The sequence below is a fragment of the Muricoccus vinaceus genome (assembly GCF_042433125.1).
In the GTDB taxonomy this organism is placed as follows: domain Bacteria; phylum Pseudomonadota; class Alphaproteobacteria; order Acetobacterales; family Acetobacteraceae; genus Roseomonas; species Roseomonas vinacea.
Genome location: NZ_JBHLVZ010000002.1, coordinates 162,303 through 607,261 on the forward strand (window position 1 = coordinate 162,303; position 444,959 = coordinate 607,261).

The following is a 444,959-nucleotide window of genomic DNA, read 5'->3' on the forward strand; positions in this document are numbered from 1 at the left end:
CCGGGCGCCGGCGGGCTTGAGCGTCGTCAGGTGCTCCAGCACCGTCAGCGAGGGAAACAGCCGCCGCCCCTGCGGCACGATGCCGATGCGCCTGCGCGCGATCTCGTGCGGTGCCAGCCCCAGCAGCTCCTGCCCCTTCCATCGCACGGAGCCCCGCCGCACCACCGGCGGCCGCAGCCCCATGATCGATCGGATCAGCGTGGTCTTGCCCATGCCGTTGCGGCCGAGCAGCGCCAGCACCTCCCCGTCCCGCACGGTCAAGGACGGCCCGTGCAGCACATGGGCCTCGCCGTAGAAGCTGTGGATCCCCTCCACCTCAAGCATCGTGGCGGGCCTTGCCCAGATAGACTTCCTGCACCTGCGGGTCCGTGCGGATGTCGTCCGGCGCCGCCTCCACCAGCAGGCGGCCGTTGTTCAGGCACGTCACCCAGTCCACCAGGCTCAGCACCAGGTCCATGTCATGCTCGATCAGCACCACCGTCATCGTGCGCGGCAGGGAGCGGATGATGTCGGAGACGATGACCCGCTCGGAAGGCGAGAGGCCGGCCGCCGGCTCGTCCAGCAGAAGCAGGCGCGGGCGCGTGGCCAGCGCCATCGCCATCTCCAACTGCCGCTGCTCCCCATAGGAGAGCGCGCGCACCTCCTGGTCCAGCCGTCCCGACAGGCGCGACAAGGCCAGCGCGGCCTCGATCCGCCCTGCTTCCTCCCGGTCCAGCCCGTCGCGTCCCAGGATGGAGAAGCGTCGCGGCGAAAGGCCGCGCAGCGCGAGCCTCATGTTCTCCATGACCGTCAGGCGCGGGAACAGGTTGGTGATCTGGAAGGTCCGCCCCATGCCGCGATGCGCCCGCGCGTGCACCGGCAGGCGCGTCACGTCCCGCCCTTCCAGCAGCACGCGCCCGGAGGAGGCGCGAACCACGCCGGTGATGGCGTTGAACAGCGTCGTCTTGCCCGCGCCGTTCGGCCCGATGATGGCACGGCGCTGCCCGGCCGGCACGCGGATCGACACCGCCTCCACAGCGCGGAGGCCGCCGAAGCGGACGCCGACCTCCTCCAGCACCAATCCATCGTCCATGGCGATGCTCAGCCGCGCCGCGTGCCCTGGAAGCCGCGGGAATAGGGCGGCTGGCGCAGGTAGGTGGCCGGATCGTACTTCCAGAACTGCGACACCTCCGGATAGGAGGCGATCGGCGCGTTCCAGAACTTGCCGTCGCCGTTGCGGACGACCTTGCGGATCTGGATATCGTAGACGGGATTGCCGAGGTCATCGAGCTTCACCGCGCGGCCCAGCGGCGATCCCACCAGCTCCGTCTTGAGCACCGTGTCCACCAGAAGGTTCGGGTCGTCCGCGCGGCCGTTGATCTTCTCCAAGGCCTCCGCCACCCACATGGCGCCGGAATACATGGAGAAGCCGTAAAGCGAGGGGATTGTGCCGAAGCGCGCCACGTGCCCCTTCACGTAGCTCTGCACCGTGGGATTGTCCGATCCTTCCGCGAAGTGGGCGGCGGTGACGATGCCCTCCACCTCCGGACCCATGGTGCGGATCACCGACTGGTCGGTGGCGTTCATCGACCCCATCAACGGGATCTGCCCCTTCAGGCCGAAGGATGCGTATTGCTGGATGAAGCGCGTGCCGTCGGCGCCCGTCTGCATGGTGAAGATCGCATCCACCCCGGAGGAGGCGAGCTGGCCGAGGTAAGGCGAGAAATCGGCCGTGTTGATCGGGTGCCAGAACTGCGCCGTGATCTGCCCGCCGCCTTCCGTGAAGGTCTGCGCCAGCCCGCCGCACTGCTCGTGCCCGAAGGCGTAGTCCTGGCTGACCGTCGCGATCTTGCGGTAGCCCTGCTTGAGCGCCCAGTCGGCCAGGGGCCGGGTGGTCTGGCTCGCGCTGTAGCCGGCCACGCGCACCACGTTCTTGATCCGCTGGCGCTGCGTCAGGTCGTCCGCCGCGATGATCGGAATGAAATAGGGCGTGCCCGTGCCCTTCACGTAATTGGCGACGGCCAGCCCGGTGTTCGCCAGCAGGTTTCCGAACAGGAAATGCGCACGCCCCTGCTCCACCAGCCGCCTCGCCTTCTGCAGCGCGGTGTCCGGGTTCGAGCCGTCATCCTCCACCATCACCTCGACCTTGCGGCCGGCGATCTCGTTGTTGCGCTGGGAAAGATACCAGTTGAAGTCGTCCACCATCTCGCGCCCGCCGGAAGCGACCACGCCGGTGAGCGGCGCCATGAGCCCGATGCGGATCGCGCCGTCCTGCGCGCGCAGCAGCGCGGGCCGGGCGAGAGTGCCGAGCGCTGCGGCACCGAGAAGCTGTCTGCGGTTCATCCTTCGGTTGAGCCTTCCTGCTGGGGTTGTGGGATCGCGGTCCGGCGCTGCCGGAGAAGGAGCAGGCCGCGCCCGATCACCCCCTCGGGCGCGAAAATCATCAGCAGAACGAACATCAGCCCCATCACCGTCTGCCAGCGCTCCGTGTAGAAGCTCACGGTGTTCTCCAGCACGATGATCGCGGCGGCGCCGATGAAGCCGCCGAGCAGCGTGCCGACGCCGCCCACGATCGCCATCAGCAGCCCTTGCACCGACTGTGCCAGGGAAACGGTGGTGGGGCTGACGAACTCGTTGAACAGGGCATAAACCGCCCCCGCGACCCCGGCCGCGGTGCCCGACAGCGTGAAGGCGAGGAAAAGGTGCAGCGGCACGTTGTAGCCCAGGGCCCGCATCCGGCTCTCGCTTTCCCGGATGCCGCGCAGCGTGAGCCCGAAGGGCGAGTGCACGAGCCGCCAGACCAGGAAGGTCGCGAGCAGCACGATCACCAGCACCGCGTAGTAGAACCCCACCTGCGAGGCGAGCGCCGCGGGCCGCACGCTGCCGCGCATGCCGTTCTCCCCGCCCGTGACGGTGCTCCAGCGCAGGCAGACGCCCCAGACGATCATGCCGAGCGCGAGCGTCAGCAGCAGGAAGTAGACCCCGGAGGTCCGCACCGCCAGCAGCGCGAAGACCGCCGCCACCGCGGTCGCCGCCCCCACGCCCAGCAGCATCCCCACCCAGGGCGAGCCACCCATCACCGTGACCCAGTGGATCGTCACGTAAGTGGAGACGCCGAAGATCGCCCCGTGCCCGAGCGGCGTCCGCCCGGCATAGCCCGCCAGCACGTCGATGGAGACGGCGAGAAGGCTGAAGATCAGGATTCGCGTGGCGACGCTGACCTGATAGGTCGGCAGCACCAGCGGCAGGGCGGCGAACACCAGCACGCCGAGGACCACCCCGATCAGCGGCAGGTTCGCGGTGGTGCGCGGCATCAGGCGGCCTTTCCGAAGAGGCCGAGCGGCCGGAAGGCCAGGATCAGCGCCATGGGGCCGAAGATCACGAAATAGGCCAGTTCCGGGAACATGACCTGCCCCACCGAGTTCAACAGCCCCACCAGCAGCGCGCCGATCGCGGCGCCCCCCAGGCTGCCCCGCCCGCCGATGATCACCACCGCGAGCGAAAAGACCAGGATTTCCGAATCCGCGCCCGGATAGAGCGTCAGGAAGGCCCCGCCCACCATGCCGCCGAGCCCCGCCAGCGCCGAGCCCAGCATGAAGGTGACCAGGAAGATGCGGCGGATGTTGATGCCCATCGCCTCCAGCGTTTCCGCGTCGTCCACCCCGGCCCGGATCAGCGCGCCCAGCCGCGTGCGGTTCAGCAGCAGCCAGAGCAGCACGAAGACCACCACGCCCAGCGCGAGCACGAAGAGCCGGTACTTCGGATAGAACACCCCGGCGAAGCGCACCGCGCCTCGGAGCGCCTCGGGCACCGGCACCGTGAAGGTGTCGCCGCCCCAGGCCAGCAGGCCGAGGTCGTTGATGATGAAGGCAACACCTAGCGTCAGCAGCACCTGGCGCAGCTCGAAGCCGCGCACGAAGCGCAGCAGCCCCTGGTCCAGCGCCAGCCCCACCACCGCCACGCTGGCCATGGCCGCGAGGATCCCCAGCCCGAAGGACCCCGTGCCCACCGCCACCGCGTAGCCGATATAGCCGCCGAGCAGGTAGAGCGCCCCATGCGCCAGGTTCACGATCCGCAGCAGCCCGAAGATCAGCGTGAAGCCGGAGGCGACGACAAAGAGCAGCGCGGCGAAGGTCAGGCCGTTGAGAAGCTGGAAAAGGTTGAGGCTGTTCATCCCGCGGCGGGCGGGGTGCCGCGGTGCCAGTCGAGGATCTGCTCCCCCGTCCAGACCAGCACGTCCTCCTTCGCGCGCACGGCCTCCAGCACGCGGCGGAAATACTTCAGCCGGTGCGGCGCGCCCATGATGTAGGGGTGCACCACCAGCGCCATGACCCGCGGCCCGTGCCGGGAGTCGTGGTAAAGCTGTTCGAACTGGTCCAGCGCCCGGTCCGCGTATTCCGAGGCCTTGTGATGCTGGATCAGCATCATCGCCACGTCGTTGCATTCCTGGGTGTAGGGAATGTTGGTGATGGAGCCGGTGCGCGTGCGCAGTTCCACCGGCTGGTCGTCCAGCACCCAGTCGCAGACATAGTCGTAGCCCTGCTCGCACAGGATGTCCGGCGTTTCCCAGGTCTCGGTCAGTCCAGGGCCCAGCCAGCCGCGCGGGGGCTTGCCGGTGAAGGCGGCGATGGCCTCCGTGGTCAGGCGGATGTCCTCGCGCTCGTCGGCCACCTTCTGCATGTTCTTCTGGCCGAAGCCGTGGCCGATGAACTCCCAGCCCCGGTCCAGCGCCGCGCGCGCGATGGGCTCGTAGCTGCCGATGGCCTTGCCGTTGATCGCCAGCACGGCGCGGATGCTGTTGTCGTCCAGCGCCTCCAGCATCCGCCAGAAGCCCACGCGGTTGCCGTATTCATGCCAGCACCAGTTGGGAATGTCCGGCATCGGCGCGCCGCCGGCGGGCGGGGTGAGGACGGTGCGCGGCATCACCTCGCGCGGGTCCCACTCCTCCACGTTCACGATCACCCAGACCACCATGCGCGCGCCGCCCGGAAGCTCCCGGCGCGGCCGCCCGGCGATGGGGGAGAAGGAGATGCGTTCTGTCGGGAGCATGGCTCAGTCCTCCTTCGGGCCGATGAACAGGGTCAGCGTGCCCAGCCCGTCGATGGCGCCCTGCACCACGTCACCCGGCACCAGAGGCCCGACGCCCGCGGGCGTGCCGGTGAAGATCAGGTCGCCCGGCTCAAGCGCGTAGCTTTCCGAAAGCTTGGCGATCACCTCCGGCACGCTCCAGATCATCTCCCCGATCAGCCCGCGCTGATGTTCGGTGCCGTTCACGGAGAGGCTGATCGCGCCCTCGATCGCGCGCGCCGGGCTGCCCGCCGGATGGATCGGGCCGCAGGGCGCGGAACGGTCGAAGGACTTTCCCATCTCCCAGGGCAGCTGCCGGTCCCGCGCGTCGCGCTGACGGTCTCGCCGGGTCAGGTCGATGCCCACGGCGTAGCCATAGACATGGCCGGGCGCATCCTCCTCCCGGATGTTGCGCCCTCCCCGCCCGATCGCCGCCACCAACTCGATCTCGTACTGGAAATCCGCCGTATCCGCAGGGTAGGGAATGGTCGCGTCGTCCGGCACGATGGCATCAGCGGGCTTCTGGAAGAAGAAGGGCGGGTCGCGCTCGTCGGCTTCCTTCATCTCGCGGATATGCGCGACGTAGTTGCGCCCGACACAGTAGATGCGCCGCACCGGGAAGCGCTCCGCCGTGCCGACGACCGGGATCGACACGGGAGGCGCGGGCGCCACGACAAAGCCGGCGTCCCGGCTCATGCCGGGACGCTCCCGTCGATCAACGAAACCGCATCGCGCTGGCCCTGGTGCATGCAACCGACTTCCTGACCTTGTGTTCGCACGGCTCGCCCGCCCCCATCACGCCGGAGGCAAGCCTGGCGCACGACGCGGGCCGCAGGATTGGATACAACCCACCCCCCGTCAACCGGCCGCGCGGGTTCCCCGATACCAGTCGAGGATCTCCTCGCCGTTCATGAAGACCACGCCATCCTTGCCGCCGGCATAGTCGTAGACCTCCTCCAGGTACCGGATGCGGTGCGGCTGGCCGGAGATGTAGGGATGGATCGCGATGGCCATGATCTTGGCCCGCTCGGCGCCCTCCATGTGCAGGCGGTCCAGCGTGTCGCGGCATCGCGTGGCCCAGTAGGGGCTCTCGTGGTGCTGCACGATCATGGTGGGGATGTCGTTCAGCTCCACCGTGTAGGGCAGCGTGACCAGCGGGCCCTTCTCCGTGCGGATCTCGCAGGGCTCGTCGTCCCACACCCAGTCGCCGATATACTGCACGCCCGCTTCGGCCAGCAGCTCCGGTGTTTCGAAGGTCTGTGTCAGCCCCGGGCCGAGCCACCCCACCGGCCGCTTGCCCGTGAAGGCTTCCAGGCGGTCCATGGAGCGGTGGATCATGGCGCGCTGGTCGGTCTCCCGGTGGATCGGGCCCTGCTGCCAGGAATGGCCCATGAACTCCCACCCCGAATCGCGGCATGCGGCGGCCACGCGCTCGTAGTCGTCGCAAACCCGCGCGTTGATCGACAGCGTGGGGCGGTGGCCCAGCCGCTCGTAAAGCTTGTGGAAGCGCCAGAAGCCCACGCGCATGCCGTATTCGTGCCAGGACCAGTTCGGCACGTCCGGCAGCAGCACCTGTCCGGTGGGCGCGGGCAGGATCTGTCGCGCCATCGGGTTGGCGATGTCCCAGACCTCCAGGTTCACGATGGTCCAGACCACCACGCGGGCGTTGTTCGGCAGCTTCAGCGGCGGGCGGTCCACGATGGCGGAAAAGGGCGCGCGGTCGCGGGGCTGGGTCATGGCGTCTCCTCGGTCTCGGCCGGCGTGGCCCTCGGCCGGGGCCGGGCGGGCACGGAACACAGGTTTCACGCGATGCGTGCCAGGCGCAAGGTGGTGCCGCGGCCGGGCGCCTGGCTATGCTCGATGCCCGGCCTGCCCCGCCCGCCAGGAGATCTTCCCGATGCAGCGACGCCCCTTCCTCGCCGGCGCCCTCGCCACGTCCTGCATCGTGCCCCGCGCCCTGGCGCAGGGCGGCGCGGCGCTGTCGGAGCTCACCGTCAACGTCTTTCCCGGCGGCTTCAACTGGCCGATCTTCGCGGGCACCGCCAAGGGGTTCTTCGCGCGCGAAGGGCTCTCGGTGCGCATGCTCAACACCCGCGGCTCGATCGAGCAGATGACCGACCTCGCCGCCGGGCGCTTCGACATCGCCATGACGGCCGTGGACAACATCGTCGCCTATGTGGAGGGCCAGGGCGCGGCGCCCATCGGCCCGCAACCGGAGTTCTTCGCCTTCATGGGCAGCGACAGCGGCTTCCTCAGCGTCTGCGCCGCACCGGGCATCGACTGCTTCGCCAAGCTGCGCGGGAAAACCCTGTCGGTGGATGCGCGCACCACCGGCTATGCCTTCGTGCTGCTGGAGATGCTGGCGCGCGAGGGGCTGGGAGAGGGCGACTACGCGCTGGCGACGGTCGGCGGCATGACGCAGCGGTGGGAGGCCATGCAGCGCGGGGAACAGGTGGCCACCATCCTCTCCTGCCCATACGACATCCTCGCCAAGGCGCGCGGCTTCCACCAGCTTGCATGGGCCACGCAGGTCATCGGCCCCTACCAGGGCAACGTGGCCGCCACGCGCCGAAGCTGGGCGGCGGCGAACGAGGGGCGCATGCTCGGCTATATCCGTGCCTATGCCGCCGCCATCGCCTGGCTCCACGAGCCCGCCAACCGCGGCGAGGCCATTTCGATCCTCCGGCGCAGCCTTCCGGACATGCCGCAGGAACTGGCGGAGCAAAGCCACGCGGAGCTGCTGGACCCGCGGGACGGCTTCTTCCGTGACGCGAAGGTCAACATGGAGGGCCTGCGCAACGTGCTGGCGCTGCGTAGCCGCCATGCGCCCGCGGGCAAGGACCTGTCCGACCCCGCCCGCTACTTCGATGGACGCTACTGGAACGCCGCCATGGCCAAGGCTCCGCCCCGCTAGGGCAGCTCCCCAGCCTCAACCCTGCGGCCCGGGTTACGCCCCGACGCGCCGCGCCTCGGCCGCTTCCTCGAAGCGGACCGGGCTCTGCTCCGTGCCGTTCTCCTGGACGGCCGCGTCGCGCATGATCGCGCGCAGCTCCCGCAGAAGCGCCGCTCCCTTCACGGTCCGCTGCACGAGCACCGAGCGGCGGTCGCGCGGGTCCACCTTGCGGCGCACCACGTCGAGCTCCCCAAGCCGGTCCAGCGCGCGGGTGATGGCGGGCTTGGACACGTTCAGCCCACCGGCCAGCCCCCTGACCGTGTGCGGCCCGTTCTGAAGGTAGACGGTCAGGAACACCCCGAGCTGCCGGGCCGTGAGGTCCGGCCCGTCGCGCCGGACAATGGCCACGATCGTGGCACGCACGATCCCGACCAGTTCGTCCGGCGTTCCTTTCATCTCCATGTGGTCCCTGTCTCCTGTCATGCGTCGACCGGCGTTGAACACCGCCGGCCAAAGGCACGCCGCAGCGCATGGATCGTGCCATCCGATTTTCGGGCGAAAAGACAGGGACTTATTACGCTGCCGCGGCAATCTCGATGCAGAGGTGTAAAGATTGTCGACGCGGTGTCGCCGTGGTTCCGCGCCCGCCGCGCCGCCTCAGCGACGCCCGCCCGCCAGTTGGGCGGCCGCCGGGCTGGCCCTCAGGCGCAGCATCGCGGCGCAGCCGGCGGCAGGCCCCGCGGCCAGCACCGCGAAGGCCGGGCCCCACCCGGCGTGCCCAACAAGCACGGGCATCAGCTGGATCGTCAGCAGGGTCAGGGCAAAGCCCAGGCAGGTCTGGAAGGTCAGCACCGTGCCCGTCAGCGCGGGCTCCGACAGCTCCGCGAGGCTGGCCGAGAACTGCGCCGAATCCGCCACCACCGCCACGCCCCAGACCACGCAGAGCCCCATGGTCAGCGCCGGGTGCAGGCCGAAGGCCGGGCCCGCCAGAAGGCAGCACGCGCCGGACACCGCCATGGCGCCCACCGTCACCCGCACGACCCGATCCGCCAGCCACCCCGCCGCGATGCAGCCCAGCGCGCCCGCCGCGATCACGCAGAAGGTGGCCAGCGCGGCCGGTCCGGCACCCTCCGCTTCCGCCCCGCTCCAGGCGCCGAAGCTCGCGGACAGGTAGAGGCCCACCCAGGCCCACATGGCGTAGAGCTCCCACATGTGGCCGAGATAGCCGAGGGTGACGAGCCGCATTCCCCTGTTCCGCCAGAGCTGCAGCGCGGCGCCCGGGCGGAAGCGCGCCGCCCGCGCGTGCCGAGGCCCGGGCCGGACCAGGGCGATGAGCGCCGCCGCCGCCATGGCCGAAAGCGACGCGACGGCAAGGGTCGGCCGCCAGGCCAGCCCACCCAGCGCATTGGCCAGGTGCGGCGAGGCCGAGCCCAGCGTCAGCCCGCCCACCACAAGCCCGATCACCCAGCCCGCGTCGCCGCGGTCCGCCCAGCCGGCGGCCAGCTTCATGCCCACGGGATAGACCCCGGCCAGCGCCATGCCCGTGGCGAAGCGGGCCCCGATGACCGCCACGGCGCCCGGCGGCATCAGCAGGATCGCGGCATTCGCCAGGGCCCCCGCCAGAGCCGCGATGGCGAAGACACGTCGCGGGTCGAAGCGGTCGGGCAGAGCCAGCACCGCGCTGGCCAACGTGCCCAGCACGAAGCCCGCCTGCACCGCACCGGTCAGCATGGCCTGGAAGCCTGCCCCGGCCTGCGCCGCCTCGCGCAGCATGCCCGGCCCCGCCGCGGTGCCGGAAAACCAGAGCGCCAGCGCCAGCACCTGCGCCGCGACAATCAAGGCGAGGTTCGCGGCCTTCCCGGCCATGCTGGTCCTGCCCTTCCCGCACCCTCCCGGAAGCCGCAGCCGGTTCCCGGCTCTTCCGGCGGAGACACGCCGCGGGAAGGTCGGGCCACGTTGCACGCGCCCCTTCCCCGCCGCAAGCTGCGCCGCAGATCGCGCCGCGCCCGACGCAGGGCGCCGCGACGGAACAGGGACCCGCATGCCGCGCGAAATCCGCCTCAACGCCTTCGACATGAACTGCGTCGGCCACATCCAGCAGGGCCTCTGGACCCACCCGCGCGACCAGTCCACCCGCTTCAACGAGCTGTCCTACTGGACCGACTACGCAAGGCGCCTGGAGGCGGGGCTGTTCGACGGCGTCTTCTTCGCCGACGTGGTCGGCGTCTACGACGTCCTCGGCGGCAGCGCGGATGCGGCGCTGCGCGGCGCGGTGCAGGTGCCGGTGAACGATCCCACCCTGCTCATCCCCGCCATGGCCGCCGTCACGCGCCACCTCGGCTTCGGCGTCACCTGCAACCTCGTCTACGAGCCGCCGTTTCTTTTCGCCCGCCGCATGTCCACGCTCGACCACCTGACCGGCGGGCGCATCGGCTGGAACATCGTCACGGGCTATCTCGACAGCGCCGCGCGCGCCGCCGGTATCGCCGGTCAGGTCGCGCATGACGACCGCTACGACCTCGCGGACGAATACATGGCCCTCGTCTACAAGCTGTGGGAGGGAAGCTGGGACGACGACGCCGTGCTCGCCGACCGCGCGCGGGGCCTCTACGCCGATCCCGGCAGGGTGCGCGCGGTGCACCACCACGGGCCGCAGTACCGGCTGGATGCCATGCATCTCAGCGCCCCCTCCCCCCAGCGCACGCCCGTTCTCTACCAGGCCGGCTCCTCCACACGCGGGCGCCGCTTCGCCGCCACCCATGCCGAGTGCGTCTTCGTGAACGGCCAGAAGAAGGAGGCGGTGCGGGAGATCGTGGGCGACATCCGCGCCCAGGCCACCGCCATCGGCCGCGCGGCCGAGGACGTGAAGGTCTTCCTGGGCGCCACCCTCATCCCCGGCCGCACCGACGCCGAGGCGGAGGAGAAGTTCGCCGAGTACCGGCGCCATGCCAGTTCCGAGGCCGCCCTGGTCCACGCCGCGGCCTCGCTCGGCATCGACTTCTCCCGCTTCGACCCCGACGAGCCCATCCAGGCCGGCGGCAGCCAGGCGATCGTCTCCAACATCGAGGCCATGGCGCGCAGCGCCGGCCCGCAATGGACCCGCCGCAAGCTGCTGGAGCAGATGGTGCTCGGCAGCCGCCAGGCGCCCTGGGTGGGCTCGGCGGAGCGGCTGGCCGAAATGCTGATCGGCTGGAGCGAGGAAACCGGCGTGGACGGCTTCAACCTGTCGCGCACCGTGGTGCCCGAATGCTTCGACGACGTGATCGCCCTCCTGGTGCCCGCCCTTCAGGAGCGCGGCGCCTACAAGACCGCCTATCGCGAGGGCACCTACCGCGAGAAGCTTTTCGGCCGCGCGCGCCTTCCGGCATCCCACGCCGCGGCCGCCCATCGCGCCGCCCCCGCGGAGGCTCCGGCATGAACCGGCCCCTCCCCGGATGGGCGGCACGGGTCTCCCGCACGGAGCACGCCGCATGACGCCCCGCATCGCCTTCATCGGCACGGGCGGCACCATCGCCTCCCAGGGCGCTGGCCCGCTGGACACCACGAACTACGGCTCCTCCGGCAAGCCGATCCTGGACGCGGCCGCGCTGCTGGCGCGCTTCCCGGACGTGGCGGGTGTCGCGGAGGTCCTGCCCGTTCCCTTCAGCGCCGTGCCGAGCCCGCAGATCCACTTCCCCACCTGGAAGGCCCTCGCGCTGCTCTGCGACGAGCTCGTGGCCGAAAACCCCGCCCTGGCGGGCATCGTCATCGGCCACGGCACCGCGACGCTCGAGGAAACGGCCTATGCCCTGCACCTGACGCTCAAGGTGCCCGTGCCCGTGGTGCTGGTCGGCGCCCAGCGCCCCTCCTCGGCGCTGTCCACCGATGCCGGGCTGAACCTGGTCAACGCCATACGCGTCGCGGCCAACCCGGCCTCGCGGGGCCTCGGCGTGCTGGTGGTGCTGAATGACGAGATCCAGGCCGCGCGGGAGGTGACGAAAACCTCCACCGGCCGCCTGCAAACCTTCCGCTCCCCCGATTTCGGCGTGCTGGGGCAGGCGGACGGCGACAGCGTGAACTTCTACCGCCGCCCGCTGCGCCGCGGCGCGCCGGACACGGAATTCGACCTGCGGGCCCTCGAGGCCCTGCCGCGGGTGGACATCTCCTACGCCTATGCGGGGTCGGACGGCACCGCCGTCCGCGCCTTCCTGGCCGCGGGGGCGGAGGGCATCGTCTCGGCCGGCTTCGCCCCCGGCTTCTGCCCCCCAGGCGAGGCGGAACCGCTGCGCGAGGCGGCCGCGCGCGGGGTGATCGTGGTTCAGTCCACGCGCGCGGGCTCGGGCCGCGTCTTTCCCACCGGCAAACTCGGGGAACACGGCTTCATCCCGGCCGACAACCTGTCCCCGCAGAAGGCGCGGATCCTCCTCGCCCTGGCGCTCACCGTGACACGCGACCCGGCGGAGGTCGCGCGCATCTTCGCCACCTACTGAAGGTTCACGCCTATCGCTGGCGTTCCAGGAAGTCGCGCAGGGCATTCCCAACGTCCTCCTGCGGCGTGCCCAGGCTCATGACGGTGGAAACATGGTTGTGGCCGGCGAACCAAGCGAAGTGCGGGCTGCGGCCGTCGCGCATCGTCACGGACTGCGCCAGCTCGAAGCTCGGCGCCGCGAGGGGCGCCGGGTCGAACTCCGCCAGGCAGAGCATGAGCGGCACCCGGCTCCGCCCCGCATGCGCGATCGGCGACCGCTCGGCGAAGGCGGCCTCATCGCCCCCGAAATAGGCCCGCACATGCGGCGGCGAGCCCGCGCCAACCCGGTAGATGCCGCTCATCAGCACGGCGGCATCGATGCCCGGCCCGCCCTCCGCGTGGAAGGCGTCGTTGAACAGGAACCCAGCGGCATGTGCCGCACCGGCCGACTGCCCCATCAGGAAGGTCCGCCCGGACCCGCCATGGTCCCCCGCATGGGCGCGCACCCAGGCCACCGCGCCGGCCACGTCCTCCGATCCCGCAGGCCAGGGGTGGGCGGGCGAAAGCCGGTAGTTGATCACGGCCGTCAGCATCCCGTGGCCGGCGAAATACCGGCCGAGATTGCCGTAGAACGTCCCGTCACCGTTCTTGTCGCCTCCGGTGAAGCCGCCGCCGGGCACGAAGACCAGCGCGGGGCCGGAGGGCCGGGCCGGCAGGTAAAGGTCAAGCTTCTGCCGGGGATCAGCGCCATAGGCGATGTCGGCGATCACCCGCTGGTCCGGGCGCGCGGCGCGCACATGCGGCGCGTAAAGCAGGCGGGTGCGCTCCAGCACCTCCGCATCGAAGCTCGCGCCCATCGCGGCGACCGCCGCACGCAGGCCTCCCGCGTCCGGTCCCCCAGCGAAGCCGTTCATCCCGCGTTCCCTTTGCTTTCCCTCGTGCCGGTATGCCACGCGCCGGCCAGGGCGTCGCGCCCCTCGCCCTCCCCGCGGCCCCGCGGTGGCGTATCCGCGGATCGCGTCCATATGCCCGGTGTTGCCCCCAGAGCCGAGGACCGGGATGACCGACCTGCCCGAACTGCCGGCGGAGGCCTTCCGCAAGGAAGACACCACGCGCGACGACCTGTTCTACCGTGAGCCCCGCTTCGTCACGCATATCGACGCCGCCGCGGTGGCGGCCGTGACGGCGCTCTACCGCGACATCCTGCCGGAGGGGGGCGCGATCCTCGACCTCATGAGCAGCTGGGTGAGCCACCTTCCCCCCGAGGCCGGCTACCGCGAGGTGATCGGCCACGGCATGAACGCCGAGGAACTCTCGGCCAATTCCCGCCTCACCCAGTGGTTCACGCAGGACCTGAACGCCACGGCCGAACTGCCGCTGGAGGCGCGCAGCGTCGACGCCGTGACCCTCTGCGTGTCCATCCAGTACCTTCAGCACCCCGTCGCCGTTCTGCGGGAGGCCGCGCGCGTGCTCCGCCCCGGCGGACCCGTGGTGATCACCTTCTCCAACCGGTGCTTCCCCACCAAGGCCGTCGCCATCTGGCGGTTGCTGAGCGGCGAGGAGCAGTGCGGGCTGGTCAGCCTCTACCTCCAGCGCGCGGGCTTCGGGCAGGTGGAGGCGCGGAGCCTCCGCCCCGGTGGGCCGGGCGACCCGCTCTGGGCGGTCACGGGGCGGGCAGCCCCGCCCTGAGCTCCGCCCGCGTCACATCTCCACCAGGCGTCCCGGGTTCTTCAGGTATCCTTCCTTGATGCCCTGCAGGGGCCAGCAGGTCAGCGCGCCCACCGTGTTGGCCGGGTTGTTCCCGGCGTTCTGCGGAAAGGCGCTGGCCCCGACCGATAAGACGTTCGGCACGTCCCAGCTCTGCAGCCGCCGGTTCACGGCCGAACCGCCGGGATCGGTGCCCATAATGGCCCCGCCGCAGATATGCGTGGTCTGGTAGGGCACGATGCTGGCGGACACGGGCGGCGTGCTGGTGTTCACCACGTCCGGGTTCATCGCATGCGCGATCTCCGCGGCGCGCGCGAGCATGAGTTCCCGCATGCGCAGGCCGTTGGGCGCGAAGTCGAAGGTCATGCGCGCCGGCGGCAGGCCGAGGTCGTCCGTGTAGGCCGGGTCCAGAGAGATGTGGTTATGCCGGCGCGACGTGCTGCCGGCATGCACGCCCACATTGACGTTGTGTTCGCACCACTTGTTGTTGGCCTGCTTCCACCCCTCGCCCCAGCGCGGCGATCCCTCGGGCAGCACGCGCTTCTCGATCGGGCGGAGGCCGGTGTTCTGACCGATGATGTAGCCGCCGCCGATGAAGCCGTGCGGACCGTGGTCGAAGTTGTCGCCGTTGAACTCGTCCACAATGGCGCCCAGCACGCCCGCGCCGGCAAACTGGTTGAACCGCTCCTTCTCGAAGAAGGCGCGGGCGGTGGCGACCGTCTGGTAGCTGAAGTCGCGGCCCACCTGCCCCTGCCCCGTCGCGGGGTCATAGGGCGTTCCAATTCCGCTCAGCAGCATCAGCCGCGCGTTGTGGATCTGGAAGGCGCAAAGCAGCACGAGGTCGGCGGGCTGGCGGATCTCGCGCCCGACGGCATCCACGTAGATCACGCCCGTCGCGTCCTTGCGGTCCGGCGTCAGCTCCACCTTGGTCACGCGCGACCCCATGCGCAGCTCGAAGTTCGGGTTGCGCAAGGCGACCGGCAGCACGGTGGTCACCGGGCTGGCCTTGGACCAGTTGTAGCAACCGAAGCGCTCGCAGTGCCCGCAATAGGTGCAGGCCTGCATCTGCGCCCCGTCCGGGTTGGTGTAGTCGCGCGACAGGTGGGAGGATGGCTGCGGGTAGGGCTTGTGCCCGAGCCTGCGCGCGCCCTCCATGAAGCGCTGCTGCACCAGGCCCATCTCCATGGGCGGCGTCGGGTATTCGCGGCCCGCCAGGTTTCCGGCCTTGCCGGAGGTGCCGCAGAGATACTCGAAGCGGTCTTAGCCCGGCTCCAGGTCGTCATAGGTGACGCCCCAGTCCTGGATCGTCATGTCATCGGTGATGGCGCCCTCGCCGTGGCGCTTGATGTTGTGGCTGCGCATCTCGAAGCCGGCAGGCAGGAAGCGGAAGTGCTGCCCGTTCCAGTGAACGCCCGCCCAGCACATCGCCGAGCAGGAAGGCGCCGAGGCTGCGCATGGGCAGCGCGGGCTCGTCCGGGTGGTTGCGGAAGGTCAGCGCATCGCGGGCCAGGTTCTGGAACAGCGCCCCGCGCAGGGAATAGTTCAGCTCGTCCAGCGCGTTCGGCGCGGGGAAGTCGCTGGCGGTGTCGCGAAAGCCACCCCGCTCCAGCCCCCCCACCCGCAGCCCCTCGGCCGCCCGCTCGCGCGCGCATATGGAGCCTGTCCAGCCCATCCCCACGATCACCACATCTGTCTTCGGCATCTCCTGCACGGCGAGCTTTCTTTATCCGATGGAGACGGGATCGCCGTCATAGGGGGTCTTGTCCGTGAGGAGGTCGCCACGGATCGGATTCGCGCCGGGATAACCGATCTGCTTCCAGGTCGCCGCGCCACGGTTGCCGCCCTAGAACGGGTGCGAGAAGTAGCCTTCGATGGTGTTGTTCAGCAGCAGTTCGAAGAAGGCCGAGGAAGGCAGCCCCGAAAGATCGAAGGGCTGCTTCTCCCTGCGCGTCAGCAGGGCGTCCCGTTTCGCCGCGCCTGGTTCGGCCACGCCCTTGCCCTGCTCCGCGCGGACGACGCGCCCCAGAGCCTCCAGCGCGTGGCGGTACATGCCGGCAGGCGTCGGTGCGTACTGCCATCCCTGGCCCGGCTTTCCCTCCGCGAAGGGGCCGCGCATGTACCAGGTGCTCGCGGCCCCGAAGGTGCCGGCCAGCTGGTGGTCGATGAAGGTGACCACGCCCGCCTCCACGCCGCCGGGTCCGCCTTCACCCGGCGGGATCAGCCGGTCGACCAGGGCCGTGAGCATGTCGGCCTCGGGGTTGTTGAGAAAGATGCGCGCCCTGCTCTGTCGCTGGCGCGGCGTGCTCCGGTCCCGCAGGGGGAGCCGCGGCCGCCGCTGGCTGCTGCGGCTGCGCCGGCTGAGCCTGGGCCTGGCCAACAAGCCCGGCCAGGGGCGTCGCCGCAGTCGAGACCAGGAAGCCGCGGCGGCTGAAGCAGGAAGCAGGTGGCTCTGCCATCGGCATCGGTCCCTGGCGAAGCTGGTTAAGGAAGGCGACGACATCCGCGCGGTCGCGATTGTTCTGGATGCCCGGGCAGGCCATGCGCGCGCCCGGCGCGTAGCCACGCGGATTCTTCAGGAAGGCATCCAGGGAAGTGTCATCCCACGTGCCGCCACGGTTCCGCAGGCCGGCCGAGTAGCTGAAACCCTGCACCGATGCGACCTGCCGCCCGTCGACGCCCCAGAGCGGCGGCTCCACCCGCACCGGCCCGCCCTGCGCCAGGCTGTGGCAGGCCGAGCAGACGCGGTTCGCAACGGCCTTGCCATGCGCCGCATCCGCCTGCTGTGCCGGCGCCGCCGCGGGTGGAGCGGCGGCGGGCGCCGCAACCCCCGTCTGCGCGGCAGGGCCCGTGGGGGCGCCGGCGGGCGGCGCTGCGGACGCCGCACTCGCAACCGAAGCAGGGGCTGGGTTGCCGGGGCTTGGGAGGACGCCGCAGCCTGCGCCGGTGCCGCCGCGTCCACGCCGTAGTAAACGGCGATGGCACGGGCCAGGGCCGGATCATCGTGCAACCGCCGCACATCGGCGGCGCGGAAGCGCGGAGCATCCCGCAGCTTCTCCGGCGACGCATCCAGCCGGACCGCATCGCCCTGCCCGCTGAGGTGCATCGCCAGCAGCGGGACGATCACGTCCCCGGGCTTGCCGAAAAGCGAAGCCACGACACCGAGCCGCCCGCCCGAGGGCCGGACCACCACGTAGTTCACGCGCCCCTTGGTGGCCCCCTCCATCACGAGGTCCTCGATCGTCCCGAGTTCGGTTCCATCATCGCTCAGCGCCACCACCCGCTTGCCCAGCAGTTCGCGGATCGTGATCAGCCAAGGCGCTGCGGCTGGCGGCGGGGCGGGGGGCATGGGCTGCGCTGCCACCCGCTGCGGCCCGGGCGCCGCTTGGGCCGGGCTGGGCTGGGGCGGAACAGGCTCAGATGAAGCCGGCTTGGGTGGAGCGGCCTGGGCAGCGGGGGACGCATTCCCGGGCACGCTGCCTGCCGACGATCCCGGCACCGGCGCGGCCGGAACAGCCGCCTCGCACCCCGCCTCTCGCCCGTCATGCTGGTGGAATGAAGGATCGGCGCAAGCGGCGTCAGCCCCGCCGCCCGGAGCGCATCGTCGGCGGCGCTGCGGCACCCCGTCCCGTCCTTGTCCCGCGCGGCACGCTCGGCGGCCGCGACCAGGTCCGAAATGCGCCCTCGCTGATCCTCCGGCGCGCGCTCCCGCGCGGCGGCGGCCCGTGTTGCATCGGAAAGGCATGCGGCACCGGCCGGCGGCTCGGCAGCCCCCGCCTCGGCGCTGGCGAACAGGCCGAACGCGACGAGGGCGATGCCCCTGCCGCCGATGCTGGCTGCGCGCGTCATGCCTCAACTCCGTTGTCGTTCGGCACCGGATACGACCCCTATGGCCGTCTTGATGCGCAGCACAGAACTTTTCGACTGTGCACCGGGCGTGGCCGTTCGTTGCGCCTTGCATCAGGCGCGGTGGAGCCGGGCGCGAAACAACGTTGGGGCGTGGTGGCGAGCACGGGCGAGGCCGGCTCCAGGGCAGCGCACAGATCCGCGCCGGTGTTCCGATTGCCAGGAATTAACGTTAGGAATCACCAACAACAGATCCACACTCCGGATCGCTCCATCCGGATTCATGCTCCGTCCGCGACAGCAGCGACGCCCCGATCCATGTTGCTCACCGCCACACGCCCGATCGATCAACCGGCAGGCAAGCCGATCCTCGTCCGTGCGTGACAGGCCGCGAGGCGAGCGCCCGGGCTGGATCGGGCACGCACCACGCCAGCCCGCCGGTCCGCTGCTCTGCGGCACTCAGCCTCTGACGCGGCGGCGTTCCCTCTTCTCGCTGCCCCTGCCGCCAGAATGCTCGCTCGGGCGCGCGAGTTCCCGGATCATGGCAGGCACCTCGCGTGCCGGGCGCGGTCCGCTGAACAGGAAGCCCTGCACCTCCGTGCAGCCGAGTTCGCGCAACCGCGCGAGCTGCGGCGCGGTCTCCACACCTTCGGCATTCATGGTCAGGCCGAGGGTGGAGGCCACCGTGCCGATCGCGCGGATGATCGCCACCGTGCTTTCGGAGGCCGGCAGGTCGCGGACGAAGGAGCGGTCCATCTTGATCTTGTCCAGCGGGAAGCGACCCAGCATCGCGATGGAGGAGGTGCCCGTCCCGAAGTCGTCCAGCACCACCCGCACGCCGAGCGCCCGGATCCGGCGCAGCGCCTCCGCCACGTCCTCGCCGTTGCGCAGCAGCAGCGCCTCCTTGATCTCGATGTCCAGCCGTGCCGCGTCCAGGCCCGAACACCGCAGTGCCGCGAGTATCGGCGCCTGCGCGTCCCGTCCGGCGAAGAGGGCGGTCGAAAGGTTCACGGAAACGCGCAGGGGATGAGGCCAGCCCGCCGCCTCGGTGCAGGCGGTGCGCAGCACCCACTCGCCGAGCGGCTGCACCAGGTTGCACGCCTCCGCCACCGGCATGAACTCGCCGGGAAGCATCAGCCCGCGCTCGGGATGCCGCCAGCGCAGCAGCGCCTCGAAGCCCGCCACGGGGCCGCCCAGGGTGATCTGGGGCTGGTAGAACAGTTCCAGCTCCTCCCGCATCAGGGCCCTTCGCAGATCGGCCTCCGCGTCGCGCCGCGCCTGAAGGCGGCTGGACATGCTCCAGTCGAAGAAGCGGTAGGTCCCACGCCCGGCGCCCTTCGCGGCGTAGAGGGCCATGTCGGCGTGGCGCAGCAGCAGGTCGGCCGTGTCGCCGTCGCGTGGAGCCATCGCGATGCCCACGCTCACCCCGATCGAGACCGCGGCGCCGCCGATCATGTACTCGGCCTCCACCTCCCGCCCCAGCCGCTCGGCCACCTGCGCGATCTCCGCCGCGCTCACCTGCCCGACGAGCAGGGCGGCGAACTCGTCGCCCCCCAGCCGTGCCGCGACGTCCTGCGGGCGCAGGCATTCGCGGATGCGCGAAGCGACCGCCACCAGCAGGCGGTCACCCACGGCATGGCCCAGCCCGTCGTTCACCTCCTTGAAGCGATCAAGGTCGAGGTAGAGCACGGCGAAGCTTCCACATCCGTGCAGGCCCGCCACCGCGCCCTGCAGCCGCTCGCCGAAGAGGGCGCGGTTCGGCAGGCCGGTCAGCACGTCGTGCATCGCAAGCTGCTGCACCCGCGCCTCGGCACGTCGCCGCTCGGTCACGTCCTCATACGTCGTCACCCAGCCGCCATCCGGCATGGCCTCGCGCGACAGGGCGATGGACCGGCCGTCCGGCAGCTCCACCAGCGCACGGCCCGCCGCGCCGCCCCTCGCGGCTTCGCCGGTATGCTCCAAGCCCCACCGCGACGCGAGTTCCGCGTCCACCTCGGCCTCCCGCATGCCGGGAAGCGAGCTTTCCGCCGGAAGGCCGAACAGGTCGCGGAAGCGCGCATTCGCGACCCGCAACACGCCAGAGCCGTCGTAGAGTGTCAGGCCCTGGCTCATGTTGCTCAGCGCCGCGTCGAAATGCGCGGCCAGGGCGGCCTGCTCCCGCCGCACGTCCATGATGCGCCTGAGGTCCCGATGGTGCCTCCGGACCACCGAGCACAGCGCGGCCAAGTAAAGGCATACCTGCGCCGCCTGAACCCAGTACAAGCCGCCCAGCAGCGCCGCCGCCGCCACCTGCGGCACAAGGATGGCGGAGACCTGCAGGAGGGCGAACCGCGGCACCGCCGCGTTGCGGGACGCGATGCCCCCGGCGGCGCCGCTGGCAAGCGTCGCCGCAAGGAGCTGGAACAAGGGCTGATCGAGCGCGACGAAGCACAGGAAGCACAAGGCACCCGTCAGCAGCGCCCATGCGGCGCCAACGGCGAAGTAGCCGCGGGCCGCGCGCCGCACCGCCTCCGCACCGGGATCGCGGAGTTGCCGGAAGGAGAGCACCAGGCGTGCCCGGGCGACGATCAGCACGATGTTGGCCGCCACGAACCACGCCGCCCAGCCGCCCCGCTCCTCCAGCGCGACCAGGGCGCAGAGGAACAGCGGCGCGGCGTGCGCCACGAGGAGCGACGAGACGCGGTCGAAGAGCGGTGCGATCAGAAAGGCCGCATCGTCCTCATGGAGCCCCGGCGGCGGGACATCGCCCGCACGAAGCCTCCTCCAGAACGATGAAAGCCTTCCCCAGGGATTCGTCATGGGGCCAAGATCCTCGCGGCCCCCGCAAGCTAGCCCGCGAAAATGAAGCAGTTCTGAACCGCGTCCGGCCGAAGCGCGGCGGTGCCTCACCCCCGCCCCGGGCCGGCGCCGCGCCTGGGCGCCTCCTCCGCGCGGGCCGCCACCTTCCGGCCGCCACCCCACAGCGCGGCCGGCCGCCCGACCGGCGGGCGCCATTCCCCCCGCTTGCGGACCGCCCAGCCGTAGCGGTGGTCGCCCTCCAGCAGGTGCAGGTGGTCGCGCAGCCGGTTGCGGCCCAGCCATTCCAGCGCCGCCTCCAGCTCCGCCAGCCCCATCTCAGAACGCGCCTTGCCGCCCAGGGCGCGCTTCATCGCGGCGTTGTAGGCATGGAACAACCCGGCTCCGCGGGGCGCGACGGGCAGTGCCGGCCCGCCGGCCTGCTGGTCCTCCACCGCCTGCGCGGCAACAAGCTCCGCCAGGCGCTGCCGCAACCGCCGCTCCGCGATGGAGGGCGCCTCCAGCAGCTCCCCCTGCGGGTCGGGCTCGCGTGCCGCGGCCAGCCCGGCCGCGAGGTCCGGCCCGGGCCGCAGCGTGCTCAGGCGCAGCGCCAGCGCGTTGCTTTCCAGCGGCACGATGCCGTGCCGCTCCCGCGCCTCGGCCATCTCCTCCTCCAGCCATTCGGGAAGGGCCAGCCTCGCCTGGCGCGGCGGAGGCGGCGGCTTCGCCCGCGTGCCCTGCTCGCGCTCCATCCGCCACCGGAAGCGCGCGAAAAGCGGGTCGTCCGGGTGGAACACCAGCGCGCGCTGCTTCTCGTAGGGGCCGGCATGGGCGTCCACGCGCGTGGCGCGCGCCACCATCTGCTCCAGCCAGGGGCGGGACCGCACATGCGTCAGCGCCGCCACCACCGCCACCTCCGGCGCGTCCAGCCCCTCATAGGCCATCGCCACCGTGACCAGCACGGAAGGCTCCGGCGTCAGCCGGAAGGCCGCCAGCGTCTCGTGCGCCCCGCGTTCGTCGGAAACCGCCAGGGCGAGGCTTCCCGCCTGCGCCGCCGGCACCCAGCCGCGGAGGATGTCCAGGTAGCGCCGCGCCTGCACCTGGTCGGGCGCGACAACCAGCAGCTTGCCCAGGCCGCGCACCGCACCGGGGCCCAGAAGCCCGCGCCGCTCCGCCCGCAGCCGCCGCGCCGCCTCGAAGGACCGCCGCAGCAGCGCGCCCGCGAAGCCGGTGCGAAGCGCGGTGAACAGCGCGGGCCGGGTGGACTCGTTGGGCGCCACGGCGCGCAGCCGGTGCGGGCCCAGCCGTGGCCGCTCCCCCCCGCCTTCCGGCGTCGCGCCCAACCAGGCGGCTTCGCCGTCCAGCGCGCCGAAGGCCACGGGCAGCACCGCGCGCTCGGCCAGCGCGCGGGCGCGGCTGTAGCCCACCACGGCCCAGCCCGGCGCCGCCAGATCCACCTCCTGCCGACCCCCGCCCCCGCCGCTCGACCGGTAGGGCAGCCACAGGATGCGCCGCCCATCCGCCCGCTCCAGCGTGCCCGAGAGCAGCAGCCGGGCACCCGCGCAGGCCAGAAGCGGCTCGATCGCCGCCGACCAGGCGGCGGAGAATTCGCTCCCCGTGTCGTGCCCGCCGGCCACATCGCCCTGCCCCAGCGCGGGCAGGTGATGCACCTCGTCCACCACGATCAGGTAGCGGTGCGCGCGGAACGCCGCGAGGTGCAGGTCCGGCGCGGCGGCGATCCCCTGATAGGTCGTCACATAGCCCTCGAGCCCCCGGCAGGGATCGCCCGGCAGGTTCTCCGCCGCCCGCACCGAAAGCCCGTGCCCGAGCGCCGCGCGCCAGGCCGGGTCGGCGAAGGCCTCCTCCGCCTGCAGGCGCAGGCTGTCGCGCGGCACCACCCAGCAGACCCGTTCGCAGAGCCCCGCGCCGATCAGGGCGCGCGCCGCGATCACCGGCAGCAGGGACTTACCGCCGCCGGGCGTCACCGCCGCCAGGATGTCGCGCACGTCGCCGGCCTCACCCGCCGCCATGGCCGCCACGATGGCGGCGACCTCCTTCTGGTGGCTCCGAAGCGGGCGAACGGACAAACGGCAGGGCTCCCGGCATCAAGGAATTGCCGCAGAATCCTGATTCCATTGAGAGTCGTTGTCGAGCAAGGAACGCTAACTAATTGATAGTCCAGTGCAGATAAATCGGCTGGCACCCCCGGTGGGAGCATGGAACCGTTTCGCTATGCCGCGAACAGGGCCGCATACGCCGCGCCGCATGCCAAGGGGCGCGGCCGCGGCACGGCCCCCGGCGCGCGGCGCGAACCCTCAATCCTCCGCCTTGAAGCCCGATTCCTGCACGATCGGACCCCAGCGGTTCCGATCGGCCCGGATCCGCTCGGCGAACTCGGCGGGCGAGCTGGTCAGCGTCCGGTATTCCATCCGCTCGAGCGCCTCGATCAGGTCGGGCCGGCGCGAGGCGCCGACGATCGCCTGCTGCAGGCCCTCCACCAGGGGTGCCGGGGCCTGGGCGGGCAGCAGCATGCCGAACCACTCCTCCGCCGTCAGCTCGGGGTAGCCCAGCTCGGCGAAGGTCGGCACCTCCGGCAGGCGCGGCCGCCGCTCGGGGGCGGAGATCCCGAGAACCCGGAGCTGCCCGGCCTTGAGCAGTTCCGTTGTCTCCCCCAGCACCACCATCACGGCCGGGATGGCGCCGCCCAGCAGGTCCTGCAGCGCGGGGGACGCGCCGCGGTAGGGCACGTGGGTGAGCTGCATCCCCGTCGCCTTGGCGAGCTGCACGCCGAGGAAGTGCGGCATGGACCCCGCGGCGGGGCTGGCGAAGGCGGTGGCACCCGGCTGGGTTTTCGCCCAGGCAACGAAGCCCGCCAGGTCGCGAGCCGGGTGGTTGTTCGCCACCGCGAATCCGAAGGGCAGCGCGCAGACGGGACTGACCGGCGTGAAGTCCGTCAGCGCGTCGTAGCGGATCGTGCGCGGGTAGATGTGCGGGTAGATGGTCAGCATGCTGGCCGGGGTCAGCACGAAGGTGCTGCCGTCCGGTGCCGCGGCCTTGGTTGCCTCCAGCGCCAGCCGCCCGCCCGCGCCCGAGCGGTTCTCCACCACCACCTGCGGCGCGAAGGCACCCCGCATGCGCTCGGCATAGAGGCGCGTCACGGTGTCGGTGGACCCGCCCGGCGGGAAGCCGACCAGCACGCGCGACGGCCGGTTCATGGTCGGCGCCCGTTCCTGGGCCGGCTGGACCGGGGTGGGCTGGGCCTGTGCCCCGTTCCGGTGCCCGGCCAGAAGGCCGGCCAGCGCGCCGCCGGCGCCCAGCAGCGCGCGACGCGAGGCGATGGATTGGTTCATGGATGTTTCTCCCGGTTGGCTGTCGCATCCGCGCCGGCTTCCTCGCCGGCACGCGGTCCTGTAAGTCGCGGGGGATGGCAGGCCACCCGATCCCCCTCCCCGCGGCGGGCAACACCGCGCGGCCCGGGCCGACCGAGGCGGCCGGCGTGGACCTCGCCCCGCTGTCCGGCCATATCGGCTTTCTCCTGCGCCTCGCGCAGCAGCGCATCTTCGACGAGTTCCACCGCCGCTTCGGCGCCCGTGGCCTCACGCCCGCGCGCTACGCCGTGCTGGCCGTGGTGTCCGCCAACCCGGATGTGCGGCAGGTGGCGCTGGCGAACGCCCTGCACATCAAGCCCCCCAACATGGCCGTGCTGATCGCGGCGATGGAGGCGGACGGGCTGGTGGCCCGCAGCCTGGACGCGCGCAACCGCCGCGCCAACATGCTGCGCCTGACCGAAACGGGCGCGGTTCTCTACGCCGAGGTGGCCGGGGACATCGCAGCGATGGAACAGGACTTCGCGGCCCGCTTCTTCCCGCAGGGACAGGACGCGGTCCGGGCCGCGCTGACGCGCCTCCTGCACCCCTGACGCCCCGCGGACCGGGGAGGCTGCCCCTCGCATTGCGCTTGCGTTCCCCCGTGTTGCCCGTATTGTTATGAGCAATAACATTCGGGGTCCACAAGAAATCATGGAAGCGTCCGCCCCCGCCAGGCCGAGCGCCCAGGACTCCGGCCCGCTGGTCACCTACGAGCTTCGCGGCGCCGTCGCCTGGATCGCGCTGAACCGCCCGAACAAGCGCAACGCCATCAACGACGCGCTGCTGGACGCACTCGGTGCCGCCATCACCCGCGCGGGCGCCGAGGCCCGCGCCGTGGTGCTGCACGGGGAAGGCCCCTGCTTCTCCGCCGGCCTCGACCTGGCGGAGCACCGCGCCCGCTCGGCCGAGGAGGTGTTCCATCACTCGCGCGGCTGGCACGCGGTCTTCGCGCTGATCCGCCGCGGCCGCATCCCCGTGGTGGCGGCGCTGCACGGCGCGACCGTCGGCGGCGGGCTGGAACTGGCCGCCGCCTGCCAGCTGCGCGTTGCCGACGACACCACCTTCTTCGCGCTCCCCGAGGGCCAGCGCGGCATCTATGTCGGCGGCGGCGCCTCCGTGCATGTCGCGCGCCTGCTCGGGGCCTCGCGCATGGCGGACATGATGCTCACCGGCCGCGTGCTGGACGCCGCCGCCGCCGAGCGCGCGGGCCTCGCCAACTACCTCGTCCCCGCCGGCACGGCGCCCGCGCGCGCCGGTGAACTCGCGGAGAAGATGGCGGGCATGGCGCCGCTCACCGTGCTGGGCGTGCTGCACGCCCTGCCCCGCATCCAGGACATGAGCGAGGAGGACGGCCTCTTCGTCGAAAGCCTTGTCGCCGCCCTCGCCCAGACCGGGCCGGAGGCCGCGGCGCGGCTGGCCGACTTCGTGGAGAAGCGCGGCGCGAAGGTCGCCGGCCCCGGCACTTAGCGGGCCAGGTTCGGGCAAGCACGACCCGCCGCAGCAGACGGCGGGCGCACAAGGGAGGGAGGCATCAGCATGGGCGAGACGTTCAAAGGGGACGAGCGCTGGGCCGGCGCCGCGCAGGCCGGCTGGATCCCCGACTTCCACGTCTTCGCGCAGCCGCGCGTCCTGGTGGAGGAGGACCCGGCCGGCGGCTGGGTGGTGCGCTCCGCCTCCCCCGTTCCCGCGCACGAGCCACTGGTCACCCGTCACCTCTTCCGCTGGGCCGGGCGCGAGCCGGACCGGCCCTTCCTCCGCCAGCGCGCGGGGAACACCTGGCGCGGCGTCACCTATGCCGAGGCCGCCGATGCGCTCCGCCGCATCGGCGGCGCGCTGCTTGCCATGGGGCTCGGCCCGGAGCGCCCCGTGGCCGTGCTGTCGGGCAACACGGTGGAGCACGCGCTGATCGGCCTCGCCGCCCAGGCGGTCGGCGTGCCCTACGCCGCCGTGTCCCCCGCCTACAGCCTGGCCGATCCGGAAATGGCCAAGCTGCGCCACGTCCTCGCCAAGCTCACCCCCGGCCTGATCCACGTGGACGAGGCCGCGCCCTTCGCCCGCGCCCTCGCGCTGGATGAGGCGGGCGCCGCCGCCGTCTTCGCCACGAACCCCGGCGGCGTCGAGCGCGCCCGCTCCTTCGCCGCGTTGCTGGACACCGGCGCCGAACCCGCGACCGATGCCGTCATGGCGGCGGTCGATCCCGACGCCCCCGCCAAGATCCTCTTCACCTCCGGCTCCACCGGCATGCCAAAAGGCGTGATCGCGAGCCACCGCATGATGGCGGCGTCGCAGGAGCAGATCGCCGAGGCCTGGACATTCCTGCGCCACGAACCGCCGGTGCTGCTGGACTGGCTGCCCTGGAACCATGTCTTCGGCTCGAGCAAGAACCTGAACATGGTGATCCGCCACGGCGGCACCCTGTGGATCGACGACGGCCGCCCCGTGCCCGGCGGCTTCGAGCGCACCCTGGAGAACCTGCGGGACGTCTCGCCCACCGCTTCCTTCAACGTCCCAAAGGGGTACGAGCTGCTGATCCCCCGGCTGGAGGAAGATGCGGGCCTCGCGCGCGCCTTCTTCACCCGCCTGCGCGTCATGTTCTACGCCGGCGCCGCCCTTGCCCCGCCGCTCTGGCGGCGGCTGGAAGCCCTGGCAGAGGCCCATGGCAGCCCCGACGGCGTCCACATGGTCTCCTCCTGGGGCCTGACGGAAACCGCGCCCTCCATCTCGCTCGTGCACGCGCCGCGCGCCGCGGTCGGATGCATCGGCACGCCCCTGCCCGGCGTCGAGATCCGCCTGATCCCGGACGGCGACAAGCTGGAGGCCCGCGTGCGGGGCCCCAACGTCACCCCCGGCTACTGGCGGGATCCCGAGGCCACGGCCGCGGCCTTCGACAGCCAGGGCTTCTTCATCACCGGCGACGCGCTGCGATGGGTGGACCCGGCCGAACCTGCCGCCGGCTTCGTCTTCGACGGACGCCTGACGGAGGACTTCAAGCTTTCCACGGGCACCCGGGTGAACTCCGGCTCGATCAGGATCAGGGCGCTCGCCGCCCTGGCCCCCTGGGCGCGCGATCTCCTGGTGGTGGGCGAGAACCGTGAGGAGATCGGTCTGCTCCTCGTCCCCCACCACGACCGCATCCCCGAAATCGGAACCCCGGCGCTGGCCGGGGCCGTCGCCGCGGCGCTGCGCCCGCTGAACGAGGGCGCCTCCTCCTCCCGCCTCGTCGCGCGCGTGCTGTTCCTGCGCGAGCCGCCCTCGCTGGGCGCGGGGGAGATCACCGACAAGGGCTCGCTCAACCTCCGCGCCATCCTGCGCCACCGCCCGGAAGCCCTCGCGCGGCTCTACGACGACGCCGACGCGGAGGTGATCCGCCCATGACGCGCACTGCCCGCTGATGCGCGACGCCGCCTCGACCCTCGCGCTGCTGCTCGCCCGCGTGATCGACGGGGCGGAGGCGCGCCCGGGCGCGGAGGAAACGGACGCCATCCTGTCCGCCGCCGCCCGCTTCGCGCGGGACCGCCTCGCCCCCCTCGCCGCCATCTCGGACCGCGAGGGCTGCACCCTGGCCGGCGGCCGCGTGCGCACCGCCCCCGGCCACGGCGAGGTCTGGCGTGCCTTCTCCGACGAGGGCTGGACGGGCCTCACCGCCCCGCCGGGCGCGGGCGGCAGCGGCCTTCCCCTGGCGCTGGCCGCCGCCGTGCAGGAGGTGACGGACGCCGCCGATCCAGCCTTCGGCATGCTCGCCATCAACGCCCGCTGCGCCACCCGCCTGCTGGAGCGCCACGGCCCCGCGCCGGTCCGCGCGGCCTGGCTCCCCCGCCTCGCCGATGGCAGCTGGGCCGCCACCATCTGCATCTCCGAACCCCAGGCGGGCTCCGATGTCGGGCGCATCCGGGCGCGGGCGGAGCAGGGGCCGGACGGCACCTGGCGCATCACCGGGGAGAAGTGCTGGATCTCCTTCGGCGACCACGACCTCGCCGCGCGCATCGGCCACTTCGTGCTTGCCCGCCCGCGCGGCGCCCCCGCCGGCACGCGCGGCCTTTCGCTGTTCCTGGTGCCGGACACGTCGGACAGCGGCGCGCGCAACGGCGTCGAAACCTTGCGCCTGGAGGAAAAGCTCGGCCTGCACGGCTCCCCCACCTGCACCCTCGCCTTCGAGGAGGCCGAGGCCACCCCCATCGGGGAAGCGGGCCGCGGCCTGCCCACGCTGTTCGCCATGATCACGGCCATGCGCCTCGGCGTGGCCGTTCAGGGCGCGGCCGTGGCCCAGGCCTCCGCCGCCCTCGCGGAGGGCTACGCGCGCGACCGCCTCCAGGGTGGCGATCCCGGCGCGCCGCCCGTGCCGATCACCGCCCATGCGGAGGTCCGCCGCCTTCTTCTCACGGCGCGGTCCCGCGCGGAGGCGGTGCGCCTCGTCGCGCTGCAGGCCGCCGCCTGGGTGGATGCCGGCGATGCCGGCGACACGGCCGCCGCCGCCCGCGCCGCCCTTCTCCTGCCGGTCGCGAAGGCACTGGGCGCCGAGGCGGGCTTCGACAACGCCCATCTCGCGATCCAGGTGCTCGGCGGCGCAGGCTATGTCCGCGAATGGCCGGCCGGGCGGATGCTGCGCGATGCTCGCGTCTTCTCCCTCTACGAGGGCACCACCGCCATGCAGGGCCTCGACCTCCTCCTGCGCCGCGTCCCCGCCGGGGGCGGTGCCGTGCTGCGCGACACGCTGTCCCATCTCGCCCCCGCACCGGACCTCGCAGCCGCCGTGCTGGACACCGCCGCCGCGATGGCCGCCGCCCCACCCCGCGCGCGGGAGGCCGCCGCCGTGCCCTTCCTGCGCCTGATGGGCCTCGCCGCCGCCGACGGCCTGCTGCGACGCGCCGCCCGCCTCGCCGGGCCCCTCGCCCCGCGCTACGCCGCCCTGGCCGGTTTCCACGGGGCCGAGGCACCGGCCCGTGCCGCCCTTCTCGCGGCGCGCTGCCACCGCGCCGACATCGACCCCGCCTTCGACGCCGCCTTCGCCGATCACTGAGGACACACAATGGACCTGCAAGGCATCGCCGCCCTCGTCACCGGCGGCGGCTCCGGCCTCGGTGCCGCCACCGCCGAAGCCCTCGCACGAGCGGGCGCCCGCGTCGCCGTGATGGACCGCAACGCGGAGGCCGCCCGCGCCGTCGCCGCACGCATCGGCGGCGTCGCCTCGGCCGGGGACGTGACGGAGGAGGCGGACGTCGCCGCCGCGCTCGATGCCGCCGAGGGCCTCGGCCCGCTCCGCCTCGCCGTCTCCTGCGCCGGCATCGGCACGGCGAAGCGCCTCGTCGGACGCGACGGCCCGCATCCGCTTGCCAACTTCACCCGCGTCATCGCCGTGAACCTCACCGGCACCTTCAACGTCATGCGCCTGGCGGCGGCCCGCATCGCCGCCGTGGAGCCCGGCGCGGAAGGCGAGCGCGGCATGATCCTGAACACCGCATCCGTCGCCGCCTATGAGGGCCAGGTCGGGCAGGTCGCCTATTCCGCCAGCAAGGGCGGCATCGTCGCCATGACGCTGCCCGCCGCGCGCGAGCTGGCACGCTTCGGCATCCGCGTGAACACCATCGCCCCCGGCCTGATCGAGACGCCGCTGATGGGCGAGCTGCCGCCCGAGGCGCGCGAGGCGCTCGGCAAGCTGCCCCTCTTCCCCCGCCGCCTCGGCCGCCCCGAGGAGTTCGCCGACCTCGTGCTCGCCATCGCACGGAACCGCCTGCTGAACGGGGAGACCATCCGGCTCGACGGCGCGCTCCGCCTCAGCCCGCAATAGCGGCGATGGCCCGCTTCGTCCCCGACGCCGCCGAGCAGGCCCGCCTTCCCGTCGCCATCCTCGGCGGCTTCCTGGGCAGCGGGAAGACCACCCTGCTGAACGCCCTGCTGCGCCACCCGGCCATGGCCGACACCGCCGTCGCCATCAACGAGTTCGGCGAGGTGCCCATCGACCAGCACCTTGTGGAGGCCGACAGCGGCACCGGCCCGGACCGCACCGTGACCATGGCCAATGGCTGCCTCTGCTGCGACCTGTCGGGCGACCTCGAGGGCGCGGTGATGCGCATCTTCTCCCGCCGCGAGGCCGGCACCCTGCCCCGCTTCGCGCGCCTGATCGTGGAGCCCTCAGGCCTGGCGGACCCTTCCCCCATCGCCCAGGCCCTGCTGCGCAACCCCATCCTGTCCCGCGTGCTGCGGCTCGACGCGATCCTCGTCACGGCGGACGCCGTGCTCGGGCGCGGGCAGCTTGCCCGCCACCCGGAGGCGCGCGCCCAGGCCAGCCTGGCCGACCGCCTCCTGCTCACCAAGACCGACCTGGCCGAACCCGCGGAGGAAGCGGCGCTGCGCGAGGCGCTCTCCGGCCTGAACCCGCTGGCCCCCCTCACCCGCTGCCGGCGGGGGGAAGCCGATCCCGCCGCGCTGTTCCCGGCCCGCTTCCTCGGCCTGCCCGGCGCACCCCCGCCAGTGGTCGAATGGCTGGCCGGCCTGCCCGCACCGGCGCCGCACCGCCACCACGCCCACAGCCAGGGCATCGCCTCCCTTTCCCTCGTTTCCGATGCTCCGCCGCCCTGGGAGGGCTTCGAGGCCTGGTTCCGCCGCGTGCGCATCGAGGGCGGCGAGCGCCTGCTGCGCGCCAAGGGCCTGATCGGCGTTCCCGGCCGCCCTGGCCCGGTGGTGGTGCAGGCCGTGCAGCACGTGCTTCACCCGCCCGTGGCCCTGCCCTCCTGGCCCGCGGATGACCGCCGCTCCCGCCTCGTGCTGATCACCGACGGCATTCCCCACGCCCCGCTCCGGGCCGGCTGGGATGCCCTGTTCCAACCCGCCTGACCGGAAGGAAGCGCCCGATGCGCGCCATCGACGTCCATGTCCACCCCATGGACGAGGCCTATGTGGAGGCCAGCGCCCCCTTCGTCGCCGCCACCCGCCGCATGTTCGGCGACCGCTTCGACGCCCGCCCGGACGACGTGATCGCCGAGGATTTCCGCCGCGACGACACCCTGGCCATCCCCATCGCCTGGGACGCCATGGCCGGCGCGGGCGGAGCGGTCTACGGCAACGACCGCTTGGCCGCCCTCTGCGCCGCCTATCCGGACGTGTTCCTGCCGGGCTGGTCCGTGGTGGACCCCTGGCGCGGCCGCTCGGGCCTGGCGGAGATCGAGCACGCCATCCGCGACCTCGGCCTGATGGGCGTGAAGTACCAGCCGCCCGTGCAGGGCTTCGCCCCGTCCGACCGCCATTTCTACCCGATCTGGGACCTGCTGCAGGACCTCGGCGCCCCCGCGCTCATTCATTGCGGCACGACGGCCATCGGCTCGGGCGAGCCCGGCGGCCTCGGCTTCAAGCTCTCGCACGGCCATCCCATGCACATCGACTCCATCGCCGCCGACTTCCCGCGCCTGAACATCGTCGCCGCCCATCCCGGCTATCCCTGGACCGAGGAGCTGATCGCGGTGGCCATCCACAAGGGCAACGTCTCGATCGACGTCTCCGGCTGGGGCCCGAAATACATCCCCGCGCCGCTCAAGCACGACATGCAGCGCCGCCTGCAGGACAAGGTGATGTTCGGCTCGGACTACCCGGGCTGGTCGCCCGGCCAGACGCTGGACGAATGGGAGATGCAGGGGCTGAAGCCCGGCATCACCGACAAGCTGTTCCACCGGAACGCCCGCCGCATCCTCGCGCTGGACGCCGCCATCGAAAGGGCGGAGGCGGCCGGTCACGCGCGCGAGGCCGGCGGTGGGGAGGCTTCGTGAATCCGCCTGCCGTCCCCTGGCCGCGAACCGCGTTCCATCTTGCGGCCAACCTGGCCTAGCCCGCCCAGCCCAACCCAGCCCCAAGGAGCGCCGGCATGCCCCGCATCCAGACCCAGGCACCGCGCCGCACCTTGCTGCTCGCGGGTGGTGCCCTCCTGCTCGCCGGCGGCCGGGGGAGCCTGGCCCAGCCGGCCACGAAGTCCCCGGTCGGCATCATCGGCTCCGGCCGCCTCGGCGGCACGGTCGGCACCCTCTGGGCCAAGGCCGGCCACCCCGTCCTCTTTTCCTCCCGCAACCCGGAAAGGCTGAAGGAACTGGTGGAGGCCGCCGGCCCCAACGCCCGGGCCGGCACCCCCGCCGAGGCCGTCGCCTTCGGCCGGGCCCTGCTCGTGGCCGTTCCCTACGGTGCCCTTCCCCAGCTCGGCCAGGACCTGGGCGCCTCGCTGGCCGGCAAGGTGGTGCTGGACGCCTGCAACGCCGTTCCCGCGCGCGACGGCGATGTGGCGCGGCTCGCGGCGGAACGCGGGATCGGCGCCACCTCCGCGGGCTTCCTGCCGGGCAGCCGGCTGGTGCGGGCCTTCAACACGCTCGGCGCCCGCGTGCTGGCCGAACAGGCCCACCGCGCGGGAGACCCCGTGGCCATCCCCCTGGCGGGCGACGACGCCGGCGCTCTGGAAGCCGCGGCCGCCCTCGTACGCGACGCAGGCTTCGAACCGGTGGTGGTCGGCTCCCTCGCGCGTGCGCCGGACTTCGCCATGGGCGCCCGCGGCTACGGCAAGGTGGTTCCGGCAGCGGAACTCCGGGGCATCCTCGGCCTGCCTTCCTGAACCGCGGGGCACCGCCCGACGCAGGTCGGTCCGCCCGCCATCCTCACCGGCCAGCCCGCGCGACGAGCGGACGACGAGGACCTTCCGGAAGCGCCGCCCCGGGGGCCGGCGCTTGCCCTTCTCAGCGGCCCTTCTCCTTGCGCCAGGCGGCGAAGGCCTCGAGGTTCTTGGGGTCGGTCGCCGGGTAGAGCCCCGGCAGCCCCTGCCCGGCCCGCACGCGCTCGGTCGCGAAATCCTCGTAGGCGGTCATCTCCACCGCCTCGGCGGCGACCTCGTCCGCGATGGCCGCCGGGATCACGATCACCCCGTCGCCATCGCCCAGGATCACGTCGCCGGGAAACACCGGCGCGTCGCCGCAGCCGATCGGCACGTTGGTGTCGATCGCGTGGTTCAGCGTCAGGTTGGTCGGCGCCGAGGGCCGCTGGTGGTAGGCGGGAATGTCCATCTGCGCGATCTCGTGCGCGTCCCGGAAGCCGCCATCCGTCACCACCCCGGCCACGCCCCGGACCATCAGGCGCGTGACCAGGATGGAACCCGCGGAGGCCGCCCGCGCGTCCTTGCGGCTGTCCATCACCATCACCGCGCCGGGCGGGCAGGTTTCCACCCCCTTGCGCTGCGGGTGGCTCGGGTCCTTGAAGACCTCGATCCCGTTCAGGTCCTCGCGCGCGGGGATGTAGCGCAGCGTGAAGGCCTCGCCGACCATGCTCTCGGCGCGCACGCGCAGCGGCTGCACGTTCTGGATGAACTGGCTGCGCAGGCCGCGCTTGAACAGGATGGTGGCGACGGTCGCGGTGCTGACGGCCTTCAGCCTCTCGCGCGTTTCGTCCGACAGGGCCATGGGGCGTTTCCTCAGTAGATGACGGGTTCGGGCACGGGCGCGCCGAATTCGGTGCGCAGGAAGTCGAAGTCGCAGCCCTCGTTGGCCTGCTGGATGTGCTTGGTGAACATGAAGCCGTAGCCCCGCTCGAAGCGCGGCTCGGGTGCCACCCATTCGGCCCGCCGCCGCGCCAGCTCCTCCTCGGAGACCTCCATGCTGATGGTCCGCGCATCCACGTCGAGCGTGACCGTGTCACCGTTCCTGAGCAGCGCCAGCGGCCCGCCGATGTAGGATTCGGGCGAGACGTGCAGCACGCAGGCGCCGTAGGAGGTGCCGGACATCCGCGCATCCGACATGCGCAGCATGTCGCGGTGCCCTTCCTTGAGCAGCTTCTTCGGCATGGGCAGCATCCCCCATTCCGGCATGCCCGGCCCGCCCTGCGGCCCGGCGTTGCGCAGCACCATCACCGTGTCGGGGGTGAAGGGATAGTTCTCGTCGTCCACCGCCTTCTTCATGGAGGGATAGTCGTCGAACACCACCGCGGGGCCCGAGTGCCTCAGGAAGCGCTGGTCCATCGCCGCCGGCTTGATCACGCAGCCATCGGGCGCGAGGTTGCCGTGCAGCACCGCGAGCGACCCCTCGCCGTAGATGGGGTTGTCGGTGGTGCGGATGACGTCGTCGTTGAAGACCTTGGCGCCCTCGATGTTCTCGCCCAGCGTCCTGCCCGACACCGTCATGCAGGACAGGTCGAGGTGCTCGCGGATGCGCCCCATCAGCCCCTTGATGCCACCCGCATAGAAGAAGTCCTCCATGAGGTAGGCGTTGCCGGACGGCCGCACGTTGCCGATCACCGGCACGCGGCGCGAATAATGCTCGAAGTCCTCCAGCCCGATGTCCTGCCCCGCGCGGCGTGCCATGGCGATCAGGTGGATGATGGCGTTGGTGGAGCAGCCCATGGCCATGGCCACCGCGATGGCGTTGCCGAAGGCCGCCCTGGACTGGATCTTCTGGGGCGTCAGGTCTTCCCACACCATCTCCACGATCCGCCGCCCGCTCTCGCTGGCCAGGCGGATATGCCCGGCATCCGCCGCCGGCACGGAGGACCCGCCCGGCAGCACCATGCCGACCGCCTCGGCGATCGCCGTCATCGTGCTGGCCGTGCCCATGGTCATGCAGGTGCCGTAGGAACGCGCGATGCCGCCCTCCACGCCCAGCCAGTCCTGGTCGGTGATCTTGCCCGCGCGCAGCTCGTCCCAGTACTTCCAGCTATCCGAGCCCGAGCCCAGCACCTTGCCCTGCCAGTTGCCGCGCAGCATCGGCCCCGCCGGCAGGAAGATCGCGGGGATGTTCATGGAGGTCGCGCCCAGCAGCAGCCCCGGCGTGGTCTTGTCGCAGCCGCCCATCAGCACCGCGCCGTCCACGGGATGGGAGCGCAGCAGCTCCTCCGCCTCCATGGCCAGGAAGTTGCGGTACATCATCGTGGTCGGCTTCACGTAGCTTTCCGACACCGAGATCGCCGGCAGCTCCACCGGGAAGCCGCCCGCCATGAGGATGCCGCGCTTCACGTCCTCCACCCGCTGCTTGAAGTGCACGTGGCAGGGGTTGAGGTCGGACCAGGTGTTCAGGATCGCGATGATCGGGCGGCCCTGCCACTCCTCGGGGCTGTAGCCCATCTGCATGGCGCGCGAGCGGTGCCCGAAGGAGCGGAGGTCGGCCGGCCCGAACCAGCGGGCGGAGCGGAGATCGGCCGCGGTCTTGCGCCGGGGCCCCGCATCGCCCGGCTCGGCCTCGAGCGCGCTCGGGGGCAGGTTGGGATCAGCCATGGCGTTTCCTCCGTCCGGTAGTCCCGATCACATAGCAGAATGGCGGCGGCCTGCCAGGGCGCCCCCTGCCCATCCGCTGGGCATCGCCTGACCACCCCGCGCGCAACCGGCGCGCCGCACCGCCCCTTTGCGCCGCAAACGCACCGCGCCCCCGGTTGCGGCCCGGGGCCAGGGCTGTTTCCCTGTGGCGGGGACCACGATCGGGGAAACAGGATGGACCGGCTCTTCGGGCTGAGGGAAAACGGCACCACGGTGCGCACGGAGATCGTGGCGGGCCTGACCACCTTCCTGACCATGGCCTACATCATCGTGGTCAACCCGCAGATCATGTCGGTCGCCGGCATCGATGCCGGCGCGGCCTTCGTGGCCACCTGCCTGGCGGCGGCCATCGGCTGCGCGCTCATGGCTCTTCTCGCCAACTACCCGATCGCGCTCGCCCCCGGCATGGGGCTGAACGCCTACTTCGCCTTCGGCGTGGTGGGCGGCATGGGCATCCCCTGGCCGGTCGCGCTGGGCGCCGTGTTCCTGTCGGGCATCCTGTTCTTCGTCATCTCCGTGGCCGGCTTCCGCGAATGGCTGATCAACGGCATCCCGCTCTCCCTCAAGCTCGGCATCGCCGCCGGGATCGGCTTCTTCCTGGGGCTGATCGGGCTCAAGAACCTCGGCCTCGTGGTTGCGAACCCCGCCACCTTCGTCGCCATGGGGCCGATCGCCTCCACCCCCGTGCTGATCGGCTGCGCGGGCTTCGTGCTGATCGCGGGGCTGGTCGCGCGGCGCGTGCCAGGCGCCATCGTCATCGGCATCCTGCTCACGGCGCTGGCGGGCATCCCCTTCGGCCTCACCAACTTCACGGGCATCGTCTCCACCCCGCCATCCCTCGCGCCCACCTTCCTCAAGATGGACCTGGCCGGGGCCGTCTCGCTCGGCCTCGCCGGGATCGTCTTTACCTTCTTCATGGTGGACCTGCTGGACAACGCGGGCACGCTGATCGCCACCACCCACCGCGCCGGGCTCATGCGCCCGGACGGCTCGGTGCCGCGCCTCGGCCGCGCGCTGATGGCCGACAGCGGCGGCGCCATGATCGGCGCCGCGCTCGGCACCTCCACCACCGTCTCCTACATCGAGAGCGCGGCGGGCATCCAGGCCGGCGGGCGCACGGGGCTGACGGCGCTGACCGTTGGCGTGCTCTTCCTGCTCGCGCTCTTCCTCGCGCCGCTCGCCACCGCCATCCCCGCCTTCGCCACCTCCCCCGCGCTGATCTTCGTCGCCTGCCTGATGGCGCACTCGCTGAAGGACCTCGCCTGGGAGGACCCGACCGAATACCTGCCGGCCATTCTGGGCGCGATGGCGATGCCCTTCACCTTCTCCATCGCGACCGGCATCGGCCTCGGCTTCATCGCCTATGCCGCCATCAAGGCGGTCGCGGGGCGAGCCGGCGACGTGCACGGCGCCGTCTGGCTGATCGCCGCGCTCTCGGCCGTCAAGTTCGCGCTCGGCTGATCCCGCCACAACCAGGGAGCACCGCCTTGCCCCACCCCACGCGGCGCCTGCTCCTCGCTGCCCCCGCGCTGCTCCCAGGCCGGGTCGCCCGGGCGCAGGCCTTCCCCGAGCGCCCGCTCCGGCTGATCGTCCCCTTCCCGCCCGGTGGCGCCGCGGACTTCCTGGGCCGCATCGCGGGGGAGCGCATGGCGCGCTCCCTCAGCCAGCCCGTCACGATCGAGAACCGCAGCGGCGCCGGCGGCAACATCGGCACGGCCGCCGCCGCACAGGCGGAGAAGGACGGCCACACCATCCTGCTCAACGGCCTGCCGATCGCCGCCAACCGCTTCCTCTACCCCTCCCTGCCCTATGACGCCGAGCGCGACCTCGCCCCCATCGCCATGCTCGCCGTGGTGCCGAACATCATGGTGGTGCCCAACGAGCTTCCGGTCGCGAGCGTGGCCGAGTTCACCGCCCTCGCGCGCCGCGGCGGCGCCCACTACGCCTCCATCGGCAACGGCACCTCGCTGCATCTCGCCGGCGCGCAGTTCGCGCTCGCCGCCGGGCTCGACATGACCCATGTCCCCTACCGCGAGACGGCCGCCGCCAACGCGGACCTCATGGCCGGGCGGGTGCAGGTCATGTTCCAGACGATCTCCGCCGCCGCCGGCCTGGTGAAGGGCGGCCGCATGAAGGCGCTCGCCGTCACCAGCGCCGAGCGCGTGCCCGCCTTCCCCGAAGTGCCGACGCTGCGCGAGGCCGGGCTGGACCTCGTCTCGGTCGGCTGGTTCGGCCTCTTCGCCCCGGCCGCCATCCCGCACGCCCGCCTCGCGCGGCTGGAGGGGGAAACGCTGGCGGCCGTGAACGACCCCGCCGTCGCCGCCCGCATCGCGGAAACGGGCAGCCTGCCCCGCCCCCTGCCCGGCGCCGCCTTCGCCCGCTTCATCGCGGAGGAGGTCGCCCGCATGGGCAGCACCATCCGCGCCGCCGGCATCCGCGCCGACTGATCACAAGGAGCCCCGACCCATGCCCATGACCCCCGTCATCCCCGCAGGCTCCGGCAAGCCGATCGCGCCCTATTCGCCCGGCGCCATGGCGGACGGCGTGCTCTACGTCTCCGGCACCCTGCCCTTCGACCGCGACAACAACGTGGTCCATCCCGGCGACGCCTCCGCCCAGACCCGCCACGTGCTGGAACTCATCAAGGCCGTGGTGGAGGCCGCCGGCGGCACCATGGCGGACGTGACCATGAACCACATCTTCGTCACGGACTGGGCCAACTACGCCGCCGTCAACGCCGTCTATGCCGAGTACTTCCCGGGCGACAAACCCGCCCGCTACTGCATCCAGTGCGGCCTGGTGAAGCCGGAGGCGCTGGTCGAGATCGCGACCGTCGCTCACATCGGAAAATGAATCACGAGATCACCGGGCGGCCGGGCGCGGAGGCCGTCGTGCTTTCCGCCGGGCTCGGCGGCGCCGCCGCCTTCTGGGCCCCGCAGCGCGCCGCGCTGGAGAAGCACTTCCAGGTCGTCGCCTTCGACCAGCGCGGCACCGGCCGCAACCCCGCGGACCTGCCGGAGGGCTACAGCATCGCCCACATGGCCGATGACGTCGTCGGAGTGCTGGACGCCGCCGGCATCGCGCGCGCCCATTTCATCGGCCACGCGCTGGGCGGGCTGGTCGGCCTCGAACTCGCCCGCCGGCATCCCGCCCGGCTCGCGCGCCTGATTCCCGTCAATGCCTGGGCCAGGGTGGAGCCCCATTCCGAGCGCTGCTTCGACATCCGCCTGGGCATCCTCGCCGCCCAGGGCCCGGCGGCCTATGTGGCGGCCCAGCCCATCTTCCTGCACACCGCGCCCTTCATGGCCGCCAACGCCGCGCGCATCGACGCCGAGATCGCGCACGGCACCGCCCATTTCCAGGGCGAGGCCAATCTACGCCGCCGGATCGCGGCGCTGAGGGCCTTCGACGCCCGCGCGGACCTGCCGCGCATCGCCGTTCCAACCCTGGTCACCGCCTCGCGCGACGACCTGCTGGTGCCCTGGACGGCCTCGCGCGACCTTGCGCAAGCCTTGCCCGACGCCACCCTCTGGATCGCGGAAACCGGCGGCCACGCCTTCACGGTGGAGCAGCCGGAAGCGTTCAACCAGGCCGCGATCGACTTCCTGAGGGCACCGGCATGAAGACCATCCTGATCATCGGCGCGTCCCGCGGCCTCGGCCGCGCCCTGGCGGAGGAGCACCTGGCGCGCGGCTGGCAGGTCATCGCCACCGCCCGCAACCCCGCCGCCCTTGACGGCGCGAAGCACGACCGCCTGGAGGTGATGCCGCTCGACACCACCGACTGGCCGGCGCTCGAAGGCTTCGCACAGGCCCTCGACGGCCGGCGCATCGACCTCCTCTTCGTCAACGCCGCCATCGCCGAGGACAAGCGCCCGGTGGGCGAGACGGATCCCGACGCCTTCGCGCGGATGATGCTCACCAACGCGCTCGCCCCGCTGCGCATCGCCGACCGCCTCGCGCCCCTGGTCCCGCGCGAGGGCACGATTGCCGTGATGTCCTCCAGCCTCGGAAGCATCGCCATGAACGGCAGCGGCGGCTGGGAGGTGTACCGCATGACAAAGGCCGCGCTGAACATGGGCCTGCGCAGCCTCGCCCTCCGGCGCAAGGCCGAGGGGCGCACCTATATCGCCGCCGATCCCGGCTGGGTGCGCACCGACATGGGCGGGAAGGAGGCGACGCTCTCGATCGGCCAGAGCATCCCCCGCCTCGCCGACATGCTGGAGCAGCGGCAGGGACGCGGCGGCGTCGCCTTCGCCAGCTACGAGAACCGCGACCTGCCCTGGTAGGACACGCCGGCCCGGCGCAACTCCGCCTCCAGGCGCCCCGTCAGGAACAGCCACGCCATCCGCAGGTCCGAGCCCAGCGACCACAAGGGATGCGTGAAGGTCGCCGGACGGTTGCGCTCCACCAGCATGTGGCTGCCCCAGGCGAAGAGGTAGCCGCTGACCACCCCCGCGAGCACCAGCCACCAGCGCCCCGAAAGCAGCCCGCCCAGGAACAGCGCCAGGCCCAGCACCGTGCCCGCCACATGCACCCGCCGCGTCACCGGGCTCGCGTGCTCGCGCAGGTAGTGCGGCCAGAACTCGGCATAGCTCGTGAAGCGCCCGGCCATGATGGCCTCCCTACATCGAGAGCGGCCGCTTGTACTTCCCCGCCACGGTTCCTGGCGTGATCAGCCCGCCGGCCAGCATGATGGACCAATAGCCGATATCGGCGGTGTGGACGATCGTGTTCTCCAGGCTGCGAACCAGCAGCTCGCCCTCTCCGGAATGGTAGCCCGCGATATGCGCCACCTCCTCCGGCAGCCCGACCGTCAGGCACAGATGGGCCCCATAGGCCGGGTGCCGCAGGGAGGGGAGCCCGGCGCCGCGCGGAGAGGCCTCCCAGCGCCTCCGGTTCTCGGGATCGAACTCCCAGGGCTTGCCCACGTCGTGGCACAGCCCGCCGGCCACCACGATGTCGCGGTCGATCGGCAGGTCCGGGTTGGAGGCCGCCATCTCGTCCGCGATGGAGACCGCCAGCCGCGTGACGCCGCGGATGTGGTCGGTCTGGTCGCCGCGGATCAGCAGCATGGAGCCCGGATTCCCCGCGGGGGGCATGTCCCGGATGGAGTTGTAGCTGCTGCGCGCGATCGCCAGCGCCCAGACGTCCAGCACCTTATCCCGCAGGCCCTCGTCGCGGATCTGGCCCACCTCCGGAAGCTCCTCGCGCATCCGCTCGCGCAGCGCGGGGGTCAGCCGGGCGGCAACCGCCCCATCCTCGGGTCGGACCATGCATGTTTCCTCCTGGCGGCATGGCGCCGCCATGCCGGCGATCTCACCGCCGGCGCCCGGCCCTGGCAAGCTCACCCGGCCTGCTGCGCTCCGTGCAGGCGGCTGTAGATGCCGCCCGCCGCCACCAGCTCCCCGTGCCGCCCCTGCTCGGCCACCCCGGCGGCGTCCACGACCACGATGCGGTCGGCATCCCGGATGGTCGCCAGCCGGTGGGCGATCACCAGCGTCGTCCGCCCCTCGGCAAGCTCGGTCAGCGAGGCCTGGATGGCCCGCTCCGTTTCCGTGTCCAGCGCCGAGGTCGCCTCGTCCAGGATCAGGATCGGCGGGTTCTTGAGGAAGATGCGCGCGATGGCCAACCGCTGCTTCTGCCCGCCCGAGAGCTTCACGCCGCGCTCCCCGATCACCGTGTCCATGCCGTCCGGCAGCGCCGCGATCACCCGGTCCAGCCGCGCCCGCCGCGCCGCCTCCCCGATCTCCGCCTCGGAGGCGCCCAGCCGCCCATAGGCGATGTTCTCCCTGATCGTGCCGCCGAACAGGAACACATCCTGCTGCACGATCCCGATCTGACCGCGCAGGGAGGCGAGCGTGATGTCGCGGATGTCGGTGCCGCCCACCGTGATCCGCCCGCCCGTCACCTCGTAGAAGCGCGGCAGCAGGGAGCAGAGCGTGGTCTTGCCCGCACCGGAGGGGCCGACGAAGGCCACGGTCTCGCCCGGGCGGATGTGCAGGTCCACCCCCTCCAGCACCGGGGCGCCCGCCCCATAGCCGAAGCGCACCCCCTCGTAGCGGATCTCGCCGCGCAGCCCCGGCACCGCCCGCGCCCCCGGCCGGTCCCCGATGTCGGGCGCCGTGTCCATCAGCTCCGTGTAGCGCCGGAAGCCCGCGATGCCCTTGGGATAGGTCTCGATCACGGAGTTGATCTTCTCCACCGGCCGGAAGAACACCCCCACCAGCAGCAGGAAGCCCACGAAGCCGCCCGAGGTGAGCTCGCCCCGCAGCACGAACCAGCTTCCCGCCACCATCACCACCATCTGCGTCAACCGCATCGAGAGGTAGGAGAGCGAGGTGGTCGCCGCCATCAGCCGGTAGGCCTCCAGCTTGGTCGTGCGGTAGCCCTCGTTGTCCCGCGCGAAGAGGCGCCGCTCGTGCTCCTCGTTGGCGAAGGCCTGCACCACGCGGATGCCGCCCACGTTTTCCTCGATCCGCGCGTTGAAGCCGCCGATCCGGCCGAAGATCGCCTGCCAGTTCCGCGTCATCCGCCCGCCGAAGCGCGCCGTCAGCCAGCCCGTCAGCGGCACCACCGCCGCGGTGATGAAGGCCAGCTGCGGGTTGACCGAGAACATCAGCGCGAAGGCGCCGAGAAAGGTCATCACCGCGATGAACAGGTCCTCCGGCCCGTGATGGGCCACCTCCCCGATCTCCTCCAGGTCCTTGGTCAGCCGCCCCACCAGGTGCCCGGTGCGCTGGTTGTCGAAAAAGGAGAAGGACAGCTTCTGCAGGTGCGCGAAGGCCCGGCGGCGCATCTCCGTCTCGATGTTGATGCCGAGCATGTGCCCCCAGTAGGTCACCACCGCCATCAGCCCCGCGTTTAGCAGGTAAACCACCAGCAGCCCCGCCGCCGCCAGCCCGATCAGCGCCCAGTCCTGCCCCGGCAGCAGGTGATCGACGAAGGCCTTCACGGCCAGCGGGAAGCCCAGCTCCAGCAGGCCGGAGAGCACGGCGCAGCCGAAATCCAGGAGAAAGAGCCGCCGGTGCGGCCGGTAATAGGAGAAGAAGCGCTTGAGCATGCCCGGTGCGCCGGTGGCGGAAACCTCGCGCGTCTGACCCATCGATCCGCAGCCCCTGTCAAACCGGCGACGTTTACCCGCGCCAGCCCGAACGGCCCAGACCGGCGGGCAGAGGATCCTGGCCCTCCAGGGAAAGAGCGGGAACGGGCACGCCTCGCCGCCCGTCCTCCTCGGATAGGATCGCGCGCGACCGGCACCGCCCGCGAACGTCCCGCCCGCGCGGCGGGATCCTTCGGCCGCCCGGCGCTATGCTGGCGGGTCGCTCACGCCACCTGAAGCACGATCTTGCCCTGAACGTGCCCCTGGGCGGCCCGCTCGTGCGCCTTGCGGGCGTCGGCAAGCGGAAAGCTGCTGTCGATCACGACACGGATCGTGCCATCGCCGAGCAGGCGCCCGAGCTCCGCGAGCTGCGACCCGTTCGAGCGCACCTGCGTCATCGACACCATGACGCCGCGCTCGGCGGCCTCCGCGGCGCCGGCGAAGCCCGGGAAGACGGGAAACAGGGCACCGCCACGCCTGAGCGTGCGCAGGAAGCGGCCGGTGGCCGGCCCGCCCAGCGTGTCGAGCACGAGGTCGGCGTCATCGACCACCTCCTCGGGCGCGGTGCCGGTCCGGTCGATGAACCGGTTTGCACCGAGTTCGCGCAGGAGCGCCTCGTGCGTGCCCGACGCCACGGCGATGACGTTCGCACCCTTCCACCGCGCCAGTTGCACGGCGATGTGGCCCACGCCGCCGGCGGCGCCATGGACCAGCACGGTTCTGCCCTCCAGCGGCACCGGACGATGCGGATCCGGTTGCAGCGGGTTTGGCGCGTCGTGCCCCCGTTCGATCAGGAACTGCCACGCCGTGAGCCCGGACATGGCGGCCGCGGCGGCATGCTCATGGTCGATGCCCGCCGGCTTGAGCGCCAGGTCCGAGGCGGGCGCGGCGACGAACTGGGCATAGGCGGCGCTCTCCCCGAAGCTCGGGAACCGGACCATGCCGAACACCGCGTCGCCGATGGAGAAGCCCCGCACGCCATCGCCGAGGGCCTCCACGACGCCCGACACGTCCGACCCCGGGATCACGGGCAAGGTGACGGGCGGCCTGAACGCGGGAAGCGCCTTGTAGTTATCCCGCAGATACCAGTCGGGCGGGTTGAGGCCGACCGCGCGCACGCGCACGAGCACCTCTCCCGCCTCGGGCCGGGGCTTCGGGGCATCCTCGTAGACCAGCACCTCGGGCCCACCGAACGCATGGAACCGGACCGCCTTCATTGTCTCGCCCGACATCGCTTCCACCTTTAACACGAACAGGGTATGTTTTTCCGGAGCAGTGATCCACATATTCGGAGCACTGCTCCGTTTTTCAAGTGGAGACGATGCGGGCCGACGCGAGGAAGAACCACGACCACCTGCTGGACGTCGCGCGTGAGGTGGTGGCGGAACAGGGCGCCGATGCATCGCTGCGGGACATCGCCCGCCGGGCCGGCGTCGGCCTCGGCACGCTGTACCGCCACTTCCCGCGGCGCGAGGTCCTGCTCGAGGCCCTGCTGCGCGTGCGCTTCGACGAACTCACGGCGAAGGCGGGCGAGCTGCAAGGCTCGGCCTCCGCCGGGGAGGCACTCACCGCCTGGCTGCGCGAAGCCGTCGCCGTCGCGCACGGCTACAGCGGCGCCATCGAGTCGATGGTGGCGGCGATCGCCGACCCGGATTCCGCACTCCACGCGTCGTGCCAGACCATGCGCGCGGCGGGCACTTCCCTCCTTGTGCGCGCGCAGGAGAGCGGGGCGGCGCGAAAGGACATGGACGGCACGGATCTTTTCGGCCTGCTCGGGGCGCTGGCATGGCTGCGCGACCAGCCATCCCTCGCGCCGAAGGCCGATCACCTCTTCGACGTGATCGCCGGCGCCATCCTGGCCAGGGAATAGCCCGCAGGCGGGAGCTTCCGGGACACCCGCACGAAGAGCCGGCGGTCAGGCCGCGCCCGGATTCGAACCATGCCGCGTGCGGCAGGCGGCGCGGCCATCTTGCGACAACATGGATTGCAGGTCAGGGAGAAAGCCTGTCCCATCCGGTTCCGCCCGCCCCGATGCCCGCCCTCGCCGCCTTCCTCCCCTTCCGCAACGCCGCCTTCCGCACCCTGTGGATCGCCACGCTGGTCAGCAACATCGGCGGCTGGGTGCAGAGCACCGGCGCCGGATGGCTGATGACCTCCCTTTCGCCATCCCCGGTCATGGTCAGCCTGGTGCAGGTGGCCTCCCTCCTGCCGGTCTTCCTTCTCGCGCTGCCCGCGGGGGCGCTGGCGGACATCATGGACCGCAGGCGTTTCCTCCTGCTCACCCAGCTCTGGATCTTCGCGACCGCCCTCGTGCTCTGCGGCCTCACCGCCGCCGGGCTGCTCGGGCCCTGGGGGCTGCTGGCGCTCACCTTCTGCATCGGCGTGGGGGCGGCGGCGAACTTCCCGGCCTTCGCGGCCACCACGCCGGAGCTGGTGCCGCGGCAGGACCTGGTGCAGGCCATCGTGCTCAACGCCATGGGCTTCAACCTGGCCCGCGCCATCGGCCCGGCGCTGGGCGGGGTGGTGCTGGGCTGGGCGGGGGCGGAGGTCGCCTTCGGCCTCAACGCCGCCTGCTTCCTGGTGCTGATCGGCGCCCTGTTCTTCTGGAAGCGCGTGCCCGAGGTGGAAACCACCCCCAAGGAACGGCTCCTCCCGGCGATCCGCAGCGGCGTGGGCTACGTGCTCGCGAGCCCGGTGATGCGCGGCATCATCATCCGCTCCACCCTCGCCTTCTTCGCGGGATCGGCGGTCTGGGGTCTGCTGCCGCTGATCGTGCGCTTCCGCCTCGGCCTCGGCCCCGCCGCCTTCGGCCTCATGCTCGGCGCCATGGGCGTGGGGGCGGTGGCCTGCTCCTTCTTCCTGCCCGCGCTCCGCAACCGCCTCACCCGCTCCAACACCGTGGTGCTGTGCAGCGCCATGGTGGGCGTCTCGGTTATCCTGCTCGGCCTGTCCCGCCATTGGGCACCGGCCGGCTTCGCCATGCTGCTCTACGGCGCCTCCTGGCTCGGCATGACCTCAACCCTGTCCGCCTCCTCCCAGCTCGCGGCGCGGCCCTGGGTGCGGGCGCGGGCGATCGGGCTGTTCCAGGTCTGCACCTTCGGGGCGCTCGCGGCCGGCTCCACCATCGCGGGCATCGGGGGCGAGGTGATCGGCATTCCCGCCACCCTGATTGCCTTCGGCCTGGCCAGCATCGGCCTGGCCTTCGCCGTCAGCCACCTTCCGCTGGAGTCCGCCCCGGCCGCCCCCATCGCCGCCAACCTGGCCGAGCCCCAGCCCGAGGCACCGGCGCCCGAACTGATGCCCGCGCTCAGGGGCGATGACGGGCGCGTGCTGGAATCCGTCCGCTACACCGTGCCCCGCGGCTCGCGGGACGCCTTCCTGGCCGCCATGGCCGAGGTGCGCGGCGTGCGGCTCCGCGCCGGCGCCATCGTCTGGCGCCTCTACGAGGACGTGGCCCATCCCGAGCGCTACGTCGAGCTCTGGGCCGTGCGGTCCTGGACCGACCACCTGCGCGAGCTGGCGCGGCTGAGCGAGGCCGACCATGCCATCCTCGCCGCCGCCGTCGCCTTCCAGCAGGAAGGAACCGCGCCGGAGGCGGAACGCTTCGTGCAGCTTCCGGTCTGAGGCCGGGGGGCATGCCCCCCGGCCTCGCCGCGCCGGTCAGGCCAGGGGCGGCGCGATCCGGATCGACAGGTCCGGCAGGTTCTGGATCTTGCAGAGGATCGTATCCCCCGCCACCACCGGCCCCACGTTCTCCGGCGTGCCGGAATAGATGATGTCGCCCGCCTTCAGCTCGAAGGCCTCGGACAGCTTGGCGATCTGCTCCGCGACGCTCCAGATCATGTTCTTCAGGTCGGAGTTCTGCTTGACCGTGCCGTTCACGGCCAGCGAGATCGCCCCCTGCGTGAAGTGCCCGACCTGCTCGGCCGGGTGGATCGGGCCGATCGGGGCGGAGCGGTCGAAGCTCTTGCCGATCTCCCAGGGCTTCTTCTCGTCGCCCAGTGCCCGCTGCAGGTCGCGCCGCGTCATGTCGAGGCCGAGGGCATAGCCGTAGACATGCTCCAGCGCGCGGTCGATCGGGATGTTCCGCCCGCCCGACTTCAGCGCCGCCACCAGTTCCACCTCGTAATGGTAGTTCTTGGTCAGGGACGGATAGGGGTGCTCGCCCACGGTTCCTGGCGCCACGAACTGGACGGCGTCGGTCGGCTTCTGGAAGAAGAAGGGCGGCTCGCGGTTCGGGTCGGACCCCATCTCGCGCGCATGCGCGGCGTAGTTCCGCCCGATGCAGTAGATGCGGCGCACCGGGAAGGCCATGTCGCTGCCCACCACCGGCACGGTGGTCACGGGCAGGCTGAACAGGGTGCGCGGCGCGCTCGCCACCTGCGCCTGGGCCGTGGCGGAGGCCGCCACCAGCCCGGCCGCGCCCAGGGGCAGGGCCGCGCCCAGGATGTCGCGACGGTTGGTTGTCATGTTCGTTCCTCCTCGGTCCTGGCCGGCTGCGCCGCCGGCCGGTCGGAACGAGCCTAGCACGCGGCCGCCCCCGGGCCACCGCCACGCCCGGGCGCCGCCCCCGAACGCCGTCTCCGCCATGCGGCTGGTTCAGTCCTGTCCCGCCACGGAAACCTTGGGAGCCCACGGGCATTCGGCTTGCCAGGAGCCGCGCGCCACCCACCCTTCGCGCAGCCCACCCAAACCCGAAGGAGGCCCCATGGCCAAGACCGACTCAGACAAGGTGCGCAACAAGACCCACAACGACACCCCCGGCAACGCCAAGGCCGTCAGCGTCGCCACCCTGAATGCCCTGCTGGCCGACACCATCGACGCGACCAACGCGACCCGCCAGGCCCACTGGAACGTCAAGGGCAGCCACTTCTACGGCCTGCACAAGATGTTCGAGGAGTTCTACGGCCTGCTGTCCGAGCAGTCGGACGAGCTGGCCGAGCGGGCCGTGCAGCTCGGCGGCATCCCCGACGGCACCACCCAGGGCGTCGGCTCCCGCACCCGCATCGCGCCCTACGACGCGAACCTGCTGGACGGGCTGGAGCACTGCCAGGCCCTGGCCGAGCGCTATGCCCAGCTGGCCAAGAGCCTGCGCGAGGGCATCGACACCACCGACGAGGCCGGCGATGCCGACACCTCCGACCTGCTCACCCAGGTGTCCCGCGTCGTGGACAAGTCGCTGTGGATGATCGAGGCCCACCTGCAGGGCAAGAACTGAGCACTTCGCGTCCCTGAGGTAACACCCCGACCGCCGCGACCCGCGAGGGTTGCGGCGGCGGTTGCATCTGTTCCCCCGCATGGCTATTTTGGGCCAGGGGACCAGAACAAGTCATGAACGATCTCTTCGGCGGACGCCCCAAGGGCCTCGCCCCGCAAACCTACTCCGCGGCCGACATCGAGGTGCTGGAAGGGCTGGAGCCCGTCCGCCGCCGCCCCGGCATGTATATCGGCGGCACGGACGAGAACGCCCTTCACCACCTGGCATCCGAGGTCATCGACAACGCCATGGACGAGGCGGTGGCCGGGCATGCCGACCGCATCGAGGTGACGCTCGAGCCCGACAACTGGCTGACCGTCCGCGACAACGGGCGGGGAATCCCCGTGGACCCCCATCCCAAGTTTCCCAAGCTTTCGGCCCTGGAGGTGATCCTCACCACCCTCCACTCGGGCGGCAAATTCTCGGGCAAGGCCTACGACACCTCGGGCGGCCTGCACGGCGTCGGGTCCTCGGTGGTCAACGCCCTGTCCGAGCGCATGGACGTGGAGGTCGCCCGCGATCGCACCCTCTTCACGCAGAGCTATTCGCGCGGCAAGCCGCTGGGCAAGCTGAAGAACGCCGGCCCCGTCCACAACCGCCGCGGCACCACCATCCGCTTCCGCCCTGACCCCGACATCTTCGGCAAGCAGCAGTTCCTGGCCCAGCGCCTGTACCGGTTCTGCCGGTCCAAGGCCTATCTCTACAAGGGCGTGGAGATCCGCTGGTCCTGCGATCCGCGCATCATCAAGGACGACACCCCCGCCCAGGCCACGCTGCACTTCCCGGGGGGCCTGACCGACTATCTGGCCGCCGCGATCGAGGGCAAGCCGGCCGTCATCCCCACCCCCTGGGCCGGCGAATCCACCTTCCCCGGCGGTGCCGGACGGGCCGAATGGGCCGCCACTTGGCTGGAACAGGGCGAAGGCTTCCTCTCCACCTACGCGAACACCATCCCCACCCCCCAGGGCGGCACGCACGAGGCCGGGTTCCGCAACGCCCTGGTGAAGGGCCTCCGTGCCTATGGCGAACTCCGCAAGGAGAAGCGCGCGGCAACGGTGACGGCGGAGGACCTGTTCGGCGGCCTCGCCGGCATGGTCTCGGTGTTCGTGCGGGAACCCCAGTTCCAGGGCCAGACCAAGGACAAGCTCACCTCCCCCGAGGCCGCCCGCCTCGTGGAAGCCGGGCTGCGCGATCACTTCGATCACTGGCTGACAGGCGACACCCGCAACGCCGACAACCTCCTCTCCTGGGCGATCGAGCGCGCCGAGGAGCGCATCCGCCGCAAGGAGCAGAAGGAAACCCCGCGCAAGACCGCCACGCGCAAGCTCCGCCTGCCCGGCAAGCTCGCCGACTGCTCCTCCGAGAACGCCGAAACCACCGAGCTTTTCCTGGTGGAGGGCGACAGCGCCGGCGGCTCCGCCAAGCAGGCGCGCGACCGCGTCACCCAGGCGGTGCTGCCGCTCCGCGGCAAGATCCTCAACGTCGCCTCCGCCAGCACCGAGAAGCTGCGCGGCAACCAGGAGCTGCGCGACCTCGTGGAGGCCCTCGGCTGCGGCATCGGCGACCGCTTCGACCTGGCCCGCCTCCGCTACGGCCGGATCATCGTCATGACCGACGCCGACGTGGACGGCGCGCACATCGCGGCCCTGCTGATGACCTTCTTCTACAAGGAGCTTCCGGCGCTTGTCCGCGAGGGCAAGGTCTTCCTCGCCCAGCCGCCGCTCTACCGCCTCCAGCACGGCGCCAAGTCGATCTACGCCCGCGACGACGCCGACCGCGAGCGCATCCTCAAGCGCGAGTTCAAGGCGAACCAGAAGGTCGAGGTCAGCCGCTTCAAGGGCCTGGGCGAGATGCCGCCGATGTCACTGAAGGAAACCACGATGGACCCGAGGAAGCGCACCCTTCTCCGCGTCGTGCTTCCCCAGGAGGCCCGCGCGGAAACGGCCGAGCTGATCGAGGCCCTGATGGGACGCAGGCCCGAGCTGCGCTTCCGCTTCATCCAGGACAACGCCTCCAAGCTGGACGAGGCCGAGGTGGACGTCTGAGCCGCCTCACCCCCGCAGCTTCAGGAAGTCCACGAAAGCCCTGAGCGCCGCCGGCATGTGCCGGCGCGAGGGATAGTAGAGGAACGGCCCCTCGAAGGGCGGCAGCCAGTCGTCCAGAACGGAGACGAGCCGCCCGTCGTCGAGGAACGGCCGCGCCCAGCCCTCGAAGGTCGCGTGGAAGCCCAATCCGTCCACCGCCGCCGCCAGCCCGACCTGCCCATCCCCCGCGATCACCGGTCCCTCCGGGCGGATGGTCACCACCTCCCCGTCCCGCTCGAACTCCCAGGGCAGCATGGTGCCGCTGGAAAACCGCGTGCGGATGCAGGGCAGCCCCAGCAGCGCCCGCGGCTCGGACGGCACGCCCACGCGCGCGACCAGCTTGGGCGAAGCCGCCAGCACGTAGCGCTGCGGCCCGCCGAGGCGAACCGCGATCATGTCCCGCGCCAGGCTCTCCCCATAGCGAACGCCCGCGTCGAAACCCTCCCGCACGATGTCCACGAAGCCGCTGTCGGAGGCGACCTCCACCACCACGCGCGGGTGGCGGGCCAGGAAGGGCGCCAGCAGCGGCGCCAGCACGAGCTGCGCGGCGGGCGGCGGCGCGTTGATCCGCAGCGTGCCCGCAACCGAGTCCGCAGCCCGACCCACCTCGTCCAGCGCCGCCCGGATCTCCCCCAGGGCCGGCTCCAGCCGTGCCAGCAGCACCTTTCCCGCCTCGGTCGGCGCCACGCTGCGCGTCGTGCGGTTCAGCAGCCTCGCCCCCACGCGGTCCTCCAGCGCCCGGATGCGCTCCGTCGCGCTGGAGGCCGAGATCCCGGCCTCCAGCGCCGCCTGCCGGAAGCTGCGGAGCCGCGTCACCGCCGCCAGCAGCTCGAGATCGCCGAGCGAGGCCCGCATTGTTCACCTGATCCGAATGCCCCATGCAGATCATACCGGATTAAGCGAAGGGCCGCCCAGGCGCATACCGGCGGCACCGCAACCCGCAAGGATCTCCGCATGGAACAGCGCCGCCTCGGCCAGACCGGCCCCCATGTTTCCGCCCTGGGCCTCGGCTGCATGGGCATGTCCGACTTCTACGGCCCCGCGGACCGCGCCGAGAGCCTCGCCACCCTGTCCATGGCGGTTGAGCGGGGCATCACCCTGCTCGACACCGGCGACTTCTACGGCATGGGCCACAACGAGATGCTGATCGGCGAGGCCCTGCGGAGCCTCCCGCGCGACAGGCTCCAGGTCAGCGTGAAGTTCGGCGCGCTGCGCGACCCCGATGCCGGATGGTCCGGCTACGATTCCCGCCCGGCAGCCGTGAGGAACTTCCTCGCCTATTCGCTCCAGCGCCTCGGCACCGACCACATCGACATCTACCGCCCCGCCCGCCTCGACCCGGACGTGCCCATCGAGGAAACCGTCGGCGCGATGGCCGAGCTGGTGCAGAAGGGTCACCTCCGCCACATCGGCCTGTCCGAGGTCGGCGCCGCCACCATCCGCCGTGCCCATGCCGTGCACCCGATCGCCGACCTCCAGATCGAGTACTCGCTGCTCTCGCGCGGCATCGAGGACGACATCCTGCCCACCTGCCGGGAACTGGGCATCGGCATCACCGCCTATGGCGTGCTGTCCCGCGGGCTGATCAGCGGCCACTGGTCGAAGGACCGCGGCGGCGCCCGCGACTTCCGCGCCATCAGCCCTCGCTTCCAGGGCGGGAACCTCGACCACAACCTGGCGCTGGCCGAGGCCCTGCGCGGCATCGCCGAACGGCATGGCGCCACGCCCGCCCAGCTCGCCGTCGCCTGGGTGGCCTCCCGTGGGGGCGATATCGTGCCCCTGGTCGGCGCCCGCCGGCGGGACCGGCTGGAGGAAGCGCTCGGGGCCGCCGCCATGCGCCTGGACGCCGGAATCCTCGCCGCCATCGAGGCCGCCATCCCCCCGGGCGCCGCGGCGGGGGCCCGATACCCGGACTCGCAGCTCGCCCACATGGACAGCGAGCGGCAGGGCTGAACCGCTGTCGGCCGGGCGCGAGCCCGGCCGCTCAGCCCCGCGCCTTGCCGCGCTTCCCCCTGGCCGCCGGCTTGCCCGCCTTCAGCCGCGCCAGCAGCGCCAGAACCGCGGCCTCCTCAGGCCGCAGGTCCTCGATCTCCTCCCGAAGCTCTTCCTCGGCCCGCTCCGCCATCTCCAGAACAAGCTGGCCTTCCATGTACCCGTCCAGCAGATCGGGATGGACGTAGCACTTGCGGCACACCGTGGGCGTGTTCCCCAGCCGCGACGACACGCGCTCGATCGCCGCGCGGATGTTGCGCTTGGCCGCGGCCTGGCTGTCGAAGGCCTCGAACTCGCGCAGCGCCAGCGCGGCCATCACCGTGCCCGCCCAGGTGCGGAAGTCCTTGGCCGTGATGTCGCGCCCGGAAATCTCGCGCAGGTACTCGTTCACGTCGCCCGAGCTCACGTCGTGCAGCGTGCCGTCCTCCGCCGGATAGGCGAACAGCTCCTGCCCCGGCAGGTCCTGGCATTCCCGCACTACCCTGGCGACGCGCCGGTCCTGGATGCCGAGCTTCCAGGTCTTGCCGCTCTTGCCCTTGAAGGCGAAGCGGAGCGTCTCCCCCTTCACCGCGACGTGCCGGTTGCGCAGCGTCGTCAGCCCGAAGGATCCGTTCTCCTTGGCGTAGTCGTCGTTGCCCACGCGGATCAGCGTGGTCTCCAGCAGCCGCACCACGGTGGCGAGCACCTTTTCCCGTGGCAGGCCGCGGCGGCGCAGGTCGGCCGAAACGCGGGCGCGGATCGCGGGCAGCGCCTGGGCGAACTCCGCCATGTGCTCGTATTTCGTGGCATCCCGCGTCTCGCGCCAGCGCGGATGGTAGCGGTACTGCTTGCGCCCGCGCGCATCGCGCCCGGTGGCCTGGATGTGCCCGTTGGCGTGCGGGCAGATCCACACGTCGGCATAGGCCGGCGGGATCGCGAGGGCCCGGATGCGCTCCAGCGTCGCCTCGTCGCGCACCGGCTTGCCCGACGCGTCGCGATAGCCGAAGCCGTCGCGCTCCGCATGGCGCGTGATCCCCGGGCGCGTGTCGTTGACGTAGCGCAGCCCCGCGGCCCGTGCCGCCTCCCGCGGCTCAACGATGGTTTCAACAAGGCTCTCGGGCGTGGTGGCAGTGGCGCTCGCGCTGGACATGGATGTGATCGTTCCCTCCGCCGGAATAAGCCCGGGAACCCGCCGCCGGTTTCCGCCGCGAAGCACGCCGCTTCCTTAACGGTATCGTATCGACCATGCTCCACCTCAGGGAGATGGAGACCGATCATGCAGCAGGACAAGGCAGACCCGGCGCAAGCGTCCGAAGCGCCCAGGTCCGGCGCAAAGCCACCCGGCGCAAAGCCACCCGGCGCTGAGCCACCCGCCGTGGAGGACCCCCGGCTGCGCCGGAGGCTCGTCGTGTTCCGCCTCACCACCCTCGGCGCGGCCACTGCCCTTCCCGGCTGCGTGACCGTGCCCCAGGGCCATGTGCCACGCAGCACCCTGGCCACCACCGACGCCGATCCGGCGGACGGCGTGGGCCATGGCCGCACCCGCTATGCCGCCCCGCCATCCCACCGCGTGACGGACAGCGATCCCTCGGACGGCGTGGGCCGCGGCCGCTACGCCGCCCCGCCGCATCCCGGCACCACGGACCACGATCCCTCCGACGGCCCGGGCCGCGGCCGTGGCACCCACGCGCGGCCGGCGCGCCGCGCCGCGACGGACAGCGACCCGTCGGACGATGTCGGCCGCGGCCGCCGGCGCCGCTGAGCATCCCCATGGCCGCGACAAGCCTGGTCGGCGATGCCTTCCGTCTCGCCTTCGCCCCGATGAAGCCGGAAGCCGTGCTGCGCCTGCGCGAAGGCACCGCCTGGCGCCACCTTCCGACAGGCGAGCCCGCCCGCTTCCAGACCCTCTGCGACATCGCGGCGCTGGACGCCTACCTCGCCGCCGGAGCGCGCACGCCCCCCGTCACCATGGCCGACAGCCGCCGCGCCGGCAGCGCGGCGGTGCCCATGGCCGAGTATGCGCGCGAGGACGGGCGCATCGACCCGCACCGCCTGTTCTGCCGCTTCGACGCCGGAGCGACGCTGGTGGTGTCGCAGTTCCACGAGGCTCACCCACCCCTCGCCCGCTTCTGCCGTGGCCTGGAACACTTCTTCCGCCATGCCGTGCAGGCCAACATCTACCTGACACCGCCGGACGCGCAGGGCTTCAACACGCATTTCGACACGCACGACGTGCTGGTGCTGCAGGTGCGGGGCGAAAAACGCTGGCGCCTCCATGCCGCGCAGCCCCTTGCCCTGCCCACCCGGAACACCCCGTGGGACCGAACCCTGCACGCCCCCGCGGACCAGGCGGAGGAGGTCGTGCTGCGCCCCGGCGCTGCCCTCTACGTGCCGCGCGGCACGCTGCACGACGCGGCGGCCCATGGCGCGGGCGAGGCCTCGCTGCACATCACCGTCGGCCTGCTGGAACCGAGCTGGGCCGACCTGCTGCACGACGCGATCGACCTGCTGGAGGCGGAATCGCCCACCCTCCGCGCGAGCCTGCCCACCTGGCGCCTGGCCGGGGAAGAGGGGATGGCGGGCGTGGCAGCCGGCATCGCCGGGCGCCTCGCGCCGCTGGCCGACCCGGCACTGCTGGAACGCGTGGTGCTCCGCTTCCTGGATCGCCTAGCGGCGGACCGGCCGGCGCTGCTGGGCCGCGGCCTGATCGCCCCCGCCCCAGCGCCCGGGGAGCGCCTGCGACTGGCCGAAACCGTGATCCATCACCTGGCCACCGGCCCCGATGGCAGCGCCGCCCTCCGCTGGGCCGGCGGCGCCGAGATCCTGTCGCCGGCGGAGCAAGCCTGGTTGCGGCGCCTGGAGGACGGCGCATCAGCCGAGGACCTCGGCCAGGCTGCCCTGGCCTTCTGCCGCCGCCTTCACGCCGCCGGACTGCTGGTGCGGGAGGGCGCCTAGTTCCCCACGCGCCCCCAGGCCCGCTGCCCGCCCCGCGCGGGGCAACTGCAGGCATCCCCCGCCGCAACCGGCCGGTTTAGCGGGCAGACATAGGCGCCGGCATAGCAGGACTGCCCCGCGGGGCGCACCGGCACATAAAGCGGAGGCGCCACCGGATAAGGCGCGGCATAGCCGGGATAGGCCGGGTAGACCGCCGGTGGGTAATAGGCGGGCGGAAAGTAGGGATAGGCCGGGTATACCGGCACTCCGACCCCGAAGCCCAGGAACACCCCGCCCCGCGCCTCGGCGGGCGGGGGGAGAAGAAGCGGCGACGCCGCCAGCGCCGCCAGGAGAATGCGCCTTGCCGTGCTCATCTCATCCAGATGGGAAGCACCCCTCGGGCCGTGAAGATGCGGATCAGGCGAGCCAGTCCCGCATCAGCGCGGTCACGGCCCCGGGCGCCTCCATGCTCGGCAGGTGCCCGCAGCCCGGCAGCAGGTGCAGCGCCGCGCCGGGAATGCCCGCCGCGATCTCCCGCGCCAGCTCAGGCGGCGTCAGCGCGTCGGCCTCGCCCACCGCCACCAGGGTCGGCGCCTCGATCCCGGCCAGGTCGCCGCGCGAATCCGGGCGGCCCAGGATGGCCTCCTGCTGCCGCAGGAAGGCGTCGCGCCCCACGCGCTCGGCCATGTCCATCACCTCCGCCGCCAGCGGGCCATCCAGGTTGGCGGGGTGCAGCAGGCGTGGCAGCAGCCTGGGCGTCACGCCGCGGAACGCGCCGCGCCGCGTCAGCGCCATCAGCCCGCGCCGCTGCTTCGCGGCCTCCGGCGTGTCGGGCCGCGCGGAGGTGTCGAACAACGCCAGCCGCGTCACCCGCTCGGGGGCCTGCCGCATCACCTCCAGCGCGACGTATCCGCCCATGGAGAGGCCCGCCAGCGCGAAGCGCCCTTCCACCCCGGCCAGCGCGCGCGCCGCCATCGCGGCCAGCGTCGCGTCCAGCGTGAGGTCGGCCAGCACCGGTTCGGCCAGATCGGCCAGCCCCGCCGCCTGGTCGCGCCAGAGCCTTGCATCGCAGAGCAGGCCCGGCAGGAAGAGAAGTGGCAGGCGTGGCATCGCCTGTGGTAACCACCCCTGGCCGACGGGCGCAACCGCTGTCCGTGTTCCACGCGGCGCGTGCGGCCGCCATCCCCGGCGCTGCGGCATCCTTGCATCCTGCCCGTTGCAGGCGCATATCGCGCGCGAGCGGCTGCGTGCCGCGCGGCCGGTTCAAGGCCCGCGTCACGCCGGACCACCGGCCGGGCGCCTCCGGCACGCCGCCCGCGCCCGGCCGATGACGCCCCGCCAGACTTTCGCCCTCCCCGCCGATCCGGCCGGATGGCGGCACAGGAAACCACGCTTGACCAACCCCGCGACCAGCAACGACCAGCCCATCCCCGCCCGAGACGAGGCACCGGACGAGGCGCAGCAGCCTCAGGGCGGCCTGCCCGAGGCCGGGGCCACCGGCTCGGTCACCGGCGCCGCGGACGGCGATCCCGTGGGAGAGGGCAGCGCCGCCGGCTTCGCCGAAGCGCCCGCCGCCTTCGAGACCGCCGCCCCCGTCGAAGCCGCGCCGGACGCGGAGGACGCGGAAGCGGTCCCCATGCCCGAGGGGGCGGCCGAGGACATCCGCGCCACCGAGGCGGGCGAGGCCGCCGAATCCGGCATGGACGAGGATGAGGCCGAGGAGGCCACCGCCTCCGCCGAGGATGGCGACGAGGACGACGCGGACGAGGACGAGGACTTCGAGGAGGAGGACGGCTCGGGCGCCCGCCCCGTCACCTTCGCCGATCTCGGCCTGTCGGACCCCATCCTCCGCGCCGTGACCGAGGCCGGCTACGTTCACCCCACCCCGATCCAGGAGCAGGCGATCCCCGTCGTGCTCATGGGCCGCGACGTGCTGGGCTGCGCGCAGACCGGCACCGGCAAGACCGCCGGCTTCACCCTGCCCATGCTGGACATCCTGGCCGGCTCCCGCGCCAAGGCCCGCATGCCGCGCAGCCTGATCCTGGAGCCGACGCGCGAGCTGGCGCTCCAAGTCGCCGAGAACTTCGTGAAGTACGGCAAGCACCTCACGCTCACCCACGCGCTGCTGATCGGCGGGGAGAGCATGGACGAGCAGAAGGCCGTGCTCGAGAAGGGCGTTGACGTCCTGATCGCGACGCCGGGCCGCCTGCTGGACCTGTTCGACCGCGGCCGCATCCTGCTGGCCGACTGCAAGGTGCTCGTGATCGACGAGGCCGACCGCATGCTGGACATGGGCTTCATCCCCGATGTCGAGCGCATCGTCTCGATGCTGCCCAAGCTGCGCCAGACCCTGTTCTTCTCCGCGACCATGGCGCCCGAGATCCGCCGCCTGGCCGATGCCTTCCTGCAGAACCCGCGCGAGATCACCGTCTCCGCCCCGGCCTCGGTGGCCACCACCATCACCGCCGGCCTGATCTGGGTGCAGGAGCGCGACAAGCGCGAGGCGCTGCGCCGCCTGATCAAGAGCCAGCAGGTGCAGAACGCGCTGATCTTCTGCAACCGCAAGGTCGAGGTGGACATCCTCTACAAGAGCCTGAAGCGCCACGGCTTCAGCGTCGGCGCGCTGCACGGCGACCTCGCCCAGTCCATGCGCTTCGCGACGCTCGAGAAGTTCAAGAACAACGAGCTTCAGCTTCTCGTCTGCTCCGACGTGGCGGCCCGCGGCATCGACATCGGCGGCCTGTCCCACGTCTTCAACTTCGACGTGCCCTACCACGCGGAGGACTATGTCCACCGCATCGGCCGCACGGGTCGTGCCGGGCGCGAGGGCCACGCCTATACCCTCGCCACAGCGGAGGAGGCCAAGGCCGTCGCCGCGGTGGAGACCCTGACCGGCCGGCCGATCCCGCCCATGACCATCGAGGGCCTGGACCCCGTCACCCCCGAGGAGATCCAGGAAGGCCTGAAGTCCTCCCGCGGTCGCGGACGCGGCGGTGCCCGTGGCGCCCCGGCGCGTGACTCCGGCCGTGGCGAGCGTGGACGCGGCGAGCCCCGCCGCGACCGCGGTGGCGAGGCCGGACGCGGCCGCCGGGACGAGGCGCCCCGCGCCCCGCGCGAGGCGGTGGCCGCCGAGGCCGCGCCCGCCCGCGAGCCGCGCCCGCCGCGCGAGGCCCGTGGCCCGCGCGAGGACCGCGCGTCCCGCGAAGACCGTGGCTTCCGTGCCGAGGCCCGCGCCCCGCGCGAGGAGCGCGATGTCCCCCGTGGCCAGGGCCGTTCCGGTGACCGCGTGCTGGACGAGGTGAACCGCGCCGCCGGCAGCGAGTGGTCGCAGGAGGAGCGCGCCCGCGAGGAACGCCCCCGCCGCGACGACACCCGCAAGCGCGAGTACCGCAGCCGCCCGGACGACCTCGGCCCGCCCGTGGTCGGCTTCGGCGATGCCACGCCAGCCTTCATGCTCATCCCCGTGCCGCGCCCGCGCCGCCACGCGGACGAGGCCGAGGCGGCCTGATCCGTGGGGAGAGGGCCGTTGCCCCCTCCCCGGCATGGTGCAGCCACCCCCGGCCGGGGCAGGATGCGCCCCATCCGAAGCGCTCCGCGCGAGCGGCACAAGAGGAACGCATCAATGAACGTCGTCACCCAGGTCATGCCGGAAGCCCCGCAGGTCCGCGTCCCGAGCAAGATGGGCAGCTTCGTGTGGGACGACGCCCTCCTGATGGAGGAGCAGCTCACAGAGGACGAGCGGATGATCCGCGACGCCGCGCGCGAGTTCTGCCAGTCCAAGCTCATGCCCCGCATCCTCATGGGCAACCGGAACGAGCACTTCGACCGGGAAATCATGAACGAGTTCGGCGAGATGGGCTTCCTGGGCGCGACGCTCGACAGCCACGGCTGCGCCGGCGTGGGCTACGTCTCCTACGGCCTGATCTCGCGCGAGGTCGAGCGCGTGGACAGCGGCTACCGCTCCGCCTTCTCCGTGCAGTCCTCGCTTGTCATGTTCCCGATCCACGCCTTCGGTTCCGAGGAGCAGAAGGACAAGTTCCTGCCCAAGCTCCGCACCGGCGAATGGGTGGGCTGCTTCGGCCTGACCGAGCCCGATGCCGGCTCCGACCCCAGCTCCATGCGCACCCGCGCGAAGAAGGTGGACGGCGGCTACCTCGTCTCCGGCTCCAAGACCTGGATCACCAACTCCCCCATCGCCGATGTCTTCGTGGTCTGGGCCAAGGACGACGAGGGCCTGCTGCGCGGCTTCATCCTCGAGAAGGGCATGAAGGGCCTCACCGCCCCCAAGATCGAGGGCAAGATGTCCCTCCGGGCCTCCACCACCGGCATGATCATGATGGACGAGGTCTTCGTGCCGGAGGAGAACCGCCTGCCGCACGTGAAGTCCCTGAACGGCCCCTTCTCCTGCCTCAACCGCGCCCGCTACGGCATCGCCTGGGGTGCGCTGGGTGCCGCCGAGTTCTGCTGGCATGCCGCCCGCGAGTACACGCTGGGGCGCAAGATGTTCGGCAAGCCGCTTGCCCAGACCCAGCTCATCCAGAAGAAGCTGGCGGACATGCAGACCGAGATCACGCTCGGCTTGCAGGGCGTGCTGCGCCTCGGCCGCCTCTTCGACGAGCACAAGGCGGCGCCGGAGATGATCTCCCTGATGAAGCGCAACAACTGCGGCAAGGCGCTCGACATCGCCCGCGTCTCCCGCGACATGCACGGCGGCAACGGCATCGTGGACGAGTACCACGTCATCCGCCACGTCATGAACCTCGAGACGGTGAACACCTATGAGGGCACGCACGACGTGCATGCCCTTATCCTCGGCCGCGCCCAGACCGGCCTCAACGCCTTCGGCTGATCCCCTCGGGGCGATGCCGAAAGGGGCGGTCCCTCCGGGGGCCGCCCTTTTGCATTTCGGGAATTCCATGCGCCTGACCATTGAAGCGATCGGCGCCGCCGGCGACGGCATCGCGCATGACGAGGCGGGCCGGCCCGTTTTCGTCCCCTTCACCCTTCCCGGAGAGGTGGTGGAGGCCGAGCCCGGCCCCACCCGGGGTGAGGGACGTGCCGCGGCGCTGGTCGCGGTCGAAACCCCATCTCCCGACCGGGTCCAGCCCCCCTGCCCCCATTTCGGCACCTGTGGCGCCTGCGTGGTGCAACACTGGGCCGCGCCCCCCGCAGCCGCCTGGAAATCCGCCCGCGTGGCCGAGGCCATCGCCCGCGCCGGCTTCCCCGATGTCGCCGTCGCCCCCGCAAGCGCCAGCCCGCCGAACAGCCGCCGCCGCGCCGACCTCGCGGTCCGCCGCGGCGCGCAGGGCATCACGATCGGCTTCCACGCCCGCGGTGCCGCCGATCCCTTCGACATGCAGGCCTGCTTCGTCATCCACCCGCGCATCCTGGCGCTCGTCGCCCCGCTGCGGGACCTGATGACGCGCGTCGCGGCCCTTCACCGCGCCGGCTCGGCCATGGTGAACCTGCTCGACACCGGCCCCGACCTCTGGCTCCGCACCGACGGGCCGCTCGCACCCAGGGACCGCACCATCCTGGCCGATTTCGCCGGCGCGCAGGGCATCTCCCGGATCGCCTGGTCGCGCGAGAACAGCCGCGATGCCCCGGAGATCGCGGCCCAGGACGGCCCTGCCAACGCCGTCCTGTCCGGCGTCGCGCTGCCCGTCGCACCGGGCGCCTTCCTCCAGGCGACGCCGGAGGGCGAGGCCGCCATCATCGCGGCCGTGCTGGACGGCTTGCCCCGCCGCATACCCGGCAAGCCCCGCATCATCGAGCTGCACGCCGGCTACGGCACCCTCAGCTTTCCCCTTTCCGCCCGCGGCCGCGTGGATGCCTTCGAGGGCGCGCAGGAGGCCACGAGCGCCCTGCAGCCCGCCGCCGGCCGGGCCGGCGCCCGCATCAAGGCCATCCGGCGGGACCTCGCCCGCCAGCCCCTGCTGCCGGCCGAGCTGAACGGCGCCGCCGCCCTGGTGCTCGATCCGCCCTTCGCCGGCGCCCCAGAGCAGGTCGCCATCCTGGCCCGCTCCACGATCCCGCGCGTGATCTACGTCTCCTGCAACCCCGCGGCCCTTTCGCGCGACCTGGCCGCCTTCGCGCGCGCACCGGGCTGGCGGGTGGAGAAGGCCGTGGCGGTGGACCAGTTCCTGTGGTCCTCGCAGGTGGAATCCGTGGTCACGCTCGCGCGCGGACCTTGACCCGGACCGGCGCATCCAAAACTGTTCCGAAGCTTCAAGGGAACGGACCAATGGAACGACGCACGCTTCTCGCCACGGGCTTTGGGGCCGGCCTCGCCGCGCCCGCCCTGCTCAGCCTTGCCCAGGCCCAAACCCCGGCGCCGGCCCAGGCGCCCGCGCCCAGCCAGGCTCCCGGCTACTACCGCTTCCGCGTCGGTCAATCCCTGCTGACCATGGTGCATGACGGCCAGGCCATCCGCCCCGACCCCACGCAGGGCTTTGTCCGCAACGCCTCGGCGGAGGACGTCGCGGCCTCCATGCGCGCGCAGGGGCTGGACCCCGCCCGGCTGGTGAACCCCTTCACCGTGCCGGTGCTGCGCACCCCCCGCGGCACCGTTATCTTCGACACCGGCAACGGCCCGCAAACCGCCGCCGACAGCCGCGTCGGCCAGCTCGGCGCCAACCTCTCCGCCGCCGGCATCGACCCTGCCTCGATCGACATGGTGGTCTTCACCCACTTCCACGGCGACCACGTGGGCGGCCTCCTGGACGGCACGGGCGGCGCCGCCTTCCCGCGCGCGCGCGTGATCGTGCCCGAACGCGAATGGGCCTTCTGGATGGACGAGGGGCAGGCCAGCCGCGCGCCGGAGGCCATGCGCCCCGCCTTCGCCAATGTCCGCCGCCGCTTCGCGCCCTATGAGTCGAAGGTCGAGCGCGTGGCCGATGGCGCCGAGATCCTGCCGGGGCTGCGCGCCATGGGCACGCCCGGTCACACCCCCGGCCACACCTCGTATCACCTGTCGGATGGCAACGAGCAGGCGATGATCCTGGGCGACCTCACCACCCGCGCCGAGTTCAACCTGACCAATCCCGGGTGGCACGTGATCTTCGACATGGATCCCAACCAGGCCGAGGCCACCCGCCGCCGGGTTTTCGACCAGGTCGCGGCCGACCGGATCCGCTGCGCGGCCTATCACTGGTCCTTCCCCGCCAACGGCACGGTTCTGAAGGAGGGCAATGGCTACCGCCTCGTCCCGGCGGAGTGGTCCAGCGTGATCTGACCGCCGCCCGCAGCCCCGCCACGCGGCGGGGCTGCGGGCCACAGGCCGAAGCTCAGGCCGCGGACGGCTGCCGAATGGCCATGATCTCGTCCGCGAGCTGTTCGACCGGCAGCTCCGCCTCCACCGCGCCGGCCTGCATCGCGGCCTTGGGCATGCCGTAGATGACGCAGCTTGCCTCGCTCTGCCCATAGGTGCGCGCGCCCGCACGCCGCATCTCGAGCAGTCCGGCCGCTCCGTCCCGCCCCATGCCCGTCAGGATCAGCCCGATGGCGTTGCCCCCGGCCACGGCCGCCACGGAGGCGAACAGCACGTCAACGGAGGGCCGGTGGCCCGAGACCGGCGGCCCGTCATGCAGGCGGCAGGCGTAATGGGCACCCGTGCGGGCGAGTTCCAGGTGCAGCGCCCCCGGCGCGACATAGACATGGCCCGGGAGCACCCGCCGCCCATCCGTCGCCTCGATCACGCTCACCGCGCACCGCCCGTCCAGGCGGCGTGCGAAGGACGAGGTGAAGCCCGCGGGCATGTGCTGCGTCACGAGGATTGCGGGCGCATTGGCCGGAAGGCGGGTCAGCAGCCGCTGCAGGGTCTCCACCCCGCCCGTCGAAGCACCGATGGCGACCACGCAGCCCGCGGTGGAAAGCCGCGGATCGGCCGCGAGCATAGCCGGCCGGCCTTGTTCGGGGCGCTGCGCCCGCGGCTTGGTTTGCGCCGCCAGCCGGACCTTGGCGACCAGCTCGGCGGCAAGCTCCTCCATGCCGTCGCGTATCCCGATCAGCGGCTTGGCGACGCAGTCCACAGCGCCGAGTTCCAAGGCCTGCAGCGCAACGTCCGCCCCCTTCTGCGTCAGGGTCGAGACCACCACCACCGGCATCGGCCGGAGCGCCATCAGGCGCCGCAGGAAGCTCAGCCCATCCATCCGCGGCATCTCGATGTCGAGCGTCAGCACGTCCGGCGAAAGCTCCTTGATCTTGTCGCGCGCGACGATGGGGTCGGGCGCCGTGCCCACGACCTGAATCGCCGGATCGCGCGAGAGGAGCTCCGTCAGGAGCTGCCGGATGAGCGCGGAGTCATCGATAACGAGAACCTTGACGGGCATCAGACCTCCCCTGCCTGGTGGAACAACTCGATGGTGCCGGCCCCGGTGCAAGCCGGCACCGTCCGGCCGAAGCGCCGTTCTGCCGCGGCGAGGCGCACGCCTTCCCCCGGAAGCTCCCGCATGAAGCTGCGGCCCGTCGCCGGCACATAGACCACCAGCCGCGCCCTGGTGCCGCGAAGCTGACGCACCAGCGGCACCATGCCCTCGTCCCGCAGATAGGCCTCGGCGTAATCGGCATTGCGCGTGCCGATGGCGGCATGGTCGCGCCCCAGCCGGGCACCGCCGAACAGCTTGATCTCAAGGCGGGAACGATGACCGCCGCGGGCCAGGATATCGTTGATCAGCCGCTCCATGGCGAAGTTGCCGTAGCGCAGGCTGGCCGAGGCCTTGCCCCAGACCCCGTCACGGCTCTGAGGAAGCATGAAATGGTTCAGCCCACCGACCTGTGCCACGGGGTCGCGGATACAGGCGGCCACGCAGGATCCGAGAATGGTCGAGATCGCGGTGTCCGCGGCATCGGTGACGTGGTGCTCGCCGGGCCCCACCTTCACCACCGCGCGGGCGAAGCAGGGCAGCTGGCTACGGATGACCCGGCCGCGCATCATCGCAGCTTGCGGTAGATGGTCCGGCCCAGGTGCCGGAACCGCCCGCTCACCCGGAACAGGCTTTCGGAATGGCCGATGAACAGATGTCCGCCCGGGCGGAGCATGTCGGCGAACCGGTCGAACAGCACGCTCTGGATGGCCTTGTCGAAGTAGATCACCACGTTGCGGCAGAAGATCGCGTCGAACGGTCCGCGCATCGGCCAGGGCCCAAGCAGGTTCAGCGGCCGGAAGGTGATCAGGGAGCGGAGCGCGGCGGACATTTCCACCGCGTCCTCCCCCTCCAGGCCTCGGACATGGGCCCGGCCAAACTCCGGCGGGATGCCAGCGGCACGGTCTGGCGCATAGCGCCCTGCTGTGCCCTGGGCAACCATCTCCGTGTCGATGTCGGTTGCCAGGATACGCGCATCCCAACCGGCGAGATCCGGCATGGCCGCGTGCAACACCATGGCGATGCTGTAGGGCTCCTCGCCCGAGGAACAGCCAGCCGACCAGATGCGCAGCCGCTTGTCCCGCCGCGACAACCCCGGCAGGAACTCCGAGGCGAGGTATTCGAAGTGATGCGCCTCGCGGAAGAAGCTGGTGAGGTTCGTCGTGATCGCGTTGATGAGCCGGACCTGCTCGGCCGGGCCATCCGGCCCGGCAAGCAAGTCCCGGTAAGCGGCGAAGCTGTCGAGGCGCAGCATGCGCAGGCGCCGCCGCAGCCGGCCATAGACAAGGTCACGCTTGTTGTCGCCCAACCTGATGCCGGATGCCTCGCGCACCAGGGCCACGATGCTGGTGAAGTCCTCCTCGGTGAAGGGAACATCGCCGAAAGGCGGATGGTGCAAGGCAGCCGACATGACCGCGGGCCCGCGTCAGAACTCCTTCCAGACATCGTCCGCCGCATCGGCCGGCTGCGTCGCGGCACGGCGGGCAACGGGCTCGGCCGGCCTGCGCGGCGCAGGGCGCGGTGCCCCGAGCGCCGGGCCGGCATAGCCGGCCGGGAGCACGAAGTTGGCCACCATGTCCCCCAATGCCGTGGTCTGCTCTTCCATCGACTTCGCTGCCGCCGCTGCCTCTTCCACCAGGGCGGCATTCTGTTGGGTGATCTTGTCCATCTGCGACACGGCCGTGTTCACCTGCTCGATGCCCGCGCTCTGCTCCTGCGAAGCCGCAGAGATCTCCGCCATGATGTCCGTGACGCGCTTCACCGAGGTGACGATCTCGTTCATCGTCCCGCCCGCGGCGCTCACCAGCTTCGACCCGCTGTCCACCTTCTCAACCGAGTCCGAGATCAGCGACTTGATTTCCTTGGCGGCGTTCGCGCTCCGCTGCGCCAGGTTCCGCACCTCGGCCGCGACCACCGCGAAGCCGCGGCCCTGATCCCCGGCGCGGGCTGCCTCCACAGCCGCGTTCAGCGCCAGGATGTTGGTCTGGAAGGCGATTTCGTCGATCACGCCGATGATGTCGCTGATCTTGCGGCTGGACTGGGTGATCGCGTCCATGGTCCGCACCACCTCGTTCACAACCACCCCGCCGCGCGTCGCGGTTTCAGAAGCGGAGGCGGCAAGCTTGTTGGCCTGCTGCGCGTTGTCGGCGTTCTGCCGCACCGTGCTGGTCAGCTCCTCAAGGCTCGCCGAGGTTTCCTCCAGGCTTGAGGCCTGCTCCTCCGTCCGCTGCGACAGGTCAGTGTTGCCCATGGCGATCTCGCGGGATGCCACCGTGATGGCGCCGCAGCTCTCGGTGATGGTCGCCACCACGCCGGCCATCGTGTCCAGCATGCCGTTGATGCCGGCGCAGAGATCACCGATCTCACCCGCCTTCCCAGACATGGGGATGCGTTGGCTCAGATCGTTGGCCTGCGCAGCCGCCACGATACCCTTTGTTTCCGCGACCGCCCGCTGGAGGCCCTGCCCAAGCTCGAACTGCGCCGCCATGGTATCAACCATCGCGTTCACGCCGTCGCAAAGGCGGCCGATCGCGCCCTCCATGCCCTCGGTCGGAATCCGCCGCCCGAACTCGCTCCGCTGGGCCGCGGCCACGACCTCCTCGGTCTGCTCCACCGCGCGCTTCAGGGCCGCCGCGGCCTGCACCTGCGCCGTGACGTCGGCCGCGTACTTCACCACCTTGAACGGCTTGCCGTTGAGGTCGAGGATCGGGTTGTAGGATGCCTCGATCCAGACCTCGCGGCCGCCCTTGCCGATGCGCCGGTACTGCCCGGCATCGTACTCGCCCCGCGCCAGCTTCTCCCAGAAAGCGCGGTACTCGGCGCTTTGCCGATAGGCTGGCTCGACAAACAGGCTGTGGTGCTGTCCCTGCACTTCCGCAAGCGTATAGCCAAGGCCGTTCAGAAAATTGGCGTTCGCGTGCATGATCCGGCCGGTCAGGTCAAATTCGATCACCGCCTGGGCTTTGTCGATGGCTGCAAGCTGCCCCTGGGCGTCCGCCGCTGCCAGCTTCTGCTGGGTGATATCGGTGGCATACTTGACCACGCGGAAGGGCCGGCCCTCCTCGTCCAGCACGGGGTTGTAGCTCGCCTGGATCCAGACTTCGCGGCCACCTTTGCCGATCCGCTTGTACTGCCCGGCATCGTACTCGCCACGCGCCAGCCTCTCCCAGAAAGCGCGGTAGTCAGCACTAGTGCGGTAAGCCTCATCAACGAACATGCCATGATGCCTGCCGCGCACCTCGTCCAGCGAGTAGCCGAGCGTGTTCAGGAAGTTCGCATTAGCGTGCAGCACCTGCCCGGCGAGGTCGAACTCGATCACCGCCTGGGAGCGATTCATCGCGGCCACCTGACCCTGCAGCAACCGCTGCTCCGTCGTGTCGGACCATTCGAGAATGAAGCCGTCATGGCCACCGGCCGCGTCATGGCTTGCACTGACGGTGACATGGAAATGCGCAAGGCCTGCTGCGATCACCGAGCGGCACGGCAGGCGCGAAGGATCAGCCCATGGCCGTGGCGAAGATCCTCCCGTACGCAGCAGGGCGTCCATCCCCGTGCCGAGAATGCGCGCCGGATCGAAGTCCGGCCAAATCTTGCGGAAGTTTTCGGCGTGCCGCGCCAGCAGCGCCGCGGCCGCGCGGTTGGCATGTGTGACGACGAACCGGCGGTCCGCGAGCATGATCGCGGCCGTGGTTTCCTCCATCGCCTGCCGGACCCGCTGCCCGAGCACCTCGGCGCTGGCGTCGCCGAGCAGCACAACGGCGCCTGGCGCGGCGCCATTCTCGCCGGGCACCGGGCATGCCGAGAGGTGCAGCACCCGTTCCTGCCCGTCGATCCCGCGGGAAGACAGCCGCGCGAACGCGGCTTCGCCCCTGCCGACCTGCCCGATGAAACCGCGGGCGGCCTGCTCCACGGTCTCCCCCAGCAAGGAAAGAAGGGAGGCACCGCGAAGCGCCTCCACCGGCCGTCCGAGCATCGCGGCGGCGGCGGGATTGGCGTCCAGCACCGCACCGTCCACCGCAATCTCCAGCATCGGATGGTGACGCTCCAGCGCAGACAGCCGCGCCTCCATGTCGCGCACCGCCGCGCGGCGGTCGCGCGCCCCGCGACGGTCGAAGAAGCTGGCAGGCACCGAGGCCTGGGTTGTCCGCGTGATGAACATCGGCAAGCTCCGGGATCGATCAGGATTGCAGTTCGGGCGGCGGGACAGCCACCTCGTTCGTGAAGTTGAGAAGGCTCTCCAGCGAAACCAGCGCGACCATGCCGCGCTCCAGGGGCACCAGCCCGGTCAGCAGGCTAGCCGGCGCGCCAGTCCCGACTTCGGGCACCGGGCGCACCTCCTCGGGACCGACGCTGATGATGTCGGAAACGGCATCGACCAGGAGGCCGGTCGTGCGCGCGCCACACTGGATGATGACGATCACGTGCATGGGAGTGGTCACGGTCAGCGGCATGCCGAAGCGGGCACGGAGGTCGAGGATCGGCACGATCACGCCCCGCAGGTTGATCACCCCGCGGATCCAGGCGGGCGCGTGCGGAATAACGGTGGTTTCGCTCCATCCCTTGATCTCGCGAACCGCCATAATGTCGATGCCGTATTCCGCCGCATCCAGCGCGCAGGTGATGAACTGGCCGGCGGCGCCGAGCGTCCCGGCACTCAGGGGGCCAGCCATCGCGCTCCCATGGGCGGGTCCGTTGGGCGGCGGCAGGGAAAGATGCATGCGGCGGGGATCTCCCTAGTGCAGCGCAGGCTGCGGCTGGCTTGCGGGGGTGGGTGCGGGCACGGAGGAACTCTGAGCGCCGTAGCCCAGCCCGGGGATGTCGAGGATCAGCGCAACCCGCCCGTCACCCAGGATCGTCGCGCCGCCAGTGCCGGGTATCGGCCCGTAATTCGCGTCCAGGCTCTTCACGACAACCTGCTGTTGGCCGACCAGATCATCCACCAGCAGGCCAATCTGCCGGTCACTGTCCGTCTCGACGATGACGACGATCCCGCGCGCTGGATCGCGCTCCGCATCGGGGATGCCGAAGCACCGATGCAGCGGCAGCAGCGGGATATACGCGCCGCGGATCGCGAGCATCTCGCCATGACCAACCAGCGCGTGGATATCCCCGCTCCGCGGCCGCAGGCTTTCCACAATGGCTGCGATCGGCACGATGTAGGCTTGGCGCCCGACGGAAACGACCAGTCCGTCCAGCACCGCCAGTGTCAGTGGCAGGGAAAGCAGGAAGCGGGAGCCCGCCCCGTGGCGCGATTCAACAGCAATCCGCCCCCCCAGCGCCTGGATATCCCGCCGCACCACATCCATCCCCACCCCGCGGCCCGAGACGGCGGACACCTCAGCGGCGGTGGAGAAGCTCGGCAGAAAGATCAGCTCGTCGGTTTCGGCATCGCCCAGCACCGCATCCGGGGCAACGAGGCCTCGTTCCCGCGCCCGGGCCAGCACGCGGGCGCGGTCGATGCCACGCCCATCATCCGAGACCTCGATCACAATACGGCCGCCGCGCTGCTCCGCGCCAAGGCAGACGGTACCCTGGCCAGGCTTGCCTGCGGTCTGCCGCTCCGCTGACGGTTCGATCCCATGGTCCAGCGCGTTGCGAAGCAGGTGCGTCAGCGGATCGGCCAGCCGCTCCACCACGGTCTTGTCGATCTCCGTCGCCTCTCCGGTGATCACCAGGCGCACGTCCTTGCCCAGCTGGCCCGACAGCTCCCGCACCAGCCGCGGCATGCGGGAAAACACCGAGCGAACCGGTTGCGTGCGGATGGCCATCACGCCTTCCTGCAGCTCCCGTAGGTGTTGGGAGAGCGTTTCCAGCCCGCCCACCAGGCCCGGGCAGAGGCTGGGTGGGAGGGTGCTTCCAAGCTGCACCAGCATGGCTTGGTTGATGACCAGTTCACCGACGAGGTTCACCAGCCGGTCGATCTTCGCCACGTCCACGCGCACCGAAGCCGCCGGTGCGGGCGTCTCGTGCCGCGCCGCCACCGCCTCGCTCGGCGACCCCGGAAATGCCGCCGGTGAAGACCCTCCCGCAGGCTCATCCAGTGCCACACCACCGCTGGCCGGCTCCATGGGCTCGATAACAAGATCACAGTCGTCCGCGACGAACTCGAACACCTCCTCAACAGCCGTGCGGTCCACGCCGGCCTGCAGGGTGAAGCTCCAGCCGAGATAGGCATCCTCAGGCTCGATGCATTCCAGCGCTGGCAGTGCGGCCGCATCCACCTTCACAGTCAGCGGGCCCAGGCGCGCCAGCTCCCGCACCAGCAGCAGGGGCTCGTTGGCGTTGCGCAGCAGCGCCGGGTGCGGACGGAAGCTGATCTGCCAGCCGCTCGCGCCGCCCCCCCCAGCGGGAGGCGCCGGAGCGGTGTCGATGCTCGCCGGCGACGTCCGGGCGGAACCGGCTGCCTGATGGAAGGCCGCGACCAGATTGTCCTCGAAGCCTTGCGGCGCCCCTTCCCCGCCGCGCTCTGCCGTCAGCAGGTCTGCCAGTGCATCCGCCCCGCGCAGCAACAGCGCGATAAGCGGCGGCTCCATGGCCAACTCGCCCTCCCGCAGCAGGTCGAGCAGGGTCTCCATCGCATGCGCGAGGCCGACGACGCGATCAAGGCCGAACGCGCCCCCACCGCCTTTGATGGAATGCACGGCGCGGAACAGGGCATGTACCGTATCCGCGTCGTGCGTGCCCTCGGCGAGAAGGGCGAGCTGCGCGTAGGCGCTCTCGAGCAGCTCGGCGCTCTCTTCGAAGTAGGTATCCCGCAGATGGTCGAACATCATGGCGCGATCAGCCGGCAACGCGCTTGACGACGTCGATCAGCTTGACCGGATCGAACGGCTTCACCAGCCAGCCCGTGGCTCCGGCGTTCTTCCCCGCGGCCTTCTTCGCCGAGTCCGATTCGGTGGTCAGCATCAGGATGGGCACAGCCCGCCACTTCGGGTCCTGGCGCAGCGCACTGATCAGGGCCACGCCATCCATATTCGGCATGTTCAGGTCGGTGATCACCACATCGACGGGCGCCGCCTTCAGCATCGACAGCGCCTGCCGGCCGTCTTCGGCCTCCGTGACCTCGAACCCGGCCTTGCGGAGGGTCAGGGAGACCATCTCGCGCATGGTGCGGCTGTCATCCACGGTCATCACGCGCTTGGGCATCTCAGTCCTCAATGGGAATAGCGGTGGCGAGCCCGAGATCCGTGATGGCCTCGGCCAGCACGACGGATGCGCGCTCCAGCCGGAAGGCGATCCCTCTCGCGCGGGCACTGGAGGCCGCTGCCGCCAGCACTTGCAGGCAGGGGGTGGAAATCCGCTCCACGTCCCTCGCGTCGAGGCGCATCGCACCCTCCTCAAGGAGGGTCCGCAGCGCCTCGCAGAGGGGCAAGGCTGCAGTCAGGTCCAGCGAAGCGGGCAGCGGCAGCGCCGCCGGCAGTCCCGAGGAAGTCGTTGCTGAAAAATTCTGCGTCATGCTCGCGATCAATCCGGCTGAACATCCGTCACTCACGGCGTGTGCCATCATCGCCACAAAACATTGCGCAATCATGAAGGTCGTCACGCATGCGGGCGCCGTTTCCGTCAGAACAGCTCGACATCGCCAGCCGCACCGCTTTCTTCCGGCTGCACCCCCTTGTTATCCATGAGGCGTGCCAGAAAGCGTTGCCGGACGCTGCTCAGCGACTGAACCTCCAGCATCCGGGCAAGCAGTCCTGCGTCGATCGGAACTTCCTTCGGAAGCGAGGGCAACGCCTCCCGCGTGTGTTGCTGGAGCGCGCCGGTCGCCTCCCCGATCACCTCAACCGCGTCCTTGAGGTGGCTCAGGTGCTGGTTGGCGCGATCCTGGAACTGCGCGCCGGTGATCAGCCGCGCGACGGTGGCCGCGATCTCCGTCGAGGAATCCAACGCCTCCTCGAGCACCCCCTCCAGCGCCTGGTGCTGTGCGACGATGCCCTGCAACACCGAGTCCAGCCTGGCGCGCATGCGCTGCTGCGCGAGGTGGTCCGCACCCGCCAGCGCTTCCAGTTCCGCCTGGGCACCGCGCACGCCGCGCGCAACCGCGACGATCCTTTCGCGAACGAGGCGCGAGGTGGCGTCCGTCTCCAGCGCAAGGTCCTTCAGCTCGCGCGCGATCACCTTGAAGGTCCCGCCCGCGCCTTCTGCGCGCTGCGCCTCGATGGCCGCGTTCAGGGCAACAAACCGGGCCTGCTTGTTGATCGCCTCGATCCGGCTGACGCATTCCTCGGCCCCGGCGACCTCGCCCGAAACCTGCCCGAGCGCCTGCGCCATGCGCGCCGCCTGGCTGGCCACCGCGCCCAGCGAGTCGACGGCCTGACCAAGCGCGGACTGCACGAAGCGCGTCGCTTCGGTAAGGGGCGTCGCCTTTCCCTGGACCTCGATCGTCCTGGCGATATGGGCGATGCGCTCCACCCGCCCTGTCTGCGCCTCCGCCCCTTCGGCCAGATCGCGAAAACGATGGCTGAGATCGGTCGTGCTGTTCTCGATGAGGGCAGCGGTGGCGGTGAGCTCCTCGGTCATCGCCGCGAAAGCGCGCCGCTCGATCTCACCCAGGGCAACCCAGCGGCCCAGCAGATCCAGGATGCTGTTTTCCACCGGATCCGGCCCGCCTGCGGGCATCCGGTCGAGGAGCATGTTCGTCAATGCGGCAGCCTCGCTTCCCTGCGTCGCCGCCGGGTCTAGCCTGCCGAGAAACAATATTCGCTTAACGCGCTCCGGCCCGCCTCACCCGCCGGGCATCAGCGCGGGCAAGGAAGGCACGGGATGGCAAACCTCGTCCTGCGCCGGCCCGCGGGAAGCCCGGGCCGGCGCCGGTCTCACACGTGGAAGCTTTCGCCGCAGCCGCAGCGGCCCTTCTCGTTCGGGTTGGTGAAGGTGAACCCGGCCGCCATGGCCTTTCTCTCGTAGTCCATTACCGTGCCGATCAGGAACAGCGTGGCCTTGCGGTCCACGAGCACCGTCACGCCCTTGTCCGTGACGACCTCGTCGCCCGGTCCCGCCGCATCCACCCAGTCGATCTGGTAGGACATGCCGGAGCATCCCTTGGTCGACACCGCGACGCGCAGCAGCTTGCCGCCCTCACCCTTGGCGTAGAGCGCGCGCAGCCGCTCCGCCGCCGCATCGGAGAGCGACATCAGCGGCGGCAGCGCCCGGCGCGGCTTCGGGGCTTCGGTGGTGGTCGTGCTCATCTCAGGCCCCTTCTCAGTACATGTTCAAGGCAAGCTTCGCGTCCTCGCTCATGCGGGACGGATCCCAGGGCGGATCCCAGACGATCTCGACCTTCACCGAGGACACGTTCGGCACCGTCCGCACCGCATCCTCCACCATCCCCGGCAATTCCTGCGCGGAGGGACAGGACGGCGTGGTGAGCGTCATGTCGATCTTCACCGCGCCGTCATCGGCGATCTCGACGGCATAGACGAGGCCGAGCTCGTAGATGTCGACGGGGATCTCGGGATCATAGACCGTCTTCACCGCATCCAGCACCGCCACCTCGCTCACGCGCGTGGAGGGAATCGGCCCGTCCGGCGACCAGGCCTCGTGCGTGCCGGCTGAAGACAAGGGCTCACTCACTCGAAGCCTCCTTACCGCCCGAAAGGGCGGTGTTGAGGGTGTGCCAGGCCAGCGTCGCGCACTTCACGCGGCTTGGGAACTCATGGACGCCCGACAGCGCCTGGAGGCGATCCATCTCCTCCTCCATCGCGCCGCCGCAATCGGGGCAGGTGCCGGTCATCGCCATCTCGCGGAAGCGCGCGGCCATGTCGCGCGCTTCCTCCGGCGTCTTGCCGCGCACCGTTTCCGTCATCAGCGAAGCGCTGGCCATGGAGATCGCGCAGCCCTTGCCCTGGAAGGCGGCATCCGCGATGCGCTCGCCGTCCATGCCCAGGAACAGCTCCATCCGGTCCCCGCACATCGGGTTGTCCCCGCGCGCCGTGAGATCGGGCGCCTCCAGCCGGCGGAAGTTCCGGGGCTTGCGCCCGTGGTCGAGGATAACCTCCTGGTAGAGGTCCCGCAGGTCGTCGAACATCAGGTGAAGAACCTCCGCGCGGAACTCAGCGCCTCCGCCAGGAAATCGATTTCCTCGTGCGTCGTGTAGAGGCCGAAGGAGGCGCGGCAGGTGCTGTCATGACCGATCCGCACGTGCAGCGGCTCCGCGCAGTGCCGGCCCGCCCGCACGGCAATGCCGACGCGATCGAGCAGCGTCGAAAGGTCGTGCGCGTGCGCGTTGCCCAGCGCGAAGGAGAACACTCCGCCCCGGTCCTGCGCGTGGCCGATCACCGTCAGGTCCTCCACGGCCGAGAGCTTCGCCATCGCGTGGTCCACCAGCGAGCGCTCATGCGCCTCGATGGCCTCCATGCCGATGCCCGACACATAGTCGATCGCCGCGTGCAGCCCCACCGCCTCCACGATCGCCGGCGTTCCCGCCTCAAACTTCGCGGGCACCGGGGCCGGCTTGAAGCCGTCCCGCGTCACCTCCGAGATCATGTCGCCGCCGCCCAGGAAGGGCGGCATCGCCTCCAGAAGCTCCATCCGCCCCCAGAGCACGCCGATACCGGTGGGCCCGTAAAGCTTGTGCCCGGTGAACACGTAGAAGTCCGCGTCCATCGCCCGCACGTCCACGCGGCGGTGCACCACCGCCTGCGAACCGTCGAACAACACCCTGGCGCCGTGCGCATGGGCCAGCGCCGCGATCCGCGCAACCGGCGTCACCGTGCCCAGCACGTTCGACATATGCGTGACGGCCACCAGACCCACCTTCCCGTCGGCAAGCTTCGCCTCGAGGTCCGCCATGTCCAGCTCGCCGGATTCGAGCACGTTCGCGATCCGCAGCTCGATCCCGTGTGCCTGCGACAGCATCTGCCAGGGCACGAAGTTCGCGTGGTGCTCCATTTCGGAAACCACCACCGCCTGCCCAGGCTTCATCACGCCGCGCCCGAAGGAATGGGCCACGAGGTTGATCGCCATGGTGCTGCTGGCTGTGAAGATCACCTCCCGCGCATCGCCCGCCCCGAGGAAGCGCGCCACCGCCTCCCGCGCCGCCTCATAGGCGGCCGTGGAGACCTCGCTCAGGTGATAGGCCCCGCGATGCACGTTCGCGTAGCTCGTCTCCATCATCCGCAGCATGGCATCCAGCACCACCCGCGGCTTCTGCGCGGAAGCGCCGGAGTCCAGGAACACCAGCGGCTTGCCGTGAACCTTGGTGGACAAGATCGGGAAGTCCTGCCGCACCCGCTGCACGTCCAGCGCCGGCCGCATGCTGCCGTCCATCACGCAGCCCCCCCGTGCTGGTCCCACCATCCCGCCACCGCCTCTTCCAAGGCCTCGCGGGATGGCTCGTCCTCCACCACCTCCACGGCCTCCTGAAGGAAGGCGCGCACGAGCATGGAGCGCGCGGTGTCCGCCGGAATCCCGCGGGCCCGCAGATAGAACAGGCTGTCCGCATCCAGCGCACCGGCCGTCGCCCCGTGGCTGCACTTCACGTCGTCGGCGTAGATCTCCAGCTGCGGCTTGCTGTCGATCTCCGCCTCCTCCGACAGCAGCAGCGCCTGGTTCATCTGATAGCCGTCGGTCTTCTGTGCCTCGCGCCGCACCAGGATCTTGCCCTGGAACACGCCGCGCGAGCGCCCGGCCAGCACCGTCTTGACCGTCTGGCGCGAGGCGCAGTTCGGCGCCGTGTGGTCGAGCGCCGTGGTCATGTCGGCGAGCTGCCCATCCGCCACCAGCTGGGCGCCATTCAGATGCGCCGCCGCCCGCGGCCCGAGCAGGGCGAGATGCGTCTCGCTGCGGCTGATCTTCCCGCCCGCGTTCAGCACGAAGCCATCATAGGTGCCGCCTTCCTCCACGCGCACGCCGAGATGCGCGAGGTGATAGGCACCCGCCGCTTCCCGCTGCACGCGGATGTGGGAAAGCTTGGCATCCTGAGCGACCTCGATCTCGAAGACCGGGTTGTGCAGGTGCCGCGCACCGTTGGCCGAAACCGCCGTTTCCAGCAGCACCAGCCGCGCCCCGCGCGCGAGGCGGATCAGGTGGCGCGGATGCACCGTGCTCGCCGTCTCGCCGGATGCCACCGAGAGCAGCTCCAGCCGTCCGGCATCCACACCCTCCGGCACCTCCAGCACCAGCCCGTCCTCGAACAGCAGCGTGTTCAGCGTGACCATGGGCTGGGAAGCGGAAGCCACGGTGTTCAGCCGCCCCGCCACCGTCTCGATCACCGCCGCCAGCGAGGCCGCGACCAGCCCGTCCAGCGAGGACAGGTCCGCCCGGAAGCGCCCGTCCACGAACACGGCACGCCGGTCCGCCCGCGCCACCGGCATGGAAACGGCCCCGTCCACCGCCGTCAGCGCCTCGCGGAATTCCGCGCGCAGCATCGGGGCGAGGTCGGTGTAGCGCCAGGCCTCCACCCGCCGGCTGGGCAGCCCGCCCGCGCGCAGCGTGTCGGCCGCGGCATCGCGCAGCGCCCGCACGACGGCGATGCCGGCACCCGGAAGGCGACCGGCCAGCCCGTCGTAGCGGTGCAGGAAGGCCGCCGCGTTGCCCTGGGATGCGTCGATGTTCATGCTGCCTCGTCGAGCACGCCGGCATAGCCCTCGGCCTCGAGCCGATGCGCCAGCTCCGGCCCGCCGGAGGTCACGATGCGGCCATCGGCCAGCACGTGCACGCGGTCGGGCACGATGTGGTTGAGCAGCCGCTGGTAATGCGTGATCACCAGGGCCGAGAAGCCGGGGCCGCGCAGCGCGTTCACGCCGTCCGCCACGATGCGCAGCGCGTCGATGTCGAGCCCGCTGTCGGTCTCGTCCATGATCGCGACCTTGGGCTGCAGCAGCGCCATCTGCAGAACCTCGTTCCGCTTCTTTTCGCCGCCGGAGAAGCCGACATTCACGCCGCGCTTGAGCATGTCCTCGGGCATGGAAAGCTCCTTCATGCGCGCGCGCGCCACCTTGAGAAACTGCATCGCGTCCAGCTCCCCCTCGCCGCGCGTGCGGCGGATGGCGTTCAGCGCGGTACGCAGGAAGTTGGCGTTGCCCACGCCCGGCAGCTCCACCGGATACTGGAAGGCGAGGAACAGCCCCGCGGCCGCCCGCTCCTCCGGCTCCATCTCCAGCAGGTCCTGTCCGTTGAGCGTGACGGACCCGCCGGTGATCTCGTAGCCCTCGCGCCCGGCCAGCGCGTAGGACAGCGTGGACTTGCCCGCGCCGTTCGGCCCCATGATGGCGTGCACCTCGCCATCCGGCACCTCCAGGGTGATCCCCTTGAGGATTTCCTTGCCGTCGATGACGGCGGTGAGGTTCTCGATGCGCAGCACTAGCCGACGCTCCCTTCCAGGCTGATCTGAAGCAGCTTCTGCGCCTCGACCGCGAATTCCATGGGCAGTTCCTTCAGCACCTCGCGGCAGAAGCCGTTCACGATCAGGCCCACCGCGTCCTCCTGGCTCAGCCCGCGCTGACGGCAGTAGAAGAGCTGGTCCTCCGCGATGCGCGAGGTCGTCGCCTCGTGCTCGGTCTTCGCGGTCATGCAGCGGTTCTCGATATAGGGAACCGTGTGCGCGCCGCAGAGGTCGCCGATCAGCAGGCTGTCGCACTGCGTGAAGTTCCGTGCACCCGTCGCCTTCGGGCTGATCCGCACCAGGCCGCGATAGGTGTTCTGGCCGTGGCCGGCCGAGATCCCCTTGGAGACGATCGTGCTGCGCGTGCCCTTGCCCAGGTGGATCATCTTGGTGCCGGTATCGGCCTGCTGGTGGTTGTTGGTGATCGCCACCGAGTAGAACTCGCCCACGGACTCATCGCCCTGCAGGATGCAGGAGGGATACTTCCAGGTGATGGCCGAACCCGTCTCGACCTGCGTCCAGGACACCTTGCTCCGCTTGCCACGGCAGGCCGCCCGCTTGGTGACGAAGTTGTAGATACCACCCACCCCGTTCTCGTCGCCCGGGTACCAGTTCTGCACCGTGCTGTACTTGATGGACGCGTCGTCCATCGCGACCAGCTCCACCACCGCCGCGTGAAGCTGGTTCTCGTCGCGCTGCGGCGCCGTGCAGCCCTCGAGGTAGGACACGGTCGAGCCCTCGTCCGCGATGATCAGCGTCCGCTCGAACTGCCCCGTGCTCTTGGCGTTGATCCGGAAATAGGTGGACAACTCCATCGGGCAGCGCACGCCCTTGGGGATGTAGACGAAGCTGCCATCGGTGAAGACCGCGCTGTTCAGCGCCGCGAAGAAGTTGTCGGTGTGCGGCACGACGGAGCCGAGATACTTCCGCACCAGCTCCGGGTGCTTATGCACGGCCTCCGAGATCGGGCAGAAGATGATCCCGTCCTTCTCCAGCCGTTCGCGGTAGGTCGTGGCCACCGAGACGCTGTCGAACACCGCGTCCACGGCCACGGGCATGCGCCCGCCCTCGGCCGGCACGTCGCCCGCGCCCTCCACGCCCGCCAGGATCGCCTGCTCGCGCAGCGGGATGCCCAGCTTGGCATAGGTCCGCAGCAGCTCCGGATCGACCTCGTCGAGCGACTTCGGCCCGGCCTTCTCCTTCGGCGCCGCGTAGTAGAAGGCGTCCTGGTAGTCGATCGGCGGGTAGGTCACGGACGGCCAGCGCGGCTCCTCCATGCCCTTCCAGGCCTCGAAGGCGCGCAGCCGCCAGTCGAGCAGCCATTCCGGCTCGCCCTTTTTGGCGGAGATGAAGCGGACGATGTTCTCGTTCAGCCCCTTGGGGGCGAACTCCATCTCGATGTCGGTCTCGAACCCCCACTTATAGGCGCCCTGCGTGGCGTCACGGACGGTATCGAGGGTCTCTTCGACGGCGGGCATTCTCGGTCCCTTACTCGGCGGCCACGGGCACGGCCTTCACGGCCGCCCCGGTGGCAGGGGGAAAAACAGGCGCGTGGCGGTGCAGCTCACTGCAGCTCGGCCGCGCGAGGTCGGAGATGGTCACGGCGGACAGCGCGGCGCGCACCGCCTCGTTCACGGGGTCCCAGCGGCCGCGGACAGGACAATGCCCCTCCGCCTCGCACCCTCCGGTGGCACCATCCACGCAGGCCGTCAGCGCGATCGGCCCGTCCATGGCGATGATGACATCCGACAGCGGAATGGCCGAGATCGGTTTGGCCAGCCTGTGCCCGCCCCGCGCGCCCCGCTGCGCTTCCACCAGGCAGGCCTGGGAAAGGATGCGGAGCACCTTGGCCACCGTGGGCTCGGCGATCCCGGTCGCGGTCGCCAGCGCCGGCGCGGTGTGCAGCCCATCCTCCTGCCCGAGCCGGGCGAGAAGGACGACCGCGTAGTCCGCCAGTTTGGAAAGACGCAACAAGGCGTGGCACCCCGCCCGATGGATTGGATACCCGACCCCAGCGGTCCGGTATGGACGGCAAATGCGTCCGCGCCCCTCCCCTGTCAAGGCGCGGAGGCCGAAGCAGGCCCCGAAAACAACCGCTTGCGAGCCGTTCGCGACTGCCTGCGCCCCACCCGCTTCCTCCCCTCCCGGCCCCGCCCTAGAACCGCCACGCACCAGCCGGAAAGGACGCCCCATGAACCCTCCCATGCGTCCCACCGACTTCACCGCGGCCGGCGAGACGCGCCCGGAGAGGACCGTCCGCCCGCGCGACGCCTCCACCCTCCTCCTGTGGCGCCACGGCCCGAAGGGGCTCGAGGTCCTGATGGGCGTGCGCAGCGTGAAGCACCGCTTCATGCCCAGCCGCCTCGTCTTCCCCGGTGGGCGTGTGGATACCGAGGACCGCACCGCCCCCGCCGCCTCCGAGCTGGAACCCCACACCCGCCGCGCGCTCGAACTCCGCGCCGCCCCGCGCCTGGCCCGCGCCATCGCCATCGCCGCGGTGCGGGAGCTGCACGAGGAAACCGGCCTGGTCCTCGGCAGCCTGGAAGCCGGCCGCCTCCACGCGGAACTCGCCCCCCTGCGCTATCTCTGCCGCGCCCTGACGCCCGCGATGAGCCCCGTCCGCTTCAACGCCCGCTTCCTGATGGCCCCTGCCGAAACCGCTTCCGGAACGATCGGCGGCACGGGCGAGCTGGAGCACCTGGCCTACTACCCCGTGGGGGAAACCCCGCCGCACGAGCTGGCGCCCATCACGGCCAAGGTCCTCGGCGAGTTCCGGGACCTGATGGCCCTGCCGGAGCACGAACGCGAAACCCGCCCCCTGATCTGGTACCAGGGCCGCGACACCCGCCGGCTGGAGCGCGCGCAGTAGCGGTCAGAGCGCGCGGAACCCCTCGCCCTCGCGCGAGGCCAGCCCTTCCCCCGCCAGCTTCACCAGATGGGCCAGCAGGCTCCGCGCCGCGGCCGGCGCCAGCCGCGGCTCCAGCACGGGCCCATAAACGGCAGGCACCAGGGCCGCGGCCTCCACCGCCCCGCCCGCGCCCCGCAGCGCCTCCAGCACCCGCGCCTCCCGCTCCCGCCGGTGGGCGATGAGCGCGGCAAGGAACGCCGCCGGTTCACCATGCGCCGGCCCGTGCCCGGGCAGCAGCAGCCGGTCCTCCCGCGCCGCCACCCGCTCCAGCGAGCGCATGTAGTCCGCCATGTTCCCATCCGGCGGCGAGACCACGCTGGTGGACCAGGCCATCACATGGTCCGCGCTGAACAGCACCCCCGGCGGCGAGAGCGCCCCGTCCGCCTCCAGGGCGAAGCACAGGTGGTTGGCGCAATGCCCGGGCGTGTGCAGCGCCACCAGGCGCCACCCATCCCCCTCCACCGCCTCGCCATCCGCCAGCCGGCGGTCGGGCGAGAAGGCGTGGTCCCCGCCCTCGCCCCCTTCCCCGGCAGGCGTCAGGTGCGGCCCGAAGCCCAGCGTCTCCGCCCCCGTCGCCGCCACCAGCGGCGCCACCCCCGGCGAATGGTCCCGGTGCGTGTGCGACACCAGCACCCGCGACACCCGCTCCCCCTCCACCGCCCGCAGGATGGCAGCCAGATGCGCCGCATCCACCGGCCCGGGGTCCAGCACCGCCACCTCGCCCCGTCCGATCAGGTAGGTGTTGGTGCCGCGGAAGGTGAACGGCCCGGGATTGCCGCACAGGATGCGGCGCACCCCCGGCGAGACCCATTCCACCTCCCCCGCCAACAACGGATCGTCGCGCCGGAACTCAGGATTCATCGTACCCTCCCGCGCGCAAGCGCGTTTTCCCGCGCGCAAGCGCGCTTTCCCGCGCCTCAGCGCGCCCGTCCCCGGTATTCGCCGCGCAGCACCAGGAAACCGGCGCCCACGATCAGCGCGCTGCCCGCCAGCATGGCCAGCCCCGGCGCCTCGCCCCAGACCAGCCAGCCCAGCAACCCCGCCCAGAGCAACCCCGTATAGGTGTAGGGCCCGAGGGAGGAGACCTGCGCGCTGGCGAAGGCCTCGGTGTTCAGCACCTGCCCCACGCCGCCGATCAGCCCCATCAGCACCAGCAGCCCCAGATCCGCCCAGCCCGGCGTGGTCCAGACCAGCGGCAGCGCCAGGGCCGTCATCCCCGTCATCAGCAGCGCCTGCCACAGCACGATGGTGGTGCTCGCCTCCGTGGCCGAGAGCTGGCGCACCAGCATGGTCGAGAGAGCGCCGAAGAACCCGCCGAGCGCCGCGACCCCGTAGCCCGCCAGCAGCCCCGCCCCGGTGCCGAGCCCCTGCCCGGCGGCGATCACCAGCACCCCCGCGAAGCCGATCAGCACCGCCGCCCAGCGCGCCGGTCCCGGCCGCTCCCCCAGCCAGGGGATCGCCAGCAGGATGATGAACAGCGGCTGCGTGTAGTTCAGCGCCGTCTGGTCCGCGAGCGGCAGCATCGACAGCGCGAGAAACGCGCAGCCCATCCCCATCAGCCCCGAAACCGCCCGCACCGCGTGCCCGCCCAGCCGCCGCGTCCGCAGCAGCGCCCCCGTCCGCAGCCCCGCCGCCAGCACGATCGGCAGCGAGAAGGCGTTGCGGAAGAACATCAGCTCCAGAAAGGCGTGCCGCGCGCTCAGCACCTTCACCACGGCGCCCATGACGGCGAAGCAGGCGGTGGCGCCGAGCATCAGCAGCGCCCCCCGCCGCATGTCGTGGCGCAACACCATCAGCCCCGCGCGGGCGCCGCGGCCCGCGCCTCCCGCGCCCGGATCTGCGCGCGCCGAAGGTTGTAGAGGCCCGCGCTCACCACGATCGCGGCCCCCGCCGCCGTGCTCCAGGCCGGCACGTCGCCCCAGACGATCACGCCCACGATGGTGCCCATCACCAGCGTGGAATACTCGAAGGGCGCCAGCACCCCGACCGGGGCGAGGGCAAAGGCGCGGGCGAAAAGAAAATGCGCCGAGCCGTTGCCGATCCCCACGAACAGGATCGCCACCCATCCGCTCCAGGACGGCCAGCCGATCGCGGGAAACACCGGCAGGATGGCGAAGCCGAAGGGGATGTGCGCCACCATCAGCCAGAAGGCGATCGTGGCCGGCCGGTCCGTCCGCGCCAGCACCCGCGTCCAGATCCGCGTCACCGCCATGAACACCACGCCGCCCAGCAGCAGCCCGGCCTCCCAGCGCCACAGGTCCCCGCCGGGCCGCACCATCACCAGCACGCCGACGAAGCCCACGAAGGTGGAAAGCCAGCGCCGCCACCCCACGCTCTCCCCCAGCAGCGGGATCGCCAGCACCGTCATCACCAGCGGCGCCACGGCCGCCACCGCGTAGCTGTCGCCCAGCGCCATCCCGCGCAGCCAGGCGAGGTAGAAGGTCACCGTCACCGCGCAGTGCAGCAGGCTCCGCGCCGCCACCAGCCGCCGGTTCACGGCACGGACCCGGAAGCCGCCCGCCAGCACCAGAACGGTGAGCGCGCCCAGCGCGCCGCGCACCATCATGGCCACGGCGACCCCGATCTCCGGCAGCACCCACTTCACCGCCGCATCCGAGACCGTGACGATGCCGAAGCCGGCCGCGATCAGGCCGATCCCCCGCAGCGCCTCCTCCGGCACCCCCGTCGCGAAGCTCCCGGCCGACGGATCGGCCGCGGTGGGAAGAGGGGCCGGCCGCGGCGCCGCCGGCCCCCCGCTTTGGTGATCCTGCCCGGTTTCCCCGGGCTCGCGTTCGTCAGGCAAGGAAGGCCTCGGCCTCCTGGCAGGTGGCGCCCGTCTCGTCCCGGCTCTCCAGCCTCACCACGCCCTCCGCGTCCCTGCGCCCGAGCAGCGCCAGGCGCCGCCCGTCGAAGCAGGGCCGCTTCCCGCGAAAGGAAAACCGCGCCAGCGCCGCCCCTGGCCCCGCCAGGTCCAGCGCGTGCCGCGCCAGCAGCGTCGCCATCAGCGGCCCGTGCACCACCAGCCCGGGATAGCCTTCCTCGCCCGTCACGTAGGGGTGGTCGTAGTGGATGCGGTGGCCGTTCCCCGTCAGCGCGGAATAGCGGAACAGCATCACCGGGTCCGGCACCAGCGAGGCCTCCAGCGCCCCCTCCCAGGCCTGCGCGGCCGGCGCGGCCTTCACCGCCGCCCCCTCGGCCCCGCGATAAACGATGTCCTGCTCCTCCTCGACCAGCACGCCCCCGGGCCCGTGCAGCACATGCCCCACGGTGACGAAGACCAGCCGCCCGGAGCCGCCCGCCTTCTCCTTCACGGAAAGAATGGTGCTCACCCGCCGCAGCGCGTCGCCCGTCCGCACGGGCGCCCGGAAGGAAACCCGCCCCCCGGCCCACATCCGCCGCGGCAGGTCGTGCACCGGCGGCAGGAAGCCTCCCCGGCGCGGATGGCCGTCGGGCCCGATCTCATCGGGCATCCGCCAGTCCTGGAACAGCATCCAGTGCCAGAGCGCCGGCCATTCGCCGCCGGCCAGCTCCCGCCCCAGGGTCGCCGCCATGCCATGCGCCAGCCGCGCGTCGGCGCGGTCCTCCCGCACCTCCTCCCGCCCCACATAGTCCTCGAACGCCATGCGCCTTCCCCCCGCCCCGGGCCCTCGGCCGGCCCGGCCCCTCAGTCCTCGCGGACGTAGAGCTTGTAGCCCTCGATCTCGCCCTGCTGGTGGTAGCTCCGGAAGGCCTCCGCGAAGAGGGGGTGGCGGCCGAAATACTCGATGAAGTCGAATTCCTTGCCGCACCAGGGGATGCCGACATGCCGCGTCACCAGCACCGCCGAGGGCGGGGCGGAGGCGAAGTCCTCGGCCACGGTGCGGTAGACGAAGAACTCCGCCCGCGACATCTCCCAGGGCTCGCGGTAGCGCTCCCCGTTCTCCGGGCAGCGCTGGTTCACCCCCTGCAGCAGCCACAGGTTCATGAACCGCAGCGTGGACTGGCTGTTGGAATAGTTCAGCGCCGGATAGATCGGCCAGATGTCCGGCGTCAGGATCAGCAGCCGCTCGTTCCAGGCATGCTCGCGCAGCCAGGCGGTCAGGCGCCCGCCCTTGTCGCTCTCGTAGCCGATCTCCCGGAACGGCGCCTCGCCCCCACGCACCATGCCCAGCATCAGCACCGCCGCCATCACGGCCGCGAGCGGCCCCGCCGACAGCCGCGCCCGCCGCGGCGGCAGCACCCCGTCCAGCCAGCGCGCCGCGATCAGCCCGGCGGTCAGCCCCGCCAGCATGAAGACGGGCGCGACATGATAGGTCCAGCCCTTGTGCTGCACCGCCGCCGAAACGAAGGCCCCCGCCGTCGCCGCCCAGAGCGCCAGCACCAGGGGCCCGAAGCGCCTGACGAAGCAGAGAACGGAGACCAGCCCCAGCAGGAGCCCGGCCCCGGCCATGTTCGGCGTCAGCAGCACGCCCCAGGCCGAGAGCCCGCCGAGATCCACGTAGTAGTCCCAGACCAGCGGCACGACATGCCCGAAGAAATCGGGGAACAGCAGGGGAATGGAGGCGAGGTAGAGCACCCAGACCGCCGCCATGGTCCAGGGTACGGGGTCGCCCAGCGTGACCCAGATGCCCCGCCAGCCCCGCCGCAGCATCACCGCCGCCTCCACCAGCAGCGGCACGGCCAGGAAATGCGGCTTCAGCGCGAATCCGAGCGCCGCCAGCACGGCCACCCCCAGCATCAGCCACCGCTCCGTGCCGGCGCCCTGCATCCGGCGCGAGGCGAGAAGCGCATAGGGAATCGCCACGGTGCCCATCAGCACCTCCCGCTGGCCGAAGTCGTAGCCCGGCAACACCAGCGCCAGCGGCACCAGCGCCACCAGCACCGCCGCCTCCACCGGGCCCTCCACCATCCCCGCCCGCAGCCGGGCCGAGAGCCACCACACCAGGCCGCAAAGCAGCAGCAGCAGCAGCAGCAGCGCCCGCGGCCCATCCAGCGGCGTCACGGTGGCCAGCCAGGCCGCCGGAAGGTTGAAGATGAAGATGAGTGGCGGGTTGACGTCGATCAGCTCGGAGTAGAGCCGCTGCCCCGCCAGCCAGCGCTGCGAGAAGTTCAGCACCGCCGCCACGTCGTGGTTGAGCGGAGGGGACAGCACGGTCAGCAGGAACAGCACCGCCGGCACCAGCGCCACCAGCCGCCAGAGCCGCGCCTGGGAGGCCTCGGCGCGCAGCACCGGGACCGGCGCCGCCATGCCCCGCGTGAGGGAGGCGGCCTGGGCCGGAAGGGAGGGGGGAACGGGTGCGTTCATGCGGCGGGTTCGGGCATGGTTCCTGGCTGCCATCACCGGGGAGGGAGGACCTTGCTACCCCGTATCAATCTTTTCTAGCCCAAGATTGCGGCACGCCCTGGGCGCGGCTGCCTTGTCCACGCCCAAAGCCGCTGCCACAAGCCCGTCATGCCCAGCCCGGGCACCCTGCCCCATCCCAGCGAGCCCCGCCCTGGAAGACGCCGAATACACCCTGATGGACGCCGCCGAGGACGGCATGTGGTGGTACCGCGCCGTCCACGCCCGGCTGATCGACACCCTGGCGTCGCGGCCGGGGATCGCCTCCCTGCCCCTGCTGGACGCGGGCTGCGGCACCGGCGGCTTCCTGCGCCGCCTGGGCACCGCCAGCCCCCGCGACTCCTTCGGCCTGGACTACAACGCGCGCGCCGCCGGCCGCGCCGCGGCCAAGTCCGGCCGCCCCGTCACCGCGGGCACGGTGAACGCGCTCCCCTTCCCCGACGGCGCCTTCGGCGCGGCCGTCTCCGTGGACGTGCTGTCCCATGCCGGCGCCGACCAGGCCCTCGCCCTGGCCGAGCTGCGCCGCGTGCTCGCCCCCGGCGCCACCCTGGTGCTGAACCTGCCGGCCTATGAGTGGATGTTCTCCGCCCATGACGTCCGCGTGCACAACGCGCGGCGCTACACCGCCCGCCGCGCCGCCGCGCTGCTGCGCGGCGCCGGCTTCACGCATGTGTCCGCCCGCTACTGGAACGGGCTGCTGCTGCCCCTCATGATCCTCCAGCGCAAGGTCCTGGCCCGCGGCAGCGGCCACGCCAGCGACGTCGGCAGCTTCCCGCCCTGGGTGGACCGCCTCCTGCACGGCGTCACCGAGATCGAGCGCCGCGCCGCCCCTTCCCTTCCCGCCGGCGGCTCCGTGCTGCTGGCCGCGACCCGACCCTGAAGGACCCGCACGCCATGCGCCCCGAGCTCCTCACGGCGCCCCCGGCCGCCCCCGCAGCCCGGCAAGCCCCGTTGCACGGCCTCCGCCTGCCCGAAACGGCGGGGCAGCACGGCCCCGCCGCTGAACCCGGCCCGGAGCCGGTCGGCCTCTCCATCGTGGTGCCGGTTTATCGGGGTGCGAGCACCGTCGGCACCCTCGTCGCCGCCCTCTCGGCGCTGCGCCCCGCCGGCGGGATTGAGATCGTGCTGGTCAACGACGGCTCCCCCGACAACTCGGCCGAGGTCTGCCGGCGCCTCGCCGCCGAGGCCACGGTGCCGCTCACCTATGTGGAGCACGCCCGGAACTTCGGCGAGCACAACGCGGTCATGTCGGGCCTCCGCGTTGCCCGCGGCAGCTACGTCATCACCATGGACGACGACCTGCAGAACCCGCCCGAGGAGGTGCTGAAGCTCTACGACCACGCCCGCCTCGGCGGCCCCGAGGGCCGCGGCTGGGACGTGGTCTACACCCGCTACGCCGTGAAGGAGCACGAGGGCTGGCGCAACCTGGGCAGCCGCTTCGCCAACGGCGTCGCCGACCTGCTGCTGGACAAGCCCCGTGGCCTCTACCTCTCCTCCTTCCGGTGCATGAGCGCGCTGGTGGTGCGCGAGGTCGCCCGCTACGCCGGCCCCTACCCCTATATCGACGGCCTGATCATGCAGGTCACCCAGCGCATCGACTCGATCGAGGTCCGCCACCTCAAGCGCATGGAGGGGCGCAGCAACTACACCATCACCCGCCTCGTGCGCCTCTGGCTGAACCTGGCCACCAACTTCTCCCTCCTGCCGGTGCGGCTGGCGACCTTCGCCGGCATCGCCATGGGCCTGCTCGGCATCGTCGCCGCCCTCTTCGTGATCGCGGAAGCCATGACCGGGGAAACCCCGTCGGGCTGGGCCTCCACCATGACCGTCACGCTGCTTCTCTCCGGCGTGCAGTTCCTGATCCTCGGCGTGCTCGGCGAATATGTCGGCCGCTCCTTCCTGTCGGCCAACGGCACGCCCCAGGGCGTGGTGCGGGAGGTCGTGCGCGCCCGGCCCGTGTCGCCCCCCACGCCGGGAGAGGCCCCATGAACGCCCACTGGGTCGCGCTGGCCTTCGCCATCGCCACATCCATCGCCGGGCAGATCCTGCTGAAATCCGGCGCGACGGGCGAGGGCGGCTTCGTAACCCAGCTCTTCCGCTCCCACACGGTGGTCGGCCTCGGCCTTTATGGCGGCGCGGCGCTTCTCTACATCGTGGCGCTGCGCCGCATCCCCATGTCGGTGGCCCTGCCCTGCACCGCCTTCTCCTACGTGATCGCGGTGATGGTCGGCCACTTCGCCTTCGGGGAAGCACTCGGCGCCCAGAAGATCGCGGCCGTGGCGCTGATCAGCCTGGGCGTGGTGATGCTGGCCAGCGCCTGAGCGCCGTCCCACCTGTCACGGCTTAGCCGACGAACGACGCAATCGCCGCCAGCGCCGGAAGGCCCCGGAGGCCGGCCGGCCGTGGTGAACGGCACCGGCCGGCCCTCAGAGCGGACGCAGCGCCGCCGGCCGCGCCGCCCGTCCCATGGCCCAGGCCAGCCCCATGGCGGCCAGCGCCAGCGCGAGCCGCCCCGGCCCGGGAATGGCCGGCACGAAGGCCGCCGCCACCCCCGCGGCCCCCAGCACGACCCGCGGCACGGGCCCGAGCGGCGAGAGCAGGAACCCCGCATAGGAGGCCGTGATCGCCACCAGCGCCACCACCTGGATCGCGGTCGCCAGCAGGATCTCCGCCAGCCCGCCCCGCATCATGATCCCGGGGTCGTAGATAAAGGCGAACCCCACGGTGAAGCCCGCGATGCCGAAGCGCGTCGCGTGCAGGCTGGTGATCGTCGGCCCGGCCTTCGCGATCGACGCCGCCGCGAAGGCCGCGGCCGCCACGGGCGGCGTCGCATCCGCCAGCACCGCGAAATAGAACAGGAACAGGTGCGCCGGCAGCAGCTCCACGCCCATGGCCACGAGTTGCGGCACCCCGATCGCGGCCGCGATGATGTAGGAGGGCGTGGTCGGCAGCCCCATTCCCAGCACCAGCACGGTCAGCGCCAGCAGGATCAGCAGCAGCGGCAGCGACCCGCCCGCGATGTCCTTGATGATCCCGCCGAAGGCCACGACCATGCCCGTCGCCGTCAGCGCGGACACCACGATCCCCGCCCCCGCGATGGCGACCGCCAGCGGCGCCATGGTCAGGCCCGCGTTCACCAGGCTCTCGAAGATCGCGCGCGGCGACATGCGCGTGCGGCGCCGGAACATCGCGATCGCGATCATGGAAAGCGTCGCGCAGAAGGCCGCGTAGTTGCCCGACCACCGCTCCATCATCAGGTAGACCAGCACGCCCATGGGGATCACGAGGTGCGCATCCGCCAGCACCTCACGCCAGGGCGGGATCTCCGAGGCGGGCATGGGCGCGATCCCCATCCGCTTCGCCTCGAAATGCACGGCGGCCAGGATGGCGAAGTAGTACAGCACCGCCCCGATGGCGGCGGCGACCACGATCTCGCCATAGGCGATGTTGGTGATCTCCGACATCACGAAGGCCGCCGCCCCCATCACCGGCGGCATGATCGCGCCGCCGACGCTCGCCGCCGCCTCGATCCCTCCGGCCACCGCCGGCCGGTAGCCGATCCGCTTCATCAGCGGGATGGTCATCGCCCCCGTGGTGATGACGTTCGAAACCGACGACCCGCTCATCGTCCCGAACAGGCCGGAGGTGATCACCGCGACCTTCGCCGGCCCGCCCGTGAAGCGCCCCGCCGCCGCCGCGCCGAGGTTGCTGAACAGCCGCCCCGTCCCGCTGCCCGCCATGAAGGAGCCGAAGATGATGAACACCGCGATGGTGGTCGCGACGATCCCCGTCAGCGGCCCATAGACTCCCCCCGCCGTCGGCACGAGCCAGGAGGCCTCCAGGATCTCCCCCGCCGAGAAGGGGCGCGTGTTGAGCACGCCGGGCATCCAGTGCCCCACCGCCATGTAGGCGATGCTGATGATCACCATCCAGGCCAGCCCCGGCTCCACCGCCCGCCGCGTCGCCTCCAGCAGCGTCACGATGGCCAGCACCGCCATGACGGACATCATTGGCGTGAAGTCGTCCACGTATTCCATGCGGTCCGACACCGCGCCGGCGTTCCACCACACCCAGAGATGCGGCGCGGCGGCGGCGGCGAACCAGGCCCAGTCGGCCCAGCTCGGCCGCTCGGCGGGACTGCCCGCGCGCGCCGGCCAGAGCAGGAAGATCGGCGGCACGAAGGCCAGCAGGTGAAAGGCCCGCATGGCGATCGGCTCGGGAAAGCCCACGCCCCCGAAATAAAGGTGGACCGCCGCGGCCAGCGCCAGCCAGCCCGACAGCACCGGCCCGAGCGGACCCTTCAGCGCGCGCACGGTGCCGCCGATCAGCCCGGCATCACGCCGGCCTCGCGATACGCCTTGGCGGCCCCCGCATGCAGCGGCGCCCCCGCGTACTTCCAGGCCTCCGCGGGGTCATAGGCCGCCATGGAGGCGTGGATCTGCGTCAGCCGCGCGCCCTTGGCCGCGATCAGCACCTTGGTCAGCTTGTAGGCGACGTCCTCCGGCACCGTCTCGTGCACCACGATCACGCTGTCCATGGTGGTCACGGGCAGGTCCGCGGTCTGCAGCGCCGGATAGGCCGAGGCCGGCAGCACGCCCTGGTTATAGGCGTAGGTGTCGATGAGGTGCTTGCGCACGTCGTCGGGGAAGGCCACCAGCCTCGCCGCGCGCCGCCCGGTGCCGAGCTCGGTCAGGATCGCCGCCGGCTTGGCCAGCGCGCAGTACAGGTAGTCCACCTGCCCGTCGCCGAAGGCCGCGGCGATGTCGTTGTAGGACCCGTTGAGATAGGTCCCGCCCTCCGCCCGGATCTTCTCCGGCGAGGTCCCGCAGAACTTCATGATCCGCTGCAGCGTCATCTCGTCGGTCGAGGAGCGCTGCGGGCAGCCGATGCGCAGCCCGCGCTGCGTCAGGATCGCCCGCATGTCCTCCAGCGGCTTCTCCGTCGCGCGGACGAAGTTGTGCTCGGTGGGCGAATAGCCGGTTCCCAGCGTGCGGATCTTGTCGTGCTTCGCGCGATAGGGCTCCTCGCCGCGCACGGCCGCGGCGGTGAAGGCATCGATGCCCCACCCCATCTGCGACTGCCCGTTGTTGATGCGCGTGGGGTTCGCCAGCCCCCCGCCCGGCACCACGCGGATCTGCAGGTCCGCCTCGTCCTTGGCCAGCGCCGCGATGCCGGCACCCATCGTGTACCAGCCGCCGCCCAGCGACCCCGCCACGAACTCGAAGGTCTGCTGCGCCAGGGCGGCCCGCCCGCCGATCGAGACGAAGGGCATGGCGAGCGCGCCCCCGAGGGCGAGGCGGCGGGGGATGAGCATGGCATATCTCCGTTTGGGGCCTTCGGCGCCCCCGATCATGGACGCGCGCGGCCGTCGCGGGCAATCACCCGCTGCGCGGCGCGTCCCGGGCAGTTTGCAAGCCGCGCGCCAGCGGGTGCCCCTCAGCAGGGCTCGGCGGTGAAGATCTGGCTCGGCCGCACGAACTCGTCCTGCGCGCCCACCGTCAGGATCTCCCGCGACCCCTCCTCCGACGTCCGCTTCAGCACGCCATAGATGGAGGACGCGACGGAGGAGAGCGCCACCCGCGCATCTCCCCAGCGCAGCCGGTGGAACAGGAACAGCGCCGCGATGGCGTCTCCCGCCCCGTTCACGGAGATCGGCAGCAGCGGCGTCCGCACGCGGAAGAAATCCTCCCCCTCCGCCGCCAGCAGGTCGATGCTGTCCGCCGGCGTGTCCTCCACCCGCAGCGACGTCACCAGCACCGAGCGCGGCCCCCGCGCCTGCAGGCCCCGCACCGCCGCCTTCGCCTGATCCAACGTGGAAACCGTGGTCCCGGCCAGCCATTCCAGCTCGAAGTGGTTCGGCGTCACGATGGTCGCGGCCGGCAGCGCCCGGTCGCGCATGAACTCCGGGATCCCCGGCCGCACGAAGACCCCCCGCCCCACATCCCCGATCACGGGGTCGCAGCAATAGACCGCCTCCGCATTGGCCGCCCGCACCCGCCCGAGCGCACCCAGGATCGCCTCCCCGATCGCGGCATCGCCCATGTAGCCGGACAGCACGGCGTCGCACCCGCCCAGCACCCCGCGCTCCTCGATCCCGAGCACGAGGTCGCCGATCAGCTCCGCCCCGAACACCTGCCCCCGCCAGGCGCCGTAGCCCGTGTGGTTGGAGAACTGAACGGTGTTCAGCGCCCAGACCTCCGCCCCCAGCCGCTGGAGCGGAAAAACCGCGCTGGCATTGCCGACATGGCCGTAGGCGACCCAGGACTGGATCGAGAGGATGTTCATCGCCGCACCCGGCCCGCGCGCCAAAGGGGTTCGCCGCCCGCGCGGGCTGCGGTGCGGCCCGAACTCCCTAGACCCGGCCCCGCGCGCCGCCAATCCTTCGCGCCGCCCCCCTCAGGCGCAGCGCCCGCCATCCACGGGCAGCAGCACGCCCGTGATGAAGGAGGACGAGTCCTCGGCCAGCCAGACGCAGGCATTGGCGATGTCGGCGGGGGTGGAAAGCCGCCCGATCGGGATGGTCGCCAGAAAGCGCCCGCGGTTCTCCGGCGTGTCCTCCACCCCCATGAAGGCGGAGGTCAGCCCCGTCACCCCCATCACCGGGCAGACGGCGTTCACCCGGATGTTCTCCTTCGCCCATTCCTGCGCGAGCGACTGGGTGAACACGTTCACCGCCCCCTTGGTGCCGTTGTACCAGGTCAGCCCCGGCCGCGGCCGGAGCCCGGCGGTGGAGGAAATGGTGATAAAGGACCCGCCGCCGCGCGCCATCAGCGCCGGATGCGCCGAGCGGGCCATCAGGAACACCGACTTGACGTTGATCGCGAAGACCCGGTCGAACTCCTCCTCCGCCACGTCGAGCGAGGGCTGGTTCCGGTAGGTCCAGCCGGCGTTGTTCACGACGATGTCCAGTCCGCCGAAGGCCGAGACCGTCCCATCCACCATGGCCTGCACGTCGCCGCCGCGGGCCACGTCGCCCCCCAGCGCCACCCCGCCGATCTCGCCCGCGACCCGCCTCGCGCCCTCCAGGTTGAGGTCGGCCACGGCCACCTTCGCCCCCTGCGCCGCGTATTCCCGCGCGATCCCCTCGCCGAAGCCCGACGCCGCCCCGGTGACGAGCGCGACCTTGCCCTGAAGGCGCATGCTGTTGTTTCCCCCGACCTTGCGGGGACCAGTCTGGCAGCGCGGCGGGCGCGGTCAACGGCACGCCGCCGTCCACCGCCCCCTCACGCCCGGCCCACGCGCTTCGTTCTCAGGCGCCGTGGGGGCGTGCCTCTCCCTCGGCGCCGCCCCCGCCCCCGGCGTCGCCCTCGCCTTCCCCCTCGCCGGGGGCCGCCTTCAGCCAGCGATCCTTCATCGCCACCCATTCCGTCCGGCTGTCGCTGCACAGGCGCAGCAGGTCCTCGGGTACGCTTTCCTCCAGCACGGGGTCGTAGGCCTGGTGGAAGCTCCGTTGGAGCCAGAGGTCGAAGGGATCGGCAGACCCGGAGCCCGGTCGTGGCGGTTTCGGGCGGAGCGTCATGGCGGCGCCTCATAGGTTAATCAGCAGCGCCAACGCGCTCCGCCCCGTAATCGCTTCCGCGCAAGTGGAAAGCTGTGCCGCTTTTCATGCGCCCGCGGCGCCGCGCCCAACTGGCCTCATGCCGGGAACGTGCGCCCGCCATCCGCCCGCGCCGCGCTAACCTCACGCATGATCCAAGCAGTGCCGCCCGCAGGGCTCCCCCAGGCCCTGGCGAAGGGCGTCCCCGGGGATGCCGCGACGCCGGCCCAGCCGGCGCGCTGGCGCCACGACCGCATCCTCTTCGAAGTGGTGGAAGCCGGCGAAACCATCGCCTGCTCGGTTTCCAAGGCCGCGATCCAGGACGCGGCGGGCCGCTTCTCCAACCTTCCCAGGGATGTGATGGCCGAGTTCCAGCGCCTCCGCCCGCGGATCGAGGTCGCGGCCCGCTCCAAGCTCCGCGGCCGGGCCGAGGGTGCGGAAGGCCTGGTGCATGTCTGGTCCGCGGACCTCGAGGATGCCGGGCCGCCCCCCAGCCCGCAGGCCGCGGCCATCCAGCCCTGAGCGCTGCCCCGCGTCGGAATGGTTGCGCCGCCGGTCCCCGCCCGCTAAACGCCGCGTCTCGCGCTTCCGGTCGGCATCGGCGGCGCCACAGTGCATGGAACAAGCCCGATGAAGTCCGACATCCACCCCGACTACCACGAAATCAATGTCATCATGACCGATGGCACGACCTATAAGACCCGCTCCTGCATGGGCAAGCCGGGCGATACGCTGCGCCTGGACATCGACCCCAAGTCCCACCCGGCCTGGACCGGCGTGCAGCGCGTGATGGACACGGGCGGCCAGATCGCCAAGTTCAACAAGAAGTTCGCGGGCATCGGCGCCCGCAAGGCCTGATTTGCGCCGGCCGCAAGGCTGGGTTGAAGACAGTGCATGACGGACAGGGCCCCGGCGCTTGAAGCGCCGGGGCCCTTTTCCCATTTCGGGCCTGTCGGCGATGCCCAACGGGGTCGCCGGCGCGAGGCGGAATGGCAGGCACGGCCCAATCGGGGGTGCAACACGCCGGGAAGCCTTGCATCAGTCCATCGATGACCTTGCTCCAGCAGGAGGTTTCTCGTGAACTCTCTCGACTTCTCCCCTCTCTTCCGCACCGCCATCGGCTTCGACCGTCTCGCCCGCCTGGCCGATACGGCGCGCGCCGCGGCGGAAGCCCCGTCCTACCCGCCCTACAACATCGAGCGTACGGCGGATGACGCCTACACGCTGACCATGGCGGTGGCCGGCTTCGGCCAGAACGACATCGAGATCACCGCCCAAGACAACGTGCTGCTCATCGCCGGCCGCGCTCCGCAGGCGCAGGACGAGGGCCGCTACCTCCACCGTGGCATCGCCGGCCGCGCCTTCGAGCGCCGCTTCGTTCTCGCGGACCACATCCGTGTGGAGGGTGCGGATCTCGAGAACGGCCTGCTCCACGTCGCGCTCCGGCGCGAGGTGCCCGAGGCCCTGAAGCCCCGCCGCATCGCGATCGGCCGCGGCCGCCCTGAGCAGCCCGCGCTCGAGGGCCGCTCCGAGGCCGCCAACAGCCAGGAGGGCCAGGCCCAGGCGGCCTGATCTCCGGGATCGCGGCAGCGAGTCCACGATTGAGGAGGGCCGGCGGAGCGATCCGCCGGCCCTTTTCTCATGCCCGTGCGATACTATTCCGGCCTGCGGAAGAACGCGTCCGCCGCCGCCCGCTGCGCCGACCGCGCCGCGATGGCCGCCTCCGCCCGCGCGATCTCGGCCCGCAGAGCCTCCACATAGGCCCGCAGCGTGTCCTCGGACCATTCCGCCAGCGCCGCGGGGGCGAAGCTCCCCGCCACCGGCCGCGGCCGCGCGTCCTCCTCCATCATCATCTTCATCTCCTTCCGGCTTTGACCGGCCCCATCCCCGTCTCTATATGCCGACCCGACACGCCTGGGGCCCACCGCCCCCGGCGGCCCCCCTCCGCGACGACCGCCCCCGCTGGGGCGCGACGAGGCCCCTCGACATGTCCACGCCCCTGATGCCCAAGGCCACCGCCGTGTGGCTGATCGACAAGACCTCCCTCACCTTCGACCAGGTGGCCGATTTCGTGGGCATGCACCCCCTCGAGGTCCAGGCCATCGCGGACGGAGAGGTGGCGCAGGGCATCGTCGGCTACGACCCCGTCGCCAACGCCCAGCTCGCCCGCGAGGAGATCGTCCGCTGCGAGGCCGATCCGAACGCCCGCCTCGTGATGATGCAGTCCAGCCTTCCCCAGCCCAAGATGCGGGGCAAGGGGGCCAAGTACACCCCGGTGGCCAAGCGCAACGACCGGCCGGACGGCATCGCCTGGCTGCTCCGCAACTACCCGCAGCTCACCGATGCGCAGGTGGGCAAGCTCCTCGGCACCACCAAGGAGACGATCGCCAAGGTGCGCGACCGCAGCCACTGGAACTCGGCCAACATCAAGCCGCGCGACCCCGTGATCCTCGGCCTCTGCACCCAGGGCGACCTGAACGCCCTGGTGATCTCCATCGGCGCCCAGCCCGTGCCCACCGCGGTGGAGGACGACGCGGCCTGATCCGGCCGCCCGCCACCCGGCTTCCGACGCAAAAGGGGCGGGCCCGCAAGGACCCGCCCCTTCGTCATGCCAAGGCCGGAACGCCCGGCGCGCCAGGCGCTACTGCGGCATCAGCCGCTGCGCCTCGAAACGCTCCATCTCCTCCTTCAGCCGCAGCTTCTCCCGCTTCAGGCGCGCCAGCTCGAGGCTGTTCGGCTGCGGCCTTGCATCCTCCTGCATGATCCGCGCATCGAGCGCGGTGTGACGGTCCTTGAGCGACTGGAGCCGGTGCGGGTTCAGCATGCGCTTAATCCTTATCCTGCCAAGTTCGGTCTTTGACACTGTCGTGCGGCGCGGGCACCGGGCACGGGGCTTCCCCCCCCGCATGCACGCCGCCGCGCGGCGTCTGTCACCGCCGCGCGGGAGATGATATGGGAAGCGCGAAGAGAGGCGTGAACAATCTCACGCCCTTATCAACGCGCCCGACCACCCGGCAGAACGTGCCGGAGGAAGGGGCCGCCCGTTTCGATCCGGGGGACCATGCTCGCCGAACGCGACAGCCTTTTCCGCCGCCTGCACGAGCTGCGCAGCGAACACCGGGACCTCGACACCGTCATCGCCCGGCTCGAGGACAGCCGCCACGACCAGCTCCAGCTCCAGCGCCTGAAAAAGCGCAAGCTGAAGCTGAAGGACGAGATCTCCTGGCTGGAAAGCCGCCTCGTCCCGGACATCATCGCGTGAGCGCGGAGGGCACGCCTTCCCCGGAGGGCGCGGTGGTGGGCGTGATCATGGGCTCCCGCTCGGACTGGGAGACCATGCGCCACGCCGCGGAAACCCTCTCGGCCCTGGCCATCCCCCACGAGTGCCGCGTCGTTTCCGCCCACCGCACCCCGCAGCGCATGGCCGACTACGCCGCCGGCGCCGCCGGGCGGGGCCTCCGGGTCATCATCGCCGGCGCCGGCGGCGCCGCGCACCTGCCGGGCATGACCGCCAGCATGACCCGCCTGCCCGTGCTCGGCGTTCCCGTGGAAAGCCACGCCCTGCGCGGCCAGGATTCGCTCCTTTCCATCGTGCAGATGCCCGCGGGCATCCCGGTCGGCACCCTGGCCATCGGCCGGGCCGGGGCGGTCAACGCCGCCCTCCTCGCCGCCGCCATCCTGGCCCTGTCCGATCCCGCCCTCGCGGAGCGGGTCGAGGCCTTCCGCGCCAACCAGACCTCCTCCGTCCCGGACCTTCCCGCTTGACGCCTCCCCTGCCCCCCGGGGCCACCATCGGCATCCTCGGCGGCGGCCAGCTCGGCCGCATGACGGCCCTCGCCGCGGCCCGGCTCGGATACCGCTCCCACGTTTTCTCGCCCACGCCCGGCGAGCCCGGCACCCAGGTCGCCGCCGCCACCACGATCGCTTCCTACGAGGACCTGGCCGCGCTGGACCGCTTCGCCGCCGCCGTGGACGCCGTCACCTTCGAGTTCGAGAACGTTCCCGCCGCCACGCTGGACCACCTGGCCGCCCGCATTCCCTGCCGCCCCGGCATCCGCGCCCTCTCCACCTGCCAGGACCGTCTGGTGGAGAAGGCCTTCCTGGAGCAGGCCGGCGTGCCCGTGGCCCCCTGGGCCGCCATCCATTCCGCCGCCGACCTCCCGGCCGCCCTCGCGAGGGTGGGCCTGCCCGCCGTGCTCAAGACCACCCGCCTGGGCTATGACGGCCGCGGACAGGCGATCGTCCGCAGCGCGGAGGAGGCCGAGGCGGCCCTGCACCGCCTTTCCCCCCACCCGCTGATCGCAGAGGCCTTCGTTCCCTTCGCCGCCGAGATCTCCGCCATCGCCGCCCGCGCGCTGGACGGCACCACCGCCACCTACGACGCGGTGGAGAACCGGCACGCCCACCACATCCTGGACCTTTCCTTCGCCCCCGCACGCGTGCCGGCGGGGTCCGCCGCCGCGGCCCGCCGCCACGCCGCGGCGGTGGCGGAGGCCCTGGACCTCGTGGGCGTGCTGGCGGTGGAGTTCTTCCTGCTCTCCGATGGCAGCCTGCTGGGGAACGAGATCGCGCCGCGCCCGCACAACTCCGGCCACTGGACCATCGACGCCTGCCAGGCGAGCCAGTTCGACCAGCACGCCCGTGCCGTCGCGGGCCTGCCGCTGGGCCCCACCGCGCGCCACGCGGACGCCGTCATGCGCAACCTGGTCGGCCCCGAGGGAATCGCGCGCTGGCCCGCCATCGCCGGGGTGCCGGACGTTTCGCTGCACCTCTACGGCAAGGCGGAAGCCCGGGCGGGCCGGAAAATGGGCCACGTGACTCGGGTCTTTCCGCGCGAAACCGTTGCGTCCAGCCCGGAATCGGCGCTGCTCTCCCATCTGTGACCGAAATGCCAGGGTGGGCTGTGTCGCATCCGCCACAGTGACCTGAAACCCTGGCGCAACGCCCCGCTGGCGCGATGCGCGGCCATAACCCCGATGATACACAGTGGCGACGCCGCGCCGGAATCGGGAACCACCTGACCCCCGCGCAGCGCCGCCCTGGTGGATCGGGAGTTCACATCTCATGAGCCTGAAGAAGGCCCTTCTGGCCGCGACGATCATGTCGCTGCCGCTTGCCGCGCAGGCCCAGCCTGTCACCGGCATCTACATCGCCGGCGGCGCCGGCTTTAACTGGCTGCAGAAGACCGACATCGACGTGGTCGGTCCCAACAACACCAACCTCGGCCGCGCCGGCAGCCTCGACTTCGACACCGGCTGGGTCGGCGTCGGCAGCATCGGCTTTGGCTTCGGCAACGGCCTGCGCCTCGAGGCCGAGGGCAACTACCGCGAGAACAACCACGGCGACCTGCGCATCAACGGCGCGCCGACCCCCGCCTTCCAGGGTGGCCGCGCTCGCTCCTACGGCGCGATGGGCAACGTGCTGTACGACTTCACCATCCCCGGCATCCCCGTGACCCCGTACCTCGGCGCCGGCGCCGGCTACGTGTGGCACGAGTATGACGGCGTCCGTGGGTCGACCAACGGCACCCAGCTGGTGATCGACGACCGCGAGGGCCAGTTCGCCTACCAGGGCATCGCCGGCGTGGCGCTGAACCTCGGCGTCCCGGGCCTGGCGCTCACCGCCGAATACCGCTTCCTCGGCACGCTCTCGCCCGAGCTGGACGCGACCTTCCGCCGTTCGAGCGGCAGCGCCCGCCAGACCGGCGCCGTGCTCGGCAGCGGCCGCGTCGAGGTGGACAACTTCAACCACTCCGCCCTGATCGGTCTGCGCTACGCCTTCAACGCGCCGCGCCCCGTCGCCGCCGTGGCCGTTGCCCCGGCGCCCGCCGCCGCCGCCCCGGCGCCCGCCCGCACCTACCTGGTGTTCTTCGACTTCGACCGCGCCGACCTGACGGACCGCGCCCGCCAGATCATCGCCGAGGCCGCGCAGGCGTCCAGCACCACGGGCACCACCCGCATCGAGGTGGCCGGCCATGCCGACCGCTCAGGCACCCCGCAGTACAACCAGCGCCTGTCGCAGCGCCGCGCCGAGGCCGTCGCCGCCGAGCTCACGCGCCGTGGCGTGGCCCGTGGCGCCATCTCGGTGCAGGCCTTCGGCGAGAGCCGTCCGCTGGTTCCGACCGCCGACGGCGTGCGCGAGCCGCAGAACCGCCGCGTGGAGATCGTCCTGCGCTGAGCAGGCCGACCTCTCCTCACGGAGAACGAAGGGGGGCGGGGCCGCGAGGTCCCGCCCCTTTTCTTTTGCGCCCCGCACAGCCCGGATCATGCAGCGGAAACGAAGAAGGGCGCCTTGCGGCGCCCTTCGGAAGAAAACCGGTGGAAGCGTGGGATCAGCGCGACGGGCGGGTCGACACCTGCCGCACCGCCGCCTGCCGGCGCTCCGGCGCGGCCGGAGCGGACGCCGCGGTCGTGCACTCGCTGCGGCCATGCGGGTTGGCCAAGTTGTTCTTCACGGCCAGGCTGGCCAGCGCCTCGGAACTGTTCGGCGCGGCAAGGGCTACGGTGAACAGCGGGGCGACGTTGCGGCAGAAGTTCGAGCCCTGGCGGATACCGTCCTGCGACTGCGCATTCGCCAGCGAGGTGATGTACCCGTCCAGCGAGGACTGCCCCCGCGCGCCCGCCGTGCGGCGGTAATGGGCGTTGATCCCGCGATAGGCGCCGCCGAGCTCGCTCTTATAGCGGTTCACGAAGGCGTTGTACTGGTCCTCCTGCTGGCAGGAGAGCGCGGCGACCATGAGCTGGCTCTGCAGCGCGCGCACGTCGAACGCGGCCTTCTCGGCCGGCTGCACGCAGGTCTGGGCAAGGGCGGGGGTCGCGAAAAGCGCGGCCGCGAGGCCGGCAGCGAGGAAGCGAGACGACATCTGAACCGGGTTCTCCCGAGGTAAACCGAGGCGGCCACCCCGCCCCCGGCAGCACATCTACCCAGTCGCAGGTCACGATGCACGCGGCAACTTCAAGCCAGGGTCCAACGACGCCAAAGGTTTAGCGCCCGTGGCGCAAATGCCATGGCAAGCCGCTCAGGCCGCGAGGAGCATCTCAGCCACGCTGGCCCCGCGCCATCCGCGCCAAGCCCGCGAGGCGCCGGTCAAGAAACTCCAGAGCCGCCTCCACGCCGACCGGCTCCCTCAGCCAATAGGCCAGGGTCGCCGCATAGACGCCGGCCAGGGTCGCCCGCCGCGTGTACCAGGAGAAGTCGGCGGAGCGGTCCCCCGCCGCGGCCCAGACCGAGTCGGCCGTCCGCGCCAGGCTCCGTGCGGCGGCGGCGGCATTCCAAGGGAGGGCCATCAGCGCCAGTCCGCGCCGCAGCGCCTCCCGGTGCGGGGCCGCCTGCTCCAGCCGGATGGCGATCAGCCGCCGGATCCGCGCGGGCGTCCGCAGCCCGTCCAGCGCCTCTGCGGAGGCGGCCTGCTCCATCTGCCGGTCCGCCAGGTCCACCCAGGCCTCCACCGCGCCAACCGGCCCGCGGGGAAACAGCCAGCGATGCGCGGCCGGCTCCTCGCCGATGTCCCGAAGCCCGGCCTCCAGCGCCGCCTCCGTCCAACCCAGGTGAGGCACATGCGGCAGGGCGGCCAGGATGGCCGCGTCCCGCTCCGGGCTGCGCTCGATCAAGGGTTCACGTCCTTCCTGTTGCCCGGCTTCCCCGCCGCCACCTTCCCCTCGCCGGCGGCGTAGCGGGAAAGCTCCTCGTTGAAGCCCAGCCGCGAGAGGTCGGCCATCCGCATCGGGTAGAGCAATCCCTCCAGATGGTCGAACTCGTGCTGCATCACGCGCGCGGCCATGCCGTCCGCCTCGCCCGACACCGCCTTGCCCTTGGCGTCGAGGCCGCGCCAAGCCACCCGCACGGGCCTTGTCACCTCGCCCCGCAGCCCCGGAATGGAAAGGCACCCCTCCCAAGCCGCCTCCCGCTCCTCGGTCAGCGCGGTGATCTCCGGGTTGAACAGCGCGAAGACGCGGTTGCCGTCCCGCATCACGAAGACCCGCAGCGGCTCGTGCACCTGCGGCGCGGCCAGCCCCAGCCCGTTGGCATCGACCATGGTCTCGGCCATGTCGGTCACCAGCCGCCGCATGGCGGGCGTGGTCGGGTCCTCCACCGGCTCCGCCCGGCGCAGCAGCACCGGATGGCCCAGCCGGGCGATCTTCAGGATGGCCATCGTCTTCCCATGCATGCCGGGGGCAACCCTGCCCCCGCCCGCATGTTGGGGCTCGACCCGGATTCGTCACCAGGGGGAGCCCGTTCCCGGGCTTTCCCAGCTTTCGGGCTTCCACCCGGCGCAAGCCGCGTGCTAGACCGCCGGACCTTCGCCGGACGGATTCGAAATCCATCCGGCCGTTCGGCCATTCACAACCATCTCCAGGCAAGGAGGACGTTGCCGCGTGCAAGTCGTCGTTCGGGACAACAACATCGACCAGGCGCTCAAGGCGCTCAAGAAGAAGCTGCAGCGTGAGGGCGTCTTCCGCGAGATGAAGCTCCGCCGCCACTTCGAGAAGCCCTCCGAGCGCCGCGCCCGCGAGGCTGCCGAGGCCGTCCGCCGCGCCCGCAAGGTCGAGCGCAAGCGCCTGGAGCGCGAGGGCTTCTGAGCCCTCTCCCCTTCCATCGGGAAGGGGAACACCGATGACGCCGGATGCCGCGGCGCGGGGATAAACCCCCGCGAACCGCGGCGTTGGTGCGTTCTCAGCCCGACTTCTTCAGGTTCCAGAAGGTGGCGAAGCCGGGAAGCACGTCGCTCAGGGTGTTCCGATAGGCCGTTGCCTGGAAATACTGCCCGAGCGGCACGAAGGGCACCGTCTCGAAGGCGCGCCGCTGGATGCGCCCCGCCACCGCCCGCTGCGCCGTCGCGTCGGGCGCGTCGAACCATTCGGCCCGCAGCGACTCCAGGTCGGGATCGTCCGGCCAGCCGAACCATCCCGTCCCACCATTCGCCCGCAGCAGCGTGTGCGCGGCCGGCGTCGCATTGTCGGCCCCCGCGCTGAAGGTGACGAAGGCGCTCCAGCCTCCCTGTCCCGCCGGCGCCCGACTGCCGCGCCGCGTCAGCACCGAGCCCCAGTCCGTCGCCTGATAGTCCACGGCCATGCCGATCTTCTTCAGCGTGTCCGCCATCACCTCACTCATGGCGTTCACGTGCGGCAGGTCCGTCGGCACCAGGAAGGCCACCGGCTCGCCCTTGTAGCCCGCCGCCGCCAGTTCGCGCCGCGACCGGTCCAGGTCGCGCGGGCGGCTCAGCACGTCCAGCGCCACGTCGTTGGCCAGCGGCGTGCCCGGGGTGAAGACGCCGCAGGGCACGCGCCACATCGCCGGGTCGCTCCCGGCGCAGGCGATCATCAGGTCGGACTGGTCCACCGCGCCCAGCACCGCCCTCCGCACGGCCGGGTTGTTGAAGGGCGCGTGCAGGTGGTTCATCCGGAAGCTAGCGCCGTAGCCCGCGCGGTCCAGCACGCCCACCGTCACGTTCCGGTTCCGCCGCAGCAGCGGCAGCAGGTCGGGCGTGGCGAAGTCCCACCAGTCCACCTCCCCGGCCTGCAACGCCGCCGCCGCCGTCGCCGGATCGGGCGTGGTCAGCCACTCCACCCGGTCCAGGTTGACCACCTTGCCCCCGGCCGTGCCGCTCGGGGCACCCGGTGCCGGCACGTAGCGCTCGTTCCGCGCATAAACCACCCGCGCGCCCGGCACGCGCTCCCCCGCCACGAAGCGAAAGGGTCCGGAACCCACGATCTCCGGCACCTGGGTGGTGGCGGGGGTGCTCGCCAGGCGCTCCGGCATCATCGCCGGCATGAAGACGCCGAACTTCCCCAGCGCGTTCGGCAGCATCGGGAAGGGTTTCTTCAACCGGAACACGATCTGCCGGTCGCCGGAGGCGGAAAGCTCGTCGGTCGCCGCCAGCAAGGTCGTCCCGAAGCCGTCGCGGCTGCCCCAGCGGCGGATCGAGGCCACGCAGTCCCGCGCCAGCACCGGCGTCCCGTCGTGCCAGAGCAACCCCTCGCGCAACGTCAGCGTCCAGCGCCGACCGTCATCCTCCACCACATGGCCTTCGACCATCTGCGGACGGGGCGCAAAGTCGGCGTCGGTCCCGTAAAGCGTGTCGAACACCATGAAGCCGTGGTTGCGCGTGACATAGGCGGTGTTCCAGTGCGGATCGAGCGTGGAAAGGTCCGCCTGCGGGATGAACCGCAGCACCCGCGCCCCCTGCGCCTGCCCGGGACGCGGCGCGGCCAGCGCGGCCAGCGCGCCACCCGCGCCCGAAAGAACCTGTCGCCGCCGCATCGGGGTTGATCCTCGAAAGGGAAGGCCGCATGGCAGCACGCCTTTTCTCCGGGGTCGAGCGGCAGCGCGCCGCGGCCGGCCGAACCCTGCGCCCTCCCGGGCGTTCCCCCGCCGGAACCACGGACCACCCCATGCCCCAGCTCTCCCAGGACCTGATCGCGCGCGCCGTGCCGCAGCCCCTCCCCGGCCCCGCGGCGCCCCCACCCGACGAGCTGCGCCTGAAGGCGGAGATGCAGGTCTTCCTGCACGGGCGCGACCCTGCCCTGGGCCTCTGGGTCTTCGCCTATGGCGCCCTGATGTGGCGGTTCGCCGAGGCCGCGCCCGACATCGTCTCGCCCGCCCGCCTGCCCGGCTTGGCACGCCGCTACACCCTTCGCGACACCCATGACCGCGGCACCCCCGCCTCCCCCGGCCTGACCCTGGCTCTGGAGGAGGCACCGGCCCTCGCCTGCGCCGGCCTGCTGCTCCACCTCCCCGGCCCGGCCGTCGAACGCCATCTCTGGCCGGTCTGGAGACAGGAAATGGCCCCGGGCTTCCACCGTCCCGAGTGGCGCGATTCCCTGCTCACCCGCTCGCGCGACGGCGGCGGCGCGCCCATCCGCGCGCTCTGCTTCCTCCCCCGCCGCGATCACCCGCTCTATGCCGGGGAACTCCCGGTCGGCGTCGTGGCCGATACCCTGGCCACCGCCGGCGGCCCGGGCGGCACCGCGGCCGGCCACCTGCTCGAAGCGGCCGAAACCCTGCGCCGCAACGGCATGCGCGACGCCCTGCTGGAAAGCCTGGAGGCGGAGGTCGCCCGCCGCCTCTCGCCCGCGGCACCCGCGCCGCTCGCGCCGATTGAAGCCGGCCGCGCGCGCGGCCAGCGCCAGAGGGCGGGCTAGAAACAGGAAAGGCCGGGGATTCCTCCCCGGCCTTCCCGCGCGACGGACTGGACCGAAGCTACTTCTGCAGCGCCTGCACGATCTGCTGCGTCACCTTCTTCGCGTCGCCGAACAGCATCATGGTGTTGTCCCGGAAGAACAGCTCGTTCTCCACGCCCGCATAGCCGCTGGCCATGCCGCGCTTGACGAAGAACACCGTCTTCGCCCGCTCGACCTCCAGGATCGGCATCCCATAGATCGCGGAGGACTTGTCGGTCTTGGCCGCCGGGTTGGTCACGTCGTTCGCCCCGATCACGTAGGCCACGTCGGCTTCGGCGAATTCGGGGTTGATCTCCTCCAGCTCGTGCACGTCGTCATACGGTACGTTGGCCTCGGCCAGCAGCACGTTCATGTGGCCGGGCATGCGGCCGGCCACGGGATGGATCGCGTATTCCACCGTCGCGCCTTCCTTCTTCAACAGGTCCGCCATCTCGCGCACCACCTGCTGCGCCTGCGCCACCGCCATGCCGTAGCCGGGCACGATGATGACCTTGCCGGCGTTCTTCATGATGTAGGCCGCGTCCTCCGGGCTGCCCGACTTCACGGGCCGCGCCGGCCCCGCTGGCCCGGTCGCGGCCGCGCCCCCCGCCTCGGCACCGAAGCCGCCCAGCAGCACGTTCAGGATGGAGCGGTTCATCCCCTTGCACATGATGTAGGACAGGATGGCGCCGGAGGCGCCGACCAGCGCGCCCGTGACGATCAGCAGCAGGTTGCCGATGGTGAAGCCGATCCCCGCCGCCGCCCAGCCCGAATAGCTGTTCAGCATGGACACCACCACGGGCATGTCCGCGCCGCCGATCGGGATGATCAGCAGGAAGCCGAGCCCGAAGGACAGCAGCGCGATCAGCCAGAACAGCGCGAGGTTGCCGCCCGTCATGACGAAGGCGGCGATCAGCACCAGCAGCAGCACGCCAAGCCCCGCGTTGAGGTAGTGCTGCCCGTTGAACAGGATGGGCGCCCCCGACATCCGCCCGTCGAGCTTGGCGAAGGCGATCACCGAGCCCGAGAAGGTGATGGCGCCGATCGCCAGCCCCAGCGACATCTCCACCAGCGACTGCCCGTGGATGGCCCCGGGAACCCCGATGCCGAAGCTCTGCGGCGCGTAAAGGGCCGCCGCCGCCACGAACACCGCGGCAAGGCCCACCAGCGAGTGGAAGGCCGCCACGAGCTGCGGCAGCGAGGTCATCTGGATCCGGTTGGCCACCACCGCGCCGATCCCGCCGCCGATCGCCAGCCCCGCGACGATCAGCCCGATCCCGCCCATGCGCATCCCGGGCTGGGCGAGCGTCGCGACGATCGCGATCCCCATCCCCACCATGCCCATGATGTTGCCGCGCCGGCTGGTGGAGGGATGCGAAAGCCCCTTCAGCGCCAGGATGAACAGAACGGACGCGACGAGATACGCCAGCGTCGAGAGCGTGTGCCCCATCGCCTCAGCCCTTCCGCTGGAACATGGCGAGCATCCGCCGGGTCACGAGGAAGCCCCCGAAGATGTTCACCGCCGCCAGCGTGACGGCAATGAAGCCGAAGGCCTGCGCCAGCCAGGATTCGCCCAGCCCCGTGGCCAGCATCGCGCCCACCACGATCACGGAGGAGATGGCGTTGGTCACGCCCATCAGCGGCGAGTGCAGCGCGGGCGTCACGCTCCACACCACGTGGTAGCCCACGAAGCAGGCCAGCATGAAAATGGTCAGGAGCAGCAGGAAGGGCTCCGCCGCCGCCGCCCCCTGCTCGATCAGGGGCATGGCCTCCCCGGCCGCCGCCCGGGCCTCCATGGCCAGCGAAAGGGCGCGCTCGGCCATGGCCTGTGCGCGGATCGCGAGTTCCTCGGCGTGCATCTCTCAGTTTCCCTCAGCCGGCCGCGAAATTGGCGTGAACGACCTGTCCGCCCCGGGTCAGCATCACGCCGCGCACCAGGTCGTCCTCCGCCGGCAGCTTCGGCGCGGAAGCGTCCTTGTCCCAGAAGGTCGTCAGAAAGGTCAGCAGGTTGCGCGCGTAAAGGCTGCTCGCCGCCGCCGGGATGCGCGCGGGCCAGTTGGAGAAGCCCAGCACCTTCACCCCGTTGGGCGTCACCACCATCTCGCCCGGCTTCGTCGCCGCGCAGTTGCCCCCGGCGTCGGAGGCGATGTCCACGATCACCGAGCCCGGCTTCATGGAGGCCACCATCGCCTCCGTCACCAGGATCGGCGCCCGCCGGCCCTGCACCAGGGCCGTGCACACCACGATGTCCATCTTCCCGATCGCGGCCGCCACCACCTCGCCCTGCTTGGCCAGGAACTCCGCGCTCATGGGCTTGGCATAGCCACCCGCCGTCTGGGCCGCCCGGCTCTCGTCGTCCTCGTACCCGACGAAGCTCGCGCCGAGCGACTTGATCTCCTCCTTGGCCGCGGGGCGCACGTCGGTGGCCGAAACCCGCCCGCCGAGCCGCCGCGCGGTCGCGATGGCCTGCAACCCCGCCACCCCCGCGCCCATCACCAGCACGTTCGCCGCCGGGATCGTGCCCGCCGCCGTCATCAGCATCGGGAAGCCACGGTCGAACGCCCCCGCCGCCTCCACCACGGCGCGATACCCCGCAAGGTTCGCCTGGGAGGACAGCACGTCCATGCTCTGCGCCCGCGTGATGCGCGGCAGCATCTCCATCGCCGCCGCGTCGATCCCGGCGGCGGCGTAGCGGCCCGCGGCCTCCTTGTCGGCGCCCAGCGTCGCGATCAGCAGTGCCCCGCGCGGGATCAGCGCCAGCTCGTCCACCTCGCCCTCCCCGGCGGACAGCGGCGCCCGCACCTTCAGCACGATCCCGGCTCCCGCCAGGGCGGCGGCGGCATCGGGCGCAACCTCCGCCCCGGCCTCGGCATAGGCGGCATCCGGGAAGCCGGCCGTGAGCCCCGCCCCCGCCTCCACCGCCACCGTCAGACCCAGCGCGATGAGCTTCTTCACGGTCTCCGGAACCGCGGCCACCCGGGCCTCGTCCGCCCGGCGCTCCTTCAACACAGCAAGCCGCATGATCAAAATCCTGTCGTCCCTCGCGGGCGCAGGATTGCGGGGCCTCGCGAAAGGCGCAAGCCCGCACGGCCGGAGCCCTCAGACGGCGATCGCCGCCATGTCTGGTACCGCCGCCGCGGGAGTGCTTCGATCCCGCCCCTCCCACGAGAGGCCGCCATGATCTTCCGAGACGCTCCCGGCGAAACCCGGCTCTTCATTCCCCAGCCGGCCCATGCCCTGCTGTCCGGCCAGATGATGCGGCACTGGGGCGCCCCCGGCTTCGCCCAGCCCGACCCGGCCGAGGAGGTGATCCTGGCCGCGGGCCAGCACGACCTCGCCTGGATGGGCTGGGAAGCCGCGCCCAGCCTCGACCCCTCCACCGGCCGCCCGCAGCAGTTCACCGCCATCGGCCCCGCCGCCCACGCGCCCCGCTGGGCCGCGGCGGTGGAGATGGCCCATGCCGCCTGGGGCCTCTGGCCGGCCCTGCTGATCTCGCGCCACGGCACGCTGATCTACACGCGCTACGCCAATCCCGCGCGCGACACACCGGCCGACAAGCAGGCCGCCGCCCGCTACCTCGCCGAGCAAGGCGCGCTGCAAGCCGCCTGGGCCGAGGCGCTCGGCGCCAGCCCGGCGCAGGTGGACCTCAACGCCGCGCTCGTGGCCGCCGCCGATGCCCTGTCGCTCGCCCTGTGCTTCGCCCGCCCCGGCCCCGCCGGCGAGGCACCGACCGAGAACGGCACCCCGGCGCCCCTCACCCTGTCCGGCAGCAGCGAGGCCGGCTGGACCCTGTCCCCCTGGCCCTTCCGCACGCCCGGCCTGACCCTGCGCACGGAGGTCCTGCGCCTCCCCGCCGCCGCGCGCTGGACGGAGGAGGCAGCGATGCACGCCGCCCTCCGCACTGCTCCGCGGATGACCCTGGAGGAACGGCTCCGTCCGGCCTAGGCCACCGAGGTGGAAGCGGTGGCCGGCACCCCCGCATCTGCCAGCGCCGCCGCCTGCCGCGCCGCCAGGTCGGCCTCGCGGTAGTCGTCGATCAGCTTGTGGAACATGTCGTGCCAGTTCAGCTCGGCCCTGAGGCGCAGGAACACGCTGCCCAGCCCCACCGCCGCCCGGTCCATCAGCACGAACTCCCTGGGCGGCCGCACGCCGCCCACGCGCTTCAACCCCGCATGAACCTCCTCGGCCACCTTGCGCCCGTATTGCGGGTCGTTGGTTTCCTGCACGGCCCGCACGCGGTCCTCGAGCAAGGGCTCGTAAAGGAAGCGCGCCCAGCGCAGCAGCACCTCCATCGTCTCGCGCTTGAGGTCCTTGAAGCCCCAGAGCTCGAAGGCATGCGCCGCCTTGTCCCGGTCCTCGTCGCGCACCGCCTCGTACAGGGTCAGCGTCCCCGTGATGAAGCGCGGCGGGAACACGCGGATCGCGCCGAAGTCCAGCAGGTTGATCCCGGCCTCGTCCGGCCGCACCTGGTAGTTGCCCAGGTGCGGGTCGCCATGGATCACGCCGTAGCGGTAGAGCGGCACGTACCAGGCGTGGAACAGCGCGGAAGCATAGGCGTTCCGCTCCTCCAGCGAGGGGTTCTCCTCCAGCCGCGTGAGGATGGAGCGCCCGTCGAGCCAGCTCATGGTCAGCAGGCGCTTGCTCGTCAGCTCGCGAACCGGCGTCGGCACGCGCACGCTCGGCGTGTCACGCAGCATGATGCCGTACATGGCCATCTGCGCGGCCTCGCGCTCGTAGTCCAGCTCCTCGCGCAGCCGGTCGCGCAGCTCGTCGTAAACCTCGTCGTGCTGGATGGTGTTGTCCATGCGGGCATAGAGCCCCATCGCCATGCGCAACTGGCGCAGGTCGGCTTCCACCACGCTCGGCATGTCCGGATACTGCAGCTTGCAGGCGACGCGGCGCCCGTCATGCAGCGTCGCACGGTGCACCTGCCCGAGCGAGGCCGCCGCCGCCGCCTCGCGCTCGAACTCGCGGAACTTCGTTTCCCAGGCCGGCCCAAGCTCCGTGCCCATGCGGCGGCGCACAAAGGCCCAGCCCATCGGCGGCGCGTTCGCCTGAAGGGAAGCAAGCTGCTGCGCGTATTCCTCCGGCAGGGCGTTCGGCACGGTGGACAGGAACTGCGCCACCTTCATCAGCGGGCCCTTCAGCCCGCCGAGGATAGCCTTCAGGTCCTCCGCATGCGCCGTCTTGTCGGTCTTGAGGCCGAGGAAGCGCTCCCCCGCCACCCGCGCCGCGATGCCGCCCACGGCACCGGACGTGCGGGCCATCCGGCGGATCTCGCCGAACAGCGTGTTCTCGCGATTCTCAGCCATCGGCGCGCTCGAGCTCGTCGATGAAGCCCGCGATCACGTCGAGGCCCCTCTTCCAGAACGCCGGGTCCGAGGCATCCAGCCCGAAGGGCGCCAGCAACTCCTGGTGCCGCAACGTGCCCCCCGCCCGCAGCAGGTCGAGGTACTTCCGCTGGAAGTCCGGCACCTGCCCGTCCTGGTAGACACCGTAGAGCGCGTTCACCAGGCAATCCCCGAAGGCATAGGCATACACATAGAAGGGCGTGTGCACGAAGTGCGGGATATAGGACCAGTACACGCCGTAATCCGGCGTGAAGTCGAAGGCCGGGCCAAGGCTCTCGTGCTGCACGGACATCCAGATCTCCGCAATCCGCTCCGAGGATACCTCGCCCTTGCGCCGCTCGTCGTGCACCAGCGTCTCGAAGCGGTAGAAGGCGATCTGCCGCACCACCGTGTTCAGCATGTCCTCCACCTTGGAGGCCAGCATCAGACGCCGCCGGGCGGGGTCGGTCTCCGCGTCCAGCATCGCGCGGAAGGTCAGCATCTCCCCGAACACGCTCGCGGTCTCCGCCAGCGTCAGCGGCGTGCCCGACATCAGGTAGCCCTGCTTCGCTGCCAGCCGCTGGTGCACGCCATGCCCGAGCTCATGGGCCAGCGTCATCACGTCGCGCGACTTCCCGTGGTAGTTCACCAGCAGGTAGGGATGCGCCGAGGGCACGGTCGGGTGCGCGAAGGCGCCCGAAGCCTTGCCCGGCCGCAGCGCCGCGTCGATCCAGGGCTTCTCGAAGAAGTCCCGCCCCATCTCCGCCAGGTCCGGGCTGAAGGCGGCATAGGCGCCCAGCACCTGGTCGCGCGCCGCGGACCAGGGAATGCTGCGGTCCATGTCGCCCGGAAGCGGCGCGTTGCGGTCCCAGTGCTTCATCCGCTCCAGCCCCAGCCACTTCGCCTTCATGGCGTAGTAGCGGTGCGACAGCCGCGGGAAGCTCTCCACCACCGCGCCGACGAGGGCATCCACCACCTCGTCCTCGACCATGTTCGCGCGGTTGCGCGAGGTGCCGGGCCGCGGATAGTTCCGCCACCCGTCCACGATCTCCTTGTCCTTGGCCAGCGTGTTGGTGATCAGCGAGAACAGGCGGATGTTCTCCCCGAACGCCTTCGAGACTCCCGCCGCCGCCGCCTCGCGCACCGCGCGGTCAGGGTCGGAAAGCAGGTTCAGCGCGGCCGAGACCGTCAGCTCGTCGCGGCGCCCGGCCTGGTTCACCGGCACCCGCATATGCGCGATCGTCTCGTCGAACAGGCGGTTCCAGGCCGAGCGCCCGGTCACCTCCTTCTCGTGCAGCAGCTTCTCCGCCTCGTCCGAAAGCTGGTGCGGGCGGAACACGCGCAGGTCGCGCAGCCAGGGCCGCCAGCGCGCCAGCGCGCGCGAACCCGCCATGCGCCCCTCCAGGAAGGAGTCGTCCAGCCGGTTCAGCTCCAGGGTGAAGAACAGCAGGTGGCTGCCGATCACCGTCACCCGCTCCTGCATGGTCTGGTAGAAGCGGCCGTTCTCCGCGTTCTGCGCGTCGCCGCTGAACAGCAGCTGCGCGTAGGACATCACGCGCCCGAGCACCTCCTCGACCCGCTCGTACTCGCGAAGCGCCGCCTCCAGCGCATCGCCGGACATCGAGCCCAGCCGCCCCGCATGGGCGGCCTCGAAGGCGCGCGCCGCCCGTTCCGCCGCCTCCAGGTCGGCCTGGAGCCGCGGGTCCCCGGGCCGTGCGTAAAGGTCGCGCAGGTCCCATTCCGGCAGCGCCTCCCCGGCCGCGGCGGCCCCGAGCCGGGCCTCCGTGTCGCGCATGGGGGAATCACGGAGGCAATCAGGCGCGTGCGGCTTCATTCGGGACGGGTGCCTTGTGGATTCGCTGTGTTCCCTTCCGATATATGCCCCGCGTCCGGTGAGCCAAGGCCAACACCTCGCCGGACGGCCGCGAAGACAAGGGGAGAGGGACGATTCCGGACCAGGACGCCTGGACCAGCCTGCCCGGCATGATGCTGGGCCTGGCCGTCCGCAACCCCGAAAAACCCATGATCCGGCACTGGTCGGGCGGCGCCTGGCGCACCACCACCTGGCGCGACTTCGCGGAGACCGTGGCGCGGGTCGCCGCCGGCATGCGCGCCCGTGGCATCTCGCCCGGGGACCGCGTGGCGCTCGTCAGCGACAGCCGCCCGGAATTCCTGATCGCCGACACCGCCCTGATGGCGATCGGCGCCGTCACCGTGCCGACCTACACCACCAACACGGTCGCGGACCACGCCCATATCCTGCGCGACAGCGGCGCCCGCGCCGCCATCGCCTCCACCCCCCGCCTCGCCGAGCGCCTGCGCGAGGCCGCGGGCCACGGTGGCCTCGATCTCCTGATCTGCCTGGAGGAAGCCCCGGGCACCACCTCCTGGGCCGAGCTCGTCGCCACCCCCGGCGACCTCGCCATGCTGGTGGCGGAGGTGCAGCACATCCCCGAGGGCCGCCTCGCCTGCCTGATCTACACCTCCGGCACCGGCGGCACGCCCAAGGGGGTCATGCTGCCCCACCGCGCCATGCTGGCGAACCGCGCGGGCGTGCTGCCGCTGATCCAGCAGCTCGGCCTCGAATGGAAGGGCGCCTGCTACCTGTCATTTCTTCCCCTCTCCCATGCCTACGAGCACACCGTGGGAGGCTCCCTCCTCCTCTCCTACGGCATCGAGATCGTCTTCTCCCGCGGCGCGGACCGCATCGCCGCCGAGTTCCAGGAGATCGAGCCCGCGCTCGTCACCGCCGTCCCCCGCCTGTTCGAGGTGCTGCGCGGCCGCATCCTGGCCGGGCTGGAAAAGGAGAAGCCCCTCAAGCGCGCCCTGTTCGAGCGCACGGTCGCCCTCGGCCTGCGCAAGATGGACGGTCCGCCGCTGAACCTGCTGGAACGCGTGCAGGACGCCGTGCTGGACCGCCTGGTGCGCGCCAAGGTCCGCGCCCGCTTCGGCAAGCGGCTGGTCGCCATCGTTTCCGGCGGCGCGCGGCTGGACCCGGACCTTTCGGGCTTCTTCCTTGCCCTCGGCATCAATGTCCTGCAGGGCTACGGCCAGACGGAAGCCGGCCCCGTGATCGCCGTCAACCTCCCCTGGGACAACCGCCGCCGCACCGTCGGCCTGCCCGTGCGCGGCGTGGAGGCGCGCATCGCCGAGGATGGCGAGCTGCTGGTCCGCGGCGGCCTGGTCATGGACGGCTACTGGGGCGACCCCGAGGCCACCGCCCGCGCCCTCTCCGTCCCGCCCGGCGAGGCGGAGCCGTGGCTGCACACCGGCGATGTCGGCACGATCGACGAGACCGGCCGCCTGGTCATCACCGACCGCAAGAAGGACTTCATCAAGACGCTGGGCGGCGACATGGTCAGCCCCGCCCGCATCGAAGGCCTGCTGATGGGCGAGCCCGAGATCGCCCAGGCCGTGGTCGCCGGCGAGGGCCGCCCGAGCCTCGTCGCCCTCATCGTGCCGGCGGAAGGCGCGAGCGCCGACAAGGCCCTCCAGCGCATCAACGGCAAGCTCTCGGGCATCGAGCGCATCCGCAAATGGGCGGAGGTCGAGCCCTTCACGGTGGAGAACGGCATGCTCACCCCCACCATGAAGGTGAAGCGCCGCGTGGTGCTCGAGCGCCACGCGAACCGCATCGGCGCCCTTTACTCGTAGAAAGGGCCGGGGCGCCAGGCCCCGGCCCTCCGGTCACATCCCCAGCGCGCGGCGGTACAGGTCGAGCAGCGTCTCCTGCTCCTCGACCTCGGCCGGCTCCTGCTTCCTGATCCGGATGATCTGGCGGATCACCTTCACGTCGAACCCGGCGCTCTTGCCCTCCATGAAGATGTCCTTGATGTCGTCGGCCAGCGCCTTGCGCTCTTCCTCCAGCCGCTCCACCCGCTCGATGATGGAGCGCAGCCGGTCGGCCGCGATGCCCCCCACGTCGGGGTCGGGATCGGCCTTCTGCCTCTCGCGGCTCGCGGCAGCCTCATCGTCGATGTCGAAGGGTACGTCAGACATGGATCTCTCGCTGCATCTGGTCGGGAGGCGGTGAGGGGGGCGCGGTGGCGATCGCGCGCGGCAGCACCGCCGGTGTCCCCCGGCCATCCGCCAATCCCCGACCCCCCTCGGGTGGAGCCGGGGGTCTTACCCCTTCCGCCCCGCCCGCCTCAATGCCCCCCCGCGCCGGCAGGGAACCCTTCGGGAACGCCGTGACCCTCAGGCCACGGGCCCGTCAGCCCCGCGGTGCAGCAGATGCGTCATCGCCGCCGTCCCCAGCACGGGCACCAGCAGGTTGGCGAAGGGCACCAGCGCCATCCCGGCCATCACGGCGCCGACCGCGAGCACCGAGAACTCCCGCCGCTTCCGCAGGATGCGCGCCTGCGCCACCGTCATCCGCCGCTGCGCCACGCCCTCGAACAGCCCGTGCCCCAGCGAGACCGCGGCCACGAGCCACAGCAGCGCCCCGCCGATCAGCGGCAGCAGCAGCGCAACGGGCAGCAGCACAAGGTTCAGCGCCAGCACCTTCAGCGCCAGCGTCACGTTGAACACGCCCTGCGCGGCCAGCGAGGCGCCGCGCGGCGCCGGAAGCCCCGGGTAATGCCGCCGCTCCACCGCCGCCGCCGTCTCGTCCAGGAACAGCCCGGCGAGGGCGAGCGCGAAGGGCACGAAGAGCCAGAAGGCCGCGAACACCGCGGCCACCCCGCCCAGCAGCCCCGCCGCCGTCGCGATCCAGCCCGTGCCCCCCGCCAGCGCCATCACCGCCCAGTCCGCCAGCGCGATCAGCGCGGCCAGGGCCAGCACGGCCCCGAGCGCACCCTTGATCAGAGGCCCGCGGAACCCCCGCTCGAACACCTGGTCGAAAGGCAGTGTCAGGCTCGCGATCACCGCTCCCACGCGCGCTCAGTGCCCCGGATTGCCGGCGGCGAAGGCCGCCTTCTGCTCGGCCGAGGCCTCCCGCTGGTGCTTCGCCTGCCACTCCTTGTAGGGCATGCCATAGACGATCTCGCGCGCCTCCGGATCGGGGATCGCGATCCCCTGCCCCTCCGCCGCCTCTCGGTACCAGCGGGACAGGCAGTTCCGGCAGAAGCCCGCCAGGTTCATCAGGTCGATGTTCTGCACGTCCGTCCGCTCGCGCAGGTGCTGCACCAGCCGCCGGAAGGCCGCGGCCTCGAGCTCCGTGCGGGTCTTGTCGTCGATCTCGGTCATGCCGGCCCCTCTCGTTCCCCGGCGAGATGGGGACGCCCCGCGGAAGCTTCTATCCCTCGCCCGATCCCTCGCCGCGCGTCCCCGGAAAGCGCGGCAACCCGTCGCCGGGGACGACCCAGGGCAGATGGGCGGCGAACTGCACGTGGTCCCAGGGCGGCACCAGCGCGGGATCGTCCAGGCTCGCGGTGGTCACGTCGATCTCGCCCGGCAGGTCGTGCGCGGCAAAGGTCAGCGTCGTTCCGCAATCCCCGCAGAATCCCCGCTCCGCCCGCGCGCTGGAGGCGTAGAGCCGCATCGTGCCGGACACCACGCGGAACCCCGTCCGCGGCACGCTGAACCAGGCGACCATCGGCGCCCCCGCCGCCCGCCGGCAATCCCCGCAATGGCAGATCGTCGCGTGAAAAGGGTCGCCGCCCGCCTCGAAGCGCACGGCGCCGCAATGGCAGCCGCCCGTCCGCACCGGGCCCGTCGCGTCACGCTCCATGGACCATTCCTCCTCGGCACCGCCCTCCACGCTCGCATCCCCGCCGCCAGCAGGAAACCCCGCGCCGCGCCGCGCGTCCCCTCGGGGCAGTTGGAGAACGACCCATGGCCGGAACGTCGCGGTGGCGCTGGCTGATCGGCCAGCTCTGGGGGCGCCTGTGGTTCCGCAGCACCCTCTTCTCCCTCGGGGGCATCGCTGCGGCGCTCGGCGCGGTCGCCATCGGCCCCTTCGTGCCCAGCGGCGCCTCCCGGCAGATCGGCGCCGACGCGGTCGGCGACATCCTCGGCATCCTCGCCGCCTCCATGCTCACCGTCGCCACCTTCTCCCTGTCCACCCTCGTCGCCGCCTATGCGGCCGCCACCAACACGGCCACGCCGCGCGCCACCACCCTCCTGATGGAGGACAGCACCGCCCAGAACGCCCTCGGCACCTTCATCGGCGCCTTTCTCTTCAGCATGGTCGGCATCATCGCCCTCAGCACCGGCCTTTACGGCGAGGAGGGGCGGCTGGTGCTCTTCCTCGCCACGCTCGTCGTCGTGGCCCTGGTGGTGATCACCCTGCTGCGCTGGTTCGACCGCCTGCCACGGATGGGGCGCATGTCGGAAACCATGTCCCGGGTGGAGGAAGCCGCCGCCGAGGCGCTGCGCGAGCGCGCCTGGTCCCCCCATCTCGGCGGCACCCCGGCGCGCCCCGAACCGCCACCCGGCGGGCACGCGATCCGCGCCGAAGGCACCGGCTACGTCGTCCACCTCGACCTCGAGGCGCTGGAAAAGGCCGCCTCCGGCCTGGGCGGCCTGCAGCTCCAAGCCGTGCCCGGCAAGCACGTGCACCGCAACGCCGTTCTCGGCTGGACCCGCGCCGCGCCCGACGCCGGGGCGGAGGACGCGATCCGCGCCGCGATCCTGCTCGGCGCCGACCGCAGCTTCCGCCAGGACCCGCGCTTCGGCCTCCTGGTTCTCTCGGAGATCGCCTCCCGCGCGCTGTCGGATGCCGTCAACGACGCCGGCACCGCGATCCGCGTCCTCGCCGGCGGGCTGCAGGTCTTCGACGCCTGGTGCCACCCGGGAAAGCCGCCCGGCGACCTCCCCCGGTATCCCAGCCTCGCCATCCCCGCCCTCGATCCCAGGGAGCTGGTGGAGGACCTCTACCGCCCCATCGCCCGTGCCGGCGCCGCCAATCCCGCGGTCATGGAGCGCCTGCTCAAGTCCCTCGCCGCCCTGCCCGAGATCGGCGGCGATCCTCTCCGCGCCCCCGCCGAGGCGGAGGCCCGGCGCGCCCTGGCCCTCGCCGAGGCCGCCATCGGCCCCGGGGAGGACCACACCGCCCTGCGCGCCCTCGCCCCGCCCTGGCGCTGAAGGCCGCCCGGCCCGGCGCGCGTGACGCAGGCCAAGCAGCTCGGGCCGCGCAACTCAGTCCGCGTAGACGTTCGCCGCCTGGATGATCGGCCTCCAGCGCGCGACCTCGGCGGCCAGGTGCCGCCGGTGATAGGCCGGCGTCGCCTGCTCCTGGCTCGCCACCTCCGTCACGAGCTCCGCGAAACGCTGCTTCAGCCGCTCCTCGCGCAGCGCCGCGCGGATGGCCTGGGAAAGCCGCTCCTGCACCGCCTCCGGCGTGCCGGCCGGCGCGTACATCCCGTGCCAGGTGCTCATCGCGATCGCCGGCTGCCCGGCCTCGGCCGTGGTCGGCAGGTCCAGCCCCTCGGCCCGGCGGTCGAGCGTCACGGCATAGGACTTGATCCGGTTGTCCCTGATGAAGGGCGCCGTGTTGGTCGCCTGGTCGCAGAACACGTCGATCCGCCCGGCCATCATCTCCGTCAGAACGGGCGCGGAGCCGCGGAACACCACCGTCGTCACGGGCGTGCCGGCCGCGTGCTGGATCAGCATCCCGCAGAGCTGGTTGGCGCCCCCGAGCCCCGAATGCGCGAGGTTCAGCTTGTCCCCCTGCCGCTTCACCTCCGCCATGAAGCCCGCGAGGTCGCTGGCCGGGAAATCCGGCCGCGCCACGATCGTCATCGCCGCGTCCGACACCACGCCCAGCGGCGCGAAGGAGGTTTCGACGTTGTAGGGCAGCGAGCGGTAGAGCGTCGCGCTCGTCGCGTGCCCGATGTGGTGGGACAGCAGGGTGTAGCCGTCCGGCCGCGCATTGGCCACGCGGGCGGCGGCGATGGTGCCCCCCGCCCCCGTCACGTTCTCGACCACCACGGACTGGCCGAGGTCCTTCGCCATCCCCTCCGCCACGAGGCGCGAGATGACATCCGTCGGACCTCCCGCCGTGAAGGGCACCGTGACCGTGATCGGCCGGTTCGGGAAGGCGGGCGCCTGGGCCCTGACGGCTGGCGCGGCCAGCAGGGCGGGGGCCGCGAGAAGCGCGCGGCGGGGCAGCTTGGACAAGGTTCTCTCTCCCGGGTTCTTGCCCGGGAGTGTGAACCGGCGCGCGACCCGCGTCAGCCCTCCCCGCCTTTCGCTCACCCGGCCTTGTTCGCCCCCTCGATCGCCGCGATCACGGCCCGCGTCACCGTCTCGGTGTCCGCCGTGCCCCCGAGGTCGGCCGTGAACACCCCGTCCGCGCAGACCCGCTCCACCGCCGCCATCAGGGCCGCCGCCGCGGCCGGTTCGCCCAGCTTCTCCAGCATCATCGCCCCGGTCCAGAAGGTGGCCACGGGATTGGCGACGCCCTTGCCCATGATATCGAAGGCCGAGCCATGGATCGGCTCGAACATGGAGGGCGCCCGCCCCGACGGGTCGAGGTTGGCCGTCGGCGCCACGCCCAGCGACCCCGCCACGGCCCCGGCCAGGTCGGAAAGAATGTCGGCGTGCAGGTTGGTGGCCACCACCGTGTCGATGCTGGCGGGCTTCTGCACCATCCGCGCCGCCATGGCGTCCACCAGCTCCTTCTCCACGGTCACGTCCGGGTAGCCCTTCGCGATCTCGGCCGCGATGTCGTCCCACATCACCATGCCGTGCCGCTGGGCATTGGACTTCGTCACCACCGTCAGCAGCTTGCGCGGCCGCCCGCGCGCGATGTCGAAGGCCACCCGCATGATCCGCTCCACGCCCGCGCGGGTGAAGATCGAGGTCTCGGTCGCCACCTCCTCGGGGTGCCCGCGATGGGCGCGGCCGCCATGCCCGGCATACTCGCCCTCGGAGTTCTCCCGCACGATCACCCAGTCGATGTCGCCCGGCTCCACGCTGCGCAGCGGGCTCGTCAGCCCCGGCAGCACGCGCGTCGGGCGGATGTTGGCGTACTGGTCGAAGCCCTGGCAGATTTTCAGGCGCAGACCCCAAAGCGTGACGCTGTCCGGCAGGTCTGGGTCGCCCACCGCGCCGAAATAGATCGCGTCGAAGCCCCGGAGCGTCTCCAGCCCGTCCTCGGGCATCATCGCGCCGGTTTCGCGGTAGAAGTCGCTCCCCCAGGGAAGCGTCTCCACCTCCAGCGCGAAGCCGCCGTCGCGCCGGGCGAGCGCTTCCAGCACGCGCAACCCCGCGGGGATGACCTCCTTGCCGATGCCGTCGGCGGGGATGGCGGCGATCCGGTGGCGTCGCATGGTTCCTGGCCCTTCCTCTCTTGCTTTCAAGCTGCTCCAGCGCATTCCACACCGCTGCCCCGGCGGCAAGTCCAGGCCCCGCCCCCGCCCCCGCCCTGGGCTTGCCCGCGCCACCCACCCGGTGAAGATGCCCCCGACGCCAGGAGAGCCACGATGGAAGCGACCACCCCCGCCAGCGACGCCCCCCCGGGCGCGTCCTGGGACGACGCCCGCGCCCGCGCCGCCCTCCGCCGCCTGCTCGATGCCGCCATCGCCAGCGCCGATCCCCGCAAGGTCCTGGCCGCCCATCTGCCCGAGCCCCCCGCCCTCGGCTCCGGCGGCCGCGTGGTCGTGGTGGGCGCGGGCAAGTCCGCCGCCGTCATGGCCGCCTCGGTCGAGGCCGCCTGGCCCGACATTCCCCTGAAAGGCCTGGTGATCACCCGCTACGGCCACGGCGTCCGCACCGGCTACGGCAAGACCGACCGCATCGAGGTGGTCGAGGCCTCACACCCCGTGCCCGACGCCGCCGGCGAACAGGCCGCGGCCCGCATCCTGGCCCTGGTGCAGGGCCTCACCGAGCACGACCTCGTGCTCGCCCTCATCTCCGGCGGCGGCTCCGCCCTGATGCCGCTCGCCGCCCCCGGCCTGACGCTGGCCGACAAGCAGGAGGTCAACCGCGCCCTGCTTTCCTGCGGCGCCACCATCAACGAGATGAACGCTGTCCGCCGCCACCTCTCGGCCGTCAAGGGAGGCCGCCTCGCCGCCGCCGCCCACCCGGCCCGCGTGGTCACGCTGGCCATCTCCGACGTGCCCGGGGACGACCCGGCCGCCATCGCCTCCGGCCCCACCGTGCCCGACCCCACCAGCTTCGCCGACGCCCGCGCCATCGTCGCCCGCTACGCCATCGCGCTCCCCGACCACGTCCGCGCCCACCTGGAGGCCGGCGCCGAGGAAACGCCCAAGCCAGGCGACCCCCGCCTCGCCCGCGCCGAGTACCGCCTCATCGCCACCCCCCTCATGGCCCTCCAGGCCGCCGCGAAGGAAGCAGAGGCCCTCGGCCTCACCCCCCTCATCCTCGGCGACGCGCTGGAGGGCGAGGCGCGCGAGGCCGGCACCCTGCTCGCCGGCATTGCCCGCTCCGCAGCCGCCCACGGCCACCCCGTTCCCCGCCCCGCCGTGCTCCTCTCGGGCGGGGAGACCACCGTCACCCTCGGCGAGGCCCGCGGCGCCGGCGGCCGCAACGGCGAGTGCCTCCTCGGCCTCGCCGTCGCCCTTGCCGGCCATCCCGGCATCTGGTCCCTGATGGCCGACACGGACGGCATCGACGGTTCCGAATCCAACGCCGGCGCCATCGCCGCGCCCAACACCCTGGCGCGCGCGGCCGCCTCGAACATCGATCCCCGCGCCGCGCTATCGGCCCACCGCAGCCACGATGTCTTCGCCGGGCTGGACGACCTCGTGACCACCGGCCCGACCCTGACCAACGTGAACGACTTTCGTGCGGTCATCATAACTTAGCAAAACTAAGGCACATCCGCCCTCGCGCTGTTAACTTAAGCTTCCTAAGTTATCCGCATGCGCGACCAAGCCCTTGAAGCCCTCCTCGCCCGGCGCGGCGCCGTCACCCGCATCGCCAACGGCCTCGGCATCTCCACCGCCGCGGTTTCCCAGTGGCGCCGCATCCCCCCCGAACGGGTGGAGGAGGTGGCCCGCATCATGGAGGTCGCCCCCGAAGCCCTCCTTCCGACCGTCCTCGCCGCCACAGGAGCGCCCCGCTTGGCCCCCAAGATCGCCATCCGCCGCCGCCGCCGCACCAAGATGATCGCGACCCTCGGCCCCGCCAGCAGCAGCCCGGAGGTGATCGAGCGCCTGTTCCGCGCGGGCGCCGACATCTTCCGGCTCAACTTCTCCCACGGCTCCCACGAGGACCACGCCGCCCGCATCGCCACCATCCGCGAGATCGAGCGCCGCACCGGCCGCCCCATCGGCATCCTGGCGGACGTGCAGGGCCCCAAGCTCCGCGTCGGCAAGTTCGCGGGCGGGCGCATCCAGCTCCAGGCGGGCCAGCCCTTCCGCCTCGACCTTTCCCCCGTTCCCGGCGACGTCCGCCGCGTCCAGCTTCCCCACCCCGAGATCATCCACGCCGCCCGCATCGGCACCTCCCTGCTGCTCGACGACGGCAAGCTCCGCCTGGGCGTCACGCGCCAGCGCGAGGACCACCTGGAAACCGAGGTGCTCGTCGGCGGCCCTCTGTCGGACCGCAAGGGCGTCAACGTCCCCGACGTCGCCCTCCCCATTCCCGCGCTGACGGAGAAGGACCGCGCCGACCTCGCCTTCGTGCTGGAGCAGGGCGTCGAGTTCATCGGCCTCTCCTTTGTCCAGCGCCCCGAGGACGTGGCCGAGGCCAAGGAGATCGCCGCCGGCCGCGCCTGGATCATGGTGAAGATGGAGAAGCCCCAGGCCGTCGAGCACATGGACGCCATCCTCGACCTCGCCGACGCCGTCATGGTGGCCCGCGGCGACCTCGGCGTGGAATGCCCGCCCGAGGAGGTGCCGCTGATCCAGAAGCGCATCATCCGCGCCGCCCGCTCCCGCGGCCTGCCCGTGGTGGTGGCGACCCAGATGCTGGAAAGCATGATCAGCGCCCCCACCCCCACCCGCGCGGAGGCCTCCGACGTCGCCACGGCGGTCTTCGACGGCGCCGACGCGGTCATGCTCTCCGCCGAGACGGCCGCCGGCAGCTACCCCTACGAGGCCGTGAACATCATGGACCGCATCATCGCCCGCACCGAGCAGGACCCGGGCTGGCGCTCCATGACCGACGCCGCGCGGCCGGAGCCCCGCCACACCTCCTCCGACGCCATCGCCGCCGCCGCCCGCCAGATCGCCAGCACGATCGAGGCCGAGGCCATCGCCTGCTTCACCTCCACCGGCTCCACCGTGCTGCGCGTCGCCCGGGAGCGCCCCGCCGCGCCCATCCTCGGCCTGACCGCCAGCGAATCCACCGCCCGCCGCCTGGCCCTGGTCTGGGGCGTCCACCCCGTGCCGAGCAAGGAGCCGGCCAGCATGACCGACATGGTCGCCAAGGGCGTTCGCGCCGCGGCCGGGGAAGGCTTCGCCACCCGGGGCGACGAGGTGGTGGTGGTCGCCGGCGTGCCCTTCGGAACCCCCGGCACCACCAACGCGCTGCGCGTGGCGGTGGTGGATTGAGGCCCAGGACAGGGCTAAGCAGCCCGCCAAACCTGCGATCGGAACCGAGATGAAGCGTTTCGCCACAACCGTCCGCGGCCTCGCCCCGCGCATCCTGGCGGCCGCGCTGATGGCCGGCGGGCTTTCCGCCGTGCTCGCCGCGCCCGCCCAGGCCCAGCGCAACGGCACCTACGAGGTCGCCGGCACCAATCCGGACGGCTCCAGCTATTCCGGGAACATCCTCATCCAGCAGGTCGGCCTTGCCTCCTGGCGCGTCCGCTGGACCATCGGCCAGGCGCAGATCGAGGGCTACGGCATGTCCGTGGGCCGGGTCTTCTCCATCGGCTTCGTGCTGGGGGAACGCCCGGGCATGAGCATCTTCGAGGTGGCCGAGGATGGCAGCATGTCCGGCCAGTGGACCCTGATCGGCAGCAGCGCCATCGGCACCGAGAACCTCACCCCGCGCTGAGCGCGCCCGGCCGGGCGGGCCCGTGGGCGGCCCGGCGACTCCTCACCCCGCCCCGAACACCCGCCAGAGCCCGACCGCCAGGCCGACCGCCCCGCCCGGCACGGTCAGCCCGAGCACCGCGCGCACGGCGCGCAGCCCGGCGGCGCCGCGCCGCTCCCGCTCGGTCCATTCCTCCCTGGGCCGGGCGGGGTCCCAGGGCTCATCCTCCGCGCCGATGAAGCGCCCCACGGCGGCCTCCCGACCGGGCAGCGCCGCCCGCCTGCGGAACGGATCATCAAAGGTCGGGTGCCGCTGCACGTCCTCACCCCTCGGTAGCCCGCGCACCCCTCCGGCGCGCCGCGCACGCGCCGCAGCGTGCCACGAAACAACCGGGTCCGAAACGGCCTTCACGCTTCAATCGGCGCCGCCTGCCGCCCCTTCCCGCGCGAGCAGCGCCCGCTTGCGCTCCATCCCCCAGCGATAGCCGCGCAACGACCCGTCCCGCCCCACCACCCGGTGGCAGGGCACCGCCAGCGCCACCCCGTTGCCCGCGCAGGCCCGCGCCACCGCACGCGCGCCGCGCGGCATGCCCAGCCGCGACGCCAGCGCCGCGTAATCCACCGTGCCCCCCGGCGGGATGGCCCGCAGCGCCTCCCAGACGCGCTTCTGGAAGGCGGTGCCGCGCAGGTCCAGCGGCAGGTCCAGCGCGCCGCGCGGCTCCTCCACCCAGGCCAGCACCCGGGCCACGGCCTCGCGGACCGGCGCATCCGCCGCCTCGATCCGCGCCGCCGGGAAGCGCCCCGCCAGCGCCGCGCGCAGCGAAGCCTCGTCCGTCCCGAACTCGATCGAGCACACCCCGCGCGCCGTCATCCCCACCAGCACCGGGCCGAGCGCGCTCTCGCCGAAGGCAGTGCGGATCACCTCGCCCGCCCCACCCCGCCGCGCGGCGCCCGGCGTCATGCCCAGCACCTTTCCGCCATCCTCGTAGACCCGGCTCTCGCTGCCGAAGCCCGCCCCGGCCACGGCATCCGCCACCCGCTCGCCCGAGGCCAGCGCCGCGCCCAGGCGCCGCGCGCGCAGCGCCGCCGCGTATTCATGCGGCGTCACCCCCGCCACCGCCCGGAACAGCCGGAGGAAGTGGTGCCGCGCATAGCCCGCCCCCGCCGCCAGCGCCGCGAGGGACGGCATCTCCTCGGCGGACTCGATCTCGGCGCAGGCCGCCCGCACCGCCGCCGCATGGACCGCGGCCCGGCTCCCGTCGGGGTCGCAGCGGAGGCAGGGGCGGAACCCGGCCAGGACGGCCTCCGCCACCGCCCCGAAGAAGCGCACGTTCCGCCGCAGCGGCGGCCGGGCCGGGCAGCCAAGGCGGCAGACCACCCCCTGGCTGGTCACGCCGTAGAAGCGCCCCGGCCACTCCTCGCGCCGCAGAAGCGCCTGCCAGAGCGCCTCCTCGTCGGGGGCCGGTCCACGGGGTTCGATCGTCTGGCTCATGCCGCCTTCTCCCCCGCCTCGCCTCCCCGATGCCATCCGGCCGTTGCGCCCGAACGGCCCATCCCGGCCCGGCCTGCCCGGATCCGGCCGCTCAGGTCTGGTCGCTCAGGTCTGGTCGCCCAGCGCCCGCCGGGTCAGCTCCCGCCGGCGTGCCTCGCCGCCCGGCAGGAAGGGGTTGATCCGCAGCGCCGCCTCCAGGCTCCGCAGCGCCCCGCCCGCGTCCCCGGCCTCCTCCTGCAGCTCCGAAAGCGCCGCCAGCGCCCCGAAATGCCGGGGCTCCAGCCGAAGCGCCTCCCGCAGGTCCGCCGCCGCCGCCGCCCGGTCACCCGCCGCCGCCTGGGCGCGCCCGCGCAGCACCCAGGATTCCGGGAAGTCGGGCTGCAGCGTGATCGCCGCGTCCAGGTCCTCCACCGCATCCGCCGATTCGTGGGCCTGCATGGCCCGCAGGCCCTTGCGCAGCAGCAAACCCACCGCGGGCGAGCCGCCCTCCGCCCAGAGCGCCTGGATGCGCGCCTGGATCGGCGCCGCGGCGGCCTCGTCCGGCGCCTGGGGCAGCCCGTCCAGAAGCCGGTCCAGCTCCGCCCGCCGCGCCTCGGCGGCCCCGGCCCGCGGCATGGGGGAGGCGAGCGGCGGTATCGCCGGGCCCAGCCCCGGACCGCTGCCCGGCGTGGGCAGAACCTGCGCCGCCACCGGCCCCCCCGGCACCACGGCCAGCCCCGCCGCGCCCGACAGCACGGCCAGCAGCCCCGCCGCGCGCGCCAGGCACGTCATTCCGCCGCAACCGCCTGCCGCGCCACCTGCCGCCCCCTGGCCTCCGCCACCGCAGCCGGCTCCGGCCCGCCCGCCATCCAGTCCAGCAGCTCCACCGTGTGCGCCACCGGCAGCGCTTCCCCGCCGAGCTGCGTCAGGCACCCGATATTGCCCGATGCCATGAGGTCCGCCCCCGTCCGCTCCAGGTGCCCGAGCTTGCGCTCCCGCAGCTTCCCCGCGATCTCCGGCTGGAGGATGTTGTAGGTGCCCGCGCTGCCGCAGCAGAGATGCGCCTCGGCGGGCACCCGCACCTCGAAGCCCGCCCGTTCCAGCAGCGACTTCGGCACCGCCGTGATCCCCTGCCCGTGCTGGAGGGAGCAGGCCGCGTGATAGGCCACCGCCAGCCCCGGCCGCTCCCGAAGCGGCGCGTAGTCGAAGCGCGCCAGCACCTCCGACACGTCCTTGGCGAGCCCCGCGATCCGCGCCGCCCGGGCGCGCAGCACCGGCTCCGCCTCGCGGAACATGTGCCCGTAATCCTTCACCGTGGTCCCGCAGCCGGAGGCGTTGATCACCACCGCGTCCAGCCCCTCGCCCTCGGCTTCGGCGGCCCAGGCCTCGATATTGGCACGCGCCTGGGCGTGGGAGGCGTCCTGCTTGCCCATGTGGTGGGTCAGCGCGCCGCAGCAGCCCTGGCCCGCCGTCACCACCACGTCCAGACCCATCCGCGTCAGCAGCCGGATGGTCGCCTCGTTGATGGAGGGCGCCAGCACGGTCTGCGCGCAGCCCACCAGCAGCGCCACCCGCCCGCGCCGCACGCCCTCGGCGCGGTGCACCGTCGCCCGCGCGGAGGCGCCCGCCGGCGGCAGCGCGGAGGGCGCCAGGTCCAGCATGGCCCGCATCCGCTTCGCCGTCATGGAGGCGCCGCCCAGCAGCCCGCGCAGCGGCCGCGCGATCCGCGCGCCCACCAGCGCCGCCCGGAACAGCGCGGGGCGCGGCAGCACCACCGACAGCACGTTGCGGATCACCCGCTCGGCGAAGGGGCGCCTGTAGGTGTCCTCGATGTGGTGCCGCGCATGGTCCACCAGGTGCATGTAGTGCACCCCGCTCGGGCAGGTCGTCATGCAGGAGAGGCAGGACAGGCAGCGGTCCACGTGCCGCACCTCCTGCTCGGAGGCCGCGCGGCCGGATTCCAGCATGTCCTTGATCAGGTAGATGCGCCCGCGCGGGCTATCCAGCTCGTCGCCCAGCAGCACGAAGGTCGGGCAGGTGGCCGTGCAGAACCCGCAATGCACGCAGGTCCGCAGGATCTGGTTGGATTCCCGGGTATCCGGATCCCGGAGCTGTTCCACCGTGAATTCGGTCCGCATCCATTCCACCCTTCTCGGTCCTGCCGCCCTCCAGGATCGCCGCGGCAACCCCGGAAGCGCTGTGCCGTTGGCCCAGGCCAGGAACACCCAACAAGAATACGACGGCCGCGCCTTGCAAGGGCCCGGCCCCGAAAAGGATCAGCGCCCCGCCATGCCGACCCCGCCCCAGGCCTCAGCCCGCCCCGTCAAGGCCGACCCCGCCCGCCTCGGGGAGGCCGAAGCCGAGCGGCAGGCACGCCTGATGGCCAGGCCCGCCGACGGCGCCACCCGCTTCCCCGGCGATGGCGGCCAGGCGCTCCCGCCCGGCGCCGCGCCGGCCCAGCCCCGCGATCCCAGGGGCTGAGCAAGCGCCGGCCCGCCTTCCGCCGGGCCGCCCGCGCGCTCAGCCCGCGAAGGGGTCACTCACGGTGATGGTGTCGTCCCGCTCCGGGCTGGTGGACAGCAGCGCCACCGGCGCCTCCACGAGTTCCTCGATCCGGCGCACATACTTGATGGCCTGCGCCGGCAACGCCGCCCAGGACCGCGCGCCGCGGGTGCTGCCAGACCAGCCCTCGATCGTCTCGTAGACCGGCTTGGCCGCCGCCTGCGCCGCCATGCCCGCCGGCAGGCGCCGCACCATCTCGCCGTTGATGTCGTAGCCCGTGCAGATCTTCAGCTCCGGCAGGCCGTCGAGCACGTCGAGCTTGGTCAGCACCAGCCCGCTCACGCCACCCACCTTCACCGCCTGCCGCACCAGGCAGGCATCGAACCAGCCGCAGCGCCGCGGCCGCCCCGTCACCGTGCCGAACTCGTGCCCGCGCTCGCCCAGCAGCTTGCCCGTGTCGTCGAACAGCTCCGTCGGGAAGGGACCGGACCCCACGCGCGTGGTGTAGGCCTTGGCGATGCCGAGCACCGTCCCGATCGCGTGCGGCCCAACCCCCGCGCCCGCCGCGGCATTGCCGGCCACCGTGTTGGAGGAGGTGACGTAGGGATAGGTCCCGTGGTCCACGTCCAGCATCACGGCCTGCGCGCCCTCGAACATCACGCGCTTGCCCTCCGCGCGCGCCTGGTCCAGCCGCTCCCACACCGCTTCCATGAAGGGCAGCAGCTTCGGCGCCCAGCCGAGGATCTGCTGCATCAGCGCGTCCTTGCCGAACTCCGGCGCCCCGAGGCCGCGCAGCAGCGAGTTGTGGTGCAGCAGCAGCTCGTCGAGCTTGCGCGACAGCGTCTCCGGCTCCGCCAGGTCGCACAGCCGGATGGAGCGCCGCCCCACCTTGTCCTCATAGGCCGGGCCGATGCCGCGCCCCGTCGTGCCGATCTTGTCGCCGCCCCGCGCGGCTTCCCGCGCCTTGTCGAGCGCGGGGTGCAGCGGAAGGATCAGCGGGGTGTTCTCGGCGATGCGCAGGTTGTGCGGCCCGACCTCGAGCCCCTGCGCCCGCACCTTCTCGATCTCGCCCAGCAGCGCGTCGGGGTCCAGCACCACGCCGTTGCCGATGATGCCGAGCTTGCCGCGCACCACGCCCGAGGGCAGCAGGCTCAGCTTGTAGGTCTGGTTGCCCACCACCAGCGTGTGGCCCGCGTTGTGCCCGCCCTGGAAGCGCACGACGATGTCGGCGCGGCTGGCCAGCCAGTCCACCACCTTGCCCTTGCCCTCGTCGCCCCACTGGGCGCCGATAATGGCGACGTTGGCCATGGCCCTACTCCTTCGTGTGTCGCGCGTCGCGCGCGCCAGTGTCTCTCGCGTCGCCCGCGCCCGGACCGGGCGCACCCCCGGCGCGGCCCAGCTCAACCACCTCGCCGCCCCGCAGCGCATGCGTGCAGCCCAGCGCCCGCGCCTCGTCCGCCGGCGAGAGCGCCGCCACCGTCACGCGCCCCGCCCGCCGCAGCCCGGCCGCCACGGCCGGCTCATGCCCCAGCGGCAGGAAGATCCGCTCGGGCGCGGCCGCGCGCGGCGCTGCCCGCAGCGCGGCATCCGGGTAAAGGCTCAGCCCCGTCGCCGGCTCCTCGCCGCTCATGTAGCGCCCGCCGCGCCCCAGCTCCCCGGTGCGCCCGGGCCCATAAAGCGTGAAGGCCACCCCGGTGTGGTAGCGGAAGCCGCGGAACTCCACGGGATCCAGCGTGATCCGCAGCCCCGGCAGGCGGCGGCGCAGCGCCGCCACCACCTCGGCGGCGTTGTCCGCGATCCGCCGCGGCCCTTCCGGCAGGGGCGCGGCGCGCAGGGCGGCCAGCGCGCCGTCCGCCGGCCCCGCCGCCGCCAGCAGCCCGACCAGGAAGATCGCGGGCGGCCCCGCCGCCTCGGCCAGCCGTGCGACCTCCGCCGCGTCCTTGCGGTCCAGCGCGCGGGCCAGGCGCGCACGCGCCGTGCCCTCCAGCCCCGCCGCGTCCAGCAGCGCCGGCGACATGGCCGGCAGGGTGATGTCCAGCGCGACGCCCGCGATGCCCACCGCCTCCAGCGCCTCGACGCCGAGCGCCGCCGCCTCCGCATCGGCCTCGGCGCTGTCCACCCCGATCAGCTCCACGCCGAGCTGCGGCAGCTGCCGCTCCGGCGCGATCTGCGTGCCGCGCACCCGCAGCACCTGCCCGGCGTAACACAGCCGCAGCGGCCGCGGCGCGGCCCGCAGCCGTGTCGCCGCGATGCGCGCAACCTGCGGCGTGGTGTCGGCACGCAGCCCCATCATCCGCTGGCTCTCGGGGTCCATCAGCCGGAAGGTCTGGTCCGCCAGCGCGGCGCCAGAGCCCTGCAGCAGCCCTTCCTCGAACTCCAGCAGCGGCGGCTTCACCCGCTCGTAGCCGTGGCTCGCGAAGACCCCCATCATCGCCTCCACCAGCGCCGCCTCCCGCGCCGCCTCGGGCGGCAGGAGGTCGGACAGGCCGGCCGGCAACAGGGCCGGGTTCGGTGGGTCGTCGGTCACGCGAGGAAGGTCATCGGCTGGTGGGGGATCGCCCGGGCTTCTTTGCGCGGCGTGAATGGCAGCGAGGGCCCCGCGCCGCAAGTCCCGCGCCCCAACTCGGCGCCCCAACTCGGCGCCGGGCCCGCCACGCCACATGCGCCAGCGCCCTGCGGGACGACCCATGTAAACGGCCCGTCGGCGCCCCAGATGCGCCCGAGAGGTTCCCCATGAAGAATGCCCTTCTCGCCTTCCCCCTTTGTTCGGCCCTCTTCCTCGCCGCCTGCGGCGATGGCCGCCTGGTCGGCAACATCGGCCTCGCCGACCCGCTCCGCGGCCCCGCACGCGCGGCACCCTTCGAATACGGCCAGACCGAGAAGCTCGCCGGCCGCCCCGCCGCCGCCGCCGAGGCCGCCGCCCAGATCGAGGCCTTCGCCAACGCCGCCGAAACCGACCCGCTCTGGACCCATCCGCGCAACGCGACCCTGCTGCCCCAGCTCCAGATCGCGCGGCGCGAGTTCCGCCAGGCTCTCGGCGTCCCCTCCGCAACGCCCCCGGCGGTGGCGGTGAACGCCTTCGCCCAGGCCTCCGCCGCCCTTGCCCAGGCCGACACGCGCGGCGCGGAGCTGGCGCTGGCCCCGGTCGGCGGCGGCGCCACCCTCGCCCGCCTGTCCAACCTGCCGCGCCTGCCCAGGGTGGAGGAAGCGGCGCAGGCGGTGGCCATCGAGTCCAACCGCAACCACCACGGCCGCGGGTAACCCCGCCTTCACCTTCCCTGGGGCAGTGTTTCCCCGCCAGAACGGCGGGAGACACGGACTTGCCCCAGCGAAGCATCCGGCACGGCCAGCAAGGCGCCGGCGGGCGGGTCGATCCCGCCGAAACCACCGCCCGCGCCCTCGCCCTGCACCGCCAGGGCGACCTCGCGGCCGCGGCGCCGCTCTACCGCGCGGTGCTCGCCCGCCACCCCCGCCACTTCGGCGCGCTCCAGCTCCTCGGCCTGCTGCACGCCATGCGGCAGGAACCCGCATCCGCCCTGCCCCTTCTCCGCCGCGCCATCGCCGTGGACGACCGGCACGGCTTCGTCCACAGCAACCTCGGCAACGCGCTGGTGGAACTCGGCCAGGCCGCGCAGGCCCTGGCCTCCTTCGACCGTGCCATCGCGCTCGACCCCGGCCTGGTGGAAGCGCGCGTCGGCCGGGGCAACGCCCTGCAGGCCCTCGGCCGCAACGCCGAGGCCCTGTCCACCCTCGACGAGGCCCGGGCGCTCGGCGCCGACATGGCGGAGCTGCACAACAACCGCGGAAACGCCCTCCGCGCCCTCGGCCGCGCGGAGGAAGCCCTTCCCGCCTACGACGCCGCCATTGCCCGCAAACCCACCTATGCCGGCGCCCACGCCAACCGCGCCACGGCGCTGAGCGACCTCGACCGCGACGTGGAGGCCTTCGCCAGCATCGGCATCGCGCTGATGCTGCGCCCGGACGACCCGGCCTTCCTGAACATCCAGGGCGTCATCCTCCGCGACCTTCGCCGGCCGGAGGAAGCGCTCGCCAGCCTCGACCGCGCCCTGGTCCTGGCCCCCGGCCTCGCCGACGCCCACGCGAACCGCGTCGCCGCGCTCTGCGACCTCAACCGCCAGGAGGAGGCGCTGGCCAGCGCCGAAGCCTCCCTGGCGCTGTGCCGGAACGCCGCCGCCCACCGCAACCGCGCCGCCGTCCTCGCGCAGCTCAGCCGCCATGGGGAGGCCGAGGCCGAGGAAAGCGCCGCCCTCCAGGCCGATCCGGGCTCGGGCGAGGCCTGGAACGGCCGCGGCAACGCCCTGGTGGAACTCGGACGCTTCGAGGAGGCGCTCGGCTGCTTCTCGACCGCCGCCGGGCTTTTCCCGGGCAACCGGAACATCCCCTACAACCGCGGCAACGCGCTGCGCGGCCTGGGCCGGCACCAGGACGCCATCGCCGCCTTCGACGAATCCCTCGCGATCGATCCCGGCCATGCCGAGGCCCATTGGAACCGCTCCCTCAGCCTGCTCGCCCTGGGCAGTCTGGAGGAGGGCTTCCGCGGCTACGAATGGCGCTGGCGCCGCAAGAACGCCGTGCCCCACCGCCACGGCGCCTCCCCCCTCTGGCAGGGTGGGGCGCTCGAAGGCCGCACCCTCCTGCTCCATGCCGAGCAGGGGCTGGGCGACACGATCCAGATGGCGCGGTTCATCCCCCTCGCCGCCGCGCGCGGCGCTCGGGTCCTGGTGGAGGCCCAGCGCCCGCTCCACCCCCTGCTGCGCCAGCTGCCCGGCATCTCCGCCCTGTTCAGCCCGGGCGAAACCCCGCCGCCCTTCGACCTGCAATGCCCGCTGATGAGCCTGCCATTGGCCTTCGGCACGCGGCTGGACACGATCCCCGGGCCCATCACCGACCTGTCCGGCAACCTCGCCCGCGCGGGCGCCTGGGACCGCGACCTGCCCGGCGGCGTGCTGCGCCTGGGCATCGCCTGCTCCGGCAATCCCGACCACGCGCGGGACCGCGAGCGCTCCATCCCCCTCTCCCTCTTCGCCCCGCTCCTGCGCCCGGGGGTGGAGGCCTTCCTGATCCAGACGCAGCTCCGTCCATCCGACGAAGCCTTCCTGGCCGCGACCCCTGGGCTGACCGACCTGCGCCCTCGCCTGACCGGCTTCGGGGAAACCGCCGCGGCCCTCCTCGCCATGGATGCGGTGGTCTGCGTGGACACCAGCGTGGCGCATCTCGCGGGCACGCTGGGCACCCCCGCGCACCTTCTCCTGCCCTCCCTGCCCGACTGGCGCTGGCTGCTCGATCGCGCGGACAGCCCCTGGTACCCCAGCCTCCGCCTGCACCGCCGCGCGCGCGGCGAAGGCTGGGAAAGCGTCATCGCCCGCGTCGCCGCCGCGCTTCCGGAAGCGGCGCGGCTGGTGGCCTGAGGCGCTATTCCGCCGCCTGGGAAAGCGGCCGGGCCACATCCTCCAGCGACTTGCCCTCGGCCGCGAAGCCCAGCTTCCACTCGGTACCCGCCGCGATCAGCATCAGCGCGGCGCCCAGCAGGTAGCCCCACATGATGTCGGTCCGCTGCCCGCCCTCGATCAGCACGCCGAACAGCGCGGGGCCGACCACCCCGCCGACCAGCGTGCCGAAGGCGTAGAACAGCGCGATGCCCATGGCCCGCATCTCCAGCGGAAAGCTCTCCCCCACCGTGAGATAGGCGGCCGAGGCGGCCGCGGAGGCGAAGAAGAAGATCACCGTCCAGGCCGCCGTCTGCTCCCAGGCGGAAAGCCAGCCCTGCGCGAAGGCGTAGCCCGTCACCGCCATCAGCACCCCGGCCAGCCCGTAGGTGGCCGTGATCATGATCCGCCGCCCGATCGTGTCGAAGAAATGCCCCAGCAGCAGCGGCCCCGCGAGGTTCCCCAGCGCGAAGGGCAGCATGAACCAGCCGATATGGGCCGAGGAAATCCCGTAGAAGCGCGTCAGCACCAGCGCGTAGGTGAAGAACACCGCGTTGTAGCAGAAGGCCTGGCAGGCCATCAGCACGATCCCCAGGACCGCCCGCTGCGGATAGGTGCGGAACAGCGTCCGCGCCACTTCGCCCAGCGTCGTGTGGCTGCGCGGGTCGATGCGGATCGGGCTTCCCGTCACCGGCGGCAGCGGCCCCTTCTCGCGCGCCACCCATTCCTCGATGTCGCCGACGATCTTCTCCGCCTCGGCATTGCGCCCATGCGTCATCAGCCAGCGCGGGCTTTCCGGAATAAAGCGCCGCAGCAGCAGCACCGAGAGCGAGAGCGCGCCGCCCACCCCGAAGGCCAGCCGCCAGCCAAGCTCCGGGTCGATCACCGCCGGGTCCAGCAGCACCAGGGAGGACGCCGCCCCCGCCGCGGCCCCGCCCCAGAAGGTCCCGTTCACCGCGAGGTCCGTCGTGCCCCGCCGCCGCGCCGGGATCAGCTCCTGGATGGCCGAGTTCACCGCGGAGTATTCCCCGCCGATCCCCGCCCCCGTGAAGAAGCGGAACACCGCGAAGGACCAGAAATCCCAGGAGAAGCCGGTCGCGATCGTCGCCACGAGGTAGACCAGCACCGTGAGCGTGAACAGCTTCTTCCGCCCCAGCCGGTCCGTCAGCCAGCCGAAGAACAGCGCCCCCGAGACCGCCCCGAGCAGATAGGCCGAGGCCGTCAGCCCCACCTGCGTTTCCGTCAGCTGAAGCCGCGGGCTTTCCCGGATGGCGCCGGCCAGCGACCCCACCAGGGTCACCTCCAGCCCGTCGAGCACCCAGGTCACCCCCAGCGCCACAACCACCAGCCAGTGGAAGCGTGACCAGGGAAGCCGGTCCAGACGGTTCGGAACATCGGTGGTGAAGCTGGCGCTGTTGAAGCTGCCGGACATGATTCCTCCGCTCGGCGCGCCCCAACGCGGCCCTTCCCGAGCGGAACCGCGCGCGGCGCGGAAGGTTACAGGCGCCTCACCCGTCGGCCGCCGCCTCGTCGCGCGCCATCTCCACCGCCACCTCGGCGAAGGCCCAGTCCAGCCAGGGCAGCAGCGCCTCGATGTCGGAGGTTTCCACGGTCGCCCCGCCCCAGATCCGCAGCCCTGGCGGCGCGTCGCGATAGGAGGCGAGGTCCAGCCCCACCCCCTCCGCCTCCAGGATGGCGGCCAGCCGCTTCGCCACCCGCGCCTGCGCCCTGGCATCCATCGCCAGGAACCAGGGAACCACGATCTTCAGGCAGATCGAGGTGCAGGACCGCGCCTCCGGCTCCTCCGCCAGGAAGGCCGCCCAGCCGCTGGACGCCACCCAGCGCTCCACCGCCGCCAGATTGGCCTCCGAACGGGCGACGAGCCCGTCCAGCCCACCCACCGATTCCGCCCAGCGCAGCCCGTCCAGCGCATCCTCCACGCACAGCATGGAGGGCGTGTTGATGGTGTCGCCCTCGAAGATCCCCTCGATCAGCTTCCCGCCCCGGGTCAGGCGCATGATCTTCGGCAGCGGCCGCCCGGCGTCGTACCCCTCCAGCCGCGCCACCGCCCGCGGCGAGAGCGCCAGCATCCCGTGCGCCGCCTCGCCCCCCAGCACCTTCTGCCAGGACCAGGTGACCACATCGAGCCTCTCCCAGGGGAGCCGCATGGCGAAGGCAGCCGAGGTCGCGTCGCAGATCGCGAGCCCCTCGCGCTCCTCCGCGATGAAATCCGCGTCGCGCAGCCGCACGCCGCTGGTGGTGCCGTTCCACACGAACACCGCGTCCCGCTCCGGCGCCACCGGGTCCAGCGCGGGCAGCCGCCCGTAGGGCGCCTCCCGCAGCGCGACATCGGGCAGCTTCAGCTGCGCCACGATGTCGGTCGCCCATTCCTTGGAGAAGGACTCCCACACCAGCACGTCCACGCCCCGCTGCCCCAGCACCGACCAGAGCACCATCTCCACCGCCCCGGTGTCGGAGGCCGGCACCACGCCCAGCCGCCAGTCCGCGGGCATCCCGAGGATGGCCCTGGACCGCGCGATCACCTCCGCGATGCGGCCCTTCGGCTCCGCCGCCCGGTGGCTGCGCCCCACCATGGCCCCCTCCAGCGCCGCCAGCGACCAGCCCGGCCGCTTGGCGCAGGGGCCGGAGGAGAAGCAGGGATTCGCCGGCCGCACCGCGGGCCTCGCCGCGCCAAGCTCGATCATTGCCTTGCCCATCGCGCGACCCTCTGCCGGCGGCCTGCCCGCCCGGTGGCCCATGGGCTTGCCGCCGCCCGCCCCTCCGGTCAAGCGCACCGCAACATGGAAGGGGCAACCCGCCCGCCCCACTCCCGTTGCGCCCGGGTGCGACACGAAACAGCCACCCTCCTGATCGCCCTGGCCGCCGTCGGGCTCATCGCCTGGCTCGCGCCCGACGTGCTGCTCATCGTCTTCGCGGGCTGCCTGCTGGCGGTCGCGCTGCGGGCGGCCGGGGTGCCCGTCGCGCGGCACCTCAACATCGCCGAGCACTGGGGCGTCATGCTCGTCGCCCTGCTCGCCCTCGTCGCGATCGGCCTGCTGCTCTGGTTCGGCTTCGCCACCCTGGCCGGCCAGGCCCGCGAATTCACCCAGGCCGTCCCCCGCGTGCTCCGCAGCCTCGCCGAACTGCTCGACGGCCTGCCCGGCGCCGAATGGCTCAAGCAGAACGCCTCGCCCGAAGCCTTCCAGCCCTCGGCGAGGACGGCGGCGAACGTGGCCCTCGCCGGCGTCGGCGGCACGCTGGGCGCGCTCGGCAACTTCCTGCTGGTGCTGCTGCTCGGCCTTTATATCGGCTCGGACCCCACCCTCTACCGCCGCGGCGCCCTGGCCCTGCTCTCCCCCGGCCTCCGCCCGCGGGGCGAGGCCACGCTCAACGCCATGGCCCATTCCCTGCGCGGCTGGCTCCTCGGGCAGATGTTCGGCATGACCTTCACGGGGGTCTTCACCTTTCTCGGCCTCTGGGCGCTGGGCGTGCCGCTGGCGGCCCTGCTCGCCATCCTCACGGCCATCTTCGGCTTCATGCCCTATATCGGGCCCGTCATCGGCGCCGTGCCCGCCGTGCTGATCGCCGCCTCGCAGGACCCCTCCCTGGTGCCCTGGGTGATCGCCCTCTTCTTCGCCTCCCAGAACATCGAGGGCAATTTCCTCACCCCCATGGTGCAGAAGCAGTCCTCGGACGTGCCGCCCGCCGTGCTCCTGGGCGCGCAGGCGCTCTTCGGCACCGGCCTCGGCTTCCTCGGCATCCTGCTGGCGGCCCCCATCGCGGCGGCGGCCATGGCCGCCATCCGCGTCTCCTATGTGGAGGGTTGGGTGGAGGACCCCGCCGACAGCACCCGCAAGGCCCTCATCCGTCCCTGAACGGGGATCAGAGGGCGGCGACCCGCCCCGGATCCACCGTCACCCCGTGGTCGAGCGGCCCGTGCCCGCGCCCGTATCCCGGCGCGGAGCGGATCGCCGCGGCCACGTAGCCCCGCGCCCGCAGCACCGAATCGCGCAGCCCCATGCCCTGCGCCAGCCCCGCCGCGATCGCGGAAGCCAGGGTGCAGCCCGTGCCGTGCGTGTGCCGCGTGTCGATCCGGGGGCTCTCGAAAACCTCCACCCCTTCCTCGGTCGCCAGCACGTCGTGCACCACCGGCCCCTCAAGGTGCCCGCCCTTGAGCAGCACGGCCGGCACGCCCAGCGTCATCAGCAGCCCGGCCGCGTGGCGCATGGCCTCCAGGTCGGGAATCGCCATGCCCGACAGAACCTCCGCTTCCGGCAGGTTCGGCGTCAGCACGGCGGCCAGCGGCATCAGGCGCCGCTTCAGCGTCTCCACCGCGCCCATGTCCAGCAGCCGCGCGCCGCCCTTGGCCACCATCACGGGGTCCGCCACCAGCGGCAGCCCGGCCCCCGACAGCTCGTCGCACACGGCATCGATCGTGGCGGCATCGGCCAGCATGCCCGTCTTGATGCAGTCCGCCCCGATATCCTCCAGCGACATGCGGATCTGCAGGCGGAGGAAGTCGAGCGGCACCGGATGCACGGCGCGCACCCCCTCCGTGTCCTGCGCCGTCAGCGCCGTCACCGCCGTCGCGGCATAGGCACCCATGGCGGTCACCGCCTTGATGTCCGCCTGGATGCCCGCGCCGCCGCCGGAATCCGACCCGGCGACGATCAGCACGCGCCCCTTCATTCGGCCGGCACCCGCGCCGGCGCCGCGGCCGCGCTGCGGATCACCTCCGCCAGCCGCGCGGTCAGCGCCTCCACCATGGCCCGTTCCTCCGCCTCCACCATCACGCGGATCAACGGCTCGGTGCCGCTGGCGCGGATCAGAACGCGCCCGCGCGAGCCCAGCTCCCCCTCCGCCGCCGCAAGCGCCGATACCACCCGCTCGTCCTCCAGCGGCGCCCCGCCGGCATGGCGGACGTTCACCAGCTTCTGCGGCAGCGGCTCGAAGCGGCGCAGCACCTCGCTCGCCGGCCGCCCCTCCTCCACCAGCACGGCCAGCACCTGCAACGCCGCCACGAGCCCGTCGCCGGTGGTGCCGTAATCCGACAGGATCAGGTGCCCCGACTGCTCGCCCCCCAGGTTGGAGCCCAACTCGCGCATCGCCTCGCCCACGTAGCGGTCCCCCACCTTGGTCCGGTGCAGGTTGAGCCCTTTCTTCTCAAGAAACCGTTCAAGCCCGAGGTTGGACATGACGGTCGCCACCACGCAGCGCCCGTTCAGCCGGCCCGAGCCCGCCCAGGAGGCCGCGACGGTCGCCAGGATCTGGTCCCCGTCCACCACCGCCCCGGTCTCGTCCACCAGCACCACCCGGTCGGCGTCGCCGTCCAGCGCGATGCCGAGATCCGCCCGCCGCTCCCGCACCAGGGCCGCAAGCTGCCCGGGCGCCGTGCTGCCGCAGCCATCGTTGATGTTGAACCCGTCCGGCGCCACGCCCACGGACACCACCTCGGCCCCCAGCTCCCACAGCACGGTCGGCGCCACGCGATAGGCGGCGCCATGGGCGCAATCCACCACGATCCGCAGCCCCTCGAGGCTCCGCCCGCGCGGGAAGCTCGCCTTCACCGCCTCCAGGTAGCGCCCCGGCGCCCCCTCCAGCCGCGAGGCCCGCCCCAGCTTCGAGGGCGCGGCCAGCGCCGCCGAAAGGTCGCCGCCCATCAGCGCCTCGATCTCCGATTCCTGCCCGTCCGAAAGCTTCAGCCCGTCCGGCCCGAACAGCTTGATCCCGTTGTCCTCGTAGTGGTTGTGGGAGGCGCTGATCATCACCCCGAGGTCGGCCCTGAGGCTGCGCGTCAGCAGCGCGATGGCCGGCGTCGGCAAGGGCCCCACCAGCACCACGTCCATCCCCGCGCCCACGAAGCCCGCCGTCAGCGCCGGCTCCAGCATGTAGCCCGACAGCCGCGTGTCCTTGCCGATCACCACGCGGTGCCGGTGCTGCCCGCGGTTGAAGAAGCGCCCCGCCGCCTGGCCCAGCCGAAGCGCGGTGGCGGCATCCATCGGCGCCCGGTTGGCGACCCCCCGGATCCCGTCGGTGCCGAAAAGGCGTCTCTGGGGGTTGCTCATGCTGCTTTCTCTCACTTGCCTCGCGCCCGCAGGCCAGGGTTCCCGGCCTCGGCATCACGCTGCCATGTAACGCGCCGGCCCGGCCGCGTATCGTCACGCTTTGTCGGGTGAGCCGCCCACATGGCGCGCTGGGTGGAACAGCCCTGCCACGCGCCCTCCCCTCAGACCTGGGGCGGCCCGCCCACGCTGGCCCGCCAGAGCCGCAGCGCCGCCACCGTTTCCGCGACATCGTGCACCCGCAGCATCGCCGCCCCGCGGGAGGCCGCCGCCACGGCCACCCCCACGCTGCCGGCCATCCGGTCGCCCGGCGTCTTGCCGCCCGAAAGCGTCCCCACGAAGCGCTTGCGCGATGCCCCCACCAGCACCGGGCAGCCCAGCCCGAGCAGGATGGGCAGCCGGTCCAGCAGTTCGAGGTTGTGTTCCATGGTCTTGCCGAAGCCGATGCCGGGGTCCACCGCGATCCGGTGGCGCGGGATGCCCGCCGCCTCGCAGGCCGCGATGCGCCCCGCCAGGAAAGCGGCCACCTCCACCGCCACGTCGCCGTAGCGGGCATGCTCCTGCATGGTCGCCGGCTCCGTGCCGGGCATGTGCATCAGCACCACCGAGCAACCGGCCTCCGCCACCACCGCCAGCGAGTCCGGGTCGTGCCGCAGCGCGGTCACGTCGTTCACCACCTCCGCCCCGGCGTCGAGCGCCGCCCGCATGGTCGCGGCGTGGCGGGTGTCCACGCTCACCGGCGCGTCGCGCGCGATGGCGCGGATCACCGGAAGGATCCGGGCCATCTCCGTCTCGGCATCCACCGGGGACGCGCCGGGCCGTGTGCTCTCCCCACCCACGTCGATCATGTCCGCGCCCGCCTCCAGCATGGCGTTGGCCGCCATCAGCGCGGCGCGTGGGTCGAAATGCCGCCCGCCATCCGAGAAGCTGTCCGGCGTGACGTTCAGCACCGCCATCACCAGCGGCCGCCCCAGGCCCGCCGCATCCGGCAGACCCGCGAAAGGCTGGGGCGGGCGCGTGATGGCCAGCACGGCCTCCTGCCAGTCCTCGGGCGTTTCCACCGCCGGCATCAGCCCGGCGAGTTGCCCGTCATCGATCAGCCGCACCAGGGTGAAGGCCGCGGACCCGCCCTCAAGCGGCAGGGCGGCGCCGGCGGCAACGGCGGCGAAGGCGCCGCGCCCGTGCAGCAGCCCCATCGGTTCGACCCAGCGCGCCATCCAGCCCTCCATCCCCCGCCCGCTCCCGCAACGGGGGGCCACGCACGGAAACGGGGGCCACAAAGGGCCCCCGTCACCATTCAAGCGTCTCGAAGCGCCCCGCGCCAGGGGCAGCCCCCCGGAAACGGGCGGTCCCGCCGGGACCGTGTGTCAGGCCCCGGAAGGCGCCGGCTGCATGCCGCCCGTGTCGGGCCGCGGGTTCGGCCGGCCCGAGCTCGGAACGCTGCCGCGCCCCTGGTTCACCGGCTCGTCCGGGCGGTCCCGCACGATCGGATCACCCCGCAGAACCTGCCGGATCTCGTCCCCCGAAAGGGTCTCGTATTCCAGCAGCCCCTTGGCCAGCAGGTGCAGCTCCTCGATCCGGTCCGTCAGGGTCTTCTTCGCCCGCTGATAGGCCGTGTCGATGATCGAGCGGATCTCCCCGTCGATCGCCTGCGCCGTCGCCTCGGAAACGTTCTTGGACTGCGTCACCGAATGCCCCAGGAAAACCTCCTGGTCGTTCGAGCCATAGGCGACCATGCCGATCTTCTCGGACATGCCCCACTCGGTCACCATCCGGCGCGCGAGGTCCGTCGCCATCTTGATGTCGCCCGAGGCACCGTTGGACACCTTGTCGGGACCAAAGATCACCTCCTCCGCGACGCGCCCACCCATGGCCATGGCCAGCTCGGCGTTCATCTTGGACTTGTGCTTGGAGTAGCGGTCGCCCTCCGGCAGGCTCATCACCAGGCCCAGCGCGCGGCCGCGCGGGATGATGGTGGCCTTGTGGACGGGGTCGCACTCCTCCTCGCTCATCGCCATCAGCGCGTGGCCGGCCTCGTGATAGGCGGTCATCCGCTTCTCGGCCTCGGACATCACCAGGCTGCGCCGCTCGGCGCCCATCAGCACCTTGTCCTTGGCCTGCTCGAACTCGTGCATGCCCACCGTCCGGCGCCCGGTGCGGGCCGCGAGCAGCGCCGCCTCGTTGACGAGGTTGGCGAGGTCCGCGCCCGAGAAGCCCGGCGTGCCGCGCGCGATCACCTTCGGCTCCACGTCGGAAGCCAGCGGCACCTTGCGCATGTGAACCCGCAGGATCTTCTCCCGCCCGTTCACGTCGGGGTTCGGCACCACGACCTGCCGGTCGAAGCGGCCGGGCCGCAGCAGCGCGGGGTCGAGCACGTCCGGCCGGTTCGTCGCGGCGATGAGGATGACCCCCTCGTTCGACTCGAAGCCGTCCATCTCCACGAGCATCTGGTTCAGGGTCTGCTCGCGCTCGTCGTTGCCGCCGCCGAGGCCCGCACCGCGATGCCGGCCGACCGCGTCGATCTCGTCGATGAAGATGATGCAGGGCGCGTTCTTCTTGCCCTGCTCGAACATGTCGCGCACGCGGGAGGCACCCACGCCCACGAACATCTCCACGAAGTCGGAACCCGAGATCGTGAAGAAGGGCACGTTGGCCTCACCCGCGACCGAGCGCGCCAGCAGCGTCTTGCCGGTGCCCGGAGGTCCGACCAGCAGAACGCCCTTGGGGATCTTGCCGCCGAGGCGCTGGTACTTCTGGGGGTCGCGGAGGAACTCCACGATCTCCTCCAGCTCGCCCTTCGCCTCCTCGATGCCCGCCACGTCCTCGAAGGTCACGCGGCCGGACTTCTCCGTCAGCAGCTTCGCCTTGGACTTGCCGAAGCCCATGGTGCGACCCCCGCCGCCCTGCATCTGACGCATGAAGAACACCCAGACGCCGATCAGCAGCAGCATCGGGAACCAGGAGATGAGGATCTGGAAGAGCGGGTTGACGTCGCTCTCCTCGGGCCGTGCGACCACGCGCACGCCCTTCTCCGTCAGCCGCTGGATCAGCTGCGGGTCCTCGGGCGTGTAGGTGCTGAAGGTCCGCCCGTCCTGGAGCTGACCCGAGACGATCCGCCCCTGGATGGTGGCGTCCCGCACGTGCCCCTGCTGGACCTCGTTCAGGAAGTCCGAATAGGCCACCTGCATCCCGCGCGTGGAGGAGGTGCCCGAGGGCTGGAACAGATTGAACAGCGCCACGAGCAGCAGGGCCACGATCACCCAGAGCGCGAGGTTGCGACCGAAATTGTTCACTTGGAGGTCCCGATCCTTGGCCGGCCACGCCGGCACGCCAAGCAAGATAGGGATGCGAAGGTCAACAGGGAACCACCAGATGATGCGGCTTTCATGCAACTGGCCCCGCGAAAGGCCGAAATTCGACCGAAACCCCGTCGTGACCCGGCCCTGACAGCCCCGGAACGGCCAGCAGCGCCCCGCCGGGGCCGCGAACCGCGGGCAACCCGGCCGCGACGACGGCCGGCAGGGCACCCCTGCGGCCTCCTCCCCCCAGCGCCCCGATCACCGCGCCGGCCGGCGCGCGGAGCACCCGCCAGCGGCCGTCCCACACCACGCCGGGCCGGGCCGGCACCGGGCCGGCGCAGCGCGCGGCCTCGCGGCACAGCAGGGTCCCCCGCCACAGGACGCCCCCGAGCGTGCCGCCGCCCCGCGCCAGCAGCGCCGCGACTCCGGCCCGCGGCGGCGGATGCTCCGCCCCCGAGACCGCCCGCAGCAGCGCCGAAAGGGCCGCGGCCGCCACGGCATCGTTCCCCAGCGCCGCGCGGTCCAGCCGCGCCCAGCCGCCGTCCTGGAACCAGGCCGCGCCGGCCAGCCGCTCCGCGACCGCCGCCCGCAGCCGGCCCCGCCCGAGGGCGAAGGCCTCCGCCGCCATCGCCAGCGCCGCCACTCCCGGGCCTTCCGGATCGCCCAGCGCCTGCCGGAGCCGGGCGCGGGCAAAGCGCGGATCGTCGTTGGAAGGGTCGCGCACCGGCTCCAGCCCGAGCCCCGCCAGGAACCGCTCGATCGCCGCCGGACCCACCCCGAGCAGCGGCCGCAGCACCAGCGCGCCGCTCGCGGGTCGCGCCGCCGCTATCCCCGCCAGCCCCGCCGCGCCCGAACCCCGCAGGGCCCGGAAAGCCAGCGTCTCCGCCTGATCAGCCCGGTGGTGCCCCAGCAGCAGCCAGGGAGCCCCTTCCGCCTCGCAGGCATCGGCCAGCGCCTGGAAGCGCGCCGCCCGCGCCCGCTCGTGCAGGCCCGGCCCGGCGCCGAGATCCAGCGCCAGGCACCGCGCCGCGATGCCCAGTTCCCGCAATCGGGCGAGCACGCCGGCCGCCTCGGCGCCGCTGCCCGCCCGCAGGCCGTGATCCGCCACCAGCGCGATCAGGCGGCCGCCCCGCGCCGCCACCCAGTCGCGCGCCAGCACGGCCAGGGCCAGGCTGTGCGGCCCGCCGGAAACGCCGGCCGCGAGGAGCGGCGCCCGCCCGAAGGGGCCGAGCGACGCCATCCCCGCCTCGAACGCCGCCTGCAAACCGCCCGCCGGGGAGGCGGCGCCCGCATCGGCCGCGCCGGAAGCCGTATCCGGCCCGGCCGTGCCGCTCAGCGGCAGCCCGCGCGCTGCCGGGCCTGTCCCACCCGCTCCGCCAGGCTCGCCGGGATGCGCGGGAACTGGGCGCGCAGGTCGTCCAGCGTCTGGCACGCCTCGCGCTTGGCGTTGAACCCGTTGAAGGCATTGGCCAGCCCGACCATCGCCTCCGCCGCCCGCCCGGAGGCGCGGGAGCGGCGATAGGCATCGTCATAGGCCAGGGCGGCGTTCTGGTAGTCGCGCTTGCCCATCAGCGCATCGCCCAGCAGGATTCCCGCATCCTGCGCGCGCGTCGGCGCGCGGGCTGCCAGCACCTCCCGCGCCGCCGCCTCCGCGGTGGCGTAGTCACGCCGGTCCAGCGCCACCTGCCCCTCGCGCAGCGCCACCTCCGGCGTGCGCGGCGCGGGGGCCGTCGGCTGCCCCGGCGGAACCGCCGGCGCCGCCACGGGCGGGCTCACCGGGCCCGGCTGCCCGCCCCCGGCTCGCCCCGCCGGCGGGGCCGTCCCGGCCGCGGCGCCGCGGCTCTCCATCTGGTTGAAGCGGTATTCCATGTCGCCCTGCAGCTTCTCGACCTGCTGCTGCAGCGTGCGGTTGCGGAACTCGGCCTGCTCGGCCAGGCCGCGCTGCCGCCGCACCTCGTCCTCCAGCGCGCCCACGCGATCCAGCAACTGCGCCACCAGCTCCCCTCCGCCGGCAGCCACCCCGCCCCGCCCGGGCGGCGGAAGCTGCGGCGCGGCGGGGGCGCCCCGCCGCATCAGCTCCAGCTCCTGCCGAAGCTGGAGGATCTGGTTCTGGAGATAGAGCCCCTCGCGGCTCTCGGCCTGCGCCAGGGCCGGGCCCGGCATCATCCCGGCCATCGCAACCCCGGCCAGCAGGAGCGCGCCGAAGCCCGCCCGGCGCAAACACCCGCCTCCCAGCATCCTCACTCCTCCCGACCCGGCGCGGTCCCGCGCCCGAATGCCCGCACGGGCCGGCCCGTGAAAACGGCCGGCCCGCTCAGGCCGATCAGCGAACGGTGGTCACCGCGCGCCGGTTCTGCGCCCAGGACCCCTCGTCCGAACCCAGCGCCGCCGGCCGGTCCTTGCCGTAGGACACGGTCTGGATCCGCTGCCCCGAGACGCCGCTGGCCACCAGCAGGTCGCGGGCCGCGTTCGCCCGGCGCTGGCCGAGGGCGAGGTTGTACTCGCGCGTGCCGCGCTCGTCCGCATGGCCTTCCATGTAGACCGACACCTGCGGGTAGCGCCCCAGCCAGGAGGCCTGCCGCTCCAGCGTCGCGCGCCCGTCGCCGCGCACCTGGGTGCTGTCGGTGTCGAAGAACACGCGGTCGCCCACGCTGGCCACCAGGTCCTCCTGGCTGCCCGGGCGCGCGCTGCCCATGCCGGCGCCGCCAGCCAGGCCGCCGGAGCCGCCCGCGCCGGTCGCCGCCGCGTTGCTCGCCTCGTCGGACGAGCAGGCCGCCAGCAGGGCGAGCGCGCCGAGCGCGCCCAGGATCTTCGCGTTCATGTCATAAGCTCCTTCAACAGAGATGCGGTTGTCTGCAAAAATCAGGCGAGCAGCGGCGACCAGGACGGATCGGTCGCGTCCGTCGGGGTCACGATCTGCCGCTCGTTGAATCCGGTGATGTCGATCTGCGCCAGGCGGGCCGAATACCCCTCGCCCCTGGCACCGCGCGCCTGGCTTTCCCGGTAGAAGGCCAGCACCCGCCCGTTGGGGGCGAAGGTCGGCCCCTCCATCCCCCAGCCCTCGGACAGGATGCGCTCCCCCGAGCCGTCCGGCCGCATCACGCCGATCCCGAACTGGCCGCCCGAGATGCGCGTGAAGGCGATCAGGTCGCCGCGCGGCGACCAGACCGGCGTCGCGTAGCGCCCGCGCCCGAAGGAGATGCGCCGCGCCCCGCCCCCACCGGCATCCATGACATAGAGCTGCTGGTCGCCGCCCCGGTCGGAGTTGAACACGATCTGCGTGCCGTCCGGGTTGTAGCAGGGCGACACGTCCAGCCCGTTGCCGGAGGTGAGCTGCCGCTGCGAGCGCGAGCCCACGTCCACCGCCACGATGTTGGCGTCGTTGTTGCGCGCATAGGACAGCACCACCGTCCGCCCGTCCGGGCTGAAGCGGGGGGAGAGCGTCATGCCCGGGAACTGCCCGAGCACCTCGGACCGCCCGCTGTTCAGGTCGAACAGGTAGACCCGCGGCGTGTTCTGGAAATAGGACATGAACACGATCTGCTGCGCGTTCGGGTGGAAGCGCGGCGACAGCACCTGGAAGGACCCGTCCGTCAGGAAGCGGTTGTTCTCCCCGTCCTGGTCCATGATGGCCAGCCGGCGCGTCCGCCGGTCCCGCGGCCCGCTCTCGGCCACATAGACGATGCGCGTGTCGAAATAGCCCTTCTCGCCCAGCAGCCGCTCATAGATCACGTCGGAGATCAGGTGCGCGATGCGGCGCCACTGCGCGGCCGGGGCCGTGAAGGCGGTGCCCTGGATCTGCTGCTCGGGCAGCACGTCCCACAGACGGAACTCCACGCGCAGCCGCCCGCCCTGGTCCTCCACCCGGCCGGTCACCAGCGCATTGGCCCCGATCACCCGCCAGTCCTGGAAGCGCGGCGTCGCGGCCGCCGCCTCGGCGCTCTGGATGAAGGCCGCATTGTCCACCGGGCGGAACAGCCCGCAGTTGCGCAGGTTCGCCTGGATCACCCGGGCGATGTCCGCCCCACGCCCGCCGCCGCCCGCCAGCGCCGGCACGGCGATCGGAATCGGATCCGTCCGCGCGCGGGTGATGTCGATCACCGCGCCCTGGCCCCCACCTTGGGCGCGCGCCATGGCCGGCGCCGTCAGCAGGGCGGCCCCGCCCAGAATCAGGCCACGCCGGGGAGTCGTCATCATGGATGGAAAACCTCGGTGATGCGGGAGGCGGATGAAGCCGATGCGGCGGCGCGGCGCAACCCGCCCCCGTCCGCCGCGGCTCCAAGGCCCCCTGTTTTGATCAAGCGCACGCCCCGCCTCAACGCGTCAGCCCGCGCGGGTTGAAGCGGAAGGTCGCGGTGTTGATGGCCGCCAGCTTGTCCCGCGGGAAGGGCAGCGGGGAGCACTTGGGGTCCATCAGGGCCCGCCGCGCGGCCTCGAACACGGCGCGCGCCCGCGGCTCGGTCGGCACGCTGCCGGCCGGGCGCACCACGCGCACCACGCCCGCCGCGTCCGCCTCCACGCGAAGCTCCACCACGATGCTCTCCAGCCCCGGCGCGCCCGCGTCCACCGACCAGCACTCGCTGATCTTCTCGGCCACGCCCCGGATCTCGCCGGAGGTCAGCGCCGCGGCACCGGTGGGCGCGCCGCCTCCGGCGGGCGCCGCGGCGGGGGCGGGCCTCGCCCGCGATGCCGCCGACGCCTGCTGCGCCTGGGCCGCACGCAGCCGCTCAAGCGTGCTCAGCACGGAGCTGCTGCGCTCGGCCGGGTTGGCCACGGGCGGCGCCTGCCCCGTGCCCGGGCGGTTCGTCGCCTCCCGCGCCGGGGTGGCCGGAGCCTGGTTCGCCACCGGATTCGGCCTCGCGGGTGCCGCGGGTGCGGCCGCCGCCTGCTGCTGCGCCGGCGGGCCAGGAGGCGCGGCGGCGGGGCGTGGCGGCGCGGCCGGAGCCGCGGGGGCGGCGGCCTGGCGCGGCGGTGCGGCCGGGGCCGCGGGCGCGGCGGCCTGGCGGGCCGGCGCCGGAGGAGCCGGAGGTGCGGGCGGAGCCGGGGGCGCAGCCGCCTGCTGCTGCGGCGCGGGCCGCGGCGGTGCCGGGGCAGCCTGGGGCGGCGTGGGCGGCGCCGGCCTCGGCGGCGTGGGCGCGGGCGCCGCTGCCTGCTGCTGCGGCGGCGTGGGAGTGGGGCTGGGCGCGGGCGGGGCCTGCCGGATCGCCTCGGGCGCCGGGGGGGCCGGCGGCAGCGGCAGGGGCCGCGGCGGGGTGGGCGCCGGCTGCGCCTGCGCCTGCTGCTGCGGCGGCGCGGGTGCCGGCGGCGGCGGCGCGGCCTGCATCGGAGGCGTCGGCATCGGCGGCGTGGGCGCCGGCGTCGCCGGTGCGGGTTGTGCGGGCGCCGGCGGTGCGGCGGCCTGTGCGGGCGGCGTCGGCAGCGGCTGCGCCGGGCTCGGGGCGGGCGTGGCCTGGGCAGGGCTCGGTGCCGCAGCCTGCGCCGGCGGCGTCGGCAGCGGCTGGGCGGGCGTCGGCGGCACCTGCACGGGCGGCAGCGGAATCGGCGGCGTGGGCGCGGCCGGCGCGGCGGCGGCCGGGTTGGGCGGGGGCGGCGGTGGCAGCGGCGTCGGCGCCTCGGCGCGCGGCGCGTCGGGCGGGCTCGGGGCCGCGCTCGGCGCCGGCGGCGCGGGCGTGGCCGGCGTGGGCAGCGGCAGGGGTTCGGGCGCCGGGGCGAGCTCCGGCACCTCCGGCATCACCACCTCAACCGGGATCGCCTCCTCCAACGGCTCGGGGATCTTGCGCCCGGGCATGTCGACCAGAAGCAGCCCTGCCACCAGCAGGTGCAGCAGCACCGAGGCCGCCACCCAGTTCCTGAGGCGGCTCCCGGCGGTGCCGCCCTCCGGCCACACCGTCAGGCCGGCGCCACCATGGCCCGCCCCGGCCAGGGCATGCCCCCCGATGTCCCCCCCGATGTTCGGGGTCGTGCTGTCGAGCGCCATGGCAAACCTAGCGCTGCGGCGTGCCCGCGGGGCGGGCCGGCTGGGCGGCGCCCCGGGGGGCCGCGGTGGCCGCGCCCCGCGCGGGCTGCCCCGCCGGCTGCTCGGCCAGAAGCGCCACGCGCGAGAACCCGGCGGAGGAGACGATGCCCATCACCTCCATGATGCGCCCATAGGCGATGGCGCGGTCGCCGCGCACGAAGATGCGCCGCTCCGGCTGGCCCTGGGGCTGGTTCGCCATGATCGCCTGGAGCTGCGGCACGAGGTTCTCCGCCGGCACCTCCGTTTCCTGGAGGAAGATCTTGCCCTCCGGGTTCACGGTGATCGTCAGGGGCTCCTGCTCCTGGTTCAGGGCCGCCGCGTTGGTCTTGGGCAGGTCCACCGGAACGCCGACGGTCATCAGCGGCGCCGCCACCATGAAGATGATCAGCAGCACCAACATCACGTCCACCATGGGCGTGACGTTGATCTCGGCCATGGGACGGTGGCGGCGGCGCCCGCCGCGCCCCCCGCCGCCGGAGTTCAGGGAGACGGCCATGGGATCAGACCTGGGCCGGCTGGCGCGGCGCGGGCGCGGGCGCCTCGTCCGCCTGGCGCGACAGGATCGCGCCGAACTCCGCCGAGAAGGCCTCCAGCCGCCCGGAGAAGCGCGACAGGTCCACGTTGATCTTGTTGTAGGCCAGCACCGCCGGAATGGCGGCCACGAGCCCGATGGCGGTGGCGAACAGCGCCTCCGCGATGCCCGGCGCCACAACGGCGAGGTTGGTGTTGTTCATCCCCGCGATCGCGGAGAACGAGTTCATGATGCCCCAGACCGTCCCGAACAGCCCGATGAACGGACCGACCGACCCCACCGAGGCGAGGAACGTCATCCACTTCTCCAGCCCGTCCATCTCGCGCCCGATGGCGACGTTCATCGCCCGCTCGGACCGCTCCTTCATGCCCGTCAGCGCCAGCACGCCGCTCAACCCGCGATCCGCCGAGCGCTGCCACTCGCGCATGCCCGCGCCGAACACGGCGGCCATGGGATGGTTCGGGCGCTCGCCCTCGGTGCGGTAAAGCTCCTCCAGGTTGCCGCCGGACCAGAACTTGTCCTCGAAGGCATCCGCCGCGCGGTTCACGCGCCGCATGGTGTTCCACTTCTCGAAGACGATGGCCCAGACCCAGACGCTGGCGATCAGCAGCCCGATCATCACGGACTTCACCACCCAGTCCGCCTGGAGGAACAGCCCCCAGAGAGAAAGGTCGTGCCCGGCCGCGGCCAGGTTCTGCGCAGTCACACCACCCACGGGCGGCCTCCTCATCCCCGCGCCCCACCGGGCGCCACTCGCCACTCCCCCCCCGGGAGCGGCCCTTGCAACCTCCGGAAGCACGGGCGCCTCGTCGCGCCCCGCCCCGGCAAACCTTCCGCCCCGCGCCGGGCGGCATCGCGGCGGTCCCCGCCACCGCGCCGCCGCGATCAGCCCGGCGGCCGGCCCCCTAAGCGCCCGGCCGCATCGCCGAGCGCCAGGGCTCCGGCAAGGCCATGGGCCGCAGCGTTTCCTGCGAAACGCAGACCAGCCCGACCTTCAGCCGCGCCAGCATCCCGCCATCCGCCGCCACCGCGTCCTGGCCCACCTCCACCGAGGCGGCGCCCGCCTTGATCACCCGCGTCTCGATCACCAGAGCGTCATCGAGCCGCGCGGGCCGCAGATACGCTACTTCGATGCGGCGCACCACAAGCAAGCACGCATGACGTTCCATCATAAGTTGATGGGGCAACCCAATGTCACGCAACGATTCCGTCCGCGCCCGCTCCGCCCAGCGCAGGTAGGTCGCATGATAAGCCACCCCGCCCGCGTCGGTGTCCTCGAAATAAACGCGGATCGGGAAGCGGTGAACGTCCATGGCCCGCGCCCTAGCGCCCTTCGCCGCGCGCGGCCAGCGCCGAAATCATTGGAAACACCGGTTGGGGAATGCGGCCGGCGCGAACTTCAGGCAGACGTGAAGCCCTGCCCTTGTTCCGCCTCAAAGAATGCGCTGCCCGCCCGTTAAGCCTGTCCGCGATCCGGGCAGCACGCCCGGCCGCCGAACCGGAGACCACAAATGCTTACAATCAAGCAGGCCAGCCTCGCCCTCGCCCTTCTCGCCGGAACGGCCCTGGGCGCGCAGGCCCAAACGAGCGGTGGCGCGAGCAGCGGCATGGGCGGCACGGGATCGGCGGCCTCCCCCGGCACGGCCTCCGGCGGCACCATGGCAGGCAGCCCGGGCGTGGGCACCACCGGCCGCGGCAACCCCATGCCCACCAACTCCGACATCGGCACCGGCCCGGCTGGCTCCTCCGTCGCCGGCCGCCCGACCTCCCCCGGCACCTCGGCGCCCCAGACCCGCTGACCAGGAGGCGCGCCGACCCGGCAACGCGCCCCTCCGGTGGCGCCGGGCTCCGCCAGACCGCTCCGGCAGGAAACGCCCCTGCCGGGGCGCGTCACGCCAGCGGATCGTCCAGCAGATCCCCCTGCGATGCCAGCGCGCTGCGCGGCGGCGTCATGCCGAGGTGCTTCCACCCGGGCAGACCCAGCACGCGGCCCCGCTGCGTCCGCAGGATCAGCCCTTCCTGGATGAGATAGGGCTCGATCACCTCCTCCAGCGTGTCCCGGCTCTCCGCCAGGGCCGCCGCCAGGGTCTCCACGCCCACCGGCCCGCCGCCGTGATGGTCGGCCAGCCGGCGCAGGTAGCGGCGGTCCATCGCATCCAGCCCCAGCCGGTCCACCTCCAGCCGCTCCAGCGCCGAATCGGCCAGCGCCTTGTCCGCCGGCCGCCCGGCCACCGCCGCGAAGTCCCGGATGCGCCGCAGCAGCCGCCCGGCGATGCGCGGCGTGCCCCGCGCCCGCCGCGCGATCTCCCGCGCGCCGTCCGGGGTCAGCACGAAGCCCAGCTTCTGCGCGCCGCGCGCCACGATCAGCTCCAGCTCCTCGGCGGAATAGAACTGCAGGCGCAGCGGAATGCCGAAGCGGTCCCGCAGCGGCGTCGCCAGCAGCCCCGCCCGCGTGGTGGCGCCCACCAGCGTGAAGGGCGGCAGGTCGATCCGCACCGTCCGCGCCGCCGGGCCTTCCCCGATGATGAGGTCGAGCTGGAAGTCCTCCATCGCCGGATACAGCGTTTCCTCGATCGCCGGCTGCAGCCGGTGGATCTCGTCCACGAACAGCACGTCCCGCGGCTGGAGGTTGGTCAGGATCGCCGCCAGGTCCCCCGCCCGCTGCAGCACGGGGCCGGAGGTCGCGCGGAACCCCACCCCCAGCTCGCGCGACACGATCTGCGCCAGCGTGGTCTTGCCCAGGCCGGGCGGGCCGAACAGCAGCACGTGGTCCAGCGCATCGCCCCGGTCCCGCGCCGCCTGCACGAACACGCTCAGGTTCTCCCGCAGGGCGGGCTGCCCCGTGAAGTCGGCCAGGGTCTGCGGCCGCAGCGTGGCCTCGACCGCGTCCTCGTCCTGGCGGCTGCCGGCAGTGATCCGGTCGGTGCTCATGCGCGGTTCTGGGATCGGCTCATCACGGGAACATAGCGTGACCAGCCGGCCCTGTCGCCCCGCGCCGCCATGCGCGTGGCATGAACGGCTTCTTCACCCTTCCGGCGACAAGATAACGCCGCCGTGAAAGCGCGGCAGAATGCCGGAAAGGATTTCCGCCCCCGCCACATCCCAAGCGAGGCCGCCATGCTCGGCAACCTGACCACCCCCGCGCTCCTCCTGATCTGCCTGCCGGTCGTGGGCATCGTCGCCTGCATCGCCCTTGGCGTGCTGTCGATGCTGCTGTGCTCGCCGTGGTCGCCGTCCGGGGCCGCCCGCAAGAAAACCGCCTGATCCCGGCCGAACGCCGCCTCAGCGCGGCGCCATCTCCTTCAGGCTCTCGCGGATCAGCGTGTTGAGGTCGGCGCCCTCGCCCAGCCGCTCCATCACCCGCGTCACCACCGAGGCCGCCTCCGGCCGCCGCCAGCCCAGGTTCAGCAGCGCCGAAACCGCGTCCCCCGCCGCCCCGCGCTCGGGAACCGCGGCCGCGGGCACCACGAAGGCGGAATCCCCCGTGGGCATCCCGCCCACCTTCTCGCGCAGCTCGCTCAGCAGACGGATCGCGAGCTTCGGCCCGACGCCCGGCGCGCGCGTCAGGCTGCCCCGGTCCCCCGCCAGGATCGCCCCCGCCAGGTCCCGCGGCGAAAGCGCGGAAAGCAGCCCCAGCGCCACCTTCGGCCCCACGCCCTGGATGCCCGTCAGCAGCCGGAACCAGTCGCGCTCCGCCGCATCCGCGAAGCCGTAGAGCGTGATGGCATCCTCGCGCACCACCGTCTCGATCCACAGCGTGCCCCGGGCATCCGCCGGCAGCGCCGCCACGGCGCGGGACGAGGCCGCGACCAGATACCCCACCCCGTTCACGTCCAGGATGCAGCCGCCCTCGTGCACGGAATCCAGCCGCCCGGTCAGCTTTCCGATCATGCCGGCGTCCCGATCATGCCGGCGCGTAGCCCCGCGCCAGGGCGATCCGCGTGGAACGGTGGTTGGCGTGGCAGATCGCGATGGCCAGCGCGTCCGCCGCGTCCGCCCGCTTGATCACCGCCCCCGGCAGCAGCCGCCGGACCATGTCCTGCACCTGGATCTTGTCGGCATGGCCCGTGCCGACCACCGCGCGCTTGATCTCCATCGCCTGGTACTCCGCCACCACCACGCCCAGCAGCGCCGGCGCCAGCAGCACCACCCCGCGCGCCTGGCCCAGCTTCAGCGCCGCCCCCGGGTTCTTGTTGACATAGGTGTGCTCCACCGCCGCCTCGTCCGGCCGGTGCTCCTCGATCAGGGCCGAGAGCGCCCGGTGGATGATGCAGAGCCGTTCCGCCAGCGGCAGGTCGGCCTTGGTGCTCACGACGCCGTCGCCCAGGTGGCGCAGCCGCGATCCCGTGCTCTCCACCAGCCCCCAGCCCGTGTGCTGCAGCCCGGGATCGAGCCCGAGGATGCGGACGGAGCGGTTCAAGCCGTCAGCCGATCGAGCACGTCGTCCGGCACGTCGAAATTGGCGTAAACGTTCTGCACGTCGTCGTGCTCGTCCAGCGCGTCCACCAGCTTCAGCACGCCGCGCGCGCTGTCCTCGTCCAGCGGCACGGAGGCGTTGGGCCGCCATTCCAGCTTAGCGCTCTCGGCCGGGCCGAGCTTCGCCTCCAGCGCGTCGCGCACCGTGAACAGGTCCTCCACCGCCGTGCGGATCGCGTGCCCGTCCTCGTCGCTTTCCACGTCCGACGCCCCGGCCTCGATCGCCGCCTCCAGCACCGTGTCGGCATCCCCGGCCGAGGGCGGGTAGCGCACCACCCCCTCGCGCTCGAACTGGAAGGCCACCGAGTTGCTCTCCCCCAGCGCCCCCCCGTTCTTCGAGAACATGGAGCGCAGGTCGGAGGCCGTGCGGTTCCGGTTGTCCGTCAGCGCCTCCACGATGATGGCGACGCCGTTGGGCCCATACCCCTCGTAGCGCACCTCGTCGTAGTTCTCGGTGTCCGTGCCCTGGGCCACGCGCTTGATCGCGCGCTCCACCGTGTCGCGCGGCATGTTGTTCACCAGCGCCGCCTTCACCGCCGCCCGCAGGCGCGGGTTGTGCGCGGGGTCGGGCATGCCCTGCTTGGCCGAGACGGTGACCTCGCGGATCAGCTTGCCCCAGGCCTGGGCGCGCTTGGCGCTCTGGGCGGCCTTGCGGTGCGCGATGTTCTTGGCGTGGCTGTGGCCGGCCATGGCGGCGATCCTGTTCTTTCGCGGGCCGGGGCGAGGGCGCCCGGCATGAGGGTTGCAGGCCGGCCCGCCGGGACCTCTCCCGCTCGGACCGAACGGCCCGGAGGGTATGGCCCGCGCGGCGGGAACGGCGGGCGCCGATCATAGGGGCCGCCAGAGCCCCGCGCCACCCGCGCGCAACCCTTGGGGCGGAACGGCCGGCCCGGCCGGCCCGCCCTTGTTCTTCCCGCGCCATGCCCCACCATGGCGCCGCACCGGAGCCCCGCCATGGACGCCAACCCCGCCGCCAACCCCTTCGACGTCACCACGCACGATGCGCTGGCCGCCCTCTATCCCACCCCGAGCGAGCGCGTCCGGGTGAAGGTGGGCGACCGCATCGCGGCCCGGAGCGCCGCCTTCATCGCCAACTCACCCTTCTTCATCCTCTCCACCACCGGCCGCCGCGGCCCGCACGCGACGCCCCGCGGCGACGCCGCCGGCTTCGTCCACCTGCTCGACGAGCGCACGGTCGCCCTCCCCGACCGCCGCGGCAACAACCGCCTCGATGCGCTCCGCGACGTGCTGGACGACCCGCGCGCCGCCTTGCTCTTCTTCGTGCCCGGCATGAACGAGACGCTGCGCGTCCACGGCACCGCCCGCATCACCACCGACCCCGCGCTGCGCGAGCGCCTGGCCATGGGCCGCATCCTGCCGGCCACCGTCCTCGTGCTCTCCGTCACCGAGGTCTACATCCAGTGCCCCCGTGCCCTGCTGCGCGCCGGGCTCTGGTCCGGCGCCGCGAAGCCGGAAGGCACTCCCACGGCCGGCGAGATGCTGGCCGAGCACACCCGGGGCCGCCTGACCCGCGAATCCTACGACGAGGTCAGCGCCCCCCAGTGCGCGGCCGAACTCTACTAGCTTGGACCCGCTCCGGATCACCCACCGCCTGACCATCCCCGCCGAGGCGCTGGAGGAAAGCTTCATCGCCGCCTCCGGCCCGGGCGGGCAGAACGTCAACAAGGTGGCCACGGCCGTGCAGCTTCGCCTGGACACCACGCGCGTGCCGGGGCTGACCGAGCCCATCCTGGCCCGCCTCCGCGCCCTCGCCGGCCGCCGCATGACCGCGGAGGGCGCGCTTCTCCTCACCTCGCGCGAGCACCGGACGCAGGACCGCAACCGCGAGGCCGCCCGCGCCCGCCTTTCCGCCCTGATCCGCGACGCGCTCGTCGCCCCGATCATCCGCCGGCCGACCCGCCCCACCAAGGGCAGCCAGGAACGGCGCCTCACCGCCAAGACCGTGCGCTCCGGCATCAAGCAGGGCCGCGGGCGCGTCCGGGAGGATTGAACCCCTTCACAGCCCCGTGACCCGATGGCATGGAGGTTTTTTCATGAAAGGGGAACCCTCATGACCGGCCACGGCCATGTCGACCACAGCGGCGAGAACAAGCGCGTCGCGCTCCTCATCGCCGTCCTCGCCCTCTGCCTGGCGCTGGCCGAAACGGGCGCCAAGGGCGCGCAGACCGAGGCACTCTCCCGCAACGTGGAGGCCTCGAACCTTTGGGCCTTCTTCCAGGCCCGATCCATCCGCCAGACCACGGTGCGCACCGCCGCCGAGCAGCTCGCCCTGGCCCCGGAGGCCACCGAGGAAGACCGCCGCGCCGCCACCACCCGCCAGATCCAGATCTGGCTGGCCACCGCCCAGCGCTGGGAAAGCGAGCCCGCCACGGGCGAGGGCCGGCGGGAACTCGCCGACCGCGCCAAGGCCGCCGAGCGCGTGCGCGACCGCTCCATGTCCGCCTACCACATGTACGAGTACGGCTCCGCCGCCTTCCAGGTCGCCATCGTCATCGCCTCGGCCAGCATCGTCACGGGCGTGCCGCTGCTCGCCCTCGGCGGCGCGGTGCTGGGCGTCATCGGCATCGCGCTCGCAGGCCTGGGCTTCTTCGCGCCCGAACTGATCCATCTCTGAGCACCGCGTGGGCGGGGCGGCGCCACGGCCTCGCCGCCCGGCCCGCCACCGCCCGGGGCCGTGCTCCGGCCGGGCGGCCAGCGCCGCGGCATGGGCCATCGGGGAAATGGACAGGCGCGCGGAGGCCAGGGTGTCGTTCAACCCGGAGGGGTCCCGCGTCGGACGGCGGCCGCGGGGCGGGCCAGGTCCGGTCGGCGGGGCGCCGGGCCGGCGTCACCGGCCGCCCCGGTCCTACGCCGGAAAGCCGCCGCACAAGCGCAGCCGGCCCTGCCGGAACTCCACCGCGACGACGTTGCCCGGCCGGGCCGGCACCGTTTCCCCATCCCCGGCGGCGCCATCCTCCTCGGCATGGCGGAAGAGCAGCGTGTTGAAGGGCATGCGCGGGTGCTCGACCAGGAAGACCGAGGACTCGCAGGCGCCGAGCTCGATCCAGCCGACGGTATAGGACCGCCCCAGGGCCAGAACCGCGGAGGCCCCGATCACCTGCGGTTCGCTCTCCGGCCCTCCGATGAAAACCACCCGCGTTCCGGGCTTCGCGTCCAGATCCATGGCGGAAAGACTACGCCCGCCGGACCGTTTCGTGCAGCCGCGGATGCACGCCCCTGCCCCGCGCCCGAAGCTCATGCCGGACGCCCGGCATGCGCCCGGGGCACGGCCGCCTCAGAACCCCGGCATCACCTGCGACAGCCGCCCGCCCAGCCGCAACGGCCCGATCCGCAGCGCCAACCCCGTCGCGTCATCGGTTTCCACGAGCACCCCGCACAGCGTCGCCTGCCCTTCCGCCGGGGACAGCCGCTCCGCCGGCACCTTGCGCCAGAACCGGATGGAGGCCCCGGCCTTCCCCATGCCGATCACGCTGTCATAGTCCCCGCACATCCCGGCGTCGGACACAAAGGCCGTGCCCCCCTCCAGCACCTGATGGTCGGCGGTGGGCACATGGGTATGGGTGCCCGCGATCAGGCTCACCCGCCCGTCGAAGGAATGCCCGAAGCCCAGCTTCTCGCTCGTGGCCTCGGCATGGATGTCCACCACCACCGCCTGCACGGAGCCCCTGGCGCCCAGGCTGTGCCGCGCCAGCTCCGCCTGCGCGGCGCGGAAGGGATCGTCCAGCGGCTCCATGAACAGCCGCCCCATCACCTGCAGCACCAGCGCCCGCCGGCCACCCGGCACCTCCACCACGGTCGCCCCCCGCCCCGGCGTGCCCGGCGGATAGTTCATGGGCCGGATCAGCCGCGGCTCCCCCTCGATGTAGGGGATGATCTCCTTGCGGTCCCAGGCATGGTTGCCCAGCGTCAGCACGTCCGCCCCCGCCTCCAGAAAGGCCCGCGCCATGTCCGGCGCGAGCCCGAACCCGTGGGAGGCGTTCTCGGCGTTCAGCACCACCAGGTCGGCCGCGACCTCGCGCCGCAGCCCCGGCAGGCGCTCCACCACCGCGTCGCGACCCGAGCGCCCCACCACGTCGCCCAGGAACAGGATCCTCACGCGCCATCATCTCCGGAAAAAGCCACGCGGAACCGCATCACCCCCGCCTCCGTGGCCACCGCATCCAGCGGCGCGTCCAGCGGGCCCGCGGGCACCTCCTGCATCTCCTGGCAGGCAAAGGCCACGCCCAGCGTCGCGGCCCCGGGCAGCCCGGCCAGGGTCCGGTCGTAATACCCGCCGCCATAGCCCAGCCGCCGCCCCGCGCGGTCGAAAGCCAGAAGCGGCACGACGACGAAGCCCGGAACCACCGGCTGGGCGTCGGCCCGCGGCTGCACGGTGCCGAAAGGCCCCTTGTCCATGGGGTCGCCGAAGGCGAAGGCACGGAAATCCAGCGGCAGCCCGCGCCGGGGCGTGCGCGGCAGGCACAGCGCGTGCCCCCGCCCCGCCAGGGCCCGCAGCAGCGGCCGGACATCGATCTCGTGCCCCATGGGCCAGAACCCCGCGACCACCGCGCCGGCCGGCGGCGGCGCCTCGCGCAGCACATGGGCCGCCAGCGCCGGCCCGGTGCCCTCGGCAGGCGCCTGGGCCCGGCGCGCCTGCGCCTCCTCGCGCGCCACGACCTTGGCCGCGCGCAGGCGTGCATCGTCGCCCCCGGACGTCATGCCGGGCAATGCCGTGGAAACGAGGGGAAAAAGTGCGGAGCCGCCATGACCGCTGGCGATTCGTCCTCCCAAGGCCTGCTAGCGCAGGTGGGCACCAGATACCCGGACCAAGATCCGGACAGAGCCAGCTCCCGGAGGATGCTTATTGGCCCTGGGGATGATTTGCCTGGCGCGAAAGGCAGCCCCGCCCCATCCATGTAGGCGCTCGCACCCGGCCGCGCCAGGGCGCGCCGGGCACCGCCGGATAAAAGATCCCAGGCCGCGCGCAAGCCCCGGCGTCCGCCTCAGCCCTTGCCGAGATCGGCCGCGATCCCCTCGATGCGCTCGGCCACGCGCACCAGCCGCTCGGCCAGCCGCGGGTCCGTCGCCGGCAGGGGCGGCAGCACCCCCGCTCGCGCCTGCGCCACCTCCACCTTCAGGTCGTGCACCTCGTCCGCCAGCAGCAGCGCCGCCAGCAGCAGCAGCCGCGGCTCGCCATAGCTGCCGCCCATGGTCTTCACCGAGGCGACGCGGCGGTCGACCTCCGCCGCCAGGGCGATCAGATGCGCCTCCTGCCCGTCCTCGCAGGAGACCGGATGGCTGTAGCCGCCCACGCGAACCGTGACCTGTCCCAAAGCTCAGCCCTCCCCGGCGCGACGCGTTGCATCGGCCCTCTCGCCCGCGGCGGGGCCACCATCCGGCCGCTTCCGCCCGCCGGCCGCGACATCATCAGGCCCGACATCCCCGGACTGGATATCCCCGGACTGGATATCCCCGGGGCCGGCATCCCTGGGCTCGACATCCCCAAGCCCGGCATCCCCCGGCTCGCCATCCTCCGGCAGCCCATCATCGGCGGCCGCCTCGTCGGGCAGATCCATCCCGTCCGGCAGCTCCCCGCCCTCGGGCAGCGCCGCGCGAAGCCGCGCGATGGTCGCCTCCAGCCGGGCGGACAGCGCGGCCACCTCGGCCGGCGGCACGCCCGGCGCTCCGCCCCCGCGCTCCGCACGCTCCTCCGCCGCCGCCCGCGCCACGGCCGCCAGGCGCTCCACCGCCGCCTCCAGCCTTGCGGCCGCCTCTGCCAGGCTGTCAGACATGCCGTCCCAACTCCCGCGTGTCCCCTCGCCCAGTCATTGCGCTTCCGGCACCATCTTGCCCTATGCTTTCCCGCAGGCCAACGCCGACCGCCCCGCAGGCCCGTATCCCGGGCCTCCGCCTTGCGGCAAGCGTGCGGGCTTTAGGCATCCACCCGCAAGAGGGTCAACCGTGACACCCCCCGCCTTGCTCTTCCGGCGCGCCGACGAAGCCGCGGCCGCCCTCGCCGCCGCGGCCACCCTGCCGGGCCCGCCGCTCCTGCTGCTGCTCTCCGCGCCGGCGGCGGCGGCCTGGCCGGGCGCGGCGGTGATCGCGGCCATGGTCGCCGGGGCCGCCTCCCGCCACCCCGGCGTTCCGCACCGGGCGGCGCTGGATTGCGGCACCGCCGCAGGGCTCGCGCTCGATGCGCTGCGCCAGGGCTGGCGGCTGCTGGTGCTGGAGGGCACCCACCCCGCCTTTCCCCAGGTCGCCGGCGCCGCCTCGTCGCTCGGCGCCACCGTTCTCCCAGAAGCCCCCCTCGCGCTGGACCTCGCGGGCCTCGACCTCCGCCGCCCCGCCGCCCGGGCCATCATCGCCGGCCACATCCTCCGCCACACCGCCGCCTCCGGCAGCACGCCCTGAACCGGCCCGGGCGGGCGGCGCGTGACACCACCCGCCCGCCCGCTACACTCCCGCACCACGGAACTCGGGAGGAGACCAGGCCATGCAGCTGACGCCAAAGGTGCGGGAGATCCTCTCCTGGTACGAGAGCGACAATCCCGGCACCAAGGGCAACCTCGCCCGCATCCTGATGCAGGGCCGCCTCGGCGGCACGGGCCGCATGGTGATCCTGCCCGTGGACCAGGGCTTCGAGCACGGCCCCGCGCGCTCCTTCGCCCCCAACCCCGCCGCCTACGACCCGCGCTACCACTTCGAGCTGGCGATCGAGGCCGGGCTGAACGCCTATGCCGCGCCGCTCGGCATGATCGAGGCCGGCGCCTCCACCTATGCCGGCGCCATCCCGACCATCCTGAAGGTCAACAGCTCCAACTCCCTCTCCACCACCAAGGATCAGGCCGTCACGGGCTCGGTCTCGGACGCGCTGCGCCTCGGCTGCTCGGCCATCGGCTTCACCATCTATCCCGGCTCCGAATACCAGTTCGAGATGATGGAGGAGCTGCGCGAGATGGCGGAGGAGGCGAAGTCCGTCGGCCTCGCCGTGGTGGTCTGGAGCTACCCGCGCGGCCCGATGCTCGACAAGGTCGGCGAAACCGCGCTCGACATCTGCGCCTACGCCGCGCACATGGCCGCCCTGCTCGGCGCCCACATCATCAAGGTGAAGCCGCCCGCCGAGGCCATCTTCCTCGACGCCGCGAAGAAGACCTACGAGAAGGCTCCCGTCCCCGACATCACCGAGCTGGCCGGCCGCATCCGCCACGTCGTGCAGGCCTGCTTCAACGGCCGCCGCCTCGTGGTCTTCTCGGGCGGCGAGGCCGGCACGGCGGATTCCATGACCGCGATGGCGCGCGGCATCCACCAGGGCGGAGGCAACGGCTCGATCATCGGGCGCAACACCTTCCAGCGCCCCAAGGCCGAAGCCCTGGCCTTGCTGTCCGACATCATCGAAGCCTACCGCGCCGAGGTGGCGCAGGGCACGCCCTGAAGCCCGGCGGCGTCGAGGGGGCGGGCGGAAGCCTTCCCCCCGGGCCGCCGCCCGCGCGCGCCGGGCACGGGCGTGCAGCCCCCCGGGACGCACACAGCCAGGCCGCCGCTCCCCGGCATGCTCCGGTGCCGCCGGGTGCGCGGACCGATGGGCGCGGCATCGCCCGGGAAAGCCGCGCTGCTCAGGAGCGGGTTCGTCGCATGCGATGCGTGGGAAGGATGGCACCGCAAGGAGAGCAGCGCGCCGAATCGTTCTTGCACGAGATCATTTCCTCCTGCAGCGCCATCCGGGGCACAGCGGATGAGCGGCGGAGTGCAACGCCGGAACTTTTCCCGATCTGTTTCACACCGACATCGCAATCAATAAAAATGACAATGCTATCTTGAGCCGAGATGTTTTGCAGCGCCGGCACTCGGTTCCTCCGCCCCGGAAGGCAACGCCTGAATTGCAGTCAAACGGCAAAAATACTCTCTAATTCAATGACTTAAAACTTATCCGCGCGGTGTCGAGCGATGGCGCCGTGTTGTCGAAAACACACGCCAGGGCAGTCCCCGCTCCAAGCTTCCCGTGGAAGTCAACACAACGCTTCTCGACCACACGATATGTTGATAATTGTCGTTTTCGGTCGATCTGCCGCAGAGCAAATCAGGAGCATTCCGATGACAGCCATTATGGCTGCCGAGGCGAAGTCCTTGCCCCGGGTTCCGACGCTGGTCAGCTTCTACGGCGGCAGCCGCTACTATTACGAAGCCGCCGAGCGCCTGATGCAGGCCTGCGAGCGCCTCGGGGTGCCCCACGACATCCAGGAGGTCACCAAGCGCGAGGACGAGTCCTGGTCCCACATCTGCCGCCGCAAGATCCCCTTCTACCGGGACATGCTGGCCAAGCACCCCGACGGCATCTTCTGGGCCGATGTCGACACCGTGCTGGTGCAGCGCCCCGCCCTGTTCGACAACGCCTCCTACGACATCGCGGCCTTTCTGCGCGGCTTCCGCAACCTGCGCGACTACGACCCCGTCCAGCTCGCCCGCACCTTCCACCCGGGCTTCATCCACTTCAACGGCACCGGGAAGACCCGCCGCTTCGTCGAGCACATGGCGGCGCTGGAGCGTGACAGCACCTCCACCGGCACGGACGACTTCTTTCTCGAGGAAGCCTGGCAGAGCTTTCCCGAAGCCCTCGCGGTCATGCTCCTGCCCGGCGACATGATCGCCAAGACCGAGGCGCGGATCGGCGCCGGCACATGCTTCGTCTTCGGCGAAAGCGGCAACGTCGCCGCCTTCAAGGGGCAGGTGGAGCAGCACGCCGCCCGCGTGTTCGAGTTGCGCCGCCAGACCCGCCTGCTGATCAACTACGCCGCGCAGTGTATCCGCAACGGCAAGCGCGAGCAGGCCCGGACCTTCCTCCAGAAGGCGCATGGCATCGACCGGACGGACCATCACGCCGCCCTCTCGCTCGCGCGCCTCAGCCTGAAGATGGACGACCCGGAGGGCGCCGCGCGCGTGGTGAAAGCCACCTTCGGGGGCGCCCCCGAGGCCGCCGAGCCCCGCAAGATCCTGGTCGAGGCCGCGCTCGCCACCGGCAACTGGCGCCGTGCCCACACCAACCTGCAGAAGCTCGAGGCCATGGAAGAGCCGGAGGTCCAGGCCTTCGCCCAGAGCCGCCGCTTCCTGGTCGGCCTGGAGAAGCGCGCCGAGGCCCTCCAGCTCCGGCGCGAGGAACGTCCTGCCGTCTACTGGATGGACACGCCCTTTCCCGGCAACTTCGGCGACGTGCTCAACCCGTTCCTCGTGGAATCGCTGAGCGGCCTGCCCCCGCGCCACGCCAGGGAAGGCGACGGCATCCTGGCCATCGGCTCGGTCATCAAGTTCGCCAGGCCCGGCACGGTCGTCTGGGGAACGGGCACGCCGCGCATGACCGACGTCCTCTCGCCCGAAGCCGATTACCGCGCCGTGCGCGGCCCCATGTCGCGCCAGCTGGTGGAAAACTCCGGCGGCAAGCCGCCGGATGTCTTCGGCGACCCCGCCATGCTGCTGCCCCTGATCCACACGCCCCGCTCCCCGAAGCGCCACAAGCTCGGCTTCATCCGCCACTACACCCACCAGCACGAGCCGATCCGCTGCGACGGGGTGAAGGAGATCTCCATCCTCTGCGTGGGCGAGGAGGGCATCCGGACGTTCATCGACGAGGTGAACGAGTGCGAGCACATCGCCAGCACGTCGCTGCACGGCCTGATCGTGGCCCATGCCTATGGCATCCCCACGCGCTGGTGCGACTTCCTGGAGGCGGACTGGACGCTCCCCGGGGACGGCACGAAGTTCGAGGACCACTACGCCGCCTTCGGCATCCGCTTCCGCCCGCCCACCAACCTGTCGGGCGTGCCGGTGATGACCCCGGCCTTCGCCGCCGAATGCGACGAGGTGGTGACCAGGCCCTTCGATGCGGCGGCCCTGCTGCGCGTGGCACCCTTCCCGCTCCTGCCGCGCTTCCGCAGCATCGCCGGCCTGGATGGCGGCGCGGGCCACCGGCACCTGTCCACTCTCGGGTTCAAAACGCCCGGCAGAGCCCTCGAAACCGCCGAGGCCTGACAAGCCAGGACGCTTCCGCCCCCGCGGGGGCGAACCCCGCGCGGGCTTGCCGCGGTGGCAGGTGCCCCCGAGAATGCACCCCGCCCCAAGGTCCCCAAGCCGACCGATGACCGCCCGCCCCGCCTTCGCACGGAAGCCCCGAGTGCTCAGAACAGGCCTTGAGGCACGCGAGGCGCTGGCCATTCGCGTGCAGCGCCGCGACCCCGACGCACGCTGGACGGAAGAAGCCTTCCGCCACCTCGTCCAGCGCAAGCTCAGCGCGCCACAGCTTCCGGCCATCGCGCAGCTCGCGGCCGACATGTCCATCTTCGCGCCGCGACGCCTGCACAATGCCTATGCCGAATGGAAGGGCGGCAGCCTGATGCGCCGCCCGGGCGAGATCGCCGTTTCGAGCACCTACGGCGAGATCCTCTACTCCCTCGTGGCCGACCTCCGCCCCGCCCTGGCCTTCGAGGCCGGCGCCGGCTTCGGCATCTCCGGCTCCTACATCGCGGCCGCCCTGCAGAACCAGCGCAACGGCCAGCTCGTTTCCTTCGAGATCGGCGAGTACTGGGACGTGGCCCAGCGCAACATCGCCGCGATCTCGCCGCGCGCCCGCGTGATCAACGACGCCTTCGAGAACTTCTCCGCCCATGTGCGCTCCTCCGCGCCCGTGGACTTCGCCTTCATCGACGCGATCCACGATCCCGAGGTGATCGAGCGGCAGGTGCGCCAGCTGCACGGCTTCACCAGCCCGGGTGCCGTCGTGGTGGTGGACGACGTCTTCCAGGCCGGCGTTCCCAACCGCTCCGTCGCCACCCTCGCGGAGGAGCGCTGGGTGTCCTTCGCCGCCTTCCTCGGCACGCGCCAACTCGTGCTGGTCATGCGATAGAGCGCGCCACGCAAAACGGACACACGCCCCATGGCTGCCGCCCAGAACGATTGCCGCCTCTATCTCGTCACCCCGCCGCGGATCGATCTCGCCCGCTTCCCCGATGACCTCGCCCGCACCCTCGATGCCGGCGACTGCGCCTGCCTCCAGCTCCGCCTCAAGGACGCACCGCCCGGCGAGCTTCGCCGCGCCATCGATGCGCTCCGCCCCGTCGCCCAGTCGCGCGGCGTCGCCTTCCTCCTGAACGACGACGCCGCGCTGGCCAAGGAAACCGGCTGCGACGGCGCCCATCTGGGCCAGGAGGACGGCGACCATGCCGCCGCCCGTGCCCTGCTGGGCGAGATGACGCTTGGCATAACCTGCCATGACAGCCGTCACCTCGCGATGCGCGCGGGGGAGATGGGCGCCGACTATGTCGCCTTCGGCGCCTTCTTCCCCACCACCACCAAGGACGCGCAGCACCAGGCCGAGACGGACCTCCTGGAGTGGTGGTCCTCCATCTTCGAGATCCCCTGCGTGGCCATCGGCGGCATCACCGCCGCGAACTGCGCCCCGCTGGTGACGGCGGGAGCGGACTTCCTCGCCGTGGTGGGCGCCGTGTGGAACCATCCGGACGGCGCACCGGAAGGCCTGCGCGCCATGAACGCCGCCATCGCGGCCGCGCCCGGCCCCGCGCGCTGACCCTTCCGCCATGCCGCGGGGCTTGGCGGGAGGTCCCGGCCTCAGCGGGCCGGCATGTTCTGCGGGCGGGTGGACTGGGCCGGGGCCGTCTGCAACGGCGCCGGCGCCGGCGCGCCCGGCGCGCCCTCCAGCACCGCGCCGCCGCCCGAATAAGCGCGGTCCGTGGCCGCGGAGGCCGGCCCCTGATCCAGCGGCGGCCCCGGGGATCGGCCGGTGGTGCTCACGCCGTCCGTCAGGTTCGCCATGGCCGGCGTGGCGGCCAGCAGCAAAGCGGCGGCAAGGGTCAGGACCCGCATGATGAGCCTCCAGTGGTGATCGGATCCTGAAACGTCCGCCCTGTCCGCCCGGTTGCCGAAGGAAGCGCCCGGCCCTACCCCCGGGTGGCGACCGGACGGCACCGGGGCGCCGGGCAACGGAGAGCGCGATGGACGAACTGACCTTCCTTTCCGCCCTGCACCGGCCGGGCACGCTGGTCGACGCCGGCGCCCATGAGGGGCTGCTCACCCTGCCGCTGGCCGGGCTTCCCGCCGCCCGCGTCCTTGCCTTCGAACCCCTGGGCGAGGCCCGCGCCGCCCTCAGCTCGGCGGTGGCGGGCAGGCCCAACATCACCGTGCGCCCTGAAGCCCTCGGCGACGTCGCCGGCACGGTGGAACTGACGGTTCCCGTGCTGGATGGCGCCCCGCAATGGCAATGGGCCAGCACCTCGAAATCCTACGCCGCCCATCGTTCAAGCCGCGTCGCCGTCCGGCGGGAAAGCGTGGCCGCCATCACGCTGGACAGCCTCTCCCTCGCCGACTGCACGGCCATCAAGATCGATGCGGAGGGCGCCGAATACGCCATCCTGCGCGGCGCCCGGGAAACGCTCGCGCGCTGCCGTCCCCTGCTCACGCTGGAACTGGAGGAACGCCATGCCGAGGGCTGCACCTGGGCGGTGCCGGCCTTCCTGGACGCGCTCGGCTACGAGACCGCCTTTGAACACCAGGGCCGCTGGCACCCGATGCCGACGCTGCACCGCCCGACCATGCAGCGCGCCAGCCCCGACCCCTCCGTCTTCGAGGCGTCGGACCCCTACATCTTCAACTTCTATGCCTGGCCGGTGGAGCGCGCGGCGGAAGTCCGCGCGCTCCTTCCGGACTAGGCCCTCGGCGCCGGGCGCTCAGACCTGGGGGGTGGCGCCCCCCTGCTGCGGCTGCTCCAGCGCGCCGGATTCCACGAGCTGGTGCGCCTCGGCGGCCTGCGCGTCCAGCGACTGCCGCAGCCCCGCGGCCAGGCCCAGCCGGTGCGCCAGCGCGTCCAGATAGGCGCGCTCCGCCGCCGTGTCCGGCTCCGCCACGAGGCGGGACGCCATGTAGAGCTCGGCCTTCTGCGCGTCGGTGCGCGCGAGGGCCGCGATCGCCACGGGATCGGTCGGCGCGTCCATCGCCTGGAAGACGAAGCTCTTGGCCTCGGCGTCCAGCCCCAGCTTCTCCACCTCGCCGAAGATCCGCTCGCGCTCGTCGTTGTCCATGTGCCCGTCCGCCTTGGCGGCGGACACCATGGCCTTGATCACGGAAAGCCCGAAGGGCTGGCCATCGGCCGCCGCCATCTCCTCCTGCGCGAACTCCTTCGGATCGGGCACGCTGCCCTTGGCCCCAACCGGCGCCCCGCCCGGGTTGGTGGCGCTGCCGGCCCAGGGACCGGAGGAAGGGGGCGCGGAAGGCGCCGCCGCCCCGCCGCGGGCCGCCTCCGGCACGCCCTGCGATTCCTGGAACTGCTTCCAGGCGCGATAGGCCAGCGTGCCCAGCACGGCCATGCCGCCCATCTGCATCAGGCTGCCGCCGCCGCTCCGCCGGCGCCCGCCGCCCAGCAGCGAGCCGAGCAGCCCGCCCGCCGCCGCCGTGCCGAGGCCGCCGCCCAGCATCCCGCCAAGCCCGCCGCCGAAGCCGCCGCCGCCCATGCCGCCCGTCCCGGGGCTGCCGATGCCGCCGCCGAACAAACCGCCGCCGCCCCGGTCATCCTCCTGCGAGGGCGGCTGAACCGTGCCCTCGCGCCCCAGGCTGCCGATGCCGCCCCCGCCGAACAGCCCGCCGCCGCCGCGCTCCCCGTCGCCGAGGCTGCCGATCGGGCCGCCGAAGATGCCGCCCCCCCGGCTCTCGCCGCCGCCGAGGCTGCCGATCCCGCCGCCGCCGAACAGACCGCCGCCACCGCGGCCCTCGCCGCCCAGGCTGCCGATCCCGCCGCCGGAGCCGCCGAACAGCCCGCCCAGCACGTCGCGCAGCGACCCGCCGCCGCCCCCGCCGCCGAGGCTGCCGATCCCGCCGCCCGAGGAGCCCGAGCTTCCGCCGCCCAGGCTGCCGATTCCGCCCCCGCGCGAACCACCGCCCAGGAAGCCTTCCAGCAACGACCGTGTATCAACCATGTGAGCGTCCTCCGTTTCCGACGCACACAACGCCCGATGCACCGCTTCGATGCGCCCCGCGCCCTCCGTTACCCTTTGCCGTAGGGCCAGCCGCCGAGCCAGCGCACTCCCTCCAGCCCCGGCACCCCCGCCGCCAGCATGGCCAGGCGGTCGAAGCCCAGGGCGATGCCGGACACCGCGGGCATCCCGTGGTCCAGCGCCAGCAGGAAGTCCTCGTCCACCCCCCAGCCCCCTCCCTGCGACGTGCCGTGCAGCGCCTCGCGCTCCGCCACGTCGCGCGCGAAGCGGAGGCGCTGCTCCCCGGCGTCGCGCAGCTCGTCGAAGGCATTGCCCAGCTCCAGCCCGGCCGCGAAGACCTCGAAGCGCAACGCGGCGCGCGGGTCGGCGGGGTCGCGCCGCGCCAGCGCGGCCTGGGGCGCCGGCCAGTGGGTGAGAAAGGTCCCCCGCCCCCGCCCGAGATGCGGCTCCACGTGCTCCAGCATCAGGTGAAAGAACAGGTCCTCCCAGCCGAGCCCCGGCGGCACCGCCAGCCCCGCCGCGCGCGCCGCGCCGGCCAGCGCCGCCGCATCGCCCTCCGCCGTCGCGGGATCGACCGAGCCCAGCACGTCCACCCCCACCCGCGCGAAGGCCGCCGCCACGCTCACGCGCTCGAAGGGTTCCGAAAGCGCCGTCTCCACCCCCTCATGCGACACCACCGGCGGCAGCACGGCGCGCAGGTAGTCCTCCACCGCGTCCATCAGCGCATCGAGCCCGCCGCCGGCGAGGTAAACCTCCAGCATGGTGAATTCCGGCGCGTGGCGGGGCGAAACCTCCCCATTCCGCCACACCCGCGCCAGCTCGAAGCAGCTTCCCGCCCCCGCCACCAGCAGCCGCTTGATCGCCAGCTCCGGGGAGGTCCGCAGCCAGAGGTCCATCCCCTCCCCCCGCCCCAGATGCGGCTCGAAGCGCGAGCGGAAGGCGTGCAGATGCACCTCCATGCCCGGCACCGGCACGAGGCAGGGCGTCTCCACCTCCACGCAGCCCCGTTTCTCCCAGAAGGCCCGGGTGTCGCGCGCCAGGGCGGCGCGGCGGCGCAGCGCGGGCAGCCGCCCGGCAAGGCTGTCCGGATGCCAGTTCGGGGTGGATCGCTGCGGCACGCTCGCTGCCTCCTCGGCCAAAATCGGCCCCGTCCGTGACACAAGGGCCCGGTTGGGGCTACCAGCCCCGCCATGCCCGACGGCTCCCTCCCCACCCCCCGCCCGCTCCGCGACGCCGACGCCCTGGCCGATGCGGGCCTGGTCCCGCCCGCGGCGCTGCCGGCGCTGCGCCGGGTCGCGGCGCGCTACGCCGTTTCCGTCACCCCCGCCATGGCCGCGCTGATCGACCCGGCCGACCCCGCCGATCCCATCGCCGCCCAGTACCTGCCCCATGCCGCCGAGCTGGAGGCGACGGACCAGGAGCGCGCCGACCCCATCGCCGACCACCCGCATACCCCGGTCAAGGGCGTGACCCACCGCTACCCCGACCGCGCCCTGCTCAAGCCCCTGCTGGCCTGCCCCGTCTATTGCCGCTTCTGCTTCCGCCGCGAACAGGTCGGCCCGGCCGGCGGCGTGCTGGGCGAGGCCGAGCTGGAAGCCGCCCTCGACTGGTTCGCCGCCCACCCGGACGTCCGCGAGGCCATCCTCACCGGCGGCGACCCGCTGATGCTTTCCCCCCGGCGCCTCCGGCACATCGTCGGGCGCCTCTCGGCCATGCCGCATATCGAGATCATCCGCCTGCACACCCGCGTGCCGGTCGCCGACCCCGCGCGCGTCACGGCGGCCATGGCGGAGGCGCTGGACACCGAAACCGCGCTCTTCCTCTGCCTGCACGCCAACCACGCCCGCGAGTTCACCGCCGACGCCCGCGCCGCCCTCCGCCGCCTGTCCCGCGCCGGAGTCGCCCTTCTCGGCCAGTCCGTGCTGCTGCGCGGCGTGAACGACACGCCCGGGGCCATGGAGGGCCTCCTGCGCGCGATGCTCGCCAACCGGGTGAAGCCCTACTACCTCCACCAGCTCGACCGCGCGCCCGGCACCGCCCGCTTCGAGGTCCCGATCGCCGAGGGCCGGGCCCTGCTGGCGGGGCTGCGCGGCCGCCTCACCGGCCTTGCCTGGCCGACCTACGCGCTCGACCTGCCGGAGGGCCAGGGCAAGGCCCCGATCGGCCCCGACTTCGCGGAGCGGCAGGAGGGCGGCTGGAGCGTCCGCGGCCCCCTGGGCGGCGCCCACTTCCAGCCGGACCGGGCCGGCGAAGGCTGACCCCGCCCGGACGTGGATCGCAAACCACGGCTTCCCGCCGGCCGGGCGGCGGGCCAGACTTCCTCCCAAGCGGCGCCCGCGCAGGAGGCGCGGCACAGGGAGAGACCATCCATGACCAGGACAACGCGCCGCGGCCTCGCGGCGGCCGGCCTCGCCGCCCTCGCCGCTCCCCGGGTCGCGCGCGCCCAGGCCGGGTTCCCGAACCGCCCGATCACGATGACCATCCCCTTCGCCCCCGGCGGCCCCACCGACATCGTCGGCCGCCTCCTGGCCGAGAGCATGTCGCGCGAGATCGGCCAGCCCGTGGTCGTCGAGAACAGCACCGGCGCCGGCGGCACCCTCGGCGCCCAGCGCGTGGCGACGGCGCGGCCGGACGGCTACTCCATCCTCCTGCACCACATCGGCATGGGGGTGATCCCCACCATGTACCGCCGCCTCGCCTATGATCCCGTCAACGGCTTCGAGCCGCTGGGCCTCGTCACCGAGGTGCCGATGACCCTTGTCGGCCGCAAGGAACTGCCGGCCGCCAACCTCGCGGAACTCGTCGCCTTCATGAAGGCCCAGGGGGACCGCTTCAACCTGGCGGATGCGGGCATCGGCTCCTCTTCCGCCCTTTGCGGCGCGCTCCTCGCCAACGCCATCGGCGCCCGGCCCACCGTTATCCCGTTCCGCGGCACGGGGCCGGCCATGCAGGAGATCCTGGGGGGCCGCGTGGACCTGCTCTGCGACCAGACCACGCAAACCACCGAATACATCCGGAGCGGCGCCGTGCGCGTCTTCGCCACCCCCTCGCGCGCCCGCATCGCCACCCTGCCCGACATCCCCACCACGGCCGAGGCCGGGCTGCCGGGCTTCGAGGTCACCGTCTGGCACGGCCTCTACGCCCCGCGCGGCACCCCCGCCCCGGTCTGCGCCCGGCTGACGCAGTCGCTCCAGGCCGCGCTGCGCGACCCCCGCATCGTGCAGCGCTTCACCGAGATCGGCACCGCCCCCGTCCCGCAGGAGGACGCGACCGCCGAGGCGCACCGGCGCTTCTGGATGGCCGACATCGCCCGGTGGAAGCCGGTGATCGAGGCCACGAACGCCTATGCGGACTGATTGCGCGAGGGTGCCATCCCCAGCGCGGCACCCCCGCCCCACAGGTTCCTCACAGGGTTTTCCACAGGTTGGAACAGCGAATAATTGTGCCTTGACAATGGTTTATTGAGCCGCCCGCAGGTTCATCCGCAGCTTGTCCCCGTAAAGCCGCTCGCACGGGCGTGAGCCTTGCTGCGGGCGCGAGGTGACCCGGCCGGCGGCCGGGGCGCCGCGGTTGCATGCCCCGCCCCCCGCGTGTATTGCCCGCCCCCAATCCAGATTTCCGAACGAAGAACAGGACGCCCCGCCCATGGCGAAGATGCAGGCCAACCAGATGCGCGCCGGCATGGTCATCGAGTTCGAGGGCCAGCGCTACACCATCCTGCGCCAGAACATCATGATTCCCGGCAAGGGGAACGCGATCATCCAGGTCGACATGCGCAACATCAAGACCGGCGCGAAGAAGGACCAGCGCTGGCGCACGGCCGACACGGTGGAGCGCCTGAACACCGAGGACAAGGAGTTCAACTACTCCTACGCCGACGGCGACAACATCGTGCTCATGGACCCCGAGACCTTTGAGCAGACCACCGTTCCCGCGGTGATCCTGGGCGACCGCCTGCCCTTCCTGGTCGAGAACATGACCGTCAACGTGCGCCTGATCGAGGGCGAGCCGGTGGCCATCGGCCTGCCCGACACCGTGGTGCTGGAGGTCGTGGAGGCCGATCCCGTCGTGAAGGGGCAGACCGCCTCCTCCTCCTACAAGCCCGCCGTGCTGTCCAACGGCGTCAAGGTCATGGTGCCCCCCTTCATCACCGCCGGAGAGAAGATCGTCGTCCGCACCGAGGACGCGACCTATCTGGAGCGGGCGAAGGGCTGAGGCCCTTCCAGGAAAACCGATCATGTCCGGCGCCCAGCCCTCCTCGCGTCTCTCCCCCGCGATGACCGTGGTCATCAACGCCGCCCGAAAGGCCGGGCGGCGGCTGCTGCGCGACTTCGCGGAGGTGGAGAACCTGCAGGTCAGCGCGAAGGGGCCCGGGGACTTCGTCTCCCAGGCCGACCTCCGCGCCGAGGAGACGCTGCGCGAGGAACTGCGCCGCGCCCGCCCCTCCTTCTCCTTCCTGATGGAGGAGAGCGGCGAGAGCGGCGAGGCGGAGTGGGAATGGCGCTGGGTGGTCGATCCGCTCGACGGCACCACGAACTTCCTGCACGGCATCCCGCAGTGGTGCATCTCGGTCGGCATCGAGCACCGGCTGAGCCCGACGGCGACCGAGGTCGTGGCCGGCGTGATCTACAACCCCGCCACCGACGAGCTGTTCTGGGCCGAGAAGGGCCGCGGCGCCTTTCTCAACGACAAGCGCCTGCGCGTCTCCGGCCGCCGCGACATGAATGCGGCGCTCTTCGCCACCGGCATCCCCTTCGCCAAGGTGCCCCACCGCGCGGAATTCTCCACCACCCTCGCGAAGCTCATGCCCCAGGTGGCGGGCATCCGCCGCTTCGGCTCGGCCGCCCTGGACCTCGCCTGGGTCGCGGCCGGGCGCTACGAGGGCTACTGGGAACTCGGCCTCAACCGCTGGGACTGCGCGGCGGGGATCATCATGGTCAAGGAGGCCGGCGGCTACGTCACCGGCCCCGGCGACGAGGACCCCTACGCCACCGGCAACATCGTGGCCGGCAATCCCTTCCTCCACGGCAAGCTGCGGGAAGCGGTGGCCGAGGGCATGACCTATGTGGCCGGCCGCCGCGCCGGCACCGAGCCCGGGGTCCCGCCCGGCCTCCCGCCGGCCTGAGGCGCGGCCCGCCGGAAGGGCGGGCCGTGACAGGTCCATTCACAGCGGCGCAGAATGCGCCCTGGCCGGCCGGCGATGTGGCCGCGCGTCCCGTTGCCCCTGCGGCGAGGAGGGTATCCGACCGTGAACAGCGTTCCACCATCCTCCGGCATGGCCGGGCGGCAGGACCTCACCCTGGCCGGCGAAACCTCCCCGGACCAGGCCCCGGGGCTGCCCGACGACCTGCGGAGGGATGTCGAGTCCGTCGCGCGCCTCGACGCCGTTCCCTCGATCCTCGACGTGGTCTGCCGCATCACCGGCATGCGCTTCGCCGCCGTCGCGCGCGTCACCGAGGAGCACTGGGTCGCCTGCCGCACGCTCGACAGCATCGGGTTCGGCCTCAGGCCCGGCGACGAGCTGCAGATCGCCACCACCCTCTGCCGGGAGACTTGGCAGAGCGGCGAGCCCGTGGTGGTCGGCAACGTGTCCGAGAGCGCCGCCTATTGCCACCACCCGGTGCCGGCGATGCACGGGTTCCAGAGCTACATCTCCGTGCCGATCATCCTGTCGGACGGGCGCTTCTTCGGCACGCTCTGCGCCATCGACCCCCTTCCGACGCGGCTGGAGAATCCGGAAACCCTCGGCATGTTCCGCCTCTTCGCCGAGTTGATCGCGGCGCAGCTGAAGGCCGACGAGGAACTCCTCCGCACGCGCGCGGAGCTGGTGGAGCAGCGCGAGCTGGCGGAGCTGCGCGAGCAGTTCATCGCCGTGCTCGGCCACGACCTGCGCAACCCCGTGGCCTCCATCTCCTCCGGCACCCGCCTTCTCGGGCGCTCCGTGCAGGACGAGTCCGGCCGCCGGATCCTCGCCCTCATGCAGTCCAGCGTGCTCAGGGTCAGCGGGCTGATCAACAACCTGATGGACTTCGCCCGCGCCCGCCTGGGCGACGGGCTCGTGCTGGACACCACCGGCCGCGACCCGCTGGGCGAGGTGCTGGAGAACACGGTCTCCGAGCTGCGCTCCATCCATCCGGACCGCGCGATCGAGAGCCGCATCGCCATCACCCGGCCCGTGGCCGCCGATCAGGCGCGGATCGCCCAGCTCCTCTCGAACCTGCTGGGCAACGCGCTGACGCATGGCGCGGCGGATTCCCCCATCCGCATCGGCGCGGCGACCGAGAACAACAGCTTCGAGCTGTGGGTCGCCAACAGCGGCACCCCGATCCCGCCCGATGTTCTGCCCGGCCTGTTCCGCCCCTTCTTCCGCGGCAGCCTCCGGCCCAACCAGGAGGGACTCGGCCTCGGCCTCTTCATCGCCTCCGAGATCGCGCGGGTGCACGGCGGCACGCTGGCCGCCGCCTCGGACCCCGGCGAAACCCGCTTCACCTTCCGCATGCCCCTCGGCCACCCGCCGGAAGGAAGCCGCTGAGGCGGCGGCAACCAGGGCCCGCACGCGCCCCGCGTGACGCCGGCCGGTGCCCCGCGCGTGGCCGCGGCGGCCTTCCGGGCCCCGCCCTGGCCGGTGCGGGCCCCGAACCGCATACCGCCTCAAACCGCCCTTGCTCCCTCCCAGACGGTGCCTCCGCTTCAACACACCGCCCAACCTGGGCTACCCTCCGCGCCGTGACCCCAGAAGCAACCCCTTGCCCAGCCGCGCCAGCCGCGCCCAGACGGGCTGCGTCCGGACGGGTCGGGGCCGGCATGGCTGCGCGCAGCGCCGCCCTGGCCGCGGTGGCGATGCTCCTCGCGGCCGCCTGGCCGGCCTGCGCCACGCCGGCGCCGGCGGCGGGCCAGTCCTCCGCCGCCGAAGCCGCCGAGACGGAGGCCCCGTCCGAGCCCGCCCAGGCACCGCCCGCCCCCGTCAGCCTCGCCACCGGCCCGCTGCGCCCCAACATCCCCGTCCTGCCCGACCTCCAGCTCGCGCCCGACTTCGCCCCCATCCCCATCGGCGGCTGGCGCATCACGGGCCGCCCGGGGCGCGGTGAGGCGGACCACGGCGCCCGCATGGCCATCGAGACCATCGGCCGCTTCCTCGCCGAGCAGACCACCGGCCGCGTGACCGTGGTCGCCCAGGTGTCCGCCCCCGCCGACGACCCGTCGGTGGCCCGCCGCACCAGCCTGGCGCGCGCCATCATGCTGAAGGGCGCGCTCACCGGAGGCGGCCTGCCCGGCACGCGCATCGACATCCGCCCCATGGGCCGCACGCCCGAGGGCCTGGACGCGCTGGATATCGTCGCCCCGCCCGCGCCGCCGCCGCGCGACACACCGCCCCCGCCCGCGCCGGAGCCGCCGCCCATCCCGCCGCCGCCGCCCGCCCCCCCGCCGCGCGCCTCGGCCGGCGGCGCGCAGCCGCGCACCGCCACCCCCCCGCCCCGCCGGAACGCCCAGGGCAGCACCAACCAGGGAGGCGGGCAGACGCCATGAACGAGACGCCATGACCGTCAACGCCATGACCGACCCGACGCGCTACATCCTGCGGATGGTGCTCTTCCTGGTCTGCGTGGTGCTGGTCGCCGCGCTGCTCTTCGGCGAGCTGCAGCACGCCTTCGCCGTGAACCCCGTGCTGAACAGCCTGATCCTGGCCGTGCTGGGGCTGGGCACCGCCTGGTGCTTCCGCCAGGTGGTGCTGCTGAAGCGCGAGACCGACTGGCTGAACGCCTTCCGCGCGCCCAGGCCCGGCCAGCCCGCGCCGCGCCCGCCGCAGCTGCTGGCGCCCATGGCCTCCATGCTCGCCTCCCGCCGCCCGGAACGCCTTTCCCTCTCGACGGGGGCCATGCGCGGCGTGCTGGACGGCATCGGCTCGCGCCTCGACGAAGGGCGCGAGCTGTCGCGCTACATGACGGGGCTGCTGATCTTCCTCGGCCTGCTCGGCACCTTCTGGGGCCTGATCCTGACCATCGGCTCGGTGTCCGAGGTCATCCAGAACATGTCGGTCGGCACGGGGGACGTGACCAACCTCTTCAACCAGCTCAAGTCCGGGCTGGCGCAGCCGCTCCAGGGCATGGGCGTCGCCTTCTCCTCGTCCATGCTCGGCCTCGCCAGCTCCATCGTGCTGGGCTTCCTCGACCTCACCGCCGGGCAGGCACAGTCGCGCTTCTACAACGAGCTGGAGGAATGGCTGGCGGGCGTCACGCGCCTGTCCTCGGGGGTGCTGGGCAACGACGGCGCCGAGGGCGGCTCGGTGCCCGCCTATGTGCAGGCCCTGCTGGAGCAGACCGCGGAGAACCTGGAAGGCCTGCAGCGCATCCTGGCCCGCGGGGAGGAGCGCAGCGCCAACTCCGGCCGCGCGCTGGAAACCCTCACGGAGCGCCTGAGCGTGCTGACCGACCAGATGCGCGCCAACCAGGTGCTGATGCAGCGCGTGGCCGAGGGCCAGGCGAGCCTCGCCCCCATCCTGGCGCGCATGGCCGAGCCCAACGAGAACGACGCCGCCACGCGCGGCCACCTGCGGAACGTGGAGCTCTACCTCGCCCGCCTGCTGGAGGAATCCGCTCAGGGCCGCGCCCAGGCGACGCAGGAGATCCGCTCCGAGATCAAGGTGCTGGCCCGCACCATCGCCGCCCTGGCCGAGGCGCCGCCCGCCCCGTGAGGCACATCCCGACCCGGGCCGCGCCCCCATGGCGCTAGGCAACGGCCGCCGCGGCGCGCGGGGCGGCGCCGTCAACGCCTGGCCGGGCTACGTCGATGCCCTCGCCACGCTGCTCATCATCATCATCTTCGTCCTGCTGGTCTTCGTGCTCGCCCAGGGCTTCCTGTCGGTCGCCCTCTCCTCGCGCGACCGCGCCCTGGACCGGCTGAACCGGCAGGTGGCCGAGCTGGCCGAGCTCCTGTCGCTCGAGCGCGGCGGGGCCGAGGAGCTGCGCGCCAACCTCGGCCGCACGCAGGCGGAGGCCCGCGCCGCGGCCGCCGAGCGCGACGCCGCCCGCCGCGACCTGGAGGGCCTGCGCGCCGAGGCCGCCCGCGCCGGCACCGCCCGCGACGCGCTGCGCGAGGAACGCGACCGCCTCGCCGCGCGCCTGTCCGACGCGGACCTCGCCGCCTCCGGCAACGCGGCCCGGGTCGCGAACCTGGAATCCCGCCTTTCCGAGGCCCTGGGCACGCTGGACGCCGCCGGCACCGATGCCGCCCGCACCGTGCGCGGCCTGACCGAGACCCGCCGCACCCTGGCCGGCGAGCAGGCCGCCCGGGAGGGCGCCGAGCGGAGCCTCGCCGAAACCCGCGCCGCCCTGGAGGCCGCCCGCCGCGACCTCGCCGCGCTGCGCGAGCAGGCCACGGCGCTCGACCGGCAGGTCACCACCGACCGCGCCACCATCGAGGCGCGGCTGTCGGACATCGCCACCCTGCGCGAGCAGCTCCGCGCGCTGACGGCGCTGCGCGACCAGGCCGAGCAGCAGGCGCGCGAGGCCCTGGCCAGGGCCGAGGGCGAGGAGCGCCGCCGCCGCGAGGCCGAAGGGGTGGCCACCGCCGCAGCCGCAGCCGCCGGAACCGCCGCCACGGCGCGCGACGCCGCCCAGGCCACCGCCACCGAGGCCGCCCGCGCCCGCCAGGCCGCCGAGGCCGCCGCCGCGGAGGCCGCCCGAGGCCGCGGCGCCGCCGAGGCCCTGCTGGCCGACGCCACCCGTTCGGCCCGCGCCGAGTCCGAGGCCCGCCGCGCCGCCGAGGCGCAATCCGGCGAATACGCCCGCCTGGCCGAGAGCGCCCGCGCCCAGGCGGCGGTTCTCACGCAGCAGCTCGACTCGCTCCGTGCCGAGCTGCGCCGCGTGGCCTCCGCGCTCGACGCCCGGGAGGCGCAGGACAAGGAGAAGGACACGCAGATCGCGGCCCTCGGCACGCGCCTGAACGCGGCGCTCGCCGCGCGGGTGGAGGAGCTGCAGCGCTACCGCTCGGACTTCTTCGGCCGCCTCCGCGAGGTGCTGGGCGACCGCCCGGAGATCCGCATCAGCGGGGACCGCTTCGTGTTCCAGTCCGAGGTGCTGTTCCCCGTCGGCAGCGCCGACCTGTCCGATGCCGGGCGGGAGCAGATCGCCAACGTCACCACCCTGCTGCTCGACATCGCCCGCCGCATCCCCGAGGGCACCAACTGGGTGCTGCGGGTGGACGGCCACGCCGACAACTCGCCCCTGCGCAACACCGCGCGCTTCGCCTCGAACTGGGAGCTGTCCTCGGCCCGCGCGATCGCGGTGGCCCAGCTCATGATCCAGAACGGCCTGCCGGCGAACCGCGTGGCCGCCACCGCCTTCGGGGAGTTCCAGCCGGTGGACACCGCCGACACGCCCCAGGCGCGGGCGCGCAACCGCCGGATCGAGCTGCGCCTGACCGACCGCTGAAGGCCCGGCGCGCCGTCCTCAGATCAGGACGGCCTCGAAGGGCGGGAGCAGGTCGGGCGCCTCGAACTCCAGCACCCAGAGATCCGGGTCGCGCTTCACCTGCCGCGCCACGTAGGCATCCGCCGCCGCGTCGTCCACCGGCGCCGGGCCGCTGCCGCGCATCCAGGCCGGCCGCCCCGCGGCGTCCCGCGTCTGGGAGAGCACCACCAGCCCCTCCCGCCCGCGCAGCACGCAGAGAATGCCCCCGCTGTCCGGGTCGCCCTTGCGCAGCACCGCGCCGGGGCGCCCCGCGAGGTCCCCCATCCGCAGCGCCATCGAGGCCCAGAGGCCCGCCTTCACCCGTGCTTCCATGGCGCACCCCTGCCCCAGCCCGCGCGGCGCCGCAAGCGGGGGCTTGCCGCCCGCCTTCCGCCACGCCATTCAACAGCACCCCACGCACCCTGCCGCCCCGAACGCGAGTGTATCGCCATGGCCACCCCGCCCAAGCCGGCCGCCCCGCGCATGACCGACGCCCAGCGCGCCTACGAGGCCAAGCGCGCCGCCAAGAACGGCATGAGCCTGGAGAAGTGGCTCGCCGCCAAGGAGAAGGAGCGCGAGGAGGAGCGCCGCGCCATGACCGCCGATGCCGGCCGCCGCGCCGCGGAGGTCGCACCGCCCAAGAAGCCCGGCCTGTTCCGCCGCCTGCTCGACCGCGCCCAGCAGCCCCTCAAGAAGCAGCCCTCCAAGCCCGGCCGCTGAGCGCGCCGGAACGGATCGCCGCCCACGCGGACTGGTCGGCCCATCCCGGCAAGCGCTGGGTCTCGGTCGCCCGCCGGCGCGGCGGGGAATGGCTGGCCGAGGCGCCGCGCCCGGTGGGCGATCCCGCCGTTCTCGCGGCCGACCTGATCGCGGAAGGCGCGCCCGTGGCCATCGGCCTCGACCTGCCGCTCGGCCTTCCCCGCGCCTGGGCCGCCGCCCGGCCGGAGCCCGGCTTCCCCGACTTCCTCCGGGCATTGCCGGAGAACCCGGCCTTCCTCCAGGTCAGCGAAAGCCTGGACACCGTCTCGCCCGCGCGCCCCTTCTATCCTGCCCGCGGGCTGCGCGGCATGACGCGCGCCGCCCATGCCGCGGCGCTCGGCATGGCGGGCCCGGAGCACCTGTCCCGCCTCTGCGACCGCGCCACCGCCGAGCGCCCGGCCGGAGCCCCCGTGTTCTGGACGCTGGGCGCCAACCAGTCCGGCAAGGCCGCCATCGCCGCCTGGCGGGACTGGATCGGCCCGGCGCTGGCGGCCGGCGCGCCGCTGCGCCTCTGGCCCTTCGAGGGGCCGCTCGCCGCCCTTCTCCGCCCTGGCGTGGCCGTGCTGGCGGAAACCTACCCGGCCGAGGCCATGCGCCAGCTCGGCATCCGGTTTCCCGGCAGCAAGCGCGCCCAGGCCGCCCGCCGGGCGGCCGCCCCCGCCCTGCGGGCGGCGATGGCCCGCCTCCGCGTCGTTCCCGTGCCGGCGCTTGCCGCCGCCATCGACGGCGGGCTGGGCGCGGATGCCGCCGGCGAGGACCGCGTGGACAGCCTGCTCGGGCTGCTCTGCGTCGTGTCCGTGCTGGACGGCACCCGGCCCGACTTCATCCCCGCCGACCCCTGGGTGCGGCGCTGGGAGGGGTGGGTGCTCGGCCAGACCGCCCTGCCCCGCCCGCCTCCCCCGCCCGCTTGAAGGCGAGTGACACGCCCACCACCTGTTACGTAACGGACCCGCCGCGCGAGACCTTTCCCGATGGACCGCGCCGGCCCGTCTTGTCACGATGTGACCCCGGCCTTGCCACAATCCGGCGATCATCCACCCCGATCATCCGCGCTTCACCAGCCCCCGGAGGGCCAGTCGATGAACCAGATTTCAAAGAACGGGCTGCGCCGCCTCGCGCTTGGCGGCCTCGCAGCCGCCGCGCTGCTGGCCTCGGTCCCGGCCGAGGCCCAGGGCTGGCACCGCCGCGGCCCCAGCGGCGGCGCGATCGCGGGCGGCATCATCGGCGGCCTCGCGCTCGGCGCCATCGCGGGCGCGGCCATCGCCGCCCCGCCGCCGGCCTACTATGCCCCGCCGCCGGTCTATTACGCGCCGCCCCCCGTGGCCTATGCGCCGCCGGCTCCGGCCTATTACGCGCCGCCCGCCTATTACGCCCCGCCACCGGCCTATTACGTGCCGCCCCCGGGCTACCGCTACTACCGCTACTGAGGGTGTTCCCCGGGGCCGGCTCGCCGGCCCCGGTCAGTTCAGGCAGCCGGGGCGTACTGGCCCGTCGCCTCCGCCGCCTTGCGCGAGAGCCCCACGAGCAGATCCAGCACCGGCGTCTCCACCCCGGCCATGCGCGCCAGGGCCAGCGGCTGCACCAGCATCGCCTCCATCTCGATCGCCTTGCCCGCCTCCATGTCCTGCAGGATCGACGGCTTGTGCGCGACGCTACGCGAGGCCTCCACCCGTGCCGCCACGTCCATCTCCAGCACGATCCCGAGGCCCCGCGCGATGGCGACGCCCTCGGCCAGCCCGGCCCGCGCCGCCGCGCGCGCCGCCTCGTCCTCCAGCGTCGGCCCGATTCCCTGGCGCGACAGCAGGCAGAGCGGCCCGTTGGACAGGTTGGACACCAGCTTGGCCCAGACCTCCCGCCGGATGTCCGGCACAACGGGGCAGCCCATGCCCCCGGCCTCCAGGGCCGCCGCCAGCGCGGCCAGCCGCCCGTCCATGCCCCCGCCGGGCCAGCCCAGCACCACCCGGCTCTTCTCGTTCTCCACCTCGATCCGCCCGGGGGCGGTGATGGTGCAGGCGGAGTAGACCACGCCCCCCACCGTCCGCTCCACGCCGACCGCGCGGCGCATCGCGCCGCCGGGGTCCAGCGCCGGAAGCGCCGTGCCGTCCAGCGCCCCGCCGTGCCGGTCGAAATACCACCAGGGAATGCCGTTCATCACGAAGGCCACGGGCGTGTCCGCCCGCAGAAGCGGCCCGATGGCCTCCGCCACGCCGCCGAGCTGGTGGCCCTTCACCGTCACCACCACGAAGTCCTGCGGGCCGAGCGCGGCCGGGTCGTCGCTCGCCGCCACCTCCGCGCGGAACTCCGCGTCGCGCGCGGCGACCGTGATGCCCTTCTCGCGGATGGCGGCCAGCGTCGCCCCGCGCGCCACCACGCTCACCTCCGCGCCGCCGCGCACCAGGCGCGCCGCGACATGCCCGCCGATGGCGCCCGCGCCGAAGACGCAGACCTTCATGCCAGAAGCTCCAGCGCGGCCCGGCTCAGCGCCTCGACGCCCACGGGGATGCAGGCTTCATCGGGCTGGTAGCCGGCATTGTGCAGCTTGTCCGCCCGCCCCGGCGCGCCGGAGCCGATGCGGAGCTGCACCGCCGGCACCAGGGCCGCGAACTCGGCGAAGTCCTCGCTGCCCATGCTGGGCGACCCTTCCGCGGGCGCACGCCCGAACTGCGCGGACACGGCGGCCAGCACGCGGTCCAGCACGCCGTCGTCGTTGACCAGCGGCGGCACCATGCGCCGGTAGTCCAGCGCCCCCTCCACCCGGAAGCCCAGCTCCAGCCCCTTCACGAGGCGGCGGATGGCGGCTTCGGCGATGTCGCGCGTGCCGGGGTCCAGCGTGCGCACCGTGCCTTTGATCTGCACGCGCTCGGGGATGATGTTGTAGGTCGCGCCCCCCGTGAGCATGCCGATCGTGACCACGGCCGGCTTCAGCGGATCGACCTCGCGGCTCACCACCGTCTGCACCTGCGACACGAAATGCGCGGCGGCCACGATCGGGTCCACCGCCGATTCCGGATGCGCCGCGTGGCCGGACCGGCCGCGCACCACCAGGTCGAAGCGGTCCGAGGCCGCGAGGCAGGCGCCGCGCGCGAAGCCCGTCTCCCCCACGGGCATGTCCGGGTGGTTGTGGAAGCCCAGCGCCATGTCGAAGCCTTCCGCCGCGCCGTCGGCGATCATGGCGGCCGCCCCCTGCAGCGTTTCCTCGGCGGGCTGGAACACCAGCGCCACGCGCCCGGCCAGCATCGGCGCCATGTCGCGCAGCACGGCGGCGACGCCGAGCAGCGTCACCGTGTGGATGTCGTGCCCGCAGGCGTGCATCTTGCCGTCCGCCGTGCTGGCGAAGGGAAGCCCGGTTTCCTCGTGGATGGGCAGGGCGTCCATGTCGGCCCGGATGGCCAGCGTGGGGCCGGGCCGCCCGCCCTCGATCACCCCCAGCACGCCCGTGCGCCCGAGCCCCGTGCGGTGGGCGATGCCGAGGCGCGAAAGCTCGCGCGCGACGATTCCAGCCGTCCGGACCTCCTCGAAGGCCAGTTCGGGATGGGCGTGGATGTCGCGGCGGATGGCAACGAGTTCAGGGGAAAGGCTGGCGGCGGCCTCGGCGATGCGGCGTGCGGGATCGTTGATTCTCATGCCGTTAGCGTCCGTCATGACGTCGCCATCCGCAAGTATGTTGCGCTGCAACGCAGGTGAAGAAGCATCCATGACAAAGTCTTGGGCAATCTGATGCTTGTCGCGCCGCGCTCAGCCCCATAGTTTCGCGGGACTCTATCTACCGGGAGGCACGTCCGGGGCAGAAAGGACGGGGACACACATGGCGGCCGACACCTCTGGTGCACGGCCTGCCTTGGCGTGACCCCCGGCTGGCCCGACCCCGCCGTTCCCCCCCGGTCAGATCGGAAACGTGAGGGACACTAAAGGGTGGAGAGTGCATGAAAGTCAGTCAAAAGGATCTCTGGGCCGGTGGGCTGCTCATGTTCCTGGCCTTTGTCGGCCTGTGGATCAATGGCGGCTTCCTGGGCCTCGGGCTCGAGCAGCACACGCTTGGCTCCGCGCGCCGCATGGGCCCGGGCTACATGCCGATGCTGGTGCTCTGGCTGCAGATGGCGCTCGGCGCCCTGGTGTTCGTGCTCGGCCTGCGCGGCGGACCGGATGACCTCGAGAGCTGGAAGAAGCTCGATTTCGTCACGCTGGCCGTCGGCGTCGCCGCTGCCCTGCTGATCTGGCGGGTGATGGAGCACGTCGGCTACAACAGCAACTACGTCCAGGTCGGGCTGGCCTGCTTCATCGGGCTGATGCTGCTCGCGATCGCCCCGGCCTGGCGCCCGCTCGGCATGGTGCTCGGCGCCTTCGCCATCTTCGGCCTCCTGCTGGAGCCCGCCGGGCTGATGATCTCCATCTTCGCCCTCTGCATCATCTCCTCCCTCGCCGACCGCGAGCACACGCCGCTCGGCGTCCTGGGCATGAGCGTCTTCCTTTGCGTGCTCTGCTGGTTCGTCTTCATCTACGAGCTCGATATCCGTGTGCCAGTTTGGCCGGGTAGCTTCTGAACCGCCGGGCACAGGAAGGGCCAAAACACAATGGAACTGCTTCTCTCCAACCTCGCACACGGGTTTGGCGTCGCGCTCACGCTGAACAACGTGCTGTTCGCGCTGCTCGGCGCGCTGATCGGCACGGCCATCGGCGTGCTGCCCGGCATCGGCCCGGTGGCCACCATCTCGCTGCTGCTGCCGATCACCTTCGGCCAGCCGGCCACCACCGCCATCATCATGCTGGCCGGCATCTACTACGGCGCCCAGTACGGCGGCTCCACCACCTCGATCCTGCTGAACCTCCCGGGCGAGGTGTCCTCGGTGGTCACCACGCTCGAGGGCTACAAGATGGCCCGCAACGGGCGGGCCGGCGCCGCGCTGACGATCGCGGCGGTGGGCTCCTTCATCGCCGGCAGCTTCGCCACCCTGCTCGTCGCGGCCTCCGGCCCGCTCCTCACCCAGGTCGCCCTTTCCTTCGGCCCGGCGGACTACTTCTCGCTCATGCTGCTCGGCCTCGTCATCTCGGCCGTGCTCGCCCAGGGCTCCGTGCTCAAGTCCATCGCCATGGTGGTGCTCGGCGTCACCCTCGGCCTCGTCGGCACGGACGTGCAGACCGGCCAGCAGCGCTTCACCTTCGGCGTGCCTGAGCTGTCCGACGGCCTCGGCTTCGTCTCCATCGCCATGGGCATCTTCGGCATCGGCGAGATCATCCTCAACCTCGAGCGCCCCGAGGCCCGTTCGGTCCTGTCCGGCAAGGTCGGCAGCCTCATGCTGACGCGCGCCGAAGCCAAGCGCTGCGTCGCCCCGGTTCTCCGCGGCACGTTCCTCGGCTCGGCCCTGGGCATCCTGCCGGGCGGCGGCGCCTCGCTCGCCGCCTTCGGCTCCTACATGCTGGAAAGCAAGGTCTCGAAGTTCCGCCACGAATTCGGCACCGGCGCCATCGAGGGCGTGGCCGGTCCGGAATCGGCCAACAACGCGGCCGCCCAGACCTCCTTCATCCCGCTGCTCACGCTGGGCATCCCGGCAAACGCCGTGATGGCGCTCATGGTCGGCGCGCTCATCATCCAGGGCATCCAGCCGGGCCCGCGCATGGTGGAAGCCCAGCCCGACCTCTTCTGGGGCCTGATCTGCTCCATGTGGGTCGGCAACCTGATGCTGCTCGTCATCAACCTGCCGCTGATCGGCATGTGGGTGAAGCTGCTGCAGGTTCCCTACAAGTTCCTCTATCCCGCCATCCTCGTGTTCTGCGCGATCGGCGTGTACTCGCTGAACAACTCGGTCTTCGACGTCTACCAGACCCTGTTCTTCGGCATCCTCGGCTACATCTTCTCCAAGCTGAAGATGGAGGCGGCCCCGCTGCTCATCGGCTTCGTGCTTGGCCCGATGATGGAGGAGCACCTCCGCCGCGCCATGCTGCTCTCGCGCGGCGACATCACGGTGTTCGTCGAGCGCCCGATCAGCGCCACCCTGCTCGGCGTCGCCTTCGTGGCCCTGGCCGCGATGCTCCTCCCCGGCCTGCGCTCGGGCAAGAACAAGGCTCTGGCCGAGTAAGCACCCGGCAACACGGACCGCCGAAAAGCCGCCCCGGTTCGCCGAGGCGGCTTTTCTTTTGCCTTGCGGTCCATTACCCCTCCCGGGCTCGTGAGGAATGCCCATGGCTGACGACCGCGTTGTTCCCGTAATTCTCTCAGGCGGCGTCGGCACGCGCCTGTGGCCGCTTTCGCGGGAAGGCTTTCCGAAGCAGTTCTGGCCCCTGGTGGGCGAGAGCACGATGCTGCAGGAAACGGTGAGCCGCGGCACCGGCCCGGGCTTCGCGCCCCCCATGATCATCTGCGCCGAGGCCCATCGCTTCCTGGTGGCCGAGCAGCTGCGCGAGGCCGGCGTCGCCGGCGGCCGCATCGTGCTCGAGCCCGCCCCGCGCAACTCGGCACCCGCGATCGCCGCCGCCGCCATCCTCGCCGCCGAGGAGAACCCGCAGGCGCTTCTCTGGGTCATGGCCGCCGACGCCGCGATCAAGGACGTGCCCGCGCTCCACGCCGCCCTCGCCCATGCCGCCGCCGCGGCGCGCGCCGGGCACATCGTCACCTTCGGGATGCGCCCCACCACCCCCGAGACCGGCTTCGGCTACATCGAGGTGGGCAGCCCCCTGCCCGGGCTCGACGGCGCCTCCGCCATCGCCTCCTTCGTGGAGAAGCCCGACGCCGCCCGCGCGGCCGAGTTCCTGTCGGGTGGCCGGCACCTCTGGAACGCCGGCATGTTCGTCGCCCGCGCCAGCACCCTCGTGGCCGAGCTGGAGCGCCTGGCGCCCGAGCTGGTGGCCGCCGTCCGCGCCGCGGTGGACGCCGCCGCCCGAGACCTCGACTTCGTCCGCCTCGGCCCCGCCTTCGCCGAGGCTCCCTCCATCTCGATCGACTACGCCGTGATGGAGCGCACCGCCCATGCCGCCGTGGTGCCCGCCGACATCGGCTGGTCCGATGTGGGCTCCTGGGACGCGCTCTGGCACGCCTCGCCCAAGGATGCCGCCGGGAACGCCACCCACGGCCCCGTCTCCATGGTGGACGCGAGGAACTGCTACGTCCGCTCCGAGGGCATCCTCACCACCGTGGTGGGGCTGGAGGACGTGGTGGTGGTCGCGACCGAGGACGCCGTGCTCGCGCTGCACCGCGACCGCGCGCAGGACGTGAAGAAGCTGGTGGACCAGCTCCGCGCCCAGAAGCGCCCCGAGGCCGGCGCGCATCGCCGCATGTACCGCCCCTGGGGCCACTACGAGGGGCTGATCCAGGGCGACCGCTTCCAGGTGAAGAAGATCCTCGTCCGCCCCGGCGAGAAGCTTTCCCTCCAGAAGCACTACCACCGCGCCGAGCACTGGGTGGTGGTGAACGGCACCGCCATCGTCGAGCGCGACGCCGAGCGGCTTCTGCTGCGCGAGAACGAGTCCGTCTACCTGCCCCTGGGCTGCGTCCACCGGCTGGAGAACCCGGGCATGATCCCCCTCACCTTGATCGAGGTGCAGGCCGGCTCCTATCTGGGCGAGGACGACATCGTGCGCTTCGAGGACACCTACGGCCGGGCCTGAGCGCCCGCGAAAAGCCGCGGCCGGGCCCGGCCGGCGCCCGGGCGCGGACAGTCGCCACCCCGTGCGCCCTGCGGAGGCTGCCATGATGCCACTCCGGGTCCTGCTCGTCGCCGCCGGCGCCATCGCCGGCCTCGTCGCCGCGGAGGACGCGGAGAACTTCGCCGTGATCCAGGGCATGGTGGCGCTGGGGCTGATCGCGCTCCTCGTGGCGGTGCTCGCGCTGCTCGACCGGAAATAGGCAGGCGCGGGGGCGCGCTTCCGCCACCCGCCCTCAGCCCCCACACTGGGGGCATGCGGATGCTCGAGATCTCCCTCGCCCTGATGGCGGCCTGCGTCGTCTTCGCCCTGCTCGCGCGCCGCACCCGCATCCCCTACGCGGCCGTGCTGGTCCTGGGCGGCATGGCGCTGGCCTTGGTGCCCGGCCTGCCGCGCCTGCGGCTGGACCCGGAGCTGGCCCTGGCGGCCTTCCTGCCCCCGCTCCTCCAGGCCAGCGCCTGGCGCACGGACTGGCGGCAGTTCCGCGCCTCCCTCCGCCCCATCCTGCTGCTCGCGGTGGGGGCGGTGCTCTTCACCGCCGTCTGCGTGGCCCTGGTCGCGCGCCTCATCCTGCCGGACCTTCCCTGGGCCGCGGCCATCGCGCTCGGCGCCGTGGTGGCCCCGCCCGACGCGGTCGCCGCCGCCTCGGTCCTCAAGCGCCTTCCCCTGCCGCCGCGCGTCGTGACGGTTCTGGAGGGGGAGAGCCTGATGAACGATGCCTCCGCCCTGGTGCTGTTCCGCCTCGCGGTGGGTGCCATGGCGGCGGCATCGGTCTCGCCGGCCTATGCCGCCCTGACCTTTCTCGGCGTCGGGCTGGGCGGCGTCATGGTCGGCGTGGCCGTCGGCCTCCTCGCGGAGCGGCTCCTGCCCCTGCTCGGCGAAACCCGGCTGGAGGTCGCGCTGACCTTTTTCGTCGCCTATGCCGCCTATCTGCTGGCGGAGCACCTGGGCGTCTCCGGGGTCATGGCGGTGGTGGCGGCCGGCATCCTCCTGGCGCGGCGCCAGCGCAACCTGCTCAGCGCCCGGACCCGCACGGAGGCGATGACCATCTGGGGCTTCGTGGAGTTCGCCCTCACGAGCCTGGTCTTCATCCTGGTGGGCCTGCAGCTCAACACCATCCTCGAAGGGCTGGGCGATTACTCCACCGGCTTCCTCGCCCTCAGCGCCGGGGCCCTGTCCCTCACCCTCGTGCTGTCGCGCCTGGCCTGGGTCACCCCCTTCGCCTTCCTGCCGCGCCTGATCCCCTCCCTCGCGCGGGGCGACGGCCTGCCCCGCCCGCGGGAGGCGGCGGTGATCGGCTGGGCGGGGATGCGCGGCGTGGTCTCCCTGGCCACCGCCATCGCCCTGCCGCTGGAAACCCCGCACCGCGACCTGCTGGTCTTCCTGGCCTTCATCGCCATCCTGGCCACCCTCGTGGTGCAAGGCACCACCCTGGCCTGGGTGATCGGCCGGCTGGGCGTCGCCCTTCCCACCCGCGGCGGCATGGACCCGGAGGAGCTCGAGGCCCGCGGCCTCATGGCCGGCGCCGCCCTGGCCGAGGTGGAGGGGCGGCTGGACAGCCCGCTCGACGGCGCGATCGCGCGCGACCTCGTGGGCGAGTTCCGCGACATCGACCGCGTCTACAAGGGCGTCGCCTCCGGCGGCACCCAGGCGGAGCTGCGCGCCCGGCTGCAGATCCGCCTGGCCGCCATCCGCGCGGCCCGCGCGGGCCTGCTGGGCCACCACGCGGACCGCATCCTCTCCGAGGACACCCTCACCGGGCTGCTCACCGAAACCGACCACGAGGAACTGCGCCTGCTCCAGCAGCTGGTGCAGGCGAGATAGGCGCGGTCAGCCCTTCAGCACCGCCATCTGCGCCCGGATGCCGGCCACCATGGCGATCACGTCGCTGCCCATGGTGGCGAAGTTGAAGCCCATCTCGTGCATGCGCTTCACATAGGCGCCGGAGGTGCAGTGGATGCCCGCCACCAGGCCCTTGTCCGCCGCCGCCCGCACCAGCCGCTCATAGGTCCGCAGCATCTCGGGCTCCTCCCGGTCCATCAGCGGCGGCAGGATCCCCAGCGAGATGCCGAGATCGGTGGGCCCGACATAGATCCCGTCCACCCCCGGCACGTCCAGGATGGCATCGAGGTTGTCCAGCGCCTCCTTGGTCTCGATCATCGGGATGCACAGCACCTCGTCGTTGGCGGTGCCGAAATAGCCCCCCGCCCCCGCATAGAGCGCGGCGCGGATCGGCCCGTTGGAGCGGGTGCCGTGGGGCGGGTAGCGGCAGGCGGCCACGAAGGCCTCGGCCTGCTCGCGCGTGTTCACCATCGGGCAGATCAGCCCCTGCGCGCCGGCATCCAGCAGCTTGCCGATGATGCCGGGCTCGTTCCACGGCACCCGCGCCAGCGGCGTCGGCGAGGCGGCGGGTCCCTGCTGCTGCATTCCCTGGAAGCAGGCCACGGCCGACTGGTAGTCCTGTATCCCGTGCTGGAGGTCCACCGTGAGGCTGTCGAAGCCGAGCCCGGCCATCACCTCGGCGGAAAAGGCGTTGGGCAGGGCGAGCCAGCCGTTCACCGTCCGCCGGCCCGCCTTCCAGGCATCCTTGAGCTTGTTCGCCACGCGGCGTCCCTCCGTCCGTTTCCGCCGCCGGACATCCCGGGCGGCGCGCCCCGGCATCCTTCCCCCGTCCCCTCCGCCGCGCAATCCGGGCCCGACCGGATTGCGGTGCCGTGCGATGGGCAATCACGCCCGCGCGGGATAGAAGGGGCGGATGCCCGAGCCATCGCCGCACCCCCCGGCCGGCCCCGCCTGGCGCCTCTCCTCCGAGACCGCCCGGCTGCGCGAGGTGCTGGTCTGCCCGCCCGACCATTACCGCTGGATCCCCACCAACAGCATCGTCCGCCGGACGCTCGCCGCCGACCACCAGCGTCCCGCCACGGCCCACCTCCAGGCCCAGCACGCGGAACTCGTGCAGGCGATGGAGGAAGCGGGCGTCACCGTCCGCCGCATCGCCCCCGAACCGCACCTGCCCTACATGGCCTATACGCGGGACAGCGTGGCGCTCACCCATCGCGGCCCCGTCCTCTGCCAGCTGGAGCGGCCCCAGCGGCGCGGCGAATACGCGGCGCTGATCGACTTCCACGCCGCCCACGGCTCGGCCTTCTGGCGCAAGTCCAGCGCCGGCACGCTGGAGGGCGGCGACATCCACGTCATCCGCCCCGGCCTCGCCTGCATCGGCGCGTCCGGCGGCCGCACCGACACGGCCGGCGCCGGGCAGCTCGCGGGCTGGCTGCGGGAGGATGGCTGGGAGGTGCGGGTCGAGGAGTTCGACGAGCACTTCCTCCACCTCGACGTCCTGTTCTGCATGGCCGCCGAGGGCCTGGCGGTGGCCTGCGAGGACGTGCTGGACCCCGCCTTCCTCGCCTGGCTGAAGTCCCACGGCATCCGCACCATTCCCGTGCCCTACCGCGCCGCCATGAACCTCGGCTGCAACATCCTCGCCCTCGGCGACGGGCGCGTGGTATCGGCGCAGGAAAGCACCGGCCTCAACGCGGCGCTGCGCGCCGAGGGGCTCACGGTCCTGGACCCCGCCCTCTCCCTCTTCACCGCCGGCGGCGGCGGGCCGCACTGCCTGACCTGCCCGCTCCTGCGCGACGACTGAACCGGAACCCCCAGACATGACCGCCGAAATCCGCCCCGTGGACCACGTCATCGCCGCCGCCCGCGCCTTCCTGGGCGAGCGCATCAGCACCAACGCCGCGGTGCGCGACCAGCACGCGCGCGGCGAGGACACCACCACCCCCGTCCAGCCCGACGCCGTCGTCTTCGTGGAGAGCACGGAGGAGGTCTCCCAGCTGCTCGCCCTCTGCCACCGCCACGGCGTGCCCGTGACCCCCTTCGGCGCCGGCACCAGCCTGGAAGGGCACGTCACCCCCATCCGCGCCGGCATCAGCCTGGACCTGTCCCGCATGACGGCCATCCTGGACGTCAGCCAGGACGACATGGACTGCCTGATCGAGCCCGGCGTCACGCGCCACCAGCTCAACGACCACCTGCGCGACCAGGGCCTGTTCTTCCCCGTGGACCCCGGCAGCCACTGCACGATCGGCGGCATGGTCGCCACCCGCGCCTCCGGCACCAACGCGGTCCGCTACGGCACCATCCGCGAGAACGTCATGGGCCTCGAGGTCGTCATGGCCGATGGCCGCGTGATCAACACCGGCAGCCGCACGCGCAAGGCCGCCAACGGCTACGACCTGACGCGCCTGATCATCGGCAGCGAGGGGACGCTGGGCGTGGTGACGAAGATCCGCCTCCGCCTGCACGGCATCCCCGAGGCCACCTCCGCCGCCGTGGTGCAGTTCCCGGACATGCGCGGCTGCGTGGAAAGCGTGATCGCCGTGATGCAGCTCGGCGTGCCCGTTGCCCGCATCGAGCTGCTGGACGAGGTGCAGATCGCCGCCTGCATCGCCTATTCCAAGCTCGAGAACCTCGAGGTCCTGCCCACCCTGTTCCTTGAGTTCCACGGCACCGAGGCCGGGGTGCGCGAGCAGGCCGAGTCGGTGCAGGCCATCACCACCGACATGGGCGGCCTCGGCTTCGCCTGGGCGGCGGACCAGGAAACCCGCAACAAGCTCTGGACCGCCCGCCACAATGCCTACTGGGCCGCCATCGCCTCCCAGCCCAATTCCCGCGGCGTGACCACCGATGTCTGCGTGCCCATCTCCCGCCTGGCCGATGCCCTGCTGGGCGCCAGGGAGGACATCCTGGTGTCCGGCCTCTCCTGCCCCCTGGTCGGCCATGTGGGCGACGGCAACTTCCACACCGTGATCCTGGTGGACCAGGACGACCCGGCCGCGCTGGACCGCGCCTGGGCGCTGGACCGCAAGATCGTCGCGCGCGGCCTGGCGCTGGGCGGCACCTGCTCCGGCGAGCACGGCGTCGGCATGGGCAAGGCCGAGTTCCTGGAGCAGGAGCACGGCCCCGAGGCCCTGGCGGTGATGCGCAGCATCAAGAACACGCTGGACCCAAAGGGCATCCTCAACCCCGGCAAGATCTTCCGGAACTAGGCCCGCCCCCCGCTTCCGAACGAAAGACCCCGAACCAACGACCCCGCCCCACGCAAGGGCGGGGCGCTGAGGAACCGTCCCCCATGCCCGACCACGCGCGGGAAACCTCGCTCGCCTTCGCCGCCCCGCTCGTCGCCCTCGCCATGGGCCATGTCCTGTCCAACATGGTCCGCACCCTGCCCGCCATCACCGCGGACGTGCTGGGCGCCGACCTCGGCGTCACCGCCCAGGTGCTGGCCTCCCTCACCGGCGCCTTCAACATGTCCTTCGCGCTCGCCCAGGTGCCGATCGGCGTGTCGCTGGACCGCTTCGGCGTGCGCCGCGTCTCGCTCTGCCTGCTGGCCATCGCCGCGCTCGGCGCCGCGCTGGCGGCGGTGGCCGGGGGCGCCATCGGCTTCCTGCTGGCCCAGGTCGTGCTGGGCCTGGGCTGCGCGGGCATGCTGATCTGCCCGATCACGCTGGCCGCGAAAAGCCTGCCCCCGTCCCGCTTCGGCCTCTGGTCCGGCCTGATCCAGACCATCGGCAATTGCGGCATGCTGCTCTCGGCCAGCCCGCTCGCCCTGCTGGTGGACCATGCCGGCTGGCGGGCGGGCTACTGGACCTCGGCCGGCACCAGCCTGCTCGTCCTCGGCCTCGTGGCCCTGCTGGTGCATGACCGCCCCTCGACCGACCGCAGCCGCAGCCTGGGGCAGGAGGCCGGAGAGGTCCTGCGCATCGCCGTGTCCCGCCCCCTGCGCGGCGCCGCCATCCTCGCGCTGGGCTCCTTTGCCGCCGTGCTGGGCGTGCGGGGCCTCTGGGGCGGCCCATGGCTGATGGAGGTGAAGTTTCTGTCCCGCGTGGAGGCCGGCAACGTCCTGCTGCTCGCCACCACCGCCCTGGTGGTCGGCCCGCTCCTCTGGGGCATCGCGGACCGGCGGATCGGCCACAGGCGCGCCCTTCTCCTCTTCGGCCATCTCGGCGCCGCCGCCGCCCTGGCCCTGGTTGTCATGGGCGGCCCCGGCGGTCCCTTCGGGGCGCTCCCCAGCGCCTGGGACGCGGCGATGCTGCTGGTGTTCGGCCTGCTGATCGCGGTGCAGCCGCTGATCTTCGCCATCGCCCGCTCCTCGGTGCCGACGGAGCAGACGGGCAAGGCCATGTCGGCCGTGAACCTCGCCTTCTTCGGGGGAGCCGCCGTGCTGCAGGCGGCGTCCGGCCCGGTGGTCGCGCAGGGCGGGATCGGGGCGGGGCTGCTCTTCTTCGCGCTGGCCACCGCGGCGGCGACCATCCTGTTCTTCTGGCTGACGCCCCGCGCAACCTGACACGGCAGCGCCCGCGCAGGAAAAAGGCGGGCCCGGAAAGGCCCGCCAGGATCAGCCGGTTACGCCGGGCCTTCCCGGCGAGGCCGGAGCCGCCCTCACCCGCTGAAGGCGCGGATCAGGACATAAACCCCGTACCAGAGCGCCATGGAGAGCCCCACCACGACGCCGATGCTGGCGCCGGGACGAAGACGTTCTTCTTGCCGCCCCTCATGCTGGGCGTTCGCGGAACTCAGGCCAGTGGCGGAACGGGACATCGGAACACTCCTCACGGGAATGAGAGGCCAAGTCCTGGTCGAAGGCAACAGAAATCACAAAGTCGCGCGCAAAACTTTCGTTTCGCCTTCATGAGGCAGGGCGGGCCAGGGCCCGCCCCCGGAACGGCTAGCCCCCCAGAGCCCGGGTGAGCCCAGCGGCAGCCTCGGCAACCAGAGGCTTCACCCGCTCCACCTCCGGCCAGAGCCGCTCGCTGGAGCCGGAAAGGGTCAGGGCTCCGCGAAGCACCCGCCCGGCCTGGAACACCGGAGCGGAGATCGCGGCCGCGTCGAGGTCGCGGTTGCCCTGGGTGGCGATCACCGGAAACCCGCCCGGCGCCACCTCCGGCACCGGTTCGGCAGCCTCGCCGAAGGCTGGATCCCAGATCGCGAAAACGCGCCCGGTGGCGGCGGAGCCCAGCGGCATCATGTCGCCGGCCTGCACCGCCACGCGCAGCGTGCGCGGCGGCGCGGCGCGGTAGAGGCAGATGCGGCGCTCGTCATCCAGCTTCACCCAGAAGGTCGCGCCCTGCCCCGTCGCCTCGGTCAGCGAGTCGAGCACGGGGGGCACCAGCCCTTCCAGCCCCAACCCGCGGGCATAGAGCGAACCCCAGTGCAGCAGCATCGCCCCGGGCGACCAGGAACCGTCCGGGTTGCGCCGCACGCAGCAATGCCGCTCCAGCGAGGCCAGCAGGCGCAGGATCGTGCTCTTGTAGAGCCCGGTGCGCGCCGCCAGCACCCGCAGCGGAAGCGAGGTGTCCCCCGGCCGGAAGGCCCCCAGCACCGTCATGGCGCGCCCCACTGCCGCCACGCCGGACGCGGTGGAAGGGGGCGAGAGCAGGCGCCCGCGTGAGGCGGCCGGCCGCGCGCGCTCGGTGGCCGGTGCCACGGCGCGCGTGGGGATTTCCGCAAGGATCGTCCCCGCCTCACCCGTCAACACGTTCGGATCCAACGCTTTAGCTCCCGTCCATGGCGCTCCCGCGCCGTTCGCGGAACGGTGAAACGTTCCGCAGCCATTTGAACCCGCGGCCGCGATCATCGCGCCGCTCGGTTCGAAAACCTGCCCGCAAGGGTCCCGGCCACGCCCGTGGCCACGGAACGGAACAAGGGGCCGATGCAACCTGCGGTTGGTGGTTGGACCGCACCGCAGAACTCTCACTAACATAGAACGCTTAACATATGAGAAAGGAAAAGATGCTATCCACCGGAACCAGCGGATAGTTGCAAATTGGCACCATTCCGGCAACTGTTCTGTCGAGCGGCATGCCGCTCCGGACCATAAAGTGGCCGGCCTTGCTCCCAGTGCTTGCAGGGAACTCACCCCTCCGCCACATCCCCGCCATGACGCGTCGCACAAACCGCCCGGCCTTCCCCAAGGCGCTTGCCCTTCTGCTCGCCGGGACGCTGGGCGCCGCAAGCCCCGCCCTCGCCCAGTTCGGCCCACAGGGCCCGCCGGCGGTCGGCGTCCAGGAGGCCATCCGCCGCCCGGTGACCGAAAGCACCGACTTCGTCGGCCGGGTGGAGGCGGTCCAGCGGGTGGACATCGTCGCCCGCATCACCGGCTTCCTCCAGGAGGTGCTGTTCCGCGAAGGGCAGGAGGTGAAGCGCGGCGACCCGCTCTACCGGATCGAGCGCCAGACCTTCGAGGCCGAGGTCGCGCGCGCCCAGGCCAACACCGCCTCCGCCGAGGCCGAGCTGACCAATGCCCGCGTCGCCCTCAACCGCGCGCAGGAGCTTTCCCGCACGGGCGCCGGGACCCGGGTGACGCTGGACAACGCCACCGCCCAGGAGCGCACGGCCAACGCCCAGCTGCTCGCCGCCCGCGCCGCGGCGCGCTCGGCCGAGATCAATCTGGGCTATACCGAGATCACCTCCCCCATCGACGGCAAGATCGGGCGCACCAACGTGACCATCGGCAACGTGGTCGGGCCCAACACGGGCACGCTGGCGACCATCGTCAGCCAGGATCCCATGCGCGTCGCCTTTCCCGTCTCCCAGCGCCAGGCGCTGGAGCTGCGGGACCGCTACGCCTCCCGCGGCGGCGCCGATGCCGTGCAGATCCGCTTCCGCACCGCCGATGGCCGCACCTCGCCCCAGATCGGGCGGATCGACTTCATCGACAACCAGATCAACCGCGCCACCGACAGCATCCTGATCCGCGCCCGCGTGCCCAACCCCGCCTCCGGCCCGGAAGGCGACCGCATGCTGATCGACGGGCAGTTCGTCACCGTCTTCGTGCAGGGCGTCGAGCCCGTGCTGGCCATCACCATCCCCCGCTCCGCCGTTCTGCAGGACCAGCAGGGCTCCTACGCCTTCATCGTGGACAACGAGGGCAAGGCCCAGCGCCGCAACCTCCGCCTCGGCCGCAACACGCCCGAGATCGCGGTGGTGGAGGAAGGGCTGAACCTCGGCGACAAGGTGATCGTGGAGGGCATCCAGCGCGTCCGCCCGGGCCAGCAGGTCAACGCCGCCCCCGTCGCCCCCGCACCGGGCCAGCCGGGCGCGCCCGGCTCCGCCCCCGGTGGCGGCGCCCCCGCCGCGCCCGCGGGCACGGGCGGCGCCAACGGCAACGCCGCCGCCGGCAACTCCCCGGCCAGCGCCGCGCCCGGCGGCCCGAACCAGGGCACCACCCAGGGCGCGCCCGGCGGCACCGGCGCCTCCCCGCCCGGTGCGCCGGCGGCACCCAGCACGGGGAACCCCGGCACCAGCCAGCCCGCCGCCGCCACGCCCCCCGCAAATCAGTCCGGCACGGCCCGGTAGAGAGCCCGGTAGCCCCCCATGATCTCCGGCAAATTCGTCGATCGCCCGCGGCTCGCGATCGTCATCGCGATCCTGACCCTGATCGCGGGCGCGATCTCCCTTCTGCGCATCCCCGTCTCGCAGTTCCCCGACATCGTCCCGCCCCAGGTCTCGGTCGTGGCGCGCTATCCCGGCGCCTCCGCCACCGTGGTGGAATCCACCATCGGCCAGGTGCTGGAGGGCCAGATCAACGGCGTGGACCGCATGATCTACATGCGCTCCAACTCCGCCAACGACGGCAGCTACACCCTCAACATCTCCTTCTCGCTGGGCACCGACCCGGACCTCGCCACCGTCAACGTGAACAACCGCGTCCAGGCGGCGCTGGCCCGCCTGCCGCAGGAGGTGCAGCGCACGGGCGTGGTGGTGCGCAAGCAGTCCTCCGCCGTGCTGATGTTCGGCTTCGTTTATTCCACCACCAACCTCGACCCGCTGTTCCTGTCGAACTACTTCACCATCAACATGCTCGACGACCTCGCCCGCGTCCCGGGCGTGGGGCAGGTCAACGTCTTCGGCGCGCAGGACTATTCCATGCGCATCTGGTTCCAGACGGATCGCCTGATCTCGCTGAACATGACGCCGCAGGACGTGATCACCGCCATCCAGGCGCAGAACGTCCAGGCCGCGGTCGGGCGCCTCGGCGGGCGCCCCATCGGCGACGACCAGTCCTTCCAGATCAACCTCGAAACCAAGGGCCGCCTCGTCTCCCCCGAGGAATTCGGCAACATCGTCGTCCGCGCCAACCAGGACGGCTCGGTGCTGCGCGTGAAGGACGTGGCCCGCGTCGAGATCGGCGCCGCCAACGCGGACACCGAGAACCGCTTCAACGGCCAGCCCGCCATCGCCTTCGGCGTTTATCTCGCGCCCGGCGCCAACGCGGTCTCCGTCTCCACCGCCATGAAGCAGCGGCTGGATGAGCTGAAGGCGCGCTTCCCGGAGGGCGTGGACTACAACGTCTTCTACGACAGCTCGGACTTCGTGAACGAGACCATCCACGAGGTCATCAAGACCCTGCTGGAGGCCTTCGCCCTCGTCGTCATCGTGGTCTACCTGTTCCTGGGCTCCTGGCGGGCGACCATCATCCCCACCATCGCCGTGCCGGTCTCGCTGATCGGCGCCTTCATCATCCTCCTCGCGCTGGGATACTCCGCCAACACCGTCTCGCTGCTGGCCATGGTGCTCGCCATCGGCATCGTGGTGGACGACGCCATCGTGGTGGTGGAGAACGTCGAGCGGGTGATGGCCGACCACCCCGAGCTGTCCACCAAGGACGCCACCAAGAAGGCGATGGACGAGATCACGGCGCCGATCATCGCCATCACCCTCGTCCTGCTCTCGGTGTTCGTGCCCATCGCCTTCATCCCGGGCCTGTCGGGCGAGCTGTTCCGCCAGTTCGCGGTGACGATCTCGGCCGCCATGGTCATCTCGGCCATCAACGCGCTGACCCTCTCCCCCGCGCTCTGCGGCATCATCCTCAAGCCCCATCACGGCCCCCGCCGCGGCCCCATCGGCTACGTGCTGCGCGGCATCGACTGGACGCGGGACCGCTACGCGGGCGGCGTCTCGCGCCTGGTCCGCATCTCCTTCCTCTCCCTGCTGCTGACCGCGGGCTTCGGCTTCGGCATCTTCACCATCAGCAAGGTCACCCCCACCGGCTTCCTCCCCCAGGAGGACCAGGGCGCCTTCTTCGTCCAGGCCCAGCTTCCCCCTGGCGCCAGCGTGTCCCGCACGCGCGAGGTGGTGCGCCAGATCGAGGAGATCGTCCGTCCCATCCCCTCCGTGCAGGGCACGCTGGGCATCGTCGGCTTCTCGCTCATCGATGGCGGCGCGCAGTCCAACTCCGCCTTCATGGTCATCCGCATGAAACCCTTCGCGGACCGCGAGGGGGTGGCCAACTCCGTCCAGGCCGCGATCGGGCGCGTGTTCGGAACCACCCAGGGCATCCGCACGGCCAACGTCTTCGCCTTCAACCTGCCGCCCATCATCGGCCTCGGCACCGGCGGCGGCTTCGAGTACATCCTGCAGGACTACGAGGGCCGCGACATCAACGCCCTCGGCGCCGCCATGCTCGGCCTGATCGTGCCCGCCAACCAGGACCCGAACCTGACGGCGGTGTTCTCCACCTTCGCCGCCAACAACCCCTCCCTCTACCTCGACGTGGACCGCGACAAGGCGCAGGCGCTGGGCGTGCCGATCGCCAGCATCTTCTCCACCCTCCAGGCGGCGCTGGGCGGCATCTACGTCAACGACTTCAACCTCTATGGCCGCGTCTGGCAGGTGAACATCCAGGCCGAGGCCGCCGACCGCAACGACGTGGACGACATCTGGCGCATCCAGGTCCGCTCCAGCTCCGGCGAGATGGTGCCCCTGCGCGCGCTCGCTGACATCCGCACCGTGCTCGGCCCGCAGACCATCTTCCGCTACAACAACTACCGGGCCATCTCGATCAACGGCGCGCCCAAGCCCGGCATCTCCTCGGGCCAGGCGCTGGCCGCGATGGAGCAGCTCTCCAACCGCGTGCTGCCCAACGGCTACGGCTATGCCTGGACCGGCACCGCCTACCAGGAGAAGCTGGCCACGGGGCAGACGGCCTATATCCTCGCGCTCGCTGTCCTCTTCGCCTACCTCTTCCTGGTGGCGCTCTACGAGAGCTGGACCATCCCGGTTCCGGTGCTGCTCTCCATCGCGGTGGGCGTGCTCGGCTCCTTTGTCGCCATCCTGCTGGCCAACCTGTCGCTCGACATCTACGCCCAGATCGGGCTGGTGGTGCTGATCGCGCTGGCCGCCAAGAACGGCATCCTGATCATCGAGTTCGCCAAGGAAGCGCGCGAGCGCGGCATGCCCATCCGGGAAGCCGCGACCGAGGGCGCGCGGTTGCGGTTCCGCGCCGTCATGATGACCTCCATCGCCTTCGTGCTCGGCCTGGTGCCCCTGGTCACGGCCACCGGCGCCGCGGCGGTCTCCCGTCGCGCGGTGGGCACGCCGGTCTTCGGCGGCATGCTCGCGGCCTCCATTATCGGCATCTTCATGATCCCGATGCTCTACGTCGTGTTCCAGGCCACGCGGGAGAAGGTGAAGGGCTGGTTCGGCGCCCGCCCGCAGGAGGAGGCGCCCCGGGCCACTCGCAGCCCGGCCGACTAGAACCGCCGCATAATACCGGGGCCATGGCGTTGCTGCCTGGCCGCGGACATGGCAATATCGTTTCCATTCCGAAGCGGAATTGCCATGTGCGCTTTGTGTGACTTTGATGCGGCACCCCAGGGCCGGATCTGCGGCGGCGGCGGCATCCCCGCCGCCGCCCTTCCCTCGGCAAACGCCGCGTGGCCCGAAGCCTTCCTGCCCGGCGACGTGCCGCCCGCCCCCCTGGCGGCGGAGGCCGCCGCCGCGCCCGGCATCGAGATCACGGCTCTGCTCCGCAGCCCCAATCCCGGCTGGAACGGCGCCATAGGGCGCGGCGGCGTCGTCACCTTCAGCTTCGCCCAAACCCCCGAGGCAGGCACCACCCCCGGCGCCTTCGGCCGCCTGACGGCGGCCCAGGCCGCTTCCGCCCGCCTCGCCCTCGATGCCTGGGCCGACATGTCCGGCATCCGTTTCGTGGAGGTGCCCGACCGCGCCGGCGGGGGGGGCATCGACATCCGCTTCCAGAAGGAAAGCATGGCGCCGGAGACGGCGGGCTTCGCCCACTACCCGCCGAACGGCGCGATCAGCCTGTCCTCCACATATTACGAGACCGACCCGATGGAGCCGGGCTCATACGGCTTCCTCGTCCTGCTGCACGAGGTCGGCCACGCCCTCGGCCTCAAGCACCCCTTCGACGGTTCCATCGTCCTGCCGGCCACCCAGGACAACTGGCAGAACACCGTCATGTCCTACACCCACACGGGCCCGACCCCGGCCGGCATCCAGCCCCTCGATGCCGCCGCGATCGCCTATGTCTATGGCACCGAAGCCGGCCAGCCGGGCTGGGCAACGGGCGCGCGCTACGATGCCGCTTCGGATTCGGTGGTCATGACCGGCGACGGCGGCGCGGACACCATCTGGGGAACCGGCCGCCGCTCCATCGCCCACGCCGGCGGCGGCAACGACACCCTTCTCGGCGGCCGCGGCGACGAGCAACTCTTCGGCGAGGACGGGGACGACCGGATTCACGGCAGGGAAGGCGCCAACCTCCTCGACGGCGGGGCCGGCAACGACATCCTCACGGCCGGGTCCAGGCGCGACACCCTGCTCGGCGGCACCGGCGACGACGTGCTTTACGGCGGCGGCGGCGACGACTGGCTGGCCGGCGGCGCCGGGCTCAACGCAGTGGCCGGAGGCTCCGGCATCGACACCATCGCAATGGAGGCCGGGCGGCTCTCGTCGGCGATAACCCGCGTCGCCGAGTTCAACCTCCGCGTGAACGGCAACCCGATCACCGCCTTCAGCGGCACCATCGCCGACGCCGGTGAAACCACCGTCTTCCACGAGGTGGAGAACTTCGCCTTCCTCGACGGCCGCCTTGTCTTCGCCTCCTCCGATCCCGTCATGCAGGTTTATCGCCTCTACCAGGGCGCGCTCGGCCGGGCGCCGGACCCGATTGGACTGAACGGCTGGGCGGCCGACCTCCAGGCCGGCACCGGCCTTTCGGCCGTGGCCTCCGCCTTTGTCGGCAGCGCGGAGTTCGGCCTGCGATTCGGCGCGCCGGACAGTTCCGGCTTTCTCGATCTGGCCTACCAGAACGTTCTCGGCCGCGCCGCGGACCCGGACGGCGCCGCGCACTGGACAAGCCTGCTGTCCGGCGGGGCGTCCCGCGCGGACCTGATCATCGGCTTGACGGAATCGGCGGAAGCCAAGGCCCGGACCGCCGCGACCCTGCCCAACGGCCTCTGGGACCAGGACGAGAGCGCGGCCACCATCGCTCGGGTGTACCAGGCAGCCCTCGGACGCCGCCCGGAGGAAGCCGGGCTGCGGGGCTGGAAGGCCAGCCTCGATGCCGGGCTTTCCCTGGAGGACATGGCGCTCGGCTTCACCGCCAGCGCCGAGTTCGCAGCCCGCTACGGCACCCCCGACAACGCGGCCTTCGTATCCCGGCTCTATGCCAACGTCCTGGGCCGCGCGCCGGACGAGGCGGGCCTCGCGGCCTGGCGGGACGCGCTCGATGCCGGCGACACCGGCCGCGCCGAGGTGCTGCTCGGCTTCTCCGAAAGTCCGGAGTTCAGGCTCGCCAGCCAGGCCTGGATCGAGGGCGGCATCGTCTTCGCCTGAGCCGCCCCCTTCCCGGCGGCCCCCTCGATCGCACATGATCGCCCGAACGCGCATCAGGAGGATCGCAACATGGCGAAGTTCGGATTGAGCCAGCCCCTGCGCCGCATCGAGGACCCGCGCCTGCTGGTCGGCGGAGGGCGCTACACCGACGACCTGGTGGCCAACGGCACCGCCGCCGGCGCCGCCACCGGCCACATCCTCCGCTCACCCCACGCCCATGCCCGCATCCTGTCCATCGACACCGCGGCGGCCAAGGCCATCCCCGGCGTGCTGGCGGTGCTCACCGCCGCCGACTGGAAGGAGGAGGGGCTGGGCGAGATCCCCTGCTCCGTGCCGATGAAGAACCGCGACGGCACGCCCCGCGGCAACACCCCGCGCGGCGCCCTGGCGGACGGCTATGTCCGCCATGTCGGGGACCCCGTGGCCTTCGTGGTGGCCGAGACGCACGAGGCCGCGCGCGACGGCGCGGAGGCGATTGAGGTGGACTACGAGACGCTTCCCTCCGCCACCGAGCTCGCGACCGCCACGGCCCCCGGCCAGCCCCAGGTCTGGCCGGAGATCGCGAACAACACGGTGTTCGACTGGGAAACGGGCGATCCCGCCGACACCGAGCGCCTCTTCTCCACGGCCGCGCACGTCACGCGCCTGACCATCGTGAACAACCGCGTCGTCGTCGCCTCCATGGAGGGCCGCGCGGCACTGGCCGAATACGATCCCGCGACCGAGCGCTTCACGCTGCACGCCGGCACCCAGGGCTCCTGGCCGCTGAAGAGCACGCTGGCCGGCGCCACCTTCAAGATCCCGCCCGAGAAGATCCGCGTCGTCACGCATGACGTCGGCGGCGGCTTCGGGATGAAGATCTTCACCTATCCCGAATACGCGCTGTGCATGATGGCCGCCCGCCGCCTGCACCGCCCCGTGCGCTGGACCAGCGAGCGCACCGAGGCCTTCCTGTCCGACACCCACGGCCGCGACAACATCACCACCGGCGAGATCGCGCTGGACCGCGACGGCAAGTTCCTCGCGCTCCGCACCCGCAACATCGCCAACATGGGCGCCTATCTCTCCACCTACGGCCCCTTCATTCCCACGGCAGCCGGCACCAAGGTGCTCGCCAGCGTCTACGGCTTCCGCGCCATCCACGCCCATGTCATCGGCGTCGTCACCAACACCGTGCCGGTGGACGCCTATCGCGGCGCGGGCCGCCCCGAGTCGAACTACCTGGTGGAGCGCCTGATCGACGCCGCCGCGCGCGAGACGGGCATCGACCGCGTCGAGCTCCGCCGCCGCAACATGGTCCCGCCCTCCGCGATGCCGCACACCACCCCGGTCGGCCAGACCTACGACTCCGGCGACTTCAACCAGGTGCTGGACCACGCGCTCGCCGCCATCGACTGGCCCGGCTTCCCCGCCCGCCGCGCCGCCTCCGCCGCGAAAGGCAAGCGCCGCGGCATCGGCCTCGCCTACTACCTGGAGGCCACGGGCGGCTCGGACAGCGAGCGCGCCGAGGTCCGCTTCGCCGCCAACGGCACGGTGGAGGTGCTGGTCGGCACCCAGTCGACCGGCCAGGGCCACGAGACCGCCTATGCCATGATCACGGCGAACGAGCTGGGCATCCCCATCGAGAAGATCCGGATCATCCAGGGCGACTCCGACGAGATCCCGACGGGCGGCGGCACCGGCGGCGCGCGCTCCCTCTACTCGGAGGGCACCGCCATCCTCGCCACCACCGCCACCGTGATCGACAAGGGCAAGCAGGCCGCCTCCGAGGCGCTGGAGGCCTCGCCCGGGGACATCGAGTTCGAGGCCGGCCGCTTCGCCATCGCCGGCACCGACCGCGGCATGGGCATCCTGGAACTGGCGCAGCACCAGCAGGCCCGCGCCGCCCGGGGCGAAACCGTCACCCTGCTGGACGCGGCCGAGGTCGCGGCCATTCCCGCCCATACCTTCCCCAACGGCTGCCACGTCGCCGAGGTGGAGGTGGACCCCGACACCGGCCACATCGACATCCCCCGCTACCTCGTGGTGGACGATGTCGGCCACGCGCTGAACCCGCTGATCGTGCGTGGGCAGGTGCATGGCGGCGTCGCCCAGGGGATCGGGCAGGCGATGCTGGAGAACACCGTCTACGACAAGGAAAGCGGCCAGCTCCTGTCCGCCTCCTTCATGGACTATGCCCTTCCCCGCGCGGGCGACCTTCCCCCGATCGAGGTGGCGCTGGTTTCCATCCCCTGCCTCACCAATCCCCTGGGCGTGAAGGGCGCGGGGGAGGCCGGGGCGGTCGGCTCGCCGCCCGCGCTGATGAACGCGCTGGTGGATGCCCTCTCCGCCGACGGCATCACCCACCTGGACATGCCGGCCACCCCGGAGACCGTCTGGAAGGCGCTGGAAACCGCCCGCGCCGCCTGATCCCGAAGGTCCCCGCCCGGCGCCCCGCTCAGCGCATCGCCACCGCGATGTGCCCAGGCGGGGTGGCGGGCGGGGTGCCGGGCGCCTGGAGGAAGCGCACGCCCGTCACCCGGAACGCGTCACCCTGCCAGGCCATGTCGAAGGCCACCCCGCCCTCCCCCCGCGCCGGCCCGTATTCCAGCCGGAAGGAAGCCAGCCCCACCGGCCTGGCCGAGCGAAGGGAGAGCGCCGCCGGGCTGCCCTCGCCCTGCCCACCCCGGTTCCGCACCGCCAGCCAGGAGGCCACCGCTTCGGGCCGCGCCCAGGAGTCCGCCATCCGGTCCGCCATTCCCTGCAGGAAGCGCCGCGCCCCCTCCCCCGTTTCCCCGGCCACCTCGTCCCGCAGCCCGTCCCGCAGGCTGCCCATCGCGGCGGGAGCGTCGAACTGGCGCATCAACCCCGGCGCATCCCCCTGCCCCATCGGCACGGAGAGCCGCGCGGCCAGCATCCATGGCAGCGCGAACCAGGCGAGAAGCAGCACCGCCCCGGCCAGCAGCCCGGCCGCCGCGTGCAAGAGGGGGTTCCAACCCGCGCGGCGCGGTGCCGCCAAGGCGGGGGCGGCCCCCGGCGGCGTCGTGGCGTGCCGCTCCTCGGCGCGGGTCTGGGGCGTGCCGGTGCGCCGGACCTGCCGGGCGTCATACTCGGCCCAAACCTCGTCCCACACATCGGCGCGTCGAAGGGCATCCATAGGCGCTCGTCCCATCCGTATCAGGAACAGCGCTATTCTGGCGCTTCGTCTCTGTTTTTGAGACTGACGCCACAACCCTCACCACATCGTTAAGATCCCGCCGCGCGAGACAATCCACCTGGCCGGGATCGCGGCGCCCCTCAGGCGTAGCGCGCCAGGTCAGCCTCCAGCCGCGCCAGCACCTGCCCCAGCGCCGCCACCATTCCCGCCGCCTGGGCATCGGGGCCAAGCGGCCGCTCGGGTGGAACGGGGGCGGCGCCCTGCGCGCTGAACTGCGCCACCACGCGGGTGCCGAACTGGCTGGTTTCGCGCATCAGCACCGCGCTCATGGAGGCCACCGCCACGCCACGCCCGAGATCGACGTGCAGCGCCAGCAACTCGCTTTCCATCAGCAGGTCAGCGTTCCCCCGCGTGCCCGGCGCCAGCACGGCGGCAAAGGTGCCGGCATCCATCAGCCAGCGGCGCAGCGCCTGCTCCGCGGCCTCGGCCGGGGGCGCCGTCCATTCGGCGTAGAACTCGGTGGCCTCCGTGCCATCCGCCCGGATGGAGCGCAGCAGCTTGCCGTCCAGCCCCGGCGCCGCCCGCGTGAGGCGCATCAGCAGCGTCTTCGTGCCCCGCCGCCGCGTTCCGCCGGCCGGGCGGACGGGCGCCAGCGGATACCGCCGCGGCTCCACGTAGCTCTGGTTCACCACCCCGCAGGCCCCCAGCAACAGGGGCGCCGCCAAAACCAACCGACGCCGCATCACCGCCTCCCTCTCGCCCAGTCCGGCGCCGGCGGCGCCGGTGCCAGAAGGGATGCGGCCGGCGCCCGGCGCAACCCCTCCGTGGTTTCCCGCAGGTTGCCCGAGGCCGCCCGCAGGTCGCGCAGCGTCGGGGTCAGGTCCCCATTGATGTCGCCCACCGTGTTGGTGACCGACCGCGCCGCCGCCTCCACCTGCGCCACCGCCGCCGGCAGCCGCTGCATGCCCTGCTGCAACCGCTCCATCGCCGTGCTGGCGTTGCGCAGCGCGCCCCGCACCTCCGGCCCGCCGATCAGCCCGCGAGCCTCGGCGATCGTGCCGCGCAGGTCGGTGGAAAGCGCGGGCAGGTTCAGCTCCGACACCGTCCGCTGCAAGGTGTTCAGCGTTTCCGTCGCGGCGCGCGAGGCCTGGGCCACGTCCCCGTCGGTCACCTGCTTGCGCAGGTCCGACAGCAGCCCGGAGATGTCGCCCAGGATCTGCTCGATGGGCAGGTCCGCCACGCGCTGCGCCAGCTGCTCCGCCACCGTCGTCACCTGCGACACCGTGCTCGGCACCGAAGGGATCACCGGGTAGTCCGGGCTCCAGGGCGGCGTCTCCATGGGGAAGCGGTCCCTGTCCACGAAGTCCAGCTCCAGGTAGCCCACCCCGGTGATGCCGGTGGTCGCCAGCCGCGCCCGCAGCCCGTTCTGCACCGCCGCCTCCACGTTCGGCGCGTCCCGCAGCCGCGAGAGGTCGAGGGCGAAGCGCACGAGCACGCGCTGGTAGGCGCCGGTGAAGCTGTCGGGCGGCGGCGGATAGGCCGTCGCCACCAGGTTGATCTCCGAAACCTGGCCGAGCTGCACGCCGCGGAAGCGGACGGCCGCCCCCACATCCATGCCCGTGACGCTTTCGCGCACATAGGTCTCGAAGGTCTGTGTCTTCCGCCCGAGCTTGCCGGCCGTGAAGAACAGAACGAAGCCCACCCCCACGGCGAGGCCCACCAGGATCAGGATGCCGACGCGAAGATAGAGCCCGCGGCTCGAAGCGGGCATCAGGCCACCTCGCGCCGGAAGAAGCGGCGCACCGTGTCGTTGGGCGGCTCGTCGCGCAGGTGCCGCGGGTCGCCCTCGGCGATCATGCCCTGCGCCTCCTTGTCCAGCATGATGCAGCGGTCCCCGATCGCCAGGATCGACTGCAGCTCGTGCGTCACCACCACGAAGGTGGTGCCGAGGTCGCGGGCCAGGTCCTTGATCAGCTGGTCCAGCCCGGCGGAGGTCACGGGGTCCAGCCCCGCGCTCGGCTCGTCCAGGAACAGGATGGGCGGGTCCAGCGCCATGGCGCGCGCGATGCCCGCCCGCTTGGCCATGCCGCCCGAGATCTCCGCCGGCAGGCGCGATTCCGCGTCCCCCAGCCCGACCAGCCCGAGCTTCACGCGCGCCACGGCCTCCCTGGCCTCGCGGGGCAGGTCGGTATGGGCCTCAAGCGGCAGCATCACGTTCTCCAGAAGCGTCATCGAGCCGAACAGCGCGCCTGACTGCCACATGACGCCCAGGCGGCGCAGCAGGTTGCGGCGAACCTCCCCGCCCGCCGTCGCCAGGTCCCCGCCCAGGATGGTCACCTCGCCGGCCGTCGGCTCGTAGAGCCCGATCATGATCTTCAGCAGGGTGGACTTCCCGCAGCCCGACCCGCCCAGGATCACGAACACCTCGCCGCGCGAAACCCCGAAGGAAACATCGTGGAACAGGGTGCGCGTGCCGAAGCGCATGGCCACCCCCCGCGCCTCGATCACCCGTTCCGCCTCCCTGCCGCCGCCGGGCCCGGGCGTCCCGGCCCCCGCGGGCGCCGCCGCGCGATCCTCCAGCACCTCCCCCATCACCAGCCCAGCCGAAAGAAGAGCACCGCGAAAATCCCGTCCAGAACAACCAGCGCCACGATCCCGCCCACCACGGCCGAGGTCGCCGCGTCGCCCACCGCCCGCGGCCCGCTGCCCGCCGAAAGGCCGGCCCTGCAGCCGATCCCGGCGATCACCAGCCCGAACACCGCCGCCTTGCCCAAGCCGCCGAGCAGGTCGCCCATGTCGATCCCGATCTGCAGCTGGTTCAGCACCAGCCGCACCGGAAAGCCCAGGCTGAGCATCACGCCCCCCATGCCCACCAGCCCCGCCAGGTCCATCAGCAGCGCCAGCACGGGCATCGCGACGGTGGCCGCCACCATCCGGGGCAGCACCAGCAGCACCATGGGATCGATCCCCATGATCCGCAGCGCGCTGACCTCCTCGTTAACGGTCATGGTGCCGAGCTCCGCCGCATAGGCCGAGCCGGTCCGACCCGCCAGCACCACCCCGGCCAGCAGCGGTCCAAGCTCCCGCAGCAGCGAGATGCCGACCAGGCGGGGGATGAAGATCTCCGCGCCGAACTGCCGCATGGGAATGGAGGACTGGAAGGCCAGGATCACCCCGATCAGCACGCCCAGCAGCAGCGTGAGGCCGAAGGCGCGGGTGCCCACCTCGTCCAGGTGGCGCAGCACGTCGGCCACCCGAAGGTCGCGCGGGCGGCGGGCCGCGTTCACCACGGTGGCCGAGGCCTCTCCAACAAAGGCGGCGCTGTCCCCGACCGCGCCGATCCGCCCGACGCCCCAGGCCCCCAGCGCGCGGACAGGGCCCAGCCGGCGCGGCGGCGCCTGGGGGCTGGGCGGCGCCCTCACCGCCCCGCGCGAGCGTTCCAGCACCGCCCCCACGGCGCGCGAGGCCCCTTCCACCGGCACCTCGGCAGCCGCCTTCGCTCCCTCCGGCCCGGAACTCTCCGCCGGGGCTTCTCCCCCAGCCGCCGCCTGCGCCGCCATCACCAGCGCCGCCCCGCTCGTATCCAGCGTCTCCAGCCCGGACAGGTCGATGCGCCGCGCGCCCTCGGCCATCTTCAGCGCGCGCCGCCACACCGGCCCGGCCGTCAGGCTCGTCAGGCGCCCGGAAAAGCGCAGCACCTCGCCGTCCCGCTCCACCCCGGGCCCGGGGCCAGCATCCTCCCCGGCCGGCAGCGGGGCCACCGCCCCACCCGGCTCGGGCGCCGCGGCCGGCACCGGGCCTTCCCCGCGCTCCTCCGCCACGGGCACCGCCGCGGCACCGGGCGCGGAGGCGCGGTCGCCCCGGCCCGCCGCATCCGCCGCGCGCCGCCCGCCCTCCCCCTCGCCCAGGGGCGGCGCCTCGCCGGGCGCGCTCACGCCCGCGGGCCCGGCACCGGCTGGGCCGTGCCCGCCCGGTTCCGCAACAGGGCCGCGGCCTCCATCGCCGCCCCCGCCCCGCTCAGCCAGGCGCCGGCCAGGGTTCCCGCCAGGGTCGCGTGGCAGGCCTCCCCCGCCAGCCGCAGCCGCCCGCCCCCGACCGGCACGGAAAGCGCCCGCCGCGCCCCCGCCCGCCCCGGCCTGGCCGCGGCATAGGCCCCGCGCGACCAGGGGTCCGCCCCCCAGCCCGACACCACCGCCCGGTCCCGCCGCAGCGCGCGGTCCGCCCGCGCTCCATACATCCGCCGGAGCTCGGCGAGGGCGAAGTCCACCGTCGCCGCCTCGCCCGCCCGGGACAGCTCCCAGGCCAGGTCCCCGCCGGCGAAGCCCTCCAGGTGCCCGCGCCCGAAGGGCCAGGCCACGAAGGTCATCGCCCGCTCCCCTTCCTCCAGCCGCCGCTCGATCCCGCCGAAGGCCGGCACATCCAGCCGGTCCTCCCCGGCGGCGGGCAGGCCCACCTTGTTCAGCAGCCCCATGGGCAGGTCGTGCGCCGCCTGCTCCACCGCCGGGGGCAGCGCCGGGGAGAAGCGGATCCCCCCGCCCGCCAGCACGCCGGCGGAGACGGTCACCACGGCCGCCCCCGCCTCCAGCGCCCCGAAGGCCCCCTCGGCCCGCACGCGCGCCCCACCCCAGTCGATCCGGTCCACCGGGGCGGACAGGGTGATGGGCAACCCTTCCGCAAGAACCTCCAGCAGGTGCCCGCACCCGTCATGCGGCAGCAGGTTCGGCCCGCTGAGCAGCGTCGAAAGGTAATCCTCCAGGTCGATCGCCGCGGCCTCCGCCGCCGCGATCACCGGGCCTTCCCAATGGGTCAGCGTCGCGTCCCAGAAGCCGCCGCGCGGCGCCGCCTCCCCGAGGCTCGCCCCCGGGCCGAGCCGGGCGGCGGCCAGCCGCACCGCCAACCCCCAGGCCCGCTCCGCCCGCCCGTAATCCGCCGCCTCCGCCTCGGCCGCCCAATGGTCCCCCACCCACACGCGCGAGGTCCGGGCGGTGTCGTGGTCGAACAGCCCCAGCCCCCGCGCCGCGGCCAGCGGCACCAGCGGATTGGACTGCGCCGCGTGCAGCCAGGTCGCGCCCAGGTCCATCGGGACGCCCAGCGAATGGTCCGTCAACGCCCGTCCGCCCACCCGCCCGCGCGCCTCCAGCACCCGCACGGACAGCCCGAGGGCGCGCGCCTCGCGCGCCGCGGCGATCCCCGCCGCCCCCGCCCCCACCACCAGCAGATCGCATTCAGCCGAGCTCATGCGGTGCTAATGGGTCCTTTGCCCGCGGGTTGCCACCCGCGCCGCGGCAGTGTTTCATTCCGACGCAAGAAGGGCGGCCGCGCCGCCCTCAGTCCAGCTTCACCCCGGACATCTCCACCAGCCGCTTCCAGGCCGGTGTTTCCCGCTCGATCTGCGCCGCCAGCGCCGCCGGACTCTCGCTCAGCACCACGTCGTAGCCCAGCGGCTTCAGCCGCGCGATCAGCGCCGGGTCCGCCGCCGCCTGCCGGATCGCCTCCAGCAGCCGCCCCACCACCGGCTCCGGCGTGCCCGCCGGCACCATCAGCGCGTTCCACGAAAGAATATCCAGCTCACCCAGCCCGAGGTCGGCGAACTCCCCCATTCCCGGCACCTCCGGCGCGAAGTCCAACCTGTTCTTCGAGGACAGCGCCAGCGGCCGGAACTTGCCCGCCTGCACCTGCGGCATCAGCGCCGGGGTCACGTCGAACATCATGTCGATGGTGCCGGACAGCAGGTCCGTGATGGCCGGCCCCCCGCCGCGATAGGGCACGTGGAGGATGCGCGCCCCGGCCATGGCGTTGATCGCCTCGATGCAAAGGTGCGACGAGGTGCCCGGCCCCGAGGACCCCATCTTCACCTGGTCCGGATTGGCCTTGGACCAGGCGACCAGCGCCCGGAAATCCGTCCATCCCCGCCGCGCCGCCGCCTCCGCGTTCACCACGCAGATCAGCGCGCCCGAGGTGATCAGCGTCAGCGGCTGCAGGTCGCGCACGGGGTCGAAGGGCAGGCGGTTGTAGAGCGTGGGATAGGCCGTCAGCGTGACCCCGCCGATCACCCCGATCACCGTCCCGTCCGCCGGGCCCTTGGCCACGGCATCCGTGCCCAGGATGCCGCCCGCCCCGCCCCGGTTCTCCACCACCACGTTCTGTCCGAGCGCCGGGCCCAGCCGCTCCGCCACCATCCGCCCCAGGAGGTCGATGGCGCCCCCGGGCGGGAAGGGCACGATCACCCGCACCGCCCGCCCCCCGGCCACCGGCTGCGCCGCGGCGGGCCCCAGCCCGTGCCCGAGCCCGAGCAGCAGCGGGGCAGCCATCAGGTCCCGGCGTCGCGGCATGGCGCTCTCCTTCATCCCCTGCGCAGCGCCGGGCAAACCCCGGCCGCGCGGCGTTCCCCGCAGAATGGCCGGGCCGCCCCCGCCCGGCGAACGAATTTTCGCGCAGCACCCCCCGGCGACAGCGGCGAGCCCCTCGGCCATGATCGGCGGGAACAGCGGGGACGAGCGCAGCATGGCCGAATCGGGCGAGTTCACGGGGCGGCACGCCGTCGTCATGGGCGGCAGCCGCGGCATCGGGCGATCCATCGCCCTGGCCTTCGCCGCCGCCGGCGCCTCCGTCGCCATCTGCGCCCGCGGCGCCGAGGCGCTGGAGGCCACCCGCGCGGAGCTCGCCTCCCTGGCCGCCCCCGGCGCCCGCATCCACGCCGCCCCCTGCGACCTTTCCCGGGCCGAGGCCATCGCCGCCTTCATTCCCGCCGCCGCCGGGGCGCTGGGGGGCATCGACATCCTCGTGAACAACGCCTCCGGCTTCGGCCGCGCGGATGACGAGGCAAGCTGGGCCGCCTCCCTGTCGGTGGACGTCATGGCCGTGGTCCGCGCCAGCCAGGCGGCCCGCCCCTTCCTGGAGGCATCCCCGGCGCGCGCCACCGGCGGCGCCGGCATCGTCAACATCGCCTCCATCTCCGCGCTCCGCCCCACCAAGCGGAACCCGCCCTATGCCGCGGTGAAGGCCGCGGTGATGCAGTACACCTCCAGCCAGGCGAAGATGCTGGCCGCCCAGGGCATCCGCGCGAACTGCGTCGCCCCCGGCTCGGTGGAGTTCCCCGGCGGCACCTGGGAACGCCGCCGCACCGAGGACCCCGCCCTTTACGACGCCACCCTCGCCTCCATCCCCTTCGGACGCATGGGCCGCCCGGAGGAGGTGGCCGAGGCCGTGCTCTTCCTCGCCTCCCCTCGCGCCAGCTGGATCACCGGCCAGAGCCTCGTGGTGGACGGAGGCCAGCTCCTGGGGCCCTGAGGAACCGGGCCGGCAGCGGCCGCGCACCGCCGGCCACACCCTTTCACTTGATCACGATCCAGTGAGGCGGCATGATGGGGGCGGCCGCCCGGACCGGGCCGGCATCCCGAGGAGGATCCGCAGGTGACGGCAAGCCCCACATTCCCCGACATGACGCAGGAGGACCCCGCAGTCCTCGCCACGCTGGTGGAGGACCTCGCCCGCTTCGCGGAAGGACGGGGAACGGCGCCGCTCGGCGCCTTCCTCCGCGACCTCGCCGACCGGCTCTCCAGCGGGCGCGCGAGCCCGGCGCCCTGAGCCTCACGCCCTGAGCCCGGCGCCCCCACCCTGGCGCCAGGCCCACCCGCGGGGATCAGTCCAGCGTCGCGCCGGACTGCTCCACCAGCCCCTTCCACAGCGTGTCCTGCTGCGCGAGATACGCCGCATAGGCGGCGGGCGTCTCGTCCCATACCGGCGTGAAGCCCAGCGGCTCCAGGCGGCTGCGGAAGTCGTCCGACTTCACCACCTGCAGGATCGCCCCGTGCAGCCGCTCCACCACGGCGGGCGGCGTGTTCGCGGGCACGTTCACCGCGTACCAGCTCTGCATGTCGATGTTGGCCGAGGGCAGCAGCTCCTTCATGCCCGGCACGTCGCGAAGCTCCGGCACGTAGCTCACCCGCTCCGCGCTGCCCACCGCCAGGGCCCGGAAGCGGCCCTCGCGCACATGGGGCATCAGCGCCGGGATCACGTCGAACATCATGTCGATGTTGCCCGAGACCAGGTCCGAGATGGCCGGCCCGCCGCCGCGATAGGGCACGTGGGTGATGTCGATCCCGGCCGCGCGGCACACGGAGGACAAGGTGAGGTGGCTCACCGTGCCCGTGCCGGAGGAGCCCATGGTGATCTTGCCCGGATCCTTCTTCGCCGCCGCGACCAGGTCGGCGAAGTTCCGCCAGGGGCGCTGCGCGTTCACCACCAGAAGCACCGTCCCGGTGGTCACGCGCGTCACCGGCGCCAGGTCGCGCACGGGGTCCAGCGGCATGGAGCGGCGATAGAGATACTTGTTCGCCGCCATGATCGAGACCGAGCCGAGCAGCATCGTGTAGCCGTCCTTCTCGGAGCGGGCCACGAACTCCGCCCCGATGTTCCCGCCGGCGCCGCCGCGGTTGTCCACCACCACCGTCTGCCCCAGCGCGGGTTGCAGCCGCTCCGCGAGCAGCCGCCCGGTGATGTCCACCGCCCCGCCCGGCGCGAAGGGCACCACCACGCGCAGCGAGCGGTTGGGAAAGGGCGCCTGGGCCAGCGCGGGACGTTCGAGGGCGGGCAGGGCCAGCGGCAGGGAGGCGGCACCCAGCAGGGCGCGGCGGCGGATCGTCATGGGCGAATCGCTCCGGGCTTGAACAACAACTGAAACGGAGAAGGCCATGTCGCCCCGGGCGATGGCCGGGGCAACCCCCGCGGCCTCCCTTCCTTACCCACGCAACATCCGGAAGCCACGCCCATGGACCCCGACGAACGGCCCTGCATCAAGATCTGCGAGCACGAGGACGCCACCGGCTGGTGCCTCGGCTGCGGCATGACCAAGCTGGAGCGCAAGGCCTGGAAGCGCGCCCCCGCCTTTCGCGCCACCATCCGGGACTCCCTGCCCGCCCGCCTCTCCGCCCTGGCCGGCCAGGGCCACCGCACCGGCCCCGCCGCCGGGAAGAAGCCTAAGGACTGAGCTAGCGCCGCGCCGCCAGCGCGTGGATCAGCACGGCCGCCGCCACGGACACGTTGAGGCTCTCCACCCGCCCCGAGCCGGGCAGCGTCACCCGGTGGTCGCAGGCCGCCGCCACGACCTCGGAAACCCCCGCCTCCTCGTTGCCCAGCACCAATGCCAGGCAACCCGCCGCCGGCAGCCGCTTCATGATCTGCTCCGGCGCCACCCCGCCGGAGGCCACGGCCGCCACCGTCGGCACCCCCAGCGCGGGCAGGGTGGCCAGCAGGTCCGGTGCCTGCCAGAGGCTCAGCACCTCCAGCCCCCCCTCGCTGGTGCGGAAGGCCGCGTCCGACAGCCCGGCCTGCCGCGGATCGCCCGAAAGCACCATGCCGATGCAGCCGAAGAAGGCCGCCGAGCGCGCGATGGCACCCAGATTGTGCGGGTTGGACACCCCGTCCAGCACGGGCAACACGGGCGCCACCCGCAGGGCCGGCGCCAGCGGCAGGGCCAGCACCGGCATCCGCCTGCGCGCCGCCACCGCCACGATCCCCCCGTGGTGAACCGTGCCCGCGATGCGCGCCAGCTCCTCCTCCCCCACCTCCCGGTAGGGCTTCCGCGCCTCCGCCAGCACCGCGCAGAAGGGGTTCGCCTCCCGCCGGCGGGACGGCAGGTGGAACAGCCGCAGCACGTCGCGCGGCCGGCGCGCGAACACGGCGGACACGGCGGCCAGGCCGCAGAGCCGGTCCGGCTCCGGCGGGCGCGGGGGCCTTGCGGCGGGCTGGGGGGGCGTCCGTTCCATCGCCCGCATCCACACCGCCGCTCCCGGCGGGTCAAGCCGTGCGGCCGGTGGCCGGCGCGTCAGGCCGCGCGGTCCGGGGCGGGCAGCCGGGCCGTCACGCCGCGCCCGCACCCATGGCGTTCCTCCCGCGCTCCTCGGCCAAGAGCGGAACCTCGATCGCCGAAACCAGCCCGCCGGGTTCCCAGCGCATGTCGATCGTCCCGCCGAGCTGCCCGCGCACCACCGATTCCAGCACCCGGGTGCCGAAGCCGCGCCGGGTGGGGGGGCCCGCCACATCCGGCCCGTCGCGCTCCACCCAGCGCAGCCGCAGCCGGCGCGGGACCTCGCCGCCCGCCCCGTCCGGGTCGGACGAGACCTCCCACGAGATCAGCACCCGCCCGCCGGGCGCGGCCAGCGCGCCGTGCTTCACCGCATTGGTGGCGAGCTCGTGCGCCACCATGGCCATCGGCTGGATCACCACCGGCGGCAACAGCACGGAAGGCCCCTCCAGCTCCGCCGACGGCCCCGCCCCCCCGCGCGCGACGAAGGGCTCCAGCTCCGTCCGCAGCAACTGCTGCAGGCTTACGCCGCGCCACTGGTCGGCGGCCAGCAGCGTCTGCGCCCGCGCCAGCGCCAGCACCCGCCCCTCCACCGACGCCACGAAGCTCGCGATGTCCGTCCTCGGCGTCAGCCGCAGCGCTGCCTGCACCACCGAGAGCGCGTTCTTCGCCCGGTGGTCCACCTCCCGCGTGAGGAGGCGGAGCCGCGCCTCGCCGGCATGGATCTCCGCCGTCCGTTCCTCCACCCGCCGCTCCAGCTGCGCGTTGAGCCGGTCCAGCTCGCGCGCCTGCCGCCTCGACAGCGCCGCGAGCGAGAGCAGCGCCGCCGCCGCCCCGCCGGCCAGCACGCCATACACCACCACCCTCCCGTGCCAGGGCGCGACGATCGCGGCATGGGGTTTCCCGTGCACCAGGAAGGCCGGGAAACCCTCGACCCGGCGCAGCACGTAGAGGCGGTCCACCCCGTCCAGCGGCGAGGTGCCGCGGAACACGCCGTCCTCGCCGGCCGCCAAGGCGCGCCCGACCGGCCCGTCCGGATCGACGTGCCGCGGCTGGTCGGGGTCGAGCGCCGGCCTCCGCGCGAGCAGCAGCCCGTCCCCGCGGAGCAGGGCGATGGCATCGCGCGGGTCGGACGCGGCGCGGTCCCAGTAGGCGGTGAAGCTGCTCTGCCGGATCGCCGCCGCGATCACCCCCGCGAAGCGCCCGTCCTGCCCGGCCCGCCGCAGGGTCAGGAAGAACAGCGGCTCCCCGCTCACCCGGCTGCGCAGGGGCGCCGCGACATAGGGCACGATCTCCGGGTGCTCCTGGTGCCAACGGAAATACGGCCGGTCGCTGACGTCGATCCCGCGCGGCGGCACCGGGCGCTCGGAATCGACCAGCGGCCTCCCGTCGGTCCCGATCACGGTGATGCCGAGCTCGTCCCCCGCGAAACGCTTCAGCGAGCGCAGCCGTTCATGGAACAACCCGGGCTCCGCGAGGATCTCCGCCTCCGAAAGCCCGCGCAGCCACTCCTCCGTGGCCCCCAGCGCCAGCGCCTCGAAGCGGAACACGTTGCGCGCGTGCCCGGCCAGCGTCTCGGCGGTGGAGCGGAGGTCGCGCTCGGCGGCCGCCAGCGTCCGCGAATAATCATGCGCCGCCACGCCCAGGAAGATCAGCAGCGGGATCACGGCGGAGGCCGCCAGAAGCAGGTCGTCCACCCCGCGGCGCCGGCGCCCCTCGGCGCGCGCCAGGGCATGCAGTTCCCGTTGGTCCCGCGGCATCGTCCCTCCAGGCGTGCCCGCGGCGAAGACCACAGCATGGGCCAGCAATCGTCCCAGCCCAGCGAAGCGCGCGGCTGCGGGCCGGTGCAATCGTTCGTAGCCGATAGCGGGTTCGGCCTTCCAGAACAAACTCCGCGGCGGGTGGCAGGGGCGACGACCCACGCCGGGGCGCCGCCGCGGGCACCGGTTCCCCGCGCGCTGCCCCCTTCACCCCCTGCCCCCCGGCATGGCAGGGTCCGCACCCTCTGCCGGGTCACCGGCTCCTTTCACCGCGCGGGAGAGAACACATGGCCGGCGTCTTCTGGCATCTCGGCAACTGGTCCACCGAGGAGCCCAAGGTCCTCGGCCCCATGGACCACGCCTTCTGGCTCGGCTCCGTCATCTTCGACGGCGCGCGCGCCATCCGCGGCACCGTGCCCGACCTCGACCTGCACTGCCGCCGCTGCGTCCAGTCCGCGCGCAACATGCTCATGGAACCCACCATGACCGCGGAGCAGATCGAGGAGCTCTGCCGCGAGGGCGTCCGCCGCATGCCCCCGGACGCCGAGCTCTACATCCGGCCGATGTTCTTTGTCCGCCGCGGCCTCGGCGCCGCCCAGCCTGACCCCGAAAGCACCGAGTTCATCCTCTCGGTCTACGACGCCCCCCTGCCGCCCGCGACCGGCTTCTCCGCGATCACCGCCCCCTTCCGCCGCCCCGCGGCCGACATGGCGCCCACGGATTCCAAGGCCAGCGCCCTCTACCCCAACTCCGCCCGCGCCACCGCCTGGGCGAAGAAGCACGGCTTCGACATGGCCGTGGTGCTGGACGAGGCCGGCAACGTCGCCGAATTCGCCTCGGCCAACATCATGATGGTCAAGGACGGCGTGGTGATGACGCCCGCCGCCAACGGCACCTTCCTCGCCGGCATCACCCGCGCCCGCATCATGGACCTCCTGCGCAGATCGGGCCGCGAGGTGCGCGAATGCATCGTGACCACGGCCATGCTCGACACGGCCGACGAGATCTTCGCGACGGGCAACTTCGGCAAGGTCCAGCCCTGCACCCGCTACGCCGAGAACCACATGCAGCCCGGCCTCGTCGCCGCCGAGGCCCGGCGCCTCTACTTCGACTGGGCCGAGGAAAGCCGCATCCTGCCCAAGGCCGCCTGAGCCCCGGGCGGCAGCCCCGGCCGGTTTGTTTCGCAACCCGGAACGAACCGGCCATCCCCGGCAAAACCCGCACCCGGTCCAGGGGTTGAGACCCCACGCCCGGGCCCGCTCCCTCCGAATGCCCGGGCGGCCTCGGAACAGGGAATGCGCGCCGCCACCATGCCTCGGGACAGCCACGACCCCGCCCCGGCCGCCGTGCGCGCCGTGCAGCGCCGCCCCCGCACCACCCTGATCTGCCTCGCCATCGCCGGCCTCGTCATCGCCGCCCTGATGCTGGACCGCGCGGTCAGCATCCGCCCCGGCGCCGCGCAGCGCATCCTGGTCAGCCGCGGGGGCGAGGTCGTGGCGGTTTACGGCCCCGGCCAGTTCGCCCTGGCCAATCCCTGGAGCGAATCCCTCTCGGTCATCGACATGGCGCTCGCCACCACCGACCGCAGCGCGCCGGACCGCGGCATGCCCGCGCTGTCCGCCGAGGGCCACGCGGTCACGGTCTTCGGCACCGCCTTCTGGCACCACGGGGAGGAAGCCGACCTGCGCTGGCGCTTCGGCCATATCCGCGGCGACGCGGACCTGATGCCCCCGCTCATGGCCGCCTCCGTGCAGGCCGTGCTGGGCCGCACCGGCCTGGAAGCCGCCATCCGCGACGCCGCCGCCCTCCAGGCCGCGCTCACCGAGGAACTCCGCGCCCGCGCCCGCGCCCTGCTCCACATCGAGGTCGCGGCCTTCGCCGTCACCCGCCTCGACCCCGGAGAAAGCTTCCGCCAGGTCGTCGCGGAGCGCGAGATGGGCCGCGCCCGCGCCGCCTCGGTCGCCGCCTCCCCCGCCCTGGCCACGGAAAACCCGAACGCCGTGGAGGTGGAGCGCATCCGCCGGTGGGACGGCCACGGCATCATCCCCGACCTCCCGCCACGCATCGCGCGCTGAGGCGCCGGCCCGGCCGCTACGCCTCCGCGGGCAGTCCCAGGAAGCGCCGCCCTTCCTCCCGCACCTTCGCCGCGGCCTCGTCGTACAGGAAGGGCAGGGTCGCGAAGCGCACGCCCTCCCTCACCCGCGTTGCCTCGTGCAGCAGCGAGCAGGAGAACACCACCGCCCCGCCCGGCGGCGGGCGGTAGAGCCTCGGCCCGAATTCGGGGAACCACAGGTCGCCGCCCTCGAAGGAGTCGTTCAGGTTGATGCTGACGGCGAAGCGCCGGTGCGCCGTGCCGCGCGTGGTGTTGTCACGGTGCGCGCGGAAGTGCCCGCCATCGGCGGCGTCGTAGCAGGCGACGATATAGCGCTCGATCCGCGTCGCCTGGAACTGGAAGGAACGGCGGATCTCCGGCACCAGCCGCCGCACCAGCCGCTCGCGCAGCGCGGCCCGCACGGCCTCGTCCGCGATCACGTGGTCCTTGCGCCGCTTATGGCCGGAATCGATCTGCGGCACCGTCCGCCCGTCCACGTCGCGCATGAAGCCGCTCTCGGTGCCGCCATGCGCCTCGTAGATGTCGATGAGCCCGCGGCAGAAGTCGGGCTCCAGAACGCGCGGCAGCACCAGCACCGGAGCGGGAACCTCCGCCCCCGAATGCAGCGCGGGCGGGGGCAGCGCGGCCAGCGCCGCGAGGAGCGCCCCGATCTCCGCCACCGGCGCGTGCGCCAACACCCGCAGCATCGGGTCCAGCAGCAGCGCGAAGGGGGAATAGACGGGCTTCTCCCCTTCCACGGCGGGCGCGGCATAGGCGCCGAAGGCGCGGCTGACGGCCAGGTCGTGGTCGCGGAACACGCGCAGCCCCGGCACCGCATCCGCCAGCCGCGGCGCCGCATCCGCGGGGTCGGCGGTCACGGCATAGGCGCAGGCCCGCGCGTCGTCGAACAGCCCTTCCACCCGCGCCCGGCCCAGGGCCTCCCACGCGGCGGCCGAGGCCGGGTGGGAGGATGAGCCGAGAAAGGCCAGCAGCACGTAGCGCCCGGCCACGCTGTCGAAGGCGTAGCGCGGGTTGCCGTCGGTCGCGGCATGGAACATCGGCACGGGATCGCCCGGCAGGAAGCGCGTGGCGGAGGCCGGGCGCGGCGGCGAGGCGGAGGTGTCGGACATGGCGGCGGCGCCCGGCAGGGAATGGGGCGCCCAGGCTACCAGCCGCGCGGGCCCCTCGAACAGCCCGCGGCCGCAACGACGCGCCGCCCCCCGGCCCTGCCGGGAAAGCCCCCGTCAGGCCTTGCGCCGCACCCGGATGGACGGCCTGTCCGTTTCACCCGCCAGCAGCTCCTCCAGCGCCGCCCGGTCCGGGGTTTTCCCGTCCCGTGCCCGCAGCGCCCCGGCGGCGGAGGCGAAGCGCAGCGCCTCCTCCATCCCCTGCTTCTCCGCGATGGCGAGCGCGAAGGCCCCGTGGAACACGTCCCCGGCGCCGGTGGTGTTGGTGGCATCCACCGGAAAGGCCGGGCGCCGCGCCGGCGCCTCCATCCCCGGCGCCAGCCACAGCGTCCCCTTCTCCCCCAGCGTCACCGCGGCCAGCTTCAGCGGCCCGGCCTGGAGCGCCCGCGCGAGCCCCTCCTCGGGCGGCACGCCGGGCGCGAAGATGGAAAGCCCGGTCTTGGCGAAGATCGCGTGGTCGGTCAGCGGCACGAGCTGGCGCAGCAGCCGCTCCTCGCTCTTCTCGGCGTCCATCGCGCTGGGCACGCCGATCTCGCGCGCGCGGGCGAAGGCCAGCGCCGCGGCCTCCGGCCAGCGCGGGTCGCAGAGCACGCATCCCGCCTCCGAGAGCCGGTCCAGCGGCAGGCCGGAGGGATCGCTCGGCAGCCGCTCGCCCCGGTAGGTCACGATGCTCCGCTCCCCCACCTTGTCCACGATCACCGCGGAAAGCGGCGTGCGCGCACCCTCGGCCATGATCAGCCCGCCGGCATCCACCCCCTCGGCCTCCAGCGCGTGCTTCAGCTCCTCCCCGGCCTCGTCGCGCCCGACCCTTCCCCAGAACACGGCGCGCCCGCCCAGCCGCGCCACCGCGATGGCGGCATTGGCCGAAAGACCGCCCACGCTCATCGCATAGGACCGCGCGGTGGTCTTGGAGGGCGGCGGCTCCACCTCGTCCACCCGGAAGGTGTGGTCCGTCACCACCTGGCCCACGCAGATGACCAGCGCCCCCCCGCCCGCTACACCCGTTCCCTCACCGGAAGTCCCCCGATCCGCCATGCGCGACCCCTCTTCCCTGCCCGGCTGGCTCGCCGCGCGAATCCTGCACATCCGGCCCGATGCCATGGTGATCGACAAGCCCGCGGGCCTTCCCCTCGATCCCGGCCGCCCCCGGCCCGGGCAAGCAGGCGGCCAGCCACCCAAGCCCAGCCTGGCCGATTGGTTGCCCCTGCTTCAGCTCGGCCGCCGCCACCCGCCCCAGCCCGTCCACCGGCTGGACACGGACACGGCCGGCTGCCTCGTGCTCGGCCGCACCAGGCCGTCCCTCGGGGCGCTGGGCGCCCTCTTCGCCGACCGCCGGGCGGAGAAGACCTACTGGGCCGTGGTCACGGGCATCCCCGGCGCCGCCGCCGGCACCCTGGACGCCCCCCTCAGGAAAACCAGCACAGCGGCCCAGGGCTGGCGCATGGAGGTGCACCCCGGGGGCCAGCCCGCCCGCACCGCCTGGCGCGTGCTCGGCACGGCACCGCCGGGCCAGCCCCCCATGGCCTGGCTGGAGCTGCGCCCGGCCACCGGCCGCACCCACCAGCTGCGCGTCCACTGCGCCCATCTCGGCTGCCCCATCCTGGGCGACCCCCTCTACGGGCGGGCGGGTGCCGCGGCGCCCATGCACCTCCTGGCCCGCTCCATCGCCCTGCCCCTGGACCCGCCGCTCGCCGCCACCGCCGCGGTGCCCGCCGCCATGGCCGGGGCCTTCTCCCGCTGCGGCATGGCGGCGCCGGGCGGGCCGGAAGCCCTCCCGCCGCCGGGCCGTGTCACGGGGGTTTGACTTGGCCGCTCGGCCCCTGCCAAACCGCAGGGGCGAGGACGGAGCGCCATGCCCGAGGGCAGCCACAAGGTGCGCCCACAGCTTCCCGGCGGCACAGGCAGCCGGCCCGTCCACGGGCCGGCCGGAGAACCCGCCGGCTATGGCGGATGGGCAAGCGGACCGGAAGCCCGGCAAGGCTTCCCACCCGGATCGGGCGCGAGCGTCCAGAAAGGCGCTGCCCCACGCGACCCGCGCCGCGGATGGACCCTCCGCCAGCGCCTCGCCCTGGTTTATGGCGGCATCTCCCTCGTGGTGCTGCTCGGCGCCGCCGCCTTCACGGCCTGGCAGGCCAGCACCCTCTCGGCGCGCAACGCGGACCTCGCCCTGGCCGAAACCCGCCGCGTGGCGGATCGCGTGGGGAGCGCCCTCGCCCAGGCGCGCCAGGGCGTCTCGGTGCTCGCCGCGGCGGACCCGCTGGCGCTCGGCGTGGATGGCTGCAACCGGCTGCTGAACGCCACCCACCTCGCGATGGACGCGATCGTCAGCCACCTCTTCGTCTTCGACGCGGAGCGGCGCATCGCCTGCTCCACCCTGCCCTCGGCGATCGGGCAGCAGTCCGCGCCCCCGGTGGTCCTCACCGCGGAGCGGACGGGGCGTTCGGTCACGGGCTCCCTGAACAACGCCGCCTCCGGCCTCGGCGCCGCCATCGGCCTGGGCCACCCGATCCAGCGCGGCGCCCGGCATGCCGGGGTGGTCACGGCCTCCATTTCCCTCCCCGCGCTGCGCGCCGTGGCCATCCGCCAGCCGCCCGAGGTCGAGGGCATGCGCGCCTGGCTGCTGGACGCCGACGGCAGCAGCGCCGGCCTGATCGGCCCGGACCAGCCCCTTCCCCCCTTGCCCGAGGCCCTGCACGCCTCCTTCCTCGCACCCCTGCCCACCGAGGCCGGCATCGCGACGGAGGGCGGCCAGCTCTGGATCGAGGCCCGCGCGACGGACGAGCTGTCGCTGATCGCGGCCATCCCCCAATCCGTGATCGAGGCGGGCGGACGGGCGGACGTGGTGCTGCCCCCGCTGCTCCTCGCCGCCGTGCTGATGGGCGGCATGGGCGCCCTCTTCTGGTCCGCGCAGCGCTTCGTCGTCATTCCGCTCGAGGCCGCGACCCGGCGGCTGGAGGCGCCGGACGGCCCCTTCCCGGACGGGGCCGCCGCCGAGAGCGGCGCCGCCGACATCGCCGCCCTGATCCGCCGCCTCGGCGCCGCGCGCGCCACGCGCGACGAAGCCATCCGCCTCCGCGACATGCTGCTGCGCGAGGCGCATCACCGCATCAAGAACCACCTCGCCCTGGTCGCCTCCTTCCTGCGCCTGCAGGAACGCCAGCTTTCCGACCACGCGGCGCTGCGGGCGCTGCGGGCGGCGCAGGACCGCATGGTGGCCATCGCCACCACCTACGAGCTGCTGCACGACGGCGGCGGGGCGACTGTCTCCCTCGACCAGACGCTGGAGCGCTTCGCCCGCGCGCTCGCCGCGCGCGACGGGTTCCAGCCGCAGGGGGAGCAGGGCCACCGGGAACAAGGCGGACAGGTCCAGCGGGGGCAAGGCCAGGGCATCGTGGTGGTCACCGACCTCGCGCCCCTGGAGGTTCCGGCGGACATCGCCGTGAAGCTCGCCCTGGTGGTGAACGAGCTGGCCACCAACGCGCTGAAATACGCCTTCCCCGAGGGCGCCGGCGGCACCGTGCGCATCGTCCTGCGGCCAACCCTTCCCGGCCCGGACGAAGGCCCCGGCTTCACCCTGCAGGTTTCGGACAACGGCGCGGGCATGCCCGTCTCCTCCCGCCGCGGCCTGGGCATGACGGTGGTGGACACGCTGCTGCGCGGCATCGGCGCCACCATCGAGCACCGGCCCGGCCCCGGCACCACCTTCCTGATCACCTGGACCGCGCCACCCTCGGCCTCCGGCGGCGCCTGACCCGGAACCAGGCTGCGCCAACGGGGCGCGACACAGGCGCCGGTCCGCCACGGCGGTCCCGACAACGTGAGCCCCGGCTGGGTGCGATCCGCTTGCCGCCCCGCAACAGCCCACCTATCAATCACTTATTCGCCCGGACCCGGTGAAATTCCGGGTGGCTCTTCCGGCCGCCGATCCGCCGGATCACGCATTGCACGCGACCGCAAGACGGCTCCTGCTCATGCGGCTTCGCCTGCCTCGGCAGCGGAACACCCTTTTTGAGAATGAATCCCGCATTCCTCCATGAATGCCGTGGGCGGATTCGCCACCTCTTACCCCTTCCCGTCGCACAGGGCGCGCACCTGCCCTATCGCGCCGACATCGACGGCCTGCGCGCCATCGCCGTGCTTTCCGTTGTCGCCTTCCACGCGGACATCGGCGCGCTCGGCGGCGGCTATGTCGGCGTGGATGTCTTTCTGGTGATCTCGGGCTTCCTGATCGGCTCGCTCGTGCACGGCCAGGTCTGCGCCGGCACCTTCACCTTTCGCGACTTCTACGAGCGCCGCATCCGGCGCATCCTTCCGGCCTTCCTGGTCATGCTGGCGGGCACGCTCCTGCTCGGCGCGCGCTTCGCGATGCCGGCGGAGATGACGGAACTCGGGCGCTCCTCGCTCGCCGCCCTGCTGTCGCTCTCCAACATCCACTTCCAGCGCAACACCGACTACTTCGACACCCCCGCGGAAAGCCAGCCGCTGCTGCACACATGGTCGCTCGCGGTGGAGGAGCAGTTCTACCTCCTGCTGCCGCCCGCCATCGTCCTCGTGCACCGCTTCATGCCACGCGCGCTGCGCCCCTTCGTGCTGGCCTCGGCCGCCGCCTCGCTCGCTCTGAGCATGGTCGCGATCAAGGCCTATCCCGACGCAACCTTCTACCTGCTGCCGACCCGCGCCTGGGAGCTGCTGCTGGGCATGCTCGTCGGCCTCTACCGCTTTCCCCTGCTGGAAAACGCGCGCGTGCGCTCGGCCGTCGCCGCGCTCGGCGCCGCAATGGTGCTCACCGCCATCCTCGCCTTCACCGAGCACACCACCTTTCCCGGCACCGCCGCCCTGCTTCCCTGCCTCGGCGCGGCCTGCGTCATCGCCGCCGGCGGCGCGGGGCCGACGGCGGTGGGGCGCGCGCTCTCGGCCAGGCCGCTCGTGCTCACCGGCCTGATGTCCTACTCCATCTATCTCTGGCACTGGCCGGTCATCGTCTTCCAGCGGGCGGACGCCTTTCTCGTCTCCCGCGGCAACACCTTGGTCGAGACCCTCGTCATCCTCGCCGCCTCCATCCTCGCGGGCGCCGCGAGCTGGCACTTCGTCGAGAAGCCCTTCCGCTCCCGCCAGCGCGTGGGCCGCGCCGCCCTGTTCCGCGCGGCCGGCGGCGGCAGCGCCGCGCTGGCCGCGGCCGCCGCGGTGGTGATCGGGTCGGGCGGATACCCCTCCCGCTTCCCGCCCGGCGCGCGCGAGGCCGCGGCCTTCCTGGACTACAACCCGCGCGCCAACTACCGCGCCGGCACCTGCATGATCTCCTCCGGCTTCACCTTCCAGAACTTCCGCAAGGAGGTCTGCCTCGCCCGCTCGGCCAGCGAGCGCAACTTCCTCCTGCTCGGGGACAGCCACGCCGCCCATCTCTGGCGCGGGCTGGAGCAGATCATCCCCGATGCCAACATCATGCAGGCCACCGCGTCCGGCTGCCGCCCCACGCTGCGCGCCGCGCCGAGAGCCTGGAACGAGTGCCGCATGGTGGTCGACCACGCGCTCCGCGAATACCTTCCCTCCAACGCGGTGGAAGCCCTGGTGCTGGCGGCGAAGTGGGAACAGGCCGACCTGCCCGGCCTGGCCGAGACGCTGGACTGGGCCCGCGGGCGCGGCGTGAAGGTCATCCTCCTCGGCCCCATCGTCCAGTACGAGGCCGCGGTGCCCCGCCTCGTCGCCAACTCGCTCCGCTCGGGCCACGACCTGCTGGGGCGGCACCGCCTGTCCCGCCTGAAGCGCCTGGACGCGGAGATGCGGGCGCTGGCCCAGTCCCGGGGCGCCCGCTACGTCTCGCTCTGGGACATCATGTGCGCCCAGGCCAATTGCCTGGCCACGACGGCCGAGGGCAGGCCGCTGCAGTTCGACTACGGCCACGTCACCGCCGAAGGGTCGCGCCGCCTCGCGGAACTGGTCATCCCGGCCATGGGCCCCGGCTCCTGAACCCCTTTTTCCGCCGCCGCGGCCGGGGTGCCGGCCCGGCCCGGCTCCACGGCGGCGCCGAACCGTCCTAACCTGGGCGCACGCACGTCCAGGCAAGGCCATCGCCCTCATGAATCTCGCCCGCTTCCCCCGTATCCGCCTCGGCCACATGCCGACCCCGCTGGAGCCGATGGAGAACCTGTCCCGCCACCTCGCCGGCCAGATGGCGGCACCGGGGGGCGGCCCCAACCTCTGGATCAAGCGCGACGACTGCACCGGCCTCTCCACCGGCGGCAACAAGACCCGCAAGCTCGAATACCTGATGGCCGACGCCATGGCCCAGTATGGCGGCGCCGGCGCCGACATCGTCATCACCCAGGGCGCCACCCAGTCCAACCACGCCCGCCAGACCGCCGCCGCCGCGGCCAAGCTCGGCCTCGAATGCCACCTCCTGCTGGAGGACCGCACGGGCTACACCGACCCCGCCTACACCCGCTCCGCCAACGTCATGATGGACAAGCTGCACGGCGCCACCGTGTCGCGCCGCCCCGGCGGCGCCGACATGCAGGCCGAGATGGAGGCGCTGGCGGAGCGGCTCCGCGCGGAAGGGCGCCGCCCCTACGTCATCCCCGGCGGCGGCTCCAACCCCACGGGCGCGCTGGGCTACGTCGCCGCCGCCCTCGAACTCGTGGCCCAGGCCGCCGCCATGGACCTGCGCATCGACCACGTGGTGCACGCCACCGGCAGCGCCGGCACCCAGGCCGGCCTCGTCGCGGGCCTCGTCGGGCTCAACAGCGGCATCCCCGTTCTCGGCATCGGCGTGCGCGCCCCGCGCGAGAAGCAGGAGGCCAACGTCCTCGCCCTGGCGACCCGCACGGCCGACCACCTCGGCCTTCCCCCCGGCACCATCCGCGCAGAGCACGTGACCGCCAACTGCGACTATGTCGGCCAGGGCTACGGCATCCCGACGCAGGGCATGGCGGATGCCGTGAAGCTGGTGGCGGAGAAGGAGGGCATCCTCCTGGACCCCGTCTATTCCGGCAAAGGCATGGCGGGGCTGATCGACCTCGTGCGGCGCGGCCACTTCAAGCCCGGCGAGAACGTGGTGTTCATCCACACCGGCGGCGCCGTCGGCCTCTTCGGCTACCCCGAGGCCTTCGACCTCCCCGCCGACGCCGCCGCCTGAGGGAGCGAGACCCATGCCCCACCCGGCCCCGAACGCCGCGCGCGCGCCCCTGAAGATCTGGGGCCGCGCCAACTCGGTGAACGTGCAGAAGGTCCTCTGGTGCTGCGGCGAGCTCGGCCTCCCCTTCGAGCGCATCGACGCCGGCATGCAGCACGGCATGGTGGACACGCCTGAATACCGCGCGATGAACCCGAACGGCCGCATCCCCACGGTGCAGGACGGCGACCTCATCCTGTGGGAATCCAACGCCATCATGCGCTACCTGGCGCTGCGCGGGATCGAGATCGACCCGCGCTCCGCCGCGGGCCTCCTCTACCCCGAGGGCGCCGCCCACCGCGCCCGCGTGGACCGCTGGCTGGACTGGACCCTTTCCACCCTCCAGCCCGCCGAGCGGAACCTGTTCTGGGGCATGGTCCGCACGCCCCCCGGGAAGCGCGACCAGCCCGCCATCGACGCCTCGGCGAAAGCCACCGCGGAGCTCTGGCGCATCGTGGACGCTCACCTCGCCCACGGCCTTCCCTTCGTGGAGGGGGAGAACGCCACGCTGGCCGACATCGTCCTCGGCGCCTATGCCCGCCGCTGGTTCGGCATCGACCTGCCAGCGCGCCCCGACCTGCCGCGCATGGCCGCCTGGTACGCCCGCCTCGCCGAGCGCCCGGCCTTCCGCCAGCACATAGCCCCCCCGCTGACCTGAGGCCGGCCCGAAGGAGCCCTCGATGCCCGTGCGCGAAGCCATCCCCCCAGCCGGCGCCGCGCGGGCCGGGGCGCGCTACGACGCCCCGTCGCGCGCCTTCCACTGGGTCACGGCGGTGCTGGTGCTCGCCGCCGCGACCCTCGGCCTCCTGATCGCCCACGCGGCGCCGGAGGACGAGGCCACCAGGCTCCGCCTCTACAGCATCCACGAAAGCGTCGGCCTCACCATCCTGGCCATCACCCTCGCCCGCCTCGCCTGGCGCATCGGCCACCCGGCCCCGCCGCTGCCCGCGGACATGCCGGCCGCGCTGCGCCTCTTCGCCCGTGCCAACCACGCGGCCTTCTATCTCTGGCTGCTGGTGATGCCCGTGCTCGGCTTCCTCGGCACCAATGCCTGGGGCTTCCCCGTCACCCTCTACGGCCTCGTCCCCATCCCGGCCCCGGTGGGCAAGAACGTCCCCCTGGCCGAAGCCCTCACCTCCGCCCACGCGGCGATGGGCTGGATCCTGCTGGGAATGATCGCGCTGCACGTCGCCGGCGCCCTCTGGCACCAGTTCGTCCGGCGGGACGGCACCCTCGACCGCATGACCTGACCGGCCACCCCAGCGCCGCCACCCGGCGCCCGGCTCTCGCAGGAACGTGTCAGCAGGCCGCCGGGCGGGCGTGCCAAGCTCGCCGCGCGGATGCAAGCGCACCTGGATGGGATCATCCCCATGTCCACCGAACCCGCCCCCTCTCCCGCCGCCCCGCCGCCGGCCACGCCGCCCGACCTCGCCGCCCTCAAGGCGCGCCAGAGGGGCGCCTGGTCCTCCGGCGACTACGCCCTGATCGGCACCACCCTCCAGATCGTGGGCGAGAGCCTCTGCGAGGCGCTCGACCTCCGCGCCGGGGAGCGCGTGCTGGACGTCGCCGGCGGCAACGGCAATGCCAGCCTCGCCGCCGCCCGCCGCTTCGCCGACGTCACCTCCACCGACTACGTGCCCGCCCTGCTGGAGCGCGGCCGCGCGCGCGCCGAGGCCAACCGCCTGCCCATCGCCTTCCAGTTCGCCGATGCCGAGGCGCTGCCCTTCCCCGACGCCGCCTTCGACGTGGTGCTCTCCACCTTCGGCGTGATGTTCACGCCCGACCAGGACAGGGCCGCCGCCGAGATGCGCCGCGTCTGCCGCCCCGGCGGCCGCATCGGCCTGGCCAACTGGACGCCCGCCGGCTTCATCGGCCAGCTCTTCCGGCTGCTCGGCGGCTTCATCCCGCCGCCCCCGGGCCTCCGCTCCCCCGCCCTGTGGGGCACGGAAGACCGCCTGCGCGAGCTGTTCCCCCGCGCCGCCATCGAGGCCACGCCCCGGGTCTTCAACTTCCGCTACCGCGACGCCGCCCACTGGATGGAGGTGTTCCGCACCTATTACGGCCCCGTCCACAAGGCCTTCCTCGCCCTGGAACCGGAGGCGCAGGGCAGGCTCGAACGGGGCATGCTCGAACTGCTGAAGCGCCTCGACCGCGGCGGCGGCACGGGGCTGGTGGTGTCCTCCGACTACCTCGAGGTGGTCATCCGCCCTCCCCATGACTCCTGAGGGGCGGCGCGGCGCGGAGGCTCGCGGCACGCCCGCCGCCGCGCCGCCGGCCCTCTGGGCCGCCGGCGAGGTCTACGAGCCCTATGTCGGCCGCTGGAGCCGCCGCGTCGCGCCGCTTTTCCTGGGGGCGCTGGACGTTCCCCCCGGCGCGCGCTGGCTCGATGTGGGCTGCGGCACGGGCGCCCTTACCGCCACCATCCTCGACCGCCATGCCCCGGCCTCGGTGCTGGGCATCGACCCCTCCGAGGGCTTCCTCGCCCATGCCCGCCGCCACCTGCCCGACCCGCGCGCCGGGTTCCGCCACGGCGACGCCCAGGCCCTTCCCGTGGACGACGCCGCCTTCGACGCCGTGGTGAGCGGCCTCGTGCTGAACTTCGTGCCGGACCAGGCCCGCGCCGCCGCCGGGATGCGCCGCGCCACCCGCCCCGGAGGCACCGTCGCCGCCTATGTCTGGGACTATGCGGAGGGCATGCAGATGATGCGCCGCTTCTGGGACGCCGCCGCGGCGCTGGACCCGGCGGGCGCGGGCGGGAAGGACGAGGCCCTGCGCTTCGCCCTCTGCCGCCCCGGCGCCCTGCAGCACCTGTTCGAGGGGGCGGGCCTCCGCGGCGTGGAGGTCACCTCCATCGGCATCCCCACGGTCTTCCCGGACTTCGACGACTACTGGAACCCCTTCCTGGGCGGCCAGGCCCCCGCCCCCGCCTATTGCATGTCCCTCCCCGAGGACCGCCGCGCCGCCTTGCGCGAGGCTCTCCGTGCCTCCCTGCCCACCGCCCCGGACGGCAGCATCGCGCTCACCGCCCGCGCCTGGGCGGTGCGCGGCACGGCCTGATCCGCCCGCCGCGGCGCGCTATTCCGGGCCCCGCACCCGCACCGGCGCGCTGACCGCGGCGCCCGCCGCGTCCAGCACGGTCACCCGGTAGAAGCCGGGCCCCGGCGGGGTCCACCCCGCCTCCCGCCGCGCCGCGCCGGAGGCGACGGGCACGCCGTCCACCAGGAAGAACAGCGGCCGCTGCCCCCCGGCCGCGCGGATCACCACCGATCCCTCCCCGATCACCGCCCCGGCCGGCGGAAACAGCAGCCGCAGCCCGTCCACCGTCCCCGCGGGGCCACCCGCCGCCACCCGCGCCGCGACCGCCCCCGGGCGCGGCGCCGCGGGCAGCAGCCCGAAGACCCGCGCCAGCACCGGCAGCGCCAGCCCCCGCCCCGTCGCCCCCGGGATCGCCGTCCCGTCCGGCCGCCCCACCCAGACCCCCGCGACGTGCCGCGCGTCGAACCCCACCGCCCAGGCATCCCGCCCGCCCCAGGAGGTGCCGGTCTTCCAGCCCACCCCCTCCGGCCCGCCGCCGGGAAAGGGCTGCACCAGGATCCCGGCCACCGCCTCGGCCGCCCGCGGCCCCAGCACCGGTGCCGAGGCCGGCGGCCCCGCGGCCTCCGCCGGGCCGGGCCGCACGCGCAGCCGCCCGGCCCGCCCGCCGTCGCCGATCGCGGCCGTCACCCCCGCAAGCTCCCGCAGCGTGACGCCCACGCCCCCCAGCGCCAGCGGCAGCGCGGCCGGCGCCCCCGGCGGCAGCCGCGGCACCGCCCCCAGCGCCTTGAGCGCCGATGCGAAGCGCAGCGGCCCCAGCGCGTCCATCAGCGCCACGGCCGGCAGGTTCAGCGACTGCCGCAGCGCATCCGCCGCCGTCACCCGGCCCGAGAAGCCCCGCGCGTAGTTCTCCGGCGCCCAGTCCCCGAAGCGGCGCGGCAGGTCCTCCATCACCGTGCCCGGCCCGGCCAGCCCCCGCTCGAAGGCCATGGCATAGAGCAGCGGCTTCAGCGCCGACCCCGGCGAGCGCACCGCGCGCGAAAGGTCCAGCGCCCCCGCGCGCCCCTCCGCCAGCCAGTCCCCCGCCACCAGCGCGCGCACCTCGCGCGACCCCAGCTCCGCCACCACCACGGCGGCCGAGGCGCGCGCCGGCAGCCCGCGCAGCACCTCCGCCGCCAGCGCCTCCAGGCCGCGCTGCAACCCGGCATCCAGCGTGGTCCGCACCACCGGCGCCGCCTGCCCGCGGGCCACCTCGCGCGACACATGCGGCGCCAGCCCGGGCATGGCCCGCCGGGTGCGGGGCACCGGCTCCGCGGCCGCCGCCAGCCGCTCCCATTCCGGCAGCGCGCCCGCGCCGCGCCGCCGCAGCATCGCATCCCGCGCCGCGAGGGCGGCCTCCGGGTGCCGGTCGGGCCGCAGCGCCTCGGGCCGGCGGGGCACCGCCACCAGCAGCGCGGCCTCCGCGACCCCCACCCGCTCCACCGGCCGCCCGAACCAGGCCAGCGAGCCCGCCCGCACCCCCTCCAGGTTGCCGCCCATGGGGGCCAGCGTCAGCCAGGCGCCGAGCACGCCCTGCTTGCCCAGGCGCCATTCGAGCTGCACCGCCCGAAGCGCCTCGATGGCCTTGCTCCGCAGCGTGCGCGGCCGGGGCTCCAGCAGCCGCGCCGCCTGCATCGAGAGCGTGGAGCCGCCCGAAACCACCCGCCCCGCCCGCACCCACTGGGCCGCCGCGCGCATCACCGCCAGCGGATCGACGCCGAAATGCCAGCGGAAGCGGCGATCCTCCGCCGCCACCAGCATCGCCACCAGATGCCCCGGCACCTCCGCCGCGCCCACCGGAAGCCGCCACACCCCGCCCGGCGCCGGCAGGGCGGACAGCACCCGCCCCTCCCGGTCCACCACCACCCGCCCCACCGCCTCCAGCCGCGACAGGTCCGGCGGAAAGGCCCGGTCCAGCGCCAGCAGCCCGCCCCCCAGAAGCGCGAGCGCGGCCATGCCGCCCGGCAGCGCCATCCTCGCCCGTCCGGCGAACAGCCGGCGGCACCGGCCCATGGCAGGCACGATCGGCGCAACCAACCCCCACACTGGCAGCAGGCTCCCCCCGGCGCTATATTCGCAGCATGCCCCCATCGGACATGCACTCCAACACCGCATCGTCCGCGCCGAAGCCGGCGAAGGCCCCCGCGCGCCATCCGCCCGCCAAGGCAAGCGTGGCCAAGCCCGGCACGGCCAGCCGCCGCATCCGCTTCGGCACCGCCAGCGTCACCGCCCGCAAGCCCGCCCCGTCCGATCTCGACCGCAACCTCGAATCCAGCACCGAGGCCCTGCGCCGCACCGGCGAAACCCTGCTCCGCCCGGGCATCCGCCTCCCCGCGCGAAAGAACGTCCCCCTGTTCGAGGCGGACCCCGAGCGCCCCGGCCACTTCCTCCGCAAGCTGAACGGCAGGACCGAGCGCGGCATCCTGCAGAACGGCCGCTTCACCGTCACGGGTTGACCACCCTCCGCCACGCGGTCGAACTGGTCCGCCTCGCCCAGGCCCGGACCAGGAAGCCGCTCGCCGTGGTGCTCGCCGGCCATAACGGCTCCGGCAAGTCCACCCTGTGGTACGGCCGGCTGGCCGACACCCTCCGCATTCCGCTGGTCAACGCCGACCGCATGATGCTGTCGATCCTGCCCGAGCCCGGCGCGGACGGCCATCTCGCCCCCTGGGCCGCGGCGCTGCGCGACACCGACCGCGGCTGGATGGCCGCGGCGCAGGGCGGCGTGCAGGCCTTCGTCGCCCATGCCATGGGCGCCCGGGTCCCCTTCGCGGTGGAAACCGTGTTCTCCCACTGGCAGGACCTCGGCGAGGGCCGCGTCGCCTCCAAGATCGACCTGATCCGCGACATGCAGCGCGCTGGCTACTTCGTGCTGCTGCTCTTCGTCGGCCTGGAAAGCGCGGACCTTTCGGTGCTCCGCGTCCAGACCCGCGTGGCGCGCGGCGGGCACGGCGTCGCCGAGCCGGTGCTCCGCGCCCGCTTTCCCCGCACCCAGCGCGCCATCGCGGGCGCCCTGCGCGTGGCCGACGCCGCCATCCTCACGGACAACAGCCGCGGCCCGCGCCAGGCCTTCACCGTCTGCCGCGTCCAGCTCGCCGCCGCCGGCCTCCACGACATCCGCGACGGGCGCGCCCCGCCCGCCGCCATCGCCGCCTGGCTCGACGTGGTCAGCCCCACCGCCTCCCCGGTCTGAGCCTCAGGGGCGGGGCGCGTCCCGCAGGCGCCGCACGTGCTCCAGGTGCCAGCGCGCATAGCCCGTTCCCACATGCGCCAGCCGGTCGCGCAGCACCGCGTGCGCGTCCGCCAGCCGGTGGAAGGGAATGAAGGGATAAAGGTGGTGCTCCGCGTGGAAGGGCATCTCCCACATCAGCAGCCGCACCGGCGCCGCCGTCAGCATGGTGCGGGTGTTGGTCAGGCCGTTGGCATCCTCGGTGCAGCCCGTGTGCTCCGTGAGCAGGTAGAGCCGCAGCAGCGGCTGCCCCAGCAGCTGCGGCCCCACCCAGAACAGCAGCACCGACGACCACCCGAAGGCCAGACCCGCCGCCACCGCCAGCGCCACCGTCAGCGCCGACCCCGCCCGGATGCTCGCGACCACCCGCGGCGCCGTGGCCGGATGGATGAACGAATAAGCGGACAGGTCCCCCCGCCAGCCCCGCGCCCAGACCGTGAGCTGCGCGCGCCAGTAGGGCAGCCCCAGCACCCGGAACAGATAGGCCGGGATGTTGCCCGGCGGCGGCGGCGACAGCTCCGGGTCGTGCTCCGGGTCCTGGGTGTGCCGGTGATGGGCCAGGTGGAACTGCTGGTAGAAGTGCCAGTTCCGGAGCGCCGTCAGCGCCGCCAGCCACCCCACCACCGCATTCGCCCGGCGCGACCGGAAGGCCGTGTGGTGGCAGGTCTCGTGCAGCGGCGCGAAGAGCGCCGCCTGCACCACCCCGGCCAGCACCATCGCGGGCAGCACCAGCCACCAGGGCGCCACCGCCACCAGCGCCCCGCTTCCCAGGATCAGCGCCACGTGCACCGCCGTTCGCGCCGCCCCGCGCGCGTCCGAGCGCGTGTTGAGGTGCATCATCTCCCGCGGCTTCGGCGCCGCCGCCATTGCGCTCCCCGTGGGGCCGACCGCCGCGCTCATCCCTGCCTCCGTGCCAAGCTGGAGAAACCGCAAGCAAGCGCCGCGCCGCCCGCCGTCACGGCACCGGCGCCACCGAAACCCGACCCGTGTTCTGCCGCGCGAAGACCCCCGGCCGGTAAAGGTCCCGCACCTCCGCCCCCGGCAGCTCGAACCGCCCCGCCGTCACCGCCCGCACCCGGACCGCGAAGCGCGCCACCGCCGCCTCCGGCGTCAGCGTCACCGCCGCCGCGAAGCGGTCGTCCAGCGCCGGAAAGGCCTCGGCCGCCGTCAGCTCGCCCAGGAAGGGCATGCCCGGCACCTCCCCTTCGGCCAGCCGCCCGACGATCTCCCACCCCGCCGGCAGCCCCTGCTGCACCATGGCCCGGTGCGTCTCCCCCGTTTCGGCCCGCGCCTCCACCTGCATCAGGAACACCTGGTTCTGGCGGAGCGCATCGAGGTTCAGCGCCGACCCGTCCGCGTTGAAGAAGCGCCGCGCCACCCGCATCCCCGCCCGCCCGGCCGGCTGCGCCTGCACCGGCAGCCCCGAAACGGAAACCGCCTGCGGCACCGCCCGGTCACCGAGGTTGCGCACCTCCGCGCGCCCCTCCACCACCGCCGAGACAACCGGCGCCACCCCGAGCGGCCGCCCGCCGAGCGAGATCCGCACCGGCCGCCCGTCCCGCCCCAGCGCGGATGCCAGCAGCACCCCCCAGGCCGCCTCCTGGGTGGAGGCCGCCTCCGGCGTCAGCTCCGCCCCCGGCAGGCGCGACAGAACCTCCGGCAGCCGCCCCGCCAGCACGCCGCTCTCCTTCAGCAGCAGCGTCACCGCCAGGGAATCCCGCGCCGCGCTGCCGTAGTCCTCGTGCCAGGGCCGCCGCGCCGGGGCGGCCAGCGCCGCGGCGAAGGCCTCCTCCGCGCGCGCCGCATCCCCCATCCGCGCGAAGGCCGCGCCGAGCTGGGCCTTGGCCAGCGGCGTCGGCAGCCGGTCCATCTCCTCGAACAGCCGCCGCGCCGCCCCGGGCAGGCCGCGCCCGGCCATGGCCAGCACGTGCATCCGGTAGGCCTGCACCGCCCGCTCCACCGGCTCCGCGTAGCTCCCGTTGTCCGCATCGTCGCGGATGCTCTTCAGCAGCGCCTCCAGCGGCGCCTCCGGCACCGTCACCCCGGCCGCCCGCGCCCGCAGCAGCGCCTCCGCCCCGTAGGAGGTCACGAAGCCGTCCGCCGCCCCGCTGGCCGACCACAGCCCCAGGCTCCCGTCATAACGCTGCTTGTCCAGCAACTGTGCGACGGAGCGCTGCAGCTTCACCTCCCGCTCCGGCTCCCCCTCGAAGCCCACCAGCGCCAGAAGCCGGCTCGCCGACTGCTCCCCGCAGGCGAAGGGAAAATCCACGTTGGCCCGCATCAAGGCCGCGGGGTCGTAGCGCACCGGCTGCCCCCAGACCGCCCGCACCGCCGCCGTGCCCGCGAAGAAGCGCGACAGGTCCGGCCCCAGCTGCGCCGCCCCGCCCGGCGCCAGGCTGGCCACCGCCACCTCCCGCGCCAGCGGCCGCGGCGAGCGCAGCGTGATCCGGCTCTCATGCGTCGCCGCGTAGCCGCCCGGCCCGGTCACCGCCACGCGCACCACCCCCTCGCCCGCGCCGGTCGCGCGCAGCGTGGCGAAGGGCAGCGCCCGCTGCCCCCGCGCCAGCTCCGCCGCCAGGGCCCCGCCGCCCTCCACCGCCAGCGGCCCCTCCACCGTCACGCTCGCGCGCACCCCGCCGCCGCCCTCCAGGTCCAGGTTGTGCAGCAGCACCGGCAGCCGCGCCTCGTCCCCCGGCGCCAGGAAGCGCGGCAGCAGCGCCTCCGCCACCACGGGGTCGCGCACCGTCACGGGGCGGGAGGCCTCGCCCACCCGGTCCCCGGACCAGGCCACCGCCATCAGCCGCAATTCCCCGTTGAAGGGCGGCAGGTCCAGCGGCACCACCGCCCGCCCATCCGCTCCCACCGCCACCGGGCCCGAGAACAGCGCCACGACCCGCTGCGGCGGCTGCACGCCGCTCGTGTCGAAGTCGTCGTCCCCGCCCTGGCGCAGCACCGTGGCCTCGCCCTCCGCCGGCCCGATCAGCCGGCCGTAGTCGTCGCGGATGTCCAGCCCCAGCCTGCGCCGCCCCAGGAAATGCTCCACCGGCGAAGGCGAGGCGAAGCGCGTCAGCCGCAGGATGCCCTCGTCCACCGCCGCCAGCGTCAGCCAGGCCGGCCCGGCGGCATGGCCCACCCGCACCGGCACCTCCACCCGCCGGCCCGGCCGCAGCAGCGCCTCGCCCTCCACCGCCACCTCCAGCCGGCGCGCCGCCGGGTCCAGCCCGACCCAGGCCAGCCCGATCGCCCGCCGCGGCCCGCCGCCGCCCGCCTCCCCCGGCCGGAACACCGTCACCGCCACCCAGGCGCCGGGGCCCCAGCCGGCCTCCACCGGCACCTCCACCTCGGCCCCGCCCGCGGGCACCTCGATGTCGCGCACGGAAAGCACCCGGTCCGTCAGCACCGCCAGGCTCGCCCGCCCCGCGAAAGGCGGGCTCACCCGCAGCCGCGCCACCTCGCCCGCGCGGAAGGCCCGCCGGTCCGCGGCCACGTCCACCTTGTCCGGCACCGCCGGGTCCTCCGACCCCACCCAGCCCGAGCGGAACCGGAGGGTCGCGATGGCCATCCCCCCCTCCTGGGACACCTCCAGCCGGTAGCGCCCGAAGGTCACGCGCCGGGCGAAGCGCGCGGGCGCCCCCGGCGCCGCCGACAGCGCCGCCTCGTCCACCGGCTCGTCCCGCCACACCGTCTCGTAGCGCGGGGTGCCGCTCACCACCGTCAGCTTCCAGCTCGGCCGCTCCCGCACCAGCCGCGCCCGCAGCCGCCCGGACAGCGCCTCCCCCATGGGCGAAACCAGCGCCGCCTCCACGGCCGCCTCCGCCCCGTCATCCACGCTGCCGTCGCGAAAGGCCGGGCGCAGCGCCAGGAAGGGCTGGGCGGACCGCACGGGCACCGAGGCCATCCCCTTGCTCCCCCGCCCGCCCGGCTCGGCCATCGTCACCGTCACCTCCGCCCGCAGCGGCCGCGAGGTGTCCGGCAGGTTGGGCAGCGACAGCGCGGCCGCCCCCCGCCCCGCCTCGTCCGTCGCCGCCACCTCGAAGGATTGCAGCCCGCCGTCGAAGGGCTCCTCCGCCAGCCCGAAGCGCCAGCCGCGCCACATCTCCCTGGGGGCGCCCTCGAAGGGCTCGGGGTCCACCGAGAGCCGCATCTCCGCCGTCCCGGTCAGCCCCGCCCCCGGCGCGCCGTAGAGGAACCGCGCCTCCACCGGCAGCGCCAGCGCCGCCCCCGCGGTCAGCGGCCCCGGCGCCGGTCCCGCGCGCACCTCCAGCCGTTCCGGCACGAAGGCATCCACCTGGAAGCCGCTGCTCGCCACCGGCGGCCGGTTCGGATCGGTCAGCGCCTCGATCGTCCAGCCGCCCGCGGGCGCGCCGGCGGAAAGCTGCGGGGCCCAGAACACCGCCCCCTCCGGCCCGCGCGGCGGAACCGCCTCCGCCGCCACCTGCCCGTTCGGCCGGCGCAGCCGCAGCCGCACCGGCAGGTCCAGCACGCCCCCCGCCGCGTCGCGCGGCAGAACCGAAACCCGGACGGCCTCGCCCGGCCGGTACACGCCCCGGTCCAGCCAGAGGAAGGCATCGACCGGCCCCGGATAGGCCCGCCCCGTCACCCCCCGGTCCGACAGGTCGAAGGACGCCGCCTCCAGGTCCAGCGAAACCAGGTCCTCGCCCTGCTGCGCGTGGAGCGCGACGGGCGCCACCGCCCCCTCGCCGCGCAGCAGCGGCCCCGCGAAGCGCACCAGCCCGCCGGCGTCCGTATCCGCCTCCGCCAGCACGTCGTTGTTGCGCGCGAGCAGCGCCACGCGCACCCCCGCCTTCGGCCGCGCGTCGCCCAGCCCGCGCGCCTGCACCGCCAGCCCCTCGCTGCCGCGCCAGGCCGTTAGCCCGATATCGGTGGCCATGATCGGCAGAGCCGCCGCCTCGCCCGATCCGCGCCCCTCCTGCGCGTTCCGCACCAGCAGCACGAACAGCCCGGGCCCCGATCCCGTCAGCGCCTCCGGCAGGGGCAGCACCGTCCGCTGCATGACGTTGCGCTGAAAGCGCGGCACCTCCGCCGTTCCCTCCCACACCACGCGGCCGCGGCTCTCCGGCAGGTCCTCGGCCTGGTATCCGCTGATCGCATCGCCCAGCCGGATGTCGCGCGTCAGGGGCACGAGGTTGCGCTCGCTCACCCGCACCAGCTGGATGTGGAGCCGCTCCAGGTTCATGCTGGCCACCGTCACCCGCGGCGCGGCGCCGCGCGGCAGGATGAAGGCGCGCTGGTCGAAGGCCAGCCGCTCCGCCCGGTCGGGCATGGACACCTCCACCGGAAGGTCGGCGCGCAGATTCGCCCCGTCCTCCCCCGGCAGCCCCGCCCGCAGCACCAGCCGCGTCCGCCGCCCCCAGGGCAGGCCCGCCACGCAGACCCCGTCCTCCTCCCGGGTCACGGCAAGGCCGGGCACCGCCGGCTCGGCCCGCACCCAGTCCTCGGGCTGCCAGCGCCCGCCGCGCAGCGGGGAAACGGTGAAGGAAACACAGGCCCGCGCCGGCTCCGCCTCCGGCTCGGTCCGCACGCGCCGCAGCAGCATCCCCGCCTGGCGGCGCGCATCCGCCAGCGCCGTGCGCGCCCCGGCATCCGCGGGCAGCCGCTCCACCACCGCCTCCAGCACCCCGATCGTCAGCGCCCAGCGCTCCTGCGCGCGCAGCGCATCCGCCATCAGGCGCAGCGACGGCACCTCCGGCTCGCCCGAGCCCACCTGGTTGAAGTTCATCTGCGCCGCGAACAGGGCCTTCGCCGGGTCGGGCGGCACCCGCGCCATCATCGCCCGCGCGAGGGAAAGCCACATGTCCGGCCGCGCGCCGGACATCCCCAGCCGCTCCTCCCAGGCCGAGGCCGCCGCCGCCCAGTCGCCACGCCCCTCCGCCTGCGCCGCCCTGGCCTCCGCCGCCGCCCGCTGCTGGGGCGTGCCCCCCGCCGGAAAGCGCCGCGACAGCCCCTCGGCATAGCGCCCGCTCTCGGCGGAAAGCCCGGGCATCCCGAGGTCCTGCGCCAGGGCCCCCGCGGCCGATGCGCCCGCCAGGGCCAGGGCGAGCACCAGAGAACGAAGCACGCGCATGGGTCCACCCGGCCGGAAACTGTTTCGGACGACGAGCCTGACACACCCCACCCGTGATGTGCAGCCGCCTCCCGCCCGCCCTGGCCACCACCCCGCGAAACCGCCCGGCTGAGGCGCGAGTTCCGTTCCCACCCTGCCTCGGACAAACAACATGCTCGCCTCCCTTCTCATGGGCCTCGTCGGCGGACAGCGCGCCATGACGCCGCTCGCCACCGTTTCCGTCGCGGCGGCCCGCGGCGCGCTGCCCGGGAACAGCGGCGCGCCCGGCATCCTCGCCCATCCGGTGGTCGCCGCCGCCACCGTCGCCCTCGCCGCCGCCGAGATGGCGGGCGACAAGATGAAGACGGCGCCCGACCGGATCGTCCTCGTCGGCCTGGCCGCCCGGTTCGTCACCTCCGCCATCGCGGGCGCCTCCCTCGCCCCGCGCCGGCAGCGCTGGCCCGGCGCGGCGCTCGGCGGCCTCACGGCGGTGCTGGCCTCCTATCCCGGCTGGCGCATCCGGATCGCCGCGATCCCGCGCTACGGCCAGACGCCGACCGGACTCCTCGAGGATGCGCTGGTCCTGGCCGGCGCCATCACGATCCTCCGGCTGTTCGGCCGGCCCGGAGCCTAAGGCGCCCCGCCCGGCGCCCGGCCGCGCTCCCGGGCGGAACCCGCCACCACGACGCACCGCCTTCGCGGAAGACCAACCGCCGGAGAAAACTCACGATCTCGTGAAGATTAGGTTGAGGCGGGCGTCGGCGGACGATTAAATGCCCGGGCGCAACGCACCCCGGGGGCCACGACCATGACCACCATCGCCTGGGACGGCCGGTTCATGGCCGCCGACCGCCGCATCTCCATGGGCACGACCACCTATTCATCCACCAAGATCCGCCGCACCGCGGACGGCCGCCTCATCGGCGCGACGGGAGACTGGCCGGTCGCCTCCCTTGTTCTCGACTGGCTGGAACACGGCGGCGCCCGCCCGGACTGCCAGTCGAGCGACCGCTGGTGCACCGCGCTCGAGGTGACGCCGGACGGCCGCTGCTGGCTGCACCAGCGCGACGGCAAGTGGCCCGTCGAGGACGCCTTCACCGCGATCGGCTCGGGCCGGGAGTATGCCCTGGCGGTGATGGCGGTGGGCCTGGGCGCCGAAAAGGGCGTCGAGGTGGCCGCCCGCTTCGATCCCGGCACCGGAAACGGCATCGACGCGCTGGAGATCGCTCCCGCCGCCGCAGCGGCCACTTCGGTGCGGGCCGGAATGCGCGGGGCGGCGCTGGCCGCCTGACGCGGCTGTCGGCCATCGCCTCCGCATCGCCGGGCCGCCGCCGCAAGCCAGCGCGTCAGCCCCCCCCCTGGGCACCCGATGCAGGCGCAGCCCGCCCCCGCCTCCGCGCTAGCCCCGCGCCCGCCCGTGCCCCGAGGCCGTCGCCCCCGCATCCGGCGCCAGCCGGGCGGCCAGCGGCGCGGCCAGCAGCGTCGGCAGGGCCGCGCCCAGGAAGGCGATGGCGAAGTCCGGCACCGCCGGCTCCGCCCGCCCCGCGATCGCCGCCGAGGCCGCGAGCCACGACGCCCCCCAGGTCACGCCCAGCGCCATGGAAAGCTGCTGCGCCGTGCCGGCGATGGAGGTCGCCGCCGAAAGCTTCCCGCTGGGCACGTCCACGTAGGAAAGCGCGTTGGATGAGGTGAACTGCAGGCTCCGCGCCAGCCCGCCCGCCGCCAGCACCAGAAACACCGCCCAGAGCGGCCAGGACGGGTTGAACGCCGCGCAGGCGCCCAGCGTCACCGCCACCACCACCGCGTTCCACGTCAGCACGTCTCGGAAGCCGAAGCGCCGCAGCGCCGCGGTGGTCATCGGCTTCATCAGGAAGGCGCCCAGCGCGGTGGCCAGGGTCACCAGCCCCGACACGGTCGCCGAGGCGCCGAAGCCGAGCTGCAGGAACAGCGGCAGCAGAAAGGGCGCCGCCCCCGCCCCCACCCGGAACAGGCTGCCCGCCCCCACGCCCAGCGCAAAGGTCGGCACCGAGAACAGCCCGAGGTCCAGCGCCGGGTGCGGCGCGCGCCGCGCCCAGCGCACCGCCGCCCAGCCCAGCGCCGCCCCCAGCGCGAAGCCCAGCACCGGCAGCCATTCCGGCACCACGCCCCGCCCCACCGTTTCCGCCCCGAACATCAGGCTGGCCAGCGCGGCCCCGATCAGCGTCACCCCCACCAGGTCCAGCCGCGGCGGCCGCGCCTCGTCCGAGGCCGGCACGAAGCGCCACACCATCAGCAGCCCCACCGCCGCGATCGGCAGGTTGATCCAGAACACCGCCCGCCAGGACACGGTGTCCGTCAACAGCCCGCCCAGCGGCGGCCCCAGGATCGGCCCCATCAGCCCCGGCATGGACAGCCAGGTCGTTGCCCGCACCATCTCCTCCGGCCGGATCCGCCGCATCAGCAGCAGCCGCGCCACGGGCACCATCATGGCGCCCCCCATGCCCTGCAGCACCCGCGCCGCCACCAGCTCCCCCAGGCCGCGCGACAGCCCGCACAGCATCGAGGCGAAGGCGAAGACCCCGATGGCCACCATGAACACCCGCTTGGCCCCGAAGCGGTCCGCCACCCAGCCCGAAACCGGGATAAACACCGTCAGCGCCACAAGATAGGAGGTGATCGCCGCCGAAAGGTGCAGCGGCTCCGTCCCCAGCTCCCGCGCCATGGTCGGCAGCGCCGTCGCGATCACGCTGGAATCGAGGTTCTGCATCAGCAGCGCGCTGGCCACGATCAGCGCCACCAGGCGGGAGCTGCGGGGCGGACCGGGATCGGCCACCTGCGCCGCGCTGGCCCCCGCAACACCCTCGGCCGCATCAAGCCCCGAAACCGCCACCGCCCCTCCAGCCGCGCATCACCGGGTGCGCCCCCCGGGTATGCTCCCGCCCCGCCCCGGTGGCCAAGTCCCCGGGCCGCCCGGCCCTGCCCCGCCCGCCTCGCGCCCCAACCCCACGCCCCGCGCATCGCCGCAAACCTTGCAAGCCCCAGCCCGCGCGCGCATTTTCAGCCCATGGACCAATCGGCCGGCGAATCCCGCCGCATCCCCCTCCACGCACCCGAGGATTTCGAGGGCATGCGCCGTGCCGGCCGCCTGGCCGCGGAATGCCTGGACATGATCACCCCCCATGTCCGCCCGGGCGCCACCACGGGCGAGCTCGACCAGCTCTGCCACGACTTCATGGTCGAGCGCGGCGCCGTGCCCGCCACGCTCGGATACCGCGGCTACACCAAGTCCTCCTGCATCAGCATCAACCACGTCGTCTGCCACGGCATCCCCGGCGACCGCGTGCTGGTGGACGGCGACGTCCTCAACATCGACGTCACCCCCCTGCTCGACGGCTGGCACGGCGACAGCTCGCGCATGTACGTGGCGGGAACGCCCTCCACCAGGGCGCGGCTCCTGATGGACGTGACCTACGAGAGCCTGATGCGCGGCATCGCCGCCGTGAGGCCGGGGAACACCCTCGGCGACATCGGCCATGCCATCCAGTCCTATGTCGAGAAGCACCGCTTCTCCGTGGTGCGGGACTTCTGCGGCCATGGCGTCGGCCGCAAGTTCCACGCGCCGCCCAACATCCTGCACTTCGGCCGCCCCGGCGAGGGCCCGGTGCTCAAGGCCGGCATGTTCTTCACGATCGAGCCGATGGTGAATGCCGGCCGCGCGGAGGTGAAGGTGCTCGACGACGGCTGGACGGCCGTCACCCGCGACCGCTCCCTGTCCGCCCAGTTCGAGCACATGGTCGGCGTGACCGAGACGGGCTGCGAGGTCTTCACGCTGTCCCCCGCGGGCCTGCACAAGCCGCCCTACGGGGCATGAGCGCGCCGGCCAACCCGATCCCCGCGCGGCTCGCCGAAGGCTATCGCGGCTTCCGCCACACCCGCTTCCGGCGCGAACGCGACCATTACGCGCGCCTCGCGGAATCGGGCCAGCAGCCCAACACCCTGATGATCGCCTGCGTGGACAGCCGCGTGGCGCCCGAGGTCGTCTTCGACGCCGATCCCGGCGAGATGCTGGTGGTCCGCAACGTCGCCAACCTCGTCCCGCCCTACCAGCCCGATGCCGGCTACCACGGCACCTCCGCCGCCATCGAGTTCGCGGTCCGCCAGCTCCTGGTCCGCCACATCGTCGTCTGCGGCCACGCCTCCTGCGGCGGCATCAACGCCTTTCGCCAGAACAGCCTGAACGGCGTGGACGCCGCCCATGGCGACTTCGTGGCCCGCTGGATGGACATGATCGCCCCGGCGACCCGCCTGGCCCTGACCTGCGACGGCGTGGACCCCCTGCAGGACCAGACGGCGATGGAGCGCGCCGCCATCCGCCAGTCCCTCGCCAACCTCCGCACCTTCCCCTGGCTCGCCGCGCGCGAGAGGGGCGGCGAGCTGTCCCTTCACGGCCTGTGGTTCGACGTGGCCGACGGCTCGCTCTGCGTGCTGGACGAGGCCACCGGCGGCTTCTCCCCGCTCGAGGACCCGCTCGGCGATCCGCTCACCCCCTGACCGCAGCCGGGCGCCCGAAGCCCGCGGGCCCCGCCCCTAGCCGCTCGCCTGCTGCGCCGCGATCTCGTCCAGCACCGCCTCCGGCGAAACGTCCCGCCCCACCTCCCGGAGCTCCGGGTCGGCGGCGGCGCGGATATCCAGCCGCTCCGCGATCGCCACCACCACCTCCGAAAGCTTGGTCAGCTCGTGTTCGGCCAGCAGGCTGATCTGCAGGTCCAGGTCCGCCCGCTTGTCCGCCTGCGCCGCCATGCGGTTCTGGCTGATCAGCACGAAGGTGGAAAGAAAGATCGCCTCCACGGAGGCCACCATCGCCAGCACCACGAAGGACGGATCGAAGCGCGGCACCCCCGGCACCACGCCCAGGTTCACCGCGATCCAGGCCCCGTAGAGCGCCAGATGAAGGTAAACGAAGCGCATGCTGCCCGTGAAGCCCGTGATCGCCCCGGCGATCCGCTCCTCCCGCGTGGCCGCCGCCGCCTCGGCCTTGCGGCGGTTCTCCAGCGCCTGGATGTTCCGCCGGAGCGACAGGCTCAGGCTGTCCGGATCGGCCTTCGGCACGGTTGGTGACCCTGAAGTCATGCACCCTCTCCCCCAGCGCCGGCGGGCCCGCCCGGCGGGCCACCCCCGGCCCATCCCCAACGCCCATGGCCCTGCGCCGGATGCCTGCTCCCGGCCAGGCCGGGACCGAAGCGCCGGCCGCACCCGTGCTCCCGCCGGCACGCGCCAGCGCCTTCGGGGCCGTGGACAAGCACCGCCCCGCCACCCCATCCTGTGCCCGGACGAAACGAGGAGGCGCCCTTGGCGGCTGGCCCTGGCATGGAGGAGGTGAGCCCCGGCTTCGCTCCGCTCCTCGACACCCCCGGCACCTCGCTTCCCCCTTTGCGCCGGGCCACGCCGGAAGGGCGCGCCAGGGCGCCGCGCCACGCCGCCCGCGCCGCCGATGGCCCGCCGCCCGGCCCCGCGCCCCTCGTCCAGGCGGCGCATGCCCCCGGCCCGGACGGCCACCGCAAGCGCCTGCGCGAGAAGCTGCTCCGCGCCGGCCCCGGGTCGCTCGCCGATTACGAGCTCCTGGAGATGCTCCTCTTCCTCGCCCTGCCGCGGGTGGACACCAAGCCCCACGCCAAGCGCCTCATGGCCCGCTTCGGCTCCTTCGCCCGCGTCGTCACCGCCGGCGAGCCCGAGCTGCGCGCGGTGGAGGGCATGGGCGAGGCCGCGGTCGCGGCGCTGCGCCTGGTGCAGGCCGCCGCCATCAAGCTGCTGGCGGAGGAGGTGCGCGAGCAGCCCGTGCTCAACAACTGGGACGGCCTGATCGCCTATCTCTCCGCCGCCCTGGCGCGCGAGCCGGTGGAGCAGTTCCGCGTCCTCTTCCTCGACAGCAGGAACCGCCTCCTGGCGGACGAGGCCCTGGCCCGCGGCACGGTCAACCACACCCCCGTCTATCCCCGGGAGGTCGTCAAGCGCTCGCTCGAGATCGGTGCCACCGCCATCATCCTGGTCCACAACCATCCCTCGGGCGACCCCACCCCGTCGCGCGCGGACATCGAGATGACCGCGGAGATCAAGTCCGGCGCCGCCACGCTCGGCATCGTAGTCCACGACCACCTGATCATCGGCAACGGCCGCCACCTCTCCTTTCGCCGGGAGGGCCTGCTCTGACCCGCGGGCCCCACCCAGCGGGGGCGGCGATTGACCACCCGGCCCCTCGTCCCCACCCTCTGGCCATGCGCGCCCTCCTCGCCGTGGTTCTTCCCGCCCTGCTCCTCGCCGCCGTGCCCGGCCAGGCCCAGCTCGTTCCAGACGCCTCCAAGCCACCGCCGGCCGGCGCCCCGCAGGCGCCGCGGGCCAGGCCACAGGCACCGCCGCAATCCGGTGTTCCCGCCGGCAAGCCGCCGCCGCTCTACGACATGCCGGACGCCGCGCCGCAGCGTCCCGGCCCGCCCTCGCGCCCGGACCGCCAGCGCCCCCAGCAAGCCCCGCCCGGAAGCCAGCCGGGCAACCAGCCCGGCGCCCCCTCCGGCAAGCCCCTGCCGCTGGGCCCCGGCGAAGCCCCCGGCGCCCCCCAGCGCGAGGTTTCCACCGGCACCGGCTTCATCATCGGCGACCGCCAGGCGCTGACCAACGACCACGTGGTGCGGGACTGCCGGGGCGTGCGCGCCCGGAACGCGGAGGGCCGGGACATCCAGGTCACCGTCCGCGCCCACGACCCCGGCCGCGACCTCGCCCTGCTGGACTTCCGCGAGGCCGCCGGCCCCGCCCTCGCCTTCCGCAGCGCCCCGGCCATCCGCCGGGGCGAATCCGTGATGACCTACGGCTTCCCCCTGGCCGGCATGCTCGCCTCCGGCCCCACCCTCACCACCGGCGACGTCTCCGCCCTCGCGGGGCTGGCGGACAACCGCATGCACTTCCAGATCAGCGCGCCCGTGCAGCCCGGCAATTCCGGCGGCCCGCTGCTGGATCTTTCGGGCAACGTGGTGGGCATCATCACGAGCAAGCTGAACGCCCAGCGCGTGGCGGCGCGCATCGGCGACATCCCGCAGAACGTGAACTTCGCCGTAAAGGGAGATGAAGCCCTCGCCTTCCTGCGCGAGAACGGCGTGCGCCCGCGCACCGCCAGCAGCGCCGCCCCCCGCAGCGCGGTCGAGGTGGGCGAGGCCGTCCACCCCTCCGTGCTGTTCCTGCGCTGCCTGGCCTGACCGCAAGGGCCCGGCCCCGCCGTTCACCTCGGCGCCAGCCACAACCCCCAGGCGCAGCGCCCTGGGCGCGGCCTCAGCCGCGACGCGCGGCCTCGGCAATTTCCCGCGCGAAGGCCTGCGCATCGGCCATGGGCGCGCCGCGGCTGGGCATGGTCACCTGCACGCGCAGGAACCGACCGCCCGCGAGCCCCAGGCAGACCTGCCGCTCCACCAGCGTGCGCCCGAAGCTGCCCGCCAGCACCGCGCAGGACAGGTCGCCCCCCGCGGCCGCCAGCGGCGCCCGGGACGCCACGGAAAGCTGCCGCCCCGTGCGGTCCGCCGGCAGCGCCGTCGCCTCCGACACCGCCCGCTCCGCCTCCGGCCCGAGATCGGCCGGCGTCAGCGCCGGGCGGCCCATGTCATAGAGAAACACATAGGCCACCGCCACGCGCCGGGGGGTGGCGTATTCCACCACCTTCCCCGCCGCCGGATCGCCCGGCGCGACGTCCTGCACCGTGCCCCGCTCGAAGCCCGCCGCCTGGGCGGGCAGCCGGGCCAGCACGGCCTCGGCCGGCGGGCGCTCGGCCAGGGCCCGCGCGGCGGGGTCCTCCGGCGTCGCGCAGGCAGCCAGCCCGAGAAAGCCGAGCAGCGCGAGGGTCCGGGCCGGGGCAGCCGCCATACGCTTCAATCCTCCAGGTTTCAGTGCGGTGCCGCGGCGTGCGGCGCCGGCAGCGGAAGGCCGAGGTCGAGCGTCGCATTCGCGATCACCACGCCCTCCCAGAGCAGCTCGAAGCCGATATAGGCGATGAGCGCGACGCCCAGGTAGGCGACCCACTTGTACTTATCGAGCACCCGCGCCAACAGGCCGCCCAGCAGGCCCATCATCACGATGGAGATGGCGAGGCCCACGATCAGCAGCGTCACGTTGCTGCGCGCCACGGCCGCCACCGCCAGCACGTTGTCCAGGCTCATGGACACGTCGGCCACGATGATCTGCCACAGCGCGGCCATCAGCGTCTTGTCGTGGTGCGAGTGTCCCTCGGCGTTCTCTTCCCTCTGCGCGCGGCGCAGCTCGAGCAGGAAGTTCACGGCGATGTAGAGCAGCGCAAGGCCGCCCACGATGTCGATCCACCACAGCGCCAGAAGCTGCTGCGCGATGAGCGAGAAGACGATGCGCAGCACCGCCGCGGCCGCGATGCCGAACAGCACCGCCTTGTTGCGCTGACTCTCCGGCAGGCCCGCCGCCGCGAGGCCGATCACCACCGCGTTGTCGCCCGACAGGATGATGTTGAGCCACATGATCTCAAGGAGCTGCGGCAGTGAACCGGTGATGGCTTCCAATGAACCTCTCCACGCGTGAGCCACGCGGCCCGCCGCGCAGGAATGCGCGCGGAAACCGGCGATCTCTTGTTCCAAACAGGGCCAGACCGGATTGAAGGGGGACGAGGGGCTGGCCGCGCGGAACCTAGATCAGCCGTTCCGGCCGGCAAAGCGACCGGGCGGCGCCTTCGCGGCGCCGCCCGGCTTCATGGTGAAAGTGTAATTCCCGCGTCACATGCTGCGGCGGTTGTTCTCGCCCCCGCGCATCGCACCGCGGACGAGGTCGTTGATCAGCGCCACCACCGCCGCGATCACCACGATCTGCAGCACCGTCGCGCCGACCCAGAGCCAGGCCGGAAAGGTCCCGGGCAAGGCCAGGTAGCCCAGCGGCAGCAGCAGGTAGGCATAGGCGTCCGGCACCCTCTGCGTCACCTCCGTCGTGCCCGACAGCACCATGTCGACGGCCACGTACAGGATGATCAGCAGGCCCACCCAGGCGATCCAGCGGTAACGCTCCAGCAGGTTCGCGATAAAGGTCGCCGCGACGCCCATCAGCACCACCGAGATGGCGAGGCCGACGATCAGCACCTCCAGGTGGTCCTTCGCCGCGCCGGCCACCGCCAGCACGTTGTCGAGGCTCATGGAGACGTCGGCCACCAGGATCTGCACCACCGCCTGGCGCAGCGTCTTGGGCTTCGCCGCGACCTGGCCCTCAACCGGAACGCCGTGCGCGTCCATCTCCGCGTGCTCGGCATGCCCGCTCGGACGGCGCAGCTCGCGGAACATCTTCCAGCACACCCAGAGCAGCAGCACGCCGCCGGCCAGGGTGATGCCCACGATCGCCAGAAGCTGCGTCGTGATCGCCGCGAAGCCGATCCGCATGATCGTCGCCGCGCCGATGCCCCAGAGAATGGCCTTGCGCCGCTGTTCCGGTGGAAGCCCTGCAGCCGCCATGCCGACCACGATGGCGTTGTCGCCAGCCAGGACCAGGTCGATCAGCAAGACCTGCCCGAGGGCGATCAACCAATCCGCTCCCATCGCGATGCGTCTCCCCACCACACCCTGTCAGGGCACGGGTCTGAATGATGCGCGCGGCCCCCGGCCGCACGCCCGCCGCGCCCTCGCGGCCTGCACCCGGGCATCCTGCCCCGGCCCGGGGCGCTTAAACAATCCGCAATGCCACGGCAACACTGCATCGCCCGCTGTGCCATCGGCACGACGCCCGGCGCGCCTCCGGCACGACGCCCGGCGCGCCTCCGGCACGACGCCCGGCGCGCCTCCGGCACGACGCCCGGCGCGCCTCCGGCACGCGGCGCCCGGCCGCGCCGGTTGACGCCGCCTCCCGCCGCGGATACCGCGCGCGGCACGGCCCCGCCCCCTCCGCACGCCCCTGCCCGCCCGAAGGATGCCCCGATGGTTCCGCGCTACACCCGCCCCGAGATGGCCGCCATCTGGTCCCCCGAGGCCCGGTTCCGCCTCTGGTTCGAGATCGAGGCCCTCGCCGCCGAGGCCATGGCCGACCTCGGCACCATCCCCGTGGAATCCGCCGGGGCCATCCGGCGCGAGGGCGGCGCCCGGATCGCGGCCATGACCGAGGCCGACCTCGCCCGCATCGACGAGATCGAGCGCGTCACCCGCCACGACGTGATCGCCTTCCTCACCTGGCTCGGCGAAACCCGCCCGGACGGCTCCGGCATGGGCGAGCACGCCCGCTTCATGCACCAGGGCATGACCTCGTCCGACGTGCTGGACACGGCGCTGAACGCCCAGCTCGCCCAGGCCGCCGACCTCCTGCTGGCCGACCTCGACCTGCTGCTCGCCGCCCTGCGCCGCCGCGCCGAGGAGCACGCCCTGACCCCCACCATCGGCCGCTCCCACGGCATCCACGCCGAGCCCACCACCTTCGGCCTCAAGCTCGCCGGCCATTGGGCCGAGTTCGCCCGCGGCCGCAAGCGCCTCCTCGCCGCGCGGGAGGAGATCGCCACCGCCGCCATCTCCGGCCCCGTCGGCACCTTCGCCTCGGTCGATCCGCTGGTGGAGGCCTTCGTCGCCCGCAAGCTCGGCCTGCGCGCCGAGCCCGTCTCCACCCAGGTCATCCCGCGCGACCGCCACGCCGCCTTCTTCTGCGCCCTGGCCGTGATCGCCAGCAGCCTGGAGCGCCTGGCCACCGAGGTCCGCCACCTCCAACGCTCGGAGGTGCGCGAGGCCGAGGAATACTTCCACCCCGGCCAGAAGGGCAGCAGCGCCATGCCCCACAAGCGCAACCCCGTCCTGTCCGAGAACCTCACCGGCCTCGCCCGCCTGGTGCGCGGCTATGCCGTGCCCGCGCTGGAGAACGTGGTGCTCTGGCACGAGCGCGACATCAGCCACAGCAGCGTCGAGCGCGTGATCGGCCCCGACGCCACCATCGCCCTCGACTTCGCACTCCACCGCGCCGCCGGCATGGTCGACAAGCTGACCATCTACCCCGACCGCATGCGCGCCAACCTCGAAAGCCTCGGGGGCGTGGTCCACAGCGGCAAGGTCCTGCTGGCGCTGACCCAGCACGGCATGTCGCGCGAGGACGCCTATGCCACCGTCCAGCGCTCCGCCATGGCCACCTGGGAAAATCTCGGCACCCCCGCCGGCCGGTCCTTCCGCGACAACGTCCTGGCCGATCCCGCCGTGACCACCCTGATCGCGCCCGGGGAGCTGGACGCGGTGATGGACCCCCAGCGCGACTTCACCCATGTGCGCGCCACGCTGGAACGCGTCTTCGCCGAGGCCTGAGGCGCGCGGCGCCCGGCGGGGGCCGCCGGCGGTTCGCGCAAGCGTGAAGGCCGGGCGCCGCAATGCGGCGTCCGGCGCCACCGTTCTGCCGGCATGCGCTCCCATCTTGAACGGGCCCCCGGCGCCAGCCCGGCAGAGAAGGAGGCAGGACGCCATGACCCATGATCCCAACCGCGGCCCACGCGCCGCCCTGGCCGCCACGCTCGCCGCGGCCACGGGCACGGTGCTGGCCGCCCTCGCCGCCAGCCCCGCCCAGGCGGTGACGCTGCCGGCCGCGCCCGGGGCCAGCCCCGCCGGCGCCCTGGCCGTGCAGTACTACTACGCGCCGCCGCCGCGTTATTACGCGCCGCCCCCGCCGCCGCCGCCCTACGGCTACTACCGGCCGCGCCACTGGCACCGTCCGCCGCCCGCCTACTACGCCCCGCCGCCGCCCCGCTACTACGCGCCGCCCCCAAGGCCCGGCTACTACTACCGCTACTGAGCCGCGGGGGACGGCAGGCGGCGGGCGGGCGCCCCGGAGAACGCGGCGCCCGCCTTGACCCGGGCGCCCGCCCCCCGGACAATCCCGGCCGTGAGCACCCGGCCGTCGCGACCTTTCCTTGCCGCCGCGCTCGCGGCCCTCGCGGTCCTGGCCCTGCCCCCGGGGGCGGCAGCCCAAAGCCCGCCGGCCGGTGCCGCGACCAACTGCGAGCCGCCCGCCCGCCTGTCCCCCACCGGCGCCGCCACCTGCGCGGACCCCGCCGCCCGCCTCGCGGACCGTCGCCGCGCCCAGGCCTATGCCGCGCTCCGCGACCAGCTCGCCCCCGCCCAGCGCCCGGGTCTGGAGGAAAACGCCCGCGCCTTCGAGACCTTCCTGGCCGCCACCTGCGCCACCCCGGTGCCCGACGCCGACTGCCTCGCCCGCTTCCACGCGGCCAAGCGCGAGGACCTCCGCCGCTGGCTCACCCCGCCCGCCCGGGAGGAAGCCGACCGCGACCCGGCCGAGGCCGCCGCCCTGGAACGCCGCCTCGCCGGGCGCGGCCTGCCCAACGATCCCGCGCCCCGGCGCGAGGCGATCGCCGCCCTCCAGCGCGAGGCCGGCCTGCCGCCCAGCGGCTTCCTCGACGCCGCGACCGCCGCGCTGATCCAATCCGCCGAGCCCCCGCCCCGCCCCGCGTCGCCCGAGCAGGCGGCCACCCCGGAAGCGGCACCGGAGGCAGCCCCGGAACCCGCGCAGGGCACGGCCGAGGCCACCGGGCCCGGCGAACCCCTGCCCGCGGGCGCCTTCTGGTCTTCCTTTATCCCCACCCGCCTCGGCGAGCACTTCGCGATCACCGGCTGCGCCGAGCCCACCGCCTCCTGGTCCGGCCGGGGCCTCTGGGTCGGCGGCCGCCCCGTGCCCGGGGAAACCAGCTACGAGATCTTCGGGCAGGAGGACCCCGCCGGCGACCGCGTCTTCCTGGTTCCGCCGGGTGGCCGGCCCCGCATCCTCCGCCTCCTGCCGGACGGCACGATCCGCCTGGAAGGGGTCGTCCCCCGCGCCCTGGCCGAGCGGGGCCTGGCGCCCGGCGCCATCCTGCGCCCCTGCGGCCCGGACCCGCGCGGCGCCACCCTCCCCGCCGCCGCGGCGGAAGCCGCCGCCCTCCCGCCCGGCCCGCCACCGGCCAGTGAGCCCCCGGCAGCAGCAGGCCAGGCCGGCACGGCCGAGTTGTCCATGGACGCGACCAGCACGGGCCAGACGAGCACGGGCCAGACGAGCACGGGCCAGACGAGCACGGGCCAGACCAGCACGGGCCAGGCGAATGCCGGCGAACCCTCCAGCCAGCCCGACACTCACCCCGCCGCCTTTCTCCCGGTTCCTCCGCCCCCGCCATCGGAACCCGGAGCGCCCCGCGCTTCCGCCCCGTCCAGCGGGCGGGCCGCCACCCGTGCGGCCGCTCCCGCCGCCCGGCGCGGTGCACGGGCGGCCCAGGGCCGCGCCGCCGCGCCGAAATCCCGCCCCTCCTCCCGTCCGGCCCCACGCTCCCAGCCACCCCGCCGCTGAGGCCCGCTTTCCACCCCCCTCACCCGGGAGGGCGGCCACGAAAAAAGGCGGCCCCTCGCGGGGCCGCCTTCTCCGGACCTGCCCCTCACCGGGGCAGGTCACATCCCCGATGGGGTCAGAGCGTCTTGCGGATCGGGTTGGCCCCGCTCGTGCTGGTGCCCGCGGCCTTGTCCACCGCGCGCTCGGCCGCCGTGCCCGGCGGGTTCGCCGCCGTGCCGTCCGACTGGGACGGGAAGGCACCCGACACGTTGGTCCCCGCCGCACGGTCGAAGGCGCGGCTGGCCTGCGTGCCCGGCGGGTTGGAACCCGTGCCGACGCCCGGCTCCATGTCCGAGCCGGCCCGGACGTCGCGGTCCGCCGCGGCGCTCATGCCGGTGCTGGCGCCCATGTCCGCGCCCGCGGTCGCACCCAGCCCCGTTCCCATGCCCGTTCCGGTGCCGGCGGTGCCGGACTTCGGATAAACCGTGGTGTCGGCGCGGCTGCCCTCGTTCTCCGGATGCGCGCCGGAAACGTTGGTGCCCGCCACCTGGTCCAGACCACGCGACGCCATGGTGCCCGGAGGATTGTCGCGGGTGCCGTCCTGCGCGTCGCCGACCACGGCATCGCCCTGGTAGGTCGTCCAGCCGCCGGAGCGGTAGTCGGCCTCGCGGCTCGTGGAGTCCACGGGGTTGTAGCGCGTCAGGATGGCCTCGGCCTCGTCGGCGCGGGCGTCATCCGTGCGCACGGTCACCAGGCTGCCGCCGCGGCGGACACCCTCGGAGTAGACATGCGCGTCCCGCTCCTCGATGCCGGCGCCGGTCAGGCTGCCCAGCAGGCCGCCCGCCGCCGCGCCCGCGCCCGCGCCGGTCAGCGCCGCCACCAGCCAGCCCGCGGCCACGATCGGCCCGATGCCCGGGATGGCCAGCGCGCCGATGCCGGCCAGCAGCCCCGCGCCGCCGCCCAGCACCGTGCCGATGGTGGCGCCGGTGCCGGCGCCGCTCGCGGCCTCGTCCGTGTCCATCACCGGCTCGGCGTCCGTGCCGGTCGCCACCGGGCGGTCGGTCAGGTCGGAGCCGGTCAGGGAGCCCGTCGGCGTGCCGGTCGTGGCGCCCATGGTCTGGCCGGTCACGCCGCCGGCGTTGCCCGAGCCGTCATTGGCGACGATGCTGACGTCGTCATGGCGGAAGCCTGCCGCCTCAAGGGCGTTCACCGCCGCAGTGGCATCGGCATAGCTGTCGAAAAGGCGCGCAATGGTCCGCGTTGCCATGGAATTCATCCTTCTGGTTCGTTCGGCCTGTTGATCGTCCAAGCGGCCCGCCCGCCGGCCCCGCCGGCAGGAAGGCCGGGTCGCGTCAGCGCGCGGGCGCCGCGCCGGTCACGACGTTGCCCTGGAAGTCCAGGCCGACATCCGCCGTCTGGCCGCCACGCATCGCGCGGCCGCGCCAGACGCCTGCCTCGTCCTTCTTCAGCTCCTGCACGCCGGTGTAGCCGGCGGCCTCGATGCGCGAGCGCGCCTGGCCCTCGGTGAAGGAGTTCGCCCCCGAGGCCGGGGTCGCGGTGGTCGCCGGCGCGCTGCCGGCGTTGTCGCCGCGCGTGGCCGACTGGCCGCTGCCGCCCATGGTGGTGCCGCCCGGCACGCCGCCCGGCGCACCCTGCGTGCCCGTGCCCGGCCGGGTCTGGGACGCGGCGGGGCCAGTGGTGGTGCCCGGCGCGGCGGTGCCGCCGGGGGCCTGGGTCGGCGGTGCCATGGTCATCGCGGGACCACCGCCGGTGGTGCCCTGCGAACCCGGGTTACCCGTGTTGCCCTGCTGCGCGAAAGCCGGAACCGCCAGGGTGGCGGCCAGCGTTGCAACAAGGGACATTCCAGCAAAACTCGTGCGCATCGCGATCTCTCCCGAATAGGATTGCCCGGTCTATCTGCCGGACCGAAGACCCGCACGGCCCCGCACCCTCAGGGCAGGACCAGTTCGCGCCTTGCCTTGTGTTAACGCAGCGGGAAGCGATACGACGGCGCACCTCACGCAGCCGTGAGGCGCAGGCCATCGTCACGGCGCCACCCGCCGCGGCGGAGGGGCGGTGGTCCTCACCCCTCCCCCCTGTTATAGGGTGCCCTCCATCGCCGCCGCGGGCGGGGCCCAGGCCCCGGCCGTTCGCGGCCGAACAGGTTTCGGAACCCTCATGGCCCGCAGGCGACAGCTCTACGAAGGAAAGGCAAAGGTCCTCTTCGAAGGCCCGGAGCCCGGCACCCTCGTCCAGTACTTCAAGGACGACGCGACGGCGCTGAACGGCACCAAGAAGGGCGTCATCACCGGCAAGGGCGTGCTGAACAACCGCATCAGCGAGCACCTGATGATGAAGCTGGCGGATATCGGCGTCCCCACCCACTTCATCCGCCGCCTGAACATGCGCGAGCAACTCATCCGCGAGGTCGAGATCATCCCGCTCGAGGTGGTGATCCGCAACATCGCGGCCGGCTCGCTGGCCACCCGCCTCGGCATCCAGGAAGGCACCCGCCTGCCGCGCTCCATCGTCGAGTACTACTACAAGAACGATGCCCTGAACGACCCGATGGTCTCGGAGGAGCACATCACCTGCTTCGGCTGGGCCGCGACGCAGGACCTCGACGACATCGTGGCGCTGGCGCTGCGCGTGAACGACTTCCTCACCGGCCTCTTCCTCGGCGTCGGCATCTCCCTCGTGGACTTCAAGCTCGAATTCGGTCGCCTCTACGAGAACGACGAGATGCGCATCGTCCTCGCCGACGAGATCAGCCCGGACAACTGCCGCCTCTGGGATGCCAAAACCGGCGAGAAGATGGACAAGGACCGCTTCCGCCGCGACCTCGGCAAGGTCGAGGAAGGCTACCAGGAGGTCGCCCGCCGCCTGGGCATCCTCCCCGAGGCCGGCGTGCGGGACCTCAAGGGCCCGGAACTCATGCAATGATGGAGTTGATGCAGTGACCACCAGAGCGCGCGTCTTCGTCATGCCCAAGACCGGCGTCCTCGACCCCCAGGGCAAGGCCATCGGCCACGCGCTGGGCACCCTCGGCTTCGAGGGCATCGGCGAGGTCCGCACCGGCAAGGTCATCGAGCTGGAGCTCGCCGAAACCGACCCCGCCGCCGCGAAGGCCGCGGCCGAGGCCATGGCCCGCAAGCTGCTCGCCAACACGGTGATCGAATCCTTCCGCGTCGAGATCGCCTGAGCGGCGGCCCCGAAGGAACGACCGGCCGGTGATCAAGGCCAGCCTCCTGATCATGACCGTGCTCACGGTCCTGATCTCCATGCTCCTTTCCTGGCGCGAGCGCCGCCTCGCCGCGGCCCGCCCCGCCGTGCCGCCCGCGCGCAAGGCCCGGCGCCCGCCCGGCTTCCTCGCCCGCGGAAAGGTCAGCCTGGACCGCTGGGTCACCGCCGCCGCCATCGCGGCCATTCTCACCATCGCCGTCCTCGGCGGCCTCCACTGGCTCAGGGTCCTCCAGCGATGAACGCCACCATCCTCCTCTTCCCCGGCACCAACCGCGAGCGCGACATGGCGATCGCCCTGGAACGCGCGACCGGGAAGAAGCCGACGCTCACCTTCCACCGCGAAACCGAGCTCCCGGCGGGAACCGACCTGGTCGTGCTGCCCGGCGGCTTCTCCCACGGCGACTACCTGCGCTGCGGCGCCATGGCCGCCCGCTCCCCCATCATGCCCGCCCTCCACGCCTTCGCGGAAAAGGGCGGCCACGTGCTCGGCGTCTGCAACGGCTTCCAGATCCTCTGCGAGGCCGGCCTCCTCCCCGGCGCCCTCCTCCGGAACGCCAACCTCCGCTTCCTTTCCATGGACTGCGTCCTGCGCGTCGAGCGCGCCGGCACCCCCTTCACGTCCCGCTGGCAGAAGGGCGCCACCTTCCGCGCCCCCATGGCCCACGGCGACGGCAACTACTTCGCCGACGACGAGACGCTGGACCGCCTGGAGGGCGAAGGCCTCGTCGCCTTCCGCTACGCCGACGGCAACCGCAACGGCGCCGCCCGCGACATCGCGGGCATCCTGTCCCCCAGCCTCCGCGTCTGCGGCCTGATGCCCCACCCCGAGGACCTGGTGGACCCCCTCATGGGCGGCGAGGACGGCATGCCCCTCTTCACCTCCCTCGCCGAGACCCTCGTCTCCACCTGAACGGCCGGCGGGGCCCAGGCCCCGCCCCCCCACGGGCTTGCGAACCCCGCGCCCGCCATGTCCATCATCCCTTCCGCAGGCGCGCCGATCCGACGCGCCAGGGAGGAAACCAGCATGACCACCACCCGACGCGCCCTTCTGGGCGCCGCCGGCCTGGCCGCGGCCACCAGCGCCACCGCCGCCGCCCAGTCCTTCCCCTTCACGCCCAACCAGCGCTACCCCGACCCCGCCATCCAGATCCTGGACCCGGCCTTCGCCAAGTACCGCCTCTACAGCAGCACCGTCGAACAGCTCGCCACCGGCATGCGCTGGGCCGAAGGCCCCGCCTACTTCCCCGAGGGGGGCTACCTCCTCCTCAGCGACATCCCGAACAACCGCATCATGAAGTACGACGAGAAGACCAACGCCTTCACCGTCTTCCGCCAGCCCGCCAACTTCGCCAACGGCAACACCCGCGACCGCCAGGGCCGCCTCGTGACCTGCGAGCACTCCGTCACCCGCCGCGTCACCCGCACGGAACAGGACGGCTCCATCACGGTGCTGGCCGACAAGTTCGAGGGCAAGCGCCTCAACGCCCCCAACGACATCGTCGTGAAGTCCGACGACACCATCTGGTTCACCGACCCCCTCTTCGGCATCGGCGGCGAATGGGAAGGCAGCCGCGCCACGCCGGAACAGGCCACCACCAACGTCTACCGGCTCGCGCCCGACGGCCAGCTCAAGGCCGTCGTCACCGACCTCCTCAACCCCAACGGCCTCGCCTTCTCGCCGGACGAAAGCAAGCTCTACGTCGTCGAATGGCGCGGCACCCCCAACCGCTCCATCTGGAGCTTCGACGTCGCGGGGGACGGCACCGTCTCCAACAAGACCAAGCTCATCGACGCCGCCGACCAGGGCGCGCTCGACGGCTTCCGCGTGGACCGCGACGGCAACCTCTGGGTCGGCTACGGCAGCAACGGCGCCCTCGAGCCCAGCCCCACCCAGTCCGGCCCCCGCATGGTCCACCAGCTCCGCGGCAAGCCCGAGGACCTCGACGGCGTCATGGTGTTCAACCCCCAGGGCAAGCCGCTCGCCCACATCCGCCTGCCCGAGCGCTGCGCCAACCTCTGCTTCGGCGGCCCCAAGGGAAACCGCCTCTACATGACCAGCTCCCACTCCCTCTACGCCCTCTACGTCGAGGCCCACGGCGCGGCCTGACCCGGCGGCGCCGGGCCCCCGGGCCCGGCCCCCTCGGCCAGGCCGCCCGGCGCGCCGCGCCTCGATCGCCCCGCGCGGCGCGCCCTACCGCCCGCCGCGCTCCGCCGCCATCCGCGCCCGCACGCCCCCCTCCACGCCGGTCCCCACGGCCACCGGCCCGTGCACCGACCCCGGCCCCACGGGCCCGGGCGGCGCCTCCTCCACCTGCGCCCGCCGCACCACCTCGCCCGCCAGCCGCTCCGCCCAGCGCGGCGCGATCCGGCTCCCCAGCACCGCCCCCCGCGCCTTCCACCCCACGGCATACTCGGCCTCGGGATGCACCGACATCCAGACGATGGAATCCACCACCTCCTCCGGCCCATCCAGCAGGCTCATCCGCGCCGCCCGCCCCGTGTAGTTCCCCGCATGGTCCCAGAACGGCGTGTCCACCGCCCAGGGCTCCACCGTCGAAACCCGGATCGCCCCGTCCAGCCCCGCCTGCCGCAACTCCTCGTTCACCGCCGCCCCCAGCCCGATCAGCGCCGCCTTCGTCGCCGCATAGCTGGCGTGGTACGCCACCGGCACCCGCCCCTCCACCGAGGACACGTTCACCAGCACCCCCGCCCCCTGCGCCCGGAACTGCCGCAGCGCCGCATGGGAGCCGTAGATCGCCCCCTTCAGGTTCACGTCCACCACCCGCGCGTGATCCGCCAGCGGCACCTCCTCGAACCGCCCGATCGAGGCCACCGCCGCGTTGTTCACCCACACGTCGATTCGCCCGAACCGTGCCAGGGCCGCCCGCGCCAGCCGCTCCACCTCCTCGGCCCGGCTCACATCGGTCGGCACCACCAGCGCCTGCCCGCCACTGGCCCGCACCTGCGCCGCCACCTCCTCCAGCACCGCCCCCCGCCGCGCCGCCAGCACCACGTTGGCGCCATAGGTCCCGAGCTTCTCCGCCACCCCGCGCCCGAACCCGCTCGACGCCCCCGTGACGACATAGGTCCGCCCCGCCACCAGCGCCCGGTCTCCACCGCCCAGCTCGGAGGGCGCCGAACACCCGGCCACCATCACCCCCAGCACCACCACCGCGCACCACCGCATCCACGCCATGCCCGCGCCCTCCACCCGCGGAAGCCCGGGCCTCGGTGCTCCCCCCGGTCAAACCCGCCATGCCCCCGTTCGTTCCACAAAGTAGAACCAGCACGCGCCAGACGTTCAGCCGCCACGGCACCGCCGACGAAAAGAAAGACCGGAAGAAGGAATTCCCCCGGACCCTCATCCTTCTCTGCCTGACGCGGCGGCAGATGCAGCGCCCTCCCGGTGCGGGCCGCGGCCTTCCGGAACGGCATCTTCAGGCTCCCGGGGCGAGGCTGCACAGCAAGTCGTGGCATCCCACCACGCCGCTTGTTATGCTGATCCTCCGGATGGCCCTGAGGCGGAGAGTGGGCAGCCTGAACGGGTTGGTCCGGGATGTTGAGCCGATCAAACCTGGAGGCTGCTATGGACCTCTTTTCTCCCTGGTGGCGGGCGGCGCACCCAAATCCGAGCCTGACCCTGGCCGTCATCACGATCGCAACCGTGACTGCTCTCGTCCTGTTCGAATATGCCCTCGAATGGCCCGTTCTGATCGAGACGGAGCGAAGCCCGGATCCCGCGCCACCGCGGGGTTGACGCCACCGCGCACGCGGCAGGGCATCCCGGCCCCGCCCCGCCCCTCAGCGGGTCTGCAGGCGGTGTTTCCGCCGCGGCCTGGAGGCACGGAGCCTTCCGGCCGCAGGCATGGCCGGGCACGCGAGCCGCAAAGGAATAAATTGACAATCTAGGGCAACGGCAGGCTATACAGTCCCATGCCCCTCCCCCACGCCCCCCGCCTGACCACCCCGCTTCCCTGGTCCCCCCTCTCCGACGACGCCTGGCTCGCCCTCCTCCCCCACGTCCTTCCCCGCTCCCCGGCCGGCCGCAGAATCTCCGACCTCCGCGCCCGCATGAACGCCATCTTCCACACCACCGCCCACCACGCCCCCTGGCGCGAAACCCCCGGGGGCGCCGGCACCCCCGACACCATCGCCCGCCACTACCGCCGCCTCACCCGCGCCGGGCTCTGGGAACGCCTTCTCATCGCCCTGGCCGAGGCCCCGCCCAAGCACCCCCTCCGCAGCATCGAGCACCTGATCGTCCGCGCCTGCCGCCGCGCCCACCGCCTGCTCGGCCTCCCCTTTCTCCTCCTCATCCGCCGAATCGGGCTCCGCTCCGCCCTCCCGGCCCCGCCCTGGCTCCTGCCGGACCCCGATTTGTCCGAAGTCTGCGCGCGCAGCCTCCCGGGCGCCCTGCCCAGCACCCGCGCCGGCCTCGCCGCCCTGAGGACCCGCCTCCGAAGCCTGAAATACCTCCTCAAGGCGGCCGCCGGCCGCCGCCGCATCCCCCGCAGCGTCCGCCTGGCCTGGCCCTGATCGAACCCATGCGCCCCGCACCCACCCCCCCCCGCGAAAGGCCCCTCGACAAGCCGCATCCCCCTGCCCAAAACCCGCCCATGCCGAACCCGTCCATGCCGAACCCGCCCGGCGAAACCCCCGCCGGCCTCCTCGATGAAGCGAAGGCCCGCGCCCTCGCCAAGGATTTCGGCCTCAAGGGCGACGAGTTCGACCGCGTCCTCACCATCCTCGGCCGCAACCCGTCGCTGACGGAACTCGGCATCTTCTCGGTGATGTGGAGCGAGCACTGCTCCTACAAATCCAGCCGCGTCTGGCTGAAGGAACTGCCCACCAAGGCCCCCTGGGTCATCCACGGCCCCGGCGAGAACGCGGGCGTCATCGACATCGGCGACGGCCTGGCCGCCATCTTCAAGATGGAATCCCACAACCACCCGAGCTTCATCGAGCCCTACCAGGGCGCGGCCACCGGCGTCGGCGGCATCCTGCGCGATGTCTTCACCATGGGCGCCCGCCCCATCGCCAACCTCAACGCGCTGCGCTTCGGCGCCATCGACAACCCGAACACCAGGCGCATCCTCGACGGCGTCGTCCGCGGCATCGGCGGCTACGGCAACTGCGTCGGCGTGCCCACGGTCGGCGGAGAGGTGAACTTCCACCCCGCCTACAACGGCAACCCGCTCGTCAACGCCATGACCGTCGGCATCGCCAGGCAGGACCGCATCTTCCTCTCGGCGGCCGCCGGCATCGGCAACCCCGTGGTCTATGTCGGCTCGAAAACCGGCCGCGACGGCATCCACGGCGCCACCATGGCCTCCGCCGAGTTCTCCGAGGACGCCGAGGAAAAGCGCCCCACCGTCCAGATCGGCGACCCCTTCGCCGAGAAGCTCCTCATCGAGGCCTGCCTCGAACTGATGGAAACCGACGCCATCGTCGCCATCCAGGACATGGGCGCCGCCGGCCTCACCAGCAGCAGCGTCGAGATGGCCGGCAAGGGCGGCGTCGGCATCGAGCTGAACATGGACAACGTCCCCCAGCGCGAAACCGGCATGTCCGCCTACGAGATGATGCTGAGCGAGAGCCAGGAGCGCATGCTCATGGTCCTCAAGCCCGGCGAGGAGCACGTCGCCGAGGCCATCTTCCGCAAGTGGGAGCTGGACTTCGCCGTTATCGGCCACATCACGGATACGGGCCGCATCACGCTTCGCCACCACGGCATCCTCGAAGCCGACATCCCCCTCGCCCCCCTCGAATCCGAGGCCCCCCTCTACCGCCGCCCCACCGCCGAGACCCCGAAGCAGCCCACCCTCGAAGCCGCCACCATCCCCGACCCCGTCGGCCTCCCCCAGGCGCTCCGCACCCTCATCGCCTCCCCCGACCTCTGCTCGCGCCGCTGGATCTGGGACCAGTACGACAGCACGGTGGGCGGCCAGACCGTCCGCCGCCCCGGCGCCGCCGACGCCGCCATCGTGCGCCTGGAGAACAGCCTCCGCGCGCTCGCCATGACCACCGACGTCACCCCCCGCTACTGCGCGGCCGATCCCGAGGCCGGCGGCGCGCAGGCGGTCGTCGAAACCTGGCGCAACATCACCGCCACCGGCGCGAAGCCGCTGGCCATCACCGACAACATGAACTTCGGCAACCCCGAGCGCCCGGAGATCATGGGCCAGTTCGCCGCCTGCATCCGCGGCATGAAGGCCGCCTGCGAGGCGCTGGACTACCCCGTCGTGTCAGGCAACGTCTCCCTCTACAACGAGACCCGAAACACCGACCGCCCCAGCGCCATCCTCCCCACCCCCGCCATCGGCGGCGTCGGCGTGATCGAGGACGCCCGCAAGGCGGTGGGCCTCGCCCCCGCCGCCGGCCAGGAGATCGTCCTCATCGGCGAAACCCGCGGCCATCTCGGCCAGTCCCTCTGGCTGCGCGAGATCGCCGGGCGCGAGGAAGGCGCCCCCCCGCCCGTGGACCTCCCCGCCGAGCGCCGCCACGGCGACTTCGTCCGCGAGCGCATCCTCTCGGGCGCCATCACCGCCTGCCACGACCTCGCCGACGGCGGCCTGCTGGTCGCCCTCGCGGAAATGGCGCTGGCCGCCAATCTCGGCCTCACGGTCGCCAACACGCCGCCCGGCATCCCCGCCCACGCCTTCTGGTTCGGCGAGGACCAGGCCCGCTACCTCTGCGCCACCCCCGATGCTCCCGCCCTCCTCGCCGCGGCGAAGGCGGCGGGCATCCCCGCCATGCCCATCGCCCGCGCGGCAGGCACCACGGGGGCCTTGGCGCTGCCCGGCCACCCCGCCATATCCCTTGACGAGCTGCGCGCCGCTCATGAGGGCACCCTTCCCGCCCTCATGCGCGACGCCTGAGAGGAACCCCGCCATGGCGATGCCCGCCGCCGAGATCGAGGCGCTCATCCGCGCCGCCCTGCCCGACGCCCGCATCACGATCGAGGACCTGGCCGGCGACGGCGACCACTACGCCGCCACCGTCATCTCCGAGAGCTTCCGCGGCATTCCCCGCGTGCGGCAGCACCAGATCGTCTACGCTGCCCTCCAGGGCCGCATGGGCGGCGCGCTGCACGCCCTCGCCCTCCAGACCTCCGCCCCCGAGTAAAAGGAGCCCCCCATGTCCGACAACCCCACCTTCCAGCAGATCAAGTCCGAGATCGACGCGAGCCCGGTCACCCTCTTCATGAAGGGCACCCCGGTGTTCCCGCAGTGCGGCTTCTCCGCCCGCGTGGTGCAGATCCTCTCCCACATGGGCGTGCCGTTCCGCGGCGTGAACGTGCTGGAGAACGCCGAGATCCGCGAGGGCATCAAGTCCTTCTCCAACTGGCCGACCATTCCCCAGCTCTACGTGAAGGGCGAGTTCGTCGGCGGCTGCGACATCGTCACCGAGATGTTCCAGTCCGGTGAGCTGGCGACCCTCCTTTCCGAGAACGGCGTCCCCCACACGCAGGCGGCTTGACGCCGGACGCCTCGGGCGGCGGCGCACCGCCGCCCGGCCTCGCCGGCGCCTCCTGGAAGGTCGCCCTTTCCGTCACCCTGCTGATGCAGACCGTGGCGGCCTTCCTGAACCAGTGCGTGCCGGTGCTGGCCCCGCTGCTCACCGGCAGCGCCGGCCTTCCGCCCGAGGCGGCGGGCCATCTGTCCGCCCTGGGCACCCTGGGCGTGCTGATCTTCCTGGTGATCGGCGGCCCCATCCTCGCCCGCCTCGGCCCGGTGCGCACGCTCCAGGCCGGCGCGGTGCTGGGGGCGGCGGGCACGGCCCTGGCCGCGCTGGGCGGCACGGTCGCGCTGGGGCTGGCCGCGGTGCTGATCGGCCTGGGCTACGGCCCCACCCCTCCGGCCGGCAGCCGCATCCTGGCCGCCACCGCGCCGCCCCGGCACCGCTCCCTCATCTTCTCGGTCAAGCAGGCCGGCGCCCCCCTGGGCGGCATGGTGGCGGGGCTGCTGCTGGCTCCGGTTGCCGCAAGCTGGGGCTGGCCGGCCGCGCTGGGCCTCGCCGTCGCGATCGCCTTGCTCTCCGCCGCCCTGATCCAGCCCAGCCGCCGCTCGCTGGACGTGGAACGGGAGCCGGACCGTCCGGTGGGGCTGCGTGCCCTGTTCAGCCGCCGCAACCTCGTCGGCCCCTTCGCGGCGCTGCGGCTGCACCCGCTGCTGCCCCCGCTCACCGCGCTGGCCTGCTCGCTCGCCACCGTGCAGGGCTGCTTCTTCGCCTTCGCCGTCACCTGGCTTACGGAAACCCGGGGCATGACCCTGGTGCAGGCGGGCGCCGTCTTCGCGGCCATGCAGGGCGGCGGCGTGCTGGCCCGGGTGGTGCTGGGCTGGATGGCGGACCGCACGGGCAATGCCGCCATGAACCTGATCGGCCAGGGGCTGGGCGGGGCGGCCGTGGTCGCGGTGTTTGTTCTGCTTCCCCCGCTCGGCTTGGGCTGGACGCTGCTCCTGGGGGGCCTCGCCGGCTCCCTGGTCGCGAGCTGGAACGGCATCTACCAGGCGGAGGTCGCGCGGCTCTCGCCACCCGGGCGCATCGCGGAGGCGACGGCGGGATCCAGCACGCTGTGCTTCCTGGGCTACCTGATCCCGCCCACGCTCTTTGCCGTTCTGGTGACGGCGACGGGAAGCTGGCTTTTGCCGCAATTGCTCGCGGCCGGGCAGTTGCTGGTGGTGGCGCTGCTGGTGCTGCCCCGCCTGCGCCGGGGCAGCCGGGCTTCGGGCTGATCCCGGCACGGGCCGGGTAAGGGGCGACCCGCTCGGCCGCCCCCCCTCCGTGGAGCTAGGCGCGGCCGCCGCGGCGCCTGCGCGCCATGGCCAGGCCGAGCAGGCCCATGCCGAGGAGAGCCATGGAAGCGGGCTCCGGCACGGCCACCGGACCGAGCTGCCCGGTCGCGATGTCGCGAAGGCTGTTGTTCCCGAAGGCGCCGAGAAGGCTGGCGGCGCCCGTGGTGAGGTCGATCGAGTAGAGGGCGTTCGCGCCGGTCAGGGTGGTGAGGGAGGCGAAGGCGTCGCCGGTGGCGCCGTCGATGTCGAAGCCGACGCCGGTGCCGTTGGCGAAGAGGCCGAGGCCGAGCGAGCCGATCGTGGTGAGGGTCCCGTTGTTCGGCGGGTTCTGCAGCACCAGCGAGCCCGTGCCGGCGTCGATGCCGTAGAGCGTCGTGGAGGTCACCACGCCCGGCACCTGGTTGGTGTAGGCAACGGCGGTCACGAGGGGGTTCGCGCCCGCGTTCGGGTCGCCGGCGGCGAAGGCCAGCGGCCCATCGACCGCCGTCACTCCGGTGGTGACGTTGACCCGGAGGTTCTGGTCCGTCGCGGTGACGACACGGAGCGCACCGGGGACGGGGTTGAAGCCCACGCCGAGATCGAGGTCACTCCCGGTGACGGGCACCGCCGGGCCCGCCACGCGTGTGGCGGCGCCTGTGCCGGTGTCGATGGTGAACAGGCTTCCCGACTGGCCGAGCGCGTAGAGCTGGCCGGTGGCGGGGCGTGTATCGATGCCGCGGATCGGATCCCCGTTCAGACCCGTCACGGTCAGCGTGGAGGTGACGGCCGACGGGGCGGTGGAGTCGAAGCCGATCAAGGTATTCGGGCCGGCCACCCCGATGATCGGCGCGGCGGCCAGAGGTGTGGCGCCAAGGCCGGCGGCGAGCGCCGAGCCGAAGAGGGCCGCGCGTGCGGAGCGATGCTTCCGGGTGAAGTGCATGGCTTGTGCCTTTCTGCTGGTGACCAGTGAAGCGGACAGCGATGTCCGGTGCATCGGCTAGCAAAGACAATGCCTGACATTAAACTTTTGTAAGATCACAGTATAAACCGAAGCCGCTCAAGTCCTGTCATTTCCCTCGACACAAGGGTTCATCGAAGAAATATTGCTGTTATTTCCGGATGCGCGACGATCTCATCAAATTCAGCTTGATTTGGGCCGGTGTGACTGAAGCTGCACGGAGGCCATGCCGGGCCGAACGCCAGCCATGCCGGCCCGATCGGATGCGTTTACTGGTGCGGGCAAGTGATCGGGGCGGGTGTCCGCGGATTTGGGCACCCGAGGAGCCGCTGTTCGCACCGGGACGATGCCGACGCGCGCCGGGTTCGGGCGGTCCGGCTCCGGGGTTGGCGGGGGTACTAGGCTGGGCCGGACAGGCCCGCAGCGCGCCGACGCTGCCAAGTGACGGCGGCAACCAGGGCCAGCATCCCCGCGGCGGCGAGGGCGGCGGGGATGTTCACCTGGTTGGCGCCGAGGTTGGCGACCACCACCGCCACAAAGGCCCAGGCCACGGCGACGGCGAACCAGAGGGCGTCACGCCGCAGCAGCCAGGCGATGGCGGCGGCGGCGCCCCCGGCGGCCAGCAGGATCACCACGGCGAAGAGGGTGGTGCCGATGCCGTGCTCGGGCATCATCCCCGCCGTACGGGCGGCGGTGGAGAGGTTCACGAAGCTGGCGGCCGTCAGCCAGCCCGCGAGAAGGCCGGTGAGCGGGACGACGATCCAGCGGGGGCCGATGCCCGGCTCCGGCGTGTTGCGCGCGATGAAGAGCGCCGCCAGGGCGCAGGCGAGGCCGATCAGGATGATGAAGAAGAGGCCGAAGCCCACGCTGGCCGAAAGCTGGGACACCACCTGCCACAGCGCGTTCGCGGCGAAGGCGCCGGCCAGTGGCCATCCCGTCCGCTGGGCCAGGGTGCTGCCCCGGCTGGCCGGCAGGAACTGCCAGATGCCGTAGGCCGCGGAGAGGATGAAGATCACGCTCCAGATGGAGAAGGCGTAGCCGGCCGGCACCACGGGTGTCTGCGAGGCGGCGGACACCGCGGCCATGGAGGTGCCCATGCCGAGGGCCGGCATGAAGGCGACCAGGATCTGCGCCCAGGGGAGCAGGAGGCAGAGAAGGCGGCGGAGTTGGTCCTGCGGCACGCGGGCGATTCCCCTGAAAGGCGAATGGCCGGAGGGTGTTCCCCTCCGGCCATCCGGGCAACGCCGCGTTTGTGCGATGGTTCAGCCGGGGCTGATCAGCGCGAGTAGAACTCGACCACCAGGTTCGGTTCCATCTGCACGGGGTAGGGCACGTCGGACAGCTTGGGGGCGCGCACGAAGGAGCCCTTCATCTGGCGGTGGTCCACCTGGATGTACTCGGGCACGTCGCGCTCACCGGACTGGGCGGCATCGAGCACGGCGGTCAGGCCCTTGGACTTCTCCTTCACCTCGATGAGGTCGCCGTCCTTCACGAGGTAGGAGGGGATGTTCACGCGCTTGCCGTTCACGGTGATATGGCCGTGGTTGACGAACTGGCGCGAGGCGAAGGGGGTGACCGCGAACTTCATGCGGTAGATCACCGCATCCAGGCGGCGCTCGAGCAGCTCGATCAGGTTCTCGGAGGTGTCGCCCTTGCGGCGCACGGCCTCGTCGTAATACTTGCGGAACTGCTTCTCGCCGATGTTGCCGTAGTAGCCCTTGAGCTTCTGCTTGGCCATCAGCTGGATGCCGAAGTCGGTGGGCTTGTTCTTGCGGCGCTGGCCGTGCTGGCCGGGGCCATACTCGCGCTTGGCGATCGGGGACTTGGCGCGGCCCCAGAGGTTCACGCCGAGGCGGCGGTTGATCTTGTACTTGCTTTCCGCGCGCTTGGTCATGCGCCGGGTCCTTTCAGTCTGGTCCGGACTTGCGCCCCCGCATTCGCGGTGTGGCCTCGTGCCCGTGATGTTGTCCCGGTAGTCCCCTGGCGGGTCTGCTGGGGGCGGGCGCGCGCCGTTCGGGGGCAAAAGCCCCTGGGCACGTCCACGTTCCCGGGAAGAGGGGCGCGCTTAGGCGATGGGCGCCCGAATGTCAAACCTCGCTTGTCAAAGCCGGGGCCGGTGCCATACCGGGGCGCATGGGAATGCGCGAAGAAATCCTCCTCCTCGGGCTGTCGGCCGGGATCCTCGGGGCCCTGGTGGGGGGGCTGATGCTGGCCGTCGGGCTGGGCATGGTGACGCAGAACGCCCACGCGGGCTGGTTGCTCGTGATCCCGGCGGCGCCGGTGGCGGGCTGGATCGGTTATGCGCTGGCGAAGCGGACCGTGAAGCGGCTGGTGACGGGGGAGTCGCCCCGGCGAGGGTGAAGGAGGGGCTTCCCGACCGTCATGGGCCCGGCCGTTCTCCCGCGCGCCGCGCCGGTGCCGGCTGGTGCTGCCGCCTCCAGGCCAGCGGCGTGCTGCCGACGGCGCGGCGGAAGAGCCGGGAGAGATGCGCCTGGTCGGACAGCCCGCAGGAAAAGGCGATCTCCGAGAGCGGCGCGGTGGTGTGCAGCATCAGCTCCTTCGCCCGCGCGATCCGGCGCTCCACGACATAGGTATGCGCCGTGCGGCCGAAGCTCTGCTTGAAGGCGCGGGCGAAGTGGCCGCTGCTGAGGCGGATTTCCGAGGACAGGTGCCTGTGCGTGATGGGCTGGTCCAGGTGCGCCTCGACGTAGCGGGTCAGCCGCATCACCTGCCAGCGCGCCAGCCCGCCGGGCACGATGCCCCAGGCCATGGGGAGGCCATCGGCGGCGGGTGCGTCGAGCAGGCGCGAGGCGTGCAGGAGGGTGCGCGCCGCGGCCTGCCGGTCGTGGTGCAGCAGGTCCCGCGCATCCTGCAGGAGCTGCGAGACGGTCGCGGCACCCATTCCGCCCATCATGCCGTCCGGCGCGGCGCAGGGCGCGGCATTGCGGCTGTGCATCCTCATTCTCCTCCGTCGATCGTCCAGGATGGACGGGGGACAGACTGGCCGCGCGCCGCGCCTCGCTCCACTCGGCAAACATTGGTCCGGGCGACCTGTTCGCATTGCCGCCCCTATACCTGCGTATGAGCCGGGCATCCGCGCCGGGGGCGGGCGCCTCAGCCGTGCCCGTGCCGGCCGGCCTCGGAAAGAAACCAGACGCGTCCCTCGCCCTGGTCGATCCAGCCCGCCAGCAGGCTTGCGGTGGCCGCGTCGCCGTGCCCGTCGCAGAGCGCGAGCAGGGCGCGCATGTGGCCGACCAACATGCCGTTGTCCTCGCGCAGTTCCGCCAGCATGTCCTGCGGGCCCACGCCGTGGGCGTCGTTGTCCAGCAGCCGTTGCAGCCGCGCGACGTGGCCCACCGAACGGATGGTGGTCCCGCCGAGCTTGCGGGCCCGCCCGGCAACCGGTTCCACCATCGCCAGCAGCTCGCCCGCCTGCCCGTCGAAGGTCAGGTGGTGCTCGCGGAAGCGCGGGCCGGAGGCGTGCCAGTGGAAGTTCTTCGTCTTCAGGTACAGCGCGAACACGTCCGCCAGCAGCGCCGCCAGCCCGGCCGTGATGTCGCGCGCCGCCTCCACCGAGAGGCCGGACGGCGTGGCGGGTGCGGCGAGGCGCCGGGTCTGCAGCGGGTTGTCGGTCATCGCATGCCAATCCATCGTCGGCGGCCCTCTCTGGGCCGGAGGCGGCACACTGGAGCGGGCCGGGGCGGTGTTCTTGTCGGGCCGGAACCGGACTGGGACGATCCTGCGGCGCCGTGTCAGTCGCGGGCGGCACCGGGGCGCGCGGGCAGGCGGACAAGGAACCGGCTTCCCCCGGATGCCACGGGGGCGCATTCGAGGCGCCCGCCATGCGCCTCCACGATCGAGCGGCAGATCGAGAGCCCCAGGCCGAGCCCGGTGGGCTTTGTCGTGAAGAAGGGATCGAAGATCCGGGCGAGGTCCGCGGCGCCGATGCCCGGGCCGGTGTCCTGCACGGTGACCTCCACCGCGCCCGCGGCCGCGTCGTGGCGGGAGGCGATGACCACGCGGCGCGGGCGGTCGCGAACGGCCTCCATCGCTTCCGAGGCGTTGACGATGAGGTTGAGGAGCACCTGCTCCAGCTGGACGGGATCGGCCGCGACGACGGTGTCCGGCGCGGCCAGCACCTGCTCGATCGCCGCGCCCTTCAGCTCCACCTCCGGCGAGACGAGGCCGGCCACCTTGCGCACGAGGCCGTCGATCCGCACCTCGCGGTGCTCGGGCGGGGCCTGCCGTGCCAGGGCGCGGAGCGCGCGGATGATGTCGCTCGCGCGCTGGCCGTCCCGGACGATGTCGCGCAGGCTGGCCAGCGCCTCGCCGGTCTCGGGCACGGGCCGGCCCAGCCAGCGCTCCGCGGCGCCCGCCTGGGCGACGATGGTGGAGAGGGGCTGGTTGATCTCGTGCGCGATCGAGGCGGCGAGCTCCCCCATCGTCACGGCCTGCGCGGCGCGTGCCAGCTCCGTGCGGGCGTTGCGCAGCGCGGCCTCGGTCGCGCGCCGCTCCGTCACGTCCGTCAGCACGCCGACGAAGACCTCCGGCCCCGCCGGCCCGAGCAGCAGCTCCACATGGCGCGCCGCGCCCTCCGGCCCCGCGGGGTCGATGATGCGGAAGGCGTGCGGGCCCGTCGCCACGGCGCCCCGGGGGTCCGCGACCAGCGCATCGAGCCGGGGGCGGTCATCGGGATGCGTCCGCGCCCGCATGGCCTCCATCGGCAGCGGCCCGCCCGCCGGGTCCGCGCCCCATACAGCGTAGAGGCCGTCCGACCAGATGTGCTCCCCGGTCGCCCGGTTCCAGCGGAAGCTGCCGGACCGGCTGATCCGCTGCCCCAGGGCAAGGGAGGCCTCGCTCATGCGGAGGGCGGCGTAGAGGCGCGCGTTCTCCAGGGAGATCGCGGCCTGGCTTGCGATGAGCTCCAGCAGAACCTGGCGCGAGCCGTCGAAGGCATGGGCCGCGACCTCGTTCTCCAGGTGCAGCACGCCGAGCAGCGTGCCGCCCTTCACCAGCGGCAGCGACAGGAGGGAGCGCGCGGCGCGGATGGCGAAGTAGCCGTCGAAGCCGTGTTCGTGCGGCTCGGCCAGGTCGGGGATGGACACCGCGCGGCGCCGCTGGATCACGCTGTAGAGCACCGAAAGCGGCAGGTCGCGCGCGGATGGCGCGGCGCGGGCGAAGCGCACGGCGATGCGCCCCCCCTCGGCCGGGTGGCCCTCATCGAGGGTGCCGAGCGCCTCCACGATCGTGCGGCCCTCCCCGGTCAGCACCAGGGCGGCCCGGCTGGCGCCCGCGACGGTCATCGCCTGTCCGAGCAGCCGCTCCACGAGGCGGTCGGTGTCGATCTCGCCGGACAGGCTCTGCACGGCCGCCATGGCGGCGCCGAGGTCGAGGCGGTCATGGCCCTGCGCGAGGAGCGGGCCGCCGGCCCGGCCCGCCGCGAGAAAGGGATGGCGCGCCGCCAGCCTCGCGGCCCGCGCGGCGGCCCCCCAGGCTTCGTACTGGGCGTGCGCGCCGCGCAGGTGGTGCCGCGCCGCCCCTTCCAGCCCGTGGGCGGCGTAGCAGGCGGCCGCCCGCTCATGCGCGATCGCGCGCACCTGCGGGCGGTCCCCGGCGGCGGCGGCGGCGACGGCCTCCTCGTAGAGGGAAAGGGCGCGCAGCGTGTCCCCGTCCAGCCGGGCCGCCTCGGCCTCGAGCAGCAGGGCCTTGTCGCCGAAGTTCCCGGGGTTGAGCCCGGCCCAGCCGCGCATCCGGGCCAGGTGCGGCGCGAGCCCCGCCGCGTCCCCGCGCGCGGCGCGGAGCAGGCCGGCGAAGAGGTGGATGCACATGACGTGGATATGCGCCGGCGTGGACCAGGCGAGCCCGCCGGCTCGGGCCAGGCATTCCTCCGCCTCGTCGGCGTCGTCCGCGGTGAAGGCGACGATGCCGCGGAACAGCCAGTACCAGCACAGCAGCGGAGTCATCGCGCTGCGCGGCGGCCGGTCCGGCAATGCGCCGGTTCCGCGGAGCGCGCCCACGAAGCCGCTTTGCACGCCGAGGATGGCCGCGACGTCCTCGAAATGCGCGCCGCGCGCGACGGCGAGCCCGCGCCCGATCTCCTCCGCCACGCGGCCGAGCGGGGCGCCCATGACCAGCAGGTCCGAGACGATGTGGTTGCAGGCGTAGCAGGCCATGGCGACGTCGCCGCCGTCCCGGCTCTCGGCCAGGGCGGCGCGCGCGCAGCCGAGGGCGAAGTCGAAGGGGCGGGTCCAGGCGCTGACCTGGTCGAGCGCGACGAGGGTCGCGCTCCGCACCTCGCCGCTGCCCGACGCCTCCGCGATGCGCACGCCCGCCTGCGCGAATTCGAGCCCGCGCCCGTACTCGCCGAAGCGATGGGCGAGCGCGACGCCGAACCACGCGATGCCCTGCGCCGAGGCGGGCGCGAGCCCGTGCAGGGCGGTGAGCCGCACCTGCTCGCAGAGCAGGACGAACATCAGGGCGTCGTCGACGAAGTTGGCGGGAACCACGAGGCTGGCGAGCAGGTCCATCCCATCCCGCAGGCGGGCGTCGGACATGGGCGCCAGCCCGGCCAGGGCGGCGGGGCCGCGCCCGCCCATGGCGGCCCGCAGGCGGTGGTAGGCGGCCTCGGCCTCGGCCGGGCCGGGTGCCGGCGGCAGGTCGATGCCAAGGAGCGGAAGGGCCTCCGCCCCCGTCCGGATCGCGCCCGAGAAGTCCGAGCGCAGGCTCCGCAGCCGGATGTCGAGCCGCCGGGCCGCGACGCGCTCGGCCTCGCCGGAGGCCGCCTGCATGAGGCGCGCGATCGCCGCCTCCGCCTCCGGGAAGCGGCCCTCCAGGATCAGGCGCTCCGCCTCCGGCCGCACGGGGGTGGGGGCTTCGACGGGCTCGGCCGGCGCGCCGCGAGGCGCGCGCGTGGGCCGGGCGCCGTCGTCCCCTTCCCCGCCGGGCGGAAAGGGCTCGATGCGGCCCGTGCGCTCCCAGTCCTCCAGGCAGCGCCGCAGGTCGCGTTCGAGGGCAGCGGCGGAATGGTGGCGGCGCGCCGGATCCTTCTCGATCAGCTTCAGGAGGAGGGTGTCCAGCATCGCCGGCACCTCCGCGCGGAAGCGGCTGGGCGGCGGGGGCCGGCGCGCGGCATGGGCGTGGATCCAGCCCAGCGCGTCCTCCGCCTCGAAGGGCAGTCGCCCGGCCAGCAGGGCGTAGAGCGTCATGCCGAGGGCGTAGAGGTCCCCGCGCGCGTCGCTGACGGGATCGGCCCTTCGCGCCCGCTCCGGCGGCATGAAGGCGAGGGTGCCGGCCATGCCGTCCTCCTCCGGGACGGCCTCGCCCGCGCGATGGGCCAGGCCGAAGCCGGCCAGCCGCACCCTGCCGTCCGCGCCCTCGAAGAGGCTGGCGGGCGTGATGTCGCGGTGAAGCAGCCCGGCGGCGTGCAGGCGCCCGAGGGCACGGGCGGCGCCGGCGGCGATGCGGAGAAAGGCGCCCATGTCGCGCGCCGCGCCGGCCTGCGGCGGCCCGCCCCCGTCGTCGCGCAGAACCAGCACCGGGCCGTCCAGCGTGGCGAAAAGGTGCAGCGGCAGCACGGCCCAGCCGGGCGAGAGCGCGCCGCGAAGCGAGAAGGCGCGGCGCAGCCGGGCTTCGGCGCCGGGCTCCTCGGGCATCGCCGCGCGGCAGAGCAGCCAGGTCATGCCCCTGGCCGGCGAGCGCGCGCGCAGCGTCACCACCAGCCCGTCCGCGGCGACCGGTTCCGTCGCGAGTTCCGCGAGATCCCGCGCATCGCCGGGCCCGTCGCGGAGCGCGTCCGGCGCCCGTGCGGCGGAGGTTGCGCTCAAGCGCCGCCTCCGGGTTCCATGGCCTCCGCAATGCTCGTGACAAGGAGGTTGGGGTTGCACGGCTTCTCGAGGAAGAAGCGCGCGCCGCCGGTGATCGCGCGCTCATGCACGCGCTCGTCGGGAAAGGCGGTGATGAGGATCACGGGCAGCTCGGCGCGGCGGGAGCGCACGGCGCGGAGCAGGTCGAAGCCCGACAGTTCCGGCATCTGGATGTCGGAAACCACGCAGTCGAAGGGCGAAAGGTCCTCCGCGAGGAAGGCCGCCGCCGAGGAGAAGGCCCTGGTGCGGAGGCCGGCCGAGCGCGCGAGGCTCGCGAGCGCCACCCTGACGCTGTCGTCGTCGTCCACGATGGCGATGAGATGATCTCGCAAGCCGCCCGACCTTTCCGGAACCCAGCACCGACGCGGCGGCCCGGCATTCAGCCATACCGCCGCGGCGAGTGCCGCAACACTATACAAGAGTTCAGGCGCGCAGGAGTTCAGGCGCCATGCCCGCCGGTGTCCGGGACGGGGACGCAGCCGGTGCGGCCGGGCGCTTCCATGTGCGGATCGTCCAAAACCATCAGCGCCCGACAAGAGCCCGCGCGCCGCGCCGCCTAGCTTCCGCCGTGTCCGAGGGAAGGGCCCGCATGGCGCGGCGCCCGGACACGGCAGGAGAAGCGGCATGAACGATCATCCACCCTCCGGTCCGGCAACCCGCCGCGGCGTCGTGAGCGGACTCGTCCTGGGCGGCATCGGCGCGGCCGCCCTTCCCCCCGTTTCCGCCGGCGCGCAGCCCGCGCCGGCCATGACACCCCTCACCCCCAACCGGCATCCGGAGCATCGCAGCATGGCCACCTTCACCACGCGGGACGGCACCTCGATCTACTACAAGGACTGGGGCAGCGGCACGCCGGTCGTGTTCAGCCACGGCTGGCCGCTGAGCGGCGACGCCTGGGAGGCGCAGATGGTGCACCTCTCCTCCAACGGCTTCCGCTGCATCGCGCATGACCGCCGCGGCCACGGGCGCTCCTCCCAGCCCTTCGCGGGCAACGACATGGACACCTACGCGGACGACCTCTACGCGCTCATGGAGCATCTCGACCTTCGCGGCGCGATGTTGGTCGGCCATTCCACCGGCGGCGGCGAGGTGGCGCGCGTGGTCGGCCGCCACGGCACGTCGCGCGTCGCCAAGGCGGTGCTCGTCAGCGCCGTCGCGCCCTACCTGATCAGGAACGAGGGCAGCCCCGAGGGCGTGCCGCTGGAGGTGCTCGACGGGCTGCGCGCCAGCATGCTGAAGGACCGCTCGCAGCTCTTCCGCGATTTCACCACCGTGTTCTTTGGCGCGAACCGCCCGGGCGCGCAGGTCTCGCAGGGAATGCGCGACAGCTTCTGGCTGCAGGGCATGATGGGCGGGCTGAAGAACGAGTACGACTGCATCAAGGCCTTCTCGGAAACCGACCTGACGGCGGACCTGCGGAAGATGGACATCCCCGTGCTCGTGATCCACGGCGACGACGACCAGGTGGTGCCGATCGCCGCCGCCGGGATGCGGTCGGCGAAGATCGCGCCGCGGGCGACGCTGAAGGTCTATCCGGGCGGCGCGCACGCGCTGACCGACGTGGCGCGCGACCAGCTCAACGCCGACCTGCTGGCCTTCGCGAGGTCCTGACGGCCGGGGGCGCCCCTCCCGCAGGCGCCCTTTCTCGCTTGCAATATCGCAATCCAGGCTTTGCGGACTGCGTCATGGCCTTGCGCCGCCGCCGCCGCGATCATCCCGCCATCCACTCCGCAGGGACCATCCGACATGCCCACCGCGACCGCGACCCCCGGCAAGCTGCTGCTCAGCCCGGCCGACCACACGCTCGTCATGATCGACTTCCAGTCGCAGATGGCCTTCGCGACAAAGTCCATCGATCCCGTGGCGCTGCGCAACAACGCCGCCCTCGTTTCCGCCGCCGCCGCCGGCTTCGGCGTCCCGACCATCCTCACCACCGTTGCGGAGAAGTCCTTCTCCGGCCCGATGTTCGAGGAGGTGACGGCGCCCTTCCCGGGCCAGGCGCTGCTCGACCGCACCTCCATGAACACCTGGGAGGACGCGGCGGTGATCGCGGAGGTGAACCGCATCGGCAAGTCCCGCATCGTGCTCGCGGGGCTCTGGACGGGCGTGTGCATCGTGGGGCCCGCGCTTTCCGCGCTCGACCAGGGCTTCGAGGTGTTCTTCATCGCCGATGCCTGCGGCGACGTGTCGGACGAGGCGCATGAGCGCGCGGTGCAGCGCATGATCCAGGCGGGCGCGCAGCCGATGACCGCCCTGCAATACCTGCTGGAGCTGCAGCGCGACTGGGCGCGCACCGGCACCTACGAGATGACGACCGGCGTCGCCAGGAAGTACGGCGGCGCCTACGGCCTCGGCATCGTCTACGCCAAGTCCATGTTCAACGCCCACGAAGGCTGAGGCCCGCGCCGGGCCTCGGCGCCCGGCGCGATCCCATCGGAGGACGCGATGAAGCCCTACCTGCTTTCCCTCGGCGCCGGACTTCTCGTCGGCGTCGCGTACGGCGTGCTCGGGGTGCGTTCCCCGGCGCCGCCGGTGATCGCGCTGCTCGGCCTGCTCGGGATCCTCGTGGGCGAGCAGGTGGTTCCCGTGGCGCGGCGGCTGCTGGCGGGGCACCCGCTGCCCGCCGCGGTGCTTCACGCCGATTGCGCGCAGCATCTCTTCGGCCGCCTGCCGGGGCGCGGCGCCGCGGCACGGGAGCACGTCTGATGCCGGAGATCACGCGCCGCACCATGGCCGGGGGCGCCGCAGCCCTGGGCCTTGCCACCCTCAACCGGAGCCCCGCCATGGCCGCATCCGCGCCCGACCTGATCCTGCACAATGGCCGGATCACCACCCTGGACCGGGGGCGGCCGGCGCCGGAGGCGGTCGCGGTGACCGGCGGCCGCTTCTCCGCCGTGGGGGATGCGGACGCCATCCTGCCCACCGCCGGGCCGGGCACGCGGATGATCGACCTCAAGGGACGGCGCCTCATCCCAGGGCTGATCGACAACCATCTGCACATCATCCGCGGCGGGCTGAACTTCAACATGGAGCTGCGCTGGGACGGCGTGCGCAGCCTGGCGGACGCGATGGGCATGCTGCGCGCGCAGGTGGCGATCACGCCGCCGCCGCAATGGGTGCGCATCGTCGGCGGCTTCACCGAGCACCAGTTCGCCGAGAAGCGCTTGCCGACGCTGGACGAGATCAACGCGGTCGCGCCCGACACGCCCGTCTTCATCCTGCACCTGTACGACCGCGCGCTGCTGAACGGCGCGGCGCTGCGGGCGGCGGGCTACACCAAGGACACGCCGAACCCGCCGGGCGGCGAGATCCAGCGCGGGCCGGACGGCACGCCGACCGGCCTGCTGCTGGCGCGGCCGAACGCCACCATCCTCTACGCGACGCTTGCCAGGGGTCCGACGCTGCCCTTCGACTACCAGCTCAACTCCACCCGCCACTTCCTGCGCGACCTCAACCGCCTGGGCGTGACGGGCGCGATCGACGCGGGCGGCGGCTACCAGAATTACCCGGACGACTACAAGGTGATCCAGAAGCTGGCCGATGACGGCGAGCTGACGGTGCGCATCGCCTACAACCTGTTCACGCAGAAGCCCAAGGCGGAAAAGGAGGACTTCCTGCGCTGGACGGGCTCGGCGAAGTACCAGCAGGGCGACGACTACTTCCGCCTGAACGGGGCGGGCGAGATGCTGGTCTTCTCCGCCGCCGACTTCGAGGACTTCCGCGTGGAGCGGCCGGAGATGCCGCCCGAGATGGAGCCGGAGCTGGAGGCGGTCGCGCGCATCCTCGTCCAGAACCGCTGGCCCTGGCGGCTGCACGCCACCTACGACCAGACCATCGACCGCGCGCTGAACGTGTTCGAGAAGGTGAACGCCGAGATGCCGATCGGCGACCTCCACTGGATCTTCGACCACGCGGAAACGGTGAGCGAGCGCAACCTGGAGCGCATCGCGCGCCTCGGCGGCGGCGTCGCGGTGCAGCACCGCATGGCCTACCAGGGCGAGTACTTCGTGGAGCGCTACGGCGCGCGCGCGGCGGAGGCGACGCCGCCGGTGGCGAAGATGCTGGAGATGGGGGTGAAGGTTTCCGCCGGCACGGACGCCACCCGCGTCGCCTCCTACAACCCCTGGGTCGCGCTCTACTGGCTGACCACCGGCAAGACGGTCGGCGGGCTGCGCATCACGCCCGAGCGCAACACCATCGACCGCGAGACGGCGCTGCGGATGATGACGGAAAAGGTCACCTGGTTCTCCAACGAGGAGGGCAAGAAGGGCCTGATCGCGGAGGGGATGCTCGCCGACCTCGCGGTGCTCGACCGCGACTACTTCAGCATCCCCGGCGACGAGATCCAGGACGTGACCTCGCTGCTGACGGTGGTGGGCGGGGTGGTGGTGCACGGCGCGGGCGACTTCGCCTCCCTCGCGCCGCCGCTTCCGCCGGCCATGCCGGACTGGTCGCCCGTGCGGCGCTTCGGCGGCTACCAGGACCGCCGGGCCGAGGCGCCGGGGGCGAAGGGGGCCTTCGCCCGCGCGGTCGCCCGCTGCTGCGACGCCGCCTGCGGCGTGCACGGGCACGACCATGCCCGCGCCTGGGCGGCCTCCGCCCCGGCCGGGGCGGACAAGGGCTTCTGGGGGGCGCTGGGCTGCTCCTGCTGGGCCTTCTGAGGATGAGCCCGGCCCTGCGGCGCGCGCTGATCTTCCTTGGCCTGCTCGGTCTCTGCGCGGCCTATATCCAGGGCGGGCTGAACAAGCTGGTGGACTACCCGGGCGCGGTGGCGGAGGCGGCGCATTTCGGGCTGCCGCTGCCGGCCGCGACGGCCGCCCTCACCATCGCGCTGGAGCTTGCCGCCAGCCTGATGGTGCTCACCGGGCGGCTGCGCTGGCTCGGCGCGCTGGCCCTGATGCTGTTCACCCTTGCCGCGACCTTGATCGCCAACCGCTACTGGGTGCTGCCGCCGGGGCAGGAGCGCTTCATGACGGCCAACGGGTTCTTCGAGCATCTCGGCCTCGCGGGTGCCTTCCTGCTCGTCGCGCTGTGGGACCGGCAGGGCGCGAGGAACCCGGCATGAGCGCGCCCCAGCCCGCCACGGGGCCCTTCGCGCCGCTGCGGCAGACCACCTTCGCGGTGATCTGGGCGGCCACCGTTCTCGGCAACACCGGCAGCTTCATGCGCGACGTGGCCAGTTCCTGGCTGGTGACGGATCTCGCCGCCGGGCCCGCGGCCGTGTCGCTGATCCAGGCCGCGGGCACGCTGCCGATCTTCCTGCTGGCGATCCCGGCGGGCGTGCTGTCGGACATCCTGGACCGGCGCCGCTTCCTGATCGCGGTGCAGGTGCTGCTGGCGGCCGTGAGCGGCACGCTGGTCCTGCTTTCCTGGCTCGGGCTGATGACGGTCACGGCGCTGGTCGCGCTCACCTTCGTGGGGGGCATCGGGGCCGCGCTCATGGCACCGGCCTGGCAGGCCATCGTGCCGGAGCTTGTGACGGCAAAGGACATGAAGGGCGCGGTCGCGCTCAACTCGCTCGGCATCAACATCGCCCGGTCCATCGGGCCGGCGGCGGGCGGGCTGCTGCTCTCGGCGGCGGGCGCGGCCTTCACCTACGGCGCGGACGTGGTGAGCTATGTCTTTGTCATCGCCGCCCTGCTCTGGTGGAAGCGGCCGGAGAAGGTGGAGGACGCGCTGTCCGAGAACTTCGGCGGCGCCTTCCGGGCCGGGCTGCGCTACGCGCGCGCCAGCCGGGAGCTGCATGTGGTGCTGCTGCGCGCGGCGATCTTCTTCGCCTTCGCCAGCGCCGTCTGGGCGCTGCTGCCGCTGGTCGCGCGCAACCTGCTGGGGGGCGATGCCGGCTTCTACGGCATCCTGCTCGGCGCGGTGGGGCTGGGGGCCATCGGCGGCGCGCTGCTGCTGCCGCGGCTGCGCGCCGTGCTGGACGCGGACGGGCTGATGCTCGCGGCCAGCCTGGCGGCGGCGGGCGTCATGGCGGCGCTCGCGATGGCGCCGCCGCGCTGGCTCGCCCTTCCGGTGCTGCTGCTGCTCGGCATGGCCTGGATCGTGGCGCTGACCACGCTGAACGGCGCGGCGCAGGCGATCCTGCCGAACTGGGTGCGGGGGCGGGCGCTGGCCGTCTATCTCACGGTGTTCAACGGCGCCATGGCGCTGGGCAGCCTCGGCTGGGGCGCGGTGGCGGAGGCGACCGGCGTGCCCGCGGCCCTGCTGGCGGGGGCGGGCGGGCTGGCCGTCGTCGCCCTCGTGCTCCACCGGGTGAAGCTGCCGGTGGGCGAGGCGGACCTGGTTCCCTCCGACCACTGGCCGGAGCCGCTGACGGCCGACCCGGTGCCGCATGACCGCGGCCCCGTGCTGATCCTGATCGAGTACCAGGTGGAGCGGGCCGACCGGGTGGCCTTCCTGCGCGCGCTCAACGCCCTTTCGACCGAGCGGCGGCGGGACGGCGCCTATGGCTGGGGCATCACCGAGGACGCGGCCGACCCCGGGAAGCTGGTGGAGTGGTTCATGGTGGAATCCTGGGCCGAGCACCTGCGCCAGCACCGCCGCGTCTCGCGCGCCGATGCGGACGTGCAGCAGGCGGTGCGCCGCTTCCACGTCGGGCCGGAGGCGCCCGTGGTGCGGCACTTCCTCACGGTGGGACCGGCCCCGGGCTGAAGGACGCGGCCCGTATCCACGTTGCCGCCGGGTGCTGGCCCCCGCTATGCATGGGCGGGTTCAGCGACTTCTCGGGGGCGATCGATGGATCAGGCCAGGAGCCTGGATGACGGGAGCGAAGCCGATCCCCTCGTCCTGGTGGTGGATGACGACGCCCGCGTGCGCCAGGCGATCGACAGTCTGCTCCGGTCCGTCGGCCATGGCACGCTGCTCTACGAGGTGGCGCACGAGCTTCTCGACGCGCCCCTGCCGGAGCGCGTCGGCTGCATCATCATGGATGTCCGCATTCCCCGGATGAGCGGGCTGGAGTTCCAGGAGCGCCTGGCGGAGCGGGGCGAGCACCCGCCGATCATCTTCGTCACGGGCTACGGCGACGTTCCGATGAGCGTCCGCGCCATGAAGGCGGGGGCGGCCGACTTCCTGGTTAAGCCCTTCCGCGACCAGGACATGCTGGACGCGGTGGACGCCGCGCTGAAGCGCGACCGCGGGCGGCGCCGGGCGCTCGGTGCCGCCTCCGCCGCGCGGTCGCGCCATGCCACGCTGACCCCGCGCGAGGTGCAGGTGATGGCGCTCGTCGTATCCGGGCTGATGAACAAGCAGGTCGCCGGCGAGCTGGGGCTGAGCGAGATCACCGTGAAGCTCCACCGGGCGAGCGTCATGCGGAAGATGGAGGTGCGCACGCTCGCCGATCTCGTGCGCGCGGCGGAGCTGGTCGGGCGCGACGGGCAGCGGGGCTAGGCCGCCCTGGCGGGCAGGGCGAAGCGGAAGGTCGCGCCCGCGCCCGGCTCGCTCGTCGCCCAGAGGCGCCCGCCATGGGCCTCCACGCAGGTGCGGCAGATCGCCAGGCCCATGCCCATGCCGCCCGCGCGGGTGGAATAGAAGGGTTCGAAGAGGCGGGGGAGCTGCGCGGGGTCGAGGCCGGGGCCGTGGTCCTCCACCTCCGTCACCACCTCGCCGCCCGCCCCGCGGATCCGCACCGTGAGGTCGCGCGGCCCCTGGACCGGAGCCATCGCCTGCGCCCCGTTCAGCATCAGGTTCACCAGCACCTGCCCGATCTGGACGGGATCGGCGAGAACGGCGGGCAGCCCCGCCTCCGCGTCGAGATGCACCGAGATGCCGGCGGCGCGCAGTTCCCGCTCGATCAGCAGGATGGCGTCCCGCGCGGTGGCGGCGAGGTCCACGGCCTCGCTGCGGCGCGGCGCGTTGCCGAGGAAGCGGCGGATGCGCGAGACCACGTCGCGCGCCCGCAGGCCATCGCGCACGGCACTGGCCATGGCGCTGCGCGCCTCGCCGAGGTTCGGCTCGGGACGGTCCAGCCAGCGCCGGGCGGCCTCGGCATGGCTGAGCACGGCGGCCAGCGGCGAGTTCACCTCGTGCGCGATCGAGGCCGTCAGCGTGCCGACGGTGGTGATGCGCGACGCCCTGGCGATCTCGGTTTCCATCTGCGCCAGCCTGGCCTGGGCCGCCTTGTAGCCGGAGACGTCGATGGCCGTGACGATGATGTCGCGGAAGCCCTCCATGCTGTCCGGCAGCTCCGCGGTGAAGAGCACGTCGAGCACGCTGCCGTCGGGGCGGGTGATGTGGGCCTCGGAGCGGTAGAAGCGCTCGCCGTTCGAGATGGCGAGCAGCCACTGGTCGAAGGTCTGGTCGGTGTTCGGCAGGATGCGCGCGAGGGAACCGACCAGGGCCTCCTTGCCGGCCACGCCCATCATCTCGACGGTGAAGGCGTTCACGTCGCGGATCACCACCTCCTCGCGCAGCTTCCGCGCGAGGTCGGGCCGGGCGACGTAATAGGCGAGCACGTCGTCCACGCCGGCCTGGCGGAGGGAAAGGATGGCCTTGCCGACCATGGACCAGTCCTCCCGCCAGAGGGAGATGCCCGCCCGCTCGAAGAGGGCATCCTGGCCCTGCGCGCTTTCCTTCATCTCCCGGCCCAGCCGCAAGGCGAGCGCGGCCGCGATCCCCAGCAGCGCCACGGCGGCGATCCAGCCGGCCAGGCCGGCCCGCGGCGCCGCGCCGGCGAGGAGCGGCAGGAGAAGAAGCAGGGCGGGTTGCGCGGACCGGAGGGGCGGGAACCGCCCCTGCCCGGTTCTGGTGGGGTTGGCCCAGCGCGGCATCCCGCCCATGGCTGGATCCGGGCTTGCCGCCGTGCTGGCCGGCCAGAGAGAGAAAACCTGCTTCACGTCCTGCCCTGCTGCGCCCCAGTTGCCGGCGCGGGGCGCGCCCGGGCCGGCGGAGCCTGATCATGGAGCGGGACGGCGGCAAGCCAACCCTTGGTATGGGTGACGGGCGGCACGGCCGGAAGGGACCGGTGGCGGCGCCGGCCGCTCAGGGAGGGGACGGCGAAAGCCGGCGTACCGCGGCCTCGGCCTCGGCGGAGACGGCCTGCCAGCCCGCTCGGTCGTTGCGGGTGGCCGGGAAGCGCAGCGCGGGGCCGATGATGAGGGTGAGAGGGCGCCCCGGGCGCGGCAGGCGGGCCCCGGCGGGCCAGGCATCGCGGGCCCCCTCCAGCCAGCAGGGGACCACGGGGATACCGGTGCCGGCGACGAGCATGCCGAGACCGGGCTGGAAGGGTGCCATGGCGCCGGTGCGGCTGCGGGTGCCCTCGGGGAACAGGATGTAGGCCAGGGCGTCCTCGGCGAGGCGGGCGCGCATGGTGTCGAGCTCCCCGCGCCGGCTGCGGCCACGCCAGACCGGCAGGGCGTTGATGGCATAGGCCGAGAGCACCGAGCGGGCGGCGTTGCCGAAGAAGAGCTCGCCCGCGGCCAGGGCATGGGCACGCCGCGCGGCGGGGCCGCGCAGCGCCGCCAGGAGGGCGAGGGCGTCGAGATGGCTCGCGTGGTTGGCGACCATGACGAAGGGGCCGTGGGTGGGAAGGTTCGCCTGCCCCTCGATCCGGAAGCGGTGGGCGGCGCGGAGATAGGCGCGGACGGCGCGCCGCCAGGCGGTGTTCACGGCGAGGCCGACGAGGCCGGGTTCCCGCCCGAGGCTGCGGAGGCGGTCGGCCGGGGTGAGGCCGAGGTCGCGGGCGGGGCGGAGGTTCCAGTCCATGGGGATCAGGGGCCGGTGATCAGGCGCGTGGGAGAGTCGAGGCCGAAGCCGACGAAGTAGCCGACGAGGTGGAAGATGGCGGGGGCGACGAGGAGCAGGGAGTTGAAGCGGTCCAGCACGCCGCCATGGCCGGGAAGGACGGTGCCCATGTCCTTGATGCCGAGGTCGCGCTTGATGGAGGAGAGGAGGAGGTCGCCCGCCTGCCCGGCGACGCTGACCAGCGCGCCCATGGCCACGAGCCAGACGGGGTTGGCCAGCGGCGTGCCGCGGAAGATGGCGGCGCCGACCAGGGCGACGAGGGTGGTGGTGACGAGGACGGCGCCGAGGGAGCCGGAGACCGTCTTGTTCGGGCTGGTGGCCGGCAGGAGCTTTGCGCCCCCGATGAGCTTGCCGCAGGTGAAGGCGGCGACATCGTTCAGCGCGACGGCGGTGAGCAGGAGCAGGACGAGCGGGCGGTAGCCCGGATCGTTCGCCATGTAGCCGAGATGGGCGAGGCCGGCACCGAAGAGCATGAAGGCGAGGATGGCGAGCGCGGTGCGCTGGATGTAGCCGGCGGGCCGGTCCAGCGGGATGGTGCAGACCGCCAGCAGGCAGGCGGTGAGCGGCCAGAGGGCAACGAAGAACCCGTACCAGTGGTCGAGCGCCGCGAAGTTCACGGCGAGGATGCCCAGCACGATCACGAGGCTCAGCACGCGCTCGCGGAAGAGGCCGGTGGCGCGCGCGTATTCGCGGTAGCAGGCGAGCGACAGGACCGTGACGGCGCCGATGGTCCAGGCGCGGCCGAGCAGGACGGGGCCGAGCATGAGCGGCAGCAGCACGCACCAGGAGGCCCAGCGGAGCCAGAGCTCGCGCCGGAACTCGGGCTTCGCGCGGCCGGAGCGCGAGAGCCAGAGGATGGCGAGGCCGGAGACGGCGAGCACGGCGAGTGTCGCGAGGATGATGCCGGTGGTGACGGGATGCGCGAAGGCGCCGCCGGGCGGCGCGGGAATCATGCGCCGCCCCTTGGCGCGGCGGCGGGACCCGACCTCAGGGCGCGGGCGGTGCCCAGGAGGCGGCGGAGCGCGGTGAGCGTGGCGAGGGCGGTGATGGCGATGAGGGCCCAGACCGGCAGGGCGCCCTGCCAGGAAAGGGGCGTGAGGGCGCACCAGAGGGCGAGCGCGGTGACGAGGGCCATGCGCTGCTGCTTGGCCATGGGCCCGCGGAAGTCGCTCGGCGCGCCGGCGGCACGGCCGGTGGTGCGGATATAGGCCGTGGCCATGGCGGCGAGCGACGCCGCGAGGCCGAGGGCCGGGCTGTGGGCGGCCAGGCCCAGGCCAAGCAGGACGGCGGTGTCGGAAACGCGGTCGGGCACCTCGTTCCACAGCTCGCCCACCGGGGAGGCGACGCCGCGGCCGATCGCGACCATGCCGTCCATGAGGTTGGCCAGCAGGCGGAGCTGGATCAGGAGGGCGCCGAGGATCCAGAGCGGGCGGGCGGCGCCGGGCCACCATGCCGTGCCGGCCAGGGCGAGGCCGGCGAGGAGGCCGGCTGCCATGCCGGCGGCGGAGATGCCGTTGGGCGAGGCGCGGCGCGTGATCAGCCAGGCGGCGAGGGCATTGGCGGGGCCGGTGTTGCGGGCGGCGATGGGGCGGCGGTCGCCCCCCTCCCCTGCCGCCTGGGTGGTGATCGTTTCCATGCCGGCAGCTTGGCACGCCGGATGGGTGGGTGGCTAACCGTCGATGTTGGGGTCCACGGTTCCGGGGTCGGGGTTGGGGGCTGGGTCGGGGGCTGCCGGGCCGCCACGGACGACGCGGCCGCGGGAAAGCTCCGTGATCACGCCGTGCAGGGTGCGGAGCTCCTGTTCGGTCACCTCGCCGCGCTCGAAGAGGTGGCGGAGGTTGCGGACCATGCCCGGGCGCTTGGGGATGTTGTCGAGGAAGCCGCAGGCGTCGAGCTCGCGCACGAGACGGCCGAGGAAGCCCTCCAGCTCGCCCTTGGTGGCCACGCGGGTCTCGTTGGTCATGAAGGCGCGGGGCGGCGTGGGTTCCTCGGCGATCCACCACTCATAGGCCAGGATCATCACGGCCTGGGCGAGGTTCAGGCTCATGTGCTGGGGGTTGAGGGGATAGCGGACGAGGGTGTCGGCGCGGGCCATGTCCTCGGCGTCGAGGCCGGCGCGCTCGGGGCCGAAGAGGATGGCGGCGCGGAGGCTGCCCGAGTTGACCGAGCGAAGCTCGGCGGCGGCGGCGCGGGCGGTGAGAACGGGGATGATGACGTGGCGGGGGCGCGGGCAGGTGGCGAGGACGCGGTGGCAGTCCGCCACGGCGTCCTCCACCGTGTCATGGACCGTCGCGGCGTCGAGGATGCGGTCGGCGCCAGAGGCGGCGCGCCAGGCGGTGGCCTGGGGCCAGCCGTCGCGCGGGGCGACGAGGCGGAGGTGGAACAGGCCGCCATTGGCCATGGCGCGGGCGACCGTGCCGATGTTCTGCGCGAGCTGCGGGCGGACGAGCACCACGATGGGGCTCTCGCCCGGCGGGGGCTCCAGGGCGGCGCCGCCCTCTCTTCCGGTCATGGGGCGGGGATCGCGGGGGTGGGGATCATGGGGGCGGGGCCTGCTGCGCGCGCCGCCCATTCGCGGCGAAGGAGGGACATGAGGATAAGGGCGGTGCGGGTGCCGTCCGGGTTCAGCCGCGCCTCGCGCAGGGTGCCTTCCTCGGCGAAGTGCTGCGCGCGGTAGACATGGCGCGCGCGGTCGTTGGTGGCGACGACGTAGAGCCAGAGCCGGTGGGCGGCGGTGTTCCCGAAGGTCCAGCCGCCGATGGCGCGCAGGAAGGGAGCGCCGAGGCCCTGCCCGGGCGCGGCGACCGCGATGCGCTTGAGGCAGATGTTGCCGTGCACGTCCCGCATGTCCGACAGGATGGCGAAGCCCGCTGGCCGCCCGTCCGGTCCGTCCGCGATGAGGTAGGCGTGGTCCGGGCCGGCGATGGAGGCGGCGTGCTCTTCCTCCGCCCAGAGATTGATGAAGGCGTCGTGGCCGGGGATGCGCTCCACGGCCATGACGAAGGGAATGTCGGCGGGGGTGGCCGGGCGGAGGGCTACGCGCGGCGCCATGTGGTGGCACCCTTGGCGTCCTCCAGCACGATGCCCCTGGCGGCGAGGTCGGCGCGGATGCGGTCGGCCTCGGCCCAGTCGCGGGCGGCGCGGGCGGCGAGGCGGGCCTGGATGGCGGCCTCGATCTCCGCGTCGTCGCCCTCCCCTGCCCCGCCTTTCCGCCACGCCTGCGGGTCGGAGGGGAGGAGGCCGAGTGCGGAGGCGGCCTGGCGCAGCGCGGCGCCCGCCTGGCCCGGCTTCGGCTTCCAGTCCCGGCCCGCGCGGGACAGGACGGCGGTCATCGAGCCGCCGACCTGCATGACGTTCTCCAGCGCGCGGAGGTCGCGCAGGCGGGCGACGGCGAGCGGGGTGTTGAGGTCGTCGGCGAGCGGTTCGAGGGCCCAGGCGACCATGTCGGCCACCGTCGCGTCGTCGGCCTCGGGCGCGGGGAGCTTGCGGACGAGGAGGGCGTAGTGGTCGTCGAGTTCCGCGCGGGCCTCGTCGAGACGTTCGGCGGTGTAGTCCAGCGCCGCGCGGTAGTGGGTCTTGAGCAGCAGCAGGCGGAAGGCCTCGCCGGCCCAGGACCCGCGCTGGAGGATGTCGCGCACGGTGAGGAAGTTGCCGAGCGACTTCGACATCTTCTCGCCGTCCACCAGCAGCATGCCGTTGTGCATCCACAGATGCGCGAAGCGGGTGCCTGGGAAGGCGCAGCAGGACTGCGCGACCTCGTTCTCGTGGTGCGGGAAGAGCAGGTCGGCCCCGCCGCCGTGGATGTCGAATTCCTCGCCGAGGTTCTTCCAGGCCATGGCGGAGCACTCGATGTGCCAGCCCGGGCGGCCGCGGCCCCAGGGGCTGTCCCAGCCGGGCGTGTCGGTGTCGCTGGGCTTCCACAGCACGAAGTCGCCGGGGTCGCGCTTGTAGGGGGCGACCTCCACGCGGGCGCCGGCGAGCATCTCGTCGGGCGAGCGGCCGGAAAGGTGGCCGTAATCGGGATAGGAGGACACGGCGAAGAGCACGTGGCCTTCGGCGGCGTAGGCGTTTCCGTTGGCGATCAGTCGCTCGATGAGCGCGATCATCTCGGGGATGCTGGCGGTGGCGCGCGGCTCGATGTCGGGCGGCGCGCAGTTCAGGGCCTGCATGTCGGCGTGAAAGTCGGCGATGGTGCGCTCGGTGATCCCGGCGATGGGCACGCCGCTCTCGCGGGCCCGCGCGTTGATCTTGTCGTCCACGTCCGTGATGTTGCGGACATAGGTGAGGCGGGCGAACTCGCGGCGCAGCAGGCGGGCGAGCACGTCGAAGACGACGACGGGGCGCGCGTTGCCGAGATGGGCGAGGTCGTAGACGGTCGGGCCGCAGACGTAGAGGCGGACATGGTCCGGGTCGATCGGCCGGAACTCGACCTTCTCGCGCCGGGCGCTGTCGTGGAACTGGAGCATTCTGGTCAACCGATCGCGCGTTGCAGCCGGGACGCGGCGCGGGCGCGGCCGATCAGCGGCAGGAAGGTCTTGAGGTCCGGGCCGTGGTCCTCGCCGGTGAGGGCGCGGCGGAGCGGGAGGAAGAGGGCCTTGCCCTTCTTCTGCGCGGCCTGGCCGATGGCGGCGGTCCAGGCCGGCCAGCTGGTTTCGTCCCAGGGCTCGGGGGGCAGCGACTGGAGGGCGGCTTGCAGCAGTGCCGTCTCGTCGGGCTGGGGGGCGACGGTGATCTCGCCGCGGGCGATCTCGTACCAGTCGCGGACCTCGGCGAGCAGGTCGAGGTTGCCCCGGATGGCCAGCCAGAAGGGCTCGTCGGCGCCCTCGGGCAGGCGATCGCGGACGTCGGCGAAGGCCAGGGCGTGCAGGTGCTTGCGGTTGAGCGCCAGCAGCTGCTTGGTGTCGAAGCGCGCGGGGGAGTGGGAAACGCGGGTGATGTCCCAGCTCTGCGCGAGGCCGCGGGGCGCGGCCGCCACGGGATCGTTGGAGGTGCCCAGCGCCGCGAGGTAGCCGGTCAGCGCCGCGGGCTCGATGCCGTCGCGGCGGAACTGGCGGAGCGAGACGCTGCCGAGGCGCTTGGAAAGCTGGCCGCCCTCGCTGTCCGTCAGCAGGGGCATGTGGGCGAAGTGGATGCGGTTGGGCCGGCCCGACAGGCCCTCCAGAATGTCGATCTGGATGCCGGTGCTGGTGACGTGGTCCTCGCCGCGGATGACGTGGGTGATCCCGGTTTCCAGGTCATCGACGACGGAGGTGAAGGTGTAGAGGAAGGAACCGTCGGCGCGGATCAGCACCGGGTCCGACAGGCTCGGCAGCTTCACCTGGCGGTTCCCCAGCACGCCGTCCTGCCAGGTGACGGTGCGGGTGTTGAGCTTGAAGCGCCAGTGCGGGGACTTGCCGTTCTCGATGGCGCGGGCGAGCTGCTCGGCCGTCATCTTGAGGGCGCCGCGGTCGTAGATGGGGGCGCGGCCCTGCTTTCTGCGCTGCTCGCGCTTGTAGTTCAGCTCCTCCTCGGTCTCGAGGCAGGGGTAGAGCAGGCCCTTCTTCTTCAGGACCTCGGCGGCGGCCTGGTAGCGCTCGATGCGGTCGGACTGGCGGAAGCTCTCGTCCCAGTCGAGGCCGAGCCAGCGCAGGTCCTCCTCGATGCCCTGGGCGAATTCGGGCTTGGAGCGCTCGGTGTCGGTGTCGTCCAGGCGGAGGATGAAGGTGCCGCCGCGCTTCCTTGCCTCAAGCCAGTTGGCGAGGGCGATGCGGGCGTTGCCGACATGGAGCCAGCCGGTGGGAGACGGGGCGAAGCGGACCTTCACGCGTCATGTCCTTCGGCGTCGTCCGCCGCTTCGTCGGCTTCCTCGTCCTCGGCCATGTCGCGGCGTGGGTCGAGGGCGCGCCAGTCGCGCTCGCTCTTCTTGCGGGAGGGCTTCTCGGCGAAGGCGCGGATGTCGGCGGCCGAGGTCCAGTGCTCGCCGCTGGGGTCCAGCGCCTCCGCGTCCTCGCCGAAGGCGAACCAGGCGGCCAGCACGGCGTCGGCGTCCATGCCGGGCGCGCGGCAGCGCTCGATGCTGTCGCGCACGTAGCGGCGCGCGAAGGTGGCGGCGTCGGCCACGGTGGAGAAGCCGCGGATCTCCTCCACGGGGTCGTCCCCATTGGCGCCGGACAGGTCCTTGATGCGCACGAAGGGGCCAAGGGCCGCTGGCTGGGGTGACGTGTTCATGGCGCCTCGGCTCCTTCGGGGTTGGGGCGGGCGGGCGCGGGCGGGGGGAACGCCACGCCGGGCGGGGCCCGGCGGCGCTTGTAGTCCGCGCGGGCAAGGCTTTGCCAGAGGCGGAGCGGCGCGGCAGGGGCGCCGGGGGGGCGGGGCTCCACGGCGGGCGGGGCGAGGAAGCGGTCCGCCGGGCCGGTTGCGGCGCGCCAGGCGGACAGGGCGGCGAGGGTGCCGGGGGCGAGGTGGCGCAGGGGGGCGATGGCCGTTCCGGTGCCGCTTTCCGCGGTGACGATGGGCAGCAGGCCCTGGGCCTCGGCCAGGGATGACAGCGCGGCGTCCCGCAGGCGGGAAGCAGGATCGGCCCCGGCGGGCAGGACGGCCGCGAGGGCCCGGAGCGCGGGGGCGAGGTCGATGACCTCCGCCTGGAGGTCGAGGCGGCGGGCGGCGGCCAGGGCGGCCGGCGGGGCGGCCCCCTCCCCCGCGACGACGCAGCGCAGGCCGGCGGGGCCGAAGGCGTCGAGCGCGAGCGTGGCGGCCAGGGCGCTGGCGGAGTCCCCGGCGAGGGGAAGGAGGAAGCGGGTGGCGACGTGGCGCGCCGCGTGGTCGCGGAGCGCGAGGATCAGGGCGCGCCAGGCCTGCTCCTCCTCTCCCATGGGATGGGGCGCCGGATGGGGGAGGCAGCGCCAGGCCGAGCCGTCATGCCGCCATTCGGTGAGGGTCAGGGCCTCGGCGAAGGGGGGAAGGACGAGGGCGGAGCTGCGGTCGGGGTTCAACACCAGGGCGGAGCCGTCATGGGCGGCCTCCTCCTCGGCGCCGAGGCGGTTGAGGAGGATCAGGGGAAGGCCGTTCTCCACCACGCGGGCCAGGGCGCGCTGGAGGCGGCGTTCGGCGGCACCGGGTTCATGCGCCAGGGAATCCAGGGCCACCAGCAGGTCGGCGCCGGTTTCGGCCAGGGTTTCCGCCACCGCGGGCCCGCGCCAGTCCGCGCCGGGCATGAGGCCGAGGCGGGCGCCGCGGAGAAACAGGGGGCCGGGCACGGGGCCGGGATCGTAGCCCGCGCGGGGATGATGGGCGGCGAGGCTGCGGCGCGTGCCCGCCTCCAGCAGGTGGAGGGCGTCATGGAGGCGGGGCCCGTCCCGCCAGGGGGCGCCGAGCAGAAGGGCCGGGCCGCCATCGGCGGTTCCGGCCGCGAGGCCATCCAGGGCCGCTTGGAGCGGCGCGGCGAAGGCGGGCTGGGCCGCGAGCCCGGCCGGGACGGCGCCGGACAGGGAGGAGGCGGGGGTAATCAGGAGATCAGCGCCGGCCCCGGCCGCCCGCGCGCGGAGGGCCCGGAGGCGGCCGGCGTTCTCCCCGATCGCGGCCATCCCTGGGTTGAACTGCGCGAGGGCGATGCGGAGGGTCGGGGCCATGCGGGGCGGACCCTAGAGGCTGATGCGGCGCGTTCCCAGAGGCGCATCGCGCGCCCTCATGGCCCCCGCGAAGATGTTTCCACCGCGGAGGGCTGCCTGCTATGCCTTGCGCAAGAAGAACAAGAGAACGGGGAAGGAGCGATGCCGGGAGCCAGCGCCCGACCGCATGCCGAGCGCATCCGGGCCGCCCTGCAGGACGGTTCCGCGGTGCATTCCGCCATCGCCGCCTCATGGCGCCGGTCGGCGCTTCTTCATGGCCTGGACCCGGAGGCGCGCGCCGCCCGGCAGGCCCTTGCCAGCGCCGAGCTGCGGCAGGTGCGGGACGCCATGGGGCCGCTGGTCGAGCTTGCCCAGCCCGTGATGGACCGGCTGTTCCAGGCGGTGGGCGGCATCGGCTGCTGCGTGGTGCTGACCGACGAGCGCGGCGTGCTGGTGGAGCGGCGCGGCGCCGGGGGCGAGGACCGGCAGTTCCGCGACTGGGGCCTCTGGACCGGTGCCGTCTGGAGCGAGGCGCGCGAGGGTACCAATGCCATCGGCACCTGCCTGGCCGAGGGGCGGCCGCTGACGGTCCACCGGGACCAGCACTTCCAGGCCCGGAACGCCCTGCTGAGCTGCACCACCGCGCCCGTTTACGACCACGAGGGGCGACTGGCCGCGGCGCTGGACGTGTCCTCGGCCCGGCGCGACCTGACGGAGGGGATGACCGCGCTGATCGCGGCCAGCGTGGCCGAGGCCGCGCGCCGGATCGAGGAGCGCTGCTTCCGGCAGGCCTTTCCGCGCGCGCGGATCGTGCTGGCCGACGACCGCACCGCGGGCGCGCTGCTGGCGATCGATGCCGACGACCTGGTGGTGGGCGCCAGCCGTTCCGCCCGCCAGGCGCTGGGCATCACCGCCGCCCGGCTGCGCCGCCCCCTTCCCGCCGCCGACGTGCTGGGCGCGGGGGAGGCCGAGGCCGCCCCGCCCGCCCTGGCGCAGGCCGAGCGCGGCGCCCTTCAACGTGCGCTGGCGCGGGCCGGGGGCAATGTTTCCGCCGCCGCGGAGGCGCTGGGCATCAGCCGGGCGACCCTGCACCGCAAGCTGCGCCGGCTCGGGCTGCGCGGCGGCGGCTGAGGGCGCGGCCGGGCGGGCTTGTGTCGCAGTTCTGCGACACGGCGCGCGCGACGGGCGCGCGAGCGCGGTGACAGGGCCGGGGAACGCGTCCCATCCTGGCCCCGATGCGATCCACCAGGGACGCACGGAGGAAGTCCATGACCAAGATCGACGTGGCCCGCCAGGGCGAATCCCCCTTCAAGAGCCGCTACGGCAACTTCATCGGCGGGCAGTGGATGGAGGCGGCGAGCGGGCGCAGCTTCAGCAACGCCTCTCCCGTCAATGGCCGCGTGCTGTGCGACGTCGCGCGCTCGGACGCGGTGGACGTGGAGCGGGCGCTGGATGCGGCCCATGCCGCCCGCGAAAGCTGGGGCCGTACCAGCACCACCGAGCGTTCGCGGGTGCTCAACGCCATCGCGCAGCGGATGGAGGACAACCTCGACCGGCTCGCGCTGGCCGAGACGCTCGACAACGGCAAGCCGATCCGCGAGACCACCGCCGCCGACCTGCCGCTGGCGATCGACCACTTCCGCTATTTCGCGGGCTGCATCCGCGCGCAGGAAGGCGCGCTGAGCGAGATCGACCACGACACCATCGCCTATCACTTCCAGGAACCGCTGGGCGTGGTCGGGCAGATCATTCCCTGGAACTTCCCGCTGCTGATGGCCTGCTGGAAGCTGGCGCCGGCGCTGGCCGCCGGGAATTGCGTGGTGCTCAAGCCCGCCGAGCAGACGCCGGCCTCCATCCTGGTCTGGGCGGAGCTGATCGCGGACCTGCTGCCGCCGGGCGTGCTGAACATCGTCAACGGCTTCGGGCTCGAGGCGGGCAAGCCGCTGGCGTCCAGCCCGCGCATCAGCAAGATCGCCTTCACCGGCGAGACGACGACGGGCCGGCTGATCATGCAGTATGCGAGCCAGAACCTGATCCCGGTGACGCTGGAGCTGGGCGGCAAGTCGCCCAACATCTTCTTCGCGGACGTGGCGGCCGAGGACGACGACTTCTTCGACAAGGCGCTGGAGGGCTTCACCATGTTCGCCCTCAACCAGGGCGAGGTCTGCACCTGTCCCTCCCGCGCGCTGATCCACGAGAGCCTGTACGACCGCTTCATGGAGCGGGCGCTCCAGCGGGTGAAGGCCATCACGCAGGGCGACCCGCGCGAGCCCGCCACCATGATCGGCGCCCAGGCCTCGAGCGAGCAGCTGGAGAAGATCCTCAGCTATGTCGATATCGGCAAGCAGGAGGGTGCGGAGATCCTGACGGGCGGCGCGCGCGCCGACATGCCGGGCGAGCTTGCGGGCGGCTTCTACATGCAACCGACGGTGTTCCGCGGCGACAACCGGATGCGGGTGTTCCAGGAGGAGATCTTCGGGCCGGTGGTGTCCGTCACCACCTTCAGGGACGATGAGGAGGCGCTTTCCATCGCCAACGACACGCTCTACGGCCTCGGCGCCGGGGTCTGGACGCGCGACGTGAACCGCGCCTACCGCTTCGGGCGCGGCATCCAGGCCGGGCGGGTCTGGACGAACTGCTACCACGCCTATCCCGCGCACGCGGCGTTTGGCGGCTACAAGCAGTCGGGCATCGGGCGGGAGAACCACAAGGCGATGCTGGACCACTACCAGCAAACCAAGAACATGCTGGTCAGCTACAGCCCGAAGAAGCTCGGCTTCTTCTGAACCGCTGGCGCGGGCCTTCTGGCCCGCGCCTTTCCTTCAGGAAGGCCCGCCATGTCCGAATCCCTGAACCGCGTGAGCGCCACGCCGGAGGCGCTGGCGCTGCTGGCGGAGATCCAGGCCGAGCACGGGCCGGTGCTGTTCCACCAGTCCGGCGGCTGCTGCGACGGGTCCTCGCCCATGTGCTACCCCAAGGGCGACTTCATCGTGGGCGACCAGGACGTGCTGCTGGGCGAGATCGGGGGCGCGCCCTTCTATATCGGCGCGGCGCAGTTCGAGGTTTGGCGGCACACGGGGCTGGTGATCGACGTGGTGCCCGGCCGGGGCGGCATGTTCTCGCTCGACAACGGGCGGGAGCGGCGCTTCCACACGCGCTCCTGCCTGATTCGCGGCGGCACGTGACCGGCGGCTAGCGCTTCGCGCGCAGCAGGAACTCGCGCCCGACCTTCACGCGCGGCACCCCGTCATAGGAGACGATGTCGGCGGTGGCGTAGGTCTCGCCCCAGGAGTTCGGGATGAAGCTGCCGGTGCCGATGACGTCGATCGGGGCGCGCGCCTCGGCCATGACGCGGCACTTGGAGACGCCGAAGCCGGAGGAGGCGACGATGCGGACGCGCGGGAAGCCGGCCTCGTCCAGGGCATCGCGCATGCGCCAGATGGCGGCGGCGGAGACGCCCGTGCCGACGAGGTCGCGCAGCTCGCTCTCGCTGCGGTAGCGGCGGATGGCGCCGGGGGTGTGGCGCTCGATCACGGCATAGGAGGAGGCGGGGTCGAGGCCTTCCAGGAAGCGGCCGCCATGGGTGTCCAGGCGCACGGCCATGCGGCCGGCCTCGGCCAGTTCCGGGAAGCGCCGGCAGACGGCGAGGCCGTCCGTCACCTCCTGTCCGAAATAATCGGTGAGGACGGTGAGGTTCTCGTCCGGAAATGTCTCGTGGAACATCTCGGCGGCGCGAAGGGTGGAGCCGGCATAGCCGATGAGGGCGTGGGGCATGGTGCCGCCGCCCCGGTTGGCGCCGTAGTAGTGCGAGGTGGCGTCGTTGGCGTTGCCGATGAAGCCGCGCGCGCCCTCCCCCTTCGCGGCCTCGCTGCCGACGCTGGCGGCATAGGCCATGAGTTCCTGCATCTCGGCGCCCGCGCAGTGGCGGGCCTCCATGGCCAGGAAGGCGACGTGGGGGAGTTCGAGGCACATCTGGTAGGCGTTGTGGGCCGCGACGCAGGCGGCGCCGAGCTTCTGCAGGAGAAGGGTTTCGAGGTCCGTCAGATGGGCGAAGGAGCCGGTGACGTAGAGGATGGGGTCGCCCGCGCCGACCCAGGTGCCCTCCTTGTGCATCAGCTCCACCTCGATGGCGGTGCCGCGCTCCGCGGCGACGGTGGTGAGCCAGTCGAGCATGAGGCGGGGCGCGGAGACCACGGGGCGGCGGAGGAAGATGGCGTAGGTGACGCGGGCGTCGCCGAAGCGCTGCACGATGGCCCTGGTGCGCTTGAAGTAGACATCCGTGCGGGCGGCGATGTCGGCCTCGAGCGCGGGCGTGGTGGGGAGGTCCATCGTGCCGGTCCCTTTACTGCGCCGCCTGAAGGCGAAGGTCGGTGGCGCGGCGGGACTTGAGTTCCTCGGCGACGAGGAAGGCGAGTTCGAGGGACTGCTCGGCGTTCAGGCGCGGGTCGCAGAAGGTGGCGTAGTTGGCGGAAAGGTCGGCCTCCGTCAGGCGATGGGCGCCGCCGAGGCATTCGGTGACGTCGCGGCCGGTCATCTCCACGTGCACGCCGCCGGGGTTGGTGCCCTCGGCGTGGTGGATGTCGAAGAAGGCGCGGACCTCCTGCAGGATCGCGTCGAAGGAGCGGGTCTTGTAGGCGCCGGCGGAATGCGTGTTGCCGTGCATGGGGTCGGTCAGCCAGGTGACCTTGGCGCCTTCCTTCTGGACGGCGCGGATCAGGGCCGGAAGCTTGGCCTCGATCTTGGCCGCGCCCATGCGGGCGATGAGGGTGAGTCGGCCGGGGGTGTTGTCCGGGTTCAGGCGGGCGCAGAGGCGAAGGAGGTCGTCCACCTCCGTCGTCGGGCCGACCTTCAGGCCGATGGGGTTCGCCACCCCCGAGAGGAACTCCACATGCGCGCCGTCCGGCTGGCGGGTGCGGTCGCCGATCCAGAGGAAATGGGCGGAGCAGGCGTAGTGGCGGCCGGCATGGGTGGAGGGCTCGCGCGTCATCGCCTCCTCGAAGGGAAGCAGCAGGGCCTCGTGGGAGGTGTAGAACTCGGTTTCGCGGATCTGCGGCGCGGTGATGCTGTTCATGCCGCAGGCGGCCATGAAGCGGAGCGTCTCGTCGATGCGCTGGGCGATGTCGGCGTAGCGCTCGGCGAGCGGCGAGCGGGCGACAAAGCCGAGGTTCCAGCGATGGACCTCGTGCAGGTCGGCGAAGCCGCCCGTCGCGAAGGCGCGGAGCAGGTTCAGGGTGGCGGCGGACTGGAGATAGGCGAACTCCATCCGGCTGGGGTCCGGCATGCGGGCCTCGGCGGTGAATTCCGGGCCGTTGATGATGTCGCCGCGGTAGGAGGGAAGCGTCGCCCCACCCTGGCTCTCGGTGTCGCTGGAGCGGGGCTTGGCGAACTGGCCGGCCATGCGACCGAGCTTCACCACGGGCAGGCCGCCGCCGAAGGTGAGGACCACGGCCATCTGGAGCAGGACGCGGAAGGTGTCCCGGATGATGTTGGCGTGGAAGTCGCCGAAGGATTCGGCGCAGTCGCCGCCCTGGAGGACGAAGGCGCGCCCCTCCCCGGCCTCGGCCAGCAGCTTCGTCAGCCGGTCGGCCTCGCCTGCGAAGACCAGGGGGGGAAAGCGGGCGAGCTTCTCCTCCATGGCGCGCAGGCGCGCGGCGTCCGGGTATTCCGGGACCTGGCGGATGGGCATGTCGCGCCAGGAGGCGGGGTGCCAGGAGGAGGTGGTCATCGGGCTGACGTTTCCGGTGTGTGGCGGCGCCCGGAGTGGGGGGCGGGGCGGGCAGCATAGTGGGGGGTGCCGGAGGGGCAAGTGTTAGCGCTTCCGGCGCCCCGCGCGGGATGGGCCCCAGGGACGCGTTCCCCAGGGGGCACGCGGCCGCCGGGACCGCGGCCGGGTCAGGCGCCGGCCCTGGCCCTCCTCCCCGCCCCCGGCGCCGGGATTTCCCGCGGGGCCACGCGCAGCACCGCCCAGCCCGCCAGCCCCGCGATGACCGAGCCGCCGAGGATGCCGATCTTCACCTCGTCCTGAAGGATGGGATCGTTGGCGAAGGCGAGCATTCCGATGAAGAGGCTCATGGTGAAGCCGATGCCGCAGAGGAGGGAGACGCCGAGGAGCTGGGTTTTCGTGGCGCCCATGGGCACGTCGGCCAGACGCAGGCGGATGACCAGCGCCGCGCTGCCGAAGACGCCGACGAGCTTGCCGAGGAGCAGGCCGAGGGCGACGCCGAGGGTGAGGTGGTCGAACAGGAGTTCGGAGGTGATGCCGGCGAAGGAGACGCCGGCATTGGCGAGGCCGAAGACCGGGATGATCCCGAAGGCCACGGGACTGTGCAGCGCGTGCTCCAGCCGGTGGAGGGGGGAGGCTTTGCGGTCGTCCGGCGCGGCCGGTGCGGCGCGCAGCGGGATGGTGAAGGCGAGGACGACGCCGGCGATGGTGGCGTGCACCCCCGAGCGAAGCACGAAGAGCCAGAGCACCGCGCCGAGCAGCATGTAGGGCAGCAGGCGGAGCACGCCCGCGCGGTTGAGCGCGACGAGGGCCGCGGTGGTGGTGGCGGCGAGGGCGAGGTCCGGTACCGAGAGGTTGCCGGTGTAGAAGACGGCGATGATGAGGACGGCGCCGAGGTCGTCGATGATGGCCAGCGCGGTCAGGAAGACCTTGAGCGAGGTCGGCACGCGCGAGCCCAGCAGCGCGAGGACGCCGAGGGCGAACGCGATGTCGGTGGCGGCCGGGATGGCCCATCCGCGCAGCGTGTTCGGATCGGACCAGTTGAAGGCGGCGAAGATCAGGGCCGGGACGGCCATGCCGCCGGCGGCGGCGACGCCGGGGAGGATACGCCGCGACCAGGTGGAGAGCTGGCCGTCCAGGACCTCGCGCTTGATCTCCAGGCCGACGAGCAGGAAGAACACGGCCATCAGGCCGTCGTTGATCCAGTGGAGAAGGCTGAGCGGCCCGAGATAGGCCTTGAGGGCGGCGAAATAGGTGGGCCCGAGCGGAGAGTTGGCGACCACCAGGGCAAGCACCGCCGAGGCCATCAGGACCAGCCCCCCCGATGCCGAGTTGTCGAGGAAGTTCCGCAACACCGAGGCCGCGCGGCGGGGGGGCGGCGTCATCTCAGCCCATCCGCGCGATCTGGCGGTTCAGGCGCTTGATGGCGGCGGCGATGACCTGCTTCCTGCGGGCGGCGCCGGCCTCCTCCGGGGCGGGTCCCCCGGCGGGCGCCACGGCCTTGCCGCGCTTCTCCCGCGCCCGCTGGCGGGTGATCTCCCGGACCTTGGCGTCCATGGCGGAAAGCTGTTCGGCCAGGGCGCGCAGTTCCTCGCGGCTCCTGGTGCCCAGGGCGGGGTGGTGCGTCTCGGCGACCACCGCGTATTCGGGCTCTGTCAGGATGCGTCGTTCGGCGGCGGCGGTGTCGGCCATGCGGCACGTTCTCCATTGTCCGGGGCGAGGGCGAAATTGCCGGGATGGCCCGGAGTTGCGGTGAGTTGATGCTCGGGCCGCCCGCCGGCGGGCGCAAACCCGCGCCGGCAGGATGCGTTGCGGGAGCGGCTTCTTCGGATGCGCGTCCATGCCCCCCTCCCCCGCCCCGCCGGTTTCCCGCCGGGCAAGCCTTCCTGTGCGCGTGGCGAGGGGCCTGGACGGGCTGAACTTCACCCTGGCGGACGTGCGGGACGGGCTCGGGCCCTATCTCGCGATCTACCTCCTGGCCGTGCGCGGGCCGGACCAGGGATGGAACGAGGCGACGATCGGGCTGGTGATGACGATCGCGGGGCTGGCCGGGCTGCTGGCGCAGACCCCGGCGGGGGCGCTGATCGACCGCACGCGGCACAAGCGGGCGGTGGTGATCGCGGCGGCGCTGATGGTGACGGCGAGCTGCCTGCTGCTGCCCTTCATCTCCGGCTTCTACGCGGTGGCGGCCACGCAGTCCCTGGCGGGGATGGCGGGGGCGGTGTTCCCCCCGGCGCTGGCGGCGATCACGCTGGGTGTGGTGGGGCCGCGCGCCTTTGCCCGGCGGATCGGGCGGAACGAGGCGTTCAACCACGGGGGAAACGCGGCCTCGGCGGCCCTGGCGGCGGGAACGGCCATGTTCTTCGGGCCGGTGGTGGTGTTCTGGATCATGGCGGGGCTGGCGGTGCTGAGCATCGGGGCGATGCTGATGGTGCCGGCCTCCGCGATCGACGACGAGACGGCGCGGGGAGCGGCGCCCGGCGGCGGCGCGGAGGAACAGCCCTCGGGCTGGCGCGCGCTGGCGGGGAACCGGCCGCTGCTGGTCTTCGCGGCGCTCATGGCGGCCTTCCACCTGGCCAATGCGGCGATGCTGCCCTCGGTCGGGCAGTTGCTGACCAGGGTGGTGGGCAAGGACCACGCGACCTCGCTGGTCGCGGGCTGCATCGTGGCGGCGCAGTGCGTGATGGTGCCGGTCGCCATGCTGGTGGGCGCGAAGGCGGATGTCTGGGGGCGCAAGCCGCTGTTCCTGGCCGCCTTCGGCGTGCTGGCGCTGCGCGGCTTGCTCTACACCTTTTCCGACAACCCCTGGTGGCTGCTGGGGGTGCAGTTGCTGGATGGCGTGGGCGCGGGCGTGTTCGGGGCGCTTTTCCCCGTCGTGGTGGCGGACCTGACGCGCGGGACGGGGCGGTTCAACGTGGCGCAGGGCGCCGTCGCGACGGCGCAGGGCCTGGGGGCGGCGCTGAGCGCGAGCCTGGCGGGGGCGGTGATCGTCGGGGCCGGGTATTCGGCGGCCTTCCTGGTGCTGGGCGGGATCGCGGCGGCGGGCTTCCTGGGATACCTCTTCCTCATGCCTGAGACGCGCGACCATCTTTCCGGGGCTGCCCCATCCGCCACGGGCGGCGCGGCGGCGGCACCCGCGGACTAGCCGGTGACAACGGGCGCGTCGGTGTGGCTGGTCGCGGGGCTCGCGACGGCCGGGGTGATCCTGCGACCTTTCCGCTGGCCGGAATGGGTCTGGGCCGTCTCCGGCGCGCTGGCACTCGGTCTTCCGGGGCTGCTGCCCTGGGAGCGGGTGCTGGCGGGCGTGATGCGGGGTGCCGATGTTTATCTGTTCCTGATCGGGATGATGCTGCTGGCGGACGTGGCCCGGCGGGAAGGGCTGTTCGACTGGCTGGCGGGCTTCGCGGTGCGGGCGGCGCGGGGCTCCGCCGGGCGGCTCCTGGCGCTGGTCTATGGCGTGGGGGTGATCGGCACGGTGTTCCTCAGCAACGACGCGACGGCGGTGGTGCTGACGCCGGCCGTGTTCGCGGCGGCGCGGGCGGCGCGGGCGGCGCCGATGCCGCACCTGCTGGCCTGCGCCTTCGTGGCCAACGCGGCCTCCTTCGTGCTGCCGATCTCCAATCCGGCGAACCTCGTGGTGTTCGGGCAGGGGCTGCCGGTGCTGGGGGAATGGCTGCTGCGCTTCGCCCTCCCTTCGCTGCTGGCGGTGGGGGCGACCTTCGGGGCCTTGTGGCTGACGCAACGGCGCGTGCTGGCGGAGCCGATCGCGGCCGAGGTGCCGGCGGTGCGCCTGCCCCGGGGCGGGCTGGTGGCGGGGCTCGGGATCATCGCGACAGCCGCGGTGCTGCTGCTGGCCTCGGCAGGGGGGCACGACCTGGGGGCGCCCACCTTCCTGTCCGGGGTGGCGACGGCGGCGCTGGTGCTGGCGGTGACGCGGCAGGCGCCATGGGGGGTGCTGTCGGGCGTGTCCTGGGGGGTGCTGCCGCTGGTCGCAGGGCTTTTCGTGCTGGTGGAAGGGCTGGGGAGCACGGGCGCGGTGGAGGCGCTGGCGGGGCTGCTGCGCGCGGGGGCCGGCGAGCCCGGCGGAACGGCCCTGGCGGCCGGGGCGGCGGTCGCGGTGGCGACGAACCTGGTGAACAACCTGCCGGCGGGGCTGCTGGCCGGGGCGGTGGTGGAGGCCGCGGGGGCGCACCCCCTGGTGGCCGGGGCGATCCTCATCGGGGTGGACCTGGGACCAAACCTTTCCGTCACGGGGTCGCTGGCGACGATCCTGTGGCTGGTCGCGATCCGGCGGGAGGGCCTCGACTTCGGCACCTGGGCCTTCCTGCGGCTGGGGCTGGTGGTGATGCCGCCGGCGCTGCTGCTGGCGCTCGGGGGTCTGGTGCTGGGGGCGGGCTGGCGCTGAGGGCGGCCGGGACCCGGCCTGGCGCATGGCGCTCGACGGATGCCGCGCCGCGCTTCACCTTTCGCGGGCCAGCGCGGCGCCGATCGCGGATGCTGCGTGGCGGGAGGATGATGCGATGGACGGAATGTCCCGGCGCGCGGCCCTGATGGGCGGCGCGGGAGCGATGATGGCGGCCGGACTGGCGTCGGCGCTGGCCCAGACCGGGGGCCAGACCGGCGGCCAGGCGGGGGGCGAGGCGGGCGGCGCGATGGTGCGGGGGCAGCCGGGGGCGGTGAAGTTCTCCGCCGGCACGGAGGCGCCGCGCATGCCCGCGCCGCCGATGGCGACGGACTGCCACCACCATGTCTACGACTCGCGCTTCCCGGCCGATCCGCGCACGCAGCTCCGCCCGGCCGATGCCTCGCCCGATGATTACCGGGCGCTGGCGCGGCGGCTGGGGACGCAGCGATCGGTGCTGGTGACGCCCTCGACCTATGGCACGGACAACCGGCTGCACCTGCAGGCGATGCGGGAGCTGGGGCCGGAGCGGGCGCGGATGGTGGCGGTGGTGGACACCTCCGTGGCGGAGGCGGACCTCAGGGCGATGCACGAGGCGGGGGTGCGGGGCATCCGCTTCAACCTGGTGCAGGCGGGGGTGACGACCCTCGACATGCTGGAGCCGCTCTCGGTGCGCGTCGCGCCCATGGGCTGGCACGTGCAGGTGCACATGCTGGCCGACCAGATCGCCGAGAACGAGGCGGTCTTCGCGCGGCTCCCCTCGCCGGTGGTGTTCGACCACCTCGGGCGGGTGCCGATGGAAAAGGGGGTGGAGCATCCGGGCTACATCGCCGTGCGGCGGCTGATGGACCGGGGCCGTGCCTGGGTGAAGCTTTCGGGCGCCTACATGGACACCAAGGTGGGCGCGGCCGGGCGCTGGTCGGACACGGTGCCGGTCGCGCGCGGCTATGCCACGGGTGCGCCGGAGCGCTGCGTCTGGGCGAGCGACTGGCCGCACGTGACCGAGCCCGCGGAGAAGCCGGACGACGCCGCGCTGTTCGACCTGCTGACGGAATGGGTGCCGGACGAGGCCGCGCGGAAGCGGGTGCTGGTGGACAACCCCGCCGCCCTCTACGGCTTCGGGCGGGGTTGAGGATGGGCGGGGGGCGTGGCTCCCCGCCCTGCTCAGGCGGCCTTCGCGGCCTTGCCGACATGGCGGGTGGCCACGCGCATGGTCACGAATTCCTCGGCGGCGGTGGGGTGGATGCCGATGGTGCTGTCGAGCTGCGCCTTGGTCAGGCCGTTCACCACGGCCACCGCCATGCCCTGCATGATCTCCGGGCTGTCCTCGCCGATCATGTGGGCGCCCAGCAGCACGTTCGTCCCGGCATCGACCACCAGCTTCATCAGGGCGCGGCGGCCCTCGCGCCGGGTGATGCTGTGGCGCATCGGCGTGAAGCGGGAGGTGTAGATCTCGACGGGGCCGCGGGCGGCGGCCTCCTCCTCGGACAGGCCGACGCTGCCGATCGGCGGCGAGATGAAGACGGCCTTGGGCACGTTCTCGTAGGAGGCGCGGCGGGGACGGCTGCCGAAGAGGGTATCGGCGAGCGCGTGGCCCACGGCGGTCGCCATGGGCGTGAGGTTCACGCGGTCGTCCACGTCGCCGATGGCGTAGATGTGGGGGATGTTGGTGGCGTGGTTCTCGTCCGTCAGGACCACCGGGCCGCTGAGGCTGGTGACGCCGGCGGCCTCGAGGCCGAGGTCCCTGGTGTTGGCCACGCGGCCGAGCGCCATGAAGACCGCATCGGCCTCCACCACCTTTCCGCTGGCCATGCGGACCACGCGCGTTTCGCCGTCGTGGGTGATCTCGGCCGGCGACTCGCCCGCCAGGATGGTGATGCCATCGGCGGCCAGCGCCTCGGCGGCGGCCTGGCGGATATCCTCGTCGAAGCCGCGGAGCGGGAGGGGCTGGCGGTAGGCGAGCGTGACCTCCGAGCCCAGCCCGTGGAGGAGGGAGGCGAATTCGAGGCCGATATAGCCGCCGCCGACCATCAGAACGCGCCGGGGGCGCTCCTGCAGGGTGAAGAGGTCGTCGGAGATGAAGGCGTGCTCGGCGCCGGGGATGTCCGGGCGGACGGGATGGCCGCCCGTCGCGACGACGATGCGCTCGGCGGTGACGGTGCGGGCGCCGACCTGGATCTCGTGCGGGCCGGTGAGGCGGGCGTGGCACTCGAAGACCTCGGCGCCGACCCCTTCCAGCAGGCGGCGGTAGATGCCGGACAGGCGGGCCACCTCCATGTCGCGGGCGCGGACGAGGGTGGGCCAGTCGTGCTTCGCCTCGCCGAAGCTCCAGCCGAAGGCGGCGCCGTCCTCGGCCCAGGCGCCGTATTCCGCGGCCTGCACCATCAGCTTCTTGGGAACGCAGCCGACGTTCACGCAGGTGCCGCCCCAGAATCGCGCCTCGGCGATGCCGACCTTCGCGCCGTGGTTGGCGGCGACGCGGGCGGTGCGGACCCCGGCGCTGCCGCCGCCGATGACGAAGAGGTCGAAGTCGTGGCCGTGGGTGGGGGTGTGGGGCGCGCTCATGGGGGGAAAGTCGGGCCGGGACGCGGGCGGCGCAAGGGTTCCGTTGCCCGACCGGGGCGCATGGCTCCCTCGGCGTGGCGTCCGGGCCGGGGGCGGAGCCGCCCGGCCCGGGGCGGGATCAGGCGCCGAGGCCGCCCAGCAGGCAGTACTTGATCTCCAGGTAGTCCTCGATGCCGTACTTGCTGCCCTCGCGGCCCAGACCGCTCTCCTTCACGCCGCCGAAGGGGGCGACCTCGGTGGAGATGATGCCCTCGTTGATGCCGATGATGCCGCTCTCCAGCGCCTCGGCCACGCGGAAGATGCGGCCGACGTCGCGGGCGTAGAAATAGGCGGCCAAGCCGAACTCGGTGTTGTTGGCCATGCGGATGCCCTCGGCCTCGTCGGTGAAGCGAATGAGGGGGGCCATGGGGCCGAAGGTTTCCTCCTTGAGCACCTTCGCGGTGACCGGCACGTCCGTGAGGATGGTGGGCTCGAAGAAGTTGCCCCCGAGGGCGTGGCGGTGGCCGCCGGTGAGGACCTTGGCGCCGTTCGCGGTGGCGTCGGCGATGTGCTCCTCCACCTTGGCCACGGCGTCGGCGTTGATGAGCGGGCCCTGGGTGACGCCGCCCTCCATGCCGTTGCCGACCTTGAGGCCTTCCACGGCGGCCTTCAGCTTCGCGGCGAAGGCGTCGTAGACGCCCTCCTGCACGAAGATGCGGTTGGCGCAGACGCAGGTCTGGCCGGTGTTGCGGAACTTGGACGCCATCGCGCCGGTGACGGCGGCGTCGAGGTCGGCGTCGTCGAAGACCAGGAAGGCGGCGTTGCCGCCGAGTTCCATGGAGGTCTTCTTGATGGTGCCGGCGCATTGCGCGAGCAGCGTGCGGCCGACCTCGGTGCTGCCGGTGAAGGAAAGCTTGGCGATGTCGGGGTTGGTGGAAAGCTCCTCGCCCTGCTCGCGCGCGGAGCCGGTGACGACGTTGCAGACGCCGGCCGGCATGCCCGCGCGCTCCGCCAGGACGGCGATGGCCAGCGCCGAGAAGGGGGTCTGGGAGGCCGGGCGGATGACGCCGGTGCAGCCCGCGGCCCAGCCGGGGCCGGCCTTGCGGGTGATCATGGCCGCCGGGAAGTTCCAGGGCGTGATCGCCGCGAAGACGCCGATCGGCTCCTTCATCACGAGGATGCGGCTGCCCTGCTTGAAGGTGGGGATGGTGTCGCCGTAGACGCGCTTCCCTTCCTCGGCGAACCACTCGATGAAGGAGGCGGCGTAGGCGATCTCGCCCTTGCTTTCCGTCAGCGGCTTGCCCTGCTCGGCCGTCATAATGGCCGCGAGGTCGTCCACGTTCTCCATCATCAGGTTGAACAGGCGGCGCAGGATGGCCGCGCGCTCCTTGGCCAGCAGCGCGCGCCAGGCGGGCTGGGCGGCCTTGGCGGCGGCGATGGCGCCGCGGACCTCCTCGCGCGAGAGGGAGGGGACGGTGCCGATGGCCTCGCCCGTGGCGGGGTTCTTCACGGTGATGGTCTGGCCGGAGGCGGCCTGCACCCAGGCATCGCCGACGCGGTTGGCCTGGCGGAAAAGGTCGGGGTCCTTCAGGACGAGCTTGGCGGCGGTGTCGAGCATGAGGGGCTCCTCTTCGTGGGACCGCAAGTTGGGACCGCAAGGCCGGGGGGTCGGCGGGAAAGATGGGGCGCGGACCGGCCCCGGGCAATCCGGGGGCCTCAGCCGGAGGACGGGGCCTCGCCCAGGAAGGCCAGCACGGCCTCGGCGGTGGCGCCGATATGGGCGGCGAGCTGGGCCGGGGCCTCGGCGCTGCGGGCGAGCACGGCCTCGGAGAGGCCCTGATGCGCGGAAAGGATGTGCGACCAGTCCTGCTGGGCAACCTCGATCAGGCGGCGGTAGCGGGTCTTCTGGAGATAAAGGTCGTCGCAGAAGCGCAGGAGGGAGGGCAGCGGGCAGGCGGCAATCAGGGCGCGGTGGAAGCGGTGGTGGCGGGCCTCGTAGGCGTCCACCCAGTGCTCGCTGCCGGGGTCGGCGCGGGTGATCTCCCGGTGGAGCAGGGAAAGGCTGGCGACGATCTCGTCCTCCCAGGAGCCGCCCCCCGCCTCCATGGCCATGCGCAGTGCCTCGGGCTCAACCACCTGCCGGGAGCGGGTAACGTCGAGCAGGTGGGCGCGGGTGACGGGGGGAACGGAGAAGCCCTTCTGGCCTTCCAGCGTCACGAAGCCCTCGGCCGCGAGGCGGGCCAGGGCCTCGCGCAGGGGCGTGGCCCCGAGCCCGTAGCGGGCCGAAAGGTCGCGCAGGCGGAGGCGGCTGGCGGGGGGCAGGCCGCCGCCGACGATGTCCTGGCGCAGGCGGCGCGTGGCGGCCTCGGCCAGAGTGGGCTCGGAAGAGGCTGAAATATCGATCAACGCCCGAATTTATATTTCCTCTAGGCACCGGCGCGCAAGGGCGGCATGGTCGGGGCATGGACGTTCAAGATTTCACCCACGACCCGCAACGCCGGGCCTGGGTCACCTCGGCCAATGCGCCGGATTCCGATTTTCCGATCCAGAACCTGCCGTTCGGGGTCTTCTCCGCGGACGGCGGCGCGCCGAGGGGCGGGGTCGCGATCGGCGACCAGGTGCTGGACCTCCGGGCGGCGCTCGATGCCGGGCTGATCGAGGGGGAGGCGGCCGAGGCGGCGGCGGAGCCGACGCTGAACCGGCTGATGGCGATGGGGCGCCCGGCTTCCCGCGCGTTGCGGCACGCGGTGTCGGCGCTGCTGGCGGAGGGGAGCGCGGCCGCGGCGCGGGGGGACGCGATCCTCCTGCCGATGGAGCGGGCGCGGATGCACCTGCCCTGCTCGGTCGCGAACTTCACGGACTTCATGGTTTCGCGCGACCATTCCATGCGGCTCGGCGCGCTGAAGGACCCGGAGGCTCCGCTGCCGCCGGCCTTCGACAGCCTGCCGGTGGCCTATCATTCCCGCGCGAGTTCCGTGCGACCGAGCGGCCAGGGCGTGGTGCGGCCGAACGGCCAGTGGCGGCGCCGGGAAGGCGTGCATTTCGGCCCGACCGAGGCGCTGGACTACGAGCTGGAGATGGCGGTCTGGATCGCCGGGGAGAATGCGCTGGGCTCGCCGGTGCCGATGTCGCGCGCGCCGGAGCGGCTGTTCGGCTTCGGGCTGCTGAACGACTGGTCGGCGCGCGACATCCAGCGCTGGGAGATGCCGCCGCTCGGGCCCTTCCTGGCGAAGAGCCTCTGCACCACCGTCTCGCCCTGGGTGGTGACGGCGGAGGCGATGATTCCCTTCATGGTGCCGGCGGCCCGACGGGCGGAAGGCGTGCCCCCTGCCCTGCCGCATCTCGACTCTCCGGGGAACCGGGAGCGGGGCGGGATGTCGGTGGCGCTGGAGGTGTTCCTGCTGACGCCCGCGATGCGCGCGGCCGGCCTGGCGCCCGCGCGGCTGACGGCGACCGACTTCGCCTTCATGGCCTGGACGCCCGCGCAGATGGTGGCGCACCACGCGAGCAACGGCTGCAACCTGCTGCCGGGCGACCTGCTGGGCAGCGGCACCTGCTCGGGCCCGACGGATGAGAGCCGGGCCTGCATGGCGGAGATCATCCTGTCCGGCCCCATCCAGCTTCCGGGCGGCGAAACGCGGCGCTTCCTGCTGGACGGGGACGAGGTGATCTTCCGCGGGCGGGCGCATGCGCCGGGCGCGGTTCCCATCGGCTTCGGCGAGTGCCGGGGCACGATCCTGCCCGCGCCCGACTGGCCCGTGGACTGAGAAGCGGGCAGGCTGGCGGAAGAGGAAACGACATGGCACGCCGAATCATCGACATCTCGTCCACGCTGAAGGCGGGGATCGCGAGCGACCCGCCGCACATGCGGCCGCAGATCGACTACCGGGACCACCACGTGACGGCGCAAGGCATGGCCGAGTACATGGGCGTGCCGGTCGATGCGCTGCCCGAGGGCGAGTACGCGGCGGTGGAGCAGGTGAACATCTCCACCCACAACGGCACGCACCTCGACGCGCCCTACCACTACTTCTCGCGCATGGACGAGGCGCTGGTGCCGGGCGGACGGCCTTCCATGCGGATCGACGAGGTGCCGCTGGAATGGTGCTTCAACCCCGGCGTGAAGCTCGACTTCCGCGACCGGCCGGATGGGCACGTGGTGCAGCCGGGGGAGGTGGAGGCGGAGCTCGCGCGCATCGGGCACGCGATCCGGCCCTTCGAGATCGTGGTGGTGAACACCCGCGCGGCCAGCCGCTACGGCGAGGACGACTACATCGACACGGGCTGCGGCATGGGAAAGGCCGCGACCATGTGGCTGCTGGAGCGCGGCGTGCGGGTGGTGGGCACCGATGCCTGGTCCTGGGACGCGCCCTTCAGCCACACGCGGCGGCGGGTGCAGGAAACGGGCGACGCTTCCCTCATCTGGGAAGGGCACCGGGCCGGGCGCGAGATCGGCTACTGCCACATGGAGAAGCTCTCCAACCTCGAGAGCCTGCCGGCGGATGGATTCACCGTCGCCTGCTTTCCCGTGAAGATTCACCGGGCCTCGGCGGGATGGACCCGGGCCGTGGCCATTCTGGAGGATTGAGCGCGATGCGTCGCATGCTGATGGGCGCGGCCCTCGCGCTGTGTGCCGTGCTGCCCGCGCGGGCGGAGTATCCGGACAAGCCGGTCACCATGATCATGCCCTACTCGCCGGGCACGGCGGACGTGCTGATCCGGGCGATGGGCGAATACTTCCAGCGCAGCCTGGGCCAGCCGCTGGTGCTGATCACGCGCGACGGCGGCTCGGGCGTCGTGGGGATGCGCACCGTCGCGACCAGCGCGCCGGACGGCTACACGCTGGGCCACACGCCGATGACGGCGATCGTGGTGCAGCCGCACATGGTGCGCACCGCCGGCACCAACCCCGAGAACTTCGAGGCGGTGTGCGGGACGAACGAGAACATCCTCGGCGTGGTCGTGCGGGCGGAGAGCCCGATCCGCACCCTGCCGGAGCTGGTGGCGGAGGCGCGGCGCCGGCCCATGAGCTTCGGCAGCCCGGGGCCGAACTCCCTGCCGCAGCTCGGCGTGTGGCGCGTGCAGAAGGCGGCGGGGGTGGAGTTCAACCACATCCCCTATCGCGGCGAGGCGGCGCATCTGAACGACACGCTGGCCGGGCGGCTCGATTTCTCGGCCGCGGTGGTGTCGTCCGCGGCGGAAATGGTGCAGGCCGGGCGGATGCGGCTGGTGACGGTGTTCTCGAACCGCCGCCACCCGGACTTCCCGGACGTGCCGACGGCGCGGGAGCAGGGGATCGACGCGCTGCAGCTGAGCCAGGTCGGCATCTACGCGCCGCGCGGCACGCCGGCCCCGGTGCTGGACCGGCTGGAGGAGGCCTGCCGCGCGAGCCTGGAGACGCCGGTGGTGAAGCAGGTGCTGGCCACCACCCGCGCGCCCGGCGCCTTCATCCCGCGGGCGCAGCTCAACGCGATCCTCAGGGAGGAGTTCGCGAGCTACGGACGCATCCTGAAGGAGCTGGGCGTGCAGGCGGAGTAGCGGCTCACCCCCGGCGGAAGCGCGCGACCCAGGCCGGCGCCGCGCGCCCCTCCACGTTCGGCAGGAGCGCCGTGAGCAGGCCGAGGAAGGGCAGGAAGGAGCAGAGGCGGTACACCGCGTCGATGCCGATGCTGTCGGCCAGCTCCCCCAGTGCCGCGGCGCCGAGGCCGCCGAGCCCGAAGGAGAGGCCGAAGAACAGGCCCGCAACCAAGCCGACCTTTCCGGGCAGCAGCTCCTGGGCATAGACCAGGATAGCCGAGAAGGAGGAAGACATGATCAGGCCGATCACGATCGTCAGCGCCACCGTGGGCACCAGCCCGACATAGGGGAGCGCGAGGGTGAAGGGCAGCGCGCCGAGGATGGAGAACCAGATCACCGGCAGGCGGCCGATCCTGTCCCCCACCGCGCCGCCCGCGAGGCCGCCGAGGACGACGGCGCCGAGATAGACGAAGAGGAGAACCTGCGCCGACTGCACCGACAGCTCGAAGCGGTTGATGAGGTAGAAGGTGTAGTAGGAGCTGAGGCTGGCCGTGTAGACGTTCTTGGAAAACAGCAGCATCACCAGCACGGCGATGGCGAGGGTGACGCGCTTGCGGGGGAGCGCGGCGGCCGATCCGCTCCCCGCGCGGCGCCCGCGCGGCAGGGCCGCGTGCCGGTTGCGCGCGTACCAGCCGCCGACGCGGAACAGCACGACCATCCCGAGCAGGGCTGCGGCCGAGAACCAGGCGATGCTGCCCTGCCCGCGCGGGGCGACCACGAAGGCGGCCAGCAGGGGGCCGATCGCCTGGCCGAAATTGCCGCCCACCTGGAACAGCGACTGCGCGAGACCGAAGCGGCCGCCGGAGGCGAGCCGCGCGACGCGCGAGGACTCCGGGTGGAAGACCGAAGAGCCGATGCCGATCAGGGCGGCGGCCATGAGGATGACGGGATAGCTGGAGGCCTGGGAAAGGACGAGCAGCCCGACGAGGGTGGAGGCCATGCCGACCGGCAGCGAGTAGGGCATCGGCCGCCGGTCCGTGACGAGGCCGACCAGGGGCTGGAGCAGCGAGGCCGTGAACTGGAAGGCCAGCGTGATCAGGCCGATCTGGCCGAAATCGAGGGCGTAGTTGGCCTTCAGGATGGGGTAGAGCGCCGGCACGAGCGACTGGATCATGTCGTTCAGCAGGTGGCAGAAGCTCAGCGAAAGCAGCACGGCGAAGGTGGTGCCGCCCGCGCTTCCCCCGGCGCCGCCCGGTGTGGCGGCGGATGGGAGGGACGGAGGGGCGGCGGCGGGCGCGAGCGCGATCTGGCTCATGGGGTGGCCGGTCTCCTGGGCCGTACGGGGCTGGTCAGGGCCGCGGGAGTCACCTCCGCGCGGCCTGGCCGTTCCATGTCCCGATACGCCCGCGGGGAGACGGGCACAACGCGCAACAGGCGCCGTGCGGATTACTCCACCGTCACGGCCTTGGCCAGGTTGCGCGGCTGGTCCACGTCCGTGCCCTTCAGCACCGCCACGTAGTAGGCGAGCATCTGCACGGGGATGGTGTGCAGGATGGGCGCGACGAAGGGATCGACCTTCGGCAGCACCACGACGCGCGAGGCGAAGCGGCGCAGCGCCACCGCGCCGTCCTCGTCGGTGAAGGCGATGATGCGGCCGCCGCGCGCCGCGGCCTCCTGGAGGTTGGAGGCGGTCTTCTCGAACAAGGGACCGCTCGGGCAGAGGGCGATCACCGGGACCTTGGAATCGATCAGCGCGATGGGGCCGTGCTTCATCTCGCCGGCGGCATAGCCCTCGGCGTGGATGTAGGAGATTTCCTTGAGCTTGAGCGCGCCCTCCATCGCGATGGGGAAGAGGCTGCCGCGCGCGAGGTAGAGGACGTCACGCGCGTCCAGGATGTCGGCGGCCACCGCCTCGATCTCGTCCGTGACGTCGAGGATCCTCGCGGCGTGCTCGGGCACCTCCAGCAGGGCGGCAGTGAGACGGGCCTCCTCGGCCGCGTCGATGGCGCCGCGGGCGCGGGCGAAGTTGATCGCGAGGCAGGCCATGACCGAGAGTTGCGCGGTGAAGGCCTTGGTGGAGGCGACGCTGATCTCGGGCCCGGCCACCGTCATCAGCGTTGCGTCGCTCTCGCGCGCCATGCTGCTCTCGGGCACGTTCACGATCGAGACGAGGGACTGGCCGCCGGCGCGCAGCAGCTTCATCGCGGCGAGGTTGTCGGCGGTCTCGCCGGACTGGGAGACGAACATGGCCGCGCCGCCCTCGGTGAGCGGCGGGTTGCGGTAGCGGAGCTCGCTGGCCACGTCGCAGTCGGTGGGCAGCCGGGCGAGGCTTTCGAACCAGTAGCGGGCGGTCTGCCCGACGAGAAAGGCGGAGCCGCAGCCCGAAAGCCAGAGGCGGGGCAGCGTCGCGGGATCGAAGGGAAGCGCCGGGCGGGCGACGGCGCGCGACGCCGGGTCCACGTACTGCCGGAGCGTGTCGCCGATGACGGCGGGGTGCTCGTGCAGCTCCTTCTCCATGAAGTGGCGGTAGTTGCCCTTGCCGATGGCCGCGCCGGAGAAGGCGGTCGTCTTCACGGCGCGCTGCACGGGGTTGTCGGCGGCGTCGAAAACCTGGGCGTCGGCCTCGCCGACCACGGCCCAGTCGCCCTCGTCGAGATAGGCGATGCGGCGGGTGAGCGGGGCCAGCGCGAGGGCGTCGGAGCCGACGAACATCTCGCCCTCCCCGTAGCCGATGGCGAGCGGCGCGCCCTGGCGGGCGACGAGGAGCTTGCGCGGGTGCCCGGCGAAGACGGCAGCGAGCGCGAAGGCGCCGTGAACGCGCTTCAGCGCGCCGGAGAAGGCGATCTCCGGACTGTCGCCCCGGGCGAGGTGGTGGTCCACCAGGCGGGCGAAGGTCTCGGTGTCCGTCTCGGTCTCGAACTCGGCGCCCTCGCCCTCCAGCTCGGTGCGAAGCTCCGCGTGGTTCTCGATGATGCCGTTGTGGACGATCGAGACGCGGGCGGTGCCGTGGGGATGGGCGTTGCGCGTGGTGGGGGCGCCGTGGGTGGCCCAGCGGGTGTGGCCGATGCCGGTGGTGCCGGGCAGCGGGTCCTGCTCCAGCACGGTGGCGAGGTTGCCGAGCTTGCCCTCGGCACGGCGGCGCTCGACATGGCCGTTCACCAGGGTGGCGATGCCGGCGCTGTCATAGCCGCGGTATTCCAGGCGGCGGAGGGCCTCCAGGAGGCGGGGTGCGGCCTCGACCTGACCCACGACGCCGACGATGCCGCACATTCAGGGCTGCTCCTTCTTTGCGGGGGAAGAACGTCTTTCCGAGCGAAAGGTCGCGGCGCGGCCTTCTTTTTGTTCCTGCCGGGCGCGGCCGAAGGCCATGGCATCGGGCGCCACGGTGGCGGTGATGGTGGAGCCGGCGGCAACGAAGGCGCCGTCGCCCAGGGTGAGGGGGGCGACCAGCGTCGCGTTGGAGCCGATGAAGACCCCCTGCCCCACCGTGGTGCGGTGCTTGGCGAAGCCGTCGTAGTTGCAGGTGATGGTGCCGGCGCCGATGTTGGTGCCGGGGCCGATGGCGGCGTCGCCGATGTAGCTGAGGTGGTTCGCCTTGGCGCCCTCGCCCAGCAGCGTCGCCTTCAGTTCCACGAAGTTGCCGACATGGGCGCGGGGCCCGACCTCGGTGCCGGGGCGGAGGCGGGCGAAGGGGCCGACGGTTGCCCCGCGCCGCACGGTGCAGCCCTCGAGGTGGGAGAAGGCGCGGATCTCGACCTCGTCCTCGACCGTGACGCCGGGGGCGAAGACCACGTCGGGGCCGACCGTGACGTCCTGGCCGAGGCGGGTGTCGAAGCTCAGCGTCACGCTGTCCGGGCGGATCAGGGTGGCGCCGCCGGCCATGGCCGCCTCGCGCAGGCCGGCCTGCACGGCGGCCTCGGCGGCGGCGAGTTCGATGCGGGAGTTGATGCCGCGGCACTCGGCCTCGGCGGCCTCCACCGCCACGGCGCGGAAGCCCTGGGCGCGGGCGGCGGCGACGGTGTCGGTGAGGTAGTATTCCCCGGAGGCGTTGTTGTTGGTGAGCGCGCGGAGCCAGGCGAAGAGCCGGGCGCCGGGGGCGCAGATCACGCCGACATTGCAGAGGCCGACGGCGCGCTCGTTCTCATTCGCGTCCTTCCATTCCACGATGCGCGAGATGCCGCCATCCTCGTGCGGCAGCACGCGGCCGTAGCGGGCGGGGTCGGCGGGGCGCATCGCCAGGAGGGCGAGGTCGGCCGCCTCGCGCGCCTCCAGCAGGCGCGAGAGGGTGGCGGCGGTGATCAGGGGATTGTCGGCGTAGAGCACGGCGACGTCGCCCTCCAGGCCTTCCAGCAGCGGCGCGGCCTGGAGGGCGGCGTGGCCGGTGCCGAGGCGGTCGTGCTGGATCACGGTTGCGTGGGGCGCGGCGGCGCGCTCCAGCGCGGGCATGTCCGGGCCGGTGACCACCACGATGCGGTCGAACACCCCTTCGCAGGCGGCGATCAGGTGGCGGAGCATGGGCCGGCCCGCGATGGGGTGCATGGCCTTCGGCAGGGTGGAGCGCATGCGGGTGCCGAGCCCGGCGGCGAGGAGGATGGCAGCCCGTGTCATGCGCCGGTTAAGCCCCGTGCGGGGGCGCTCCGCAAGGGCGGGACCGGTCAACTCCTGTTGCGGTGCGGAATCGTTGGTGGCATCCGGTGCGGCATGGAACGCATCGCCCTTTTCGACCTCGACGGCACGCTGCTGGACAGCGCGCCGGATATTCATTCCGCGCTGGACCGGATGATGGCGCGGCTGGGCCGCCCCGGATTCACCCGCGCGGAGGTCTGGGCGATGATCGGGGACGGGGTGCAGGTGCTGGTGCAGCGCGCCTGCGCGGCACGGAGCCTGGAGGCCTCGCCCGAGATCGTGGCGGGGTTCCTCACGGACTACGAGGCCCATGCGGCCGACGAGACCCGGCCCTTCCCGGGCATCCCGGAGGTGCTGGCGGCGCTCCGCGACGGAGGCTGGCGGCTGGCGGTCTGCACCAACAAGCCCGAGCGGGCGGCGCGGATCGTGCTGGAGGGGCTCGGGCTGTCCTCCCTGCTGGAGGCGGTGGGCGGGGGCGACAGCTTTCCCGTGAGGAAGCCCCATCCCGGGCATCCGCTGGGGCTTCTGGCGCGCATGGGCGGCGAGGCATCGCGCGCGGTGCTGATCGGGGACCACCACAACGACACCCGGGCGGCCAAGGCGGCGGGGATCGCGCCGGTTTTCGCGGCCTGGGGCTACGGAACCCCCGCCATGGCGGAGGGCGCTCCGGTGGCGGCGAGCCCGGCCGACCTGCCGGGCTTGCTGGCGGCCATGGGGCGGGGCCAGGCGGTGTTCTGACGGGGGCGCTCATCCGCCGGGAGGGGCATGGCCGAGGTTGTTGGCGGGCGGCGGCGGCCGCATGATCCTTCCCGCATCGGGCGGGAGGACGTCATGCCGCGGCGGGTTCGGGTGCTGCTGACAATGGTGCTGGCATCGGCCCTGGCCGCAGCGGGCCCGGCGCGGGCGGAGGAAGTGCGGGTGCTGACCGCCGGCGCCTTCAAGCAGGTGCTCCTGGCGGCCGCCCCGGACTGGGAGCGCGAGAGCGGGCACCGGCTGGTGGTGGACAACGACACGGCGGGGGCGCTCGCGCGGCGGGTGGTGGCGGGCGAGAGCTTCGACCTGCTGATCGTGCCGCCCGCCCAGATGCAGACCCTGGCCCGCGCCGGGCAGGTCGGCGGGGATGCCGTGCCGCTGGGGCGCGTGGGGATCGGCATCGCCGTGCGGGAGGGCGCGCCGCGGCCGCGGATCGACACGCTGGAGGCGCTGCGGGAGGCGCTGCTGGCCGCGCCGCGGATCGCCTATATCGACCCGGCCTCCGGCGGGTCGAGCGGCAACCACGTGGCCTGGCTGCTGGGGCGCCTGGGCATCGCCGAGGAGGTGCGCGGCCGGAGCGTGCTGGTGCCGGGCGGGCTGGTGGCCGAACGGCTGGTGGACGGCTCGGCCGATCTCGCGATCCACCAGATCAGCGAGATCCTGCCCGTGCGCGGCGCGGTGCTGGTGGGGCCGCTGCCGGCCGAGGTGCAGCTCTACACCGCCTATTCCGGCGGGCTTTCCCCAACGCCGCGCCAGGCGGCGCGGGGATTGCTGGAGCGGCTGTCGGGGCCGGTGGGACGGGAGATCCTTCAGGCCAAGGGAATGGAGCCGCCCGGCTGAGCCGCGGGCGGGGCGCATCCGGCACGCGGGGGCGCCCGGAGGCATCCGCCCGGCCCGGGGTTCAGCGCCTGCCCCAGACCAGCGTGGCGGAGATCGCGTAGTTCCAGACCATGCCGATGGCCGCGCCCAGCAGGGCCGGGAACGTCCAGCCGCCGCCGGACGTGTAGATCACGTTGGCGACGCCGACATTGGCGACGGCGCCCAGGCCGCAGACCAGCACGAACAGGCCCAGGCCGCGCCAGAAGCGGGCGCCCCGCAGCCGGTCCTGCCGGTAGGTGATGGAGTTGTTGAGGCCGAAATTCGCGAGCATGGCGACCAGCGTCGCCACCACCTGCGCCGCCTCGAAGGTCAGGCCGGCGGCGCCGGCAGCCGCCAGCGCCGCCAGGTGGACCCCCACGCCGAGGAGGCCCACCAGGCCGAAGGAGATGAAGCGGAGCGGAACGAGGCCGTGCAGCGCCTTGTCCAGCAGCAGGGCGCCGAACTGGAGAAGGATGAGGACGTCGAGCTTGCTCTCGCCCGCAACGCGCGGCTGGAAGCGCATCGGCACCTCCTTCACCCGCAGCGGACGGGGCGAGGACAGGACGATGTCCAGCAGGACTTTGAAGCCCTGGCTGGTCAGGCGCGGCGCGATCTCCTCGAACAAGGGGCGGGGCAGCATGAAGAAGCCGCTCATGGGGTCGGTGAGCGGCACCGGCAGGATGGCCTGCGCCGCGCGGATGCCAGTGTTGGAGAGCCTGTGGCGCCAGGCGCCGGAGAGCCCTTCGGAGTCCCCGCCGGGCACGTGGCGGCTGCCCACCGCCAGATCGTAGCCTTCCCGCAGGGCGGCCAGCATGAGGGGCAGGCGGGTTTCGTCGTGCTGGAGGTCACCGTCGATCACCGCCACGAAATCGGCGGAGGAGGACAGCGCGCCCTCGATCACCGCGCTGGAAAGGCCGCGGCGGCCCACCCGGCGGATGCAGCGCACCCGGCGGTCCGCGCGGGCGATCTCCCGCACGGCGGCGGCGGTGCCGTCGGGGCTGTTGTCGTCCACGAAGACGGCTTCCCATTCGAGCCCCTCGAGCGTGGCGCCCAGGCGGGCGACCATGGGCGCCACGTTGGCGCGCTCGTTGTAGCAGGGGATCACAACCGTCAGGACGGGCGCGCCCGGCGCGGCCTCCGCCAGGGGGCGGCTGCGGGTGGGGCCGAGGGCCGCATCCGTCACGGCGCGCCGCCCGGACCGGCGGGTGCTGCGCGCTTCCGCCATTGGTATCCCACGCGCTCAGCGGCATGCGCGGGACCGCGGCCGGCCGCGCTGGTGCATGACCCCGTCAAGCGCATGCTGCTTCCCTTGCTGCCCTGAGACCGGCGGGCATCCGTCGCTCCGCCGCGCCGCAGAGAACCGCAGGCGGTGCCGCCGGAGCAAGGGGCTGGCGGGGGAACGGCCGCGCGGCCATGGCACACCGGCCGCTGCGCCGGCCTGTGTGGCCGCCGCCGTGACGGTGATCCGTGCCCGCGGACCCGCCATCCGCGCGGTGTTCACACCGCTTGCCCGGCCTGACGGCCGGGATCAGTTGCTTGCCTGGCTTCCCACGGGGCGCAGGCGGCCGGGCGGGCCGGCGCTGGCGAGCCGGGCGGTGAGGGTGCCGAACCATCGGCTGGCGGCCTCCACGCGGACGGGAACCACGGGCTGACCGGGGGCCGGCTCGGCCAGCCAGGCGGTGCCGAATTGCGGGCGCCTGGCGACCTCCAGATCCTCGTCGCGCCGGTAGCCCGCGAGGAAGCGGCCTTCGAAGGCGCATTTCAGGGCAACGCCCGACCATTCGTCCCGCGCGGCGGGGAAGGCGTCGCGCCCCTGGGTGGTGGCGGCCATGGAGGACAGGCGGCGCCCGTCATAGACGCGCACCCCGCCGTCGCAGCGGCCGGTGCGGCGGACCTGGCGGATGAGCTGGGCGATGGCGGAAAGGTTGTCGATGGTGTTGCGCTGCTCGGCGTCGGGCACCGGCAGGCGCTCGGCCTCGTTGGGCGGCACCATGACGCGGATCGCGGGCTGGCCGCCCGGCCATTCCAGCACAGTGCGCCGCGGCTCGCCCCGCAGCGACCCCTCCGAGGTGTAGCGGCGCGGGCGGGCGGCATCGCCCTGCCAGACGCCGTCCACGCGGGTCACGAGTTCCCCGCTGCCGAAGGCGGAGGCGACGCCGCGCAGGCGGGTGCGGAACTCCACGGAATAGCCGGCCTCGGTGATGTCCACCGCGGCGTTCAGCTCCATGACGGTGAGCCCGGCCGCGTGGACGGTGTAGGTGGCGGCGACGGGCTGCGCCAGCGCGGGGGCGGGGAGGAAGGCGACCAGCGCCGCCGCGGCCAGGGTGGCGAGGATGGCAGGTCGTGTCGCCCGGGCCGGGTTCATGCGGAACCTTTTCGCTGCTCGACCCTAGATCGTGGCGGCCCCGCGCTTTGAACAGGGGTGCGGCCGGGGTGGCTTGAGCGGGGTGCCTTGACAGGGGCGGCGAAGCGGGGATATCCCCCGCCGCACACCGGGCGAGCAGCTCCGGGCGCGTAGCTCAGCGGGAGAGCATTCGCTTCACACGCGAAGGGTCACAGGTTCAATCCCTGTCGCGCCCACCACCGCCCCCTTCCCCGCCTCTCCGGTTTCCCCCAGGTTTTTCCAACAGCGCCTGCTTGCCGGAGGAACGCGGTTCCCCCGGCCCCGTGGTGCCCGCCGCCTGTCAGCGCGTGCGGTGGCCGTGGCGCGGGGTAACTTCCTCGCGGCTCAGGGCGCCGTCCCCGTTCACGTCGCGGGCGCGGAACATGGCCTCGGCCGCCGGGCGAAGCTCGGCCAGGGTGACACGGCCGTCGCGGTCGGCATCCAGCGCGCGGAACATGCTCTCGCCCCGGCTCTCCATGCGGCTTTCCGTGCGGCTCGCGCGCTCGGCGCGCGGGGCCTCCGCCTGCGGGCGGCCCATGCGGGAATGGGCATAGGTGCGGAACTCCTCCCAGGTGACGCCGCCATCCTTGTTGGCGTCGGCCTCGCCGAAGCGGGCGGACAGGGCGTTCCAGGCCTCATCCTGCGTGACGCGGCCATCGTGGTCGGCGTCGGCGGCACCGAACAGGGCGCCGGCCCGCATCGGGCCGCGCTGCGCCTGGGCCATGGCGGGAAGCGCGAGCGCGCCCAGGCCGAGAGCGATGCCGAGGGCCGCGATGGCGATCTTGCGGTGCATGGTGGGAACCTCCTTTGGATTGACCGGGAGAGTGGAGGTTTTTTTGTAACGATCCCAGGCGCCGTCGGTGAGAAAGCGTGACGGGCGAGGCGAAGGGGACCGGCCTGCCCCCTTCGCCATCGCCTCAGGCGCGGGGCGGGGTTCCGGCCTCGCCGAGGTCCCACCAGATCCCCGCGAAGGCGGCCAGGCCCTCGCGCAGCATGGCGGGGATCACGTGCTCGTCCGGGCCGTGCTGCTTGCAGCCGTTGTAGGAGTGCGGGATCCAGACCAGGGGCGTGCCGAGCAAATCCACGAAGACGTCGCCCGGCAGGCCACCGGACGCGTTGGGCGTGACCTGCACGCGGGTGCCGAGGGACCGCTCCATGCTGTTCTTGGCCCAGAGCACCCAGGGGGCGTCGGGCGGCGTGCGGCTGGCGGGCATGCGGATGCCGGCGCGCTCGATCGCGACATCCTGCAGGCCCCGGGCGTCCAGATGGGCGCGCAGCGCGGGCAGGAAGCGGGCGGGGTCGCTGTCGCCGGTGTAGCGGATCTGGCAGGCGGCGCGGGCCTCGGGCGCCACGGCGTTCACGGGGGCGGCCGGGTTGCCGCTGGTCATGGCCAGCACGATGAAGCCGGCCCAGCCGTAGATCTTCTCGGCCGAGGTGAGGCCGGGCTCGCCCCAGCCCTCGTCGATGGTGGCGGCCCCCTCCCCTCCGCCCACGGGGCAGCCCTCCAGCGCCGCGCGGATGGCCGGCGGCACGGTCTCGCCGGGCAGCCAGTCCCGCACGTTGATGCGGCCGTTCTGGTCCGCGATGGAGGCAATGGCGTGGGACAGGAGGATCGCGGGGTCCTTGGTCAGCCCGCCCCAATGGCCGGAATGCACGCCGCCCTGGCGGAGCTTCACCACGAGGTCGAACATGAAGCTTCCGCGGGAGCCGGCGGCGATGGTGGGCAGGCCGGGCTCAACGCGCGGGCCGTCCGATGCGATCAGGGCGTCGGCGGCCAGCTCCTCCCGGCGGGCTTCCACGAAGGCGCGGAGCCCGCGGGAGCCGAGTTCCTCCGACATCTCCAGCACCAGCTTCACGTTGGCGCCCAGGCGCCCGCCGCGCTCGGCCAGCACGGCCTCCAGGGCCGAAAGGTTGACGATGTGCTGGCCCTTGTTGTCGGCCGTGCCGCGCCCGTACCAGAAGCCGTCGCGCTCGGTCAGCGTCCAGGGATCGAGGCCGGGCGACCAGGCCTGCTCCAGGCCGAGAACGGTGTCGCCATGGCCGTAGAGGAGCGCGGTGGGGCGGGCGGGATCCTCCATGCGGGTCGCCACCAGGATCGGGCCGCAGCCGGGCTCCGGGTTGGGATGGATCCCGGAGGTGAAGCCCATGCTGGCGAGCCAGGGCCGGATGCCGTCCTCCAGGTAACGGGCGCAGTCCGGCGCATGGGCCGGGTCCTGGGAGGTGGAGGGGATGGCCACCAGGGAGGCGAGGCGGTCGCGGAAGGCGCCGCTGTCGAAGAAGGTCCTGGCCCGGCCAATGGCATCCTCACGCGAACCCATGCGTCTCTCCACTCCCTGTTCGGATCGGCGGAGGGCTGCGCGCGGGGTTGCGGGCAGGGTCCGGCCGGCCGGGGCGGAGGGTATGCGCCGGACGCCGGCCGAGGCCAATGGTGGCGGACGGGGCCCGTGGGCGTGAACAGGCCAGCGATGATCCAGCCATGTTCCTCCTTGCTGCCGCCATTCGATTCGTGATCGAATTTTTGTTGCCAACCTTGAAGATGTGCCATTCGCATGCGCCCGCGTCTTCCAGCGGCTTCGGACCGGCTTCCGCCTTCTTTCCCCCACAGCTGGCGGCCGACGCGCCGGCAGGTCGGCTGGGGCACGATCGGCACGGCCGTGCTCGGCGGCGCGGTGCTCGATGCCAGGCCCCCGGGCTTCGTCGCGAACTTCCATGATGAATGGCGCATCTTCCGGGAGCGGCACGTCGCCGAGGACGGGCGCGTCGTGGACGACGGAGCCGGCGGGGTCACGCATTCCGAAGGGACCGGCTATGGCCTGCTTCTCGCGAGCGCGGCCGAGGACCTCGGGAGCTTCGAGCGCATCCTGGCCTGGTCTGCCCACCGGTTGCGGCGGCAGGACGGGCTGCATGCCTGGCGCTGGTTGCCAGGGGCCCTCGATCCCACGCCCGACCGCAACAACGCGACCGATGGCGACCTGCTCATCGCCTGGGCCCTGCAGCGCGCGGCGCGCCTCTTCGGCCGGGCCGATTTCCTGGCCGGTGCCCGCCGCATCGCGGAGCAGGTGCTGTCGCAATGCGCGCGCGAGGTGGGCGGCCGGCTGGTGCTGCTGCCCGCCGCCCACGGCTTCGAGCGGCGCGACCACACGATGGTGAACCCATCCTATTACGTCTGGCCCGCCCTCCGGGATCTGGAGCGGCTGGTGCCCGGCCGCTCCTGGCGCCGGCTCTCGACGGATGGCCTTTCGCTCAGCGACGCCGCGCGCTTCGGGCGCTGGGGGCCTCCGGCGGACTGGATCGACCTGCCGCACGATCCCGCCGGACCGCCGAGGCCCTCGGCGGAACGGCCGGCCCGCTTTTCCTGGGACGCCATCCGGGTGCCGCTGCACGCCGCCTGGGCCGGGCACCCCGACGACGCCGCGCTGCTGGCGGCGGTTGAATTCTGGGCCGCCGCCGGGCGGCGGCCGGTTCCGGCCTGGGTGGATCTCGCCTCCGGGCAGGTCGCGCCCTATCCGGGGCATGGGGGCGTCCAGGCGGTGGTGGCTCTCACCCGCGCCGCCGTGTCGAGGGGACGGGTTCAGCCGCTCTTTCCCCGCCTGGCCAGCTCGGGCTCGTATTACGAGGCCGTGCTGATCCTGCTCTCGCGCCTTGCCTGGCGGGAGGGTGTTGTCGATCCCCCGCCGCCGGTGGAGGCCGGACCGGCCGGGTTGCCGCCGGCGGGGCCCACCGCAGCGGAGCGGATGATCCGTGTTTTCCGCAAACTGGGGCGCGGCCTGCCGTGAATGCGCGCCGGGCCGGCGCGACCCGCTCCCGTTGGCCGGTGGTGCGGCCGGAACACCGGCTGTATGAGCATGGGCGAGTCGGTTCCCATTCCGGAAAACTGCATGTCCGTTCCCGCTGCCGGCCCCAACGGGCCGGGCGGCTCCCGCCGGTGGGGGCTTCGCGCCCGCGCCGCTTCCGGCCGCTCGGTTCCGCGCATCGATCCCCGCCCGTGAGGGCGCGCCGCAAAGGCCCGCTCGCGCGCGGCATGAAGGCGCTGGGAAAGACCCACGCGCTCTGGCACCTGATCGGCTGGTACCTGGGCTTCTGCCGGCGCACCGCACGCTGGGAGTTGCACGGGGCGGAGCCGCTGCGGGCCCTGGCGGAGGGGCGCGAAGGCTTCGTCATGGCCTTCTGGCACGAATGCCTGCCCCTGATGCCCCTGGCCTGGGCGCATCTGTGGGAGAGCCTGGACCCGGGCGTGCCGCGCAAGGCCGGGCTGGTGCTGGTGTCCCGCAGCCGGGACGGGGCGCTGATCGCGAACGCGCTGGGGGGTTACGGGCTGACGGCGGTGGAGGGCAGTTCCACCCGCGGGGGGCGCGGAGCCGGGATCGGCCTGCTGCGCGGCGTGCGGTCGGGTTCCGTCGCCGTTGTGGTGCCGGACGGGCCGCGCGGGCCGCGGCGCCAGGTTTCGGGCGGGGCGGTGCGGCTGGCGATGATGGCGGGGGTGCCGGTGGTGCCCTGCGGCGCCTATGCGGTGCCCTCGCGCCGCCTGGCCTCCTGGGACCGGATGGTGTTTCCCCTGCCCTTCTCGCGCTGCGTGGCGGTTGTGGGGGCTCCGATCCTGCCGTCGGGCGAGTCCGAGGCGGCGGTTTCGGCGGTGCTGTCGCTGGCGCTCGACACGACCATGAACCAGGCGGAGGCCCGGGCGCGCGGCGGGCCGGGGTGCGATGCGGCGCCTGGCGGGGCCAGGCCGGGGATCCCCTGAGGACCGGCGCGCGAGGAGGGGCGGTCAGCGCGTGCGGACGGGCCCGGAGGTGCCGCCGCGCGACCCGGCCATGGTGCTTCCGAGCAGGGCGCCCGCAAGGGCGGGAAGGAGCAGCCCGGCGACGGGCCCCGCGAGGCCCGGGCCGGTGTCGGCCGGCAGGACCGCCCCTGGCGGCGCCGCGGCCGGGATGCGGGTGCCGCTGCCGGCGGGGCGGGCGGCCAAGCGCGGCGCGCTGCGGGGCGGGACGACCACGCCGCCTTCCGCCGGAACGACGACGCTGCGCACCTGGCCCTGGGCCAGGGCGGGCTGCCCGGCGGCGAGCAGGGCGAGGAGCGCGAGGGAGGATGCCGGGAGGCGCCTGCGAAACATGGTGGCTCCTTCTTCCCCGGCCGCACCAATTCGTTTCGATACTGTGCCGAACGATCTTCGCCGGGTCAAGGCGGCTCAGCGGCGGCCCAGCAGGTGGCGGCCGATGATCACGCGCATGATCTCGTTGGTGCCCTCGAGGATGCGGTGCACGCGGAGGTCGCGCACGAGCTTCTCCACGCCGTAGTCGTGCAGGTAGCCGTAGCCGCCAAGAAGCTGGAGCGCCTCGTCCGCGACGCGGTGGCCGGTGTCGGTGGCGAAGCGCTTGGCCATGGCGCAGAACGGGCCCGCATCGGGCGCCTTGTTGTCCAGCTTGGCGCAGGCGCGCCAGAGGAGGGAGCGGGCCGCCTCCAGTTCGGTCGCCATGTCGGCGAGGCGGAACTGGGTGGCCTGGAAGTCCGACACCGCCTTGCCGAAGGCGCGGCGCTCGCGGGTGTAGTCCAGCGCGATGTCGAGCGCGCGCTGCGCGCCGCCGAGGGAACAGGCGGCGATGTTCAGCCGGCCGCCGTCGAGTCCCGCCATGGCCATGCGGAAGCCCTGTCCTTCCTCGCCCAGCAGGGTGCCGGCGCCCAGGTGGGCGTCCTGGAAGTCCATGGTGCGGGTGGGCTGGGCGTTCCAGCCCATCTTCTTCTCGTTGGCGCCGAAGGAAAGGCCCGGCGTGTCCTTGGGAACGAGGAGGGCGGAGATGCCGTCGGGCCCCTCCCCGCCGGTGCGGACCATGGTGAGGTAGAGGTCCGAGGCGCCCGCGCCGGAGATGAACTGCTTGGAGCCGTTCAGCACATAGCCCTCGTTGTCGCGGGCGGCGCGGGTGCGCAGCGCCGCGGCATCGCTGCCCGATCCCGGCTCGGTCAGGCAGTAGGAGGCGAGGCGCTCCATGGTGATCAGGGAGGGCAGGTGCTCGGCGCGCTGGGCCTCGTTGCCCCAGCGGTCGATCATCCAGGCCACCATGTTGTGGATGGAAAGGAAGGCGGAGGTGGTGGGGCAGCCGGTCGCCAGCGCCTCGAACACGACGGCGGCGTCCAGGCGGGTGAGGCCGGCGCCGCCCGATTCCTCCCGCACGTAGAGGGCGGCCATGCCGAGGGCCGCCGCCTGGCGCATCTCCTCCACGGGGAAGTGGCGGGTGGCGTCCCATTCAAGGGCCCTGGGGGCCAGCACGTCGCGGGCGAAGTCCTGGGCGACCTCCTGCAGGGCGCGGGTGTCCTCGGGGAGGTCGAAGGCGCTATCCAGGGGCATGACCGTGTTTCCTCGTTTCGCTTATTGGCGCCGCTCGCTGCGGCGGCGTCCAGCCTGGCTTCTCGCGGCGGCGTTGCTCCTGGCCGGGCCGGCGCGGGCGGCGGCGCCGCTGACGGAGGAGACGGCGGCGGCCATGGGCAGCTTCATGCAGATCTGCGCTTCCGTGCTGACCGGCGGCGACAGCGCCGCGGCGGCGCGGGAGGCGGGCTTCGCCGCGATTCCGGCCGAGCGCGCGGGGGCGCTGCTGCGCGGTGCGCGGGGGCGGGCGATGGTCGCCCGGGGCGAGGCCATCGGGGCGATCGTGCTGATCCTGTCCGAACGGCCCCAGGGATGCTCCATGCGGTTGCAGCGGATGGATGCCGAAACGGCTGAGGCGCTGTTCGTGCGGCTGGCGGAGCGGGTGGCGCGGCCGGGGCTGGCGGTGACGCGCGCCTTTGACGGCTCCGTGCCGGTGCCGGGGGCGAGGCCCGCGCGGCAGATCACCTTTCGCATCTCGCCCCCGCCGGGCGCGGCTTCGGACTTCGCGCTGGCTTTCACCGGCAATGACGATCCGGCGGCGGGCACCCAGGGGGTGCTGACCTTCGGAACGCTGGCACCGCGCCCGGCCCAGGCGCCCGGCGGGACGCAAGCGCCCGGCGGGACGCAAGCGCCCGGCGGGACGCAAGCGCCCGGGCGGAACTGAGGGCGGGGATCACTCCGCCGCCAGGACCATGGCCGGGGCATCGAGGCGAGCGGCGATCGAGGCCAGCCGCGGGCGAGTGCGCTCGATGTTGCGGTCCTTCACGGGGCCGAAGCCGCGGATGCCACCCCAGGCCTCCACCCATTCGCGGATGACGGGCAGGGTGGCGGCGTCCAGGCGGGGGAGCAGGGCCTCCAGGCCGGCGCGGAACTCGGCGATCAGGGCGCGTTCGGTGCGGCGCTCGGCGGTGCGGGCGAAGGGGTCCAGCGCAGTGCCGCGGAGGACCTTGCCGTGGCGCAGCAACCCCATGGCGCGGAGCATCCAGGGACCGAAGCTGCGCTTGGCCGGGCGGCCGGTGTCGGGATCGACCGGGGAAAGGAAGGGCGGCGCGAGGTGCAGCACCGCGTGCTTCGTGCCCGTGAACTGCGCGCGCAGGCTCGCCTGCCAAGCGGGGTCGGCATGGAGGCGGGCGACCTCGTACTCGTCCTTGTAGGCCATGAGGCGGTGGAGCTGGACGGCCACCGCGCGGGCGAGGGCCTCGTCGGCGCCCGGCGTCGCGCGCACGCGGGCGACGAAGCCGGCATAGTCCCGGGCGTAGGCGGCGTTCTGATAGGCGGTGAGGTCGGCGCTGCGGCGGGCGATGAGGGCGTCCAGCGTTTCCGGCACGCGCGGGGCGGCGGGGGCCTCCAGCGCGGCGGCGCGGCCGAGGGCGAAGGCGCGCCTGTTCGTCTCCACCGCCGTGCCGTTGAGCTCGAGCGCACGGTCGATGGCGGCCAGCGTCAGCGGCAGGAGGCCGCGCTGGAAGGCGGTGCCGAGCAGGAAGACGTTGAGGAAGATGGCGTCGCCCAGCGCCTCTTCGACGCGGTGGGAGGCGGGGAGCGCCACGAGGTCTCGGGAGGCGGCGCGGAGGTTGTCGAGCACGGCGGCCGAATCCGCGCGGGGCGTGCCGAGGAGGAAGCCGGCGGTGGCGGCAAGATCGGCGTTGACCACCGTCGCGGTGCGGTCGGCCGAGAGCAACGGGCGGACGGAAGCGCCGTGGGCGCCGATGGCGTCGGCGGCGATGAGCAGGTCCGCCTGGCCCGCGCCGATGCGGGGGCCGGCGAGGGTCTCGGCCGCGGCGCCCTCGGCGCCCATGCGGAGTTGGGCCTGCACGCCGCCGCCCTTCTGGGCCAGGCCGAGCTGGTCCATCGTGCGGACGGGGCGGCCGTCGATGTGGGCGGCCATGGCGAGGATGGCCGAGAGCGCCGTGACGCCCTGGCCGCCGATGCCCGCGAGAACGATGTTCCAGGCCTCGCCGCGCAACGCGGGCGGGGTGGGGTCGGGGAAGTTCGTGGGCGCGGCGGCGGATCCCGGGTGGGCCGCGACCTCGGCGCCCTCCAGCGTGACGAAGGAGGGGCAGAAGCCCTTCAGGCAGGAGAAGTCCTGGTTGCAGGCGCTCTGGTCGATGGCGCGCTTCTGGCCGAACTCGGTTTCCACGGGCTGCACCGCGAGGCAGTTGGACTGCACGCCGCAATCGCCGCAATCCTCGCAGACGCGGGGGTTGATCACCACGCGCTTGCCGGCCGCGGGGGCGGTGCCGCGCTTGCGGTGGCGGCGGCGCTCGGTCGCGCATTCCTGGTCGAAGATGAGGACGGTGACGCCCTCGGTTTCGCGCAGCTCCTTCTGCACGGCGTCCAGGCGGTCGCGGTGATGGAAGGCGATCCCGCGGGGCATCAGCGGGTCGCCCTGGTGGCGCTCGGGGTCGTCGGAAACGACGACGACGCGGGCGGCGCCCTCGGCGGCCATCTGGGCGGCGATGCGGGGCACCGTCATCTCGGCCTCGGGCGTCTGGCCGCCGGTCATGGCGACGGCGCCGTTCACCAGCACCTTGAAGGTGATGTTGGCCTTGGCCGCGATGGCCGCGCGGATGGCCAGGCTGCCCGAGTGGGAATAGGTGCCGTCACCGAGATTGGCGAAGACGTGGCGCGTGTTCACGAAAGCCATCTGGCCGAGCCAGGGCGTCCCCTCCCCGCCCATCTGGGTGAAGACGTCGGTGGAGCGGTCCATCCAGGTGGCCATGTAGTGGCAGCCGATCCCGGCCAGGGCGCGCGAGCCCTCCGGCACCTTGGTGGAGGTGCTGTGGGGGCAACCCGGGCAGAACCAGGGCTGGCGCAGCGCGATGGGGTCGGTGGCGGCGCGGGCCAGGGCGTCGAGCGCCGCGAGGCGGGCGGCCATGGAATCGGGGCGGGCCTCGCGCGGCAGGCAGGCGTCCAGCGCCCGGGCCACCGCGGCGGCGTCGAGTTCGGTCAGTTCGGAAAGGAGCGGCGTGCCGTCGGCGTTGCGCTTGCCGGTGATGCGGGGGGCGCCCGCGGTGCCGTAGAGGGCGTCGCGGAGCTGGGCCTCGAGAAAGGAGCGGCGGTCCTCGACGACGAGGATTTCCTCCAGGCCCGAGGCGAAGGCGCGGGCGGCCTCCGCGTCCAGCGGCCAGGCGAGGCCGACCTTCCAGATGCGCAGCCCCAGCAGCCGGGCGGCCGTGTCGTCGATGCCGAGGTCCAGCATGGCCTGGCGGAGGGTGGCGTATGCCTTGCCGCGCGCGGCGATGCCGAAGCGCGGCCGGGGCGCATCGAGCGCGATGCGGTCCAGGCCGTTGGCGCGGGCGAAGGCGATGGCGGCGGGAAGGCGCGTGAGGCGGAGGCGGCGTTCCTGGGCGAGGACCACGTCGCGCAGGCGGATGTGGCGGCCGTCCTCGCCCTCGAAGTCTCCCTCGGGGATCACGGGGCCCCAGGCGGGGTCGATGCGGAAGGTGGCGCTGGCGTCCATGGTGTCGGCGACGCACTTCATGGCGGCCCAGGTGCCGGCGAAGCGGGAGAGGGCGAGGCCCTTGAGGCCGAATTCCAGGATTTCGCCAACGCCCGAGGGGTCCAGGAAGGGAATCTCCAGGTCCATGAAGGCGTGGTCGGAGGCGTTGGCCACGGTGGAGGACTTGGCGGAGGGGTCGTCGCCGGCGAGCGCCAGCACGCCGCCCAGCGGCGCGGTCCCGGCCATGTTTGCGTGGCGCAGGGCGTCGCCGCTGCGGTCCACGCCCGGACCCTTGCCGTACCAGATGGAGAAGACGCCGGCCCTGGTGCCGTCGTTGAACAGGTTGGCCTGCTGGCTGCCCCAGGCGGCGGTGGCGGCCAGGTCCTCGTTCAGGCCGGGCTGGAAGACGATGCCGGCCTCCAGCAGGCGCCTCGCCTGGCGGTGGAGTTCCTTGTCGTAGGTGCCGAGCGGGCTGCCGCGATAGCCGGTCACGAAGCCGGCGGTGTCGTGGCCGGCGGCCAGGTCGAGCGCGCGCTGGGCCATCGGCAGGCGGACCAGGGCCTGGATGCCGGTCATCAGGACGGGTTCGGTGCCGGATTCCCAGCGGTCGTCCAGCTTCACCGTCGCGCGTTGGATGCTTCCCATGGACGGCTCCTTTCCGGTGCTCGTTCTCGGCACTGATATGGTGAAGGATGCGCCTTAAGCCCCGGTGGTTTTCTATCGTTTTCTGTTGTGCACCGCCGTGGAAACAGAAGAAGCTTCTGCAAAAAGGGGGAAACGGTGGAAACAACGGATCGGCGGGCCCTGGACGCGACGGACCGGCGCATCCTGCGGGCGCTGGCGCGGCGCGGGCGGCTCTCCAACGCGGAGCTGGCCGAGGAGGTGGGGCTCTCGCCTTCCCCGTGCTGGACCCGGGTTCGGCGGCTGGAGTCGGCCGGGGTGATCCAGGGCTATGCCGCGCTGCTGGACCAGGCGTCGCTGGGCCTGCCGGACACGGTGTTCCTGGAGGTGATGATGGAGAAGCACGACGAGGCCGCGCTGCGCCGCTTCGAGGAGGCGGTGAACGCCATCCCGGAGATCCTGGAATGCCACCTCGTGACCGGCGAATACGACTACATCATCAAGGCCGCGGTGAACGGAACGGCGGGGTACGAGGCGCTGCTGCGGGAAAAGGTTTACCGCCTGCCGGGCGTGCGGCACACGCGGAGCGCCTTCACGCTGCGCTGCCTGAAGCGGGAGATCTCGGCCCTGGTGTGAAGGGGCGCCTCACCAGGGGATGTCCGTGGCGGGCACGGTGGGCGGGCAGAGCGGCAGGGGCGCGTCCAGCACCAGAACGGCAAAGGGCGCGACCGCGAGGTTGTTGTAGGTGAGGTCGGCGCTGGAGAACTGGAAGCCGAGGCTTGCCTGGTGCGTGCCCTCGACGACGCCATCGCTGATCGCCTCGACGGCCAGGGCGCGTGGGGCGGACCAGTCGGCGGCGGTGAAGACAATGGTCTGCCGGTCCGCCGGGGTGCCGCCGCCAGTGGCCACCCGCAGCTCCGCTCCGGCGGTGACGGTGACGGTGACGGGGGCGGTGGGGCGCGCGGACAGGGCGAGGGTGACGAGGTCGCCCGCACCGGCTTCGGTGACCTGCGTGGCGGCGCCGGTTTCGACCAGCACCAGGCTGCGGGCGGTGTCGTTGTCCACCACGCCCACGTTCAGTCCTATGCCCGTGAGCGCGCCGAATCCCGTGTCCGTGCTGGTGGCCGCCATGGACAGGAAGGCGATTTCCGCCCCCTCCGTCAGCGCGTCGTCCAGCGCGCCGACGGTGATGACGTGCGGGATGTTCCAGTCGGCCGGCTGGATGGTGGCGAGAACGCTGTGCAGGGACGGCGCCGCGCCGCCTGTGCCCAGGGTGAGGTCGCCATCGGCGGTGATGCTCACCGTGACGGCGGCCGTCGGCATGCGCGACAGGGTGATGGAGAAGCTGTCGCCCGTGCCGCCCTCCGCCACGGCGGTGGAGCCGCCGGTGTGGGCGATCACGAGACTGGCGGGTGGTGGCGGCGGGGAGGCGGGCGGCGGTTCGGGCGGGGAGACGGGTGGCGATACGGGCGGCGACACCGGGGGTGATACGGGCGGCGACACGGGCGGCGACACTGGCGGCGACACCGGAGGTGATTCCGGGGGCGACACTGGCGGTGATACGGGTGGCGACACCGGAGGTGACTCCGGGGGCGAAACGGGTGGGGAGACGGGCGGGACGGGCGTGGTGTCCTGGTCCGTCACGTTCATCACCTGCACACCCAGCGCGAAGGCGGCCTCGTTCAGGCCGTCGGAGGCGGCGATCAGCACCTCGCGCAGCGTGCCGCCTTCGCGCAGCAGGTCGACGCCGTCACGCAGCTTGAGGGTGTTGCCGGCGATCTCGAACAGGGCTTCGTCCGGCCAGAGCACGCGGAAGGAGATGCTGCCGGCGGGACTGTCGGGGTCGTCGGCCACGAGGCTGCCGATCGCACCGCCGATGTCGGTCTCGAGCACCGCGCCGCCGGTGGAGAACCGGAGGTTGGAGGGGGCGGTGTCGTCCACGCCGAGCAGCGCGACGTTCCAGCCACCGGCCAGCGTTTGCCAGGTGCCGGCGTTCCGGATGGAGAGCTGAAAGCTGAGAACAGGGTCCGCACCCGGCCCGTAGGCCTCGCGGTCGAGCGAAAGGGCCGGGGTGATGGTGACACGGCCGTAGGTGCCGAGGCTGGCGGTGAACAGGCTGGCCGCCTCGCCCGTGAGCGCGACCCCGGTGAGGCCCGACGTGCCCTTGAGGATAAGGCTCGCGGTCCAGTCGCCGGGTCGGTTGTTCTCAAGGATGGTGGCGGGCACGCTGCCCGAAACGGTGATCGCCATCCCCTGCCCTTCGCGCCAGACCGACGCGGGGCAGGATGGACGGGTCGCGTGAAAGCGGGATTAAACCCCGCCCACGGGCCTTCAGGCGGCGGCGGAGCCGGGGCGCGGGTCCTCGATCAGGGCGCGCATGGCGCGGGCCCAGCGGGAGGCGTTGCCGAGCAGGCTGTCGAGGGTGCGGACCGGCAGGCCCTCGGCGAATTCCAGCGCGGTGACGGCACGGGGATCCCAGCCGGCGGCCACGGCATCCACCACGTCCTGGTCCTGCGTCGCCCGCACCAGGCCGCGGAGCTGGCGCGCGGCCAGGAGGATGCGGGCGGCGGCCTCGTGCCGCAGGGGCTCGGGCAGGTTGTCGTTGGCAATCCCGGCCAGGCTCTCGAGGGCGGGAATCTCGTACGCGGGGGTGGCAGACATCGTCTCGCTTGTCCTTTCGGGCCCAGCGGCCAAACCCCGGGGGGCGGGCGGCAGGGCTGCAAACGTGCCTACCCCATCCCCGGTTGCCCGGCCTGCGCTATATGGGGGGCCATGACCCGCGCAATCCGCATCGCCGTCCTTCTTCTCGTTGCCGCCCTGGGGGGGCTGTGGGGGGCGGCCTTTCTGGCACGCGCGCCCGGGGAGGGGCTCGGCGCCTCCTTCGCGCGCCTGGTGGGCGGGGCGGCGCCCAGCGCGGGGGGCGTGGCCCTGCCGGGCGGGGTGAGCCTCGGCGGTCCCTTCACGCTGGTGGACGGCGGCGGGCGGACGGTGACGGAAGCCGACCTGCGCGGAAAGCTCTCGCTGGTGCTGTTCGGCTTCACCTTCTGCCCGGATGTCTGCCCGACGGAGCTTCAGGCGATCGCCCAGACCATGGACCTGCTGGGAGCGCAGAACACGCAGGTCCGGCCGGTGTTCATCACCGTGGACCCGGAGCGGGACACGCCCGCGAAGATGAAGGAATATGTGGAACAGTTCCACCCGGCCATCACGGGGCTGACGGGCACGCCCCAGCAGGTGGCGGCCGCGGCACGGGCCTGGCGGGTCTATTACAGCAAGGTCACGCCGCCGGGCTCCACCGAGTACCTGATGGACCATTCGGCCTTCACCTACCTCATGGGCCGTGACGGGTCGCTGCGGGCGCTGTTCCGCCCGGGCGCGACGCCCGAGGAGATGGCGGCGGCCGTCAGGGCGAACCTCGGCTAGCCACGCCGCCGCCGGGAAGCAGGCCCCGCGATCCTGCCGTGCGCCCGGCGCGGTTGCGCGGAGGGGGGCGCTTCGGGCACTCAGGGGCACCATGCCCGACGCCCTCCCCTCCCCCGCGCCCATGTCCCTGGCCAAGGACAAGATCCGCATCCTGTTGCTGGAGGGGATCTCCGACAGCGCGGTCGCGACGCTGAACGCGGCCGGCTACACCAACATCCGGCGCGAGAAGAAGGCGCTGGACGAGGCGGCGCTGCGCGAGGCCATCAAGGGCGTCCACCTGCTGGGCATCCGGTCCCGCACGCGCGTGACGGAGGCGGTGCTGGCCGAGGCGGACCGGCTGATCGCGGTGGGGTGCTTCTGCATCGGCACCGACCAGGTGGACCTGGCGGCGGCGCGCAAGCGCGGCATTCCCGTGTTCAACGCGCCCTTCTCCAACACGCGCTCGGTGGCCGAGCTGGTGATGGGGGAAATCGTGATGCTGCTGCGCGGCATCCCCGGGCGGTCCAACAGCGCGCATGTGGGCGTGTGGGACAAGTCGGCGGCCGATAGCCGGGAGGTGCGCGGCAAGACGCTGGGGATCGTGGGCTACGGCAATATCGGCGCCCAGGTCTCCGTGCTGGCCGAGGCCTTCGGGATGCGCGTGACCTACTACGACGTGATCCCCAAGCTGCCGCACGGCAACGCGCTGTCCGTGCCTTCCCTCCGCGCGCTGCTCGAGGGGGCGGACGTGGTGACGCTGCACGTGCCGGAGACGGCGGCCACGCAGAACCTGCTCGGCGCGGACGAGATCGCGCTGATGAAGCCGGGCGCGATCCTGATCAACAACGCCCGCGGGCGGGTGCTGGACCTCGATGCCCTGCGCGCCGCGCTGGAGAGCGGGCATCTGGGCGGCGCGGCGGTGGACGTTTTTCCGGAGGAGCCGGAAAAGAACACCGATCCCTTCCACACGCCGCTGCAGGGCGTGCGCAACGTGATCCTGACGCCGCATATCGGCGGCAGCACGATCGAGGCGCAGTCCCGCATCGGTGAGGAGACCGGGCGCAAGCTGACGGACTACTCCGACATGGGCGCGACGCTGGGCGCCGTGAACTTCCCCGAGGCGGTGCTGCCCGCCCGCCAGCGGGGCGCCCGCTTCCTGCACGTCCACGGCAACCATCCGGGGACGCTGGCCGCGATCAACGAGGTGTTCACGCGGCGCGGCGCCAACATCGCCGGCCAGTACCTGCAGACGGATTCCGAGATCGGCTACGTGGTGGTGGATGCCGAGGGGCTCCAGGACGTGAACGTGGTGCTGGAGGAGCTGCGGGCCCTGCCGGGCACGGTGCGGGCACGGCTGCTCTACGAGCGGGGCTGATCGGGCGGTTCCCGAAGCCGGCAGCCGCCGGGACGATTGACAAGGCGGCCGCCCCGCGCACTCTCCCCCCTGCCCTGGCTAGGCCATGGGAAACGGGGGAGCGGCGGATGGCCAAGGGCTTGCGCAAGGGTCTGACAAGCTACGGGGATGCGGGGTTCTCGCTGTTCCTGCGCAAGGCCTTCATCAAGGCGGCCGGTTACTCGGACGACGCGCTGGACCGGCCGATCATCGGGATCACCGACACGGCCAGCGACTTCAATCCCTGTCACGGCAACGCGCCGCAGCTGATCGAGGCTGTCCGGCGCGGGGTGATGCTGTCGGGGGGGCTTCCGATGGCCTTTCCGACCATCTCCATCCACGAAAGCTTCGCGCACCCGACCTCCATGTACCTTCGCAACCTGATGGCGATGGACACGGAGGAGATGGTCCGTGCCCAGCCGATGGATGCGGTGGTCCTCATCGGCGGCTGCGACAAGACGCTGCCGGCGCAGATCATGGGGGCGGCGAGCGCCGGCATCCCGGCCATCGTCGTGCCCGTGGGGCCGATGGTGGTGGGGCACCACCGCGGGGAGGTTCTCGGGGCCTGCACGGATTGCCGGCGGCTCTGGGGGCAGCACCGCGCGGGCAAGATCGACGAGGCGGAGATCGAGGTGATCTCGGGCCGGCTCGCGCCCTCGGTCGGCACCTGCATGGTGATGGGCACGGCCAGCACCATGGCCTGCATGATCGAGGCGATGGGGCTCTCCCTGCCCTACAGCGCCGCCATCCCGGCGCCGCATGCGGAGCGGCTGCGGAGCGGCGAGGCGAGCGGGCGCGCGGCGGTGGAGATGGCCAGGCGCGGCGGCCCGGCGCCCAAGGCGCTGCTGACGGCGGGATCGCTGCGCAACGCCATGACGGTGCTGCAGGCGATCGGCGGCTCCACCAACGGGCTGGTGCACCTGGCGGCCATCGCAGGGCGCGTCGGGCTCAAGGTGGACCTGGAGGAGTTCGACGAGATCGGGCGGCGGGTGCCGGTGCTGGTGGACCTCAAGCCCTCGGGCGACCACTACATGGAGCACCTGCACCACGCGGGCGGCGTGCCGCGGCTGCTGCAGGAGCTGGAGCCGCACCTCGACCTCGACGCGCCGACGGTGCTGGGGGGCACGCTAGCGGATTACCTGAAGCTGGCGGAGGAGGTGCCGGGGCAGACGGTGATCCGGCCCCGCAGCGCGCCGCTGAAGGAAACCGGCGGGATGGCGGTGCTGCGCGGGAACCTCTGCCCGGGCGGCGCGGTGATCAAGCACGCCGCGGCCACCGCCTCCCTTTTGCAGCACACCGGGCGCGCGGTGGTGTTCGACAGCGTGGAGGACATGACCAACCGCGTGGACGACCCCGACCTGGAGGTGTCGGCCGAAGACGTGCTGGTGCTGCGCAACGCCGGGCCGAAGGGCGCGCCGGGCATGCCGGAGGCGGGCTACCTGCCCATCCCGCGCAAGCTGGCGCAGCAGGGCGTGAAGGACATGGTGCGGATCTCGGATGCGCGCATGTCGGGCACGGCCTTCGGCACCATCGTGCTGCACATCACCCCGGAATCGGCGGTGGGCGGGCCGCTCGCGCTGGTGCGGACGGGCGACCGGATCGCGCTGGACGTGGAGCGGCGCCGCCTCGACCTGCTGGTGGACGAGGCGGAGCTGGCGCGGCGCGCGGCGGAGGTGGTGCCGCCCCGCCCCGCCCCGAAGCGCGGCTACGCGAAGCTGTTCCACGACACGGTGCTTCAGGCCGACCAGGGCTGCGACTTCGACTTCCTGGCCGGCGAGGACGAGGAATAGCCGCATCGTGGACCCGGTGGGCCTCAGCCGCGCGAACCTCGCGCGGGTCGTGCCGCCCGTGCGGGTGCCGGGCTACGACCCGGCGCGGGTGCGCGCCGGGATCGTGCATCTCGGGCTCGGCGCCTTTCACCGCGCGCACATGGCCCGCTACACGCACGCGCTGATGGAGCGGCGCGCGGAGGCGCTGGGCTGGGGGATCATCGGCGCGGGGCTGTTGCCGGGAGACCTGCGGATGCGGGAAAGCCTGGCGCCGCAGGACGGGCTCTACACCCTCGTGGAGCGCGACGGGGCGGCGGAGACGGCCACCGTGATCGGCTCCCTGGCCGGGGTGGTGTTCGCCGGGGAGACGACGGAGCCGCTGCTTTCGCGGATGGAGGATCCGGCGATCCGCATCGTCAGCCTGACGGTGAGCGAGAATGGGTACTGCCTGAACCCCGCGACGCGGCGACTCGACCCGGAGCACCCCATGATCCGCGCGGACCTGGCGGCACCGGCGCGGCCGCGCAGCGCGATCGGCGTGGTCGTGGAGGCGTACCGGCGGCGCATGGCCGGGGGGCACGGGGCCTTCACGGCGCTGACCTGCGACAACATCCAGAACAACGGCGACGTGCTGCGCGATGCCGTGCTGTCGCTGGCGCGGATGCGCGACGGGCGGCTCGCGGGATGGATCGAGGAGCACGGCGCGTTCCCGGACACGATGGTGGACCGGATCACGCCGGTGACGCGGCCGGGGCACTTGGCGCATCTGGAGCGCGAATACGGGCTGCGCGACCGCTGGCCCGTTTTCGCCGAAAGCTTCACGCAATGGGTGATCGAGGATCGCTTCGCCAGCGGGCGGCCCGAGTGGGAGGAGGTGGGGGCGCAGTTCGTGCCCGATGTCGCGCCCTACGAGATCATGAAGCTGCGGTTGCTGAACGGAAGTCACCTGGCCATCGCGGCACTGGGGCGGCTGATGGGGCACCGCTTCGTGCACGAGGTGATGGCCGATGCCCGGATGCGCGCCTTCATGGCCGCGCTCATGGACCGCGAGACGGGGCCGACGCTGGAGCCCGTGCCCGGGATCGGGCTTGGCGACTACAAGCGCACGCTCGTCGCGCGCTTCGCCAACCCGGCGATCGAGGACACGGTGGAGCGCATCAACACGGATGCGCCGGTCAACCTGCTGGTGATGCCGATCGAGGCGAGCCTGGCGATCGGCGGAGAGGTGGAGCTTCTGGCGCTGGCGCTCGCCGCCTGGATGCGGCGGCTGCAGGGACGCGACGACCGGGGGGAGGCGATCGAGATCCGGCACCCGCTGGCGGCGCTGCTGCAGGAGAAGGCGGCGGAGGGTGGGCCCGATCCGATGCCGCTGCTCTCCATCGGGTCGCTGTTCGGCGGCCTGGCGGGGCAGGCACGCTTCGTCGGGGCGCTGCGGCGGTGGCTGGCGTCGCTGCATGAGGTGGGCGCGTCCGCGACGCTGGATCGCGCGGCGCGGGAGGGCCGCCTCGGGTGAAGCGGGCGGGGATCTCTCCCCGCCCTTCGTTTGTCAGTTGTTGCGGTTGGTGCGCTCGAAGTTGCGGAGCACCTGGTTGCCGCGCGTGTTCATGTTGGCCAGCGACTGCTGCGCGGTCTGCCCGCCCTGGAAGGCGCGCTCCATCTCCTCCTGGACGATGTTGCGGATCTCGATGAAGCCGCCGAGGCGGATGCCGCGGCTGTTCGCCGTGGGCTCGCCGCCGCGCAGCATCTGCTCGATCGGCACGTCCGCGCCGGGGTTGCGGGCGTAGTAGTTCTGGCTGCGGCTCAGCTCATAGGCGGCCCGTGTGACAGGGACGTAGCCGGTGTCCTGGTGCCACTTGGCCATCACGGCGGGGCTGGTCGCGTAGCGGAAGAACTCGGCGACGCCGCGCCATTCCTCGGTGCTGCGCGTGTTGCTCGGCCCCCGGTTCATCGACCACAGGGCGGCGCCGCCGATGATGGAGTTGCGGGGCGTCGTGCCCTCGTAATAGGGCAGCATGGCCGCGCCCCACTGGAAGCGCGCCTCGCGCTCGATCCGTCCGCGCAGGCCGGAGGAGCCGAAGGCGATGGCGCATTCGCCGGCGGAGAAGAGCGGGTCGGCCGTGGAGTCGCGGCCGCCGTAGCGGAACAGGCCGTCGCGCTGCCAGCGGACGAGGTTCTCGAGGTGCTTGACCATCAGCGGGTTGGTCAGGTTCAGCTCGGTGTTCAGCCCCTCGAAGCCGTTGGCGCGGCTGGCGAGCGGCACGTCGTGGATGGCGAGCAGTTCCTCCACCATCACCCAGCTCGGCCAGGAGGTGGTCATCGGGCAGGCGATGCCGGCAGCCTTCAGCTTCACCATCGCCTGCTCCACGCCTTCCCAGGTCTGGGGGAAGGTGTTCGTGTCCAGGCCGGCGCGCTGGAACATGTCCTTGTTGTAGAAGGCGATGGCGGTGCTGCTGTTGAAGGGCATGGCCATCAGCCGGCCGTCCGCGGTGCTGTAGTAGCCGGCGACGGGGCCGATGAAGTCGCGCGTGTCGATGGCCACCCCGGTCTCGGCCAGCATCTCGTGCAGCGGCTTCACGGCGCGGCCGGCGGTCATCATCGTGCCCGTGCCGACCTCGAACATCTGCACGATGTGCGGGGCCGTGTTGGCGCGGAACGCCGCGATGGCGGCCACCACCGTCTCGGCATAGCTGCCGCGGAAGGAGGGGACGACCTTGTAGCGGTTCTGGCTGGCGTTGAAGTCGGTCGCGATCTGCTCGAGCTGCGGGCCGGCGGGCGGCGTCAGGCCGTGCCAGAACTGAAGCTCAATGGGCTGGCCCGAGGGGGCCTGGGCCTGGGCGGGTGCCCAGGCGAGGGCGGAGAGCGCGAGGGCGCTGGCCGCGAGTGTGCGTCGCCGCATGGGCACGAAACCTCCTTGGTGGTTGGGTGCCGCTGGAGCTAGCGGCCCTTTGTTGCAGCGAGCTTACAGGGATGCGACGGATTTGTGGAAGGCTGCTCGCCCGGTTGTGGAAGGGCGGGCATCGCGGCGGGTGCGGCCGGGGCAGTGGACGCGGAGGCGCGGATTGCCCAGCATCCCCTCCCCTGCCAGGGAGCGCCGCATGACCGACCTGTTCCGCCTTTCCGCCAGCGTCCTGGCCCGCCGCATGCGGGCGGGCGAGGTTTCCGCCGTGGCGGTGATGGAGGCGCATCTGGACGCCATCCGGGCGCGCGAGCCATCGCTGCGGGCCTTCGCGCACCTGGATGAGGCGGCAGCACTGGAGGGCGCGCGGGCGGCGGACCGGCATCTGGCCAGGGGAGGCGCCGCGGGACCCCTTCACGGGCTGCCGCTGGGCGTGAAGGACGTGCTGGACGTGGCGGGGATGCCGTCCGGCTACGGCTCGCCCATCTGGGAAGGCTTCGTGCCCCGGGCGGATTCCGCGGCCGTCGCGCTGGCGCGCGCGGCGGGAGCGGTGGTGATCGGCAAGACCGTGACCACGGAGTTCGCCACGCGCCGGCCGGGGCCCACCGCCAATCCCGTCAACCCCGCGCACACGCCGGGCGGGTCCTCCTCGGGCTCCGCGGCCGGGGTGGCGGCGGGGTTCTTCCCGCTGGCCTTCGGGACCCAGACGGCGGGCAGCGTGCTGCGGCCGGCGGCCTTCTGCGGCGTGGTCGGTTACATGCCGTCTCACGGCGCAATCCACCGGGCGGGCATGAAGGTGATGAGCGAGACGCTCGATACCATCGGGGCGCTGGCGCGGACGGTGGCCGATTGCGCGCTTCTGGTGGGGGCGATGACGCGGGCCGAGCCGGGCGACCCTGCGGCGCGGCCGGACCGGGCGCCGCGGTTGCTGCTCTGCCTGGGGGATGCGGCGCAGGCAGCGCCGGAGACGCTGGCGCTGATGGAGCGCGCGGCGGAGGCGGCGGGCCGCGCCGGGGCGACGGTGACGCGGGGGGAGATGCCGGCGGCCGTGACGGCGGCGGCGGCGGCGCATCCGGTGGTGATGAACATGGAAAGCGCGCAGGCCCTGGCCTGGGAACTGGCGCATCACCGAGAGGCGGTATCTGACGTGCTCCGGGAGAAGCTGGAACCCGCGGCGGCGATGCCGGCCTCGGCACTGGCCGCGGCGCGCACGGCCTTCGCCGCGGCGCGGGCCGCCTTTCCCGGTGTGATCGCGGATTTCGACGCGGTGCTGACGCCGGCCGCGCCCGGCGAGGCGCCGGCGGGGCTGGAATGGACGGGCGATCCCGTCTTCAACCTTCTCTGGACGGCGCTGGGCGCGCCGGCGGTCAGCGTGCCGGCCGGGCTCGGGCCGCGCGGGCTGCCGCTGGGCGTGCAGATCGTGGCCGCACCGGGTCGTGACCGCGATGCCCTGCTCTGGGCCGAGTGGATGCGCCAGGTGCTGGAATAGAAAAAAGGCGCCGGAGGCTTGAGGCCCCCGGCGCCCTTGCGGTGGCGCGCCGCCGCTAGTTGCGGCGCTGGTTGCCTTCCTCGCGGATGCGCAGCGGCACGAAGCGCTGGCCCTGGGCACCCTCGATCAGCAGCAGTGCGCTGGCGCGGTTCTGGCGGCGCAGGGCTTCGATACGGGTCTGCAGCTCCTGGGGCGTGTTCACCCGCTCCTGCTGAACCTCCACGATCACGTCGCCCGGGCGCAGGTCGCGCTCGGCGGCGTTGCCGCCCTGCTCGACGTCGGTGATCAGCACGCCGCGCTGCTCAGGGCGCAGGCTGAAGCGCTCGCGCGCCTCCGGCGTGATGGGGCCGACCTTGAGGCCGAGGCCCTGGAGCTCCACCACCTGGCTGCGGGGCTGGGCGGGGGTGGCGCCACGGGCCTGGGCCTCCGCCTGGTCCGCCGGGAGCTCGGCGATGGTGACGTTGAGCGTCTCCTCCTTGCCGTCGCGCCACACCGTCACCGGGGCCTCGGTGCCGACGCGGGTTTCGGCCACGATTCGCGGCAGGTTGCGCATCTCGCGGACGTCCTGGTTGTTGAAGCGCAGGATGACGTCGCCGTTGCGGATGCCGCCCTTGGCGGCCGGGCCGTCCTCCTGCGCGCGGGCAACGAGGGCGCCGCGCGAGCCGCCGCGCAGGCCGAGGCTTTCCGCGATCTCGTCCGTCACCTGCTGGATGTTCACGCCGAGCCAGCCGCGCCGCACGCGTCCGCCGTCGCGCAGCTGGGCCACGATGCCGCGCGCCAGGTTGGACGGGATGGCGAAGCCGATGCCGATGGAGCCGCCGGAGGGCGAGTAGATGGCGGTGTTGATGCCCACCACCTTGCCGGCCATGTCGAAGAGCGGGCCGCCCGAGTTGCCGCGGTTGATGGCGGCGTCGGTCTGGATGAAGTCGTCGTAGAGGCCCTGGCGGATGTCGCGCGAGCGGGCGGAGACGATGCCGGCCGAGACGGAGGAGGCGAGGCCGAAGGGGTTGCCGATGGCCAGCACCCAGTCGCCGACCTGCGCGTCGTCGGAATTGCCGAAATCGACCGAGGTGAGCTGCCGGTCGGTCTTGATGCGCAGCACGGCGATGTCCGTGCGCGGGTCGGTGCCGACCAGCTCGGCCGGAAGGGTGGTGTTGTCGTTCAGGACGACGTTGATGTCGGTGCCGCCCTCCACGACGTGGTTGTTGGTCACCACCAGCTTCTCGGCGGCGTCGATGATGAAGCCGGAACCGAGCGACGTGCCGCGGCGCTGCTGCTGCGGCGGCTGGCCTGGACGCTGGCCGGGGCCACCCTGGCCGGGCGGGCGGTTGCGCTCGAGGAAGTCGCGGAAGAACTCCTCAAAGGGGCTGCCGGGGGGGGCCTGGGGCGCGTCAGGGGCGTCCGGCCGGGCGGCGTTGCGGGCGGTGGGGGCGGTGCTGACCTGCACGCTGACCACGGCGGGGAGAAGCTGCTGCGCGAGGGGACGGAAGGACGTGGGAGCGTCGCGCATCGGCGTCTGCGCGAGGGCTGGGCCCATCGGCGCCGCGGCGAGGGCTGCGATGAGCGCGAGCGTGGTCGAGATCGGCAGTCGGAAGCGCACGGGCACGTTCCCTTCGAAGGGGGGTGATCAGGCTGATGGACGACAATTGGGCCGAACCGGCGGCCGGGAAAGGGCCTTCCTGTTACAAAGGGCGACCGCAGTCATCACGGCTCGGTGGGATGTAACTCCTTGCCAAAAAGAAATGGCCCGCTCCCGGGAGGGAGTGGGCCATTCCGGCTCACGTTCCGGCCGCGCGGGACCGTTCAGGGCGTGGCGGCGGGCGCCGGCTCGCCGCCGGGCTGGGGCAGTTCGCGGAAGAAGCGGAAGAACTCGCTGTCCGGGGACAGGAGCAGGCGCGATTCCCCGCCCTCGGAGAAGGCCTCGCGATAGGCCTGCATGGCGCGCCAGAAGGCGAAGAACTCCGGGTCGCGCTGGAAGGCATCGGCCGAGATGCGGATGGCCTCCTGCTCGCCCTGGCCGCGCAGGATGTCCGCGCTCGCGCCGCCCTCGGCCAGCAGCACCGTGCGGTCGCGGTCGGCATTGGCGCGGATGCGGGTGGCCTGCTCGGCGCCCTCGGCGCGGGCCTCGCGGGCCACGCGCTCGCGCTCGGACTGCATGCGGGACAGAACCGCCTGGGTGTTCTCCTCCGGCAGGTCGGCGCGGCGGATGCGGACATCGGCCACCTCGATCCCGAAGCGCTTGGCCTCCACGTTCACCTGGTCGCGGATCTCGTTCATCACGCGCAGGCGCTCGGCGGAGAGAACGGACAGCAGTGATTCGTTACCGAGCACGCGGCGCAGCGACGAGGAGACGATCGAGGCCAGGCGCCCGCGGATGCCGCTCTCGGCCACGCCCGCGGTCTGGAAGAAGAGCAGCGGGTCGGTGATGCGGTAGCGGGTGAAGCTGTCCACGATCAGGCGGCGCTGGTCGCCCAGGATCAGCTCCTCGCCGGGCGCCTCGAAGTCCAGCAGGCGGCGGTCGAGCGCGATCACGCTCTGGATGAAGGGCACCTTCATGTGCAGGCCGGGCGACTGGATCACCCGCACGGGCTGGCCGAACTGCGTGATCAGCACCTGCTGCGTCTGCTGCACGGTGAAGAGCGACGAGGCGGCGGTGACGAGCAGCACCGCGACCGCGACGGCGGCGATGGTCAGGCGGTTCATCGGGCGGCTCCCGGCTGCGGCGCGCGTGGCGGGGGCGACATGCTGGGGACGCTGCCGGCGGCCGCGGCGGCGGCCGGCGCGGGGCGTCCGGCCGGCTGGGCGGGCCGCCCGCCATCGAGGTTCAGCAGCGGAACGAGACCCTGGAGGCGGTTGTCCACGATGATCTTCGGATTGCGGCGGAAGATCTCCTCCATGGTCTCCAGGTAGATGCGGCGCATGGTGACGTCCTTGGCCGTCTGATAGGAGGAGAGCACGGAGATGAACCGTGCCGCCTCGCCGCGGGCCCGGGCGATCTGGCTGTCCTTCTGGCCCTGCGCCTCCTGGATCATCCGCGCGGCCTCGCCGCGCGCGCGGGGGATGATGTCGTTGCGGTAGGATTCCGCCTCGTTGCGGGCGCGCTCGCGGTCCGCGTTGGCGCGCTGGACGTCGCGGAAGGCCTCGATGACGGCGCCGGGCGGATCGACCTTCTGGAGCTGCACCTGGGTGATCTCAACGCCCGCGCGGTACTGGTCGAGGATGGCCTGGGTGCCGAGACGCACCTGCTGCTCGATCTGGGCGCGCGCCTCGGTCAGCGCCGGCTGGATCGGGGTGCGGCCGATCACCTCGCGCATCATGCTCTCGGCGGCGGACTTCACCGTCACCTCGGGGTTGCGCGTGTTGAACAGGTACTCGCCGGCGTCGCGGATGCGCCAGAACACGGCGAAATCGATGTCGATGATGTTCTCGTCGCCCGTCAGCATCATGCTTTCCTCGAGCACGTCGCGGGACGGGGTGGGGCGCTGGGCGATGGCACCGGAATCGACGGCGCTGCGGAAGCCGACATCGACGCGGTTGATGCGGGTGACGCGCGGCGTGGTCACGCTCTCCACCGGCCAGGGAATGCGGTAGTTCAGGCCGGGCGGCGTGGTGCGGGAGAAGGCGCCGAAGCGCATCACCACGCCCTGCTCGTCGGGCTGCACGCGGTAAAACCCGGAGGCACCCCAGGCCGCGATGGCGAGAATGCCCAGAACGGCCAGGCCCTTGCCGCCGCCACGCCCGCCACGCGGCAGCCAGCGCCGCACGGTTTCCTGCGCCTGGCGGATCGCCTCGTCGAAGTCGGGTCCGCGGCCGCTGCCGCCGCTTCCGCCGGGGGGCGGGACGCCCCAGGGGCCTTGCGGACGGTTGTTGCCGCCGGGGGATCCCCATGGGCTCGGTCCGCCGCTGTTGTTCCACGGCATGGGCCGGTCAGTCTCCCTCTCGGTAAAGGCACGGCCCCGCCCGCTTGCGCGGGGTGGGGGCCGCCCATATGGCATTCCCGTTCTGCGTATCGTGTTCGGCGCCCCCGGTTCTGGCGCCGTTCCGGGCATGTCGCCATGTTGGCCGGGTTGCAGGAGTTTTCAAGCGATGGTGAGCGGTCTGGAGGCGGCGGTGCGGGCGGCGCTGGCGCGGGTGCGCGAGCCCGCCTCGGGGCGCGACATCGTTTCGGCCGGGATGGTCGGGGGCCTGGCGGTGCGGGACGGCATGGTGCAGGTGGAGCTTCTGGTGCCACGCGAAAGGGCGCGGGCTATGGAGCCGCTGCGCGCCGCGGTGGAGGCGGCGGTGCGCGCGGTGCCCGGCGTTCTCTCGGCGAGCGTGGTGTTGACCGCGCATCGCGACGCGCCGCCCTCCCCTGCCCCGGCCGCAGCGCCGCACGCGCATGGCGCGCGGCCGCAGGCGGCGATGCTGTTGCAGGAGGTGGGCGCGGTGATCGCGGTGGCCTCCGGCAAGGGCGGCGTGGGCAAGTCCACCACGGCGGTGAACCTTGCCGTGGCGCTGGCCGGAAAGGGCCTTCGCGTCGGCCTGCTGGATGCGGATGTGTACGGGCCTTCCCTGCCGCAGATGCTGGGCACGCACGAGAAGCCCGACACCGCGTCGGGGCGGATCGTGCCGATCTCGCGCTGGGGGCTGAAGGCCATGTCGATCGGCTTCCTGGTGGACCAGGAGACGCCGATGGTGTGGCGCGGGCCGATGGTCATGGGCGCGCTGGAGCAGATGATGTCCCAGGTGGAATGGGGCGCGCTGGACGTGATGGTGGTGGACATGCCGCCGGGCACCGGGGACACGCAGCTCACCATGTCCCAGCGCGTCGCGCTGCGCGGCGCGGTGATCGTGTCCACGCCGCAGGACGTGGCGCTGCTGGACGCGCGGCGCGGCATCCGCATGTTCGAGAAGGTCAGCGTGCCCGTTCTCGGGCTGGTCGAGAACATGAGCTACTTCTGCTGCCCCAACTGCAACCACCGCACCGAGATCTTCGGGCATGGCGGGGCGCGCGCGGAGGCGGCGCGGCTCGGCGTGGAGTTCCTGGGCGAGCTGCCGCTGACGCTGGCGGTGCGGGAACTGTCGGACGCGGGACGGCCGGTGGTGCTGGCGGCGCCGGATTCGCACGAGGCCGCCGCGTATCGCGCCATCGCCGACCGCGTGTGGGAGAAGGCCTCGGCGCCCGCCGGCGCGGCGGGGCCGAGGATCGTGGTGGACTAGGCTCCGCCCAGGTTGGGCGCCGCTCAGGCGACCCCGCTGCCGGTGAAGTCCGCGACCATGTGCAGCATGGCCCGCAGCCCCGGCAGCAGGCCTGCTTCGTCCACGCGGAAGCGGGGCGAGTGGTTGGTGGGCACCTGCCGCGGATCGAGGCCGGGCGCGGTGACGCCGACGTTGAAGAAGACGCCCGGCACCGCGCTGGAGAAGTAGGCGAAGTCCTCCGCCGCCAGGCCCGGCGGCATGTTGCGCAGCGCGCCCTCGCCGGCCACGCGGGCGAGGGTTGGCGCCATGCGCTGGGTGAGCGCGACATCGTTGGCCATGGAGGGATAGCCGTTGGGCATCCAGGCGACCTCCGCGCGGCCATCCATGCCCTGGGCGATGCTCTCGGACACCTCCTTCACGCGGCGCATGATGAACTGGCGGCGCTCCTCGTCGTAGGTGCGCAGCGTGCCGTTCATCGTCGCGCGGTCGGGGATGATGTTGGAGCGGTTGCCGCCGTGGAACTGCCCCACGGTGAGCACGGAGGGCGAGGCGCCGCTGTCCACCTGGCGGCTCTGGATGGTCTGCAGCGCGGAGATGATCTGCGCGCCGATCACGATGGGATCCACGCCGCCCCAGGGGCGCGCGCCATGGGTCTGGCGGCCGTGCACGGTGATGGTGAACTCGTCCGCGCTGGCGGCCGCGGGGCCGGGGCGGTAGCCGAGCGTGCCGGCGGTGAGGCCGCTGACCACGTGCAGGCCGAAGACGGCGTCCGGCTTCGGATCGTCGAAGGCGCCTTCGGCCAGCATGCGGCGGGCGCCGCCGATCTCGCCATTGGGCAGGTTCTCCTCGGCCGGCTGGAAGAGAAGGACCACCGTGCCGCGCAGGTCCGCACGGTGCTTCGCCAGCACCTCGGCGGCGGCCATGAGGATGGCGGTGTGGCAGTCATGGCCGCAGGCATGCATCACGCCGACTTCCTGCCCGCCCCACATGGTCTTCGCGCGGGAGGCGAAGGGCAGGTCCACCTCCTCGGCGACGGGAAGGGCGTCCATGTCGGCGCGCAGCGCGATGGTGGGCCCGGGGCCGCCCTCGCCCTTCAGGGTGGCGACGATGCCGGTGACGGCGACCTTGTCGCGTACGGTGTAGCCGAGGCCGCGCAGATGGGCGGCGGCCAGCGCGGAGGTGCGGTTCTCCTGATTCCCGAGCTCGGGGTTCTGGTGGATGTCGCGCCGCCAGGCGATCATCCGCGCCTCGATCGCGCGGGCGGACTGGTCGAGGGCGGCGTGCAGCGGGCGGGCCGGGGCGGGCGCGAGGGCGGCGGCGGGCGGCATCTGCGCGAGGGCGGCGGCCGGAAGGGCGCAGCAGGCGCAGGCGGCGAGAAAGCCGCGGCGGGAGGTGCCGGGCGCGTCGGCGACCAGGCGGCTGCGCGGGGGGCGGAGGAACATGCGGGGCGGCTCCGGGCTTGAGGGGGGCAGTCTAGCGGCCGGGGGCGGCGGGGGCGCAAGTCCCGGCGGGGATGGGACCGGGCGCGGAAGGACGTGGCGGGTGTCAGAGGATGGCGTCGGTCTCGGCGGCCAGGGGCATCGCATCGGCCGCGCCGGGGCGGGAGACGGCGATGGAGGCCGCCGCCGCGGCCCGCCGCATCGCCGCTTCCAGCGGGGCCCCGCGCGAGAGGGCGGCCGCCAGGACGCCGCACCAGCAATCGCCGGCGCCGGTGGTATCCACCACCCGGGGCGGGATCCGGGCCGGGATCCGCCAAGCGCGCCCTTCGGCCGCGGCCTCGGCGCCGGCCTCGCCCAGGGTGACGGCGACCGCGATGCCCAGCGCCGCGTGCAGGGCGGGCGCGCCTGGGGACGCGCCGAGCCGTGCGGCGAGCCAGGCGGCCTCGTGCTCGTTCACCACCAGCAGGCCGAGGGCGCGGAGCACCTCCGGGTCCAGCGGGGCGGCGGGCGCGAGGTTGAGGACGGGCCGGGCGCCGCATGCGCGGGCGCGGCGGACCATGGCGGCGACCTCGGCGGGCGGAACCTCCATCTGCATGAGCAGGATGTCGCCCGGCGAAGGATCCGGCACCTGCGTGGCGCGGGCCAGGGCATTGGCGCCGGGGGAGACAGCGATCTGGTTGCGGCCCTGTTCGTCCACGCAGATGGAGGCCGCGCCGGTCGGAACATCGGTCTCGGCCAGGGCGGACAGGTCCACCCCGGCGGCGCGGAGGGCGGAAAGGGCGACAGCGGCCATGGGATCGCGGCCAACGGCGCCGGCGAAGCGCACGCGGGCGCCGTCGCGCGCAGCGGCCACGGCCTGGTTGGCACCCTTGCCGCCCGGCGACGCCCGCCAGGGGCCGCCGAGCACGGTGTGGCCGGGTTCCGGCAGCGCCGGGACCGGGAAGGTGAGGTCGGCGTTGACTGAACCGAAGACGGTGACGGGCATGGGGCGCCATTCAGGACGGGCGGCGCCCCGCCTGTCCAGCGCCCCGCGGTCAGGCCTGCGGCGGCTGGCCGTTGGAGGCGGAAAGGCCGCCATCCACCGGCAGGTTCACGCCGTTGACGAAGCGGGCGTCGTGGCTGGCCAGGAAGGCGATGACGTCGGCCACCTCCTCGGGCTCCGCGGCACGGCCGAGGGGGATGCGCTCGGCGAACTTCGCCATCAGCTTCTCGTTGCCCAGCATGTCCGCGGTCATCTCGCTGCGGGTCAGGCTGGGGGCGACGGCGTTCACGCGCACCCCCTTGGGGCCGAGCTCCAGCGCGAGCGCGCGGGTGAAGTTCGTCACCGCGCCCTTTGCCGCGTTGTAGATCGCCATGTTCCAGTCGCCGCCGAGGCCGGACACCGAGGAGGTGTTGACGATGCAGCCCTGGGTGGAAACCAGGTGCGGGATGGCGGCGCGCGACAGAAAGAAGACGCCGTCGAGGTCGGTGCCCATGACCTTCCGCCAGTCGGCGGTGCTGGCCTCGGCCAGGGGGCCCGTCACGGCGGTGCCGGCATTGTTCACCAGCACGTCCAGGCGCCCGAAGCGCTCCAGCGCGCGGTTGACCAGGACGATCGCCTGTTCCTCGTCCGACACGTCGGCCGCGGCGACCAGCGTGCGCCCGGCGGGAAGCGCGCCGGCAACCCGGGCAAGCTTGTCCTCCGTGCGCCCGGCCAGCACCACGGCGTAGCCGCCGAGGGAGAAGCGGCGGGCGGTGGCCTCCCCGATGCCGGAGCCGGCCCCGGTGACGATCGCGACCTTGCCTTCGAACGCTGCCATGCTGGCCTCCTGATGTTCCAATGAACGGAACGCGCGGGGGCGAGGTTCGGTGGTGCCGAAGGGCTGGGGGCTGGCCTGCGGGAAGAGCCTAGCGCGCGGTGGCGCGGCCCAGGGCGAAGCCGCCCACCAGGGCGCCGATGATCACGGCCCAGACCTCCCCCAGCACCGCCGCGGCGATGGGCAGGATCACCAGGATCGCCACCACCAGCACCAGCACCGCGAGCCAGGACGGGCCGCCGCCCCAGGCACGCCGCGCCAGGCCCTGCTGGATCGTGCCCCTGCCGCTGGCGGCGCGGGGCGCGCGGGGCTTGCGCGTGGCGGCCGGCTTGGTCCGCGGCCGGGCGGCGTCGTCCGGCTGGGCGCGCCGTGGCCCGGGGGGGGACTTGGCCATGGCCGGGGCCGTCAGGCCTCGCGGCCCAGCATCTCCATGAGTTCGCGCCATTCCCGCTTGGACAGGCCGCTGCCTTCCTGCGCGGGCGCATTGCCGGCGGCGATGGCGCGCACCACCGCGAGCATCTGGGCGGACAGGGTGACGGCGCCCTGGCGGTAGTCGCGGAAGGCCTCGTGCACCAGGGGCACCCAGGCGCGCACGGTGTCGAGCATGGCGTCGGCATAGACGCGGATCTCGTACTGCGCGTGGGAATCGGCGCGCAGGGCGAGGAAGTTCAGGAGGTTGTGCAGGTCCGCCTTCCAGTACCACTGGGTATAGGCGTTGAGCGTGAGGTTCATGCGGGCGAGTTCGCGCGCGAGGCCGGTGCGGCCTTCCTCGATCACGCGGCCCTCGGCGTCCTCGTTCAGCATCTCCAGGTAATGGTCGTAGTTGCGCGTCGCGTCCTCGCGCAGGAGGTCCAGCACATGGGCGGCCTGGTCGCCCTCCAGCACGGCGCCGCGCCCCTGGCGGTTGACCGCGGACTGCGCCGCGAGCTGCTCGGGGGCGGGCAGGTAGAACTCGCGGTCCAGGATGGAGTAGCGGGCGGAGTATTCGTTGATGTTCGCCATGCGATGGCGGATCCACTGCCGCGCCACGAAGATCGGCAGCTTCACGTGATACTTGATCTCGCACATCTCGAAGGGCGTGGAGTGGCGGTGGCGCATGAGGTAGCGGATCAGGCCGCGGTCCTCGTTCGCCGCGCGCGTGCCGCGGCCATAGGAAACGCGGGCCGCCTGCACCACCGCCGAGTCGTCGCCCATGTAGTCCACCACCCGGACGAAGCCGTGGTCGAGCACGGGGAGCGGGCGGAAGAGAATCGCCTCCAGCCCGGGCGAGACGGGGCGGCGGGTTTCGTGGCGCTGGGCCTCGGCCTCGGCCAGTTCCTGCTGCTGCGCTTCGGTCAGTTCCATCGTGCCACCCCCGGATGGCCCGCGGTGTAGCGGGGGGTGGGCGGGGGCGGAAGGCCGCCCGAACGGCCGCCCGCGATCAGGGGACGGGTGTGGCGCAGGAGAAGCTTTCCGCCGCCTCCGGGTCGCCGCCGCCGAAGCGGGCCTCCTGCGGATAGGGGCAGGCGGGGCGGCTGCGGCCGGGGAAGGCGGCACCGCGGGCGAGGAGGTGCGGCGGGGCCTCGCCGCGCTCCACCCAGGCCTCGATGGCGGTCAGCGGGTCGAAGTCGTCCAGGGCCGGGCCGCCGCCGCAATGCGTCATGCCCGGCACCAGGAACAGCCGGGCCCAGCCGGACAGGGCGGCGCTCCCGCCACTGTCGGCGGCCAGATCCCGCCAGTGGGCGCGGAGGTCGTCGGCGGAAAAGACCGGGTCGGCATTGCCGCGGAACACGATCATCCGCCCGCCGCGTGCGGTGAGGGTGGAGAAGAGGGTTCCCGTTGGATCGTTGATCGCGCCGGTCCGGGCGGTGCGCGCCGCGTGTTATGGACCATAACGGACTGGCCAGCACGATTTCATGGCGGTGCCGGCATGGGGGGAAACAGGATGCTCAGCAGGACGGGCAAGGGCGGGCGCCGCTCGCTTCCCGGCGGCGCGCTCGGCCTGGCGCGCTCGGCCTGGCGCGCTCGGCCTGGCGGGCACGGCGGAAGCGGCGGCGCAGCCGGGATACGCACCGCCGATGGCGGGCACGGTGCCGCTGGCGCTGCCGCGGACGGAGTTCGTCCACGAGGCCATCTGCGACCTGGCGCCCACGATGATGCTGGGGGATTGCCCGCCGGGCGAGCGGCGCATGGTTCCGATCGCCGGCGGCACCTTCGAGGGGCCGCGCATCCGCGGCACCGTGCTGGCCGGCGGTGCCGACCGGCAGCTCGTCCGCGAGGACGGCGTGCGCCAGCTCAATCCCCTGCACGAGCTGCGCGCGGAGGACGGGGCGGTGATCACGGTGCGCAACCGCGTGCTGGTGGACGACCCGCCAGGGGGTGCCCGCCACGCCTTCTTCACCCTGGAGCTCACGGCGCCCGAGGGGCCGCATGCCTGGCTGAACCGGGGCGTCTGTGTGGGCACGCTGGACAGCCTGCGCCCCGCGCGGGCGGCGGCGTGCATCCGGGTGTTCAAGGTGGTTTGAGCGGGGTGCGGCCCCCTCGCAATCGCGGCGTGGATGCGCTATATGATCCGGGCCTCCTTCGGGCGGCTATGGCGATAAACGGCTCGTGGAATAAGCGTTGCGGACCCGGGGGCAGTACCCGGCGCCTCCACCATTCCTTTCCCCGCCTTATCAGCGGGGTCCGGTGAGCCCGACGGGCTCTGCCGCGGGTGAACCTTCCGGGGTTCGCCGGGGTCTATGGGGGCGAAACAGGCTCGACGCGCGCGGTAAAGACGTGTCTTTTGCCCGGCATTGTACCGCCGTTATCGGGCTAAATCACAAGTGCCAACGATAATGGTCGCGAGACCATGGCGCTCGCTGCCTAGAGATAGGTAAGCGCCGTCCGGGGGGAACGGGGCAACAGAATCCCCCCACCTCATGTCCCTCGCCACCGTTTCGCCTCGCTCCTATGCCGCGTGGGGGGGATGGCCTATGGTAAGGCACTGCCCCCGGACCCGACCTGGACATGATTTGCGCATGAGCGAGCAAGCGCCGCCCCCCGAGAGCCTGCTGCCCTATGACCGCTGGACCGAGGACGCCATGCGCAACGTCGCGCTGCGCGCCCTGGAGTTCGCGGCGAAGAACGGGCTGCCGGGGGAGCACCATTTCTACCTCACCTTCCGCACCGACCACCCGGACACCAAGGTTCCCGGCCACCTCAAGGCCCGCTACCCGCAGGAGATGACCATCGTCCTGCAGCACCAGTTCTGGGACCTGACGGTGGACCGGGCGGCGCAGAAGGTGTCGGTCGGGCTCTCCTTCGGCGGCGTGGCCTCCACGCTGGTGATCCCCTTCGCGGCGCTGGTCGCCTTCTGGGACCCGCATGTGCGGGTGGGCCTGCGCTTCGGCGAAGGCGGCGCGCCGGATGGCGATGCCGAGCCCGATCCCGAGCCGGAGGCGGGAGAGGCCGACCTGCCGGCCGAGGCGCCGGCCGCGAAGCCCGAGGCGCCGGCGCAGGTGGTGAGCCTGGACGCCTTCCGCCGCCGTCCCACGCGCGAATAGGCATTCCTCCTTCTCTCCCCCGCCGGGCGCTGCCTTCTGGCGCGGGGGGCGGGGGCGCGCTAACTACAGCTTTCGTTCTGCAACGCATGGCCTTGCCGGCGCCCCGCGCGCGGCCGGGCGCGCGGCCCGGCGGCGCCGGGCCATCAGCCGGAGAGCCGCCTCGTGAGCTCCAACACCCTCGACGCCTCCCAGCCGCCGATCCCCGCCGGCGCGAGCGAGGCCGCAACCCCCGTGGCCACCCATGCCGGGGCCGAGGCCGATGCGGGGATGCCCGTTTCCCAGCGGAGCGAGGGCTTCCTGTTCAGCCCGATCTTCCCGCTGGCCGAGGACACCACGCCCTATCGCAAGCTGGACATCGGCGGGGTCTCCACCATCGAGGCCGACGGCAGGACGATCCTCAGGATCAAGCCGGAAACGCTGGAGCAGCTTGCCTTCCAGGCCTGCAAGGACGTCTCGCACCTGCTGCGGCCGGGGCACCTGCAGCAGCTCTCCAACATCCTGAAGGACCCGGAGGCGAGCGCGAACGACCGCTTCGTGGCGCTGGACCTGCTGAAGAACGCGAACATCGCGGCCGGCGGCAAGCTGCCGATGTGCCAGGACACGGGCACCGCCATCGTGCACGGCAAGAAGGGCCAGCGCGTCTGGGTGGAGGGCGACGAGGAGGAGGCGCTTTCCTACGGCGTGCACCGCACCTACACCGAGACGAACCTGCGCTATTCCCAGATGGCGCCGCTGACGATGTTCGAGGAAACCAACACCGGCAACAACCTTCCGGTGCAGTTCGACATCTACGCCTCCCCCGGTGAGCACCACGCGGAGGAGTTCAACCTCATGTTCGTGCTCAAGGGCGGCGGGAGCGCGAACAAGACGTTCCTGTACCAGCAGACGCGGGCGGTGCTGAACAAGCCCAAGCTCCTCGCCTTCCTCGAGGAGAAGATCCGTACGCTGGGCACCTCCGCCTGCCCGCCCTATCACCTGGCGATCGTCATCGGCGGCACCTCGGCCGAGGCGACGCTCAAGACCGTCAAGATGGCGTCCACCCGCTACCTCGACACGCTGCCCGAGAAGGGCAGCCGCGCCGGCCACGCCTTCCGCGACCGGGAGCTGGAGGCGGAGGTGCACAAGCTCACGCAGAACCTCGGCATCGGCGCGCAGTTCGGCGGAAAGTACTTCTGCCACGACGTGCGGATCATCCGCCTGCCGCGGCACGGCGCCTCGCTGCCGATCGGCATCGGCGTGTCCTGCTCGGCCGACCGGCAGATCAAGGCGAAGATCACGCCGGATGGCGTGTTCCTCGAGGACCTCGAGCACGACCCCGCGCGCTTCCTGCCCGACCAGACCGAGGGCGTGCCCGAGGCCGGCGGGGTGGTGCGCATCGACCTCAACCGCCCGATGGCGGAGATCCGGGCGGAGCTGTCGAAGCACCCGGTTTCCACGCGCGTGTCGCTGAACGGCACCATCGTGGTGGCGCGCGACATCGCGCACGCCAAGCTCAAGGAGCGGCTGGATTCCGGTGCGGGGCTGCCGGACTACATCAAGGACCACCCGGTCTATTACGCGGGCCCGGCCAAGACGCCGGACGGCATGGCCACGGGTTCCTTCGGCCCGACCACCGCGGGACGGATGGACAGCTATGTCGGCGAGTTCCAGGCGGCCGGCGGCTCGCTGGTGATGCTGGCCAAGGGCAACCGCTCCAAGGCCGTGACCGAGAGCTGCAAGACGAACGGCGGCTTCTATCTCGGTTCTGTCGGCGGCCCGGCGGCGCGGCTGGCGCAGGACTGCATCCGCCGCGTCGAGGTGCTGGAATATCCGGAGCTCGGCATGGAGGCGGTGTGGCGGATCGAGGTCGAGGACTTCCCCGCCTTCATCGTGGTGGATGACAAGGGCAACGACTTCTACGACGGGCTCGAGTAGGCCCGCCCGGTGCGCCGGCTGATCTCCTCCGGATCCCGGTTCGAGCGGGAGATCGGCTACTCGCGGGCGGTGGTGGACGGGGACACCGTGTTCGTCTCCGGCACCACCGGCTACGACTACGCGACCATGACCATCGCGGATGGCGTCGAGGCCCAGTGCGAGCAGGCCCTGCGCAACATCGAGCAGGCCCTGGCCGAGGCCGGCGCGACGCTGGCCGACGTGGTGCGCCTGCTGTTCATCGTGCCCGACCGCGCCGACTGGGAGCCCTGCTGGCCCATCCTGCGGCGCCGTTTCGGCGAGAGCCGGCCGGCCTCCACCCTGATCCATGCGGGGCTGCAGACCGACGCCATGCGCATCGAGATCGAGGCGACGGCCCGCATCCGCCCGCCGGCCGCCTGAGCACCCTGGCCCGACCAGCCTCCCAACCCATGCCCTGAGGAAACAACCGATGCGCTTCGCCGTGGACCGCCTGGACCACCTCGTGATCACCTGCAACGAGGTGGAAACCAGTGCGAGCTGGTACCAGCGCGTGCTCGGCATGGAGATGGACAGCTTCGGCCCGCACAACCGCACGGCGCTGCGCTTCGGCGGCCAGAAGATCAACCTGCGGCCCCGGGATGCGACGCAGGAGGACTGGTTCACTGGCAAGGCCGCGGCGCCCGGCAGCCAGGACCTCTGCTTCATCGTGACCATGGCGGCGGAGCACGTGGTGTCCCACCTCCGGGAATGCGGGGTCACGATCGAGCAGGGGCCGGTGGAGAAGGCGGGCGCCCTGGGCACGATCAAGTCCGTCTATTGCCGCGACCCCGACGGGAACCTGATTGAGATCGCCTCCTATGGCGACGTGGACGGCGACATGGGCGGCGACGCCGAGTGAGCGCCGGGCCGGACACGCCGCGGCTGCTGCTGGACCGCGGGCGGCTGGAGGCGAATGCGGCGCGGCTGCGGGCGCGGGCCGCGGCGCTGGGGGTGGGCTTCCGCCCGCATTTCAAAACCGCGAAGTCGGTGGAGGTGGCGCTGCTCTCCCACGGGGGCGCGCCAGGACCGGCCACGGTCTCGACCATGAAGGAGGCCGAGGTTCTGGCGGCCTCCGGGGCATCCTCCGACATCCTACTGGCCGCAACCGCCATCCCCGCCCGGCTGCCGCGCGCGGAGGCGCTGGCCCGCGGGCACGGCACGCGGCTGCTCCTGGTGGTGGACAGCCCGGAGATGGCGGAGCTGCTGGACGCCGCCGCCACCGCCCCGCATGAGGTGCTGGTGGAGGTGGATTGCGGCGAGCACCGCGCGGGGGTGCCGCCCGAAAAGGCGATCGGCGTGGCGCGGGCGATCCATGGGGCGCGGAACCTGCGGCTGATGGGGGTGATGACCCATGGCGGGCATTCCTATGGCTCGGACGACCTCGCGCGCATCGCGGAGGTGGCCGAGGCGGAGCGCGCGGCCACCGTTTCCGCCGCCGAGGCCATCCGGGCTGCCGGGATGCCCGCGCCCATTGTTTCGGTCGGCTCCACGCCGACCATGCTGCACGCGCGGCACCTTTCGGGCGTGACGGAGGTCCGGGCCGGGGTGTCGCTGTTCTGGGACCTCGCGCAGATGTCGCGCGGGATGTGCGGCTGGGACGAGCTGGCGCTCTCGGTGCTCTCGACCGTGATCGGCCACAACCGGGCGGCGCGGGCGCTGATCCTGGATGCGGGGGCGCTGGCGCTGTCGAAGGACGTGACGGCCAATGCCTTCGCCCCCGACACGGCCTATGGCCGCCTGGGCGAGGCGGAAAGCGGGGCGGCGCTGCCGCTGCACGTGTCCGCCGTGCACCAGGAGCACGGGACGGTGCCGGTGCCCGACGAAAGCTGGTTCGACCGGCTGCCGGTGGGCAGCCTGGTCAGGATTTATCCCAACCATGCCTGCATCACCGCGGCCGGCGGCTATGGCGCCTACGATGTGGTGGATGCGGCGGGCCGGCCGCTGGAGCGATGGGCGCGGGTGGACGGCTGGCACTGATCACTTGGCCGGGGGTGCCTTGGATCGCACGCGCGCCTGTCCCACTTGGCCCACATGCCACACACTGAAACACGCACCGAAACCGACTCCCTCGGCACGATCGAGATCGCGGCCGACCGCCTCTGGGGCCCGCAGACGGAGCGGGCCCGGCGCCTGTTCCGCATCGGGTCGGAGGTGTTCCCGCCACCGCTGATCCGCGCGGTCGGCCTGCAGAAGCAGGCGGCGGCGGAGGCGAACAAGGCGCTGGGCGAACTGCCCGCCGAGATCGCCGATCCCGTGATCGCGGCGGCGCGGGAGGTGGCGGCGAACCAGCGGGATGCGGATTTCCCGCTGCATGTCTGGCAGACGGGCTCGGGCACCCAGACCAACATGAACGCCAACGAGGTGATCTCGAACCGGGCGAACCAGATGCTCGGCCAGCCGCTGGGCAGCCGCAAGCCGGTTCACCCCAACGACCATGTCAACCGCGGCCAGTCCTCCAACGACAGCTTCCCGGCGGTGATGCACGTCGCCGCCGCCGAGGCCGTGACGAAGCGGCTGGTGCCGGGGCTGGAGGCGTTGCAGGCCAGCCTGGCGCGTCGGGCGGAGGACTGGTCGGGCATCGTCAAGCTCGGCCGCACGCACCTTATGGATGCGGTGCCGGTCACGCTCGGCCAGGAATTCGCGGCCTGGGCCATGCAGGTGGAACTGGGCATCGCCCGCGTGAAGGCGGCGCTGCCCGACCTGATGCGCCTGCCCCAGGGCGGCACGGCGGCCGGGACGGGGCTGAACACCCATCCCGACTTCGCCCGCGCCTTCGCGGAGCGAATGGCGGAGCTCACCGGCCTGCCCTTCGTCGCCCATCCCAATCCCTTCGAGGGAATGATGGCGCATGACGCCTTCGTGGCGCTGCAGGGCGCGATGAACACGGTGGCGGTGTCGCTGAACAAGATCGCCAACGACGTGCGGCTGCTGGGCTCCGGCCCCCGCGCGGGCTTCTCGGAGCTGGTGGTCCCGGCGGACGGGCTGTCCTCCTCGATCATGCCCGGCAAGACCAACCCGACCCAGTCGGAGGCGCTGACCATGGTTTGCGCGCAGGTGATGGGCAACACCACCACCGTGACGGTGGCCGGCACGCAGGGGCACCTGGAGCTGAACGTCTTCAAGCCCGTGATCATCCAGGCCGTGCTGCAATCGGCCACGCTGCTGGCGGATGCGGCGGAAAGCTTCGCCGGCAACATGGTGGACAAGCTGGAGCCCAACCACGCCCGGATTGCCGAGAACCTGGCCAAGTCGCTGATGCTGGTGACGGCGCTGAACCCGCGCATCGGCTACGACAAGGCCGTGCAGATCGGCAAGAAGGCACTGGCCGAGAACCTGACGCTGCGCGACGCGGCGGAACAGCTCGGCCATGTGACGGGCGAGGACTTCGACCGCTGGGTGCGGCCGGAGGAGATGACCCGGCCGGGGGCGACGCTTGCCGGCGGCTGAACCAGCGGCGGCCGGGACCTGATGGCCGGACACCTCGTGAAGCGCTCCTTCACCCTGGCCGGGCACCGCACCTCCGTCGCGCTGGAGCCGGAGTTCTGGGCGGTGCTGGAGACGGAAGCGGCGCGGCGCGGGGAGCCTCTGCTGCGGCTCGTCGCGGCGGCGGACGCGGCGCGGGACGACCCGGCGCTGCCGCTTGCCTCGGCGCTGCGGGTTCTGGCGCTGGCCAGCCGGGGCTAGGCGCTCAGCGCTCCGCCCGCCAGCGCAGCCAGGCCGCGAGGTCGGGCAGGCGGCGGGGATCGGCCGCGGGGCCGGTGAGGCGGATGCCGACGGGCGGCACGGGGGCGCCGGGCGCCTCCGTGGCCAGCAGGTCGAGCGCGGCGCGGGGCAGGTCGAGGTCGCCGCGCAGCGAAAGCTCCACCCCCTCCCCGCTCGCGCGGCCCTCGGCCAGGGCGGCGCGGCCGGCGGAAAGGGTGGCGCGCAGGGAAAGCTCATCGAAGCCGGTGGCGCCCCCGGACAGGGCACGGCGGAGCGCGGGTTCGTCCCCGGCCGCCGCCGCGCGGCCGGCGGCGGCTGCGTCCAGGCCGGTGAGGACGCCGCGGCGTGCCTGAAGCGCGGCCTCCCCGGACAAGGTCGCGAGCAGGGTGGCGGGGCTGCTGCCGGCGGCCTCCAGCCGGGCCTCGGCATTGGCCTCGCCGGCCACGATGTCGAGCGGCAGGCCAAGAACGGGGCCGGTGATGCCGGCGCCGCGCAGCATGGCGGACAAGGTGGCGCGCGGCGTTTCGCCGGAGGCGTCCAGCGCCGCCGAGCCGCGGAGCGTGCCGGGATTGAGCACGGCCTCGGCCTCCTCCAGCGCCAGCACGCCCGCGTTGAGGCGCAGGCGGCCGCGGAGTTCGCGGAGCGGCGGCAGGCCCGCGGGTTCAAGACGGGCAACGGAAAGGGCGAGCTCGGCATCGGCCGCGCGCAGCAGGGCGAATGGCAGGGGCGCGCGGCTGGCCCAGGACAGGGCGGGCAGCGCCACGGTCTCGGCGGCAACCCGCCCGCCCAGGCGCGGGCGCGGGCCGTCCAGGGAAAGGGCGAGCTGGCCGCTGGCGCGCAGCGCGCCGGCCACCAGGTCGAAGCGCTCCGCGGCTAGGCCCTGCGGCCCGGCGGCGAGCCCGGCCACCAGGGATAGCGAGCCCTGGCCCAGCCACTCACCCGCATCCACCCCCAGCGCGTCCGCCAGGAAGCGTGGCGCGCCGGGGTGGCGCAGCGTGAGGCTGCCGCTGCCCTTGCGTCCCGGCAGGTCGAGGGTGGCGCTGGCCTCCAGACGCGCCTCGCCGAGATCGGCGCCGAGTTGCAGCGCCAGGGCCTCAGGGGCGCCGTTCGCGGTGGCGCGCAGCGTGAGGGCCTCCTCGGCGAGACGGGCGCCGCGCGGCCAGGGGGCGGGCAGCAGGGCGACCAGGGCTCGGGCGCCCGGGGCTGAAAGCTCCAGCGTCGCGTCCGAAACGCGCGGGGTGGCCCCCAGCATCGCGGTGCCGGACACGGCCAGGTCCCCTCCCCCCAACCGGCCGGCCAGGCGGCGCAGCGTGAGGCGGCCGTTCTCCAGGGCAGCGTCCAGGGAGGCGCGCTCGATCGCGATGCCCTGGCCGCGCGCCCGCTCGGCGGCGATGCGCAGGTTGGCGTCGATGCTGCCCAGCATCCGGCTGGCGGCGGGCCAGTCGAGGCCGGGGCGGAGCCAGCCGTCCAGCTCCAGGCTGTCCAGGTTGAGGCCGAGGCCGAGCGCCGGGCGCGGGCCCTGGCGCAGCACGCCGGCGCCGGAGACCCGCGCGCCGTCGATGGTGGCGGTGAGCTCCGGCACCGCGACGGAACCGGGCTCCACCACCAGCCGGGCGCGCCCCTCCCCGCTCCGCAGCCGGGCGGGAGCGATCCAACTGGTGTTCAGGCCCACCGCCGCGCCAAGGGCATCGATGGTGGCGCGGAGGTCGGTGCCGGAGAAGTGGAGCGCGGCCTCCAGCCGGTCCCCGGCGGTGGCGCCGTTCAGTTCGGCTGTGGTGCCGCCGGGCAGCACGGCCGAGACGTCGGACAGGGCGATGCGCCCGCCGCCGCTGGCCGAGGCCGCCTCGCGGAACACGGCGGCGCGGAGGCGGCGCAGGGGCACGCCGCGGAAGCTGGCCGATTCCGCCGAAAGGTCGAGGCCGAGCGGAAGCGCGCCGGGCCGGGCGCGCAGCGCGCCGAGCCAGGGATCGAGGTCCACCCGGCTGGCCTGCAGCGCGACGTCCAGCCGGGGGTCGGGGAAAAGGCGGAGGGTGATGGCACCGCGCGCGGGGCTGCCGCCGATGTCGATGGCCAGATCGTCGGCGGCGAGGAGGTCGGAGGTGACGGTCATGCGGCCGCGCGCGCGGAAGGGGCCGGGCGGGCCGGGGACGAAGAGGGAAAGGTCCGGGCCGGCCGCTTCCACCCCGCCCTCCACCGTGCCCTCGGGGGTGAGCACGCCGCGCGCGGCGACGGAGGCGTCGCCCACGGCCAGCGTCAGGTCGATGGGGGTGATGCCGTCGAAGCCCGGGCGGCCCAACCCGGCCTCGAAGCGCCATTCCAGGCCGTTCCAGGCGAAGCGGCCCTCGGCGCGCAGGCCGCGCGTGGCGTCGCCCGCCGTCAGCCGGGCCTGCACGGCATCGAGGCGGAGCACGCCCAGGACGATGCGGCTGTCCACCAGTTCCGCGGACAGGGCGGACAGCCCCGCGGGCAGGCCGGCGGCGTCGATCGGCGGCCAGGGCAGGCGGAGCTCGGCGCCCACCAGCGCCACCTCCCGCGGGGCGATGCGGCCGAGCAGCAGGGCGCCGCCATCCACCCGCAGGCGCAGCGCGCTGGCGGAAAAGGCGAGGGTGTCGCCGCCCGGCTCCTCGGAGGGGCCGAGGGTGACGCCCTCGGCCTCCACCACGGGGTGGGGCAGCAGGCGCAGGCGCACCGGGCCGTGCAGGGTGACGGGGCGGCCCAGCCGGGCCGAGGCGAGTTCGGCCAACTGATCCCGCCTCGCGGTCCAGTCGGTGAAGAGCGGCGCCGCCCAGAGGGCGCCGAGCAGCACGGCGGGCACGAGAAGGGTGGCGAGCAGGAGGGGGAGGCGTCGGCGGGCGCGCATGGTCAGGCCCGGATCAGGCCCGGTTCCGGCCGCGTTCCGCAGCGAGGCGGGTGGTGCCCGGCGCTCTTCGCTTCCTCGTCCCGCGTCGTGACAATGGACCTCCGCCTGCGTGGAACCGCCCGATTCCCGGCCAGGGTTCCCTGGGCCGGACCATGCTTGAGGCGCGGCCCTGCGGCAAGGAAGCCGCTTGTGGCGGCCGCACGCTTCCAGCCAGGATGGATTCCGGGCATAGGCTTCGGCGTCCGGCAAGCGGAGCGGCCTTGGTCTGAGCATGGGGTTCTGGGGCAAGATCATCGGGGGCGCGGTCGGCTTCGCCATGGGCGGGCCGGCGGGCGCCATCCTGGGCAGCGCGCTGGGCCACGCGGCCGACGAGGGCACGATCGGCCGGGCGCTGCCGGGCATGGACGGCGCCCGGATCGCGGCCATGCTGGGCTCGCGCGAAAGCCTTTTCGCGATTTCCGTGGTGGTGCTCTCGGCCAAGCTGGCCAAGGCCGACGGGCCGGTGAAGCGGACGGAGATCGACGCCTTCAAGCGCTGCTTCCGCATCCCGCCCGAGAGCATGGGCGAGGTGGCGCAGCTGTTCGACCGGGCGCGGGAACAGATGGAGGGCGCGGAACCCTTCGCCGACCGCCTTGGCGCGGCCTTCGCGGACGAGAAGACCGTGCTGGAGGACGTGCTGTCCGCCCTGTTCCGCATCGCCGAGGCGGACGGGCCGGTGAACCGGGCGGAGCTGGCCTTCCTGGGCGGCATTCACGCGCGGCTGGGCCTGGACGCCGCGGCCTGGGAGCGGGCGCGGCTGGGCCGGCCAAACCCGGGCAGCCCGCGGCTGGAGCCGGAGGGGCCGGATCCCTATGCCGTGCTGGGCCTGGCGCGGAACGCGACGGACCAGCAGGTGCGGGACACCTGGAAGAACCTGATGCGGGAGAACCACCCGGACAGCATGACGGCGCGCGGCGTGCCGGCGGAGCTGGTGCGCCGCGCCGCCGGCAAGGTGGCCGACATCAACGCGGCCTGGGACAGGATCAAGCGGGAGCGCGGGATCTGAGGGGGGCGGCTTGAGCGGCCGGCGCGGCCCGACCCGTGGCCCGGCCCGCGCGCCCCTGCCGGGTGCGCCCGAGGCCCGGTCCGGGGGCGGCGCCGCGCTGCCGCTGGTGCCGCGCGAGTTGGCGGGATCGGTCCGCGACCTTCCCAGCCCCAACCAGGACGATCGCCCGGAAGGCGTGCCGGTCGACACGCTGATCCTGCACTACACGGACATGGAGAGCGGCGCGGCGGCCATTACCCGGTTGCGGGACCCCCTCGCCAAGGTGTCCTCCCACTATGTGGTGGAGGAGGACGGGCAGGTGTTCCGGCTGGTGCCGGAGGCGCGGCGGGCCTTTCATGCGGGGGTGTCGCACTGGCGCGGGCATGAGCTGCTGAACGGGCGCAGCATCGGGATCGAGGTGGTCAATCCCGGCCATTCCTGCGGCTACCGCCCCTTTCCGGCCCTGCAGATGGCGGCGGTGGCGGATCTCTGCCTGGAGATCCTTTCGCGCCACCCCATCCCCGCGCGCAACGTGGTGGCCCACAGCGACGTGGCGCCCGACCGCAAGCGCGATCCGGGGGAGCTGTTCGACTGGCAGGGCCTCGCCTCCGTCGGGGTGGGGTTGTGGCCCGAAGGCGTGGGGGGCGGCGACCTTTCACCCGTGCCGGGCGGCCTGGAGCGAGCCGCGGGGCTGCTGCGGCGGATCGGCTATCCCGTCGATCCCGCGCGGCCCGAACTGGCCCTTGCGGCCTTTCAGCGGCACTGGCGGCAGGAGGACTGCGGCGGGCGGGCCGATGCCGGGACCCTGGCGCGGCTGGAGGCCGTGGCGGCCCTGGCGGAGCGCGGTTGAGGCGCCCCGGAGCCTGCCGCGAAGAAGCCTGCTGCGAAGGCCCGCCCGCGTAGCACGAGCCGCTGGTTTCCGCCGATTCTTCGCCTGAAGGCTTCCCTTTCCCGGCGAGCGGCCGACCGGGAGGATGCGGCATGCAGAACACCTCCCCGTCCCGCCGCTCCCTTTTCCTCGCCACGGCCGGTTTGCTGGCCGCGCCCGCCGTGGCCAGGGCCGCGCCCGCGACGCTGCGCGTGGGCAACCAGAAGGGCGGGCTGCGCTCCCTTCTCGAAGCATCGCGCGCGCCGGCGGGCCTGCCCTACGCCATCGAGTGGAGCGAGTTCCCGGCCGCGGCGCCGCTGCTGGAGGCGCTCTCGGCGGATGCGCTGGATGTCGGCAACATGGGCGACCTGGCGTTTCTTTCGGTCTTCGCCTCGGGCGCGCCGCTGCGGGCCTATGCGGCGACGCGGGCGAATCCGAGGTCCCAGGCCATCCTGGTGCGCGGCGATTCGGGCTTCCGCGGCCTGGCCGACCTGCGCGGCAGGCGGGTGGCGGGGAATCGGGGCGGCTGGGGGCAGTTCCTGGTGCGGGCGGCGCTGAAGAAGGCGGGTCTGGAGCCCGGCGCGGTGGAGCACGTCTTTCTCGGGCCGGCCGAGGCCGCGCTGGCCTTCCGTTCCGGCGCGGTGGATGCCTGGGCCATCTGGGAGCCCTATGTGTCCATCGAGGTGGAGAGGTTCGGCGGCCGCGTGCTGCTGGACGGCGCGGGCCTGACCCCCACGATCAGCTTCCTGGCCGCGCACGAGAACGCGCTGCGCCAGCGCCGGCCGCAGCTGGCGGACCTGATGGCGCGCCAGCGCGCCGGATGGGCCTGGGCGGAGGCGCACCTGACCGAATACGCCACCGCCAATGCCCGCCTGACCCGCCTGCCCGAGGACGCCGTGCGCCGTGCCTTCGAGACGCAGCGCACGCGCGCCATCCCGCTGGACGCCGCCGTGGTGTCGGAGTTGCAGGACGCGGCGGACCGCGCCGTGGAGTTCGGCCTGCTGCGGCAGCCGCTGGAGGTCGCGCGGGCGCTGGATCTGGGCTTCCCGCTGGAGGCCGCGGGCTGAGGCGTGGCGCCCGCTCCGCTTGACCCACCCTCCCGCCGAGTCGCATACCCGGCCCGCCAGACGGCCGGGCGACCGCTGCCAGTCGCCAGGGGGTGCGAACCCTCTGGAGGCGGTGGAGGAAAGTCCGGGCTCCACGGGAAGACGGTGCCGGCTAACGGCCGGCGGGGGCGACCCCAGGGACAGTGCCACAGAAAACAAACCGCCCGCGCGGCCGGAAGGCTCCGCAGGCAAGGGTGAAACGGTGGGGTAAGAGCCCACCGCGCCCCTGGCGACAGGGGCGGCACGGCAAACCCCACCGGGAGCAAGGCCGAATAGGGATGGCCGGAGGGAGTTCCGCGAGGGACTCGCCGCCGGGGGTCTTCCAGCCCCGCCATCCGGGTTGGCCGCGAGAAGTCCCTGGCAACAGGGACTCCAGAGGAATGGTCGCCCGGCCCGCAAGGGCCGACAGAACCCGGCTTACAGGCCGTCTGGCATTTTCCTGTGAGTCACAGGCAACGACACCTTATAAACATTTGATTTCGTCCGCATTGCCGAGCGTTGCTCCCTAGCAACACTTGCTCACGAGAGTGCAATCGCGCTTGTTGGCCCAGCCTGACCCATGTTATCCCAGGGCATCCCGCAAGGGCCCGGACCTGAGGGGGGCGAGGGGCTGGCGGGATGGTCGGGTGAGCCGGCGGGGTCGGGGGGCCTCGCCGGTCACTTGATCCCCAAAACATTCATCGTCGCCCGATGCGACCGCGAGGGGACGGACGTCCAGCGGATGACCCAGTTCTTGGGCACCTTCACGGGCAAGCTGGACAGAAAGGGGCGGGTTTCCGTTCCTTCGCAGTTCCGCGCCAAGCTCGAAGGCCTGGGATCGCTCGACATCGTTCTCCGCCCGTCTCACCGCGACCCGAGCGTCGAGGTCTGGCCGGCTCCCTTCTACCTGGAAATGACCAGCGGTCTGGAGCGAATGGACCAGTTCTCCGACCCGCTCGAGGATCTCTCCTTCGGCATGTACTCCAGCGTCTTCGAAACGCGCCCCGACGGGGACGGGCGGCTGGTGCTGCCCGACGACCTGATCGCCCATGCCAGCCTGGTCGAGGCCGTGAGCTTCGCCGGTCTCGGCCGCTCCTTCCAGATCTGGGAGCCGGCGGCGCTGGCCCGCCGCAAGACGGAGGCCCAGCAGCGCATCCGCGAGCGCGGCCTCACCATTCCTTCCACCGTTCCCGGCCAGGTGGGGCGCGCATGAGCGAGGCCCCTTCCCCCTTCGTCGCGCCGGATCCCACGGGCGGCGGCCACGTGCCGGTGATGCTGGCCGAGGTTCTGACGGCCCTCGCCCCCTGCGACGGCGCCACCTATCTCGACGGCACCTTCGGCGGCGGCGGCTATGCCAGTGCCATTCTTTCCGCCGCCGGCTGCACCCTCTACGCGGTGGACCGCGACCCCGAGGCGATCGCGCGCGGCGCGGTGCTGGCCGCGCGCTTTCCCGGGCGGCTGCACCTGGTGGAAGGGCGCTTCGGCGACATGCTCTCCCTCATGGCGGAACGCGGGGTGGAGGCGCTCGGCGGGGTGGTGCTCGACCTCGGCGTGTCCTCCTACCAGATCGACGAGGCGGAGCGCGGCTTCTCGCTCCGCTCCGACGGTCCGCTCGACATGCGGATGGAAAAGGCGGGACCGACCGCGGCGGAGCTGGTGAACACCCTGCCCGAGCGCGAGCTGGCCGACCTGCTCTGGGAACTCGGCGAGGAACGCTACTCGCGCCGCATCGCCCGCAAGATCGTGGCCGCGCGCGGCGACGCGCCCTTCGAGACCACGCTGCAGCTGGCGAGCGCGATCCACCAGGTGATGCCGCGCGATCCCTCGGGCATGGACAGTGCGACGCGCTCCTTCCAGGCGCTGCGCCTGCGCGTGAACGACGAGCTGGGCGAGGTGGAGCGGGGACTCGAGGCGGCCGCGCGGCTTCTCGCGCCTGGCGGAAGGCTCGTCGTCGTGTCCTTCCACTCGCTGGAGGACCGCATCGTGAAGCGCTTCATGCGCGACGCGGCGGGACGGACTCCGGGCGCATCCCGATTCGACCCGTCAAGCCTCGTAAATATCGGAAAGAAGGCGGAATTTCGCCTCCTGACCAGCACCGCTCTGCGACCTTCCGTGGCAGAGTCCAAGACGAATCCACGCGCGCGGTCCGCACGGCTGCGCGCCATCGAGAGGCGTGCCGCCGCATGATCCGCCCGCTCACCTTTCTCTCGCTCATGGCTGCTGCGGGGGCGGGGCTGCACCTCTACGGGGTGAAGCACGAGGTTTCGCAGCTCGAGAAGACGCTGCGCGAGACGGTGAAGCAGACCGAGCTGGCGCGCGAGCGCACGGCGGTGCTGCGCGCCGAATGGGCGCTGCTGAACGAGCCCGAACGCCTGCGCGCCGCGGCCACGCGCAACCTGCCGCTGGACGTCATGCAGACCGCGCAGTTCGTCCGCCCGGCCGACCTGGACCGGCGCCTGCCGGCGGCCGTCGCCTTTGCCGGCGCGCCGAGCCTCTTCGGGCCGGGCTCGCGGGCGGATGCGAGCGTGGCATCGGCCGGTCCCGCACCGGCCCAGGCTGCGGCGGGGGCCACGGTGCCCGCGCCGGTGGCCAGCGCGACGCCGATGGCCGCCGTGCTGGCCGCGGCGGCGAGTGCCGCGGCGCGCGTGGCCCATTCGGCCATGACGCCGGCGGCCCAGGCCGCGCAGAACGCCTCGGTTTCCGTCGTGCCGCTGCCTGTGCCGCCGCGCTCGCCCGCCGCGGCGCGTCCCTCGACCGAGCGGCTGCCCGAGCGCACCGAGCGCACGCCGGTCGTGGTGGTGGAGCGCGTCCCCGCGACCCCCGCGTCGCGCCCGGCCCCGGCCGCGCCGGAGCGCGCCCCGGCGCCGATCGAGCGCGTGACTCTGCCGCCCGCGCCCGTCTCGCCGCCGCGCCCGACCCAGATGGCCGCCGTGCTGCCCGCGCCGCCCCGCGCGGCCGAGGCACCCAAGGCGCCACGCGCCGCACGCGCCGGCGACCAGCCCGGCGAGTTGGATCGCGGCATGAACCTGGCCGCGCCGCCGCAGCCGCCCGCGCTGCTGCGCACCGCGCTGCACATGCGCCCGCCCGCGCAGCCCTCCGCGCAGCCCCGGGCCATGGCACAGGCCATGGCGCCCCGCTCCGGTGAGGCGACCTCGGCGCTTGGCTCCGTGTTCGGCACGGGCCGGCCGTCGCTGGCGCCACCGGTGCCGGTGGCCAGCGCCAGCGCCGCGACGCTGGACCGCGGCCGGTGAGCAGCCCGGCCCCCGATCCCAACGCGGGCCTGGGCTACAGCCTGCGCGAGCCGGTGCGGGCCTCCCGCGTGGGCGATCCGCGGCTGGCGGCGCGCACGGGTCAGCCGGACCTCGCGCGGCGGGCGATCCTGGAGCGGAGCCGGGGCCGGCTGGTGCTGGCTGCGGCCGGTTTCGGGCTGCTGTTCGGCGCGGTGGGGCTGAAGCTGTCCATCGCGACCGTGCTGGACCCGCGCGAGCCCCGCCGCATGGCGGCGCGCGAGATGGCGGGGGTGCCCGTGCCCGACCCGGTGACGGGCCGCGCGCCGATCACCGACCGCAACGGCGAGATCCTGGCCGTTTCGCTGCCGGTGACGGCGCTCTACGCCAATCCGCAGCAGATCGAGAACCCGTCCGAGGTCGCGGCGCGGCTTTCGCGCGTGCTGCCGCAGCTGGACCGCGACCGGCTGGTCGGACGGCTGACGGGAAGCCGGCAGTTCTCCTACCTCGCGCGCGCGCTGACGCCGCGGGAAAAGCAGGCGGTCAACGATCTCGGCATCGCCGGGCTGCACTTCGAGGAATCCGAGCGCCGCTACTACCCCCAGGGCCGGGCGGCGGTGCACGTGCTGGGCAACGTGGACGTGGACGGCTCCGGCCTGTCGGGCATGGAGCGCTACCATGACGAGCGCCTGCGCGCGCGACCGCACGATCCGCTGCGGACCTCGGTGGACATCCGCGTGCAGCTCGCGCTGCGCGACGCGGTGGCCAAGGCGATCGACGACTACACGGGCATCGGCGGCGCGGGCGTGGTGCTGGACATCAACACGGGCGAGGTGATCGCCATGGTGTCCCTGCCGGACTACGACGCGGGCGACATCGGGGCGGCCACACCGGAGCAGCGCTTCAACCGCGTGACGGTGGGCACCTATGAGCCGGGCTCGACCTTCAAGCTGCTGACGGCGGCGGCGGCGCTGGAATACGGCACGGCCAACGTCAACACGAGCAGCTTCAACGCCTCCGCCCCGATCCGCTACGGGCGCTTCACCATCAGCGACTACAAGGGCAAGGGACGCTGGCTGAGCTTCCCGGAGGTGCTGGCCTATTCGTCGAACCTGGGCGCCGCGCACATGGCCCAGGGCTTCGGGCCCCAGCGTCAGCGCGAGTTCATGCAGCGCATGGGCATGCTGTCGCGCCAGGGGATCGAGCTCACGGAAACCGCGCTGCCGCTTGTGCCGCCCGCCAATGGCTGGCGCGACATCAACATGATGACGATCTCCTTCGGGCACGGCATTTCCGTGACCCCGCTGCACGTGGTGACCGGCATCTCGGCGGTGGCGAACGGGGGCATCCTGCGCCAGCCGACGCTGCTGGCCCAACCGCCGGGCGTTACGCGGGAAGGCACGCGCGTGATCAGCGAGCGCACCTCCGAAACCATGCGGCGGCTGATGCGGCTGGTGGTGACGGACGGCTCGGGCAAGGGCGCCGACGTTGTCGGTTATTTCGTCGGCGGCAAGACGGGCACGGCCCAGAAGACGGGCCCGCGCGGCGGCTACCTGCCCAACAAGCGCATCGCGGCCTTCGTGGGCGCCTTCCCGATGAACGCGCCGCGCTACGCCATCTACGTGATGGTGGACGAGCCGAACCCGAACGCACGCTCCCATGGCTACGCGACGGCGGGCTGGGTGGCGGCGCCCGCGGCCGGTTCGGTGATCGCGCGGATCGCGCCCGTGCTGGGCCTGGTGCCGGAGAACCCGATGGCGCCGGAGATCCTGCAAGCCGTGAGCATCGGCTTGCAGCCCGGCCGGGGCGTGCCGCGCCCGCCGGCCGGCGCGACGCCCGCCGCCCGGCCTGGCGTGCCGGCCGCTGCGAATGCCCGGCCGCCCGCAGCGGCGCCGGCCGCCCCGGCCAGCGCGCCGCGCCCCGCGGCGCCGCCCGCTGTGCCCAGCCTCGCGCCGCCGGTGCCGCTGCGCGTGACGGAGGTTCTGCGCGAGCAGGCCGTGAGCCGCATCCGCTTCACCATGGCGGCGCAGGCGGCGACCCTGGACCAAGCGGGCGATGAGGCTCGATGAGCTCATGGCCGGGGAAGCGGCGTTTCCTGGCCCGACCTTGACGGCCGGGCTGGCCGGTGCCGTCACGGCGCTGACGGCGGACAGCCGGCAGGTGGTGCCGGGCACGCTCTTCGCGGCGCTGCCCGGCGCGCGCACGGATGGGCGCGCGCATATCGCCGAGGCTGTGCGGCGCGGCGCGGTGGCGGTGCTGGCGCCGGAGGGAACCGAATGGCCCGCCGGCGTGCCGGTGCGCGCGCTGCTGACCGCGAGCGATCCGCGCCGCGCGCTGGCGCTGATGGCCGCGCGCTTCCACGGCGCGCAGCCCCGCACGGTGGTCGCCGTCACCGGCACCAACGGCAAGACCAGCACGGCGGACTTCCTGCGGCAGATCTGGGCGCATGACGGCGCCCGCGCGGCCTCGATGGGTACGCTGGGGCTGGTGGCGGATGGCTTTCAGCCGGGTCCGTCGCTGACCACGCCCGATCCGGTTTCCCTGCACGAGACGCTGGCGGCACTCGCGCGGGGCGGCATCACGCACGCGGCGATGGAGGCCTCCTCGCACGGGCTGGAACAGCGCAGGCTGGACGGGGTGGCGCTGGCGGCGGCCGGGTTTTCCAACCTGACGCGCGACCACCTGGACTACCACGGCACGATCGAGGGCTATCGCGCGGCCAAGCTGCGCCTGTTCGATACGCTGCTGGAGCCGGGCCGGCCGGCGGTCGCCAATGCCGACATGGACGCTGCGACGCTGGCGGCGATCCGCGCGATCGCGGCCAGCCGCCGCCTGCGGCTGCTGACGGTGGGCGAGGCCGGCGCCGACCTGTGGCTGCTGCGCCATGCGCCGCTCCCGGACGGGCAGGAGATCGCGATCGACCTGTTCGGGCGGCGCGAGGCGGTGCACCTGCCCCTGGTCGGTCGCTATCAGGCGGACAACGTCCTGGTGGCCGCGGCGCTGGCGGTGGCCACGGGCACGGAGCCGGCGCGCGTGCTGGCCGCGCTGCCGCATCTGGCCGGCGTGCGCGGGCGGATGGAGCTTGCGGCGCGGCTGCCCAACGGTGCCGCGGTTTACGTGGACTACGCGCACACGCCGGATGCGCTGGAGCGGCTGCTGCTCGCGCTGAGGCCCCATGCCGCTCGGCTGCACGTGGTGTTCGGTGCGGGGGGCGACCGGGATCCCGGCAAGCGGCCGCTCATGGGCGCGGCCTGCGCGGCGCTGGCCGACCGCGTGGTGGTGACCGACGACAACCCGCGCAGCGAGGACCCGGCCGCGATCCGCGCGGCCGTGCTGGCGGCCTGCCCCGGCGGCGTGGAGATCGGCGGGCGCGAGGCTGCCATCGCGGATGCCATGGCTTTCCTCGGCCCGGGCGACGTGCTGGCGGTGGCGGGCAAGGGGCATGAGAGCGGGCAGACCATCGGCGGGGTGACGCATCCCTTCGACGACGTGGCCGTGGTGCGGCGCCTGGCGGGAGTGGCCGCGTGAGCGCGCCGCTCTGGAACTCCGCGGCCCTCCGGGCGGCGACGGGCGGGACCGTGGCGGAGGGTGTCGCCGTTTCCGGCATTTCGATCGACAGCCGCGGCGTGGGCGCGGGGGAGTTGTTCGTGGCGCTGCGCGACGCGCGCGACGGCCATGAGTTCGTGGGCGATGCCCTGGCGCGCGGGGCGGGCTGCGCGATGGTGGACCGTGACCCGCCGGGCGTCCCGGCGGATGCGGCGCTGCTGCGGGTGGGCGACACGCTGGCTGGACTGACCGCGCTGGGCGCCGCCGGGCGGGCGCGCTCGCCCGCGCGGTTCGTGGCGGTGACCGGCAGCGTCGGAAAGACCACCACCAAGGAGATGCTGGCGGCCGGGCTGTCCGCCTGCGGCACCGTCCATGCGGCGGCGGCGAGCTACAACAATCACTGGGGCGTGCCGCTGACGCTGGCGCGGATGCCCGTGGGTGCCGAGTTCGGCGTGATCGAGATCGGCATGAACACGCGGGGCGAGATCGCGCCGCTGTCGCGCCTCGCCCGGCCGCACGTGGCGGTGGTGACGGTGATCGCGCCCGCGCATCTGGGCCGACTGGGCTCGGTGGAGACCATCGCCGAGGAGAAGGCGGACATCCTGATGGGGCTTGAGCCCGGCGGGGTGGCGGTGCTGCCGGCCGAGGGGCCGCAGGCCGGGTTGCTGCGCCGGCGGGCGGAGGAGGCGGGCATCCGCGCCGTGCTCTTCGGCGAGGGGCCGGAGGCCCGGGCGCGGCTGGTGGACTGGAAAGGCGGCGCGGACCGGCAATCCTTTCGCGTTTCGCTGGACGGGCATGAGATTGCGGTTGCGCTCTCCGTCCCGGGGCGGCACATGGCGCTGAACGCGGCGGCGGCGATGGCCGCGGCCGGGGCAATGGGTGCGGATCCGCGGCGCTTCGCCGAAGGGCTGGCGGGCTTCGTTCCGCTGGCCGGGCGGGGGGCACGGGCCAGCATCGCGTTGCCCGGCGGGGCCGTGCTGCTGCTCGACGAGTCCTACAACGCGAATACGACCTCCATGCGTGCGGCCCTCGCCGTCCTGGCGGCACAGGAAGGGACGCGGCGGATTGCCGTGATGGGCGACATGCTGGAACTCGGGAACGAGGGCGCCGCGATGCACGCGGCGCTGGCGGAGGATGCGGCGCGGAGCGCCGAGCTGGTGTTCACCTGCGGGCCGCAGATGGCGGCGCTGCACGCGGCGCTTCCGGCCTCGCGCCGCGGGGCGCACGCGCCGGACAGCGCGGCGCTGGCGCCCATCGTCGCGGCCGCGCTGCGGGCGGGCGACGCGGTGCTGGTGAAGGGATCGCTCGGCAGCCGCATGGCCGTGGTCGTGCGGGCGATCCGCGCGCTGCGCACGGCGCGACAGGGGGCCGCGGCATGATTCCCGCGCTGCTCGCGGGTCCCGGCGACCTCATCGTCTTCAACCTGCTGCGCTACCTCACCTTCCGCGCGGGCGCGGCCTGCATGACGGCGCTTGTGGTGTCCATGCTGTTCGGGCCCATGATGATCCGCGGGCTGCGTGGCTTCCAGCGCGGCGGGCAGCCCATCCGCGCCGATGGGCCCGAGCGCCACCTGGTGGAGAAGAAGGGCACGCCGACCATGGGCGGCGTGCTGATCCTGACGGCGCTGACGGTGTCCACCCTGCTCTGGGCGGACCTGCGCAACGGCATGGTCTGGGCGGTTCTGGTGCTGACGCTGGGCTTCGGGATGCTGGGCTTCGCCGATGACTGGCTGAAGGTGACCAAGCGGAACACCAAGGGCGTGTCCGCGCGGGGCAAGCTGGTGGTGCAGTTCGGCCTGGCGCTGGTGGTGGCGGTGGCCATCCTCTGGTTCGTTCCCGCCGGGCTGGACAGCAGCCTGAGCGTGCCGGTGTTCAAGGAGGTGCTGATCCCCTTCGGCATCTTCTTCCCGCTGGTGGGGATGCTGGTGATGGTCGGCTCCTCCAACGCGGTGAACCTGACGGACGGGCTGGACGGGCTGGCCATCGTGCCCGTGATGATCGCGGCCGGGGTTTTCGCGCTCATCGCCTATCTCGTCGGCAACCGCGTCTTCTCGGACTACCTGCAGCTTCACTTCGTGCCGGGCACGGGGGAGCTGGCGGTGTTCTGCTCGGCGCTGATCGGGGCGGGGCTGGGCTTCCTCTGGTTCAACGCGCCGCCGGCCAAGGTCTTCATGGGCGACACGGGCAGCCTGGCGCTGGGTGGCGCGCTGGGCGCGGTCGCGGTCGCGACCAAGCACGAGGTGGTGCTGGCGATCGTGGGCGGCGTCTTCGTGGTCGAGACTCTCTCGGTCATGATTCAGGTCTTCTGGTTCAAGCGCACCGGGCGCCGCGTGTTCCTGATGGCGCCGCTGCACCACCACTTCGAGAAGAAAGGCTGGGCGGAGCCGACCATCGTGATCCGCTTCTGGATCATCTCGATGATCCTGGCGCTGGTTGGCCTTTCCACGCTGAAGATCCGGTGAGCGCCGTGCAGCCCTTCGCGGGAGTCCGGATCCTGGTGCTCGGCCTCGGGCGGGCCGGGATGCCGGCGGCGCGGCGGCTGCGCGAATGGGGCGCGGAGGTCCTGGCCTGGGACGACGGCGAGGCGGCGCGCGTGGCAGCCGAGGCCGCGGGCATCCCGCTTGGCCAGCCGGAACGCTTCGACCTGATGCTGATTTCCCCTGGTATTCCGCATCGCGGGCCGCGGGCGCACCCGCTGGCGCTGCGGGCTGCGGCGATGGGCACGCCCGTTCTCTGCGACGTGGAGTTCCTCTTCCGGGCGGTGCGTGCCTCGGGCAGCCGGGCGCGCTTCGTCGGCATCACCGGCACCAACGGGAAGTCCACCACCACGGCGCTGCTGGACCACATCGCGCGCGCGGCGGGGATGGCCGTGGCCACGGGCGGCAACCTCGGCCCGCCCGCGCTCGACATGCCCGTGCTGGACGATGCCGGGGTCTACATCCTGGAGATGTCCTCTTATTCCGCCGAGCGGCTGGATCAGGCGCGCTTCGACCTCGGCGCGCTGCTGAACCTTTCGCCGGACCATCTGGACCGGCACGGCGACATGGCGGGCTATGCGGCGGCCAAGGCGCGGGTGCTGCTGGGCAACGCGGTTTCCGTCATGGGCATGGACGACGCGGCGACGCGGGCGGTGGCGCCGGGCGGGCGCCGCGTGCCGATCTCCGGAAGCACGGCCCAGCCCGGCGGCATCTGGGCGGAGGGCGCGGCGCTGCGCGATGCCCAGGGGGTGATCGCCGACCTGTCGGGCGCGCGCGCCCTGCCGGGCCTCCACAACGCGCAGAACGCGGCCGCCGCCGCGGCGCTGGCCTTCGCGCTGGGGATCGGCCGCGCCACGGTTTCGGCGGCGCTGCTCACCTATCCCGGGCTGCCGCACCGGCAGGAGAATGTCGGGTCCGTGGGCGGCATCGCCTTTCTCAACGACAGCAAGGCCACCAACGCCGACAGCGCGGCCTATGCGCTGGCCTGCCATGAGCGCCTGGTCTGGATCGCCGGTGGCGTGCCCAAGGCCGGGGGGATCGCGCCACTGGCGCCCCACTTCCCGCGCGTGGCGGAGGCGCTGCTGATCGGGCAGGCGGCGGAAGACTTCGCCGCGACGCTCGCGGCCCACGGCGTGCCGCACCGGGTGCTCGGCACGCTGGAGGCCGCGGTGCCAGCCGCCCTCGAGGCCGCGAGGCGGACGGGGAGCGGCGCGGTGCTGCTTTCCCCCGCCTGCGCCTCCTTTGACCAGTTCCGCAGCTTCGAGGCGCGGGGCGATGCCTTCCGCGCGCTCGTCGCCACCCTTTCCAACCGTGAAGCGGAGGCCGCCTGATGGCACTCTCCCGCGCCGACACCTCCACCCTGGGCCGCTGGTGGTGGAGCGTGGACCGCTGGACCCTGGCGGCGCTGCTGACGCTGGTCGGCTTCGGCTACCTCATGGTGCTGGCCGCGGCGCCGGCCGTCGCGGAGCGCATCGGCGCCTCCTCGCGCAACCTGTTCTTCGCCAAGCAGGTGTTCTTCCTGATCGGCGCGACAACGGTGATGGGGGTGGTCTCGCTGCTCAGCCCCAAGGGCGTCAGGCGGTTGGCGATGCTCGGCTTCCTCGGCGCGATGGTGCTGACGGTGGCCACCCTGGTCATCGGCGCCGAGGTGAAGGGCGCGCGCCGCTGGCTGAACCTGCCTCTGGTCGGCTCGCTCCAGCCGTCGGAGTTCCTCAAGCCCTGCTTCGCGGTGGTGGCGGCCTGGCTGATCGCCGAGGCCAAGACGGCCGGGCGCAAGGGCTGGGGCGCCTGGGGCACGGTGCTCGGGCTCTATGCCATGGTGGCGCTGGTTCTGCAGCGCCAGCCCGACATCGGGATGCTGCTGGTGGTCACCTTCGTGTTCTTCACCCAGGTCTTCGTGGCCGGGATCAACATGGCCGTGGTGACCGCGCTCGGCGGCCTCGGCGTCGGCGGCCTGTTCGGGGCCTATTTCCTGTTCCACCACGTCCGCAGCCGCATCGACCGCTTCCTGTATCCCGAGCACGGCAACAACTACCAGGTCGACGTGGCGCTGGAGGCCTTCGGCGCGGGCGGCATGATGGGGGTCGGCCCCGGCGAGGGCCGCATGAAGACCGTGCTGCCCGACGCCCATGCCGACTTCGTCTTCGCGGTGGTGGGGGAGGAGTTCGGGCTTCTCGTGTGCCTCCTCATCCTCGGCCTCTTCGCCTTCGTGGTGGTGCGCGGGATGATGCGGCTGCTGGCCGAGACGGACCTTTACGTCATCCTCGCGGCCTCCGGGCTGCTGGCGCAGTTCGGGTTGCAGGCTTTCATCAACATGGCCTCCTCCCTGCACCTGATCCCCACCAAGGGGATGACGCTGCCCTTCGTCTCCTATGGCGGCTCCTCGGTCATCGCGATCGCGCTGGGCATGGGCTTCCTGCTGGCGCTGACGCGCAAGCGGATGAGCCGGGCCGAGGAAGGCGCGGGCTGATGCGCGGGCCGGGAGCGCGGCCGGTCGTCATCGCCGCCGGGGGCACGGGCGGGCACTTCTTCCCGGCCGAGGCCCTGGCCGCGGCGCTCATCGCGCGGGGCGAGCGGGTGGCGCTGATGACGGACGGCCGCTCCGCCGCGCTGGGAAGCCAGGTCTTCGCCAATGCGGAGCGCTTCACGCTGCATGGCTCGGGCCTGGCGGGGCACGGGGTGCTCGGCGCGGCGCGCGGCGCGCTGGCCATCGCGCGCGGCACGCTGGAGGCGCGGCGGCTGTTGCTGGAGCTGAACCCTTCGGCGGTGGTGGGATTCGGCGGCTACCCTTCCGTACCGCCGGTGGTGGCGGCCCGCTTCCTGCCGGCGGCGCGGCGGCCGGCCGTGGTGCTGCACGAGCAGAACGCGGTTCTGGGGCGGGCGAACCGCGGCCTCGCGCGGGGGGCGGATCTGCTGGCGCTCTGCTTCGAGAACACGCGGCGCGTGCCGGCGGGCGCGCGGGCGGAGGTGCTGGGCAATCCCGTGCGCCCGGCCATCGCGGCGCTGCACGGGGCGGGATACCAGGGGCCGGGGGGCACGATGCGCCTGCTGGTGCTCGGCGGCTCGCTCGGGGCGCGCGTCTTCTCGGACGTGGTGCCGGCGGCCATCGCCGCCCTGCCGGACGCGCTGCGGGCGCGGGTGGAGGTGGTGCAGCAGTGCCGCGCGGAGGACCTCGACCGCACCCGCGCCGCCTATGCCGCCGCGGGCGTGCGGGCGGAACTGGCGCCCTTCTTCGCGGACGTGGCGGCGCGGCTGGAGCGGGCGCACCTGGTGGTGGCACGGGCCGGAGCCTCGACCGTGGCCGAGATCGCCTGCGTGGGGCGGCCGAGCATCCTCGTGCCCCTGCCGCACGCCATCGACGACCACCAGACGGAGAACGCCCGTTCCCTTTCCACGGCCGGAGCCGCGCAACTGATGCGCCAGGACAGCTTCACGGCGGAATCCCTTGGGGAGGCGGTTAAAAATTGTCTGCGGGCGCCGGAAACCCTGGACGAGATGGCCCGCGCTGCGGCATCCCTCGGAAGGGCCGATGCCGCCGAAAGGCTGGCGGACCGGGTCCTCTCACTGGCTGACGTCGCATCGCCGCTTCGCGGTGGGTCCGGATCGCCCCTCGGGAAAGCTGCCTGAACATGCGCGCCCTTCCGCTCAACATCGGCCCCATCCACTTCGTCGGCATCGGCGGCATCGGCATGTCCGGGATCGCCGAGGTTCTGCACAACCTGGGATACCAGGTGCAGGGCAGCGACATCGCCGAGGGCTACAACGTCACCCGCCTGCGCGACGCCGGGATCGCGGTCTCCATTGGCCATGCCGAGGAGAACCTCGGGGCCGCGCAGGTGGTGGTCACCTCCTCGGCGGTGAAGAAGGACAACCCGGAGGTCCAGGCGGCGCGGGCCCGGTTCCTGCCGGTGGTCCGCCGCGCCGAGATGCTGGCCGAGCTGATGCGGCTGAAGTGGTCCATCGCGGTGGGGGGCACCCACGGCAAGACCACCACCACGAGCCTGGTCGCCTGCGTGCTGGAGGCGGCCAAGATCGACCCCACCGTGATCAACGGCGGCATCGTCAACGCCTATGGCACCAACACGCGCCTCGGCGCCGGCGAGTGGATGGTGGTGGAGGCGGACGAGAGCGACGGCTCCTTCCTCAAGCTGCCGGCGGTGGTCGCGGTCGTCACCAACATCGACCCCGAGCACCTCGACCACTGGGGCACGGGCGAGGCGATGAACGAGGGCTATGCCCAGTTCGTCGGCAACATCCCCTTCTACGGCTTCGCGGTTCTCTGCGCCGACCACCCGCAGGTGCAGGCGATGATCCCGCGCCTGTCGGACCGGCGCCTGATCACCTACGGCTTCTCCCCCCAGGCGGACGTGCGGGCCGAGCGCGTCATCACCGACCGCATGGGCGCCACCTTCGAGGTGGTGGTGCAGGACCGGCTGAACCGCCGCTCGCGCGCGCTGAAGCCCTTCCGCCTGCCGATGCTCGGCCAGCACAACGTGCTGAACGCGCTGGCGGCGATCGCCATCGGCGTGGAGATGGAGGTGCCGGAGGAGACGATCCGCATGGCGCTGGCCACCTTCAAGGGCGTGAAGCGACGCTTCACCCGGGCGGGCGAGGCCGGCGGCATCACCGTCATCGACGACTACGGCCACCATCCCGTGGAGATCGCGGCGGTGCTGAAGGCGGCGCGCCAGGCCGGCGCGCGGGACGTGATCGCGGTGGTGCAGCCGCACCGCTACTCCCGGCTCGATGCCCTGTTCGAGGAGTTCTGCACCTGCATGAACGACGCGGGCACGGTGATCGTGGCCGATGTCTACGCCGCCGGGGAGCAGCCCATTCCCGATCGCGACCAGGACGCGCTGGTGGAGGGGCTGCGCGCCCACGGCCACCGCTCCGTCGTGCCGCTGCCCGGGCCGGACCACCTGGCGGAAATGGTGCACGCCATCGCGCGCCCCGGCGACTACGTGGTCTGCCTGGGCGCCGGCAACATCACCACCTGGGCGCACGCGCTGCCCGCGCAGCTTTCCGAGCTTCAGGCGAAGAGCGGTGGGCCGCGCCGCATCGCGGGCGCCGCATGAGCGCTGCCGTCGCCATGACGGAAAGCCCCCTCCCCCCGCTCCGCGGGCGGGTGCAGGCGGGTGCGGCGCTCGGCCCGGCGACCTGGTTCCGCGTGGGCGGCACCGCGGACTGGCTGGTGCGGCCGGCGGACGGGGACGACCTGCTGCGGCTGCTGCGGCGGGCGAGCCTGCCGGTCACCGTGATCGGCGCGGCGTCCAACCTCATCGTGCGGGACGGCGGCGTGCGCGGGATCGTGCTGCGCCTGGCCCGCGGCTTCGGGGAGATCGAGGTCGAGGCCGACGGCGTGGTGGCGGGGGCTGCGGCGCTGGATGCCGTGGTGGCGGAACACGCGGCGGCGGCCTCGCTCTCGGGGCTGGAGTTCCTGTCGGGCATTCCCGGCAGCATCGGCGGCGCGGTGGCGATGAACGCCGGCGCCTATGGCGCGGAGGTCGCGCAGGTTCTGGACTGGGCCGAGGTCGCGACGGTGGACGGCCTGCTGCGCGTGCGCGCGGCGGACCTGCGGCTTTCCTATCGCCGCTCCCAGCTTCCGTCCGGCGGCGTGGTGGTGCGGGCGCGGTTCCACGCGCGGCCCGGGGACGGCGCCGCGATCGCCGCGCGCATGGCGGAAATCCGCGAGAGCCGCGAGGCGACGCAGCCCGTGCGGGCGCGCACCGGCGGCTCCACCTTCGCCAACCCGCCCGGGCACAAGGCCTGGGCGCTGATCGACGCGGCGGGCTGCCGCGGTCGCCGGCTCGGCGGCGCGCAGGTGAGCGAGAAGCACTGCAACTTCCTCCTCAACACCGGCGAGGCCACGGCGGCCGATCTCGAGGATCTGGGCGAGGCGGTGCGCGCCGCCGTGCTCGCCCATTCCGGCGTGTCGCTGGAATGGGAGATCAGGCGCATCGGGGAGCGTTCGGCATGACGCGCGTCACGGTCCTTCTGGGCGGCCTCTCCAGCGAGAGGGAGGTTTCGCTTTCTTCCGGGCGCGAGATCGCGCAGGCGCTGCGGGAAGCGGGGTTCGAGGTCGCGACGCTCGATCCCGGGCCGGACCTGGGCGCGGTGGTCGCGGGCATCGCGGCGTCGCGCCCGGACGTGGTGTTCAACGCGCTGCACGGCCGCTTCGGCGAGGACGGCTCGATCCAGGGCGTGCTCGACTGGATGGGCATTCCCTACACGCATTCGGGGCTGCGGGCCTCGGCGGTGGCGATGGACAAGGCGGCGGCCAAGGCGGCCTTCGCAGCCGCCGGGCTCCCGGTGGCGCCGCACCGGCTGCTCCAGGCGGCGGAGCTCGGGCAGGCCGATCCGCTCCCCCTTCCCTATGTCGTCAAGCCCGTGCGGGAGGGATCGTCGGTCGGCGTGCACATCCTGCGCGAGCGGGACAACCGCCGCGCCGAGATCGCGGCCTCCTGGTGCTGGGGCGAGATCATCGCGGAGCCCTATATCCCCGGGCGGGAGCTGACCGTCGCGGTGATGGAGGACCGGGCGCTGGCCGTGACGGAGATCGCGACCGGCCACGCCTTCTACGACTACGACGCCAAATACGCCGATGGCGGATCGCGCCACGTCATCCCCGCCGAGGTGCCCGAGGCGGTCCGCGCGCGCGCGATGCAGGTGGCGGTCGCGGCCCATGCGGCGCTGGGCTGCCGCGGCGTGTCGCGCGCGGATTTCCGCTGGAACGACGCGCGGCCCGGTGCCGAGGGGCTGGTGCTGCTGGAGGTGAACACCCAGCCTGGCATGACGCCCACCTCCCTCGTGCCGGAGCAGGCGGCGCATTGCGGAATTCCCTTCGCCGAGCTCTGCGCCTGGATGGTGCGGCACGCCCGGCACGACGGCGTTCCGCGCGAGAACGGAAAGGGGCTGCGCGATGCCGCGTAAGCTGACCGCCGGCGCCCGCGCGCGCCCGGCCCAGCCGGATCCGGTGCGGCCCAGCGCGCTGCGGCTCTGGCTGCGCCGGCGGCGCCCGATGCTGCGCCCGGCGGGCAAGGCGGCAGCCCTGCTGGTGCTGTTCGGCGTGGCGGCGGCCTGGGTGGCGAGCCTGGATCCCGCCAGCAAGCTGTCCGCGATGATGGACCACGCGGCCAGCGGCGTCGGTGCGCGGGTCGGTGGCCTGCGCGTGACCGAGGTGCGGGTGGAGGGCGCGCGCAACACCACCCCTGCCCTGCTGCGCGAGGCCCTGGGCGTCCGCCCGGGCGATCCCGTTCTCGCCTTCTCTCCTGAGACGGCACGCGAGCGGCTGGAATCCATCGCCTGGATCGAGAGCGCGGAGGTGCAGCGCCACCTGTCCGGCCTGGTGCTGGTGCGCGTCCGCGAGCGCGCGCCCTTCGCGATCTGGCAGAACAGCGGCCGCTTCGCGATCATCGACCGCGAGGGCCGCACGGTGGCGACCGACCGGCTGGACGCCTTCGGCCCGCTGCCCCTGGTGGTGGGGGCGGGCGCGGAGAAGGCCGCGGCGGCGCTGCACGACATGCTCCGCCAGTCGCCCGAGGTGCTCGCCCGCACCCAGGCGCTGGTGCGCATCGGGGAGCGCCGCTGGAACCTGCGCCTGCACAGCGGCACGGACGTGCTGCTGCCCGAGGGCCACGAGCAGGCCGCGCTGCTGCGGCTGTCGGAGCTGCAGAAGCAGAATCAGATCCTGGACCGCCCGCTGCAGGCGGTGGATCTCCGACTGCCGGACCGGCTGGTGCTGCGCCAGAACCCTGGCCCGCCCGAGGCCGCTCCCTCCGCGACCCGCGCCCGTGCCGGGAGGAGCGGTTGAACGCCCTGTCGCGCCAGGCCGAAGGCGGCCCGGGCCCGCAGGCGCCGCCGCAGCGCGGACGCCATCCCCGCGCCCGCGCCGGCACCTTCGGCGTGCTGGACATCGGCAGCACCAAGGTCGTCTGCATCATCGCGCGCGTGGAGCCCGACGGCATGCCGCGCGCGCTCGGCTTCGGCTGGCAGCGCTCGCACGGGGTGAAGGGCGGCAACGTCGTGGACCTGTCCGCGGCCGAGCGCGCGGTGCGCGCGGCGGTGGCGCATGCGGAGGAAATGGCGGACCTCAAGCTGTCCGGCATCATCGCCAACCTGTCCTGCGGGCAGCCCGAGAGCCGCCAGCACCATGTGCAATGGGTGATCGCCGGCCGTGCCGTGACGGAGGCGGACCTGCGCGCCGTGGTGGGCGAGGGCAAGCGCCGCATGGCCGACGAGGGACGCGAGGCCGTGCATGCGCTTCCGCTCGGCTTCACCCTCGACGCCACGCCGGGCGTCGCCGATCCCCGCGGCATGATCTGCGAGACGCTGGGCGTGCGGCTGCACCTGGTGGATGCCTCCTCCGCTTCGCTGCGCAACCTCGGCACCGGGTTGATGCGGTGCGACCTGGATGCGGAGGAGCTGGTCTCCGCCCCCTATGCCGCCGCCCTTTCCGCCCTGGTGGAGGACGAGCGCGAGCTGGGCGCCACGGTGATCGACATGGGCGGGGGCACGACCTCGCTCGCGGTCATGCAGGACGGGATGCTGCTGCACACCGCGCAGGTGCCCGTAGGCGGCTGGCAGGTGACCAACGACCTCGCGCGCGGCCTGTCCACCTCGCTGGACCAGGCGGAGCGGCTGAAGACCATGCATGGCAGCATGTTCGGCACGATCGAGGACGAGCGCGAGATGCTGTCCCTTTCCCGCACCGGGGAGGACGGGGACATCCTGTCGCGCGTGCCGCGCGCGCAGATGCTATCCATCGTCCGCCCGCGCGTGGAGGAAACGCTGGAGCTGATCCGCGACCGCCTGCAGGATGCGGCGCTGGGCGCGGAAGCCGGGCAACCGGTGGTGCTGACCGGTGGCGCCAGCCAGCTGGTTGGCATGCGGGAAACGGCGTCCCGCATCCTGGGCCGCCAGGTCCGGCTGGGCCGTCCGCAGCCGCTGCGTGGCCTGCCGGACACATTCCATGCGCCCGGTTTCGCAACGACCTTGGGACTCGTGGCCTGGGGCGCCGGCGAGGGCCGGCCGGCACTGGATTTCGATCATGGGCCGCAAGGATCGCGCGGCTATTTAACGCGTTTCGTCAATTGGCTCCGGGACCGTGTGTGATGCATAAGGGCCTGGGGGCGATTCCTATTCATCGCGTCTTCGAAGGGGGCTAGAACGATGACGCTGAACCTGACCATTCCACGTCAGCAGCATACTGACTTTACGCCGCGGATCACCGTGATCGGCGTGGGTGGCGCCGGGTGCAACGCGGTCAACAACATGATCGGCATGGGCCTCGACGGCGTGGAGTTCCTCGTCGCGAACACCGATGCGCAGCAGCTGGTCAACAGCCGCGCCGAGCGGCGCGTGCAGCTCGGCCCGCACCTGACGCAGGGCCTTGGCGCGGGCGCGAAGCCCGAGATCGGGCGCGCGGCGGCGGAGGAGGCCACCGAGGACCTCGCCCGCCACCTCGAGGGCGTCCACATGATCTTCATCACCGCCGGCATGGGCGGCGGAACCGGCACGGGGGCGGCGCCGGTGATCGCCCGCATGGCGCGCGAGCGCGGCGTGCTGACGGTGGGGGTGGTGACCAAGCCCTTCGACTTCGAGGGCCCCAAGCGCCGCCGCGCCGCGGACCAGGGCCTGGACGAGCTTCAGCAGTATGTCGACACGCTGATCGTCATTCCGAACCAGAACCTGTTCAGGAAGGCGAACGAGCGCACCACCTTCGCCGAGGCCTTCAAGATGGCCGACGACGTCCTCTACATGGGCGTGCGCGGCGTGACCGACCTGATGGTCAACCCCGGCCTCGTGAACCTCGACTTCGCCGACATCCGCACCGTCATGGCCGAGATGGGCAAGGCGATGATGGGCACGGGCGAGGCCGAGGGCGAGGACCGCGCGGTCAAGGCCTCCGAGGCCGCGATCAGCAACCCGCTGCTGGAGGACACCTCCATGCGCGGCGCCCGCGGCGTGCTGATCAACATCACCGGCGGCTACGACATGACGCTGTTCGAGGTGGACGAGGCCGCGAACCGCATCCGCCGCGAGGTGGACGAGGACGCGAACATCATCTTCGGCTCCTCCGTCGACGAGACGCTGAATGGCCGCCTGCGGGTGTCCGTGGTCGCGACCGGCATCGACGCGGTGGATCCGCAGGCACAGGCGCAGCAGTCCGCCGAGCCGCAGCGCGTGGTGGCGATCGGCGGTGGCGCGGTGACCGCGCCCCAGGCCGGCTTCGTGCCGGCCGGCGCCCCTGGCTTCGTGCCGGGTGGCCAGGTTCCGGCGATGCGCCAGAACACGGTGCAGCCGGGCATCGGGCGCCCGGCCTCCGTGATGGGCGCGCCGCGCCCGGTTTCGGTGGTGCCCTCGGCCTCCGTGCCCGCGCCGGCTCCCAGCGCCAACCCGCGGCTGCCCATGGGTGCGCGCCGCCCGGCCAACATCAGCCCGGCGAACACCGGCCATGCCCCGGCGCCCGAGCCGGCGGACATGCCGGTGCAGGCCGAGCCGGTGGCCATGGCCCCGGCTCCGCAGCAGGCCCCCGCCCCGCGCATGGCCCCCGCCGCGGCCGCGCCGACGGGGGGCCTGGGTGGCATCTTCCGCCGCGCGACCGGCATCGGCGGGATGCGGCGCGTGCTGCCCGAGCAGGGTGAACCGCTGCCCACCCCCGCCCCGCGCCCGCAGCCGCAGGAAGATGGAATGGGCCTCGACATCCCCACCTTCCTGCGCCGCCAGGGGAACTGAGGCCTCGGAGCCAGCGACTCCGCTCAGGCGGAGACGAATGCCGGAGGGCCCCGCCAGGATGCTGGCGGGGCCCTTCGCGCATTCAAAATATTCAGTTCAATCAATGAGTTGAACCGAAACACGGAGAAACAACGCTTGACTGGCAGATGCCATGGTGCGGTGCGATCTTGCGTCGTGCCGGTTCGTTGTGCCGGCACCGCATGCTCCTCAGGGGTTCTCCGATGGACGGTTTCTTCGCGCTCGGCACCGCACGCGCCCGGACCCTCAAGTCCGCGATCGGCTGCGTCGGCGTGGGCCTTCATTCCGGCGCCAAGACGACCCTGACACTGCGTCCGGCCCTGGCCGGCGATGGCATCGTGTTCCGTCGCACCGACCTTGGGCTGGACATCCCAGCCCGCCACGACACCGTCAGCGACACCCGCCTCTGCACGGCCATCGGCGAGGGGGCGGCGCGGATCGGCACGATCGAGCACGTCATGGCGGCCCTGGCGGCGCTGGGCGTGACCGACGCGGTGGTCGAGGTGGACGGGCCCGAGATCCCCATCCTGGACGGCTCCGCCGCCCCCTTCATCTTTCTGCTGGACTGCGCCGGGCTGGTGGAACTGGCCGCGCCGGTCGCGGCCATCGAGGTGCTGCGCACCGTCCGCGTGACCGAGGGCGAGGGCCCCGATGCCGCCTGGGCCGAGCTGTCCCCCAGCAACGGCCCGGGCCTGGACGCCGAGCTGAGCATCGATTTCGGCGCCACCGCCATCGGGCGCCAGTCGCTTTCCCTCCGCGTCACCGAGGACAGCTTCCGCGCCGTGCTGGCCGATGCCCGCACCTTCACCATGGCCGAGGACATCGCCCGCCTCCGCGCCGTGGGCCTCGCCCGCGGCGGCTCGCTGGCCAATGCCGTCGTGGTGGACGGGCCGCTGGTGGTGAACCCGGGCGGACTTCGCCATGCCGACGAGTTCGTGCGGCACAAGCTCCTGGACGCGGTGGGCGACCTGGCCCTGGCCGGCGCGCCGCTGCGGGCCCGCTTCCGCGGCCATCGCTCCGGCCACGCGCTCAACAACCGCCTGCTGCGCGCGCTGTTCGCGGATCCGAGCGCCTGGCGCCGGATGGACGAGGAGGAGATCCCGGCGATGGCCGGTGCCCAGGTCCGCCTGCCCATGGCGGCCGCCGCGGCCTGATCCCACGCGACCATCCGCGGGGCCGGGCGGCCTCCCCTCCCGCCCTGTCGCGCCGCGCCCGGCACGTGCTATAGAGCCGCCGCCATGAAGATCCGTCGCCTCGCGATCCTTCCCCTGCTTCTCGCCCCCCTCGCCCTTGGCGGCTGCGAGAGCCTGAACTTCTGGGACAGCAAATCGGAGTCGCTCCGCCCGCGTGGCGCGAGCTACGCCGACATGTCGCCCGAGGCGCTTTACGCGGCAGGGCTGGACGCCCTCAGGGCCGAGCGCTACGCGCAGTCGATCGAGCTGTTCGATACGGTGGAGCGCGACCATCCCTATTCCACCTGGGCAACCAACGCCCGCCTGATGAGCGGCTACGCGGAGTATTCCCGCAACCGCTACACCGAGGCGCTGGGCCAGCTCGACCGCTTCATCCAGCTCCACCCCGCACACCGGGACGTGGCCTATGCCTATTACCTGCGCGCCCTCTGCTACTACGAGCAGATCGCCGACGCGCAGCGGGACCAGGCCGGCACCAACACCGCCCTGGCGGCGCTGCAGGACGTGGTGAACCGCTTTCCCAACTCCACCTATGCCCGCGACGCCCGGCTGAAGATGGACCTCGCGCGCGACCACCTCGCGGGCAAGGAGATGAACATCGGGCGCTTCTACCAGGCGCGGCACCTTTACGCCGCCGCCATCGCCCGCTTCCGCAACGTGGTGGAGAACTACCAGACCACCAACCACACGCCGGAGGCGCTGCACCGGCTGACCGAGATCTATCTCGCGATGGGGCTGACGGACGAGGCGCGCAAGACCGCCTCCGTGCTGGGCCACAATTACCCGGGTAACCCCTGGTACCAGGACAGCTACGCGCTGCTGGTCGATGGCGCGGCGCCCTCCGACCGTCCCTCCCGCCCCGGCCTGTTGCGGCGCGCGGTGGACGCGGTTTTCTGAGACCGGACACAGGACAGGCGTGCTCGCCTCCCTTTCCATCCGCGACGTGGTGCTGATCGAGCGCCTGGACCTCACCTTCGGTCCGGGCCTCTCGGTGCTGACCGGCGAGACCGGTGCGGGCAAGTCGATCCTGCTGGACAGCCTCGGCCTCGCGCTCGGGCAGCGGGCGGAGGCCGGCATGGTCCGCTCCGGGCAGGCGCAGGCCGGGGTGGTCGCGGTGTTCAACCCGCCGGCGGGCCACCCTGCCCATGCCCTGCTGGCCGAGCAGGGCATCGAGGGGGATGACCAGATCGTCCTTCGCCGCATCGTCACCACCGATGGCCGATCCAGGGCCTTCGTGAACGACGAGCCGGTGGGGGTGGGCCTGCTGCGCCGCCTGGGCGCGCTGCTGGTGGAGGTGCAGGGGCAGCACGATCAGGTCGGCCTGGCCGATCCCGCCACCCATTCCGCGCTGCTGGACGCCTTCGGCGGACTTGAGTCCCGCCGCAATGCGGTGGCCGAGGGCTATCGCGCCTGGCGCGCGGCGGAGCGGGCGCTGAAGGATGCGCGCGAGGCCATCGCGGCGGCCCAGCGCGACGAGGAATGGCTGCGGCATTCGGTGCAGGAGCTGTCCGACCTCGCCCCGCAGGAGGGCGAGGAGGACGCGCTCGCGTCCGAGCGCCAGGGGTTGCAGGGCAGCGAGCGGCGGGCCGAGGCGATCGCCTCGGCCTTGTCCGAGATCCAGCCGCGCGACCGGCGTGGCGGCGGCGCGCCCGCGGCGGCGCTGCGCAACGCCGCCCGCGCCCTGGAGCGCCTGACTCCGCCGAGCGACGAGGCGACCGCCGCCCTGACCGCACTCGCCGCCGCGCAGGACGCGCTGGCCGAGGCCGAGAACGTGCTGGAGCGGCTGGCGAGCGACGCCCAGCCCGATCCCCGGCGGCTGGAAACCGTGGAGGAGCGGCTCTTCGCGTTGCGGGCCGCCGCGCGGAAGTATGCGGTGGCCGTGGTGGACCTGCCGGCGCACCTGCTGTCGCTGCGCGAGCGGCTGGCGAACCTGGATGCCGGCACCGGGCGCGTGGCGGCGCTGGACACGGCCGCGCGCGAGGCGCGGACGGCCTATGTGGCGGCGGCCGGCGCCCTGACGGCGGCGCGGCGCGAGCACGCGGACAAGCTGGAGAAGGCGGTGGGCAAGGAGCTGGCGCCGCTGAAGCTGGACCGCGCCCGGCTGCACATCGAGATCGTGCCGCGCGAGGAGAGCGCCTGGGGCGCCGATGGCCAGGACCGGGTGACCTTCCTGGTCACCACCAATCCCGGGCAGAAGCCCGGGCAGCTCGCCAAGATCGCCTCGGGCGGCGAGCTGTCCCGCCTGATGCTGGCGCTGAAGGTGGTGCTGGCGCGCGGCTCGCCGGTGCCGACCCTGGTGTTCGACGAGGTGGACAGCGGCATCGGCGGCGCAACGGCCGCCGCCGTGGGCGAGCGCCTGGCACGCGTGGCCGAGCGGCTGCAGGTTCTGGTGGTGACGCATTCCCCCCAGGTTGCGGCCCGCGGCGCCCGGCACTTCCAGGTGGCCAAGGGCGTGCGCGGCGACCGGGCGGAGACGCGTGTGGTGCCGCTCGACGTGCCGGCCCGGCGCGAGGAGATCGCGCGGATGCTGGCCGGGGAACGGGTCACCGAGGCGGCGCGGGCGGCGGCGGACGAGTTGCTGGCCGGTGCGGCCTAGCGGCCGGAGCTGATGCCACCCTCCCCCGCCATGCGGCGGGAGGGCACCCTCCGCGCGGACAGCACTGTTCCCGGAAACAAGGGGCCGGCGCCTGCCCGCCCACCGGGCCGACACCGGACGTGCAATCCGGCGCCCTCTCGGGCAAAATATCGCCTCCATCCGGGAGCCGCCGGCCATGGGCGAGACCAAGCGGATCGCAGGCATCATCCGGGACTACATCGCTCGCGAGCATATTTCCCGCGACGAGTTCGCGTTCCGCACCAAGCTCGGCCGCTCCACGGTGGACAAGCTGCTGGTGGGCTTGTTCTCGGACAAGACGCTCGCCATCGTGGAGGGACATACGGGCCTTCCCTTGCGCCCGCCCGTGGGTGCGCCTGATCACACCGGCCCTCCCCCTGACGGCGTCGAAGCACCGGACCCGGCTGCCGCACCGTCCGTCCTTGCCCCGCCTCCCCTTCAGAAGCCCTCCATCGCGGTCCTGCCCTTCACGAGCATGAGCGCGGATCCGGAGCAGGAATTCTTCTCGGACGGCATCACCGAGGACATCATCACGGAGCTGTCCCGGCTTCGCTGGCTCTTCGTCATCGCCCGCCATTCGAGCTTCACCTACAAGGGGAGGTCCGTGAACGTGCGCCAGGTCGCGCAGGAGCTCGGCGTCGACTACGTGCTTGAGGGCAGCGTCCGGACCTCCGCCACGCGCATCCGCGTCACCGCCCAGCTCGTCGAGGCCGAGATCGGCAAGCACATCTGGGCCGAGCGCTACGACCGCGAGCTGAACGACATCTTCGCCGTTCAGGACGAAATCACCCGCAACGTGGTCGCCGCCATCGAGCCGCATCTTTATGCCGAGGAAGGCTTCCGCGCGGCGCGCCGGCCACCCGGCAGCATCGATGCCTGGGGCCACGTCGTCCGCGCCCTGGGCCTGATCAACCGGATCGACCGGCGCCAGAACGAACAGGCGCGTGCCCTTCTGGAGGAAGCCATCGGGATCGATCCCACCTACGCACGGGCCCATGCCGTCCTGAGCTGGGCAGTCTGGTGGGCGACCCGCTGCTACTGGTGGCACGACTCCCAGGCCGGCTACCGGCTGGCGGCGCAGCACGCCGAAACCGCGGTGTCGCTCGACCCGGCCGAGCCATGGGCCCGGATGACCCTGGGCCTCTGCCTGAGCGACGCGAGGCGGCATGAGCGTGCCGTCTCGGAGCTCCGCGTCGTGCTGGATCTCAATCCAAATTTCGCGCTCGGACGCACCTTCCTCGGCTGGGTCCTGCTGCGCGCGGGGCATTTCGACGAGGCGATCGCCGAAACCGGCAAGGCCGTCCGGATGAGCCCGGCGGACAGCTTTTCCGGCCTCTACACCGCCACGCACGGGCTGGCCCTGCTCGGCTCGCAACACTTCGAGGAGGCGCTGCCCTTTCTGCGATCCTCGGTCGCGGCCTTCACGGGGTATGCGGGCCACTACAACACGCTGATCAGTTGCTGTGGCCATCTCGGATTGCTGGAGGAAGCACAGGGCTTCATCGAGGCCCGGAACAGGGTCGGTCCGCCGATCTGTGTCAGCGTTCTTCGCCGCAATCTCGCGGGCTTCGCGCATTGCGACGTGTTCGTCGAGGGCCTCGTCAAGGCAGGGGTGCCCGAGTGAGTGCGGGTCACTGGCCGAAGCCTTCGCGCCGGGAAACGCCCCCCCGCCCGCACCGGTGCCGCGCCTTTCCCGGTGCTGCGCCCTTTCCTCCTCCGAACACGCATCCAGACGCCCATCGATCCCGGCTGATGCCTTTCCGGCGCTTCCGGAAAGTCCGGGAAAGCTTCGGAAAGTTCCGGTGGTGGTGCGCGAAGGCGTTGATCGGCAGGGTGTCCGCACGCGCAGAAAGCGCGGCAACCAAAGAAGCGACAGGGACACAGCCTCCATGAACACGATCACCGCCAAGGCCACCGCACCGGCCAGCCACGGGCTGGGCAGGATCCTGACCATCTCCGCCCTTGCCGCCGGCCTGATCGGCACGGCCGCCGGGCCCTCCCTCGCCGAGGGCGATTACGTGGCAGGCCCCACGGCCAGTGCGGCCTGGACCGCCAGCGCCGCTCGCACGCCGCTCGCCGCCTTCAGCGCCGCGCAGCCATTCCAGCTGCTCGGTGGCGACGACCAGTACGTTGCGGGGGCGAGTGCGTGGAGCGCCTGGCCCCGGGCCGAGAGCCGCACGCCCCTCGCCCGTCCGGCGACCCCTCTGATGAACTTCCACCTTGAGGGCCAGGGCAACTGAAGCCCGTGCCGTCTCATGCCTGAACCCGGCCACCGGGAGGTGGCCGGGTTGCCGGCTGGCCTTCCCCGCGGCGGAAGCCGCGGCGCTCGCGATCAGGGCGGCCCCGTTCCTTCCGCCACCTGGCGCGCCTCTCCCGCCAGCTTGTCGGCCAGGCGGGTCGGCTCGGGCAGGCGATAGCCGGCCAGCCAGTCCAGGACGTGCCGCACCGCCGTGTTCAGCGAGACGCGGTGGCCGGATGACACGAAAAGCGGGTTCACGCCCCGCTTGCTGCGAAGAACCGTCGCGATCTGCCGCCCCTTCCAGACCAGCGGCACTTGGCTTCCGGCTTCCTGCCCCAGCTCTCCCTCCGGCCGGCCGACGAGGATCGACTTGGCCACGCCAATGGTCGGCAGGTCCGCGACCACACCGAGATGGGTCGCGGTGCCGCAGCCGCGCGGGTGGCTGAGGCCGTGGCCATCCACCAGGACGAGTTCCGGGCGCCGCGGCAGCCCGGCCAGCGCTTCCAGAATGAAGGGGATCTCGCGAAAGCCGAGAAAGCCCGGCACGTAGCGGAAGGCGGGCACGCCCTCGACGAGGCCGGTGGCGAGGGGCCGCGGCCCTGTTCCCCTTTCCAGCAGCACGGCCATGGCGCGGAGCCGGTCCGGCCTGCCGCGGGCGGCCCCGGCGCAATCCACGCCGGCCACGAGGCGGGGTTCGTGGGGCAGCCGGTCCGCGGCCTCGGCGCGGGCGGCGATGGCATGCTGGGCGGTGCGGGCGGCATCAAGGTCGGGCGGGTGGATCCAGTCCTGCGGCGCGTCGGTCATGCCGGAGCAACGCCGCGCGGCGCCCCCGGTGGCCCTGGCGCGCGGGTTGGGGCGCGGCTATCCACGGGGTGATGCCGAAGACCACGCCCTTCCCCTCCCCGGCCACCGCGCTGCCTGTCGAGGAACTGACGGAGGTCGAGGCCGCGCGCGAACTGGAGGCCCTGGCCGCCCGCATCGCCGAGGCCAATGCCGCCTACCATGTCCGCGACGAGCCGATCATGCCGGACGCGGATTACGACGCCCTGTTCCGCCGGAACGCGGCCATCGAGGCGCGCTTCCCGGAGCTGGTGCGGGCGGACAGCCCCTCGGGGAAGGTAGGCGAGGAGCCGGCGGCGGGCTTCGCCAAGGCGCGGCACGGCACCCCCATGCTCTCGCTGGACAACGCCTTCGCGCCTGAGGACTTCGCGGAGTTCGCGGCCCGCATCCGCCGCTTTCTCGGCCTCTCGGCGGAGGAGGTTCTCCGCTTCGTGGCGGAGCCGAAGATCGACGGGCTTTCCGTGAACCTGACCTATGAGGACGGGCGCTTCCTGCGCGGGGCCACCCGCGGCGACGGCACGGTGGGCGAGGACATCACCGAGAACCTGAAGACCCTCGACGAGCTTCCGCGCAAGCTCAAGGCTCCCTTTCCCGACCGCATCGAGATCCGTGGCGAGGTCTTCATGACCAAGGCGGACTTCCTGGCCTTCCATGCCGAGCAGACGCGGCTCTTCGAGGAACGGGAGAAGCGCCGCGAGGCCGGGGAGAAGGTGGGCGAGGCCGTCCGCATCCCCGTGAACCCGCGCAACGCGGCGGCGGGGTCGCTGCGGCAGCTCGACGCGCGCGTGACGGCACAGCGGCCCCTGCGGCTCTTCGCCTATGCCCAGGGCACCTCCTCCGCGCCTGTGGCCGAGACGCATTCGGGCTATCTCGACGTGCTGCGCGGCTGGGGTTTCCAGGTGAACCCTCTGTCCGAGGCGCTGCGCGACGAGCACGCGGCGGCGGATTTCCAGGCTGTCATGGGCGAGCGCCGCGCGGGGCTCGACTACGACATCGACGGCGTCGTCTACAAGCTGGACCGGCTGGACTGGCAGGGGCGGCTGGGCTTCGTCGGCCGCGCGCCGCGCTGGGCCATCGCCTGGAAGTTCCCGGCCGAGCGCGCGACGACGAAGCTGCTGGAGATCCAGATCCAGGTGGGCCGCACGGGCGCCCTCACCCCGCGCGCCATCATGCAGCCCGTGAACGTGGGCGGCGTGATGGTGCAGCACGCGACCCTGCACAACGAGGACGAGGTGGCCCGCCGCGACGCGCGCGTGGGGGACACGGTGGAATTGCAGCGCGCCGGCGACGTCATCCCGCAGATCATCCGCGTGGTCGATCCGGACCGCCCGGGGCGCGGCGAGCCCTGGGTGCCGCCCACGCATTGCCCGGAATGCGCCAGCCCCGCCATCCGGCCCGAGGGCGAGGTGGTGCGGCGCTGCACCGGCGGCCTTGTCTGTCCGGCGCAGCAGGTGGAGCGGCTGATCCACTTCGCATCCCGAAACGCGATGGATATCGAGGGCCTGGGCATCGAGAACGTCGTGCTGCTGCACGAGGCCGGGCTGGTGAAGACGCCCGGCGACATCTTCCGGGTGAAGGAGCACACGGCGACGCTGCGCGGGTGGAAGGGCTGGGGCGGTTCCGCGAAGGGGGAATCGAAGAAGGTGGCGAACCTCCTCGGCGCCATTGAGGCGCGGCGGCGGCCGAGCCTGGAGCGCTTCATCTTCGCGCTGGGCATCCGCCGCATCGGCGAGCAGAACGCGCGGCTGCTCGCGCGGCACTACCACTCGGCGGGCGCCTGGCGGCAGGCGATGCTGGACGCGCGGATCATCGGCAGCGAGGCGCGCGAGGACCTGGGCGGCATTCAGGGCATCGGGCCATCCATCGCGCAGGAGCTGGTCACCTTCTTCTCCGAAACGCGCAACGTGGAGGCGCTGGACGACCTGCTCCGGGAGGTGACGCCGGAGGCGGCCGAGGCGGTTGCGGAGGGCGCGCTCTCGGGCAAGTCGATCGTCTTCACCGGCAGCCTGGAGACGATGACGCGGCAGGAAGCGGAGGCGCGCGCCGAACTGCTGGGGGCGAAGGTGGTGAAATCCGTTTCCAGGCGCACGGACTTCGTGGTGGTGGGCACCGATGCCGGCTCCAAGGCGAAGAAGGCGGCGGAGCTGGAGCTGAACACGCTCACCGAGACCCAGTGGCGGGAACTCGCGGGCTTCCCGCCTCTTCCCGAAGGCGCCTGAGGGCGGCCCTCAGGCCGGTTCGGCCCGGATGCGGGCGAAGGCGACGAGGTTGTCGTCCTCGCCGCGGCGCAGCGCCGGGTGCGCGGCCGCGGCGCCGGCCGGGGCGGCCGGCCAGCGGCGGATATCGGTCAGCCCCGTGGTGAAGCCCGCCGCCTCGAAGGCCGCGAGGATCTCGGACAGGCCCAGGCGGTTCACGTAGAGGCCGCTGCGCGCGACCAGCGGGCTCTCCCACAGGGCGGGAGGGAAGCGCAGCGTGTTCAGGGCGCCGCCGATGTGGTCGTGGAAGTCCACGGCGTGCACGCCCAGGCATTCCGGCGCGGCCACGCGGCGCAGCTCGGCCAGCAGCCCCGGCAGGGCGTCGCGCCGCACGTGCTCCAGCACCACGTCGGAGACGATCAGCTCGATCGAGCCGTCGGGAATGGCGGCCAATACCTCCGTGCCGCCGATCAGCTGCCGGGCATCGCAGGCGGCCAGCGCCGCCTCCTTGGTGGCGGCGTCCTCCAGCGCGGGCGCGGGCAGGCCGATGCCGCGCGCGAGCGCCGCGACGCGGCGGTAGGCGGCGGGATCGGTGGGGGCGTCGTCCTCCACGTCGGCGAACCAGATGGGCGCGCAGCCCAGCCCGGCATAGGCGGGGGCGCGGACCACGAGCCGGCCGGGGCCCAGCTCCAGCACGCCGCGGGGCGGGCGGCCATGGCGGCCGGCGAACTCCTGCGCCCGGGTGCAGGGTTCGCCCAGCACGCGGCTCTCGGCCTCGGCGACGAAGCTGTGGCGGTTCACCCCCATGCGGCGCAGCAGGCCCGGCGGAACGCGGAGCGCGGCGATGGCGAGCTTCGCCGCCATCTTGGACCACCAGGGCAGCGCAGCGCCGGCCGCGTAATCCGCCGGCACGACGTCCTGGCGGGGCTCATTGTCGCTCATTCGTCGCCCCGCAACCCGGCATCCACGCCTGCTTGTCCACCGTGCCGGGGCAGGACGCAATCGGTTCCCGCCCCCGCGATCCCTCAGCGCGCGGCGGGCCGGGGCAGGCCTGGCGACGGCATCGCGGCGGGCGGCGCCTTCGCCGCGGCGGCTGCGGCGCGCGCGGCGTTCCAGGCCAGGGCGCCCATGCCGATGACCGCCACGGCCGCCACGTAGTGCGCCGCCGCGTGGCGGTCCGTGGCCATCAGCAGCGAAACGAGCAGCGGGGTGATGCCGCCGAACGCCGCATAGGCCACGTTGTAGGAGAAGGAGACGCCGGTGAAGCGCGTTTCCGCCGGGAAGGCCTGCACCATGACGAAGGGCACCACCGTGATCACCCCGGCGGAGGCTCCGGCAAGGGCGTAGAGCGGCAGCAGGCTGCCCGGGCTCGCCTCTGTGCCGTAATAAAGGGCGTAGGTGGCCGCGATCAGGGCGAGGCAGCCGGGAATGCCGGTGCGCAGCGCGCCGAAGCGGTCCATCAGTGCGCCATAGGCCACCGCCATGATGGTCAGCGTGAAGGTGGCGGCGACGTTGGCCGAAAGGGTGGTGGCCGGCGCCAGCCCGTGCATCTTCTGGAACAGCGCGGGCGTCATCAGGATCACCACCACGATGGCCGCCGTCAGCATCCAGGTCAGCAACATGGAGATGGCCACCGCCCGGCCCTGCCCGCGCAGCACGGCCTTGATCGGCATCTCGCGCGCCGGGCCGGCACGGCGCCGCATGGCCTCGAAGACCGGGGTCTCGTGCAGCCACCGGCGGAGCACCATGGCCACCAGGCCGAAGATGCCGCCCGCGACAAAGGGAATGCGCCAGGCGAACTCGGCCACCTCGGCCGGGGTGTAGGCGAGGTTGATCCCCGTCGCCATGAGGGAACCCAGCAGGATGCCGCCCGTCAGCCCGCCCGTGAGCATCCCGCATGCGATGCCCACGCGGCGGGCGGGCACGTGCTCGGCCACGAAGACCCAGGCACCGGGCGCCTCGCCCCCGATGGCCGCCCCCTGGAGCAGGCGCATGGTCAGGAGCAGGATCGGCGCGGCCACCCCGATGGAGGCGTAGGTGGGCAGCAGCCCCATCGCCAGCGTCGGCACCGCCATCAGGAAGACCGAGAAGGTGAAAACCCGCTTGCGGCCGAACAGGTCCCCGAAATGGGCCATGACCAGCCCGCCCAGCGGCCGCGCCAGGTAGCCCGCCGCGAAGATCCCGAAGGCCTGGAGCTGCTGCAGCCAGTCCGGCATGTCCGCCGGAAAGAAGAGCCGGGCGATCGTGACGGCGAAGAAGACGAAGATGATGAAGTCGTAGAACTCGAGCGCACCGCCGAGGGAGGCGAGAAAGAGGGTGCGGATGTCCTGCCGGGTCAGGGGCGGCGGGGCTTCGGTGCTGTGCTGCATGGGTTCGGTTTTCCGGCGGTCGGGCCCGGCGGAAGCTTTCGTCCGGGCGTGCTGCCGCGCAATCTCGTGTCGCGGGGCGCCCGCCACCATCACGGATCGAGCAGGCGAGCCATGCCGAGTTGGCGCAGCGCGGGCCGTTCCTGCCCGGCATCACCGGGGTTGATGCCGGGGATCAGCGGAAGTCGTTCGACGGCGGCGTGCGCCGGGGGCAGGAATCGCCCATGCCCGTCGATCCCGCCCTTCTCCTCGCCTGCGTGCTGGCCAGCCTCGTGGTGGCGGTGGCGCCGGGGCCCGACATGATGTTCGTGCTCGGCCAGACCCTGGCGGGCGGGCGGCGGCGGGGCTGGGCGGCGGCGGCCGGCATCTATTGCGGGGCGGCCGTGCACATCGTGCTGGCCGCGCTCGGCGTCGCGGCCCTGCTGGCGGCGGAACCCGCGCTGTTCACGGCGCTGCGCGTGCTCGGGGCGGGCTACCTGATCTGGCTCGGCGTCCAGTCGCTGCTGGCCGCCTGGAAGGGAACACCGGTCGGAGCGCCGTCGGCCGTCGCGGCGCGGCGGGTGGTGGCCCAGGGCGCGCTGACCAACCTGCTCAACCCCAAGGTGGCGCTGTTCTTCCTGGCCTTCCTGCCGCAGTTCGTGGCGCCGGACCGCGCGGCCCCCTGGGTGCAGATGCTCCTTCTGGGGCCCGTGCTGCCGCTGGTCTCCGTTCCCATCTTCGCCGCGCTGATCGCGGGGGCGGCCCGGGCGGCCGAGGGACTCTCGCGCTCCGCCCGCGCCGCGCGCTGGCTGCACGGGGCGGCCGGCGCGATCTTCCTGGGCCTGGGGGCGCGGCTGCTGGCCCAGCGCTCCTGAAGGCTAGCGCGCCGCGCCCAGCACCTTCTCGCGCATGTCGTCGATGAAGCCGAGCATCCAGCGCGTGTAATCCGTCGCCTCCTGGACGGAGCCGCCCATGGTTTCGAGCGAGAGATCGGCCAGCCGGCCGCGCACGGCGGGGTTCTTCGCCGCGCGGTCATAGGCCGCGTTCACCTGGGAAACGACCGCGGCGGGCGTGCCGCCGGGGGCAAAGAGGATGATGCCCATGTTGAAGGCCAGGTCGCCGTAGCCGGTCTCGGCGATCGTGGGCACGTCGGGCAGCTGCGGGATGCGCTCGGGCGAGAGCACCGCCAGCGCCTTCAGCCGCCCGGCCTGCACATGGGGAAGCAGCAGCGCGGTCGGCTGCACCACAAAGGAAACGCGCCCGGCCAGCAGGTCCGAGGTGAAGTCGCCGCGATAGGGAACGTGCACGGCCTCGAAGCCCAGGCGCTGGCTGAGGCGCGCGGGCACCAGGTGGAACAGGGTGCCCACCCCGAAGGAGGCGTAGTTCAGGTCGCCGGAGCGCTGCTTCCCCACCCGGGCGAGGTCCGCGATGGTGTTCACCCCGAGATCGGGGTTGGCGACCACCATCCAGTGGTCCCGCGTGGCGCGGGAGATGGGGGTGAAGTCGGTGAAGGGGTCCATCGGCGGCCGCCCCGCCAGCAGGAAGGAATGCACGATGGCGTCCACACCGCCCATGAACAGGGTGTGGCCGTCGGCGGGGGAACGGGCGGCGGCCTCCACCGCGATGATGCTGGCAGCGCCGGGGCGGTTGTCCACCACGACCGGCTGGCCCAGCGCCTCGGCCATGGGCTCGGCGGCGGCCCGCGCGGTGAGGTCGATGGTGCCCACCCCCGGCGCCACGCCGACGATGATGCGGACGGGGCGCGTGGCGTAGCCGCGCGCGCTTTGGCCGCCCGGCGCCTGAGGAGCGGGCGCCTGAGGAGCGGGCGCTTGCGCGAGCGCGTCCCGGGCGGCCAGGGCCGCGGGCGCCGCGGCGAGGAGGATGCGCCTCTGCATGGGTCGTTTCCTTGCGGGACACGGCTTGAATGCCGCTTTCCGGCTCAGCTTAGGGTCGCCCGGCGGTGCGGCCAACCGGAGAGCGCGCCATGGCCGTCCCTGCCCGAACGGGTGGCGCTTCGGCATCGCCAAGTCCGCGATGCAGGGGCATGGCCCGTGCGGGAGCACAGCCGGCACCCCGCCCGCCCGCGCCCTGGAGACGCTCCTCCGGGCGCCCCGCCGCCCTTCGTCATCCGACGCGCGCGCGTTCCGCCAGGAAGTCGAGCATCGCCCGCACCCGCGCCGGCAGCGGCCCGCCGCCGCCCGCCCAGACCGCGTGGACCTCCTCCATCTCGCCGGGGTTCAGGTCTTCCAGCACCGGGCGCAGTCGCCCGGCCGCGATGTCGGCGCGGGTCGTGAAGGCGGCCAGACGCGCCAGTCCGACGCCGGCGATCGCGAGGTGCCGCAGAGCCTCCCCGTCGCTCGCCTGCACCACGCCGAGGGGCGGCACCAGCACGCGCCGGCCGTCGCTCAGCAGCGGCCAGCCCTCCACGGCGCGCGCGTAGCCGAAATGAAGGCGGTTGTGGCCCTCCAGCTCCGCGAGGCTCCGCGGCTCGCCGTGGCGGGCCAGGTAGGCGGGGCTGCCGACGATGTGCAGCCGCGTCTCGCCGAGCTTGCGGGCGACGAGGCTGGAGCTGCGCAGCGGGCCGGCGCGCACGGCCACGTCGATCCGCTCCGCCAGCAGGTCCACCACGGCGTCGGTCTGCACGATGTCGAGCGTGACGCCGGGATGGCGGTCCAGGAAATCCGGCAGGATGGGCGCCAGCAGGTGCACGCCGAAGGAGACGCTGATGCTGAGGCGGATTCGCCCGGCCGGCCGCTCGCCGCCCGCCGCGGCCCGCTCCGCCTCCTCCAGGTCGGCGAGGATCCGCACGGCGCGCTCGTAGAAGGCGGCGCCTTCCGGGGTGAGCTGCAGGCGGCGGGTGGAGCGGTTGACCAGCCGCGCGCCCAGCCGCGCCTCCAGCCGCGCGATGAGCTTGCTGACGGCGGAGGGCGTCATCCGCGACGCCCGGGCCGCGGCGGAGAAGCCGCCAAGCTCCACCACGCGGACGAAGACCTCCATCTCGCCCGATCGGTTCAGTCCCGGGCGGAACAGCTCGGCCATGTTGAACTCGGTTCACAGATGATGTGCCGGCAACGGCCCTAGGTCATCGTTGCGGCGCTGTCCATCTTGGCCCGGACACAAACCCCGCCCCTTCCGGAGGCCCTCCGTTCCATGCCCCTCGCCCTCTATGCCCTGGCGGCCGGTGCCTTCGGCATCGGCGTCACGGAATTCGTCATCATGGGCCTGCTGCTGGATGTCAGCGCCGACCTCGGCGTCTCCATCGCCACGGCCGGCCTGCTCATCTCCGGCTATGCGCTCGGCGTCGTGCTCGGCGCGCCCATCCTCACCGCCGCCACCGCGCGCATGCCCCGCAAGGGCACGCTGCTCGGGCTCATGGTCATCTTCACGGTCGGCAACCTCGCCTGCGCGCTCGCGCCCAGCTACGGGCTGCTGATGGCCGGGCGGGTGCTGACGGCCTTCGCCCACGGCACCTTCTTCGGCGTCGGCTCGGTGGTCGCGACCTCGCTCGTGGCGCCGGACCGGCGCGCCTCGGCCATCGCCATGATGTTCACCGGTCTTACCGTCGCCAACATCCTGGGCGTGCCCTTCGGCACCTGGCTCGGCCAGCACGAGGGATGGCGCGCCACCTTCTGGGCTGTGGCCGCGATCGGCGTGGCGGCGCTGCTGGTGATCGCCTTTCTCGTGCCGCGCGACGCGGCGCCGCCGGAGGCCTCGGACTGGCGGGCGGACATGCGCGCCATGCTGCGCAAGCCCGTGCTGCTGGGCCTGGCCATGACGACGCTCGGCTTCGGCGGCGTTTTCGCGGTCTTCACCTACATCGCGCCGACGCTGACACGGCTGGCCGGGTTCTCCGAAGCGGCCGTGTCGCCGATCCTGCTGGTCTTCGGCGCCGGGATGGTCGTGGGCAACCTGGCCGGCGGCAGGCTGGCGGACCGCAGCCTCGGCCGCGCCGTGCTCGGCTCCCTGCTGGCACTGGCCCTCGTCCTCGGGCTGATGACGGTGGCGCAGCACGGCCAGTGGACGGCGGTGGCCTTCGTCTTCCTGCTGGGCATCACCGGCTTCGGCACCGTCGCGCCGCTGCAGATGTGGGTGCTGCAGCGGGCGGAGGGCGCGGGGCAGAGCCTGGCCTCCAGCCTGAACATCGCCGCCTTCAACCTGGGCAACGCGCTGGGCGCCTCCGTGGGCGGGTGGGTGATCGACCACGGCCCCGGCCTCTGGGCCGTGCCCCTGGCCGCGGCCGCCATGCCCGTGCTGGCCCTGCTGCTGGCCGCCGCCGGCATGCGCGAGCACCGGAGAAGCGCGACGGCCGCGCTGGCACCGCGGCGCCGGGCGGCCTGATCACGCCCCCGGAGGGAGGGCCACCGTCAAAGCGGCGCGCAGGCCCCGCGCAGCCAGCTGGCGGTGGCCTCGTCCAGCCCGGGCGAGATCTCCGCTAGGACGCGGGCATGGTACGCGTCGATCCAGGCGCGCTCGCCCGGAACCAGGGCGTCGGGATCGATCAGCGCGCGCTCGAAGGGAACCAGGGTGAGGGTTTCGAAGCGGAGCCACGGGCGCGGCCCCGGCACGGTGGCATCGGTGCGGACCAGAAGCAGGTTCTCGATGCGGATGCCGTAGGCGCCCGGCAGGTAGAAGCCGGGTTCGTCGGACAGGATCATGCCCTCGCGCAGCGCCACGTTCGCGGCGCTGCGGGAAAACGCGGCCGGCCCCTCATGCACCGAAAGAAAGGCGCCGACCCCGTGGCCGGTGCCATGGTCGTAGTCCAGCCCGGCCTCCCAGAGCGGGCGGCGGGCGATGGCGTCGAGGTGGGGGCCGGCGACCCCCGCGGGGAAACGCGTGGCGGCGAGCGCGACCATGCCGCGCAGCACGAGGGTGTAGCGCGCGCGAAGCTCCGCCGGCGGCGTTCCGGGACCCGTCCAGAGGGTGCGGGTGATGTCGGTGGTGCCGTCCAGGTACTGCCCGCCGCTGTCGAGCAGAAAGGACTCGTTTGGGCGGACCGGGCGGTTGGTCGCCTCCGTCGCGCGGTAGTGGATGATGGCGCCATGCTCCCCCGCGCCGGCGATGGCGGGGAAGGATTCCGCGCGGAACAACGCCTCCTCCCGCCGGAAGGCGAGCAGGCGGTCGGCCGCCGCCAGCTCGGTCAGCCCGCCCGCGCCGGCCCGGGCGGCGAACCAGGCGAGGAAACGGGCCATGGCGCGGGCATCCCGCCGGTGGGCGGCGCGGGCACCCTCCTGCTCGGCCCCGTTCTTGGTGGCGCGCGGCAGGCGGACGGGATCCGCCCCGGCCACGGCAAGGGCCCCGGCGGCGCGGAGGGTCTCGGCGAACCAGGCCGGCGTCGCCTCCGGGTCCAGGCGGACGGTGCGGCCGCGCAGCGCCGCGAGGGCGGCGGGCAGCCCGGAGCGCGGCTCGATGGCAACCGCGTTGCCGAGTGCCTCGCGCAGCGCGGGCCCGGCCTTGGCCGGATCCATGAACAGGGTGACGCTGGCATCGCTGCGCAGCAGGGCGAAGGCCAGGGCGAGGGGCGTGTGGCCGAGGTCGCCGCCGCGCATGTTGAGCACCCAGGCCACCGAATGGGCATCGGCCAGCACGACCGCATCCTGCCTGGCGTCGCGCAACTCGCGCGCGATCGCCTCCCGCTTCTCGGCGGAGGAGCGCCCGGCGTGTTCCAGCGGCCATGGCTCGGCGGTGGCCGAGGGCGCGGCGGGGCGGTCCGCCCATGCGGCGTCCAGCGGGTTCGCGGCCAGGGGCACGAGGGTGGCGCCGGACGCGGCGAAGCGGTCCAGCGCGGCCTGGGGGTGCAGCCAGGGGTCGTAGCCGATGCGCTTCCCGGCCGCGTGCTCCTTCAGCCAGGCGGCCGGGGGCTCCTCCACGAGGTGCCGCCGCTCCCACAGGGCGGGGTCGGTCTCCTGGGCGAGCTGCGTGGTGTAGCGACCATCCGAGAAAACCGCGGCGCGGTCGGGCAGCACGATGGCGAGGCCGGCCGAGCCGGTGAAGCCCGTGAGCCATGCCAGGCGCTCGCCGGAGGGCGGCACGTACTCGCCCAGGAATTCATCCGCCCTCGGAACGATGAAGCCATCCACCCCCGCGCGGGCCAGTTCGGCCCGGAGCGCTTCGAGTCGGACCCAGGATTGTGTCACCAGTTCGTTAACCAAGGCATAGTTCCCCAGAAACCCATGCTATCGGCGCATGGCTTGACCACATGAACAGCACGACATTTGTGTCGAAGGCGGGTCCATATAGGTCCCACACGAGACGGCCGGGCAGCGAGGACATGGGTTCTCGCGGGACGCCGCCGCCGACACGGACGACACGCAATGAACCCCCGCATCTCCCAGGCGCACAACCCCGCGCCGATGATGCCCTATCCCGCGAACCTCCCGGCGATCAGCCAGCAGGAGCTTCTGCGCCAGGCCAACGAGGCCCGCAACGCGGTCATCACCTCCGGTCTCCAGCGCATGGTGGCGGGCTTCGCCGCCTGGATGCAGCGCCGCCGCGCCGAGGCCGAGCTGCAGTCGCTGACCGACCGCGAGCTGGCCGATATCGGCATCAACCGCGCCGAGATCCGCTTCATCCTCGATGGCCGCGCGCCGCCTCGTCGCGAGGTGCCCGCCCCCCGCGCTGCCGCCACGCCGGTTCCGGCTCCCGCGAACGACCGCAGCGGGAAGACCGTGGCCGCCTGAGGCCGCGCCTTCCCCGAAGGACCGGGGCGGCGATCCTCCCCCCTGAACTCGCCGTCCTGATGCCCGGCCCGCGAAGCGCCCCTCCCCCCCCAGGGCGCCGCCGCGGGCCGGTGCTGTTTCTGGTTCCCCGCGGCGGCTCGCCTCGCCGGCCATGACAGCTTCGGCCCGGGCAGACGGCGGACGGCACCGCGTTCGGCGCATGATGGCCGCCGCCTCCGTGCTTTTGCTGCTCGCGGGCGTGGCACCGGCAGAGGCCCAGTCGCGCTCCCGCGGAAGGGCGGCGTCGCAGCTCCGCCAGGCGCCGCCGGAGGATCCTGACGAACCCTCCGAAGGCCTGACCGCCCCCACCGGCACCTTCGGCACCGCGCTGAACGAGGAACGTCGGGGCGGGCGGCGCCCGCCGGATGAATCCTCCGCCACCTCCATTCTCGGAGCGCGGCTGGGCCTGCCGGCCGGCTTCGCCATTCACGCCACCCTGCACCTGGAACCCTTGCAGGAACTGGGCTCGGAGCACGGACGCCTGCCCGGCCACGTCGCCTGGGTCGAGACGCTGAACCTGCGCTGGCAGCGCGGGCCGCTGGTGGCTTTCGTCGGCAAGATCCATCCCCGCTTCGGCGCGGCCTGGTTCCGCGTGCCCGGCCTTTACGGCGCCGACTATGCCGGGGACTACGAATTGCGGGAAAAGCTCGGCGCCGGCCTGGAGCTCGACCTGGAGGACGTGTTCGGGCTCGATGACGCCCTGGGCGGGCACGAGCTCCGCGTCGAAGCCTTCCAGGCCGACACGTCCTTTCTTTCGGGCGGCCTGTTTCGCCCGCGCTGGGCGGAGACCGTGCCCGGCACCGCGGCCACCGCCACGCTCTGGCATCGCAGGAACCGCCGCGCGCTGGGCGGTGCGGACAACGCGCCGGGGGTGGCGGGGCTGACGCTTTCCCTGGTGGGCACGGGGATCGACCTGCCGGGGGATGCGGGGCTGGGCTACAGCCTGGCGCTGTCGCGGCGCGATCCCGGGGCGGATGCGGCGGCCGCCGGGCGCGGGCGCCACGAACCAGGGGCGGCGGCCGCGCTGTTCGCGGATTTCGGCCTGCCTCTCGGCCTGCGCCTGCTGCCGCTGGTGGAGGTGGCGCACCAGGACCAGGCGGGCGGCTTCGCGGGCGGCCGGGCGGGCTGGGTCACCACCGCCGTGACGCTCCGGCGGGGCGCCGTCTCCGGGAGCGTCATTGAGATGCGGCGCAGCACGCGCGATGCCGCCGCCGGGCGGGCCTTCGGGCGCGAGCGTGCCGCCAACCTGACACTGGACCTGGGCGCGCTGAGCGGGCGCGCCCTGCTGGCGCCGGTCTCCCTCTCGCTCGACATCCGCCGCGCCGCCGAGGGCGGCCGCCACGCGACGGATGCGGCGGCGGGGCTGCTGGTCAGCCTGTCCTTCTGACGCGGACGGGCGTCAGCCCCGCTTGCGCAGCACCAGCGTGGTCCAGGGCCCGAGGTTCAGCCGGCGTTCCAGCCGGAGCCCGCCGCGCCGGTGCGCGGCCATGACCTGCCGCGCCTGGGTGCCGAGCAGCCCCGCCAGGATGGCGGTGCCGCCGGGGCGCAGGTGGCGGGCCATGTCCCGCGCCATGGCGCAGAGCGGGCGGGCCAGGATGTTGGCGAAGACCAGGTCGTAGCCGCCGCGGGACACGGCCGGGGCTTTCCAGCCATCCGCCAGGATCGAGCGCACCAGCGGCTTCAGGGCGTTGAGGTCGGCGTTCTGGTTGGCGACGCGCACCGACCAGGGCTCGATATCGGTGGCCAGCACGCGCCGGTGCAGGGCGCTGGCGGCCGCCATGGCCAGGATGCCGGACCCGGCGCCGAGGTCCAGCAGGCGGAGCTGGTCCTTTGGCAGCGGGCGCATGCGGCGCGAGGCCGCCTCGAAGGCGATCAGGCAGCCGCGGGTGGAGGCGTGCTCGCCGGAGCCGAAGGCGAGGCCCGCATCCAGCTTCAGCACGGTGCGGCCGTGCACGCGGCGGTCCGGCAGGTGGGTGGGGCGGATCAGCACGCGGCCGCCGATCGCCTGCTCGGGAAAGGCCTCGGCGGTGCGGGCCAGCCAGCCCTCGGCCTCCACCGGCGCGCGCTCCGGCACCAGATCCAGCCCGGTCATCAGGGAGGCGAGCGCGAGCGCGGCCGTGAGGTCGTCCTCCTTGGCCCCTTCCTCGCGCACGCCCTCCACCCGCCAGGTGTCGGTGGCCTCGTCGAGGAAAAGGGAGACGGTGCGGCAGGCGCGCTGCAGGGCGGCCTCCACCGCCGGGACCGCCTCCTCCGGCAGGGCGTCGATCCAGACGGTTTCCAGGTTCTGGGCGTGTCGCCGGGACATCATGCTCTCTCCACGAAGCTGTCGAGCACGCGCTTCTGCCCGGCCTTCTCGAAATCCACCTCCAGCCGGTTGTCGTCCACGGCGGTGACGCGGCCATAGCCGAACTTCTGGTGGAACACGCGCTGGCCCACCTTCATGGCATCGGCCCGGCTGGGGCGCTCCTTCACCTCCCAGGCGCCGGCCTCGATCACGCGGGGGCGCTGGGTGGAGAAGGGCGAGGAGCCGCTGAACACCGAGGGCGCATCCACCATGCGGGCGCGCTGCATGCTCGTGCCGCCCTCGCGCTCGATCTGCTCGGGCGGCAGGTCCTCCAGGAAGCGCGACGGGATGGCGGCGGACCAGTTGCCATAGACCCGCCGGTTCGCGGCGTGGGAGATCACGGCCATCTTCCGCGCGCGGGTGATGCCGACATAGGCGAGGCGCCGCTCCTCCTCGAGCGACTTCGTGCCGCCCTCGTCGAGCGCGCGCTGGTGGGGGAACAGCCCCTCCTCCCAGCCCGGCAGGAAGACAAGGTCGAATTCGAGGCCCTTGGCCGCGTGCAGCGTCATCAAGGAGACGCGCGCGCCCTCGGCGTTCTCGTCGTTCTCGGTGACGAGCGCCACGTGCTCCAGGAAGCCCTCCAGCGTCGCGAACTCGCCGATGGCGCGCACCAGCTCCTTCAGGTTCTCCAGCCGGCCCGGTGCCTCCGCCGACTTGTCCTGCTTCCACATCTCCGTGTAGCCGCTCTCGTCGAGCATGGTGGCGACGGCGACGACGTGCCCGTCCCGCTGCGTCAGCGCGCGCCAGCGGGAGAAGCCGTCGAACAGCTCGCGCATCGCGGCGCGGGGCTTGGCGCGCAGGGCCTCCGTGCGCGCCAGACGCTCGGCGGCGATGGCGAGCGGGATCGACTGCTCTCGCGCGCCCACATGCATCTGCTGCAAGGCGCCGTCCCCGATGCCGCGCTTGGGGGTGTTCACGATGCGCTCGAAGGCCAGGTCGTCGCTCGGCTGGTGCAGCACGCGCATATAGGCCATGGCGTCGCGCACCTCGGCGCGCTCGTAGAACTTCAGCCCGCCGACCACGCGATAGGGAATGCCCAGCGTGATCAGCCGCTCCTCGAAGGCGCGGGTCTGGAAGCCCGCGCGGACCAGGATCGCGGTCTCTCCGAGCGACACGCCCTTCCTCTGCGCCTGCTCGATCCGCTCGCCAACCATGCGGGCCTCCTCCTCGGAGTCCCAGAGCGAGACGACGCGCACCTTCTCGCCCTCGGCGTCGCTGCGGCCGGAGCGCAGCGTCTTGCCGAGCCGCCCCTCGTTCTTGCTGATCAGGTGCGAGGCGGCGGCGAGGATGGGGCGGGTGGAGCGGTAGTTGGATTCCAGGCGCACGATCTTCGCGCCGGGAAAATCCTTTTCGAAGCGGAGGATGTTCTCCACCTCCGCGCCGCGCCAGGAATAGATCGACTGGTCGTCGTCGCCGACGCAGCAGATGTTGCGGTGCTCCTGCGCCAGCAAGCGCAGCCAGAGGTACTGCACGCTGTTGGTGTCCTGGTACTCGTCCACCAGGATGTAGCGGAAGGCACGGTGGTACTGCGCCAGCACGTTCGGCTGCGTCCGCAGGATCTCCACCATGTGCAGCATCAGGTCGCCGAAGTCGGCGGCGTTGAGGTCCCGCAGCCGCGACTGATACGCCTCGTAGATCTGGCGCGCCCGGTTGTTGGCGTAGTCGCTGTCCTCGGCCGGCGAGACGCGCGCGGGCGGCAACCCGCGGTCCTTCCAGCGCTGGATCACCGCCATCATCCCCTGGGCCGGCCAGCGCTTCATGTCGATGACAGCCGCGTCCATCACCTGCTTGAGCAGCCGCATCTGGTCGTCGGTGTCGAGGATGGTGAAGGAGGAGGTCAGCCCGACATACTCGGCGTGCCGCCTGAGCATCCGGGCGCAGAGGGCGTGGAAGGTGCCGAGCCAGAGCCCCTCCGCCGGACCGCCGAGAATGGCCGCCACGCGCTCGCGCATCTCCCGCGCGGCCTTGTTGGTGAAGGTGACGGCCAGCACCTGGTTCGGGAAGGCGCGGCGGGTCATCAGGATATGGGCGAAGCGGGTGGTCAGCACCCGCGTCTTGCCGGTGCCGGCGCCGGCCAGCACCAGCAGCGGCCCGTCCACCGTTTCCACGGCCTCGCGCTGCTCGGCGTTGAGCTTGGCCAGGTAGTCGTCCGCGGGGACGGCCAGGCCTTGGGGATTCGCTTGGGGGGGCTGGGCTGGTGGGAACACGGGGGCGGCTATAGAACGGGATGCGAACCCGCGCCAACCACGATACACCGGACGGCGCAATTGGGGATGTGCCGATTGCCGCTTCGCCTCGCCCTCGAATGGTCCGCCCGGCACGGGGGCGCGCTGCTGGCGGTGGGCATTTTCGCGGGGCTGCTGAGCCCGCCCGTCTCCGCCGCGCTGCGGGACGTGGTGACGCCGGTGGTCGCCTCGCTGATGACGCTGGTGCTGCTGCGCGTCGATCCCGCGCAGGTGCTGGCCTATCTGCGGCGCCCCCTTCTCGTGGCGGCCCTCCTCGCCTGGATCCTCCTCGCCTGCCCGGTGCTCGCCTTCGCGGTGGCCAGGCTCGCGGGGCTCGCCGGGGCCACGGGGCTGGACGGGCCGCTGGGCGCGGCGCTGGTCATCATGGCCACGGGCTGCGCCGCCACCTCCTCCCCCGCCTTCGCGCGGCTGGTGGGGCTGGACGGAGAGGTTTCCCTGGTGGTGGCCGTGCTCTCCACCCTGCTGGTTCCCTTCACGGCCCCGCCGCTGGCGCTGGGGCTGCTGGGGATCGACCTGGCCATCTCGGTCGGCGCCCTGACGGGGCGCCTCGTGCTGGTGGTGGGCCTGCCGCTGCTGCTCTCGGTCCTCATCCGGCGGATCGTCGCGCCCGCGGCGCTGGAGCGCTGGGGGCGCGCGGTGGACGGCACGGTGGTCCTCCTCGTGGTGCTCTACGGCTTCGGCATCATGGACGGGGTGCTCGCCCGCCTCCTTGCCTCCCCCGGCTTCGTGCTGGGGGGCGTGGCGCTGGCCTTCGGCGGCTCCTTCGCGCTCAACGCCGCGACCGCCCTCGCCTTCCGCCGGGCAGGGCGGCAGGTCGCCCTTTCGGCGGGGCTGCTCTCGGGCAACCGGAACATGGCGCTCTACTTCGCCGTGCTTCCGGCGACGACGGACCCGCGGATCCTCCTTTTCTTCGCCCTCTGCCAGTTCCCCCTGTTCCTCTCGCCCTTCCTTCTGCGGCCGGTCTACCGGCGGCTGCGGCCAGGGCGGTGAGGCGGCTCAGCCGCCCAGCTTGGTCAGCACGAAGGCGGCCAGAAAGCCCAGCACGGTGATCAGCCCGGCATAGTCGTGCGCGGTCTCGAAGGCCTCGGGGATCATGGTGTCGGCCAGCATGGCCAGGATGGCGCCCGCCGCGATGGCCGTGACGAAGGCGACGGCCCCCGCGCCCGAGCCCGCCATCAGCAAGGCACCCAGCAGCGCGGCCAGGCCGGAGAGCAGGGCGATGCCGCTCCAGACGCCGAACACATAGGTGGCGGACCGCCCGGCGTTCCGCATGCCCGCCGCGCTCGCCAGGCCTTCCGGCAGGTTGGACAGGAACACCGCCGCCACCGCCACCAGGCTCACCCCCTCCCCCGAGAGAAGGCTGACGCCGATCACGACGGATTCCGGGATGCCGTCCAGCAACGCCCCCACGGCGATGGCGGTGCCGCCGCCCCCTTCCTCCGCTTGCTGCCGCCCGGAGCGCTTGCGGTGGCGGGCGCCGTAGCGGGAGAGCGCGATGTTGGCGGCGGTATAGGCGACGGCGCCGGCCAGGAAGCCGGCCGCGGTGGGGCCGAAGCCGCCGCGCCGCTGCGCCTCGTCCATCAGGTCGAAGGACAAGGCGGAAACCAGCACCCCCGCGCCGAAGGCGGTGATCGCCGCGATCCAGCGCGGCGGCAGGCGGGCGAACCAGGCGAGTGCCGCCCCGATGACCAGGGCGGCGCCGCTGAGCAGGCCCCAGAGGCCCGCCTGGACATAAAGGGGCATGGATACCTTCCGCGGGAGGGACGGGACGAACGCGCCGGGGGAGGCGGAGTTCGCCGCCCCGGCGCCCCCGCTTCCGCGTCCTCCCGGCTCAGCGCTGCGGGCGCGCCCCCAGGATATGGGCGATGGCGTAGGTCAGGTCCGGGCGGTTGAGGGTGTAGAAGTGGAACTCGTCCACCCCGTTGGCCTGGAGCAGCCGCACCTGCTCGGCGGCCACCACGGCGGCCACCATGCGGCGGGTCTCCTGGTCGTCGTCCAGGCCATCGAACAGGGTGCCCATCCAGTCCGGCACCCTGGCGCCGCACATCGCCGAGAACTTGGCCACCTGGGCGAAGTTGGTCACCGGAAGGATCCCCGGCACGATCGGCACGGTGATCCCCGCCGCGTGCGCCCGGTCGATGAAGCGCAGGAAGGTGGGGGCGTCGAAGAAATACTGGGTGATGGCGCGCGTCGCCCCGGCATCGATCTTGCGCTTGAGGTTGTCCAGGTCGTCGTCGGGGGAGGTGGCGGTGGGATGGACCTCCGGATAGGCCGCCACCGAGATCTCGAAGTCGCCGATGCGCTTGAGCCCGGCCACCAGGTCCGCCGCATAGGCGTAGCCGCCGGGATGGGGCGCGTAGCCGTTCTGGCCGGCCGGCGGGTCCCCGCGGAGCGCGACGATGTGGCGCACGCCCGAGTCCCAGTATTCCCGGGCCACCGCATCCACCTCCTCCCGCGTGGCGCCGACGCAGGTGAGGTGGGCGGCGGGGGTGAGGCTGGATTCGCGAAGGATGCGCGTGACGGTGGCGTGCGTCCGCGCCTGGGTGGTGCCGCCCGCGCCATAGGTGACGGACACGAAGCGGGGCGCCAGCGGCTCCAGCCGCTTCACGCAGGACCAGAGCTGGGCCTCCAGCGCGTCCGTCCGGGGCGGGAAGAACTCAAAGGACAGCAGCGGTGCCGGCATGGCCGTCAGCGAGGGCAGGGCGCCGACGCGCGGGCCCGAAAGCCAGCTCTGCAGCGTCTTGCCGGGGCCGGATTCCCCCGGGGGGCCCTGTGTGCGTGCGGGGGGCGACATGTCGTTCATGCGGTGGTCCTAGAGCATCCGGGGGCCGGATCGAAGCGGCATTTGGGGGTGTGCGGCCCGGCGTCGACCCCGCGCCGGCGCTGCCGGTGGCCCTGGACGGGGTCACGCGGGGTTGTGCGGCTCGTCCTGGCCGGTGCATGCGCGATGGTTCCCGGTTCTTGCTGCGGGTGCTAACACCCTTGCGACATCGGATTTAAGCGCCCCTCATGAGCCACCCCCGCTACTCGATTCACCGCCTTTTCCCCGCCGCGCTGGCCCTGGGGATGCTGGCCGCCTGCGCGACGATGCCGCCGCCCGACGACAAGGACGCGCTGGAGGAGTTCCGCGCCAACAACGACCCGGCCGAGCCCTTCAACCGCACGATGTACGACGTGCACCAGGCGATCGACACGGCGGTGCTGCGCCCCGTGGCGGTGGCCTACCGCGCCGTGGTGCCCCCGCCCGTCCGGACCGGCCTGTCCAACGTGCTGAGCAACCTGCGCAGCCCCGTGATCCTGATGAACGACGCGCTGCAGGGCGAGACCGAGCGCTTCGGCATCACCCTCGGGCGCTTCATGATCAACTCCACGGTCGGCGTGGGCGGCATCTTCGACGTGGCCGGGCGCCTGGGCCTGGTGCCACACACGGAGGACTTCGGGCAGACCTTCGCGGTGGCGGGGGTGGAGGAAGGTCCCTACCTCTTCATCCCCATCCTCGGCCCCAGCAACCCGCGCGACCTGCTGGGCTTCGCGGCCGGCATCGCCGCCGACCCCTTCACCTGGCTGACCTTCGGCAACCGCGACCTGCTGGACACGCTGAGCTACGTCCGCGCCGGCGCCACGGTGGTGACCACCCGCGAATCCCTTCTCGACACGCTGGACGACGTGCAGCGCACCAGCCTGGACCCCTACGCCACGCTGCGCAGCGCTTACCGGCAGCAGCGCGCGCGCGAGATCGCCAACACCCCGGGCGCGGTCGCCTCGCAGCCCCAGGGTTTGGGGACGGGGTTGGGCAGCACCGAGCCGGGCGTGGGACAACCCTGAGCCGCGATCCGGCCGCCGCCCCGCCGGGCGGGCAGCGCCCGGCCGGCCCCGCGGGAACGGAACCGGCCCGCGGGCGTTGAGGCGGCGGAACCACCGGCCGGCCGGCGGCGCATGCCGGGCTGGCGGGAGGTTGAACGGTGGGGCGTTGAGCCGGGCGGCACGGCGCACCACCTGCGGACGAATGACCCGGCCATCCCCTTGGCCGCCTCCCTCCTGGAACGGCCGGCCTGCACCGCGGCGCCCGTTGCGGGGCCAACCAGGCGGCCGGCCCGGCCGGCCGACAGACAGAGCGAGACTTGTGACCCCATGATCGAACGACGCTCCCTCCTCGCCGCCGGCGCCGCGCTGGTTCTGGCGCGGGCCGTACCCGCCGCCGCCCAGCCGGTGGACACGGCGCGCGCCACCGCCTTCATCCAGGCCACCGGTCGGGATCTGGTGGCCGCCATCAACTCCGGCGCTCCGGTCGCGCAGCGGCGCGAGCAGGTCGCGGCCATCCTGCGCCGGGCCGTGGACGTGGAAGGCGTGGGGCGCTTCATCCTCGGCCGCTACTACCGCTCCGCCACCCCGGAGGAGCAGGCGCAGTACATGCGGCTCTTCGAGGAAACCCTGATCCGCAACCTGTCCGCCCGCTTCGGCGAGTATCAGGGTGTCCGCTTCTCCCTCGGCCGCAGCCAGCAGCGGACGGAGGACGACACGCTGGTGAACACCGTGGTGGAGCGCCCCAACCTCGCTCCCTTCTCGCTCGACTGGCGGGTCGGCGAGGTGGCCGGCCAGCCCCGGGTGGTGGACGTGATCGCCGAGGGCACCTCGCTGCGCCTGACCACGCGGAGCGAGTACTCGGCCGTGATCAGCCGCAACGGCGGGCGGGTGTCTTCCCTGCTGGACGCCATGCGCAACCAGGTGGCCCAGCTCGCGGCCCGCGAGGGGCGCTGAGCGAGGGGCAGGCCGCCAGCTCCGGGTGGCGCCTGCCCGTTGAACATGGGCCGCCATCCTGGCGCTTCCGGCGGCAAGGCGCCGGCCGCCCGCGTCCGGTCAGCGCAGGCTTTCAAACACCAGCATGCGATGGCCGAGATTGGTGAACTCGCCGCTCGCCCGCATGCCGATGTCGGACATCACGGCGCGGGAGGAGGCGTTGCTTTCCCGCGCGATGCCGATGATGCGGGACAGCCCGGCCGCGTGGCCGAAGTCGAGCGCGGCGCGCGCGGCCTCGCGCGCGTAGCCCTGGCCCCTGCATTCCGGCCAGAGCGCGTAGCGCAGCGCGACGCCGCGGCCGTCCGGGCGTTCCATCAGCCCCGCCATTCCCAGGAACTCGCCGTCATCCGTGCGGTGGACGGCCCAGGTGCCGTAGCCGCGCACCTCCCAGAAGTCGATGTCGTCGGCCAGCTCCTCCGCCGCACGCTCGGGGCTTCGCACGCCGTGCAGCATGGTCTCGAACACGGCGGGGTCGGATTTCAGGCGCACGAGGTCGGGAAGGTTCTCCTTCCCGACCGGGAGCAGCGTCAGCCGCTTCGTGCGGACGACGCGGGACATGACGAGCCGGGCCGCGTGGTGCATGGGCTTAGCCGGGAGCGATGGCCGTGACGCTCACCGCGTCAACGGCCGGTACTTGATCCGGTGCGGCTGGTCGGCCGCGGCCCCCATGCGGCGGCGCTTGTCGGCCTCATAGGCCTGGTAGTTGCCCTCGAACCACTCGACATGGCTGTCGCCCTCGAAGGCCAGGATGTGGGTGGCCAGGCGGTCCAGGAACCAGCGGTCGTGCGAGATGATGACGGCGCAGCCCGCGAAGTCCGTCAACGCCTCCTCCAGCGCGCGCAGCGTGTCCACGTCGAGGTCGTTCGTGGGCTCGTCGAGCAGCAGCACGTTGTGCGGGTTCTTGAGCATCTTCGCGAGGTGCACGCGATTGCGCTCGCCGCCCGAGAGCACGCCGACGGGCTTCTGCTGGTCGCCGCCCTTGAAGTTGAAGGCGGCGCAATAGGCGCGGCTCGGCACCGCGCGCTTGCCCATGGTGATCAGGTCCTGGCCCTCGGAGATCTCCTGCCAGACCGTGTTCTTGTCGTTCAGCGTGTCGCGGCTCTGGTCCACGTAGCCGAGCTCGACGCTGTCGCCCACCGTCATGGTGCCGACATCGGGCTTGTCGCGGCCCGTGATCATCTTGAACAGCGTGGTCTTGCCCGCGCCGTTCGGGCCGATGACGCCGACGATGCCGCCGGGCGGCAGCTTGAAGGACAGGTCGTCGATCAGCAGGCGGTTGCCGAAGCCCTTGCGGATGGCATCGGCCACGATCACGGTGTTGCCCAGGCGCGGCGCCGGGGGGATCTGGATCTCGGTGGGATCGGGGGCCTTGTCGAGGCTCTTCTGCAGAAGCTCCTCATAGGCCTGGATGCGCGCCTTGCTCTTGGACTGGCGGGCGGCCGGGCTGCGACCGATCCACTCCTGCTCCTCGGCGAGCTGGCGCTGGCGCGTGCTTTCCTCCTTCTCCTCCTGCTGCAGGCGCTTGCGCTTGGCGGCGAGGTAGGAGGAGTAGTTGCCCTCGTAGGGGATGCCCCGGCCGCGATCGACCTCGAGGATCCAGTTGGTGACGTTGTCGAGGAAGTAGCGGTCGTGGGTGACGATCAGCACCGCGCCCTCGTACTCGCGCAGCGTCTTCTCCAGCCAGGACACGCTTTCCGCGTCCAGGTGGTTGGTGGGCTCGTCGAGCAGCAGCAGCTCCGGCTTCTCGAGCAGCAGCTTGCAGAGCGCCACGCGCCGGCGCTCGCCGCCCGAGAGATGCCCCACCGCGCTCTCGGCCGGCGGGCAGCGCAGCGCGTCGAGCGCGATGTCCACGGTGCGGTCGAGGTCCCAGCCCTCGGCGGCATCGATGCGCTCCTGCAGCTCGGACTGTTCCGCGAGAAGGGTGTTCATCTCCTCCTCGCTCATCTCCTCGCCGAACTTCATGGCGATCTCGTTGAACCGCTCGAGGTCGGCGGTCAGCGTGCCGAAGGCGTCGCGCACGTTCTCGCCCACGGTCTTGTTGGGGTCGAGCCAGGGCTCCTGGCTCAGATACCCGACGCGCACGCCCTCGGCCGCCCAGGCCTCGCCGCCGTATTCCTTGTCCTGCCCGGCCATGATCCGCATCAGCGTGGACTTGCCGGCACCGTTGGGGCCGAGCACGCCGATCTTGGCGGTGGGCAGGAAGGACAGGGTGATGCCCTTGAAGACCTCGCGCCCGCCCGGGTAGGACTTGGTGAGATCCTTCATGACGTAGATGTACTGGTATGCGGCCATGGTGGGGGCTCCGGGCGGCGTGCGTGCTTGCTGCGCGTTCTACCGGCGGAACCCCCTCGCGCCAAGGCGGCGGGGGGCGGGCCGGAGCGGCGGCAGGCTCAGGTGGTCCTCAGCGCCATTTCGGCGTGCGGTCCCGCGAGATGCGGGTGGGGGCGTGGAAGTCGGGCGGCTTGCTCGCCACCCAGCCGAGGAACTCGGCCAGGCGGGGCTCCGCCCGGAGCGTTTCGGGCTCGGCGAAGCGGCGGGCCAGCTCGGCTTCGGTGAAGCGGGCGTGGATCGCCTGGTGGCAGATATGGTGCAGCAGCACCGTTCCGCGATGGGTGCCCCCCTTCAGGCGGGGAATCAGGTGGTGGCGGCTGGCCCTCGCCCCCGGCGGGATGGGGCGGAGGCAGAGGGGACAGGCCGTCCCGGCGGGCGGGACCTGGGCCTCCCGGCCGCTTCGCGCGGCGCGCTTTTCATGGCGGCGGGACACAGGGGAGAGATGGGGTCCGGTGCCGCCGGGCGGAAGGCTCCTTCCCTGGTTCCGTCCCGGCCGGGACGATACAAGGCTCCGCGCCGGCCCTTCGGCGCCCAATTCGGGAGCATCCATGCAGGACCCGGTCCTTTTCGCCCTGACCGTGCTGCTGATCCTCGGCACGCCCGGCCCCACCAACACGCTGCTCGCGACGGCGGGCGCGACCGTCGGCTTCCGGCGGGCGCTGCCGCTGGTGCCGGCGGAGGCGGCGGGCTACCTGATCGCCATTCTCGTCATCGGCCTGGCACTGGGACCGGCCATCGCCGGGCTGCCGGCGGTCGCGGCCGGGCTGCGGCTGGCGGTGGGCGGCTATCTCTCCTGGCTGGCGCTGAAGCTGTGGCGGCGCGGGCCGGTGGACCTTTCGGCCATGCCGGTCACCCCGCGTCAGGTCTTCGTGACCACGCTCCTGAACCCCAAGGCGCTGGTCTTCGCCCTCGGGGTGATCCCCTTCGGGGCGGCACGCTGGTGGCCCTGGCTGCTGGCCTTCCTGGTGATGCTGGCGGGGGTGGCGCTGGGCTGGATCGCGCTGGGCAGCGTGCTGGGGCGTGCGGCCGGGGAAGCGGGCCGCGCCGGGCTGGTGCCCCGGATCGGCGCGGCGGCGGTGGGGGCCTTCGCCCTGGTGCTGGTGATCGGGCCGCTGCTGCGCTGAGCGCCACCGCCCGCCTCAGCGCGGGCCGCGGTCGCCGGGTCCTCGGTGGTCCGGGTCCCTGTGGTCGGAGCCCCTGTGGTCGGAGCCCCTGTGGTCGGAGCCCCTGTGGTCGGAGCCCCTGTGGTCGGAGCCTCTGTGGTCGGGGCCGCGCCCCTCGCCCCTGCCGTCCCAGCGCCCGTCCCGGCCGCGGTCGCCCTCCCCCGGGCCGCGTCCCGGGGCGGGCGGCGGGCCACGCCGGTCGTCGCGCCAGTCGGCCCTTCCGTCGTGGCGCCCGTCGCGCCAGTCGGGGCCCCGGCCGTCCCGCCAGTCGGGGCCGCGCCCCGGCGGGCCGTCGCGGCGCCAGTCGGGCGGGGGCGGGCCGCGGAACTCGGCGCGGGGCGGCGGGCCGCGCCAGCGGTCGCGCTCCGCGTACCAGGGGCGGTCCCGGTAATGGTGCCCCCAGTAGTCGCCCAGGCTGAAGCCCACGACCGGCACGCCGAAGCGCGGGCCGTATTCCACCAGCGGCAGCCCCCGGTTCTGGTAGACGTACTGGAGGTATCCCGCCGGCAGCCAGCCGCGCGAGGGGCCGTAGCCCACGTCGCACCAGTCATAGCCCTGCAGGCAACCCAGGATCTCGACGGGCACGCCGCCGGGAATGAAGGCGACCGGCGGGTACTCGACACCCGGACCGGCGCGCAGCTCCGCGGGCGAGGTGGCGAAGCCCGGGGCGGCGGCGGCGGGCGCGGCGAGGCCGAGGGCCAGGACGGCAGCGGCGGGCAGGAAGGCGGATCGCATCGCGTGATACTCCCGGGCTCTCGGGGTGATTCCCCCGACGCCAGGGGGGAGATGGGCCCGATGCGCGGCGGGATTATGGCGCCTCCCCGCGCTTGCGAAGCGGGCGCACCAGGCTCTCCCCGGCCGCGTGGAAGCCGAGAGCGCCGAGGAAGGCGGCCCCGGGGCCGGGCGGCGCCGAGGCCTCCAGCAGGTCGCAGCCGGCGGCGCGCGCGGCCTGGGCGCCGGCCTTGATGAGCAGGCGGCCGATGCCGTTGCGCCGCTCCTCCTCCGCGACCACCAGGGCCGTGATGCGGGCAAGCGGACGATCGGCGGACAGGGTGGGATGCCGGGACAGGGCGACCACCCCGATCACCGCGCCATTCCACCCCGTTGCCACCAGCACCGTGGAGGCGGGATCGCGCGCAACCGCCTCCAGCCGCAGCGCCATGCTTCGCGCCGTTCCCTGGGCCTCCCCACCCAGCAGGGCGGCCAGGTCGGCGGAATCGGCCGGCAGCGCGGCACGGAAATCCACCCCGTAACGGGTTCCTGTTGCCATGAGGTCCTTTCCGGCCTTGGAGATCGCCTGGCTGGTCCCAAGCTTTGCGCGCACGGGGCCATGGGGCCCCATATGAGGAGCAGATCATGCAGAAGCACGCTTCCGCCACGTGGACCGGCGGGTTGAAGGATGGGCGCGGTTCGATCTCGACCGAGAGCGGGGCGCTGAATGCCCAGCCCTATGGCTTCGCGATGCGCTTCGAGGGCGTGAAGGGCACCAACCCGGAGGAGCTGATCGGGGCCGCCCATGCCGGCTGCTTCACCATGGCGCTCTCCATGATCCTCGGCGGCGCCGGGCTGACCGCGGAGAAGATGGACACCAAGGCCGCCGTCACGCTCGACAAGGTGGGCGAGGGCTTCGAGATCACCAAGATCCACCTGACGCTGCGCGCCAAGGTGCCCGGCACGGACGACGCCGCCTTCCAGGAGCTGGCGGCCAAGGCCAAGGCGGGCTGCCCGGTGTCCAAGCTGTTCAAGGCCGAGATCACGCTGGACGCCGCCCTGGAGTCCTGACCCCCGTGGCGCCGGGGTCGTTCCCCCGGCGCCTTTCATGCCGGAGACGCCCATGACGACCCGCCGCCGCCTTCTGGGCGCCGCCCCCGCGCTTCTCGCCGCCCCCGCTTTCGCGCAGGGGGAGGCCGCGCAGGTGCTGCGCTTCGTGCCCCAGGCGGACGTGACGACGCTCGACCCGCTGGCCACCACCTCCTACGCGGTGCGCAACCACGCGCATCTGTGCTGGGACACGCTCTGGGGCCTGGACGCCGAGTTTCGGCCGCGGCCGCAGCTCGCCGAAGGGCATGCCGTGGAGGATGACGGGCGGCGCTGGGTGATCACGCTGCGCGACGGCCCCACCTTCCACGACGGCGAAAAGGTCCGCGCGGCCGATGCCGTGGCCTCCATCCGGCGCTGGATGGCGCGCGACACCCACGGGCAGACGCTGGCGGCGCGGATGGACAGCATGGAGGTGCTGGACGACCGGCGCTTCGCCATCCGCCTGCGCCGGCCCTTCGGGGTGATGCTGGAGGCGCTCGGCAAGTCCTCCTCCTATCCCTGCTTCATCATGCCGGAGCGCTTCGCGAGCCTCCCCGCCGCGACGCCGCTGACGGAGGTTGTGGGCTCCGGCCCCTACCGCTTCGTGGCGGCGGAGCGGCAGTCGGGCGTGCAGGTGGTCTACCGCCGCTTCGAGCGCTACGTGCCGGCGCCGGGCGGGCCGGTCGCCGTGACCGCCGGGCCCAAGCTCGCCCATTTCGAGCGGCTGGAATGGCGCATCCTGCCCGACCCCTCCACCACCGGCGCCGCGCTCCAGGCCGGGGAGATCGACTGGTGGGAGCGCATGGCGCCCGACCTGCGCGCCCTGCTGTCCCGCCGCCGCGACGTGGTGGTGGACAGGGTGGAAACGGAGGGAACCGTGGCCATGCTGCGCCCCAACCACCTGCACCCTCCGTTCGACGATCCCGCGGTACGCCGCGCCCTTCTGCCGGCGCTGAGCCAGACGGATGTGATGTCAGCCATCATGGGCGACGACCGCAGCCGCTTCCGCGACGGCATGGGCTGCTTCACGCCGGGCTCTCCGCTCGCCTCCGACGAGGGGCTCGCCGCCGTGACGGGCCCGCGCGACATCGCCGCGGCGCGCGCGGCCCTGGCCGCCACGGGCAAGCTCGGCGCGCGGGTGGTGGTGCTGAACCCGGCGGACCAGGTGAACAACAGCAACGCCACCCTGGTCTGCGCGGACGCGATGAAGCGCATGGGCTTCGAGGTGGAGGTCGCCACCTCCGACTGGGGCACCATGCTGACCCGCCGCGCCCGGCGCGACCCGCCGGAGCGGGGCGGGTGGAACGCCGTTTACGTCGCCTTCGGGGGCGAGGACCTGACCAATCCCGGCGGTCACCCCCTGCTGCGCGGCAACGGCGCCGATGCCTGGTTCGGCTGGCCCACCAGCCCCGCCCTGGAATCCCTGCGCGACGAATGGCTGGAAGCGCCGGATGCCGAGGCGCAGCGGCGGGTGGGCCGCGCCGTGCAGGCCCGCTTCTTCGAGGAGGTGCCCTTCTACGCCCTCGGGCAGTACTTCCTGGACAGCGCCTACCGCCGCGGCCTCAAGGTGGAGCGGCGCGGGATGACCCTGCCGCTGAACGTGCGGCGCGAGGCCTGACCGCCCCCTTGCCCATCCCCCCTTGCGCTTCGATCTTGGCGGGAACAGGAGTTCTGCCCATGGACCTCGCCCCCTTGCCCGCCGCCTTCTCCCCCACCCCGGACCCGGATGACGCCCGGCTGGACCGCCTGGCGGAGCTGGCCGTGAAGGTCGGGCTGGGGCTGGTGCCCGGGCAGGAGCTGGTGATGACCTCCCCCATCGAGGCGTTGCCGCTGGCCCGCCGCATCACCGGGCACGCCTACAAGGCCGGGGCGAGCCTGGTGACCACCCTGTTCTCGGACGAGCAGTCGGCGCTCCTGCGCTACCGGCACGCACCCGACGAGAGCTTCGACAAGTCCTCCGGCTGGCTGTTCGAGGGCATGGCGGCGGCCTTCCGCGGCGGCGCCGCACGGCTGGCGATCGTGGGCTCCGACCCCTCGCTCCTTTCGGAGCAGGACCCGGGCAAGGTGGCGCGGGCGAACCGGGCGCAGTCCAGGGCCTATCGCCCGGCGCTGGACCTGATCGCGGACAGCTTCATCAACTGGACCCTGGTGCCCTTCGCCCATCCGGCCTGGGCGCAGGCGGTGTTTCCCGTCGCGGCACCGGACGCGGCCGTGAAGCAGTTGTGGGACGCGATCTATTCCATCACGCGCGTGGACGCGCCGGACCCCATCGCCGCCTGGGCCGCGCACAATGCCGAACTGAAGGCACGGCAGGACCTGCTGAACGCCCGGCGCTTCCATTCCCTCCGCTTCCGCGGGCCGGGCACGGACCTGATCGTGGGCCTGGCCGAGGGCCATGCCTGGATGGGCGGGGCGAGCCGCGCCAAGAACGGCGTCTACGGCAACCCCAACATCCCGACGGAGGAGGTCTTCACCACCCCGCACCGGGCGCGCACGGAAGGCGTGGTCTCGGCCACCAAGCCGCTGTCCCACCAGGGCACGCTGATCGACGGCATCCGCGTGCGCTTCGAGGCAGGGGCCATCGTGGAGGCGCAGGCCACGCGCGGGCAGGCGGTGCTGGAGCAGATGATCTCCACCGACGCCGGCGCGCGGCAGCTGGGCGAGGTGGCGCTGGTGCCCTCCTCCAACCCCATCGCCCAGAGCGGCATCCTGTTCCTGAACACGCTGTTCGACGAGAACGCGGCGAGCCACATCGCGCTGGGCCAGGCCTACAGCAAGTGCTTCGTCGATGAGTTCAGCGAGGACGAGCTGGTGCGGCGCGGCGCCAACCGCAGCCTGATCCACGTGGACTGGATGATCGGCTCGCCCGAGGTCGAGGTGGACGGGCTGGACGAGGCCGGGCGCGCCACCCCGGTGATGCGCGGCGGCGAGTGGGTGTGACCGGCAAGCTGAGGTGACCGGCAAGTTGAGGTGACTCCCGCGGGCGGCTCCGCTAGAGCCGCCACCATGCGTCCCGGCTCCGGCATCGCGCGCCTTCTCGCCCTTCTGCTGCTCCTTCAATGGGCATCGGCGATGGAGCCGCACGCCCGCGCCCTGGTGGCGCTGGCCAACGCCGTGCCGGTGGAGCTGTGCGGCGCCCATGGTGCGCGCACGGTGCTGCTCGGCGAGGACGGGCAGCCGGCCGACCGTGCCGCGGCGCCGGATTGCTGCGCCGGGTGCCTCGTTCCGGTGGCGGGGCCGCCACCGCAATCCCTGGCGCCGCCCCGTCCCGTGTTCCACGCGCTGGCCCCCGCCGTGCCTGCGCGACCGGGGCTGCCCCCCTTGCCGCCCCGCGCGCCGCCCCAGCTTCCGCGTGCCCCACCGGTCGCCTGATCTTCCCCCATTCCATCGCACCAGCCGTGGCGCCGCCGCGCGCCCTCTCACGGGAAGAGATCCGATCATGACCTTTCATCGCCGCGCGCTCATGGGGCTGTCGGCCCTGGGCGCCCTCGCGCTCATTCATCCGCTTTCCGCCCAGCAGCCGGGCGTTTCCGTCGAGCAGCCCTGGGCGCGCGCGGCGCTCCAGGGCGGCAATGGCGGCGCCTTCCTGACGCTGCGCAACGCCGGGCCGGCCGCGGACCGCCTGGTCTCCGCCTCCACCCCGCTCGCCCGCGTGACGGAAATCCACGAGACCGTGCGCGAGGGCGAGGTGATGCGCATGCGCCCTGTTTCCGCGCTGGACGTGCCGGCCGGCGGCAGCGTCACGCTTCGGCCTGGGGGGGCGCATGTGATGATGGTCGGCCTGTCCCAGCCGCTGCGCGCGGGAACCACCGTGCCCCTCACCCTCACCTTCGAGCGCGCCGGCGTGGTCGAGGTCCAGCTTGCCGTGCAGGGCGCGGGGGCCAGCGGGCCCGCGGCCGCCGCGCATCACGCGCACTGATGGGGCCGGTTATGATCCTCCGCAACGGGCTGGCCGGCCTCGGCCTCCTCGCGCTGGTGGCCGCCCCGGCCTCGGCGCACATCACGCTGGACCGCGCCGATGTTCCCGCGGACAGCTATGTCCGCCTGGCGCTGCGCGTCACCCATGGCTGCGGCGGCGCGGCGACCACCGCGCTGCGCGTCACCCTTCCGCCCGAGCTTCGCGGCGCGCGGCCGATGCCCCATCCGGGCTGGAGCCTCGCGGCGGCGGGGGCGGCGCCCCGGGGCGCGCATGCCGGGCATGGAACCCAGCCCGCGCCGGCCAACCAAGCCGAGCACGCCGGCCATGCCGCGCACCAGGCCGCGGCGGCGACCGCGTCTGGCGCGCCGGGCGAGATCGCCTGGACCGGCGGAAGGCTGGACGATGCCTTCTACGACGAGTTCGTGCTGATGGTCCGCACCCCCGCCGAGCCCGGCGCGCTGCTGCGCTTCCCCGTGGTGCAGGAATGCGAGGGCGGCGTGGTCGCCCGCTGGACGGAGGCCGCGGCGCCGCGCGGCGGCGAGGGCCGCGGCCCGGGCCCTGCCCCCGTCGCGCGGGTGGTGGCCCGCGCGCCCTGACCGGACCGGACCGGCGCGCCTATTCCTTCCAGGGATGGGCGCGCCACAGGGCCTGCAGCTCCTCGCGCAGCGCCAGCAGCGTGGCGCGGTACGCCGCGGGCGGCAGGTAGCGAAGCGGCAGAGCCTGCTGGGAGGCGAGGCGCCTGAACTCGGCGTCCTCCATGACCGCCTTCGTGGCGGCGGCGAGGCGTTCCAGCACCGGGGCGGGCACGCCGGCCGGGGCCGCCAGCCCCCGCATGGAGCCCTGCACCACGCCGAAGCCCTGCTCGCGGAAGGTGGGAGTGTCGGGCGCCTCGGCCCAGCGCTCCGTGGCCATCTGGCCGAGGGCGCGAAGCTGGCCCTGGCGCATGTCGTTGATCCCCTCCCCCACGTTCATGCTGGCCAGCATGATCTGGCGGGCGAGGATCGCGTTGCGCACGGGGGCCGCGCCCGCGAAGGGCACATGGGTCATCCGCACCCCGGCCAGGCGCTCGAAGGCGAGGGCCGCGAGATGGTCGTCCGAGCCGATCCCGGTGGTGCCGTAGGTCACGCTGTCCGGGTTCGCCTTGGCGAAGGCGACCAGGTCGGACAGGTTGCGGAAGCGGCTGTCGGGCGGCACCAGGAAGGCGCCGGGATCGTCCACCACGTTCGCCACCGGCGCGAAGTCCTTGAGCCTGTAGCGGGCGCTGCGCTCGATGGGGATGCTGACGATGTTGGGCGTGTTGATGAAGCCGATCGTGTAGCCGTCCGGCTGGGCCCGGGCCATCTCGCTCCACCCGATCTCGCCGCCCGCGCCGCCGCGGTTGAGCACCACCACGGACTGGCCGAGCTCGCGTTCCAGGAAGCGCGCGAGGGTGCGGGCGGCGACATCCGTGCCGCCGCCGGGCGGAAAGGCGACGATGAGCGTGACCGGGCGCTCAGGCCAGGCCGCCCGTGCCGGGCGCGCCGCGAGCAGGGCCGTGGACGCCGCGGCAAGGGCCGCGAGGCTTCGACGATTCATGTTGTCCTCCCTTTGCCGCCCTGCCCGGCCGGGGCGGGCGGCTTGCCAATCGCGGGGGATCGTGACGATCCTGCCGCACGCCGCCAAGACGGCGCGGAGGGGAATGTCCGGACGCCGCCTCTCCGACGACCATGCCGCCGCGATGGCGGATTGCCAGGAGAGTTCCCCGCATGACCGTTGGCCTTCGCATCACCGAGCGGCGCCCCGAGCCCGATGCCACCCTGATCGCCCGCGCCGCGAAGCTGCCCGTGGCCAATATCGGTGACGTGATGAGCCGGTTGCAGGCCATGCGCGGCGGCTTCATGGCCTATGGCGGGCGCCGCACCTTCGTGGGCCCCGCGCTGACGGTGAAGGCCCGTCCGGGCGACAACCTCTTCCTGCACCGCGCCATCGACCTCGCACGCCCCGGCGAGGTGATCGTCTGCGACGGCGGCGGGGACCTGGAGATCGCGCTGGCGGGCGACCTGATGATCGGCCATGCCGAGAGCCGCGGCGTCGGCGCTCTGGTGATCGACGGCGCGGTGCGCGACCTCGACGGCATCGAGCGGATGGACATCGGCGTCTGGGCGCGCGGGGCGACGCCGGCCGGGCCCTACAAGGACGGGCCGGGCGAGATCGGCTATCCCATCGCCTGCGGCGGGCAGGTGGTGATGCCAGGCGACCTGATCGCGGCGGACGAGGACGGCGTGGTGGTGATCCCGCTGGCGGAAGCCGCGCAGGTGATCGCGGACGCCGAGAAGCACGCGGCGAAGGAGGGCGAAACCACGGCCGCGATCAAGGGCGGCGGCTGGGTGCGCGGCTGGGTGGAGGAAACGCTTGCCGCCAAGGGCGTGACCGTCACGCGGTGAGGCCCGGAGGATGAAGAATGTCCCGGCGGAGCGCGTCCGGCGGCAGATCCTGGGCGTGCTGCACGCCTGGGGCATGCCGGAGGACCTGGCGGCGACCACCGCGGAGGCGATGGTCGAGACCGACCTGATGGGCATCGACAGCCACGGGCTCTCGATGCTGATGATGTACGAGACCTTCCGCGAGGCCAGGCAGCTCGACCTCAAGGCGCGCCCGCGCGTGGTGCTGGACATGCCCGCCACCGCGCTGGTGGATGGCGGCGCCAATCTCGGGCACCCCGTGGCCGATTTCTGCATGCGGCTCGCGGTGGAGAAGGCGCTGAAGGCCGGGATCGCGGCCGTGGGGGCGCGGAACTCGCACCATTTCGGCGCGGCCGGCCACTACGCGCGCATCGCCTCGGCCGCCGGCGTGATCGGCATGATCACCAGCTCCGCGCGCACGGTGCTGATGGTGCCGACGCGGGGCACGCTGCCGCTGCTGGGCGCCAACCCCATCGCCTTCGCCGCGCCCGCGCTGCGGAACCGCCCCTTCGTGCTGGACATCTCCACCACCACGGTCGCGGCCAACAAGGTGAAGGTCTACGACCTCAACGGGAAGCCGATCCCCGAGGGCTGGGTGGTGGACGAGGCCGGGCGGCCCGTGACGGACTCCGCCGAGGCCATGCGGGTCATCTTCAAGGAACCGGGCGGCGGCGTCACGCCGTTGGGCGGCGCGGAGGTGACGGGCGGGCACAAGGGCTACGGGCTCGGCGCGATGGTGCAGGTGCTCTCGGCCACGCTGACGGGGGCCGCCTTCGGGCCGGTCCGCAATCCCACGCGCAGGCCCGGCGACCCCGACGATGTCGGCCACTTCTTTCTCGCGATCGACCCGCGCGCCTTCCGGCCGGAGGGAGGGTTCGAGGAGGACATGGACGCGATGATCGACACCTTCCGCGCAACGCCGCCCGCCGATGCCGCCCGCCCCGTGCTGGTGGGCGGCGACCCCGAGGCGATGGAGCGCGAGCGGCGGCTGGCCGGGGGCATCCCGGTGCCGCCCACGCTGGAGGCGCATGTGCGCGCAATCTGCGGGCGCTCGGGGGCGGGCTACGAACTCAGCGACGACTGAGGGCAGAAGGAAGGAAGAACATGGTGAACCGGAGAACGGTGCTCGGTGCGGCGGGCGCGGCGCTCGCCTGCCCCGCCTATGCCCAGCAGATCGGGGCGTGGCAGCCCACGCGGCCGATGCAGCTCATCGTCGGCTACGCGCCGGGGGGCGGCAGCGACATCATCGCGCGCACGATCGCGGAGGCCTCCGCGCCCTTCTTCCCGGTCCCGCTGGTGGTGGTGAACCGCCCCGGGGCGGGCGGGGCGCTGGCGGCGGAGCAGGTGGCGCGGGCGGCGCCGGACGGGCACACGCTGATCATCCACGGCGGCAGCGAGAGCACCTCCCTCCCCGCCTTCCGCGACCTGCCCTACGACCCCCGGCACTCCTTCCGCGCGGTGATCCGCATGACGCGGAACGGGCACTTCCTGGTCTGCAAGAACGGCGGGGCGCCGCGCTTCGCCGACCTTCCGGCGGCGATCGCCGCGGCGAAGGCCGATCCGGGCGGCGTCGCGCATGGCTCGGCGGGCAACGGCACGCTGTCGCATGCCATCTTCATCCTGCTGGAGCGCGCGGCGGGCGTGCAGTTCCTGCACGTGCCCTACACGGGCGGCGGGCCGGCGCTGCAGGCGCTGATCGCCGGGCAGACGGCCCTGAACATCAACGCCTCGGACGAGCTCGGCGGCTTCGTGACCTCGGGCGACCTCAAGCTGCTGGCGATCGCCGCCGAGCAGCGGGCGCCCGCCTACAAGGACGTGCCGACCATGCGCGAGCTCGGCCACGACATCGTCGCCGACAACATGAAGGGCTGGGTGGGCCCGGCGGGCCTCACCGACGAGATGGCGCGCTCCCTCCATGACCGCTTCCGCCAGGGCATGCAGACGCCCACCTGGGCGCGGTTCATGGAGCGCGTGGGGGAGGCCGACGGCTATGCCGACGGACCCGCCTTCCAGGCAGCGATGGACCGGCTGCTGGACCAGATCCGCGCCGCGATGAAAAGGACCTGACGATCTTGGATCCCAACGCATGAACACCGTATCGCCGCCGGCCCGCGTCGCCTTTCTCGGGCTGGGCGTGATGGGGGCCGCGATGGCCGCCAACGTCGCGAGGGCGGGGTTCGCCCTGGCCGTGCACAACCGCAGCCGGGGCAAGGCGGAGGCGCTGGAGGCGGCCGGCGCCACCTGGGCCGCCACGCCGGCCGAGGCGGCGCGCGGGGCGTCGGCGATCGGGCTGTGCCTGCCCGACACGCCCGACGTGGAAGCGGTGCTGTTCGGGGCCGACGGCGTGGCGGCCGGCGTGGCGCCCGGCACGGTGGTGATCGACTTCAGCACCATCGCCGCCGCTCCCGCCGCCGGCTTCGCGCGGCGCCTGCTGGAGGAGCGCGGCGCGCACCTGCTGGACAGCCCCGTGAGCGGCGGCCCCGCGGGCGCACGGGACGGCACGCTGACCTGCATGATCGGCGGCGACGCGGAGGCCTTCGCCCGCGCGCGGCCCTTCTTCGAGGCGGTGGGCAGGACCTTCACCCATCTCGGCCCGCCCGGCGCGGGCCAGGTCTGCAAGTCCGCGAACCAGCTCATGGTCGCGGCGACCATGCTCGCGGTGTCGGAGGCGCTGGCGCTCGGGCGCAAGGCGGGGCTCGACCCGATGGCGATGCGGCAGGCGCTGCTCGGCGGCTCCGCGAAATCCTTCGTGATGGAGAACCACGCCAAGCGGATCATCGAGGGCACGCTCCAGCCCGGCTTCCGGGCTGAGCTGATGCGAAAGGACACGCGCCTCTCGCTGGCGGCCATGCGCGACCATGGCGTTTTCGCGCCCTCCACGGCGCTGGCCGCGCAGATGATGGAGGCGCTGGTGAACAGCGGGCGCGGGGGAATGGACTCCGCCTCGCTCGGGCTGCTGGTGGCGGAGCTGTCGGGGCTGGAGGGGTGAGCGCGCTGCGGGTCCTTTCCACGCTTGCGGTCGCGGGCGCGATGCGGGGCCTGGTGCCGCGCATGGAGGCGGCGGCGGGCATGGCGGTCTCGGCGGATTTCGCGCCCACCCAGGGCCTGATGCCGCGCCTGCGCGCCGGCGAGGCGGCGGACCTCGTGATCCTGACCGAGGAAGGCGTGGCGGAGCTGGCGGCGGAAGGAGTGCTGGACCCGGGCAGCCGCCTGGACCTCGTGCGGTCCCATATCGGCCTGGCCGTGAAGGCGGGGGCGCCGCACCCGGAGATCGGCACGGTGAAGGCGCTGCGGGCAACGCTTCTGGCGGCGCCCTCGGTGGCCTACTCCCGCAGCGGGGCCAGCGGCATCGCCTTCGCGGCGTTGATCGGGCGCCTGGGCATCGCCGATGCGGTGAATGCCCGGGCCAGGGTGATCGAGGCCGGCTTCACGGCCGAGCTGGCGGCGCGCGGCGAGGCGTCGCTGGCCGTGCAGCAGGTGAGCGAGCTTCTGGCCGTTCCCGGGATCGAGGTGATCGGGCGGCTTCCGAAGGAGGTGGAAACCGTGGCGGTGTTCTCCGCCGCCATCTGCCGGGCCGCCGCGGAGCCGCAGGCGGCGGCGCGGCTGCTGCGCTTCCTGGCCTCCGCCGAAGTGGCGCCCGCCCTGGAGGCGGCCGGGCTGGAACCGGTGGCCGCGGGCTGAGCGGCTACTGCCGCTCGATCCCCGCCTTCTCGATCACCTGGGACCAGCGGGCGATCTCGGCGTGCACCGCCTGCTTCACCTGCGCGGGCGGCACGGGCGGGCGGGGGGCGAGGCCGAGCTCGCCCAGCCGGGCGCGGAGGGCGGGGTCCGCCAGCATCGCCGCCGTGGCCTCCGACAGGCGCGCCACCGTCGCGGGCGGCGTGCCGGCGGGCACGGCGATGGCGTACCAGGTCTGGATGTCGAAGCCGGGATCGCCCAGCAGTTCGGCCACCGTGGGCACCTCGGGCAGCAGGGGCGAGCGCTCGCGCGACGTGATCGCCAGCGCCCGGGCCGCGCCGCCCTTGATCTGCCCCAGCACGGAGGAGGCGGGCTCCACCACCAGCTCCACCTCCCCGTTGCGCAGCGCCACGAGGGCGGCGGGCGTGCCGCGATAGGGCACGTGTGTCAGGCGGATGCCGGCGGCGGACTGGATGGCTTCGGCCACGAAGTGCTGCGTGCTGCCGACGCCCACCGTCGCGACGTGCAGGCGGTCCGGCGCGGCCCTGGTCCTGCGGAGGAGGTCCGCCATGTCGCGCGGCGCCTCCGGGCCGGTGCCCGCCAGCAGCACCAGGCCGACGGAGGCGACCATGGCGACCGGCTCCACATCCGCCAGCGGGTCGTAGGGCAGGCGGCGGTACAGGGCGGCCGAGACGGCGTAGCCGTTGTTGATCAGCATCAGCGTGTGGTTGTCCCGCGCGCGGGCCAGGGTTTCCGCCGCCATGGTGCCGCCCGCGCCCGGCCGGTTCTCCACCACCACCGCCTGCCCCAGGGATGCCGCCAGCGGCGGGGCGATCATCCGGGCCACGATGTCGGTGGTGCCGCCCGCGCCGAAGCCCTGGATGAAGCGGATGGGGTGGTCCGGCCAGGCCGGCTGGGCGGCAGTGCCCTGCGCCCTGCCCTCCTGGCGCCATGCGGGCAGCGCGAGAAGGCCGAGCGCTGCACGGCGCGCGAGCGGCGGGACAGGCGGCATGAACGGTCTCCCTTGTTCCGCGAATCCCTCGCCCTCCGGGGCGCGGCGCGGCCTTTCCGGCATTGGGCGGGGCGGGGTCGCGGGGCGTCAAGCCTGCGGCTGCGGGCCCGTCGTATCGCCAGGGGCGCCCGCCCGGCCTATCGTCCGCGCCCTTTGGATTCGTGGGGAAACGCCATGTCGGACGCCGCGGCCTTGCGCCGGATGCAGGTGATGGAGCTGGTGCAGAACTGGGCCGTCTGGCGCGACGCCGGCGACTGGGAGCGCTTCCGCACGGTCTGGGCGCCGGAGGGGCGGATGATGGCCACCTGGTGCCAGGCCGGGGCGGACGGCTTCATCGCGGCCAGCCAGGAGGGCTGGGCCAAGGGCGTCTCGATCCTGCACTTCCTGGGCGGGTGCTCCGTGGACATCGAGGGCAGGCGCGCCATTGCCCAAACCAAGATGACCATTTCCCAGCGCGCCGCGGTGCACGGGGTGGTGGTGGACGTGGTCTGCACCGGCCGCTTCTACGACTTCATCGAGGAGAAGGCGGATGGCTGGAAGGTGGTCCTGCGCCAGCCGATCTACGAGAAGGACCGCATGGACCCCGTGGACCCCGCCGCCCGGCTCGACCTCGACCCCGCCCTGCTGGGCCGCTTCCCCGAGGGCTACCGCCACCTCGCCTATCTCCAGACCCAGATCGGCTACGAGGTGAAGACCGACATGCCCGGGCTGAAGGGGGAGAAGGTGGCCGCCCTCTACGCCACCGGCGCCGCCTGGCTGCGCGGCGAGGCCCTGTCCTGGGAGGAGTGACCGCCCTCCCCCGCCCCTTTCACGAGAGAACGGAACCAATGAGCGAATTCAGGATCCTCGGCATCTCCGGAAGCCTGCGCCAAGCGTCCCACAACACGGCCACGCTGCGCGCGGCGCAGGAGCTTGCGCCCGAGGGGGTGACGGTGACGATCTACGAAGGGCTGGGCGACATCCCGCCCTACAACGACGACATCCGCACGGCCTCCGGCTATCCGGCGCCGGTGGAGGCCTTCCGGGCGGCCGTGCGCGCGGCGGATGCGGTGATCTTCGCCACCCCCGAGTACAACTACTCCATCTCCGGCGTGCTGAAGAACGCGATCGACTGGGCCTCCCGCCCGCCCGAACCCTCCTTCGACGGCAAGGCGGTGTCCATCATGGGGGCCACCCAGGGGCTGCTGGGCACGGCGCGCGCGCAGTACGACCTGCGCAAGATGTGCGTCTTCCTCAACGCCTTCGCGCTGAACAAGCCGGAGGTGATGATCGCCCAGTCCGGCTCCAAGTTCGACGAGCAGGGCAGGCTGACCGACGAGGTGTCGCGCAAGCTCATCGCGGCCCAGGTGGCGGCCCTCCGGGACTGGGCGCTCCAGCTGCGGAAGTAGGCGGGCCTTCGCGCCTCTTGGCGGGGCGCGGCCACCCGGCGTAGCCTGGACGCGGGACGCTTCACGGCCAGATGGCAGAACCGGGGAAAACCCCGGCCCTCGAGCAACGGAGACCGCGCTTGGCCTATGCCTTGCAGCAGCTGATCAACGGCGTCGCGCTGGGCATGATCTATGGGTTGATCGCCGTGGGCTACACCATGGTCTACGGCATCATCGGCATGATCAACTTCGCCCATGGCGACATCTTCATGGTGGGCGCCTTCGTGTCGCTCATCTCCTTCGTGCTGCTCTCCAGCGGCGGATGGGCGGCGGGGCCGGGGGCGGTGCTGCTCGTGCTGCTGGTCTCCATGGCGATCACCGCGCTCTACGGCTGGTCGGTGGAGCGCATCGCCTACCGCCCGCTCCGCGGCTCCTTCCGGCTGGCGCCGCTGATCAGCGCCATCGGCATGTCCATCGTGCTGCAGAACTTCGTGCAGGTCAGCCAGGGCGCGCGCGCCAAGCCGATCGAGCCGATCATCACGGGCAGCGTGGAGCTTTGGCACGGCAACGGCTTCGCCGTGTCGGTCTCCACCATGCAGGTGGTGATCGTGGTGGTGACGCTGGCGGTGATGGCGGTCTTCACCTGGCTGGTCACGCGAACCCGGCTCGGCCGCGCCATGCGCGCCTGCGAGCAGGACCGCAAGATGGCGGGGCTGCTGGGCATCGACACGGACCGCACCATCAGCATCACCTTTGTCATCGGCGCGGCGCTGGCCGCGGTGGCGGGCACGCTCTACCTGCTGCGATACGGTTTGGCGGACTTCTTCATGGGCTTCATCGTGGGGGTGAAGGCCTTCACGGCGGCGGTGCTGGGGGGCATCGGGTCGTTGCCCGGGGCCCTGCTCGGCGGGCTGTTGATCGGCCTGATCGAGACCATGTGGAGCGCCTATGCGGGCCAGGACATGTTCCTGCTGCGCGAGCTGAACCCGGCCTACAAGGACGTGGCCGCCTTCGGCATCCTGATCGCGACGCTGATCTTCCTCCCCTCCGGCCTGCTCGGCCGCGCGGAGGTGGAGAAGGTATGAGCGGCGCCTCCCGCCTGCCGGAGGGGCCGCATCTGGGGGGCGTGCCCCACAACGACGACGGGGTGCCCGAGCCCGGTGAGATGGGCGGCATCCCGCGCGGGCCGGAGGCAGCGCCGCCGCGCCCGCCCGTGGCGCACGCGCTGCGCGATGCCGGACTTTCCGCGCTCGTGGCGCTGGGGCTGTTCGTGCCGCTGGTGGGCCTGCGCACCGATGTGGGGCCGGGCGGCGGCGGGCTGATCTTGCGCACGCGCTGGGCGGACGTGGCCATCCTGGTGGCCATCGTCTTCGCCGGGCGGCTGGCCATGAACCTCTGGTCCGCGTACCGGCCGGCGAAGAAGCCGCGCACCGTGCTCCGCACCGCGCAGATCGCGCGGATCGGCACCTTCGTGGCGCCGCTTTTCCTGGGCTTCGCGGTGCTGATGCCGCTGCTGCCCTGGACCACGCGCTACGGGCTCGACCTCGGCGTGCTCGTGCTCACCTATGTGATGCTCGGCTGGGGGCTGAACATCGTGGTCGGCCTCGCGGGGCTGCTGGACCTCGGCTACGTCGCCTTCTACGCGGTGGGCGCCTACACCTACGCGCTGCTGTCCACCACCTACGGTCTGTCCTTCTGGGTCTGCCTGCCGCTGGCGGGGATCTTCGCGGCCTTCGCGGGGGTGCTGCTGGGCTTTCCCGTGCTGCGCCTGCGGGGCGACTACCTCGCCATCGTGACGCTGGCCTTCGGCGAGATCATCCGCGTGGTGCTGCTCAACTGGGTGTCGCTCACGGGCGGCCCGAACGGCATCTCGGGCATCCCGCGCCCCTCCTTCTTCGGGCTGAGCTTCAGCGCGGGGGGCGGCCCCGGCACCTTCTCGGACTTCTTCGGGCTGGAGCCATCGCCCACGCACCGGGCGGTGTTCCTGTACTACCTCATTCTCGTGCTCGCCCTGCTGACGAACTGGGTGACCATCCGCCTCCGCCGCCAGCCCCTGGGCCGCGCCTGGGAAGCGCTGCGCGAGGACGAGATCGCCTGCCGGGCGCTCGGCATCAACGTGACCAACACCAAGCTGACGGCCTTCGCCATCGGCGCCATGTTCGGCGGCTTCGCCGGTGCCTTCTTCGCGACGCGCCAGGCCTTCGTCTCCCCCGAAAGCTTCACCTTCATCGAGAGCGCGATCATCCTCGCCATTGTCGTGCTCGGCGGGCTGGGCAGCCAACTCGGCGTCGCCATCGCGGCGCTGGTGCTGATCGGCGGCTTCGAGGCCTTTCGTGACCTCGAGGAGTACCGGATGCTGGTCTTCGGCGCGGCCATGGTGGTGATCATGGTCTGGCGGCCGCGCGGGCTGGTCTCCACCCGTCGCCCCTCCGTGGCCCTGGGGGAACGCCGCGCGATCTCGGGCGACCTCGTCGGGGAGGGCCACGGATGAGCGCGCCCTCCCATGCCCCGCGTGACGTGCCGATCCTTGAGGTGCGCGAGCTGGTGATGCGCTTCGGCGGGCTGACCGCGGTGAACCACGTCACCTTCAACGCCATGGCCGGCGACATCACGGCGGTGATCGGGCCCAACGGCGCGGGCAAGACCACCGTGTTCAACCTGATCACCGGTTTCTACAAGCCGAGCGCGGGGGAGATCATCCTGCACGGCCCGGGCGGGCAGAAGCCGCTGCACGCGACGGTCGGGCACCGGATCGCGCAGAGCGGGGTCGCCCGCACCTTCCAGAACATCCGCCTCTTTCCGGGCATGACGGTGCTGGAGAACCTGCTGGTCGCCCAGCACAACACGCTCCAGGCCGCGACGGGCTTCGGCATCGCTGCCGTGCTGGGCCTGGGCCGCTACCGCCAGGCGGAGCGCGAGGCGGTGGCGCTCGCGCGGCGCTGGCTGGAGGCGACGCGGCTGATCGAGCGCGCCGACGACCCCGCGGGCGCCCTGCCCTATGGCGCGCAGCGGCGGCTCGAGATCGCACGGGCCATGTGTACCAACCCCGTGCTGCTCTGCCTGGACGAGCCCGCGGCTGGCCTCAACCCCCGCGAATCCGAGGAACTGGCCGAGCTGATCCAGCTCATCCGCGCGGAAGGCTGCTCCATCCTGCTGATCGAGCACGACATGGGCGTGGTGATGCGCATCTCCGACCGCGTGGTGGTGCTGGACCACGGCCGCAAGATCGCCGACGGCACGCCCGCCGCCGTGCGCGCGGACGAGCGGGTGATCGCCGCCTATCTCGGCGAGGGCGACGAGGACGATGCGCCCGCCGCCCCCGCCCCGGAGGGCGTGGCGTGAGCGCGATGCTGCGGATGGAGGGCGTCACCGCCGCCTATGGCGCGGTGGAGGCGCTGCGGGGCGTGTCCGTGCATGTGGACAAGGGCGAGATCGTCACGCTGATCGGCGCCAACGGCGCCGGCAAGTCCACGCTGCTGATGACCATCTTCGGCGCGCCCCGCGCCCGCGCCGGCCGCGTGGTGTTCGAGGGGCGCGACATCACGGCCATGCCCATGCACGAGATCGCCCGCGCCGGCATCGCCCAGGCGCCCGAGGGCCGCCGCATCTTTCCGCGCATGAGCGTGCGCGAGAACCTGCTGATGGGCGCCCAGTCCTTCGGCGTGGACCCCGGCCCCGGGCTGGAGCAGGCCTTCACCTTGTTTCCCCGGCTGAAGGAGCGCGAGGCGCAGCGCGGCGGCACGCTCTCGGGCGGGGAGCAGCAGATGCTGGCGATCGGCCGGGCGCTGATGTCGCGTCCCCGGCTGCTGCTGCTGGACGAACCCTCGCTTGGCCTCGCGCCGCTGGTGGTGCGGCAGATCTTCACGGCCATCCGCACGCTGAACGCGGAAACGGGGCTGACCGTGCTGCTGGTGGAGCAGAACGCCAACCAGGCGCTGCGGCTGGCGCACCGGGGCTACGTGCTGGTCACCGGCCGCATCACGCTGGAGGGCACGGGGGCGGAGCTTCTCGCCCGGCCCGAGATCCGGGACGCCTATCTCGGAACCCATTGAAGCCGGGGCGGGCAGCGCCCTAGGCTCCGCCGCAAACTCACACCAACCGGAGGCTTACCATGACCATGCAGCGCCGCACCCTTCTGGGTGCCTCCATCGCGACGCCGGCGGTCCTTGCCGCGGGCGGCGCCATGGCCCAGGCCCGCGGGCCGATCCGCGTTGCCGTCGCCGGGCCGCTCACCGGCTCCAACGCCACCTTTGGCGCCCAGATGCGCGAGGGCGCGACCCAGGCCGTGACCGACCTGAACGCATCCGGCGGCGTGCTGGGCCAGCAGCTCGTGCTGGAAACGGGTGACGACGCCTGCGACCCGCGCCAGGCGGTGTCGGTGGCGAACCAGCTCGCGGGGCGGCAGGTGCGGGTGGTGATCGGGCATTACTGCTCCGGCTCGTCCATTCCCGCCAGCAAGGTCTATGCGGAGGAAGGCGTGCTGCAGATCAGCCCGGCCTCCACCAACCCGCGCTACACCGACGAGGGCGCCTGGAACACCTTCCGCACCTGCGGGCGCGACGACCAGCAGGGCGCGGTCGCCGGCAAGTACATCGCGGAAACCTTCAGGGGCAAGCGCGTCGCGATCCTTCATGACAACTCCGCCTATGGAAAGGGCCTGGCGGACGAGACCAAGAAGTCGCTGAATGCCGCGGGCGCCACGGAAGCGATCTATTCCGCCTACACGCCTGGCGAGCGTGACTACAACGCGCTGGTGTCGCGGCTGAAGGCCACGAACATCGATGTCATCTATGTCGGCGGCTACCACACCGAGGCCGGGCTGATCGTGCGCCAGGCCAAGGAGCAGGGCATGGCCGTGACGCTGATCGGCGGCGACGCCCTGATGACCAACGAGTTCTGGCAGATCAGCGGCGCCGCAGGCGAGGGCACGATGATGACCTTCCCCTCCGACCCCCGGAAGCGCCCGACGGCGGCCGAGGTGGTGGCCCGCTTCCGCGCCCGCAACGTCGATCCCGAGGGCTTCGTGCTCTACACCTATGCCTCCACCCAGGTCTGGGCGGAGGCGGCGAAGAAGGCCAACACGGTCGATCCCCGCCGCGTGGCCGAGACCATCAAGTCGTCCGGCCCGTGGCAGACGGTGCTCGGCCCGATGAGCTTCGACCGCAAGGGCGACGTGACCATTCCGGACTACGTCTTCTATGTCTGGAAAAATGGCAGCTATGCCGAGGTGAACGCCTGATATCGGGCTTGAACCGGCGAAAGACGCCTCCCATCTCCCGTAGCGTCAACAACAGAAAGGAGGTGATCCGGTGTCTCATCGCATTAACCAGGGTTCCGCGACCGCAGTCCGGATCACCGTGCAGGGCTGAACGCGCCGCACTGATGTTCGGGCCGTGAGGTTCCCAGGAACCGCGGCCTGAGCGACGCGAAGCAGCGACCTTCACGGGTCACCAGACGAGCGAGGCCGCGAACCGGCCACGCGATGGGAAGGCCTCGGCGGTGCACCGCCGGGGCCTTCTGCGTATCCAGCCGCCCTGGAAGCAACACATGACGTAGCATCCATGTCACGCCGCGCCACTCAGTCGCTCGGCATGGGCAACCCCGGCCCACAACCCTTCGTTGCACCGCCCAGGCCACCATGGCCATGAGAAGGTTGCCAACGAATGTCCGACACCATGTCAACAACCCGCGCCGCCGTGCCCGAGGGCAGCCCGGTGCTGCGCCACCGCATCTCCTGGGGCGCCATCCTCGCCGGCGCGCTGGTCGCCGTCGTTATCGGTGCGTCGCTGAACATCCTCGGCGCCGGCATCGGCCTCACCGCCGTGGATGCCCAGGCGCATGACACCCCCTCGGGCAGCACCATGGGCATCGCCAGCGCGGTCTGGCTGCTCTTCTCCAACCTCCTGGGCCTCGCGATCGGCGGCTATGTGGCGGCCCGGCTGTCCGGCACCACCGACCGCGGCGACGCGACCCTGCACGGCGCGGCGGTCTGGGCCACGGCCTTCCTCGTTTCCGCCCTGCTGCTGAGCAGCCTGGTTTCCGGCGCCGCCAACACCGCGGGCTCCGCGCTCTCGGGCGTGATGAGCGGCGTCTCCTCCGCGGCCGGCACGGCCGTGCGCGCGGCCGCGCCGCAGGTCGATCCCTCCCAGCTCGCCGAGCGCGCCCGCGTGGCCCTGTCCGGCCCGGCCGACCCCGCGCGGATGACGCCCGAGCAGCGCGCCGCCGAGATGACGGAGCTTCTGGGCAAGCGCGTCACGGGTGGCGAGCTTTCGGGTGACGACCGCACGCGGCTGAACCGCCTCGTGGCCGCCGAGGCCGGCATTCCCGAGCAGGAAGCCGCTGCCCGCGTGCAGGCCTACGAGGCCGAGGCGCAGCGCGTGGCGCAGGAAGCCGAGCGCCGCGCGCGCGAAGCCGCCGACGCCTCCGCGAAGGCCGCGTCCATCACCGCCTTCTCGGTCTTCGCGGCACTGCTGCTGGGGGCGATCGCCGCCATCATCGGCGCGCGCACGGGCACGCGGGACATGGTCTACCTGGCCTCGCGCCGCACCTGAGCCGAGGCTGTCTCAGGGTCCGGCCCGAAGGGGCCGGGCCCGTCCTCCGCTGGGCGTGGCGGTTATCCCGGCACGCCCACGGGATGGTAGTTGCGCGAATACCAGATCAGCGCGGGCTGCTGCGCCCCAAGGCGGATGGCCTGCACCTGGGCGAAGATCACGCTGTGCGTGCCCTTCTCCACCACGTCCTCCACCACGCAGTCGAGCGAGGCCACCGCTTCCTCCAGCACGGGAGCGCCGGTGATCAGCGTGCTCCAGCTTCCCGCCTCGAAGCGGCTTTCCCGCCCGGCTCCCGTGAAGCCCGCGAAGACGTTGGCGAGTTCCTGCGCGTCCGCCGGCAGCACGTTGACGCAGAGCACGCCATTCGCCTTGGCCACCGGGTTCAGGCTGCTGGTGAGGTTCATGCAGACGATGATGGTGGGCGGCGTGTCCGTGACGCTGCACACGGCGCTGGCGGTGATGCCCACGCGCCCCGCAGGGCCATCGCTGGTCACGATGGTCACGGCGGCCCCGAGGCGGGCCATGGCGTCCCGGAACTCCTGGCGGCTCGGCTCCATCGCGGCTCCTCCTTGCGGCATCGCGCCCAGGTATCGCCCCGTTCGGCGGGCTTTCATAGGGGCAGCCGGCCGGCGCAAGGGGCTGGCAGGCGGGCGGACCCAGGGTTCAGATAGGGAGATGACCCCTTCCCCACCCGGCGCCTGGCAGCCCACGCGCCGGGGCGTGCTCGGCGCCGCCCTTGCCGCGCCCGCCGCCGCGCAGGACACCTGGCCGGACCTCGCCCGCATGGCGCTGGCGCCGATCCGCGCCGCGGCGGCGGCGGCAGACGGCCCCGTGCTGCTGAAATCCTTCACCACCGGGGGTGGGGAGGATTTCGACCGGGTCCATGCCGAAGTGGCCTTCACCTACGACAACGCCCTCGCGGGGCTCGCCTTGCTGGCGGGCGGGGAGCGCGCCCTGGCCGCCCGCATCGCCGACGCCCTGCGCCTCGTGCAGGAACAGGACCGCCACTGGCGCGACGGCAGGCTGCGCAACGCCTATGCCGCGGGGCGCGTCCATGCGGAAGCACCGCGGAGTGCCCGCCCTCCGGGCTGGTGGGACGCGGCGCGCGGACAATGGCTGGAGGACGGGTACCAGGCCGGCAGCGCCGCCGGGCCGGCCGCCTTCGCCATGCTGCTCTGGACGGCGCTCGGCGATGCGCCTTTCCTGCGGGCGGCCGCGCGGGCGGCGGACTGGCTGGAGGGGCTGCGCGCCCCCGCCGGCTTCCGCGGCGGCACCATCGGGCACGAGCCGTCGCCGGACGTCCTGCCATGGGTCAGCACCGAGCAGAACCTGGACCTCGCCGTCGCCTTCGCGCGCCTGGGCCGGAACGCCGCGGCCGAACACGCCTCGGGGTTCGTGCGTTCGATGTGGATGCCGCCCGAACGCCGCTTCGCCATGGGCCTGACGCCGGAGGGGGCGGTCAATCCCGGAAGCGCGCTGGACGCCAATCTCTGGCCCGCCCTCGCCTGGCCCGGCCAGGGATTCGAGGGCGCGCTGGACTGGGTGCTGGCCCGCCACGGCCTGCCCGCCGGCGCCCCCGCGGCGGAGCTGGACGGGCTGGACTTCAACGACGACCGCGACGGCATCTGGCTCGAAGGCACGGCGCAGGCCGCGCTGCTGCTGCGCCGGCTGGGGCGCGGCGCCCTGGCGGCGCGCCTCGCCGCCACCATGGCGCGCCATCGCCGGCCCGACGGCTGGATCGCGGCCGCCAGCATCCCCTGGCTGACCACGGGGCTCGGCACCGGTCTGCGCCCGGGAGCGGCGGATTTTCTTTATCCCGCCCGCGGGCACCTGGCGGCCAATGCCTGGGCGGCGCTGACCGCGCTGGATGCCAGCCCCTTCGACCAGGCCAAGGCCTCGTCGCGTTAGCCATCCCGCAACCGGTTCGCGGAGATAATGGCGGGCAACACAGTGCAGGGTTAAACCATGTTCGGCCGCCCCGGAAAACAGCAGAGCGCGCTCGCACGCGTCGTGGCGCTGGATGCGCTGCGGGCCAATATCATGGTCGCGGACCGCGACCTCACCATCACCTACGCCAATCCTTCCGCCATGGCGCTGATGCGCGAGGCCGAGGCGGACCTGAAGAAGGAATTGCCCCGCTTCAGCGCGGACAAGCTGATCGGCAGCAACATCGACGTGTTCCACAAGAACCCCGTCCACCAGCGCAAGATGCTTGCCGGCCTGACGAAGCCGCATGCCGCGACGATCCGGGTCGGCTCGCGCGTCTTCGACCTGCTGGTTTCACCGCTCAGCGCGAAGGGGCGCCCGCTCGGCTTCGTGGTGGAATGGGCGGACGCCCAGGATCGCCTGGAAAACTTCGACTACGCCGCGCAGATGCGTGCGATCAGCCGCTGGCAGAGCGTCATCTCCTTCACCACCGACGGCACCATCCTCAGCGCCAACGAGAACTTCCTGCGGACGATGGGCTATTCGCTGGAGGAGGTTCTCGGCAAGCATCACTCCATCTTCGTCGAGCCTTCCTTGCAGGATGCCCCGAACTATCGCGAGTTCTGGGCAAAGCTGCGCACCGGCGAGTACCAGGCGGCGCAGTTCAGGCGCATCCGCAAGGATGGAAGCGGCGTCTGGATCGAGGGCTCCTACAATCCCATCCTCGATGCCGCCGGCAAGGTGGAGAAGATCGTCAAGTTCGCCACCGATATCTCTGGCCAGGTTGCGCTCCTGTCCGACCTGAAGGGGCTGATCGACGGCAACTTCGGCGAGATCAACAGCGCGATCGACCTTTCCCTGAACGAGGCCCGATCGGCGGCGCGCGCGGCGGAGGAAACGGCGGAGAACGTGCAGACGGTGGCCGAAGCGGCCGGGCAGCTCGCATCCTCGGTCAGCGAGATCGCCCAAAGCATGGCCAAGTCCCGCATCGCGACGGAGAACGCCTCCCAGCAGGCCAGCCTGGGCGAGGAAAGCACGGCCAAGCTGATGGCCGCCGCGCAGGCGATGAGCGGCGTGGTCAGCCTGATCCAGAGCATCGCGGGACAGGTGAACCTTCTGGCGCTGAACGCCACGATCGAGGCCGCGCGTGCCGGCGAGGCCGGCAGGGGCTTCGCCGTGGTGGCGAGCGAGGTCAAGAACCTCGCCGGCCAGACCGCCATGGCCACCGAAAAGATCGCGCATGAGATCGAGGAGGTCCAGTCCACCTCCGGCGCCGTGGCGGGCACGCTTTCGGCGATACGACAGGCCGTGGAATCGGTGCGCGAAAGCGTCGCCGTGACCGCCTCCGCCGTGGAGGAGCAGAGCGCGGTGACCACCGGCATGTCCACCAGCATGGGCAGCGCGTCGAGCGCCGTGCGCACCGTCTCGGCCAGTGTCGGGCAGATCTCCGCGGCCGTGAACCAGGCGGCGGTCGCCGTGACCAAGGCCAAGGAAGCAGCCCAGGTCCTCGTGCGGTGAACTCCTGGCGGCGCACCGGCTCCTCCGGCGGACGGTGAAAGGGACCGCCTCTGGCAAGCCCGGGGGCGAGGGCCTAACCTCGACGTGGAGGAACCCGCCATGACGCCATCGAGCCTTGAGGCCCTGGCCGCATCCGTGCCCGATGGCGCGCTGCTGGCCCTGCCACCCGACAACTCCCTGCCCTCTGTGGCGCTGGCAAAGGCGCTGGTGCGGCGGGGCGCGCGGGGATTGCGTCTGCTCGGCGTTCCCGTCTCGGGCTTCGCGACCGACCTGCTGATCGGTGCCGGCTGCGTGGCAGAGGTGGAAACCAGCGCGGTGTCGCTCGGCGAGGCCGGCTTCGCGCCGCGCTTCTCCGCGGCCGTGCGCGCCGGCAGCATCACCGTGCGGGACGCGACCTGCCCGGCCATCCACACCATGCTCCAGGCCGCGGAGAAGGGCGTGCCCTTCATGCCACTGCGGGGCGTCATCGGCAGCGACATCCTGGCGCACCGGCCGGACTGGCGGGTGGTGCAGAACCCGATGTCCGTGGCCCCCGACCCGATCCTGGTGGTGCCTGCCCTTCACCCGGACGTGGCGGCCATCCACGCGGTGATGGCGGACAAGGAAGGCAACCTCTGGGTCGGGCGGCGGCGTGAATGCGCGACGCTGGCCCATGCCGCGCGCAGGCTGCTGGCGACGGTGGAGCGGGTGGTGCCCGGCAACCTGCTGGAGGACGAGCGCCTGGCCGCCGGCACCATCTCGGCCACCTATGTGGAGGCCTTCGCGGTGGCGGAGCGGGGGGCGCATCCCGTGGCCCTGCTGGACGAATACGGCTTCGACGCCGCCTATGTCGCCGCCTATGCCCGCGCCGCCCGCACGGAGGAAGGCTTCCGGGCCTGGGCGGAGGAGCACGTGTTCGGCCGGGCCGCAAGCGCGCGGGCGGCCGCCGAATGAGCGCCGTTCAGCCCGAGGAGCGTCTGGCGGCGGCGCTGGCACGGTTGATCCTCGACCCTTCCGCGCCGCCGGCGCGCCACATCGCGGTCGGCGCCGCCTCCCCCATCCCCGCGGCGGCCTGCTGGCTGGCCGCGAAATCCGGGCATCCCGTGCGGCTTTCCCTGCTGCACAAGCGCTCCGGCAACCCCTTCACCGAGGGTTCGCGGGAGCTGTTCGACCTGACGGGACAGGGGCGGATCGACCTGTTCTTCCTAGGTGGCGGCCAGATCGACGGGCAGGCCAACATCAACCTCATCGGCACCGGCGAATGGCCGGGCGCGGGTGTGCGCTTCCCCGGCTCCTTCGGCTCGGCCTTCATGTACCTCATGACGCCGCGCACCATCCTGTTCCGGGAGGAGCACTCGCCGCGCGTCCTGGTGCCGCGCGTGGCGCATGTTTCCGCGCCCGGCGTGTCGCCGCCGGAGGTGTTCCGGCGTGGCACGGCGCAGGCGCTGGTGACCGGGCGCTGCGTGTTCCGCTTCGATCCCGCCCTTGCGCGCTTTATGTTGGAAAGCGCGCACCCGGGGGAGAGCCTTGCCTCCATCCGCGCGGAAACCGGCTTCGACTTCGATGCGCCGGCCGAAGTGCCGGTGACGCCCGACCCGACCTCCGCCGAGCTGGCGCTGCTGCGCGGCCCTGTCTGCGACGAGATGCTGGAAACCTATCCTGAGTTCTGCGGCCGGGTGTTCTCCAGGGCCGAGGTCGCGTAGCGCCGGCACGGATCCGCCCGGCACGAAGGCTGGCGCCGACAATGAAGGGCGCGTTCGACCGGCCGGGCGGAGCCGCTGGCCGGTTGGTCCGGATGTCCGCGCCGTTCAGCCCAGCCCGCCTGCCGGGGAAGCACGGACTGCCAGCGCCCAGAAGGCTTCCGCCACCGGGCTGAGCGGAGTGACAGGGCGGATCAGCCGGATGTCGAGCACGATGTCCGCGGCAAGCGGCGCGGCACGGTGCAGGCTGCCATCCGCCAGGTCCGCGGCCACGAGGCTTTCCGGCAGCCAGGCGATGCCCCGGCCGGTGCGCGCCATCGTCCGCAGCGTCGCCGCATGGTGGGCGCTGAACACCGGGTCCAGCCGCCTCGCCAGGTTCTCGGGCAAGGCGGCTGCCACGATCCGGCCCAGGCCGGATTCCGGGCTGTAAGCCAGGAAGGGCAGCCGCGGCCCCAGGGCCGCGCCTGGCGCCACCACGGGCAGCAGCTGGTCCCCGCCGATCCGCTGCGCCACGAAACGCTGCGGGTCGAGGCGCGAGGGCGCGGAGGGGTGATGGTGACAGAGCAGGAAACCCGCCTGTCCCCGCAGCATCAACTGCTCGCAACCCTGCAGGCTGTCCGAGACGAGGGCGACGGCGCCGAGCGGGGCTTCCTGCTCGAGCGCGCGCCACCAGGCCGGAAAGAAACCGAAGGAGAGAACATGGGTGGCGGCGAAACGCAGGGTCACCCGCGTCTTCTCCGCCGCGGCGCGCGCCGCCTCCCGTCCCTCCGCCATGCAGCGCAGCGCGTCGGCCAGCAGGGGGCGCAGCGCCTCGCCCGCCGGGGTCAGGGCGATGGGATGAGCCTCGCGGTCAAAGAGGAGCGCGCCGGCCCAGTCCTCCAGCGAGCGGATGCGGCGGCTGAAGGCGGGCTGGGTGACGTGCCGCAGGGCGGCGGCGCGGGAGAAGTTGCCGGTTTCCGCGAGCGCCCGGAAATCCTCCAGCAGGGCGAGGTCCAGGGTCATGCCGATACCTTATCACGCGAGGCGTGATTAGCATTGGCGCCTCCGCCGGGTCCAATCCATGGTCCGCCCGCCAGGAAGGAGACCGCCATGCGTATCGTGGACCTGCGGGAGGTGACGGCGCCGATCGCCTCATCCATCGCCAATGCCTACATCGACTTCAGCAAGATGACCTTGTCCCTCGTCGCGGTGGTGACGGACGTGGTGCGGGACGGGCGGCGGGTGGTGGGCTACGGCTTCAACTCCAACGGCCGCTACGGCCAGGGCGGGCTGATCCGGGAGCGTTTCGCGCCCCGCCTGCTGGAGGCGCCGCCGGACTCCCTGCTGAACGAGGCCGGCGACAACCTGGACCCCGACCGGATCTGGGCCACGCTGATGAAGAACGAGAAGCCGGGCGGACATGGGGAACGCTCGGTGGCCGTCGGCACCATCGACATGGCGGTGTGGGATGCCGTCGCGAAGATCGCGGGCAAGCCGCTGTTCCGCCTCCTGGCGGAGCGCCACGGGCGCGAGGCGGAGCCGCGCGTCTTCGTCTACGCCGCCGGCGGCTACTACTACCCGGGCAAGGGGATCGAGCAGTTGCGCGCGGAGATGCGCAGCTATCTCGACCGCGGCTACTCCGTCGTGAAGATGAAGATCGGCAACGGCATCGCCGAGGACCGGCCGCGCATCGAGGGCGTGCTCAAGGAGCTGGACGGCAAGGCCCGGCTGGCCGTGGACGCCAACGGCCGCCTCGGGCTGGAGGACGCCATCGCCTACGCCAAGATGCTGCGGGACTACCCCCTGTTCTGGTACGAGGAGGCCGGCGACCCGCTGGACTACGCCCTCCAGGCCGCGCTGGCCGAGTTCTACCCGGGCCCCATGGCCACCGGCGAGAACCTGTTCAGCCACCAGGACGCCCGCAACCTCCTGCGCCACGGCGGCATGCGCCCGGACCGCGACTGGCTGCAATTCGACTGCGCCCTGTCCTACGGGCTCTGCGAGTACCAGCGCACCCTTCGCGAGCTCGCCATCGCCGGCTGGTCGCCGTCCCGCTGCATCCCCCATGGCGGGCACCAGATGTCGCTGAACATCGCGGCCGGACTGGGGCTGGGCGGCAACGAGAGCTACCCGGACCTGTTCCAGCCCTATGGCGGCTTCCCCGACGGCGTGCGGGTGGAGGACGGGCACATCACCATGCCCGACCTTCCCGGCATCGGCTTCGAGGGCAAGAGCGACCTTATCAAGGTCATGCGCGAACTCGCGGAATAGTCCGGCTTGAGCGCGCGGGCGCATGGGGGCAGAACGGCGCCAACGGAGGACGAACCCATGACCGACGCGCTGCCCCAACCGGAGGCCGGAACCGTGAGCCCCGGAGCCCTGGCCGGAATCCGCGTGATCGACCTCACGCGCGTGCTCGGCGGCCCCTACTGCACCATGATCCTCTCGGACCATGGGGCGGAGGTGATCAAGATCGAGCCGCCCCAGGGCGACGAGGTCCGCGCCTGGGGCCCGCCCTTCCTGGATGGCACCGCCAGCTACTTCCTCGGCGTGAACCGCAACAAGCGGAGCATCGCGCTCGACCTTTCCAAGCCCGAAGGCCGCGAGGTGCTGCTGCGCCTGCTGGAGGGGGCGGACGTGCTGGTGGAGAACTACAAGCCCGGCAGCATGGAGAAGTGGGGCATCGGCTACAACAAGCTGGGCGAGCGCTTTCCCCGCCTGGTGCACTGCCGCGTTTCCGGCTTCGGCGCCACGGGGCCGCTGGGCGGGCTGCCCGGCTACGACGCGATCGTTCAGGCCATGGTCGGGCTGATGTCCATCAACGGGGAGCCGGGCAGCGGGCCGCTGCGGATGGGAACCCCGGTGGTGGACCTCGCCACCGGCCTCTACTCCACCATCGGCATCCTGATGGCGCTGCAGGAGCGGGAGCGATCGGGGCGCGGGCAGTACATCGACATGACGCTGCACGACTGCGGCATGGCGCTGCTGCACCCCCAGGCCGCGAACCACTTCCTGAACGGCAAGCGCCCGGCGGCCACGGGCAACCCGCATCCCAACATCAGCCCCTATTCCAAGTTCCGCACCGCCACCTGCGAGATCTTCGTCGCCTGCGGGAACGAGCCCGCATGGCGCAAGTTCTGCGGCTTCCTGGGCCTCGATCACCTGGTGGACGACCCGCGCTTCGCCACCAACGGCGACCGGGTGGTGAACCGGGGCGACCTCGACACGATCCTCGCCGCCCGCCTGCTGACGGAGGACGGGCACGCGCTCTGCGACCGCATGCTCAAGGCCGGGCTGCCCGCCGGCCCCGTGCTCTTCGTCGATGAAGCGGTGTCGGCGCCCCACACGGCCGCGCGCAACATGGTGGCCGAGATCGGCGAGTTCCGGGCGCTGAACACGCCCATCAAGCTGTCCCGGACCCCCGGCGGCGCCCGTGCGAAACCGCCCGGTTTCAACGAGCACGGAGAGGAGGTTCTCTCGGCCGCCGGCTACTCGGCCGAGGAGATCGAGACGCTGCGCGAAAAGGGCATCCTGGTCACCGCGCCGCGCGGCTGAGCGCGCCTCAGGGGATGGCGGGGCTCTCCGCCGCCTCCCCTTCCGGCGCGGCGGCGCGGGCAAGCTGCGCGCGCAGGTGGTGGTAGGAGCGCAGCGAGAAGGGGATCATCCCCGCATAAAGCAGCCCCGCCGCCGCGAGCGCCGCCCAGGGCTCGGCCACCAGGAGTGCCACATAGCCGGCCGCGCCAAGCAGCAACGGCAGCACCGCCTGCCGCGGCACCTTGTAGTTCTTGAAGGACCAGGTGGGCAGCGTGCTGACCAGCAGCCCAGCCACCCCCACCAGCACCGCCGCCGCGACGACCGGATGGCGGATCGCGCCCGCGAGGCTGTCCCAGCCCCAGCCCTCGAAGGTCAGGGCCGCGAAGATCGGAAACAGCGCGAGCCCCGCCCCGGCGGGCGCGGGCACGCCCGTGAAGAAGCCGGACGGGCGCGGCACGGCACCGGGGGCCGGGGGCTCGTCGATCGCCGCGTTGAAGCGGGCCAGGCGCAGCGCCATGCAGGCGGCGAAGAGGATGCAGGGGATGAAGCCGAAGCCCCGCGCATCGTGCAGCGTCCAGAGGTAGAGGATAAAGGCGGGCGCCACCCCGAAGCACAGGAAGTCCGACAGGCTGTCGAACTCCGCCCCGAAGCGGGAGGTGGCCTTGAGCAGCCGCGCCAGCCTGCCGTCGATGCCGTCGATGAAGGCGGCCACCACGATCAGCGTCACCGCCGGCTCCCAGCGGGCGTCCAGCGCGAAGCGCACCGCCGTCATGCCCGCGCACAGCCCGAGCATGGTCAGAATGTTGGGCAGCAGCCGGTTGAAGGACAGGCCCTGCAGCCGCCGCTGGCCCTTGGGCCGGAAGCGGGGCGTGAAGCGGAAGCGGCGGGGTTGCTGGCTCATGCCGCGTCAGGCCCGGTCCTGGCTGGACGACGCGGTGCTGGAAAGATCGGCGAGCACCGTCTCTCCGCCGATCATGGTCTGGCCGATCTCCACCAGCGGGCGAACGCCCTCGGGCAGGTAGAGGTCGGTGCGGCTGCCGAAGCGGATGATGCCGAAGCGCTCCCCAGCGCGCAGGCGCGAGCCCTCCTTCACGTCGCACAGGATGCGCCGCGCGATGAGCCCGGCGATCTGCACCACCGCGATGTCGCGCCCATCGGGCATGCGGATGGCCAGCGCGTTGCGCTCGTTGTCCACGCTCGCCTTGTCCAGCGAGGCGTTCACGAAGGCACCGTGCCGATAGGCGACGCGCGTGACCGTGCCATCCACCGGCGAGCGGTTCACGTGGACGTCCAGCACCGAGAGGAAGATCGCCACCCGCCAGCGCGGCGCGGGGCCGAGGCCCAGCTCCTCCGGCGGCACCGCGGGCTCGACGGACACCACGTGCCCGTCCGCCGGCGCGATGAACAGGCCGGGGCGCCCGGGCGTGACCCGTTCCGGATCGCGGAAGAAATACAGGCAGAAGCCGGTGAAGGCCGCGCCGAGCCAGAAGAGCCAGCTTCCGAGGATGGCGCCGCCGACCACCGCCACGGCGGCCCCGCCGATCAGGAAGGGACGCCCCGCCGGGTGCGGGGGCGCGAGGACGAGGCGCAGGCTATGCCCGAGTGACATGACGATCCAGCAAAAGGGGAAGTGCGGTTTATGGTTTCTCCGGACCGCCCGGACAACCCTGCCGCTGCCCCGCCGGCCCGGACGAAACGGCCGGACCGTTCCGCACCGGGGTTTTCAGGGCGCCCCGGGCACGGAGAACACCTGGCCGGGGTAGATCCGCGCGGGGTTGCGGATCTGCTCCTGGTTGGCGCGGAAGATCACGGTGTAGCGCGTGCCCTGCCCATAGGTGTCGCGCGCGATGCGCCAAAGGTTGTGCCCGGGCTGCACCACCACCCGCCCCTTCTCCAGCGCACCCGTGGGCAGGGTCTCGCGCTGAAAGGCGACCTCGATCCGCCCGGCCAGGGCGCCCCGGGGCCCTCCCCGCCCGGCCGGGGCGATCTGGTCCACCCGCAGGGTGTGCCGGCCCATGCCGGGCGCCAGCGGGGGAACCAGCGACCAGCGGCCCGCCTCGTCCGCCACGGCGTCGCCCAGGTGCCGGTCGTCGGCGTAAAGGCGGAGCCGGGCACCGGGCGGGGCGGTGCCGGCGAAGCGCATGGCATTGCCCGCGTCGTAATCCACCACGTCCAGCCCGAGGGCGGCCGGCCGCTCGCGCGGGGACAAGGTGCGGGGCGCTGCCGCGCCGGTCGGGGGCATGAGCAGCACAAGCGGCGCCTCGGCCGCAGGCGGGCGCGGCCCGGCATCGCCGGCGGGGCCAGCCCCGGAGGCGCCACGCGGCGGCGCCGTGGCGGCGGCGATCTCCGGCCCGGCGGGGGCGGGGCCGACCACGAGGACCGTATCGGGGCCCTGCAGTTCCTCCCCGCCCGGAATCCGCGACCGCAGGGAAAGCTCCCGCGCGCCGGAGGGCAGCGGCTCGGCTGGCAGGATCACCCATTCCCCGCGCGAATCCGCCCGGGCGCGGCCGATCTCGCGGCCACCGTCATGCAGCGCCACTTCCGCGCCCGGGGCGGCCCGGCCCGCCACCACCACCATGCCCCGGGCGCCCATCCGCACCACGTCGAAACGCGGGGCGGCGCGCGGTGCCTCGGCGCTGGCGGGTGGGGCGGATCCAGGTGCCGGGAACCGCGGCCCTGCCTGGTCCAGGAGCCGCGCGCCCGCTTGCGCCTGATCCGGGACGCGGCCGGCCGAGGACACCGCGGGAGGGCGATCCCGCGTTCCGTAATAGGTGCCGACCGCGACGGTGCAGGCCAGGACCGCCGCGCCGCCGGCAACTCGCAGCCGCGATGCGTCCGTCATGATGGCGTCACTACGGTTTCCCATCGGCCGATAACAAGAGGCAGGTGGTGCGCCCCGCACGGGTCCTGTGGCTTTCCGCCCGCAAGCGCACCGATTCCGGGGCGCGGGGGCATCCCGGGCCTGGGCGGGAACCCGCCGCCCTTCCTATCCTGGCGCCTCGGCGGTGACGGAGAGCGAGAATGGAACAGCCGGCGGGAAAGGCCGTCGCGGCTCCGGCGGAGTCGCCCCCGGCAATGGTGACGCCGGCGGATGTGCCGCTGGCGGATGTGAAAGTCTGGGACGGGTGGATCCGCGCCGTCCACTGGTCGCTCGTGGGCCTGCTCGGCTTCTCCTGGTGGACGGCCGAGACGGGCCGTATGGAGTGGCACATGCTGTCGGGCGAGGTGATCCTGGCGCTGCTGCTGTTCCGCCTGGCCTGGGGCATCGCGGGGTCGGACACGGCCCGCTTCGCCCGCTTCCTGCGCTCTCCCCTCGCGGGGCTTCACCACCTCCGGCACCTGCGGCGGCGGGAGCCAGACACGGAGATCGGTCACAATGCCGCGGGCGGCTGGATGGTGCTGGCGATGCTGCTGGTGCTGCTGACCCAGGCCGTCTCGGGCCTCTTCACCGATGACGGCATCCTGACCAAGGGGCCGCTGGCGCGCAGCGTGCCCGGCCATGTGGCCGATGCCGCGCGCAGCATTCACCTGATCAACTTCGACCTGATCCTGGTGGCGGTCGCGCTGCACATCCTGGCGGTGCTGGCCTATGCGGGGCTGAAGCGGCACGACCTGGTGCGGCCGATGGTGACGGGGTTCAAACGCCTGCCGGCCTCCCTCGCCGCGCGCGCGCCGCGCCTGGGCAGCCCATGGCTGGCCCTGTTCCTGCTGGCGCTGGCGGCGGGCGTGGTCACGGCCATCGCGCGCCAGGGCTGAGCGCGGCCGTGCTGGACCACCGGAGCCTCCCAGGCACCGTCTGGCATCACCGCCCGCGATAGTTCCTGTGGCAGGCCCCGCAGGCCCCACCCATGGCACGGGCCGCCTGGGCGGTGGCGGCGGCATCCCCGCTGGCGGCGGCGGTCCGGAGCGCGCCGGCCGCGGTCACCGCATTCGCCGCCGCGGCCTCGAAGCCCGGGCGCTCGGCCCAGACGCTCGGCAGCGCCTTGGAGCCGTTGTTGTCCGAACCCGGCGGAAAATAGGAGGGAAAGGTCGAGAAGAAGGCGACCATGTCCTCGGTGCGGGGCACCATCTCCCGCACGTTGCCGCCGGCCGTGGCCACGGGGTTGATCGCCTCCAGGTGCCCCTGCATCCGCTTGAGTCCCTCCTTGCGGGCGGTCACCGGATCCGGCTGCGCCAGTGCGGCGCCCGTGCCGAGCAGGGCGACGGAGGAGAGGACGGCAAGGGAGAGCAGGGACGGTCGAGCCATGGGACGCTTTCCGGCTGGGATAACGGAAGCGTAACCGTTTGCCGCAGGGCCGCGCGAGCGATTCGCCAGCAGGGGCGGTGCCGCCACGCCGGTTACCCCGAGATATTCCGGCAATTGCCCGACCCGCCCTTGCTCCCGTCCCGGCACGGCGGTATAGGCCGCCGCCCGGACGCTGTCGTGACGGAGCGTAGCTCAGCCTGGTAGAGCACTGTGTTCGGGACGCAGGGGCCGGAGGTTCGAATCCTCTCGCTCCGACCAACGACAGCACCGATGGACCCCGCCAAGCCCGGCTTGGCGGGGTTTTTCGTGGCCGCGCGGCTGGCAGCCAATGATTTCGCAGCCCGGAAGCTTGTCGTGGCGATCCTGCAACAGTGGCATCCCCATCAAGGACGGGTTGCGCCTGGCAGGAGAGCGCTGGCACGTCCCTCGCAATACCCCTTCGCACCACGCCTGCGCGTGAGGGGGATGAGTTTATGAAAACCAACGCTGTCACAGCCTGCGCCTTTGCCATCGGGCTGTCGCTCGCCGCCGGCTCCGCCGGTGCCTTCGAGCTGGAGGACGCCGGGCTGACCATCGGGGTCACGCCCACCATCTCGTCCGACTACCTGTTCCGCGGCATCAGCCAGACGCAGAACCGCCCGGCCGTGCAGGGCACGGTCGATATCCAGCACAGCACCGGCTTCTATGTCGGCGCCTTCGCCTCCAACGTCTCCTTCCTCGGCACGAATGCCCGACAGGAGGTCGACGCGCTGGCCGGCTGGCGCACCACGGTCGCGGGCGTCAGCCTCGATCTCGGCGGCATCGCCTACACCTATCCGGGCTACCGCAACCCGGCGGGCTCGGGCCTCTTCGACCTCCAGTACTTCGAGCTGTCCGCCAAGGCCTCCTACGAGTTCGAGCCGGTCAAGGTGCTGGGCGCGATCAACTACTCGCCTAACTACCAGCTTGAGTCCGGCACCGGCGTCTATGTCGAGGGCGGCGTCGAGGT

The 444,959-nt window shown here is 72.8% G+C and carries 421 protein-coding genes, 2 tRNA genes, 3 other RNA genes, 3 pseudogenes and 1 other annotated feature (2 of these 430 cut by a window edge); of the genes and pseudogenes, 222 read left to right on the plus strand and 207 right to left on the minus strand.

Translation table 11 applies throughout. The annotated features are described in order from the left end of the window. The 8 genes from ACFFIC_RS02485 to ACFFIC_RS02520 all read right to left on the minus strand — a co-directional run. Positions 1–324, minus strand: partial view of an ABC transporter ATP-binding protein gene (locus ACFFIC_RS02485; protein ID WP_377048470.1) — the start only. The gene continues 381 nt to the left of window position 1, outside the view; 324 of the gene's 705 nt are visible here — the first part of the coding sequence; the start codon lies at positions 322–324; its stop codon lies off the left edge, out of view. Beyond that, positions 317–1,072 carry an ABC transporter ATP-binding protein gene (locus ACFFIC_RS02490; RefSeq protein WP_377048471.1) on the minus strand — a complete coding sequence of 252 codons (756 nt, stop codon included), beginning with the start codon at positions 1,070–1,072 and terminating at the stop codon, positions 317–319. Before ACFFIC_RS02490 ends, ACFFIC_RS02485 begins: the two co-directional genes overlap by 8 nt. Positions 1,073–1,080: 8 nt before the next feature. Continuing rightward, the gene (locus tag ACFFIC_RS02495) at positions 1,081–2,322 is read right to left on the minus strand and encodes an ABC transporter substrate-binding protein (RefSeq protein WP_377048472.1); all 1,242 of its coding nucleotides are present in this window, start codon (positions 2,320–2,322) and stop codon (positions 1,081–1,083) included. Next, positions 2,319–3,293 carry a branched-chain amino acid ABC transporter permease gene (locus ACFFIC_RS02500; RefSeq protein WP_377048474.1) on the minus strand — a complete coding sequence of 325 codons (975 nt, stop codon included), beginning with the start codon at positions 3,291–3,293 and terminating at the stop codon, positions 2,319–2,321. Before ACFFIC_RS02500 ends, ACFFIC_RS02495 begins: the two co-directional genes overlap by 4 nt. Continuing rightward, positions 3,293–4,153 carry a branched-chain amino acid ABC transporter permease gene (locus tag ACFFIC_RS02505; RefSeq protein WP_377048475.1) on the minus strand — a complete coding sequence of 287 codons (861 nt, stop codon included), beginning with the start codon at positions 4,151–4,153 and terminating at the stop codon, positions 3,293–3,295. The genes ACFFIC_RS02500 and ACFFIC_RS02505 overlap by 1 nt, the downstream gene beginning before the upstream one ends. Further along, positions 4,150–5,028: a polysaccharide deacetylase family protein gene (locus tag ACFFIC_RS02510; protein ID WP_377048476.1), complete on the minus strand. Its 879-nt coding sequence runs from the start codon at positions 5,026–5,028 to the stop codon at positions 4,150–4,152. The genes ACFFIC_RS02505 and ACFFIC_RS02510 overlap by 4 nt, the downstream gene beginning before the upstream one ends. 3 nt (positions 5,029–5,031) lie before the next feature. Beyond that, positions 5,032–5,742, minus strand: coding sequence for a fumarylacetoacetate hydrolase family protein (locus ACFFIC_RS02515; RefSeq protein ID WP_377048477.1), 711 nt, complete (start codon positions 5,740–5,742; stop codon positions 5,032–5,034). A 162-nt stretch (positions 5,743–5,904) separates the two neighbouring features. After that, the gene (locus ACFFIC_RS02520) at positions 5,905–6,783 is read right to left on the minus strand and encodes a polysaccharide deacetylase family protein (protein ID WP_377048478.1); all 879 of its coding nucleotides are present in this window, start codon (positions 6,781–6,783) and stop codon (positions 5,905–5,907) included. A 160-nt stretch (positions 6,784–6,943) separates the two neighbouring features. Here ACFFIC_RS02520 and ACFFIC_RS02525 point away from each other — a divergent pair, with 160 nt between their 5' ends. Further along, the gene (locus tag ACFFIC_RS02525) at positions 6,944–7,960 is read left to right on the plus strand and encodes an ABC transporter substrate-binding protein (protein WP_377048479.1); all 1,017 of its coding nucleotides are present in this window, start codon (positions 6,944–6,946) and stop codon (positions 7,958–7,960) included. A gap of 33 nt (positions 7,961–7,993) precedes the next feature. Here ACFFIC_RS02525 and ACFFIC_RS02530 read toward each other — a convergent pair whose 3' ends face one another. Further along, positions 7,994–8,401 (minus strand): MarR family transcriptional regulator, encoded by a 408-nt coding sequence (locus ACFFIC_RS02530; RefSeq protein WP_377048480.1) that lies wholly within the window; start codon positions 8,399–8,401, stop codon positions 7,994–7,996. A gap of 195 nt (positions 8,402–8,596) precedes the next feature. Continuing rightward, a complete protein-coding gene (locus ACFFIC_RS02535) occupies positions 8,597–9,805 on the minus strand; it encodes an MFS transporter (protein ID WP_377048481.1) in 1,209 nt (402 codons plus the stop codon). A 175-nt stretch (positions 9,806–9,980) separates the two neighbouring features. On the opposite strand from ACFFIC_RS02535, the gene ACFFIC_RS02540 reads away from it, so the two are divergent. Continuing rightward, on the plus strand, positions 9,981–11,357 hold the full coding sequence (locus ACFFIC_RS02540; protein WP_377048482.1) for an LLM class flavin-dependent oxidoreductase: 1,377 nt from the start codon (positions 9,981–9,983) through the stop codon (positions 11,355–11,357). A gap of 52 nt (positions 11,358–11,409) precedes the next feature. Beyond that, positions 11,410–12,408, plus strand: a complete 999-nt coding sequence (locus ACFFIC_RS02545; protein WP_377048483.1) for an asparaginase — start codon at positions 11,410–11,412, stop codon at positions 12,406–12,408. A gap of 10 nt (positions 12,409–12,418) precedes the next feature. On the opposite strand, the gene ACFFIC_RS02550 is transcribed toward ACFFIC_RS02545, so the two are convergent. Beyond that, positions 12,419–13,300, minus strand: a complete 882-nt coding sequence (locus ACFFIC_RS02550; RefSeq protein ID WP_377048484.1) for an alpha/beta hydrolase — start codon at positions 13,298–13,300, stop codon at positions 12,419–12,421. 145 nt (positions 13,301–13,445) lie between these two features. Here ACFFIC_RS02550 and ACFFIC_RS02555 point away from each other — a divergent pair, with 145 nt between their 5' ends. Continuing rightward, a complete protein-coding gene (locus ACFFIC_RS02555; RefSeq protein ID WP_377048485.1) occupies positions 13,446–14,075 on the plus strand; it encodes a class I SAM-dependent methyltransferase in 630 nt (209 codons plus the stop codon). A gap of 12 nt (positions 14,076–14,087) precedes the next feature. On the opposite strand, the gene ACFFIC_RS02560 is transcribed toward ACFFIC_RS02555, so the two are convergent. The 9 genes and pseudogenes from ACFFIC_RS02560 to ACFFIC_RS02600 all read right to left on the minus strand — a co-directional run bounded on the left by ACFFIC_RS02560 (position 14,088) and on the right by ACFFIC_RS02600 (position 24,061). Next, positions 14,088–15,263 (minus strand): GMC oxidoreductase, encoded by a 1,176-nt coding sequence (locus ACFFIC_RS02560; RefSeq protein ID WP_377048486.1) that lies wholly within the window; start codon positions 15,261–15,263, stop codon positions 14,088–14,090. Positions 15,264–15,405: 142 nt separating this feature from the next. Then, positions 15,406–15,795 carry a hypothetical protein gene (locus ACFFIC_RS02565; protein WP_377048487.1) on the minus strand — a complete coding sequence of 130 codons (390 nt, stop codon included), beginning with the start codon at positions 15,793–15,795 and terminating at the stop codon, positions 15,406–15,408. Positions 15,796–15,936: 141 nt separating this feature from the next. Beyond that, positions 15,937–16,338, minus strand: coding sequence for a gluconate 2-dehydrogenase subunit 3 family protein (locus ACFFIC_RS02570; RefSeq protein ID WP_377048488.1), 402 nt, complete (start codon positions 16,336–16,338; stop codon positions 15,937–15,939). After that, positions 16,298–16,852, minus strand: a pseudogene (locus ACFFIC_RS02575) (c-type cytochrome); the annotation flags it as partial. The gene ACFFIC_RS02570 and the pseudogene ACFFIC_RS02575, both read right to left, overlap by 41 nt. Positions 16,853–17,154: 302 nt before the next feature. Then, positions 17,155–17,439 (minus strand): annotated as a pseudogene (locus ACFFIC_RS02580) (PRC-barrel domain-containing protein); the annotation flags it as partial. After that, entirely contained in the window at positions 17,400–17,939 is a 540-nt protein-coding gene (locus ACFFIC_RS02585; protein WP_377048489.1) for a hypothetical protein, read from the minus strand. The gene ACFFIC_RS02585 and the pseudogene ACFFIC_RS02580, both read right to left, overlap by 40 nt. A 456-nt stretch (positions 17,940–18,395) precedes the next feature. Continuing rightward, positions 18,396–20,735: a putative bifunctional diguanylate cyclase/phosphodiesterase gene (locus ACFFIC_RS02590; protein ID WP_377048491.1), complete on the minus strand. Its 2,340-nt coding sequence runs from the start codon at positions 20,733–20,735 to the stop codon at positions 18,396–18,398. Positions 20,736–20,821: 86 nt separating this feature from the next. Further along, the gene (locus tag ACFFIC_RS02595; RefSeq protein ID WP_377048492.1) at positions 20,822–22,798 is read right to left on the minus strand and encodes a DEAD/DEAH box helicase; all 1,977 of its coding nucleotides are present in this window, start codon (positions 22,796–22,798) and stop codon (positions 20,822–20,824) included. A 228-nt stretch (positions 22,799–23,026) separates the two neighbouring features. Next, a complete protein-coding gene (locus ACFFIC_RS02600) occupies positions 23,027–24,061 on the minus strand; it encodes a Bug family tripartite tricarboxylate transporter substrate binding protein (RefSeq protein WP_377048493.1) in 1,035 nt (344 codons plus the stop codon). 2 nt (positions 24,062–24,063) lie between these two features. On the opposite strand from ACFFIC_RS02600, the gene ACFFIC_RS02605 reads away from it, so the two are divergent. From ACFFIC_RS02605 to ACFFIC_RS02640, 8 genes are all read left to right on the plus strand, one after another. Continuing rightward, positions 24,064–24,630, plus strand: a complete 567-nt coding sequence (locus tag ACFFIC_RS02605) for a MarR family winged helix-turn-helix transcriptional regulator (RefSeq protein WP_377048494.1) — start codon at positions 24,064–24,066, stop codon at positions 24,628–24,630. A 100-nt stretch (positions 24,631–24,730) separates the two neighbouring features. Next, positions 24,731–25,546 carry a crotonase/enoyl-CoA hydratase family protein gene (locus ACFFIC_RS02610; protein WP_377048495.1) on the plus strand — a complete coding sequence of 272 codons (816 nt, stop codon included), beginning with the start codon at positions 24,731–24,733 and terminating at the stop codon, positions 25,544–25,546. 69 nt (positions 25,547–25,615) lie between these two features. Next, positions 25,616–27,454: a feruloyl-CoA synthase gene (locus ACFFIC_RS02615; protein WP_377048496.1), complete on the plus strand. Its 1,839-nt coding sequence runs from the start codon at positions 25,616–25,618 to the stop codon at positions 27,452–27,454. A gap of 16 nt (positions 27,455–27,470) precedes the next feature. Continuing rightward, the gene (locus tag ACFFIC_RS02620) at positions 27,471–29,096 is read left to right on the plus strand and encodes an acyl-CoA dehydrogenase family protein (protein WP_377048497.1); all 1,626 of its coding nucleotides are present in this window, start codon (positions 27,471–27,473) and stop codon (positions 29,094–29,096) included. A gap of 9 nt (positions 29,097–29,105) precedes the next feature. Then, the gene (locus ACFFIC_RS02625; RefSeq protein WP_377048498.1) at positions 29,106–29,864 is read left to right on the plus strand and encodes an SDR family NAD(P)-dependent oxidoreductase; all 759 of its coding nucleotides are present in this window, start codon (positions 29,106–29,108) and stop codon (positions 29,862–29,864) included. Positions 29,865–29,869: 5 nt separating this feature from the next. After that, entirely contained in the window at positions 29,870–30,910 is a 1,041-nt protein-coding gene (locus ACFFIC_RS02630) for a CobW family GTP-binding protein (RefSeq protein ID WP_377048499.1), read from the plus strand. 17 nt (positions 30,911–30,927) lie between these two features. Further along, positions 30,928–31,836 (plus strand): amidohydrolase family protein, encoded by a 909-nt coding sequence (locus tag ACFFIC_RS02635; protein ID WP_377048500.1) that lies wholly within the window; start codon positions 30,928–30,930, stop codon positions 31,834–31,836. A gap of 95 nt (positions 31,837–31,931) precedes the next feature. Beyond that, complete coding sequence (locus ACFFIC_RS02640; protein WP_377048501.1) at positions 31,932–32,663, plus strand: NADPH-dependent F420 reductase; 732 nt, start codon at positions 31,932–31,934, stop codon at positions 32,661–32,663. A gap of 121 nt (positions 32,664–32,784) precedes the next feature. On the opposite strand, the gene ACFFIC_RS02645 is transcribed toward ACFFIC_RS02640, so the two are convergent. Beyond that, positions 32,785–33,501 (minus strand): ribonuclease activity regulator RraA, encoded by a 717-nt coding sequence (locus ACFFIC_RS02645; RefSeq protein WP_377048502.1) that lies wholly within the window; start codon positions 33,499–33,501, stop codon positions 32,785–32,787. Positions 33,502–33,512: 11 nt separating this feature from the next. Further along, positions 33,513–35,303, minus strand: a complete 1,791-nt coding sequence (gene araD / locus ACFFIC_RS02650) for an L-arabinonate dehydratase (protein WP_377048503.1) — start codon at positions 35,301–35,303, stop codon at positions 33,513–33,515. 213 nt (positions 35,304–35,516) lie between these two features. Between araD and ACFFIC_RS02655 the strand changes: the two genes are divergently transcribed. The 5 genes from ACFFIC_RS02655 to ACFFIC_RS02675 are packed head-to-tail and all read left to right on the plus strand — an operon-like array spanning position 35,517 to position 39,630. Then, the gene (locus ACFFIC_RS02655; RefSeq protein ID WP_377048504.1) at positions 35,517–36,803 is read left to right on the plus strand and encodes an NCS2 family permease; all 1,287 of its coding nucleotides are present in this window, start codon (positions 35,517–35,519) and stop codon (positions 36,801–36,803) included. Positions 36,804–36,829: 26 nt separating this feature from the next. Continuing rightward, the gene (locus tag ACFFIC_RS02660) at positions 36,830–37,789 is read left to right on the plus strand and encodes a Bug family tripartite tricarboxylate transporter substrate binding protein (protein WP_377048505.1); all 960 of its coding nucleotides are present in this window, start codon (positions 36,830–36,832) and stop codon (positions 37,787–37,789) included. A gap of 19 nt (positions 37,790–37,808) precedes the next feature. Further along, positions 37,809–38,195: a pyrimidine utilization protein C gene (rutC, locus tag ACFFIC_RS02665; RefSeq protein WP_377048506.1), complete on the plus strand. Its 387-nt coding sequence runs from the start codon at positions 37,809–37,811 to the stop codon at positions 38,193–38,195. Continuing rightward, positions 38,192–38,965 (plus strand): pyrimidine utilization protein D, encoded by a 774-nt coding sequence (gene rutD / locus ACFFIC_RS02670; RefSeq protein WP_377048507.1) that lies wholly within the window; start codon positions 38,192–38,194, stop codon positions 38,963–38,965. Before rutC ends, rutD begins: the two co-directional genes overlap by 4 nt. Beyond that, positions 38,962–39,630 carry an SDR family NAD(P)-dependent oxidoreductase gene (locus ACFFIC_RS02675; protein WP_377048508.1) on the plus strand — a complete coding sequence of 223 codons (669 nt, stop codon included), beginning with the start codon at positions 38,962–38,964 and terminating at the stop codon, positions 39,628–39,630. Before rutD ends, ACFFIC_RS02675 begins: the two co-directional genes overlap by 4 nt. Here the strand turns inward: ACFFIC_RS02675 and ACFFIC_RS02680 are convergent. From ACFFIC_RS02680 to ACFFIC_RS02695, 4 genes are all read right to left on the minus strand, one after another. Then, complete coding sequence (locus tag ACFFIC_RS02680) at positions 39,603–39,956, minus strand: Mpo1-like protein (protein ID WP_377048509.1); 354 nt, start codon at positions 39,954–39,956, stop codon at positions 39,603–39,605. The two genes, ACFFIC_RS02675 and ACFFIC_RS02680, sit on opposite strands and share 28 nt — an antisense overlap. A gap of 10 nt (positions 39,957–39,966) precedes the next feature. After that, the gene (locus ACFFIC_RS02685) at positions 39,967–40,617 is read right to left on the minus strand and encodes an HD domain-containing protein (RefSeq protein ID WP_377048510.1); all 651 of its coding nucleotides are present in this window, start codon (positions 40,615–40,617) and stop codon (positions 39,967–39,969) included. A gap of 71 nt (positions 40,618–40,688) precedes the next feature. Then, positions 40,689–42,446, minus strand: a complete 1,758-nt coding sequence (locus ACFFIC_RS02690; RefSeq protein ID WP_456306911.1) for an ABC transporter ATP-binding protein — start codon at positions 42,444–42,446, stop codon at positions 40,689–40,691. A gap of 221 nt (positions 42,447–42,667) precedes the next feature. Further along, the gene (locus ACFFIC_RS02695) at positions 42,668–43,729 is read right to left on the minus strand and encodes an NADP-dependent oxidoreductase (protein ID WP_377048511.1); all 1,062 of its coding nucleotides are present in this window, start codon (positions 43,727–43,729) and stop codon (positions 42,668–42,670) included. Between the two features lie 35 nt (positions 43,730–43,764). On the opposite strand from ACFFIC_RS02695, the gene ACFFIC_RS02700 reads away from it, so the two are divergent. Further along, a complete protein-coding gene (locus ACFFIC_RS02700) occupies positions 43,765–44,313 on the plus strand; it encodes a TetR/AcrR family transcriptional regulator (RefSeq protein ID WP_377048512.1) in 549 nt (182 codons plus the stop codon). A gap of 161 nt (positions 44,314–44,474) precedes the next feature. Beyond that, entirely contained in the window at positions 44,475–46,067 is a 1,593-nt protein-coding gene (locus tag ACFFIC_RS02705; RefSeq protein WP_377048513.1) for an MFS transporter, read from the plus strand. A 36-nt stretch (positions 46,068–46,103) separates the two neighbouring features. On the opposite strand, the gene ACFFIC_RS02710 is transcribed toward ACFFIC_RS02705, so the two are convergent. After that, positions 46,104–46,913 carry a fumarylacetoacetate hydrolase family protein gene (locus tag ACFFIC_RS02710; RefSeq protein ID WP_456306912.1) on the minus strand — a complete coding sequence of 270 codons (810 nt, stop codon included), beginning with the start codon at positions 46,911–46,913 and terminating at the stop codon, positions 46,104–46,106. 238 nt (positions 46,914–47,151) lie between these two features. On the opposite strand from ACFFIC_RS02710, the gene dps reads away from it, so the two are divergent. Both dps and parE read left to right on the plus strand, forming a co-directional pair. Next, positions 47,152–47,661, plus strand: a complete 510-nt coding sequence (gene dps / locus ACFFIC_RS02715) for a DNA starvation/stationary phase protection protein Dps (RefSeq protein WP_377048514.1) — start codon at positions 47,152–47,154, stop codon at positions 47,659–47,661. 113 nt (positions 47,662–47,774) lie between these two features. Next, positions 47,775–49,745: a DNA topoisomerase IV subunit B gene (gene parE, locus ACFFIC_RS02720; protein ID WP_377048515.1), complete on the plus strand. Its 1,971-nt coding sequence runs from the start codon at positions 47,775–47,777 to the stop codon at positions 49,743–49,745. Positions 49,746–49,751: 6 nt separating this feature from the next. Here parE and ACFFIC_RS02725 read toward each other — a convergent pair whose 3' ends face one another. Beyond that, positions 49,752–50,639: a LysR family transcriptional regulator gene (locus ACFFIC_RS02725; protein WP_377048516.1), complete on the minus strand. Its 888-nt coding sequence runs from the start codon at positions 50,637–50,639 to the stop codon at positions 49,752–49,754. Between the two features lie 99 nt (positions 50,640–50,738). On the opposite strand from ACFFIC_RS02725, the gene ACFFIC_RS02730 reads away from it, so the two are divergent. After that, positions 50,739–51,737: an aldo/keto reductase gene (locus ACFFIC_RS02730; RefSeq protein ID WP_377048517.1), complete on the plus strand. Its 999-nt coding sequence runs from the start codon at positions 50,739–50,741 to the stop codon at positions 51,735–51,737. A gap of 31 nt (positions 51,738–51,768) precedes the next feature. Here the strand turns inward: ACFFIC_RS02730 and ACFFIC_RS02735 are convergent, their stop codons facing one another. Continuing rightward, positions 51,769–52,905, minus strand: coding sequence for a DNA topoisomerase IB (locus ACFFIC_RS02735; protein WP_377048518.1), 1,137 nt, complete (start codon positions 52,903–52,905; stop codon positions 51,769–51,771). A 258-nt stretch (positions 52,906–53,163) separates the two neighbouring features. On the opposite strand from ACFFIC_RS02735, the gene ACFFIC_RS02740 reads away from it, so the two are divergent. Next, entirely contained in the window at positions 53,164–53,517 is a 354-nt protein-coding gene (locus ACFFIC_RS02740; RefSeq protein ID WP_377048519.1) for a hypothetical protein, read from the plus strand. 8 nt (positions 53,518–53,525) lie between these two features. Continuing rightward, a complete protein-coding gene (locus tag ACFFIC_RS02745; RefSeq protein WP_377048520.1) occupies positions 53,526–54,710 on the plus strand; it encodes a cupin domain-containing protein in 1,185 nt (394 codons plus the stop codon). Here ACFFIC_RS02745 and ACFFIC_RS02750 read toward each other — a convergent pair. Continuing rightward, positions 54,707–55,063: a hypothetical protein gene (locus ACFFIC_RS02750; protein ID WP_377048521.1), complete on the minus strand. Its 357-nt coding sequence runs from the start codon at positions 55,061–55,063 to the stop codon at positions 54,707–54,709. The genes ACFFIC_RS02745 and ACFFIC_RS02750 overlap by 4 nt on opposite strands. Positions 55,064–55,106: 43 nt before the next feature. Then, complete coding sequence (locus ACFFIC_RS02755) at positions 55,107–55,799, minus strand: alpha/beta fold hydrolase (protein ID WP_377048522.1); 693 nt, start codon at positions 55,797–55,799, stop codon at positions 55,107–55,109. A 589-nt stretch (positions 55,800–56,388) separates the two neighbouring features. Between ACFFIC_RS02755 and ACFFIC_RS02760 the strand changes: the two genes are divergently transcribed. The 4 genes from ACFFIC_RS02760 to ACFFIC_RS02775 all read left to right on the plus strand — a co-directional run bounded on the left by ACFFIC_RS02760 (position 56,389) and on the right by ACFFIC_RS02775 (position 61,923). Beyond that, positions 56,389–58,197, plus strand: coding sequence for a DEAD/DEAH box helicase (locus tag ACFFIC_RS02760; RefSeq protein WP_377049256.1), 1,809 nt, complete (start codon positions 56,389–56,391; stop codon positions 58,195–58,197). 114 nt (positions 58,198–58,311) lie between these two features. Next, on the plus strand, positions 58,312–59,538 hold the full coding sequence (locus tag ACFFIC_RS02765) for an acyl-CoA dehydrogenase (protein ID WP_456306913.1): 1,227 nt from the start codon (positions 58,312–58,314) through the stop codon (positions 59,536–59,538). A gap of 67 nt (positions 59,539–59,605) precedes the next feature. Beyond that, positions 59,606–60,883 (plus strand): class I SAM-dependent RNA methyltransferase, encoded by a 1,278-nt coding sequence (locus tag ACFFIC_RS02770; RefSeq protein WP_377048523.1) that lies wholly within the window; start codon positions 59,606–59,608, stop codon positions 60,881–60,883. 50 nt (positions 60,884–60,933) lie between these two features. Next, on the plus strand, positions 60,934–61,923 hold the full coding sequence (locus tag ACFFIC_RS02775) for an MBL fold metallo-hydrolase (protein WP_377048524.1): 990 nt from the start codon (positions 60,934–60,936) through the stop codon (positions 61,921–61,923). A 52-nt stretch (positions 61,924–61,975) separates the two neighbouring features. On the opposite strand, the gene ACFFIC_RS02780 is transcribed toward ACFFIC_RS02775, so the two are convergent. The 17 genes from ACFFIC_RS02780 to ACFFIC_RS02860 all read right to left on the minus strand — a co-directional run bounded on the left by ACFFIC_RS02780 (position 61,976) and on the right by ACFFIC_RS02860 (position 78,350). Next, positions 61,976–63,019 carry a protein-glutamate methylesterase/protein-glutamine glutaminase gene (locus tag ACFFIC_RS02780; RefSeq protein ID WP_377048525.1) on the minus strand — a complete coding sequence of 348 codons (1,044 nt, stop codon included), beginning with the start codon at positions 63,017–63,019 and terminating at the stop codon, positions 61,976–61,978. Continuing rightward, positions 63,019–63,624, minus strand: a complete 606-nt coding sequence (locus ACFFIC_RS02785; protein WP_377048526.1) for a chemotaxis protein — start codon at positions 63,622–63,624, stop codon at positions 63,019–63,021. The genes ACFFIC_RS02780 and ACFFIC_RS02785 overlap by 1 nt, the downstream gene beginning before the upstream one ends. Then, positions 63,621–64,463: a CheR family methyltransferase gene (locus ACFFIC_RS02790; protein WP_377048527.1), complete on the minus strand. Its 843-nt coding sequence runs from the start codon at positions 64,461–64,463 to the stop codon at positions 63,621–63,623. Before ACFFIC_RS02790 ends, ACFFIC_RS02785 begins: the two co-directional genes overlap by 4 nt. A gap of 15 nt (positions 64,464–64,478) precedes the next feature. Beyond that, a complete protein-coding gene (locus ACFFIC_RS02795; RefSeq protein ID WP_377048528.1) occupies positions 64,479–67,211 on the minus strand; it encodes a methyl-accepting chemotaxis protein in 2,733 nt (910 codons plus the stop codon). A 19-nt stretch (positions 67,212–67,230) separates the two neighbouring features. Next, the gene (locus ACFFIC_RS02800; RefSeq protein ID WP_377048530.1) at positions 67,231–67,722 is read right to left on the minus strand and encodes a chemotaxis protein CheW; all 492 of its coding nucleotides are present in this window, start codon (positions 67,720–67,722) and stop codon (positions 67,231–67,233) included. 63 nt (positions 67,723–67,785) lie between these two features. Beyond that, the gene (locus ACFFIC_RS02805; protein WP_377048531.1) at positions 67,786–69,825 is read right to left on the minus strand and encodes a chemotaxis protein CheA; all 2,040 of its coding nucleotides are present in this window, start codon (positions 69,823–69,825) and stop codon (positions 67,786–67,788) included. 7 nt (positions 69,826–69,832) lie between these two features. Beyond that, entirely contained in the window at positions 69,833–70,198 is a 366-nt protein-coding gene (locus ACFFIC_RS02810) for a response regulator (RefSeq protein WP_377048532.1), read from the minus strand. A gap of 1 nt (position 70,199) precedes the next feature. Beyond that, positions 70,200–70,595, minus strand: coding sequence for an STAS domain-containing protein (locus ACFFIC_RS02815; RefSeq protein ID WP_377048533.1), 396 nt, complete (start codon positions 70,593–70,595; stop codon positions 70,200–70,202). A gap of 20 nt (positions 70,596–70,615) precedes the next feature. Beyond that, positions 70,616–71,686, minus strand: a complete 1,071-nt coding sequence (locus ACFFIC_RS02820) for a methyl-accepting chemotaxis protein (RefSeq protein ID WP_377048534.1) — start codon at positions 71,684–71,686, stop codon at positions 70,616–70,618. 182 nt (positions 71,687–71,868) lie between these two features. Beyond that, positions 71,869–72,240 (minus strand): HesB/IscA family protein, encoded by a 372-nt coding sequence (locus tag ACFFIC_RS02825; RefSeq protein WP_377048535.1) that lies wholly within the window; start codon positions 72,238–72,240, stop codon positions 71,869–71,871. Between the two features lie 13 nt (positions 72,241–72,253). Further along, positions 72,254–72,625: an SUF system Fe-S cluster assembly protein gene (locus ACFFIC_RS02830; RefSeq protein ID WP_377048537.1), complete on the minus strand. Its 372-nt coding sequence runs from the start codon at positions 72,623–72,625 to the stop codon at positions 72,254–72,256. Then, a complete protein-coding gene (gene sufU / locus ACFFIC_RS02835) occupies positions 72,618–73,079 on the minus strand; it encodes a Fe-S cluster assembly sulfur transfer protein SufU (RefSeq protein ID WP_377048539.1) in 462 nt (153 codons plus the stop codon). Before sufU ends, ACFFIC_RS02830 begins: the two co-directional genes overlap by 8 nt. Further along, positions 73,079–74,320: an aminotransferase class V-fold PLP-dependent enzyme gene (locus ACFFIC_RS02840; protein WP_377048540.1), complete on the minus strand. Its 1,242-nt coding sequence runs from the start codon at positions 74,318–74,320 to the stop codon at positions 73,079–73,081. The genes sufU and ACFFIC_RS02840 overlap by 1 nt, the downstream gene beginning before the upstream one ends. Further along, positions 74,320–75,609, minus strand: coding sequence for a Fe-S cluster assembly protein SufD (sufD, locus tag ACFFIC_RS02845; protein WP_377048542.1), 1,290 nt, complete (start codon positions 75,607–75,609; stop codon positions 74,320–74,322). The genes ACFFIC_RS02840 and sufD overlap by 1 nt, the downstream gene beginning before the upstream one ends. Next, the gene (sufC, locus tag ACFFIC_RS02850; RefSeq protein WP_377048543.1) at positions 75,606–76,355 is read right to left on the minus strand and encodes a Fe-S cluster assembly ATPase SufC; all 750 of its coding nucleotides are present in this window, start codon (positions 76,353–76,355) and stop codon (positions 75,606–75,608) included. Before sufC ends, sufD begins: the two co-directional genes overlap by 4 nt. Then, positions 76,355–77,854 carry a Fe-S cluster assembly protein SufB gene (sufB, locus tag ACFFIC_RS02855; protein WP_377048544.1) on the minus strand — a complete coding sequence of 500 codons (1,500 nt, stop codon included), beginning with the start codon at positions 77,852–77,854 and terminating at the stop codon, positions 76,355–76,357. Before sufB ends, sufC begins: the two co-directional genes overlap by 1 nt. Before the next feature lie 10 nt (positions 77,855–77,864). Continuing rightward, on the minus strand, positions 77,865–78,350 hold the full coding sequence (locus tag ACFFIC_RS02860) for an SUF system Fe-S cluster assembly regulator (protein ID WP_377048545.1): 486 nt from the start codon (positions 78,348–78,350) through the stop codon (positions 77,865–77,867). A 217-nt stretch (positions 78,351–78,567) separates the two neighbouring features. On the opposite strand from ACFFIC_RS02860, the gene ACFFIC_RS02865 reads away from it, so the two are divergent. After that, entirely contained in the window at positions 78,568–79,245 is a 678-nt protein-coding gene (locus tag ACFFIC_RS02865) for an NUDIX hydrolase (RefSeq protein ID WP_377048547.1), read from the plus strand. A gap of 3 nt (positions 79,246–79,248) precedes the next feature. Here the strand turns inward: ACFFIC_RS02865 and ACFFIC_RS02870 are convergent, their stop codons facing one another. The 5 genes from ACFFIC_RS02870 to ACFFIC_RS02890 are packed head-to-tail and all read right to left on the minus strand — an operon-like array spanning position 79,249 to position 84,568. Next, the gene (locus ACFFIC_RS02870; RefSeq protein WP_377048548.1) at positions 79,249–80,145 is read right to left on the minus strand and encodes an MBL fold metallo-hydrolase; all 897 of its coding nucleotides are present in this window, start codon (positions 80,143–80,145) and stop codon (positions 79,249–79,251) included. A 56-nt stretch (positions 80,146–80,201) separates the two neighbouring features. Further along, entirely contained in the window at positions 80,202–81,077 is an 876-nt protein-coding gene (locus tag ACFFIC_RS02875) for a DMT family transporter (protein WP_377048549.1), read from the minus strand. After that, a complete protein-coding gene (locus ACFFIC_RS02880; protein WP_377048550.1) occupies positions 81,077–82,087 on the minus strand; it encodes a DMT family transporter in 1,011 nt (336 codons plus the stop codon). Before ACFFIC_RS02880 ends, ACFFIC_RS02875 begins: the two co-directional genes overlap by 1 nt. Then, a complete protein-coding gene (locus ACFFIC_RS02885; RefSeq protein ID WP_377048551.1) occupies positions 82,080–82,907 on the minus strand; it encodes an FAS1-like dehydratase domain-containing protein in 828 nt (275 codons plus the stop codon). The genes ACFFIC_RS02880 and ACFFIC_RS02885 overlap by 8 nt, the downstream gene beginning before the upstream one ends. A 41-nt stretch (positions 82,908–82,948) precedes the next feature. Further along, positions 82,949–84,568, minus strand: a complete 1,620-nt coding sequence (locus tag ACFFIC_RS02890; protein WP_377048552.1) for a hypothetical protein — start codon at positions 84,566–84,568, stop codon at positions 82,949–82,951. 214 nt (positions 84,569–84,782) lie between these two features. Here ACFFIC_RS02890 and ACFFIC_RS02895 point away from each other — a divergent pair, with 214 nt between their 5' ends. The 3 genes from ACFFIC_RS02895 to ACFFIC_RS02905 are packed head-to-tail and all read left to right on the plus strand — an operon-like array spanning position 84,783 to position 86,925. Beyond that, the gene (locus tag ACFFIC_RS02895) at positions 84,783–85,484 is read left to right on the plus strand and encodes a class I SAM-dependent methyltransferase (protein ID WP_377048553.1); all 702 of its coding nucleotides are present in this window, start codon (positions 84,783–84,785) and stop codon (positions 85,482–85,484) included. Between the two features lie 14 nt (positions 85,485–85,498). Then, positions 85,499–86,593: a glycosyltransferase family 2 protein gene (locus ACFFIC_RS02900; RefSeq protein ID WP_377048554.1), complete on the plus strand. Its 1,095-nt coding sequence runs from the start codon at positions 85,499–85,501 to the stop codon at positions 86,591–86,593. Continuing rightward, positions 86,590–86,925, plus strand: a complete 336-nt coding sequence (locus tag ACFFIC_RS02905) for a DMT family transporter (protein WP_377048555.1) — start codon at positions 86,590–86,592, stop codon at positions 86,923–86,925. The genes ACFFIC_RS02900 and ACFFIC_RS02905 overlap by 4 nt, the downstream gene beginning before the upstream one ends. Before the next feature lie 105 nt (positions 86,926–87,030). Here ACFFIC_RS02905 and ACFFIC_RS02910 read toward each other — a convergent pair whose 3' ends face one another. The 5 genes from ACFFIC_RS02910 to ACFFIC_RS02930 form a co-directional block, all read right to left on the minus strand. After that, the gene (locus tag ACFFIC_RS02910; protein WP_377048556.1) at positions 87,031–88,917 is read right to left on the minus strand and encodes a TRAP transporter permease; all 1,887 of its coding nucleotides are present in this window, start codon (positions 88,915–88,917) and stop codon (positions 87,031–87,033) included. Between the two features lie 11 nt (positions 88,918–88,928). Next, complete coding sequence (locus ACFFIC_RS02915) at positions 88,929–89,918, minus strand: TAXI family TRAP transporter solute-binding subunit (RefSeq protein ID WP_377048557.1); 990 nt, start codon at positions 89,916–89,918, stop codon at positions 88,929–88,931. A gap of 122 nt (positions 89,919–90,040) precedes the next feature. After that, complete coding sequence (pdxY, locus tag ACFFIC_RS02920) at positions 90,041–90,889, minus strand: pyridoxal kinase PdxY (RefSeq protein WP_377048558.1); 849 nt, start codon at positions 90,887–90,889, stop codon at positions 90,041–90,043. Between the two features lie 111 nt (positions 90,890–91,000). Then, positions 91,001–91,744 (minus strand): glucose 1-dehydrogenase, encoded by a 744-nt coding sequence (locus ACFFIC_RS02925; RefSeq protein ID WP_377048559.1) that lies wholly within the window; start codon positions 91,742–91,744, stop codon positions 91,001–91,003. Positions 91,745–91,853: 109 nt separating this feature from the next. Continuing rightward, positions 91,854–92,123: a hypothetical protein gene (locus ACFFIC_RS02930; protein WP_377048560.1), complete on the minus strand. Its 270-nt coding sequence runs from the start codon at positions 92,121–92,123 to the stop codon at positions 91,854–91,856. A gap of 180 nt (positions 92,124–92,303) precedes the next feature. On the opposite strand from ACFFIC_RS02930, the gene ACFFIC_RS02935 reads away from it, so the two are divergent. The 3 genes from ACFFIC_RS02935 to ACFFIC_RS02945 all read left to right on the plus strand — a co-directional run bounded on the left by ACFFIC_RS02935 (position 92,304) and on the right by ACFFIC_RS02945 (position 93,713). After that, the gene (locus ACFFIC_RS02935; RefSeq protein WP_377048562.1) at positions 92,304–92,663 is read left to right on the plus strand and encodes a DUF1488 family protein; all 360 of its coding nucleotides are present in this window, start codon (positions 92,304–92,306) and stop codon (positions 92,661–92,663) included. A 108-nt stretch (positions 92,664–92,771) separates the two neighbouring features. Then, on the plus strand, positions 92,772–92,999 hold the full coding sequence (gene rpmE / locus ACFFIC_RS02940) for a 50S ribosomal protein L31 (RefSeq protein ID WP_377048563.1): 228 nt from the start codon (positions 92,772–92,774) through the stop codon (positions 92,997–92,999). A 219-nt stretch (positions 93,000–93,218) separates the two neighbouring features. Then, complete coding sequence (locus tag ACFFIC_RS02945) at positions 93,219–93,713, plus strand: Hsp20 family protein (protein WP_377048565.1); 495 nt, start codon at positions 93,219–93,221, stop codon at positions 93,711–93,713. An 83-nt stretch (positions 93,714–93,796) separates the two neighbouring features. Here ACFFIC_RS02945 and ACFFIC_RS02950 read toward each other — a convergent pair whose 3' ends face one another. Continuing rightward, positions 93,797–93,994, minus strand: a complete 198-nt coding sequence (locus tag ACFFIC_RS02950) for a DUF1192 family protein (protein ID WP_377048566.1) — start codon at positions 93,992–93,994, stop codon at positions 93,797–93,799. 134 nt (positions 93,995–94,128) lie between these two features. Here ACFFIC_RS02950 and ACFFIC_RS02955 point away from each other — a divergent pair, with 134 nt between their 5' ends. Continuing rightward, positions 94,129–94,683 carry a DUF1013 domain-containing protein gene (locus ACFFIC_RS02955; RefSeq protein WP_377048567.1) on the plus strand — a complete coding sequence of 185 codons (555 nt, stop codon included), beginning with the start codon at positions 94,129–94,131 and terminating at the stop codon, positions 94,681–94,683. Between the two features lie 99 nt (positions 94,684–94,782). Here ACFFIC_RS02955 and ACFFIC_RS02960 read toward each other — a convergent pair whose 3' ends face one another. Next, positions 94,783–94,965: a YdcH family protein gene (locus tag ACFFIC_RS02960; protein WP_377048569.1), complete on the minus strand. Its 183-nt coding sequence runs from the start codon at positions 94,963–94,965 to the stop codon at positions 94,783–94,785. Positions 94,966–95,202: 237 nt separating this feature from the next. Between ACFFIC_RS02960 and ACFFIC_RS02965 the strand changes: the two genes are divergently transcribed. The 4 genes from ACFFIC_RS02965 to ACFFIC_RS02980 all read left to right on the plus strand — a co-directional run bounded on the left by ACFFIC_RS02965 (position 95,203) and on the right by ACFFIC_RS02980 (position 98,318). Beyond that, on the plus strand, positions 95,203–95,403 hold the full coding sequence (locus ACFFIC_RS02965; RefSeq protein WP_377048570.1) for a YdcH family protein: 201 nt from the start codon (positions 95,203–95,205) through the stop codon (positions 95,401–95,403). Positions 95,404–95,450: 47 nt separating this feature from the next. Beyond that, positions 95,451–95,906, plus strand: coding sequence for a 5-(carboxyamino)imidazole ribonucleotide mutase (purE, locus tag ACFFIC_RS02970; RefSeq protein WP_377049258.1), 456 nt, complete (start codon positions 95,451–95,453; stop codon positions 95,904–95,906). Next, complete coding sequence (locus tag ACFFIC_RS02975; protein WP_377048571.1) at positions 95,903–97,024, plus strand: 5-(carboxyamino)imidazole ribonucleotide synthase; 1,122 nt, start codon at positions 95,903–95,905, stop codon at positions 97,022–97,024. Before purE ends, ACFFIC_RS02975 begins: the two co-directional genes overlap by 4 nt. 181 nt (positions 97,025–97,205) lie before the next feature. Continuing rightward, positions 97,206–98,318 carry an OmpA family protein gene (locus ACFFIC_RS02980; protein ID WP_377048572.1) on the plus strand — a complete coding sequence of 371 codons (1,113 nt, stop codon included), beginning with the start codon at positions 97,206–97,208 and terminating at the stop codon, positions 98,316–98,318. Between the two features lie 154 nt (positions 98,319–98,472). Here the strand turns inward: ACFFIC_RS02980 and ACFFIC_RS02985 are convergent, their stop codons facing one another. The 3 genes from ACFFIC_RS02985 to def all read right to left on the minus strand — a co-directional run bounded on the left by ACFFIC_RS02985 (position 98,473) and on the right by def (position 100,293). Next, positions 98,473–99,003 (minus strand): hypothetical protein, encoded by a 531-nt coding sequence (locus ACFFIC_RS02985; protein ID WP_377048573.1) that lies wholly within the window; start codon positions 99,001–99,003, stop codon positions 98,473–98,475. Positions 99,004–99,178: 175 nt separating this feature from the next. Next, complete coding sequence (locus tag ACFFIC_RS02990) at positions 99,179–99,751, minus strand: COQ9 family protein (protein WP_377048574.1); 573 nt, start codon at positions 99,749–99,751, stop codon at positions 99,179–99,181. After that, positions 99,748–100,293: a peptide deformylase gene (gene def, locus ACFFIC_RS02995; RefSeq protein ID WP_377049259.1), complete on the minus strand. Its 546-nt coding sequence runs from the start codon at positions 100,291–100,293 to the stop codon at positions 99,748–99,750. The genes ACFFIC_RS02990 and def overlap by 4 nt, the downstream gene beginning before the upstream one ends. Positions 100,294–100,516: 223 nt before the next feature. Here def and rpsU point away from each other — a divergent pair, with 223 nt between their 5' ends. Beyond that, entirely contained in the window at positions 100,517–100,720 is a 204-nt protein-coding gene (gene rpsU / locus ACFFIC_RS03000; protein ID WP_043829268.1) for a 30S ribosomal protein S21, read from the plus strand. 94 nt (positions 100,721–100,814) lie between these two features. Here rpsU and ACFFIC_RS03005 read toward each other — a convergent pair whose 3' ends face one another. Then, positions 100,815–102,401 (minus strand): ABC transporter substrate-binding protein, encoded by a 1,587-nt coding sequence (locus ACFFIC_RS03005; protein ID WP_377048575.1) that lies wholly within the window; start codon positions 102,399–102,401, stop codon positions 100,815–100,817. Positions 102,402–102,430: 29 nt separating this feature from the next. On the opposite strand from ACFFIC_RS03005, the gene ACFFIC_RS03010 reads away from it, so the two are divergent. Beyond that, positions 102,431–103,282, plus strand: coding sequence for a gamma-glutamylcyclotransferase (locus tag ACFFIC_RS03010; RefSeq protein WP_377048576.1), 852 nt, complete (start codon positions 102,431–102,433; stop codon positions 103,280–103,282). A 58-nt stretch (positions 103,283–103,340) separates the two neighbouring features. Here ACFFIC_RS03010 and ACFFIC_RS03015 read toward each other — a convergent pair whose 3' ends face one another. The 3 genes from ACFFIC_RS03015 to ACFFIC_RS03025 are packed head-to-tail and all read right to left on the minus strand — an operon-like array spanning position 103,341 to position 106,321. Continuing rightward, positions 103,341–104,750 carry an NAD(P)(+) transhydrogenase (Re/Si-specific) subunit beta gene (locus ACFFIC_RS03015; protein WP_377048577.1) on the minus strand — a complete coding sequence of 470 codons (1,410 nt, stop codon included), beginning with the start codon at positions 104,748–104,750 and terminating at the stop codon, positions 103,341–103,343. Positions 104,751–104,754: 4 nt separating this feature from the next. Further along, positions 104,755–105,159 (minus strand): NAD(P) transhydrogenase subunit alpha, encoded by a 405-nt coding sequence (locus ACFFIC_RS03020; RefSeq protein ID WP_377048578.1) that lies wholly within the window; start codon positions 105,157–105,159, stop codon positions 104,755–104,757. Positions 105,160–105,172: 13 nt separating this feature from the next. Then, positions 105,173–106,321, minus strand: coding sequence for a Re/Si-specific NAD(P)(+) transhydrogenase subunit alpha (locus tag ACFFIC_RS03025; RefSeq protein ID WP_377048579.1), 1,149 nt, complete (start codon positions 106,319–106,321; stop codon positions 105,173–105,175). A gap of 156 nt (positions 106,322–106,477) precedes the next feature. Here ACFFIC_RS03025 and ACFFIC_RS03030 point away from each other — a divergent pair, with 156 nt between their 5' ends. After that, positions 106,478–107,245 (plus strand): DUF3891 family protein, encoded by a 768-nt coding sequence (locus ACFFIC_RS03030; RefSeq protein ID WP_377048580.1) that lies wholly within the window; start codon positions 106,478–106,480, stop codon positions 107,243–107,245. Here the strand turns inward: ACFFIC_RS03030 and ACFFIC_RS03035 are convergent. Next, positions 107,242–108,612, minus strand: a complete 1,371-nt coding sequence (locus ACFFIC_RS03035; RefSeq protein WP_377048581.1) for an ABC1 kinase family protein — start codon at positions 108,610–108,612, stop codon at positions 107,242–107,244. The genes ACFFIC_RS03030 and ACFFIC_RS03035 overlap by 4 nt on opposite strands. Further along, entirely contained in the window at positions 108,605–110,425 is a 1,821-nt protein-coding gene (locus tag ACFFIC_RS03040; protein WP_377048582.1) for a M3 family oligoendopeptidase, read from the minus strand. Before ACFFIC_RS03040 ends, ACFFIC_RS03035 begins: the two co-directional genes overlap by 8 nt. Positions 110,426–110,613: 188 nt before the next feature. On the opposite strand from ACFFIC_RS03040, the gene ACFFIC_RS03045 reads away from it, so the two are divergent. Beyond that, positions 110,614–112,284: an AMP-dependent synthetase/ligase gene (locus ACFFIC_RS03045; RefSeq protein WP_377048584.1), complete on the plus strand. Its 1,671-nt coding sequence runs from the start codon at positions 110,614–110,616 to the stop codon at positions 112,282–112,284. A gap of 33 nt (positions 112,285–112,317) precedes the next feature. Here the strand turns inward: ACFFIC_RS03045 and ACFFIC_RS03050 are convergent, their stop codons facing one another. The 4 genes from ACFFIC_RS03050 to ACFFIC_RS03065 form a co-directional block, all read right to left on the minus strand. Next, positions 112,318–112,629 (minus strand): DUF2312 domain-containing protein, encoded by a 312-nt coding sequence (locus tag ACFFIC_RS03050; RefSeq protein WP_043829248.1) that lies wholly within the window; start codon positions 112,627–112,629, stop codon positions 112,318–112,320. 198 nt (positions 112,630–112,827) lie between these two features. After that, positions 112,828–113,505, minus strand: a complete 678-nt coding sequence (locus tag ACFFIC_RS03055) for an EI24 domain-containing protein (protein ID WP_377048586.1) — start codon at positions 113,503–113,505, stop codon at positions 112,828–112,830. A gap of 6 nt (positions 113,506–113,511) precedes the next feature. Next, positions 113,512–113,817: a DUF1244 domain-containing protein gene (locus ACFFIC_RS03060; RefSeq protein ID WP_377048588.1), complete on the minus strand. Its 306-nt coding sequence runs from the start codon at positions 113,815–113,817 to the stop codon at positions 113,512–113,514. Positions 113,818–113,866: 49 nt separating this feature from the next. Next, positions 113,867–114,331: a GFA family protein gene (locus tag ACFFIC_RS03065; RefSeq protein WP_377048589.1), complete on the minus strand. Its 465-nt coding sequence runs from the start codon at positions 114,329–114,331 to the stop codon at positions 113,867–113,869. A 74-nt stretch (positions 114,332–114,405) separates the two neighbouring features. On the opposite strand from ACFFIC_RS03065, the gene ACFFIC_RS03070 reads away from it, so the two are divergent. Then, on the plus strand, positions 114,406–115,656 hold the full coding sequence (locus ACFFIC_RS03070) for a DUF2254 domain-containing protein (RefSeq protein WP_377048590.1): 1,251 nt from the start codon (positions 114,406–114,408) through the stop codon (positions 115,654–115,656). A gap of 54 nt (positions 115,657–115,710) precedes the next feature. Here the strand turns inward: ACFFIC_RS03070 and ACFFIC_RS03075 are convergent, their stop codons facing one another. Both ACFFIC_RS03075 and ACFFIC_RS03080 read right to left on the minus strand, forming a co-directional pair. Further along, on the minus strand, positions 115,711–116,691 hold the full coding sequence (locus tag ACFFIC_RS03075; protein ID WP_377048591.1) for a tripartite tricarboxylate transporter substrate-binding protein: 981 nt from the start codon (positions 116,689–116,691) through the stop codon (positions 115,711–115,713). Positions 116,692–116,765: 74 nt separating this feature from the next. Next, the gene (locus ACFFIC_RS03080; protein WP_377048592.1) at positions 116,766–117,845 is read right to left on the minus strand and encodes a tartrate dehydrogenase; all 1,080 of its coding nucleotides are present in this window, start codon (positions 117,843–117,845) and stop codon (positions 116,766–116,768) included. 153 nt (positions 117,846–117,998) lie between these two features. On the opposite strand from ACFFIC_RS03080, the gene ACFFIC_RS03085 reads away from it, so the two are divergent. From ACFFIC_RS03085 to ACFFIC_RS03095, 3 genes are read left to right on the plus strand one after another with little or no spacing between them, the layout of a single operon-like run. Then, entirely contained in the window at positions 117,999–119,342 is a 1,344-nt protein-coding gene (locus ACFFIC_RS03085) for a glycerate kinase type-2 family protein (RefSeq protein WP_377048593.1), read from the plus strand. A gap of 57 nt (positions 119,343–119,399) precedes the next feature. Then, positions 119,400–121,034 carry a pyruvate kinase gene (gene pyk / locus ACFFIC_RS03090; RefSeq protein WP_377048594.1) on the plus strand — a complete coding sequence of 545 codons (1,635 nt, stop codon included), beginning with the start codon at positions 119,400–119,402 and terminating at the stop codon, positions 121,032–121,034. Between the two features lie 49 nt (positions 121,035–121,083). Continuing rightward, positions 121,084–121,482 carry a hypothetical protein gene (locus tag ACFFIC_RS03095; protein WP_377048595.1) on the plus strand — a complete coding sequence of 133 codons (399 nt, stop codon included), beginning with the start codon at positions 121,084–121,086 and terminating at the stop codon, positions 121,480–121,482. A gap of 42 nt (positions 121,483–121,524) precedes the next feature. Here the strand turns inward: ACFFIC_RS03095 and ACFFIC_RS03100 are convergent, their stop codons facing one another. The 4 genes from ACFFIC_RS03100 to glcF form a co-directional block, all read right to left on the minus strand. Beyond that, on the minus strand, positions 121,525–121,779 hold the full coding sequence (locus tag ACFFIC_RS03100; RefSeq protein WP_377048596.1) for a hypothetical protein: 255 nt from the start codon (positions 121,777–121,779) through the stop codon (positions 121,525–121,527). Between the two features lie 96 nt (positions 121,780–121,875). Then, positions 121,876–122,952, minus strand: a complete 1,077-nt coding sequence (locus ACFFIC_RS03105) for a methylated-DNA--[protein]-cysteine S-methyltransferase (RefSeq protein WP_377048597.1) — start codon at positions 122,950–122,952, stop codon at positions 121,876–121,878. A 105-nt stretch (positions 122,953–123,057) separates the two neighbouring features. Further along, on the minus strand, positions 123,058–123,723 hold the full coding sequence (locus ACFFIC_RS03110; RefSeq protein WP_377048598.1) for a tetratricopeptide repeat protein: 666 nt from the start codon (positions 123,721–123,723) through the stop codon (positions 123,058–123,060). Continuing rightward, on the minus strand, positions 123,720–125,069 hold the full coding sequence (gene glcF / locus ACFFIC_RS03115) for a glycolate oxidase subunit GlcF (protein ID WP_377048599.1): 1,350 nt from the start codon (positions 125,067–125,069) through the stop codon (positions 123,720–123,722). Before glcF ends, ACFFIC_RS03110 begins: the two co-directional genes overlap by 4 nt. A 151-nt stretch (positions 125,070–125,220) precedes the next feature. On the opposite strand from glcF, the gene ACFFIC_RS03120 reads away from it, so the two are divergent. Beyond that, complete coding sequence (locus tag ACFFIC_RS03120; RefSeq protein WP_377048600.1) at positions 125,221–125,412, plus strand: hypothetical protein; 192 nt, start codon at positions 125,221–125,223, stop codon at positions 125,410–125,412. A gap of 39 nt (positions 125,413–125,451) precedes the next feature. Here the strand turns inward: ACFFIC_RS03120 and ACFFIC_RS03125 are convergent, their stop codons facing one another. Both ACFFIC_RS03125 and ACFFIC_RS03130 read right to left on the minus strand, forming a co-directional pair. Continuing rightward, positions 125,452–126,741, minus strand: coding sequence for an adenylosuccinate synthase (locus ACFFIC_RS03125; protein WP_377048601.1), 1,290 nt, complete (start codon positions 126,739–126,741; stop codon positions 125,452–125,454). Positions 126,742–126,745: 4 nt separating this feature from the next. Continuing rightward, the gene (locus ACFFIC_RS03130; RefSeq protein WP_377048602.1) at positions 126,746–127,960 is read right to left on the minus strand and encodes an ATP phosphoribosyltransferase regulatory subunit; all 1,215 of its coding nucleotides are present in this window, start codon (positions 127,958–127,960) and stop codon (positions 126,746–126,748) included. 206 nt (positions 127,961–128,166) lie between these two features. Here ACFFIC_RS03130 and ACFFIC_RS03135 point away from each other — a divergent pair, with 206 nt between their 5' ends. Further along, positions 128,167–128,694, plus strand: coding sequence for a hypothetical protein (locus ACFFIC_RS03135; protein ID WP_377048603.1), 528 nt, complete (start codon positions 128,167–128,169; stop codon positions 128,692–128,694). Positions 128,695–128,753: 59 nt separating this feature from the next. Continuing rightward, the gene (locus tag ACFFIC_RS03140) at positions 128,754–130,862 is read left to right on the plus strand and encodes a tetratricopeptide repeat protein (protein WP_377048605.1); all 2,109 of its coding nucleotides are present in this window, start codon (positions 128,754–128,756) and stop codon (positions 130,860–130,862) included. 4 nt (positions 130,863–130,866) lie between these two features. Here ACFFIC_RS03140 and ACFFIC_RS03145 read toward each other — a convergent pair whose 3' ends face one another. Together ACFFIC_RS03145 and ACFFIC_RS03150 are read right to left on the minus strand one after the other, a co-directional pair. Beyond that, positions 130,867–132,312, minus strand: coding sequence for an MFS transporter (locus ACFFIC_RS03145; protein ID WP_377048606.1), 1,446 nt, complete (start codon positions 132,310–132,312; stop codon positions 130,867–130,869). Positions 132,313–132,388: 76 nt separating this feature from the next. Continuing rightward, on the minus strand, positions 132,389–133,597 hold the full coding sequence (locus ACFFIC_RS03150) for a phosphoserine transaminase (protein ID WP_377048607.1): 1,209 nt from the start codon (positions 133,595–133,597) through the stop codon (positions 132,389–132,391). Positions 133,598–133,723: 126 nt separating this feature from the next. Between ACFFIC_RS03150 and ACFFIC_RS03155 the strand changes: the two genes are divergently transcribed. Next, positions 133,724–134,755, plus strand: a complete 1,032-nt coding sequence (locus ACFFIC_RS03155) for an AI-2E family transporter (protein ID WP_377048608.1) — start codon at positions 133,724–133,726, stop codon at positions 134,753–134,755. Between the two features lie 7 nt (positions 134,756–134,762). On the opposite strand, the gene thiD is transcribed toward ACFFIC_RS03155, so the two are convergent. The 12 genes from thiD to ACFFIC_RS03215 form a co-directional block, all read right to left on the minus strand. Next, positions 134,763–135,569: a bifunctional hydroxymethylpyrimidine kinase/phosphomethylpyrimidine kinase gene (gene thiD / locus ACFFIC_RS03160; protein WP_377048610.1), complete on the minus strand. Its 807-nt coding sequence runs from the start codon at positions 135,567–135,569 to the stop codon at positions 134,763–134,765. After that, positions 135,566–136,945: a phosphoglucosamine mutase gene (glmM, locus tag ACFFIC_RS03165; protein ID WP_377048612.1), complete on the minus strand. Its 1,380-nt coding sequence runs from the start codon at positions 136,943–136,945 to the stop codon at positions 135,566–135,568. Before glmM ends, thiD begins: the two co-directional genes overlap by 4 nt. Before the next feature lie 161 nt (positions 136,946–137,106). Next, a complete protein-coding gene (gene folP, locus ACFFIC_RS03170; RefSeq protein WP_377048614.1) occupies positions 137,107–138,159 on the minus strand; it encodes a dihydropteroate synthase in 1,053 nt (350 codons plus the stop codon). A gap of 150 nt (positions 138,160–138,309) precedes the next feature. Beyond that, positions 138,310–140,235, minus strand: coding sequence for an ATP-dependent zinc metalloprotease FtsH (gene ftsH, locus ACFFIC_RS03175; protein ID WP_377048615.1), 1,926 nt, complete (start codon positions 140,233–140,235; stop codon positions 138,310–138,312). Positions 140,236–140,326: 91 nt separating this feature from the next. After that, positions 140,327–141,505 carry a tRNA lysidine(34) synthetase TilS gene (tilS, locus tag ACFFIC_RS03180; protein WP_377048616.1) on the minus strand — a complete coding sequence of 393 codons (1,179 nt, stop codon included), beginning with the start codon at positions 141,503–141,505 and terminating at the stop codon, positions 140,327–140,329. A gap of 68 nt (positions 141,506–141,573) precedes the next feature. Beyond that, entirely contained in the window at positions 141,574–142,479 is a 906-nt protein-coding gene (locus ACFFIC_RS03185; protein WP_377048617.1) for a tol-pal system YbgF family protein, read from the minus strand. Positions 142,480–142,564: 85 nt separating this feature from the next. Further along, the gene (pal, locus tag ACFFIC_RS03190) at positions 142,565–143,062 is read right to left on the minus strand and encodes a peptidoglycan-associated lipoprotein Pal (RefSeq protein WP_377048618.1); all 498 of its coding nucleotides are present in this window, start codon (positions 143,060–143,062) and stop codon (positions 142,565–142,567) included. 41 nt (positions 143,063–143,103) lie between these two features. Then, on the minus strand, positions 143,104–144,438 hold the full coding sequence (gene tolB / locus ACFFIC_RS03195) for a Tol-Pal system beta propeller repeat protein TolB (protein ID WP_456306914.1): 1,335 nt from the start codon (positions 144,436–144,438) through the stop codon (positions 143,104–143,106). A 118-nt stretch (positions 144,439–144,556) separates the two neighbouring features. Further along, positions 144,557–146,218 (minus strand): hypothetical protein, encoded by a 1,662-nt coding sequence (locus ACFFIC_RS03200; RefSeq protein WP_377048619.1) that lies wholly within the window; start codon positions 146,216–146,218, stop codon positions 144,557–144,559. A 7-nt stretch (positions 146,219–146,225) separates the two neighbouring features. Beyond that, a complete protein-coding gene (tolR, locus tag ACFFIC_RS03205) occupies positions 146,226–146,753 on the minus strand; it encodes a protein TolR (RefSeq protein ID WP_377048620.1) in 528 nt (175 codons plus the stop codon). A gap of 4 nt (positions 146,754–146,757) precedes the next feature. Further along, positions 146,758–147,519, minus strand: coding sequence for a protein TolQ (gene tolQ, locus ACFFIC_RS03210; protein WP_377048621.1), 762 nt, complete (start codon positions 147,517–147,519; stop codon positions 146,758–146,760). Between the two features lie 175 nt (positions 147,520–147,694). After that, a complete protein-coding gene (locus tag ACFFIC_RS03215; RefSeq protein ID WP_377048622.1) occupies positions 147,695–148,102 on the minus strand; it encodes a YbgC/FadM family acyl-CoA thioesterase in 408 nt (135 codons plus the stop codon). A 198-nt stretch (positions 148,103–148,300) separates the two neighbouring features. Here ACFFIC_RS03215 and ACFFIC_RS03220 point away from each other — a divergent pair, with 198 nt between their 5' ends. Further along, positions 148,301–148,588, plus strand: coding sequence for a hypothetical protein (locus ACFFIC_RS03220; protein ID WP_377048623.1), 288 nt, complete (start codon positions 148,301–148,303; stop codon positions 148,586–148,588). Between the two features lie 91 nt (positions 148,589–148,679). Here ACFFIC_RS03220 and ruvB read toward each other — a convergent pair whose 3' ends face one another. After that, positions 148,680–149,720, minus strand: coding sequence for a Holliday junction branch migration DNA helicase RuvB (gene ruvB / locus ACFFIC_RS03225; protein ID WP_377048624.1), 1,041 nt, complete (start codon positions 149,718–149,720; stop codon positions 148,680–148,682). A 186-nt stretch (positions 149,721–149,906) separates the two neighbouring features. Here ruvB and ACFFIC_RS03230 point away from each other — a divergent pair, with 186 nt between their 5' ends. Further along, the gene (locus tag ACFFIC_RS03230; protein WP_377048625.1) at positions 149,907–150,053 is read left to right on the plus strand and encodes a hypothetical protein; all 147 of its coding nucleotides are present in this window, start codon (positions 149,907–149,909) and stop codon (positions 150,051–150,053) included. Positions 150,054–150,071: 18 nt separating this feature from the next. On the opposite strand, the gene ruvA is transcribed toward ACFFIC_RS03230, so the two are convergent. The 3 genes from ruvA to ACFFIC_RS03245 are packed head-to-tail and all read right to left on the minus strand — an operon-like array spanning position 150,072 to position 151,955. Beyond that, positions 150,072–150,680 (minus strand): Holliday junction branch migration protein RuvA, encoded by a 609-nt coding sequence (ruvA, locus tag ACFFIC_RS03235; protein ID WP_377048626.1) that lies wholly within the window; start codon positions 150,678–150,680, stop codon positions 150,072–150,074. Positions 150,681–150,693: 13 nt separating this feature from the next. After that, complete coding sequence (gene ruvC / locus ACFFIC_RS03240; RefSeq protein WP_377048627.1) at positions 150,694–151,209, minus strand: crossover junction endodeoxyribonuclease RuvC; 516 nt, start codon at positions 151,207–151,209, stop codon at positions 150,694–150,696. Next, positions 151,206–151,955: a YebC/PmpR family DNA-binding transcriptional regulator gene (locus ACFFIC_RS03245; RefSeq protein WP_377048628.1), complete on the minus strand. Its 750-nt coding sequence runs from the start codon at positions 151,953–151,955 to the stop codon at positions 151,206–151,208. The genes ruvC and ACFFIC_RS03245 overlap by 4 nt, the downstream gene beginning before the upstream one ends. 264 nt (positions 151,956–152,219) lie before the next feature. On the opposite strand from ACFFIC_RS03245, the gene ACFFIC_RS03250 reads away from it, so the two are divergent. The 3 genes from ACFFIC_RS03250 to ACFFIC_RS03260 are packed head-to-tail and all read left to right on the plus strand — an operon-like array spanning position 152,220 to position 153,900. After that, positions 152,220–152,849 (plus strand): MSMEG_1061 family FMN-dependent PPOX-type flavoprotein, encoded by a 630-nt coding sequence (locus tag ACFFIC_RS03250; protein ID WP_377048629.1) that lies wholly within the window; start codon positions 152,220–152,222, stop codon positions 152,847–152,849. Between the two features lies 1 nt (position 152,850). Further along, positions 152,851–153,276, plus strand: a complete 426-nt coding sequence (gene arfB / locus ACFFIC_RS03255) for an alternative ribosome rescue aminoacyl-tRNA hydrolase ArfB (RefSeq protein WP_377048630.1) — start codon at positions 152,851–152,853, stop codon at positions 153,274–153,276. 60 nt (positions 153,277–153,336) lie between these two features. Beyond that, the gene (locus ACFFIC_RS03260) at positions 153,337–153,900 is read left to right on the plus strand and encodes a DUF4337 domain-containing protein (protein ID WP_377048631.1); all 564 of its coding nucleotides are present in this window, start codon (positions 153,337–153,339) and stop codon (positions 153,898–153,900) included. A gap of 231 nt (positions 153,901–154,131) precedes the next feature. On the opposite strand, the gene ACFFIC_RS03265 is transcribed toward ACFFIC_RS03260, so the two are convergent. The 6 genes from ACFFIC_RS03265 to ACFFIC_RS03290 form a co-directional block, all read right to left on the minus strand. After that, positions 154,132–154,449: a hypothetical protein gene (locus tag ACFFIC_RS03265; protein ID WP_377048633.1), complete on the minus strand. Its 318-nt coding sequence runs from the start codon at positions 154,447–154,449 to the stop codon at positions 154,132–154,134. A 111-nt stretch (positions 154,450–154,560) separates the two neighbouring features. Next, positions 154,561–155,382, minus strand: a complete 822-nt coding sequence (locus ACFFIC_RS03270) for a TIGR00282 family metallophosphoesterase (RefSeq protein WP_377048634.1) — start codon at positions 155,380–155,382, stop codon at positions 154,561–154,563. Then, positions 155,379–155,984: a 5-formyltetrahydrofolate cyclo-ligase gene (locus ACFFIC_RS03275; RefSeq protein ID WP_377048635.1), complete on the minus strand. Its 606-nt coding sequence runs from the start codon at positions 155,982–155,984 to the stop codon at positions 155,379–155,381. Before ACFFIC_RS03275 ends, ACFFIC_RS03270 begins: the two co-directional genes overlap by 4 nt. Before the next feature lie 33 nt (positions 155,985–156,017). Further along, positions 156,018–156,172, minus strand: a non-coding RNA gene (gene ssrS, locus ACFFIC_RS03280) — 6S RNA. Positions 156,173–156,268: 96 nt separating this feature from the next. Next, positions 156,269–156,598, minus strand: a complete 330-nt coding sequence (locus tag ACFFIC_RS03285; RefSeq protein ID WP_377048636.1) for a cell division protein ZapA — start codon at positions 156,596–156,598, stop codon at positions 156,269–156,271. 3 nt (positions 156,599–156,601) lie between these two features. Beyond that, positions 156,602–157,057, minus strand: coding sequence for a hypothetical protein (locus ACFFIC_RS03290; RefSeq protein ID WP_377048637.1), 456 nt, complete (start codon positions 157,055–157,057; stop codon positions 156,602–156,604). Between the two features lie 169 nt (positions 157,058–157,226). Between ACFFIC_RS03290 and ACFFIC_RS03295 the strand changes: the two genes are divergently transcribed. The 5 genes from ACFFIC_RS03295 (at position 157,227) to thiE (ending at position 162,837) form a co-directional block, all read left to right on the plus strand. Beyond that, positions 157,227–157,676 carry a hypothetical protein gene (locus tag ACFFIC_RS03295; protein WP_377048639.1) on the plus strand — a complete coding sequence of 150 codons (450 nt, stop codon included), beginning with the start codon at positions 157,227–157,229 and terminating at the stop codon, positions 157,674–157,676. Positions 157,677–157,758: 82 nt separating this feature from the next. After that, a complete protein-coding gene (locus tag ACFFIC_RS03300; RefSeq protein WP_377048640.1) occupies positions 157,759–158,697 on the plus strand; it encodes a class I fructose-bisphosphate aldolase in 939 nt (312 codons plus the stop codon). Positions 158,698–159,356: 659 nt separating this feature from the next. Beyond that, complete coding sequence (locus ACFFIC_RS03305) at positions 159,357–161,285, plus strand: polysaccharide pyruvyl transferase family protein (protein WP_377048642.1); 1,929 nt, start codon at positions 159,357–159,359, stop codon at positions 161,283–161,285. 142 nt (positions 161,286–161,427) lie between these two features. Continuing rightward, on the plus strand, positions 161,428–162,156 hold the full coding sequence (locus ACFFIC_RS03310; RefSeq protein ID WP_377048643.1) for an O-methyltransferase: 729 nt from the start codon (positions 161,428–161,430) through the stop codon (positions 162,154–162,156). Between the two features lie 30 nt (positions 162,157–162,186). Next, complete coding sequence (gene thiE / locus ACFFIC_RS03315; protein WP_377048644.1) at positions 162,187–162,837, plus strand: thiamine phosphate synthase; 651 nt, start codon at positions 162,187–162,189, stop codon at positions 162,835–162,837. Between the two features lie 41 nt (positions 162,838–162,878). Here the strand turns inward: thiE and ACFFIC_RS03320 are convergent, their stop codons facing one another. After that, entirely contained in the window at positions 162,879–163,133 is a 255-nt protein-coding gene (locus tag ACFFIC_RS03320) for a hypothetical protein (RefSeq protein ID WP_377048645.1), read from the minus strand. Between the two features lie 128 nt (positions 163,134–163,261). Here ACFFIC_RS03320 and ACFFIC_RS03325 point away from each other — a divergent pair, with 128 nt between their 5' ends. Beyond that, positions 163,262–163,975, plus strand: coding sequence for an FkbM family methyltransferase (locus ACFFIC_RS03325; protein ID WP_377048646.1), 714 nt, complete (start codon positions 163,262–163,264; stop codon positions 163,973–163,975). 18 nt (positions 163,976–163,993) lie between these two features. Here the strand turns inward: ACFFIC_RS03325 and ACFFIC_RS03330 are convergent, their stop codons facing one another. Both ACFFIC_RS03330 and epmA read right to left on the minus strand, forming a co-directional pair. Continuing rightward, on the minus strand, positions 163,994–165,235 hold the full coding sequence (locus tag ACFFIC_RS03330) for a tellurite resistance TerB family protein (RefSeq protein WP_377048647.1): 1,242 nt from the start codon (positions 165,233–165,235) through the stop codon (positions 163,994–163,996). A gap of 68 nt (positions 165,236–165,303) precedes the next feature. After that, positions 165,304–166,371 (minus strand): EF-P lysine aminoacylase EpmA, encoded by a 1,068-nt coding sequence (epmA, locus tag ACFFIC_RS03335; protein WP_377048649.1) that lies wholly within the window; start codon positions 166,369–166,371, stop codon positions 165,304–165,306. 72 nt (positions 166,372–166,443) lie between these two features. Between epmA and ACFFIC_RS03340 the strand changes: the two genes are divergently transcribed. The 8 genes from ACFFIC_RS03340 (at position 166,444) to ACFFIC_RS03375 (ending at position 175,683) form a co-directional block, all read left to right on the plus strand. Continuing rightward, on the plus strand, positions 166,444–167,511 hold the full coding sequence (locus tag ACFFIC_RS03340; RefSeq protein WP_377048650.1) for a lysine-2,3-aminomutase-like protein: 1,068 nt from the start codon (positions 166,444–166,446) through the stop codon (positions 167,509–167,511). Between the two features lie 111 nt (positions 167,512–167,622). Beyond that, the gene (locus ACFFIC_RS03345) at positions 167,623–168,609 is read left to right on the plus strand and encodes a tripartite tricarboxylate transporter substrate-binding protein (RefSeq protein ID WP_377048651.1); all 987 of its coding nucleotides are present in this window, start codon (positions 167,623–167,625) and stop codon (positions 168,607–168,609) included. A 289-nt stretch (positions 168,610–168,898) separates the two neighbouring features. Continuing rightward, a complete protein-coding gene (gene efp, locus ACFFIC_RS03350) occupies positions 168,899–169,468 on the plus strand; it encodes an elongation factor P (RefSeq protein ID WP_140886279.1) in 570 nt (189 codons plus the stop codon). A gap of 61 nt (positions 169,469–169,529) precedes the next feature. Next, on the plus strand, positions 169,530–170,378 hold the full coding sequence (locus ACFFIC_RS03355; protein WP_377049261.1) for an inositol monophosphatase family protein: 849 nt from the start codon (positions 169,530–169,532) through the stop codon (positions 170,376–170,378). A 123-nt stretch (positions 170,379–170,501) separates the two neighbouring features. Further along, the gene (locus ACFFIC_RS03360) at positions 170,502–171,785 is read left to right on the plus strand and encodes a sensor histidine kinase (RefSeq protein ID WP_377048652.1); all 1,284 of its coding nucleotides are present in this window, start codon (positions 170,502–170,504) and stop codon (positions 171,783–171,785) included. A 272-nt stretch (positions 171,786–172,057) separates the two neighbouring features. Further along, complete coding sequence (locus ACFFIC_RS03365; protein ID WP_377048653.1) at positions 172,058–172,780, plus strand: hypothetical protein; 723 nt, start codon at positions 172,058–172,060, stop codon at positions 172,778–172,780. Positions 172,781–172,805: 25 nt separating this feature from the next. Beyond that, entirely contained in the window at positions 172,806–173,945 is a 1,140-nt protein-coding gene (locus ACFFIC_RS03370; RefSeq protein WP_377049262.1) for a flagellar motor protein MotA, read from the plus strand. 28 nt (positions 173,946–173,973) lie between these two features. After that, positions 173,974–175,683: a peptidoglycan -binding protein gene (locus tag ACFFIC_RS03375; RefSeq protein WP_377048654.1), complete on the plus strand. Its 1,710-nt coding sequence runs from the start codon at positions 173,974–173,976 to the stop codon at positions 175,681–175,683. An 18-nt stretch (positions 175,684–175,701) separates the two neighbouring features. Here ACFFIC_RS03375 and ACFFIC_RS03380 read toward each other — a convergent pair whose 3' ends face one another. Further along, a complete protein-coding gene (locus tag ACFFIC_RS03380; RefSeq protein WP_377049263.1) occupies positions 175,702–176,034 on the minus strand; it encodes a DUF1491 family protein in 333 nt (110 codons plus the stop codon). Positions 176,035–176,151: 117 nt separating this feature from the next. Between ACFFIC_RS03380 and ACFFIC_RS03385 the strand changes: the two genes are divergently transcribed. The 3 genes from ACFFIC_RS03385 to ACFFIC_RS03395 all read left to right on the plus strand — a co-directional run bounded on the left by ACFFIC_RS03385 (position 176,152) and on the right by ACFFIC_RS03395 (position 177,887). Next, complete coding sequence (locus tag ACFFIC_RS03385) at positions 176,152–176,421, plus strand: hypothetical protein (protein WP_377048655.1); 270 nt, start codon at positions 176,152–176,154, stop codon at positions 176,419–176,421. Positions 176,422–176,534: 113 nt separating this feature from the next. After that, on the plus strand, positions 176,535–177,371 hold the full coding sequence (locus ACFFIC_RS03390; protein ID WP_377048656.1) for a hypothetical protein: 837 nt from the start codon (positions 176,535–176,537) through the stop codon (positions 177,369–177,371). Positions 177,372–177,539: 168 nt separating this feature from the next. Beyond that, positions 177,540–177,887: a hypothetical protein gene (locus ACFFIC_RS03395; protein ID WP_377048657.1), complete on the plus strand. Its 348-nt coding sequence runs from the start codon at positions 177,540–177,542 to the stop codon at positions 177,885–177,887. 38 nt (positions 177,888–177,925) lie between these two features. Here ACFFIC_RS03395 and ACFFIC_RS03400 read toward each other — a convergent pair whose 3' ends face one another. After that, positions 177,926–178,912 carry a ketopantoate reductase family protein gene (locus ACFFIC_RS03400; protein WP_377048658.1) on the minus strand — a complete coding sequence of 329 codons (987 nt, stop codon included), beginning with the start codon at positions 178,910–178,912 and terminating at the stop codon, positions 177,926–177,928. Next, positions 178,909–180,102, minus strand: coding sequence for a M20 metallopeptidase family protein (locus ACFFIC_RS03405; protein ID WP_377048659.1), 1,194 nt, complete (start codon positions 180,100–180,102; stop codon positions 178,909–178,911). Before ACFFIC_RS03405 ends, ACFFIC_RS03400 begins: the two co-directional genes overlap by 4 nt. Positions 180,103–180,383: 281 nt before the next feature. Here ACFFIC_RS03405 and ACFFIC_RS03410 point away from each other — a divergent pair, with 281 nt between their 5' ends. The 5 genes from ACFFIC_RS03410 to ACFFIC_RS03430 all read left to right on the plus strand — a co-directional run bounded on the left by ACFFIC_RS03410 (position 180,384) and on the right by ACFFIC_RS03430 (position 185,919). Beyond that, positions 180,384–181,001, plus strand: coding sequence for a tripartite tricarboxylate transporter TctB family protein (locus ACFFIC_RS03410; RefSeq protein WP_377048660.1), 618 nt, complete (start codon positions 180,384–180,386; stop codon positions 180,999–181,001). A gap of 30 nt (positions 181,002–181,031) precedes the next feature. After that, complete coding sequence (locus ACFFIC_RS03415; RefSeq protein ID WP_377048662.1) at positions 181,032–182,534, plus strand: tripartite tricarboxylate transporter permease; 1,503 nt, start codon at positions 181,032–181,034, stop codon at positions 182,532–182,534. A 103-nt stretch (positions 182,535–182,637) separates the two neighbouring features. Further along, a complete protein-coding gene (locus tag ACFFIC_RS03420) occupies positions 182,638–184,059 on the plus strand; it encodes a mannose-1-phosphate guanylyltransferase/mannose-6-phosphate isomerase (RefSeq protein ID WP_377048663.1) in 1,422 nt (473 codons plus the stop codon). An 82-nt stretch (positions 184,060–184,141) separates the two neighbouring features. Then, complete coding sequence (locus ACFFIC_RS03425; protein ID WP_377048664.1) at positions 184,142–184,297, plus strand: hypothetical protein; 156 nt, start codon at positions 184,142–184,144, stop codon at positions 184,295–184,297. Between the two features lie 59 nt (positions 184,298–184,356). Continuing rightward, the gene (locus ACFFIC_RS03430; protein WP_377048665.1) at positions 184,357–185,919 is read left to right on the plus strand and encodes a Na+/H+ antiporter; all 1,563 of its coding nucleotides are present in this window, start codon (positions 184,357–184,359) and stop codon (positions 185,917–185,919) included. A 6-nt stretch (positions 185,920–185,925) separates the two neighbouring features. Here the strand turns inward: ACFFIC_RS03430 and ACFFIC_RS03435 are convergent, their stop codons facing one another. Beyond that, positions 185,926–186,699 (minus strand): HpcH/HpaI aldolase family protein, encoded by a 774-nt coding sequence (locus ACFFIC_RS03435; protein ID WP_377048666.1) that lies wholly within the window; start codon positions 186,697–186,699, stop codon positions 185,926–185,928. 151 nt (positions 186,700–186,850) lie between these two features. Here ACFFIC_RS03435 and ACFFIC_RS03440 point away from each other — a divergent pair, with 151 nt between their 5' ends. The 3 genes from ACFFIC_RS03440 to ACFFIC_RS03450 all read left to right on the plus strand — a co-directional run bounded on the left by ACFFIC_RS03440 (position 186,851) and on the right by ACFFIC_RS03450 (position 190,447). Next, positions 186,851–187,741 (plus strand): dimethylarginine dimethylaminohydrolase family protein, encoded by an 891-nt coding sequence (locus ACFFIC_RS03440; protein WP_377048667.1) that lies wholly within the window; start codon positions 186,851–186,853, stop codon positions 187,739–187,741. Between the two features lie 16 nt (positions 187,742–187,757). Next, entirely contained in the window at positions 187,758–189,149 is a 1,392-nt protein-coding gene (locus ACFFIC_RS03445; RefSeq protein WP_377048668.1) for an FAD-binding oxidoreductase, read from the plus strand. A gap of 83 nt (positions 189,150–189,232) precedes the next feature. Further along, positions 189,233–190,447: an MFS transporter gene (locus tag ACFFIC_RS03450; RefSeq protein WP_377048669.1), complete on the plus strand. Its 1,215-nt coding sequence runs from the start codon at positions 189,233–189,235 to the stop codon at positions 190,445–190,447. A gap of 95 nt (positions 190,448–190,542) precedes the next feature. On the opposite strand, the gene ACFFIC_RS03455 is transcribed toward ACFFIC_RS03450, so the two are convergent. Next, a complete protein-coding gene (locus tag ACFFIC_RS03455; RefSeq protein WP_377048670.1) occupies positions 190,543–190,701 on the minus strand; it encodes a hypothetical protein in 159 nt (52 codons plus the stop codon). A gap of 127 nt (positions 190,702–190,828) precedes the next feature. Then, positions 190,829–191,638: an IclR family transcriptional regulator gene (locus tag ACFFIC_RS03460; RefSeq protein ID WP_377048672.1), complete on the minus strand. Its 810-nt coding sequence runs from the start codon at positions 191,636–191,638 to the stop codon at positions 190,829–190,831. A 401-nt stretch (positions 191,639–192,039) separates the two neighbouring features. Here ACFFIC_RS03460 and ACFFIC_RS03465 point away from each other — a divergent pair, with 401 nt between their 5' ends. From ACFFIC_RS03465 to ACFFIC_RS03480, 4 genes are all read left to right on the plus strand, one after another. After that, a complete protein-coding gene (locus ACFFIC_RS03465) occupies positions 192,040–193,458 on the plus strand; it encodes an efflux RND transporter periplasmic adaptor subunit (protein WP_377048673.1) in 1,419 nt (472 codons plus the stop codon). A gap of 18 nt (positions 193,459–193,476) precedes the next feature. Then, complete coding sequence (locus tag ACFFIC_RS03470) at positions 193,477–196,638, plus strand: efflux RND transporter permease subunit (protein ID WP_377048674.1); 3,162 nt, start codon at positions 193,477–193,479, stop codon at positions 196,636–196,638. A 93-nt stretch (positions 196,639–196,731) separates the two neighbouring features. Beyond that, positions 196,732–198,741, plus strand: coding sequence for a DUF4214 domain-containing protein (locus ACFFIC_RS03475; protein WP_377048675.1), 2,010 nt, complete (start codon positions 196,732–196,734; stop codon positions 198,739–198,741). Between the two features lie 69 nt (positions 198,742–198,810). Beyond that, entirely contained in the window at positions 198,811–201,150 is a 2,340-nt protein-coding gene (locus tag ACFFIC_RS03480; protein WP_377048676.1) for a xanthine dehydrogenase family protein molybdopterin-binding subunit, read from the plus strand. A 28-nt stretch (positions 201,151–201,178) separates the two neighbouring features. Here ACFFIC_RS03480 and ACFFIC_RS03485 read toward each other — a convergent pair whose 3' ends face one another. From ACFFIC_RS03485 to ACFFIC_RS03515, 7 genes are all read right to left on the minus strand, one after another. Continuing rightward, positions 201,179–201,877 carry a hypothetical protein gene (locus tag ACFFIC_RS03485; protein WP_377048677.1) on the minus strand — a complete coding sequence of 233 codons (699 nt, stop codon included), beginning with the start codon at positions 201,875–201,877 and terminating at the stop codon, positions 201,179–201,181. A 140-nt stretch (positions 201,878–202,017) separates the two neighbouring features. Continuing rightward, a complete protein-coding gene (locus tag ACFFIC_RS03490; RefSeq protein WP_377048679.1) occupies positions 202,018–202,620 on the minus strand; it encodes an ABC-type transport auxiliary lipoprotein family protein in 603 nt (200 codons plus the stop codon). Further along, a complete protein-coding gene (locus ACFFIC_RS03495) occupies positions 202,620–203,648 on the minus strand; it encodes an MlaD family protein (protein ID WP_377048680.1) in 1,029 nt (342 codons plus the stop codon). Before ACFFIC_RS03495 ends, ACFFIC_RS03490 begins: the two co-directional genes overlap by 1 nt. Beyond that, the gene (locus tag ACFFIC_RS03500) at positions 203,648–204,469 is read right to left on the minus strand and encodes an ABC transporter ATP-binding protein (protein ID WP_377049264.1); all 822 of its coding nucleotides are present in this window, start codon (positions 204,467–204,469) and stop codon (positions 203,648–203,650) included. The genes ACFFIC_RS03495 and ACFFIC_RS03500 overlap by 1 nt, the downstream gene beginning before the upstream one ends. Next, positions 204,469–205,812 (minus strand): ABC transporter permease, encoded by a 1,344-nt coding sequence (locus ACFFIC_RS03505; protein ID WP_377048681.1) that lies wholly within the window; start codon positions 205,810–205,812, stop codon positions 204,469–204,471. Before ACFFIC_RS03505 ends, ACFFIC_RS03500 begins: the two co-directional genes overlap by 1 nt. Further along, positions 205,809–207,116, minus strand: coding sequence for a flavin monoamine oxidase family protein (locus ACFFIC_RS03510; protein WP_377048682.1), 1,308 nt, complete (start codon positions 207,114–207,116; stop codon positions 205,809–205,811). Before ACFFIC_RS03510 ends, ACFFIC_RS03505 begins: the two co-directional genes overlap by 4 nt. A gap of 88 nt (positions 207,117–207,204) precedes the next feature. Beyond that, entirely contained in the window at positions 207,205–208,209 is a 1,005-nt protein-coding gene (locus ACFFIC_RS03515; RefSeq protein ID WP_377048683.1) for a Bug family tripartite tricarboxylate transporter substrate binding protein, read from the minus strand. Positions 208,210–208,348: 139 nt separating this feature from the next. Between ACFFIC_RS03515 and ACFFIC_RS03520 the strand changes: the two genes are divergently transcribed. Both ACFFIC_RS03520 and ACFFIC_RS03525 read left to right on the plus strand, forming a co-directional pair. Next, positions 208,349–209,167, plus strand: a complete 819-nt coding sequence (locus ACFFIC_RS03520) for an SDR family NAD(P)-dependent oxidoreductase (protein WP_377048684.1) — start codon at positions 208,349–208,351, stop codon at positions 209,165–209,167. 123 nt (positions 209,168–209,290) lie between these two features. Further along, a complete protein-coding gene (locus tag ACFFIC_RS03525) occupies positions 209,291–209,464 on the plus strand; it encodes a hypothetical protein (RefSeq protein ID WP_377048686.1) in 174 nt (57 codons plus the stop codon). 55 nt (positions 209,465–209,519) lie between these two features. Here ACFFIC_RS03525 and ACFFIC_RS03530 read toward each other — a convergent pair whose 3' ends face one another. Beyond that, entirely contained in the window at positions 209,520–210,524 is a 1,005-nt protein-coding gene (locus ACFFIC_RS03530; protein WP_377048687.1) for a Bug family tripartite tricarboxylate transporter substrate binding protein, read from the minus strand. A gap of 123 nt (positions 210,525–210,647) precedes the next feature. On the opposite strand from ACFFIC_RS03530, the gene ACFFIC_RS03535 reads away from it, so the two are divergent. Continuing rightward, positions 210,648–210,866: a DUF1289 domain-containing protein gene (locus tag ACFFIC_RS03535; RefSeq protein WP_377048688.1), complete on the plus strand. Its 219-nt coding sequence runs from the start codon at positions 210,648–210,650 to the stop codon at positions 210,864–210,866. A 1-nt stretch (position 210,867) separates the two neighbouring features. Here the strand turns inward: ACFFIC_RS03535 and ACFFIC_RS03540 are convergent, their stop codons facing one another. Then, positions 210,868–211,644: a TrmH family RNA methyltransferase gene (locus ACFFIC_RS03540; RefSeq protein ID WP_377048689.1), complete on the minus strand. Its 777-nt coding sequence runs from the start codon at positions 211,642–211,644 to the stop codon at positions 210,868–210,870. 94 nt (positions 211,645–211,738) lie between these two features. Continuing rightward, complete coding sequence (locus tag ACFFIC_RS03545; RefSeq protein WP_377048690.1) at positions 211,739–213,442, minus strand: HWE histidine kinase domain-containing protein; 1,704 nt, start codon at positions 213,440–213,442, stop codon at positions 211,739–211,741. 287 nt (positions 213,443–213,729) lie between these two features. On the opposite strand from ACFFIC_RS03545, the gene ACFFIC_RS03550 reads away from it, so the two are divergent. Continuing rightward, complete coding sequence (locus tag ACFFIC_RS03550; RefSeq protein WP_377048691.1) at positions 213,730–214,593, plus strand: branched-chain amino acid aminotransferase; 864 nt, start codon at positions 213,730–213,732, stop codon at positions 214,591–214,593. A 144-nt stretch (positions 214,594–214,737) separates the two neighbouring features. Continuing rightward, positions 214,738–215,517, plus strand: a complete 780-nt coding sequence (locus ACFFIC_RS03555; protein ID WP_377048693.1) for an SPFH domain-containing protein — start codon at positions 214,738–214,740, stop codon at positions 215,515–215,517. A 16-nt stretch (positions 215,518–215,533) separates the two neighbouring features. Here ACFFIC_RS03555 and ACFFIC_RS03560 read toward each other — a convergent pair whose 3' ends face one another. Both ACFFIC_RS03560 and ACFFIC_RS03565 read right to left on the minus strand, forming a co-directional pair. Continuing rightward, positions 215,534–216,664: a 2OG-Fe(II) oxygenase gene (locus ACFFIC_RS03560; RefSeq protein WP_377048694.1), complete on the minus strand. Its 1,131-nt coding sequence runs from the start codon at positions 216,662–216,664 to the stop codon at positions 215,534–215,536. Positions 216,665–216,778: 114 nt separating this feature from the next. After that, the gene (locus ACFFIC_RS03565) at positions 216,779–217,756 is read right to left on the minus strand and encodes a PfkB family carbohydrate kinase (RefSeq protein WP_377048695.1); all 978 of its coding nucleotides are present in this window, start codon (positions 217,754–217,756) and stop codon (positions 216,779–216,781) included. Between ACFFIC_RS03565 and ACFFIC_RS03570 the strand changes: the two genes are divergently transcribed. The 8 genes from ACFFIC_RS03570 (at position 217,755) to ACFFIC_RS03605 (ending at position 226,946) form a co-directional block, all read left to right on the plus strand. Next, complete coding sequence (locus ACFFIC_RS03570; RefSeq protein WP_377048696.1) at positions 217,755–218,525, plus strand: RluA family pseudouridine synthase; 771 nt, start codon at positions 217,755–217,757, stop codon at positions 218,523–218,525. The genes ACFFIC_RS03565 and ACFFIC_RS03570 overlap by 2 nt on opposite strands. A 48-nt stretch (positions 218,526–218,573) precedes the next feature. After that, positions 218,574–220,472, plus strand: a complete 1,899-nt coding sequence (locus tag ACFFIC_RS03575; RefSeq protein ID WP_377048697.1) for a sensor histidine kinase — start codon at positions 218,574–218,576, stop codon at positions 220,470–220,472. Positions 220,473–220,604: 132 nt separating this feature from the next. After that, positions 220,605–220,660 (plus strand) — a sequence feature (sul1 is cis-regulatory element that is thought to sense ions involved in sulfur or methionine metabolism; They are found in Alphaproteobacteria). A gap of 75 nt (positions 220,661–220,735) precedes the next feature. Beyond that, the gene (locus ACFFIC_RS03580; protein ID WP_377048698.1) at positions 220,736–222,688 is read left to right on the plus strand and encodes an acyltransferase family protein; all 1,953 of its coding nucleotides are present in this window, start codon (positions 220,736–220,738) and stop codon (positions 222,686–222,688) included. A gap of 109 nt (positions 222,689–222,797) precedes the next feature. After that, on the plus strand, positions 222,798–223,853 hold the full coding sequence (gene cuyA / locus ACFFIC_RS03585) for a D-cysteate sulfo-lyase (RefSeq protein ID WP_377048699.1): 1,056 nt from the start codon (positions 222,798–222,800) through the stop codon (positions 223,851–223,853). A 13-nt stretch (positions 223,854–223,866) separates the two neighbouring features. Continuing rightward, the gene (locus tag ACFFIC_RS03590; protein WP_377048700.1) at positions 223,867–224,547 is read left to right on the plus strand and encodes a glutathione S-transferase family protein; all 681 of its coding nucleotides are present in this window, start codon (positions 223,867–223,869) and stop codon (positions 224,545–224,547) included. Positions 224,548–224,569: 22 nt separating this feature from the next. Continuing rightward, positions 224,570–225,139, plus strand: a complete 570-nt coding sequence (locus ACFFIC_RS03595) for a cytochrome b (RefSeq protein WP_377048701.1) — start codon at positions 224,570–224,572, stop codon at positions 225,137–225,139. A gap of 120 nt (positions 225,140–225,259) precedes the next feature. Then, positions 225,260–226,114, plus strand: coding sequence for a class I SAM-dependent methyltransferase (locus ACFFIC_RS03600; protein ID WP_377048702.1), 855 nt, complete (start codon positions 225,260–225,262; stop codon positions 226,112–226,114). Further along, positions 226,104–226,946, plus strand: coding sequence for a class I SAM-dependent methyltransferase (locus ACFFIC_RS03605; protein WP_377048703.1), 843 nt, complete (start codon positions 226,104–226,106; stop codon positions 226,944–226,946). Before ACFFIC_RS03600 ends, ACFFIC_RS03605 begins: the two co-directional genes overlap by 11 nt. An 18-nt stretch (positions 226,947–226,964) precedes the next feature. Here the strand turns inward: ACFFIC_RS03605 and pbpC are convergent, their stop codons facing one another. Continuing rightward, positions 226,965–228,935, minus strand: coding sequence for a penicillin-binding protein 1C (gene pbpC, locus ACFFIC_RS03610; protein WP_377048705.1), 1,971 nt, complete (start codon positions 228,933–228,935; stop codon positions 226,965–226,967). A gap of 122 nt (positions 228,936–229,057) precedes the next feature. On the opposite strand from pbpC, the gene ACFFIC_RS03615 reads away from it, so the two are divergent. Both ACFFIC_RS03615 and ACFFIC_RS03620 read left to right on the plus strand, forming a co-directional pair. Then, entirely contained in the window at positions 229,058–229,417 is a 360-nt protein-coding gene (locus tag ACFFIC_RS03615; protein ID WP_377048707.1) for a hypothetical protein, read from the plus strand. Beyond that, on the plus strand, positions 229,414–230,154 hold the full coding sequence (locus ACFFIC_RS03620) for a hypothetical protein (RefSeq protein ID WP_377048708.1): 741 nt from the start codon (positions 229,414–229,416) through the stop codon (positions 230,152–230,154). Before ACFFIC_RS03615 ends, ACFFIC_RS03620 begins: the two co-directional genes overlap by 4 nt. A 3-nt stretch (positions 230,155–230,157) precedes the next feature. On the opposite strand, the gene ACFFIC_RS03625 is transcribed toward ACFFIC_RS03620, so the two are convergent. Further along, positions 230,158–231,090 carry a fatty acid desaturase gene (locus tag ACFFIC_RS03625; RefSeq protein WP_377048709.1) on the minus strand — a complete coding sequence of 311 codons (933 nt, stop codon included), beginning with the start codon at positions 231,088–231,090 and terminating at the stop codon, positions 230,158–230,160. 55 nt (positions 231,091–231,145) lie between these two features. Then, complete coding sequence (locus tag ACFFIC_RS03630; protein ID WP_377048710.1) at positions 231,146–236,275, minus strand: alpha-2-macroglobulin family protein; 5,130 nt, start codon at positions 236,273–236,275, stop codon at positions 231,146–231,148. A 151-nt stretch (positions 236,276–236,426) separates the two neighbouring features. Between ACFFIC_RS03630 and ACFFIC_RS03635 the strand changes: the two genes are divergently transcribed. Both ACFFIC_RS03635 and ACFFIC_RS03640 read left to right on the plus strand, forming a co-directional pair. Further along, a complete protein-coding gene (locus ACFFIC_RS03635; protein WP_377048711.1) occupies positions 236,427–236,888 on the plus strand; it encodes a hypothetical protein in 462 nt (153 codons plus the stop codon). Between the two features lie 174 nt (positions 236,889–237,062). Continuing rightward, positions 237,063–237,545 carry an Ntn hydrolase family protein gene (locus ACFFIC_RS03640; RefSeq protein WP_377048712.1) on the plus strand — a complete coding sequence of 161 codons (483 nt, stop codon included), beginning with the start codon at positions 237,063–237,065 and terminating at the stop codon, positions 237,543–237,545. Between the two features lie 108 nt (positions 237,546–237,653). Here the strand turns inward: ACFFIC_RS03640 and ACFFIC_RS03645 are convergent, their stop codons facing one another. Next, complete coding sequence (locus ACFFIC_RS03645) at positions 237,654–239,123, minus strand: DHA2 family efflux MFS transporter permease subunit (protein ID WP_377048713.1); 1,470 nt, start codon at positions 239,121–239,123, stop codon at positions 237,654–237,656. A 174-nt stretch (positions 239,124–239,297) separates the two neighbouring features. Here ACFFIC_RS03645 and map point away from each other — a divergent pair, with 174 nt between their 5' ends. Then, the gene (map, locus tag ACFFIC_RS03650) at positions 239,298–240,104 is read left to right on the plus strand and encodes a type I methionyl aminopeptidase (RefSeq protein WP_377048714.1); all 807 of its coding nucleotides are present in this window, start codon (positions 239,298–239,300) and stop codon (positions 240,102–240,104) included. After that, positions 240,101–240,784: a carbonic anhydrase gene (locus tag ACFFIC_RS03655; protein ID WP_377048715.1), complete on the plus strand. Its 684-nt coding sequence runs from the start codon at positions 240,101–240,103 to the stop codon at positions 240,782–240,784. The genes map and ACFFIC_RS03655 overlap by 4 nt, the downstream gene beginning before the upstream one ends. 36 nt (positions 240,785–240,820) lie before the next feature. Here ACFFIC_RS03655 and ACFFIC_RS03660 read toward each other — a convergent pair whose 3' ends face one another. Further along, positions 240,821–241,342, minus strand: a complete 522-nt coding sequence (locus tag ACFFIC_RS03660) for a DUF1003 domain-containing protein (protein ID WP_377048716.1) — start codon at positions 241,340–241,342, stop codon at positions 240,821–240,823. A gap of 240 nt (positions 241,343–241,582) precedes the next feature. Between ACFFIC_RS03660 and radC the strand changes: the two genes are divergently transcribed. Continuing rightward, positions 241,583–242,440 carry a RadC family protein gene (gene radC, locus ACFFIC_RS03665; protein ID WP_377048717.1) on the plus strand — a complete coding sequence of 286 codons (858 nt, stop codon included), beginning with the start codon at positions 241,583–241,585 and terminating at the stop codon, positions 242,438–242,440. Positions 242,441–242,505: 65 nt separating this feature from the next. Then, positions 242,506–243,477 (plus strand): S1C family serine protease, encoded by a 972-nt coding sequence (locus ACFFIC_RS03670; RefSeq protein WP_377048719.1) that lies wholly within the window; start codon positions 242,506–242,508, stop codon positions 243,475–243,477. 73 nt (positions 243,478–243,550) lie between these two features. On the opposite strand, the gene ACFFIC_RS03675 is transcribed toward ACFFIC_RS03670, so the two are convergent. From ACFFIC_RS03675 to ACFFIC_RS03685, 3 genes and pseudogenes are all read right to left on the minus strand, one after another. Beyond that, positions 243,551–244,135, minus strand: a complete 585-nt coding sequence (locus ACFFIC_RS03675) for a hypothetical protein (protein WP_377048720.1) — start codon at positions 244,133–244,135, stop codon at positions 243,551–243,553. Between the two features lie 20 nt (positions 244,136–244,155). After that, complete coding sequence (locus tag ACFFIC_RS03680; RefSeq protein ID WP_377048721.1) at positions 244,156–244,797, minus strand: YjbE family putative metal transport protein; 642 nt, start codon at positions 244,795–244,797, stop codon at positions 244,156–244,158. 396 nt (positions 244,798–245,193) lie between these two features. Continuing rightward, a pseudogene (locus ACFFIC_RS03685) lies at positions 245,194–245,814 on the minus strand (TerC family protein); the annotation flags it as partial. Between the two features lie 375 nt (positions 245,815–246,189). Between ACFFIC_RS03685 and purB the strand changes: the two are divergent. The 3 genes from purB to ACFFIC_RS03700 all read left to right on the plus strand — a co-directional run bounded on the left by purB (position 246,190) and on the right by ACFFIC_RS03700 (position 249,568). After that, complete coding sequence (purB, locus tag ACFFIC_RS03690; RefSeq protein ID WP_377048722.1) at positions 246,190–247,545, plus strand: adenylosuccinate lyase; 1,356 nt, start codon at positions 246,190–246,192, stop codon at positions 247,543–247,545. A gap of 154 nt (positions 247,546–247,699) precedes the next feature. After that, positions 247,700–248,026, plus strand: a complete 327-nt coding sequence (locus ACFFIC_RS03695) for a hypothetical protein (protein ID WP_377048724.1) — start codon at positions 247,700–247,702, stop codon at positions 248,024–248,026. Between the two features lie 90 nt (positions 248,027–248,116). Further along, a complete protein-coding gene (locus ACFFIC_RS03700) occupies positions 248,117–249,568 on the plus strand; it encodes a peptidoglycan-binding domain-containing protein (protein ID WP_377048725.1) in 1,452 nt (483 codons plus the stop codon). Between the two features lie 115 nt (positions 249,569–249,683). Here the strand turns inward: ACFFIC_RS03700 and ACFFIC_RS03705 are convergent, their stop codons facing one another. Then, entirely contained in the window at positions 249,684–250,814 is a 1,131-nt protein-coding gene (locus tag ACFFIC_RS03705; RefSeq protein ID WP_377048727.1) for a general stress protein, read from the minus strand. A gap of 85 nt (positions 250,815–250,899) precedes the next feature. Continuing rightward, positions 250,900–251,409, minus strand: coding sequence for a hypothetical protein (locus tag ACFFIC_RS03710; RefSeq protein WP_377048729.1), 510 nt, complete (start codon positions 251,407–251,409; stop codon positions 250,900–250,902). Between the two features lie 316 nt (positions 251,410–251,725). Between ACFFIC_RS03710 and purC the strand changes: the two genes are divergently transcribed. The 5 genes from purC to ACFFIC_RS03735 all read left to right on the plus strand — a co-directional run bounded on the left by purC (position 251,726) and on the right by ACFFIC_RS03735 (position 254,897). Beyond that, positions 251,726–252,490, plus strand: coding sequence for a phosphoribosylaminoimidazolesuccinocarboxamide synthase (purC, locus tag ACFFIC_RS03715; RefSeq protein WP_377048730.1), 765 nt, complete (start codon positions 251,726–251,728; stop codon positions 252,488–252,490). Positions 252,491–252,503: 13 nt separating this feature from the next. Continuing rightward, positions 252,504–252,749 (plus strand): phosphoribosylformylglycinamidine synthase subunit PurS, encoded by a 246-nt coding sequence (purS, locus tag ACFFIC_RS03720; protein ID WP_377048731.1) that lies wholly within the window; start codon positions 252,504–252,506, stop codon positions 252,747–252,749. Between the two features lie 28 nt (positions 252,750–252,777). Continuing rightward, positions 252,778–253,029: a hypothetical protein gene (locus ACFFIC_RS03725; protein ID WP_377048732.1), complete on the plus strand. Its 252-nt coding sequence runs from the start codon at positions 252,778–252,780 to the stop codon at positions 253,027–253,029. Beyond that, positions 253,026–253,700, plus strand: a complete 675-nt coding sequence (gene purQ, locus ACFFIC_RS03730) for a phosphoribosylformylglycinamidine synthase subunit PurQ (RefSeq protein ID WP_377048733.1) — start codon at positions 253,026–253,028, stop codon at positions 253,698–253,700. The genes ACFFIC_RS03725 and purQ overlap by 4 nt, the downstream gene beginning before the upstream one ends. A 114-nt stretch (positions 253,701–253,814) precedes the next feature. Continuing rightward, complete coding sequence (locus tag ACFFIC_RS03735; protein ID WP_377048734.1) at positions 253,815–254,897, plus strand: SMP-30/gluconolactonase/LRE family protein; 1,083 nt, start codon at positions 253,815–253,817, stop codon at positions 254,895–254,897. A gap of 84 nt (positions 254,898–254,981) precedes the next feature. Here ACFFIC_RS03735 and ACFFIC_RS03740 read toward each other — a convergent pair whose 3' ends face one another. Continuing rightward, positions 254,982–255,986, minus strand: a complete 1,005-nt coding sequence (locus ACFFIC_RS03740; protein WP_377048735.1) for an SDR family NAD(P)-dependent oxidoreductase — start codon at positions 255,984–255,986, stop codon at positions 254,982–254,984. Between the two features lie 390 nt (positions 255,987–256,376). Between ACFFIC_RS03740 and ACFFIC_RS03745 the strand changes: the two genes are divergently transcribed. The 6 genes from ACFFIC_RS03745 to ACFFIC_RS03770 all read left to right on the plus strand — a co-directional run bounded on the left by ACFFIC_RS03745 (position 256,377) and on the right by ACFFIC_RS03770 (position 261,525). Beyond that, complete coding sequence (locus tag ACFFIC_RS03745; RefSeq protein WP_377048736.1) at positions 256,377–256,547, plus strand: hypothetical protein; 171 nt, start codon at positions 256,377–256,379, stop codon at positions 256,545–256,547. 176 nt (positions 256,548–256,723) lie between these two features. After that, a complete protein-coding gene (locus tag ACFFIC_RS03750; protein WP_377048737.1) occupies positions 256,724–257,326 on the plus strand; it encodes a transposase in 603 nt (200 codons plus the stop codon). Between the two features lie 95 nt (positions 257,327–257,421). After that, positions 257,422–259,668 carry a phosphoribosylformylglycinamidine synthase subunit PurL gene (purL, locus tag ACFFIC_RS03755; protein ID WP_377049265.1) on the plus strand — a complete coding sequence of 749 codons (2,247 nt, stop codon included), beginning with the start codon at positions 257,422–257,424 and terminating at the stop codon, positions 259,666–259,668. A 13-nt stretch (positions 259,669–259,681) separates the two neighbouring features. Continuing rightward, positions 259,682–259,915 carry a BolA family protein gene (locus tag ACFFIC_RS03760; protein WP_198379355.1) on the plus strand — a complete coding sequence of 78 codons (234 nt, stop codon included), beginning with the start codon at positions 259,682–259,684 and terminating at the stop codon, positions 259,913–259,915. A 12-nt stretch (positions 259,916–259,927) separates the two neighbouring features. After that, positions 259,928–260,269, plus strand: coding sequence for a Grx4 family monothiol glutaredoxin (gene grxD / locus ACFFIC_RS03765; RefSeq protein WP_377048738.1), 342 nt, complete (start codon positions 259,928–259,930; stop codon positions 260,267–260,269). Further along, positions 260,266–261,525, plus strand: a complete 1,260-nt coding sequence (locus tag ACFFIC_RS03770; protein WP_377048739.1) for an MFS transporter — start codon at positions 260,266–260,268, stop codon at positions 261,523–261,525. The genes grxD and ACFFIC_RS03770 overlap by 4 nt, the downstream gene beginning before the upstream one ends. Positions 261,526–261,580: 55 nt before the next feature. Here the strand turns inward: ACFFIC_RS03770 and ACFFIC_RS03775 are convergent, their stop codons facing one another. From ACFFIC_RS03775 to rpsD, 3 genes are all read right to left on the minus strand, one after another. Next, complete coding sequence (locus ACFFIC_RS03775) at positions 261,581–262,504, minus strand: DUF4394 domain-containing protein (RefSeq protein WP_377048740.1); 924 nt, start codon at positions 262,502–262,504, stop codon at positions 261,581–261,583. Positions 262,505–262,920: 416 nt separating this feature from the next. Beyond that, a complete protein-coding gene (locus ACFFIC_RS03780; RefSeq protein ID WP_377048741.1) occupies positions 262,921–263,703 on the minus strand; it encodes a hypothetical protein in 783 nt (260 codons plus the stop codon). Positions 263,704–263,798: 95 nt separating this feature from the next. After that, the gene (gene rpsD, locus ACFFIC_RS03785) at positions 263,799–264,416 is read right to left on the minus strand and encodes a 30S ribosomal protein S4 (RefSeq protein ID WP_377048742.1); all 618 of its coding nucleotides are present in this window, start codon (positions 264,414–264,416) and stop codon (positions 263,799–263,801) included. Between the two features lie 245 nt (positions 264,417–264,661). Between rpsD and ACFFIC_RS03790 the strand changes: the two genes are divergently transcribed. Continuing rightward, the gene (locus ACFFIC_RS03790; RefSeq protein ID WP_377048743.1) at positions 264,662–264,883 is read left to right on the plus strand and encodes a hypothetical protein; all 222 of its coding nucleotides are present in this window, start codon (positions 264,662–264,664) and stop codon (positions 264,881–264,883) included. Positions 264,884–264,902: 19 nt separating this feature from the next. Here ACFFIC_RS03790 and ACFFIC_RS03795 read toward each other — a convergent pair whose 3' ends face one another. The 4 genes from ACFFIC_RS03795 to ACFFIC_RS03810 all read right to left on the minus strand — a co-directional run bounded on the left by ACFFIC_RS03795 (position 264,903) and on the right by ACFFIC_RS03810 (position 270,716). Continuing rightward, positions 264,903–265,478 (minus strand): helix-turn-helix domain-containing protein, encoded by a 576-nt coding sequence (locus tag ACFFIC_RS03795; protein ID WP_377048744.1) that lies wholly within the window; start codon positions 265,476–265,478, stop codon positions 264,903–264,905. 158 nt (positions 265,479–265,636) lie between these two features. Further along, positions 265,637–266,158 carry a Dps family protein gene (locus ACFFIC_RS03800; protein WP_377048745.1) on the minus strand — a complete coding sequence of 174 codons (522 nt, stop codon included), beginning with the start codon at positions 266,156–266,158 and terminating at the stop codon, positions 265,637–265,639. Between the two features lie 116 nt (positions 266,159–266,274). Next, complete coding sequence (locus ACFFIC_RS03805; protein WP_377048746.1) at positions 266,275–270,345, minus strand: ATP-binding protein; 4,071 nt, start codon at positions 270,343–270,345, stop codon at positions 266,275–266,277. Further along, complete coding sequence (locus tag ACFFIC_RS03810) at positions 270,342–270,716, minus strand: response regulator transcription factor (protein WP_377048747.1); 375 nt, start codon at positions 270,714–270,716, stop codon at positions 270,342–270,344. Before ACFFIC_RS03810 ends, ACFFIC_RS03805 begins: the two co-directional genes overlap by 4 nt. Positions 270,717–271,008: 292 nt before the next feature. Here ACFFIC_RS03810 and ACFFIC_RS03815 point away from each other — a divergent pair, with 292 nt between their 5' ends. The 7 genes from ACFFIC_RS03815 (at position 271,009) to ACFFIC_RS03845 (ending at position 277,779) form a co-directional block, all read left to right on the plus strand. Next, a complete protein-coding gene (locus tag ACFFIC_RS03815; RefSeq protein ID WP_456306915.1) occupies positions 271,009–271,995 on the plus strand; it encodes an alpha/beta fold hydrolase in 987 nt (328 codons plus the stop codon). Between the two features lie 135 nt (positions 271,996–272,130). Further along, complete coding sequence (locus ACFFIC_RS03820) at positions 272,131–272,781, plus strand: hydrolase (protein WP_377048749.1); 651 nt, start codon at positions 272,131–272,133, stop codon at positions 272,779–272,781. A 48-nt stretch (positions 272,782–272,829) separates the two neighbouring features. Further along, positions 272,830–273,090 carry a DUF1427 family protein gene (locus tag ACFFIC_RS03825; RefSeq protein ID WP_377048750.1) on the plus strand — a complete coding sequence of 87 codons (261 nt, stop codon included), beginning with the start codon at positions 272,830–272,832 and terminating at the stop codon, positions 273,088–273,090. After that, positions 273,090–275,045 carry an amidohydrolase gene (locus ACFFIC_RS03830; RefSeq protein WP_377048751.1) on the plus strand — a complete coding sequence of 652 codons (1,956 nt, stop codon included), beginning with the start codon at positions 273,090–273,092 and terminating at the stop codon, positions 275,043–275,045. The genes ACFFIC_RS03825 and ACFFIC_RS03830 overlap by 1 nt, the downstream gene beginning before the upstream one ends. 2 nt (positions 275,046–275,047) lie before the next feature. Then, on the plus strand, positions 275,048–275,449 hold the full coding sequence (locus ACFFIC_RS03835; RefSeq protein ID WP_377048752.1) for a DoxX family protein: 402 nt from the start codon (positions 275,048–275,050) through the stop codon (positions 275,447–275,449). After that, a complete protein-coding gene (locus ACFFIC_RS03840; protein WP_377048753.1) occupies positions 275,446–277,041 on the plus strand; it encodes an MFS transporter in 1,596 nt (531 codons plus the stop codon). Before ACFFIC_RS03835 ends, ACFFIC_RS03840 begins: the two co-directional genes overlap by 4 nt. Positions 277,042–277,125: 84 nt before the next feature. Further along, entirely contained in the window at positions 277,126–277,779 is a 654-nt protein-coding gene (locus ACFFIC_RS03845) for a response regulator transcription factor (protein ID WP_377048754.1), read from the plus strand. Here ACFFIC_RS03845 and ACFFIC_RS03850 read toward each other — a convergent pair. The 10 genes from ACFFIC_RS03850 to ACFFIC_RS03895 form a co-directional block, all read right to left on the minus strand. Beyond that, the gene (locus tag ACFFIC_RS03850; protein WP_377048755.1) at positions 277,776–279,224 is read right to left on the minus strand and encodes a sensor histidine kinase; all 1,449 of its coding nucleotides are present in this window, start codon (positions 279,222–279,224) and stop codon (positions 277,776–277,778) included. The two genes, ACFFIC_RS03845 and ACFFIC_RS03850, sit on opposite strands and share 4 nt — an antisense overlap. A gap of 145 nt (positions 279,225–279,369) precedes the next feature. Next, positions 279,370–280,092, minus strand: coding sequence for a lysophospholipid acyltransferase family protein (locus ACFFIC_RS03855; RefSeq protein ID WP_377048756.1), 723 nt, complete (start codon positions 280,090–280,092; stop codon positions 279,370–279,372). 5 nt (positions 280,093–280,097) lie between these two features. Continuing rightward, positions 280,098–281,084, minus strand: a complete 987-nt coding sequence (locus tag ACFFIC_RS03860; protein WP_377048757.1) for a phosphatidate cytidylyltransferase — start codon at positions 281,082–281,084, stop codon at positions 280,098–280,100. Then, entirely contained in the window at positions 281,081–281,767 is a 687-nt protein-coding gene (locus ACFFIC_RS03865; RefSeq protein WP_377048758.1) for a CDP-alcohol phosphatidyltransferase family protein, read from the minus strand. The genes ACFFIC_RS03860 and ACFFIC_RS03865 overlap by 4 nt, the downstream gene beginning before the upstream one ends. A gap of 33 nt (positions 281,768–281,800) precedes the next feature. Beyond that, positions 281,801–282,643, minus strand: coding sequence for an RNA methyltransferase (locus tag ACFFIC_RS03870; RefSeq protein WP_377048759.1), 843 nt, complete (start codon positions 282,641–282,643; stop codon positions 281,801–281,803). Beyond that, a complete protein-coding gene (locus ACFFIC_RS03875) occupies positions 282,640–283,182 on the minus strand; it encodes a GNAT family N-acetyltransferase (RefSeq protein ID WP_377048760.1) in 543 nt (180 codons plus the stop codon). The genes ACFFIC_RS03870 and ACFFIC_RS03875 overlap by 4 nt, the downstream gene beginning before the upstream one ends. Then, positions 283,167–284,597, minus strand: coding sequence for a cysteine--tRNA ligase (gene cysS / locus ACFFIC_RS03880; RefSeq protein ID WP_377048761.1), 1,431 nt, complete (start codon positions 284,595–284,597; stop codon positions 283,167–283,169). Before cysS ends, ACFFIC_RS03875 begins: the two co-directional genes overlap by 16 nt. A gap of 5 nt (positions 284,598–284,602) precedes the next feature. After that, positions 284,603–285,934 (minus strand): glutamate--tRNA ligase, encoded by a 1,332-nt coding sequence (gltX, locus tag ACFFIC_RS03885; protein WP_377048762.1) that lies wholly within the window; start codon positions 285,932–285,934, stop codon positions 284,603–284,605. Then, positions 285,931–286,338, minus strand: a complete 408-nt coding sequence (locus tag ACFFIC_RS03890; RefSeq protein WP_377048763.1) for a hypothetical protein — start codon at positions 286,336–286,338, stop codon at positions 285,931–285,933. The genes gltX and ACFFIC_RS03890 overlap by 4 nt, the downstream gene beginning before the upstream one ends. After that, complete coding sequence (locus ACFFIC_RS03895) at positions 286,335–287,738, minus strand: nitrilase-related carbon-nitrogen hydrolase (protein ID WP_377048764.1); 1,404 nt, start codon at positions 287,736–287,738, stop codon at positions 286,335–286,337. The genes ACFFIC_RS03890 and ACFFIC_RS03895 overlap by 4 nt, the downstream gene beginning before the upstream one ends. A gap of 141 nt (positions 287,739–287,879) precedes the next feature. On the opposite strand from ACFFIC_RS03895, the gene ACFFIC_RS03900 reads away from it, so the two are divergent. The 3 genes from ACFFIC_RS03900 to ACFFIC_RS03910 all read left to right on the plus strand — a co-directional run bounded on the left by ACFFIC_RS03900 (position 287,880) and on the right by ACFFIC_RS03910 (position 290,902). After that, complete coding sequence (locus tag ACFFIC_RS03900; protein ID WP_377048765.1) at positions 287,880–288,848, plus strand: GAF domain-containing protein; 969 nt, start codon at positions 287,880–287,882, stop codon at positions 288,846–288,848. A gap of 137 nt (positions 288,849–288,985) precedes the next feature. Continuing rightward, positions 288,986–290,503 (plus strand): aldehyde dehydrogenase, encoded by a 1,518-nt coding sequence (adh, locus tag ACFFIC_RS03905; RefSeq protein WP_377048766.1) that lies wholly within the window; start codon positions 288,986–288,988, stop codon positions 290,501–290,503. A 51-nt stretch (positions 290,504–290,554) separates the two neighbouring features. Then, on the plus strand, positions 290,555–290,902 hold the full coding sequence (locus ACFFIC_RS03910) for a DUF779 domain-containing protein (protein ID WP_377048767.1): 348 nt from the start codon (positions 290,555–290,557) through the stop codon (positions 290,900–290,902). 7 nt (positions 290,903–290,909) lie between these two features. Here the strand turns inward: ACFFIC_RS03910 and ACFFIC_RS03915 are convergent, their stop codons facing one another. From ACFFIC_RS03915 to ACFFIC_RS03930, 4 genes are all read right to left on the minus strand, one after another. Beyond that, complete coding sequence (locus ACFFIC_RS03915; RefSeq protein ID WP_377048768.1) at positions 290,910–292,046, minus strand: beta/alpha barrel domain-containing protein; 1,137 nt, start codon at positions 292,044–292,046, stop codon at positions 290,910–290,912. Positions 292,047–292,059: 13 nt separating this feature from the next. Continuing rightward, positions 292,060–293,442, minus strand: a complete 1,383-nt coding sequence (locus tag ACFFIC_RS03920) for a class II 3-deoxy-7-phosphoheptulonate synthase (RefSeq protein ID WP_377048769.1) — start codon at positions 293,440–293,442, stop codon at positions 292,060–292,062. A 167-nt stretch (positions 293,443–293,609) separates the two neighbouring features. Next, entirely contained in the window at positions 293,610–294,824 is a 1,215-nt protein-coding gene (gene nhaA / locus ACFFIC_RS03925) for a Na+/H+ antiporter NhaA (RefSeq protein ID WP_377048770.1), read from the minus strand. 1 nt (position 294,825) lies between these two features. Beyond that, on the minus strand, positions 294,826–295,131 hold the full coding sequence (locus ACFFIC_RS03930) for a hypothetical protein (RefSeq protein WP_377048771.1): 306 nt from the start codon (positions 295,129–295,131) through the stop codon (positions 294,826–294,828). Between the two features lie 148 nt (positions 295,132–295,279). Here ACFFIC_RS03930 and ACFFIC_RS03935 point away from each other — a divergent pair, with 148 nt between their 5' ends. The 3 genes from ACFFIC_RS03935 to ACFFIC_RS03945 all read left to right on the plus strand — a co-directional run bounded on the left by ACFFIC_RS03935 (position 295,280) and on the right by ACFFIC_RS03945 (position 298,973). After that, the gene (locus tag ACFFIC_RS03935) at positions 295,280–296,584 is read left to right on the plus strand and encodes an MFS transporter (protein ID WP_377048772.1); all 1,305 of its coding nucleotides are present in this window, start codon (positions 295,280–295,282) and stop codon (positions 296,582–296,584) included. 3 nt (positions 296,585–296,587) lie between these two features. Next, entirely contained in the window at positions 296,588–297,844 is a 1,257-nt protein-coding gene (locus ACFFIC_RS03940; RefSeq protein ID WP_377048773.1) for an SLC13 family permease, read from the plus strand. A gap of 115 nt (positions 297,845–297,959) precedes the next feature. Continuing rightward, complete coding sequence (locus tag ACFFIC_RS03945) at positions 297,960–298,973, plus strand: amidohydrolase family protein (protein ID WP_377048774.1); 1,014 nt, start codon at positions 297,960–297,962, stop codon at positions 298,971–298,973. 32 nt (positions 298,974–299,005) lie between these two features. On the opposite strand, the gene gorA is transcribed toward ACFFIC_RS03945, so the two are convergent. The 3 genes from gorA to ACFFIC_RS03960 all read right to left on the minus strand — a co-directional run bounded on the left by gorA (position 299,006) and on the right by ACFFIC_RS03960 (position 302,791). Beyond that, positions 299,006–300,406 (minus strand): glutathione-disulfide reductase, encoded by a 1,401-nt coding sequence (gene gorA / locus ACFFIC_RS03950; protein ID WP_377048775.1) that lies wholly within the window; start codon positions 300,404–300,406, stop codon positions 299,006–299,008. Between the two features lie 118 nt (positions 300,407–300,524). After that, entirely contained in the window at positions 300,525–302,003 is a 1,479-nt protein-coding gene (locus tag ACFFIC_RS03955) for an NAD-dependent succinate-semialdehyde dehydrogenase (protein WP_377048777.1), read from the minus strand. 98 nt (positions 302,004–302,101) lie between these two features. Continuing rightward, positions 302,102–302,791 carry a GntR family transcriptional regulator gene (locus ACFFIC_RS03960; RefSeq protein WP_377048778.1) on the minus strand — a complete coding sequence of 230 codons (690 nt, stop codon included), beginning with the start codon at positions 302,789–302,791 and terminating at the stop codon, positions 302,102–302,104. A 56-nt stretch (positions 302,792–302,847) separates the two neighbouring features. Between ACFFIC_RS03960 and fahA the strand changes: the two genes are divergently transcribed. The 3 genes from fahA to ACFFIC_RS03975 are packed head-to-tail and all read left to right on the plus strand — an operon-like array spanning position 302,848 to position 305,923. Beyond that, positions 302,848–304,152, plus strand: a complete 1,305-nt coding sequence (gene fahA, locus ACFFIC_RS03965) for a fumarylacetoacetase (protein WP_377048779.1) — start codon at positions 302,848–302,850, stop codon at positions 304,150–304,152. A gap of 32 nt (positions 304,153–304,184) precedes the next feature. After that, entirely contained in the window at positions 304,185–304,973 is a 789-nt protein-coding gene (locus ACFFIC_RS03970; protein ID WP_377048781.1) for a cyclase family protein, read from the plus strand. 5 nt (positions 304,974–304,978) lie between these two features. After that, the gene (locus ACFFIC_RS03975) at positions 304,979–305,923 is read left to right on the plus strand and encodes a Bug family tripartite tricarboxylate transporter substrate binding protein (protein WP_377048782.1); all 945 of its coding nucleotides are present in this window, start codon (positions 304,979–304,981) and stop codon (positions 305,921–305,923) included. A 4-nt stretch (positions 305,924–305,927) separates the two neighbouring features. On the opposite strand, the gene ACFFIC_RS03980 is transcribed toward ACFFIC_RS03975, so the two are convergent. The 3 genes from ACFFIC_RS03980 to glmU form a co-directional block, all read right to left on the minus strand. After that, a complete protein-coding gene (locus ACFFIC_RS03980; RefSeq protein ID WP_377048784.1) occupies positions 305,928–307,217 on the minus strand; it encodes an MFS transporter in 1,290 nt (429 codons plus the stop codon). A 131-nt stretch (positions 307,218–307,348) separates the two neighbouring features. Further along, the gene (gene glmS, locus ACFFIC_RS03985) at positions 307,349–309,172 is read right to left on the minus strand and encodes a glutamine--fructose-6-phosphate transaminase (isomerizing) (RefSeq protein ID WP_377048786.1); all 1,824 of its coding nucleotides are present in this window, start codon (positions 309,170–309,172) and stop codon (positions 307,349–307,351) included. Then, entirely contained in the window at positions 309,173–310,510 is a 1,338-nt protein-coding gene (gene glmU, locus ACFFIC_RS03990) for a bifunctional UDP-N-acetylglucosamine diphosphorylase/glucosamine-1-phosphate N-acetyltransferase GlmU (protein ID WP_377048788.1), read from the minus strand. Between the two features lie 93 nt (positions 310,511–310,603). Between glmU and gph the strand changes: the two genes are divergently transcribed. Beyond that, the gene (gph, locus tag ACFFIC_RS03995; RefSeq protein ID WP_377048789.1) at positions 310,604–311,266 is read left to right on the plus strand and encodes a phosphoglycolate phosphatase; all 663 of its coding nucleotides are present in this window, start codon (positions 310,604–310,606) and stop codon (positions 311,264–311,266) included. Between the two features lie 27 nt (positions 311,267–311,293). Next, the gene (locus ACFFIC_RS04000) at positions 311,294–312,121 is read left to right on the plus strand and encodes a substrate-binding domain-containing protein (protein WP_377048790.1); all 828 of its coding nucleotides are present in this window, start codon (positions 311,294–311,296) and stop codon (positions 312,119–312,121) included. A gap of 61 nt (positions 312,122–312,182) precedes the next feature. Here the strand turns inward: ACFFIC_RS04000 and ACFFIC_RS04005 are convergent, their stop codons facing one another. Further along, positions 312,183–313,364: a glycosyltransferase family 2 protein gene (locus tag ACFFIC_RS04005; protein ID WP_377048791.1), complete on the minus strand. Its 1,182-nt coding sequence runs from the start codon at positions 313,362–313,364 to the stop codon at positions 312,183–312,185. A gap of 303 nt (positions 313,365–313,667) precedes the next feature. Continuing rightward, complete coding sequence (locus ACFFIC_RS04010) at positions 313,668–314,504, minus strand: DUF3108 domain-containing protein (RefSeq protein ID WP_377048793.1); 837 nt, start codon at positions 314,502–314,504, stop codon at positions 313,668–313,670. Between the two features lie 143 nt (positions 314,505–314,647). On the opposite strand from ACFFIC_RS04010, the gene ACFFIC_RS04015 reads away from it, so the two are divergent. After that, positions 314,648–314,722 (plus strand) — tRNA-Val (locus ACFFIC_RS04015). Between the two features lie 101 nt (positions 314,723–314,823). On the opposite strand, the gene ACFFIC_RS04020 is transcribed toward ACFFIC_RS04015, so the two are convergent. Further along, the gene (locus ACFFIC_RS04020; protein WP_377048795.1) at positions 314,824–315,315 is read right to left on the minus strand and encodes an EF-hand domain-containing protein; all 492 of its coding nucleotides are present in this window, start codon (positions 315,313–315,315) and stop codon (positions 314,824–314,826) included. A gap of 124 nt (positions 315,316–315,439) precedes the next feature. Beyond that, positions 315,440–316,840 (minus strand): M20/M25/M40 family metallo-hydrolase, encoded by a 1,401-nt coding sequence (locus ACFFIC_RS04025; RefSeq protein ID WP_377048797.1) that lies wholly within the window; start codon positions 316,838–316,840, stop codon positions 315,440–315,442. Between the two features lie 231 nt (positions 316,841–317,071). On the opposite strand from ACFFIC_RS04025, the gene ACFFIC_RS04030 reads away from it, so the two are divergent. Together ACFFIC_RS04030 and ACFFIC_RS04035 are read left to right on the plus strand one after the other, a co-directional pair. Further along, positions 317,072–318,298, plus strand: coding sequence for a glycosyl hydrolase family 8 (locus ACFFIC_RS04030; RefSeq protein WP_377048798.1), 1,227 nt, complete (start codon positions 317,072–317,074; stop codon positions 318,296–318,298). Positions 318,299–318,507: 209 nt separating this feature from the next. Further along, positions 318,508–319,263, plus strand: coding sequence for a lysophospholipid acyltransferase family protein (locus ACFFIC_RS04035; RefSeq protein ID WP_377048799.1), 756 nt, complete (start codon positions 318,508–318,510; stop codon positions 319,261–319,263). A gap of 24 nt (positions 319,264–319,287) precedes the next feature. On the opposite strand, the gene ACFFIC_RS04040 is transcribed toward ACFFIC_RS04035, so the two are convergent. Together ACFFIC_RS04040 and ACFFIC_RS04045 are read right to left on the minus strand one after the other, a co-directional pair. Then, the gene (locus ACFFIC_RS04040; RefSeq protein WP_377048800.1) at positions 319,288–319,632 is read right to left on the minus strand and encodes a hypothetical protein; all 345 of its coding nucleotides are present in this window, start codon (positions 319,630–319,632) and stop codon (positions 319,288–319,290) included. Between the two features lie 75 nt (positions 319,633–319,707). Continuing rightward, the gene (locus tag ACFFIC_RS04045; protein ID WP_377048801.1) at positions 319,708–320,862 is read right to left on the minus strand and encodes an acyl-CoA dehydrogenase family protein; all 1,155 of its coding nucleotides are present in this window, start codon (positions 320,860–320,862) and stop codon (positions 319,708–319,710) included. Between ACFFIC_RS04045 and ACFFIC_RS04050 the strand changes: the two genes are divergently transcribed. Further along, positions 320,861–321,544, plus strand: a complete 684-nt coding sequence (locus ACFFIC_RS04050) for an NMCC_0638 family (lipo)protein (protein ID WP_377048802.1) — start codon at positions 320,861–320,863, stop codon at positions 321,542–321,544. The two genes, ACFFIC_RS04045 and ACFFIC_RS04050, sit on opposite strands and share 2 nt — an antisense overlap. Before the next feature lie 9 nt (positions 321,545–321,553). Here the strand turns inward: ACFFIC_RS04050 and ACFFIC_RS04055 are convergent, their stop codons facing one another. Next, a complete protein-coding gene (locus ACFFIC_RS04055; protein ID WP_377048803.1) occupies positions 321,554–324,964 on the minus strand; it encodes an indolepyruvate ferredoxin oxidoreductase family protein in 3,411 nt (1,136 codons plus the stop codon). Between the two features lie 135 nt (positions 324,965–325,099). Here ACFFIC_RS04055 and ACFFIC_RS04060 point away from each other — a divergent pair, with 135 nt between their 5' ends. Further along, positions 325,100–325,576, plus strand: coding sequence for an Lrp/AsnC family transcriptional regulator (locus ACFFIC_RS04060; RefSeq protein ID WP_377048804.1), 477 nt, complete (start codon positions 325,100–325,102; stop codon positions 325,574–325,576). Between the two features lie 9 nt (positions 325,577–325,585). Here the strand turns inward: ACFFIC_RS04060 and ACFFIC_RS04065 are convergent, their stop codons facing one another. Together ACFFIC_RS04065 and ACFFIC_RS04070 are read right to left on the minus strand one after the other, a co-directional pair. After that, positions 325,586–327,190: a hypothetical protein gene (locus ACFFIC_RS04065; protein ID WP_377048805.1), complete on the minus strand. Its 1,605-nt coding sequence runs from the start codon at positions 327,188–327,190 to the stop codon at positions 325,586–325,588. Between the two features lie 81 nt (positions 327,191–327,271). Then, positions 327,272–327,601, minus strand: coding sequence for a hypothetical protein (locus ACFFIC_RS04070; RefSeq protein WP_377048806.1), 330 nt, complete (start codon positions 327,599–327,601; stop codon positions 327,272–327,274). 111 nt (positions 327,602–327,712) lie between these two features. Here ACFFIC_RS04070 and ACFFIC_RS04075 point away from each other — a divergent pair, with 111 nt between their 5' ends. The 4 genes from ACFFIC_RS04075 to ACFFIC_RS04090 all read left to right on the plus strand — a co-directional run bounded on the left by ACFFIC_RS04075 (position 327,713) and on the right by ACFFIC_RS04090 (position 333,017). Beyond that, positions 327,713–328,363, plus strand: a complete 651-nt coding sequence (locus ACFFIC_RS04075) for an SCO family protein (protein WP_377048807.1) — start codon at positions 327,713–327,715, stop codon at positions 328,361–328,363. A gap of 91 nt (positions 328,364–328,454) precedes the next feature. Next, positions 328,455–329,717, plus strand: a complete 1,263-nt coding sequence (serA, locus tag ACFFIC_RS04080) for a phosphoglycerate dehydrogenase (protein ID WP_377048808.1) — start codon at positions 328,455–328,457, stop codon at positions 329,715–329,717. Positions 329,718–329,824: 107 nt separating this feature from the next. Further along, on the plus strand, positions 329,825–331,525 hold the full coding sequence (locus tag ACFFIC_RS04085; RefSeq protein WP_377048810.1) for an IlvD/Edd family dehydratase: 1,701 nt from the start codon (positions 329,825–329,827) through the stop codon (positions 331,523–331,525). Between the two features lie 7 nt (positions 331,526–331,532). Continuing rightward, on the plus strand, positions 331,533–333,017 hold the full coding sequence (locus ACFFIC_RS04090; RefSeq protein WP_377048812.1) for a mannitol dehydrogenase family protein: 1,485 nt from the start codon (positions 331,533–331,535) through the stop codon (positions 333,015–333,017). A gap of 33 nt (positions 333,018–333,050) precedes the next feature. On the opposite strand, the gene ugpB is transcribed toward ACFFIC_RS04090, so the two are convergent. Next, positions 333,051–334,400, minus strand: a complete 1,350-nt coding sequence (gene ugpB / locus ACFFIC_RS04095) for a sn-glycerol-3-phosphate ABC transporter substrate-binding protein UgpB (protein ID WP_377048814.1) — start codon at positions 334,398–334,400, stop codon at positions 333,051–333,053. A gap of 199 nt (positions 334,401–334,599) precedes the next feature. Between ugpB and ACFFIC_RS04100 the strand changes: the two genes are divergently transcribed. Continuing rightward, positions 334,600–335,889: an amidase gene (locus ACFFIC_RS04100; protein WP_377048815.1), complete on the plus strand. Its 1,290-nt coding sequence runs from the start codon at positions 334,600–334,602 to the stop codon at positions 335,887–335,889. A 55-nt stretch (positions 335,890–335,944) separates the two neighbouring features. Here ACFFIC_RS04100 and ACFFIC_RS04105 read toward each other — a convergent pair whose 3' ends face one another. From ACFFIC_RS04105 to hflK, 3 genes are all read right to left on the minus strand, one after another. Continuing rightward, the gene (locus ACFFIC_RS04105) at positions 335,945–337,426 is read right to left on the minus strand and encodes a Do family serine endopeptidase (RefSeq protein WP_456306921.1); all 1,482 of its coding nucleotides are present in this window, start codon (positions 337,424–337,426) and stop codon (positions 335,945–335,947) included. A gap of 266 nt (positions 337,427–337,692) precedes the next feature. Further along, positions 337,693–338,592 carry a protease modulator HflC gene (hflC, locus tag ACFFIC_RS04110; protein ID WP_377048818.1) on the minus strand — a complete coding sequence of 300 codons (900 nt, stop codon included), beginning with the start codon at positions 338,590–338,592 and terminating at the stop codon, positions 337,693–337,695. Beyond that, positions 338,589–339,809 carry an FtsH protease activity modulator HflK gene (gene hflK / locus ACFFIC_RS04115; protein ID WP_377048819.1) on the minus strand — a complete coding sequence of 407 codons (1,221 nt, stop codon included), beginning with the start codon at positions 339,807–339,809 and terminating at the stop codon, positions 338,589–338,591. The genes hflC and hflK overlap by 4 nt, the downstream gene beginning before the upstream one ends. Positions 339,810–339,975: 166 nt before the next feature. Here hflK and ACFFIC_RS04120 point away from each other — a divergent pair, with 166 nt between their 5' ends. Further along, a complete protein-coding gene (locus ACFFIC_RS04120; protein WP_377048820.1) occupies positions 339,976–341,088 on the plus strand; it encodes an Mrp/NBP35 family ATP-binding protein in 1,113 nt (370 codons plus the stop codon). A gap of 23 nt (positions 341,089–341,111) precedes the next feature. On the opposite strand, the gene ACFFIC_RS04125 is transcribed toward ACFFIC_RS04120, so the two are convergent. From ACFFIC_RS04125 to ACFFIC_RS04150, 6 genes are all read right to left on the minus strand, one after another. After that, on the minus strand, positions 341,112–342,509 hold the full coding sequence (locus tag ACFFIC_RS04125; RefSeq protein WP_377048821.1) for an amidohydrolase: 1,398 nt from the start codon (positions 342,507–342,509) through the stop codon (positions 341,112–341,114). Positions 342,510–342,612: 103 nt separating this feature from the next. Continuing rightward, complete coding sequence (locus ACFFIC_RS04130; protein ID WP_377048822.1) at positions 342,613–343,491, minus strand: ribokinase; 879 nt, start codon at positions 343,489–343,491, stop codon at positions 342,613–342,615. A gap of 49 nt (positions 343,492–343,540) precedes the next feature. Next, complete coding sequence (locus tag ACFFIC_RS04135; RefSeq protein WP_377048823.1) at positions 343,541–344,305, minus strand: meso-2,3-butanediol dehydrogenase; 765 nt, start codon at positions 344,303–344,305, stop codon at positions 343,541–343,543. Positions 344,306–344,393: 88 nt separating this feature from the next. Further along, positions 344,394–344,696 carry a hypothetical protein gene (locus tag ACFFIC_RS04140; RefSeq protein WP_377048824.1) on the minus strand — a complete coding sequence of 101 codons (303 nt, stop codon included), beginning with the start codon at positions 344,694–344,696 and terminating at the stop codon, positions 344,394–344,396. An 11-nt stretch (positions 344,697–344,707) separates the two neighbouring features. Next, positions 344,708–345,646 carry an FAD-dependent thymidylate synthase gene (gene thyX, locus ACFFIC_RS04145; protein ID WP_377048825.1) on the minus strand — a complete coding sequence of 313 codons (939 nt, stop codon included), beginning with the start codon at positions 345,644–345,646 and terminating at the stop codon, positions 344,708–344,710. A gap of 76 nt (positions 345,647–345,722) precedes the next feature. Then, positions 345,723–346,133: a tannase/feruloyl esterase family alpha/beta hydrolase gene (locus ACFFIC_RS04150; RefSeq protein WP_377049267.1), complete on the minus strand. Its 411-nt coding sequence runs from the start codon at positions 346,131–346,133 to the stop codon at positions 345,723–345,725. A 64-nt stretch (positions 346,134–346,197) separates the two neighbouring features. Between ACFFIC_RS04150 and ACFFIC_RS04155 the strand changes: the two genes are divergently transcribed. The 9 genes from ACFFIC_RS04155 to ACFFIC_RS04195 all read left to right on the plus strand — a co-directional run bounded on the left by ACFFIC_RS04155 (position 346,198) and on the right by ACFFIC_RS04195 (position 353,442). Continuing rightward, entirely contained in the window at positions 346,198–346,806 is a 609-nt protein-coding gene (locus ACFFIC_RS04155) for a DUF3237 domain-containing protein (RefSeq protein ID WP_377048826.1), read from the plus strand. Between the two features lie 12 nt (positions 346,807–346,818). Next, positions 346,819–347,200, plus strand: a transfer-messenger RNA (tmRNA) gene (gene ssrA, locus ACFFIC_RS04160). A gap of 101 nt (positions 347,201–347,301) precedes the next feature. Continuing rightward, a complete protein-coding gene (locus ACFFIC_RS04165; protein ID WP_377048827.1) occupies positions 347,302–347,826 on the plus strand; it encodes an SspB family protein in 525 nt (174 codons plus the stop codon). Between the two features lie 267 nt (positions 347,827–348,093). Then, positions 348,094–349,740 carry a fumarate hydratase gene (locus ACFFIC_RS04170; protein WP_377049268.1) on the plus strand — a complete coding sequence of 549 codons (1,647 nt, stop codon included), beginning with the start codon at positions 348,094–348,096 and terminating at the stop codon, positions 349,738–349,740. Positions 349,741–349,749: 9 nt separating this feature from the next. Beyond that, positions 349,750–350,139, plus strand: coding sequence for a RidA family protein (locus ACFFIC_RS04175; protein WP_377048829.1), 390 nt, complete (start codon positions 349,750–349,752; stop codon positions 350,137–350,139). Between the two features lie 49 nt (positions 350,140–350,188). After that, a complete protein-coding gene (locus tag ACFFIC_RS04180) occupies positions 350,189–350,617 on the plus strand; it encodes a VOC family protein (protein WP_377048831.1) in 429 nt (142 codons plus the stop codon). Next, positions 350,614–351,735: an alanine racemase gene (locus tag ACFFIC_RS04185; RefSeq protein ID WP_377048833.1), complete on the plus strand. Its 1,122-nt coding sequence runs from the start codon at positions 350,614–350,616 to the stop codon at positions 351,733–351,735. Before ACFFIC_RS04180 ends, ACFFIC_RS04185 begins: the two co-directional genes overlap by 4 nt. Before the next feature lie 54 nt (positions 351,736–351,789). Beyond that, the gene (locus ACFFIC_RS04190; protein WP_377048835.1) at positions 351,790–353,205 is read left to right on the plus strand and encodes a class II fumarate hydratase; all 1,416 of its coding nucleotides are present in this window, start codon (positions 351,790–351,792) and stop codon (positions 353,203–353,205) included. 21 nt (positions 353,206–353,226) lie between these two features. Next, entirely contained in the window at positions 353,227–353,442 is a 216-nt protein-coding gene (locus ACFFIC_RS04195) for a ribbon-helix-helix domain-containing protein (protein WP_377048837.1), read from the plus strand. A 4-nt stretch (positions 353,443–353,446) separates the two neighbouring features. Here the strand turns inward: ACFFIC_RS04195 and ACFFIC_RS04200 are convergent, their stop codons facing one another. After that, a complete protein-coding gene (locus ACFFIC_RS04200; RefSeq protein WP_377048839.1) occupies positions 353,447–356,320 on the minus strand; it encodes an AsmA family protein in 2,874 nt (957 codons plus the stop codon). Positions 356,321–356,591: 271 nt separating this feature from the next. Between ACFFIC_RS04200 and ACFFIC_RS04205 the strand changes: the two genes are divergently transcribed. The 25 genes from ACFFIC_RS04205 to ACFFIC_RS04325 all read left to right on the plus strand — a co-directional run bounded on the left by ACFFIC_RS04205 (position 356,592) and on the right by ACFFIC_RS04325 (position 385,345). Continuing rightward, positions 356,592–357,365: a TerB family tellurite resistance protein gene (locus ACFFIC_RS04205; RefSeq protein WP_377048841.1), complete on the plus strand. Its 774-nt coding sequence runs from the start codon at positions 356,592–356,594 to the stop codon at positions 357,363–357,365. A 97-nt stretch (positions 357,366–357,462) separates the two neighbouring features. After that, a complete protein-coding gene (locus ACFFIC_RS04210) occupies positions 357,463–358,194 on the plus strand; it encodes an N-acetylmuramoyl-L-alanine amidase (RefSeq protein ID WP_456306922.1) in 732 nt (243 codons plus the stop codon). 131 nt (positions 358,195–358,325) lie between these two features. Next, positions 358,326–359,279: an ABC transporter substrate-binding protein gene (locus ACFFIC_RS04215; protein WP_377048843.1), complete on the plus strand. Its 954-nt coding sequence runs from the start codon at positions 358,326–358,328 to the stop codon at positions 359,277–359,279. Positions 359,280–359,335: 56 nt separating this feature from the next. Beyond that, an RNA gene (rnpB, locus tag ACFFIC_RS04220) (RNase P RNA component class A) lies at positions 359,336–359,754 on the plus strand. 285 nt (positions 359,755–360,039) lie between these two features. Further along, the gene (locus ACFFIC_RS04225) at positions 360,040–360,510 is read left to right on the plus strand and encodes a division/cell wall cluster transcriptional repressor MraZ (RefSeq protein ID WP_377048845.1); all 471 of its coding nucleotides are present in this window, start codon (positions 360,040–360,042) and stop codon (positions 360,508–360,510) included. Continuing rightward, positions 360,507–361,484, plus strand: a complete 978-nt coding sequence (gene rsmH, locus ACFFIC_RS04230; protein WP_377048847.1) for a 16S rRNA (cytosine(1402)-N(4))-methyltransferase RsmH — start codon at positions 360,507–360,509, stop codon at positions 361,482–361,484. Before ACFFIC_RS04225 ends, rsmH begins: the two co-directional genes overlap by 4 nt. Continuing rightward, positions 361,481–362,548: a cell division protein FtsL gene (gene ftsL / locus ACFFIC_RS04235; protein WP_377048848.1), complete on the plus strand. Its 1,068-nt coding sequence runs from the start codon at positions 361,481–361,483 to the stop codon at positions 362,546–362,548. Before rsmH ends, ftsL begins: the two co-directional genes overlap by 4 nt. Next, complete coding sequence (locus ACFFIC_RS04240) at positions 362,545–364,593, plus strand: peptidoglycan D,D-transpeptidase FtsI family protein (protein WP_377048850.1); 2,049 nt, start codon at positions 362,545–362,547, stop codon at positions 364,591–364,593. Before ftsL ends, ACFFIC_RS04240 begins: the two co-directional genes overlap by 4 nt. Before the next feature lie 4 nt (positions 364,594–364,597). Then, on the plus strand, positions 364,598–366,052 hold the full coding sequence (locus ACFFIC_RS04245; RefSeq protein WP_377049270.1) for a UDP-N-acetylmuramoyl-L-alanyl-D-glutamate--2,6-diaminopimelate ligase: 1,455 nt from the start codon (positions 364,598–364,600) through the stop codon (positions 366,050–366,052). Continuing rightward, positions 366,049–367,449, plus strand: a complete 1,401-nt coding sequence (locus tag ACFFIC_RS04250; RefSeq protein WP_377048851.1) for a UDP-N-acetylmuramoyl-tripeptide--D-alanyl-D-alanine ligase — start codon at positions 366,049–366,051, stop codon at positions 367,447–367,449. Before ACFFIC_RS04245 ends, ACFFIC_RS04250 begins: the two co-directional genes overlap by 4 nt. After that, positions 367,446–368,531: a phospho-N-acetylmuramoyl-pentapeptide-transferase gene (gene mraY, locus ACFFIC_RS04255; protein WP_377048852.1), complete on the plus strand. Its 1,086-nt coding sequence runs from the start codon at positions 367,446–367,448 to the stop codon at positions 368,529–368,531. The genes ACFFIC_RS04250 and mraY overlap by 4 nt, the downstream gene beginning before the upstream one ends. Continuing rightward, positions 368,528–369,877 carry a UDP-N-acetylmuramoyl-L-alanine--D-glutamate ligase gene (gene murD / locus ACFFIC_RS04260; RefSeq protein ID WP_377048853.1) on the plus strand — a complete coding sequence of 450 codons (1,350 nt, stop codon included), beginning with the start codon at positions 368,528–368,530 and terminating at the stop codon, positions 369,875–369,877. The genes mraY and murD overlap by 4 nt, the downstream gene beginning before the upstream one ends. After that, positions 369,874–371,016, plus strand: a complete 1,143-nt coding sequence (locus ACFFIC_RS04265; RefSeq protein WP_456306923.1) for an FtsW/RodA/SpoVE family cell cycle protein — start codon at positions 369,874–369,876, stop codon at positions 371,014–371,016. Before murD ends, ACFFIC_RS04265 begins: the two co-directional genes overlap by 4 nt. Then, positions 371,016–372,173 (plus strand): undecaprenyldiphospho-muramoylpentapeptide beta-N-acetylglucosaminyltransferase, encoded by a 1,158-nt coding sequence (gene murG / locus ACFFIC_RS04270; RefSeq protein ID WP_377048855.1) that lies wholly within the window; start codon positions 371,016–371,018, stop codon positions 372,171–372,173. Before ACFFIC_RS04265 ends, murG begins: the two co-directional genes overlap by 1 nt. A 2-nt stretch (positions 372,174–372,175) precedes the next feature. Then, positions 372,176–373,621, plus strand: a complete 1,446-nt coding sequence (murC, locus tag ACFFIC_RS04275) for a UDP-N-acetylmuramate--L-alanine ligase (protein WP_377048856.1) — start codon at positions 372,176–372,178, stop codon at positions 373,619–373,621. Next, on the plus strand, positions 373,618–374,523 hold the full coding sequence (murB, locus tag ACFFIC_RS04280; protein WP_377048857.1) for a UDP-N-acetylmuramate dehydrogenase: 906 nt from the start codon (positions 373,618–373,620) through the stop codon (positions 374,521–374,523). The genes murC and murB overlap by 4 nt, the downstream gene beginning before the upstream one ends. Next, a complete protein-coding gene (locus ACFFIC_RS04285; protein ID WP_377048859.1) occupies positions 374,520–375,476 on the plus strand; it encodes a D-alanine--D-alanine ligase in 957 nt (318 codons plus the stop codon). The genes murB and ACFFIC_RS04285 overlap by 4 nt, the downstream gene beginning before the upstream one ends. Further along, complete coding sequence (locus ACFFIC_RS04290; protein ID WP_377048861.1) at positions 375,466–376,356, plus strand: cell division protein FtsQ/DivIB; 891 nt, start codon at positions 375,466–375,468, stop codon at positions 376,354–376,356. The genes ACFFIC_RS04285 and ACFFIC_RS04290 overlap by 11 nt, the downstream gene beginning before the upstream one ends. Further along, positions 376,353–377,657 (plus strand): cell division protein FtsA, encoded by a 1,305-nt coding sequence (gene ftsA, locus ACFFIC_RS04295; RefSeq protein ID WP_377048863.1) that lies wholly within the window; start codon positions 376,353–376,355, stop codon positions 377,655–377,657. The genes ACFFIC_RS04290 and ftsA overlap by 4 nt, the downstream gene beginning before the upstream one ends. Before the next feature lie 57 nt (positions 377,658–377,714). Next, positions 377,715–379,280 (plus strand): cell division protein FtsZ, encoded by a 1,566-nt coding sequence (gene ftsZ, locus ACFFIC_RS04300; RefSeq protein WP_377048865.1) that lies wholly within the window; start codon positions 377,715–377,717, stop codon positions 379,278–379,280. A gap of 221 nt (positions 379,281–379,501) precedes the next feature. Next, positions 379,502–380,452 carry a UDP-3-O-acyl-N-acetylglucosamine deacetylase gene (lpxC, locus tag ACFFIC_RS04305; protein WP_377048867.1) on the plus strand — a complete coding sequence of 317 codons (951 nt, stop codon included), beginning with the start codon at positions 379,502–379,504 and terminating at the stop codon, positions 380,450–380,452. An 84-nt stretch (positions 380,453–380,536) separates the two neighbouring features. Next, complete coding sequence (locus ACFFIC_RS04310; protein ID WP_377048869.1) at positions 380,537–381,388, plus strand: outer membrane protein assembly factor BamD; 852 nt, start codon at positions 380,537–380,539, stop codon at positions 381,386–381,388. A 19-nt stretch (positions 381,389–381,407) separates the two neighbouring features. Continuing rightward, on the plus strand, positions 381,408–383,087 hold the full coding sequence (gene recN, locus ACFFIC_RS04315; protein ID WP_377048871.1) for a DNA repair protein RecN: 1,680 nt from the start codon (positions 381,408–381,410) through the stop codon (positions 383,085–383,087). Between the two features lie 175 nt (positions 383,088–383,262). Continuing rightward, positions 383,263–384,729, plus strand: a complete 1,467-nt coding sequence (locus ACFFIC_RS04320; protein WP_377048873.1) for a tetratricopeptide repeat protein — start codon at positions 383,263–383,265, stop codon at positions 384,727–384,729. A 265-nt stretch (positions 384,730–384,994) separates the two neighbouring features. Next, positions 384,995–385,345 (plus strand): hypothetical protein, encoded by a 351-nt coding sequence (locus ACFFIC_RS04325; protein WP_377048875.1) that lies wholly within the window; start codon positions 384,995–384,997, stop codon positions 385,343–385,345. A gap of 92 nt (positions 385,346–385,437) precedes the next feature. Here ACFFIC_RS04325 and ACFFIC_RS04330 read toward each other — a convergent pair whose 3' ends face one another. Continuing rightward, positions 385,438–386,148, minus strand: coding sequence for an endonuclease V (locus ACFFIC_RS04330; RefSeq protein WP_377048877.1), 711 nt, complete (start codon positions 386,146–386,148; stop codon positions 385,438–385,440). Between the two features lie 71 nt (positions 386,149–386,219). On the opposite strand from ACFFIC_RS04330, the gene ligA reads away from it, so the two are divergent. Then, positions 386,220–388,403, plus strand: coding sequence for an NAD-dependent DNA ligase LigA (ligA, locus tag ACFFIC_RS04335; RefSeq protein ID WP_377048879.1), 2,184 nt, complete (start codon positions 386,220–386,222; stop codon positions 388,401–388,403). A 9-nt stretch (positions 388,404–388,412) separates the two neighbouring features. On the opposite strand, the gene ACFFIC_RS04340 is transcribed toward ligA, so the two are convergent. Further along, the gene (locus tag ACFFIC_RS04340; protein WP_377048881.1) at positions 388,413–389,321 is read right to left on the minus strand and encodes a hypothetical protein; all 909 of its coding nucleotides are present in this window, start codon (positions 389,319–389,321) and stop codon (positions 388,413–388,415) included. An 83-nt stretch (positions 389,322–389,404) separates the two neighbouring features. Further along, entirely contained in the window at positions 389,405–390,748 is a 1,344-nt protein-coding gene (locus tag ACFFIC_RS04345) for an MFS transporter (RefSeq protein ID WP_377048883.1), read from the minus strand. Between the two features lie 221 nt (positions 390,749–390,969). Between ACFFIC_RS04345 and ACFFIC_RS04350 the strand changes: the two genes are divergently transcribed. After that, a complete protein-coding gene (locus ACFFIC_RS04350) occupies positions 390,970–391,599 on the plus strand; it encodes a LysE family translocator (protein WP_377048885.1) in 630 nt (209 codons plus the stop codon). A 3-nt stretch (positions 391,600–391,602) separates the two neighbouring features. Here the strand turns inward: ACFFIC_RS04350 and ACFFIC_RS04355 are convergent, their stop codons facing one another. Together ACFFIC_RS04355 and ACFFIC_RS04360 are read right to left on the minus strand one after the other, a co-directional pair. Next, a complete protein-coding gene (locus tag ACFFIC_RS04355; RefSeq protein ID WP_377048887.1) occupies positions 391,603–392,619 on the minus strand; it encodes a Bug family tripartite tricarboxylate transporter substrate binding protein in 1,017 nt (338 codons plus the stop codon). Positions 392,620–392,848: 229 nt separating this feature from the next. Then, positions 392,849–393,763: a LysR family transcriptional regulator gene (locus ACFFIC_RS04360; protein ID WP_377048889.1), complete on the minus strand. Its 915-nt coding sequence runs from the start codon at positions 393,761–393,763 to the stop codon at positions 392,849–392,851. 111 nt (positions 393,764–393,874) lie between these two features. Here ACFFIC_RS04360 and ACFFIC_RS04365 point away from each other — a divergent pair, with 111 nt between their 5' ends. Next, the gene (locus ACFFIC_RS04365) at positions 393,875–395,062 is read left to right on the plus strand and encodes an MFS transporter (protein WP_377048891.1); all 1,188 of its coding nucleotides are present in this window, start codon (positions 393,875–393,877) and stop codon (positions 395,060–395,062) included. 26 nt (positions 395,063–395,088) lie between these two features. On the opposite strand, the gene ACFFIC_RS04370 is transcribed toward ACFFIC_RS04365, so the two are convergent. Beyond that, complete coding sequence (locus tag ACFFIC_RS04370; RefSeq protein ID WP_377048893.1) at positions 395,089–396,873, minus strand: aminopeptidase P family protein; 1,785 nt, start codon at positions 396,871–396,873, stop codon at positions 395,089–395,091. Between the two features lie 162 nt (positions 396,874–397,035). Between ACFFIC_RS04370 and ACFFIC_RS04375 the strand changes: the two genes are divergently transcribed. Then, complete coding sequence (locus ACFFIC_RS04375) at positions 397,036–397,401, plus strand: DUF1127 domain-containing protein (protein ID WP_377048895.1); 366 nt, start codon at positions 397,036–397,038, stop codon at positions 397,399–397,401. A 199-nt stretch (positions 397,402–397,600) separates the two neighbouring features. Continuing rightward, positions 397,601–398,827, plus strand: coding sequence for a hypothetical protein (locus ACFFIC_RS04380; protein ID WP_377048897.1), 1,227 nt, complete (start codon positions 397,601–397,603; stop codon positions 398,825–398,827). 12 nt (positions 398,828–398,839) lie between these two features. On the opposite strand, the gene ACFFIC_RS04385 is transcribed toward ACFFIC_RS04380, so the two are convergent. Further along, a complete protein-coding gene (locus ACFFIC_RS04385) occupies positions 398,840–399,745 on the minus strand; it encodes a 50S ribosomal protein L11 methyltransferase (protein WP_377049271.1) in 906 nt (301 codons plus the stop codon). Then, the gene (locus tag ACFFIC_RS04390; RefSeq protein ID WP_377048898.1) at positions 399,745–401,991 is read right to left on the minus strand and encodes an ATP-dependent helicase; all 2,247 of its coding nucleotides are present in this window, start codon (positions 401,989–401,991) and stop codon (positions 399,745–399,747) included. Before ACFFIC_RS04390 ends, ACFFIC_RS04385 begins: the two co-directional genes overlap by 1 nt. A 66-nt stretch (positions 401,992–402,057) precedes the next feature. On the opposite strand from ACFFIC_RS04390, the gene ACFFIC_RS04395 reads away from it, so the two are divergent. Then, on the plus strand, positions 402,058–403,020 hold the full coding sequence (locus ACFFIC_RS04395; RefSeq protein WP_377048900.1) for a hypothetical protein: 963 nt from the start codon (positions 402,058–402,060) through the stop codon (positions 403,018–403,020). A gap of 6 nt (positions 403,021–403,026) precedes the next feature. On the opposite strand, the gene ACFFIC_RS04400 is transcribed toward ACFFIC_RS04395, so the two are convergent. Together ACFFIC_RS04400 and metF are read right to left on the minus strand one after the other, a co-directional pair. Next, positions 403,027–403,773 (minus strand): ZIP family metal transporter, encoded by a 747-nt coding sequence (locus tag ACFFIC_RS04400; RefSeq protein ID WP_377048901.1) that lies wholly within the window; start codon positions 403,771–403,773, stop codon positions 403,027–403,029. 88 nt (positions 403,774–403,861) lie between these two features. Further along, entirely contained in the window at positions 403,862–404,824 is a 963-nt protein-coding gene (gene metF / locus ACFFIC_RS04405) for a methylenetetrahydrofolate reductase [NAD(P)H] (protein ID WP_377049272.1), read from the minus strand. Positions 404,825–405,039: 215 nt separating this feature from the next. On the opposite strand from metF, the gene ACFFIC_RS04410 reads away from it, so the two are divergent. Both ACFFIC_RS04410 and ACFFIC_RS04415 read left to right on the plus strand, forming a co-directional pair. Further along, the gene (locus tag ACFFIC_RS04410) at positions 405,040–405,855 is read left to right on the plus strand and encodes an MlaA family lipoprotein (RefSeq protein ID WP_377048903.1); all 816 of its coding nucleotides are present in this window, start codon (positions 405,040–405,042) and stop codon (positions 405,853–405,855) included. A 306-nt stretch (positions 405,856–406,161) separates the two neighbouring features. Next, the gene (locus ACFFIC_RS04415; RefSeq protein ID WP_377048905.1) at positions 406,162–406,788 is read left to right on the plus strand and encodes an MlaC/ttg2D family ABC transporter substrate-binding protein; all 627 of its coding nucleotides are present in this window, start codon (positions 406,162–406,164) and stop codon (positions 406,786–406,788) included. A gap of 99 nt (positions 406,789–406,887) precedes the next feature. Here the strand turns inward: ACFFIC_RS04415 and ACFFIC_RS04420 are convergent, their stop codons facing one another. The 3 genes from ACFFIC_RS04420 to ACFFIC_RS04430 all read right to left on the minus strand — a co-directional run bounded on the left by ACFFIC_RS04420 (position 406,888) and on the right by ACFFIC_RS04430 (position 409,591). Further along, positions 406,888–407,409, minus strand: a complete 522-nt coding sequence (locus ACFFIC_RS04420; protein WP_377048907.1) for a GNAT family N-acetyltransferase — start codon at positions 407,407–407,409, stop codon at positions 406,888–406,890. Positions 407,410–407,439: 30 nt separating this feature from the next. Further along, complete coding sequence (gene ettA / locus ACFFIC_RS04425; RefSeq protein ID WP_377048909.1) at positions 407,440–409,119, minus strand: energy-dependent translational throttle protein EttA; 1,680 nt, start codon at positions 409,117–409,119, stop codon at positions 407,440–407,442. A gap of 109 nt (positions 409,120–409,228) precedes the next feature. Then, complete coding sequence (locus tag ACFFIC_RS04430; RefSeq protein WP_377048911.1) at positions 409,229–409,591, minus strand: HNH endonuclease signature motif containing protein; 363 nt, start codon at positions 409,589–409,591, stop codon at positions 409,229–409,231. Between the two features lie 115 nt (positions 409,592–409,706). Here ACFFIC_RS04430 and ACFFIC_RS04435 point away from each other — a divergent pair, with 115 nt between their 5' ends. Next, positions 409,707–410,282: a LysE family translocator gene (locus ACFFIC_RS04435; RefSeq protein ID WP_377048913.1), complete on the plus strand. Its 576-nt coding sequence runs from the start codon at positions 409,707–409,709 to the stop codon at positions 410,280–410,282. Positions 410,283–410,297: 15 nt separating this feature from the next. Here the strand turns inward: ACFFIC_RS04435 and ACFFIC_RS04440 are convergent, their stop codons facing one another. Beyond that, on the minus strand, positions 410,298–411,056 hold the full coding sequence (locus ACFFIC_RS04440) for an SH3 domain-containing protein (protein WP_377048915.1): 759 nt from the start codon (positions 411,054–411,056) through the stop codon (positions 410,298–410,300). Between the two features lie 73 nt (positions 411,057–411,129). Next, positions 411,130–411,591, minus strand: a complete 462-nt coding sequence (locus ACFFIC_RS04445; protein WP_377048917.1) for a GNAT family N-acetyltransferase — start codon at positions 411,589–411,591, stop codon at positions 411,130–411,132. Positions 411,592–411,677: 86 nt separating this feature from the next. On the opposite strand from ACFFIC_RS04445, the gene ACFFIC_RS04450 reads away from it, so the two are divergent. From ACFFIC_RS04450 to ACFFIC_RS04475, 6 genes are all read left to right on the plus strand, one after another. Next, positions 411,678–412,103 carry an OsmC family protein gene (locus tag ACFFIC_RS04450; protein ID WP_377048919.1) on the plus strand — a complete coding sequence of 142 codons (426 nt, stop codon included), beginning with the start codon at positions 411,678–411,680 and terminating at the stop codon, positions 412,101–412,103. Between the two features lie 52 nt (positions 412,104–412,155). Continuing rightward, positions 412,156–413,739, plus strand: a complete 1,584-nt coding sequence (locus ACFFIC_RS04455; RefSeq protein ID WP_377048921.1) for an ABC transporter substrate-binding protein — start codon at positions 412,156–412,158, stop codon at positions 413,737–413,739. A 59-nt stretch (positions 413,740–413,798) separates the two neighbouring features. Further along, on the plus strand, positions 413,799–415,061 hold the full coding sequence (locus ACFFIC_RS04460) for an aminopeptidase (protein WP_377048923.1): 1,263 nt from the start codon (positions 413,799–413,801) through the stop codon (positions 415,059–415,061). A 66-nt stretch (positions 415,062–415,127) separates the two neighbouring features. Continuing rightward, entirely contained in the window at positions 415,128–415,493 is a 366-nt protein-coding gene (locus ACFFIC_RS04465; protein WP_377048925.1) for a hypothetical protein, read from the plus strand. Between the two features lie 67 nt (positions 415,494–415,560). Further along, positions 415,561–416,040: a copper chaperone PCu(A)C gene (locus tag ACFFIC_RS04470; protein WP_377048927.1), complete on the plus strand. Its 480-nt coding sequence runs from the start codon at positions 415,561–415,563 to the stop codon at positions 416,038–416,040. An 11-nt stretch (positions 416,041–416,051) separates the two neighbouring features. After that, a complete protein-coding gene (locus ACFFIC_RS04475; RefSeq protein WP_377048929.1) occupies positions 416,052–416,636 on the plus strand; it encodes a YcnI family protein in 585 nt (194 codons plus the stop codon). A 19-nt stretch (positions 416,637–416,655) separates the two neighbouring features. On the opposite strand, the gene ACFFIC_RS04480 is transcribed toward ACFFIC_RS04475, so the two are convergent. Further along, positions 416,656–417,615 carry a tripartite tricarboxylate transporter substrate binding protein gene (locus tag ACFFIC_RS04480; RefSeq protein ID WP_377048931.1) on the minus strand — a complete coding sequence of 320 codons (960 nt, stop codon included), beginning with the start codon at positions 417,613–417,615 and terminating at the stop codon, positions 416,656–416,658. A gap of 170 nt (positions 417,616–417,785) precedes the next feature. Here ACFFIC_RS04480 and ACFFIC_RS04485 point away from each other — a divergent pair, with 170 nt between their 5' ends. Genes ACFFIC_RS04485 through ACFFIC_RS04505 form a run of 5 tightly spaced genes read left to right on the plus strand, consistent with a single transcriptional unit; the run spans position 417,786 to position 422,162 of the window. Further along, positions 417,786–418,463 (plus strand): RraA family protein, encoded by a 678-nt coding sequence (locus tag ACFFIC_RS04485; protein ID WP_377048933.1) that lies wholly within the window; start codon positions 417,786–417,788, stop codon positions 418,461–418,463. Between the two features lie 10 nt (positions 418,464–418,473). Further along, on the plus strand, positions 418,474–419,565 hold the full coding sequence (locus tag ACFFIC_RS04490) for an Ldh family oxidoreductase (protein WP_377048935.1): 1,092 nt from the start codon (positions 418,474–418,476) through the stop codon (positions 419,563–419,565). Between the two features lie 20 nt (positions 419,566–419,585). Continuing rightward, positions 419,586–420,548 carry a Bug family tripartite tricarboxylate transporter substrate binding protein gene (locus ACFFIC_RS04495; protein WP_377048936.1) on the plus strand — a complete coding sequence of 321 codons (963 nt, stop codon included), beginning with the start codon at positions 419,586–419,588 and terminating at the stop codon, positions 420,546–420,548. Between the two features lie 19 nt (positions 420,549–420,567). After that, entirely contained in the window at positions 420,568–421,470 is a 903-nt protein-coding gene (locus ACFFIC_RS04500) for an NAD(P)-dependent oxidoreductase (RefSeq protein ID WP_377048937.1), read from the plus strand. Then, entirely contained in the window at positions 421,467–422,162 is a 696-nt protein-coding gene (locus ACFFIC_RS04505; RefSeq protein WP_377048939.1) for a substrate-binding domain-containing protein, read from the plus strand. The genes ACFFIC_RS04500 and ACFFIC_RS04505 overlap by 4 nt, the downstream gene beginning before the upstream one ends. Positions 422,163–422,166: 4 nt before the next feature. Here the strand turns inward: ACFFIC_RS04505 and ACFFIC_RS04510 are convergent, their stop codons facing one another. Further along, positions 422,167–423,171: a Bug family tripartite tricarboxylate transporter substrate binding protein gene (locus ACFFIC_RS04510; protein WP_377048940.1), complete on the minus strand. Its 1,005-nt coding sequence runs from the start codon at positions 423,169–423,171 to the stop codon at positions 422,167–422,169. A gap of 174 nt (positions 423,172–423,345) precedes the next feature. Between ACFFIC_RS04510 and ACFFIC_RS04515 the strand changes: the two genes are divergently transcribed. The 8 genes from ACFFIC_RS04515 to ACFFIC_RS04550 all read left to right on the plus strand — a co-directional run bounded on the left by ACFFIC_RS04515 (position 423,346) and on the right by ACFFIC_RS04550 (position 431,089). Further along, positions 423,346–423,960: a nuclear transport factor 2 family protein gene (locus tag ACFFIC_RS04515; RefSeq protein ID WP_377048942.1), complete on the plus strand. Its 615-nt coding sequence runs from the start codon at positions 423,346–423,348 to the stop codon at positions 423,958–423,960. A 38-nt stretch (positions 423,961–423,998) separates the two neighbouring features. Continuing rightward, positions 423,999–424,559, plus strand: coding sequence for an NADPH-dependent FMN reductase (locus tag ACFFIC_RS04520; protein WP_377048944.1), 561 nt, complete (start codon positions 423,999–424,001; stop codon positions 424,557–424,559). 119 nt (positions 424,560–424,678) lie between these two features. Next, a complete protein-coding gene (locus ACFFIC_RS04525) occupies positions 424,679–425,623 on the plus strand; it encodes an ABC transporter permease subunit (RefSeq protein WP_377048946.1) in 945 nt (314 codons plus the stop codon). Further along, a complete protein-coding gene (gene livM / locus ACFFIC_RS04530) occupies positions 425,620–427,029 on the plus strand; it encodes a high-affinity branched-chain amino acid ABC transporter permease LivM (RefSeq protein ID WP_456306916.1) in 1,410 nt (469 codons plus the stop codon). Before ACFFIC_RS04525 ends, livM begins: the two co-directional genes overlap by 4 nt. Beyond that, entirely contained in the window at positions 427,026–427,880 is an 855-nt protein-coding gene (locus ACFFIC_RS04535; protein ID WP_377048948.1) for an ABC transporter ATP-binding protein, read from the plus strand. Before livM ends, ACFFIC_RS04535 begins: the two co-directional genes overlap by 4 nt. Before the next feature lie 5 nt (positions 427,881–427,885). Beyond that, positions 427,886–428,590, plus strand: coding sequence for an ABC transporter ATP-binding protein (locus ACFFIC_RS04540; RefSeq protein WP_377049274.1), 705 nt, complete (start codon positions 427,886–427,888; stop codon positions 428,588–428,590). A 59-nt stretch (positions 428,591–428,649) separates the two neighbouring features. Then, positions 428,650–429,777 carry a branched-chain amino acid ABC transporter substrate-binding protein gene (locus ACFFIC_RS04545; protein WP_456306917.1) on the plus strand — a complete coding sequence of 376 codons (1,128 nt, stop codon included), beginning with the start codon at positions 428,650–428,652 and terminating at the stop codon, positions 429,775–429,777. Positions 429,778–430,201: 424 nt separating this feature from the next. Next, positions 430,202–431,089, plus strand: coding sequence for a hypothetical protein (locus ACFFIC_RS04550; protein WP_377048950.1), 888 nt, complete (start codon positions 430,202–430,204; stop codon positions 431,087–431,089). A 62-nt stretch (positions 431,090–431,151) separates the two neighbouring features. Here the strand turns inward: ACFFIC_RS04550 and ACFFIC_RS04555 are convergent, their stop codons facing one another. Beyond that, on the minus strand, positions 431,152–431,646 hold the full coding sequence (locus tag ACFFIC_RS04555; protein ID WP_377048951.1) for a flavin reductase: 495 nt from the start codon (positions 431,644–431,646) through the stop codon (positions 431,152–431,154). A 118-nt stretch (positions 431,647–431,764) separates the two neighbouring features. Between ACFFIC_RS04555 and ACFFIC_RS04560 the strand changes: the two genes are divergently transcribed. The 4 genes from ACFFIC_RS04560 (at position 431,765) to ACFFIC_RS04575 (ending at position 436,215) form a co-directional block, all read left to right on the plus strand. Next, positions 431,765–432,997 (plus strand): hypothetical protein, encoded by a 1,233-nt coding sequence (locus ACFFIC_RS04560; protein ID WP_377048953.1) that lies wholly within the window; start codon positions 431,765–431,767, stop codon positions 432,995–432,997. A gap of 57 nt (positions 432,998–433,054) precedes the next feature. After that, positions 433,055–434,533 carry a methyl-accepting chemotaxis protein gene (locus ACFFIC_RS04565; protein ID WP_377048955.1) on the plus strand — a complete coding sequence of 493 codons (1,479 nt, stop codon included), beginning with the start codon at positions 433,055–433,057 and terminating at the stop codon, positions 434,531–434,533. A 99-nt stretch (positions 434,534–434,632) separates the two neighbouring features. Beyond that, positions 434,633–435,466 (plus strand): CoA transferase subunit A, encoded by an 834-nt coding sequence (locus tag ACFFIC_RS04570; RefSeq protein WP_377048957.1) that lies wholly within the window; start codon positions 434,633–434,635, stop codon positions 435,464–435,466. Next, a complete protein-coding gene (locus tag ACFFIC_RS04575; protein WP_377048959.1) occupies positions 435,463–436,215 on the plus strand; it encodes a CoA synthetase in 753 nt (250 codons plus the stop codon). Before ACFFIC_RS04570 ends, ACFFIC_RS04575 begins: the two co-directional genes overlap by 4 nt. A 105-nt stretch (positions 436,216–436,320) precedes the next feature. Here the strand turns inward: ACFFIC_RS04575 and ACFFIC_RS04580 are convergent, their stop codons facing one another. Then, positions 436,321–437,214 carry a LysR family transcriptional regulator gene (locus ACFFIC_RS04580; RefSeq protein ID WP_377048961.1) on the minus strand — a complete coding sequence of 298 codons (894 nt, stop codon included), beginning with the start codon at positions 437,212–437,214 and terminating at the stop codon, positions 436,321–436,323. Positions 437,215–437,301: 87 nt separating this feature from the next. Here ACFFIC_RS04580 and ACFFIC_RS04585 point away from each other — a divergent pair, with 87 nt between their 5' ends. Then, positions 437,302–438,462, plus strand: a complete 1,161-nt coding sequence (locus ACFFIC_RS04585; RefSeq protein WP_377048962.1) for a mandelate racemase/muconate lactonizing enzyme family protein — start codon at positions 437,302–437,304, stop codon at positions 438,460–438,462. 57 nt (positions 438,463–438,519) lie between these two features. Then, a complete protein-coding gene (locus tag ACFFIC_RS04590; RefSeq protein ID WP_377048963.1) occupies positions 438,520–439,746 on the plus strand; it encodes a CaiB/BaiF CoA transferase family protein in 1,227 nt (408 codons plus the stop codon). A gap of 7 nt (positions 439,747–439,753) precedes the next feature. Here the strand turns inward: ACFFIC_RS04590 and ACFFIC_RS04595 are convergent, their stop codons facing one another. The 3 genes from ACFFIC_RS04595 to ACFFIC_RS04605 all read right to left on the minus strand — a co-directional run bounded on the left by ACFFIC_RS04595 (position 439,754) and on the right by ACFFIC_RS04605 (position 442,567). Continuing rightward, on the minus strand, positions 439,754–440,626 hold the full coding sequence (locus ACFFIC_RS04595) for a CDP-alcohol phosphatidyltransferase family protein (protein WP_377048964.1): 873 nt from the start codon (positions 440,624–440,626) through the stop codon (positions 439,754–439,756). Between the two features lie 6 nt (positions 440,627–440,632). Then, entirely contained in the window at positions 440,633–441,334 is a 702-nt protein-coding gene (locus ACFFIC_RS04600; protein WP_377048965.1) for a phosphatidylserine decarboxylase, read from the minus strand. A 114-nt stretch (positions 441,335–441,448) separates the two neighbouring features. Next, positions 441,449–442,567, minus strand: a complete 1,119-nt coding sequence (locus ACFFIC_RS04605; protein WP_377048966.1) for a LysM peptidoglycan-binding domain-containing protein — start codon at positions 442,565–442,567, stop codon at positions 441,449–441,451. A 179-nt stretch (positions 442,568–442,746) separates the two neighbouring features. Between ACFFIC_RS04605 and ACFFIC_RS04610 the strand changes: the two genes are divergently transcribed. Further along, positions 442,747–443,481 (plus strand): cytochrome b/b6 domain-containing protein, encoded by a 735-nt coding sequence (locus tag ACFFIC_RS04610; protein ID WP_377048967.1) that lies wholly within the window; start codon positions 442,747–442,749, stop codon positions 443,479–443,481. Between the two features lie 46 nt (positions 443,482–443,527). On the opposite strand, the gene ACFFIC_RS04615 is transcribed toward ACFFIC_RS04610, so the two are convergent. Beyond that, on the minus strand, positions 443,528–443,971 hold the full coding sequence (locus ACFFIC_RS04615) for a cytochrome c (protein ID WP_377048968.1): 444 nt from the start codon (positions 443,969–443,971) through the stop codon (positions 443,528–443,530). A 181-nt stretch (positions 443,972–444,152) separates the two neighbouring features. On the opposite strand from ACFFIC_RS04615, the gene ACFFIC_RS04620 reads away from it, so the two are divergent. Then, a tRNA-Pro gene (locus ACFFIC_RS04620) sits at positions 444,153–444,229 on the plus strand. Positions 444,230–444,444: 215 nt separating this feature from the next. Then, positions 444,445–444,959: the 5' portion of a TorF family putative porin gene (locus ACFFIC_RS04625; protein WP_377048969.1), read on the plus strand. 235 nt of this gene lie beyond the right edge of the window; 515 of the gene's 750 nt are visible here — the first part of the coding sequence; its start codon is at positions 444,445–444,447; the stop codon falls past the right edge of the window.

Coding starts and splice junctions, on each gene's coding strand:
- ACFFIC_RS02490 (WP_377048471.1), bottom strand. CDS start 1,072: ATGGACGATGGATTGGTGCTGGAGGAGGTCGGCGTCCGCTTCGGCGGC.
- ACFFIC_RS02495 (WP_377048472.1), bottom strand. CDS start 2,322: ATGAACCGCAGACAGCTTCTCGGTGCCGCAGCGCTCGGCACTCTCGCC.
- ACFFIC_RS02500 (WP_377048474.1), bottom strand. CDS start 3,293: ATGCCGCGCACCACCGCGAACCTGCCGCTGATCGGGGTGGTCCTCGGC.
- ACFFIC_RS02505 (WP_377048475.1), bottom strand. CDS start 4,153: ATGAACAGCCTCAACCTTTTCCAGCTTCTCAACGGCCTGACCTTCGCC.
- ACFFIC_RS02510 (WP_377048476.1), bottom strand. CDS start 5,028: ATGCTCCCGACAGAACGCATCTCCTTCTCCCCCATCGCCGGGCGGCCG.
- ACFFIC_RS02515 (WP_377048477.1), bottom strand. CDS start 5,742: ATGAGCCGGGACGCCGGCTTTGTCGTGGCGCCCGCGCCTCCCGTGTCG.
- ACFFIC_RS02520 (WP_377048478.1), bottom strand. CDS start 6,783: ATGACCCAGCCCCGCGACCGCGCGCCCTTTTCCGCCATCGTGGACCGC.
- ACFFIC_RS02525 (WP_377048479.1), top strand. CDS start 6,944: ATGCAGCGACGCCCCTTCCTCGCCGGCGCCCTCGCCACGTCCTGCATC.
- ACFFIC_RS02530 (WP_377048480.1), bottom strand. CDS start 8,401: ATGGAGATGAAAGGAACGCCGGACGAACTGGTCGGGATCGTGCGTGCC.
- ACFFIC_RS02535 (WP_377048481.1), bottom strand. CDS start 9,805: ATGGCCGGGAAGGCCGCGAACCTCGCCTTGATTGTCGCGGCGCAGGTG.
- ACFFIC_RS02540 (WP_377048482.1), top strand. CDS start 9,981: ATGCCGCGCGAAATCCGCCTCAACGCCTTCGACATGAACTGCGTCGGC.
- ACFFIC_RS02545 (WP_377048483.1), top strand. CDS start 11,410: ATGACGCCCCGCATCGCCTTCATCGGCACGGGCGGCACCATCGCCTCC.
- ACFFIC_RS02550 (WP_377048484.1), bottom strand. CDS start 13,300: ATGAACGGCTTCGCTGGGGGACCGGACGCGGGAGGCCTGCGTGCGGCG.
- ACFFIC_RS02555 (WP_377048485.1), top strand. CDS start 13,446: ATGACCGACCTGCCCGAACTGCCGGCGGAGGCCTTCCGCAAGGAAGAC.
- ACFFIC_RS02565 (WP_377048487.1), bottom strand. CDS start 15,795: ATGCCGAAGACAGATGTGGTGATCGTGGGGATGGGCTGGACAGGCTCC.
- ACFFIC_RS02570 (WP_377048488.1), bottom strand. CDS start 16,338: ATGCTCACGGCCCTGGTCGACCGGCTGATCCCGCCGGGTGAAGGCGGA.
- ACFFIC_RS02585 (WP_377048489.1), bottom strand. CDS start 17,939: ATGACGCGCGCAGCCAGCATCGGCGGCAGGGGCATCGCCCTCGTCGCG.
- ACFFIC_RS02590 (WP_377048491.1), bottom strand. CDS start 20,735: ATGACGAATCCCTGGGGAAGGCTTTCATCGTTCTGGAGGAGGCTTCGT.
- ACFFIC_RS02600 (WP_377048493.1), bottom strand. CDS start 24,061: ATGAACCAATCCATCGCCTCGCGTCGCGCGCTGCTGGGCGCCGGCGGC.
- ACFFIC_RS02605 (WP_377048494.1), top strand. CDS start 24,064: ATGTTTCTCCCGGTTGGCTGTCGCATCCGCGCCGGCTTCCTCGCCGGC.
- ACFFIC_RS02610 (WP_377048495.1), top strand. CDS start 24,731: ATGGAAGCGTCCGCCCCCGCCAGGCCGAGCGCCCAGGACTCCGGCCCG.
- ACFFIC_RS02615 (WP_377048496.1), top strand. CDS start 25,616: ATGGGCGAGACGTTCAAAGGGGACGAGCGCTGGGCCGGCGCCGCGCAG.
- ACFFIC_RS02620 (WP_377048497.1), top strand. CDS start 27,471: ATGCGCGACGCCGCCTCGACCCTCGCGCTGCTGCTCGCCCGCGTGATC.
- ACFFIC_RS02625 (WP_377048498.1), top strand. CDS start 29,106: ATGGACCTGCAAGGCATCGCCGCCCTCGTCACCGGCGGCGGCTCCGGC.
- ACFFIC_RS02630 (WP_377048499.1), top strand. CDS start 29,870: ATGGCCCGCTTCGTCCCCGACGCCGCCGAGCAGGCCCGCCTTCCCGTC.
- ACFFIC_RS02635 (WP_377048500.1), top strand. CDS start 30,928: ATGCGCGCCATCGACGTCCATGTCCACCCCATGGACGAGGCCTATGTG.
- ACFFIC_RS02640 (WP_377048501.1), top strand. CDS start 31,932: ATGCCCCGCATCCAGACCCAGGCACCGCGCCGCACCTTGCTGCTCGCG.
- ACFFIC_RS02645 (WP_377048502.1), bottom strand. CDS start 33,501: ATGGCCCTGTCGGACGAAACGCGCGAGAGGCTGAAGGCCGTCAGCACC.
- araD (WP_377048503.1), bottom strand. CDS start 35,303: ATGGCTGATCCCAACCTGCCCCCGAGCGCGCTCGAGGCCGAGCCGGGC.
- ACFFIC_RS02655 (WP_377048504.1), top strand. CDS start 35,517: ATGGACCGGCTCTTCGGGCTGAGGGAAAACGGCACCACGGTGCGCACG.
- rutC (WP_377048506.1), top strand. CDS start 37,809: ATGCCCATGACCCCCGTCATCCCCGCAGGCTCCGGCAAGCCGATCGCG.
- rutD (WP_377048507.1), top strand. CDS start 38,192: ATGAATCACGAGATCACCGGGCGGCCGGGCGCGGAGGCCGTCGTGCTT.
- ACFFIC_RS02675 (WP_377048508.1), top strand. CDS start 38,962: ATGAAGACCATCCTGATCATCGGCGCGTCCCGCGGCCTCGGCCGCGCC.
- ACFFIC_RS02680 (WP_377048509.1), bottom strand. CDS start 39,956: ATGGCCGGGCGCTTCACGAGCTATGCCGAGTTCTGGCCGCACTACCTG.
- ACFFIC_RS02685 (WP_377048510.1), bottom strand. CDS start 40,617: ATGGTCCGACCCGAGGATGGGGCGGTTGCCGCCCGGCTGACCCCCGCG.
- ACFFIC_RS02690 (WP_456306911.1), bottom strand. CDS start 42,446: ATGGGTCAGACGCGCGAGGTTTCCGCCACCGGCGCACCGGGCATGCTC.
- ACFFIC_RS02695 (WP_377048511.1), bottom strand. CDS start 43,729: ATGTGGATCACTGCTCCGGAAAAACATACCCTGTTCGTGTTAAAGGTG.
- ACFFIC_RS02700 (WP_377048512.1), top strand. CDS start 43,765: ATGCGGGCCGACGCGAGGAAGAACCACGACCACCTGCTGGACGTCGCG.
- ACFFIC_RS02705 (WP_377048513.1), top strand. CDS start 44,475: ATGCCCGCCCTCGCCGCCTTCCTCCCCTTCCGCAACGCCGCCTTCCGC.
- ACFFIC_RS02710 (WP_456306912.1), bottom strand. CDS start 46,913: ATGACAACCAACCGTCGCGACATCCTGGGCGCGGCCCTGCCCCTGGGC.
- dps (WP_377048514.1), top strand. CDS start 47,152: ATGGCCAAGACCGACTCAGACAAGGTGCGCAACAAGACCCACAACGAC.
- parE (WP_377048515.1), top strand. CDS start 47,775: ATGAACGATCTCTTCGGCGGACGCCCCAAGGGCCTCGCCCCGCAAACC.
- ACFFIC_RS02725 (WP_377048516.1), bottom strand. CDS start 50,639: ATGCGGGCCTCGCTCGGCGATCTCGAGCTGCTGGCGGCGGTGACGCGG.
- ACFFIC_RS02730 (WP_377048517.1), top strand. CDS start 50,739: ATGGAACAGCGCCGCCTCGGCCAGACCGGCCCCCATGTTTCCGCCCTG.
- ACFFIC_RS02735 (WP_377048518.1), bottom strand. CDS start 52,905: ATGTCCAGCGCGAGCGCCACTGCCACCACGCCCGAGAGCCTTGTTGAA.
- ACFFIC_RS02745 (WP_377048520.1), top strand. CDS start 53,526: ATGGCCGCGACAAGCCTGGTCGGCGATGCCTTCCGTCTCGCCTTCGCC.
- ACFFIC_RS02750 (WP_377048521.1), bottom strand. CDS start 55,063: ATGAGCACGGCAAGGCGCATTCTCCTGGCGGCGCTGGCGGCGTCGCCG.
- ACFFIC_RS02755 (WP_377048522.1), bottom strand. CDS start 55,799: ATGCCACGCCTGCCACTTCTCTTCCTGCCGGGCCTGCTCTGCGATGCA.
- ACFFIC_RS02760 (WP_377049256.1), top strand. CDS start 56,389: ATGGACGAGGATGAGGCCGAGGAGGCCACCGCCTCCGCCGAGGATGGC.
- ACFFIC_RS02765 (WP_456306913.1), top strand. CDS start 58,312: ATGAACGTCGTCACCCAGGTCATGCCGGAAGCCCCGCAGGTCCGCGTC.
- ACFFIC_RS02770 (WP_377048523.1), top strand. CDS start 59,606: ATGCGCCTGACCATTGAAGCGATCGGCGCCGCCGGCGACGGCATCGCG.
- ACFFIC_RS02775 (WP_377048524.1), top strand. CDS start 60,934: ATGGAACGACGCACGCTTCTCGCCACGGGCTTTGGGGCCGGCCTCGCC.
- ACFFIC_RS02780 (WP_377048525.1), bottom strand. CDS start 63,019: ATGCCCGTCAAGGTTCTCGTTATCGATGACTCCGCGCTCATCCGGCAG.
- ACFFIC_RS02785 (WP_377048526.1), bottom strand. CDS start 63,624: ATGATGCGCGGCCGGGTCATCCGTAGCCAGCTGCCCTGCTTCGCCCGC.
- ACFFIC_RS02790 (WP_377048527.1), bottom strand. CDS start 64,463: ATGTCGGCTGCCTTGCACCATCCGCCTTTCGGCGATGTTCCCTTCACC.
- ACFFIC_RS02795 (WP_377048528.1), bottom strand. CDS start 67,211: ATGTTCATCACGCGGACAACCCAGGCCTCGGTGCCTGCCAGCTTCTTC.
- ACFFIC_RS02800 (WP_377048530.1), bottom strand. CDS start 67,722: ATGGCTGGCCCCCTGAGTGCCGGGACGCTCGGCGCCGCCGGCCAGTTC.
- ACFFIC_RS02805 (WP_377048531.1), bottom strand. CDS start 69,825: ATGATGTTCGACCATCTGCGGGATACCTACTTCGAAGAGAGCGCCGAG.
- ACFFIC_RS02810 (WP_377048532.1), bottom strand. CDS start 70,198: ATGCCCAAGCGCGTGATGACCGTGGATGACAGCCGCACCATGCGCGAG.
- ACFFIC_RS02820 (WP_377048534.1), bottom strand. CDS start 71,686: ATGCTCCTCGACCGGATGCCCGCAGGCGGGCCGGATCCGGTGGAAAAC.
- ACFFIC_RS02825 (WP_377048535.1), bottom strand. CDS start 72,240: ATGAGCACGACCACCACCGAAGCCCCGAAGCCGCGCCGGGCGCTGCCG.
- sufU (WP_377048539.1), bottom strand. CDS start 73,079: ATGTTCGACGACCTGCGGGACCTCTACCAGGAGGTTATCCTCGACCAC.
- ACFFIC_RS02840 (WP_377048540.1), bottom strand. CDS start 74,320: ATGGACGGCAGCATGCGGCCGGCGCTGGACGTGCAGCGGGTGCGGCAG.
- sufD (WP_377048542.1), bottom strand. CDS start 75,609: ATGAACATCGACGCATCCCAGGGCAACGCGGCGGCCTTCCTGCACCGC.
- sufB (WP_377048544.1), bottom strand. CDS start 77,854: ATGCCCGCCGTCGAAGAGACCCTCGATACCGTCCGTGACGCCACGCAG.
- ACFFIC_RS02865 (WP_377048547.1), top strand. CDS start 78,568: ATGAACCCTCCCATGCGTCCCACCGACTTCACCGCGGCCGGCGAGACG.
- ACFFIC_RS02870 (WP_377048548.1), bottom strand. CDS start 80,145: ATGAATCCTGAGTTCCGGCGCGACGATCCGTTGTTGGCGGGGGAGGTG.
- ACFFIC_RS02875 (WP_377048549.1), bottom strand. CDS start 81,077: ATGGTGTTGCGCCACGACATGCGGCGGGGGGCGCTGCTGATGCTCGGC.
- ACFFIC_RS02885 (WP_377048551.1), bottom strand. CDS start 82,907: ATGGCGTTCGAGGACTATGTGGGGCGGGAGGAGGTGCGGGAGGACCGC.
- ACFFIC_RS02890 (WP_377048552.1), bottom strand. CDS start 84,568: ATGAACGCACCCGTTCCCCCCTCCCTTCCGGCCCAGGCCGCCTCCCTC.
- ACFFIC_RS02895 (WP_377048553.1), top strand. CDS start 84,783: ATGGACGCCGCCGAGGACGGCATGTGGTGGTACCGCGCCGTCCACGCC.
- ACFFIC_RS02900 (WP_377048554.1), top strand. CDS start 85,499: ATGCGCCCCGAGCTCCTCACGGCGCCCCCGGCCGCCCCCGCAGCCCGG.
- ACFFIC_RS02905 (WP_377048555.1), top strand. CDS start 86,590: ATGAACGCCCACTGGGTCGCGCTGGCCTTCGCCATCGCCACATCCATC.
- ACFFIC_RS02915 (WP_377048557.1), bottom strand. CDS start 89,918: ATGCTCATCCCCCGCCGCCTCGCCCTCGGGGGCGCGCTCGCCATGCCC.
- pdxY (WP_377048558.1), bottom strand. CDS start 90,889: ATGAACATCCTCTCGATCCAGTCCTGGGTCGCCTACGGCCATGTCGGC.
- ACFFIC_RS02925 (WP_377048559.1), bottom strand. CDS start 91,744: ATGCGCCTTCAGGGCAAGGTCGCGCTCGTCACCGGGGCGGCGTCGGGC.
- ACFFIC_RS02930 (WP_377048560.1), bottom strand. CDS start 92,123: ATGACGCTCCGCCCGAAACCGCCACGACCGGGCTCCGGGTCTGCCGAT.
- rpmE (WP_377048563.1), top strand. CDS start 92,772: ATGAAGTCCGACATCCACCCCGACTACCACGAAATCAATGTCATCATG.
- ACFFIC_RS02950 (WP_377048566.1), bottom strand. CDS start 93,994: ATGATGATGGAGGAGGACGCGCGGCCGCGGCCGGTGGCGGGGAGCTTC.
- ACFFIC_RS02955 (WP_377048567.1), top strand. CDS start 94,129: ATGTCCACGCCCCTGATGCCCAAGGCCACCGCCGTGTGGCTGATCGAC.
- ACFFIC_RS02960 (WP_377048569.1), bottom strand. CDS start 94,965: ATGCTGAACCCGCACCGGCTCCAGTCGCTCAAGGACCGTCACACCGCG.
- ACFFIC_RS02965 (WP_377048570.1), top strand. CDS start 95,203: ATGCTCGCCGAACGCGACAGCCTTTTCCGCCGCCTGCACGAGCTGCGC.
- purE (WP_377049258.1), top strand. CDS start 95,451: ATGGGCTCCCGCTCGGACTGGGAGACCATGCGCCACGCCGCGGAAACC.
- ACFFIC_RS02980 (WP_377048572.1), top strand. CDS start 97,206: ATGAGCCTGAAGAAGGCCCTTCTGGCCGCGACGATCATGTCGCTGCCG.
- ACFFIC_RS02985 (WP_377048573.1), bottom strand. CDS start 99,003: ATGTCGTCTCGCTTCCTCGCTGCCGGCCTCGCGGCCGCGCTTTTCGCG.
- def (WP_377049259.1), bottom strand. CDS start 100,293: ATGGCCATCCTGAAGATCGCCCGGCTGGGCCATCCGGTGCTGCTGCGC.
- ACFFIC_RS03005 (WP_377048575.1), bottom strand. CDS start 102,401: ATGCGGCGGCGACAGGTTCTTTCGGGCGCGGGTGGCGCGCTGGCCGCG.
- ACFFIC_RS03010 (WP_377048576.1), top strand. CDS start 102,431: ATGGCAGCACGCCTTTTCTCCGGGGTCGAGCGGCAGCGCGCCGCGGCC.
- ACFFIC_RS03015 (WP_377048577.1), bottom strand. CDS start 104,750: ATGGGGCACACGCTCTCGACGCTGGCGTATCTCGTCGCGTCCGTTCTG.
- ACFFIC_RS03020 (WP_377048578.1), bottom strand. CDS start 105,159: ATGCACGCCGAGGAACTCGCGATCCGCGCACAGGCCATGGCCGAGCGC.
- ACFFIC_RS03025 (WP_377048579.1), bottom strand. CDS start 106,321: ATGCGGCTTGCTGTGTTGAAGGAGCGCCGGGCGGACGAGGCCCGGGTG.
- ACFFIC_RS03030 (WP_377048580.1), top strand. CDS start 106,478: ATGATCTTCCGAGACGCTCCCGGCGAAACCCGGCTCTTCATTCCCCAG.
- ACFFIC_RS03035 (WP_377048581.1), bottom strand. CDS start 108,612: ATGGCTGAGAATCGCGAGAACACGCTGTTCGGCGAGATCCGCCGGATG.
- ACFFIC_RS03040 (WP_377048582.1), bottom strand. CDS start 110,425: ATGCGCGACACGGAGGCCCGGCTCGGGGCCGCCGCGGCCGGGGAGGCG.
- ACFFIC_RS03045 (WP_377048584.1), top strand. CDS start 110,614: ATGATGCTGGGCCTGGCCGTCCGCAACCCCGAAAAACCCATGATCCGG.
- ACFFIC_RS03050 (WP_043829248.1), bottom strand. CDS start 112,629: ATGTCTGACGTACCCTTCGACATCGACGATGAGGCTGCCGCGAGCCGC.
- ACFFIC_RS03060 (WP_377048588.1), bottom strand. CDS start 113,817: ATGACCGAGATCGACGACAAGACCCGCACGGAGCTCGAGGCCGCGGCC.
- ACFFIC_RS03070 (WP_377048590.1), top strand. CDS start 114,406: ATGGCCGGAACGTCGCGGTGGCGCTGGCTGATCGGCCAGCTCTGGGGG.
- ACFFIC_RS03080 (WP_377048592.1), bottom strand. CDS start 117,845: ATGCGACGCCACCGGATCGCCGCCATCCCCGCCGACGGCATCGGCAAG.
- ACFFIC_RS03085 (WP_377048593.1), top strand. CDS start 117,999: ATGGAAGCGACCACCCCCGCCAGCGACGCCCCCCCGGGCGCGTCCTGG.
- pyk (WP_377048594.1), top strand. CDS start 119,400: ATGCGCGACCAAGCCCTTGAAGCCCTCCTCGCCCGGCGCGGCGCCGTC.
- ACFFIC_RS03095 (WP_377048595.1), top strand. CDS start 121,084: ATGAAGCGTTTCGCCACAACCGTCCGCGGCCTCGCCCCGCGCATCCTG.
- ACFFIC_RS03105 (WP_377048597.1), bottom strand. CDS start 122,952: ATGAGCCAGACGATCGAACCCCGTGGACCGGCCCCCGACGAGGAGGCG.
- ACFFIC_RS03110 (WP_377048598.1), bottom strand. CDS start 123,723: ATGACGTGCCTGGCGCGCGCGGCGGGGCTGCTGGCCGTGCTGTCGGGC.
- glcF (WP_377048599.1), bottom strand. CDS start 125,069: ATGCGGACCGAATTCACGGTGGAACAGCTCCGGGATCCGGATACCCGG.
- ACFFIC_RS03120 (WP_377048600.1), top strand. CDS start 125,221: ATGCCGACCCCGCCCCAGGCCTCAGCCCGCCCCGTCAAGGCCGACCCC.
- ACFFIC_RS03125 (WP_377048601.1), bottom strand. CDS start 126,741: ATGGCCAACGTCGCCATTATCGGCGCCCAGTGGGGCGACGAGGGCAAG.
- ACFFIC_RS03135 (WP_377048603.1), top strand. CDS start 128,167: ATGAAGAATGCCCTTCTCGCCTTCCCCCTTTGTTCGGCCCTCTTCCTC.
- ACFFIC_RS03145 (WP_377048606.1), bottom strand. CDS start 132,312: ATGTCCGGCAGCTTCAACAGCGCCAGCTTCACCACCGATGTTCCGAAC.
- ACFFIC_RS03150 (WP_377048607.1), bottom strand. CDS start 133,597: ATGGGCAAGGCAATGATCGAGCTTGGCGCGGCGAGGCCCGCGGTGCGG.
- thiD (WP_377048610.1), bottom strand. CDS start 135,569: ATGAAGGGGCGCGTGCTGATCGTCGCCGGGTCGGATTCCGGCGGCGGC.
- glmM (WP_377048612.1), bottom strand. CDS start 136,945: ATGAGCAACCCCCAGAGACGCCTTTTCGGCACCGACGGGATCCGGGGG.
- folP (WP_377048614.1), bottom strand. CDS start 138,159: ATGGCGCGCTGGGTCGAACCGATGGGGCTGCTGCACGGGCGCGGCGCC.
- ACFFIC_RS03185 (WP_377048617.1), bottom strand. CDS start 142,479: ATGCTGGGAGGCGGGTGTTTGCGCCGGGCGGGCTTCGGCGCGCTCCTG.
- pal (WP_377048618.1), bottom strand. CDS start 143,062: ATGAACGCGAAGATCCTGGGCGCGCTCGGCGCGCTCGCCCTGCTGGCG.
- tolB (WP_456306914.1), bottom strand. CDS start 144,438: ATGATGACGACTCCCCGGCGTGGCCTGATTCTGGGCGGGGCCGCCCTG.
- ACFFIC_RS03200 (WP_377048619.1), bottom strand. CDS start 146,218: ATGGCGCTCGACAGCACGACCCCGAACATCGGGGGGGACATCGGGGGG.
- tolR (WP_377048620.1), bottom strand. CDS start 146,753: ATGGCCGTCTCCCTGAACTCCGGCGGCGGGGGGCGCGGCGGGCGCCGC.
- tolQ (WP_377048621.1), bottom strand. CDS start 147,519: ATGAGGAGGCCGCCCGTGGGTGGTGTGACTGCGCAGAACCTGGCCGCG.
- ACFFIC_RS03215 (WP_377048622.1), bottom strand. CDS start 148,102: ATGGACGTTCACCGCTTCCCGATCCGCGTTTATTTCGAGGACACCGAC.
- ACFFIC_RS03220 (WP_377048623.1), top strand. CDS start 148,301: ATGCTTACAATCAAGCAGGCCAGCCTCGCCCTCGCCCTTCTCGCCGGA.
- ruvB (WP_377048624.1), bottom strand. CDS start 149,720: ATGAGCACCGACCGGATCACTGCCGGCAGCCGCCAGGACGAGGACGCG.
- ACFFIC_RS03230 (WP_377048625.1), top strand. CDS start 149,907: ATGCTCGGCAACCTGACCACCCCCGCGCTCCTCCTGATCTGCCTGCCG.
- ruvA (WP_377048626.1), bottom strand. CDS start 150,680: ATGATCGGAAAGCTGACCGGGCGGCTGGATTCCGTGCACGAGGGCGGC.
- ACFFIC_RS03245 (WP_377048628.1), bottom strand. CDS start 151,955: ATGGCCGGCCACAGCCACGCCAAGAACATCGCGCACCGCAAGGCCGCC.
- ACFFIC_RS03250 (WP_377048629.1), top strand. CDS start 152,220: ATGGACGCCAACCCCGCCGCCAACCCCTTCGACGTCACCACGCACGAT.
- ACFFIC_RS03260 (WP_377048631.1), top strand. CDS start 153,337: ATGACCGGCCACGGCCATGTCGACCACAGCGGCGAGAACAAGCGCGTC.
- ACFFIC_RS03265 (WP_377048633.1), bottom strand. CDS start 154,449: ATGGATCTGGACGCGAAGCCCGGAACGCGGGTGGTTTTCATCGGAGGG.
- ACFFIC_RS03275 (WP_377048635.1), bottom strand. CDS start 155,984: ATGACGTCCGGGGGCGACGATGCACGCCTGCGCGCGGCCAAGGTCGTG.
- ACFFIC_RS03290 (WP_377048637.1), bottom strand. CDS start 157,057: ATGTCTGACAGCCTGGCAGAGGCGGCCGCAAGGCTGGAGGCGGCGGTG.
- ACFFIC_RS03300 (WP_377048640.1), top strand. CDS start 157,759: ATGCAGCTGACGCCAAAGGTGCGGGAGATCCTCTCCTGGTACGAGAGC.
- ACFFIC_RS03305 (WP_377048642.1), top strand. CDS start 159,357: ATGACAGCCATTATGGCTGCCGAGGCGAAGTCCTTGCCCCGGGTTCCG.
- thiE (WP_377048644.1), top strand. CDS start 162,187: ATGGCTGCCGCCCAGAACGATTGCCGCCTCTATCTCGTCACCCCGCCG.
- ACFFIC_RS03320 (WP_377048645.1), bottom strand. CDS start 163,133: ATGCGGGTCCTGACCCTTGCCGCCGCTTTGCTGCTGGCCGCCACGCCG.
- ACFFIC_RS03325 (WP_377048646.1), top strand. CDS start 163,262: ATGGACGAACTGACCTTCCTTTCCGCCCTGCACCGGCCGGGCACGCTG.
- ACFFIC_RS03330 (WP_377048647.1), bottom strand. CDS start 165,235: ATGGTTGATACACGGTCGTTGCTGGAAGGCTTCCTGGGCGGTGGTTCG.
- ACFFIC_RS03340 (WP_377048650.1), top strand. CDS start 166,444: ATGCCCGACGGCTCCCTCCCCACCCCCCGCCCGCTCCGCGACGCCGAC.
- ACFFIC_RS03345 (WP_377048651.1), top strand. CDS start 167,623: ATGACCAGGACAACGCGCCGCGGCCTCGCGGCGGCCGGCCTCGCCGCC.
- efp (WP_140886279.1), top strand. CDS start 168,899: ATGGCGAAGATGCAGGCCAACCAGATGCGCGCCGGCATGGTCATCGAG.
- ACFFIC_RS03355 (WP_377049261.1), top strand. CDS start 169,530: ATGACCGTGGTCATCAACGCCGCCCGAAAGGCCGGGCGGCGGCTGCTG.
- ACFFIC_RS03365 (WP_377048653.1), top strand. CDS start 172,058: ATGGCTGCGCGCAGCGCCGCCCTGGCCGCGGTGGCGATGCTCCTCGCG.
- ACFFIC_RS03370 (WP_377049262.1), top strand. CDS start 172,806: ATGACCGACCCGACGCGCTACATCCTGCGGATGGTGCTCTTCCTGGTC.
- ACFFIC_RS03375 (WP_377048654.1), top strand. CDS start 173,974: ATGGCGCTAGGCAACGGCCGCCGCGGCGCGCGGGGCGGCGCCGTCAAC.
- ACFFIC_RS03380 (WP_377049263.1), bottom strand. CDS start 176,034: ATGGAAGCACGGGTGAAGGCGGGCCTCTGGGCCTCGATGGCGCTGCGG.
- ACFFIC_RS03385 (WP_377048655.1), top strand. CDS start 176,152: ATGGCCACCCCGCCCAAGCCGGCCGCCCCGCGCATGACCGACGCCCAG.
- ACFFIC_RS03395 (WP_377048657.1), top strand. CDS start 177,540: ATGAACCAGATTTCAAAGAACGGGCTGCGCCGCCTCGCGCTTGGCGGC.
- ACFFIC_RS03400 (WP_377048658.1), bottom strand. CDS start 178,912: ATGAAGGTCTGCGTCTTCGGCGCGGGCGCCATCGGCGGGCATGTCGCG.
- ACFFIC_RS03405 (WP_377048659.1), bottom strand. CDS start 180,102: ATGACGGACGCTAACGGCATGAGAATCAACGATCCCGCACGCCGCATC.
- ACFFIC_RS03410 (WP_377048660.1), top strand. CDS start 180,384: ATGAAAGTCAGTCAAAAGGATCTCTGGGCCGGTGGGCTGCTCATGTTC.
- ACFFIC_RS03415 (WP_377048662.1), top strand. CDS start 181,032: ATGGAACTGCTTCTCTCCAACCTCGCACACGGGTTTGGCGTCGCGCTC.
- ACFFIC_RS03420 (WP_377048663.1), top strand. CDS start 182,638: ATGGCTGACGACCGCGTTGTTCCCGTAATTCTCTCAGGCGGCGTCGGC.
- ACFFIC_RS03425 (WP_377048664.1), top strand. CDS start 184,142: ATGATGCCACTCCGGGTCCTGCTCGTCGCCGCCGGCGCCATCGCCGGC.
- ACFFIC_RS03430 (WP_377048665.1), top strand. CDS start 184,357: ATGCTCGAGATCTCCCTCGCCCTGATGGCGGCCTGCGTCGTCTTCGCC.
- ACFFIC_RS03440 (WP_377048667.1), top strand. CDS start 186,851: ATGCCCGAGCCATCGCCGCACCCCCCGGCCGGCCCCGCCTGGCGCCTC.
- ACFFIC_RS03445 (WP_377048668.1), top strand. CDS start 187,758: ATGACCGCCGAAATCCGCCCCGTGGACCACGTCATCGCCGCCGCCCGC.
- ACFFIC_RS03450 (WP_377048669.1), top strand. CDS start 189,233: ATGCCCGACCACGCGCGGGAAACCTCGCTCGCCTTCGCCGCCCCGCTC.
- ACFFIC_RS03455 (WP_377048670.1), bottom strand. CDS start 190,701: ATGTCCCGTTCCGCCACTGGCCTGAGTTCCGCGAACGCCCAGCATGAG.
- ACFFIC_RS03465 (WP_377048673.1), top strand. CDS start 192,040: ATGACGCGTCGCACAAACCGCCCGGCCTTCCCCAAGGCGCTTGCCCTT.
- ACFFIC_RS03470 (WP_377048674.1), top strand. CDS start 193,477: ATGATCTCCGGCAAATTCGTCGATCGCCCGCGGCTCGCGATCGTCATC.
- ACFFIC_RS03480 (WP_377048676.1), top strand. CDS start 198,811: ATGGCGAAGTTCGGATTGAGCCAGCCCCTGCGCCGCATCGAGGACCCG.
- ACFFIC_RS03485 (WP_377048677.1), bottom strand. CDS start 201,877: ATGGATGCCCTTCGACGCGCCGATGTGTGGGACGAGGTTTGGGCCGAG.
- ACFFIC_RS03490 (WP_377048679.1), bottom strand. CDS start 202,620: ATGCGGCGTCGGTTGGTTTTGGCGGCGCCCCTGTTGCTGGGGGCCTGC.
- ACFFIC_RS03495 (WP_377048680.1), bottom strand. CDS start 203,648: ATGCCCGCTTCGAGCCGCGGGCTCTATCTTCGCGTCGGCATCCTGATC.
- ACFFIC_RS03500 (WP_377049264.1), bottom strand. CDS start 204,469: ATGGGGGAGGTGCTGGAGGATCGCGCGGCGGCGCCCGCGGGGGCCGGG.
- ACFFIC_RS03510 (WP_377048682.1), bottom strand. CDS start 207,116: ATGAGCTCGGCTGAATGCGATCTGCTGGTGGTGGGGGCGGGGGCGGCG.
- ACFFIC_RS03515 (WP_377048683.1), bottom strand. CDS start 208,209: ATGCCGCGACGCCGGGACCTGATGGCTGCCCCGCTGCTGCTCGGGCTC.
- ACFFIC_RS03520 (WP_377048684.1), top strand. CDS start 208,349: ATGATCGGCGGGAACAGCGGGGACGAGCGCAGCATGGCCGAATCGGGC.
- ACFFIC_RS03530 (WP_377048687.1), bottom strand. CDS start 210,524: ATGACGATCCGCCGCCGCGCCCTGCTGGGTGCCGCCTCCCTGCCGCTG.
- ACFFIC_RS03535 (WP_377048688.1), top strand. CDS start 210,648: ATGGACCCCGACGAACGGCCCTGCATCAAGATCTGCGAGCACGAGGAC.
- ACFFIC_RS03540 (WP_377048689.1), bottom strand. CDS start 211,644: ATGGAACGGACGCCCCCCCAGCCCGCCGCAAGGCCCCCGCGCCCGCCG.
- ACFFIC_RS03545 (WP_377048690.1), bottom strand. CDS start 213,442: ATGCCGCGGGACCAACGGGAACTGCATGCCCTGGCGCGCGCCGAGGGG.
- ACFFIC_RS03550 (WP_377048691.1), top strand. CDS start 213,730: ATGGCCGGCGTCTTCTGGCATCTCGGCAACTGGTCCACCGAGGAGCCC.
- ACFFIC_RS03555 (WP_377048693.1), top strand. CDS start 214,738: ATGCGCGCCGCCACCATGCCTCGGGACAGCCACGACCCCGCCCCGGCC.
- ACFFIC_RS03560 (WP_377048694.1), bottom strand. CDS start 216,664: ATGTCCGACACCTCCGCCTCGCCGCCGCGCCCGGCCTCCGCCACGCGC.
- ACFFIC_RS03570 (WP_377048696.1), top strand. CDS start 217,755: ATGCGCGACCCCTCTTCCCTGCCCGGCTGGCTCGCCGCGCGAATCCTG.
- ACFFIC_RS03565 (WP_377048695.1), bottom strand. CDS start 217,756: ATGGCGGATCGGGGGACTTCCGGTGAGGGAACGGGTGTAGCGGGCGGG.
- ACFFIC_RS03575 (WP_377048697.1), top strand. CDS start 218,574: ATGCCCGAGGGCAGCCACAAGGTGCGCCCACAGCTTCCCGGCGGCACA.
- ACFFIC_RS03580 (WP_377048698.1), top strand. CDS start 220,736: ATGAATCCCGCATTCCTCCATGAATGCCGTGGGCGGATTCGCCACCTC.
- cuyA (WP_377048699.1), top strand. CDS start 222,798: ATGAATCTCGCCCGCTTCCCCCGTATCCGCCTCGGCCACATGCCGACC.
- ACFFIC_RS03590 (WP_377048700.1), top strand. CDS start 223,867: ATGCCCCACCCGGCCCCGAACGCCGCGCGCGCGCCCCTGAAGATCTGG.
- ACFFIC_RS03595 (WP_377048701.1), top strand. CDS start 224,570: ATGCCCGTGCGCGAAGCCATCCCCCCAGCCGGCGCCGCGCGGGCCGGG.
- ACFFIC_RS03600 (WP_377048702.1), top strand. CDS start 225,260: ATGTCCACCGAACCCGCCCCCTCTCCCGCCGCCCCGCCGCCGGCCACG.
- ACFFIC_RS03605 (WP_377048703.1), top strand. CDS start 226,104: ATGACTCCTGAGGGGCGGCGCGGCGCGGAGGCTCGCGGCACGCCCGCC.
- pbpC (WP_377048705.1), bottom strand. CDS start 228,935: ATGGCGCTGCCGGGCGGCATGGCCGCGCTCGCGCTTCTGGGGGGCGGG.
- ACFFIC_RS03615 (WP_377048707.1), top strand. CDS start 229,058: ATGCACTCCAACACCGCATCGTCCGCGCCGAAGCCGGCGAAGGCCCCC.
- ACFFIC_RS03625 (WP_377048709.1), bottom strand. CDS start 231,090: ATGAGCGCGGCGGTCGGCCCCACGGGGAGCGCAATGGCGGCGGCGCCG.
- ACFFIC_RS03630 (WP_377048710.1), bottom strand. CDS start 236,275: ATGCGCGTGCTTCGTTCTCTGGTGCTCGCCCTGGCCCTGGCGGGCGCA.
- ACFFIC_RS03635 (WP_377048711.1), top strand. CDS start 236,427: ATGCTCGCCTCCCTTCTCATGGGCCTCGTCGGCGGACAGCGCGCCATG.
- ACFFIC_RS03640 (WP_377048712.1), top strand. CDS start 237,063: ATGACCACCATCGCCTGGGACGGCCGGTTCATGGCCGCCGACCGCCGC.
- map (WP_377048714.1), top strand. CDS start 239,298: ATGGACCAATCGGCCGGCGAATCCCGCCGCATCCCCCTCCACGCACCC.
- ACFFIC_RS03655 (WP_377048715.1), top strand. CDS start 240,101: ATGAGCGCGCCGGCCAACCCGATCCCCGCGCGGCTCGCCGAAGGCTAT.
- ACFFIC_RS03670 (WP_377048719.1), top strand. CDS start 242,506: ATGCGCGCCCTCCTCGCCGTGGTTCTTCCCGCCCTGCTCCTCGCCGCC.
- ACFFIC_RS03675 (WP_377048720.1), bottom strand. CDS start 244,135: ATGGCGGCTGCCCCGGCCCGGACCCTCGCGCTGCTCGGCTTTCTCGGG.
- purB (WP_377048722.1), top strand. CDS start 246,190: ATGGTTCCGCGCTACACCCGCCCCGAGATGGCCGCCATCTGGTCCCCC.
- ACFFIC_RS03695 (WP_377048724.1), top strand. CDS start 247,700: ATGACCCATGATCCCAACCGCGGCCCACGCGCCGCCCTGGCCGCCACG.
- ACFFIC_RS03705 (WP_377048727.1), bottom strand. CDS start 250,814: ATGGCAACGCGGACCATTGCGCGCCTTTTCGACAGCTATGCCGATGCC.
- ACFFIC_RS03710 (WP_377048729.1), bottom strand. CDS start 251,409: ATGTCCCTTGTTGCAACGCTGGCCGCCACCCTGGCGGTTCCGGCTTTC.
- purC (WP_377048730.1), top strand. CDS start 251,726: ATGGCCCGCAGGCGACAGCTCTACGAAGGAAAGGCAAAGGTCCTCTTC.
- purQ (WP_377048733.1), top strand. CDS start 253,026: ATGAACGCCACCATCCTCCTCTTCCCCGGCACCAACCGCGAGCGCGAC.
- ACFFIC_RS03735 (WP_377048734.1), top strand. CDS start 253,815: ATGACCACCACCCGACGCGCCCTTCTGGGCGCCGCCGGCCTGGCCGCG.
- ACFFIC_RS03740 (WP_377048735.1), bottom strand. CDS start 255,986: ATGGCGTGGATGCGGTGGTGCGCGGTGGTGGTGCTGGGGGTGATGGTG.
- ACFFIC_RS03745 (WP_377048736.1), top strand. CDS start 256,377: ATGGACCTCTTTTCTCCCTGGTGGCGGGCGGCGCACCCAAATCCGAGC.
- ACFFIC_RS03750 (WP_377048737.1), top strand. CDS start 256,724: ATGCCCCTCCCCCACGCCCCCCGCCTGACCACCCCGCTTCCCTGGTCC.
- purL (WP_377049265.1), top strand. CDS start 257,422: ATGCCGAACCCGCCCGGCGAAACCCCCGCCGGCCTCCTCGATGAAGCG.
- ACFFIC_RS03760 (WP_198379355.1), top strand. CDS start 259,682: ATGGCGATGCCCGCCGCCGAGATCGAGGCGCTCATCCGCGCCGCCCTG.
- grxD (WP_377048738.1), top strand. CDS start 259,928: ATGTCCGACAACCCCACCTTCCAGCAGATCAAGTCCGAGATCGACGCG.
- ACFFIC_RS03775 (WP_377048740.1), bottom strand. CDS start 262,504: ATGCACTTCACCCGGAAGCATCGCTCCGCACGCGCGGCCCTCTTCGGC.
- rpsD (WP_377048742.1), bottom strand. CDS start 264,416: ATGACCAAGCGCGCGGAAAGCAAGTACAAGATCAACCGCCGCCTCGGC.
- ACFFIC_RS03790 (WP_377048743.1), top strand. CDS start 264,662: ATGCGCGAAGAAATCCTCCTCCTCGGGCTGTCGGCCGGGATCCTCGGG.
- ACFFIC_RS03795 (WP_377048744.1), bottom strand. CDS start 265,478: ATGCACAGCCGCAATGCCGCGCCCTGCGCCGCGCCGGACGGCATGATG.
- ACFFIC_RS03800 (WP_377048745.1), bottom strand. CDS start 266,158: ATGACCGACAACCCGCTGCAGACCCGGCGCCTCGCCGCACCCGCCACG.
- ACFFIC_RS03815 (WP_456306915.1), top strand. CDS start 271,009: ATGAACGATCATCCACCCTCCGGTCCGGCAACCCGCCGCGGCGTCGTG.
- ACFFIC_RS03820 (WP_377048749.1), top strand. CDS start 272,131: ATGCCCACCGCGACCGCGACCCCCGGCAAGCTGCTGCTCAGCCCGGCC.
- ACFFIC_RS03825 (WP_377048750.1), top strand. CDS start 272,830: ATGAAGCCCTACCTGCTTTCCCTCGGCGCCGGACTTCTCGTCGGCGTC.
- ACFFIC_RS03830 (WP_377048751.1), top strand. CDS start 273,090: ATGCCGGAGATCACGCGCCGCACCATGGCCGGGGGCGCCGCAGCCCTG.
- ACFFIC_RS03835 (WP_377048752.1), top strand. CDS start 275,048: ATGAGCCCGGCCCTGCGGCGCGCGCTGATCTTCCTTGGCCTGCTCGGT.
- ACFFIC_RS03840 (WP_377048753.1), top strand. CDS start 275,446: ATGAGCGCGCCCCAGCCCGCCACGGGGCCCTTCGCGCCGCTGCGGCAG.
- ACFFIC_RS03845 (WP_377048754.1), top strand. CDS start 277,126: ATGGATCAGGCCAGGAGCCTGGATGACGGGAGCGAAGCCGATCCCCTC.
- ACFFIC_RS03855 (WP_377048756.1), bottom strand. CDS start 280,092: ATGGACTGGAACCTCCGCCCCGCCCGCGACCTCGGCCTCACCCCGGCC.
- ACFFIC_RS03860 (WP_377048757.1), bottom strand. CDS start 281,084: ATGATTCCCGCGCCGCCCGGCGGCGCCTTCGCGCATCCCGTCACCACC.
- ACFFIC_RS03865 (WP_377048758.1), bottom strand. CDS start 281,767: ATGGAAACGATCACCACCCAGGCGGCAGGGGAGGGGGGCGACCGCCGC.
- ACFFIC_RS03870 (WP_377048759.1), bottom strand. CDS start 282,643: ATGACCGGAAGAGAGGGCGGCGCCGCCCTGGAGCCCCCGCCGGGCGAG.
- ACFFIC_RS03875 (WP_377048760.1), bottom strand. CDS start 283,182: ATGGCGCCGCGCGTAGCCCTCCGCCCGGCCACCCCCGCCGACATTCCC.
- cysS (WP_377048761.1), bottom strand. CDS start 284,597: ATGCTCCAGTTCCACGACAGCGCCCGGCGCGAGAAGGTCGAGTTCCGG.
- ACFFIC_RS03890 (WP_377048763.1), bottom strand. CDS start 286,338: ATGAACACGTCACCCCAGCCAGCGGCCCTTGGCCCCTTCGTGCGCATC.
- ACFFIC_RS03895 (WP_377048764.1), bottom strand. CDS start 287,738: ATGGCCCCGACCCTCCGCATCGCCCTCGCGCAGTTCAACCCAGGGATG.
- ACFFIC_RS03900 (WP_377048765.1), top strand. CDS start 287,880: ATGCCGGGAGCCAGCGCCCGACCGCATGCCGAGCGCATCCGGGCCGCC.
- adh (WP_377048766.1), top strand. CDS start 288,986: ATGACCAAGATCGACGTGGCCCGCCAGGGCGAATCCCCCTTCAAGAGC.
- ACFFIC_RS03910 (WP_377048767.1), top strand. CDS start 290,555: ATGTCCGAATCCCTGAACCGCGTGAGCGCCACGCCGGAGGCGCTGGCG.
- ACFFIC_RS03915 (WP_377048768.1), bottom strand. CDS start 292,046: ATGGACCTCCCCACCACGCCCGCGCTCGAGGCCGACATCGCCGCCCGC.
- ACFFIC_RS03920 (WP_377048769.1), bottom strand. CDS start 293,442: ATGACCACCTCCTCCTGGCACCCCGCCTCCTGGCGCGACATGCCCATC.
- nhaA (WP_377048770.1), bottom strand. CDS start 294,824: ATGACGCCGCCCCCCCGCCGCGCGGCCTCGGTGTTGCGGAACTTCCTC.
- ACFFIC_RS03930 (WP_377048771.1), bottom strand. CDS start 295,131: ATGGCCGACACCGCCGCCGCCGAACGACGCATCCTGACAGAGCCCGAA.
- ACFFIC_RS03935 (WP_377048772.1), top strand. CDS start 295,280: ATGCCCCCCTCCCCCGCCCCGCCGGTTTCCCGCCGGGCAAGCCTTCCT.
- ACFFIC_RS03945 (WP_377048774.1), top strand. CDS start 297,960: ATGGACGGAATGTCCCGGCGCGCGGCCCTGATGGGCGGCGCGGGAGCG.
- gorA (WP_377048775.1), bottom strand. CDS start 300,406: ATGAGCGCGCCCCACACCCCCACCCACGGCCACGACTTCGACCTCTTC.
- ACFFIC_RS03955 (WP_377048777.1), bottom strand. CDS start 302,003: ATGCTCGACACCGCCGCCAAGCTCGTCCTGAAGGACCCCGACCTTTTC.
- fahA (WP_377048779.1), top strand. CDS start 302,848: ATGGACGTTCAAGATTTCACCCACGACCCGCAACGCCGGGCCTGGGTC.
- ACFFIC_RS03970 (WP_377048781.1), top strand. CDS start 304,185: ATGGCACGCCGAATCATCGACATCTCGTCCACGCTGAAGGCGGGGATC.
- ACFFIC_RS03975 (WP_377048782.1), top strand. CDS start 304,979: ATGCGTCGCATGCTGATGGGCGCGGCCCTCGCGCTGTGTGCCGTGCTG.
- ACFFIC_RS03980 (WP_377048784.1), bottom strand. CDS start 307,217: ATGAGCCAGATCGCGCTCGCGCCCGCCGCCGCCCCTCCGTCCCTCCCA.
- glmS (WP_377048786.1), bottom strand. CDS start 309,172: ATGTGCGGCATCGTCGGCGTCGTGGGTCAGGTCGAGGCCGCACCCCGC.
- glmU (WP_377048788.1), bottom strand. CDS start 310,510: ATGACACGGGCTGCCATCCTCCTCGCCGCCGGGCTCGGCACCCGCATG.
- gph (WP_377048789.1), top strand. CDS start 310,604: ATGGAACGCATCGCCCTTTTCGACCTCGACGGCACGCTGCTGGACAGC.
- ACFFIC_RS04000 (WP_377048790.1), top strand. CDS start 311,294: ATGGCCGAGGTTGTTGGCGGGCGGCGGCGGCCGCATGATCCTTCCCGC.
- ACFFIC_RS04005 (WP_377048791.1), bottom strand. CDS start 313,364: ATGGCGGAAGCGCGCAGCACCCGCCGGTCCGGGCGGCGCGCCGTGACG.
- ACFFIC_RS04010 (WP_377048793.1), bottom strand. CDS start 314,504: ATGAACCCGGCCCGGGCGACACGACCTGCCATCCTCGCCACCCTGGCC.
- ACFFIC_RS04020 (WP_377048795.1), bottom strand. CDS start 315,315: ATGCACCGCAAGATCGCCATCGCGGCCCTCGGCATCGCTCTCGGCCTG.
- ACFFIC_RS04025 (WP_377048797.1), bottom strand. CDS start 316,840: ATGGGTTCGCGTGAGGATGCCATTGGCCGGGCCAGGACCTTCTTCGAC.
- ACFFIC_RS04030 (WP_377048798.1), top strand. CDS start 317,072: ATGCGCCCGCGTCTTCCAGCGGCTTCGGACCGGCTTCCGCCTTCTTTC.
- ACFFIC_RS04040 (WP_377048800.1), bottom strand. CDS start 319,632: ATGTTTCGCAGGCGCCTCCCGGCATCCTCCCTCGCGCTCCTCGCCCTG.
- ACFFIC_RS04050 (WP_377048802.1), top strand. CDS start 320,861: ATGACCGTGTTTCCTCGTTTCGCTTATTGGCGCCGCTCGCTGCGGCGG.
- ACFFIC_RS04045 (WP_377048801.1), bottom strand. CDS start 320,862: ATGCCCCTGGATAGCGCCTTCGACCTCCCCGAGGACACCCGCGCCCTG.
- ACFFIC_RS04055 (WP_377048803.1), bottom strand. CDS start 324,964: ATGGGAAGCATCCAACGCGCGACGGTGAAGCTGGACGACCGCTGGGAA.
- ACFFIC_RS04065 (WP_377048805.1), bottom strand. CDS start 327,190: ATGGCGATCACCGTTTCGGGCAGCGTGCCCGCCACCATCCTTGAGAAC.
- ACFFIC_RS04070 (WP_377048806.1), bottom strand. CDS start 327,601: ATGTCTGCCACCCCCGCGTACGAGATTCCCGCCCTCGAGAGCCTGGCC.
- ACFFIC_RS04075 (WP_377048807.1), top strand. CDS start 327,713: ATGACCCGCGCAATCCGCATCGCCGTCCTTCTTCTCGTTGCCGCCCTG.
- serA (WP_377048808.1), top strand. CDS start 328,455: ATGCCCGACGCCCTCCCCTCCCCCGCGCCCATGTCCCTGGCCAAGGAC.
- ACFFIC_RS04085 (WP_377048810.1), top strand. CDS start 329,825: ATGGCCAAGGGCTTGCGCAAGGGTCTGACAAGCTACGGGGATGCGGGG.
- ugpB (WP_377048814.1), bottom strand. CDS start 334,400: ATGCGGCGACGCACACTCGCGGCCAGCGCCCTCGCGCTCTCCGCCCTC.
- ACFFIC_RS04100 (WP_377048815.1), top strand. CDS start 334,600: ATGACCGACCTGTTCCGCCTTTCCGCCAGCGTCCTGGCCCGCCGCATG.
- ACFFIC_RS04105 (WP_456306921.1), bottom strand. CDS start 337,426: ATGGGCCCAGCCCTCGCGCAGACGCCGATGCGCGACGCTCCCACGTCC.
- hflC (WP_377048818.1), bottom strand. CDS start 338,592: ATGAACCGCCTGACCATCGCCGCCGTCGCGGTCGCGGTGCTGCTCGTC.
- hflK (WP_377048819.1), bottom strand. CDS start 339,809: ATGCCGTGGAACAACAGCGGCGGACCGAGCCCATGGGGATCCCCCGGC.
- ACFFIC_RS04120 (WP_377048820.1), top strand. CDS start 339,976: ATGGTGAGCGGTCTGGAGGCGGCGGTGCGGGCGGCGCTGGCGCGGGTG.
- ACFFIC_RS04125 (WP_377048821.1), bottom strand. CDS start 342,509: ATGTTCCTCCGCCCCCCGCGCAGCCGCCTGGTCGCCGACGCGCCCGGC.
- ACFFIC_RS04130 (WP_377048822.1), bottom strand. CDS start 343,491: ATGCCCGTCACCGTCTTCGGTTCAGTCAACGCCGACCTCACCTTCCCG.
- ACFFIC_RS04135 (WP_377048823.1), bottom strand. CDS start 344,305: ATGGCAGCGTTCGAAGGCAAGGTCGCGATCGTCACCGGGGCCGGCTCC.
- ACFFIC_RS04140 (WP_377048824.1), bottom strand. CDS start 344,696: ATGGCCAAGTCCCCCCCCGGGCCACGGCGCGCCCAGCCGGACGACGCC.
- thyX (WP_377048825.1), bottom strand. CDS start 345,646: ATGGAACTGACCGAAGCGCAGCAGCAGGAACTGGCCGAGGCCGAGGCC.
- ACFFIC_RS04155 (WP_377048826.1), top strand. CDS start 346,198: ATGGCGGTGCCGGCATGGGGGGAAACAGGATGCTCAGCAGGACGGGCA.
- ACFFIC_RS04165 (WP_377048827.1), top strand. CDS start 347,302: ATGAGCGAGCAAGCGCCGCCCCCCGAGAGCCTGCTGCCCTATGACCGC.
- ACFFIC_RS04170 (WP_377049268.1), top strand. CDS start 348,094: ATGCCCGTTTCCCAGCGGAGCGAGGGCTTCCTGTTCAGCCCGATCTTC.
- ACFFIC_RS04180 (WP_377048831.1), top strand. CDS start 350,189: ATGCGCTTCGCCGTGGACCGCCTGGACCACCTCGTGATCACCTGCAAC.
- ACFFIC_RS04190 (WP_377048835.1), top strand. CDS start 351,790: ATGCCACACACTGAAACACGCACCGAAACCGACTCCCTCGGCACGATC.
- ACFFIC_RS04195 (WP_377048837.1), top strand. CDS start 353,227: ATGGCCGGACACCTCGTGAAGCGCTCCTTCACCCTGGCCGGGCACCGC.
- ACFFIC_RS04200 (WP_377048839.1), bottom strand. CDS start 356,320: ATGCGCGCCCGCCGACGCCTCCCCCTCCTGCTCGCCACCCTTCTCGTG.
- ACFFIC_RS04205 (WP_377048841.1), top strand. CDS start 356,592: ATGGGGTTCTGGGGCAAGATCATCGGGGGCGCGGTCGGCTTCGCCATG.
- ACFFIC_RS04215 (WP_377048843.1), top strand. CDS start 358,326: ATGCAGAACACCTCCCCGTCCCGCCGCTCCCTTTTCCTCGCCACGGCC.
- ACFFIC_RS04225 (WP_377048845.1), top strand. CDS start 360,040: ATGACCCAGTTCTTGGGCACCTTCACGGGCAAGCTGGACAGAAAGGGG.
- rsmH (WP_377048847.1), top strand. CDS start 360,507: ATGAGCGAGGCCCCTTCCCCCTTCGTCGCGCCGGATCCCACGGGCGGC.
- ftsL (WP_377048848.1), top strand. CDS start 361,481: ATGATCCGCCCGCTCACCTTTCTCTCGCTCATGGCTGCTGCGGGGGCG.
- ACFFIC_RS04245 (WP_377049270.1), top strand. CDS start 364,598: ATGGCCGGGGAAGCGGCGTTTCCTGGCCCGACCTTGACGGCCGGGCTG.
- mraY (WP_377048852.1), top strand. CDS start 367,446: ATGATTCCCGCGCTGCTCGCGGGTCCCGGCGACCTCATCGTCTTCAAC.
- murG (WP_377048855.1), top strand. CDS start 371,016: ATGCGCGGGCCGGGAGCGCGGCCGGTCGTCATCGCCGCCGGGGGCACG.
- murC (WP_377048856.1), top strand. CDS start 372,176: ATGCGCGCCCTTCCGCTCAACATCGGCCCCATCCACTTCGTCGGCATC.
- murB (WP_377048857.1), top strand. CDS start 373,618: ATGAGCGCTGCCGTCGCCATGACGGAAAGCCCCCTCCCCCCGCTCCGC.
- ACFFIC_RS04285 (WP_377048859.1), top strand. CDS start 374,520: ATGACGCGCGTCACGGTCCTTCTGGGCGGCCTCTCCAGCGAGAGGGAG.
- ACFFIC_RS04290 (WP_377048861.1), top strand. CDS start 375,466: ATGCCGCGTAAGCTGACCGCCGGCGCCCGCGCGCGCCCGGCCCAGCCG.
- ftsZ (WP_377048865.1), top strand. CDS start 377,715: ATGACGCTGAACCTGACCATTCCACGTCAGCAGCATACTGACTTTACG.
- lpxC (WP_377048867.1), top strand. CDS start 379,502: ATGGACGGTTTCTTCGCGCTCGGCACCGCACGCGCCCGGACCCTCAAG.
- ACFFIC_RS04310 (WP_377048869.1), top strand. CDS start 380,537: ATGAAGATCCGTCGCCTCGCGATCCTTCCCCTGCTTCTCGCCCCCCTC.
- ACFFIC_RS04320 (WP_377048873.1), top strand. CDS start 383,263: ATGGGCGAGACCAAGCGGATCGCAGGCATCATCCGGGACTACATCGCT.
- ACFFIC_RS04325 (WP_377048875.1), top strand. CDS start 384,995: ATGAACACGATCACCGCCAAGGCCACCGCACCGGCCAGCCACGGGCTG.
- ACFFIC_RS04330 (WP_377048877.1), bottom strand. CDS start 386,148: ATGACCGACGCGCCGCAGGACTGGATCCACCCGCCCGACCTTGATGCC.
- ligA (WP_377048879.1), top strand. CDS start 386,220: ATGCCGAAGACCACGCCCTTCCCCTCCCCGGCCACCGCGCTGCCTGTC.
- ACFFIC_RS04340 (WP_377048881.1), bottom strand. CDS start 389,321: ATGAGCGACAATGAGCCCCGCCAGGACGTCGTGCCGGCGGATTACGCG.
- ACFFIC_RS04345 (WP_377048883.1), bottom strand. CDS start 390,748: ATGCAGCACAGCACCGAAGCCCCGCCGCCCCTGACCCGGCAGGACATC.
- ACFFIC_RS04350 (WP_377048885.1), top strand. CDS start 390,970: ATGCCCGTCGATCCCGCCCTTCTCCTCGCCTGCGTGCTGGCCAGCCTC.
- ACFFIC_RS04355 (WP_377048887.1), bottom strand. CDS start 392,619: ATGCAGAGGCGCATCCTCCTCGCCGCGGCGCCCGCGGCCCTGGCCGCC.
- ACFFIC_RS04360 (WP_377048889.1), bottom strand. CDS start 393,763: ATGGCCGAGCTGTTCCGCCCGGGACTGAACCGATCGGGCGAGATGGAG.
- ACFFIC_RS04365 (WP_377048891.1), top strand. CDS start 393,875: ATGCCCCTCGCCCTCTATGCCCTGGCGGCCGGTGCCTTCGGCATCGGC.
- ACFFIC_RS04375 (WP_377048895.1), top strand. CDS start 397,036: ATGAACCCCCGCATCTCCCAGGCGCACAACCCCGCGCCGATGATGCCC.
- ACFFIC_RS04380 (WP_377048897.1), top strand. CDS start 397,601: ATGATGGCCGCCGCCTCCGTGCTTTTGCTGCTCGCGGGCGTGGCACCG.
- ACFFIC_RS04385 (WP_377049271.1), bottom strand. CDS start 399,745: ATGTCCCGGCGACACGCCCAGAACCTGGAAACCGTCTGGATCGACGCC.
- ACFFIC_RS04395 (WP_377048900.1), top strand. CDS start 402,058: ATGTGCCGATTGCCGCTTCGCCTCGCCCTCGAATGGTCCGCCCGGCAC.
- ACFFIC_RS04400 (WP_377048901.1), bottom strand. CDS start 403,773: ATGCCCCTTTATGTCCAGGCGGGCCTCTGGGGCCTGCTCAGCGGCGCC.
- metF (WP_377049272.1), bottom strand. CDS start 404,824: ATGTCGCCCCCCGCACGCACACAGGGCCCCCCGGGGGAATCCGGCCCC.
- ACFFIC_RS04410 (WP_377048903.1), top strand. CDS start 405,040: ATGAGCCACCCCCGCTACTCGATTCACCGCCTTTTCCCCGCCGCGCTG.
- ACFFIC_RS04415 (WP_377048905.1), top strand. CDS start 406,162: ATGATCGAACGACGCTCCCTCCTCGCCGCCGGCGCCGCGCTGGTTCTG.
- ACFFIC_RS04420 (WP_377048907.1), bottom strand. CDS start 407,409: ATGCACCACGCGGCCCGGCTCGTCATGTCCCGCGTCGTCCGCACGAAG.
- ettA (WP_377048909.1), bottom strand. CDS start 409,119: ATGGCCGCATACCAGTACATCTACGTCATGAAGGATCTCACCAAGTCC.
- ACFFIC_RS04435 (WP_377048913.1), top strand. CDS start 409,707: ATGCAGGACCCGGTCCTTTTCGCCCTGACCGTGCTGCTGATCCTCGGC.
- ACFFIC_RS04440 (WP_377048915.1), bottom strand. CDS start 411,056: ATGCGATCCGCCTTCCTGCCCGCCGCTGCCGTCCTGGCCCTCGGCCTC.
- ACFFIC_RS04445 (WP_377048917.1), bottom strand. CDS start 411,591: ATGGCAACAGGAACCCGTTACGGGGTGGATTTCCGTGCCGCGCTGCCG.
- ACFFIC_RS04450 (WP_377048919.1), top strand. CDS start 411,678: ATGCAGAAGCACGCTTCCGCCACGTGGACCGGCGGGTTGAAGGATGGG.
- ACFFIC_RS04455 (WP_377048921.1), top strand. CDS start 412,156: ATGACGACCCGCCGCCGCCTTCTGGGCGCCGCCCCCGCGCTTCTCGCC.
- ACFFIC_RS04460 (WP_377048923.1), top strand. CDS start 413,799: ATGGACCTCGCCCCCTTGCCCGCCGCCTTCTCCCCCACCCCGGACCCG.
- ACFFIC_RS04465 (WP_377048925.1), top strand. CDS start 415,128: ATGCGTCCCGGCTCCGGCATCGCGCGCCTTCTCGCCCTTCTGCTGCTC.
- ACFFIC_RS04470 (WP_377048927.1), top strand. CDS start 415,561: ATGACCTTTCATCGCCGCGCGCTCATGGGGCTGTCGGCCCTGGGCGCC.
- ACFFIC_RS04475 (WP_377048929.1), top strand. CDS start 416,052: ATGATCCTCCGCAACGGGCTGGCCGGCCTCGGCCTCCTCGCGCTGGTG.
- ACFFIC_RS04480 (WP_377048931.1), bottom strand. CDS start 417,615: ATGAATCGTCGAAGCCTCGCGGCCCTTGCCGCGGCGTCCACGGCCCTG.
- ACFFIC_RS04485 (WP_377048933.1), top strand. CDS start 417,786: ATGACCGTTGGCCTTCGCATCACCGAGCGGCGCCCCGAGCCCGATGCC.
- ACFFIC_RS04490 (WP_377048935.1), top strand. CDS start 418,474: ATGAAGAATGTCCCGGCGGAGCGCGTCCGGCGGCAGATCCTGGGCGTG.
- ACFFIC_RS04495 (WP_377048936.1), top strand. CDS start 419,586: ATGGTGAACCGGAGAACGGTGCTCGGTGCGGCGGGCGCGGCGCTCGCC.
- ACFFIC_RS04500 (WP_377048937.1), top strand. CDS start 420,568: ATGAACACCGTATCGCCGCCGGCCCGCGTCGCCTTTCTCGGGCTGGGC.
- ACFFIC_RS04510 (WP_377048940.1), bottom strand. CDS start 423,171: ATGCCGCCTGTCCCGCCGCTCGCGCGCCGTGCAGCGCTCGGCCTTCTC.
- ACFFIC_RS04515 (WP_377048942.1), top strand. CDS start 423,346: ATGTCGGACGCCGCGGCCTTGCGCCGGATGCAGGTGATGGAGCTGGTG.
- ACFFIC_RS04520 (WP_377048944.1), top strand. CDS start 423,999: ATGAGCGAATTCAGGATCCTCGGCATCTCCGGAAGCCTGCGCCAAGCG.
- livM (WP_456306916.1), top strand. CDS start 425,620: ATGAGCGGCGCCTCCCGCCTGCCGGAGGGGCCGCATCTGGGGGGCGTG.
- ACFFIC_RS04535 (WP_377048948.1), top strand. CDS start 427,026: ATGAGCGCGCCCTCCCATGCCCCGCGTGACGTGCCGATCCTTGAGGTG.
- ACFFIC_RS04540 (WP_377049274.1), top strand. CDS start 427,886: ATGCTGCGGATGGAGGGCGTCACCGCCGCCTATGGCGCGGTGGAGGCG.
- ACFFIC_RS04545 (WP_456306917.1), top strand. CDS start 428,650: ATGACCATGCAGCGCCGCACCCTTCTGGGTGCCTCCATCGCGACGCCG.
- ACFFIC_RS04550 (WP_377048950.1), top strand. CDS start 430,202: ATGTCCGACACCATGTCAACAACCCGCGCCGCCGTGCCCGAGGGCAGC.
- ACFFIC_RS04555 (WP_377048951.1), bottom strand. CDS start 431,646: ATGGAGCCGAGCCGCCAGGAGTTCCGGGACGCCATGGCCCGCCTCGGG.
- ACFFIC_RS04560 (WP_377048953.1), top strand. CDS start 431,765: ATGACCCCTTCCCCACCCGGCGCCTGGCAGCCCACGCGCCGGGGCGTG.
- ACFFIC_RS04565 (WP_377048955.1), top strand. CDS start 433,055: ATGTTCGGCCGCCCCGGAAAACAGCAGAGCGCGCTCGCACGCGTCGTG.
- ACFFIC_RS04570 (WP_377048957.1), top strand. CDS start 434,633: ATGACGCCATCGAGCCTTGAGGCCCTGGCCGCATCCGTGCCCGATGGC.
- ACFFIC_RS04575 (WP_377048959.1), top strand. CDS start 435,463: ATGAGCGCCGTTCAGCCCGAGGAGCGTCTGGCGGCGGCGCTGGCACGG.
- ACFFIC_RS04580 (WP_377048961.1), bottom strand. CDS start 437,214: ATGACCCTGGACCTCGCCCTGCTGGAGGATTTCCGGGCGCTCGCGGAA.
- ACFFIC_RS04585 (WP_377048962.1), top strand. CDS start 437,302: ATGCGTATCGTGGACCTGCGGGAGGTGACGGCGCCGATCGCCTCATCC.
- ACFFIC_RS04590 (WP_377048963.1), top strand. CDS start 438,520: ATGACCGACGCGCTGCCCCAACCGGAGGCCGGAACCGTGAGCCCCGGA.
- ACFFIC_RS04595 (WP_377048964.1), bottom strand. CDS start 440,626: ATGAGCCAGCAACCCCGCCGCTTCCGCTTCACGCCCCGCTTCCGGCCC.
- ACFFIC_RS04600 (WP_377048965.1), bottom strand. CDS start 441,334: ATGTCACTCGGGCATAGCCTGCGCCTCGTCCTCGCGCCCCCGCACCCG.
- ACFFIC_RS04605 (WP_377048966.1), bottom strand. CDS start 442,567: ATGACGGACGCATCGCGGCTGCGAGTTGCCGGCGGCGCGGCGGTCCTG.
- ACFFIC_RS04610 (WP_377048967.1), top strand. CDS start 442,747: ATGGAACAGCCGGCGGGAAAGGCCGTCGCGGCTCCGGCGGAGTCGCCC.
- ACFFIC_RS04615 (WP_377048968.1), bottom strand. CDS start 443,971: ATGGCTCGACCGTCCCTGCTCTCCCTTGCCGTCCTCTCCTCCGTCGCC.